The sequence below is a fragment of the Allobosea sp. AK1 genome (assembly GCF_006714945.1).
GTDB lineage: Bacteria > Pseudomonadota > Alphaproteobacteria > Rhizobiales > Beijerinckiaceae > Allobosea > Allobosea robiniae.
Genome location: NZ_VFMG01000001.1, coordinates 389,740 through 829,183, shown reverse-complemented (window position 1 = coordinate 829,183; position 439,444 = coordinate 389,740). Strand labels below are relative to the sequence as shown.

Here is a 439,444-nt window from a genome sequence, read left to right as displayed (position 1 = left end):
CCATACGCTCGATGGCTTCATGAAGCATCTCGTCGCAGCGCTGCAGCGCGCTGCGGCCAGCCGCAAGATGCTCGCCGCCGCACGGCAGGTGGCCCAGGCCGCCGTGCCCGCCCGCCCTGCCGCGCCCTCGCCGCGCGAGCCAGCCCGCGCCGGCAAGACCTCGCTGATCGCGATCGGCGCCTCGACCGGCGGCGTTCCGGCCGTGCAGACGGTGATGCGGGATCTCGCGCCGCTCAGGTTGCCGATCGTCGTGGTGCAGCACATGCCGCCGGGCTATACGGCGAAATTCGCGGCCCGGCTCGCTACCGCGACCGGTCTCGATGTCCATGAGGCCGTCGACGGCGACAGGCTGAAGCCAGGGATGGCGGTGGTGGCGCCCGGTGGTTCGCGCCATCTCGAGATCGAGGAGCGGCGCGGCGAATTCGTCTGCGCACTGCGCGAGGGGCCGCTGGTCAGCGGCCACTCGCCGTCGGTCGACGTGATGTTCCATTCGGTGGCGCGCAGCGCCGGCAGCCACGCGGTCGGGATCCTGCTCACCGGCATGGGGCGCGACGGCGCAGACGGTTTGTTAGCCATGCGCAAAGCCGGCGCCGAGACGTTAATCCAAAGCGGTGAGACCTGCGTGGTAAACGGGATGCCGAAAGCGGCCTATGAACTGGGAGCGACCGAGCGGGTCGTTCCGCTTACCCAGATTGGTACCGCGGTTAGCCAGTTGATCGGCGAGAGGCCGAACCTGCGCACCGCGTAAGGAGATTGTGATGTCAAAGGCCAGAAGCGAATACCGCATCCTGGTGGTCGACGACCAGAAGAGCATGCGCGGCCTGGCGACCTATTTCCTCAAGCAGATCGAGTTCCAGGATATCGACGAGGCGGAGAACGCCCGCGAAGCCCTGATGAAGATGCAGACCAAGCGCTACGACCTGCTGCTGCTCGACTGGAACATGGACGGCATGAGCGGCATCGACCTGTTGCGCGCGATCCGCTCGGTGCCGGAGCTGAACCAGATCAAGATCATCATGGCGACCTCGGAACGCTCGGTCGACAAGATGGACGAGGCGACCAGCAACGGCGCCGACCATTACGTCGTGAAGCCCTATGAATTGCGCGATCTCGAAGTGCGGGTGAAGAAGGTCCTCGCCTGCTGAGGCTTTCTCCGGTCTCGCCATCGTGAAGCGAAGCCCCGTAGCCGTTGGCTGCGGGGCTTTCTGCTTTCGGGCATGATGCGCTGGTTCGGTTGTCTGATCGGAGAGAAGCCATGCTGCCGTCACGCCGCCAGATCGTCGCCGGGATAGCCGGAGCGGCTTCTGCTGGCCTCGTGTCCCGCGAGGCTGCGGCGCAGGCTCTCACCGGCGCCCATGCCTTCGGCTTCGACAAACCGGGGGGCGGGCGCCTGCCGCTGGCCGATTATCGCGGCCGGCCGATCCTCGTCGTCAACACGGCGACGCGCTGCGGCTATGCCGGGCAGATGGCGACGCTGGAGCAGCTCTGGCAGCGCTACCAGACGCGCGGGCTGATGCTCGTCGCGGTGCCGAGCAATGATTTCGGCGGGCAGGAGCCGCTTGACGGCGCGGCCATCGCCGAGGCCGCCCGGCAAAGCCATGGCGCGACCTACACCTTCGTCGAGAAGAGCGTGGTGCGCGGGCCGGAGGCGCACCCGTTCTATCGCTGGGCCGCGTCGGAGAAGCCGGCCGACACGCCGCGCTGGAACTTCCACAAATACCTGGTCGGCCGCGACGGCGCGCTGCTCGGCGGTTTCCCGGCCGCGACCGATCCGCTCTCGCCGCAGCTCGTGCAGGCGATCGGGCGGGAACTGGCGGCGGGGTAGTCGTTCAGGCTTTTGGCTTTGCGCCCGGCCGGAACGCCGCAATGACAGCCGGATCGGTTTCGAGCCAGGGCCCTTCGATCAGGTCGATGCAATAGGGGATCGCCGGCATCACCGCGTCCAGGCATTCGGCGATGGCGCGGGGGCGACCGGGCAGGTTGACGATCAGGGACTTGCCCCGGATGCCGGCCGTCTGGCGCGAGAGGATCGCGGTCGGAACCTTGGCGAGGCTGACCTGGCGCATCAGTTCGCCGAAGCCCGGCATCGGCTTCTCGACGACGTCTTCGGTCGCCTCCGGTGTGACGTCGCGCGGGGCGGGGCCGGTGCCGCCGGTGGTGACGATCAGGCAGCAGCCTTCGCGGTCGGCGAGATCACGCAGCGTTTCGGCGATCACCGCGCGGTCGTCGGGGATGACGCGGGCCACCGCTTCCCAGGGCGAGGTCAGGACCTTCGCGAAATAGGCCTGGATCGCCGGCCCGCCCTCATCGGCGTAGATGCCGGCCGAGGCGCGGTCGGAGACCGTGACGATTCCAATCCGGGCTGTCGCGGTCATCGGCTCTCTCCTGCGGGCGGGCCTGCTCTATCGGTGGCGTGGATGAATGGTCAAGCGGGCCTCTCGCCAGCTCCGGAGCGATCTGGTAGCGCAGCGCCATGCGCTCTGCCGCCTCGGCCCCATCTCCCACCGGTAACGGCTTCGCCGCCAGCTTCGCAGCGACGGTGATGCTTGTCGTTGGGCTTTTGGCCGCGCTGACCCTTTGGCGCGACCCCTATTGGGTGTTCCGCGACAGCCCGCCCTGGACCCGTGATGGCGCCGGTGCGAGCCGCCTGCTCGATGTCGAGATGCGCCTGATCAAGCCGCTCCAGATTGCGAGGCTGAAGCCGCAGACGCTGCTGATCGGCTCGTCGGTGGTCTATCGCGGCCTCGATCCGCGCAATGCCTCCGGCGTCGGGGGGCAAGTCTACAATGCCGGCGTCTCCGCCCTGATGGCGCGCGAATTGCCGACGCTCGCGGCTTTGGCCGTCGATGTCGGCAGCGTCAGGCAGGTCGTGATCGAGCTCGACTATTTCATGTTCACCGCCTGGCCGCCGCCACCGCCGATCGACCGGAAGCTCGCGACGGCATCGGGCCGCCGGGAGGCCCTCGTTTCGATCGTGCTGAATCCGAAGGCGATCGACAACCTGCGCGGGCGGCAGTCCCGAAGGACCGAGCCCGGCCTCTGGCATGGCGACGGCTACAAGGCGACGCCGGATTTCGATGCGGAGCTGGTGGGCAGGATCACTCGCGAACAGAACATCGCGGCGATGGTCTACCGGCCGGGCGATCTGGCCCATCTCGAACGCGCGCTCGATCTGCTTCGGACGCGGAAGGTCACGATCGTCCTGTCGCCGATGAGCGCGGCCCAGCGGCAGCTGGTCATGGATGGCGGGCGCGGCGCCGAACTGGCGGCCTGGCGGCGGGACGTCGCCGCGTTGGCGGCGGCGCGCGGCCTGCCGTTCCATGATCTTGTCTCAGGCCATCCGTTCGAGGATTTCGATCCCGCCAAGGCATCGTCGCGCTACTGGCTCGACACCCTGCATTTCAAGCCGGAGGTCGGCCGCTGGCTGCTCGGGCGGATCGGGCTCGGACGGCTTCCCGCAGGCGCCTGAGCCACATCCGGCTGAGGGCCGCGGCCTGCGCTGCGCCAGGGCGGCCGGGGCCGACGCGGATGATGGCATTGGCCATCTCGCGGCGCTCGCCCCAGACATAGGTGCCGGCATCGACACCTTCGCCGGCGCCGCTGTCGAAGAAGGCCGGCGGTGTCCCGTTGAAATCGGCCTGCAGCATGGCGATCGTCAGGGTCCGGCCGGGTGAATGGCGGCTTTGCGTCTCGTCATAGGCGATCTTGAGGAAATGCCGGCGGTTGCCGCTCTCGACCAGCAGGCCCATGGCGATGGCCCGGCCGTCATGCAGCAGGGTGTCGATCAGCAGCGTGTCGTCGTTGGCGCAAAGCTCGGCCAGGCGGCGGATATAGGCGGCGTCCGCCGGCAGGCAGGCGATGGCTGTGCCGGCTTCACCCTTCCAGCCGGAGGCTTCGAGCGTGAGGAAGGCGTCGAGCGCCTCCAGCGCGCCGCGGCCCCGGTTACGCCGGAAGGTGAGGGCGCCCTGCTTCGCCACGGCCCGGAACTGCTGCATCCGCTTCTTGTAGGCGGAGCCGAGCGCGCGGCGCAGATAGCTCTCGAAGCTGTCCTCCGGGCGCGGGATCATCACCGGCCGGACCCAGCGCTCATAGGTCGAGATCGCGCTGCCGGTCTGGCGGCAGGCTTCGGCGAGGGCGGCATGACAGGGGCCGTCGAGCGGCAGCAGGGGCAGCAGCAAACGGTGCGGCAGGTCGCGCGAGGCGCGCAGATAGCGCATCAGGGCGCGGGCCGCTTCCGCCGCGTGGTCGCGGTCGAGCACCGGCAGCGAAGACACTTCGTAGAGCGGCACGAGCGGCGCGGCGAGAGCCGGGGTGAAGCCGCTGCGCCAGCCTTTCACGCGCCGGAAGGCCCAGATTCCGACGAGCTGTTCGAAGTCGAGCGCTTCGCTGAGCCAGGCGCAGAGCACGACGATCTCGTCCTCCGGCACCAGCGTCGTCGCGGCCGAGACCGCAGCCGGTGCCATATGCGGATTGGGCTCGAGCGCGTGGCGGGCGAGTTCCGCGAAAACCGGCCCCAGCTCCGCGTAAGCGGCGGGGCCGAGGCGCCTGACGACGATTCCCGTGCTCAAGACCGATGGCCGTTCCGGTTCGGCAGGCGCCATTCGCCGCGCAGGGCGAGGACGAAGGCGATCACCTGCGCCGTGGCGCGGTAGAGTTCCTCGGGAATCTGGTCGTCGAGTTCGACCGCCGAGAGCGCCTGCGCAAGGATCGCGTTCTGCTCGACCTCGACATCGTGCTCCCTGGCTGTCTCGACGATGCGCTCGGCCAGTTCGCCACGGCCCTTGGCGGTGACGCGCGGCGCGCCATGTCCGTCATATTCCAGCGCGACGGCGATGCGGGGCGGTCGCGGCGTGCTCATGACAGGCGGTCCAGGAACTGGCCGGCGGTCGGCTGCACCACACGGGGCTGGCCGGTGTGGATGTCGATGACACCGCTGGCGAAATCGGCATCGAGCAGCGCGCCTTCGAGGCCGGGCGCGGCGCCGCGCAGGAGCTGGCTGGTCTCCTCGCGCTCGGCCCAGATCGAGACGCCGACATCGCGGCCCTGCAAGGTGACGACGCCTTGCAGCGGCCCCATCGGCTCGACATCGAGCGCGAAACGGATGCGCCAGAGCGGCGGGCTCACCCCTTGCGCGTCGCGGCGCGGGGCGTCCCGCTCGACCTGGAGCGGCAGGATCGCGGTGCCCTGATGGAAGGCGATCGGGATCTCGGCGAGCCAGCGCTGCGCTGCTTGCGTGCCGTCCTGCCGGGTGGGCTCGAGCGGCAGCGAGGCGTATTGCGCGAGCTTGATCCGGTCGAGCGCGGCTTCGGTCTGGTCGAGCAGCGTCTCGGCGATGGCGAGCGGCTTCTCGGCCGGGTGGAGCGTCGGCTCGACGGCGGGTTGCAGCGCGAGCGGGCCGTCCCGGCGCGGCGGGGCGAGGCGGGCGGGCTGGTCGGTGGAAGCGAGCTCCGCCGGCCGATCCACCGCCTGGCCATTGTCGTGCTCATGTCGGCCCGCCTTCGGGTCCGGCGACAGGGCGTCGATGATCGGCAGCAAGGTCTCGCGCAGCGCCTGCAGCCCGGCCTTGAGGTCGCCCTGCCGGGGCTGCGGCAGGCCCGCGGCCTGCCGCGTGTCGAGGAAGAGCCCGGAGGCCTGGAAGGCCTGCTTGAGCCTTGCCGCCGTCGGCGCCTGCCGCTCGGCCGGAACGGCCTGGGCGAGCACCTGCTGGATCGCGGGCAGCAGCGTTTTCGGCAGGGCCAGCGAAATCGTTCCCTGCGCCAGCGCACGCAGATTGGCGAAGAGCGGGGCGAGCCCAGCCTGCCGCTGCAGGACGGGGCCGAGCAGCGGTCCGGCGATCGCGCGGGCGATCACCGCTGTCGGTATGGCGGGGAAAGCGGCTGCGGTCGCTGTCGAGGTTGCCGGGGACGTGCTGGCAGGAGCCTGACCGGTGAGCGTCGCTGGTGCGTGCGCCGCAGCGGCCGGTGCTGGTACGGGGACCTGGGCCGCAGGAGGGCCGAGCGTCTGCAGGGCCTGCTGCAGGAAGGCCTGCTGCATCGCCACCGGGGAAGGCGGGTGCGCGGCCTGTGCGGCAGCCGGCGCAGCCGGTGTGGCAGCTTGTGGAACAGGAGAAGGCACAGGCGCCATCTGCGGGCGGACCGAAACCGGTGATGCCGGGGCTGCATCCGGCTGCGCAGGCGTGGGCGCTGGAGCTGGTTGCGACTGGGCTTGCCCGGGCGCTGGCGCATTGGGCGGGCGCACTTCGACCAAGGTAGCGCGCAGATCGCCGCCTTGCTGTTCGGGCGGATCGAGGCGCAACAGCAGGGTGGCGCCTGGCTGCAGAGCCGCCTGCCTCGCCTGCGGACCGGCGAGGATGAGCGCGACCCTGGTTTCGCCGATCATGGCGGTCGCGGTGCCATCCGGCTCCAGCGAGGCGAGCCTGGCTTGCACCGTCCGGCCAGCCGTGAGCTCTCCGCCTGCGTCGAGCGCCTGCAGCAGGGTGGCGAGGGTCTGGCTCTTGACGAGCTGGGCGAGATTCATCGGGCGACCACGTGAGGACGCAGTACCCTGTCATGAAAGATTAAGCGTTTCCTTGCCGACCGGCCGCGCCATGCAGGGCGTGCCTGCGCGCCGGGCGCTGGCCTCGGGCGCGCCGCTGCGGCAGGGTTGGCCATCGCGTTCGAGGATTTCAGCCATGGATTACCGCCGTCTCGGCCGTTCCGGCCTCAAGGTTTCGCCGCTCTGCCTGGGCACCATGATGTTCGGCGGCCCGGCCGACGAGGCGACCTCGCGCCGGATCATCGACAGCGCGCACGAAGCCGGCATCAATTTCATCGATACGGCCGATGTCTATAACGAGGGCCAGTCCGAAGAGGTCACCGGCCGCGCCATCGCCAACCATCGTCATGACTGGGTGCTGGCGACGAAGGTCGCGAACCCCATGGGCAAGGGGCCGATGAATGGCGGGCTGTCGCGGCGCTGGATCATGCGCGCCTGCGAGGACAGCCTGCGCCGGCTCGGCACCGGGACCATCGATATCTACTACCTCCACAAGGAGGATCACACGACGCCGCTGGAGGAGACGGTGCATGCGATCGCCGATCTCGTGCGCCAGGGTAAGATCCGGCATTTCGGCGTCTCGAACTATCGCGCCTGGCGATTGGCCGAGATCTGCCGGCTTTGCGACGAGCTCGGCATCGACCGCCCCGTCGTCAGCCAGCCCTACTACAACGCGATGAACCGCATGCCGGAGGTCGAGCACCTGCCGGCCTGTGGCTATTTCGGGCTTGGCGTCGCCTCTTACTCGCCGCTGGCGCGCGGCGTTCTGACCGCGAAATACGCGCCGGGGCAGGCGCCAGCGGAGGGCACGCGCGCCGGGCGCGGCGACCGCCGGATGATGCAGGCGGAGTGGCGCGAGGAAAGCCTGATCATCGCCCAGACGATCAAGGACCATGCGGCAGGCAAGGGGCTGACGCCGATCCAGTTCGCGGTGCGCTGGGTGCTCAACAACGCCTTCGTCACGGCCGCGATCGCCGGCCCGCGCACTTTCGAGCAGTGGGAAGCCTATCTCGCGGCGCTCGATGCCGGCTTCGACGCGGAGGACGAGGCGCTGGTCGACCGGCTGGTGCCGGCCGGTCACCCCTCGACGCCGGGCTACAGCGACCCGGCCTATCCGCTGGAAGGGCGCGTCAGCCGCGCCTGAGATCGATCCCTCAGTTCATCATGCAGAAGCCGTTGACCACGACATCCGTCTGGCACCACGGCTTCTTGGCCTCGCTGTTCGCGGTGAGGCGCAGTGGCACGGATTCCTCGCGCTGGGCGGTTGCCGGCGGGAAGGGGACGCGCTGGGGCTGGCCAGTCGCGGCCTGTGAGCGGCTCGCGCCGGCGGCGATGCCGGGCACGACGACGACGCTGCGACTGGTCTTGGCTGGCGCGGCCGAACTGCGCCCGCCGGCGCGGAACTTGGCGGCCTCGGCCTGAACGGGCAGCAAGGTGGCGGTCGCGAGCAGGCAGGCAAGGGCGGCGATGCGGCGCATGAGAACGGTCTCCCGGTTGCCGAGAGGATGCCGCGATCTGCCGCAACGGCAAGGAAAGCCTGAAATCAGCCTCAGCGAGGCGTTAACACCGGCGCTCAGGCGGCTGCGCGTGGCCGTGTGAGGCGGTCCCAGGCCGCCATCGCGCCCTGGGCGATCGTCTCCAGCATTGTTCGCGATGCGCCGTCGCGCGCCTGGATCGACATGCCCTGCTGGACGGTGACGTAGTAGCTCGCGACCGGATGCGGATCGAACGCGGCCGGCAATTCACCCTCGGCGCTCGCCCGCCGCAGCCGTTCCTCGATCATGCCGACGCTGCCGGCGCGCATCTCGCGCAGGATGCGGCTGGTCTCGTCGCCGACGCCGATGGCGTTGACCGCCGAGAGCACGACCATGCAGCCCGGCGGCCGGCCGGGCCGGGTGAAGGTCCGGGCGCTGGCCATCAGATAGCCTTCAAGCGCCGCGCGTGCCGTCGGTTCGTTCTGTAGCGGCGCGAGGATGTCGTCGCTCTCGGTCGCGGCGAAATGGTGGATGGCTTCGCGGTAAAGTTCCTCCTTGCTGCCGAAGGCGGCGTAGAGGCTGGGCGAATTGATGCCCATTGCTTCGGTGAGGTCGCTCATCGAGGCGGCCTGGTAGCCGCGCTCCCAGAACACCTCCATGGCGCGCTCCAGCGCCGCCAGCCGGTCGAAACTGCGTGGACGGCCGCGTTCGGCCATGGCCCGCCTCTCTCAAAAATATTCTGTTACGATCATTATATATTTAACTTGACGCTCGCAGGCAAGCGCGCCAGTTATTATGTATCGATAATCACATAAATGGAGTTTGCCATGTCACGCCTTGCCGGAAAGCGCGCTCTCGTCACCGGCGGCAGCCGCGGAATCGGCGCCGCCATCGCCCGCAGGCTCGCCACTGAGGGCGCCGATGTCGCGCTGACCTATGAACGCTCCGCCGACAAGGCAGCTGCGGTCGTGAAGGAGATCGAGGCGCTCGGTCGCAAGGGATTCGCCATCGCCGCCGACAGCGCCGATCCTGCGGCGGTTACGAGCGCTGTCGATGCGGCAGCGAAGGCGCTCGGCGGTCTCGATATCCTTGTCAACAATGCCGGAATCTATCGCGGTGGTCCGGTCGCTGACTGGAGCCTCGCCGATATCGACGCGACGCTCGCCGTCAATGTCCGCGCCGTGGTGCTGGCCTCGCAGGCGGCTGCGGCGCATCTCGGCGAGGGCGGGCGCATCATCTCGACCGGTTCGTGCCTCGCCGACCGGGTCGTCGAGCCGGATGTCACGCTCTACGCGATGAGCAAGGCTGCGCTGATCGGCTTCACCAAGGGGCTGGCGCGCGATCTCGGTCCGCGCGGCATCACCGTCAACATCGTCCATCCCGGCTCGACCGATACCGACATGAATCCGGCTGGCGGCCCCGGTGCCGACGCCCAGCGGGCGCGCATGGCGATCCCGCGCTATGGCCAGCCGGAGGATATCGCCGGGCTGGTCGCTTATCTCGCGAGCGAGGAGGCGCGTTTCATCACTGGCGCCGGCTTTGCCATCGATGGCGGCGTGAACACCTGACGCCGCTGGCCTAATGCCCGGGCAGGACGATCATGGTGGGCCTGGCCGGCAGCGTCGCCTTGCTCAACGTGATCGTCGCCTGGTCGCGGCGCTCGACCGGCCAGATATCCTGCGTGCGGGCGAGGAAGCGTGAGAGCGTGCCGCCACCGAAGAAATGCATCGGGATCATCACCCGCGCCTGGATCGATTTCAGGACATCCAGCATGCCGGACTGGTCGAGCGTATAGCTGCCGTCGACCGGGAAGAGCACGATGTCGACCCGGCCGAGCGCCCGCAGATGGCCGGGCTCCAGCGGGTGATGCAGATGGCCGAGATGGGCGATGCAGAGCTCGCCGATCTCGAAGACGAAGATCGAGTTGCCGTCGTAATCGGTACCGCCCTCATAGGCTCGGATATTGGTCGGCACGTTGCGGACCCGGACATCGCCGAGCGTGAGATCGTGCCGCGCCGCGCCCTGGCCGGATAGGTCCCAGCCGGGCAGGACATGCTTGATCGCGGGATCGGGGCTGCGCGAGTTATGCGTCGAATGCGCCTTGTTCATCGTGGCGATGTCGGGCGTCACCGGCGGGCGGACATAGTCGTTGTAATCGGTTGCGATCTTCACGCCGCCCGGCGTCTCGATCAGGAAGGTGGCGTGGCCGACGAAGGTGAGCCTCGCCTCGTCCTTCGCGAGTTGCACCCGCTGGATCGGCAGGCGCAGGCTCGCCATTTCCGGCCGGCAGCCGGGTTCGTTCGACTGGGCGCGGGCGGGCAGCGTGGCCAGCAGGGCCAGGGTCAGACTCACTAGAATACGCAACAGGACGGCGGGCAGGCTCATCGGCGGGCTCCGGCATCGTTCAGGCCATGGGAGCTTCCGGCAAAATCCGGGCCGGGGGAAGGGCGCCTGGATCGCTCTACCGGTTTTGTGAAAGGCACCTGCTCCACCGGCAGGCGGTTGCGGGCGGCGCGCCCGGTCGCTACATAGCGGCCAGATTTCCCGACATCCCGTGTCGCAGCCCCCGAAAGCGGAGCCCGCTCGCCTCATGTCCCGCCAGTTCATCTATCATATGCGCGGCCTGTCCAAGACCTATCCGGGCGGCAAGCAGGTGTTGAAGGACATCCACCTGTCCTTCTACCCGGATGCCAAGATCGGCGTGCTCGGCGTCAACGGCGCCGGCAAGTCGACCCTGCTCAAGATCATGGCCGGGTTCGACAAGGAGTGGACCGGCGAGGCCTGGGTCGCCGAAGGCGCGCGCGTCGGCTACCTGCCGCAGGAGCCGAAACTCGACGAGACGCTGACCGTCCGCGAGAACGTGATGCTCGGCGTCGCTCCCCAAAAGGCGATCCTCGACCGCTACAACGAGCTCGCCATGAACTATTCGGACGAGACCGCCGACGAGATGACCAATCTCCAGGACGAGATCGAGGCCAAGGGGCTGTGGGATCTCGATTCCAAGGTCGACCAGGCGATGGACGCGCTACGCTGCCCGCCGGATGACTGGCAGGTCGACAAGCTCTCGGGCGGCGAGCGCCGCCGCGTCGCGATGTGCAAGCTCCTGCTGGAGCAGCCTGAGCTCCTGCTGCTCGACGAGCCGACCAACCATCTCGACGCCGAGACCACCGCCTGGCTCGAAGGCCATCTGCGGACCTATCCGGGCGCGATCCTGATCGTCACCCACGATCGCTACTTCCTCGACAACGTCACCAGCTGGATTCTCGAGCTCGATCGCGGCCAGGGCATCCCTTACGAGGGCAACTACTCGGCCTGGTCGGTGCAGAAGCAGAAGCGCCTCGCCCAGGAAGGCCGCGAGGACGTCTCGCGCCAGAAGACGCTGGAGCGCGAAGCCGAATGGATGGCCGCTTCGCCCAAGGCCCGCCAGGCCAAGAGCAAGGCCCGTATCCAGCGCTATGACGAACTCGTCCAGAAGGCCAACAACAAGGGGCCGGACACCGCGCAGATCATCATCCCGATCGCCGAGCGGCTCGGCAACAACGTCGTCGATTTCGAGGACCTGTCGAAGGGCTTCCAGGACAAGCTCCTGATCGACGGGCTCTCGTTCAAGCTGCCGCCCGGCGGCATCGTCGGCGTGATCGGCCCCAACGGCGCCGGCAAGACGACGCTGTTCAAGATGATCACCGGGGTCGAGAAGCCGGATGCCGGCACGATCAAGGTCGGCGAGAGTGTCCAGCTGGGCTATGTCGACCAGAGCCGCGACTCGCTCGACGACAAGAAGAACGTCTGGGAGGAGATCTCGGGCGGCAACGACATCCTCTATCTCGGCAAGCGCGAGATCAATTCCCGCGCCTATTGCTCGGCCTTCAACTTCAAGGGCGGCGACCAGCAGAAGAAGGTCGGCTCGCTCTCCGGCGGTGAGCGCAATCGCGTCCACCTCGCCAAGATGCTGAAGTCCGGCGCCAACCTGCTACTGCTCGACGAGCCGACCAACGACCTCGACGTCGACACGCTGCGCGCGCTCGAAGAGGCGCTTGAGGATTACGCCGGCTGCGCCGTTATCATCAGCCACGATCGCTGGTTCCTCGACCGCATCGCGACCCATATCCTCGCCTTCGAGGGCGACAGCCATGTCGAGTGGTTCGAGGGCAACTTCGCCGATTACGAGGAAGACAAGAAGCGCCGCCTCGGCATCGACTCAACCATTCCGAAGCGCATCCAGTACAAGAAGTTCTCGCGCTGAGTCGTTGATATCTGAATCAAAAGGCCGCGCGGTGCCGCTAGGTCCGCGGGGCTTTTTTCATGTCTTGCTTCAAGATGGGGCAAGGCACGGCTACGTCCGGGCTGGACTGCCGCCGCGCCCCGGCTTCAACTGACGGCATGCTGACCCTCGACCATCTCACCGTGATCGCGCCGACGCTGGCGGAGGGCGTCGCGCATGTTCGTGACTGCCTCGATCTCGACGTCCCCTTCGGCCAGCGGCACGGCTATATGGGGACCTGGAACCATCTGCTTCAGCTCGGTGACATGACCTATCTGGAGATCGTCGCGCGCGATCCCGACGGTGCGTCTCCCGGGCGGGCCCGCTGGTTCGGGCTCGACGACGAGAAGCAGGTCAAGCGGGATTGGGATGCCGGCCGCCGGTTGCGCGGCTGGGTCGCCCGAACCGACGGGATCGACGCTGCCCTTGCGGGCAGGGAGGCGATCTTCGGCCGCAAGGTCGGGCTGCCGATGGACGCTCCGGCTTTCGATTTCGCCATTCCCGATGACGGCTCGTTGCCCTGGGGCGGGGCGGTGCCTTCGCTCATCGACCGGCGCGGCAAGGCGCGTTCGATGGCGTCGATCGTCGATCTCGGCGCCCGATTGCGCGGGTTCTCGCTGGAGCATCCGGAGGCCGAGGCAATCGCGGCGCTGTTACTGGAGCTTGGGACGGAGCGGGGCCCCGTCGTCAGCCATGGGCCAGAGCTGCGCTATCGCGCACAGATCGACACGCCCGGCGGGGTGAAGGAATTGTCCTGACCGTCGCGTCCGGCCGACGATGGCGGGCTACATCCGTTCGCCGGGTATCCGGCTCGCCTGCCTGACCCAGTCCGAGAACTGCGCTTCGTCGAAGGCGTCGTTCTCGTGGATGTCGAGATAGCGCACCTCCTTCTGCTTGGACGGGCCGGGCGGGACCGGATCCAGTGAGGCGCCCTTGAAGAAAGACACCTTCACATAGCGCGTGAAGCAGTGGATGCCGAGAAACCATTCACTGTTGCCCCTGCCGTAGAGCGGAGAGTTCCACTTCACCGCCTTCTGCACATCCGGCACGGCTTTCACGATCAGGTCGTCGATGCGCCGGCCGATCGCGCTCTTCCAGCCGGGCATGGCGGCGATATAGGCTTGAACCGGAGCATCGCCGGCGCCCTTCGGGATCTGCGGGTTGCCGCCCGATAGAAGGCGCGGCCTGTCGTCTTCGCTCATGCTGTCGCTCCTGCCGGGCGTGCCCCGGCGCGGCCATGGTAGGGAGGCGGGCAGGCGGTCTGCAACCGCCGCTTGCGGCGCTGGGGAACGCTCCGGCGTCGACTGCGACGCTGTGACATGGCTCCCGATTAGTCCGGCGGGCAGCGCTTTTCCCTTGGGAATCAGCGTATTTCGACCGGGGCTACGAGTGGCAAGCAGGCCCGGTATGCGGCTCTCTTCTGACGACTTAAGTTATGATTAAGCCAGCGGCTCCTAGGAGCAGAGTCGCGCCCAAGGCTATTCTACGCCTTGGATCTGATAAATCCGATCTGGAACTGGTCAAGTTATTGATCGTGTTCTTGCTGCCATGACGTGAAGGTTGATTATGACTAGCCAGTATATCCAGGGTATGGTGCAGGACGTGAAGAAGGGCGGCCTGTCGCGGCGCTCCTTCATCCAGAAGATGGCGGCGCTCGGCATCACCGCGCCGATCGCGACCCAGATCCTCTCCTGGAACGACGTCGCGATGGCCAATGCCACGCTCGAATACAAGCCGACCAAGGCCGGCGGCGGTGGCCCGCTGAAGATGCTGCTGTGGCAGGCTCCGACCCTGCTCAACCCGCATTTCGCCTCGGGCACCAAGGACCAGATCGCGTCGCGCGTGTTCTACGAGCCGCTCGCCGGCTGGGACAAGGAAGGCAACCTGATCCCGCAGCTCGCGGCCGAGGTTCCCAGCAAGGCCAATGGCGGCCTGTCCGAGGATGGCACGACCGTCACCTGGAAGCTGAAGAAGGACGTGAAGTGGCATGACGGCAAGCCGTTCACGGCCGAGGACGTCGTCTTCACCTGGGAATACGCCGCCGATCCGGCGACCGCCGCCTACACCACCGGCGCCTACAAGGACATCAAGGTCGAGAAGGTCGACGATTTCACCGTCAAGGTGATCTTCGCCAAGCCGACGCCGTTCTGGGCGGATCCCTTCGTCGGCGTCGCCGGCATGATCATCCCGAAGCACCATTTCGGCGACTACAAGGGCGCCAAGTCGCGCGAGGCTCCGGCCAACCTGAAGCCCGTCGGCACCGGCCCCTACAAGTTCGCCGAATTCAAGCCGGGCGACATCCTGTCGGGCACCCGCAACGAGAGCTATCACGTCGCCAATCGTCCGCATTTCGATACGTTCGAGATCAAGGGCGGTGGTGATGCGGTCTCGGCGGCCCGTGCCGTCCTGCAGACCGGCGAATATGACTACGCCTGGGATACGCTGGTCGAGGACGAAGTCCTCAAGCGCATGGAGATGGGCGGACGCGGCAAGATCAGCGCTGCACCGGCCGGTGACATCGAGTTCGTCACGCTGAACACGACCGACCCGTGGACCGAGGTCGATGGCGAGCGCTCGAGCGCCAAGACCAAGCACCCGACCCTGTCGGACCCGGCCGTGCGCCAGGCGATCAACCTGCTGATCGATCGCGACTCGATCCAGAAGTTCATCTATGGCCGCGCCGGCGCTGCCACGGCGAGCTTCGTGAACGAGCCCAAGCAGTTCAAGTCGGAGAAGCTCAAGTACGAGTTCAGCATCGAGAAGGCCAACAAGATCCTCGACGAGGCCGGCTGGAAGAAGGGCTCGGACGGCATCCGCGAGAAGGATGGCAAGAAGCTCAAATACGTCTTCCAGACCTCGATCAACGCTCCGCGCCAGAAGGTGCAGGCCATCATCAAGCAGGCCTGCCAGCGCGCCGGCATCGATATCGAGCTGAAGTCGGTGACGGCCTCGGTGTTCTTCTCGTCGGATGTCGCCAACCCCGACACCTACACCAAGCTCTATACCGACATCGAGATGTACACCACGACGCAGCCGCAGCCCGATCCGGAGCGCTTCCTCAACCAGTTCACCTCCTGGGAAGTCGCCAGCAAGGAGAACAAGTGGCTGGGCCGCAACGTCTCGCGCTACACCGACCCGGCTGCGGACGAGGCCTACAAGGCCGCCCAGAAGGAGCTCGACCCGGCCAAGCGCGCAGCGCTGCTGATCAAGGTCAACGAGATCTTCTGCGAGGCCAACGTCATCCTGCCGATCCTGTCGCGCAAGAAGGTCGTCGCCGCGTCGAACACCCTCTCGCATGACCATTCGGGCTGGGACGTCGACACCTGGAACCTCGCGTCCTGGTATCGCGCCTGATCTGGAAATCGGTCCCTTGCGGAGAGCGATCTCTGCAAGGGTGATGCAATGAAGAAGGCCCGGCGGAGCTGCTCCGCCGGGCCTTTTCGATGGTTGTTGGCTGTCTGGCCGGGGAACCGCGTCAGCCCGCCAGCCGCTTGATCGCCCCGGCGCGACCGCCGACGAGGATGCGCTCGTCGACATCCTTGATGTCGCGCAGGCCGCAGAGCGCCATGGTGGTGTCGAGCTCCTTGCGGATGATGTCGAGCGCGGCGGTGACGCCCTGCTCGCCCATGGCGCCGAGCCCATAGAGGAAGGCGCGGCCGATGAAGGTGCCGTGCGCGCCGAGCGCGATCGCCTTGAGCACGTCCTGGCCCGAGCGGATGCCGCCATCGAACAGGACCTCGACGCGGTTACCGACCTGCTCGACGATGCCGGGCAGGGCCTCGATCGAGGAGAGCGCGCCGTCGAGTTGGCGGCCGCCATGGTTCGAGACGATCAGCGCGTCGGCACCGCTCTTGGCTGCCATCTCGGCGTCTTCCGGATCAAGGATGCCCTTGAGGATCAGCTTGCCGCCCCATTGCTCCTTGATCCACTGGACGTCGTCCCAGTTCAGCTGCGGGTCGAACTGGCTGGCGGTCCAGGAGGAGAGCGAGGACATGTCGGCGACGCCGGTGACATGGCCGACGATGTTGCCGAACTGTCGGCGCGGCGTGTCCAGCATCTTCAGGCACCAGCGCGGCTTGAAGGCGAGGTTGATCAGGTTGGCCAGCGTCGGCTTCGGCGGGGCGGAAAGGCCGTTGCGGATGTCCTTGTGGCGCTGGCCGAGGATCTGCAGGTCGAGCGTCAGCACCAGGGCCGAGCAGCCGGCCGCCTTGGCGCGCTGGATCAGGCGCGAGATGAAGTCGCGATCCTTCATCACATAGAGCTGGAACCAGAACGGCGCGCTGGTGTGGTTCGCGACGTCCTCGATCGAGCAGATGCTCATGGTCGAGAGCGTGAAGGGCACGCCGGCCTTGGCGGCGGCCTTGGCCGCGAGGATCTCGCCATCGGCGTGCTGCATGCCGGTGAGGCCGGTGGGCGCGAGCGCGACCGGCATCGCGACCGGCTGGCCGATCATCTCGGAAGCCAGCGAACGATTGGTCATGTCGACGGCGACGCGCTGGCGCAGCTTCACCTTGGCGAAATCGGTCTCGTTGGCGCGATAGGTGCCCTCGGTCCAGGCGCCGGAATCGGCGTAGTCGTAGAACATGCGCGGCACGCGGCGCTTGGCCAGAAGGCGCAGGTCTTCGATGGTCAGGGGCTGGGCCATGTCTCGTCTCGCCGTTGGCGTCCCGTCTTGTCCTTCCGGCTTGCTCGCATGCTGGCCGGCAGGGCGCAACCGTTCGCCGCGCAAACGGGCCTGCGTCAGGAGACCGCCTTGTGCCAAGACACGGAGCATGCTGACGAAACCTTGACGAAAGGCGGCAGGGCTTGCCTGAGCTTTCATCTCGACAAGGATCGGTTTTCGGTCAATCCTACCTTACCGGCATAGGGGCCATGCGTTCAGTGCCGGTGAGAGACGCTTTGGCTTCGAGGGATGTGGCGATGGCGACCGGAACCGTGAAATGGTTCAACACTGAGAAGGGGTTCGGCTTCATTCAACCGGCGGAAGGCGGCAAGGATGTGTTCGTTCACATCACGGCCGTGAAAGAGGCCGGCATGATGACGCTGACGGAAGGGCAGCAGGTTTCGTTCGAGTTGAAGACCGAGCGCGGCAAGACGGCCGCGGGCGATCTGAAAGTACTCTGAGACTGCTCTGTCGCCGTGAGGTTCGCCTGCCGCGCGCGGCGGGATGCTGGCGAGCGCGTGCCTGAAAGATGACGACCGGATCGGCGTTGTCGCCGTATGTCCGGCGCTGTTCCTTTGATACGACATGATGCGCCGAAAGCCCCGTCCAGGTCTGGCCTGCGGGGTTTTCTTGCTTGAGAATCCGTGGGATGCGCGGAGCCGGACGCACCAGGCGGCCCTCTGGTTCTTTCGCTCACGCAGAGGCGCAGCGCGGCTGACGCGGGAAGATCGCGCGCCCGTCCGTCTTGGCTTCGCCGAGCCACCTTATCCCGGCGGTGAGAAGGAAGAACCCGTCCTATCTTCCGCACGACAATCCGCTTGCACGAACGGCGCGTTCGATATAAAGATATCTTTATATCTTTTTCCTTGTCGACAGAGGACGCCAGCGCGTGCGGCAGCCGACGACATTGTCTTCCGATGTGCTTCTCGCGGGCCTCAGGGCCGCCGGCGAGGAGACGCGGCTGCGCATTCTCGCTTTGCTCTCCGAAGGCGAGCTCTCGGTGTCCGATCTCACCGACATCCTCGGCCAGTCGCAGCCGCGCATCTCGCGCCATCTCAAATTGCTCGCCGAGGCCGGGCTGGTCCGGCGCTCGCGCGAGGGCGCCTGGGCCTTCTTCCGCCTCGACGAGACCGGACCGGGCGGCGCCTTCGCCGCGTCACTCGCGGCCTGGCTCGACCTGAGCGATCCGGTGCTTGCAGCCGATCGCGAGCGCCTCGCCGCCGTCCGGACAACGCGGGCTGAGGCCGCGCAAAACTACTTCGCCAGCGTCGCGCGCGACTGGGACCGGCTGCGCGGCCTGCATGTGCCCGACCATGCCGTCGAGGCGGCGGTCGAAGAGGCGGTCGGCGAAGGCTCGCCCGGCGCGATGCTCGATCTCGGCACCGGCACGGGGCGGATGCTGGAGCGGATCGCGCCGAAATTCGGCCGCGCCGTTGGCGTCGATGCCAACCATGCGATGCTGGCGGTAGCGCGCGCCAATCTGGAGCAGGCGGGGCTGTCGCGCGTCGAGCTCAGGCAGGGCGACATCTATGCATTGCCCTTCCCGCGCGGCTCCTTCGACCTCGTCGTGATCCATCAGGTGCTGCATTTCCTCGACGACCCCGGGCGGGCGGTGCGCGAGGCCGCCGCGATGCTGGCGCCCGGCGGGCGCCTGATCGTCGTCGATTTCGCCCCGCACGAGATGGAATTCCTGCGGACCGAGCATGCGCATCGCCGGCTCGGCTTCTCCCGCCAGCAGATCGCCGCCTGGTTTTCCGAGGCGGGCCTGTCCTGCGATCTTTCCCGCGAAGTCACCCTTGCCGATGGCGGCTCGGGCCAGCTCCCGGTCATGCTCTGGCGTGGCCGCGACCGGCGCGTCCAGGCCGATCCGCCGGCCCGCACGATCAATCTCGAGGTTGCGTGATGAATGCTTTCCGCCCCAGCCGCCACGGCTCGCGCCGTCCGCGCGTGTCCTTCGAGTTCTTTCCGCCCAAGACGGAGGAGATGGAGGTCGCGCTGTGGGACAGCGTGCGCCGGCTCGAGCCGCTAGGTCCGAGCTTCGTCTCAGTGACCTATGGCGCCGGCGGCTCCACCCGCGAGCGCACCCACGCCACCGTCAAGCGCATGGTCGACGAGACCGGGCTGAAGCCGGCCGCGCATCTCACCTGCGTCTCGGCCTCCAAGGCCGAGGTGGACGAGGTCATCCGCTCCTATTGGGATGCGGGCGTGCGCCATGTCGTGGCTTTGCGCGGCGACCCCGCAGGCGGGCTGGGCACTCCTTATGAGCCGCATGCGGACGGCTATCACCAGACCTCGGACCTCGTTGCCGGCCTGAAGCGCATCGGCGATTTCGAGGTGACGGTCTCGGCCTATCCGGAGAAGCACCCGGAGGCCGCCACGCTCGATGCCGATATCGATGCGCTCCAGAAGAAGGTCGATGCCGGCGCGACGCGGGCGATCACCCAGTTCTTCTTCGATAACGACGTCTATTTCCGCTATCTCGATAAGGTCCGCGCGCGCGGCATCGAGATCCCGATCCTGCCCGGCATCGTCCCGGTCCAGAACTTCAAGCAGACTGCGAATTTCGCCCGCAAGACCGGCGCCAGCGTGCCGCAATGGCTGGCCGACCGTTTCGAAGGGCTGGAAGACGACGTCGCGACGCGCCGCCTCGTCGCGGCTGCCGTCTGCGCCGAGCAGGTGCTGGACCTGATCGATCGCGGCGCCACCGACCTGCATTTCTACACGATGAACAAGGCCGACCTCGTCTATGCCATCTGCCATCTCGTGGGGTTGAAGCCCGAGAAGCCGGCGGCGCAGGCCGTGGCGGCGGAGTAAGCCTATGTCCGACTTCATTCCCGCTCCCGTCGACGGCGCCGAGATCGAGCGCTCTTTGCGCCAGGCCGCGCGCGAACGCATCCTCGTGCTCGACGGCGCGATGGGCACGCAGATCCAGAACCTGAAGCTCTCGGAAGCCGATTTCCGCGGCGAGCGCTTCAAGGGCTTCAATCACGACCTCAAGGGCAATAACGACATCATCGCGTTGACCCAGCCCGAGGCGCTGCGCGACATCCATCTCGCCTATTTCCGGGCGGGTGCGGATATCGTCGAGACCAATACCTTCTCGGGCACCTCGATCGCCCAGGCCGATTACGGCATGGAGGCCTATGTCTACGAATTGAACGTCGCCTGCTCGCGGCTCGCCCGCGAGGCGGCGATGATCGCCGAGAAGGAAGACGGGCGCCGCCGTTACGTGGCCGGCGCGATCGGCCCGACCAACCGCACGCTCTCGATCTCGCCCGACGTCAACAATCCCGGCTTCCGCGCCGTGACCTTCGACCAGGTCCGCGATTCCTATGCCGAGCAGGTGAGGGGCCTGATCGACGGCGGCTCGGAGCTGCTGCTGATCGAGACGATCTTCGATACGCTCAACGCCAAGGCCGCGATCGTCGCGATCGAGGAGGTGTTCCGCGCCAAGGGCATCCGCCTGCCGGTGATGATCTCCGGCACGATTACCGATCTTTCCGGCCGCACGCTGTCGGGCCAGACGGTCGAGGCCTTCTGGAACGCCGTGCGCCACGCCGCGCCGCTGACCATCGGCCTCAACTGCGCGCTCGGCGCGCGCGAGATGCGGGCGCATATCAAGGACATGTCGCGCATCGCCGGCACGCTGGTCTGCGCCTATCCGAATGCCGGCCTGCCCAACGAATTCGGCCTTTATGACGAACGGCCGGAAGCGACCGCCCAGATGCTGGCGGAGTTCACCGATTCCGGCTTCGTCAATATGGTTGGCGGCTGTTGCGGCACCACGCCGGACCATATCCGCGCCATCGCCCAGGCCGTCGCCGGCAAGGCGCCGCGCCAGATTCCCGAACCCAAGCCCTGGCTCCGTCTGGCGGGGCTGGAGCCGTTCACGCTCGACGAGACCATTCCCTTCGTGAACGTCGGCGAGCGCACCAACGTCACCGGCTCGGCCAAGTTCCGCAAGCTGATCACGGCCGGCGACTATGCCGCCGCGCTCGACGTGGCGCGCGACCAGGTCGCCAACGGCGCCCAGGTCATCGACATCAACATGGACGAGGGCCTGCTCGATTCCGAGAAGGCGATGACCGAGTTCTGCAACCTGATCGCCTCGGAGCCGGATATCTCGCGCGTGCCGATCATGGTCGACTCGTCGAAATTCCCGGTGATCGAGGCCGGTCTCAAGACGATCCAGGGCAAGCCGATCGTCAACTCGATCTCGATGAAGGAGGGCGAGGACGCCTTCCTCGAGCAGGCGCGCATCTGCCGGCAATATGGCGCGGCGGTGGTCGTGATGGCCTTCGACGAGGTCGGGCAGGCCGACACCTTCCAGCGCAAGATCGAGATCTGCACCCGGGCCTACAAGCTGCTGACCGAGACGATCGGCTTCCCGCCCGAGGACATCATCTTCGACCCGAACATCTTCGCGGTGGCGACGGGCATCGAAGAGCACGACAACTACGGCAACGACTTCATCAACGCGACGCGGGCCATCCGCGAGAGCCTGCCGCATGCTCATATCTCGGGCGGCGTCTCGAACCTGTCCTTCTCGTTCCGCGGCAACGAGAAGGTGCGCGAGGCGATGCATTCGGTCTTCCTGTACCATTGCATCAAGGCCGGCATGGACATGGGCATCGTCAATGCCGGCCAGCTCGGCAGCTATGACGATCTCGATCCGGAACTGCGCGAGCTCTGCGAGGACGTCGTCCTCAACCGCCGCAAGGATTCGACCGAGCGCCTGCTGGAGGCTGCGCCGCGCTTCAAGGGCGACGGTTCGGTCGCGGCTTCAGGCAAGGACCTCGCCTGGCGCGAACTGCCGGTCGAGAAGCGGCTTGAGCATGCGCTGGTCGCGGGTATCACCGAGTTCATCGAGGCCGATACCGAGGAAGCGCGCCAGCGCGCCGAGAAGCCGCTGCATGTCATCGAGGGCCCGCTGATGGCCGGCATGAACGTGGTCGGCGACCTCTTCGGCGCCGGCAAGATGTTCCTGCCGCAGGTGGTGAAATCCGCCCGCGTGATGAAGCAGGCTGTCGCCTATCTCATGCCCTATATGGAGGAGGAGAAGCGCCTGAACGGCGGCTCTGAGCGCTCGGCTGCAGGCAAGGTGCTGATGGCGACGGTGAAGGGCGACGTCCACGACATCGGCAAGAACATCGTCGGCGTCGTGCTCCAGTGCAACAATTACGAGGTGATCGACCTCGGGGTGATGGTGCCGACACAGAAGATCCTGGAGACGGCGCGCAAGGAGAAGGTCGACATCATCGGGCTCTCCGGGCTGATCACGCCCTCGCTCGACGAGATGGTGACGGTCGCCTCCGAGATGGAGCGCGAAGGCTTCGATATCCCGCTCCTGATTGGCGGGGCGACGACCAGCCGTGTCCATACCGCCGTGAAGATCCACCCGGCCTATAACGCCGGCCAGGCGGTGCATGTGAACGACGCTTCGCGTGCCGTCGGCGTGGTCTCGAGCCTGCTCTCGCAGGAGCAGAAGCCGGGCTATGTCGCCGGCGTGCAGGCGGAATACGCCAAGGTTGCCGAGGCGCATCGCCGCTCGGAAGCCGACAAGCAGCGCCTGCCGCTGGCCAAGGCGCGCGCCAATCCCTTCAAGACGGATTGGGCAGCCTACCAGCCGCCGAAGCCGAGCTTCCTCGGCACCCGTACCTTCCGGACCTACGACATCGCCGATCTCGTGCCGGTGCTCGACTGGACGCCGTTCTTCCAGACCTGGGAGCTGAAGGGCCGCTTCCCGGCGATCCTGCAGGACGAGAAGCAGGGCGAGGCCGCGCGCGCGCTCTGGGACGATGCGCAGTCGATGCTGAAGCGTATCGTCGAGGAGCGCTGGTTCAATCCGAAGGCGGTGATCGGCTTCTGGCCGGCGAATGCGGCCGGCGACGACATCCGCCTCTATACCGGCGAGAGCCGGGCCGATGAGCTCGCGACCTTCCATGGCCTGCGCCAGCAGCTCCTGCGCCGCGACGGCAAGCCCAATCTCTGCCTCTCCGACTTCGTCGCGCCGGAAGGCGTGGCGCCCGACTATATCGGCGCCTTCGCCGTTACGGCCGGGGCGGAAGAGGAGCGCATCTCCGAGAGATTCGCGCGCGACAACGACGACTATCGCTCGATCATGGTCAAGGCGCTGGCGGATCGCTTCGCCGAGGCTTTCGCCGAGCGCATGCACCAGCTCGTGCGCAAGGAGTTCTGGGGCTACGCACCGGACGAGGCCTTCTCGAACGAGGATCTGATCCGCGAGGAATATCGCGGCATCCGTCCGGCGCCGGGTTATCCGGCCCAGCCCGACCATACCGAGAAGGCGACCCTGTTCCGGCTGCTGGAGGCCGAGCGCCGCGTCGGCGTGAAGCTGACCGAGAGCTATGCGATGTGGCCGGGCTCCTCGGTCTCGGGGCTCTATTTCTCGCATCCGGAGGCCTATTATTTCGGCGTCGCCAAGGTCGAGCGCGACCAGGTCGAGGATTATGCCGCGCGCAAGGGCATGACGATCGAGGAGGTCGAGCGCTGGCTGGCGCCGATCCTCAACTACGACACCGCGGCCTATCGCCTGCAGGCGGCGGAGTAGTTGCCTTCCAGCGCTACGGCGGGCATCACGCCTGCGGCAGCGCCGGAGAGAATTCGTGACGACTGACGCGACAAGGCTGATCCGCAAGGCGGTGGAGGCAGACCAGCCGCGCATCCACGCCATCCGTATGGCCGTGCGCGAGAATATTCTGAGCGATCCCTCGAAGGTGACGGCCGAGGAGGTCGCCTGGTATCGCGATAATGCGATCTTCCTCGTTGCCGAAAGCGCGGGCGAGATCGCGGGCTTCGCTTGCGCCAACCATCAGACCGGATTGGTCTGGGCTCTGTTCGTCGATCCGGCGCAAGAGGGGGGCGGCCATGGCCGGGCGTTGCTCGATGCGGCGCTGGCCGGGTTGAAGGCTGCGGGCCATGCCCAGGCCTGGCTCGAAACCGGCGCCGGCACCCGGGCGGAACGCTTCTATCGCCGCCACGGCTGGCACGACCGGGGACGCGGCCTCGACGGACAGATCGTCTTCACGCGGCAGTTGTAAGTTTTTGGGTGGCCTAACCCGCAAGCGCTGCCCGGCTGACGGCCGTGACCGGGCCGTCGAAGACGCGGATGCAGTCTCCGCCGGCGAGGCCCGCGACATGGAGTGCCGCCTCGGCTTCCGCGAAGATCTCGTTCTGCTCGCAGTAGCCCTCAGTCTTCAGCAGGGCCGCGCCGATCGAGGCCGTGAAATCGATGACGAGGTAGCCGCGCGGGATCGGCCGGCACAACAGCTTGCGCGTGCCGGCGAGCATCGAGGCCAGGTAACCCTTGTCGCCCGGCATTCGCAGCAAAAGGGCGAAAGCGCTCGGGCCCGTCTGGTCGATCGCCAGGGCATCGGGAAAGAGCCGGCGCAGGCGCTCGCCGAAGCAGCGGATAATGTCGTCGCCGGCGGCCCGGCCGTGATTTTCGACGATTGTCGGAAAGCGATCGATCTCGAAGATCGCAAGAGCGAGGCATTCGGATGCCCGGCCCCGGTCCTGCCGAACCTGCCTGAGGATGTCGGTGAAGCTGCGGCGTGCTGCGGGGCTCGTTGGGGACTCCGCTCGCGTGAGGCTGGAGACGCTGTTCCACAAGCCCTTCTCGGCGGTGACATCCTGCTTCGAGCCGAAGATGCGGCTCGGCCGGCCATGCTGATAGCCGACGCCGACGATGAGGCGCATCCAGCGCTTGTCGCCATTCACCGCCCTGATCCGGCAATCGAGCGCGAAGCCCTGCCCGGTGCGGATGGCGTTGCTGCGATGCTGCTCCATCTCGCGCCGGGACCCCTCCTCGTAGAGGTCGAGGGTCGCCTTGCGGTAGATTTCGCTGCCGCGCTGCAGGCTGAACAGGTCGTAGACCCCGTCGGTCCAGCTCAGGGTCTCGTTGGCGAGGTTGCATTCCCAGGCGCCGAGCGCGGCGGGCGCGAGCGAGCGCTCGTAGAGCGGCCTGGTGGCTGCGATGAGCTGCTGGCTATCCACGGCGCCCTCCTGCCGGTCGACGATCGAGGGCAGCCTAGGCCGCGAGCGTTAAGCGACCCTTGCGCTTCGTGGCGCGTTTGGCCGTTTCATGCGCTGCGGCGTCACGGTTCCTGGTTCAGGCGCTGCGCCCGCCTTGCGCGGACGCAAGCAGGTCGCGCAGGGTGGTGATCGTCGAGGAATCGGCGATGCCGTCGACCTTTTCCGGGCGCCAATGGCGTTGGAAGGCGGCGACGATCGCTTCCAGCCTGTCGTCGAAGACGCCGTCGACCGTGACGCCGTAGCCGAGCATCGCGAACATCGCCTGAAGCGCCTCGACCGGCTGGCCGCTCTCGCCGCGGGCGAAGAAGCGCCCGCCGCGGATCAGGGCCGGCTCGCTCCACAGGCCGACGCCAGCTTCGGCGAAGCGGCGCCAGGGGAATTTCTCGCCGGGATCGATCTTGCGGCCGGGCGCGATGTCGGAATGGGCCAGCACGCGCTCGGGCGGGATCGACCAGCGCTCGCAGATGTCGCGGCAGAGGTTGAGCGTCGCGATGATCTGCTCTTCCGGGTAATCGGGCAGGCCGCCGGGATGGCCGGGATTGGCGATCTCGATGCCGATCGAGCAGGAGTTGATGTCGGTCTCGCCGGCCCAGTGCGAGGCGCCGGCATGCCAAGCGCGCCGACCCTCCGGCACGAGCTGGAGCGTGTGGCCGTTCTCGAACACGAAATAATGCGAGGAAACCTGCGCGACCGGGTTGCAGAGCCATTGCAGCGCTTCGCCGGCCACCGGCATGCCGGTGTAGTGCAGGATCAGCATGTCGGGCCGGCGGCCGGGCGTGCCGTCCGGGTTCTTGCGCTCGCCATGGTTGGGCGATGGGAAGATCTTTGCGGCAAAGCGGCTGTCGGGCCTGGCGACGTCCAGCGGGGCGATTTCGGTCATAGGAGGCGGCTCAGGCGGGTTGGGGCGCGAGGCTGCGGCTCATGCCGCGTTCTTTCTGGATCGCGTCCCAGGCCGCGTTGATCGCGGCGATGCGGCGGGTCGCGATGGCGATCGCCTCCTCGGGCAGGCCGCGGGCGATCTCGCGGTCGGGATGGGTTTCGGCGACGAGATGGCGGTAATGGCGCTTCAGCTCGGCGTCGTCCATCTCGCGGCTGGCGCCGAGCACGAGATAGGGGTCGTCCGGGCGGCGGGCATGGCGGGCCTCGATCCGGGCGAAATCGGGCTCGGCGATGCCGAAGATGCCGGCGACCGACTGGAGATAGGCGTGCTCGGCCTCGTGGATCGCGCCATCGGCAGCGGCGATCAGGAAGAGGCCGTCGAGCACATCCTCCAGCAGGGCCGGCTCGTCCTTGAAGGCGCCTGCGATCTGCGAGGCATAGGCCTCGAAGCCGGCGCTGGTCTGCTTGGCGAGATCGAACAGGGCCTCGATGCGCTGCTGCTGATCGGGCGGGACCTCGACGATGCGGCGGAAGGCGGTGATCTCGTCGCAGGTCACGACGCCGTCCGAGCGCGCCATCTTGGCGGCGAGCGCGACGAGGCCGGTGGTGAAGACGAGCTCGCGCGGTGCCGGGCCGAACGGCGCGCCTTCGCGATCGACCAGGACATGGCCGGCCAGCGCGCCGACGAGCGCGCCCAGCGGCCCGCCGATCACGAGGCCGAGCCCGCCGCCGCCCAGAGCGCCCCAGAAAGAGGAAGCCATCACATAATCGATCCCGGTGAATCCGAATGCGCCGATGATGGGAGAAGGGGGCTTGTTCGCGCAAGAGCGCCCGGTGCGACGGCCTGCCGCGCCAAAAATCCGGTTCCGGCCGGGAATACGGCTGAAATGCGGCGGCCGATTCGCCTGCTTGATTCGTTCCGGCGGGCGGGGAGCCGGCGAAGTTTTTCGAGCGACCGAATACATATGAATACTGAATAGTTAAATATAGAATATATTCCTGTTTACGCTGATAGTTATGCGTTTTTCTATGGTATGCGCCAGATTATCGACACATTCGACCATCAGTTGAGCGGCCCCATCGGCCAGTCATGGCTCAATGGGGTTCAATTCGACATGCGATATATCTGTGGTGGTCTCGCGGCTGCGTGCCTGATTAGCCTCTCCGGGGTTGCCCTGGCCGAGGATTTCGTCAATGCGGAAACGGACCCCAGAGCTATCGTTCTTCGCGACGCCGAGATCGCCCGCGCCAAGGCCGCCGAGGACAAGGGCGAGAAGGCTCCGGTTGAGGCGCGCGCTCCGAAGGCCGGCGCCCGCACCGCCAAGGCTGAAGGCGACAAGACCGAGACCCGCGCCAGCCGCGCGCTGGCGGCTCCGGCCGGAACCGAAGGCATCAAGGCGATCGTCGCGCGCCATGCCGCCGCCAATGGCGTGCCGTTCTCGCTGGCCGATGCCGTCGTGCGCGTCGAAAGCCGCTACAACCCTCGCGCCTCGCATGCCGGCAATTACGGCCTGATGCAGATCCGCCACCAGACGGCGCGCGGCCTGGGCTATTCCGGCAGCGCCAGCGGCCTGCTCGATGCCGAGACCAATGCGCGCTACGGCATGAAATATCTCGGCATGGCCTACAAGATGGCCGGCGGCGACACCTGCCGCACGGTGATGAAGTACCAGAGCGGCCATATGACGAACCGGATGAGCGGTGCCAACCGCGCCTATTGCGCCAAGGTGCGCACCATAACCGCCCGCAACTGATCCTGGACCGCCTCGCGTCCTATTGGATGCAAAGTGGCGATCTAGCTTTTCATTTTAGCATCGGATTTCTCCGAAAAGTGCATTCCACTTTTCGGTCCGATGCTCCAGCCGCGCGGTTGTGCTTGACGCGGGCCGCGCCAGCGCGCATCTCCCCCTCGCCAGTCGGCCGGACGGCCGCTCTCGCTCGCGAGGGAGGAAAGTCCGGGCTCCACGGAAACACGGTGCCGGATAACGTCCGGCGGGGGCGACCCCAGGGAAAGCGCCACAGAGATCGAACCGCCCTGCGCTGGAGAGCTTCGGCTTTTCCGGCAGGGTAAGGGTGAAAAGGTGCGGTAAGAGCGCACCGCGGACCCGGCAACGGGGACGGCATGGCAAGCCCCACCGGGAGCAAAACCGAATAGGGACGATGCTGCCCGCGCAAGCGGGCAGGGGCAGGTTTCTGTGCCTTGTCGTCCGGGTTGGTTGCTCGAGGCGCGCAGCAATGTGCGTCCCAGAGGAATGGCCGTCACGTCGGGGGAGCGATCCTCCGGCCATCCAAAACCCGGCTTACAGGCCGACTGGCACCTCGACCGTCGTGAATTCTACTCCGGCGGGCATCCGACGCGGCTTTCTGCGCTTCCGGTGCTCACGGACCGATGTCCGCTGCGCTCCGGTTCTCGAAAGCCACACCGGCTGCCTCACCGGACCGAATTCCCGATCGGTCTCGGGGAGCGGCTCATTGAGCCGGACCGTGCAGGCTCAGGCCACCGTCGTCTCGACCGGGATGTTGCCCTTCGTCGCGTGCGAATAGGGGCAGACCACATGGGCCTTCTTGACGAGGTCCTCGACGGCGGCCTTGTCGAGGCCGGGCACCGAGACGGTCAGCTTCGCAGTGATGCCGAAGCCCTGTCCATCGTCGCGCGGGCCGATGCCGATATCGGCCGAGACCTTCGCATCATCCGGGATCTTCACCTTCTCCTTGCCGGCGACGAATTTGAGCGCGCCGAGGAAGCAGGCCGAATAGCCGATGGCGAAGAGCTGCTCGGGATTGGTGCCGTCGCCACCGCCGCCGCCGAGCTCCTTCGGTGTATTCAGCACGAGCTTGACGTTGCCGGTATCGGTCGCGGCCTGGCCTTCACGGCCGCCGGTGGCGGAGCCATGGGCGGTGTAGAGCGTCTTCATGATCGGTTTCCTTCCTCGGGTGAGCTGATGGTTGCTATTTAGGTTGTGCACAATTAGATTGTCAACAATTAATTTGAGCGTGATAGAGGGTGGTTGATTATGGGGCCGCTTTCGGTTTTGCGTGAAACAGGATGATCGGCGAGGGCGTGATGGCGAAGCGGGACAGGGCCGGGGACGGGATGCCGCGTCTGGAGCAGCAGCTCTGCTTCGCGATCTATCAGGTCGGCCACGCCTTCAACCGGGCCTATCGTCCGATCCTGGCCCCGCTCGGGCTGACCTATCCGCAATATCTGGTCATGCTGGTGCTCTGGGAGCAGGACGGGCTCACGGTGAAGGAGCTCGGCGAGCGATTGATGCTCGATTCCGGCACGCTGACGCCGCTGCTGAAGCGGTTGGAGGCGTCCGCGCTGATCCGGCGCGAGCGCGACGCCCGCGATGAGCGGCAGGTGCGCATCCACCTCGCCGAGAAGGGCGAGAGCCTGCGCGAGCAGGGGCGCTGCGTCCAGGAGGCTGTCGGCGAGGTGCTCGGCGGGACGGCGGGCGATGCGGGGCGCTTGCGCGACCAGCTCGGTCTCGTCCGCGATGCGCTGCTGGCGTCGTCACGCGACGGCTGATGGCGCCTTTTGCCGTAGCCGCCGCCATTGTCATTCCGGTTCGCGCCTGAAGCGCGCGCCGGAATGACAACTGTGCGGTGTCCTTCGAGGCTTCCGGATCTGCCCCGCTTGTCGGCTCGCCAAAAATAACGGCGCGCTTTCGTAAAAATTTTTCGCAGCGCTGACGCGTCTTCCGCTGGCCCAGGAGGTCAAGCGGGTGCCGAATTGCGCGTGCTTACGGATACTTAACCTTAACAAGCTGTGATGCCGGAGAGTCCCGGCAGGTGCGTCGCTGCGCCTGCGATTCCATTGACGCCCATAAAGGCCCATGCTATCCCAAATCATCCCGTCGAAGCCGGCAGGCAATCCAAGGGTCAAGCTCCGTGTGCCGCGCGGAATTTGGCTTGCGGGCGTGCCTTGCCCGCTTCGACGGGGGGACTTTTCGCCGCTTGCCCATCTCAGCGGTGGCGCCTTGAAGAGCAGGCCGGGAGGCGGCGTTGACGGACCGCTTCGTCTCGAATTTCACGAACCGGCTCGACGCCAAGGGGCGCGTTTCCATTCCGTCGAGCTTCCGGTCGGTGCTGGCGAAAGACGGCTACGAGGGCCTCTATGTCCATCAGGGCCTCGACCTGCCGGCACTGGATGCCGGCGGCAATGCGCTCCGGGCCACGATCGACGATATTCTCGCGCGCTTCTCGCCGTTCTCGGACGAGTGGGAGCTGCTCTCGACGGCGCTGAACGGCACCTCGGAGGTGCTGAAGGTCGATACGGAGGGGCGGATGGTGCTGAGCGAGGCGCTGAAGGCGCATGCCGGGATCGGCGACGCCGTGACCTTCGTCGGGCACGGCCACAAATTCCAGATCTGGGAGCCGGAGCGGTTCCGCGCCCATCTCGATGCGGCGCGGACGCGCCTGCGCGATGTGAAGCGCACGCTCGGCAGCTTGACCATTCCAACGGGAGGCACGGGCACATGAGCTACCATGGCGACCGTTCCGGCGGAGCCATTGGCGGACCGGTTCGTCATGTGCCCGTATTGCTTGCCGAGGTGCTGGAGGCGCTCGCGCCGCGGGCCGGCGGGCGCTATCTCGACGGAACCTTCGGGGCAGGGGGCTATTCGCGCGCGATCCTCGATGCCGCGTCTGAGGTTACCCTGCTCGGGCTCGACCGCGATCCCTCTGCGATCGCTGGCGGGGCCGATCTCGTGGCCGCGATGGCGGGACGATTGACCCTGTCCCAGGCCAATTTCGGCGAGCTGGCCGAGGAGGCCGAGCGCTTCAAGATGGCGCCGCTCGACGGCGTCGTGCTCGATATCGGCGTCTCCTCGATGCAGATCGATCAGGCCGAGCGTGGCTTTTCGTTCCGCTTCGACGGGCCGTTGGACATGCGCATGAGCAGCTCCGGGCAGAGCGCCGCCGACCTCGTCAACGAGGCCGAGGAAGGGCTGCTCGCCAATATCTTCTATCATTATGGCGAGGAGCGCCGCTCGCGTGCCGTGGCGCGGGCCGTGGTCGAGGCCCGCCGCAAGGCGCCGATCACGACGACCAAGCAGCTTGCCGATCTCGTTGCCGGCATCGTGCGCGGCGAGCCCGGTGGCGCCCATCCGGCGACGCGGGTCTTCCAGGCCTTGCGCATCGCGGTCAATGACGAGCTCGGCGAGCTGGTCCGGGCGCTGCACGCGGCCGAGACGGTGCTGAAGCCCGGCGGGCGGCTCGTCGTGGTCACCTTCCATTCCCTCGAAGACCGCATCGTCAAGCAGTTCTTCGCCGAGCGCTCCGGCCGGGTGTCGGCGGGCTCGCGCCATGCGCCGGCGGTGGCCGTTGCGCAGCCGACCTTCAGGCTGGTCGAGAAGGGCGCCGTCGCACCGTCCGAAGCCGAGATGCGCGCCAATCCGCGGGCGCGCTCGGCCAAGCTGCGCGCCGCCGAACGCAACGAGGCGCCGTCGCGCCGGGCCGATGCCGGGCTCGTCGCGCTCTCCACCGTTCCTGCCCCGCAGCCGCGCCGGAGGCCCTGAGCGTGATCAAGCTCCTGCACATCATCGCCATCGGCGCGCTGGTTTCCTCGGCGGTCTATGCCTATTCGATCAAATACGAGACGACGCTGGCGACCGAGCATCTCCAGAAGCTCAAGGGCAAGACCCAGCGCGAGCGCGACGCGATCCAGGTGCTCAAGGCCGAGTGGCAGTTCCTCAACCGGCCCGACCGCGTCCAGATGCTGGCGGAGCGCCATCTCGACCTCCAGCCCTTCGTGGTGACGCAGGTGGTCAAACCCTCGGACATCCCGAACCGCGGCCCGAAGGTCGATGCCATCGGCCGCAAGCTCGAGGATCTCGGCCTCGGCCTGCCGACCGAGACCCCCAGGGATCGCAAGGCGAGCGCGACGACGCCGGGAGCCATGCCATGAGCCAGTCGATGCATCACGAAGCGGCGGAGCAGCAGGTCGAGGCGACGGAACCCGTCGTGAAGCGCGGGCGCCTGGCCTGGCTGCGCGACGTCTTCCGCATGAGCGGAGAGAAGAGCGAGCCGCGCGTCGGCCTCGTCATCCTCGGTTTCTCCGCCCTGTTCCTCGCGATCATCGGCCGGTTGGTCTATCTCGGCGTCGCTCCGAACGAGCAGGTCGGCCTGCGCCGCGCCACCTCCAACGCCATCTCCGCTGCGCGGCCCGACATCGTCGACCGCAATGGCGATGTCATGGCGACCGATATCCGCACGGTCTCGGTCTTCGCCGAGCCACGCCGCATCCTCGACAAGGACGAGGCGACCGAGCTGCTGACGGCCGTTCTGCCCGACCTCGACGCTAAGGATTTGCGCGACAAGCTCGGTACCAAGAAGGGCTTCGTCTGGGTCAAGCGCGAGATCACGCCGCGCCAGCAGGCCGAGGTGCACCGGCTCGGCATCCCCGGCGTCGGTTTCGTGCCCGAGAACAAGCGCGTCTACCCGAACGGCAACGCGGCGGCGCATGTGCTCGGCTTCGCCAATATCGACAATGTCGGCATCGCCGGCATCGAGAAATACATCGACTCGCAGGGACTGCAGGACCTGAACGGCGCGGGCCTCGCGACCGAGGCGTCCGACCTGAAGCCGGTCAAGCTGTCGATCGACCTGCGCGTCCAGCACCTGCTGCGCGACGAACTGTCCAAGGGCCTCGAGCGCTTCAAGGCGATCGCCGCGGCCGGCGCGATCATGGACGTGAACACCGGGGAGGTGATCGCGCTGGTCTCGCTGCCGGATTTCGACCCCGGCAACCCCGTCGACGCGCTGGAGAAGGACCGGATCAACCGGATGAATGTCGGCGTCTACGAGATGGGCTCGACCTTCAAGGCGCTGACCATCGCGATGGCGCTCGATTCCGGCAAGGTCAACATCAATTCGAGCTTCTCGACCGCCGGCGGCATGATGCGGTTCGGCCGCCAGGTCATCAAGGAATACCATGGCACGGGCCGCACGCTGACGGTGCCGGAGGTGTTCCTGCATTCGTCGAACATGGGCTCGATCAAGATGGCGCTGGCCGTCGGCGTCGAGGGCCACAAGGCCTTCCTCAAGAAGATGATGCAGCTCGACCGGATGACGACGGAGCTGCCGGAAAGCGCAGCGCCGATCGTCCCGCAGCGCTGGGGCGAGATCAACACCGCGACCATCGCCTTCGGCCACGGCCTCGCCGTCGCGCCGCTGCAGGCGCTGGCGGCGGTGGCGGCGCTGGTGAATGGCGGCTACCTGATGAAGCCGACCTTCCTGGTGCGGTCCGAGGAGGAGGCCCGCAAGGTCGCGACGCGCGTCATCAAGCCGGAGACCTCCGAGGCGATGCGCTTCATCATGCGGCTCAACGGCGAGAAGGGCTCGGCCCGCAAGGCGAATATCGAAGGCTATTTCGTCGGCGGCAAGACCGGCACGGCCGAGAAGGTGATCAACGGCCGCTACGCCAAGAACAAGAACTTCACGACCTTCACGGCGATCGCTCCGTCCGACAAGCCGAAATACCTGTTCCTCGCGATCTATGACGAGCCGAAGGGCTATGCCGAGAGCGGCGGCTATTCGACCGCGGCGTGGAATGCCGGCGTCACGACCGGCCGGGTGATCGAGCGCGCCGCGCCGATCCTGGGGCTGAACCCCCGCTTCGATCCGCCGCCGTCGCCGTTCCCGCTGATGGCGAGGCTCGGTGCCTGGGGTTCGCGCTGATCTCGACCTATAACGGTGGCCATGACGATGACCGGATACCGCCTCGGAGACCTCTTCCCCGAGATGTTCGAGACTGAGGCCGCCAGCCAGCAGGTGCATGGCGTTGCCTTCGACAGCCGCAAGGTGACGGGGGACGACGTCTTCGTCGCACTCGCTGGCGCCAAGGCGGATGGCGCCCGCTTCATCATGGATGCTGTCGGGCACGGCGCCGTCGCGGTGGTCTCGGGTGGGCCGCGGCCGGCCGACCTGCCGGCCGGGGTCGCCTTCGCACAGGTGGAGGACCCGCGCCTCGCGCTGGCGCTCGCTGCGGCGAAGATCCACCCGCGCCAGCCCCGGACGATCGTCGCGGTGACCGGCACCAGCGGCAAATCCTCGGTGGCGGATTTCACCCGCCAGATCTTCCAGGCGCTCGGCCATGAGGCGGCGAGCGTCGGTACCATCGGCGTGGTCACGAGCAAGGGCGCCGATTACGGCTCGCTGACGACGCCGGACCCGCTCTCGCTGCACGCTTCATTCGACAGGCTCGCGGGCGAGGGCATCACGCATCTTGCCATGGAAGCGTCCTCGCATGGGCTCGACCAGCGCCGCCTCGACGGTGTGCGGCTGAGCGCCGGCGCCTTCCTCAATCTCGGGCGCGACCATCTCGATTATCATCCGAGTGTCGAGGAATACCTCGCCGCTAAGCTCCGGCTCTGGGAGCTGCTGCCGGACGGCGCGCCGGTGGTGATCAACCGCGACGAGCCTTATGCGGACGCGGCAGCCGAGGCTGCGGCCATGGCCGGCCACCCGATCATCGGCATTGGCCGCAAGGGCGAGACGTTGACGCTGCTGCGCAACGAGCGCGATGGCTTCTCGCAGCGCCTGACGGTCGGCTTTGACGGGCAGGAGCTCTCCGTCGCCTTGCCGCTGGTCGGCGATTTCATGGCCGGCAATGCGCTGGTCGCGGCCGGGCTGGCCATCGCGACCGGTGAGGATAAGGCTGCGTCGCTCAAGGCGATATCCGGGCTCATCGGTGTTGCCGGGCGGCTTGAACGCATCGGTGAGGCCAATGGCGGGCTCGTTGTCGTCGATTACGCCCATAAGCCCGATGCGCTCGCCGCGGTGCTGACCACGCTCAGGCCCTATGCGACCGGCCGTCTGATCTGCGTCTTTGGCTGCGGCGGCGATCGCGACAAGGGCAAGCGCCCGCTGATGGGCGCGATCGCGGCCGAGAAGGCCGATATCGCCATCGTCACGGACGACAATCCGCGCAGCGAGGACCCGGCGACGATCCGGGCCGAGATCATGGCGGCATCGCCGAGGCTCCAGGAGATCGGCGACCGCGAGGAAGCCATCCGTGCCGCGGTGAAGATGCTTAAAGCCGGGGATTTGCTGGTCGTGGCGGGAAAAGGCCATGAATCCGGCCAGATCATAGGCGACCGCACGCTGCCCTTCTCCGATCACGACGTGGTCCGGAAAGCGCTATCGGAGTTTCAAGGATGAGCGCCCCGCTCTGGACCGGAGACAAGCTGATCGCTGCGCTGCGCGCGCGGCCCGAGGGCGCCGTGCCGCCGGTCGTGACCGGTGCTTCGATCGATACCCGCACGCTGGAGCCCGGTGACGTTTTCTTCGCGATCACCGGCGAGGCCCGCGACGGGCATGACTTCGTCAAGGGCGCGCTCGACAAGGGCGCTGCGCTCGCCGTGATCGACGAGGCGCATGCGGCGGAATTCGCGGGCACTGGGGCACTTGCCGTCGTGCCGGACGTGCTGAAGGCGATGGAGCATGCGGGCACGGCGCGGCGTGCCGAACTCAGGGCCGGCATCGTCGCCGTCACCGGCTCGGTCGGCAAGACCGGGACCAAGGAGGCGCTGCGCCTCGTGCTCTCGCGCCAGGGCAAGACCCATGCGCCCGTCGCTTCCTACAACAATCACTGGGGCGTGCCTCTGACGCTCTGCCGCACCCCCGCCGATGTCGCGTATGGCGTCTACGAGATCGGCATGAACAGCCCCGGCGAGATCGTGCCGCTGGCGCGGATGGTGCGCCCGCAGGTCGCCATCGTCACCACGATCCAGCCGGTGCATCTGGCCGCCTTCGCCTCGCTCGAAGGGATCGCCGAGGAGAAGGCCGGGGTCTACTGGGAACTCGAAGAAGGCGGCACAGCGATCGTCAATGCCGACATCCCGCAATCCGAGCTGCTGCGCGATATCGCCAGATCCGGTCCGGCCGGGCGGATCGTCACCTTCGGGGAAAGCCCGGATGCCGATGTAAAGCTCGTCTCCTGTGCGCTGAAGCCGGACATGTCGGTGGTCGAGGCCCGCGTCCTCGGCGAGCCCGTGACCTATCGGCTCGGCAGTCCGGGCAAGCATATCGTGCTGAATTCGCTCGCCGTGCTCGCGGCCGTCCATGCGCTCGGCGCCGATCTCGCGCTGGCCGCGCTGGCCCTCGGCGACCTCAAGCCGCCGGCTGGACGCGGCGCACGCCAGGTGCTGCAGGCGCCGGGCGGCAGGGTCACGCTGCTCGACGAGAGCTATAACGGCAACCCCGCCTCGATGCGGGCCGCAATCGAGAATCTCGGCCGCCTGCCGGTCGAGGGGCGCGGCCGGCGCATCGCCGTGCTCGGCGACATGCTGGAACTCGGGCCGACCGGCCCGGAGCTGCATCGGGGGCTCGCCGAACCGCTGGTCTCGAACGGGATCGACAAGGTCTTCACCTGCGGCCCGCTGATGAAAGGGCTCCACGAGAGCTTGCCTTCCGCCATGCGGGGGGCTTATGCCGCGACGGCGAGCGACCTGGAGCCGCTCGTGCTCGATGCGATCCGCGGCGGCGACACTGTCACGGTCAAGGGATCGCTGGGCACGCGCATGGGTCCGATCGTCAAGGCGATCCTCGCGCGCTTTCCTGCCGTGCCTGCCGAAGACTGACCTGCAAGAGAGCCCAGAAGCATGTTCGCCCTGCTCGCCGAACTGTCCGGCACCTTCCCGGTGCTGAACGTCTTCCGCTACATCACCTTCCGCGCAGGCGGGGCGACGGCGACGGCGCTGCTCTTCCTGTTCTTTTTCGGCCCCTCGGCCATATCCTGGCTCCGGATCAAGCAGGGCAAGGGCCAGCCGATCCGCACGGACGGCCCGGAATCGCATCTTGCCAAGCGCGGCACGCCGACCATGGGCGGGTTGATGATCCTGACGGGGGTGTTCGTCGCGGTGCTGCTCTGGGGCAATCTGCGCAACCCCTATGTCTGGATCGTGCTCGGCGTCACCGCAGCCTACGGCGCGATCGGCTTCTATGACGATTTCCTCAAGGTCACCAAGCAGTCGCACAAGGGCTTCTCGGGCAAGGCGCGCATCTCGATCGAGGTCGTGGTCGCGCTCGTCGCCTGCTACTTCGTCATGCAGACGCAGCCGCCGGCGATCGGCTCGGGCTTCGCGATGCCCTTCCTCAAGGAAGCGATCATCCCGCTCGGCATCCTGTTCCCGCTGGTCGCGTCCTTCGTCGTGGTCGGCGCCGGCAACTCGGTGAACCTGACCGACGGGCTCGACGGGCTCGCCATCGTGCCCGTCATGATCGCGGCCGGTACCTTCGGCTTCATCTCCTATCTCGTCGGCAACGCGATCTTCGCCAACTACCTGCAGATCCACCATATTCCCGGCGCGGGCGAACTCGCCGTGATCTGCGGCGCGGTGATCGGCGCCGGCCTCGGTTTCCTCTGGTTCAACGCACCGCCGGCCCAGATCTTCATGGGCGATACCGGCTCGCTCGGTCTCGGCGGCCTACTCGGCACCATCGCGGTCGCGACCAAGCACGAGATCGTGCTGGCGATCGTCGGCGGTCTCTTCGTCGTCGAGGCGCTCTCGGTGATCATCCAGGTCTTCGTGTTCAAGCGCACCGGCAAACGCGTCTTCCTGATGGCGCCGATCCACCACCATTTCGAGAAGCTGGGCTGGACCGAACCGCAGGTGGTGATCCGGTTCTGGATCATCTCGGTCGTGCTGGCGCTGGTCGGCCTCGCCACGCTGAAGCTGCGCTGAGATGACTCCGGTTTCCGTCTTTTCGGGGCGCAAGGTCGCCCTGTTCGGGCTCGGCGGCTCCGGGCTCGCCACGGCACGCGCGCTCAAGGCGGGCGGTGCCGAGGTCGCGGCCTGGGACGACAACGAGAAGAGCCGGGAGAAGGCGGCTGCCGAGGGCATCGCCGTCGTCGATCTGGCGAATGCCGACTGGTCGGGCTTCGCGGCTTTCGTGCTCTCGCCCGGCGTGCCGCTGACCCATCCCGAGCCGCACTGGACCGTCGGCAAGGCCAAGGCTGCCGGCGTCCCGATCATCGGCGATGTCGAATTGTTCTTCCTTGAGCGGGCGACGGTGGCGCCGGGCTCGCCGGTCGTCTGCATCACCGGCACCAACGGCAAGTCGACCACGACGGCGCTGATCGCGCATGTGCTCGGGGCGGCCGGCCGCGACGTGCAGATGGGCGGTAATATCGGCACCGCCGTGCTGGCACTGGAGCCCCCGGCCGCGAACCGCATCCATGTCATCGAGTGCTCGAGCTACCAGATCGACCTCGCGCCCTCGCTTGCGCCCAGCGTCGGCATCCAGATGAACCTGACGCCGGACCATCTCGACCGGCACGGCTCGCTGGAGAACTATGCAGGCATCAAGGAACGCCTCGTCGCCGCTGCCGATATCGCGGTGGTCGGCGTCGATGACGAGGCCTCGAAGCAGATGGCGCGCCGCCGCGCTGCCGGCGGCCGCCCGCTGGTCAAGATCAGCGGCGAGCAGCCGCTGGACGAGGGCGTCTTCGCCGGGGTCACCGCCAATCAGGGGCGGCTGGACACGCGCATCGTCGAGGTGAAGGACGGCAAGCCGCGCGTCGTCGCCAATCTCGCGGGCATTGGTTCGTTGCGCGGCTCGCATAACGCGCAAAATGCGGCGGCGGCCTTCGCCGCCTGCTCGGCATTGGGCCTGAGCGCGGAAGAGATCGCCGAGGGCTTCAGGACCTATCCGGGGCTGGCGCATCGCATGGAGGAGCTCGGCCGGATCGGCCGCGTCGTCTTCATCAACGATTCCAAGGCGACCAATGCGGACTCGACCGAAAAGGCGCTGACCTCCTTCCACGGCATCTTCTGGATACTCGGGGGCAAGGCCAAGGACGGTGGCATCGAGTCGCTTCGCCGCTATTTCCCGAACATCGCCCGCGCCTACCTGATCGGGGCGGCGAGCGATCTCTTCGCCGCGACCTTCGACGATGACGGACGCGTCGGCTACGAGCGCAGCGTCACGCTCGACAAGGCCGTGGCCGATGCCGCGCGCGACGCGCTGGCAGCGACAGGCGAGGGCGAGATCGCGGTGCTGCTCTCGCCGGCCTGCGCCTCCTTCGACCAGTTCCCGAATTTCGAGGTCCGGGGCGATGCCTTCCGCAAGCTGGTGACAGACCTGCCGGGCTTCGAGCCGTTCGGCAAGACGAAGCCGCGATAGGTCGCGGCGCTTCCGTCATTCCGGCACGCGGCCCGTGAGCCGGAAGAACAGGTTGGACGTCACCTGCACGGCAGGATCGGACAGGTGGCTCTCCAGCGCCGCCATCTCCTTGTCGAGATCGGCCCGCGCGATGAAGCCTCCATCGACGAGCTTGTCACGGATGTTGTCGATGAGACCGCGCGGGAACCAGCGGCGTTCATGGCCGGCGGGAAAGACGTGGAGAATGGCGTCGACCTCGATATCGATCACGCCTGCATCCCGGAACAGCCGATGGATCTTCCGGCCGACCGACAGATCGATCCCCTGTGCCCGCGCATAGGCCGCGTAAGCCTCGATCAGGCGGCTCCAGGCCGGCAGGGGCGGATCGAGGCAGTGCGGAAGATAATCGGCCTCGAAGCTCGCGACCCAGCCGCCGGGCCGCACGAGGGAGACCAATTCGCGTACGATCCGCTCGGGCTCTGGCACATTGACCAGCAGCAGCCGCATATGGGCGCCGTCGAAGGACGCTCGCGGCAGGCCGGTCTCGTAGGCATCGCCCTCGCGCAGTTCGACCTGGGGCAATCCGCGATCGGCGATGAAATGGCGCGCCAACTCGACAAAATGGCTGCCGCGGTCGATGCCGAGGACCGAACCCGTCGGGCCGACATGCTCTGCCAGCAGATGCAGGACACCTCCGGGGCCGCAACCGAGATCGACGACGTGCTCCCCGCGCTTTATGCCGATCCGATCGAGCTGTGCCCGGGAGTCGGGTGCGAGATTCAGGATCTGACGTTTGAGCCGATCGACTTCGGCCTCGGCCCGCCCAAGCAGATAGATGTCCGGTTTCGTCATCACGCCTCCATTCTGGTCCGCCGGGGGCCGTTTCCGACCCGGCTGACCGTTATGGTTTCATGACCTCGCTTCTCGCCGGGGCGAGGCCGCGTTCGATGGGCTCGAAAGCCGCTCCAGGAGATCGCTTCAGCCGCGCCGGGCGGCCTCGATCTTTGCGACGTCGATCTTCTGCATCGTCATCATCGCGGCGAAGGCGCGCTTGGCCTCCTCGCCACCGACGGCGAGCGCTTCGCTCAGGACGCGCGGGGTGATCTGCCAGGACAGGCCCCATTTGTCCTTGCACCAGCCGCATTCGCTCTCCTGGCCGCCATTGCCGACGATGGCGTTCCAGTAGCGATCGGTTTCCGCCTGGTCCTCGGTGGCGATCTGGAAGGAGAAGGCCTCGCTGTGCTTGAACATCGGCCCGCCATTGATGCCCAGGCAGGGAATGCCGAGGACCGTGAAGGTGACGGTCAGCGCGTCGCCGGCCTTGCCGGAGGGGAAGTCGGTGGGGGCGCGGAAGACCTCCTTCACGGCGCTGTCCGGAAAGGTCTCGGCATAAAAGCGGGCGGCGGCCTCGGCGTCCTTGTCGTACCACAGGCAGATCGTGTTCTTGGCGATGGCCATGATCAGTCCTTTCGCTGTCGAAACTGGTGCAGGGTGCAACTCCTCCCATGGGACGACAATGCGTGTCAGGAGCGGCCTTTGCATCTGACCGGCCGCGTGAGACCGATTTGAGGCGCGCGGCTGATCGAAATGGGCGAGCCTGCGTCGAAGAGGCTGTAAAACGCGGCGCGCCGCTGTGGATCGTGATGCGCTGAGCTCGTCGATCCCGCGCATCGGAATCAATCGGTTAACCATTCATTGACAGAGTGATTCGTCACGCAAGCGCGGCCTCAGCCGCGCCGAATTTGTCGATGGGATGCCCGTCATGGTCTCGCGCGCGGAACCTTCTCTCAGCGGCCGCTGGTGGTGGTCGATCGACCGCCTCATCCTGACCGCACTCGTCGCCCTGATGGTCTCGGGCGTCGTGCTGCTGATGGCAGGCGGGCCGCCGGTGGCCGAGCGGCTCGGGCTCTCGACCTTCCATTTCGTCAACCGGCAGGCCGCCTACCTCGTCGTCGCGATGGCCATCTTTCTCGGGGTGTCGCTGATGACGCCGCGCCAGGTGCGCCGCGCTGCGCTGCTGATCTACCTTGGCTCGCTCGTCATGGTGGTGGCGACGCTTTATTTCGGCGTCGAGGTGAAGGGCGCGAAACGCTGGCTGACGCTCGGGCCGCTGGGCTCGGTCCAGCCATCCGAGTTCCTCAAGCCCGCTTTCGTCGTGATGGCGGCCTGGGCCTTCGCCGAGGGCACGCGCCGGCCCGACCTGCCGGGCACCATCCTGGCGCTGCTCCTGCTGCCTTTCACCATCGTGCCGCTCGTCCTGCAGCCGGATTTCGGCCAGACCATGCTGGTCAGCCTGGTCTGGTGCGGGCTGTTCTTCGTCGCGGGCCTGCACTGGTTCTGGGTGATCGGCCTCGGCGGCGTCGGCGCCGCCGGCATCTTCGTCGCCTATGAGCTGGTGCCGCATGTCCGCGCCCGCATCGAGCGCTTCATGGACAAGGGCTCGGGCGACTCGTTCCAGGTCGACACGGCGCTGGAGAGCTTCGCGCAGGGCGGCTGGCTCGGGAAGGGACCGGGCGAGGGGACGGTGAAGCGCATCCTGCCCGACGCCCATACCGACTTCATCTTCGCGGTCACGGCCGAGGAATTCGGCATCGTCGTCTGCATGCTGCTGGTGGCGCTCTTCGCGGTGATCGTGATCCGCGCGCTGTTCGTGGCGCAGAAGGCGGAGGACCCGTTCATCCGCCTCGCCGTCACCGGCCTTGCCCTGCTCTTCGGCATCCAGGCGGCGATCAACATGATGGTCAACCTGCACATGATGCCGGCCAAGGGCATGACGCTGCCCTTCATCTCCTATGGTGGCTCCTCGCTGCTCTCGCTCGCGGTCGGGACGGGCTTCCTGCTGGCATTGACCCGGCGGCGGCCGCGCTCGGTCGAATTCGGGCGCTGATCCGATGGCGACGGACACGCTCGTCATGCTGGCGGCCGGGGGAACCGGCGGCCATCTCTTCCCGGCCGAGGCATTGAGCCACGCGCTGCACGCCAAGGGCATGCGCGTGGTGCTGATGACCGATACGCGCGCCGCCGAATACGCCGGGAACTTTCCGGCCGAGGCCGTGCATGCCGTGCCGGCGGCGACGCCGTCCGGCCGCTCGCCATTGCAGAAGGCGGCGGCGCTGTTCAACATCGCCAAGGGCACTTTCGCGGCGCGCGGGATCATCAAGCAAGTCAGGCCGGCCGTCGTCGTCGGTTTCGGCGGCTATCCGACGGTGCCGCCGGTGCTGGGCGCCTCGCTGGCCGGGGTGCGCACCCTGATCCACGAGCAGAACGCCGTGATCGGCCGGGCCAATCGCTTCCTCGCCGGCCGTGCCGACGTGATCGCGACCGGCTTCGCCGAAGTCGGCGGGCTCTCGGAGGCGCAGCAGGCCAAGTGTCGCCATGTCGGCAACCCCGTGCGCCCCGCGGTGATCGCGGCGGCCGGCCACGATTATGACCAGCCGGGCGAAGGCAGGATCAGGCTCCTGGTCTTCGGTGGCAGCCAGGGCGCGCGCATCATGGCCGATATCGTGCCGCCGGCGATCCAGCTCCTCACCGAGGCCGAGCGGGCGCGCCTGACCATCGCCCAGCAGGCGAGGCCTGAGGATGACGAGCGCGTGCGCGGCATCTACGAGAAGCTCGGCGTCAAGGCGACGATCGCGCCCTTCTTCAAGGACCTGCCGGTGCAGATGGCGGCGTCGCAGCTCGTCATCGCCCGCTCCGGCGCCTCGACCGTGGCGGAACTCACCGTGATCGGCCGCCCGGCCCTGCTGGTGCCGCTGCCGGGCTCGCTCGATCAGGACCAGGCGGCCAACGCGGCCTTCCTCGAAGGCGTGGGCGGAGCTGTCCGCATCCTCCAGCCGGACTTCACGCCGCGCCATCTTGCCGCCGAATTGTCGAAGCTTATCGCGCAGCCCGCCCACTTGACGACGATGGCCGCAAACGCGAAGAGCGCCGGCATCCCCGATGCCGCCGACCGCCTGGCCGATCTCGTGATCGCCACGGCCAACCTCCCGCACTGACAGGATTCACGACCCATGAAGCTGCCGCCGAAGCTCGGCTCCATCCATTTCGTCGGCATCGGCGGCATCGGCATGTCCGGCATCGCCGAGGTCCTGCACAATCTCGGCTACAAGGTGCAGGGCTCGGACGCTTCCGACGGGGCCAACGTCAAGCGCCTCGCCGACAAGGGCATCACCACCTTCGTCGGACACAAGGCGGAGAACATCGGCGAGGCCGAGGTCGTCGTGGTCTCGACCGCGATCAAGCGGGACAATCCCGAATTGCTCGCCGCGCGCGAGCAGCGCCTGCCCGTGGTGCGCCGGGCCGAGATGCTGGCCGAGCTGATGCGCCTGAAGAGCTGCGTCGCCATCGCCGGCACCCATGGCAAGACGACCACGACCTCGCTCGTCGCGACGCTGCTGGAGAAGGGCGGGCTCGATCCGACCGTGATCAATGGCGGCATCATCAACGCCTATGGCACCAATGCCCGCATGGGCGAGAGCGACTGGATGGTGGTCGAGGCCGACGAATCCGACGGCACCTTCCTGAAGCTGCCGGCCGACGTCGCGATCGTCACCAATATCGATCCCGAGCATCTCGACCATTTCGGCACCTTCGACGCGATCAAGGCGGCCTTCCGCTCCTTCGTCGAGAACCTGCCGTTCTACGGCTTTGCGGTGATGTGCATCGACCACCCGACGGTGCAGGGGCTCGTCGGCCAGATCACCGACCGCCGCGTCGTCACCTATGGCGAAAACCCGCAGGCCGACTTCCGCCTGATCGACATCGATCTCTCGGGCGGGCAGGCCCAATTCACGCTGCTGATCCGTGACCGCAAGACCGGCCGTGACGAGGTGATCCGCGATCTCGTCATGCCGATGCCGGGCCATCACAACGCGCTGAACGCGACGGCCGCGATCGCGGTCGCCTATGATCTCGGCATTCCTGTGCCCCGCATCCGCGAGGCGCTCGCCGGCTTCGGCGGCGTCAAGCGCCGTTTCACCAAGACGGGTGAATGGAATGGCGCGCTGATCTTCGACGATTACGGCCACCATCCGGTCGAGATCGCCGCCGTGCTCAAGGCGGCGCGAGCCTCGACCAGGAGCAAGGTGATCGCGATCGTGCAGCCGCATCGCTACACCCGCCTGTCGAGCCTGTTCGACGATTTCGCCGCCTGCTTCAACGATGCCGACACGGTGATCGTGGCCGACACCTACGCGGCCGGCGAAGCGCCGATCGCGGGTGCCGACCGCGATTCGCTCGTCGCCGGCATCAAGGCCCGCGGCCATCGCCATGCGCTGCCGCTGGAAGCGTCCGACAAGCTCGCCGGCATGGTCGCGGAGCTGGCCGGGCCGGGCGACTATGTCGTCTGCTTGGGCGCCGGCAACATCACCCAATGGGCCTATGCGCTGCCGGGGGAACTGGCTGCGCTGAAGGGGTGAGGCACGGCACGCCGCAATTGCGCCGTCATGCTCGGGCCTGACCCGCGCATGACGGGCTGTTCCGTCCCGGACCATCATGTTCTAAAGCGACGCCATGCCCTTCGCAGACCTCTCTTCCGATATCCGCGCCTCGGCTCCCGATCTACGGGGCCGGCTTCTCGCCAATCAGGAGCTTTCGGGCCTGACCTGGTTCCGCGTCGGCGGCCCGGCGCAGATTCTGTTCACGCCGGCCGATGACGACGATCTCGCCTATCTGCTCTCGAAGCTGCCGGAGGACGTTCCGGTCACGGTGATCGGGCTCGGCTCCAACCTGATCGTGCGCGATGGCGGCATTCCCGGCGTCGTGGTCAGGCTCGGCGGCAAGGCTTTCGGTGAGATCGCGCTGGAAAGCGGCGACCGTCTGCGCGCCGGCACGGCCGTGCCGGACGTCAAGGTCGCCCGCGCTGCGGGCGATGCCTCGCTCGACGGCCTTGCCTTCTATCGCGGCATTCCCGGCTCGATCGGCGGGGCGCTGCGGATGAATGCTGGTGCCCATGGCGGCGAGACCACCGATGTGCTGGTCTCCGCGCGCGGCGTCACCCGCAACGGCGAGATCGTGACGCTCTCCCATGCCGAGATGGGCTTCACCTATCGCAACAGCGCGGCCTCGACCCGCGACATCATCTTCACCTCCGCCCTGTTCCAGGGCCGGCCAGGCGACCAGGCTCTGATCCAGGCCGAGATGGACCGGGTGACGCAGGCGCGCGAGGCGGCCCAGCCGATCAAGGAGCGCACCGGTGGCTCGACCTTCAAGAACCCCGAGGGCGGCAAGGCCTGGCAGCTGATCGACGCGGCCGGCTGCCGCGGCCTGCGCGTCGGCGGCGCGCAGGTCTCGGAGATGCACTGCAATTTCCTGATCAATACCGGCGGCGCGACAGCAGCCGATGTCGAAGGGCTCGGCGAGGAGGTCCGCCGCCGGGTCAAGGACAACTCGGGCTTCGAACTCCAGTGGGAGATCAAGCGGCTCGGCGTTGCGGCGTAGCTGCCGGGCTTTGAAAAGGGCAGGGGCACTGCAAGCCGGTTAACTCCCCGTTAACCAAGTTTAACGAGGTTGGACGCATCGCAGGAGCGAAGCGTCGATGACCAAACATGTTGCAGTGCTGATGGGCGGTTGGTCCGTCGAGCGGGAGGTCAGCCTCAACAGCGGCGCGGCCTGTGCGCGGGCGCTGGAGAGCGTCGGCTACCGTGTCACGCGCGTCGACGTCCAGCGCGACATCGCCGAGGTGCTGGCGAAGCTCAAGCCCGACGTCGCCTTCAACGCCCTGCATGGCCGCTTCGGCGAGGACGGCACGATCCAGGGCGTGCTCGAAATCCTGCGCATTCCCTACAGCCATTCCGGCGTGCTGGCCTCGGCGCTGGCGATCCGCAAGGACCGGGCGAAGACGGTGGTGAAGGCGGCCGGCGTGCCGGTCGCCCATGGCATCAACGTCTCGCGATTCGCGGCTGCCAGGACGCATGTGCTGCCGCCGCCCTACGTGCTCAAGCCGATCGACGAGGGCTCCTCCGTCGGCGTCGTGATCGTGAAGAAGGGCAGGGAGCACCCACCCCAGGAAATCGCCCGGCCGGACTGGCCTTGCGGCGAGATGCTGCTGGCCGAGACCTTCATCGCCGGGCGCGAACTGACCTGCGCCGTGATGGGCGACCGGAGCCTCGGTGTGACCGAAATACAAGCCGCAACCGGTGAGTTTTACGACTACGACGCGAAGTACGCGAAAGGCGGCTCGATCCACATCTGTCCGGCTCAAATTTTACCGAAAATTTACCAGCAGATCGAAGAGTGTGCGTTAACGGCGCATCAAGCAATCGGATGCCGGGGCGTCAGCCGATCTGACTTCCGCTACCACGACGAGAGCGACACGCTCGTCTGGCTGGAGGTCAATACGCAGCCCGGGATGACCGAGACCAGCCTGGTGCCCGAGTTGGCTGCCCATGCGGGCCTGGATTTCGGTGAGCTCGTCAAATGGATGGTGGAGGACGCCTCCCTCGATCGGTGAAAGCGATGTCGGCGAAGACCGTTGCCATGCCCCGATTCGCGCCTGCCCGGCCGCTCTCCCGGCTCCCGGTCGCGCACGCCGCCCCCCAGCTTCTGGTGGGTGAGCAGCGCCAGGGCCGCTGGATGCGCCGCTCGCGCCGCAGCGCCATCGCGGTGCCGCTCGCCCAGCGCCTGCCGACGAGCCTCGGCACTTGGTTGGCGCTCGGCTTCCTGACGCTCAGCCTCGGGACGGGCTTCGTGCTCGGCGGCCACTGGCAGACCATGCAGGACAATTACGGCGAGCCGCGCCACATGATCGCGCGGGCGCTCGGCTTCGGCATCGACCGCGTCACCATCTCTGGCCTCTCGGGACTGTCCGAGCAGGAGGTCCTGGTCGCGGCCGGCATCGATTCGAAGACCTCGCTGGTGTTCTTCGACGCCGACGAGGCCCGCAAGCAGCTGGAAGCCACGCCGCTGATTCGCGAGGCCGCCGTTCGCAAGCTTTATCCGGGCGAGGTCTCGATCCAGCTCACCGAGCGCGAACCCTATGCGCTCTGGCAGGTGAAGGGCGAGCTCTTCGTGATCGCAGCCGACGGCACGGTGATCGACAAGATGGATGACGGCCGCTTCGCCTATCTGCCGCTGGTCGTCGGCAAGGACGCCAATAACCGCGCCGCCGAATATCTGGCGATCCGCAACCAGGCCGGCGCCTTCGCCCAGCATATCCGCGCCGCGACCCTGGTCTCCGGGCGTCGCTGGAACCTGAAACTCGACAACGGCATGGATGTGCGCTTGCCCGAGACCAAGCCGGAAGCCGCGGTGCAGCGCCTCGTCTCCCTGGAGAGCGATTATCGCATCCTCGAGAAGGACGTGCTCGCCATCGACCTGCGCCAGCCCGATCGGGTGACGATGCGGCTCTCGGAAGAGGCGGCCGCGGCCCGCGCCGACCAGCTCAAGAGCAAGTCCAGGAAGAAGAGAGGCGAGGCGTGAACCACGTCACCTCCCAGGGTCTGACCCCGCGCATGCGTCCGCTCTCGTCGCGCAAGAGCGCGACCTTGTCGATCCTCGATATCGGCACCAGCAAGGTCGTCTGCCTGATCGCCGAGCTCAGCCCGGCCGAGACCAACGAGCGGCTGCGTGGGCGCACCCATGTCGCCCGCATCATCGGCATCGGCCATCAGCGCTCGCTCGGCCTGAAGGGCGGCGCGATCGTCGATCTCGAAAGCGCCGAGCGCGCGATCCGCGCTGCCGTGGACGCAGCCGAGCGCATGGCCAAGGTCGAGGTCCAGTCGGTCATCGTCAACCTGACCGGCGGGCGCATCGGCTCGCAGCACTACGCCGCCAGCGTCGACCTGCGCTCCGGCTCCGTCGGCGACGCCGATGTGAAGCGCGTGCTGGCGACCGCCGCGACCCATGCGCTGCGTCCTGGCAAGGCCGTGCTCCATGCCCTGCCGACCGGCTATGCGCTGGACGGCGTGCCGGGCGTGCTCGATCCGCGCGGGCTGATCGGCGGCAAGCTCTCGGTCGACATGCATGTCGTCGCCAGTGAGGCGGCGGCGGCGCGCAACGTCATGCTCGCGGTCGAGCGCTGCCATCTCGAAGTCGAGGCGGTGGTCGCGACCCCCTATGCGTCCGGCCTCTCGGTCCTCGTCGACGACGAATCGGAGATGGGCGTCGTCCTCGTCGATCTCGGCGGCGGCTCGACCTCGCTCGGCGTGTTCTCGGGCGGGCATCTCGTCCATGCCGACGCGATCGCCGTCGGCGGCAACCACATCACCATGGACGTGGCGCGCGGCCTCTCGACCCGCGTCTCGGCGGCCGAGCGGCTGAAGACGCTGCACGGTTCCTGCATCGCCAGCGCTTCCGACGAGCGCGACATGATCTCGGTGCCTCAGGTCGATGACGACGAGCGCGACATGCCGAACCATCTCGCCAAGTCGCATCTGGTCCGGATCATCAAGCCGCGCGTCGAGGAGATCCTCGAACTGGTGCGCGACCGTCTGAACAATGCCGGCTTCTCGGCTCAGGCCGGGCGACGTGTCGTCCTCACCGGCGGCGCCTGCCAGCTGACCGGCCTGCCGGAAGTAGCGCGGCGCATCCTCGGCGGTCAGGTCCGTACCGGCCGTCCGCTCGGGATCAAGGGTTTGCCGGAAGCGGGCAAGGGCCCGGCCTTCGCGGCGGCGGTCGGCCTGCTGGTCTATCCGCAGGTCGCCCATGTCGAGCATTTCGAGCCGCGTGCCGCCGGTGCGCGTTACTTCGCAACCGGGACGGACGGCTACTTCTCGCGTGTCGGGCGGTGGCTGAAGGACAGTTTCTGATCATGGCGCGGAAAAGTGGGTACCGGTTTTCCGCACCAGCCATGATCGAGAATTGAGTGAGTACGGCTCGTCCAGAGGGCGGGCCGCGGCGTCAAACGTAGCAATCGGGACGGCTCCCGCCAGGCGCCGGACAAGGGATCAAAAGAGGCAACCATGGCGATGAATCTGCAAGCCCCGGACATCCGGGAACTGAAGCCCCGGATCACGGTGTTCGGCGTCGGCGGTGCCGGCGGCAATGCGGTCAACAACATGATCGAGGCCGGCCTCGACGGCGTCGACTTCGTCGTCGCCAACACCGATGCGCAGGCTCTCGCCCTGTCGCGCGCCTCCCGCATCGTCCAGATGGGCCTGCAGGTCACCGAAGGTCTCGGCGCCGGTTCGCAGCCGGAAGTCGGCCGTGCGGCGGCCGAAGAGGTCATCGACGAGATCCGTGACCATCTGGCGGGCGCCCACATGGTGTTCATCACCGCCGGCATGGGCGGCGGCACCGGAACGGGTGCGGCCCCCGCGATCGCCCGCGTCGCCCGCGACATGGGCATCCTGACCGTCGGCGTCGTCACCAAGCCGTTCCAGTTCGAAGGCCAGCGCCGCATGCGCATGGCGGAGGCCGGCATCGGCGAGCTGAACGAGGCGGTCGATACCCTGATCGTCATCCCGAACCAGAACCTGTTCCGCGTCGCCAACGAGACCACCGGCTTCGCCGACGCCTTCGGCATGGCCGACCAGGTGCTTTATTCGGGCGTCGCCTGCATCACCGACCTGATGGTCCGCCCGGGCCTGATCAATCTCGACTTCGCCGACGTGCGCGCCGTGATGCGCGGCATGGGCAAGGCGATGATGGGCACCGGCGAGGCGCAGGGCGAGAAGCGCGCGCTGACTGCGGCCCAGGCCGCGATCAACAACCCGCTGCTCGACGATGTCTCGATGAAGGGTGCGCGCGGCCTGCTGATCTCGATCACCGGCGGGCGCGACATGAAGCTCTATGAGGTCGACGAGGCCGCCACCCGCATCCGCGAGGAGGTCGACTCCGAGGCCAACATCATCGTCGGCGCCACCTTCGACGAATCGCTCGAAGGCACCGTGCGCGTCTCCGTCGTCGCCACCGGCATCGACAAGCCGATCTCGTCCCAGGCCGAGAACGACGACACCGAGGCGCGCATCGCCCAGGTGGCGGAGCGCCTGAAGGCTGAAGCCCGTCTGCGCAGCAACGCCGCTGTTGCCGCTGCCCGCCCGGTCGCGCCCTCCGTGCCGGCGATCGAGACGGCCCGCGTCGCCCCGCTGCCGGAGCCTGCTCCGGTCGCCCATGTCGCGCAGGACATCCGCATCGAGCCGGTTCAGCCGCGTCCGGTGTTGGCGGCTCCGGCGCCGGAACCCGTCCAGCATGCCGAGCCGAGCCTGAATTTCGACGAGAGCTTCATCCCGCCGATGCCGGAGCGGGCCGTCGTCCGCCCGACCCGCATGCCCCGCGTCGAGGACCTGCCGGCCCCCGGCCAGGCCCAGCTCAATGCGCATCGTGGCGTTCAGCCCGCGCCGCAGCCGCCCAGCGCCGTCGAGCAGAAGCGGATGTCGCTGATGCAGCGTCTCGCCTCGGTCGGCTTCGGTGGCCGCAAGGACGATGAGATGACCGAGCCGCAGCAGGCGCCGGTGCGCCAGGCCCAGGCTCCGGTCGCCCCGCCGATGCCGCAGGCCGCGGCGCCGAGCGCTGCCCATGCCGAGTACATGCGCCGCCCGGTGCAGCAGCAGCCGGCCTCGCGCCCGGCGCAGGGCCAGCTCGACCCGCATGGCCGTGCTGCCCCGACTCGCTCCAGCGAGGAAGATCATCTCGAGATCCCGGCCTTCCTCCGCCGCCAGGCGAACTGAGTCGGAAGGCGCCCGACAGCGCCCTCTCACGGCTTTGCAACACAACCCGCCGCGGTATTCCGCGGCGGGTTTTGGCGTGTTAAAAAATCGTTATCTTTCAGCTTGTTATAGTCCGTCCACGATTGCTTCCCCGCTGTAACACAGCGAAAGAAAGCGTGATTTTGAGAGGCGGCCTCAAAAGCTTATGTTGCGGCCGCATCGGGACAACGGCCTCGTCGGGACCATTCCGGCCTGGCCTTGAAGACATCGCTAGCTGGACGATCCCTGCATCGGCAGGTGACCGCGGCCTTCGCGATCAGGATTGGATAACGGTATGACCTTCGATCGGCAGACGACCTTGCGGGCAGCCGTGACCCTGACCGGGATCGGCGTTCATTCCGGAGCCCCCGCCAGCATCTGCCTGAAGCCGTCCAGCGCCAATACCGGCGTCGTCTTCCTGCGGACGGGCATCGAGGGCATGCCGCCCCAGCTCATTCACGCCAAGCATACCAAGGTCAGCGCCACGGAGCTCTGCACCGTGATCGGCGACCGCGGCCCGGCCTCGGTCTCGACGATCGAGCACCTGATGTCGGCCTGCGCCGGCCTCGGCCTCGACAACGTGCTCGTCGAGATCGACGGGCCGGAAATGCCGATCATGGACGGCAGCGCCCGCGAATTCGTGGTTGCCATCGAGGCGACCGGCATGACGACGCTCACCGCGCCGCGCCGCTACCTCAAGGTCCTCCAGCCGGTCCGCATCGAGCAGGGCCGCGCCTTCGCCGAACTGGCCCCGGCCGAGCACGGCTTCCGCCTCGATGTCGAGATCGATTTCGACAGCGTCGTGATCGGCCGCCAGCGCAAGATCTTCGATCTCGATGCGCAGGCCTATGCCAGCGAGATTTCGAAGGCCCGTACCTTCGGTTTCATGCGTGATGTCGAGCAGCTCTGGAAGGCGGGCTTCGCTCAGGGCGCTTCGCTCGAGAACACCGTCGCGGTCGGCGACGACAAGGTTATCAACCCCGAGGGGCTGCGCTACGGCGACGAGTTCGTGCGCCACAAGGTGCTCGACGCGATCGGCGACCTCGCGCTGGCCGGCTATCCGATCATCGGCGAGTTCCGCTCCTATTGCGGTGGCCACCGGATGAATGTCCGCATCCTCGAGGCGCTTTTCGCCGACCGCGCGAATTTCGCGATCGTCGAATCCCAGCCGGTCTTCGCGACGCCGCGCGCCGTGCAGATGGCTGCGGCTGCTCCGGCCGCCTTCGCGCCGGATTTGCACTGAAGCACGGCGAAACGCGGCTTCGCCTTCCATTCGCCTGTTTTCTGTCCCAGATGCCGCAGCGACGCGGAATCACGTCATAACCGGTTTTCGGCAGTGGCGCGGGGGAAGCGTCTGAGGTAAGGCATGCTTCCCGGAAGTTGGATCGCCACGCGTCCTACCAGACGCGATGTGGCGATCCGGTTCTTGGTTTCAGCATCGGATTGTCCCGAAAAGTGGTTTCCACTTTTCGGTCCGATGCTCGAGGGACGATCGAAAGAGGACGGACGACGTGAGCGTGACGCGGCAAAGCCTTCCGGCAATCCATCGCGGTCTTTCGCCACGCAGGGGCATCGCCCTTGCGCTGGGTGCCGCCATGCTGCTCGGCGGCTGCGATACCCTGTCCTCGCTCAATCCCTTCGACAAGCCCGAGGTCTACAAGCCGGACCTGACGCCGCCGACGCCGGCCGACAAGCTCTACAACGAAGGCCTGGCCCGCCTGCAGAATGGCGACAGCGAGGGCGCCTCGAAGAAGTTCGAGGACATCGACAAGACCGCGCCGTTCTCGCCCTATGCCCGCAAGGGCCTGCTGATGACGGCCTATACCAATTTCCAGGCCTCGAAGTGGGAGGAGGCGATCACCGCCTCGAAGCGCTTCATCGCCCAGAACCCGGCGAGCCCCGACGCCGCCTACGCGCAGTACATCCTGGCGATGTCCTATTACAACCAGATCCCGGACGCGACCCGCGATCAGGAGCGGACGGCCCAGGCGATCCAGGCGCTGGAGCAGCTCATCGCCAACTATCCGAAGTCGGAATACGTCCTCGACGCCAGGGAAAAGCTCCTGGTGGCGCGGGACCAGCTCGCCGGCAAGGAGATGAATGTCGGGCGCTACTATCTGGAGAAGCGCAACTATACCGGCGCGGTGAACCGTTTCCGCGAAGTCATCATCAAGTACCAGACCACGCGCCATGTCGAGGAGGCGCTGATGCGCCTGACCGAGGTCTATATGGCGATGGGCATCACCAACGAGGCGCAGACGGCGGCGGCCGTCCTCGGGCACAACTTCCCCGACAGCCAGTGGTACAAGGACTCCTACGCCCTGCTGCAGAGCGGCGGCCTGGAGCCGCGTGAGGATCGTGGTTCCTATATCAGCCGCGCCTTCCAGGGCTTCTCGCGCACGGTCGGCGGCCTGGTCGGACTGAACCGCCTCTGACGAGCGAGGGCGCCCCTTGCATGACGAGCCACGGGCGATCCTGCCGGCTCCGAAGGATGGGTTGAGCGTCGATGCTGGCGCAGCTCTCGATTCGCGACATCGTCCTGATCGACAGGCTCGACCTCGGCTTCCATGAGGGGCTGAGCGTCCTGACCGGCGAGACCGGCGCCGGCAAGTCGATCCTGCTCGACGGCTTCGCGCTGGCGCTCGGAGGGCGCGGCGACGGCTCGCTCGTGCGCCATGGCGAGGCTCAAGGGCAGGTCAGCGCCGTCTTCGACCTGCCGATGACGCACCCGGCCCGCAAGCTCGCCCAGGCGCAGGAGATCGACACCGACGGCGACCTCATCCTGCGCCGCGTGCAATATGCCGACGGGCGCACCCGCGCCTTCATCAACGACCAGCCGGTCTCGGTGCAGATCCTGCGGATGGTGGGCACCGCCATCGTCGAGATCCATGGCCAGCATGACGACCGCGCCCTGACCGACCCGGCGCAGCACCGCACGATTCTCGACGGTTTCGGCGCGCTGGAGGCGCAGGCCGAAGCGGTCGCCGGGGCGAGCGAGGCGCTGAAACGGGCGCGGCAGGCCCTGCAGTCGCAGCGCCTGCGCGTCGAGGCGGCACGCAAGGAAGCGGATTTCCTGCGCCATGCCGTCGAGGAACTCGGCAAGCTCGCACCGCAAGCGGGCGAGGAGGAGGCGCTCGCCGCCTCCCGTCAGGCGATGATGCAGGCGGAGAAGGTCGCGCGCGATCTCAACGAGGCCTACGAGGCGGTCGGCGGACAATCCTCCGCCGTGCCGACGCTCGCCGCCGTGCTGCGCCGGCTGGAGCGCCGTGCGAGCCAGGCACCGGAGCTGGTCGACCCTTCGATCGCAGCGCTCAACACCGCGATCGTTGCTTTGGAAGAGGCCGGCGAGGCGCTAGCCGCCGCGACGCGTGCAGCCGAATATGATCCGCGCGAGCAGGAACGCACCGAGGAGCGGTTGTTCGCGCTCAGGGCTGCGGGCCGCAAATACGACGTACCGGTCGATGGCCTGTCCATTCTGGCGGCGACGATGGCGAGCGACCTTGCCGCGCTCGATGAAAGCGAGACCTCGCTCTCGCGGCTCGAAGCGGAGCTGACGGAGGCCGAGGCGGCCTTCGTCGGGCAGGCACAGGCCCTGTCCGAGGCCCGCCAGGCAGCTGCGGCAAAACTGGATACGGCCGTGAAAGCCGAATTGCCGCCGCTCAAGCTGGAGCGGGCGCGTTTCATCACCCGGATCGAAAGCGACGCGAACGCGCGCGGGCCCGAGGGTTTCGACAAGGTCGAGTTCTGGGTCGAGACCAATCCCGGCACGCGGCCGGGGCCGATGATGAAGGTCGCCTCCGGGGGCGAGCTCTCGCGCTTCATGCTGGCGCTCAAGGTGGTGCTGGCCGAGCGCGGTTCCGCCCCGACGCTCGTCTTCGACGAAATCGACACCGGTGTCGGCGGCGCGGTGGCAGATGCGATCGGCGAGCGGCTGGCGCGGTTGGCCGGTCAGGTGCAGGTGATCTCGGTAACCCATGCGCCGCAGGTCGCGGCCAAGGCCGGGCAGCATTTCCTGATCGCCAAATCGGCGGAGGAGGGCGAGGCCTCACGCACGGTGACGCGGGTCACGGCGCTGGAAGACCAGGCGCGGCGCGAGGAGATCGCACGGATGCTGGCCGGCGCCTCGATCACCGAGGAAGCGCGCGCGGCGGCCGGGCGCCTGCTGCAGGCGGCGGGCCTGCGCGGCTGAGGCTGTCAGGCCGGCTGCAATTCGTAGCCCGTGCCCTTCCTGACCACCCTCCTGAACCCCTCGACATGGCCGCCCGAGACGAGCCAGTTCTCGTGCGCGGCGCGTTCCAGGATACCGCGGCGCGAAGCCACCGCGGTCGCGGCGTCGAAATCATAGATGAAGCCGATAGCCGGGTCCGAAGCCTGGAGGTCGGAGAGATGCAGCGCGTCGCCCCAGAGCAGCAGGCTCTCACCGTCGCCCTCGATCAGGTAGCCGCTATGGCCGAAGCTGTGGCCGGGCAGGGAGATCAACGTGATGCCGGCCTGCGCCTCGCCCGCCGGAACCGAACGGATGCGGCCGGCATAATGCTTCTTCAAAGTCGCGGCGATGGCGAAGGCGCCCTGTTTCTTCTCCGGGGTGCGTGCGCGATTGGCCTCGTCGCCATAGAAGCCGAAATCGGCCTCGGGCACGATGATCTCGGCATTCGGGAAGAAGGGCTTGTCGCCGTCGAACAGGCCGAGTGCGTGGTCGCCATGGAGATGCGTGATCAGAACACGGGCGACGTCTTCGGGCGCGATGCCTGCAGCCACCATCGCAGCCGGGGCATGGCCCATCGCTTTGCCCCAGGAGGGGCCGGTGCCGGCATCGACGAGGGTGATCCCGTCTGCTCCCTTCAGCGCGAAGCAGTTCACGATAATGCTGACCTTCGGTTTGCCCCAGCGCGCGACGGCCTCATCGCGGGCCATCTCCCCATCCGCATGGATCAGGACGTCGAGCGGCGCCTCGAAGACGCCGTCATGCAGGATCGAGACATCGAAGGCGCCGATGCGGCGGGACTGCTGGACCATGGCTGTTCTCCGCTTCGGCGTCGCACGGGGTCGGTGAGGTCCGGAAGCTAGTGGGCGCCTGACCTCGCCGGCAAGGCGCGTCCGGCCCGGCTCAGCCCTGCGCCGGGCGCGGGAATGCCGCATTTCCTTTTGTATCACTTTGCTTTATGAGCCGCTGTCATCCGATGGTGCAGCTGCCCGTTAGATCGCCATGAGTCCTTTCGGACGCTCTGGGGGGCGATTTAACTATTTGTTTTGGCATCGGATTTTCCGGAAAGTGAACCCCGCTTTTCGGTCCGATGCTCTAGTGCCGCCTGAACCCATCGCCCACGCTTCGCGCCGTTCCTTCATCTTACGCCGCAACCTTTAGGCCCATATCGCATGTCCTTTTCTCTCACGAGCCCGCCGCTCGCGCGCGCGCTCGCCGATCGCAATTACTCCGACCCGACGCCGGTGCAGAGCGCCGTCCTCGAAGACGCCGCCCGCGGGCGCGACCTGCTGGTCTCCTCGCAGACCGGTTCCGGCAAGACCATCGCCTATGGCCTCGCCATCGGCGAGACCCTGCTGGGCACGGCCGAGAAGCTCGGCCCCGCCGCCGAGCCGCTGGCTCTCATCATCGCACCGACGCGCGAGCTGGCCTTGCAGGTGCAGCGCGAATTGGCCTGGCTCTATGCCCAGACCGGCGCGCGGGTGATCTCCTGCGTCGGCGGCATGGATCCGCGCCGCGAGGCGATGCTGCTCGACGAGGGCGCGCATATCGTCGTCGGCACGCCCGGCCGCCTGCGCGATCATATCGAGCGCCGTCGCCTCGACGTGTCCGCGCTGAAGGCGGTCGTGCTCGACGAGGCTGACGAGATGCTCGATCTCGGCTTCCGCGACGACCTCGAATACATCCTGAAGACCACCCCGGCGGAGCGCCGCAGCCTGCTGTTCTCGGCGACCTTCCCGAAGGCGATCGTGCAGCTCGCGCAGAGCTACCAGCGCGACGCGCTGCGCATCGAGGTGGAAGCGACGCGGCGCGGCCATGCCGACATCGCCTACAAGGCCGTGCGCGTCTTCCCGAAGGAGGCCGAGCTCGCGGTCGTCAACCTGCTGCGCTTCCATAATGCGCCGGTGGCGCTGGTCTTCTGCAACACCCGCAATGCCGTGCGCCATCTTGAGGCGATTCTGCTCGAGCGCGGCTTCACCTCCGTCGCGCTCTCGGGCGAACTCGGCCAGAACGAGCGCAACGCGGCGTTGCAGGCGCTGCGCGACGGCCGGGCGCGGGTCTGCGTCGCGACCGACGTCGCGGCGCGCGGCATCGACCTGCCCGGGCTCGACCTCGTCATCCATGCCGAGCTGCCGAACGATTCCGAAGTGATGCAGCATCGCTCGGGCCGCACCGGCCGCGCCGGCAACAAGGGCACGAGCGTCCTGCTGGTGCCGCAGTCGCGCCGCCGCAAGGCCGAGCGCCTGCTGATGGAAGGCAAGGTCGAGGCCGAGTGGATCGGCCCGCCGACGGAGGAAGAGATCCGCGTCCTCGATCAGGAGCGCCTGCTCTCCGATCCGCTGCTGAACGGCGACGGTTCCGAGGACGATGCCGGCATGATCGAGGCGCTGATGGCGGGCCGCGAGGCCCGCGATATCGCCGCCGCGCTTGTTCGGCTCTACCGCGCCCGCCTGCCGGCGGCGGAAGAGGTTGGCGATCCCGGCTTCGGCCGCGACGAGCGCCGTCCGGTCCGCACCAACGAGGATTATGCTGCCAAGCGCCGCCCGTTCGGCGCGGGGCGCGAGGAGGGCGAGGATGGCGAGCGCCCGCGCAAGCCTGCCGGCCCACGCGGCGATACCGTCTGGTTCCGTCTCGATATCGGCCGCAAGCAGGGCGCCGATCCGCGCCAGCTCCTGCCGATGCTGTGCCGCCGCGGCCGGATCACCCGCGACGAGGTCGGTGCGATCCGCATCTTCGACCGCGAGACCAAGGTCGAGATCGATGCCGATGTGGCCGATCGCTTTTATGACTCGGTGCGCATCCCGGACCGCGACAAGATCGTGATCGAGCCGACGACCGAAGCCGAGCGTCGTCCGGCGAAGGCTTTCGGGGACAAGGCCGAGCGTCCGGCTGCGCCGCGGAAGAGCTGGGGAGATGAGCAGGCTGCCGGAGACAGGCCGCAGCGGCCGCGGTTCGAGCCCCGGGACGCGAATCAACGCGCGCCGCGGAGCGATGAGCGTAAGCCTTACCGCGCCGACAGCAGGCCGCCGCGCGACGACGCGCGCCCGCCGCGCCGCGACGACGGCAAGCCGGGTGGCGGTTTCAAGAAGCCCTATGAGGGCAAGGGCAAGCCCTTCGCTGGCAAGCCTGCCGGCGGGCGCCCGGCCGGTGGCAAGCCCTTCGGCAAGGGCAAGCCGCGCGGCGACAATCGCGGCTGAGTTTCAGCCTCTGCAAAAACGCGCTGTCATTCCGGGTCAGGCCGGGAGTGACAGCGCGAATTCTTTGAAGAACAGCAGGCTTCGAGCGCTGCAGCGCGCGCTCCCGTTCGCCTTCCTCAGCGCAGGCCGAGGAAGGAGAGGATCGCGAGAACGACGACGATAAGACCGACGATATAAATGATGTTGTTCATGAAAAGCCCCCTGGCTGAATGGAGCCTTGCGGCTCGATCTGACAGGGGTTGAACCCGATCCGGGGTGCAATGGTTCCCGCCGGAGCTTTCGAGAGCCTGCGGAGATGACGGAAACCGGCGCCTTCTCGTCCCGGGAATGACGGGGCTGGCCGCTCTCAGTCCACGAGCTTGCGGTAGAGATGCCAGGTGGCATGGCCGAGCACCGGCATGACCACGATCAGGCCGACCAGCATCGGCAGGCAGCCGAGCACGAGCAAGCCCGTCACCATCAGGCCCCAATACATCATCACGCGCGGATTGGCCTCGACGGCGGCGATCGAGGTGCGGATGGCTGTGGGGGCGTCGACATGCCTGTCGATGATCAGCGGGAAAGACACCACCGAGATCGAGAAGGCGAGGATCGCCAGCAAGAGCCCGATCGCATTGCCGATCACCATCATGATCCAGCCATCCGCGGTGGTGAACACCGCCCGCAGGAAATCGGTGGTCGAGACATCGGCGGGCAGGCCGAGCAGGCCACGATAGAGGAACCAGGCGCTGAACAGCCAGGCGAGGAAGAGCCCGGTCAGCATCGCTCCGAGCAGGGCGATCTGTCCGATTGACCGCGAGCGCAGCACCGCGAAAGCATGGACCCAGGACGTGTCCATGCCCTTCTCGCGCCGGCGGCTGATCTCGTAGAGCCCGATCGCGGCGAAGGGGCCGAGCAATGCGAAGCCCGAGAGCAGCGGGAAGAGCAGGGGGAAGATATTGTAGCTGACCGTGAGCTGCGCCAGCAGGATGCCGGCGACGGGATAGATCAGCGCGATGAAGACGAGGTGACTCGGCTGCGCCTTGAAATCGTCCCAGCCGCGCAGCAGCGCCTCGTGCAGATCCCGCGTGGTGATGGTCCTGATGCGCGGTTGCGAGAGCGCGGCAATGTCATGAACTGTGCCGTCGAGATTGGCCATGGCGTGTCTCCCGGTTCCGGCCCGGTTCGCCATATGGCTGTCGACGTGAACCTTGGTGTCAACGGCCTGCGGCGTCGAGCTTCCAATTCCCAGCCCGCAAACTATACGCGCCAAAGCGCGGTTTGTCGCAAGCTTTCGGGGCGACACCGCCTTGCACGGGCTGCAAAAAGGCTGCTGCCCTTCCTCGTCACGATCATCTCGCCTAATGCTGTGCCATGAGCGACGCCGACGATTCCGCCCCCTCCGAAACGCCGATCGCGGAGCTGACGCCGCGCAAGGCGAAGGCCGAACACAAGCTGCTGGCCGCCGCGGTGCAGGCTGCAAACGACGCCTATTTCCAGGACGACCAGCCGATCATGGACGATGCGGCCTATGACGCGAAGCGTCGTCGGCTCGTCGCGCTGGAAGAAGCCTTTCCGGTGCTGAAGCAGGAGAGCGACGTCAGCGCCAAGGTCGGTGCCAAGCCTTCCGGCAAGTTCGCCAAGATCCGGCATCGCGTACCGATGCTCTCGCTCGACAATGCTTTCTCGGACGAGGCCGTGGCCGAGTTCGCTGGCCGCGTCTATCGCTTCCTTGGCCGCAAGGAGGAGGACGGCATCGCCTTCACCGCCGAGCCCAAGATCGACGGGTTGTCGCTCTCGCTGCGCTACGAGAAGGGCGAGCTGGTCGCGGCCGCGACGCGCGGCGACGGCGAGGAGGGCGAGGATGTCACGCTCAACGCCCGCACCATCTCCGAAATTCCCAAGACGCTTGCCGGGCCGGATGTGCCTGAGATCGCCGAGGTGCGCGGCGAGGTCTATCTCGGCCATGCCGATTTCGCCGGGATCAACGAGCGCCAGCGCGAGAAGGGGCTGCCCGAATTCGCCAATCCGCGCAATGCGGCGGCGGGCTCACTGCGTCAGCTCGATGTCAGCGTCACCGCCGCGCGGCCCTTGCGCTTCTTCGCCTATGCCTGGGGTGAGATGCCGGTGCTGCCGGCGCCGACGCAATCGGGCGTGGTCGAGGCCTTCAGGCGCTGGGGCTTCCGCACCAACCCGCTGATGAAGCGCTGCGAGAGCGTTGCCGAGCTGATCGCGCAATACCGCCTGATCGAGAGCCAGCGCGCGACGCTCGGCTACGATATCGACGGCGTCGTCTACAAGGTCGACGATCTCGCGCTGCAGGCGCGGCTCGGCTTCGTCTCGCGGGCGCCACGCTGGGCGATCGCGCATAAATTCCCGGCCGAGCTGGCGACGACCGTTCTGGAGGCCATCGACATCCAGGTTGGCCGCACCGGCGCGCTCTCGCCGGTCGCGCGTCTGAAGCCGGTGACGGTCGGCGGCGTCGTCGTGACCAATGCGACGCTGCATAACGAGGATTATATCCGCGGTTTCGATTCCAAGGGGCTGCCGATCCGCGACGGCACCGATATCCGTATCGGCGACACGGTGACGGTGAAGCGGGCGGGCGACGTGATCCCGCGCGTCGAGGCGGTCGATCTTTCGAAGCGCCCGGTGGATTCGAAGCCGTACGAGTTCCCGACGCTCTGCCCGGCCTGCGGCAGCCATGCGACGCGTGAACTCAATCCCCGCACCGGCAAGGAGGACGCTATCCGCCGCTGCACCGGCGGCCTGATCTGCCCGGCGCAGGCGGTCGAGCGCCTCAAGCATTTCGTCTCGCGCGACGCGATGGACATCGACGGGCTTGGCGACAAGCAGATCGAGTTCTTCCATGGCGATCCCGAGCTGCCCGTCAGGGAGCCAGCCGATATCTTTACGCTGGCCGCGCGCGACGCCGCCAATCCCTTGAAAAAGCTCAAGGCCAAGGAAGGCTTCGGCGCCCAGAGCGTCGCCAAGCTGTTCGATGCGATCGAGGACCGGCGTACCCCGCTGCTCAACCGCTTCATCTTCGGGCTCGGCATTCGCCATATCGGCGAAACGACGGCGCGTCTGCTGGCGCGGCATTACGGCTCGTTCGAGGCGCTGCGAGCGGCCGGCATCGCGGCAGCCGACGAGACCTCGCCCGAGCGGCAGGAGCTCGACGCCATCGACGGCGTCGGGCCGACCGTGGTCGAGGCGCTGATCGAATTCTTCGGCGAGCCGCATAACGAGGAACTGCTCGACCGCTTGCTGGCGCAGGTCTCGCCGCAGCCGCTGGAAGCGGTGGCCTCGGCCAGCCCCGTCGCCGGGAAGATCGTGGTCTTCACCGGCGCGCTGGAGCGGATGACCCGCGACGAGGCCAAGGCGATGGCCGAGCGGCTGGGTGCCAAGGTCGCGGGCTCGGTCTCGTCGAAGACCGATCTGCTCGTCGCCGGGCCGGGCGCTGGCTCCAAGCTCAAGGATGCCGCCAAGCACGGCGTCGAGGTGATCGACGAGGCCGGCTGGTTTGACCTGGTGGGCGGCTGAACAGGCTCGTCATTCTCGGGCGGAGCGAAGCGCAGACCCGAGAATCTCATGACCAGAGGGCGCCTTCTTGTCCTGAGATGGTCGGGTCAAGCCCGACCATGACGCGCGAAACGTCGCCTACTCCGCGGCTTCCGCCGGCGGTGTGAACATCGCCACGGGAGAGGCCTCGCCCGCTGCCCGCACCTGACTCGGCGCCAGCCCGGTGATGCGCTTGAAGGCGCGGCTGAACGAGGCTTCCGACTCGTAACCGAGGCGCTGCGCCACCACCGCAATCCGCAATTTGTCGCGGGCCAGCCATTGTCGAGCCTGATGCATCCGGACCTGCGCGACATAGCGGGCCGGCGTCTCGCCGACGACTTCGGCGAAGCGCTCGGCGAAGCCGGAGCGCGAGGCGCCCATCAGCTCGGCGAGGCTTTCGACTGTCCAGTCGGTTTCGGGATGGGCGTGGATCGCCGCCAGCACCTTGCCGACCGTCGGGCAGCGCGCTGCGGCGACCCAGCCCTTGGCGGCGCCGCAGCCGCCCTCGACCCAGGCACGGATGATCGCGGCGGCCAGCACGTCGGCGAGGCGTGCCAGCATGCCGCCGGCGCCGACCCGGTCCATCGCGACCTCGCGGCCCATCGCGTCGAGCAGATGCGGGATGCTGGGCTCATATGCGATGAAATCGCTCATCCGCATCAGGTCCGGCATCAACCGCAGCAATGGGTGATCGAGATCGACATTGAAGGTCATGCGGCCGGTGAAGACGAGCATATGCGCGCCGGCGCCGCCGCCCTCGACATCGAAGATGTTGCCATAGGCTTCCAGAACCCGGCAGTCGCAGGGTGGGGAGGCGACGACATCCGGCGAGCTCGCCAGGACATGGCCACCGCCGCGCGGCAGCAGCACGGCGTCTCCGTCGGCGAGCTCCAGCCATTCGCCGGCCGGCGTCTTCAGCCAGCAGTGGCCGCGCGAGATGAAATGGAAATAGGCCTGATGGGTCGGTGGATAGACGACGCCCCAGGGCGCGGCCAATTGGCAGCGGCTGTAATCGACGCCGTCGAGCCGCAAGCCCCGGAGCATCTCGGTCAGGTGGTCGGTGGAAGCGGTCATGGCATTCCTGGACGAACGGTCATGAGATGCGGATGATATAGCATGGAAACTCCATGGGGCCACGCCCATCTTCCGGCGACCTGATGGAGACCCCCATGTCAGATTCCCTGTCTGCCACGACCCTTGAATTCGACGATACAGCCGAGGATGCCCGCGACAAGCCGGCCTGGGCTGCCGTCACATCCCTGACCTTCGGCGTGTTCGGCCTCGTCACGGCCGAGTTCCTGCCGGCAAGCCTTTTGACCCCGATGGCGGCCGATGTCGGTGTCTCCGTCGGCGCCGCCGGGCAGGCGGTGACCGCGACTGCCGTCGTCGGCGCCATCGCGGGGCTTGCCGCGGCAATCGTGACGCGCGGCATCGACCGGCGTCTCGTGATCTGGTCGCTGACCGGCCTGCTGATCGTCTCCAGCGTCATCGCGGCAATCGCCACCAACCTGACGACGCTGCTCTTCGCCCGTGTCCTGCTCGGCATCGGGCTCGGCGCCTTCTGGTCGATGGTCGCGGCGACCGCGATGCGGCTCGTGCCGCCCAGCGCGCTCCCCAAGGCGATGTCGCTGATCTTCGCCGGCGTCTCCCTCGCCACCGTCAGCGCCGCGCCGATCGGCGCCTATCTCGGCAACGTGATGGGCTGGCGCTTCGTGTTCTGGCTCTCGGCGCTGGTCGGGGTTGCCGCACTCGTCATCCAGATGGCGGTTCTGCCGCGGCTGCCGGCGCGGGGCTCGCCCGATATCCGCACGCTGTTCCGTCTGCTCGGCCAGCCCAGCATCGCGCTCGTGCTTGCCGGCATCGTCGTGGTGATCTCCGGCCATTTCGCCGGTTTCACCTATGTCCGCCCGTTTCTGGAGCAGATCCCCAAGCTGTCGGTCGAGGTGATCTCGCTCGTCCTGCTGGCCTATGGAATCGGCGGCTTCTTCGGTAATTTCGCGGGTGGGGCGATCACGGCGCGCAGCGCCAAGGCCTCGGTGATCTTCGGCGCCTTCCTGATCGCGCTGGTCGGCATCAGCCTGCTCTTCGTCGGCGCGTCGCCGCTCGCTTCGGCCATCGCGGTCGGGCTCTGGGGTTTCGCCTTCGGAGCGCTGCCGGTCGGCTTCCAGACCTGGCTGGTGCGCGTCGCGCCGGAGGAAGAGGCGGAATCGGCCGGCGGGCTGATCGTCGCGGCCTTCCAGATTGCGATCGCAAGCGGCGCCATCTTCGGCGGGCTCCTGGTCGATGGCTTCGGCACGCTCGGCGTCATCGCCTATACCACGGTTGCGACGCTGGTCGGCGGACTGGGCGTGCTGCTGCTGGGGTCGAAGAGCCCCGAACGCGTCGGCGCCAGCGCGGCCGCGCACGCGCTCTGAGGTTCTCTCCAGGAATGGCAAAACCGATCGGGCGCGTGATGCGCCCGATCACTTTTCTTCAAGACAGCAATGGGGCGAGAAGGTTTATGCTTGCACCATGGAAGCAGTCACCCAAGGTGAGACATTAGGCCTCGAACCGCTCGTCGCCGGCGAGCGGGCCAAGCTTTTTCCGGCCGAGCGCTTCGGCGGGCTGGATTGCCTCGCCGCGACCTTCCGCCAGCACGCCTATGCGCCGCACCAGCACGACAGCTATGTGATGGGCGTCATCGAGGCCGGCTGCGAAACCTTCCGGGTTCGCGGCGCACGCCATTATGCGCGACCGGGTCAGATCACCTTCGTCAATCCGCTCGAGACGCATGATGGCGAGCCCTATGGCCCGGGCTACAGCTACCGGATGACCTATCCAGAGGTAGGGCTGATCCGCGAGGTCGCGGCTTCGCTCTGCGGCCGGGACGGGATCGGGACACCGTTCTTCCCACAGCCTCTGGTCGATGATGCCGAGGGGGCTGCGCTCTTCGCGGCGGCTCATCGCGCCATCGAGGATGGCGGGGACCTGCTGGCCGGCGAGGAAATGCTGCTGCGCTTCTACGCTCGCTGCCTGACGCATCATGCCGATCTCGCCGTGCGGCCGGTGGGTGTGGAGAGTGGGGCCGTCGCCCGTGCCCGCGAGGTCTTCGAGGCCCGCTATGAAGAGGACCTGTCGCTGGCCGATCTGGCGCGGCTCACCGGGCTGCCGCGCCACCACCTGATCCGGGCCTTCCGGCGCGAGACCGGGCTGACGCCGCATGCCTATCTGGTCGATGTTCGCGTGCGGCGGGCGCGCGAACGATTGCGGCGCGGCGAGATGCCCGGCGACGTCGCGGCTGCGACCGGTTTCTGCGACCAGCCGCATCTGACCCGCGCCTTCAAGGCCCGCTTTGGCGTCACGCCCGGTGCCTTCCGCGCGGCGCATGCCGCCTGAGATCGGTTTTCGAGAGAACATTTCCATGTCCACGATGCGTGACGACATCAGGCGCGGCCTGAACGATATCTGGCCGGCCGCGGTCGCCGCAGCGCCGATCGGGCTGCTCTTCGGCGCGGTCGCGGCCAGCAAGGGGCTATCGCCGCTCGAAGTCTTCCTGATGAGCATCATGGTCTTCGCCGGCGGGGCGCAGTTTGCCGCGATCGAACTCTGGGCGAGCCCGGCGCCGGTCGCCGCGCTGGTGTTCTCGACGCTGCTCATCAATGCGCGCCATGTGCTGATGGGCGCTTCGCTCGCGCCCAAGCTCCAGGGCTTCAGCCGTTGGCAGAAATTCCTCGGCCTCTACTACATGGCCGACGAGAACTGGGCGCTGGCCGAGAAGCGCGCCCGCACCCACCGCCTGACGCCGGCCTATTGGTTCGCGATGGTGATCCCCTTCGTCTCGGGCTGGCTGATCAATTCGACGCTCGGCGCGATGATCGGCGCCGTGCTCGGCGATCCCAAGCGGCTCGGGGCCGATTTCGCCTTCACGGCGCTGTTCATCGCGCTCGTCGCCGCCTTCTGGAAGGGCCGCGTGACGTTCTGGACGGTGGCAGCGGCCGGCATTGCCTCGGCCGTGACCTATCGGCTGGCCGGGCCGCCCTGGCATGTCGCGGCGGGGGCATTGTGCGGGTTGCTGGCGGCATGGCTTGCGGCCGGAAGTGAAGAACAGCCGGTCACCGAGGAGGCCAAGGCGTGAGCGTCGATCCGATCAACCTCCTCGCCTTCCTCGGCATGGCGATCGTGACCTATTTCACGCGCGTCGCCGGGCTGGCGCTGGCCGGGCGGCTCAGCCTCTCGCCGCGGGCGCAGGCCGCCTTCGACGCGATCCCGCCGGCTGTTCTGATCGCGGTGATCGCGCCGAGCGCGCTCGCGACCGGCTGGGCCGAGACGGCGGCGGCGGCGATCACCGCGCTTGCCGCGACGCGGTTGCCCTTGCTGGGCGTGGTGGCGGTCGGGGTTGTCGCGGTGGTCGGTTTCAGGATGGTGTTCTAGCACTGCCGTCATGCTCGCCCTTGTGGCGAGCATCCACGTCTTGAACACTGCGCTTGATGAAGGAAGACGTGGATGGTCGGGACAAGCCCGACCATGACGCGGAGCTTCACAACGGCCGGCAGGCCGTTTCCAACCACGCCTTCGCCTCGCCCTCGACCTGCGGCGAGAGCTTTTGCCAGACCTTGGCGTGGTAGGCGTCGATCCAGGCGATCTCGCCGGCATCGAGCATGTCTTTCTCGATCAGGGCGCGCTCATAGGGGCACCAGGTGATCGTCTCGAAGCCGTAGATCACGCGCTCGGCCCCCGGAATCTGGCGCTCCTCGACCACGATCAGGTTCTCGATGCGGATGCCGTATTCGCCCTGCTTGTAGTAGCCGGGCTCGTTGGAGAGGATCATGCCCGGCTCCAATGGCGTGGTGCCGAGCTTCGACAGGCGCTGCGGTCCCTCATGCACCGAGAGATAGCTGCCGACGCCATGGCCGGTGCCGTGATCGAAATCGAAGCCACCTTGCCAGAGCGGCAGCCGCGCGAAGGCGTCGAGCTGCGCGCCCGAGGTTCCCTTGACGAAGACCAGCCGCGAGATCGCGAGATGGCCCTTGAGCACGCGGGTATAGCGGTCGCGCATCTCGGGCGTGGGCGTACCGATCACCATGGTGCGGGTGATGTCGGTGGTGCCGTCCTCGTACTGGCCGCCCGAATCGACCAGGAAGATGCCCGGCTCCAGCTTGCGGTTGGTCGCCTCGCTGACGCGGTAATGCGGCAGCGCAGCATTGGGGCCGGCGCCAGCGATGGTGGTGAAGGAGACGTCCTTGAGCAGGCCGGTCTTCAGTCGCTCGGCTTCGAGCGCGGCCACCGCATCGATCTCGGTCAGGCCGCCATTCGGCGCTTCGCGCGCCAGCCAGGAGAGATAGCGGACCATGACGGCGCCATCGCGCAGATGGGCGTTGCGGGCGCCGTCGAGCTCGGCCGCGTTCTTGCGCGCCTTCATCAGGGCGATCGGATCGGCGCCGGCATCGGCCGTGCCGCCGGCATCGCGGATCAGGGTTGCCAGCGCGGAAGCTGCGGTCGTGGCGTCCAACCGGACCTTGGCCTTGGCCGCGCCGAGCTTCGCGATCTGCCTGTCGAGCTCGGCCGGAGGGGCGATCTCGCCGACGGCGCCGATCGCATCGCCGGCCTCGTTGGTGATCTTCTCCGGTGCGAGGAAGACGGTTGGCCGGCCCTCGCGCGGGACGATGGAATAGCCGAGCGGCAGCGGTGTGTGCTCGACATCGCCGCCGCGGATGTTGAAGACCCAGGCCAGCGCATGCGGATCGGAGACGACGAGCGCGTCGACCTTGGCCTCTGTCAGCGCCTTCTGGATGCGGGCGAGCTTCGAGACGCTGTCCTCGCCGGCGAAGGCGGCCGGATGGGCCTTGACCGGCGCCGTCGGCGGGGCGGGGCGGTCGCTCCAGAGTGCGTCGATCGGGTTGGCCTTGACCGCGACGAGGCTGCCGCCGGCTGCTGCCGCTGCCTTTTCGAGGCGGGCGAGGCCGTCCACCGTATGCAGCCAGGGATCGTAGCCGAGCTTGCCGCCAGTCGGCAGGTTCTGCTCGACCCAGCGCTCCAGCGGCGTCTCCTCCATGCGGACCGGCGAGACGATCTTGGTGTCGGTCTGCTCGGCCGACTGGATGGTGTAGCGGCCGTCGACGATCAGCGCGGCCTTGTCGGCCAGCACGACGGCATTGCCGGCCGAGCCGGTGAAGCCGGTCAGCCATGCCAAGCGGGCCATATGGGCCGGGACATATTCGCCCTGGTGCTCGTCTGCGCGCGGGATGACGAAGCCGTCGAGCCCCTGCGCGGCCAGCGCCTTGCGCAGGGCGGCGACACGGCCGGCAACCAGCTTGGGGTCGCTCGGTTCGGAAAAGGACTGGAAGCGGCAGGTCGGCAGGGTCGAATCGGTCATGGCGGGGTCCGGCACAGAATTGCGCCATGGTCGCCTCGCACCAGCAAAAGCGCCAGCGCAAATCCGTCGGTTTGGAGGTGCCTGTTTGGTAGGGCCGCGCTGCCTCCGCGTTCCGCATTGTGCCGATTGGTTATGCAATCGACGCAAACATTAATGGATATGGACGGATCGCATGCGTTTTCTGCATATCTTGCATATGCGAACACATCTTCTCGCAAGTGCGAAATGACCCCATCTTGATCGCATAAGAGAACGAGGAAGCGACCGGGACTGTCCTTCGTTTTTCGGAGATAGACCCATGACTTACGTGTTGAACAATGCCGACGTGCTGCCCGTACCGGTCCGGACCAGGGCCGAGACCCGCGCCAGCAAGGCTGGCCTGATGCAGCGCTTCTATGCCGCGCTCGTCGCGAGCCGTGAGCGTTCCGCAGACCGCCAGTTGCGTGCCCGCAACCTCCTCGTCAACGAGGCTGAGATCGTGCTGGGCGGCTTCCCGTCCGCGACGCTGTCGAGCGACGTCTCGCTGCCTTTCAACCGCTGAATTCGCGCCGCTGCGGCCTCGAGCCGCGTGGCTGAAAACCTCAAGGATTTTCCATCATGATCGCCATCATCAAGCATATCGTCGAACAGATCGCCGACGCTGCGAAGTTCACTGCCGCCGTCTGGCACGATGCCCGCAGCCTGCAGGCCGAGGCCGAGAAGAAGTACGGCTATATCGGCTTCTGAGCCGAGCGAGTAACGATCTCGCGCTTCCCCGGAAGCGCCGGAGGTCAGGCAAGGCGGCGCGGCCTCGGGGCTGCGCCGCCTTTTTTCATGACCAGCGTCGCCCAGCCTTCGCGCAGCGAATGGCTGGCGAGATGGACGCCCTGGTGCCGGTAGGCCGAGACCACGCCAGCCACGTCCATCGCCAGCAGGCCGGACAGGATCAGGGTGCCGTTCGACGAGAGCACGCGCGCGATCGACGGGGCGAGGCGCTTCAGTGGGCCGGCCAGAATATTGGCGAAGACGAAGTCGAAATGGCCAGGGCGCCAGGCCTTGGCATGGCGCAGGCCCGGCGCGACATAGAGATCCAGCGCGTTCGGTGCATGATTGAGCCGGGCGTTATGAGCGGAGACTTCGACCGCGACCGCGTCGATATCGCCGGCGACGACCTTGCGCTTGATCTGCTTGGCGAGCGCCAGCCCGAGAATGCCGGTGCCGGTGCCGACATCGATGGCGTGGCGCGGGCGGCGCTTCTTCAGTTCGGCGTCGAGCGCGAGCAGGCAGCCGGCGGTGGTACCGTGATGGCCGGTGCCGAAAGCCAGCGCGGCCTCGATCTCGATCGCGATATCGTTGGTCCGGACGACGTGCCGGTCATGCGCGCCATGGACTAGGACGCGGCCGGCGCGGACGGGCTTCAAGCCGTCGAGGCTGTTGGCGACCCAATCCTTGGTGTTCACCGTCGTGAAGGGTGTCGTATCGACGAGCTCGCCGACGATCGGGCGCAGCAGATCGCGCACCGCATCCTCATCGGGCGGGTTGGCGAAATAGATCTCCACCTTCCACGGGATGTTCATCGAGAGCGTGGTGATGCCGTCCTCGACCTCGAAGGCCGAGATCGCCGTCTCGGTGGGGTCGAAGATCTCGCCGAGCAATTCGGTGAGGGCCCGGGCCTGTTCGCCCGAGGTGGAGAGTTCGAGGACGGTCGCGACCGTCGCTGGCAGGAGGCCTTCGCGCATGGCGCGGGCTTAGCAGGCGCATCCGCCGCTGTCATCGGAAATGGCCGGGGGCGGCGTAGCTAAACCCGGCGTTCAGCATTCCCTGCTACCCGCAGGCCATGACGGCCTCGACGCGCGCGATCATTCTGAAGGCAAGCCTTGCGACAGCGCTGTCGATCGCGGCTTCGCTCGGCCTGGCGCTGACCGTCGTGCCGATGCTCGGCGGGGTCGTGGACGGCACCGCCTGGCTGATGTGCATTCTCTGTCCGCTATTGATCGCCTGGCCGGCCAGCGCCTGGCAATTCCGGCAGGCACAGCGCCTGAAGGACGCCCATGGCGAGATCGCGCGGCTGCACGGCGCGTTGTCGGCGGCGCATGAGGCCTTGCTGGAAAGGGCGCGCCGCGATGGCCTGACCGGGCTCCTGAACCGTGAAAGTTTCCTCAGCGATCTGGGGCAGGCGATGACGGCGGATAGCAAGGGGACGCTGCTCTTCATCGACGCCGATCACTTCAAGCAGGTCAATGACCGCTTCGGCCATCCAGTCGGCGACGATGCCTTGCGAAGACTGGCGCAGGCGATTGCGGGCGCGGTGGGCGCGAGCGGCTTCTCAGGGCGGCTCGGCGGCGAGGAGTTTGCGGTCTATCTCCCGCGCGCCGTCCTGACGGAGGCGGAGACCGTTGCGAAGCAGGTTCTCGATGCGGTTCGGCGCCTCCGGATCGAGGCACCGGGCGGCGAGCCGGTCAGCCTGACCGTGAGCATCGGTGCCGCCGGCTGGGCCGGCGGCACGACAATCGAGCACTTGATCGCCGAGGCCGATGCGCAGCTCTACCGCGCAAAGATGCAGGGCCGGAATCGAGCCGCCTGCGCGTTGAACATGGCTGCGGTGGCCTGAGGAGCGCCCGCCTCAGGCGTGCTGCGCGTTCAGCGCCGCGAAGACCTGGCTGAAGCTGCCGGTCGCCTCGGCGAAGCGCAGCGTCTTGCAGCGCTCGACGATGACCTCGCCGGCCTCCGGCTGCGTTTCGAGGATCGTCATCACCTCGCTGGTGAAATCGGCGAGCGGCATCGCGGCCGGATCGACCGCCTGATGCGGGCCGAGCAGTTCGGTCTGCACGTAAGGCGGGGCGATCTCGATGACCTCGACCGATGTGTCCTTGAGCTGCTCGCGCAGGCCGATCGACCAGGAATGGATCGCGGCCTTGGTCGCGCTGTAGGTCGGGGTCGCGGCCAGCGGCACGAAGGCGAGGCCGGACGAGACGGTCAGGACCGTGGCGCGCGGCTGCTTCAGGAAATGCGGCAGCAGCGCCGTGGTCAGGCGGATCGGACCGAGCAGATTGGTCGCGATCGTCTCCTCGGCGATGGCGAGATTGTCGGCAGCCGGCACGTTTTCCGGCTTCATGATGCCGGCATTATTGATGACGGCGTTCAGACTCGGGAAGCGCTTGATGGCCTGTCGGGCGAAGGCCGCGATATCGGCCTCGTCCTGGATGTCGAGCAGCATCGATTCCATGCCGGGATTGGCAGCGGTAACCGCATCGAGCACGGCTTCGCGGCGCCCGGCGATGACGACCTTGTTGCCCTTGGCGTGCAGCGCCTCGGCGAGCGCGCGGCCGATGCCCGAGCCGCCGCCGGTGATGAGGATGGTGTTTCCGGAAATCTTCATGGCAAAGCCTTCTCGTGGTTGCGTGAAACGAGATGGCGCCGATACTCTTCATTGGAAAGAAGGCGCTTGAAAGTGCCATACGCACCAAAAGGAGAGTGTAAGATGCAGGCGATCCGGACCGCGATGGCGGCGATGCATCAGCGCAGCGAGGCGATCCCTCCGGTCAGCCCGGCGGTGGAATCGCTGGTGCGGCAGGTCATCGCGCAGGTCGCCGACAAATGGACGATGCTGGTGCTGGAGGCGCTTGAGGAGCATGGCACGCTGCGCTTCACCGAGGTCGGCCGGATCGTCGGCGGCATTAGCCAGAAGATGCTGACCAAGACATTGCGCGAGATGGAGCGCGATGGGCTGGTCGTTCGCACCGTCCACCCGGTGATCCCGCCGCATGTCGATTACACGCTGACGGAACTCGGGCGCGAGCTCAGCGCCGCCTTTTGCGGGGTCTGGACCTGGGCCGAGACCTATTACGCCGAGGTTTCGGCAGCGCGAAAAGCCTTCCGCGAGCGGGAGGAGGCTTAAGCGCCGGCGTGGCCGGCGTCGCTCCTCCATGGTTTCGCGAGTCAGGCTGAGGCCGCCCCGCCTGTCCTGCGCAGGTAGACGATCTGGGCGCCGATCCCGATGACGAGTGCGGCCAGAATGCCCGCCTGCACCCCGAGCAGGAGCGGGGATTTCAGGTCGGTGACGAAGGGATGGCCATCCGGGACGCGGCGCAGGATCTCGGTGGCCGTCGGCAGCATGAGCAGGAAGGCCGTCACGCTCAGGACGATCGTCTCGACATAGGCGACGGCGCGCGCGGGGAGCGGGGTCCGGCCGATGGTGTAGCCGATGCCGAGCAGCAGGAGCGTCAGCGCGCCGATGACGTGACCGGCAGGCATATGCGTGACGAAGAAGACCGTAGCGGCGCCGATCAGCATCGAGATGAGGTAGACGATGCCCGCAGTCGAGCGCGGCACGATCCGGCCATGGACCGCGAACATATAGGCTGCTGCGGGGATGGCCGGCAGGCTGCCCAGCGTATGGACCCAGCCGAGCGGGGTGATGCCAAACATGAGAATGTCCTTTTGTCGAAGGTTGCGCCTGTCGCCGAGCGCGAGGGCGTCTGGGATGCAGGAATGTCTATCTACTAATAGGTAGGTTTTTGTGGCGCGTTTCATTCTTCGGGGCGGTGAGGTTCAGTGCTGTGCCATCAGACGCTCCAGCAGCGGGCGGGTGATGACACCGAAAATCGCCGGGTCGCCATAGGCGCGGGCTGAAAGCATCGCGCCGTGGACCCCTGCCATGAAAGCTTCCGCTTCGACCCTGGCCGTCCCGGTGAAACGCAGGTCGCCCTGTGCGGCGCCACGTTCGAGGACCGAGGCCAGCCAGGCGGAGAGGGCTCGGAAATGGGTGCGGACTTCCAGAGTGACGTCCTGCGGAAGGACAGGGATCTGGCTGGCGAGAAGCGCGCAAAGGCAGAACGGAGCGCTCGAATCGGCGATGCAGGCCTCCCAGTAGCCGATATAGGCCTGCAGTTGCCGAGCCGGATCGGGAACCTGCTGCTCCAGAGCGGCGATGCCGGCCTCGGCCTCCTCCCGGTATCGGGCGACGAGCGTGCGGACGAGATCGGACTTGCTGGGGAAATGGTGGTGGATGCTCGCATTGCGAATGCCGACCACCTTCGCGATGTCGGCATAGCTGAAGCCGTTATACCCACCCTGGATCAGGAGGGAGCGGGCGCAGCGCAGGATTTCGTCGGATGTCGAGCCGGTCATGATCCATATCTACCTACTAGTAAGTAGGCAATCAAGCCGGGTCACGGCTTCGTGCAGATGGCTCAGCCCGCCTTCTGCACGAACGAGTCCAGCACCATCTTCCGCCCGGCCTTGTCGAAATCGACGGTCAGCTTGTTGCCGTCGACGCTGGCGACCGAGCCGGGGCCGAACTTGACGTGGAAGACACGGGCGCCGGTGCCGTAAGCGGATTCGCCGGATGATTTCGCCGTCAGCTCGCCCTCGATCATGAGCGGGCCGCGCTGGCGTGAGGAACTGCCGAAACCGCCCTGGCCGAAGCCGCGGCCGCTTTCCGAGAAGCCGCTGCCGCCGCCGCTGTTCTTCGCCCGGTTCTCCTGCGCACGCTGCCAGCCGGGCGTGTTGTAGCTGGAACCGAAGCTCTCCATCCGGTCGAAGCGCGAGGCACCGTAGCCGCCTTGCGAGTAGCTGCTCGCTGCCTGCTCGACCTCGACATGTTCCTCCGGCAGTTCGTCGATGAAGCGGGAGGGCAGGCTGGTCTGCCAGAGGCCGTGGATGCGCCGGTTCGAGGCGAAATAGAGCTTCAGCTTCTTGCGGGCGCGGGTGAGGCCGACATGGGCGAGGCGGCGCTCCTCCTCCAGACCGGCGCGACCGCTCTCGTCGAGCGCGCGCTGGTTCGGGAACAGGCCTTCCTCCCAGCCGGGCAGGAAGACCGTGTCGAATTCCAGCCCCTTGGCGGCGTGCAGCGTCATGATCGAGGCGCGGGCCTCGGCCTCGCCATCGGCGACATCCATCACCAGCGAGACGTGTTCGAGGAAGGACGGCAGGTCGGGAAACTCGTCGAGCGAGCGGACGAGTTCCTTGAGGTTTTCCAGGCGCCCGGCCGCATCGGCCGAGCGGTCCTTCTTCCACATCTCGGTATAGCCGCTCTCTTCCAGAACCAGCTCGGCGAGCTCGCCCTGCGGCATATGCTCGGCGCGGGTCGACCAGCGGCCGAAGGCATCGACCAGCTCGCGCAGCGCGGTACGGGCCTTGGGCTTCAACTCGTCGCTCTCGACCGCGGCGCGGGCCGACTGCATCAGCGAGAAGCCGGTGGCGCGGGCATGGTTGTGCAGGAGCTGGACCGTCGCGTCGCCGAGGCCGCGCTTGGGTACGTTGACGATGCGCTCGAAGGCGAGGTCGTCGGTGGCTGAGACGACGCAGCGCAGATAGGCGAGCGCATCGCGGATTTCGGCGCGCTCGTAAAAGCGCGGGCCGCCGATGACGCGATAGGGCACGCCGGCCTGGACGAAGCGCTCCTCGATTTCGCGCATCTGCGCGGAGATGCGCACGAGCACCGCGACCTGGCCGAGATCCTGGCCCTTCGCCTGCATCGCCTCGATCTCGTCGGAGATCAGGCGGGCTTCCTCCTGGCTGTCCCAGGCGCCGGTGATGGTGACCTTCTCGCCGAGCGCGTCCTCTGTGCGCAAAGTCTTGCCGAGGCGGCCCTCGTTGCGGGCGATCAGCTTCGAGGCGGTGGCGAGGATATGGCCGGTCGAGCGGTAGTTGCGCTCCAGCCGGATCACCGTCGCGCCCGGAAAATCGTGTTCGAAGCGCAGGATGTTGTCGACCTCGGCGCCGCGCCAGCCATAGATCGACTGGTCGTCGTCGCCGACGCAGCAGATGTTGCGGCGGCCCTGGGCGAGAAGTCTCAGCCAGAGATACTGCGCCGTGTTGGTGTCCTGGTACTCGTCGACGAGGATGTAGCGGAAGCGGTCGTGATAGGTCTGGAGCACGTCCGGATAGGCGCGGAACAGCGTCAGGCAATGCAGCAGGAGATCGCCGAAATCGACGGCGTTCAGCGCGATCAAGCGTTCCTGATAGGCGGCATAGAGCTTGCCGCCCTTGCCATGAGCGAACACGGCGGCCTCTCCGGCGGGCACGTCCTTGGGGCTGAGGCCGCGGTTCTTCCAGCTATCGATGAAGCCGGCCAGCATGCGGCCGGGCCAGCGCTTCTCGTCGATGTTCTCGGCCTGGATCACCTGCTTCATCAGGCGGATCTGGTCGTCTGTGTCGAGGATGGTGAAATCGCTGCGCAGGTCGAGCAGTTCGGCATGGCGGCGCAGGAGCTTGGCCGAGATCGAGTGGAAGGTGCCGAGCCATGGCATGCCCTCGGCGACCGGGCCGACGAGATGGGCGACGCGCTCCTTCATCTCGCGCGCCGCCTTGTTGGTGAAGGTCACGGCGAGGATCTGCGAGGGATAGGCGCGGCTGGTCGAAATCAGGTGGCCGATGCGGGTGGTGAGCACGCGGGTCTTGCCGGTGCCGGCGCCGGCAAGGACCAGTACGGGACCGTCCGTCGCCTCGACCGCCTGGCGCTGCTCCGGGTTCAACCCCGCCAGATAGCCGGCCGCAGGCTGCGCGGCAGCGCGCGCGGCGAGGCCGCCGGGGCGAGGCGGGGGAGCGGAAAAAGGATCGGTCTCGGACAAGGGTGCGCGGTGCTCGTGCGTGATTCGTTCTCCGGCGAATATAGGGCGTCGATGTCAGGATTGCGCCCTGCCGGAGCGATCATTTTATACTCCGCTCCACAGGGAGGTGGCAGCATCCCCCCGCCTGTCGGCTCAGCGCGCCGGCAGCAGGTATTTCAGGCCCTGCGTGAAGCCGCGCGGCGCGACGCTGAGGTGATCCTCCTCGTCGAGGACGACGGACTTCAGATTCAAGCTCGGATATTTCCGGCCGCGCAATGCGGCTTCGAGAGCCCGGTTGTCGGCGACCATATCGACCGTCTGGTTGTAGCGCCGGTCGCCTTTGCGTTGCGCCTCATAGGCGCCGACATAGAGATAGACCTTGGCCGGCAGGTCCTTGCTCCGGGCGGCGTAGCGCGCTTCCAGCTCCAAAGCGTGGCGCTTGTCGTACCAGAGCGAGGGGCTGCCGAGGATATAGCCGCTGAACATGCCGGGCTCGGTGAACAGGATCTGCGTGCCCAGTAGGGAGCCGTAGGAATGGCCGAGAAAGAGCGCCCTGGCGGGATCGGTTCGATAGCGGGCGGCGATGAACGGCTTCACCTGATCACGCAGATAGGTCTGATAGGCCGTCCCCTGGCCGTGAACCGCCCCGGCAGGTGCTGTGCGCGGCCCGTTCGGTGTCGGCGTGTAGTCGCGCCGGCGGCTGACAGCGCCATCCTCGCCCTTGGCATAGGACAGCCCGACCAGGATGAATTCCTCCACCTTGGGTCCTTCGAGGTTCAGGCGGCGGCTGATCTGGCGGAGGATCGGGAAGGCATAGTCGGCGTCGGTGACGTAGAGCACCGGATAACGCCGCTGCGGCTCCTTCGCATAGGAGGGCGGCAAGGCGACGAAAACCTGATAGCCGCGGCGCGAGACCGGATCGGGCACGTCCCAGACCTCGCTGTCGGCAATTTCGTAGGGGCGGCCGTCACCTGCCTGAACCTTCAGCGCCGGTTGGGCCTGGGCGTGCACGGGAGTGACGGAGGCACTGAGGCCGGCGATGAGGGCAATCAGCAGGGTATTCGAAAGGCGTCGCTGCACGTGAGATCTCCGTCGTCACGCACCGGTCGCAGCGCGCGGGGCGAGGTGAGGGAGGAACTCGGGCAGCAATCGGGCGGATTCGCAATCGGCGGATGCCGGCATAGTCTGGTGGTTAACGACGCGGATCGGAGGGAAGGCCATGGCGCAGATGCCGCACGCCGATCAGGTGACCAATCAGGTGCCGGTGCTGGCTGATTACGACGCCTTCGGCGCCGATCCGGTGCTGCCGGGGATCGTTTCTGCTTTCGGGGCGGACTGGGCGCGCGAGCGGCTGCACGAAGCCGGGCGGACGGTCGGCTCCGCCAGAGTGCAGGAGCTGGCCTGGCTCGCCAATCGCTACACGCCCGAATTGAAGGCGTTCGACCGCTTCGGCAACCGCATCGACGAGATCGGCTTTCATCCGGCCTGGCACGAGTTGATGGGGCTCGCCATCGGGCAGGAGACGCATGCGCTCGCCTGGAACCGTCCCGAGCCCGGCGCGCAGGTGGCACGCGCCGCCCTGCAATATCTCTGGTACGGCGCGGAAAGCGGCATCTGCTGCCCGATCAGCATGACCTATGCCGCCGTGCCGGTGCTGAAGCAGGACGCGGCTTTGTGGGAGCGATGGGGCTCGCTCGTCACTTCCGGTCGCTACGATCCGCGACAAGGGCCGGCGCATCTCAAGACGGGCGCGACTGTCGGCACGGCGATGACGGAAACGCAAGGCGGCTCGGATCTGCGCCAGACCCAGACCGTGGCCGAGGATAATCGCGACGGGACGTGGTCGCTGCATGGCAGGAAGTGGTTCTTCTCGGTGCCGCATTCCGACGTGTTCCTGACGCTGGCGCGGACTCCGGAGGGCATCTCCTGCTTCGTCGTACCGGGCTGGCTGCCGGACGGTTCACGCAACGGCGTCGCGATCCAGCGGCTCAAGGACAAGGTCGGCAACCGCTCGAATGCCTCTTCGGAGGTCGAGTTCAGGGGAGCTATCGGCCATCTCATCGGCGAGCTGGGCAGGGGCATCCGCACCGGTCTTTCGATGAACCATAATTCGCGGCTCGATATCGCGGCTGCGTCGTCCGGGCTGATGCGGATGGCGGTCTCGCTCGCGGCGCATCACGCCCAGCATCGCCGCGCCTTCCAGAAGGCGCTGATCGACCAGCCGATCATGCAGAACGTGCTCGCCGACATCGCCATCGAGGCAGAAGCCGCGGCCTGGCTCGCCTTCCGGCTGTTCGCGGCGCTCGACCGGCAGGAGGCGTCTGAGAGCGAACGCCTGTTGGCGCGGGTTGGCGCGCCGATCGCGAAATACTGGATCACGAGGCGCGCGCCCGCCGTCGTCACCGAGGCGCTGGAATGCCATGGCGGCAACGGCTTCATCGAGGAAAACCCCATGGCCCGGCTCTATCGGGAGGCGCCGCTCAACGCGATCTGGGAGGGCTCGGGCAATGTCATCTGCCTCGACGTGCTGCGCTCGCTGGCGCGGGAGGAGGGGGCGGTCGATGTGCTGCGGGCGGAGATGATGGTGGCTGCCGGGGCGGACCGGCGTTTTGACGCAGCGCTGAAGCGGCTGGAGGGCGAGTTGCCGGAGATGATGCGCAGCGAGGGGCAGGCGCGGCGATTGACGGAGAAGCTGGCGCTGCTGCTGCAAGGTTCCCTGCTGCTGCGTTTCGCGCCGGCGGAGGTGGCGGATGCTTTCATCGCGACGCGATTGGGCGGCGGCTGGTTGGGCCAGTTCGGCGATCTGCCGCCGGCTGTGGACGCGGCGGCGCTGGCGCGACGAGCCGTGCCGACTGCCTGAAACGTCATGCCCGGGCTTGCCCCGGGCATCTCTTCATCGCTTTTCTGTTACGAGATGCTCGGGTCAAGCCCGAGCATGACGGCGTTGTCAGGCTGCTTCCGGCTCAAAATCCATCGCCACGCCGTTGATGCAGTAGCGTAGGCCGGTAGGCGGTGGGCCGTCGGGGAAGACGTGGCCGAGATGGCCGCCGCAATTCGCGCAATGCACCTCGACGCGGACCATGCCGAACTTGCGGTCCTCGCTGGTCTCGACGGCCCCTTCCAGCGGCTGGTCGAAGCTCGGCCAGCCGGTGCCGCTCTCGAATTTCTTGCCCGAGCGGAACAGCTTCTGGCCACAACCGGCGCAGGAGAAGGTGCCGGCGCGCTTCTCGTAATTGAGCGCGCAGGAGCCGGCCCGCTCCGTGCCATGGCCGCGCAGGACCTGATACTGCTCCGGCGTCAGCCGCTCGCGCCACTCGGTGTCCGTGAGCTGGAAGGGGAAACTCTCGTCCTGCTTCTTCGGTTCGCCGAACATGCTCATCAGACCCATTGCGATCTCCTTGTCAGCGGGGCGGCGCCTCATCGGCTTTCGTGCCCCAATATGGCGCTTCGCATCCGAGATTTCAGCCCTGTCGAGTCCAGGCAGCCTCACGATGCCGTGGCAGCGGAGCGCAAGACGTCACCTGACCGTCACGCGACTCCTCTAGCAGCCCGGCCACCCGCAAAGGGAGGAAAACCGGTGACGCAACAGGCGACCCAAACGGCCCGCGCAGCCCGCCGCATGACCAGCTCGGGGCTGGGACAGGCCGTCCGACGCAGCAAGACGCTGTCCAAGGCCGGCCTACTGGAATGGCTGTTCGCCCGCGCCTTTTCCGGCCTGGTCTATCCGCAGATCTGGGAGGACCCCGTCGTCGACATGGCGGCACTCGGGCTCAAGGCCGACGACCATGTCGTGGCGATCGCGTCCGGCTCCTGCAACATCCTCTCCTATCTGACGGCGGCGCCTATCCGGGTCAGCGCGGTCGATCTCAACGCCACCCATATCGCGCTGGGCCGCCTCAAGCTCGCGGCGCTGGCGCGGATCGAGCGGCAGGAGGATTTCCTGCGCTTCTTCGGCCGGGCGGACGAGCCTGCCAATGTCGCGCTCTACGACCGCGAGATCGCCGGTCATCTCGATGCCGTCTCGCGCGGTTACTGGGAGGGGCGGGGGCTGAACGGGCGGCGCCGGATCAACCTCTTTGCTCGGGGTTTCCACCGCTACGGGCTGCTCGGCCGCTTCATCGGCACGGGTCATATGCTGGCGCGGCTGCTCGGTGGCAATCCCAGGGCGATGCTGGCGGCGCGCGACCGGGCCGAGCAGCGGGCGCTCTACGACAGACATCTCGCGCCGGTCTTCGAGCGCAGGTTGATCCGCTGGCTGGTGCGCCAGCCGGCCTCGCTCTACGGGCTGGGCATCCCGCCGGCGCAGTACAAGGCGCTGTCCGCCGATGGCGAGGACGGCATTCTCGGTGCGCTGAAGCTCCGGCTGGAACGGCTGGCCTGTGATTTCGACCTCAAGGACAACTATTTCGCCCAGCAGGCTTTTGGCCGGCGCTATGGCGAGGGGCCGGATGCAGCCTTCCCGCCTTATCTCCAGTCGGAACATTTCGCGGCGGTGAAGGCGCGTGCCTCGGACGTGTCCTATCGCCAGAGCGCGGTCACGGGCTTCCTGGAGGGCGAGCCGGCCGAGAGCTGCGACGCCTATGTGCTGCTCGATGCGCAGGACTGGATGAACGACGCCGATCTGACAGCGTTGTGGTCGCAGATCACGCGCACGGCCCGGCCGGGCGCGCGGGTGATCTTCCGCACGGCGGCCGACGAGAGATTGCTGCCCGGCCGCGTGCCCGCGGCGATCCTCGACCAGTGGCATTACGAGGAGGAGACGAGCCGCGAGCTCTGCCGGCAGGACCGCTCGGCGATCTATGGCGGCTTCCACCTCTATGTCCTGAAGGGCCAGGGCCGGTGAGCGCGACGGAGACACCGGCCGGCCCGGCCGCCGGGCTGATGGATCGGATCTACCGGCACCAGCGCCATATCTACGATGCCAGCCGGAAATTCTATCTGCTCGGCCGCGACCAGCTCATCGACGGGTTGCAGCCCCCGGCCGGCGCGACCGTGCTGGAGATCGGCTGCGGCACCGGACGCAACCTGATCCGGATCGCCCGGCACTATCCGGATTGCGCCTGCTACGGGCTCGACGTTTCCAGCGCGATGCTGGCGACGGCGAAGATATCGGTCGCAAAGGCGGGTCTCGATGACCGGATCCGGCTTGCCCAGGCCGATGCCACCGCTTTGGATCCTCAAGTGCTGTTCGGCCTTGCCGGCTTCGATCGGATCGTCATCTCCTATGCGCTGTCGATGATCCCGCCCTGGCAGGGGGTCGTCGCCGAGGCGCTGCGCCGGCTCGATGCCGGCGGCTCGCTGCATATCGTCGATTTCGGCGATCAGGCCGGATTGCCGGGGCCGTTCAAGGCCGTGCTGCTGCGCTGGCTCGCGCTGTTCCATGTCACGCCGCGGGAGAACCTGCCGCAGGCCGTGCGGGCCATTGCCGAAGCGGCCGGGGCCGATTGCCGGCTTGACGCGCCCTATCGCGGTTATGCGGTGCATGCCGTCGTCACGCACTGCTGGGCGGCGTAGCGGCACGCCGCGTGAATGCCTATGCTGCCGGCGATGGATTCAGCCGACCCCTCCGACGAAAGCCGCTTCGAGGTTCTCCGCGACCGGCTGCGCCAGCTCTATCACGGCCGCTCGCCCGCCGCGTTGCGCTTCCAGGCGGTGACGACGGTCGTCGATCTCCTGATCATCGCCTTCTTCATCCTGACGCCATTGCTCAGGGAGAACGCGGCCTTCCTCTGGATCGACTATTCCGTCGCGGTGATCATGGTCGCCGAGATCGCGGCGCGCCTGCTGGCCTCGACCAACATGCTCAGGCTGCTGCGCCAGCCGACGATGCTGCTCGACCTCTTCATCCTCCTGACGCTGCTCATGCCGCAATGGCTGGAGAATTTCGGCTTCCTGCGCATCCTCAGGCTGTGGTCGCTGTCGCATAAGGGCATCGTCTGGGCCCAGTTCCGCGAAACCCGCTTCCGCGAATGGGAGAACGTGGTCCGCGCGCTCGGCAATATCGCGACCTTCCTCTTCGTGGTGACCGGCTTCGTCTACACCTTCTTCTTTCGGCAGGAGGGCGGGCTCGAAAGCTACGTCCAGGCGCTCTACTTCACGGTCGCGACGGTGACCACGACAGGGTTCGGTGACGTGGTCCTGCCGGGCATCGCCGGCAAGCTGACCTCGATCCTGGTGATGATCGTCGGGATCACGCTGTTCGTGCGCCTGGCGCAGGCGCTGTTCCGCCCGAACAAGGTGCTGTTTCCCTGCCCGGAATGCGCGCTCCAGCGCCACGAGCCCGATGCGGTCTATTGCAAGGCCTGCGGGCACAAGCTCAAGATTCCCGACGACGATCCCTGAGGCGGCGATCGTTCAATGCCGGGTTTCGGTCTCGGTCTCGCGCTCTTCAGCCGTGTCCTCGACCCGGATCGCCGATTTCCGGGGCATGCCGATGATGCGGCCGATCGTGACCGGCAGCGGCATCATGCTGTGCGCGGCCTTCATCAGGGCGATATTGGCCAGGATATCGGCCGGGAAGGGCGTGACCTTGCGACTGATCATGTCGACATGCAGCGACAGGTTCTCGCTGGTCGCCGCGAGCCAGCCCTCGTTGGCATGCCGCATCTCGAGATAGTAATGCAGGCGCTTGTCGTCGAAGGCGATGAGCTGCGCGGTGATGCGGACGAGATCGCCCTCGGTCAACTCGCGCTTGTAGAGGATATGGCACTCCGCCGCGAAGGTGGAGGCGTGGCGCGTCTCGACATAGTCGCGGGTGAGGCCCACCAGCGAGAAGACCTCGTCGACCGCGCGGTCGAACAGCACATGGTAATAGGCCATGTTGAGATGGCCGTTATAGTCGATCCATTGCGGCTCGACCCGCATCGCCGAGGAGACGAAGGGGGCGAAGAACAGCGCCGGGGCGCGCGTATCGTGTTTCATGATCGCCTCCCTGACAGGCGCCTCGTTCAAGGGCCGGCGGCATTATTGCCGCTGCCCATTTCATCGTCGCATGATCTAGTATGCATCGCTCGCAAGCGGCGTCAGCATCTTGGACCGGCCAGTATGGCAGGACCATGTCGAAGCGTAACCAATTGCGAAACCGATCTGTTCCAAGTCTAAGCGCCCAACCTGGATGTTGACAATGAGCCTGCCTGCAGCCGCCTCTCATGACAGCCCTGTCCCGGCCGCAGTGCTGCCGCCCTCGCCGGAGGCGATCGCGGCGGTGACGCAAGGCTTGGCGGCAAGCTTCGGCAACCGGCTGGTCACCAGCCTCGCCGTGCGCCAGCAGCACGGCCATACGCTGACCTGGATCCCGAACCAGCCCCCGGATGCGGTGGTGTTCCCGCAGAGCACGGACGAGGTCTCGCAGATCGTGAAGCTCTGTGCCGCCCATGGCGTGCCCGTCATCGCCTTCGGCACCGGCACTTCGCTGGAGGGCCATGTCAACGCCGTCTTCGGCGGCGTCTGCATCGACATGTCGCAGATGAAGCGGATCATCGCGGTTCATGCCGAGGATCTCGACGTCGTCGTCGAGGCCGGCGTCACCCGCAAGGAGCTCAACGAGCATCTGCGCGACCAGGGCCTGATGTTCCCGATCGATCCCGGCGCCGACGCCTCGATCGGCGGCATGGCGGCGACGCGCGCCTCCGGCACCAATGCGGTCCGCTACGGCACGATGAAAGACAATGTCCTGGCGCTGACCGCGGTGATGGCCGACGGCTCGGTCGTCAAGACCTCGACGCGCGCCCGCAAGACCTCGGCCGGCTACGACCTCACGCGCCTGCTCGTCGGCTCGGAAGGCACGCTCGGCATCATCACCGAGGTGACGCTGAAGCTGCACGGCATCCCGGAGGCGGTTTCCGCCGGCGTTTGCCCATTCCCTTCGGTGAAGGCGGCCTGCGACGCGACGATCCTGACGATCCAGACCGGCCTGCCGGTGGCGCGCATCGAACTGCTCGACGACGTGATGATCCGCGGCGTCAATCTGCACGCCAAGCTCGGCCTGGCCGAGACGACGATGCTGTTCGTCGAGTTCCACGGGACCGAAGCGGGCGTGAAGGAGCAGTCCGAGCGCTTCGGCGAGATCGCGGCCGAATTCGGCGGCGGGCCGTTCGACTGGGCGACCAAGGCCGAGGATCGTTCCAAGCTCTGGCAGGCCCGGCACGACGCCTATTGGGCGGCCAAGGCGCTCAGGCCCGGCTTCGACTCGGTCGCGACCGATGTCTGCGTGCCGATCTCCCGCCTGGCCGAATGCGTCGAGGAGACCAAGCGCGACATCGAAGCCACCGGCCTGATCGCGCCGATCGCCGGGCATGTCGGAGACGGCAATTTCCACACGCAGCCGCTGGTCGATCTCGCTGATGCCGCCGAGGTCGAGCGGGCGCAGGGCTTCATCGACCGGCTGGTGAAGCGGGCGCTCGCCATGGGCGGCACCTGCACCGGCGAGCACGGCGTCGGTCAGAAGAAGATGAAGTATCTCGAGCTGGAGCACGGGGCCGAGGCGCTCGCGGTGATGCGGGTGCTGAAACGGTCGCTCGACCCGCGCAATATCCTCAATCCCGGAAAAATCGTCGCCCTGTGATGTCGTTACGGCTTGCGCCCTTGGTTTCCTTCGCCGAAATGTCGTGATCTCGCCGCGACTTGCGGGCAGGATGGGATATTCCGGCGCAGACCGTCCTTGCGACGAAACGGACCCGTCATTCCGGGGCAACTGCGGGATGACGGCGTGGTTCGGTCGCAAGGTCGGGGCAGGCTGAAAAGCGGCGCCGCTCCACGAGCGACAGGGGTAGACAGCGGAATTTGCGTGAGAGTCTCACAGTTCTGGCCGGCCTGCTGGTGCTGGCGCTGCTGGCGGCCCTGATCGGCCCCGGTTTCGTCGACTGGCAGGCCTATCGGCCGCAGATCGAGGCGCGGCTGAGCGAGGCGCTCGGCGTCGAGACGCAGATCGGTGGCGGGATCGGCCTGCGGCTGCTGCCATCGCCACGCATTGCGCTCGAGGATGTGCGGATCGGGCCGGGCGACGGCTCGGCAAGTTCAGCGACGGCCGAACATGTGACCGTGGAATTGGCGCTGGCGGCGCTCGCCCGCGGCGATTTTCGTTTCTCCGAAGCGCGGCTCGACGGTGCGGCGGTTTCTCTCTTGCTGGACGAGGCGGGCTTCATTCGCCTGCCCAAGCGAAGCGGCAAGGGCATTCCGGCAGGGGCGAGCCTCGACCGCCTGACGATCAGCCGTTCGACCCTGATCTGGCGCGAGGCCAGGAAACCAGCCGTCACGCTCTCGCCGATCGCGGCCGAAATGTCGGCGGTGAGCCTTGCCGGCCCGTGGCGCTTCGAGGGCGAGGTCGCGGGGGCGTCGCTGCGTGTCACGACCGGAGAGATGGAGGCCGACGGGCGGCTGCGGACCAAGGCCTATCTCACCGGCGAGGACCTGCAGCTCGGCTTCGACGGCGCGCTGCTCTTCCCGAAAGGGGCGGAAGGCTTCGGGGCGGAACTGGACGGCGCCTTCAATCTCTCGCCGGGCGGGGCAGTCGCGCTGACCGGGCGGGTCAAGGGCGGCAGCCGGCAGCTCGACCTCGCCGGGCTCACGCTCGATGTCGCGGGCGGGGCGGCGCGTCTGGAAGGCGAGGGGCAGTATCTGCCCGGAACGGGCAAGGGCTCGCTGGCCCTGCGCGCGCGGCGGCTTGATGCCGATGCGCTGATGACGGCGCTGGCCGAGCGGCAGGGCTTCGAACGCGCCTTGCAGGGCCTGCCCGGCGCTTTCGATGTCAGCCTCGATCTCGACCAGTTGATCTGGCGCGGCGAGGATTTCTCGACGCTCGCCCTGCGCGGGCGCCTGCATGACGGCGGCCTGAGCGATGCCTCCGCTTCAGTGCGCGTGGCCGGCGCGTTGCTGGGCGCGAGCGGCAGCCTGAGTTCGGAAGGGGCCTCGGGCCGGTTCAACCTCAAGGCCGACGATGCGCGGCGCGTCGGGCTGGTGCTGGCGCGGGCGGGCCTCGATCCTGCACTGGCCGATTTCATTGCGCGCCTCGGTCGGATCGATGCCGATGCCGTCGGCGCCTGGACGGGCCGGGGCGGCCGGTTCCAGCGCCTGCTGGTCGCGGGCTCGTCGGGTTTGCGGCTCGAGGCATCCGGTGAAATCGCACCGAACCGGATCGCGGCGAAGGCCTCCGTGAATGGGCTTTCGCTCGATACCCTGCCGCCCGGCACCAGTCTCTCCGGCCTGCTGCGGCAGCGCGATGTGGCGCTGGAGCTCGTGCTCACCAATCTGCGCTTCCGCAACGCGCCGCCGGGCTCGGCCAATCTCGACCTCCGTCGCGAGGGCGATATCTGGCGGCTGAGCCGGCTTTCGGTCGAAGGCTTCGGTGGTGTGGCGGTCACCGGCGCCGGCGCGCTGCTGGCGGAGGGCGGCGAGATTTCCGGTCGGGTACGGGCGCCGCGCTTCGAGACATTGACGGCGCTGGCCGGGCCGCTGCTGCCGGAAGCCGCGGTGCAGGCGCTCCAGCGCGTCGGCGAGGGGTTGGCGCGGCTCGATACCGGTTTCCGCCTGACGCGCGCGGCTTCGGGCGAGACCAGCCTGTCCGCCGAAGGCACGGCCGCAGCCGGCAAGCTCAAGCTCGACGGACGGATCGACCGGGCCGGCAACTGGAGCCGGGCGGCTTTGGGCTTCGAGCTCAACGACCGGCGACAGGCCTTTGCGGCTCTCGGCCTGCCGCTGCCGCAGCAGGGCGGCGCGGGCCAGTTCAACCTCGAACTGGACCGGGGCAAGGCAACCGGCTCGCTGGCGGGGCAGGGGCTGTCTGTTGTCGTCGAGGATAGCGGACAGGGGCCTCAACTGAGCATGCAGGCGGATGGGCCGGGACAGATCCTTGCCGAGGGGCCGGCGCGATTGCTGCCGGACGGCGTCATCGATGCGCATGCGCGGCTCACCATTGCCGAGGAGGCGATCCGGCTCGACGAGATCACCGCCCATCTCGGCGGGATGTCGGTAAGCGGCTCGCTGCTGCTGCCGCGTGAGGGGCGCTCGTCAGGTCGTATCGCGGTCCCGACCGTCGATCTGCGCCCGCTGATGAATGCGGCGCTCGGGCAAGTCGCCGCTGCTCCCGGTGCGATCTGGTCGACCGGGCGCTTCGGGCGCATTGCCGGGTTCCCCGATTTCGACATCGCAGTCGAGACCGGCGCGCTGCTCGCCTTCGAGGACGGCACCATCCGCAATGCCGCTTTCACCCTGCGGACGGATCAGGACGGCCTCAGGATCGACGATATCCGCGGCAGCTATGGCGGCGGGCAGGTTGCCGGGCGACTCGGCCTGCGGCGCGACGGCGGGCTCGCCCAAATCAATGGCCGGCTCAGCGTGATGGCGATCGATCTCGGCGAATTGACCAGGGGGGCGGTCGGCGGCAAGACCTCGGGGCAGATCGAGTTCGGCGGTTCGGGGGAGACGCCGGCGCGGCTGGTCGCGGGCCTGAGCGGTGCCGGCAGCCTGGCGCTCAACGGCACGCGCCTCGCCCGCTTCGACCCCAACGCCTATGCGCGCATCATCGCAGGGACCGGCGAGGATGCGTCCGAGAGCGACGCGTCGCGCTTGCGGGACCGTCTCAGCGAGGCGCTCGACAAGGATGCCTGGGCTCTCGGCGATGTCACGCTGCCGTTCACATTGGCCGGCGGCTTGATCCGGCTCCAGCCCTTTACCTTCGAGCGCAGTGGGTTGCGTGCCGAGGCGAGCGGCGTTCTCGACCTGCGCGCGCTGACCGCCGATCTCAGGCTCGGCCTGAAGCCGCTGGGTGCCCTGCCCAAGGGCTGGCCGGGCGATGCGCCGCAGATCGGCATCGCCTGGCGAGGACCGCTGTCGAACCTCCGGCGGGAGAGCGATGTCAGCGCCTTGTCGAACACCGTTGCGGCGCGGGCGCTGGCGCGCGAGATCGAGCGGGTCGAGGCTTTCGAGGCCGATGCGCGCGAGCGCTCGCTGCATGCGCGCCGGCTCCGGGCCGAGCGCGAGATGCGTGAGAACGAGCGCAAGCTGGGCGAGTTCCTGAAGGCGCAGGAGGAGGCTCGCCTCGCCGAGGAGAAACGCCAGGAAGAGGCGCGGCGCATCGAGGAGGAACGGCGTCTGGCCGAAGAGAAGCGCGCCGAGGAGATCAGGCGCGCCGAGCAGGCTCGCGCCGAGCTGGAAGCGCGCCGACGAGCGGAAGCCGAAGAGCGCGCCCGGGCCGCAGCCGAGCGGGCGGCTGCGCAATCGGCGGCGCCGCAAGCTCAGCCACAACCGCAGCCCGGCCCGCTCGTGCTGCCGGGGGCGCCGCGCAGCAGCTCGCCGGAAGGAGCGGTCCAGCCGCCGACCGGTGGCGTCGCGCCATTGCCGCCGCCGATGCAGATCCAGCCTGTGCCGCAGCCGCGCAGCGCGCCGGCGCGTTGAGAGCTCGATTCAACGGATTCGCGATTTGATTCCGGATCTTTCGATAAGCGCCTGACCAAGAACGGTATTCTGATTGGCGATGCCGGTTTGTCGATGGCTGGCAATCGACCGCGCCGTCTCAGGCGCCGCCCGCCAACCGCCGGTAATGCGCCAGCGCATGCAGCCGCAGGGCGGAGGAGAGGTTCAGCTCGCCTCGCCCGGAATCGACCTCGGCGACAAGCGCGGCAATCGGGCGATCTTCGCTCGCCGCGATCTCCTTCAGTGCCTCCCAGAAGGGGGCTTCCAGCGAGATGCTGGTGCGGTGGCCGGCGATGCTGAGCGAGCGCTTGCGCTCCGGCTTCATGCCGGCTCCGGCTCGTCGTCGCCGCGGTTGAGCCTGTGCCCGTCGATATGGCGGGCGGCCTTGTCGCGTTCGGCCTCGGTCAGCTTGCGCTCGGCCTTGGTCCGGCCGAAGGAGATGCGGTTCTGCTCGGCCGTCTTCTCAGCCGTGGCGCGCGCCTTCTGCTTGCGCGCCTGACGGAGGTTGATGATCTCGGCCACCGGGCGAGCCTCGTGTCAGGCCGGGCCGAGCATCAGCTCGGGCTTGACCGTGCTGTCGAAGAGCTCGGCGTCGACGCCGGCCTTCAGCGCTTCCTCGCGCAGCGTCGTACCGTTGTGATGGGCGGCCTTGGCGATGCTGGCGGCCTTGTCGTAGCCGATCGCCGGCGCGAGCGCCGTCACCAGCATCAGCGAGCGCGAGAGCAGCTCCTTGAGCTGAGCCTCGTTGGCCTCGATGCCCTCGACGCAGTTGACGCGGAAGCTCTCGGCCGCGTCGGCGAGCAGCCGAACCGATTGCAGGAAGGCGGCTGCGATCACCGGCTTGAAGACGTTGAGCTCGAAATGGCCCTGCGAGGCCGCGAAGCCGATCGTCGCCTGGTTGCCGTGGACCTGGGTCGCGACCATGGTCAGCGCTTCGGCCTGGGTCGGATTGACCTTGCCCGGCATGATCGAGGAGCCGGGCTCGTTCTCCGGCAGGCTGATCTCGCCGAGGCCCGAGCGCGGGCCGGAGCCCATCAGGCGGATGTCGTTGGCGATCTTGAACAGGTCGGAAGCGAGCGCCGCCAGCGCACCATGGGCAGCGGCGAGCGCGCCATGGCTCGCCAGCGCCTCGAACTTGTTGTCGGCGCTGCGGAAGGGCAGGCCGGTCAGCGTCGCGGTTTCCTTGGCGAAGAAGGCGGCGAAGTCCGGATGGGTGTTGAGCCCGGTGCCGACGGCCGTGCCGCCCTGCGCCAGCGCGTAGAGCCCGCCGAGCGCCGCCTCGATCCGGCCGATGCCAAGATGAAGCTGCATCGCATAGCCGGAGAATTCCTGGCCGAGCGTGACGGGGGTCGCGTCCTGAAGATGGGTGCGACCGATCTTGACCAGATGCTTGAAGGCCTCGACCTTGGCGTTCAGCGCCTTTTCAAGGCTGCGCAAGGCGGGCAGCAGGCGGCGCGTGATCTCCAGCACCGCCGCGATATGCATCGCGGTCGGGAAGGAATCGTTCGAGGACTGGCCGCGATTGACATGGTCGTTGGGGTGGACCGGGCTCTTGGCGCCGAGGCCCGCGCCGAGCAACTCGTTGGCGCGGTTCGCCAGGACCTCGTTGGCGTTCATGTTGGACTGGGTGCCCGACCCGGTCTGCCAGATCACCAGCGGGAAATGCCCGTCGAACTTGCCGGCGAGCGCCTCGTCCGCGGCATGGGCGATCGCGCCGGCGACGCGCTGGTCGAGCAGGCCGAGCTTGGCGTTGACATGGGCGGCAGCCTTCTTGACCAGCACCAGCGCATGGACCAGCGGCAGCGGCATGCGCTCGCTCTCGCCGCCGATACGGAAATTCTCCAGGGAGCGCTGCGTCTGCGCACCCCAGTATCGATCCGCGGGCACCGCGATCGGGCCGAAGGAATCGGTTTCGGTGCGCGTTTCGGTCATGGCGTCCGTCGTCGAGGTTTCTTGCGTCAGGGCTTCTTGCGGAAGGAATCGAGGCTGACCACTTCGGCGCCGCCGCGTTCATCGTCACCTTCCACGGCAGGCTCGGCCTTCGCCGGCGCTGCGGCTGCCTCAGCGGCGGGCGCCTTGCCCTTTGTGGCCGGAAGGGCGGCCGGCACGATCCGGGCCGGCGCGGGCGGCGCTTCGGCCGGCTCGGCTTCCTGCATGGCGGCGGCATCCTCGGGCTCGCCCTGGGCCTCGAACTTCAGGCCGAACTGGACCGAAGGGTCGAAGAAGGTCGAGATCGCGTCGAAGGGAACGAGCAGCCGTTCCGGCACGCCGGAGAAGGACAGGCCGACCTCGAAGGAATGGTCGCCGACGCTCAAATCCCAGAACTGATGCTGCAGGACGATCGTCATCTCGTCGGGATGCTTCTCGCGCAGACGCTGCGACAGGCGCACGCCCGGCGCCTGTGTGCGGAACGTCACATAGAAATGGTGCTCGCCCGGCAGCCCGTCGCGCGCGGCCTCCGTCAGGATCTTGCGGACCACGCCCTTCAGCGCATCCTGCACCATGAGATCGTAACGAAGAACATCCTTGGACATCGAGGCGCGATTTCCGCTTGTTGCGTTCCGGCGGGAACAGCCGGCAGGCCGTCAGAAAAAGAAGTGGAGGCTTCTGTTGCCAGGCGCCTCCGAGCCCCGCCTTACGCGGCTAAACGCAAGGGCTTTGGTTTGGGAACCAGCACCGCTTACGCGGCGACGGCGACCCGAGCATTGTTGTCGTTGGCAACTATGCTTTGGCCCGATAACGGCGGAACCATGCCGAGCAAAAGGATAACCTTTACACCCTCGTCGATCCTGTTTCGCCCCCGCCGCAGCCCTGCAACCGCTCGGTTGCAAGTTCCTGCTGCTCGCGCCGCAGGGCTGGGGTGGAGGCGCCGGGTACTGCCCCCGGGTCCGAAAGGCTTATTTCGAGATCCGTTTATCGCCATAGCCGTTCTTGCGAGCGGCACCTGCGAATATAGGGAAGCCCGTGGCGTTGGGAAAGGGTTCTCATGCGTTTTCGACAAAGAGTGAGGCTTCACCGCCTCAATCGAGAATGCGACCATTTCTGATGTCGATGTCGAGGCTCATCTCGTCGTCCTCGGCGGTGCGGCCGGCAACCTCCCAGCGATCACCGGAACGGACGATCTCCTCGACATGGACAAGCCCGGCGCTCCAGGCGATGTCGCGGGCCTGCCGCTCCGAGATTGTCGCGCCGGCATAGGTCTCCTCGGCATGGGCGGACAGCACGATCAGGGCGTTGAGAGCGAGCGCCGCCAGCAGACGGCGCGGCGGGTTCAGGGTCGGCATGTCGACTATCCCTACGAATCAAGCGCGCGATGAGCGGCGCCGATTGGGGCGGGTTTGCGGACGGAGGAGCCTCACGGGCCGTCGCGTTTGCGTGAGGAGACAGGTTCCCGCCATACGCTGACAGGATGTGCGGCAAAGGCTGGGGATGCCTGCCTGCCGGACAGGGCCAAGCGATGCGTCAGCCGCTATAGTCGCGCGCCTTCCAGAGAGTCGCCATGCGCCAGTATCACGACCTGCTCCAACGCGTCCTGACCGAGGGCGTCCGCAAGGACGACCGCACCGGCACCGGCACGCTGGCCGTCTTCGGCCACCAGATGCGCTTCGACCTGTCGGAGGGGTTTCCGCTGGTCACGACCAAGAAGCTGCACCTGAAATCGATCATCCACGAGCTGATCTGGTTCCTGCGCGGCGACACCAATGTGCGCTACCTGCAGGAGAACGGCGTCACGATCTGGGACGAATGGGCCGATGCGAACGGCGATCTCGGCCCGGTCTATGGCCGGCAGTGGCGCTCCTGGGCGGCGCCCGACGGGCAGGTGATCGACCAGATCGCCTGGCTGGTGAGCGAGATCCGCCGCATTCCCGATTCGCGCCGGCTGATCGTCTCGGCCTGGAACCCGGCCGATATCCCGAAGATGGCGCTGGCGCCGTGCCATTGCCTGTTCCAGTTTTTCGTCGCCAACGGCAAGCTCTCCTGCCAGCTCTACCAGCGCTCGGCCGACGTCTTCCTCGGGGTGCCCTTCAATATCGCGAGCTATGCGCTGCTGACCCATATGGTGGCGCAGGTGACGGGCCTGGGCGTCGGTGATTTCGTGCATTCCTTCGGCGACACCCATCTCTATGTGAACCATCTCGACCAGACCCGGTTGCAGCTTTCGCGCGAGCCCCGCGCGTTGCCGAAGCTCACGCTCAACCCGGCGGTGACGCGGCTGGAGGATTTCCAGTTCGCGGATGTCACGATCACCGATTACGACCCGCATCCCGGCATCAAGGCTCCGATCGCAGTATGACCCTCACCATCCGCTCCGCCCGACCCGGCGAGGCCGGGCTCGTGCTCGGCTTCATCCGCGAACTCGCCGAATACGAGAAGCTGCTGCACGAGGTCGTCGCGACCGAGGCCGAGATCGAGGCCGCGCTGTTCGGGCCGGACCCGAAGGCGTTCTGCGACATCGCCGAATGGGATGGCCAGGCGGTTGGCTTCGCCGTCTGGTTCTACACCTATTCGACCTTCAGCGGCCGGCACGGGATCTGGCTGGAAGACCTCTTCGTGCGGCCGGACCAGCGCGGGCGCGGCATCGGCAAGGCGCTGATCGCCGGGCTTGCGCGGCGCTGTGTCGCGGAGAAACTGCCGCGGCTGGCCTGGTGGGTGCTGAACTGGAACGAACCCTCGCGCGTTTTCTATCGGGCGCTCGGCGCCACGGCGCAGGACGAGTGGACCGTGAAGCGGCTGGAGGGCGAGGCGCTCGCGCGATTGGGCGCGGAGGTTTGAGCCATGGAGAAACGTCCGATCGTTCTGATCGCGGCTGTCGCCGACAACAATGTGATCGGTGACGACAACCGGTTGATCTGGCGGTTGAAGACCGACCTCAAGCACTTTCGCAGCCTGACGCTGGGACGGCCGGTGCTGATGGGGCGCAAGACCTTCCTGTCGATCGGCAAGCCCTTGCCGGGGCGCGAAATCGTCGTGCTGAGCCGGGATGCCGGCTTTTCGGCGGAGGGGGTGAGCGTTGCGCGTTCGCTCGACGAAGGGCTGGAGATCGGGCAGCGGCTGGCTGCGGCCAGCGGCGCGGATTCCGTCGTGATCGCCGGTGGCGCCGAGGTCTATCGCCAGGCCCTGCCGCTGGCCGACCGGCTGGAGCTGACTCTCGTGCATGCGAAGCCATCAGGCGACGCACTCTTCCCCGACTGGGAGCACGACGCCTTCGAGGCCGGTGCCAACGACCACCACCCGGCCGACGCCGAGAACGAGCACCCCTATACCTTCGTCACCTGGCGCCGACGCGGCTGATCGCCGCTTTCCATTCACGATGAATGGCTTGCGCCGTTGACGAATCCATGGCCCATGACCAAGTCAGCCCAGCGCCTTCGGCCGAAGGCGCTGACAAGCGGCCGTCATTTGCTTATGGCTTGGCCTCGACAGAACGAAAGGGAACGGCTCGAGAATGCCTTGGAGCAATCAGAGCGGCGGTGGCAGCGGCGGGGGAGGTCCCTGGGGTCAGCGCGGAGGTAGTGGTGGCGGCGGTCCCTGGGGCGGCGGTTCAGGCGGCGGCGGGGGCAACGGCAACCCGCCCGATCTCGAGGAAATCCTGCGGCGTAGCCAGGACCGGCTGAAAAACCTGGTCCCCGGCGGCAATATCGGCGGGCGCGGCCTGCTTCTCGGCATCCTGGCGCTGATCCTGATCTGGCTCGGCTCCGGCATCTATTTCGTGCGGCCCAACGAGGTCGGCCTCAACGTCGTGTTCGGCCGCTTCGCCGGCAAGACCGGCGAAGGCCCGAACTGGAACTGGCCCTATCCGATCGGCAGCGTGATCAAGCCGCAGGTGACGAACGTCATCACCACCGAGGTCGGCTTCCGGACGGTCGAATCGATCCGGACCTCGCGCCAGACCGACGTCACCGAAGAAAGCCTGATGCTTACCGGCGACGAGAACATCGTCGACATCGATTTCATCGTGCAGTGGCAGATCGACCCGGCCGCGCCCGAGAACTACGTCTTCAACATCCAGGATCCGTCCGGCACGGTGAAGGCCGTGGCCGAGAGCGCGATGCGCGAGATCATCGGCCGGCGCAACATCCAGCCGGTGCTGACGACCGATCGCGGCGCGATCGAGACCGAGGTGCGCCAGCTGATGCAGGACACGCTCAACGGCTATAATGCCGGCGTGCGCATCAGCCTCGTCCAGCTCCAGAAGGTCGACCCGCCGCAGCAGGTCATCGACGCCTTCCGCGACGTCCAGGCGGCGCGCGCCGACCAGGAGCGCCTGCGCAACGAGGCACAGACCTATGCCAACCGCGTCGTGCCCGAGGCACGCGGCCGTGCCGCGCAGCTGACGCAGGCGGCTGAAGCCTTCAAGGAGCAGACCGTCGCCGAGGCACGCGGTCAGGCGAGCCGCTTCAACGCGGTCTACGAGCAATACAAGAACGCTCCGGCCGTGACGCGCGAGCGTCTCTTCCTGGAGACGATGGAACGCGTGATGGGCGGGACCGACAAGATCATCCTCGACTCGACGGGCAACGGGCAGGGCGTCGTGCCCTATCTGCCGCTCGACCAGCTCCAGCAACGGCGCCCGGCTCCGGGCCAGCAGCAGGGAGGGGCTCTGCGATGAACTCCCCCGTGTTGCGCGGCGTGCTCTTCTTCGCCGTCGTCGTCGTCGCCATCGTGCTCTACGCGTCGACCTTCGTGGTCTCGCAGACGCAGTCGGCCCTCGTCCTGCGCCTCGGCGCGATCCGCAGCGTCGTCACGGCGCCGGGGCTGTATTTCAAGCTGCCGGCTCCGTTCGAGCAGGTCACCCTGCTTGATAACCGCATCCTCGATCTCGACCTCCCGGCCCAGGAAATCATCGCCTCGGACCAGAAGCGTCTCGTCGTCGATGCCTTCACCCGCTACCGGATCTCCGATCCGCTGCGCTTCTACCAGGCGGTCAACAACATCCCGCGGGCGAACTCGCAGCTCGCCTCGATCGTGAACGGCAACGTTCGCTCGGTGCTGGCGGAGGCCACCTTCACGGCGATGGTCCGCACGGACCGGACGCGATTGATGAACCGCATCCGCGACGACGTGAACCGCGAGGCGGCGCGCTTCGGCATGACCGTGGTGGATGTCCGGCTGCGGCGCGTCGACCTGCCGGCGGCCAACTCGGCGGCGGTGTTCCAGCGCATGCAGACGGAGCGTCAGCGCGAGGCGGCGGAAGCACGCGCGCTTGGCGGCCAGCAGTCGCAGGAGATCAAGGCCCGGGCCGACAGGGACTCGACCGTGATCGTGGCGGAGGCGCAGCAGCACTCCGACGAGATCCGCGGCGCGGGCGAGGCGGAGCGCAACAAGGTCTTCGCCGAAGCCTTCGGCAAGGACCCGGAGTTCTTCGCCTTCTACCGCTCGATGCAGGCCTATGAAGCCAGCATCAAGCCGGGGGATACGCGGATGGTGCTGACGCCGGATTCGCCGTTCTTCCGTTTCTTCAACGGCCCGAACGCGCAGCGTCAGGACGGCCAGGCTACCGCTCCGGCGGCGCCTGCCCAGCCTGCGCCTGCCCGGCCCTGATCATGGCGAGCGACGCGGATGCTTGATTTCGTCGCGGCGCTCGGCCTGGTCTTCGCTATCGAGGGCATTCTCTTCGCCGCGATCCCGCATCTGGCGAAGGATGCCCTGCGCAGCGCGGCGGAGACCCCGCCGGACCGGATGCGGCTCATCGGCATCGGTTCGGCGGTGCTGGGCGTGATCCTGGTCTGGGTCGCGCGCGGCATCTGGTAGAATGGGGGGCAGGCACAGGATCGTGTTCAATGACATGATCGTGCGTCGCCCTTCCGCCGCATTTCGGAGTTCAATCAACGGGCGCGCCCGTCTGCCTCGCATGGTCCGGGCGCGCCTGCCTGCATCGATCGGCCCGTATCTTTCCGACATGAGGACCCCTATGGCATCGAACACCCTTTCCGCAGTCCGGCCTGTCCGCATCGCTCTCGCTGCCGGCGTCGCCGGCCTCGCGCTGCTGGCCTCGCCGGTGCTGGCGCCGGGGCATGCGCAGGCCAACACGCCGCTCCTGCAGGGGCAGACCTCGCTTGCCGATCTCGTCGACAAGGTCATGCCGGCGGTGGTCAACATTGCCGCCGTCACCACCAACGACCAGAAGGGCCGCAACCTGCCGCAACTGCCGCAGCTCGGCCCCGATACGCCCTTCGGCGACCTGTTCGAGGAATTCTTCAACCGCCGCAACCAGCAGGGCGAGCGTCAGGCACCGCAGCAGCGCCGTTCGCAATCGGCCGGCTCGGGCTTCGTCATCGATCCGTCTGGCATCGTGGTCACCAACAACCACGTCATCGGCGACGCCAACGAGATCACGGTGATCTTCAACGACGGCCTCAGGCTCAAGGCCGAGGTCATCGGCAAGGACACCAAGGTCGACCTCGCGGTGCTGCGCGTGAAGCACGACAAGCCGCTGCCGGCAGTGAAGTTCGGCGATTCCGACAAGATGCGGATCGGCGATCCCGTGATGGCGATCGGCAACCCGTTCGGCCTCGGCGGCTCGGTCTCCTCCGGCATCGTCTCGGCGCGCAACCGCGACATCAGCCAGGGCCCTTACGACACCTATATCCAGACCGACGCGGCCATCAACAAGGGCAACTCGGGCGGCCCGCTGTTCAACATGGCCGGCGAGGTCATCGGCATCAACACGGCGATCCTGTCGCCGACGGGCGGCTCGGTCGGCATCGGTTTCGCGGTGCCCTCGACGCTGGCGACCAATGTCGTCGACCAACTCAAGGAGTTCGGCGAGACCCGCCGCGGCTGGCTCGGCGTGCGTATCCAGACGGTCGATGACGCCACCGCCGAGGCCCTGGGTCTCGGCACGGCGCGGGGCGCGCTGGTCGCCGGCGTCGACGAGAAAGGCCCGGCCAAGCCGGCTGGCCTCGAGACCGGCGACGTGATCGTCAAGTTCGACGGCAAGGACGTGAAGGATTCGCGCGATCTGCCGCGCATCGTCGCGGCGACGCCGGTCGGCAAGGACGTGCCGATCGCGATCATCCGCAAGGGCAAGGAAGAGACCAAGACCGTCAAGCTCGGTCGTCTCGAGGATGGCGAGAAGGTCCAGTCGGCCTCGGCGAACAAGCCGGCGGCGGAGCCGGCCAAGCCGTCCGTGACGACCGCACTCGGCCTCGAATTCTCGCCGCAGACGGACGAGCTCAGGAAGCGTTACACGATCAAGGACGGCGTCAAGGGCGTGGTCATCACCAAGGTCGACGCCAACTCGAATGCTGCCGACAAGCGCATCCTCGTCGGCGAATTGATCGTCGAGGTCGGCCAGGAGCCGGTTAATGCGCCGCAGGACGTGACCAAGCGGCTCGATGCGCTGAAGAAGGAGGGCAAGAAATCTGCCCTCCTGCTGGTCTCTAACGGCCAGGGCGAAGTCCGTTTCGTCGCGGTGTCGATGAACTGAGCCGACGCTGCTTGCAGAATGTGAAGGGGCGGTCCATCCGGGCCGCCCTTTTTCATGCCCTGTCCGCAGGCCGGCGGCGAGGCGTGTGCGCTGGCGCAGACTGGCCGAACGCGGGTAGAGCTTGGCGACGGCGCCTGGAGAGACCGAGATGAAGATCAGCGACATCCCCTTCGTCACCACCGACTGGTCGACGGTTCCCATCGAACGCCATGCCGGCGACAGCGGCGAGGCGACCTGGCGCGTCCAGTATTTCGGCCCCGAGGACAATCGCATCCGGGTGCGGATGGTCGAGTATTCGCCGGGCTATGTCGCCGATCACTGGTGCTCGAAGGGGCACATCATCCTGTGCCTCGAAGGCGAGATGGAGACCACGCTCGCCGACGGGCGCGTGCTGCCGCTCCGAGCCGGGATGAGCTATCAGGTTGCCGACAATGCCGAGGCGCATCGCTCCGCGACCAAGACCGGCGCGAAGCTCTTCATCGTCGACTGATCAGCCCCGGACGATCTCGCTGCCCGTATAACCCTGGGCATAGAGCAGCGCGGTGAGATCGGCATGGTCGAGCCGGGCATCGGCTGCGGCGGCCACCGCCGGCTTGGCACGGAAGGCCGCACCCAGTCCCGCTTCGCCCAGCATGGCGAGGTCATTGGCGCCGTCGCCGACGGCCATTGTCTGCTCGGGTGCGAGCTTGAAGCGAGCGCGCAATTCGATGAGGGCATCGAGCTTGGCCTGCTTGCCGAGGATCGGGTCGGCGACCTCGCCGTTGAGGATGCCGTCATTGGCGAGCAGCGTGTTGGAGCGGTGCTCGTCGAAGCCGATGGCCTGGCCGATCGGCCCGGTGAAGACGGTGAAGCCGCCCGAGACGAGGGCCGTGTAGCCGCCATTCGCCCGCATCGTCTGGACGAGAGCCCGCCCGCCCGGCGTCAACGTGATGCGGTCGCGGATGATCTCGCCGACGACGGAAAGCGGCACGCCCTTGAGCAGGGCGACACGTTCGCGCAAAGCCGGCTCGAAATCGATCTCGCCGCGCATGGCGCGTTCGGTGATCGCTGAGACATGCTCCTTGAGGCCCACGAAAGCAGCGAGCTCGTCGATGCATTCCTGGCCGATCATGGTCGAATCCATGTCGGCGAGGAACAGCGCCTTGCGGCGCGTCGCTGCCGGCTGGACGATGACGTCGATCGCGGCGCCCTCCAGCGCCGTGCGGATATCGGCTTCGAGCTTGCGCGCGTCGGCGGCTTCCGCGAAGAGGTCGGCAGCGACCGCGCCATCGAGGACAGCCGTGCGGCTGATGCCGGGGACGGAACGGGTGAGGCGGGTGAGCAGGGCTTCGCCAACCAGCGCCTGGCCGTGGGCGGATACGAGTGTGGCGACGAGCATGTGAGGAACCGGGTGGGGAAGACGGAAGGGCAGTTCGGCGCGGTGCTCATCGCAGGTCCGACCGCGAGCGGCAAGTCGGCGCTGGCGATCGAGATCGCGCGCCGCACCGGCGGCACCGTCGTCAATGCCGATTCCATGCAGGTCTATGCCGATCTGCGCGTTCTCTCGGCCCGGCCGAGCGCGGCGGAGGAGGCGATGGTGCCGCATCGCCTCTACGGCCATGTCGATGGCGCGGTGAACTATTCGGCAATGCGTTATGCCGCCGATGTCGCCACGCTGCTCGAAGAGCTGCGCGCGAATGGCTCGTTGCCGATTCTGGTCGGCGGTACCGGGCTCTATTTTAAGGCGGTCACGGAAGGCTTCTCGGCGATGCCGGCCGTGCCTGAGGATGTCCGGGCTGCCTTCCGTGCCGATGCCGAAGGGCGCGAGACGGCCGCGCTCCATGCTGAGCTTGCGGTCTGCGACTCCGCCATGGCGGAGCGGTTGCGCCCAAGCGACCGGATGCGGATCATGCGGGCGCTGGAGGTTTTTCGCGCTACGGGGCGTTCGCTGGCGAGCTTCCAGGGCGAGCGCGAACCGGGGCCGCTGGGCGGCGTGCCGACGCTCCGGCTCTTCGTGCATCCCGACCGCGAGGCAGTGAAGGAGCGGATCGACCGGCGCTTCGAGGCGATGATGGGCGAGGGTGCACTCGACGAGGTCGCGCGCTTGAAGCAGCGTGGGCTCGACCCGCTGCTGCCGATCATGCGTGCCCATGGCGTGCCCGGCTTGATCGCCCATCTTGACGGCGCGATCACCCTGGACGAGGCGATCCGGCGCGGCCAGGCCGATACGCGTGCCTATGCCAAAAGGCAGGTGACGTGGTTCCGCCACCAGATGGAAGGCTGGGAAGCGGTTGCGCCAGCGGCTGCGCTGGAGGCGGCCGTCCGGCGCCTCGGCTGCTGAAGTTCAGGCCGCTTCGGCGACAGGGAGCGGGTCGGCGAGGCCGAGGCGGTTGCGGCCCTCGTTCTTGGCGCGATAGAGCGCCTGGTCGGCACGGGCCGTCAGCGATGCCAGCGCTTCGCCGGGGTGGCGGGCCGCGATGCCAAGGCTCGCCGTCACCTTGAGCGCCAGGGTTTCGGAGACCGGCATCGCGCGGCTGAGCAGGGCGTCCTGGATCTGACGGGCACTCGCTGCGGCGGAAGCCAGGTCGCAGTCCTGCAGGAGGATGCCGAACTCCTCGCCACCGAAACGGCCGACCAGATTGTGCTCGCTGCGGTACTGGCCGAGCAGGAGGTCGGCGCAGGCGCGGATCACGGCATCGCCGGCCGGGTGGCCATAGGTATCGTTGACCTGCTTGAAATGATCGAGATCGACGATGATCATCGCCAGAGCGGTACCATCCGCCTCGCTCGCCGCGATGGCGGCATTCGCCTTGTCGGTGAAGGAGCGGCGGTTGAGCAGGGCGGTCAGCGGATCGGTCTCGGCGAGGCGGCGGAGCTCTTCCTCACGCTCCTCGCGCAGGCAGATCTCCTCGGAAAGGGCGCGGCGGGTGGCCCGTTCGCGGCCGATCTCGAGCGCCAGCGTGGCGGCGCGCATCTGCAAGGTCTGGTTGGCGACGGTGAGGTCGGTGATATCGGTCAGCGTCAGCAGCAACCCGTCGCCCAGGGGAGCGATCGCGACCCTGAGCCAGGTCGTCGTGCCGTCATGCGTGAAGGAGGTTTCCAGGGTGTCGGCGCGCTGCAGGTCGATGGCGCAGAGACAGCGGCGCCAGACCGAAAGGTCGGACAGGAAGGTCAGGCTCTCGCGGCCGTCGGTATCGAGCAGGTCGGTTTCGGGGCGTCCGCTCAATTCGGCGGCACGCCGGTTGGCCGTGACGACGACGGCTTGCTCGATCTGGCCGGCCGCGTCGCGGATGGCGCGCAGGGCGACGATGCCGCTGGGCGAGCTCTCCAGCACGGCATTGAGCAGATCCTCGCGAAACTGCAACGGCCGGCTGAAGGCGACGACGAAGCGGCGCCCGTCATGCGTGATCGTCGGCAGGACGAGGCGCTCCCACAGGGCGACGCGCACCGTCTCGGTCGAGCGATGCACGGTGTAGAGCGGCCGGTCCTCGGCCAGGGCCTGGTCGAAGCTGTCGGCCGAGAAGCGGGCGACCTGCTCGCGCATCCCCGAGAGGCGCTGCCCGAGACGGCTGGCGCCGGAATAGCGGATGATCTCGCGCCCGAAATGCAGCCAGCGATAGTCGCCGTCGTCGGTCGGCTCGAGGATCATCAGGTCCTCACCGAAATCCGGGAGCAATGCGGGTGCGAGTTCTTCATAGACCACGGCCGAGCCGTCGCGGCGATGAAGCGCGAAGCGGCGCAGGATCTGCGCGATCTCCGGCGCGTGTCCGCGCGCCGCGATATTCTCGGTGTGGACTTCGTAATACATATCCGTCCCGGTTCGAGCGCGCAGACGCTAAGGGGGAACGCATTGAAAAATCGTTCTGCCACGGCAGCGGATTTTCCGGTGTGGCGCAGACCGGTCGGTAACCATGTTGTTGATGCTTGACCGGCCGCGCGTGCTCCGCTAGCGTTCGGCAACTTTCGTCAAGGATCACGAGCGCGATGCGCAAGCTTATTCTCGTAGAGGTGCGCTGGTAGGGGCCGGTTTTCGAACCGGGCGTCCCCAACGCCAGCGCACGCCCAGGCCCCTCCGAGGGCCTTTTTTATTGCCCGCATTCCAGACAGACCAGAAGACCAGCCGCAGGAGAGCGTAATGAGCGAGATGATGACCGGCGCCGAGATGGTCGTCCGCGCGCTTCAGGATCAAGGTGTCGAGCACCTGTTCGGTTATCCGGGCGGCGCCGTACTTCCGATCTACGACGCCATCTTCCAGCAGGACAAGGTCAAGCACGTGCTCGTCCGCCACGAGCAGGGTGCGGTCCACGCCGCCGAGGGCTATGCCCGCTCCGGCCCGGGCAAGGTCGGTTGCGTGCTCGTCACCTCCGGCCCCGGCGCGACCAACGCCGTCACCGGCCTGACCGACGCGCTGCTCGACTCGATCCCGCTCGTCGTCATCACCGGCCAGGTCCCGACGCATCTGATCGGCTCCGACGCCTTCCAGGAATGCGACACGGTCGGCATCACCCGCTCCTGCACCAAGCACAACTACCTGGTGAAGAGCATCCACGACCTGCCGCGCATCCTGCACGAGGCGTTCTACGTCGCCGCCAACGGCCGCCCGGGCCCGGTCGTGATCGACATCCCCAAGGACATCCAGTTCGCGTCCGGCACCTATAGCCGCCCGCGCGACAACCAGCACAAGACCTACCGCCCGGTGGTCAAGGGTGACCTGAACAAGATCAAGGCCGCGGTCGAGCTGATCGCCGGCGCCAAGCGGCCGGTCTTCTATACCGGTGGCGGCGTGATCAATGCCGGCCCCCACGCCTCGGCGCTGCTGCGGGAGCTCGCGCGGCTGACCGGTTTCCCGGTCACCTCGACGCTGATGGGGCTGGGCGCTTATCCCGCCGCCGACAAGCAGTGGCTCGGCATGCTCGGCATGCACGGCACCTACGAAGCGAACCTCGCGATGCATGACTGCGACGTCATGATCAATATCGGCGCGCGCTTCGACGACCGTATCACCGGGCGCATCGACGGCTTCTCGCCGCGCTCGAAGAAGATCCATATCGACATCGACCCATCCTCGATCAACAAGACGGTCAAGGTCGATATCGGCATCGTCGGCGATTGCGCCCATGTGCTCGAGGATATGGTCCGGATCTGGCGCGAGACCGGCGCGCAGGCCGACAAGACCGCGCTCGCCGCCTGGTGGACGCAGATCGAGGGCTGGCGCGGCCGCAAGAGCCTCGCCTACAAGCGCTCGGACACGATCATCAAGCCGCAATATGCGCTGGAGCGCCTCTACGAGCTGACCAAGGATCGCGACACCTACATCACGACCGAGGTCGGTCAGCACCAGATGTGGGCGGCGCAGTACCTGCACTTCCAGGAGCCGAACCGCTGGATGACTTCGGGCGGCCTCGGCACGATGGGCTACGGCCTGCCGGCAGCCATCGGCGTGCAGATGAAGCACCCCAAGGCGCTGGTCATCGACGTCGCCGGCGAGGCCTCGATCCTGATGAACATGCAGGAGATGTCGACGGCGGTGCAGTACCGGCTGCCGGTTAAGATCTTCATCCTCAACAACGAGTACATGGGCATGGTGCGCCAGTGGCAGGAATTGCTGCATGGCGGGCGCTATTCGGAGAGCTATTCGCAGTCGCTGCCCGACTTCGTGAAGCTGGCCGAGGCCTATGGCGGCCACGGCATCCGCTGCTCCGACCCGGCCAAGCTCGACGACGCGATCATGGAGATGATCGAGACGCCCGGCCCGGTGATCTTCGACTGCCTCGTCGCCAAGGAAGAGAACTGCTTCCCGATGATCCCGTCGGGCAAGGCCCATAACGAGATGATCCTGCCCGATTTCGAGGGTGATACCGGCGAGATCATCGATGCCAAGGGCAAACAGCTCGTCTGACGAAGCATCGTCCTGCTCGGGCTTGCCCCGAGCATCCCGGGCGGAGTGAGGGCCAATCTGCGCCCTTCCGTCGGGAATTTCTCGGGTCGAAGCCTCAGCTTCGCCCGAGAATGACGGCAGCGCTCCGAGAAGGAAAACACCATGGCCAGCATCGGTCTGATCGGCGGGATGAGCTGGGAGTCGACCGCGGTCTATTACCGGCTCCTCAACGAGGGCGTGCGCGCTCGTTCGGGCGGGCTGCATTCGGCCGACGTGCTCCTGCATTCGGTCGATTTCGCCCCCATCGCAGAGATGCAGGCGAAGGGCGACTGGGCGGCAGCTGGCGCGGCGCTGGCTGCGAGCGCGCGCCGCCTGGAACAGGGCGGGGCCTCCTGCCTCGTCCTCTGCACCAACACGATGCACAAGGTCGCGGACCAGATCATCGCCGCGACCAAGCTGCCCTTCCTGCACCTCGCCGATGTCACGGCGCGGGCTGTGCTGGCTTCGCCCGCGCGCCGACCGCTCTTGCTGGCGACCCGCTTCACCATGGAGCAGGGCTTCTATCGCGACCGGCTGAAGGCCTTCGGCGTCGAGGCGCTGGTGCCGCAGCCCCAGGAGCGGGATGAGGTTCATCGGATCATCTACGAGGAGCTTTGCCGAGGGCGGATCGATCCGGCCTCGCGCGAGCGCTACCGCGCTATCGTCGCGCGCGCGGCCAGGGAGGAGGGCGCCGACGGCGTGATTCTCGGCTGCACCGAGATCGGCCTCCTGCTCTCGCAGGGTGATGTCTCCGTGCCGGTGTTCGACACCACGGCTTTGCACGTTGCGGCGGCGCTCGATTTCGTCGACGAATGGGAGGTTGCCGCGGCATGAAGCTCCTGATCGGCAACAAGTGCTATTCGTCCTGGTCGCTCAGGGCCTGGCTTCTGATGCGCGCAACCGGGATCGCCTTCACCGAGCAGCTCGTGCTGCTCGACGAGCCCGGCTTCAAGGACGCGATCTTCGCGGCCGCGCCCGGCAGCGGCGGCACCGTGCCGACTCTGATCGATGGCGAGATCGCGGTCTGGGAGACGTTGGCGATCTGCGAATATCTGCATGACACGCAGCCGCAGGCCGGCATCTGGCCGCGCGACAAGGCAGCTCGTGCCCATGCGCGCGCGATCTCCAGCGAGATGCATGCGGGCTTCACGGCTTTGCGCGGCGCCTGCCCGATGAATCTTGGCAAGCGTTTCGCCGCGCACGGCCGCGGCCCCGGCGTCGCCCGCGATGTCGAAAGGCTGACCGGTCTGTGGCGGCAGGCGCGCGAGCGCTTCGGCGCCGGCGGTCCGTTCCTCTATGGCACCTTCTCGGCGGCTGATGCGATGTATGCGCCGGTCGTCACAAGGCTCGATACCTATGGCATCGCCGTCGATCCGGTCTCGCGGGATTACATGAAGGCCGTGCTCGCGCTGCCTGCCTATCGCGAATGGCTTGCCGCTGCGCTGGCCGAGCCCTGGATCGTAGCGCAGGACGAGGTCGACGAACCCGCCCTCGTCAATCTCCGCTGAGCCCGATCTTTCTTCGATTTCATTCGCTCCAACTGCCTCACAGGTCCGTCATGTCGAAGCCCGCCACCCACTACCCGAATGCTCCCAAGGCACAGCCGACCGCGCGCCACACCCTGGCGGTGATCGTCGACAACGAACCGGGTGTTCTTGCTCGCATCGCCGGGCTGTTCTCGGGCCGTGGCTACAATATCGAAAGCCTCACCGTCTCCGAGACCGAGCATGAGAAACATCTCTCGCGCATCACGGTGGTGACCTCGGGCACGGCCAATGTCATCGACCAGATCAAGGCGCATCTCGACCGGCTGGTGCCGGTGCATCGCGTCGTCGACCTGACCGAGCAGGGCGAAGCGATCGAGCGCGAGCTGGCGCTGATCAAGGTGGTCGGCAAGGGCGATCACCGCGTCGAGGCGATGCGCCTTGCTTCGGCCTTCGGCGCGCGTGTGCTCGATGCCTCGCTGACCTCCTTCGTCTTCGAACTGACCGGCGCGACCGAGGAGATCGAGCGCTTCATCAAGACGATGACCGCGGTGGGGTTGACCGAGGTCTCGCGCACCGGCATCGCCGCGATGAGCCGCGGCCCGGACTCGATGTGACCACCGGCTCTTGCCGGTGACGCGCCGCTACGAGATCGCAGTGGCCGGCTGCGGGCCGGCAGGGCTTGCGGCTGCGCTCCTGCTGGAGCGCGCCGGGCATCGGGTGACGCTTGTCGAGCGCTTCGCGACGCCGCAGCCGCTCGGCTCCGGCCTCATCCTCCAGCCGACCGGACTTGCCGTGCTGCGCGAGCTCGACCTTGCCGAGGCGCTGATCGCACGCGGCAGCAGGCTCGACCGGCTCTATGGATTGGGCGCGGCTACAGGCTCTGTCGTGCTCGACGTGCGCTATGCGGCGCTCGGCCCTGACGCCTTCGGCCTCGGCATCCATCGCGGCAGCCTGTTCGAGGCGCTGTTTGCCGCGGTGATGGCACGCGGCATCGCGGTCGAGACCGGCTGCGAGATTGTCGACGTCGAAAATGGCAGCGGCGGGCGGGTCTCGCTCATTCTGGAGAATGGCCGAAAGCTGGGGCCGTTCGATCTTGCCATCGACGCGCTGGGTGCGCGTTCGCCGCTGATCGGCCGGGCCTTGCGGCCGGTGCACCAGCGTCCGCTGACCTATGGCGCGGTCTGGGCCAATGCGCCGCTGGCGGCGGGCTTCGATCCGCATGCACTGGAGCAGCGCTATCGCCGCGCCAGCGTGATGGTCGGTGTGCTGCCGATCGGCCGGCGGCCCGACGACAAGACGTTACTCGCCTCCTTCTTCTGGAGCCTGAAGCCTGCCGATCACGCGCAATGGCAGGCGCGCGGTCTTGATGCCTGGAAAGCGGATGTGCTCCGGTACTGGCCAGAGACGGCGCCGATGCTGGAGAGCATCATGGCGCCTGAACAATTGCTGCTGGCCTCCTACCGGCATCACACCTTGCCGGTGCCGGCCGGACGCGGGCTCGCCTTCATCGGCGATTCCGCCCATTCGACCAGCCCGCAGCTTGGACAGGGCGCCAATATGGGTTTGCTCGATGCCTATGCGCTTGCGAGCGCCGTGAACGAGGCTGCGGATATCGCCGGGGCGCTCGAGCGTTATGCGCGGCTGCGGCGTTTCCATGTCCGGCTCTACCAGGCTGCGAGCCGCCTGTTCACGCCGTTCTACCAGTCGGACAGCGTCCTGCTGCCGCTGCTCCGCGACCGGCTCGTGCCACCGCTGGCGCGCCTGCCGGGCATCGACAGGCAACTGGCACTGCTCGTCGCGGGGCTGTATGGCGATCCCCTGCGGGCCCTGAAGCTGGGGCCGGCTTTCCCGACAAATCCCACTCTGGCGAGCGTAAGGGCATGACGACACCGAGCCTCGAACAGATCGCGCTTCTCCTCGGCATCGCGGGCTTCGGCTGCTTCGCCTGGCCGATCATGATGCGCCTCTCCGGCAAGGGGCAAGCCGAACCGCTCGGCAGCGGCAAGAGCCTGCGCTCGCCGCTCTGGTGGACCGGTTTCCTGCTGACGATCGCGGCGATCTTCCTGCAGCGCATCGCCAGCCAGCAGGCCGGCTGAGCCTCATCCGCTGAAACCGCCTTCGTCGAGGAACACGCGCTCCTGCGCCGTGGTCTCGCGGCCGAGCACGGGGTTGCGATGCGGGAAACGGCCGAAATCGCGGATGATGTCGCGATGGATCTCGGCAAATTTCACGCCCTCGGCATCATCGGCGGCGGCGCAGAGTTCGATGCAGCGCTCCTGGTCGGCGAGCCCTTCGGAATGCATGAAGGGCATGTAGAAGAAGCGCTTCTCCGGCGGCTGGTAGGCCTCGTCGAAGCCCCGGGCGATCGCCCGCTCGGCGACTTCAACCGCTTGCGCGTCGGTCGCGAAGGCGCGCGGGCTGCCGCGGAACATGTTGCGCGGGAACTGGTCGAGCAGGATCAGGAGCGCATAGACGCCTTCGGCTGTTTCCTCCCAATCGGCGAGCTTGCCTGCGGCGGCGGCTTCATGGGCGGGCAGGAAGCGCCTGGTGATCTCGGCGTCGAAGCCGTCGTCCTTCAGAAACCATTTCTCGGGGCCGGCCTCGCGCCAGAAGCTGACGACGGTATTGGCGCTGGGCAGGGTCATGAGTGGCTCCGTTCCTCGAACTCAGATGATCGAGAGATAATTCTTCTTCGGCCATACGCCAGTCGTGAATAACGCTTGCGGGCTGCCCGTCCCTGCGATAGATGCCTGAACCGTAACGTACGGTACTGGATCGTTCCCGCCCCATGACGCGAACTGCCGCAGAGACGCAAGGCGAGGCGCTGACAGCGCGCCAGCAAGCCGTGCTCGATGCCGTGCTGAGCCTGATGGTCGAGAAGGGCAGCGGCCTCACCATGACGGCGGTGGCGCGCCGGGCGAGCTGCTCCAAGGAAACCCTCTACAAGTGGTTCGGCGACCGCGACGGCCTCCTGACCGCCACCGTGCAATGGCAGGCCTCGAAGGTCCGGGCCGGCAATTACGAGCGCCAGACGTTCGATGCCGGCGCGCTGCGCGAGAGCCTGAAGGGTTTTGCCGCGAACTGGCTTGAGGTGATCACCTCGCCGACCTCGATCGCGCTCAATCGCATCGGGATCAGCCAGGCGGCCTCGCGCGACGGCAATCTCGGTTCGATCGTGCTGGCCAATGGCCGCTTCGCCATCGGCGAGCGCCTGAAGCCGGTGCTCGATGCGGGGCGCGAGGCGGGGCTGCTCGCCTTCGACGATACAGAGACGGCTTTCCGCACCTTCTTCGGCCTTGCCGGCCGCGACGTCCAGATCCGCCTCCTGCTCGGCGATACGCTGACGCTGAGCCGGGCCGAGATCGCCGCTGATGCCGAACGGGCGACCGAACAGTTTCTCACCCTCTACGGCGCGGGGCGGCATGCCTCGGGCCGGGACAAGTCCAACGCGTGACAAAGGAGACACCCATGCGCGTTTATTACGATCGTGATGCCGACATCAACCTGATCAAGGGCAAGAAGGTCTGCATCGTGGGCTACGGCTCGCAGGGCCATGCGCACGCGCTCAACCTGCGCGATTCCGGCGTCAAGGAGATCATCATCGCGCTCAAGGCCGGCTCGGCCACGCGCAAGAAGGCCGAAGAGGCCGGCTTCAAGGTCATGACCCCGTCGGAGGCCGCCAAGGTCTCGGACATCATGATGATGCTGACCCCGGACGAGCTGCAGGGCGACATCTATCGCGACGAGCTGCATGCCAACATGAAGGAAGGCGCCGCCCTCCTGTTTGCGCATGGCCTCAACGTCCATTTCAACCTGATCGAGCCCCGCAAGGACCTCGACGTGCTGATGGTCGCCCCGAAGGGCCCCGGCCACACCGTCCGCTCCGAGTATCAGCGTGGCGGCGGCGTGCCGACCCTGATCGCGATCCACCAGGATGCGACCGGCAACGCCCATGACCTCGGCCTGTCCTACGCCTCGGCCAATGGCGGCGGCCGCGCCGGCATCATCGAGACCACCTTCAAGGAAGAGTGCGAGACCGACCTGTTCGGCGAGCAGGTCGTGCTCTGCGGCGGCCTGGTCGAGCTGATCAAGGCCGGCTACGAGACGCTGACCGAGGCCGGCTACGCCCCCGAGATGGCCTATTTCGAGTGCCTCCACGAGGTGAAGCTGATCGTCGACCTCATCTATGAGGGCGGCATCGCCAACATGAACTACTCGATCTCGAACACCGCCGAGTACGGCGAGTACGTCACCGGCCCGCGGATCATCACGGCCGAGACCAAGGCCGAGATGAAGCGCGTCCTGACCGACATCCAGTCGGGCAAGTTCACCCGCGACTGGATGCTCGAGAACAAGGTCAACCAGACCTCGTTCAAGGCGACCCGCGCTCGCTACGCCGCCCATCCGATCGAGGAAGTCGGCGCCAAGCTCCGCGACATGATGCCCTGGATCAAGGCCAAGGCCCTGGTCGACAAGACCAAGAACTGAGCTGGTGGCCGCCCGCGCCGGCGATCGTCGGTGCGGGCTTCCAAGATTGATTCAAGAGGCTCCGAATCTGATTCCGGACCGCCTTGCAGTCGGCTGATATCAAACGACTTTCTGTTTGCGGGCGGTGGCCGGGAGGCCGCCGCCCGCTTTCTTTGAAGCGCTGGCAGGAACCGTACCGGTGCTGGAGCGTTTTCCTTGCGGTGCATGGCCCATCGGGCCTGCGAGACCTCAAGGAGACGGTCATGACGGTCGATACCCGACCCAGAGTGCCGGTCGAGGATCTGGACAAGGCCCGCGGCGGCGATCCGATTCCGCCGATGCGCGCCGACGATCACAGCGATGCGGACCCGGCTGTGGAGACACCGATCGAGGCGCGGCAGGGCTTTCTCGGCCGCCCGGTCCTGATGGTGCTGGTTGGTGGGCTCGTGCTCGTGACGATCGCGTGGTTCGCCGTGGAGAAGCTGGTCTACTGAGTTTTGCGAAACCGTTCGTGTTTGCCCGATGCAGGGGAGGCAGTGATGGAACTCTTACGCATTCTTGAAACGCCCGTGGCGATCCGCGTCGTGATGGCGCTGTCGCTCGCGATGATGCTCGCGGTGATCCTGGGCCTGGCCTGACCCACCGCTTCGAGAGACCCGAAATGATGAAGCCTCCGGCGCCTGGCGCCGGAGGCTTTTTGCATCTGGGGGCCGATCAGAAGGTGATCTTGTCCTTGATCTCGGCCTCGACATTGGCGGGCAGAGTGCCGCGCTTCACCAGATCGGCGAAATCCTTGAACTTCGCCTTGCCGCGCTCCTCGATGATCTTCTTGGAACGGGCCTCGCCGATGCCCTTGAGCGTGTCGAGCTCGGCAGCGGTCGCAGTGTTGATGTTGATCTTCTTGGCCTGGGTCGCTGCGGGCTGGGCAGCAGCCGGGGCTGCGGGCTTCATCGCAGGCGCGGCCGGCGCGGTGACAGGCGCAGCGGGCTTGGCGGGGGTCGCTGGCGTCGCGGTCTGGGCGAAGGCCTGGCCGCCCATGGCGGCAAGCGCGACGAGGGGGATCAGGAAGCGGGACATCGTCATGACTGGGACCTCGCGGGTCGGCCCGGATCATCGCATCCGCCGGGGGCCGGGTCCCTCCGCCGGACGACGCTGGCGGCACGAGGCCGTTCAGCGTGTCGCGCCGGGCTCGCCACGGGGGCGTGCCGCGATGCGACGACGTGAAGAAGCGCCTTTCGGCTTGAACGGTCGCCGAATGGCGCGTTCACCGGGCAGTCAGGTTTCCGGCGGCCTCAGCGGGCCAGGAATTCGCTGAGGCGCCCGACGCCGTAGAGCAGGCCGAAACCCCAGGCGAAGGAAGCCAGCCAGTTGGCGAGCTGGAACTGCCAGGACGGCATCGCGACGATGCCGGCGACGATGGCGATCACGGCGCGCAACGGCCCGAAGAAATGGCCGATCAGGATGCTGGCGATGCCCCATTTCTCGAAGAAGGCATGGCCACGATCGAGCAGTTGCGGGTTCTTCCTGAACGGCCAGTAGTCATGGACGCGCGGTCCGAGCAGGAGCCCGGCCCAGTAGGACACCCAGAAACCGCTGCCCGCGCCGAGCGAGGCTGCCAGCGCCAACGGCACGAGATTGAGACCGGAGGCGCCTGCGACGGCACCGAAAGTGGTGAAGAACACCGTGGCCGGCACCAGCCAGGACAGAATCGCGACGCATTCGGCAAAGGCGACGGCGAAGACGATCGGGACGGCCCATTGCTGATGGGCCTGCATGAAGTCGACGAGCGCCTTCATGGCTTGCTCAAGTTCGGCCATGGCGTTCGGCTCGGCTCCTGCGGGGTCGGGTCGGTCATGCCATATGGCGGTGTCGCCAGAGCGATGCAAGCGACGGGCCGCCGCAGGGGCATCGTTGCCTTCCCCGGACGATCGCCTATTAATTCCGGCAACGCGGAAAAGCTGGCGGCCCGGCACAAGACGGCGCCTGACGGGGAAACGGATTTCATGGAGTTGCAGGATCGCCCGCACCAGGGTGCGGGAGCAGGGCCGGGTCCGTCGGGCGATCCGGCGGTCAAGCTCGGCGGCGTCGACATCACCTTCCATCTCGCCGATGGCGGTCGCTACCAGGCAGTGAAGGGCATCGATCTCAAGGTTCATCCCGGCGAGTTCGTCTCGATCGTCGGGCCGACCGGCTGCGGCAAGTCCACGCTGCTGAATGCGGCGGCGGGGCTGCTCTCGCCCTCGGCCGGCTCGGTCGGGATCTTCGGCAAGCCATTGTCCGGGCTGAACCGGCGCGCCGGCTATCTCTTCCAGCAGGACGCCCTGATGCCGTGGAAGACGGCGCTGGACAACGTCAAGGTCGCGCTGGAGCCGATGGGCGTGTCGAATCAGGAGGCTGACCAGCGCGCCCGCGAATGGCTCGGCCGCGTGGGTTTGAGGACCTTCGTCGACCGCTATCCGCATATGCTCTCGGGCGGGCAGCGCAAGCGCGTCAGCCTCGCGCAGATGCTGATCCGCAATCCCGAGATCCTGCTGATGGACGAGCCCTTCGGGCCGCTCGACGCGCAGACCCGGCAGATCATGGGCAATCTCCTGCTCGACCTGTGGTCGCGCGACCGCAAGGCGCTGATGTTCGTGACCCATGACCTCGAGGAGGCGATCGCGCTCTCCGACCGGGTCGTGGTGATGTCGGCGGGGCCTGCGGCGGGGATCGTCGCCGACTACAAGGTCGACCTGCCGCGCCCGCGCGACATTGCCGATATCCGGCTGGAGAAGGCCTTCCACGAGATTCATCGCGACATCTGGTCCTCGCTGCGCGTCGAGGTGCAGAAGGCCTATGCGATGGGCGAGGGCCGGGAACTCGTCGGGGGAGACGCATCATGAAGCGGGTGAAGCTTCTCTTCCTCCAGATTCTGGTGATGGTTGCCTTCCTGGCGATCTGGCATGTCGCGACGACGACGAGCCTGTTCGGCGACGTGAAGACGATCCAGTTCTTCTTCTCGACGCCGGTCGCGGTGCTGACGCGCACCTTCAAGCAGCTCACCAGCGCAGACATCTACTGGCATCTCGGCATCACGCTGACCGAGACGGTGCTGGCCTTCGTCATCGGCTCGCTCGCCGGCATCCTGTTCGGCTTCGCCTTCGCCCGGCGCGAGCTGCTCTCGGCGGTGTTCGACCCCTATATCAAGGCGGCGAACGCCCTGCCGCGCGTCGTGCTGGCGCCGATCTTTGCGCTCTGGTTCGGCCTGGGCATCTGGTCGAAGGTCGCGCTCGGCTTCACGCTCGTCTTCTTCATCGTGTTCTTCAACGTCTATCAGGGCGTGCGCGAGGTCTCGCCGACGATCCTGGCCAATGCCCGCATGCTCGGCATGAACGAGCGCCAGCTCTTCAAGCATGTCTACTGGCCGTCCGCGCTGACCTGGATGTTCTCGTCGCTGCACACCTCGGTCGGTTTCGCGCTGGTTGGTGCAGTGGTCGGCGAATATCTCGGTTCGTCGGCGGGGCTCGGCTACAAGATTCACGAGGCCGAGAGCGTGTTCGACGTCACCGGCGTGTTCTCGGGCATGCTGATCCTGACGATCTTCGTCATCGCGATCGATGCGCTGGTGACGCTGGTCGAGAAGCGATTGCTGGTCTGGCGACCCGGCCAGAGTGCGACCACGACGACATGAAGGAGGGGGCGATGCGGATCCCGGCGCTGCTCCTGTCCTCCGCGGTGGTGGCCGGCCTGTGCTGCGCGGCGCTTCCGGCGCAGGCGCGGACGGAGGCGATGCTCCAAGTCAATTCCGACGGGCGCGCCAACGCCAAGCGCAACCGCCTCGTGCTGACCAGCAAGGCGAGCGGCGGCCGCGACGTGATGGTTGTAATCTCCTGCCGCGTCGACGACATGTTGACTTATGGCGTCGCGCTCGATTTCGGAGCGGGCGCCGTCTGGGCGGTCGAGGGCGAGGACGTTACGATCTCGCGCGACGGGGGCGAGGACATCGTCCAGCACATGGACAGCCGCGACGACTACCTGACGCTGGGCGGGAGCAAGGCGATCGGGCTCTTCCGGCAGTTGCTCGCCGGCAAGTCGATGGCGTTCGCGGTCAAACGCAAGTTCACCGCCTCCTTCGACCTCGCGCAGGTTGAGCGCCATGTCTCGCGCTTCCGCCAATTGTGCAATCCCCGTTAGATTTCGCTCGCTTGCCGTGGACAAATGATCTCGCCTATCGTTACGGCGAGTGCGCCATCGAGAAGCGCCTTCTTCATTCGACCGGAGGTTTCGCCATGAAGTTTACCCGCCGCGGCGCATTGGCCGTGCTCGCTCTTTCCACCGCTCTCGGCGCTGCGCCGCATGCCGCGCTCGCCCAGAACGCGGAGAAGCCGAAGCTCACGCTCGGCGTCGGCGGCAAGCAGCTCCTCTACTATCTTCCGCTGACGGTCGCGGAGAGGAAGGGCTATTTCAAGGACCAGGGCCTCGATGTCGAGATCAACGATTTCGGCGGCGGTGCGAAATCGCTGCAGGCGCTGGTCGGCGGTTCGGTCGATGTCGTGACGGGTGCCTATGAGCACACCATCCGCATGCAGGCGAAGGGCCAGGATATCCGCGCCGTGATCGAGCTCGGGCGCTTCCCGGCGATCACCATCGCCGTGCGCAAGGACCTCGCCGACAAGGTGAAGTCCGCGGCCGATTTCAAGGGCCTCAAGATCGGCGTGACGGCGCCGGGCTCCTCGACGGCGCTGACCGCGCAATACGCTATGGTCAAGGCGGGCCTGAAGGCGACGGATGCCGCGATCATCGGCGTCGGTGCCGGCGCCAGCGCGGTCGCGGCGATCAAGCAGAAGCAGGTCGACCTGATCTCGCATCTCGATCCCGTCACCTCGAAGCTCGAGGCCGATGGCGACATCGTCTCGCTGATCGACACCCGCACCGAGGCCGGCACCAAGGCGCTGTTCGGTGGCTCGAACCCGGCGGCGGTGCTCTATCTCAAGAACGATTTCGCCGAGAAGAACCCGGTCACGACCCAGAAGCTGGTCAATGCGCTGATGAAGTCGCTGAAATGGCTGGAGACGGCGAAGCCCGAGGATGTCGCGGCGCTGGTGCCGGAGGAGTACCTGCTCGGCGACAAGGCGCTCTATATCCGCGCGGTCAAGAACTCGCAGGAAAGCTATTCGCGCACCGGCATCGCGACGCCTGACGCGATGAAGAGCATGTACGACTCGCTCAAGCTGCTCGACCCCGAACTGACCAACTCGAATGTCGACCTGACGAAGACCTTCATCGACAGCTTCGCCAAGAAGGCGGCCTCCGGCTCGTGATCGTGGATGCGGGCGCGGCGCCTGTCTTTTGACGTCGCGCCCGCTCCGCCTTCCGTGCATGCTGCGCCGATTCGCGCTGGGGGAAACACGTGAACGGCGAAACGGCCTTTCTGGATGGTGGCGGCGAGATGGCCGCTGCCATTCAAGTGCATGACTGGAGTTCCACGCCGCTCGGGCCGATCGCCCGCTGGCCTGCCGCGCTCAAGATTGCCGTCGGCATGATGGTCAATTCGCGCTTTCCCAAATGCATTGTCTGGGGCGCCGATCTGATCACGATCCATAACGATGCCTTCCTTCCGATTCTCGGCGACAAGCCCTGCGCGCTCGGGCGTTCCTTCCGGGACATCTGGCTAGAGGTCTGGGACGAGATCGGGCCGCTGGTCGACAAGGCCTTCGCGGGCGAGGCCACCTTCATCGAGGATTTTCCGCTCACGATCGATCGCTATGGCCACGCCGAGGAGGTCTGGTTCACCTTCTGCTACAGCCCGATCCGCGACGAGACAGGCCGCGTTCTCGGCATCATCGACACGGTGATGGAGACGACGGGCAAGATGGAGGCAGAGCGCAACGGGCGCCTGCTCAATGCCGAACTCGCCCATCGCATGAAGAACACGCTGGCGATGATCGCCGCGATCGCCAGCCAGACATTCCGTTCGGCCGAGACGCTGGAAGAGGCGCAGTCGATCCTCAGCGACCGCATCGCGACCTTGGGCGAGGCGCACAGCATCCTGACCCGGTCGAGCTGGAGCAGCGCGCCGATCCGCGCCGTGATCGACGGGGCTTTGGCGCCGCATCGCTCCGATATCGGCACGATCCGCGTCGAGGGGCCGCCGCTGCAATTGACGGCCGACCAGGCGATGACGCTCGCGCTTGCCGCCAACGAACTTGCGACCAATGCGGTCAAATACGGCGCGCTCTCGGTCGAGACCGGCGAGGTCTCGGTCCGCTGGAGCGTCGGGCGGCCGCAGACCGAGGATGCTTTCCGCTTCGAATGGATCGAGAGCGGCGGGCCGCCGGTCGCGAAGCCACGGCGGCAAGGGTTTGGCTCGCGACTGGTGGAGCGCGTCATGGCGCAGAAATTCCAGGGCGAGGTCGAGCTGGACTACCGGCCTGAAGGCTTGCGCTATGTCCTGACCACGACGATGGCCAATATCGCGCCGCGGGAGTAACCGCTCTGCGTGAGCGATGGAACGCTTCACCGCTTTCGATTTGCGCCTCGCGCCGGAGCCGTTAGGTTCGCGCTCCCACCGCGAACGGGGTATCGCTTCGGACCATGAATATTCTCTCGATCCAGTCCCATGTCGCCTATGGCCATGTGGGCAACGCCTCCGCAACCTTTCCGATGCAGCGGCTCGGCGTCGATGTCTGGCCGATCCACACGGTGCAGTTCTCGAACCATACCGGCTACGGCAACTGGAAGGGCCGCGTCTTCGACGGCGGCATGATCGACGAGGTGATGGAGGGTATCGCCGAGCGCGGCGTGCTCGCCAATTGCGACGGCGTGATCTCCGGCTATATGGGCTCGGCCGATATCGGCCATGCGATCCTCTCGGCGGTGGAGCGGGTGCGGGCGGCCAATCCCAAGGCCCTCTACTGCTGCGACCCGGTGATCGGCGATGTCGGGCGCGGTGTCTTCGTGCGGCCGGGCATTCCCGAGTTCATGCGCGAGCAGGCGGTGCCGGCCGCCGATATCGTGACGCCCAACCAGTTCGAGCTGGAATTGCTGACCGATGTCGAGATCAAGACGCTGGCCGATGCGCATCGCGCCGTGGAAGCGCTGCGCGATGCCGGCCCGAAGGTCGTGATGGTGACCTCGCTCGAGACCGAGGAAACGCCCGCCGACTCGATCGACCTGATGGCGGCCGATGCGAAGGGCAGCTGGCGGGTGCGCACGCCCAAGCTCGATGTCAGCGTCAACGGCGCGGGCGATGCGATCGCGGCGCTGTTCTTCACGCATTACCTGCGCGAGGAATCGGCGGCGGCTGCGCTGTCGAAGGCGGCATCCTCGATCTACGGCCTGCTGAAGCGGACGAAGGAGGCCGGCTCGCGCGAGATCCTGACGGTCGCGGCGCAGGACGAGTTCGTAACCCCCTCGCAGGTCTTCGCGCCGGAAGCGATCTGAGCGCATTGCGATGAAGCTGCGCGTCGGCACCTTCAATGTCGAGAACCTGCTGACGCGGCATCGCTTCGAGCCGGGCGGGCGCACCGAGACCGCCGCCGCGATGTCGCTGTTCCACTTCCCGCGGGCCGACGAGCGCGACGCGGTGGAGCGCTCGCTCGCGGTTGCGCTGGAGGACGACAAGCGCCAGATGACCGCGCTCGCCATTGCGGAGGCGCAGGCCGATCTCTGGATGCTGCAGGAGGTCGATTCGCTGGCGAGCCTGCAGGCCTTCTTCGCCAACTATGTTCACCGCATCGCCGATCATCGCTACGGCCATTTCACGCTGATCGACGGCAATGACCGTCGCAGCATCGATATCGGCTTCGCGGCCCGGCGCGACCTGTTCGGCCAGGGGCAGGTCACAGTGCGCTCGCACAAGGACCTGACCTTCGCACAGGCCGGCGTGCATGACCGCGAGCTCGCCCTGTTCGGCATCGGGCCGCAGGCCAAGGTGTTCGCGCGGGATTGCCTGGAGGTGGAGCTGACGCTCGACGGACGACGGCTCAGCCTGTTCGGCTGCCATCTCAAGTCGATGAACAATGGCCGCGAGGACGGGCGGGTCGCCACGCTGCCGGTGCGCCGCGCCGAGGCACGGGCCGTGCGCTGGCTGGTCCAGCAGCGTTTCGGCGGTGGCTGGCGCGAAGCCAACTGGATCGTGCTGGGCGATCTCAACGGTTATCGCCATGGTCTCGGCCCACGCGCCGAACTGGTCGATGAGGGCGATAGCGGTATCGAGCCTTTGCTCGACGATTTCGCCGTCGATCCGATGCAGACCCTGCCGCCGCATGAGCGCTGGACGCATTTCCGGCGCTACTGGTCGGAAAGTCAGGACAGGCTGGTCGACAGCCATATGCCGCTCGACCGCATCCTGCTCTCGCCTGCGCTGGCGGCGGCCAATCCCAAGCCTGCCATGCAGATGATCCGGCGCGGACTGCCTTACCGCGTGCCGCTCGATCCGCGCGAGCCGGACCGCTCGATGGCGAAGCTGGCGACCTGTGCGAACCGCTATCCACGCGTCGGCTGGGACCGGCCCAAGGCCTCCGACCATTGCCCGCTCACCATCGATCTCGACATCCCGGAAGGGTGACCTGATGAAACGCCGCTTCGTCACGCTCGACGTCTTCACCACGCGCCGCCATGCCGGCAATCCGCTCGCCGTGGTGCTCCAGTCCGAAGGGCTCGACACCGAGGCGATGCAGGCCATCGCCCGGGAGTTCAACCTGTCCGAGACGGTCTTCGTCGCGCCGCCGGAGAAGCCGGAGCATCGCGCCTCCGTCCGCATCTTCACGCCGGGAGGCGAGCTGCCCTTCGCCGGCCATCCGACGGTCGGGACAGCGGTCTGGCTGGCGCTGACCGACGAGGCCGAGGGCAAGCCTGTCGACATGCTGGTGCTGGAAGAGAAGGTCGGGCCGGTCTCCTGCGCCGTCGCGATCAAGGGCAGTCATGCCGGCCACGCCACCTTCACCCTGCCGCGCCTGCCGGAGCTGCTCCCGCAGTCGGTCACGGAGGCACAACTGGCGGAGGCGCTCGGGCTCGATCCGGCCGATCTCGGCTTTGATGCGCATCGACCGAGCGTCTTCTCGGCTGGCGTCGCCTATACGACCGTGCCCGTCGCCGGCCGCGAGGCTATCGCCAAGGCGAGGGTTTCCGGTGCGTTCGAGCGGGTGATGGCGGCGACGCCGAACGGCAACGCCTTCATCTACGGCCGCGAGACTGCCGAGGTCGGGCATCACTACCATGCCCGCATGTTCTGGCCAGGCGCCGGGGTCGTCGAGGATCCGGCGACGGGCAGTGCGGCTGCAGCCTTTGCCGGCGCGATCATGGCCTATGACAAGCCCGAGGATGGCGACCACCGCCTCGTCATCGAGCAGGGCTACGAGATGGGCCGGCCGTCGCAGATCACGCTGGAGCTGAGCGTGCGCGGCGGCATGCTCGCCTCCGCGCGGATCGGTGGCTCGGCAATCGTGGTGAGCGAGGGCGTGCTGCTGTGAGCGATGGTGTCGAGAACGGCACGATCGTCTCGCTGTCGCGGGTCGATGCCCTGGTCGAGCCCTATGACTGGGCCTTCGCGCGCGAGAATCCAGAGCTGATCGCGACACATTGGGCTGCGATCAGCGCCGGCAAGCCAGCGATGTTCAACGGCCGCATCATGCTCCAGCATCGCGCGGCGATCCGCGACGGCGTGTTCGAGGCCGGCTATTTCGAGACCGATTATGCGGCCTTCATGACGTGGCGCGACGCGGGCCATCCCGGCCCCGTCATCCGCAACGGCTTCGCCATGGCGGCGCTCCGGGCCAATGACGGCGCCTTTCTCTGCGGCAGGATGGGCGACCACACGGCCAATGCCGGCAAGGTCTATTTCGCCGCCGGCACGCCGGATCGCGACGACGCCCGCCCGGACGGCACGCTCGATCTCGCCGGCAGCGTCACCCGCGAGCTCGGCGAGGAGACGGGCCTGCGCGTCGAGGAGCTGCAGGTCGGCGAGGGCTGGACGGCATTGATCGAGCAGGGCCGCATCGCCTTCATGCGCGAGGTCAAGATCGATCTGCCGGCGGGCGAGGCACGGGCGCTGATGCTGGAGCGGATGAAGCACCTCGAGGAGGAGGAGCTTTCCGACATCGTCATCGTGCGCGATCTCGCTGATACCGAAAACCACGACATGCCGCCCTTCATGCGCCGCTATCTCGCGCATATCTTCGACGGCAAGTGATCTTGCCTGTTCCGCGAAAGTGACCCGATGAGCTCTGCCGAGACCAGCTATCCGGAAGCCAATTATCCTGAGGCCCTGCCGCTGCCGGCCGAAAACCCCTTCGCGACGCGCTGGGAGACGCCGTTCCGCCTGCCGCCCTTCGCTGCGATCAAGCCGGAGCATATCCGCCCGGCTTTCGAGGCGGCGCTGGCCAAGCACAAGGCCGAGATCGCGGCGATCGTCGCGGACAAAGCCGAGCCGGATTTCGCCAATACGATCGAGGCGCTGGAGCGGGCAGGGCGCGCGCTCTCCCGCGTCGGCGGCGTGTTCTACAACCTGACCGGTGCCGATACGAACGAGGCCTTGCAGGCGATCGAGCGCGAGATGTCGCCGATCACCTCGCGGCACTGGTCGGCGATCATGATGGACGAGGGGCTGTTCGCCCGCGTCGATGCGGTCAATGCCGGGCGCGATGCGCTCGGCCTGAACCCGGAGCAGGCGCGCCTGCTGGAGCGCAGCTACAAGGGCTTCATCCGCTCGGGCGCGAAGCTGGGAGCAGGCGAGAAGAAGCACCTTGCCGCGATCAACGAGCGGCTGGCGGGGCTCGGCACGCAGTTCAGCCAGAACGTGCTGAAGGACGAATCCTCCTATGCGCTGTTCATCGAGGACGAGGCTGGGCTCGCCGGCCTGCCTGATTTCGTGAAGGCGGCGATGGCGCGTGCCGCAGCCGATCGCGGCAAGCCGGGCCAGCATGCGGTGACGCTGTCCCGCTCGATCATCGAGCCGTTCCTGACCTTCTCGACCCGCCGCGACCTGCGCGAGGAGGCCTTCATCGCCTGGAGCAAGCGCGGCGAGAATGGCGGTGAGAGCGACAACCGCGCCATCGTCGCCGAGATGGTGAAGCTCCGGGCCGAGAAGGCGAAGCTCCTGGGCTACCCGACCTTCGCGCATTTCAAGCTCGACGATGCCATGGCGAAGACGCCGGAGCACGTGCGCGGGCTCTTGGAGCTGGTCTGGAAGCCGGCCAAGGCGCGCGCGGCGCGTGAGGCGGCCGATCTCGCGGCGCTGGCGCAGAGCGAGGGCGAGAACGGCCCGATCCGCCCCTGGGACTGGCGCCACTACGCCGAGAAGGTCCGGCAGAAGACCTATGCGCTCGATGAGGCCGTGCTGAAGCAGTATCTCCAGCTCGACCGCGTGAGGCAGGCGGCTTTCGACGTCGCCGGCAAGCTGTTCGGGCTCTCCTTCGCGGAGCGGCCGGAACTCAAGGGCTATCACCCGGACGTGCGCATCTTCGAGGTCAAGGAGACCGCGAGCGGGCGCCATATCGGCCTGTTCGTCGGCGACTACTTCGCCCGCGCGTCGAAGCGCTCCGGCGCCTGGATGAGCGCCTTCCGGGGCCAGCGCAAGCTCGACGGCGAGACCCGGCCGATCATCGTCAATGTCTGCAATTTCGCCAAGCCCGCCGAGGGCAAGCCGGCGCTGCTCTCGCTCGACGATGCGCGCACGCTCTTCCACGAGTTCGGCCATGCCTTGCACGGCCTGCTCTCGGACGTGACCTATGGCTCGCTCGCGGGCACGTCGGTTGCGCGCGATTTCGTCGAACTGCCCTCGCAGCTCTACGAGCACTGGTTCATGACGCGCGAGGTGATGCGCGAATATTGCCACCATGCCGAGACGGGCGAGCCGATCCCGGAGGCGCTGATCGAGAAGATCGAAAAGGCGCAGACCTTCAACCAGGGCTTCGCCACGGTTGAGTACACATCATCGGCGCTGGTCGATCTCGCCTTCCATTCGCTGGAGGCACCGGCCGAGGTCGACCCGCTCGCCTTCGAGGCGGCGGAGCTCGCCCGCATCGGCATGCCCGCCGAGATCACGATGCGGCACCGCACGCCGCATTTCACCCATGTCTTCTCGGGCGACGGTTATTCGGCTGGCTATTACAGCTATCTCTGGTCGGAGGTGATGGATGCCGACGCCTTCAACGCCTTCACCGAGACCGGCGACGTGTTCTCGCCCGCGGTTGCGGAGAAGCTGAAGCGCTACATCTATTCGGCGGGCGATACGCGTGATGCGGCCGAGGCCTATACGCTGTTCCGCGGGCGGCTGCCGACGCCGGATGCGCTCCTGGAGAAGCGGGGACTGGCGGCTTGAGCCGCCGCATTCCGTCATGGCCGGGCTCGTCCCGACCATCCATGTCTTCTCTCGGGCAATGTTCAAGACGTGGATGCTCGCCCACAAGGGCGAGCATGACGGTGCTGGCTTTTTGGCTCAGCCGGGATAACCGAACTTCGCCTTGGTCGCCCTGATCTGGCCGATCGCGCCGGCATCGTTGCCGCCTGAGCAGGTCGTGCGGGCGCGTGCGATCTCGCTGCTGACCCGGTCATGCACGCCCTTGGTTGTGTGGCCGGTCGCGAAGTCGTTATCGATCACCGCCTGGAAGCGTTCGACCTCACCGGAGCAGCCGGTGCCCGAGGGCATGCGGAAGGTATTCGGGGTCACGCCGGGCGCGGCCTGCGACGGCGGCGGAGCCGGGGGCGGGCCGCCCGATGGCGTCTGGCAAGCGGAGAGCAGGAGCGCGGCGAAAGCCGGGATAAGGACGGTAGAGACGCGCATCGGGGAGGCTCCGGCTGATCAAGCTGGGAGCATGCCCGATTCCTCGGGGCCGGCAAAGCTGCTGTCAGTCGGGCTCGGGCATGAAGAGCGCCACGACCGTGAAGAGGGCGGCGGCGCCTGCGGCCAGCCAGACCGCATCGAGCCCGATGCGGCCATGCGCGACAGCGCCGGCGATGGCGCCGCTGAGCAGACCGAGCCAGAGCACGAAATGGCGCAGGAAGGCGAGCTTCGGCCCGCCGAGCAGGGCGCCGGCGATGCGCTGCCCCATCTTCACCAGCGTTCCTGTCATATAGGTCAGGCCGATCGTGACCTCGCCGTCGCGCTGGAAGACGCTGTTCTCCGCGCCCATTGCGATGGCGAGGACGCCGGCGCCGGCGATGCCCAGCCCGATCGAGTCGAGGCCGGCCGAGATCAGCAGGGCGAGCGTGACGAAGGCGAGAACTGCCGCCTTGCGCTGGCGCCCGGCGAAATGCCCCGCGAGCGAGCCGCCGACCACGCCGAGGACGAAGAGCCCTAGGATCGTCACGGCGAGCAGGATGCCGCCGGCGTGGCGCCCGGCGAGCTCGATGGCGAAGCGGGTGGTGTTGCCGCTCATGAAGGAGACGAAGAAGCCGCCGAGGCTGAGGAATCCGAGCGCATCGACAAAGCCCGCCAGGCCGGACAGGCAGAAGGCAAGGCCGATGACAGGCCGGTCATAGCGCATCATGCGCGGCGCTCCGACATTCTGGCCAGCCCCCCAATGTCGCGCGACCGCCGGCCGAATCGCGCTGCGCCATCCTAATTCACAGGAGCCGTCTGTTCTTAATTCAAATCGGCATGCGACATATGCTTGCGCTGGACCCCGTGCTTCGGTTACATCCTGTCCTGTCGATGTGAGGAACGCCCGTGGTTTCGACCGCCCGCCATGACCTGACGAAGGACTGCGCCGCTGCGCAGGTCGTCGGCATGCGCGCTCGCGCTCCGTTCTCGCTTCTTGGCCTTCTTCTCCTTAGCTGCCCCTGAGGGCCGGCCGGGCATGTTGCCTGGGCGCTCAGGGGAGTGACGAGAACCGCCGACAGAAAACCCAGCGCCCGCCTTTTCCAAAATTCCGCGGCGCGCCGACACCCGGAAGCAGAACCATGACCAACCCGACCCAGTCCGGCTCCGTCCAGAAGCCCTCGGACAAGGACCGCGTCCTGATCTTCGACACCACCTTGCGCGACGGCGAGCAGTGCCCCGGCGCCACCATGACCTTCGAGGAGAAGCTGGAGATCGCCGAGATGCTGGACGCCATGGGCGTCGACATCATCGAGGCCGGCTTCCCGATCGCGTCCGACGGCGATTTCGAGGCGGTGTCCGAGATCGCCCGCCGCCTGAAGCGCGCGACCGTCGCCGGTCTCGCCCGCGCCATCAGCGCCGATATCGCCCGGGCCGGCGAGGCGGTGCGCCATGCGGTGAAGCCGCGCATCCACACCTTCGTCTCGACCTCGCCGATCCATCTGGAACACCAGATGCGCAAGACGCAGGAGCAGGTGCTGGAGATCATCACCGGGACGGTGACCCAGGCGCGCAACCTAGTCGAGGATGTCGAGTGGTCGGCGATGGATGCCACCCGCACGCCGATCGACTATCTCTGCCGCACGGTCGAGGCCGCGATCAGGGCGGGCGCGACCACGATCAACCTGCCCGACACGGTCGGCTATGCCACGCCGGACGAGTATCGCGCCATGTTCAAGGCCGTCCGCGAGCGCGTGCCGAACGCCGACAAGGCGATCTTCTCGGCGCACTGCCATAATGATCTGGGCCTGGCCGTCGCGAATTCGCTGGCGGGGATCGAGGGTGGTGTCCGGCAAGTCGAATGCACGGTCAACGGCATCGGCGAGCGCGCCGGCAATGCCGCGCTGGAAGAGATCGTGATGGCGCTGCGCGTGCGCGCCGACGTCTTGCCCTACGACACCGGCATCGACGCGACGCAGTTGATGCGCGTCTCCAAGGCCGTCTCGACCGCCTGCTCCTTCCCGGTGCAGTACAACAAGGCGATCGTCGGCCGGAACGCCTTCGCCCATGAGAGCGGCATCCACCAGGACGGCATGCTGAAGAACAACACGACCTACGAGATCATGACGCCGGAATCGGTCGGCGTGACCAAGACCTCGCTGGTGATGGGCAAGCATTCGGGCCGCGCCGCCTTCCGTTCGAAGCTGAAGGAGATGGGCTACGATCTCGGCGACAACCAGCTGGAAGACGCCTTCACCCGCTTCAAGGCGCTGGCCGACCGCAAGAAGCATGTCTATGACGAGGATATCGAGGCGCTGGTCGACGAGAACATCGCCACCGCCCATGACCGCATCAAGCTGGAATCGCTGACGGTGATCGCCGGCACGCGCGGCCCGCAGCGCGCGACCATGAAGCTCGATGTCGAGGGCAAGCACGTCACCGAGGAGGTCGAGGGCAACGGCCCGATCGACGCGATCTTCAATGCGATCAAGGCGATCGTGCCGCATGAGGTGACGATGGAGCTCTACGATGTCCATGCGGTGACCGAGGGCACCGATGCGCAGGCGGAGGTTTCCGTCAGGCTGTCGCGCGACGGCTCGTCGGTGACCGGCCGCGGCGCCGATCCCGATACGCTGGTCGCTTCGGCGAAGGCCTATCTCGCCGCGCTCAACAAGCTGATCGCGCGGGGCGGCCGCCTGCACGCGCAGGCTGCGGAGTAAGCGAGGGCGCCCTTGGTGAAAGGGTGTCATCCCGTGCGCGCTGCAGCGTGAAACGCTGCGGCGCAGACACGGGACCGCGTGCCGCGCAGGGCTCCTTTCGTCGTGCTCTCCGCAAGGGCGCCTCTTCCTGAACACGGTCCCGTGTCTGCGCAGCGGCATTTCATGCCGCAGCGCGCACGGGATGACAGCCCGGCATCGACCAGTTGATCGTACGCAGCACGTGACGCTTCGATTCCGGTGGATGACGCCGGCGCGATCTGGCGCCGGCTCGCTTTTTGCCTTCATCTGCGCTTCCGGTGCGGTCGCTCCCCCGGCGACCCTGGGGAGCGCGATGCCGATGGGCTATTTTCCGAACTGGACCTTGAAGACCTCCGGCGCCGTGATGCCGGATGAGCGGCTGCCGACCGGCCAGACGGTCGTGGCTGGCCTGCAGCATGTCGTGGCCATGTTCGGCTCGACAGTGCTCGCGCCGGTGCTGATGGGCTTCGACCCGAATGTCGCGATCTTCTTCTCAGGGCTGGCGACGCTGCTCTTCTTCGTCATCACGCGCGGGCAGCTGCCGAGCTATCTCGGCTCCTCCTTCGCCTTCATCGGCGTCGTCATCGCAGCGACCGGCTATGCCGGCTCCGGCCCCAATCCGAATATCGCGGTCGCGCTCGGCGGTATCATCGCCTGCGGCGCGGTCTATGCCGTGATCGGCCTGATCGTGCAGGGCGTCGGCACGGCCTGGATCGAGAAGCTGCTGCCGCCGGTCGTGACCGGCGCTGTCGTCGCTGCGATCGGCCTCAACCTGACTTCGGTCGCGATCAGCATGATCTCGGCCAGCCCCTACACGAAATGGATCGCGCTGTTTACGGTCGTCGCGGTCGCATTGGTCGCGGTCTATGCGCGCGGGTTGCCGCAGCGTCTGCCGATCCTGATCGGTGGGCTTGCCGCCTACATCCTCTATGCGCTGACGGCATCGAGCTTCGGTGCGCCGACGATCGATTTCGGCAAGATCGGCGCGGCCGCCTGGTTCGGCCTGCCGCAATTCGTGGCGCCGGTCTTCGAGATGAAGGCGATCACGCTGATCGTGCCGGTCGCGATCATCCTGGTCGCGGAGAATCTCGGCCATATCAAGGGCATCTCGGTGATGACCGGGCGCAATTTCGACCGCCTGATCGGGCGCGGCTTCTTCGCCGACGGTCTTGGCACCATGATCGCCGGCTCGGGCGGCGGCACGGGCGTCACCACCTATGCCGAGAACATGGGCGTGATGGCGGTGACCCGGGTCTATTCCACGCTGGTCTTCGTCGCGGCCGGCATCATCGCGTTGCTGCTTGGCTTCTCGCCGAAGTTCGGCGCGGTGATCGGCACCATCCCCGTCGCGGTGCTCGGCGGCCTCGCCGTCGTGGTCTTCGGCCTGATCGCGGCGACCGCCGGCCGGATCTGGGTCGAGAACAAGGTCGACTTTTCGGAGCCGAAGAACCTGATCACGGTGGCGACCGCGCTGATCCTCGGCGCCGGCGACCTGAAGCTGCCGATCTTCGGCTATGAGCTCGGTGGAATCGGCACCGCGACCTTCGGCGCGATCGTGCTCTATCACCTGCTGAACCGCCGCACGGCCTGACAATCCACAGCGCGGCCGGGCTATTCCGGCCGCGTATGAAAAATCTGTCACGGATGGGTGGACAGGGGGCGGGGCCTTTGCTACACGCCCCCTGCCTGACGCGGCTAACGCCGCTGACCGGCGGCGCTTCGTGGCGTATGGGTGATTAGCTCAGTTGGTAGAGCAGCTGACTCTTAATCAGCGGGTCGTAGGTTCGAGCCCTACATCACCCACCACGACCATTCCGAACATCGTTGAACGGACACCTCGCTGAAGCGAGCGGCTGGCATGTGCTGCCGCCGCCCGTTCCGCATCGTGCCGGGCTCAGCGGGCCGCGGCGAGGGCGGCGATCATGCCCGTGATGCTGTTGATCAGAATGAACTGATTATCGACCCTGACCCAGCGCTGGCCGCGGCCCGGCGCACGCAGATGGTAGCGGTGATAATCCCGCACATAGCTCTGCCGGTACTGCCGGGGCAGGGCATGCCCGCGCGCCCAACGATCCTTGCGGACGATGACCTTCTTCGTCACATGCTTCTCGACATGGACCGGGCCCTGACGAGCGGGGCCGTGATGCTGTGTCCGGTAAGACTGAGCGAAGCTGGGGGCGGTTGCTCCGAGTAGAAAAGCGCCCGCGATTGCAGAGGCGATAATTTTCTTCATGGCGATATCTCCTGTTCTCGATGGAGTTATCGTGAAACATCGTCATTAAACAGGAGATGAATAGTTGGATTAATTCTCTGTAATGTTCCTGTAAGCTGTAATGAGTTTTTCAATTTCGATCGTTGCTTGCTTGCGCTTGGCGTTGCTCTGACGGAGTGGCGTTTTCCGGGGTGGGAGGGAGCCTTTCGGCGGCTCGGGCGTTCCTGTCCGAAAGGACAGTTTTCGCATGATGCAATTCGATCAAGGCCTCACGGCCGCGCCTGGCAATACGCCCGCCATCCCCGATCCGCCCCCCGAGGCGCCGCCCCTGACGCCGGGCGAGGTGCCGCCGGCTCCGCCGGTCGAATCGCCACCGGACGAGGAACCGCAGGGCATCCCGACCGAGCCACCGCCGGAACTGCCGCCGAATGCGCCGCCGGAGGCTCCCCCGGCGACGCCGATCGATCTGCCGCCGGGGCGCGATCCGCGCCAGCCGCAGGAATAGTCCGCTTAGACCTTCGGGGCGTTGCCCGAACCGATATCCCAGTAGAGCCCGGCCATGGCGACGAGGCCTTCGCGGGCGATGGCGGCCGGCAGGTGCTCGTCCGGGGCGTGCTGCGAGCAGCCGGGATAGGAGTGCGGCACCCAGATCGTGCGCAGCTTCAGGATCTCGGCGAAGATGTCGTTCGGCAGCGAGCCACCGAGATTGGGCAGCAGGGCCGGCTTCTTGCCGGTGCTCTCCGCGATCGAATCGATGGTGAAGCGGACCCAGGCATCGTCGGGGTCGAGCCGCGTCGCACCGAAGCGCTCGGTGCCGGGCATGATGATCTCGACCATGTCGAAGCCGTGGCGGTCGAGATGGCGGCGGAGCGCCGGGGCGACGTCGCGCGGATCGATGCCGACGACGAAGCGCAAGGCGACGCGGGCCCAAGCACTCGGCGGCACGGCGTTGACCGGGGTTTCCGGGACGCCGGATTTCATCGCCAGCACGTCGAAGGAGCACCAGCCGAAGACCTGTTCGGCGGGGGAGAGGCCGGGCTCGCCCCAGTTCGGATCGATGGTCGGGCCGTCCGGGCCGCCATCGATCTCGCAATCGGCGAGCGCGCGGCGCACGCCATCGGGCAGCTCCTTCGGCACCCATTCATGGATGCGGATCTGGCCGGTGGGCGAGGTGATCGAGGCGATGGCATGGGAGAGCTGGATCGCCGGATCGGAGAGGATGCCGCCCCAGTTGCCGGAATGGTGGCCGCCATCGCGCGCCTTGATCTGCAGGTCGAAGGTGATGACGCCGCGGGCGCCGAGGAAGACGGTAGGGCGCTCGGCATTGAGGCGCGGCCCGTCCGAGGCGATCAGGATATCGGCCTTGAGCAGTTCGGCCTCATCCTCGCAGAGCTCGCGCAGGCCCGGCGAGCCGGATTCCTCGCCCATCTCGATCAGGTACTTGGCGTTGAAGCCGAGCTTGCCGCGCGTCTCCAGTACGGCGCGCAGGCCGTTGATGTTGATGAGGTGCTGGCCCTTGTTGTCGACGACGCCGCGGCCGTACCAGCGGCCGTCACGCTCGACCAGCTTCCACGGCGAGAGGCCCTCGCTCCACTGCGCGTCGAGGCCGCGGATGACGTCGCCATGGCCGTAGCCGAGGATAGTCGGCAGGGCGGGGTCCTCGATGCGCTCGGCATAGAGGAAGGGGCCGCGTGCCTTGGCATGGGTCAGGATGCGGCAGGTGAAGCCGAGCGATTCGAGCAGGGGCTGCATCTCCTTGTCGAGATATTCGCCCAGCACGGGAGCACGGTCTGGATTCTGGCTTTCGGTGGGGATCGCGATGAGCCGGCCGAGATCGGTCTTCATCCGGCCTGAATCGAAATAGTCCTGAGCTTTCGCGATCGCCTGCGCGCGGGTCATGGTCTTGTCGTCTCCCAATAAGTGGCCGGCACAGTGCCGGTGGACGGAAGCCAGCGCCAGTGCCAAGAGAGCCGGGCGCGTTATGCCCACGGGGCAGGGCGGGCGCCACGCCGATCGACAGGGCTCTTCCCGCTGCATGACGATGATCCCGCATCCGCACCAGCTCGTTGCGCGTGACGCCATCCTGGCGGCGCGGGTCAAGGGCGCGGCCGGCTTCCTGCTGGGAGACCTCACCGGCCTCGGCAAGACGCTCTCGGCCTGGCTTGCCCTGTCGGCGATGCCGGAGGAGGAGGTGCTGGTGATCTGCCCCAAAGGCGCGATCCCGCAATGGCGGCGGACCATGGCGCTGTCGGGCTTGCCGGCGAAGCGCGTGACGTTGATGAATTTCGAGAAGACGAAGTCGCTGCTCGCCCCCGTTGCCGACAGCAAGAAGCGCTCGACGCGGGCGAAGAACAACGAGATCGCCAAGCATGGCCGGCCCAAGCGTGCCTGGCCGCTCGTGGTGATCGACGAGGCGCATCGCATCCGCAATCCGAACTCGCAGCAGGGGCTGGTTTGCCGCCAGATGGCGGAGGCCGCCGATTTCACGATCTATATGAGCGCGACGGCCGGCCAGTCGCCGCATGAGCTGTCCTATCTCGCGGGCCTGCTGGCCAAGGCGGCGGGCATGCCCACGGCCGATCTCGACGGGTTTCGCGTGCTGATGAAGCGGCTGAAGATTGGCCGGGCCAAGGGGCGCTGGAAGAACTGGAGCTGGGAGCCGAACGAGGCCGATAGGAAGGTGATGGCCGATCTGCTCTATCGCGGCGCGAACGCCATCGGCTTGCGTCGCCGGCCGGAGGAGATCGCGGGCTGGCCCGAGGTGCAGCGGGAGCTGGCGCCGGTCGCGCTCGATACGGCGGCACGCAAGCTCTATGACGCGACCTGGCGCGAGTTCCGGAAGGAATTGGGGCTGGCCGGCGGCTCGACGCGCAAGCCGCAGGGCTGGGCCGCCGATCTGCGCTTCCGCCAGAAGGCGAGCCTGCTGCGCATCCCCGGTACGGCGGATTTCTGCGAGGACCTCCTGGGCAATGACGAGCAGGTGGCGATTTCCGTCGCCTTCCTCGAGACCAGTGCGATGCTTGCCGATACACTCAAAGGGCGGGGCTGGCGGACGGCCGAGATCAACGGCGAACGCTCGGGCGCGCAGAACGAGGAGACGCGGATCGCCTTCCAGACCGGGCAGCTAGATGCGGTGATCTTCACCGTGACCGAGTCGATCTCATTGCATCGCGGCGAGATGCCGGGCGGCGAGCGCGAGCGGGCGCTCGTCATCCACGATATGCGCCACAGCGCGATCCAGCTCCAGCAGATCGAGGGCCGCTGCCATCGCGACGGCCAGCACGCGACGATCTTCTATGCCTATGCCGAGGACACGGTGGAGGAGGCGATCGCCGGCACGGTGATCCAGCGCATGGCGGCGATGGAAGGGCTCGCCGGCGACGATACGCGGATGCTGGAGGCGATCGCCGGGATCGTCGAGGGGCGGGCGGCCGCGTAAAGCTCAGTTGCGGGCGCGCTCGCCGAGTTCCTTGGCGCCCTCGACCGACGAGCTGGTCAACCGCACGATGCTGTTCCAGGCGTCGCGCGTATAGGCGCCCTGATGGACGACCGCGTCATAGCCGACGACGAGCACGATGATGACCAGAAGCAGTCGGAACACGAACGGAAACCCTCCTCGATAGCGCACCATCAACGCCGCGATCGAAGGAGGGTTCCGGTCTGGCCGGGCTCAGCCCGCCGGCAGCAGTTCCTTCAGCCGGAACAGGGCGATCTTCTCGACCTCGGCCAGCGCCGTAGCGAATTCCTGCTCGGGCGTGTTCTTGAGGCGCGCGTCGAAGGCGGCGAGGATCTGGGCCTTGGTCGCCCCCTTCACCGCCATGATGAAGGGGATGCCGAAGCGGGCCTTGTAGGCCTCGTTCAGCGCGGTGAAGCGGACGCGCTCGTCGCTGGTCAGGCGGTCGAGCCCCGCGCCGGCCTGCTCCTGCGTCGATTCCGGCGTGAGCTCGCCTGCGGCCGCGAGCTTGCCGGCAAGGTCAGGATGGGCGGTGAGCAGGGACTTCTGCTGTTCGGCTGACCCCTTGCGCATGCTTGAGACCATCGCCGCGTGCAGGCTTTCCGCCGTGTCGTGATCTGCGCCGATGCCGGCGTCGTGGGCGGCCTCAGTGATCCAGGGCGAATGCTCCCAGACGCGGCCGAAGACCTCGGTGAACAGCGCCTTGGGCAGCTTCGAGGGTACATAACCGCCAGCCGGCGGCTGCGTCCTGACCCAATGACGGGCGATGTCGAGGCGGGTCGCGACCCAGACCCGCTCATGGCTCTGGACATAGTCGAGGAAGCGGGCGAGCGCCGCGGCGCGGCCCGGGCGCCCGACGAGGCGGCAATGCAGGCCGATCGACATCATCTTCGGGGCGGTCTCGCCCTCGGCATAAAGCGTGTCGAACGAGTCCTTGAGATAGGTGAAGAACTGCTCCCCGGTGTTGAAGCCCTGTGGCGTGGCGAAGCGCATGTCGTTGGCGTCGAGCGTATAGGGAACGGCGAGCTGCGGCCCCTTCGGCCCGGCGAGCCAGTAGGGCAACTCGTCGGCATAGACATCGGCCGTGTAGAGGAAGCCGCCTTCCTCCATCGTCAGGGGAATCGTGTTTTCCGAAGTGCGGCCCTGGTAGCAGCCGAGCGGTCGCTCGCCGGCAAGCTCGGTCTGGATGCGGATCGCTTCCAGGATATCGGCGCGCTCGCGCTCCCTGGGCGTATCGCGATAGTCGATCCATTTCAGGCCGTGGGTCGCGATCTCCCAGCCGGCTTCCTGCATCGAGCCGACGATCTCGGGATAGCGGGCGAGCGCGCTGGCGACGGCGAAGACGGTGACCGGCAGGTCCCGCTGCGTGAACATCCGCCAGAGCCGCCAGTAGCCGGCACGGGAGCCGTATTCGTAGATCGACTCCATGTTCATGTGGCGCTGGCCCGGCCAGGGCGCGGCGCCGACGATCTCGGAGAGGAAGGCCTCTGAAGCCGCATCGCCATGGAGGATGCAGTTCTCGCCGCCTTCCTCGTAATTGATCACGAACTGGACGGCGATGCGGGCCTCGCCCGGCCAGTGCGGATGAGGGGCATTGCGGCCATAGCCCTTCATGTCGCGCGGATAGGTGGTCTGGCTCATGATGGTCTAGCTGCCGCGATAGGTGGAATAGCTCCAGGGCGAAGCCAGGAGCGGGACGTGATAGCGTCCCTCCGGCTCGGCGATGCCGAAGCGGACGGGGACGAGGTCGAGGAAGGCGGGCTGCGGCAAGGCGGTGCCGAGGCCGCGGAAATAGGCGCCGATCGCGAAGGTCAGTTCATAAGTGCCGGGCACCAGCGTTCCCGAGAGCAAAGCTGAATCGGTGCGGCCATCGGCATTGGTCACGGTCTCGGCCAGCCGCTCGCGTGTGCCGTCGGCCCTGAGCCGATCCAGCGACACCGCGATGCCGGCGCCCGGGCGACCGTTGACCGTGTCCAGCACATGCGTCGAAAGATGTCCCATGCGCCGGCTTCTCCTGAAGGCGTCGATATCCGGCGGGCGCCGATTCCGGCGTGGCCACGGACCTTCGCGACTGTAAAGCGACCGGCGCGAAAATCGATAGCAGCATGTTCGCCAGGATCGTCTTCCCGGAAGCTCGGCGCGGGGGCGATTTCAGAGACGGCGAAAGCAGGCTAGTTTCCGCCTTCGAAGCCGCATCTTCCGGATTCGGGACGATCATCAGCCTTCGCGGAGCGCAGCGCCATGCTTGCAGCTTATCTGATGGAATGGGGCGGCATGATGCTGCGCTGGCTCCATGTCATCACGGCGATCGCCTGGATCGGAGCTTCCTTCTTCTTCATCCATCTCGATGCCTCGCTGAAGCCGGCCGAGGATATCCCGCCCGGCACAGGTGGCCGCGCCTGGCAGGTCCATGGCGGCGGCTTCTACGAGATGCGCAAATACATGGTCGCGCCGGCCGTGATGCCGGCCGAGCTGACCTGGCACAAATGGCAGAGCTACTGGACCTGGATCTCAGGCTTCTTCCTGCTGGTCTGGGTCTATTACGCGCAGTCGGAGCTCTACCTGATCGATCCGGCGGTGATGCAGCTGTCGCCTTTTGCCGCGGGCGCGATCGGCATCGCGGCGCTGGTGGTCGGGTGGCTGGTCTACGACCTGCTCTGCAAGTCGCCGCTCGGCAAGCACGACGTGTGGCTGGGCCTCGTCGGCTTCGGCTATGTCGTCGCCGCGAGCTGGGCCTTCGCCAATGTTTTCTCCGGGCGCGGGGCGCTGATCCATACCGGCGCGCTGATGGCGACGATCATGACCGCCAATGTCTTCTTCAACATCATGCCCGGCCAGCGGAAGGTGATCGCAGCGCTCGTCGCGGGGCAGACACCCGATCCGAAATACGGCAAGGCTGCCAAGCAGCGCTCGACGCATAACAACTACATCACCCTGCCGGTGCTGTTCCTGATGCTGTCGAACCATTATCCGGTGACCTTCGCCAATTCGAGCGTGATCCCGCTGCTGGTGGCGCTGGTGATCGTCGCCGGAGCGCTGATCCGGCATTTCTTCAATATCCGGCATGCCGACCACGCGAAATCGCCCTGGTGGTGCTGGGCGGTGGCGATCCTGGCGCTCTGGCTCGCGTTCTGGGTGGCGATGTCGTCCTCGCCGGGCGGGCGCGAGCAACTCGGCCTGAAGGCTGACGAGGCGGCGAAACCCGTCCTGCTGGCGGGCATGACACTGCCGCCGACCGAAGTCTCGAACATCGTGACCGGGCGCTGCGCCATGTGCCATGCGCCGGAGCCGTCCTGGCCTGGCATCCAGATCGCGCCGAAGGGCGTGCTGCTGCATGAGCCCGAGCAGATCGCGATCCATGCCCGCGCCATCCGGACGCAGGCCGTGATGACCCATGCGATGCCGCCGAACAACCTCTCCGGGATGACTCCGTCCGAGCGGAAGGCACTGGCGGGCTGGCTCGCTGCCACGCGCTGAGGCGTTGCGCCGTCATGCTCGCCCTTGTGGCGAGCATCCACGCCTTGAACACATCCCTTGAACAGCGAAGACGTGGATGGTCGGGACAAGCCCGACCATGACGGATGCGTGCTTCGGGGCGCCGTGACCTCGTCCTTCGCCCATCCCATTTCCTCTTTCTTCAGCCTGTCGGCATCCCCGCTCACGGATGCGTGATCGCGTTCAGATTCGGTTCAGGTACGCGGCGTCATGGTCCGGCCACTGCCAGGGCTGGAGACAGGATCCCAGAACGGGACCGTTCGTGCCGAGGACCGTGGGGGTCCAGTTGAGACGCGTGGATGCAAGGGGCGCCGGTTACCTGCTGGCGGCCATCGGTTTCGTCGTGGCATGGGGCATCCTGTGCTGGCCCTGGCTTTCGGGGGCGGTGACGATTCCGTTCGACGCCAAGGCGCATTTCCAGGCGCAGGTGCAGTTCCTTGCCAACGCGATCCATACCGGCCAGTCGCCCTTCTGGAATCACAACGTCTTTGCCGGCTCGCCGCAGATCGCCGATCCGCAATCGCTGATCTTCTCGCCCGCGATCCTGCTCGCGCTGATCTCGCCGGAACCCAGCTTCCGCGAGGTCGATGCCTATGTGCTGGCGCATCTGCTGGCCGGCGGGCTCGCGCTCATCCTGTTCTTCCGCGATCGCGGCTGGCATGCGGCCGGCGGGCTGATGGCGGCGCTGGTCTTCGCTTTCGGTGCCTCGGCGGCCTGGCGCGTCCAGCATGTCGGGCAGATCGCGAGCTATGCCTTCTTCGCCATCGCCTTCTGGCTGACGGCGCGGATGCTGCAGCGTTCATCCGTCCTGTCCGGTGTCTTCGCCGGCCTTGCCGCCGGCATGATGGTGCTGGAGCCGGACCAGGTCGCGCTGCTCGCCTGCTATGTGCTGATCGCCATGGTGGTGGCGCATTGGATCTCCGGCGGCTGGGCGGCCTTCAAGGCGAGCCTGCTGCCGATCACCGCGGCAAGCGTGGTCGGCCTCGCCGTCATCGCCATGCCGCTGATCTGGACCTGGCTCTTCGCCGAGGCGACGACGCGGCCCGAGATCGATTTCGCGTTCGCGGGCCGCGGCTCGCTGCATCCGGTGTCGCTGCTGTCCGCCTTCGTCGGCGACCTATTCGGCGCCAAGGACCCGGCCGTCGAATTCTGGGGCCCGTACGGCAATCCGCAGGTGCTCTATCTCTCCCAGAACATGGCGCAGGTCTATTTCGGCGCGCTGCCGCTGCTGCTGCTGCTGGCGCCCGGCCTGACGCGCGGCTGGCTCTGGGACAAGTCGGTTCGCCCGCTGACGCTGATGCTGGCCTTCATGGTGCTGTTCGCGCTCGGTCGCTACACGCCGCTGTTCCATCTCGCCTACGAATACCTTCCGGGCGTGAAGCAGTTCCGCCGGCCGGCCGACGCGACCTTCCTGATCGGTGGCATCGCAGCGATCCTTTCGGGCTATGTGCTGCATCGCATCCTGACGGCGGAGGCGGGAACCTCGTTCCGCCGCGACATGCTGATCGGGGCGGGTCTGGTGCTCGGCACGCTCCTGCTCGCGCTCGCGGTCTCGCGCGGCTGGGGGCACCTGGCCGATGCCTGGAAGCCGGTCGCAATGGCGCTCGGTTGGTTTGCGGTCGCGGGCGGAGCGTTCTTCATCCTGCAGCGCTGGCGCGGCGCGCTCGGCACTGCCGCCGCGGCGGTCCTGGTCACCGGCGTCGTCGCCGCCGATCTCGGCGTCAACAATGGCCCCAACGAATCGACCGCGCTCGCGCCGCAGCTCTACGACGTGCTGGAGCCGGGCACGAAGAACGACACCATCGCGCTCCTGAAGCACCTGACCTCCCAGCCCGAGGGCTCACCGCGCCGCGACCGGGTCGAATTGCTCGGCATGGGCTTCGAATGGCCGAATGCCGGCATGGTTCACGGCTTCGACCACACGCTCGGTTACAACCCGCTGCGGCTGGAGGATTTCTCCGAGGCTGTCGGCACGGGCGACGGCATCGCCAGGCCGGCCGACCGCAAGTTCACCCCGCTCTTCCCGTCCTATCGCTGCCGCCTCGCGAACCTGCTGGGCTTGCGCTACATCGCCTCGCCGGTTCCGATCGAGCAGGTCGACCACAACCTTGGCGAGAACGATCTCACCCTGATCGCCCGGACGAAGCAGGGCTATGTCTACGAAAACCCGCGAGCCCTGCCGCGCGTGCAGTTCGTCGGTGGCTGGCAGTTCGCCGATTTCGAGAGCATGAAGCTGTCGGGCCGCTGGCCGGAGACCGACCCGACGCAGGCCGTCCTGCTCGATGTCGAGCCACCCGTCGCGACGCCGGAAGGGCCGGTCGCGACTCAGGCCGAGGTCAAGCTGACGCGCTATCGCAATGCGCAGGTCGAGATCGAGGTCACGACGCCTGTCGCCGGCTTCGTCGTGCTCAACGACATCTGGCATCCCTGGTGGAAGGTCGAGGTCGACGGCGTCGAGAGCGAGATCCTGCGGGCGAATGTCCTGTTCCGTGCCGTGCAGGTGCCGGCCGGCACGCACAAGGTGCGCTTCAGCTTCCAGCCGCTCTGGGGCGCGCTGGCGGAGCTCAGGGCGCGGATCGAACCGCAGGAGCCGGATGACATGTTGCCGCCTGCTCCAAGGCATGACGAGCCGCAGATCGTCACCGCGCCGGGCGAGATGCCGAAGCTGGCGGGGCCGTCCGAAAGCGTCCGCAATTCGCTGGGTCTGGGCACCGCCCAGGTTCCGCCGGCGCGCAACGGCACGGCCGCCGCGCATATCCCCGGCGACGCCATCGCGCATTGAAAAAAGCCGCGGCGGGGGCCGCGGCTTTCATCGTCCCCTGATCTTGCGAGCTCTGCCTTCAAGCAAGCGGTGCCATCCCGTGCGCGCTGCGGCACGTGAATGCCGCTGCGCAGACACGGGACCGTTTCCCGGAAAAGGCGCCCATGCGGAGGCCGTAAGGACGGGAGCCCCAAGCGTCACGCGGTCCCGTGTCTGCGCAGCAGCGTTTCACGCTGCGGCGTGCACGGGAGACAGGTGCCGCCCCGCTCAGGCGACGCCGAGCTTCTTCTGCAGGCTGCTGGAAGAGGTCGTATACTGGAAGGTCAGCCGCTTCTCCGGATAGACGTAGCGGTGGACCTTCTGGGCGCAGAGCGCAGCCTCGTGGAAACCCGAGAGGATGAGCTTGAGCTTGCCCGGATAGGTGTTGATGTCGCCGACGGCGAAGATGCCGGGCACGCTGGTCTCGAATTTCTCGGTATCGACCGGGACGAGGTTCTCGTTGAGGTTCAGGCCCCAGTCGGCGATCGGGCCGAGCTTCATGGTCAGCCCGAAGAAGGGCAGCAGCGTATCGCAGGCGATGTCGAAGGGCTCGTTGTCGGTGCCGCGACAGACCACCGCCTCAAGCTTGCCGTTCTCGCCCTTGAGCCCGGTGACCTGGCCGAGTTTCATGTCCATCTTGCCGTCGGCGACGAGGCTGCGCATCTGCTCGACCGAATGCGGCGCGGCGCGGAAATCGTCGCGGCGATGCATCAGCGTGACGCGATTGGCGATCGGCTGGAGGTTCAGCGTCCAGTCGAGGGCGGAATCGCCGCCGCCGACGATCAGGATGTTGCGGCCGCGGAAGGCCTCCATCTTGCGCACGGCGTAGAAGACCGAGCCGTTCTCATAGCCTTCGATGCCGGGAATCGGCGGCTTCTTCGGCTGGAAGGAGCCGCCGCCGGCGGCGATGATCACGCTCTTGGTGTCGAACACGGTGCCGGCATCGGTGGTGACGCGGAAGCGCGGCGCCTCCTGCGTGCCGGTCGGCTCGACCGCCTCGATCATCTGGTTGAGATGGAAGGTCGGCCCGAACGGCTTGATCTGTTCGAGCAGGTTGTCGACCAGCGCCTGGCCGGTGACCATCGGGAAGCCGGGGATGTCGTAGATCGGCTTCTCCGGATAGAGCTCCGCGCATTGCCCGCCGACCTTCGGCAGGATGTCGACGAGATGCGCGCGGATATCGAGCAGGCCGAGCTCGAAGACGGCAAAAAGGCCGCAGGGGCCGGCGCCGACGATGACGACGTCGGTGGTGATGACTTCGTTTTCGTTGGCGGCAGCCGCGTCGCTCATGATTCTACCTTCGAGCCGGTCCAAACTGTCCGATTTAACGAACTCGCGCGCAGGACATGAGGCTTCGAAGGCCGGTTTGCAAGTGCAAAGTGCTGAAACAGCGGAGCGACCGGGGAGAGGGGAAAAGCCTTCTCTTTCCCCCGGCCGCGGTAGCGGAATCAGGCTCCCGTATCGGCCTTGAGCCCGGCGGCAGTGATGCCGGCGCAGGCAGCGGCCTCGTCATTGTCGGAGGTGTCGCCGGAGATGCCGACGGCGCCGAGGACTGCGCCCTCGGGCGAGCGGATCAGCACGCCGCCGGGCACCGGCACCAGCGAACCACCGACGGCATGGGTCGCCGCTTCCACGAAATAGGGCCGATCCAGCGCCATCTTGTGGAGGGCGCGCGAACCCAGGCCGAGCGCGACCACGCCATGCGCCTTGCCGAGCGCGATCTCGCCGCGCTTCAGGCTGGTGCCGTCCTGCGCGGCGAAGGCCTTCTGCGCGCCGCGCGCGTCGAGAACGGCAATGGCGAGCGGTTTGAAGCCGGCGGCTTCGGCATGGGCCAGCGCGGTCTGGAGAATGGTCTGGGCCTGGGCGAGGGTCAGCATGGCGGGAACTCCGGTTTCGTCGGCGACGTTCTTGCCAGCCGCGAGACGTGCGGGAAAGGCCGGTGGGGTCCGCTTTGCGCGATTGGTGCTAGCCGGCAAGCAAAACACCTTTTCCGTAGCCGCTTGCATAGGGCGGCGCGACAGGGCTTGATAGCACACCGACACGAGGAGATTTGCTCATGGGTCTGTTCAGTTTCATCAAGGATGCCGGCGCCAAGATCTTCGGCGGCTCGGCCAAGGCGGCAACCGCCGACGATCTCCAGAAGGAGCTCGCCGGGCACGGCCTGCCTGCTGACGTCAACATCCAGATCGACGGCGACAAGGTGAAGGTCTCCGGCAAGGCCGTTTCGACGGAAGAGGCCGAGAAGATCATTCTCGCGCTCGGCAACACCACGGGCGTGGCCCAGGTCGAATCGGACCTTGCCGTGACCAAGGAAGCCGCGGCGGCGGTGTTCTACACGGTCAAGAAGGGCGACACGCTCTGGAAGATCGCCGAGGAGCATTACGGCAAGGGCCAGGGCGCCAAGTACACCGAGATCGTCAAGGCCAACACGCCGCCGGTCAAGAATCCCGACCTGATCCAGCCGGGCTGGGTCCTGCGCATTCCGCCGAAGGGCTGAGGCGCCTCGCCGACAAGGCAGCCGCGCGCCTCGTGCCCGCGGCTGCTTTTTCTTTTCGGCACCCGGAAGCGCGGCCGAGCGGTGGCGTTTCCCGGACTGCCGCCCTATCTCAACGGCTCGCCCGACCGGGCTGGAGTGGCCTGCCCATGATCGTGAACGACCTCGATATCGACGCCATCAAGGCGGGGTTGGGCGATGGCTCCATCCTTCTGGTCGACGTGCGCGAGCCGCATGAATTCGCCGCCGGGCATATTCCGGGTTCGGTCTCGCGGCCTTTGTCTCAATTCGACCCCGCGGACCTGCCGAACGAGCCCGGCAAGCGCATCGTCTTGTCCTGCGCGGCGGGCGTGCGCTCGCGGCGGGCACTGGAATTCGCCCAGTCCGCGGGGCTCGACATCGACAGCCACTATGCCGGCGGCTTCAAGGACTGGCTGATGCACGGCGAGCCGGTGGAGCAGGATTGAGGCCTTGAGGCCTCATCCACGCCCACGCCGCCCGTAGACCAAGGATAAAACCATGCTGACCCGAACTTTCTTCTACGGTGCGGCCTGCGCCACCGCGCTGCTCCTGGCCGCTCCGGGAGCCGGCTGGGCGCAGAGCGCCGCGACCGTTCCCGCCGGCAGCGCCAGCAAGGCCGCCGATGACGATCTCCAGGCCGCGATCACCAAGTCGAACGCCTATACCGGACTGATGAACCGCACGCTGCGGGCGATCCAGTCCTGGGAGCGCTATGACAGCTGGGTCGACATGAAGAAGGGCCCGACCGGCAAGGAGCGCTACATCACCTACGGGCTCTACAGCCTTTACGACGTCAACAGCGAGATCAAGAAGGCCGAGGAGGCGATGGCGCGGGAGCCGAAGCTGCCGGCGATCGACGAGACCATGGGCCGCTATATCAAGGCCTATCAGGAGCTGGCGCCGCTGATCACCAGGGCCGAGCGCTACTACGACCGCAAGGACTATCGCGACGACAACCTCGTGGAGGGCCAGAAGCTGCACGCGCTGATGGTGCCGGCGGCGAAGACCTTCCTCGAGGAGCGGGCCAAGGTCGATGCGCTGATGCGCGTCTACAAGCGCGGGCTCGACCAGCGCGAGCTCGCCTCGGTCGAGCAGCGCGAGGGCAAGTCGGCCCGCTGGCAGGTGCGCAATATCATGATCAACGCGCGTGCCGTGATGGACCTGATGCCGAGCAACGAGAGCCCGATCGTCGACCTCAAGTCCTTCAACGCCGCGATTGCCGACTATGCCGCCGCCGTCCGCGAGATGGATGCGTTCAAGGACAAGGAGCCCAAGGGCGTGCCGTTCATCGAGAGCCAGGCGAGCTCCTGGCTGGGCAAGCTGCGCGATTTCAGCGACAAGCTCGCCAAGAGCAAGGGCGATGTCCGGCGCGGCGCGGCGAACGACGCCAACTGGCTGGTGAGCAGCTACAACACCATGGTCTCGCTGTCGGAGACGGCGGTGCGCATGTCGCGTTGAGTTCGATGCGTGCGGCGCAGCCCCGGCGCGTGGTGTGCCGGGGCTGACGTGGCGCGGTTTATGCTCCAGTCTTTCATTAGACCTAACTGAGGATATGCCTCATGCGTCCCATGAAATTCGGTTTCGGCCAGCCGGTGCGGCGGGTCGAGGATCAGCGCCTGACGACCGGCGCCGGCCGCTATACGGATGACATCGCAGCCGAGGGTGCCCTGCACGCCTTCGTCCTGCGCTCGCCTTACGCCCATGCGCGCTTCGCCGTCGCCGATGTCGAGACGGCCCGCAAGATGAAGGGCGTCAAGCTCATCCTGACCGGTGCGGATGTCTCGGGGTATGGCGATCTGCCGTGCAAGGGGCATGTGAAGACCACCTCCGGCGAGATGTCGGAATCCTTGCCCGTTCCGGTGCTGCCGACCGACACGGTGCGCCATGTCGGCGAGGCCGTCGCCTTCATCGTCGCGGAGACGCTGGCGCAGGCGCGCGACGCGGCCGAGGCGATCGCGATCGACTGGGACCCGCTGCCGGCCGTGACCGGCATTGCAGAGGCGTTGCAAAAGGGCGCGCCGCAGGTCTGGCCCGACCGCAAGGGCAATGTCGCTTTCGAGGCCGAGCAGGGCGACCGCGCCAAGACCGAGAAGGCCTTCGCCAAGGCGGCGCGCACCGTCTCGCTGACGGTCGTCAACAACCGGCTCGCCTCCAATTACATGGAGACGCGGGCCTGCATCGCCGAATACGACAAGGCCGACAAGCGCTGGACCCTGACCCTGGGCAGCCAGGGCAGCCACGGCATGCGCGACCTGATCGCGACCTATGTGCTCAAGGTCGATCCCAAGCGCATCCGCGTGGTGACGCCGGATGTCGGCGGCGGTTTCGGCACCAAGATCTTCCTCTATCGCGAATACCCGCTGGCGATGATCGCGGCCGAAAAACTCAAGCGCCCGGTGCGCTGGGTCGCCGATCGCAACGAGCATTTCCTCGCCGATACGCATGGCCGCGCCAATCTCGCGACGGCGACGATGGCGCTGGACGCCAAGGGCCGTTTCATCGGCCTCAAGGTCGATCTCTCGGCCGAGATGGGCGCCTGGCTCTCGCAATACGGGCCCTTCATCCCCTGGGTCGGCACGACGATGACGCCCGGCTGCTACAGCATTCCGGCCGTGCATGTCGTCTTCCGTGGCGTGCTGACCCACACCACCCCCGTCGATGCCTATCGCGGTGCCGGCCGTCCCGAGGCGGCCTATCTGATCGAGCGGCTGGTCGACGCCATCGCACGCGAGACCGGCAAGGCGCCGGAAGCGGTCAGGGCGCAGAACTTCGTCAAGCCGACGGAGATGCCGCATTCGACGCAGACCGGCCCGGTCTACGATTCCGGCGAGTTCGAGGGCCATATGCGCCGTGCCATGGACGTCGCCGACTGGAAGGGCTTCAAGGCCCGCCAGAAGGCATCGGCCAAGGCCGGCAAGATCCGCGGCATCGGCCTGGCCTGCTATATCGAGGCCTGCGGCGGCGGCGGGCCGGAGAGTTCGACCGTGATCCTGGAGAAGGACGGCACCGTCACGGTGCTGATCGGCACGCAGTCGAACGGGCAGGGGCATGAGACGGCCTATTCGCAGCTCGTCTCGCAGCATCTCGATATCCCGATGGACCGCATCCGCGTCGTCCAGGGCGACACCGACCGGATCGAGACCGGCTCGGGCACCGGCGGCTCACGCTCGATTCCGGTGGGAGGGGCGGCGCTCGACAAGGCGACAGGCATCCTGACCGACAATCTCAAGCAGCTCGCCTCGGAGAAGCTCGAGGCGGCGGTCGGCGATCTCGAGATCACCGAGGGCGCAGTGCGCATCGTCGGCACCGACAAGTCGCTCGACCTCGCCGCGATCGCGGCGCTGCCGGGCGCGACGCCGGCCATGCTCAAGGTCCACCAGAGCTGGCAGCCGCCGGAGGCGACCTATCCGAATGGCACCCATGTCTGCGAGCTGGAGATCGATCCGGGCACCGGCGGCACGGAGATCCTCAACTATGTTGTCGTCGACGATTTCGGCGTGACGCTGAACCCGCTGATGCTGCAGGGCCAGGTCCATGGCGGTGCGGCCCAGGGCATCGGCCAGGCATTGATGGAGGAGATTCGCTTCGATCCGGACGGGCAGATGCTGACCGCGACGTTCATGGACTATGCCCTGCCGCGCGCCGTCGACATCCCGAACTTCCATTTCGAGACGCGCAATGTCCGCTGCCTGACCAACGCCATCGGCGTGAAGGGCGCGGGCGAGGCCGGAGCGATCGGCGCCTGCCCGGCGGTGATGAACGCGATGGTCGATGCGCTCGACCGTGCGGCCGGCATCAAGGCGATGGACATGCCGGCGACGCCGCTCAAGGTGTTCACGGCTCTGAAGGAGGCCGGATATCGGCTTTGATGCAAGGTCGGGCTTGCGGCGTTGCAAGCCCGTTCACGCAAAAGCGACTGGCTTAGGTTGCGATCATCGTTTGATCTGGACGAGTTCAAAACAGCGCCGGATGGCGCGGACTTGTCTTTGAGGGGAACTGAATGATCCGCACCGCTCTCGTTCTTGCCGGCCTCGGGCTCGGCCTTACCGCCGTGATGGCGCAGTCGAACCCGATCACGGAGCGCCAGCAGACGATGAAGGGCGTCGGCGGGGCCACGCGCGAGGGGGCGGCGATGGCCAAGGGCGAAGCCGCCTTCGATGCCGCCAAGGCGCAGGCGATCTTCAAGACCTATGCCGATGCGGCCAAGAAGATGCCCACCCTGTTCCCGGATTCCTCCAGGACCGGCGGCGAGACCACGGCCGCTCCGAAGATCTGGGAGGACCAGGCCGGCTTCAAGGCGGCCTTCGCCAAGTTCGAGACCGATGCCGCCGCTGGCGCGAGCGTCGCCAATCTCGATGGTTTCCGCACCGCCTTTGGCGCGGCCACGAAGAACTGCGGCACCTGCCACGAGGCCTACCGCATCAAGAAGTGACCGGCTTGGCGGCCGGTTCCGGAAGCGGGCGCCAGCGATGGCGGCCCGCTTTTTAGTGGCTGAGGGAGCTTTTGACCGCTCACGGGCGTTGAAAACGGGCCAGTCTGGAATTGCTGCGATTTCAGGGTTGCCGATGAAGTGCCGGCCCGTCCAATCTGCCGGACGTCCTGACGGGAGACCTCGATGCTGTTGCTGCGCCGCCTTTTCGTGACCCTCGTCCTTCTGGCGGTCGTCGCTTTCGCGGGCTTCTACGTGCTGACCGACCCGCGCGTGGTTTCGCCCTCGCCGGAGATCGGGGCGTTGCCGGCAGCGGATGTCGAGAACGGCAAGCTGCTGTTCTCGGCCGGCGGCTGCACCTCCTGCCATGCGACGCCCGGACAGGACGACAAGCTCAGGCTCGGTGGCGGGCTCGCGCTGGAATCGCCTTTCGGCACCTTCCATGCTCCCAATATCTCGCCGCATACGCGCGACGGCATCGGCAACTGGGGCGTGCAGGATTTCGTCGATGCGATGGCTGCCGGCGTCTCGCCCTCCGGGCAGCATCTCTACCCGTCCTTCCCCTATACCTCCTACCGGCTGATGCCGCCGAAGGCGCTGGCCGACCTCTTCGCCTATATCCGCACGCTGCCGCCGGTCGAGGGCAAGGCGGCTGCGCATGATCTCCGCTTCCCCTTCAACATCCGCCGCGTCGTCGGCGGCTGGAAGCTGCTGTTCTTCGAGCGCACGCCGTTCCGGCCCGATCCGAGCCAGAGCGAAGCCTGGAACCGCGGCGCCTATCTGGTCAATGGCCCCGGCCATTGCGCCGAGTGCCATTCCAACCGCAACGCGCTTGGCGCGATCGTCCCGGCAACCCGCTTCGCCGGCGGGCCCGATCCCGAAGGCAAGGGCTGGGTGCCGAACATCACGCAATCGGAGAACGGTCTCGCCAAGTGGTCGAAGGAGGAGATCGCGGAACTGCTGAAGACCGGCTTCACGCCGGATTTTGACAGCGTCGGCGGCTCGATGGCCTCGGTCGTGCGCAATATCGCGCAGTTGCCCGAGGGCGATCGGATGGCGATGGCGGAATATCTGAAGTCGCTGCCGGCGATCGAGGGACCGGTACGCCCGCTGGCCAAGGCGCCCTGACGCCTTGGGCGGGGGCATGCGTTTCAAGGCCGTGATGGTCGATGTCGACGGCGTCGTGATCGTGCATCCCGAGCCGCAGGGATGGTCGGGACATCTCGAACGCGATCTCGGCCTATCGAAGACACTTCTCCAGTCAGCATTCTTCGAACCGTATTGGCAGGACATCATCCTGGGCCGTGCCGATTTGCGCGATCGCCTCACCCCCGTACTAGCCGAGATAGCGCCGGATTTGAGCGCCGACAGGCTGGTTCGGTACTGGTTCGAGCACGATGCCTGCCTCGATCAGGACTTGCTGGCGCAGCTCGCGCCTATTCGCGCTGGCGGCCTGGAGTTGCATCTTGCGACCGTGCAGGAGCATGAGCGCGCCCGCTATATCTGGGACGGCCTCGGGCTGAAGCGGCATTTCGACGGGATGCATTATGCGGCGGAGCTCGGCTGGGCCAAGCCCGCGGCGCAGTTCTTCCGCGCCGTTACGACGCGCTCCGGCTTCGCGCCTAACGAGATTTTCTTCATCGACGACAAGCAGGCGAATGTCGATGCGGCGCGCCGAGAAGGGTGGAGTGCGGCTTTGTGGGATGGAACCAGGCCGCTGGCCGACCTCATGGCGGAAGCGGCGGCGAAGGAGCCGCAGCGATCGGCGTGAGCGTGGACCGTCAGGCTGCCCTGGCGATCTCGATGCGGTTGCGGCCGAGCGTCTTGGCCCGGTAGAGCGCGCGATCGGCCGCTGCCAGAAGCGTGGGAAGATCGGACTGCCCGCCGCTGGCCTCTGCGAGCCCGATGCTGACGGTGGCGGGAATGCCGAGCCCGTCAGGGCGCGCCGCGGCGTCGGCGAAGCGCTGCGCAATATGCTCTCCGATCGCATGCGCGTCGGCGCCTTTGGTGCCCGGTAGCAGGATTGCGAACTCCTCGCCGCCGAGCCGCGCGCTCATGGCCTGCGGGCCGGCAATCTCCCGCGCGATATCAGCGAAAAGCTTGAGGATGCGGTCGCCGACATCATGGCCGTAACGGTCGTTGATGGCCTTGAAGTGATCGAGGTCGAAGGCGAGCAGGGAATGCGAAGCGCTTGTCTCGGCATGGCTCAGGCGCCGTGGCGCGAGTTCGAAGAAGCCTTGCCGGTTGTTGAGCCCAGTCAGGAAATCGGTGCGTGCGGTGATCAGGAGATTGGCCCGGTCCTCTTCCCGCACGAGCGCGAGGAGCGACATCGGCATCGCGACGGTGAACAGTACCGCCTCGTACATCGTGATTTCCGCGACGAGCGCGAGCACATCCTCTCCGTGGATGGAGGCCAGAACCGGAACGACGAAGGCGCGGGCGACATAGAACAGGGCGTGGCAAGCGAAGACGGCGACCGCGATCGGGCGCGAGCGCAGCGCCCGCACGGTTTGGCTGCGCAGCAGCGAGAGTGCCGTCAGACCCGAGACGATGGCGATCGGAAGCGAGCTGGCATGGTTCCAGAGGAATTCGGCCGCGGCGGCGCCGGCCGCGAACCAGGTGCTTCCGATGGCGACGAGGAGGCCGAGGATCAGGGCCGGATGCAGCCTGCGGCCGTCCAGCAGCAAGACGCCCTGAAACACCAGCAGGTAGCCGAGCATCATCGCAAGATTGGAGGCGGCGAAGCCGGACACGCCGGGCAGGTCCTTGCGGACCATCGACAGGACGCAACCTAAGGTGAACGCGCCGAAGGCGGCAGCCCAGAGGCCAAGCTCGCCCGCGCGCTGGCCATGCCCCTTCCGCTCCCAGAAGGTCATGATGGCGGCAAGGACCGCCGTTCCCGTCGTCAGATACCAGAGGGTTGCGAGATCCATGGTACCGCCGTCAGCGCTGCCGATGTCCGGCTTCAGGCATGATCGATTGCTCCCCGCACGCCCAACCCAGAGTCGATCTAGCGGAGAGAGGTTAACCCCAGCTTGTGGTGATACCGGAGTGCTGCAGGGAACGGCTCGCGAGCCGGTGCCTATTCCATCACCGCCGCTTTGAGGATGCAGACCATCAGGGCGGTTCCGGGTTCGCTGCCGACGCAGCGGACGACGTGGCGACGGTCGCAGCGATAGCGCAGCGTCTCGCCGGCCTTGGCGCGCTGGACGATGTCGCCAACTTCGACCTCGAATTCGCCCGAGGTCACCGAGAGCGATTCGATCGAGCCGCGCTGGTGGCCCTCGGAATCGAGTTCGCCGCCGGGCTCGGAGCTGACCTCGTACCACTGCAGCCATTCGACCGTCTTGATCCAGCCGATGATGGCGAGGCGCAGCTTGCCGTCCTCGGAGACGAGGATCGGCGTGTCGGCGCGGGTGGTCTTGTCGATGAAGGGCTCTTCCTCGCCGCTGGAGAGGACGCGCTCGATCGAGATGTCGAGCGCCTGTGACAGCCGCCAGATCGTCGCCAGCGTCGGGTTGGTCTCGTTGCGCTCGATCTGGCTGATGATCGACTTGGCGACACCGGACTGCTCGGCGAGGTCGGAGAGCGAGAAGTTGTAGGCCTTGCGCAGGCGCTGGATGGTCTTGCCGAGCTGGCCCGAGATGACCTGAGCCCCGGATTCAAGCTCCCGCCCGCCGCGCTCCTTGGTCTCGATTCCCATCCGTCCGGCCCCTGTTCGACTGTGAAATCGTTTGTAACGGCGGACGATCGTTTGAACAAGCGAACTGTGCCGGAGCCGGCCGATGCCGTCAGGTCATGCGGCTGGGGCCGACTTCGCGCTGCTCGCGGCGGGCAAGGCCGAGCTGGCGTTCGCGCAGGATCACGTAGATGCCCGAGGCGATGACGATGGTCGCGCCGATCAGGATCGCCAGGGCCGGCCATTCGCCGAACCAGAACCAGCCGATCGCAACCGCCCAGAGCATCGTCGAGTATTCGAAGGGCGCGATCAGCGAGGCGTCGCCGTAGCGATAGGCCTGGACGATCAGGATCTGGCCGAGACCGCCGAGGATACCGATCAGGACCATCATCGCCGCATCCTGGAGGTCCGGCATGTTCCAGCCGAGCAGGATGGTCGAGAGGCCGAGCAGGCTGGTCAGCAGCATGAAGTAGAAGACGATGGCGCCGGTGCGCTCGGTCGAGGTCAGGAGGCGCACCTCGACCGAGGCGAAGGCCGAGCAGAAGGCGCCGGCCAGGCCCAGCATGGCTCCAAGCGCGGCATTGCTGCCGACCGGATGAGCGCCGGCGCCGAGATGCGGCGAGAGCATGATGAGCACGCCGACGAAACCGATCGTCACTGCGCTCCAGCGATAGATGCGCACCCGTTCCTTGAGGACGAGCGCGGCCAGCACGACGACGGCCAGCGGAGCGGCATAGCCGATCGCGACGGCCTCCGAGAGCGGCAGGAACTGCAGCGCCGCGAAGCCGCAGAACATGCCGGTCGAGCCCATGATGCCGCGCTTGAGATGGCCGCGCAGGTTGTCGGTCTTCAGGGCAGCCGGCAGCTCGGAGCGCCAGGCCAGCCAGATGAGCAGCGGGATCATCGCGAAGAAGGAGCGGATGAAGACGATCTCGCCGGTCGGATAGCGCGTCGAGATCGACTTGATCCCGGCCGACATCAGCGTGAAGGCCAGCGCCGAGACCAGCTTGAGGGTGATGCCGAGAAGAGGGGACAAAGCGCGCGGCCGAGGAGCTTGGGATGGTTTCGAGCGAAACCGTTCGCTTCTTAGATCATGTCGAAGCCGGGAAGCGAAGCGTGAACGTCGCAACCCGGCTAGGCCATTGGCGTGGGACCGCCCTCAGAACGTGCCGCGGAAAGAACCGCCGTCGATCAGGAAGTTCTGGCCGGTGATGTAGCCGGCATGGGCGCTGGCGATGAAGCCGCAGAGCTTGCCGAACTCATCGGGCGTTCCGAGGCGGCCGGCAGGTACCGCGGCGAGCCGGTTCTTGGTGGCCTGCTCGATGCTGATGCCCTGCATCTCGGCGACCTTGTTGGTTGCGGTCTTGATCCGGTCGGTGTCGAACACGCCCGGCAGGATGTTGTTGATGGTGACATTGGCATGCGCGACCTCGCGGGCAACGCCCGAGAGAAAGGCGGTGAGGCCGGCGCGGGCGGCCGAGGAGACGTCGAGCCCGGTCAGCGGGGTCACCACGCTCGCCGAGGTGATGTTGATGATCCGGCCGAAGCCGCGTTCGACCATGCCGTCGATGACGCGCTGCACCAGCTCCAGCGGGGTCGCCATGTTCTGGACGACGCCTTCGAGCAGCCCCTCGCGCGTCACCTGCCGGAAGGGCTTGGGCGGCGGGCCGCCATTGTTGTTGACGAGGATGTCGGGGTTGGGCGCCGCTGCCAGCAGCGCATCCTGGCCGGCCCTGGTCGAGACGTCGGCGACGACGGCGATGACGGTCGCGCCGGTCGCGGCGCGAATCGCGGTGGCGGTGGCTTCGAGCGTCTTGGCGTCGCGGCCGTTGATCACGACGGTGCAGCCGGCCTGGGCCAGCGCTTCGGCGCAGCCGCGGCCCAGCCCCTTGCTGGAGGCGCAGACGATGGCCGTGCGGCCGGCAATTCCCAGATCCATGATGGTCTCCGATCAGAGGCGAGGTGTTCGTGGCTTACCCTGAGCACGGATCGGTCGCGCCGTCATCAAAGCGCAACGCAAATCAGACACACGGCCCTCGCATCGCAGCAGCAGGGGCTTTCCGGCATGAGCGACGAGGATAACAGCAAGCGGGTCCGCAGCATCTTCATCTCGGATCTGCATCTGGGCACCCGCGGGGCCCAGGCCGATCTCGTGCTGGAGTTCCTGCGCGCCTATGATGCGCCGCAGATCTATCTCGTCGGCGATATCATCGACGGCTGGCGCCTCAAGAGCGGCTGGTACTTCCCGCAGACCCATAACGACGTGATCCAGAAGCTGCTGCGCAAGGTCCGCAAAGGCTCGAAGCTGATCTACGTCACCGGCAACCACGACGATTTCCTGCGCGACTTCACCGGCCTGCAGTTCGGCGGCATCACGCTGGTCGACGAGATCGTCCACGAGACGGCCGACGGCAAGCGCCTGCTCGTCATCCATGGCGACCTGTTCGACCTCGTGGTGCGCAATGCCAAATGGCTCGCGCTGCTGGGCGACTGGGCCTACACGGTCGCGCTCGCGCTCAACATGGCGATCAACCGGGTGCGCCGCGTGCTCAGGCTGCCGCACTGGTCGCTCTCGGCCTGGGCGAAGGCCAAGGTCAAGAACGCCGTGAACTATATCGGCGAGTTCGAGGGCTGCCTTGCCGCCGAGGCGCGCCGCCACAAGGCCGACGGCGTGATCTGCGGCCATATCCACCATGCCGCCCAGCGCGAGATCGATGGTCTCACCTATATCAATACCGGCGACTGGGTCGAAAGCTGCACCGCCTTCGTCGAGCACGAAGATGGCCGCTTCGAATTGATCCGCTGGCCGCAGGGGCGGATGAAGACGACGCCCGCCGAGCCGGTTTCGATGCCGGCGCGCCCGGCTCCGGTCCGGGACCTGATCGAGGCCGCGTGATGCGCGTCCTGGTCGCGACCGATGCCTGGCGGCCCCAGGTCAACGGCGTCGTGCGTTCGCTGGAGCAGATGATCGCGGCGGCGCCCGGGCTCGGCATCACGGCGCGGGCGCTGACGCCGGAAGGGTTCCATCAGGTCGGCCTGCCGAGCTATCCCGATATTCGTCTAGCGCTGGCGACGCGCCGGGCGCTCGCCGCGCGCATCGCCGATTTCGCGCCCGACCATGTCCATATCGCGACCGAAGGGCCGATCGGCTGGCTGACACGGGCGGCCTGCCTTGCCGAGAAGCGGCCGTTCACGACGAGCTACCACACGCGCTTTCCGCAATATGTCGCGGCGCGCTGGCCGATCCCCGAGAGCTGGAGCTACCGGCTGCTGCGCCGCTTCCATGGCCCGGCCGCTGCGGTGATGGTTTCGACCGGGACGGTGGAAGAGGAGCTGCGCCAGCACGGCTTCGAGAATCTGGTGCGCTGGGGGCGCGGCGTTGATCTCAGCCTGTTCCATCCGCGCTCGCAGAGTCTGCTCGACCTGCCGCGGCCGATCTTCCTGTATGTCGGGCGTGTCGCGGTCGAGAAGAATGTCGAGGCCTTCCTGTCGCTCACGCTGCCGGGCAGCAAGGTCGTGGTCGGCGACGGGCCGGCGCGGGCCGATCTCGCGCGCGCCTTTCCCGAGGCCCGCTTCCTCGGCCTGAAGGAGGGCGAGGAACTGGCCGGAATCTACGCGTCCTCCGATGTCTTCGTCTTCCCGAGCCTGACCGACACCTTCGGCATCGTCCTGCTGGAAGCGGCGGCGAGCGGGCTGCCGGTCGCCGCCTTTCCGGTCCAGGGGCCGCGCGATGTCTTCGCCGGCAGCGGTGCGGCCGTGCTCGACGAGGACCTGCGCCGCGCTGCCATGCAGGCGCTCAGGGTGCCGCGCGCGGCCTGTCTGGAGCTGGCGGCTCGCCATAGCTGGGCAGCGAGTGCCGCGCAGTTCTACGGCCATATCCGGCGTGTGGCGCGCGAGGCCGGCTACCTGCCGCGCGAGGCCGAAGGCTCGACCGCCGCGGTTACAGCCTTCGCGAGCGGGCGTGGCGGGGAAGGGCGCGGGCTGCCGCGGCGCCTGACGGCTTGAGCTGGGCGCGGAAGCCGTCGCGCCGCTCATGGACCGAGGCGATGACGAGGCCCATCGGTACGCCGAGCCCGACCAGTGCCGCTTCCGACAATTGCAGGCTGGCCTCGATGGTTTCGGGGACCGCGTCGTTCACGCCCAGCTCATAGAGATGGCGGGCATGGGCCGCATCGCGCGCACGGGCGACGATGACGATGTCGGGACGTAGCGAGCGGGCGGCGAGGACGATGGCATCGACGGCGCGGGAATTGTCGATCGTCACGATCAGCGCGGTCGCTTCCTCCAGGCCGCAGAGGCGCAGGAATTCCGGCTTGGTCGCATCGCCGTAATAGGTGGGGCGCCCGGCGCGGCGTTGCGCGGTGATCAGCGAGGCATCGGAGTCGATGACGATGTGGGACTTGCCGTGTTCGTCCAGCATCGAGCCGACGAGGCGGCCGACGCGCCCGCCGCCGACGACGATGGCGCGCGGCGTGCGATCGTCCGGGGGCAGCACGGCGGCCTCATCGGGAAGCGTGACCGGGGCCGCGAGCTTCTGGCCGAGATTGCGGGCGATCCGGGCCAGCAGCGGCAGCGCGACCATGGTGAGCGAGACGGCGGCGAGCACGATGCTGGTGGCAGCGGGATCGATCAATTGAGCGCCGGTCGCGGCATTGAGCAGCACGAAGGCGAATTCGCCGCCGGGCGCGACCATGATCGCGGTTTCGAGCGCGGTCGCCGTCGCCAGCCGGAAGCGGCGTGCCAGCCCGAAGATGATAACTCCCTTGACCAGGACGAGGCCGAGCGCCCCGCCGAGGATCGCGAAGGGATGAGCCGCGATATCGGCCGGGTTCACGCCCATGCCGACGGTGAGGAAGAAGACGCCGATCAGCAGCGACTTGAACGGGTCGATCGTGACCTCGATCGCGCGGCGGAACTCGGTCTCGGCCAGCAGCAGCCCGGCGATGAAGGCGCCCAGCCCCATCGACAGACCGGCGGCCGCGGCAATGAGGCCGGTTCCGAGTGCGACCAGCAGCGTCGCCGCCATGAAGCTCTCGGTCGAATCGGTCGAGGCGACCAGACGAAACAGTGGACGCAGCGCCAGCCGGCCGATGACGACGATGGTGGCGATGGCCGCGAAGGCCTGGATGAAGGCCTGTGCGAGACCGGCGAGCAGCGAGCCCGAGCCGTTCTGGGCATCGAGCACGCTGATCAGGAAGAGCAGCGGGATGACCGCGAGGTCCTGGCAGAGCAGGATCGCGAAGCTGGAGCGGCCGGCCGAAGTCGTCATCCGCTTCTTCGCCGCGAGCAATTCGACGACCATCGCCGTCGAGGACAGGGCGAGGCCGAAGCCGATGATGAGGGCTGCCGCGGCCGGCTGGCCGAGTGCATAGGCGGCAAGCCCGATCGCGGCGGCGCAGAGCCCGACCTGGCCGAGGCCGAGACCGAAGACCAGGCGCTTCATCGTCATCAGGCGCTCGAAGGAGAGTTCTAGCCCGATGACGAAAAGCAGGAAGGCGACGCCGAGCTCGGCCGGGCCGGCGAGCGCTTCGGCATTCGAGACGGTGATCGTGCTCAGCAGCGGAAGCTTGGAGACCAGGCCGCCGAGGCCGAACGGGCCGAGCAGGGCGCCGCAGGCGACGAAGGCGATGATCGAGTTGACCCTGAGGCTCTTGGCTAGCGGCACGACCACGCCGGCCGTCGCGAGCACGACGACGGCATCCTTGTAGACGGAAGGGTCGACTGTTCCGGCCAAAGGACTGACCTTGCGATTCGGGGCTTGCGGGATGCGTCGGCAATTCTTGCGGTTTGCGGCGGCGCAGCACAACCTTGGAATCGCTGCGGCGGAAAGAAATTCGCCTTGCGGCGCGAGCCTTTAGGCAGGGGTGCTCAGGTGCCGCGGGCGAAAAAGCGGTTTCCGCGCCCGCAAAGGATGGGCTAGCGTCCCGCCATTGGCTCAGAAGGACCGTCCATGCGTTTTGCCGGCACCGAAAACTACGTCGCGACCGAGGATCTCACCGTCGCCGTCAATGCCGCGATCCGGCTGGAGCGCCCGCTGCTGGTGAAGGGCGAGCCGGGCACCGGCAAGACGGTGCTGGCCGAGGAGATCGCGGCTGCGCTCGGCGCTCCGCTGATCACCTGGCACATCAAGTCGACGACCAAGGCGCAGCAGGGCCTCTATGAATACGATGCGGTGAGCCGCCTGCGCGACAGCCAGCTCGGCGACCCCCGCGTCTCCGAGATCGGCAACTACATCAAGCGCGGCAAGCTCTGGGAGGCCTTCGTCGCGCCCGTCCGGCCGGTGCTGCTGATCGACGAGATCGACAAGGCCGATATCGAGTTCCCGAACGACCTGCTGCTCGAGCTCGACCGCATGGAGTTCCATGTCTACGAGACCGGAGAGACCATCAAGGCGGCGCAGCGGCCGGTCATGATCATCACCTCCAACAACGAGAAGGAGCTGCCGGATGCGTTCCTGCGCCGCTGCTTCTTCCACTACATCCGCTTTCCCGATGCGGAGACGATGCAGCAGATCGTCGAGGTGCATTTCCCCGGCATCAAGAAGCGCCTGATGGAGGAGGCGCTGCGCCTGTTCTTCGAGGTGCGCGAGGTGCCCGGCCTGAAGAAGAAGCCCTCGACTTCGGAGCTGCTCGACTGGCTGAAGCTGCTCGTCGCCGAGGATATCGGGCCGGAGGTGCTGCGCGAGCGCGACCCGCGCAAGCTGATCCCGCCGCTGCACGGCGCGCTGCTCAAGAACGAGCAGGACGTCTCGCTGTTCGAGAAGCTCGCCTTCATGACGCGGCGGGAGAGTCGCTGAGCGCCCCTCGCAAATCGGCTCCAGCATCGCTAGGTTCTCTCCATGCGACGCCTCATGCTTCTGCGCCACGCCAAGTCCCACTGGCCCACGGGTGTGGCCGACCGCGACCGACCCCTCGCGGCACGCGGGCGCGAGGCCGCCCCGGTGATGGGGCGCTATCTCGCCGATGAATTGCTGCTGCCCGATCTCGTCCTGGTCTCGCCGGCGAAGCGCACGGTCGAGACCTGGGAGATGGTCGCGCCGATGCTGCCGGAAAGACCGCCGGTCCAGTTCGAGCCGCAAATCTACGAGGCCAAGACCGAGCGCCTGCTCGATGTCGTGCAGGAGGTCGAGGGCGATGTCCGGACGCTCCTCCTCATCGGGCACAATCCCGGCTTCGAGGAGCTGGCACATCTGCTGACCGGGCATGGCGATCGCTATGCGGCAGCGCGGATGAGCCAGAAATACCCGACCTGCGGGCTGGCCGTGATCGATTTCGCCACCGAGCACTGGTACGCGGTTGCCGCGCGGGAAGGCAGGCTCGACCGTTTCGTCACGCCGGGTTCGCTCGGCGAAGGCCCGGACGAGTGAGCGCCGCGGCGCCGTGAGCGACACCTCCTATCTCGACAGCGCCCGCAATGCGGCTCTTGCCTTCGGCGACAGCGTGCTCGGACTCGCACGCCCACGCCTGCGGATCGGCGTCACCGGGCTGTCGCGCTCGGGCAAGACGGTCTTCACAACCGCGCTGATCCAGAACCTGATCGAAGGCGCGAAGCTGCCGGTGCTGAAGGCGGCCTCCGAGGGGCGGGTCGCGCGCGTCAGATTGGTGCCGCAGCCCGACCCAGAGGTGCCGCGCTTTCCCTACGAGGCGCATCGCGCGGCGATGAACGGGCCAGACCGTCGCTGGCCGGAATCGACGCGGCGCATCTCCGAGCTCAGGATCGAGATCGACTACGAGCGGGCCGCCGGCTGGTTCAAGGGGCCGGCGACGCTGACGCTCGACATCGTCGACTATCCCGGCGAGTGGCTGCTCGATCTCGCGCTGATCGGGCAGGACTACAAGGCCTGGTCGGCGCAGGCCGTCGCGGATGCACGCAAGGCGCATCGGCGTGAAGCCGCTGCGGAATGGCTGGCGGATCTGCCGGGGCGGGACCCGGACGGGGCGCCGGACGAGCTTGCGGCGGAAGCCGCGAGCGACCTGTTCAAGGGCTATCTCGCCCGGCTGCGCGCCGATCCTGAAGCGGTCGCGGTGACGCCGCCCGGGCGCTTCCTGATGCCGGGCGATCTCGAAGGCTCGCCGGCGCTGACCTTCGCGCCACTCGATCTCGGCCATGACCGGGACGTGCGGCCGGGCACGCTCGCGGCGCTGATGGCGGAGCGTTTCGAGGCCTATAAGCGGGTCGTGGTGACGCCGTTCTTCCGCGACCATTTCGCGAGGCTCGACCGGCAGATCGTGCTGGTCGACGTGCTCGCCGCGCTCGATGCCGGGGCACCGGCCCTGGCCGACCTCGAAACCGCGCTGGGGCAGGCGCTCGCCGCTTTTTCCGTAGGCCGCAATTCCTGGCTGTCGAGCCTGTTCGCGCCGCGCATCGAGCGCGTGCTCTTCGCCGCGACCAAGGCCGACCATATCCACCATTCGAGCCATGACCGGCTGGCGGCGGTGATGTCGCATCTGGTCGGGCGGGCGCTGTCGCGGGCGCAAGGCGCCGGCGCGCGGGTCGAGGCGATGGCGCTTGCGGCCGTGCGGGCGACGCATGAGGTCCGGATCAAGGAAGGCCGCGAGGAACTGCCGGCCATCGCCGGTGTGCCGGAGGCCGGCGAGACGATCGACGGGCAGGCCTTCGACGGCATCGCGGAAGCGGCCGTGTTTCCCGGCGAACTGCCTGAGCGGCCGGAAGCCATCTTCGATCCCAAGGCGCATTGGCAGGTCCGGGCGCCGCGCTTCCGGCCGCCAATGGTCGCACCGGATGCGGGCGGGCGCCTCAGGCCGCCGCCGCAGATCCGCCTCGACCGTGCGCTGGAATTCCTGATCGGCGACAGGCTGGCATGAGGATGTCGGCATGAACGGGGTTTCGCGATGAGCAAGGCACCGCGCGCGATCCGCCTTGATGGCCCGCAGGCGGGCGAGCCCGCCGGGGAGGCCCCGCTTCGGCGCGGCGACCTCGCGATCCTGCCCGAGAGCGAGCCGATCGATGCCGCCGTTCCTGCGGTGCCCGCCAAACCCAGGCGTCGCTTCTCCTGGGGTTCGCTCTTCGTGGCGGGGCTGTCCGGCTTTCTGGCGCTGGCGGCCGGCGTCTGGGTCGAGAACACGATCCGCTCGCTGATGAGCCAGAATCCGGCACTCGGCTATGCCGCGCTGGTCTGTGCGGCGATCGCGACGCTGGCGCTGCTGGTCATGCTGGGCCGGGTGCTGCGCGACATCCTGCGCGAGCGCAAGGTCGAGGCGTTGCGCGAGCGGGCCGTCGCGGCGCTGGCGGGCGGCACGCCCGACGAGGGCCGGGCGATCGCCGACCAGCTCGTCTCGCTTTACAAGGGGCGGGCGCAGACGGCTCAGGGCCGCGCCGCCCTGCAGGAGGCGCTGCCGCAGCTCTTCGCCGCGCGCGACATGCTGACGGTGGCGGAACGCAGCCTGCTCGCACCGCTCGATGCGCTGGCCACCGCCCAGATCGCGATGGCCGCGCGGCGTGTCTCGCTGGTCACCGCGGTCAGCCCGCGGGCGCTGGTCGATGTCGTCTTCGTGCTGGTTGCCTGCGCGCGGCTGCTGCGCTCGATCGCCGGGATCTATGCCGGGCGGCCCGGGACGCTCGGCCTGCTCCGGCTGGCGCGGCAGGTGATGAACCATCTCGTCCTGACCGGCGGCATGGCGGCCGGCGATGCCGTGATCCAGCAGGTGGTGGGGCAGGGGCTCGCGGCGAGGCTTTCGGCCAAGCTCGGCGAGGGCGTGATCAACGGTATGTTGACGGCCCGGATCGGGCTCGCGGCGCTCGCGGTCTGCCGGCCGCTGCCTTTCGTCGAAGCGGCGGCACCGACCCTGTCCGATGTCGCGGGCGATCTCGGCGGATGGCGCGGCGACAAGGATGGGGAAGCCTGAGCCCGGCAGATTCTGCCGGCCCAGCGGTTTCTGCCCGGCTCCGACTGCCGTTTTACCTTTCGTAAACGATCCAACCCCTTGAAATAGCACGGTGCTGCGCATGGCACGCCCCGTGCAGATACCGCCTCGAAGTTGTGGGCCGCCCTTGGGGGGCTGCCGGTCGAGGTGAGGGTTCCATGGGTGTTTTCAGTGCGCTGACCACGGCGGTTTCGGGGATGACGGCGCAGTCCTATGCGCTCGAGAACATTTCCGGAAACATCGCCAACTCGCGGACGGCGGGCTACAAGCGGGTCGATACCGCCTTCGCCGATCTCGTGCCTGACGCGGCGCTGAACCGTCAGGTCGCCGGCTCGGTCGCGGCCTTCAGCCAGGCGACGAACTCGATCCAGGGCGATCTCAACCCGACCCGCATCGACACCAATATCGCGATCAACGGCGACGGCTTCTTCGTGGTCGACCAGCGCCAGAGCGGCGTCGGCGCCAACACCCAGTTCTCCAACAGCAACCTCTATACGCGGCGCGGCGATTTCGACTTCGACGCCAACGGCTACCTCGTCAACGGCGCCGGCTACTATCTCAAGGGCCTGAAGATCGACCAGGTGACCGGCCAGCTCGTCGGCACGCAGCCGGACGTGCTGCGCATCACCAAGGAGCAGTTCCCGGCCAAGGCGACGAGCTCGATCGAGTACCGCGCCAATATCCCGGCGGTGCCGGCGACGACGCAGAAAAGCCAGGGCGGCACCGAATTCCTGAACCCCGCCTCGGTCACGGCGGCAGGCGCGGCGCCGAACCCCTATGCCGCCAATGCTGCGGTGATGGGCAACAATATCAGCAGCTTCCTGGCGACCTCGATCCCGGGCGGCTCCGTGACCGTCTATGACGAGCTCGGCAAGGCCACCAGCGTCGAGATGCGCTGGGCCAAGATCGACAACGGCAACCCGGCTGCGAACCCGGCCACATCCGGCACCTGGGGCCTGTTCGTCGCCCAGGACACCAGCGCGACCGCGGCGGGCGACGTCGCCTATGTCCAGGCCGGCCAGACCGTCAGCTTCGGCTCCACCGGGCAGATGGTTTCCCCGGCGAGCGGCGACATCACGCTGCCGACCATGACGATCAACGGAACCACAATCACCGGCATCAACCTGACGACCGGCGGCAATGGCGTGACCCAGAACGGCGATGTCAGCGGCCAGATCGACGCCCGCAGCATCCGCCAGGACGGCTACACCGCCGGCACGCTCGATCGCGTCTCGGTCTCGGCCGAAGGCGCGGTGATCGGTACCTTCAGCAATGGCCAGGTCGTGGCGCTGGCCCAGGTCTCGGTCGCCCGCTTCAATGCCGACAACTCGCTGAAGCGGCTCGACGGCGGTGCCTTCGAGGAGACGATCGAATCCGGCCCGCCGATCATCGGCCTGGGCACCTCGCAGATGGTCGGCGGCAGCGTCGAGCAGTCGAACACCGATATCGCCGACGAATTCTCCAAGATGATCGTCACCCAGCAGGCCTACTCGGCCAACACCAAGGTCATCACCACGGCCCAGGAGATGCTGACCGCGGTGTTCAACATCATCCGCTGAGCGGCGCATCTGCCTAAGCTGCGGCCCAGGAGGGCCGCATCTCGCAACAGGAGTTGACGATGGGCCTGAGTACTTCCCTGAACACCGCGATCGGCGGCCTCAACGCCGCGCAGGTCGGCATCGGCATCGTTTCGCAGAACGTCGCCAATGCGGGAACGACGGGCTATGTCCGCCGGACCGTCTCGACCGCCGACAGCCTGAGCGGGCTGACGGTCGGCGTGCAGAGCACGCAGGTCCAGCGTCTCCTCGACAAGATCGTCCAGCATCAGCTCTGGCAGGAGGCTTCGGGGGCGGCCTATACGTCGACCCGCGCGAACTCGCTGTCCAATCTCGACAAGCTCTATGGCGCGCCGGGCAGCGCCACGGCGCTGGATACGATCTTCAACAAGTTCACCGGCGCGCTGCAATCGCTCCAGAACGACCCGTCGTCCTACAGCCTGCGCGCGCAGGTGCTCGACAATGCGACGCAGCTGGCGCGCCAGCTCAACACGCTCTCCAACGGCGTGCAGGCCCTGCGCAGCCAGGCCGAGAGCGGCATCGCCACCGCGGTCACCAAGGTCAACGACCTGCTCAGCGCGCTCTCCAAGGTCAATACCCGCATCGTCGGCAGCCCGAACGACAGCGCGACGGCGGGGCTGAAGGACCAGCGCGACCTGATCCTCTCCGAGCTGTCGCAGTATGTCGACATCAAGACGACGGAGGATGCACGGGGCTCGGTCAGCGTCGTGACGGGTTCCGGGACGCAGCTCTTCGATGGGCAGGCGGCCGTCACCTTCAAGTTCGACGAGCATGCCGGGCTGGGGCCGGACGACCAGTGGGACACCGACCCGGCCAAGCGCAGCGTCGGCACGATCAAGATCATCGATGCCTCCGGCAACGCCTCGGACGCCATCGCCAACCGGATCTTCCGCTCCGGCGAGATCGCGGCCAATATCGAATTGCGCGACAAGACGCTGGTCCAGGCGCAGGCGCAGCTCGACGAGATCGCCGCGCAGATGTCGAAGGCGCTCTCGGAGAATTTCCTCCCGAGCGCGGCCTATCCGCCGTCGCCGGCGGCGCAGACCGGCCTCGATCTCGATCTCGGCTTCGATGCCACAAAGCAGCGCCTGAACACGCTGACCTTCGACTACACGCCGACACCTCCCGGCCCGACGCAGCGCTTCACCTTCGTCAACGCGCCTGCCGGAACAGTCCTGCCGATCGGCAGCGACCCGTCCAACAAGACGATCGCGATCGATTTCTCGGCCGGCCCCGCTTCGGTCGCCGCGCAGATCCAGAATGCACTCGACACGAACGGTGCGACGGGCTTCACGGTGGGTAATCCCAGTGGCTCGCTGCTGCGGATCTCCGAGCCGGGCGGCCGCGTCGCCGGGCTCGGCGCCAAGACCGGTGTGCTCGCCGCCGATTCCGCGACCTCCGGGATGCCCCTCTTCGTCGATGCGGACAACAAGCCCTTCATCGGCTCCTATGACGACGCCACGCGCAAGGTCGGGCTGGCGGGCCGGATCGCGGTCAATGCCGACGTCATCCGGAACAGCGCGCTGCTGGTCGGCCCGACCGGCACCGCGGCCGGCGATGCGACGCGGCCCAAGGCGCTGCTCGAGAGCCTGACGAGCAGCGTCCGCAGCTTCGACAACAGCTCCTCGCCGGACGGGGCGACGGCATCCTTTTCCGGTACGATTACCAATTTCGTTCAGCGCGTAGTCTCCTCGCAGGGGCAGGCGGTCGAGGCTGCCAAGCGCCTCGACGAGGGCCAGCAGGTAGCGCTCGCATCGATCCAGAGCCGCTTCCAGGAGACGTCCCAGGTCAATGTCGACCAGGAGATGTCGATGCTGATCGAACTCCAGACCGCCTATGCCGCCAATGCCCGCATCATCTCCACGATGAAGGAGATGATGGACGTGCTGATGAGAGTGTGAGGCCGCGATGACCATCACCGCTTACGGAACCGGCGCCTATCGCGCGGCCAAGCCCAACGAGTTCGTTTCGACCCGGGCCCAGTTCGACGATCTCCAGCGCCAGCTCGACACCAAGCAGCGCAGCACGAGCTATGGCGACCTCGGCATCGACCGGCGCGTCAGCCTCGATCTCAACGCCAAGGTTTCGCAGATCGATTCCTGGCTCAGCGGCATCGAGCTGACCAATGTGAACCTCAAGCTCTCGTCGCAGAGCGTCGAGAACTTCGCCAAGCTCGCCAACGAGACGCGTACCGATACCCGTTCCAACAGCTACGTGCCGAGCGCCAGTGGCCGCTCTGCGCCGCAATTGCTGGCCGAGGAGAAGTTCAAGCAGGCGCTCGACCTGCTGAATACCGTGGTCAACGGGCGCTATCTCTTCTCGGGCAAGACCTCCGATACCGAGCCGACTGCGGGCTTCGACGAGATCATGAACGGAGACGGCGCCGGCAAGGCCGGACTGAAGCAGTTGATCGACGAGCGCAAGCAGGCCGATCTCGGCTCCGGTCTCGGACGGCTGACGACCGGCATCTCCGGCACGACGAGTGTCACGGTCGCCGACGAGAACCATGTTTACGGCTTCAAGCTGGCGGGAGCCACGTCGAGCTCCTCGGCCCTTGCCGTGACCTATAATGCGGGTACTCCGGCGAATCTCGCCGTCGACGTGACGGCGCAGCCCCAGCCGGGCGACAAGGTGACCCTCAAGCTGACCTTGCCCGATGGAACGCAGGAAGAGGTGACCCTCACCGCCCGGGCCGCCGGAACCGATGGCTCGGCCGCCGACAGCTTCCAGATCGGCGCGACGCCGGCCGATACCGCGACGGCGCTGAAAGCCTCGATCGACGCTGCCCTTGGCAGGGAAGCGAAGACGACGCTCCCTGCCGCCTCCGCGCAGGTGGCGGCCGAGGATTTCTTCGCCGGCAGCCCAAGCAATCCGCCGAAGCGGGTGCCGGGCCCGAACTTCGCGACGGCGACCGCACCACCGAGCAATGCCGGCACGGCTGCGACGACGGTGACCTGGTATCGCGGCGATGACGGCAGCGACCCTGCCCGCAATACGGCGACGGTCCAGATCGACCAGGGCCAGGTCGTGGGGACGGGTGCGCGGGCCAACGAGCAGGCCTTCCGCGTCGGCCTCGCCCAGTTCGCGATCATGGCGACCGAGACCTTCCCGGCCAGCGACGCGAATGCGCAGGCAGGTTACGAAGCGATGGCGTCGCGGGTCGGCGACAAGCTCGGTTTCGGCGACTCCGTCCAGAAGCCGGCTGAGATCATCACCGAGCTCGGCTCGGCCCAGACCGCGCTCGCCAGCGCCAAGGAGCGCCACCAAAGCACCAAGAACTACCTGATCTCGACACTCTCCGGCGTCGAGAACGTGACGACGGAGGAGGTCGCGACGCAGATCCTGTCGCTGCAGACGCAGTTGCAGGCGAGCTATCAGGTCACCTCGATGCTGTCGAAGCTGTCCCTGACCAATTACCTCTGAACGCAGAAAAACCCGCAAACAGAAACGCCGCCCATCGGGCGGCGTTTCTGTTTTCAGGTCTTCCGCGGAAAGGTATCAGCGGCCGCGCAAACCCGCGGCGATTTCCCGGTTGATGCTGATCAGCGCACCGAGGCCCTGCGGCTGCGGATCGGCCGAAATCTTGAACGTCTGATTGAAGATGAAATTGGCCAGGCCGAGGATGTTGGTCTTGATGCCGACCGGCAGAGGGTTGTCCTCGGCGATCATGGCGGAGACCAGCAGGGTCCAGAGGCGCCGGTTGTAGGTGAGGGCTTCGTCGACATCTCGCCCGCGCGCCTCCCAGTCGTCGGCGACGGCCTGAAGCCGGGTCGCGGCCTTGATCAGCAGGGAGGCTTCAAGTTCGCGGGGCGAAACGACGGATTGGGCAGTCTTGGCCGCGGCGGCGTAGGCGTTAAACCCGTTTTGCATTCTCGATCAATTCCGCTTCATAGGCGATCAGCTTTCTGGCCGCCTTCAGAGCCTTGTACAGGTCGTCGCTTAAGATGCGGTTATTGATCTCATGAACATGCGGCAGAGCGCTCGGCGCTGCATTGATGAACTCGCGCACGAGCTGGAAATAGGTCTCGTGCTCATGCGTCGGGTCCTGCGCCAGGTACATCAGCTGGATGGCGAGGTAGATCTTCTTGGCCGGGGTGTCGGCGCTGGCTGCGGTGAGAATGTCCTTCTCGCGCAGGATGGGCGCATCGCCCTCGATGAAGAAGCGCGTGCGCTGCTCGTCGTTGCGGATCACCACCTGGCCGATGATGATGCGCTCCTTGGGCTTGAGCTCGACCTTGAGGGCCATGTCTTGTCCTTGCCTTCTGGCGGAGGGGAGGGCTGTGCCGTCTTCGGCGTCAGCCGAAGAGCCGGAGCACGCCCTGGTCGGCCTGCGAGGCCAGCGACAGCGCCGTCTGCGAGAGCTGCTGGCGGGTGTTGAGCGCGAGCAGCTTGGCGCCTTCCTCGTTGGAATCGGCGAGAACGAGGTTGTCGGCGCCGATGGTCAAGGTGTTGATCATGTTCTTGGTGAAGTCCTGACGGGTCTGGATCACCGAGAGCTGCGAGCCAAGCGACGAGGCCGAGCTGCGCAGCGAAGTCAGCGCGTTGGTCAAGGCGTCGGAGGCATTGGCCAGGGCGTTGTCGTTCTGGAAATCGATGTCGCCGACGGCGGATCCCGCCTGGGCGATGCCGAGATTGGTCGCGCTGATCTCCTCGCCCTGGATGTCCAGCTTGTTCTGGGCTGCACCGGTCTTCTCGTTGAAGACGACCGAGAGAGCGTCGCCGGCCAGCAGGTTGATGCCGTTGAAGCCGGCGTCCTTGGCGAGCTCGTTGATCTGGCTGCGCAGCTCGTTGAACTGGTCGACGAGATTGGCGCGGATATCCGAATTGCCGGCGGCGACGACAGCGGCGGCGTCGCTGCCGGCCGCGCCGGTCACGGCGTCCGCGCCGGCGATCGTGAGTGCGTCCGAACCCGTACCCTTGATCGTCAGTTCGCCGGAGTTGTTGACCGTCGCGGTGGCGATGCCGGAATCATTGATCTTGTTGACGACGTCGCGGATCGTCTCGGTCGCGCCGATCGCCACGGTATATTCAGTGTTCCCGGCCGTGATCACGATGTTGCCCGCGGCAGCGACGTCTTTCGCGAGAGCCGCAGCCTTGGTCGCAGCGATCGCGGCACCCGTGGTGCTCGGACGGTTCTGGGCGGCGTCGGCCTGGGCCTGCTTGATGGTCGACTGGGCCGACTGCACCAGCTTGACGATCGCGTCGATACCTTTCGATGCCGTCTGGATCGTCTGAATGCCGTTGGAAATTCCATCCAGCAAGCCGCCGAGCTGGTTGGACCGGTCGTTCAGGCCGGCTGCGGTGAAGAAATTGATCGGGTTGTCGATGGCCGAATTGACGCGCCGTCCGGTCGCCAGGCGATTCTGGATCGCGCCCTGCTCGGCGGTGGTCTGCTGGAGCGTCAGCAGGTTGTTGCGCACGCCGCTGGTGAGAATCGTATTGGCCATGTCTGGGTCCTCTGAACGCGCGGCGCTACGCCCGCCCGGATTGCTTTGGACCGATCATTGTTTGTTAAGGCTAATAAACGGTTAATCGCGACGGAGAATCCTTGCTTGTAACGAAGAAAGCGGCGGAGCTTGCGCTCCGCCGCTTTCTTTTGTCTTCGGCCCAAATTCTGTGGGCAAGCCCGCTTCTGCGGACGAAGGATCAGAACAGGCGCAGGACGGCCTGATCGGCCTGGCTCGAAAGCGACAGGGCGGTCTGCGAGAGCTGCTGGCGGGTCTGCAGAGCGAGCAGCTTGGCGCCTTCTTCGTTGGTGTCGGCCAGCACCAGGTTGTCGGCACCCTGGGTCAGGGTGTTGATCAGGTCCTTGGTGAAGTCCTGGCGGGTCTGGACGACGCCCAGGCTGGAGCCCAGCGACGAAGCCGTCGAGCGCAGCGAGGTGAGGGCGTTGGTCAGGGAGTCGGCAGCGGTGGCGAGCTGCGTATCATTCTGGAAGTCGATGTCGGTACCAGCTTGGCCGATGCCGAGGTTCGTGGCGCTGATTTCCTCACCCTGAACCTTGAGCTCGTTCTTGGCGGCACCGGTCTTCTCGTTGAAGACGACGGAGAGTGCGTCGCCGGCGAGAAGATTGATGCCGTTGAAGCCGGCGTCCTTGGCGAGTTCATCGATCTGCGTGCGCAGGTCGTTGAACTGATCGACGAGGCTGGCGCGAACGTCGGAGTTGGCAGTGGCCGTCACGGCGGCCTGGTCGTTTCCGACCACGCCGGTAACAGCGTCGGCACCGGCGATCGTCAGAGCGTCCGAACCGGTGCCCTTGATCGTCAGCTTGCCATCGTTGCTGACCGAAGCGGTCGCAATGCCCGACTTGTTGATGTTGTTGACGACGTCGCGGATCGTGTCGGTCGCGGTTGCAGTGACGGTGTATTCCGTCGCGCCGGCGGTGATCGTGATGTCGCCGGCTGCGGCGACGGTCTTGGCCAAGGCCGCAGCCTTGGTCGTATCGATCGCGGCGCTGACGGTGCTCGGGCGGTTCTGGGCGGCGTCGGCCTGGGCCTGCTTGATCGTCGACTGGGCCGACTGGACCAGCTTGGTGATCGCGTCGATACCCTTCGAGGCGGCCGTGATGGTCTGGACGCCGTTCGAGATGCCGTCGAGCAGGTTGGTGAACTGGCCGGCGCGATCGTTCAGGCCGGCGGCGGTGAAGAAGTTGACCGCGTTGTCGACGGCGGAGTTGACCTTCTTGCCGGTGGCGAGACGGAACTGACCCTGCTGCGAGGCGGCGGTGGTCGAGGAGAGCGAGGAGAGCGCGTTGCGCACGCCAGCGGAGAGAGAGATCGTCGAGGCCATAATGAGAAACCCTTCTGGGATGATGCCTTCTGGCGCCGTGGCCGTTCTGGCCGCGACGAAAGGACCCTGCCGCGGCGCTTCGTAACGAGACGTAAATTTCGACGTTAGAATGCGCCGTTGACGGGGCAGCCTGCCGGCATGGTGAACGGCGAATTAAGGGCGGCGAGGGAGCCTTGAAACGGCGAAGGCCCGCTTGCGCGGGCCTTGCGGGAGGCAAGCCGGGACGTCGTGGATCAGGCCGGCTTCAGGCGGTCCGTTCGACCTGATGGGCCTCGCTGGCCTCGCGCGCCCGTTCGCTGAGCTCGCGCGAATAGGCGCGGAGTTTCAGGAGGACTTCGTCCGGCAGTTGCGAGATCGTCTCGCCGGTGTGCGGGTCCTTCTTCTGCAGCACGATCGCGCGCGTCTTCGGATCGATGATCAGCTTGCGCTCGACCGTCTCGTCGGCGGTGCGCGTGGCGGCGCGATCGTTCCGGTCGTTGGCGAATGCCCGGCGCTCGCCATCGGCGCGGCTCTGCGCGTCGCGTGCATCGGCGCGGACCTCGACATTGACGGCCGCGCCGGCAGAGGCGGATTGCACGGTCTTTTCGGGGGGGAGGTCCACGGCGACGCTGCCGGCCTGCGCCGTAACGTCCGAGCGGGTGACGGGCGGCGCGGCAGTCACGGCCGCGAGCCTGGGGGCGTTGCCAAAATCCATGACCACTCCTTCTGGAGTCGCTCACGGCGCCGTTGCGCCGTTCTCGTCCGGTGCCGGGAGCTGGACGTGCTACCCGACGCTGCGAGGATTGGCAGAAAAGATTGAATCCGGCGTCAAGAAATTAGGTAAATCTTTAGGGTTTCCGGCGCAGCCGGCGCGTAAACCCTTTATATACCAAGGGCCTGGCGGCTGCCGGCGGCGAGCCCGCCAGAGCAGGGCGCCGATCAAAGCCGGCGCGAGACGACCAACGGCCCGGAATTGGGACGGGCGAAGACACCGGCGCCGACAGTCGCGGTCGGGCCGTAGCCATTGGCCCGCATCGGCCGGTTGGCGTCGGCCGCGAGATCGCGAATGACGGATTCCGAGACGGCGCGCGCCGTCGCCAGAACGATCTGGTTGGTTTCGATCAGGCCCTGGAAGGCGTTGTGCGCCTCCTTCAACCGCTTGACCTGGTCCGGCACGAAGCGCGCAAGCGCCACGGCATTGAGCTTCACCTGCTCGACGCCGCGCATGTAGATGCCGGCGAGCTCGGTCTTGCGCGGCTCGCGGGTCATGGCTTCCGGCAGACGACCGGCACGAACCAGCTCGGTCTCCTCGCCCACGAGATGCGAGAGGGCGCCAAGCGCCTCCAGGACGGCTTCGATCAGGGCTCGGGCACCAAGCGCGTCGGCGATGCGCGGGCGTTCGTCGAGGACAGGCTTAGCGACCGGCATTCTGGACTCCGCCCGCGGCCTGTTCCTGGAGATTGATCAGGTCGCGCATGATCTGGTTGGAGAGGCCGATGCCGCCGGCCTGCTGGATCTGCTTGGCGTATTGCTGGGTGAGCTGCGAGCGCCAGATGCCGCCGCCGGTGCCGTTCTCGCCGAGCGGGCCTTCGGTGCCCTCGCTGGCGAAGAGCTTCTCGGTCATCTGCTCGAGGAACATGGTCTCGAAATCGTCGGCCTGCTTCTTCGCCTTGGCCTTGGCCGGGTCGAGCGCATCGGCAATGCCGCTGGCGACCTTGCCGGCGACGCCGAGGGCGAGATTCGCGGCGGGAAGCGCGAGGGCAGCAGTCATCACATCACCTCGATTTCGGCCTGCAGCGCGCCTGCCGACTTGATGGCCTGGAGAATGGAGATCAGGTCGCGCGGGCCGATGCCCAGCGCATTGAGCCCGTCGACCAGCTCGGCCAGCGTCACGCTTTCCTTGACCAGGGCAAGCTTGTTGCCGCCGCCGGTATCGACCTTGACGTTGGTCCGGGGCGTCACGACGGTCTGGCCGCGCCCGAAGGGCTCCGGCTGCGAGACCTGCGGCTGTTCGCTGATCGTGACGGTGAGGTTGCCCTGCGCCACGGCGACGGTGGAGACGCGGACATCCTTGCCCATGACGATGATGCCGGAGCGCTCGTCGATGACGATGCGGGCGAGCTGGTCGGGCTCGACGCGCAGCTGCTCGATATCGGTGAGCAGCTTGATCATGTTGCCCTTGAAGCGGGCCGGAATCTGCAAGGCCACGGTCGAAGGATCGGTCGGCTCGGCCGAGTCGCCGCCGACGAATTCGTTGATCGCGGCCGCCATGCGGCGAGCGGTGGTCAGGTCGGGATTGCGCAGCGACAGGCGCAGCGTCTGGAGCTTGTTCAGCGCGAAGTCGATCTCGCGCTCGACGACGCCGCCATTGGCAATGCGGCCGACAGTCGGCACGCCGCGGGTGATCTTGCTGGCCTCGCCCTCGGCCGAGAAGCCGGAGATCGCGACCGGGCCCTGCGACACCGCATAGACCTCGCCATCGGCACCGAGCAGCGGGGTGACCAGGAGCGTGCCGCCCTGCAGTGATTTGGAATCGCCCATGGCCGAGACGGTGACGTCGACGCGGGTGCCCTGCGTGGCGAAGGGCGGCAGGTTTGCGGTCACCATCACGGCGGCGACGTTGGCGGTGCGCATGTTGGCGCCGCGGGTGTTGACGCCGAGACGCTCCAGCATCGCCTGCAGCGACTGCTTGGTGAAGGGCGTGTTGTTGAGGGTGTCGCCGGTGCCGTTGAGGCCGACGACGATGCCGTAGCCGAGCAACTGGTTGGTGCGCACGCCCTCGACCGAGGCGAGATCCTTGATGCGTGAGAGCGCGAACACCGGCTGCGACGACAGGCCGACGACCACGGCCAGCAGAGCGGCCAGCGGCTTCAGCAGCGTCTTCAGGGCGGGGTTGCGGAACATGCGTCTGGCACCGGGGGTGGTTGAACTCATCCGGCCCTTGCGAGGGGCGTGCCAAATCGCTCGAATTTGAAAAGCCTTGTTTGTCAGTCCTTTGCAGTTCGGCTTCATGGTTGGGAGGCTCTTGCGGAGCCTGCGCTTCCTGCCGGGGCGGCAGTTTCTGCCGGGTCGTTTACCGGCTGTTAACCGTCTTCCGACAAGGTTTCATTAACCCTTCACGAGGCCGCCGATGATCAGGATCGACCAGCGCGCGCCCGTTTCGAATGCCGGCCCGGCCAGTTCCGCGAGGCGCTCGAGCGGCGCGGCCTTCACGCTTCCGACGCAGGATTCCGCCACCGCGACCCGCAGCAGCGGCGTCAGCGCGGCCGGCCCGCTCGATACGCTGCTCGCCGTTCAGGCGCAGGAGGACACGCAGGACCGCAAGCGCCGGCAGGCCAGGCGCGGACATGACCTGCTCGACGGGCTCGACCGGCTGAAGGCGGCGCTGCTCGCTGGCCGGGTTCTGCCGTCGGAACTGGAGCGGCTGCGCACGACGCTGGCGCTCAGGCGCGAGACGACGGATGACCCGCGCCTCGACGAGGTTCTGGCGCATATCGAATTGCGCGCCGCGGTCGAGCTAGCGAAGCTGAAGCGCTGAGGCGCCTCAGCATGCTGCATTACCGAATGAACTGGTCGACATACTCCGCCCCGAGGCCGTTCTGCGCGTAATGCGCGCGGCATTTGTCGATGCGGGTGAAGGTGTCGTCATAGCCGAGGCATTTGCCGTCCGGGTCGACATAGATCATCGCGCCGTTCACCTGGAACATGGTGATCATCTCCTCCACGTCGGGATCGACCACCAGCGTGTGCGTCTCGCCGGGCGCCTCGTAGACATAGGAGCCCTCGGTCGCGACCCAGTCATGCTCCAGATAGCGCCATTGGCCCTTCAGTACGTAGCCGTGGACCGGAAGCGGGTGGCGATGGCGCGAGAGCACGCCGGCGCGGCGAACCTTCAGCAGGTTCATCCAGTAGCCGCGCGAGACGCAGAAGAGCAGCGGGCGGAACCAGACATTGTCATCGACCGGCACCCAGACGCGCTCATCGGTCGGGATCACGTTCGGGACGATCAGCTCCGGCGGCGATTCCTTCGGCTGGGGATGGCGATAGGGCGTCCAGCGCTCCTCCTGGGTGGCCGCGACGGGGATCGGGCTCGTCGTGTTCATGGCGTCTCTCCCGGGCTGATGTTCTGATTCAATGCGCTTGCAATTCGATTCAGGTTTCCGGCTCAAGCTGTTGAGCCGGAGGCACTTTCCTAGACCGCGAGATAGCCGCCATCGACCGGCAGGATGGCGCCGGTGACGAACGAGGCTGCGTCCGAGAGCAGGAAGGCGATGGCGCCGCCGACATCGCCGGGCTTGCCCCAGCGGCCCATCGGCGTGCGAGCGATGATGGGCGCCGAGCGCTCGGCATCCTCGACCAGCGGCCGGGTCAGCTCGGTCTCGATCCAGCCGGGCGCGACCGCGTTGACGCGGATGCCGTCCGGGGCCCAGGCGGCGGCGAGCGACTTGGTGAGCTGGCCGATGCCGCCCTTCGAGGCGGCATAACCCGGCGCGAAGGCGGAGCCGTGGAAGGTCAGCATCGAGGCGATGTTGACGATGGCGCCGCCGGTCTTGTCCGCCCCCCTGGCGGCGAGCTTGTCCCTGGCGGCGACGCACATCCGCATCGTGCCGTTGAGATTGACCTCGATGGTCAGGCGGAAGGCGTCGATCTCGAATTCCTTGCCGCCGCGCTGGATCATGCCGGCGCAGTTCACCAGCGCATCGAGACGCGGGCAGGTCGCGACGATGGCGGCAACCTCGGCGTCGCGGGTCACGTCGAGCCGGGCATGCCGGATCGCAGGATGGGCCGGGGCCGCTGCCACCTCCTCCTCGGTCAGGCCGGTGGCGAGAACGTCGTAGCCGGCCTGTGCCAGGGCAAGCGCGGCGCCGGCGCCGATGCCGCGGGTGCCGCCGGTAACGAGAGCGAATTTGGTCGAAGCCGGGTTTGTCATGGAGCGAGGCTAGAGCGCTCCGGGCCCATGGGAAAGACTGGATGATGCAGGCCGCCATGCGATGGCGGCCGTGCCGGTCAGTCCCACTTGTATTTCAAGGAGAGCATGGCCCGGCCCTGCGTCTCGAAATCGCTGGCGACGAGCGGCACCTTGCGCGCCAGCGTCAGGTCGAAGGAAGTCTGCCAGGGCAGGTCGGCGAGCCTGGCGAGATCGACCGAGAGCTTCATCTCCGGCGTGAATGCCGTGTGGAAGCCGTCGCCCGGCGCGAAGACGTAATTGCCGGCCATGGCGAGCTGGGAGGTCAGGGTGAGATGCGGGAACAATTCCTGCCGGTAGCCGATCACGGCCTCGCCGGTCTGTTCGGGATTGCCGTAGAGCGAGCCACCGCCGCCGGTCGCGAGGCTCCAGATGAAGCCCTTCCGGGCTACCGCCGGCTTGCCCAGCCGCCAGCGCAGCTCCGCGTCGCGCGTCGCACCGACGCTCGCCGGATCGGAGAGCGTGGTCGAGAGCGAGAAGATGTCCTGCCCGAGCTTGAAGCCGACGGAGCGGTCCTGCGCCGCGCTCGTCATAGTCTGGCGCGCGGCGAAGCCCTTGCGGATGATGTCGACGGGAATCGGCGCCCGCGCCCGCAGATGGGCGCCGGATGCCGCTGCCGCCCGGCCGAGCGCGGCCAGTCCCGGATCGAAGACGAGGGCATCGGGGTCATCCGCGGCGAGTGCCGGAGCCGCCATCACGTCGGCATCGGGATCGATCAGCGCGCCGCGCGGGACCGGCAGCGGGGTGGCCGGTGCTTCCTCGGCCGGGATCGGCGCTGAGGCGAGGGCGGGGCCGAGCGTCGCCGCCAGAAGGATCGCGGCCGGCTGAAGTCCGGCGCGGAGGTCATGAATGAAACGGAACACGTCGTTCGTCCTGTCGCTATGACGAGCGGCAGAACAGACTAGGCCGGGAAGATGCCGATTTTGCGGCAATGCAGCATAATTCGGTGCGCAGCAGATTGGGCGAAAGCTGCGCTTCCCCCGCCGGCTCTAACGAGCTAGGAAGCGACCCAGCCGTGGATCGTGGCCGAAAGCCGCGATTTCGGATCGTTCTATCTGGAGAGAACAGGGGTCATCGCATGAGCAAGATCAAGGTCGCCAACCCGGTCGTCGACATGGACGGCGACGAGATGACCCGGATCATCTGGCAGAAGATCAAGGATACCCTGATCTTCCCGTATCTGGATCTCGAGCTCGATTATTACGACCTCTCGGTCGAGAACCGCGACGCGACCGACGACCAGGTCACGATCGACGCCGCCAACGCCACCAAGAAGCATGGCGTCGCGGTGAAATGCGCCACCATCACGCCGGACGAGGGCCGCGTGAAGGAGTTCAACCTGAAGTCGATGTGGAAGTCGCCGAACGGTACGATCCGCAACATCCTCGGCGGCGTGATCTTCCGCGAGCCGATCATCTGCAAGAACGTGCCGCGCCTGGTTCCCGGCTGGACCCAGCCGATCGTCATCGGTCGCCATGCCTATGGCGACCAGTACCGCGCCACCGATTTCAAGTTCCCGAGCAAGGGCACGCTGTCGATCAAGTTCGTCGGCGAGGACGGCAACGTCATCGAGAAGGAGGTCTTCAAGGCCCCCGAGGCCGGCGTCGCCATGGCGATGTACAATCTCGACGAGTCGATCCGCGACTTCGCCCGCGCTTCGCTGAACTACGGCCTGATCCGCAAATACCCAGTCTATCTCTCGACCAAGAACACCATCCTCAAGACCTATGACGGGCGCTTCAAGGATATCTTCGAGGAGATCTACCAGGCTGAATTCAAGGCCGAATTCGACAAGCTCGGCATCACCTACGAGCACCGCCTGATCGACGATATGGTCGCTTCCGCGATGAAGTGGTCGGGTGGCTATGTCTGGGCCTGCAAGAACTACGACGGCGACGTGCAGTCCGACACCGTGGCGCAGGGCTTCGGCTCGCTCGGCCTGATGACCTCGGTTCTGATGACGCCGGACGGCAAGACCGTCGAGGCCGAGGCCGCGCACGGCACGGTGACGCGCCACTACCGCGAGCACCAGAAGGGCAAGGAGACCTCGACGAACTCGATCGCCTCGATCTTCGCCTGGACCCGTGGCCTCGCGCACCGCGCCAAGCTCGACAACAATGCCGAGCTCGCCAAGTTCGCTTCGCTTCTGGAGAAGGTCACGGTCGACACCGTCGAGGCCGGCGACATGACCAAGGACCTCGCCCTGCTGGTCGGCGCCGAGCAGAAGTGGCTCTCGACCACCGGCTTCCTCGAGAAGGTCAGCGACAACATGCGCAAGGCGATGGCCGCCTGATTTGGGGCGCATCATTGCGTGGAATGAGAAGCCCGGCCGAAAGGCCGGGCTTTTTTCATCAGCGGTGACGGCAGGACGTCTTGACTTGAACCTGCCCGTCGCTGCGCGATCAGGTCAATTGACGGCGAAGCAGTAAAGCCGCCCGGCGCCGCCCGTGCCTTTCAGGGCGTCCTGGCTGCAGCCGCCGCGCGAGGCATGTGAGCTGTTCCAGGATTTCGCGGGTGGCGACTCGTCGAGCCCGGTGCGGTCATGGTGGCCCATCATCACCGCGCCCTCCGCGCCGCTTTTCGTATAGTTCCCGCAGGTGCGATCCTCGCCCGCGGCGAAGGCCGTGCCGTCGGGCTGCGAGCCGGTCAGGATGTCGTGCTCGTTGGGCGTGTCGCCGCGGCCGTTGACGGCTTCGCCCTTCTCGGTGAGCGCCGTCTGCTTGGTGAGGTTCGCCGCGCCGCCATGCAGGTCCGCGACGCTGTTCGCGATCACCGCACCCTTGGCATTGCGCCAGGGGCCGGCGCCGATCCGATCGCGCGCATTGACCGCGGCGGTGCTGCCGGCTGCCTGCGTCGACAGATAGGCGTGCCAGGTCTTGCTGCCGGCGCCGGCCGCCTGGGCGAGGCGCTGGCAAATCGCATCGGCACCCGCCAGCCCGCCGAGATCCGCGCCCTTGCCGGAGCCAGCGCTCGTGATGAAAAAGGTCATATCGGAGGTCTGAGCCTGGGCGGTGCTGCCGGTTAGCGCCAGCAATCCGAAGGTCGCAGCAAGCGTGACGTATTTTGCGCTCATCGTTCGGTCTCCCTGGTCTTCTTCGCTCTTGGCTAGGTTCGTTCAGCGACGCCCGCAGCCGGTGCAGGGGCAGCCTAACATGGCTTTCGGCCTGTTGGGGGCGGCCTCGGCATAGTCGCAAGGAAGTGACTGAAGGGGGCAGTTCAGGCGGCAGGGCGGTTTCGCTCAAGCCGCATCGCGATGTGTCCGGTCATTCCACCCTGACCGGCCGCCGCGCCAGGATGCGATGCTCCGCCAGCGGCGCATGCAGGATGTAGCGCAATTCATAGACACCCGGCTGGTCCGGCGCTTCCAGCGTTGCCTCGACATTCTCCGCGGGGAAGAAGCGCGGGCCGTCCGTGTCGGCCGGCGCGTCCGGCTTCACCAGCATCACGCGGTCCTGCTCGCCATTGGGGCCGATGCCGCGCACCGGCACGCCCTGGCCGCGGCCGACACGCTCGGGCGCAGCCAGCGTCGCACTCGGCTCTGTCGTCGCGAGCGGCTGGCGCAGCAGGATCGTGGGCGCGCCGGCCTTTTCCACCGTCAGGCGCAGTTCGTAAGTCCCGACGGCGCCGGGGGTGGGGAGAGCCGGCACCGTGGTCCTGGGCTCGACGACGACGATCGCCTTGTCTGCCGGATCATCCGGGCGCGCGATGGCGAGGCGCGCGCCTTGCGGCATGCGCGTGAGGAAGACGCTGAGCGGCGCGCCGGCGACGATGGTCCGCGCCGCGGAAAGGGCGGGGGCATCGTTACGGCGTTGGGCGGGCTTCGTCTGCGCGGCGGCGAGCGCCGGCAGGAGCAGGGCGGCAAGCCCGATCAGGAAACGGCGTTTCACGTTCATCCTCTCGCCAGCGTCCGGATGCGCTCGGCAAGCCGGGGATGGCGTGTGGTGAGTGCCCGGAAATCGATGGGGTCGAGCACCAGAAGCTTGGAAGGAGCCGTCGCCACCGCCGCTTGCGGGCAGGGCGAGTGGCTCGCGATGGCGATATCATCAAGCTGGAGTTCGCCGAAAAAATGGCCTTCGTCGAGCCGGTCGCGACTGTTGGCGAGCGCGACCTCGACCTCGCCGCTGGCGATGAAATACAGTGCCCGGCCGGGCTCGCCCTGATGCATGATGACGGCGCCGCTGCGCACCGTCTGGGCGCGCAGGAATTGCATTACGGCGGCGATTTCGTTCGCATCCAGCGCGCCGAACAGCGGCACGCGCGCGATCATGCTCCAGGTGACCACGAATTCGCGCCGATGGATCTCCTGTGCGAAGGCGGTGGCGACGATGCCGACCGGCAGGGCGAGCATGACGAGGCCGAGCACCGCGGTGACGGCCGCCACCGCCTTGCCGGCTGCCGTGACCGGGAAGACATCGCCGTAACCGACCGTGGTCAGGGTGATGATCGCCCACCACATCGCATCGGGGATGGTGCCGAACTTGTCGGGCTGGGCCTCGTGCTCGACCAGATGCATCGCGCTCGCCGCCACCAGCATCACGCCCATCAGGATGACGAAGCAGGCGACCAGCGCCTTGCGCTCGGAGGCCAGCGCTGCGGCGAGCGAGGCCATGCCGGGTGAATAGCGGCCGAGCTTGAAGAAGCGCAGTAGCCGCAGCAGCAGCAGGATCCTGATCTCGTCGAAGCCGATGAGACTGGCGGCGAGCGGCAGGATCGCGAGCAGATCGATGATGGCTGGGACGGAGCGGAGATAGTCGAGCCGCGCCCGTGTCGCGCTCAGGCCGCGATAGCGGGCATGCTCGGGCGTGATCCAGATGCGGATGGCATATTCGAGGGTGAAGACCGCGAGCGAGGCGCGCTCTAGCAGGTCGAAACCGGGGCCGAAGCGGGCGGCGAGCGTGGGAACGGATTCCAGCACGATCGCCAGCACGTTGGCTGAGATCAGCGCGACCAGCGCCCGGTGGATTACGGTGGCGACGAGATCATCGCCGGCACCATGATCGAACCACAGGTGAACCTGCCGCCGCCAGCCCTGTTCAGGCGTGGCGGCGGCCATATCCCTGTCAGCCCATCGCAGCCGCGACGGCATCGAGCGCGGCTTGCGCCTTGCTGCCGTCCGGCCCACCGGCCTGGGCCATGTCGCGGCGTCCGCCACCGCCCTTGCCGCCGAGCTGCTCGGAGGCCGCGCGGACCAGTGCGACCGCGTCGAAACGCTCGGTCAGGTCGGGCGTGACGCCGACGACAACGCCGGCCTTGCCGTCATCGGCCACACCAACGATGGCGACGACGCCGGAGCCGACGCGGGCCTTGGCCTCGTCGGCGAGGCTCTTCAGGTCCTTCATCTCGACACCGGTGACGGCGCGGGCCAGCAGCTTGGCGCCCGCGATCTCCTGGATGGGCTCCTCGGCCGCACCGCCGCCACCCATGGCGAGCTTCTTGCGAGCCTCGGTCAGTTCGCGGTCGAGCTTGCGGCGTTCCTCGATCAGCGCGGCCAGACGGTTGCCGGCCTCGGCGGCGGGGACCTTGAGCAGGCTCGCCAGCCCGTTGAGCAGGCGCGATTCCTCGTTGAGGCGCAGGCGGGCCCCATTACCCGTCATGGCTTCGAGGCGGCGCACGCCGGCCGCGACGGCACCTTCGCCAACGATGCTGACGAGACCGATATCGCCGGTGCGCGCGGCATGGGTGCCGCCGCAGAGCTCGACCGAATAGGCGCGGCCGGCCGGGTTGGTGCCCATCGCGACGACGCGGACCTCGTCGCCGTATTTCTCGCCGAAGAGAGCGCGTGCACCCGAGGCGATGGCCTCGTCGACGCTCATCAGGCGGGTCGTGACCGGCTCGTTCTGGAGGATGATCGCGTTGGCGATCTCCTCGACCTCGCGCAATTCCTCGGCGCTGATCGGCTTTGGATGCGAGAAATCGAAGCGCAGGCGATCGGCCGAGACCAGCGAGCCCTTCTGCGCGACATGGTCGCCGAGGACGAGGCGCAGCGCCTCGTGCAGCAGATGCGTCGCCGAATGGTTGGCGCGGATCGCGGAACGGCGCTCATGGTCGACGACGAGCTCGACGGCGGCGCCGAGCTTCAACTCGCCTTCCTTGACCGTGATGCTGTGGGCGAAGACGTCGCCGAGCTTCTTCTGGACGTCGGAAACCTCGACCAGCGCGCCCGGCGCCTTCGCCACGCCGGCATCGCCGACCTGGCCGCCGGATTCGCCGTAGAACGGCGTCTGGTTGACCAGCATGAAGCCACTCTCGCCGGCCTTCAGCGCGGGAACCTCGGCATTGTCGCGGATCAGCGCGGTGACCACGCCCTCGGCAATCTCGGTGTCGTAGCCGAGGAACTCGGTGGCGCCGACCTTGTCGCGCAGCGGGAACCAGAGCGCCTCGGTCGCGGCCTCGCCGGTGCCGGCCCAGGCGGCGCGCGCCTTGGCCTTCTGCTGCTGCATGGCGGCGTCGAAGCCCTCGGTATCGACCGTGATCTCGCGGGCGCGCAGCGCGTCCTGCGTCAGGTCGAGCGGGAAGCCGTAGGTGTCGTAGAGCGTGAAGGCGACGTCGCCCTTGAGGCTCTGGCCGGCGGTCAGGTCCTTCGAGGCGTCGTCGAGCAGGGTGAGGCCGCGCGCCAGCGTGGTGCGGAAGCGGGTCTCCTCCAGCTTCAGCGTCTCGGTGATCAGCGCTTCGGCACGCAGCAGTTCGGGATAGGCGCGGCCCATCTCGCGGGTCAGCGCCGGGACGAGCTTGTGGAGCAGCGGCTCCTTGGCACCGAGGAGCTGCGCATGGCGCATGCCGCGACGCATGATCCGGCGCAGCACATAGCCGCGGCCCTCGTTCGACGGCAGCACGCCGTCGGCGATCAGGAAGGCCGAGCAGCGCAGATGGTCGGCGATGACGCGGTGGCTCGCCTTCATCGGCCCGTCCGGATCGACCGAGGTCAGGTCGGCGATGGCCGTGATCAGGGCGCGGAACAGGTCGATATTGTAGTTGTCATGCGTGCCCTGGAGCACGGCCGCGATGCGCTCCAGCCCCATGCCGGTGTCGATCGAGGGGCGAGGCAGGTTGGTGCGGATGCCACCCGCGGCCTCCTCGTACTGCATGAACACGAGATTCCAGATCTCGATGAAGCGATCGCCATCCTCCTCGGCCGAGCCGGGCGGGCCGCCCCAAATATGGTCGCCATGGTCGTAGAAGATCTCGGAGCAGGGGCCGCAGGGACCGGTATCGCCCATCCGCCAGAAATTATCCGAGGTCGCGATGCGGATGATCTTGTCGTCGGTCAGGCCGGCGATCTTCTTCCAGAGAGCGTGCGCCTCGTCGTCCTCGGAGTAGACGGTGACCGTCAGCTTGTCCTTGGGCAGGCCGAATTCGCGGGTGACCAGGGTCCAGGCGTGATGGATCGCCTGTTCCTTGAAATAGTCGCCGAAGGAGAAATTCCCCAACATCTCGAAGAAGGTGTGATGGCGCGCGGTATAGCCGACATTGTCGAGGTCGTTGTGCTTGCCGCCGGCACGGACGCATTTCTGGGCGGTGGTGGCACGCGAATACGGGCGCTTCTCCTGGCCGGTGAAGACGTTCTTGAACTGCACCATGCCCGAATTGGCGAACATCAGCGTCGGGTCGTTGCGCGGCACGAGCGGGCTCGACGGCACGATCTCGTGGCCCTGGGACTTGAAGTAGTCGAGGAAGGTCGACCGGATATCGTTGACGCCGCTCATCGCTCTTTTGCGCTCTGATCTGGGGCAGGAGGCCGGGCGCGCCCGGCAGGAAGGACCGGTTCTAGTCAGGCGGCTTGCCGCTGTCCAGAAAGCTTGACGCAGCGCACACCGGGCAAGGCCTTATCCGCAAACGAAAAGGGCGGCCCGAAGGCCGCCCGCGTCTTCGTCCTGGACAGTGCAGGCCGCGATCAGGCCTCGCCTTCGTCGAGATCGTCCGCGGTCGGGTCCGCCTGATCGAGGATGCGGTCGGCGACGAGGCCGGAATTCTGGCGGATCGTAGCCTCGATCTTGGCTGCCAGGTCAGGGTTGTTCTTGAGGAAGGTCTTGGCGTTCTCGCGGCCCTGGCCGAGGCGCTGGCTGTCGAAGGAGAACCAGGCGCCAGCCTTCTCGACCATGCCGGCCTTGACGCCGAGATCGATCAGTTCGCCGACCTTGGAGATGCCCTCGCCGAACATGATGTCGAACTCGACCTGCTTGAAGGGCGGCGCGACCTTGTTCTTGACGACCTTGACGCGGACCTGGTTGCCGGTCGCCTCGTCGCGCTCCTTCAGCGTCGAGACGCGGCGGATGTCGAGGCGCACGGAGGCGTAGAACTTCAGTGCGTTGCCGCCGGTGGTGGTCTCCGGGGAACCGTACATCACGCCGATCTTCATGCGGATCTGGTTGATGAAGATGACCATGCAGTTCGAGCGCGAGATCGAGGCGGTGAGCTTGCGCAGGGCCTGGCTCATCAGGCGGGCCTGCAGGCCGGGCTGGACATCGCCCATCTCGCCCTCGATCTCGGCGCGGGGCGTGAGCGCGGCGACGGAGTCGATGACCAGCACGTCGATGGCGCCGGAGCGGACGAGGGTATCGGTGATCTCGAGCGCCTGCTCGCCGGTATCGGGCTGCGAGATCAGCAGGTCGTCGAGATTGACGCCGAGCTTGCGGGCATAGACCGGATCGAGCGCGTGCTCGGCATCGACGAAAGCGCAGACGCCACCCTTCTTCTGGGCCTCGGCGATGGTGTGCAGCGCCAGCGTGGTCTTGCCGGAGGATTCCGGTCCGTAGATCTCGACGATGCGGCCCTTGGGCAGGCCGCCGACGCCGAGCGCGATGTCGAGGCCGAGCGAACCCGTGGAGATGGTCTCGATCTCGATCGACGGCGAGTTCTTGCCGAGCCGCATGATCGAACCCTTGCCGAAGGCGCGTTCGATCTGGGAGAGCGCTGCATCGAGCGCCTTGGCCTTGTCCATCGAGGAGCCTTCCACGAGTTTGAGATTCGCCTGATTCACGGTTCGGGCTCCTTATGGCAGGGCGACGGGGACATCTCAATGCGTCTTGACATGAGGATGGTCACGCTTTGTTCTTGTTCGCAAGTTCTTTTTTTGTTCTCGGTGTCAGTTTTTGTCAGGAGGGGTGTCAGGAGCTGTCACGGGCAGGGCGGCCACAGCGGAGTACGGCGCCCGAATGCGGGCGCCGTCGGCCTCAGCCCATCGCCGCCTTCACGGTCTCGACGAGCTGCTTCATCGTGAAGGGCTTGGGCAGGAAGTGGAATTCCTCGCCCTCGGGCAGGTTCTTGCGGAAGGCCTCCTCGGCATAGCCGGAGACGAAAACGACCTTGGTGTCCGGGTTGCGCTTGCGGAGTTCGCCGAGCAGCGTCGGGCCGTCCATCTCCGGCATCACCACGTCGGAGACGACGAGGTCGATCTTGCCGTCGTTCTGCAGGAAGAGATCGAGCGCCTCGACGCCCGAGGCTGCCTCGTGGACGGTATAGCCGCGCGAGACCAGCATGCGGGCGTTGAGCGCGCGCACCGCATCCTCGTCCTCGACCAGCAGGATGACGCCGGCGCCGGTATGATCGGCGGCGAGCTTCTTCGGCGCTTCCTTGGCCGCGGCCTCGGCGGCGATCTCCTCCTGGCTCGGGACATGGCGCGGCAGGAAGATGCGGAAATTCGTGCCCTTGCCGATGGTCGAGTCGACGAAGACATAGCCGCCGGTCTGCTTGACGATGCCATAGACCATCGAGAGGCCGAGGCCGGTGCCCTTGCCGACCTCCTTGGTGGTGAAGAAGGGCTCGAAGATCTTGTCGAGATATTCCTGCGGGATGCCGGTGCCGCTGTCCTCGACCTCCAGCAGGACGTAGTCGTCGGCGGGCAGGGCGTCCTGGCCGAAGGAGGCGCAGTCCTCGCGGGTGACGTTGCGGGTGCGCACCGCGAGCTTGCCGCCATCTGGCATCGCGTCACGGGCATTGACGGCGAGGTTGACGATGACCTGTTCGAGCTGGCCGAGATCGGCCTTGACCGGCCAGAGGTCGCGGCCCTGGCGGACGTCGAGCGTGACCTTGTCGGCGACGACGCGCTTCAGCATCAGCGAGAGATCGGAGAGCACCTCGCCGAGTTCCAGTACCTGCGGGCGCAGCGTCTGGCGGCGGGAGAAGGCGAGCAGCTGCCGCACCAGCGCCGCGGCACGGTAGGCGTTCTGCTTGATCTGCATGATGTCCGGGAAGGACGGGTCGGTCGGCCGGTGGCTCGCCAGCAGGAACTCGGAGGCGTTGATGATGACCTGCAGCACGTTGTTGAAGTCGTGCGCGATGCCGCCGGCGAGTTGGCCGACCGCCTGCATCTTGCCGGCCTGGTCCATGTTGTCGCGCAGCTTGCGCTCGGCCGTGGTCTCCAGCGCGTAGACGATGGCGCGCTCGCCGTCGCCGCCTTCGGTGCCGGCGACCGGGGTGAGGTAGAGCTTGGCCGAGCGGCCATCCTCGCCGGCGAGCGCCAGATCGAGCGGGGCGCCACCCGAGCGCCCGGCCACCACCTCTGCCAGCGCCGCATCGAGGCCGGCACCGGAAGCGACGAGGTCGTGGATGGTCTGCGGCCGCAGGCCCGCCGGGATCAGGCGGGCGAAGGCGGCGTTGGAATGCAGGATGGCGCCGGTCTCGTCGATGGTAGCGATCGCCATCGGCGTCGAATGGAAGAAGCGGGCGAAGCGGACCTCGGCGTCGCTGCCGCCATCGGAGCCGGCCTCGCCGGCCGTGCGGTTGAGGACGAGGGTGCGCGAGGGGCCGGCGCGGCCATCCTGCCCGAAGGCAACCTGATGGTGCAGGCGCACGGGCAGGGGCGCGCCGTTGCGGCGCTTCAGATCGACATCGAGAACTTCGACGCGGACATCGCCGGGCTGGCCGCGGATCGCCTGGAGCAGGGCGGCGGCGGAGGGCGTGCAGACATCGTCGAGATGCAGGCCGCCGGAGCCGAAGCGGGCGAGATCGAAATCGAGCCAGCCGGAGAGTGTCGCGTTGAGATAGGAAATCTCGCCATCGGCATCGATCGAGATGAACCCGGCCGGCGCGTGGTCGAGATAGTCGATCGCGTGCTGGAGTTCCTGGAAGGCGTTTTCCTGGCGCTCGCGATCGGGCGTGATGTCGGCGACCGACCAGAGCGTCGCGGTCGAGGTCTCGCGGCGGACGGGCGAGACCCGGACGCGGTACCAGCCGACCTCGCTGCGCCCGTTCAGGGCGGGCTCAAGCCGGACCTCCTCGACCAGGCGGCGATGCTCGCGGGCGGCGGTGGCGAGCCGGTAGATCGCTTCGGAGACGTCGGCGCGGCCGGTCAGCAGGCGGCCGACGGGCTTGAGGTCGTTGGCGCCGGTCGCGCCCGCCAGCGCCAGATAGGCCTCGTTGGCATAGACGATCTCGTTTTCGCTCTCGGTCACCACGATGCCGTCATCGGCGCCGTCGACGACAGCCTTGGTCAGGTCGTTGCGGGCGGCGCGGCCGGAAAACTGCACGAGTCCGATGGCGAAGGCGAAGAGCCCGAAGACGCCGACGACCGAGAGCAGGGCCAGCAGGCCGAGGATCAGCGGCTGCGCCCATTCATTGGCGAGGAAGCCGAGCGCGATCGCCGCGCCCACAAGCAGGGCGGCCACGAACAGGATGATCCCGATATGGCCGGGCTTGTCGGAGCGATCGATCGTATTGGTCGCCGTGGTGCCGCTCATTGCGGTGGAGTCCGTTCGCTTGGGGCCGCTGCGGAAACTCCGCGGCCATCCTTCCTTCGCATCCCTGCCGAGTTAGGCGCGCCGACCCTTCAGGCGCAAGACGTATCCGATGACTTCGGCGACGGCCTGATAGTGTTCGACAGGAATTTCTTCGTCGATGTCGACCGTGGCGTAAAGCGCACGCGCCAAAGGCGGGTTCTCGATGATCGGCACGCGGTGCTCGCCGGCGACCTCGCGGATCTTCAGGGCCATGGTGTCGACGCCCTTGGCGAGGCAGAGCGGCGCCGCCATGCCGGGCTCGTATTGCAGGGCGACGGCGAAGTGGGTCGGGTTGGTGATGATCACCGTCGCCTTGGGCACCGCCGCCATCATGCGCTTGCGGACGCGGCTGGCGCGGATCTGGCGCAGCTTCGCCTTGACCTCGGGATTGCCCTCCGAGTTCTTGAACTCGTCCTTCATCTCCTGCTTCGTCATCTTCTGGCGCTGGTACCAGGAGAAGCGCTGCCAGCCGAAATCGCCGATGGCAATGATGGCGAAAAGAGCAAGCACCGCGCCCATCAGCTGGATGGCGAGCGACAGCGTCGCCGGCATCAGCGCCTCGACGCTCATCTGCGCGAAGCCTTCGAGCCGGTCGTGCTGGCCCCAGAGCGTATACCAGACCACGACGCCGATCAGCGTCGTCTTGGCCAGGCCCTTGGCGAAGTTGACCCAGGCCTCCTTGCCGAAGAGCCGCTTGGCGCCGGCCATCGGCGAGATCCGGTTGAACTTCGGCATCAGCGGCTCGAAGGTCCAGAGCGGCTTGTGCTGGAGCATCGCGCCGGCGAGGCCGGCGCAGAGGATGAAGGCGAAAGGCAGGCCCAGCGCCATGAAGCCGGTGAGCACGCCGCGCTGCGTGACCTGCATGAACGAGGCGCCGTCGGACGGGACCTGATGCGCGTTCATCAGGAAGGAGCGCAAGGACAGCATCGCCTCGCGGGCAGACCAGCCGGCAGCCACCATCAAGGCGAGCGTGAAGCCGCAGAGCACGAAGAAGGTCCCGATCTCCTGCGATTTGGGGACGTCGCCTTTCTCGGTGGCTTCGTCCAGCTTTCGCTGGGTCGGGTCTTCTGTTCTGTCTTCGTTTTCGGCTTCCTCGGACATTGCGCCCCCTCAGCCGGTGAACTGACGGAGGAAGGCGCCGAGGTCGTCGACGAAGACGCTCATCATCACGCCGAGTACGACGAGCATGACGAGCATGCCGCCCATGATCGAGGCCGGCACGGCGAGGAAGAAGACCTGCAATTGCGGCATCATCCGCGCGAGCACGCCGAGGCCGAGATTGAACAACAGGCCGAAGACGAGAAAGGGCGCCGAGATCTGGATGGCCAGGGCGAAGCCGCGCGCCGTCGAGCGGATCGCCAGCGCCATCACGTCGGTCATGTCGACGGCGCCGCCCGGCGGCAGCAGGCGATAGCTCTCATGGATCGCGGCGATGGCGATGTGGTGCAGGTCCGTGGTCAGGATCAGCGTGATGCCGAGCATCGTCAGGAAGTTGCCGATCGAGGGATTCTGCATGCCGCCGGTCGGATCGACGGTCATGGCGAAGCCCAGCCCCATGGTCTGCGCGACGAGCGTGCCGGCGGTCTGCAGGCAGGCCATGACCAGCCGGGCGCAGAGCCCGATAACGAGGCCGATCAGCAATTCGCCGACGAGCAGGGTGACGACGCCGGAGACGTCGCCGGGCACGCGCAGGGAAGGGCGGGCGACGGGCACGATCATCAGGGCGATGAAGAAGGCGAGCGACAGCCGCGCCCGCGAGAAGATGAAGCGCTCGCCGATGCCTGGCATCAGCATGACGAGCGTGCCGACCCGCGCGAAGACGAGCACGAAAAGGGCGCTGATCTCTGGCAGGATCGCGATCTGCATCGTGCCGCGGGGACCTTCACGCCAAGGACTTGCACGCCAGAAAGGGCGCCGCGGCCCCGCGCCGGCCAAGGCCGGCAGCAGGCGCGACGGGCTCATCCGCCCGTGGCGATTCGGGCGGCGACTCGCCCCATATAACCCGCCAGCGCGCTTCCCATGAACGGAAGAAACAGCAGCAATCCGGCAAAGACGGCGATGATCTTCGGCACGAAGACCAGCGTCTGTTCCTGGATCTGCGTCAGCGCCTGTACCAGCGAGACGATGAGGCCGACCGCGAGCGCGATCAGCATCAGCGGGCCGCCGACCTTGAGGAAGACGACGATGCCGTCGCGGGCGATGTCGAGAATGGCTCCGGAAGTCATAATGCTCGTCCGATCCTGTCGCCGTCAGACCGGCATCCGCATGATTTCCTCATAGGCCGCGATGACCCGGTCGCGCACGGCGACCAGGGTCTCGATCGCGGCCTCGCTCTCGGCCACCGCCGTCACGACATTGACGATGTCGGCCCGCCCGCCGGCGACGCTTGCGGTCTGGGCATCGGCCTCACGCCCGGCAGTGGCGGTGGCGTCGAGCGCCTTGCCGAGCAGGGCGGAGAAATCCGGCCCGCCCGCTTCCGCGCCGCCCGTGGCGAGCGGCTTGCGCATCAGATTGCCGGCACCCATCCCCTGGATGGAGGCATAGGCGCCTGCGGCGAAACCCGGAGTGGCCATGGCGGTCTAGTCCCCTTCTGGAGTGCTTGTTTCGGTCGCCGGGTGGTTCAGGCGCGCAGGATGTCGATGGTGCGCTGGATCATCCGGCGCGTCGAAGAGATCAGGTTGAGATTGGCCTCGTAGCTGCGCTGGGCCTCGCGCATGTCGACCATCTCGACCAGCGAATTGACGTTCGGCATCTGCACGTCGCCTTTGGCGTCGGCGGCCGGGTTGCCCGGATCGTGCTTGACCTTGAAGGCGCTCTGGTCGCGCTGGACCTTGCCGAGCGCGACGAGCTGGGCGTCGAGGGTGCGGTCGAAATGGCGCTGGAAGGTCGGGACCTTGCGCCGATAGGGCTCGGCGCCGGCGCGCTCCGGGCCGGAATCGGCGTTGGCGATGTTCTCGGAGATGACGCGCATGCGCCCCGACTGGCTGCGCAGGCCGGAGGCGGCGACGGCGATGCTCTTGATCAGGTCCATGATCAGCGCCCCTTGCCGATCGCGATCTTCATCAGGCCGAGGCCCTTGCTGTAGAGCGAGGCGGCGAGCTGGTAGTCCGACTGGTTCTGCGCGACCTTGAGCATCTCGTCCTCGAGGTTCACCGCGTTGCCGTTGGGCGTGGTCTCGAAGCGCGGGGCACCGGTGCCGTCGAAGCCGCCATTGGTGCTGGTCAGGCTCATATGGCCGGCATTGGTCTGGGCGAGCGCCACGCCGGCGCGCGCCGGATCGACGCTCGGCGGCTTGAGGTCGACCGGGCGGAAACCGGGGCTGTCGGCATTGGCGACGTTCTCGGCGAGGATCTTCTGGCGCGACTGCTGGTAGTGCATGCGCAGTTTCAGCGCCTGCATCAGGCCGCCGCTGACGTTCAAGCCGTCATTCGCCATGGCTCCCGCTCCCCGTTTTCGCCACCGGCGAGGCCGGTCCACTCGGCAAATCCTGCCGGGTGCATGGTTAATATCCGGTTAAGGAGCGGAGTTTCGCAGGTGTGGTTAACCACACGTTCACCATGTTTCCCGATAGCGAAAGCGTTATGCTATAGCCAAGGTGTTCAACCATGGGCGGGACTTAACGGCCGTCCGGGCGGCCGTCGCGTAAGAGGCAGACCTTGCAGAGCTTGTTCGGATTGGAACTCTCCACCGCGCAGAAGGTGATCGTCGCCTCTGTCGTCATTCTCGTGCTGCTCGCCCTGCTGGGCCTGTTCGTGCGGCAGATCCAGGGCGGGCGGCTTCGGCTGCGCGGCCAGGCCGGGGGGCGGCAGCGCCAGCCCCGTCTCGGCGTGGTCGATACCTACGACCTCGACCGCCAGCGCCAGCTCGTCCTGATCCGGCGGGACAATATCGAGCACCTCGTCATGATCGGCGGCGCGTCGGATGTCGTGGTCGAGACCAATATCCTGCGCAGCGGCGGTCGCGCTGCGGCGCCGGCCTATGTCGACACCGCCACGGCGGATCGGCCGCTGCCGCCGTTCGAGACGCTGGTGCCTCCGAGCGAGCCTGCGATGCGGGCCGGGGATGAGGCGCGCCGCGCCGGTTACGCTCCCGAAGGGCCGGAGCTGCTGCCGCCTTTGCCGACCCGTCCGGCTTCGGTCCCGGCCGAACCGACTGCGCCGACCCCTGCGGCTGCGACCGCTGCCTCGGCAGGTGTTGCCGCCGCTTTGGGCGTTGCAGCCGCGGAGGCGGTTTCGGCCGCTGCCAAGCCGGTGATACCCGCGATGCCGGCGCCGCCCGTCACCACCGGACCCGCGCCCAGCTTCGCACGCGAACATGCGCCGCAGCCCGCCGTCAGCCCCGGCGAGCTCGACGACATGACGCGCCAGCTCGAGGAGGCGCTGAAGCGGCCCTTCTCCGCCGTGCGCCCGGCCAATGTCGGCGGCGAGGCGCCGGCCGAGAATGCTGCGCCGGCCGTGGAGCCCCCTGTTCCGGCAGAGAAGCTTTTCCCGGCGCCTGTCGTCGAGGAGGAAGCGCCGCCGGCGGAAGCGGCAGCGCCCGTGGTCGAGCCGCCGGCCCCCGAGCCCGAGATCGTGCCGGAGCCAGAGCCGGCCGCTGCGGCGCGCCAGAAGCCGATTCCGAGCGATGTCGAGGCCGAGCTTGCCGCGGCACTCGGGCTGACGCTGGATCGTCCCCTTTCGAAAGCGCCCGAGCCCCGGCCGTTCGAGGCCAAGCCGGCCGAGATGCATCATCCGGAGCCGGAACCGGCGCCCGAATCCGAACCGATCGACGAGGAGGAGCCCGCTCCCTCGGAGCCGGGCCGTGCCGCCAGCGTGGACGAGCCGGCCCCGGCCGAGAGCCCGAAGGCACAGCCCGAGCCGGAAAAGCCGGCCGAGCCGGCTGCGAAGGAGATCGATCCCTTCTCGGTCGACGCGATCGAAGCCGAATTCGCCCGGCTGCTCGGCCGCGATCCCAAGGCCAAATCCTGAGGCGGCAAGCAGCAGGCTGAAGGCCGGCAGCCCGAAGGCGGCCGACCATCAACAGGATACTCGGCCATCCCGGCTCATCGACGCCGCGCATCGGTTGCGCGGCGTTTTCGCATCGGTAGCCTCGGTGCGCCCGGTCGCTTGAGTCGGGCAGTGGCGGCGCGCGTGAATTTCATCGGCGGACGAACGAGACGGTTTCGAAGCGGGCGCACCCTGGCGGCGGCCGCGCTGCTGCTCGCGCTTCAGACGATGCCGGCGCTGCCGCAGACGCTGTCGCTCGATCTCGGGCAGGGTGGTGGCGTGGCGGAACGGGCGCTGCAGCTCATCGCCGTCATCACGGTCCTGTCGCTGGCGCCGTCGATCCTGATCATGGTGACGTCGTTCACCCGGATCGTCGTGGTGCTGTCGCTGCTGCGCTCGGCGCTGGGCACGCAGACCGCGCCGCCGAACGCGGTGATCCTCGGGCTGTCGCTGTTCCTGACCGGCTTCGTCATGGCGCCAACACTGCGCGAGGCCTACACGACGGCCGTCCAGCCGCTCGTCGCGGGCCAGATCCAGCCGCAGGAGGCCTATAACCGCGGCGTCGTCCCGTTCAAGACCTTCATGCTCAAGCATGTCCGGGAGAAGGACCTGGAGCTATTCCTCGACATGTCGCAGGCGCCGCGCCCGCAGCAGCCGCAGGATGTCGGCGTCGAGGTCCTGATACCGGCCTTCATGATCTCGGAACTGCGCCGGGCCTTCGAGATCGGCTTCCTGCTCTTCGTGCCCTTCCTGATCATCGACCTCGTCGTCGCCTCGATCCTGATGTCGGTGGGCATGATGATGCTGCCGCCGGTGACGGTGGCGCTGCCGTTCAAGCTGATCTTCTTCGTGCTGGTCGACGGCTGGGGGTTGGTCGCGGGATCGCTGGTGAAAAGCTACGGCAGCGGGTGAGAATTCACGAGAACACGAATCCTGTCAGCCGCGTAAGCGCGGTTCTTCAGAATGCGATTCAGGACCCGCGCCGCTCGATGGTGCGGTCGGATAGCCAGCGCTCCGCCTGGTTTCAGCCCACGACCACCCGGCCGCGCTGAATGCGCAGGCTGAGCGAGCCGTCCTTCAGCGCCAATGCCTTCTCGCCGAAGACGCTGCGACGCCAGCCCTGCAGGGCCGGCACCTCGGCAAGATCATCGGAGGCGATCGCCTCGAGATCGTCGGTGGAGGCGATGATCTTGGGCGCGACGCGCTCGGCATCGGCGACCGCCTTGAGCAGCACCTTGAGCAGGTCGAGCACGGCGGCGCTGGTCGGCCGGCCGCGCTCGCGCTCCAGCCGGGGCAGGGTCTTCGGATCGATGGCGGCAGCGCGCTCGATAGCGGCCAGGACCTCGGCGCCGTTGCGCGAGCGTTCGAAGCCGTTGGGAACGGAGCGCAGCTCCGCCAGCGCCTCGACCGAACGCGGACCGCGCTGGACGATATCCATCAGCGCGTCGTCCTTGAGCACGCGCTGGCGCGGCACGTCGCGGGTTTGCGCCTCGCGCTCGCGCCAGGCGGCGATCTCCATCAGGTTCGGCAGTTCGCGCGGCTTGCGGATGCGGCCCTTGAGGCGCAGCCAGGCATTCTCCGGCTTGACCTCATAGGTCCCCGGCGAGGTCAGCACGGACATTTCCTCGGCGACCCAGCTCTCGCGGCCGCTGGCGTCGAGATCGGCCTTCAGGGCGAGGTAGATGTCGCGCAGATGGGTGACGTCGGCCTCGGCATAGACGAGCTGCGCCTCGTTGAGGGGACGGCGCGACCAGTCGGTGAAGCGCGAGGACTTGTCGATGCGCGCCTTGGCGAGGTCGTTGGCGAGCTGTTCGTAGCCGACCGAGTCGCCATAGCCGCAGACCATGGCCGCGACCTGCGTGTCGAAGAGCGGCGTCGGCAAGACACGCCCGAGCAGCCAGACGATTTCGAGGTCCTGCCGGGCGGCGTGGAAGACCTTCACGACGGCGTCGTTGACCATCAGCCCGAAGAAGGGGGCGAGGTCGAGATCGGGCGAGAGCGGGTCGACCAGCACCGCCTCGTCCGGCGAGGCGAGCTGGATCAGGCACAGCTTCGGATAATAGGTGGTCTCGCGCAGAAACTCGGTGTCGACCGTGACGAAGGGGTGGGTCGCGAGGCGGTCGCAGGCGGCGGAGAGCGCGGCGGTATCGGAAATGAGATGCATGGCTTCGGCTTAGCGGAGGAAGCAGGCTTTCGTCGAGTCTCGAAGCTGTCAGCGACTGATGCCGCATTGGCTCCACAGTTCACCCTGATAGGCGCGTCCGGCGCTCGCGACCCAATGGTTCCGGCGACCATCCGGATGTGGCCTCGCGTGCCTTGCGAAAACGCCGGCGAAGCAGCCCGGGTGGGCGTAGCCGCGCTTGCGTGCGATGTTCAGGCCCGCGCTGTAGGCACTGCCACGATCTTGTGCCTGCGCGGAGGCATCCGCACCGGCGAGCAGCATGGCGGCGAGAGAAAGCGGCGCCAGCGACTTCATTATCGCTAATCGGACCATGTCGACCCTTCCACGCGCTGTCCGGATACCTCTATGCGAGGCTAGCAGTGCGCCTACCGGATGTCGCGGCCGTTCTTGACATTTCGGGCGCGCGCGTGTGCTTAGCCGCAAGCTGCGGCTGGTCCTACGGACCGGCCTTTGACGTATTTCCGAAAGACCGATCCCGTGACCCTGCATCGCTATCGTTCCCATACCTGTGGCGCACTCCGTGACAGCGATATCGGCCAGAATGTGCGCCTGTCCGGCTGGTGCCATCGCATCCGCGACCATGGCGGCGTGCTCTTCATCGATCTGCGCGACCATTACGGCATGACACAGGTGGTGATCGATCCTGATTCGCCGGCCTTCGCGGATGCCGAGACGCTGCGCTCGGAATGGGTCGTGCGCATCGACGGCAAGGTCAAGGCCCGCCTCGAAGGCACCGAGAACGCCAACCTGCCGACCGGTGCGGTCGAGGTCTTCGCGACGGCGATCGAGGTGCTCGGCCCGTCGGCGGAACTGCCGCTGCCGGTTTTCGGCGATCTCGAATATCCCGAGGATACCCGCCTCAAGTACCGCTTCCTCGACCTGCGTCGCGAGAAGCTGCACAACAACATCATGCTGCGTACGAAGGTCATCGACTCGATGCGCCGCCGCATGAAGGATTCGGGCTTCTCCGAGTTCCAGACGCCGATCCTGACGGCCTCCTCGCCGGAAGGCGCGCGCGACTTCCTGGTGCCGAGCCGCCTGCATGCCGGCAAGTTCTACGCGCTGCCGCAGGCGCCGCAGCAGTACAAGCAGCTCCTGATGATGGCGGGCTTCGACCGCTACTTCCAGATCGCGCCCTGCTTCCGCGACGAGGACCCGCGCGCCGACCGTCTGCCGGGCGAGTTCTACCAGCTCGACGTCGAGATGAGCTTCGTCGAGCAGGAGGACGTGTTCGCGACGATGGAGCCGGTCATCACCGGCGTCTTCGAGGAGTTCGCCGAAGGCAAGACGGTCGCCCGCAACTGGCCGCGCATTCCCTATGCCGAGGCGATCGCCAAATACGGCTCCGACAAGCCGGACCTGCGCAACCCACTGATCATGCAGGACGTCTCCGAGCCTTTCCGCGGCTCTGGCTTCAAGGTCTTCGCGCGCATTCTCGAAGGCGAGAAGAACCGCGTCTGGGCTATCCCTGGCCCCAAAGGTGGCTCGCGCGCCTTCTGCGACCGGATGAACTCCTGGGCGCAGGGCGAGGGACAGCCGGGCCTCGGCTACCTGATGGTCAAGGAAGACGGCGAGGGCCAGGGGCCGATCGCCAACAATATCGGCCCGGAGCGCGTCGCCGCGATCATCAAGCAGATGGGGCTGAAGGGCGGCGATGCCTGCTTCTTCGTCGCGGGCGATCCGGACAAGTTCTACAAGTTCGCCGGCAGCGCTCGCAACAAGGTTGGGCAGGATCTCGGGCTGATCGACGAGAACGCCTATGCCTTCGCCTGGATCGTCGACTTCCCGATGTTCGAGTACAACGAGGACGAGAAGAAGGTCGATTTCTCGCACAACCCCTTCTCGATGCCGCAGGGCGGCCTGAAGGCGCTCAACGAGGAAGATCCGCTCTCGCTCAAGGCCTTCCAGTACGACATCGCCTGCAACGGCTTCGAACTCGCCTCCGGCGGCATCCGCAACCATCGCCCCGAGGCGATGGTGAAGGCGTTCGAGATCGCCGGCTATGGCGAGGAGACGGTGATCGAGCGCTTCGGCGGCATGTATCGCGCCTTCCAGTACGGCGCGCCGCCGCATGGCGGCATGGCGGCCGGCGTCGACCGCATCATCATGCTGCTGGCTGGCGCCACGAACCTGCGCGAGGTCGCTCTGTTCCCGATGAACCAGCAGGCCGTCGATCTCCTGATGGGCGCCCCGGCGGAAGCCTCGCCCAAGCAACTGCGCGAGGCGCATCTGCGCGTCAATCCGCCCGAGAAGAACGGCTGACCCCATGCCTTCCCTGCCTGCCGGGCGAGCCCTCTCGCTCGCCTGCCTCCTGACGCCGCTGCTCGGCGCCTGCGTCGCCCATGGCGAGAGCAGCAGCGGGCGTGCTTCGGCGCTGGCGACGACGGTGTCGCGCGCCATCACCTGCAAGGCGGGCTCGCCGCAGCGCACGACGCTCGACCGCTTCCTCGCGGCTGAAAAAGCGCGCGGCGCCGACGATCAGCAGATCGCGGCGGCGCGCGCGGCCTATATCGGCGTCTCCGAGGCCGAGATGGTCAATCAGGGTGTGCGACCGCAGGCCTGCACGGCCGAAGAGCGGGCAGAACTGAAGGCACGGATGGGCCGCATCCGGGCCGGGGATTTCAACACGCTCTGAGCCCCGCGATGCCGATGCCTTCGATCCTGAAACCCGCCGCGGCGGCGGTTCTGCTTGCGGCGCTCGGCGCCTGCACGGTTGCCGGGCCGATGCCGGGCACGGTGGAGTATGCCGCCGCGACAGTCTCGCGCGCCTATGATTGCGGCCTGCGTGTCGATCGCCACCGCATCATCGCGCGGCTCGACGGACGGGATCGGCAACGCTTCATCGCGGCCAATGCCGGCTACGCCGTGAAGTCCTACAAGGCGCCGCATCGCTGCGAGAGTGCCGAGCGCGAGCGGATCAAGGGCGAGATCGGTACGCTCGCCCGCCGCTGAAATCGCTTGCTTCGAGCACCGCGACATGGCCACAAGGCCGCAATGCCCGCCGCCGCCATCACCGCCATCGTCGTCAGCTATGACAGCGCCGAGGTCCTGCCCGCCTGCCTTGATGCGCTGGCCGGGGAGGGCGTGGGGGCTATCGTCGTCGACAATGCCAGCGGGGACGATAGCCGCGCGATCGCCGCGGCGAAGGGCGCGCGGGTGATCGCGAATGCCCGCAACGAGGGCTATGGCCGGGCCAACAATATCGGCGTCGCGGCAGCCGAGACGCCCTATGTGCTGATCGTCAATCCAGATCTCGAACTCGGGCGCGGCGCCGCTACGGCGTTGCTGGCGGGGGCGGAGCGCTATCCCGATGCCGGGATGCTGGCGCCGCGTATCGTCGAGCCTTCGGGGCGCATCTTCCTGCAGCCGCGCTCGCTGCTCTCGCCACCGCATCTCAATCGCTCCGGCACGATGGCGATCCCGGAGGGCGATGCCTGCCTGCCTTTCCTGTCGGGCGCCTGCCTGCTGATCCGGCGGGAGCTGTTCATCACGCTCGGCGGCTTCGATCCGGCGATCTTCCTGTTCTATGAGGATGACGACTTGTGCCGGCGCATGCGCGATGCCGGCCATGCCCTCGTCCATGTTCATGAAGCGGAGGCGCGGCATGGCCGGGGCCGTTCGACGGCGCCGTCGCCGCAACGGCGCTTCAAGGCGCGCTGGCACCTTGCCTGGTCCGAGCATTACATCGCCCGGAAATACGGGCTGGCCGGGCCGCGGCCGATCCGCCTGCTGGAGAATATCGGCAAGGCTGCGGGCTACGGGCTGCTGCTCAGGCGCGAGAAGATGTTCGCGCATGCGGGCTCGGCTGCCGGCGCCCGTGCCTGGCGGCGCGGCGTGACGGCATTGGCGCATGAAGGGCTGAGGGAAATGCCATGAGCCGGCCCACGGTCGCAGAGGCGCTCGCCAATCCGCATAACAATTTCGGGCTGCTCCGGCTGGTGATGGCGCTTGCCGTTGTCGTGTCGCATGCCTTCAGCGTGACCGATGGGCGGGTGGAGCAGGAGCCCTGGTTCCAGACCACCGGGTTCACGCTGGGCGAGCACGCCGTCAACGGCTTCTTCGCGATCTCCGGCTTCCTGGTGACGATGAGCTTCGTCCGGCGCGGCTGGCGCGACTATGTCGTCGCGCGCTTTCTGCGAATCGCGCCCGGGCTGATCGCGGCGACGCTGGTCGTGGCGCTCGTGCTGGGCGGGCTGATGACGACGCTCGACCGATCTGCCTATTTCAGCGACCCGCGTTTGTGGCGCTTCATCACGGGCACGCTGACCACCTTCAAAAGCGCGGCAGCCTTGCCGGGCGTCTTCGAGAGCAACCCGCTGCCGTTTCCGCTGGGAACGGTGTGGACGCTGAAATACGAGACTTTGTGCTATCTCGGCGTGCTGGCTGCCGGCCTCGCCGGGCTTCTGGCCCGCCCGCGTCTCGCGCTGGCCGCAATGCTGGCGCTGACCCTCGCCGTCGTCCTGCGCGAGGTTATGGCGCCGCATGGGTCCAAAGGCACCGAGACGGCTTTGCGCCTGCCGCTGATCTTCCTCGCCGGTGGCGTAGCCTATCTCTATCGCGAGAAGGTGCCGCTTTCGCTGCCGCTGCTGGCTGTGGCTCTCTTGGCGTTGGTACCCCTGTCCTTCACGCCGCTCTACAAGGCGGCGCTCTATCTCGTCACGGCCTGGGGCGTCCTCGTGCTGGCGCTGGCGCCGGCCCTGACGCGGCGCTCGGTCGAGCCAGCGGCCGATCTCTCCTATGGCGTCTATCTTTATGGCTGGCCGGTGCAGCAGGCCCTGCACGCGCTCTCCCCGTCGCTCGGCGCGGTGGCGCTGCTCTGGCCCTCGCTGGCGGCGACGGTCGTCGTCGCGGCGCTGTCCTGGTACCTGATCGAGAAGCCGGCGCTGGGGCTCAAGCGCCGATTGATGGGCGCGTCCTGAGCGCTTCCAGCAGCTCGTCGACCCGCTCGGACAGCAGCAACGGGATTAGCCGCTCGATCTCGGCGCGGGGACGGTTCCACCAGGCGGTTTCGAGCAAGGATGCGATCCGGGCCTCGTCGAAGCGCAACCTGACGACCCGTGCCGGGTTTCCGGCGACGATCGCATAGGGCGGCACGTCGCGCGTGACGACCGCGCGCGCCGCCACCACGGCGCCATGACCGATGGTGACGCCGGACATCACCATGCATTGCGAGCCGAGCCAGACATCGTGGCCGATGACGACATCGCCGCGGGTCGTGTCATGGCCAGTCATCCCGGCAGCGGGAGGCCAGAGGCGAGGCAAAGCAGGGAAGGGGTAGGTCGTCGCCCAATCGAGCCGGTGATTGCCGCCGAGCAGGATCTCGACGCTATCCGCGATCGAGCCGTAGCGCCCGATCACGAGCCGGGCGCCGCTCTCGGGGAAGCGCACCTTCGGGCGGCCATAGGTATAGGGGCAGATGGTGAATTGCCCCGGCCGCCGCGCGACGAGCTTCGCGAGGTGCAGCCGGGTCTGGTTGTCGGGGTTCAGCCGCTTGCGCAGCCAGCCGCGGGGAACCTGCGGCAGGCCTGCCCACCAGGCCTGAAGGCCTGACGGACGCCAGTCGCTGTCCTCGGGCGTGATCACACCCTGTTCTTCACTGCGCATCGGCCTTGAGATCGATCTTCTCGAAGATCTCCGTCGGCTCCGTCATGGTGATGACGTCCGCAAGGCCCAGCCCCGTCGCCGACTTGGCGTTGGCGGAGACCGTCAGGGTGCCGGGCTTGGCGACGAAGCGGGAGGCGGCGCCTGCCACGGCCTTGGCTCCGTCGGAGGGGCCGAGAATGGCGGCCAGCCCGAGGCTCGCGACCATCGTGAATTGCTGGCGGACGTCCTCGACCTTGCGCTTGGACTTGCGCGCCTCGTTCTCGATCAGCTTCTCGACCAGCCCGAAATTCTGCAGCTTGACCTGCAGGTTGCGGGCGGTGGCGCCGAGCGCTGCCACCTGGGCGAGGGCGAGGTCGCTGGCGAACAGGTCCTTGGTGACGTTGCCGAGCGTGCCGGAGGCCTCGATCTGGGCAAGGCCGGCGCTGCCGAAGGAGAGCGTGCGGATGGCGATCTCGTTCTTCGCCGCTTCCCAGGCGAGATCGAGCTTGGCCGACAGGTCGAGCGAGCGGATACCCATCGCGATCATGTCCTTGGCCGCTGGGTTGCCGGTCGCCTCGGAGACCGGAGTGACGAGTTTGTCGATCGTCAGCGCGAGGCTGGTCGGGATGCCGTTGAGCTGCTCGCCCGCCTTGATCTCGAAGGTGCCGAGCGAGATCTTGACCGGCTCCTTGCCGGTGATGATTGCCGGTGCGTCGATCGAGATGCCGGCGAGGCGCACCGTGCCGAGCGTCGGGATGAAGCGGCGGAAATCGATCTCGTCCATCGGCTTGTCCGGTTCGGCCAGCGCCGCCCGCAACTCGCGGATGACGGAGCCGAAGGCGAAGCCGGAATAGGCGATCGAATCGATGCCGCCCTTGGCTTCGCCCGAGCGGAACTGGAAGCCTTCCATGGCGAAGCCGGATTTCGCCGGGGTGTTCTCGCCGAAGGCCATGCGGGCGATCCGCATGTCGACCGCGTCGACCTTGGCGCTGGCCTTCGGCGGCGGGCTCACGGTCATGACGAGATCGCGGGCCTCGCCGCTGCCGTATTCGAACATGTCGAAGAGCGCGAGCATCGAAAGGCCGAGCTGCCGTTCGGCCTCGGTCTTGGCCGGCGGCTTGTCGGCGTCGGTCTCCTTGTCGTCCTGCTTGCGCTCGACTTCCTCGCTCGCCTTGGCCAGTCGCGAGACCACGTCGAGGAGCGGCTCGGGGCCGACCCTGGCGGCAAAGCCGCGCGCCGTCGTCTTGCCGAGCGACATCTTGCCGGCCTTGCCCATGTCCAGGTTGTAGCCGTCCTGCTCGAAATTCCCGATGACCGGAAGCATCGCCTCGCTGGCGCCGGGCGCGGCCTTCTCGGTCAGCACGCGCGTGATCTGGCGCAGGTCGAAGGCGTCGAAGGCGGTGCGCTTCAATTCGCCCTTCATCGGGCCCGTGGCAGCGCCGTCGGCGGTGATGCTGGCGCTCGCCGATTCGCCATGGCCGATCTTGCCCTCGCGGATATCGGTCAGGCGGATGTCGCGATAGACCGTGGTCTGCTTCTGGTCGCCGACCGTCTGTTCCAGCGAAAGTTCCGGCGCGCTGATCTCGGCGGCGTTCAGGCGTGCAGCCCTGGCCGAAGCGGATTCGCTGGCGGAGGCGCCGGTGAACAGCGCCAGGAAGGCGTCCTTTTCCAGCGTCGAGCCCTTGATCGCGATCTTCGGCGCGTTGATCACGAGCTTGCCGAGGTCGATCCTGACATTGTCGAGCTGGAAATCGGCGGCCCAGGCGGAGGAGGCGAAGGACATCAGGACAGCCACCAGGGCCGTGCCGGCAAGGTGCGTCGTCCGACGAGGGCGCGCAACGATCATGGATATCTCCTGCTTCAATAGCCCGGCGAAACTGCCGCAAGCGGATGACGAAAGAAAGCCGTCAGGGGACGCCGCGTGGCATCCCGCATTCATATGATGACGAAAGGCTTGACCGAAAGGCGGCGAAGGCGGCCATCTGCCGAAGATTTGCCATCGGCCGCTTCTAGAGCATGCGGGCCATGGCCGCCACGGAGTCCAAAGCGATGCATGCCGTCAGAACCGCTCTCGCCGCCCTCGCGCTGGCGCTGATCGCACTGGCTCCTGCCGGATTGCAGGCGCAGGGCCAGCCGGCCGCGGCCGGAGCTGCGGGCCTCGAATCACTCGTCATCGTCAGCGGCGGCACGCGCCATGCCTTCCAGGTCGAGGTGATGCGCACGCCGGATCAACGGGCGAAGGGCCTGATGTTCCGCAATTACATGCCGACTGACCGCGGCATGCTGTTCGATTTCGCAGTGAGCGAGCCGGTGGCGATGTGGATGCAGAATACCTACATCTCGCTCGACATGCTGTTCATCCGGGCGGACGGCACGATCGCGCGCATCGCCGAGCGCACCGAGCCGCTCTCGACGCGGACGATTCCCTCGGGCGAGCCGGTGCTCTCCGTGTTGGAGATCAATGGCGGCGTCAGCAAGCAGCTCGGCATCAAGCCGGGCGACAAGGTCGAGCACGCCCTGTTCAAGCGCTGAGCCTCCCAGCGGCACGTCCCTGCACAAGCGGAGTGCCTTGCGGTTGGCTTTCGCTTGCGGGTTGCGCCTGTGGCATGATAGCGAACCGCAACGTTTCGAGTGCCGTCGGGGTATAGCGCAGCCCGGTAGCGCATCTGCTTTGGGAGCAGAGGGTCCCAGGTTCGAATCCTGGTGCCCCGACCACTGGAAACGTCATGCGGCAGCCCGATGTCGGGCTGCAGGGATTTTGGTGACGGCAGAGCGCTTTCATGACCGCACGCATCTATCGCCCGGCCCGCACGGCCATGCAGTCCGGCACGGCCAAGACCGAGCGCTGGCTGCTCGAATACGAGCCGGAGGCGCCGCGCCAGATCGAGCCTCTGATGGGCTGGACCTCGTCGTCGGACATGAAGAGCCAGCTCAAGCTCTGGTTCGACAGCGAGGCCGAAGCCGTCGCCTATGCCACGCGCAACGGCATCGCCTATCGCGTCGAGCAGCCGAACGAGGCCAAGCGCCGTTCACTGTCCTATTCCGATAATTTCAAATTCTCGCGCGTCGGTCAGTGGACGCATTGAAGCCGACAGGCGAGGGGACATCCTCGCTTTCGGGCCCGTAGCTCAGATGGATAGAGCAGCAGCCTTCTAAGCTGCTGGTCGCTGGTTCGAATCCAGCCGGGCTCGCCATTGTTTTTGTTCATGAATTCCTCTTTGTTCTCGGGGGCGTTCTGACACGTATACTGCTGGTCATTCTGACTTTTGACCGCTGTCCGTTCTCACGGCTCGGCGTTTCCGGGCGCCGTTGGCGACCTGCTTCATGGTCTTTTTGACATAGCGCGGGAGCACCTTTGCAGAGGTCTGCGCCGACTGAGCGAGGATCTCGCGATCAGTCATGTCGGCGTCGCCCGTCTCGGTCAGGCCGCCGTGTCGGAACGACGTGAACGTGATTGCCTCCGGCAGCCCGGCCGCCTTGGCGATCCGCTTCACCTCGTGGCGCATGTAGGTGAGGTCGCCCTTCTTTCCGGTCGGCCAGGGTAGCGGGCGCCCCTTCTTGTCGTCCTTCCAGTCGCGGACGAGCATCAGCCCGCCGATGCGCTCGCGCTTGATGGCGTCGAGCCGGGCCATGAGCTCGGGGAAGAGCGGCACGCGCTCGGTCTGCTCGGGATCGAAGAGCGGCCACCAAACCTCCTTGCCGGTCTTCGGGTGAACGATTCGAACATCGTCGGGCCGCTCTTTCGGCCGGTAGTGCGCCACCTCGAAGGAGCGGAAGATATGTTCCCCTCGCTGCAGCCACTCCCAGGGGATCATGGCTGCGGTGCCCAGCGATGAGCGCTTCTCCTTGTCCGCCTGTGCGACAAAGGCCTTCAACTGCTCGAAAGTCGCATCCGTATTCGGCGTGGAGGACTCGTTCAGGCCCATGCGGGAGAAGGGGTTGTCCTTCGGAACGATGCCTGGCTCCGCACGATAAGCGATGTTCCATGCGCGCCGGCAGGACTTCATTGCGGTATTGGTCGTGGTCTTCCGCTCCCGCGTGACCTCGTTCCCTTCGTCATCTGTCTCCGTGACGGTCAGGAGCGCCTCGAAGAGCGCATCCACCATCTTCGTAGTGATGTCGACGACGGGCTGCGTTCCGACCCGCGCGCCCTTGCGAGCACCCTTCGTCAGCACATAGTCGGCAACCATGCTGAAGCCGCGCTCGTGATTGCGCTTCTGGCCGTCGCTCAGATCCTTGTAGCTCTTGTGGTTCTTGTAGAGCGTGATCAGCCAGTCGAAGGACCCGACGGCGCCGCGAACCTCGGCAAGGTCGCTCATGCCGGCCGTGCGCCAGGAATCGAACTGAGGAAGGACAACGTCTTCGGCGTGATCCCACGCTGCGTCGCGCTCGGTGCCGAGAGGAACATCCTTCATCGGGCAGCCGCGCTCGCGGGCCCATGACGGCACCGTGAAGTACCAGGCCCAGCGGCGCTGGCCGCTCAGCCACTTCCGGTTCGTGTATCTGGGCTTCGTCCTGATCTTCATCATCACACCATGTCAGCCAGGTCTTCGGACACGGCGCGCTCGGCGGCGCCGGCATCGTACCGCCTGCCGATGAAGGCGAGGCAGTAGGATCGGGTCCAGACCGGCTCCTTCGCCTTACCCGTCCCGATCGACCCGCATGGTGGCGGAATCTCTCCGCGAACGACAGCCGTCGCGAGATCCTTGGTGTCCCTTCGATCGAAGAACGCAGCAGCCATGTCGGCGCGCATCATCTCCGGCCACGCGCCGTGAAGCGGGTATCGAGCCGGGAGAGCGCGCGCCATGGCTATGCCCTCCTCAGCGCGTTGCCCGAAGAGACCATGCGGTAGCCATCTTCGAAGACGAGGCCGACGGAGTTCATGGTTCCGCGTGCGAAGACACGGCAGCGCTGGCCTTTTCGGCCGCAGCGATCCCAGCGATAGAGATACAGCCGCGGCGGAGCTGCCGGCTCTCCACTGGGAGGAGGTTTGAGCGACACGCCGGCAGCCGCCGAAACCCTCAACGGGAAAGAGGGATAGGCGAAGCGAAGGTGCCCCGAGGTATTGGTTGCGGCATCCTTCATTTGGATGGCCCCGGAATGTCGCCATGCGGCTGCGCCTGCGGGTCGGCACCGTAGATGCGGCGATCAAGCGCGCGCCAGATCAGCCCGCCGACGATCAGCAGGAAGATGACGGCAGCGGCGATGTGGTCGTAGTCGGTCATCGTCTCACCCATTCGCCAGAGAGCTTCTGTTTCCACGGAGAGGCCTTGGAGCCGGGCAGGGGGCGAGCAGAGGGAGCTTTCGCGCCCATGTGCCGCGCCTCGCGCCGCTTGGCTTTGGCGATGTTCGGGAGGTCCAGGCGGCCGTGTGCGCTCGGTGGCACTTCCGATGCGCCGGCTTTCGGTTCTCGTCGTCGTCGGCGCCGCCGAGTTCAAGAGGCGTGTCGTGCGAAACCTCCCATGCCTCGCCGGCCTGCACCTTGCCGCCGCACAGGTGGCAGATGCCGCCGTGCAGGGTGAAGATGCGGAGCCGATCGCGGGTCGAGAGCGAGCGCCGAGTCATCGGGCGTCACCCCGGCCAATGATCCAACAGACGGCGCCACCGGTCGTGAACCACCAGCGTTCGGCCGCAAGGGCATAGTCTTCAGGCCGGAACCATTGGACGCTCTCGTATAGGAGCACTGCGACCGCTGACGCCGTGCAGAACGCAATGTAGCGCTTCACGCCGCAGCCCTTCCGAGCTCGACCGGGTCCGTCCCGATCATCGCGGCGAGCAGTTCGAGGACGGCCGTTTTGCTGTCCTGGAACCGTTGCTTGCCCATCGCCTTCATGGACTGGCTCTCGGCCGTGTAGACGGTGACGACGCTGTCGCGGACGGTGACGACCGCATAGCTGTCCATCGGCTTCACGAAGACGGCGATGCGCTGGGCCTCGGCCTTGCTGGCGGCGACGATGTTCCGGTGCTCGGCATAGCCGGCGCGGATCAGGCACCACCTGCGAAGATGCTCGCTCGTTTCAAACTGCTCGACGAGGTTCTCGGGCAGGTTCTGCCAAGCCTCGGTCACCGACGCGAAGAAATGGGCGTGCGACTTCGCCGAGCGCTGCTCGATAGCTTCGAGGTTGTAGACCTCGCCGACCGTGAACTCGGCATCGCATCGCTTGGCGAAGGAGCGCAGCGGCTCCATCACCTCGCCGGTCCAGCGGAAGGGAAGAGGGGCGTTCATCACGCCACCTGCTCGGCGCCGCGCATGGCGCCTTCGATCAGCTTCTTCACTTCCAGAGCATCGCTCGGCGAGCGAGCCCAGAAGTCGCGGAGGCTGTGGCGGTTGCGGCTTTCGAATAGCCCAATCGCCGAAACCTCTTCGCGGTGGCGCTCGACGAACTCGGCCACGCGGTCGGCAATCTTGCCGAGTGGTACGGGCTCTAGAGACCCAGTCGGATCGAACTGGAAGAGGATGGTCTCGCCTTGGCCGATCGCGGCGAGTCGCTTCTCGGTCGCGCCCGCCTCGGCCGCCTCCCATGCGGTCATGTCGGCCGCGCGGCTGCGATCAACCTCCTCGGCAGCGTAGACGTTGCTGAAATCGTCAGGCCACGCCTTGCGCAACGCCAGCGCCTCGGCGACCTTCGCCAGCATGACGCGGGGCATCTTCCCCCACTGGCCGGACGTGTCGAGCGACAGGGTGCGGGTCGCCCCCGGCGCCGGCTTCGTGATGAATTTGGGGTTGCCATCCGGCCAGGTGCCGTTTTCGACCTGAACAGTCTCGGTCCAGCCTTCCTTGAGCGGGGCATACTCCTCCCAATAGGCTGAGGCCGTCACCTTGTGCCAGGCGCCGTGCGAGTGCTTGAAGACGCGGACCGTGGCCTTGATGATGCCGGCGGGGTTCGCCTGCCCCTTGGCTGCCGCGTCGATCTCGAATGACGGCTCGTCCTCGTCCGGCCGATAGTTGCCGGTGCGCTCCGCAATCGTGCGGAAGCCGTCGATGCCGGTGATGATCGACATCCGGCGCTTCTTCGCGTCGTTCTTGTTGTAGACGAACGCATAGATCTGCCGGCGGAGCGGATCGAGCCGCAGGTGCCGGGCGGTATGGACGAACAGCTCGAATTCGTCCTGGTTGGTGTCCGCGGCCACTGTCTTGCGGATCAGCGCGAGCTGCGCGTTGCTGAAATCGGGCGTGCGAAGGGGAACGACAGCGTTCATCGTCACTTCCTCAAAATGCGGATGGTGGAACCGCCGTTCGACAGCGTGGCGCCCTTGACCTCGCGGCCCTCGCGGAGTGCAGCGGAGAGCGCGGTCTGATCCAGCTTCGGCGGCTGCGGCTTGAAGAACTCGGCCGGGATATCGGCCTCTTCCGTGACGATCGCCTTCGGCTTCACGGCCGAGAGCGTGACGGTGCCGACGTCGAGCTCCATCGTCTTGCGCCCGGCGATCTCCAGCGCCGTGCAGATCAGGGACCGCTTGAGCTTGGCCCGGTTGGCCAGCCGCTCGCGGCGGGCGGAGAGGTCTTCGCCATAGGCTTTCAGGCCTTCCGCCAGCGCCTCATCCATGCCGACGTCGCCGAGCAGCTGCCGGACTATTCCCTCGAAATCCAACTCGCCTTCTAGCGTGTCGCGGATGAACTCCTCGTCGCCCTGGGCAAGGTCGGCAATCTGCTCGCGGAGCACCTTGGCGGCTTCCAGCTCGCGCTGAACCTTCGCGACGTCGCTATGCGCATTCATGACGCGATCCTTTCGGGGAGAGAGCGGCCCTGCTCCTTCGCGAGCTGGGCGTTGACGAGGTTGCGAAGCTGGCCGCGCAACGGCTCGACCTTCCGGTGGCGCCGGGCGTGCTCGGCGATCTTTGCCTGCAGGCTCACAATCTCCGGATTGGCGGCGGCGATACGACGGGCGAGGGCGGTTGCAGCCTTCGCGGCACGGCGGCGCTCGCGCCAAGCGGCGAAAGTTGCGAGGATGTGGCGGGCTGTGGAGCGGGTCATTAGAATGGAATCCCGTCATCGTCCTCGCGAGATGGCGCGTAGCAACGAGCGCCAAGCGCCTCGACGAGCACGTCTCGCTTGCGGACACGGTGCGTGGCCTCCAGCACGAAGAACGTGATGCTGGGGTGAAGTCGGGCCAGACGCTCGGCTTCGTTCAGGGCACTGTCTTCGCTCTTGTGGCGGACAGTCGGAGCGCTCTGATGCAGTCCGTAGACCATCCAGAAGGTGCAGCGATCCATCAGATGATGCTCCCCCAGCCGGTGAGGTACGATCCGCCGACGACGATCATGAGCGCGGCCGCAAGGCTGCCGATGCCGTCGATGATGCGGGCGACCGGAATGCGGCCGTCATCCACCGTGCGGGTTTCGAGGACGATGCAGAACGCCTGATGAGGCTCGTGGTGGAGCTTGGTCAGAGCCTCGGCGGAGTACCGGGCGCGGCCCTCGTCCAGATACTGGCCGAGGCACGGAACGCGGCCGGCCTCGACCGCATAGGCGACCTTAAGAGCGATCTCGCGGGAGCGGGCAGGAATGTGGAGCACGCGCGTCATCAGTCCCTCCAATCGTCGTAGTCGGGCTCGTCGTCTTCGTGGTTTTCAGCGAGCCAGAGGCACATGCGCTCGTCTTCGGCCTGCGTCAGAGTGACGGGCCCGGCCTCGTTGAACGCCTTGACGATCTCGATCTCGGGCGGCTCGCCGGGGTGGCCGGCGTAGGTCATCGAGCCCATGTGAGCCGAACAACCGCCGCTGGCGGTGTATTCGATAGTGACCGGGCTTTCGTCGTCACGATCGAAATCTTGGAAGTGGGTGCGGGGCATCACGCGGCCTCCGCGTTCGCGCCGATCGTCGAGACGATCGAGAACGGGCCGCCGGCAGCGAGGCGGGTTGCCTCAGCGCACGCCAGCGAGCCGATGCGGTCGATCTGCGGCTGATGGAAGCCGGCGCCGCGCAGTGCCGCATCCGAGCACTCGCCCTGATCTCCGGTGATCTCGATGATCGCGAGTGCCATCTTGCGGATGGTGTTCTTGTCCGCGAGGGCCTTGGCGTTGTCCCACTCGGCGCGCAGTTTCGCGATAGCCTCTTCGAAACCCTCGCCTTTGGCGGAGATGTGATGGCCACCGGTGAGGTCGCCGGGATAGAACGAAGCCATCACCGCCGAGCCGTCTCGGCTGCCAGAGATGGCGATGCTCACGCTGATGTAGGCATTCTTGGAGCCCTCGGCCTGGATTTCGGCGAGCGCGGCTTTGATCTCGACAGGCGTCATGTCGGCTTACTCCGCAGCGGTGAGGTAACGGGTGATGTCGTCCGATGCCGCGATGCCGGCGAGCGAACGGTCCAGCGAGGCGAGGCACTTCGCGAAGGTGTTCTCGCGGTCCTCGCGCTGGATGCGGCCAATCTCGGACTGGCAGTGCTGGGCGCGCTCGAAGGAGCCGATGCCGGGGCCTTCGAGCGGCGTGATCTCATAGCCCGCCGAACGATCCGGCCCGAGCGCTTCGAAGATGCCGTCAGCAATGCGGCGGGCCGCCATCTGCAACCGCCTGATGGTCGCGTCGGCTGGGATTTCTGCGATGGAAGGCGACATGGCGTCTCTCCGTTGATGGAGAGTTTAATAACTTGCGTTTTGGCTGTTGTCAATAACCTATGTTTTTAAAAACACACTGACAGGACGTGTCAGGAAGTTCCGATTCGCCTCTCGACTCCTTTTGAAGTGCATGCCCATGATGAGAACGTAAGCAGAACAAAGAGGCTGCTACGACAGGGCAACGCAACCAGAGTTCGGAGTATCAGGCCATGCCGGAAGGCGTCGGAATTCGCGCGAGCTTCAAGCTCCACTACCGCTGCACTAACTGCCAACGGAACGTGTTCAAGCGCCTCGATGTCCCAGACGTGGATGATGCGCCCTATGACGTGGAAGAGCTGCTCGACAGCGCCTTCCTGCAGAACGTCCGCTACACCTGCGACGGCTGCGACAGTTTCATCGGCCGCCTGATCGCCGTCACGGTCTGGAAGTGCGAGGAGATCGCGGCATGAGGGACTGGTGCAAGGGGTTGCCCGAGGCGACCGAATTCAGCCTGTTCCCGCCGGCCGGGCAGGTTCGAGCCTGGACCGCCGACAAGGAGCGCACCTGAGGCCATCCCCAAGAAGGGCGATCCTGCCCAGATGGATTTCTTCCAGTAGGGCGGGGCTAGATATTGAACTCGGCCACCAGTCGCCAAACGATGGCGATAATTTCCACCGTCACGCTATCTTGGTAATGGTGATCACGGCTCATCTTCCAGATCAATAAGCCAGTTCCCGGTCCGGCCCGCCTCGATCCATGGGCCCTCAAGCGTGCTATCGCTTGTGCGGATCAGTCTGGCTTCGTCTGCGGGGTTCCCAACATGGAGGACTTCGTAGGTCTTGCCGTCCTGCGATGTGCCTTTCCAGAGGTGCCTGTCGCCAAGGTGGGTATAGCTAACCACCAACTCGGCGTCGCCAACTCGCACTTGGCAGGGGTGGTTGTCTGTCCTGTCGCTGCCGAGATTCCAATCCATTGTGGAATGCAGATACGATTTCATGGGCATGTGCCTTCGCTCGAAAATGGTGGCGCTCGCGCTTATAAATTGAACTCTGCCACCAGGCGCCGGACGATGGCGATGATCTCTACGGTAACGCCGTCGTCTGCCAGGCTGTCGCGCTTTATGATGATCGGCTTATGCCGCGGGTTCGTAGACCGGGGGTGAAACTCCATCCGGTCCTCGTAGATCTCGAGTTGCTTCACTGACCATTCGCGCTCGTGGCCGCCGTGCCGGGTGCGCTGGACCACGACGATCATGCCGTCGCGCAGCGGGAAGCGGTCAGCGATGTCCTCGTAGGCGAGGGCGGATAGGCGGTCGCCGTCCTGAATCGGCCGCGGCTTCAGCGCGTTCATGCTGTCGCCTTCGACCTCGAACCCGAGATGCCGAGCGTGCGGGAATCGCGGATCACGGGTGTCGAGGAATTCCTCGGGCTCTTCCCAGTCGCCGAGATCCTCGATCGAGATGAATTCGCCGGCCTTAGCCTTGCCGGCGATCTTCACCGGGACCAGCTCGCCCAGATCTACGGCCGATACCGTAGATTGCGCTGGTGCTGCTCCGCGTCCGACGGTCGCCGAGATCAGATCGAGCGGCATCCCGAGGATCGAAAGTACCTCCGGTAGATACTTGCTCTTGAGGGTCTTTCCGCTCTCGATCTTGTCGATCGACACCTGCGAGATGCCGATCCGTTTGCCGAGGTCGGCTTGCGAGAGGTTCATCTCTTCCCGTCGAGCGCGGATTTTCTGGCCAAGCGTCATGAGTGGAAAATAACCGGAGTTATCGCGCGCGTCTCTAAAACTGTAGTTCTTGACAAGTAAGAACCTAGGTTTTAGAAAGGCGGCATGAACGCTCATGACCTCCTCGTCCGCGCAATCGCGCTTGCTGGCTCGGAAGCGAAGCTTGCCGAGCGTGTCGGGTGCTCGCAGGTCGCGATCAACAAAGCCAAGAGGGTCGGGCGGGTCTCTGCGGAGATGGCCGTCAAGATTGAGGCCGCCGTAGGCATCCCCCGCCAGCAGCTCCGCCCCGACCTTTGGCCGGAGGCGGCATGACCTCCTCACTCGACATGACAATCTGTCGACGCTGCGGGGAGCCTATGGCTGCGGTCGTCAGCGGCGGGGCGCTTCCGCGCTACCTCTGCCGGCTTTGCGGGGACCTGGGTTTTGCGGCGGTGCTTCCGTCGGTTGGGCCGGCGCCGGCTGGCGATGTCACGCAGTTTATCACCGGCACGATCGAACAGGTCGGGTTGAACCTCGACGTTGTCGTTTGCCGCAGCACGATCCAGCCGGGCGGCGAGCCTCTGCATAACCCGCCGCCCGGCCGACCCGATCAACTCCCACTCCACCGAACGCAACTCCTGCAACGCCACTGTGCGTGAGCAGTCGCAGGAACTGGCGCGCTCGGCACCGTGAAAAATCTCCGTCCTCTCACCCTCGGGGCGAGCAATGTCCGACCACGACGAATGGCACTACCACATCAAAATAGCCTTCCAGCAGCTGGTGAAAGCCGTTGGCATAGGCTCGCTCGAGGCTGCCGGGGCTATCAGCGGCGTCGCCCCTCAGACGATCCACAAATACTGCACGATATCCCCGGATACCGACGGTTTGCCGCCGCTTCGCGTCGTGATGGCGCTGGAAGCGGCGTGCGGACGACCGATCGTAACCGCCGTCATGGCCCGGCGCACCGGTCATCAGCTGATCGACACCGGAGAGGCCGCTGCTCAGCAGTGCATGACTGAGGCCCACGCCAAGCTCTCGCGTGTCCATGGCGAGCTACAGAGCGCCTACCTCGTCGCCCAGGCTGACGGCTCGCTCTCTGCGAACGAGATCAAGCAGGTCACGGGCCTTTATTCGCAGATCGCCACCATCCTCCAGGACATCCAAGGAGCTGCCGCGAGCCGACTGCACGTCATCGAAGGCGGCAGGAGGGCATCATGAGCGACGGGCTTCTCGTCCAGACCATGCAGCGGATCATGTCAGTCCTCGACGACATCGACGAGCGCAAGGCTGACATCAAGGAAATCTACGCCGAGGCGCAGTCGCAGGGCTACGACAAGGCCGCGATCGGCGTTGCCATCCGTGAAATTCGCGGCCGCGCGAAGGCCGACACGCCGAAGGCGCAAGAACGCGCCTCGATCGTCGAGCTTTACGTCTCCGCGTTCGACAACGCCCCTCGCACGTACGTGCATGTGCCCGCACGCGAGGCGGCCCCTCGTCAGAGCCCATCCGAGGGAGAAGTCGGAAGCGCCGTGAGAACCGGCGCACCAGTTTCGCAGATCGCCACCCCTGAAAGTCTCCCCGCAGCGCAGAACGAAGCGGCGGCCGGTTCAAGGCCGGAACAAGGAGCGGATGAACGCGCGTCGGGGGATGGCGTCGTCATTGCCGCGCAATCCGCTCAATTCGTCACGCCGGCCGGCGAGGGGGAGGGCGCTGCACCGCCCGTCGATCCCTCGCCGGCGGCGGAGGAACCGATCAACGGCCTTGCTGCCGCCAATGCCATTGCCGCCAGCGTCGTGCAGCCAGCCGCCCCCAAGGCCGAGCGCGGCGAGATCGACATCGAGATCCCCGCATTTCTGCGCCGAACCGGCGGCGGCAACCATCCCTCATTCGGAGAGCAGGCATGAACTTCCATCCCGGCTCCATCACCGGCCGTCGGGCTACGGCAGTCGGCATCGTTCGAGGGCCTCAGTTGGCGCCGACGCTCTCACCGCAGATGCGCGACGGCGTCATCGCGGCCTTCAATGATGGTCGGACCTATTCGGAAATCGCCGAAGAGTTCAGCGTTGCCCGCAATGTCATCGCCGGGACCATCTTCCGCGCCAGGAAGCGGGGCGAGGTCCAGCGCGAGAAGCTTCCGACACGTGCGCGCAGGGTATCCGCAGCGGCGGTTCGCAAAGAGCCTCCGAAGCAGGACGAGTTCGCGCCGGTCATCGACTATACGCCCCGCCGCGTCAGCTTCTTCGACCTGAAGGCTGAGGACTGCCGTTGGCCGCTGTGGAAGTCTGATGTCCTGATCTCGGAAAAGCAGTTCTGCGGCCGCCCCGCGAAGATCGGCCAGTCATACTGCACGCATTGCCTTGCGCTGAGCGTCGCGCCGCACCGATCCGATAGTTTCGACAAGCAGCACGGCGTCTTCAAGTTCACCAAGCGGGGGAGCCGCCGGTGAGCGCTGTTCCGAAGCTCTACACGTCCCATTGGGCACAATCCCTCGCCAATCCGCCGCTGGCCGCCGTCCTTTGCGCCAGCGAGGCGGCGAGGGCGCTGGAGCTATTCCGCCGCCACCTCGACAACGTCCAGATCGCCAGCCGCATAGGCTGCACGCCGGCAGCTGCGGCCAACGGCATCGCTCGCGCTCGCGATGAAGAGCGGAGGGCCGTCGCGTGAGCCTCGCGAGCTACCACGACATCATATCGGCTTCGCGCGGCGCATTCGTCCCAGTCGGCTTCGTTGGCGACTTCGATCTGCCGCCGTCGCTTTTCCCGCATCAGCGCGCCGCGGTTGAATTTGCCCTGCGCGCGGGATCGTCCGCGATGTTTCTCGATACTGGCCTCGGCAAGACGCGCGCCGCGCTTGCTTGGGGGCAGGAAGTCGTCACCCGCACCAATCGTCCGGTCCTGATGCTCGCCCCGCTTGGCGTCACTCGCCAGCATAAGGCGGAGGCGGATGAAATCGGGATCGATGCCGTCGTCTCACGTGACGGTGGCCTTCAGTCGCCTCGGATCGTCATCACCAATTATGAGCGCTTGCATCTTTTCGATGCGGCCGAGTTCGCCGGCATCATCCTGGACGAAAGCTCGATCCTCAAGAGCTTCTCAGGCCAGACGACGAAGCGGCTGATCGAGGTTTTCAAGCGCACACCCTACCGGCTCGCCTGCACCGCCACCCCCGCACCGAATGATCATGCCGAGCTCGGGACACACGCCGATTTTCTCGGCGTCATGACCCGCGATCAGATGCTTATGCGCTGGTTCATCCATGACAGCATGGATACCGGCACATGGCGCCTGAAAGGCCATGCAGTGCGGCCGTTCTGGGACTGGGTTGCGTCGTGGTCGCGATGCGTCTCTCGGCCGTCCGATCTGGGGTTCTCGGATTACGGCTTCGAGATGCCCGACCTTCGCATGCATCGCCATCTGGTCGCCGCTGACCGCTTGGCAGGCCGTGGCGAAGAAAAGGACGGCCAGGCCCATCTGTTCCGTATGCCGGACATGTCGGCGACCTCCGTCCACACGGAGAAGCGCCTGACCTGCCAGGCTCGCGCCGAGATGGTGGCCAGCATCGTCGCCGCCGAGCCGAATGAGCCGGTCACCGTCTGGGTCGAGACCGACTACGACGCCGACGCCATCATGGCCGCGATCCCTGAGGCAGTGGAAGTTCGGGGCTCAATGACGCCGGATCAGAAGGAAGATCGGCTCACGGCCTTCACGACCGGCGCCATCCGCGTGCTGGTGACGAAGGCGAGCATCGCCGGGTTCGGACTCAACTGGCAGCACTGCGCTCGCACCGTCTTCGCCGGCATGAGCTTCTCCTACGAGGCATTCTATCAGGCAGTCCGGCGTCATTGGCGCTTTCGCCAGACGAGGCCTGTCGATTGCCATGTCGTGTTCGCCGATACCGAGGCCGCGATCTGGGATGTCGTTTCCCGCAAAGCCGGCGATCACGAGGCCATGAAGCGTGAGATGGCGCAGGCCATGGCCCGCGCGCACCGCGCCGACGTCCGCCTCCATTCCTATCAACCGCAGAAGCTGGCCTCGCTGCCGGCATGGGTGAGCGCATGACCGAGGTTCTCGACCAGACGATCAGCGATCGGTTCGCGGCCTATCACGCTGACACCGTGGAATTCACCGCGGCGATGCCTGCCGACAGCATCGGCCTGTCAGTCTATTCGCCCCCGTTCTCGCAGCTCTACGTCTACAGCGAGAGCGAGCGCGACATGGGCAACGTCACGGATCACGACGAATTCGCGGAGCGCTATCGCTTCCTCGTCCGCGATCTGCTCCGCGCGACCAAGCCGGGCCGGGTCAGCGCCGTCCATTGCTCCGATCTGCCGTTGAGCAAATCCCGAGACGGCGTGATCGGCCTGTTCGACCTGCCGGCCTTGATCCGCCAGGTGCACGAGAAAGAGGGCTGGACCTATCACTCCCGCGTTACGATCTGGAAATGCCCGGTCGTGGAGATGACGCGGACCAAGGCTCACGGCCTGCTCTACAAGACCCTGCGCACAGATGGCAGCCGCGTCCGCGTAGGCATGCCCGACTATCTCCTCGTCTTCCGCAAAGAGAGCGAGGGCAAGACCCCGGAGCCCGTCCATCACGATCCCGGCGTCTATCCGGTTTCCTGGTGGCAGGAGGCTGCTTCGCCTGTCTGGATGACCGTCGACCAGACCAACGTCCTGAACGTCGCCGTTGCTCGCGATGACAAGGACGAGCGCCATCTGTGCCCGCTGCAACTCGACGTGATCGAGCGGGCCGTCCACCTGTGGAGCAACCGCGACGATCTCGTCTACTCGCCGTTCATGGGCATCGGGTCGGAAGGCTTCGTCGCTATCAAGCACGGACGTCGCTTCGTCGGGACCGAGCTCAAGGAAGCCTACTTCCGGCAGGCCGTCCGCAACCTGACGTTGGCCGAAGACACCGGCACTGCCGGCGACCTCGTCTCGATGATGGTGGCGTGATGGCCGCGACCAGAAAGCCCCAGGCGGAGTCGCCGCCGATCCGCGACCCGATCATAGGCCGCCGCGTCCGCGTCCTCCGCGGCCCCTGCGCTGGCAAGCAAGGCAAGGCCGTCAACGCCTTCCGCCAGCGCATAGCCACGCCTGACCGCATCATGATCGAGATCGACGGCGCAATGCCCGGCTGGCTTGTCTCGATTCCGCCTGAGGATGTCGAGGTGCTGCCGTGAAACTAGCGGTATCAATCGGTCATAGTTGGCGGCGCGTTCGGAATACCGGGAAGGACGTCGTTCGGCTCTCTCCGCCTTTCATTTCGGCGCTTGGCCTTCTCGACAGCCCGTTCGAAACCGGGGCCGCTGAGCCTCAGTTCCGAAGTGGGGTAAAGGCCAACTTTCGGAGCAAAAACGGATATCAGGCCTTCCAGCTCCAGAAACAGCAAAGCTGCAGTCTGTTCCTTGTCCCATGCGTAATCGTCGGGCTGTTGATCGTGGTCTGCGTTCAGCCAGCCGATCTCCTCATCAATTCCGTCGGCGGCAAGGAACAGGAGCAGAGCTTCATCGGCAGGGATTTCGCCGATATTTTTGGGGTCCTTGTTGAACGAAAGCGTCGGAATACGGGTGCCATTGTCAAAGGGTGTGCCAAACGCGCTCGCATCGGAGTAGGCATCGGCCATGCGATCCCGGCAGAGCCGCAGTTCGCTCACTATATGCAAGTAGTTCATCCGCAGGACGCGATTGGTCTCAGTTCGCGTCTGGTGCTTCATCGCAGCTACGGTCCAAGCCGCGCCGCATATCGCCACGATTGCTGCGACGAAGGTTTGATATCTGTTGAACCAGAACTCGAAGCAAGCGCCCCGTATTGGGCGTTTCAAGACCAAGTCTTTTGCCTCAACGGTGCAGAAGGTGTCGCGCATTGCCATCCAGAAGCCCCACGTGGCAACGAAGGCAACGGCAAGCAGACAGCTAGTCTGAACCCATCCGGGCAGGCGCTTGAAATGCATATGCGGACGCTGCCGCTGGGTCGCGTCGCGCGCAAGCCGGCGGCTCTGCGCCTCCACAGCTTTGCGAGGGCAGCATGAGCCTCGCTACCGCCACCGAAAGCGATGCTGTCGATCTCTTGATGTCCTCAATCATCTGCGGGGCGCAGTTCGATGCGGCCCTCGGCTGCATGATGTCGTTTTTGGAGCAGGAAGGCCTGGTTGGTGCCCGTGCGGCCTCAGGACGGTTGAAGCCGTACAGCCCTCGCCACGATCCGGCGGGTTGGACACCGCGGCTACCGGAAAAGGAATGGCTGCCGCTGACAGGGCAAATATACCGCCGCGATGGGTATCTCTGCGCCTACTGCAAGACTGTCGATGGCCAATTTGAGATCGATCACATTGTCCCTGTGACGCGCGGCGGGAGTAACGACCCCGACAACCTCTGCGTCGCCTGCAAGCCCTGTAATTCGAGCAAGGGCGACCGCCTGCTGTCGGAATGGCACGGGAGATACAAATGACCCCCGACATGATCGACGCCATGATTGCGGCGGGCCTCACACGCGAGCAGATGGCTGCGCTCATCAAGCATGAACTCGCCAAGGCGGAAGAGAAGAAAGCGGCGAAAAGAGCCGGAAATGCTGAGCGCCAGCGGCGGTTCAAGGCGAAGAATAACGCCGGTAACGCGTTACCGGCGTTTTCCGGCGTTACCGACGTTACCAGCGACGGCGCCCCCCCGATAAAAGAAACGTCCCCCGCACCCCCTAAAGAAAACTACCCCCTATCCTCAGAACCTTCGGTTCCTCGGTGTGAGAGCGCGCGGCGCAACGTCTGGCCTGAGGACTTCGCCAAGCAGGTCTGGGACCTCTTCCCCCGGAAGACCGAGAAGCAGGCTGGCATGACGGCTCTCGCTGACCTGCACCGCCGTGACCGGCTGTCCTGGTCGGAACTCATCGAGGGCATCCGCAGCCTGTCCGAGGCCATCGAGGATCCGAAGTTCGCGCCAGCCCTGCACCGCTGGCTGAAGCGGGAGCGCTGGCAGGATCAACACCCCGCCGCCCGGCCGCCGCCCATGCCGACCCGCAACAACCGTTCCCTGATCGACGGCCTGGATGAAATCGAAAGGAGGTTCTCCGATGTCCCAGCACCAAGTTACCCCCGCCTCGCGGGCTGAGGCGACCACCGCTCTCCGGGCTCTGTTTGAGGCGTTCCCAGCCGATCGCGCCAACGGCATCGGCGGTGCGGCTACCTACCTGATGGCGGTTGAGGGCTATTCCCTCACCGCGATCCAGAAGGCCGTCTATCGCCTGATCCGCGGGGAATTCGAATGGTTCAACGGCAAGTTCCTGCCGACGACAGCTGAGCTTTCCCGAGCCTGCCGGTATTGCGAAGACCTCATCGCTCCGCCGAAAGCCTTGGCTCTGCCGGCACCCGGCGACGTCATCGACGATAGCCCCGAAGCAATCGCCCGCCGCCAGCAGCACGCCGAGAACTGCCGCCGCAACCGCTTCGACTGGAAGCAGATCGCCGACGGCAAGCAGCCGCTCGAAGTCGACCCGGTCAATCCGATCGACGACTACCTGGGCTGGGAGGCCCGCGAGAAAACCCGCCTCGGAGATGAGAGCAAGTCCGGCAAGTTCCGCCTCTCCGGCGAAGCCCTAGGAAAAATGATGAAACAGGATGCCGCATGAGCAAGCGAAACCGCAGGCAGGACAAGGCGAAGAAGGCGACGGTGAAGGCCGCGGCCAAGCCGCCGGGCCCGAAGGAGCGGCGCGAGGTCATCACGCTCAACCCCGCGCCGGTCGATCTCGACCTCCGGCCGAAAACGGCTTGGTTCCTCGTCTACACCGGGCCCCGCTGCGAGGCGCGCGCTGTGGTAGGGCTGGAGGAGGCTGGCTGCCAAACGTTCTGGCCCAGCAGTCATAAGGTCGTCACGATCGGCGCTCGAACGACGTTCGATGGCGATGTCGGCACCTTCACCCGGTATCTGTTCGCATCTGGGCCGTTGCTGACGGGGCAGGGCGATCCCCAGCGCTTCATCGTCAAGGGGAAGCCGCTCAGTAGCGTCTTCGACATCGACGGGGTCCAAGACATCGCCAGCAACAGCCGCGGCTGGCTTCGCGTTCCCAACGCCGCGATCAAGTCGATCGCCGATTATCAGAATCAGGTGGAAGCCGAGAAGCCTGCCAAGTCCAAAGCCAAGTTCCAGGCCGGGGACGAAGCCACCATTCTGGACGGCCCATTCATGGGCTTTATGGCCGAGATCGTCGAAGCCATCGGCCTGCACAGCGCCAAGGTCATCATCCGATCGTTCGGAAACAAGATGCCGGCGACCATGAGTGTTTCAGCTCTGCGTGCTGCCTAAGTCCAGCGTTCATTTGGTCGCAGGAACGCTTCGGGCCCTATTCTGTTGGTCTGGCGAGACCCACCAACAACAGGAGAGTTCCTATGAGTGCCATTAGCGGCAAGAACATCCTTATTCTCGCGACCCACGGCTTCGAGCAGTCCGAGCTGGAGGTCCCGCAGGCCAAGCTGAAGGAGGCCGGCGCAACAGTCCACGTCGCTTCGCCGGAGAGCGGCGAGATCAGGGGCTGGGACAAGAAGGAATGGGGCAGGGCGGTCAAGGTCGATAAGGCGATCGAAGCGGTCGACCCGTCGTCCTACGACGCGATCGTGTTGCCAGGAGGCCAGATGAACCCCGATACGCTGCGCGGCAACGACAAGGCTCTATCGCTGATCAAGACATTCTTCGATCAGGGCAAGGTCGTCGCGGCCGTCTGCCACGGTCCATGGCTCCTGATCAACACAGGGATCGCCAAGGGGCGCAAGGTCACGTCCTGGCCGACGCTCAAGCAAGATCTCCTCAACGCCGGCGCCAATTGGCAGGACGCTGAGGTGGTTACGGACGAAGGTGTCGTCACCTCTCGAAAGCCAGACGATCTCCCAGCGTTCGTCGCCAAGATCATAGAAGAGGTGGGAGAAGGACGGCACGATCGAAAAGGGGCCTAGCCCGCTCATCGGGGGCGCTTGACAAGCAAGCCGTGAACAGCGAAAATTCGATTCACGGTTTGTTCGGCGCGCGTGCTCGCCTTGTCCCTATTGACTGGCTGATGCTCCCCGAACCCCGCGTCGCCTCGACAGCGGCTCTAGCGAAGCTTTGCCCGGCGACTGCGGATGTACCAGCGCCTAGGGTAACAGGAGGCCGGCCGTGAGGTCGGGCTTTTTGTTGCGCGCGTCACCCTGCCGCTATCTTGCACCAAGCTCCCAGCCTATGGTCCCGGCTCATTATAGGAGCCTGCCATGAGCGATGACGGATATAAGGTGATTTCGGTCGAGGACGACCCGAAATTGCTGCAAGAAGCCCTCGACCAAGCCAGCGAGGACGAGGGTGTGGTGGTCAGCGTGCTCTGGCAGCCCTCACGGGAAGTGACGGTCGGCGGGGTAACCAAGCAAGCCAGTTCCGGCTACACGATCATCGTCGATTTTGGGCTGGAGCAGCCCGATTCACACCACTAGCGGCAGCACGACTGCCAAGGGAAGCCCGCCGGTTCGACCTGCGCGCGTTCCTACGCTGACAACCAAGCCCGGCCACGAAGGCCGGGCTTTCTCGTACCCGAGGAACAACGAGATCAGGCCGTGGTTGCGATTGCATTCGGAGGAATGCGCCATGGCCAAGGAACAACCTGAATCCCTCGCGACCTTCGCCGCGACTGCCAGGAACGACGGAAAGAAGCCGAAGGACATCGGCCTTGAGGCGACCCCTGAAACGAAGGGGCTGCCAACCGATCCCAAGAAGAAAGCCGATGCCGCGACAAAGGTGCTGCGGGAAGGCGTCCTTCACAAGGATCAGGGAGCCGATGAGGCGGTTGACGCCCTGCCTGACCGCACGCGGGACGTCAAACCACCGAGATAATTCTCAGAACGTGTAGCCGACACGCACGCCGTAGTTCGTCAGGCCCTGATTGGCATGGCACAGATTGGCGTTCGAGATGTGCTCGACGGTCGCCATGATTGACCAATTCTCGCTGAAGCGGTAGCCGACCGAGCCGGTGCCTCGGATCAGGGGAGAGCAGCCTAGGCTCAGGCGATCGGGCACCCGGAAGCGGCCAGTTTCGCCAGTGTGGAAGCCGGCTCCGACGCTGCCCTCGATGAACACTTTCGACGTGATGTCGTAGGTCCAAGTGAACCCGGCGTAGAACTGGCTGGTATCGCCGGCCGTGTTGATCGTGGTCCCAAGATGCAGGCGCGGCACGAGAAACGCCATCAGCGGGTCCGCCGGCATGAGCGGCTTGGAGAACAGGATCTCGCCGTTGATGTCGATGGAGCCGTCTTCACGAGTTCCGAGCGCATGGGCAAACACGCCACCCCGGATCTCGGAGATCAGGGAGCGCGCCACCACTGGCGGAGCGTAGGCTAGCGGGTTGGCAAGATCAGCGGCGTCTGCATCGAATGCGAAGCCAGCAGAGAAGCATAGGCACAAAGCGAGACAGGTCAGCACACGGCTCATTGGCAGCGTTCCCAGCGAATCCCCCGTGCAAAGCTTATCGACGGTAGTTCGTTAGGAAATTGCTAACCATAATTCGCTCACCCGAATTCGCGGTTTTGTTGCAAAGGCGCCGCACCGCCTCAGGCTCACCGGTATCAGGCTTTGGGTTTTGGGAGAGCCGCGGCTACATAAGCATCGGACGCCACAAGAGCAGCTTCGACCATCGGTCTGACAAAGGCCCGTAGGTCACGGCGCCATTCCTCGCTCGACTGCTCCCAGGTGTACTGACGCTTCTCGCGGGTGGTCTCGTGAAACGCCTTCGCGGCGGCCTCGACGGCAATATCGGTTCTAGTTTCGGTCATCGGACTCGACCCAATTCAACCTCAGCCAAATTTGCCACGAAGTGCCGGGTCCGGGGAAGCCGAGTTAAAAGCTCGAGGCCTACTGTGCGCGGCGCTTTGGTCTCGAAAGAAGCCCCGCCGCGATGGCCAGTTCGATATCAATTTCGGCGATGTCTTCGCTGGTGAGCTTCAGGTCCCGGCGCAGTCTGCGCTGGTTCTCGATGTCTTCCACGGCGTCGTCGACAGCAGCAGCAGGCATATCGGAAGGCGAACGCTTCCGGCTTTTAGGCGTAGGCATTCGTCGGATACGCCCGGCACCAGCGCTCGGATGCAGAGATTTGGACGTCTTTCATGATCAAGCGCCCACGTCCGCCTGAAGCCTTGTTCGACATAGAGCAGGGCGATCAGTTCATCGCAGCGCCGGATATCGTCGAATGGGCTCGCGCCACCTTCATCGAGGACGGCGCCTCGCTCCACAACGCGGAGCACGGCCATCTGCATGACGCGCTCATCAGTGCGCTCTGGACCAACGTCGCCAACCGGAAGAACGGTCGGGTCATCGTTGGTCAGTGCGAGCTCGGTGACCCGATGGCTCTTGGGCGATGGGCAAAGGCCAAGGCTAGGCTTCAGGTCGAGCAATGGTTCGGGAGCATCCCGGATTTCATCCTGACGTTCGACGCGGCCTATGCCGACCAGTGCAGCGACATCGAATGGTGCGCCCTGGTCGAGCACGAGTTGCTTCATGCCGCCCAAGACCGGGACGCGTTCGGAGCGCCGAAGTTCAGCGCAGCAACCGGGCAACCTGTATGGGCGATGCGCGGTCACGACGTCCAGGAGTTCACCAGCATTGTTCGCCGCTATGGTGCGGACGCTGCTCATGTCCGCGAGTTTGTCGCGGCTGCCTGCGAAGCCCCCGAGATTGGGGCAGCGAGCGTCGCTCATGCATGCGGAGTGTGCCTATCCCGCGCCGCGTAGCTTCTTGATGGGTTCTTGATAACGCGATGGCGAAAGGGAAGCTCACGAACGAGCAACAAACGCTTGTTGTCCAGTGTCTCGCCTGCTTCGACGCGCCCTCCGTTGTGGCTGCCACGCTCAAGAAGGAGCACGGCATCGCGGTAAGCGTTCAGGCGATCGAGACGTACGACCCCAACAAGCACGCCGGCCGCAACCTATCTCAACGTTGGCGAGCACTGTTCGAAGAGACCCGCAAGACCTTCCTCGAAGACACCGCTACGATCGCGATCAGCCATCGCGCCGTTCGCCTCCGCGCGCTGCAGCGCATGTCCGAGAAGGCCGAGACGCAGGGCAACATGGTCCTCGCGGCCAGCCTCTTGGAACAAGCGGCCAAGGAAGTCGGCGACAGCTTCACCAATCGGCGTGAGCTGACAGGGAAGGGTGGAAAGGATTTGCCGGTGCCAGTTTCGCCGGTGACGATATTCCAGTTGCCCGACAATGGCAGGAGTTGAGGCGGGCGCGGTAGCCCAAACGGTCATTAGGCCTCAGCCTGGACCGCAGACAACCTTTCTCAGTTCGCCGGCCGACATCGCCATCTACGGCGGAGCGGCGGGTGGCGGGAAGACGTGGGCGCTCCTGATGGAGCCGCTGCGTCATGTCAGCAATTCGGATTTCGGCGCCGTCTTCTTCCGCCGGAACCTGACGCAGGTCAGGAACGAGGGCGGTCTGTGGGACGAGAGCGAGAAGCTCTATCCCCATCTCAATGCGGCGCCGCGGTCGGCGCCCGATCTGAGTTGGACGTTTCCGTCAGGGGCTGGCGTCGCCTTCGCCCACCTCGAACACGACAAGACGATCTACAACTGGCAGGGATCACAGATCCCGCTGATCTGCTTCGACGAGCTGACGCATTTCAGCGCCAAGCAGTTCTGGTACATGCTCAGCCGCAACCGCTCGATGTGCGGGGTTCGGCCTTATGTTCGAGCGACCTGCAATCCCGATGCGGATAGCTGGGTCGCGGAATTCATCTCGTGGTGGATCGATCCGGAAACCGGATTTGCCATCGCCGATCGTGCCGGCGTCCTTCGCTGGTTCATCCGCATCGGCGACACGATCATCTGGGCGAACAGCCCTGAGGAACTGGCGCACCACACCAACCCGCTGACCGGCGAGCCGATCCCGCCGAAGTCGGTCACGTTCATTCCCGCTAAGCTGAGCGACAACGCTCTGCTGATGGCGGCAGATCCCGGCTACCTCGCCAACCTCATGGCGCAGCCGACGGTCGAGCGCGAGCGGCTCCTCGGCGGAAACTGGAAGATCCGCCCCGCGGCGGGCCTGCTGTTCAAGCGGGGCTGGTGCGAGGTCGTCGACATCGTACCGGCCAAGGTCGTGCGCTGGATGCGCGGCTGGGATTTGGCCGGCACTCCGAAGATCGAAGGCAATGACCCCGACGCGACGGCTGGAACCAAGATCGGCATTCTGAGTGATGGCCGCTACATCGTCGGGCATCATACCAGCGACTGGCTTTCGCCCTCCGGCGTCGAAACGCTGATCAAGAATACGGCGAGCGACGATGGCCGCGAGGCACATATCTCGCTGCCCCAAGACCCCGGCCAGGCCGGCAAGTCTCAGGTGCAAAACCTGACGAAGATGCTCAGCGGGTATGTCGTGCGGTCATCGCCAGAGTCCGGCGACAAGGTCACCCGGTTCAGCCCGTTTTCAGCCCAGGCCGAGGCCGGGAACGTCCTGGTCCTCCGCGGATCATGGAATGAGAAATGGTTCTCCGCCTTGGAGGCATTCCCCGAGGCCGCGCATGACGACGACGCGGACAGCACCAGCAGGGCATTCAACGCGCTGCTCGACCGCTCGCGCTTCACGCTGGCGAATGTGAGTTGATGCATGGCCCTGACGTCCGACACGCTCGTGAACTTGATGTCCGGGCTGGGGACCGTCAGGGACAAGTCGGCGGGCGGCATGTTCGTGCTGCCTCTGCTCGACAAGAGCCAGGTCGACAATGCCTACCGCGGCGACTGGATCGCCCGGAAGATCATCGACGTTCCCGCGTTCGACGAGACGCGAGAGTGGCGCGACTGGCAGGCTGACAAGCCGCAGATCGAGGAGATCGAGGCGGAGGAGGCAAGGCTTTCCGTTCAGCGGAAGGTCATGCAGGTCCGCAAGCTGGCGCGGCTCTATGGCGGCGCGGTGCTATTCATCGGGACTGGCGATGCCGACCCAATGCAGGAACTTCGGCCCGATCGAATCGGCGCCGGCGGGTTGAAATACCTGCACGTCTTCAGCCGGCACGAGATGATCGCCGGCGAGCTCGATCAGGACCCGCTCTCGCCCTTCTACGGGGAGCCGATCAAGTATTCCCTGGCCGGGAAGGCCGGCATGGTCGACGTGCATCCCTCGCGGGTGGTGCGCTTCGTCGGTGCCGAGATTCCCGACCGGGTGATGGCCTATGACGGCTGGGGCGATACGGTCCTGCAGGCGGTCTATGACGCCGTGATGCAGGCCGGGAGCGCGGCCGCAGCCATTGCCGCCATGCTGCAAGAGGCGAAGGTCGATATCGTCAAGGTGCCGGGCTTCATGGAGAACCTGGCGACCGAGGAATATCGGTCCAAGATCTTGCAGCGCTATTCGCTGGCCAACACCGGCAAGTCGATCACCAACACGCTGATGATCGACGGCGAAGAGGAATGGGACCACAAGCAAATCTCGTTCGCGACCCTGCCGGAGGTCCTGAACACCTACCTGCAGATCGCCTCGGGCGCTGCCGACATCCCGGCCACGCGGTTGCTCGGGCAGACGCCGGGCGGGCTTCAGTCCACCGGGCAGAGCGATATCCGGAACTACTACGACAGGATCAGTGCAGGGCAGAACCTTGAGCTTCGGCCGGCGTTGTCTCGCCTCGACGAGATCCTGATCCGCTCGGCGCTCGGGAAACGCCCGCCTGCCGTCCACTACACCTGGGCGCCGCTCTGGCAGATGACCGAGGTCGAGAAGTCCGAGGTCGCGCTGAAGAAGGCGCAGGCGGTCAAGGCGATCGCCGACACCGGCTTGATCCCCGATCCGGCCTTCGCCCGCGGCGTGCAGAACATGTTCGTCGAGGATGGGACGTTCCCCGGCCTTGATGCGGCGCTGGAAGAGTTCGGCGACGAGCCCGAGGACAAGGACGAGGAGGCCGCGCGCCTTAACGCTGAAGAGCAGGGAGGTACGCGAACCGGCGACCGCCCTTTTCATGACGCCTTCGACCCCGCGCAGCCGCGCGGGCCGGACGGAAAATGGATCACGGTCGGCCACGCGGTAGAGCTTGGGCGACAGCGCTCGGGATCATTCGTTCGCGCCGATTTGGGGCCGGTCGCGCAGGCTGACTTGATCTCGCATTTGACCGGCGTCGACATGTCGGGTTTCCGGCACTTGCTTGGAAGCCAGGCGGTCGCGCACATCTTCCGGAAGCATGGCAGCGGCGAGGCGAAGCGCGGCCAGCTAGACGTCGGGCCGAGCGATCTCACGGCCCTTCGTCAGATCCTGCGGGCGCCGAACGCGATTAGGAAAGCCGAGGCCACTGGCAAGCATGGGGAGCCGCGTATCGAGGTCGAGAAGACCATCGGCGGCGTTCGCTACACCTACATTGCAGAGGTGCAGCGCCGGAAGAAGCGCCTTGCAGCAGTCACGATGTGGAAGAAGCAGTCGTGATGTCCAATGCCGGCCTTGCGGCCCCCCTGGACTGAACGCCCGAAACGCTCACGACGTGAAGTCAATATAGGCGAACGCCGCGTGAACATCAATGTCCAAGCATGGATGCGCGAGGCGAAGGCGACCAAGCGCAAGCGAGTTATTCTGCGGCCGATCTCGGCAACCGTCGCATTCGAGATGGCGCTCCTCGCGCCGACGAACCGGCTTCTGAAGCGGATGGCGGGGCAGGTGGCGCAGGACGTGCTGCCGGCCTCGATCTCGGCCAAGAACCAGATGATGCGCGACGACCTGAATTGGTTCGAGCGTGCCATGAGGGCGCTGCGTGATTTCGCTGACGGGTTTGTCGACGGCCTGCGCTCGGAATGGCGCGACGCCTTCGACACTGAGGAAGGTCGCAACAAGCGCAAGTTCAATGAGGCCGTGCGGTCGGCACTCGGGATCGACCTTGGCGCCGTGCTCCAAGCCGAGGGCATCGGCGCCACGATCGACGCCGCGGTACTCCGCAACGTCTCGCTGATCCGGGGCCTATCTCAGGATGTCGCGCGCCGGCTCTCGAGCAAGCTGCTCGACGCTCTAACCCGCGGCCTCAACAACCGCGAGATCGAGAAGATCATCACCACCGAGTTCGGCATGGCCCGGCGCCGCGCCAAGCTCATCGCCCGGGATCAGGCCGCCAGCTTCAACGGCGATCTGAACCGCATCCGGCAAACCGCCATGGGCGTCACGGAATACGTCTGGTCGACCTCGCTCGACGAGCGCGTTCGCGGCAACCCCGACGGCAAGTATCCGAACGCCCGGCCGTCCCACTGGGCACGCGCGGGCAAGACCTTTCAATGGTCCAAGCCGCCCAGCGATGGGCATCCGGGCCAGCCGATAAATTGTCGGTGCACGCCCCGAGCAATGATCGAGTTCTAGCTCTACTTCTTTTTGCCGCCCGACGATTTTCCCGAGGGTTTTCCGTCGGAGTGAGCGAGCACCGCTGCTGCAAGTGTCTTCGCGACCTTACCGGCATTTGGATTCGATAATGTCTTCCCGGCCAAGGTTTCGACTTTCGGGGAGTGATCGCGGGGACCTTTTACGTTAGCCATTGAAGTTCTCCTTCGTGGGAATCGCAGGAGAGCACGCGAAATCTGATTCGACACCTGCGTCAGCGCGCTATCCGCGCAATCCACAGGCAGAAACATGCTCTTCACCGACAAGATCGCCCTATCCGGCACGCGCCGGACCGGGGATGGCTACCTCGTGGCTGACGCTAAGGTCGCCCGCACCGGAATCCAGATCTATCTCGGCCGCGAGGTCGGGAAGCCCGAGATGGAGCAGGTCAGGGTGTTCCGGCCCGAGGCCGAGGTCTTCAGCAACGACGCGCTCGCCTCGTTCGCGCACCGCCCGGTCACGAACGACCACCCGGCGGAGGCCGTAGGCGCCCGCAACTGGAAACAGCACAGCGTCGGCATGACCGGCGGCGATATCGCCCGCGACGGCGAATTCGTCCGCGTGCCGATGACGGTCATGGACCAGGCGGCGATCGACGCCGTCGAAGCCGGCAAGCGCGAGCTCTCCATGGGCTACGCCTGCGACCTCGATTTCACCGCTGGCACCACGCCCGCCGGCGAAGCCTACGACGCCATTCAGAAGAACATCCGAGGCAACCACCTCGCGATCGTCGCCGCCGGCCGCGCCGGTCCCCAATGCCGCATCGGAGATTCCTGGGCGGCGATCCCTCCTGTGAAGGACCCTCACATGACCCTGAAGACGGTTACCGTCGATGGCATCCCGATCGAAGTGACCGATCAGGGCGCCACCGTGATCACCACGCTGCTCGGCCGTATCGCAGACAGCAAGACGGCGAACGACAAGCTCGTCAGCGACCATGCCGCGGCTATCGCGGCCAAGGACAAGGATCTTGCCGCCAAGGACGGCGACCTGGCCAAGAAGGACGCCGAGATTGACGCCCTCAAAGGCAAGATCGTGGACGGTGCGGCGCTCGATGCTTTGGTTCAGGGGCGCGGCGATCTGGTCGCCAAGGCCAAGGCCATCGCTCCCGGCGTCGCCACTGACGGCAAGTCCGACGCCGACATCCGCAAGGCGGTCGTGGCTGCCAAGCTCGGCGATGAGGCGGTGAAGGACAAGGCTGCGGCCTACATCGATGCACGCTTCGACATCCTCGCCGAGGACGTGAAGCCGGCCGATCCGGACCCCGTTCGTCGCCTCTCGATCGACGGCCTCAAGCAGGTCGGCGATGCCCGCCAGCAGGCCGACGCTGCCTGGGAAAAAAGCGTCACTAACATGAACGCCTGGCGCAAGGAGGCCTGATCGATGGCACTCACCTTCAAGCAGAACATCTCCGCCTATGCCGTTGGCCGCCGCGCCAACATGGAGGAGTGGAACACGATCACGCTGACGAAGGAGGGCGCCGGTACTCTGTCGTTCGGCGTCCCCGTAATGCCCGGCACCGGCGCGCATACTTGCGTGATCGTCGACGCCACCACCGGTCGCAACGTGCTCGGCATCTCCGAGGCCAGCCTCGTGCTGCCCCGCCCCGGCGACACCTACGCGCAGTACGACAATGTCGGCGTCTGCGAATCCGGTGTCATCGGCGTCCTGCTCGGCGCAAACGTCACGAAGGGCGCGCAGGCGCGCTTCAACACGGCCAACGGCACGTGGACCGGCGCGGCACAATCCGCGACGGTCGTCACCATCCCCGGCGCTCAGTTCGATGAGGATGGCTCCAATGGGTCGGTCGGCATTGTCCGCTACCGCCGGCCCGTTCCCTCGCTCTCGGTCTCGGGGACCTGATCCATGCACAATCTCATCGGTCATAACAACGGGCCGCGTCTCGTCACCGACACGCAGGCGCTCGCGTTCGTCGAGGGCCAGGCCTACAAGATCAACCAGCGTGTCTACGAGGCGCGCTACCCCGACTGGGACTTCTCGCGCCTCGCGTTCGTCGACACTTCCGGTCCGGCGTGGTCTCCGGGCGTGATGACGTACACGTCTGACCTGTCCGGCAAGGCGAACTGGCAGTCCGGTGCCGCCAAGGACATCCCCATGGCGGATGTCACGCAGGACGCGCGGCGCATGACGTTCCATCTGGCGGCCATCGGCTACCAGTACAACATCGAGGAGGTGAACACCGCGATCCAGGTCGGTGGCACCCTGCCTGATCGTCGCGCCCGAGCGGCTCGCCTCGTCTATACCAAGTTCATGTTCGATCTCGTCGTCCGCGGATCGAGCGAGAAGGGCATTCCGGGGCTCATCAACAACGGCGCTGTCACCCCTGTGGCCGCGGCAAACGACGGCACCGGCTCGACTCGCCACTGGGTCGCCAACAACGGCACCGGCACGAAGACGCCGCAACAGATCCTGCGCGACATCAACCAGGCGCTAACGGGGACCAATGCCGCGACCAATGCGATCGAGTACGCGGACACGATCCTGCTGCCGATCGAGGCCTACAACTACATCGCGTCGACCCCGTTCAACACTCTGGGGACAGACACGATCCTGACGTGGCTCCTGCGGACGAACGTCTACACGCTCGCGACCGGCAGGCCTCTGACGGTGCGCGCGGTGGATTTCCTCCGGACTGCCTCGACCCAGACTGTCGTCGGGGGCGGGCGCTTGGTCGCCTACAAGAACGATCAGGACTACCTGAAGCTGCATCTCCCGATGCCGCATCAGTTCCTGCCCGTCTACCGTGACGGCCCGCTGAACTGGGCAGTGCCGGGCATCTTCCGGACCGGCGGCCTGGAGTTCCTCACGACCGCGACCGTCTATTATCTCGACGGCATCCTGGAGCCTCCGGCGTGATGAAGCTGGGAAGCGATGCCAACACTCTGGCTGTTCCGGTCTCGTCGTCGGAACAGCGGCTGGTGGTGCGCAACCGGGTGAACGCGCCCTTCGAGCTGGTATCCCTCGATGGCATCCTGCTCCTGCCGGCTCTTGGGGAAACCGAACCGGCGCGGTTCTCTGAAGAGCAGGTGCTTGTGATGCGCGCCAGCCTCGCGTTGGAGGTTTCCGAGGTGCGCAATGGCGGGGGCCAGGAAGAACCGGATAGCGGCAAGCCTCTCGATGAAGGCAGATCGGCTCTGGCTCGCCTTCGGGGTGAATATTCGGAACTGACGGGGAAGAAGCCATTTCACGGCTGGGACGCCGCGGAATTGCAGAAGCGCGTCGATGCGGCTCTAGCCACCTGAAAGAAGGACTGAGCCATGCCCAAGGCTCCGCTCTACACCGTGACCAACCCTTCGCAGGAGTGAGGCGGTGCCTTATACTCTCCCAACCGCGGCCGACTTCCGAGCCAAGTTTCCGGCGTTCGCCGCGGTTGGCGATCCGACAGTGACGCTCGCCATCCAGGAGGCTTCGTCTTCCGTTGATGAGAGCTGGATTGAGGCGGACTATCAGCCCGCGATTTTGTACCTAGCCGCGCATATCCTTGTCGTCGATGGCGCAATCACCGACGGCTTGGGCTTGGGCGCCGTTGGGGGTGCAATTGCCGCTGGCGTGCTTTCCGAGGCGAAGGTTGGCGATGTCACGGCCAAGCTCGCATCTGGCGGGAATTCGGGGGGCTCGAGTGCGAGCGGGTACGGCTCAACTGCTTTCGGTTCGCGCTACCTGCAGCTCCTGCGTCGCAATCAACCTGCTGTGGCGCTGGTCTGATGCTCAAGGTCACACTCGACGTTCGCCGAACCGGCGACATGGAAAAGCGCGTCGCTGACATCAGCAAGGCTTGTGAAGGGCCGAAGTCGGTGAAGGTTGGGCTACCGGCTGGCAAATCGGATGCAGACCTCGTTCAGATCGCGATTTGGAATCACGAGGGCACGGCAGGCAGCGGGAAGGGCTTCTCGGTCAAGCGCGGCGGCCGGACGATCGGTGGCTTTGGCGGACCGATCCCGCGCCGGCCGTTTCTTGAGGTCATGGTCCACAACAACAAGTCGAAGATCCGCAACGATCTTCGGAAGATCGCCGAGCAGGTCGTGGCCGGCAAGGTTGACCTCCGCACTGCATTGAATCGTCTCGGGCAAGTTGGTGCAGGCCTCACTCAATCGACCATCCAAGGCGGTGGTTTCGCGCCGAACGCCCCCTTAACGGTTGAGATCAAGGGCTCAAGCAAGCCGCTTATCGACCAAGCTCGCTTGGTTGGCTCAATCACGCACCAGGTGACGGACTGATGTTTGAGCTCGCTGGCTTGGCCGTCGATATGATGGCTCGGCCCTGTACGCTGCGGGTCTATCCGCCGCCGACCGTCGTCAAAGGCAAGGCGACCCGGGGGGAGCCGGTAGAGACGCCGATCCGCGCCGTTATCCAAGCGCCATCCGAACGCGACATGCGTGATGTGCCTGAAGGCCAGCGCACCGAGGCATGGGTAACCGTCTGGTCGCGAACGCCGCTCAACACCTCCGACGAAGACGACCAACAAGGCGCCGACGAGGTCATCAACGCCCGCGGCGAGGCCTATCGCATCGTGCGAGTTCAGGATCGAGCCGAAGGCGGCTTCTATCGAGCTATTGCGAGGTTGGTGCGTGAGCACGACGGACGCGATTTATGATCGGCTCTACGATTTCATCGTAGCGGTCGACACTGATCAGAAGTTGATCGACCCCGCTCATCTGGCACTCTCGGATGTCCGACGCGCTTGGCAGGACGCCTCGCGGCCGAAGGGCCCGTATGCTGTCATGCAGTTGCTCTCGGAGCGCGACCTCAATGAAACCGAATGCTACGCGTACGACGAGATCGCCTATCCAGGCGCTGGTCTGGATCGTGTCGTAGAGACGTCGACCCGAGCGCGCGGCTTCCTGATCGACGTCGAAATATATGCCGAGAACGCTCTTGATCGAGCGCGGTCGATTTGCTCTGCGATGAATCGTCCCGCGGCATCGATCGGGCTTCTGCCCTGGATCGTGGCCGAGATGAAAGAGCCGCGGTTCATTCCTGCTCTCGATCAGCAACGCTGGCAGGGCAAAGCGGTCTTCACGTTCGAAATGCGCGGTCTGGTCGCGACCAAGACGATCATCGACGTCATCGACGGTGTCGATGTGGCCGTCGAAGGCCAGATCGCCAATCAGACGATCAACACTGCGGACATCTCCGTCTCGCGCTCCTGATTAGCAGCCGTTTCCTTTTCAACTGAGAGGCGCCAATGGCCCGTCAGCTTCCCTATTCGCGCGTCATCGACGTCATCGTCTCGTTCAAGGATCGCTTCCCTACGATCCGCGCGACGAACACGGTGCTTCTCCTCCAGCCCGTTGCTAAGGCCGGCAAGGTTGATGCGACCATCCGCACGAAGGTCTATTACGACGCCGATGAGGTGGCGTCGGACTTTTCGCCGACGGACGAGGCCTATAAGGCCGCGCTGCGCCTGTTCCAGCGCACCGATGGCGTCGGCGTTCGTCAGCTCAAGATTGCCTATCGCAATCCAGCCAACGCGATCCTGAGCGAAATCGACGCTATCACTGCGTACGATCCGAACTGGCTGTTTCTGACGCACACCAAGGAACTGAACGACACCGCCGATCAGCGCGCACTGTCCGACTGGGCTGAAGCTCGGGACGTCATCTTCGGCGGCGACAGCAACGACATCGACACCGAGAGCGCGGCCGCCGTTCCAGACGATACCGCCACCGTCACCATGACGATCGCGAGCCCCGGTGTCGTCACCTGGACTGCGCACCCGCTGGCGGTGGATGATCCGGTTGTCTTCACGACCACCGGCGTGCTGCCGACTGGCCTGACGGCGTGGGTGACGTATTTCGTCAAGACCGCTCCGACTGCGAACACGTTCACGGTCACGGATGTGGTTGGAGGCTCGGCGATCGTCACCACGGGCACGCAGAGCGGAACGCACACGGCCACAAAGCCGAACTACGGCGGCTCGTTCGCTGAGTATCTCGAAAGCCGCCAGTACGAGCATTCGGCAGCTTTCTATCACACCAGCGCCGACGCCTACGCCGCGATCTCCGCGCTGGGCTATGCAGCGGGCCGGAACTTCGACAACGCCAACTTTGCTGAGGCGCGGGCCGGTCGCATCGATTCCGGTCAAGCCTATTCGATGAAGTTCGTTTCCATGCCCGGGGTGCCTGCGCTGGAGAAGACGAGCGCTGTCGTCCAAGCGATCACGGGCTTTGTCCCGTCAAGCGGATTGGACAAGTCGCAGGGCCATCTGGCGAACGCCGTCGTCAACATCGGCGGCGAAGTGTTCCTCGTCGAGGGAACGGTTGGGTCGGGCGCCTTCATCGACGAGACCCATTTCGCGATCTGGGTGAAGTGGCGCCTTCAGGAACAGATTCTCGGCGTCCTGCTGAACAACGCCCGCATCCCTTACGACAACAACGGCGTTGCCTTCCTTTGCCAGGCCGGCATCGTGCCTGTGATGAATATCGCCCAGGCGGCGGGGTTGATCGCGGACACGATCGACGACGAGGGCAAGTATCGCCGCGCCTACGAGATCGCGCCGGCCCGCGTCGAAGATCAGACCGTCGCACGGCGTCGCCAGCGGATCGGGCCGCCGATCACTGTGCGATTCCGCTACGCGGGCGCCATCCACTACGTGACCGTCAACGTGATCGTCACCTTCTGATCCCGAGAGGACATTTCCCATGGCCGGTGAGAACTGCCCGATCTACGGGGCTTACGGTTTCGACAGCGTCGTCGTCACGATCGACGGACAGCGCGTGCAGGGCTTCTATGATGGCGATGACGCCGTGACGATCGAGCCATTCGAGGATTCCGGCACTCCGGTCGTCGGCGCCGACGGCACGGCGATCGTCTCGTTCTCCGCCAGCCGGGCGGCGACTGTGACAATCCGACTGATGCTGAACTCGCCGTTCAATCAGGTTTTGATCAACAAGGATCGCGTCCGGAAGTCGGGCGGCATCCCGAAGCCCTTCAACATCTCCGTCGTGAACTCGATCAACGGTGAGAGCGGGTCTTGCACCACTGCGGTTTTGACGAAGATGCCGACCCGTTCCGAGGGCAAGAACGCCCAGGAGCGGGAATATTCGATCTTCTGCCCGTGCTGGGTCGATGACCAGCTGGCCTATACGTCCTGAGGCTGAGCATGTCTGAGATCAAGATCGGCAACCGCACGTTCAAGTGCGAACCTCTCCCGGCGACTGAAGCTCTGGCCCTTGCCGGCCGGTTCATGAAGTTCGTCGCCCCGGTGATCCCGATGCTCGGCGTTATCGCCGAGGAGGAAGGCGAAAGCCTTTCCCTGAAGGGCGTCCAGGTGGATGCGGAATTCTGGGACAAGCTCTCGGGCACGATCATCGCCTATGACTTCGGCGCGACGATCGCGCTCGCCTCCGACCTTGCCCGCACCTGCCGGGTCGACAACGAGCCCGTCGTCGTCGATGCCAATCTGCAGGACCCCGGCGAGCTGATCGAAGTCGCCAGCTGGGCGGCTACCGTCCAGTTCGAGAGTTTTTTTCGTGGGGGCGCGCTCGGTCGGGCAGGAGCGCGAATCATGCGGCTGATGCCGCAGACGTAGCCCTGTCGCCCTCCGAAATCGAGCGCATCGCCCCTCTCATCGCCGACGAGATGTTCCTGTGGGCGCCGGTGATCTGCGAGCCGCCGCTGGCATCCTGGGCGGAAGTCTCCGATCGCTACACGCTGATGGACGTCGCTCGGTTTCACGAGATCATGGACGTCAAGATGACGTGTCATAGGCGAGCGGTGGCCGCTGCAAACAGGAAAACAGCCTAATTGGAAAAGAGCCGCTTCAACTCTTTCGTGTGGCCCTCACAAGCGGGGCGATCGTCTGAGTACCCGCATTTGATGTTGCCGAGCCAGTTAGTATTTTGCTGGCGATAGTGCCGGTCGACTTCCTTCTTGGAGAGCCTCCGCGTTTGCCCGTTCTCAGTGACCTCACACGAATCGCCAGTGCACGAGGTGGTTGTCTGAGCCAGAGCCGACGCGCTGATGATCAGGATCATCGCCGGCAACATGAGACGAATGCCTCGCTTCATTGCGCTTCCTCCGTATCAATCGCACCACGTTGAGCACAGCGACGCGATTCAAGAAAGTGGGCAGACCGGATGGTCGTCGATGAACTCGTAGCCAAGTTTGGGTTCGTGGTTGACGGGATCGAAGCCCTCAAGCGCGCTATGCAGCGGGTCAAGGAGTTCGTGAAGGGGATACTTGCGACCGTCGCCCCCTCGAAGAAGGCGGCGCAGGCCCTCAACCCGCTGAAGCAGTCTCTGGAGAAAACCGCACGCGCGGCGGCGCCAGCAACTGCCAGAATGGCAAAGTTCGGCACCGCGATGCGCGTGGTTGCTCTGGGCGTTGCTGGTCTCGTCACAGCCACCGCGGTGGCTGCGGTGGGCGTTGCCGCCCTCGGCGCAGCGTTTGCAGCAGCCGGCTTGCGTGCGGCCCGAGCGCGGCGGGAGCTGCAGCTCGACGCTATCGGCAAGGGCACAGACGCCAAAAAACTCGCCGTGTTGAAGAACATGGTGCAAGCCGCTACCGGATCGAACGCCGAGACTTCTGGCGGATTCGTCGACAGCGCCGTCGAGAAGCTCGGCGAGAAAATCCGAGAGGCTCGGAAGGGCGACGATGAGGCCATCAAGGCACTCAAGGATGCCAAGATTTCTTCCGTGGATCCGCGCGACCGTACCAAAGCGAAAGATAGCAGCTCTGCGCTATACGAGGCGCTGCAGTCATTTGTTCGAGAGCAGGAAAAAATCCGCCAGCTGAACAAGGATGCGGGTGGATCAAAGTCGCCTCGGGTCGCGAAATCGAAGCGTGCCAAAGCCGAAGATCTTAGGGTCAAGGCAGAAAAGCAGGCCGATGAATTCGGGATCGGCCCCGAGATGCAAGAGGTCTTCAAGGAATACACCGCGAAGCGCCTTGAGCAGGAGACGCTTGCGGCTGCCAGCCGAGCGCCAGGCCCGACGACCGCAGAGGAAGAGCGGGCCAAAGCGCTCTCGAAGAGCTTCGCCGAGCTACAGCAGAAATTGGCGACGATCGGCGACGCGATCGCCAAGCCGTTCAGCGATTTTGCGAAGTTCATGGCCGAAAAGGTCATCGACCCGCTGAATAATTTCGCCGACGTGCTGATTCAGCTCGGCAAGAAATTTGGGCTGATTGCTGAAACCAATACGGAGTACGACGCGAGGACGGAGGCTGATCGCGAACGTAATCGCGCCTCCAACCTCGGCAAGCCGACGACTCTGCAGGAAGCGCAGGATGCAGCTAAGCGGTCAGAGGATCGCTACAACCAACGCATTCTGGACGCATATCAAGCTAGGTTGCTGAAGCGGTTGAATGATCAGTCGCTTCAAAAGGTCCAGGGACAGGCAGCGTCCAAGGCTGATCAAACCATCAACAATACCGACAACCGCGAGCAGAACGCAGATAAGCGAACCCAGAACGTGACGAACAACGTCACCGTCTCCGGTCTGGACGCGATCACAAGCGCCATCAAGGCCGGCATCGCTCCGTTGCTCGCCAAATCTGCCAACACCGCAACATCAGGGTCTGGATCGCCGTGATAGCGCAGCTGGAATTCGACTCGTCAGAGCTTGATCTTGATCGTCTTTTTGCCGCCGCCGAACGCTTTCCGGAGATCCGCCATGGTCTGGTCGACTTGGTCCAGTCCGGCGATCAATTCGTCAGCCTCAACACGATTGGGGTTCTTCTCGCCGCAGCCAGGGCACGGGATACCGATTTCAGCATCTTCAAACATGCGCAGCCTCCCAGGTCGCGGCTGGACGCTGACACCCTCTTGGACAAGAGTCGAATCGGATGACCTGTGTTCTCCTCTCTCGCGACATTGGCGGCGTCTTCATCGACGTCGTCATCAGCGAACAGCATGAGAGCGAGCTCGAGGTTGCCCAGCACCCGATCGAGCGCGGCGCTGAGATCACCGACCATGCCTGGCGGAAAGCCCGAACGGTGACGTTGGAGGGTGTCATCGCGTCAGAGCGGGCGAGGGCGGGATATCAGGCTCTGTTTGCCCTGCAGAAGAAGCCGGAACTGTTCACGCTCGTCACCGGCCTGGAAATCTACCAGACGATGTTGCTCCAATCGCTCAGCGCAGAGCGGTCGGCGGAATACTCGCAGGTCTTGAAATTCACGGCGACGGCTCAGGAAGTCATCGTCGTCTCCACGCAAACGACGGGGCGGTCATCGACCGAGAAGGCCAACGCGAAGACGAACCGCGGCGAGGTTCAGGCGCGGAAGGTCGAGCCGGGACTGACGCCGAGCGGCCAGCGCGCCGAGACCATCCTTCAGGGCGCGTACTAATCCTTCGCGTTGAGCATATCCATGAGGTCGCCCGGCGGTGGGATAGGCACAGGGCTAGCCGCTTGGAGATGTTGGGGCGCGATCCCCGCCTTCAGCGCTAGCGCCTGCAGGATCACCGTCTGGATGATCGCTATATCGCGCAACTGTCCGACCTCCTGCTGAAGGCGGTCCAGGCGTTCGGTCATTTCGTTGTCGGTCATGGCGCTATTCACCGACATCGCGTTATCTCTGGCAATGGGATTTTTGAGGAGTTCGTCCCGGTGGCCAAGATCGATCTGAAGAACATCCTCGACGACATCCGAGCCAGGGACGCAGCAATCCTCAACCTCCTGCTGGTGACCGATCAACGATCTCTCGCACTCTTCAGGATCTATGTAACACTGGCCGCCGCGCTCGCGTCGGCTGCGGTTGCTAGCGTGGTTGGGGAGGGAAAGGCGCCGCTGGCACAGAACTGGGTCGCGCACAGCGCCAGCGTCGCCGCAATCGGTTTACTCATCGGCTGCGCTTACTGTCTGGCAGCGATGAAGACCGCGAAGATTGCTTTTCCGGGGAAAGGTGCGGAGTTCTGGCAGTGGGCGACCGGGGACGTCGAGGAACCCGACTTGATCCAAGCGTATCTCGCCCAGTCGCTGGCTGGGCAGAGCAACAATTTTGACGTCAACACGGTGGCTTCGAAGGCGCTTCGAATGGCGAAGCGGCTCGGCCCGATTTCAGTCGGCGCCGGCGGGCTCGTCGCCTTGGCCGGCGCCGTTGGTTGGACGGCTAGCTTTTGGGCGGTCGTATGCCGTCCTTGACGCCCATTCGATCGGGCGGCGGAGCAGAGGGTTGCGGCGGCGGAGGAGGTGGCGGTTTATCGTTCGACATGCTGACGTTCCTGCGATGGCAAAAGACAGGACCACGCGCTGGGGAAAGAGTCGATTCAATCGTTAGATTCAACCTGTAGCCACTTGGGCGGCTACTTTGATTTGCCGGTGTAAGACCCGCCGATGAAGGAGAGGCAGGCTACGGTGAGGCCCGTCAATGTTTTAAACGCCTCAAACGCGTGTTCGGATTTACTACACACAAGTAGAGCGATCGCGCCAACTAGCGAAAAAAAACCGAGTATTGATGCAGCGGCGACGGGCGCATTTTGAGATCCGCCCAGAATGGCGCCCATCAATCCCAATTCCATTTTTTTGGCGGCTGTGTCTGTGTTCGCAGGCGGCTTGCTATTAGAGCGGGATGGTTTTGATATATCGCTCATGATGTAAGGCCTTGGACGGAAATCGTATAAAAAATAACTTTAGTAAATCTTTCAATGGCACCAATTCTGTTGGTCGCTATATCGATAACGTATTCCTCATTTGCTGACTTGCTTTCAGCAAAAACAATGGGAGCGGACGTGGATACCTCGGTAGTCTCTTTCGAGCAGTTAAGATATATCGTGCAGCCTAATCGACCGTCTTCTGCGGGAATGAGTTTTATCCCGTCCTCATCGGTTGCTTCGAAATTGAGTATCAAATCAACTTTGTATTGAGGGTCTGTGGCAAACGGTTCAATCGATATGCTGTCATTTTTCTGAGCAACTATAGTTCCGGACGTTAAAACTCGTCGCGCGCTAACAGTTATCGACATCACTGTCTCCGTATCGCTGCAGTGAAATTTAGTTGGTTGCTGCTCACTGGATCGGCATGGGTGTGTGGGGCAAAACGATCAGTTTGCACCCTCCGGGTCTTCGCGGTGAGGCAGGAGGCCCAGGGTCGTGAGCTGCTCGGTAACGAGCGTGCGGACGGCTTCAGAGCGGGTTAGCGGCGGCTGTTGATCAGCCGCGAAAGTATCGATCGCCGCCGTGATTTCGTCAGGCAGCCGAACACCAACGCGAGGTGTTTCGCCGGTCGCAGGGCGACCTCTCTTTTTTTGTGGGACAGATATTGACGGCATAATTTCTGTGTGCCATATAATAGCGAACCGAGCAAGAGGGTGGAGCCTCAAGCCCGGTTCTAACCAAGCCGATGGAGTGACCCATGGCACAGGCTGTGTTCAGCAATAGCACCTCCGCGCCCTCTTCGGGTACGGGATTTTCGACCCCTCTGTCTCGTCTCTTCCGTGACCCGGGTCTCCGCCGCGCTTTCGAGCGCTCGGAGCGCGACGACGGTGCGGCCTTCGCTGTCCCGGCTCCGAAACCGGCCCCCGTTTCGGGTGGCGCGATGAAGGTGCTGGTCGATGCGTGAGCAGCAGACCTCTTCGGCGGCGACAGCGCCATCTGAATTCACTGGCTTCGAGCTCGCGGAATCCTGCGCTCTCTATGAGGTCTTCGAAAGCCTGACCGAGCAGCTCATCGCTTTCTCGAACCAACCCCGGTTCGGTGACGCTGGCCTCGGCCTTCTCGAAGACATCAGCGAGGATTTCGCTAAGCGCTCCCGGCTGCTTGCGGCTCATATCAAGGCGACCCGGCCAGCTGATCGAACAGAGCGCGGGCTGAGGGCGAAGGTCATCCTTCGCGACGCGATGCTCGACACTGACGATCTCTCGGAGATCGCCGCAATCGCCGCCGTGCTCGCGGCGCCTGAACGTCACTAATACCGACTGACATCCGCCTCGGCAGGGCGGTGAAAGACGCGGAATTCGAGAGCTTCAACGGCGCTCGGTTTCGCGAAAGCGAACCTGTGCGTCTCAGGCCTGCCGGGCCGGGCGCCGTTGGAGATAATCATGGCAGCGAAGAAAGAAGAACTCGGCATTGAGTTGCCCGCTCTCAAGATCGGGCTGATGGAAGTCACTCTCGTCGGCGATTCCCCGCTCATCGTTCACGCTTGGTCGATGAAGGCGAAGAAGGAGATGCTCGACAAGCAGCAGAAGAAGGCCAAGGGAGCGCGCGAAGCGAAAGACCCCCGCGCCGACTTCGACGCCTCGCTCTACCGGCTCCCTGATGGAGGCTATGGCTTCCCCTCGGTTGCCTTCAAGGGCGCGGCAGTCACGGCTGGGACGTCTGTCGCTGGCATCACGAAGGTCGCAGCTCGGCAGGCATTCCATGTCCTCGGCGAGGATGCGGATGTCGAGGGCGCCTTCGAAGGTTGCAAATCGCGGGTCAATCTCGTGAGGATCGAGGGTGGACCGCCGTCGATGCGCGAGGACATGGTGCGCGTTGGGATGGGCACAGCCGACCTCCGCTATCGCGGCGAGTTCACCAACTGGCACGCCAAGATTCTCGTTCGCTACAACGCGAACGTCTTGAGCGAGAGCCAAATCCTGAACCTGCTCAACACGGCAGGCTTCGCGGTCGGCGTCGGCGAGTGGCGCCCCGAGAAGGACGGCATGAACGGCATGTACCATGTCGCCACTGCCTCCGACCTGGAAAGGATCGGGGCATGAAAATCGCTGGCTTTGAATTCGCGGAGGGCGCTCGCTTCCAAAAGGGCGCCATCCAAAACGCCACCCTCGTCGGGCAGCACATGGAACTCCTGCGCCAGCAGCAGAAGGGCGAGCTCACTCCCGAGGACGTTCTCTCGGACGCCCGAAACCACAATAGCCCGCTGCACTCGTTCTTCGAATGGGACGATAGCGCCGCCGCCCACCAACACCGGCTCAACCAGGCGCGGGGGCTCATCCGGGCGGTTGTCGCGGTCTATGTGCGCGAAGACCAGCCGGCGGTCAGGGCAAGAGCCTACGTCCATATCCCCGAGGGCGAGACTTCGCACTATCGGGAATCTGGCCACGCTATGTCGATGGCGAAGACCCGCAAGCTGGTGTTGCAGCGGGCGTGGCGGGAATTGCAGGCGTGGCGCGAGCGATACCGCGACCTAAAGGAGTTCAGCGAACTTTTCGACGTCGTCGATGAAACGATCAAGCATCTGCCGAAATCCACCCGGCAGTGACGACGGAGTTACGGGGCGAGTTCTCCTGTCAACCGCCCGATTGACCAAGGCAGGCGTGCCACGGCGCGTTAGGGAGTGGCCCGGCTAGGCAAGGTCTGGCGCGGCAGGCTCAAGAGTTTCGGCGAGAGTTCTCTAACTCAACCTCGCGGCCTTCGGGCAACAGGGCAGGCTTGGATAGGTTGGGCCTGGCGGGGCTTGGCACGGCGCGTTGAGGCAGGCGAGGCACGGCTTGGCCGGGAGAGGCTAGGTACGTTTCGGCAAGGCAGGCAAGGCGCGTCTAGGCACGCCGTGGCAAGCCTTGGAAAGGCAAGTCAGGGATGACCTGTAAATCGTGCGCGGCGGCTCGCAAGGCCGCCGCTGCCGCCGTCAAACAAGCCGCTCGCGGCGACATCAAAGCCGCGGCGGCTTCAGCGAAAGAAGCCTTCGATCATGCCCGAGAGAGCGATCGGATAAGGGCTATCACCCGTAGGAAATGAGATGGCTGAGCTCTACGAGCTTCCGATCATTGATGCGGTGGACCAAGAGTTCACCTGCTCGCTGAACGACAAGCGCTGTCGGTTCCGGGTGATGTTCAACGAATGGTCGGGGCGGTGGACGTTCGCTTTATGGATTCAGGACGTGCTCGTCCTTACCGGCCGCAGGATTGTGACGGGCGTGGATTTGGTCGGCCCGTTTCACTTCGGGATCGGCAAGATCGTCTGCATGCATTGGGATCAGGGTAATCTCGAACCTGATCGCGAGAACCTGCCCTCGGGTCGGGTCAGACTGTTTCAGATCACGGAGTAAGCATGAGTGACCAGTTCATGCGTCAGGTCGAGGTCACGATCGAGGGCAAGGCCGGCGCTCTCGTGATCAACGGCCCGGACGTTGCGCTTACCGAGCAACTGAAGGTCGACTTCTCCGGGAAGCTGACGATTGGTTCGTCGCAGAATACCGGGACCGTCACGATATGGAATCTGACGCGTTCCAACAGGGCGAAGCTCGGTGAGGAGTTCGATCAACTCACGCTCAAGGTGAAATACGAGAAAGGCGAGAGCGGCATCCTCATCAAAGGCTCCATCCGGGACGTCACGAACAAACTCGATGGCGCCGACGTCTCTTCCGAGATCGAGATCGGTGACGGTGACGAGGCGGTCAACAAGTCCGGCGTCTCGAAGAGCTTTCCGGCCGGCACGAAGCCGAAGGAGGTCGCGAGCTACATCGTCGGCCAGATGGCGAAAGTCACGCCTGGGCCGATGGTCGGGATCGACGATCTGCCCGCCTATACCAAGCCGATCGCCGTCTTCGGCTACGCCAAGCGAGAGCTTGATACGCTCGGCCGCGAGCATGGGTTTTACTGGTCGATCCAATCGGGGACCGCCGAGATAGTCAAAGCCGATCGGTTTATCGACGATGTGACCATCCTCTCGAAGGCGACGGGCCTCCTCAACACGCCGGAAGAGACCGACAAAGGCATCAAAGTCCGGTGCCTGATCAACCCGAGGATCAAGCCCAATCGGGTAATCGACGTCCGGTCAGATTTTCAGGACGAGGGCAGCGGTCGCGACAAGACGAAGTCCGACCAGGGCGGCGGCTTATTCCGGGTGGCCACGATCGACTTCTCCGGCTCGAACCGAGCGCAGGAGTTCTATTTCGACATCGAGGCCAATCGCATCCAAGGCAACAAGGTCGTCAAGTAGATGGCGGGATATCAAGGGTCGTCCACACGGCGGGTTGAGACGGAGGCGTTCGATGCTTTGATCGACGCCAGGCTCCGCGACATGCGCTTCGTCATGAAGGCGGAGGTGAGCGCGTATTCTGCTGGCGGACAGACCGCTTTGATCCAGCCAAAGGTCTCGACCACAATCGGCGGCCAAGAGTTCGTCGCACCGGTTCTCGGCGACATCCCGATCCAGATGTATCGAGGCGGCGGGTATGGCTTTCACTTGCCATTGAAGCCTGGAAACGCGCTCACGGCATTCGCGCTCGACCGTCCTCAAACCAGCTTTCGCGAGAATGGTGGAAACTCCAACGCGGGGCAGGGGCGGATCAACGACATCTCGAATCTGATCGCATTTCCCGGGGGCTATCCCGATAGTGCGCCGATGCAAGGGGTCTCCGACGATGGGATGTTCGTCGGGTCGGATGACGGCAAGCGGGGCATGCGATCCAGTGACGATGGATCGGTCGGCCTCAAAGGCGGCCCGAGCGGCTCCGACAAATTCGTCGTGAATGCCGCGGGCAAGATCGACCTGAAAAGCGAGAGCGGCGACAGCCTGCTCGACATCGTCAAGGCGGCGTTGGTCCTGATACGAGATCATGTCAATTACGGCGCACCGGTGGATTCGGCGACGCAGGTGGCCGCCAACCAGCTGATCGCCAAGATCGACGGGATGAAAGCCTGATGGCCGTCGACATCCTCTCGCTATCGATCCTGCCCCACAACGACATCCACCTCGATGAGACAGGCAATCTCGTCATGGCTCATGGCGTCGAGGCGATCGGCCAGCACATTCGCCAGCGATTAATGTTCTGGAAGAACGAGTGGTTTCTCGACCTCGGCGCTGGTGTTGACTGGCGCGCTGACGTGTTCTCGCTCCGGCCCGACCAAAAGGATCTGGCGGACGCTATCATCAAGGCCCGGATCGTCGCGACGCCGGGCGTGGTTTCGATCGAGGAGTATTCCTCGTCGTACAACCGCACCAGCAGAGGGCTGGTCGTCGAGCGCGTCCGCGTCCTGACGAACACCGGCGAAGCGGTCACCGTCACAGTCTGATTGGATACGCACGATGGCATTTGGCGTGACCCCTGCGGGTTTCGCGCGGAAGCGCTTGCCCGAAATTCTGGCTGAGCTCGAAGAGGCGATGCGCCTAGTGTTCGGCCCGGGCGTTATCCAGACGCCGGAATCGCCTCTCGGGCAGCTCAACGGCCTCTTCGCCGATCTTTCTGCCACCCACTGGGAAATTGACGAGGAAGTCTACAACGCCCTCGACCCCGACCAGGCGGAAGGCGTCAACCTCGACCGCATCGCGAAGCTGCGCCTCCTGACCCGCGCACCGGGCGAGAGCGATATCGATTTCCGCAACGCGATCACGAACGCCGGCCGAGCCCGGATCGACATGAGCGATCTGACGCAGGCGCTGTCTGCGATCGACGGCGTCACCTGGGTCCAGACCTACGTGAATGACGGCGACGCCGCTGATGCAGATGGTATCAGCGCTCATAGCGTAGCGGTCGCCATCATCGGCGGCGATGACGACGAGATCGCCAAGACCGTCCGCGCCTATGTGGTTCCGGGGATCGGCACCTATGGCAACACGATCCTCGAGACGACAATCGAGGGCTTCTGTCGCTCAATCAAGATCGTCCGTCCCACGATCGTGAACGTGACGATTGAGGTCGAGGTTCAGGCACAAGCCGACCGCAACGGCTGCCCGCCGCCATCGGCTCTTGCTATCGCCGCGGGGCTCGATGAAGCGCTCACGGGCGCTACCCCTCCGCGGAATGGCGAGGACTTGACCGAGTTCTTGATCCGCCAGGCGGTCGAGAGCCGATATCCGAACGTTCAGGTCGTTGACGTGAAGGCGAGCCGCTCCCCGGCGGCCGTCGCGCCTGTGCCGATCGCGTTCAACTTCTTCGAGATCATGGCCATTTCGGCCGATCGCATCACCATCATCCCGGTTTGAGGCGTAGATGGCTCAGCACCCGATCCTCCTCGGCCAGTATCCCGGCGACAAGAAGGGCGACCCCGCCCGGGTAGCCGGCGGCAAGATCAACCAGGATTTCGCCGAGCTTTTTGCGGCCGTCGACCAACTGGATGGCCTCACCCTCGTCGCCGGCCCGGTCACCAAGCTCGCCCCCGGCGCCAACCCGACCGCGAACCTGACCGGAACGGCGCCGAACTACACCCTCACCCTCGGATTGCCGGAGGGTGCTGCCGGCGCCGGCGCGCCGAACTCGGCGGATATCCTCGCCATTGCCGAGCGCGACGATCTGCTGCGCGAGATTGCGGGCGCTGGTGTGCCGGACCGGCCGATTGCGGTGCTCGATTTCACGCGCGGCGTTCAGTGGGTCAAGGGGTTCTATGCCGGCGCTTCCATCCCGGCGCTGGCCGCGGCCATTCCGGGGTCGCTTAACGGACGCGCATCGACGGCGACCTATTTCGACAGCGACGGCCTCATGAAGACGGCAGCGGCCAATGTCCCGCGCATTGACTATGATCCGGTCACGCGGGATTGCCGCGGCTATCTGCGCGAGCCGGCTCGGACCAATCTGGTCACTTACTCAGAGCAGCTCGACAACGCGGCTTGGGGCAAATCGCGGTCGACCGTCGTCCCGAACGCGACAGTTGCGCCGGACGGCCTCTCCACAGCTGATAAGGTCGTTGAGGACACCACTGCCAGCAACACGCATGCTGTGGCAATTGACGCCACGACGAGCCCCAGCACCCAGTCCTGGCTCAGCATATTTGTGAAGGCGGCCGAGCGGACCCGCTGCACCGTCGATTCCCTCAACTTCGCCGGGCAGGACGAGCGCACATCCGTCGCGATCGACCTGATTACCGGCGCGTTCACTGCGACCGGTGTCAATCCATCTGCGAAGGTCGAGAACTGCGGCAATGGCTGGTGGAGGGTCTCCATCAAGACGCTCCGCAACGCGACGAGCTCTTATTCTCGCCTGAACGTATCGCTGGCCGACGCCAGCGGGAATACCATCTACACCGGCGATGGCATCTCCGGCATCTACGTCTGGGGTGGTCAGATTGAGGAGGGTTCCTCTTCCTCGAGCTACATCCCGACGACAGCCTCGACGGTCACGCGCGCGGCTGAGAGCCTGCAGATTGCGACGTCGTCATGGCTCAATCTCGCCGAGGGGACCATCCTCGTCGAGTTCGAGGCCATTCAGCCACCAGCGGGTCAGAACGACTTCGCGTTCACCCTGACCGTCGGGACGCTGTCTGACTTCTTTGCTGTCTATCGAACCTCCGCTGGCAGCGGCAATGGCTACGTCCGCTCTATCTCAGGCAGCGTCACGCAGATCTCCGCCACCGCCAATATGCCGTGGCCGGCGACGCCAGCCGCGCGCAGCGCTGTCGCGTGGAAAGCCGGCGATGCTGCATGGGCCTGGGAGGGCGGGCTCGCTGGTTCGAACAACGCATACGTCGTCCCTCTCAGCATGCCGCTTCTCGTCCTGTCGTCGTCCGGAGCGGTCAACAGCATGCGGATAAAGCGCATCGTGATCTACCCGCGCCGGTTGTCGAACACGAAGCTGCAAGCCCTCTCCAATCAAGGTGGGTGGAGCTGATCATGATCGATTACCTCCTGTGCTTCGAGGGCGAGGCCGAGGCTATCGCGGCGCTGCCAGAGCTTCGCGTCACGCCGCCATCCTTCGACGACGATCCGCAACCCGAGCGTTGGGCTGATACCGTCATGCCGGTCGCGCTCGTCACGGCCGATGCCGTCTATGGCGAGCCCGTCGACATGGAGCCGGTCATCATCTCCGAGCGCGTCACGCTGCCGGGGTTCTTCCTGCTGACGACGGCGCCCGGCCAGCCCGGCCAGGCTGCTGCGATCGCGCGCGGGACAGGCTGGATCGCAGCCGGCGATGAGAGCCTTGCCGGCGCCCGCCTCGACCCGGCATGGGCGGGCGGCGCCGCGATCCTGACGCTCGACGGTCCGGCGCCCGAGCCCGTCCCGGTCCCGGTCTCGATCTCCGATCGCCAGTTTGCGCAGCAGCTTGCCGTGCTTGGGGCGATCACCGAGACCGAAGCCGAAGCCTGGGCGGCCCGGGGCGACTTGCCGGCGGCGATGGAGGCCGCGGTCGCCGGGTTGCCGGCAGAGGACCGCTTTGCGGCTCGGATGCTGCTTTCGGCCGCGACGATCTATGAGCGGGCGCACCCGCTCGTCCCGGCGATCGGCGGCCTGCTCGGCTATGATGCGGCTGAGATCGACGACATCTGGCGCGCGGCGGCGCTGCTCTGATGTTCACCTTCGACAGCGAAGAGGTCACATTCGACAGTGAGTATTGGCGCTTCGATATCGCCGGCATCTTCGATTGTGTCGAACCCGGTGCGCTCGTCGAGCAGGAAGTCGATAAGGTCGCCACTCAGTATCGGGAGGCCACCAAATTCCTCTCATTGATCCGAGCGTTTCTGGGTGAAACGGAAGCGGCGGCGCGCGCGGCCTGCTTGGTCCCGCAGTATTTCGATCTGGACAGCGCTGGCGGCGATCAGCTCACGACGATCGGCAGGTGGCTGGGATTCCAGCGGTGCCACTGTGTCTGCGAAGCACCGAAGGTCTTTGGCTTCAAGTCCGGCCCGTTTGCCTCGTCCGACCGTGTCGGCGGTTTCTGTGAGCCTGGATCGACCTGGGCCGGCTGCCCGCCGCTCGGCGCCGGCGACATCTGCATCACGGATGACGAGGTGTTCCGCGGCTTCGTGAAGGCCCGGCGCTATCAGGTGCTCGGCCTTTACGACATCGCCTCACTACAAGCCGCGGCGCGTCATCTCTGGGGCGAGGCCGCGACAGTGATATCGAGCCGGGTGGGGCGCGTAACGCTCGCCCCCGGGCGGGCCCTCTCCGATTTCGAGACAATGTTGGTTCCGGTTGCCTTCCGCGTCCTCCCGATCGCGCCGGGCATCAAGGGATATATCCACTACGGCACCGGACCGATCTTCGGTTTCGGCGAGGGCTGGGGAGGATTCTGCGAGAGCGCGGAATTCATCTGCCCGGCTGACCCACACACCTACACCTGCGTCTGATCTGAGGAGCCTCCATGGCCACAATCTCCTTGCCCTTCGCGGCGAGCGCGACGAAGCGCGCTCCGGACGCAGATGAGCTCGCCAATGGCTACGGCTGCGGCGACGCCGACCTGCAGCTGTTCGACTGGTTGGCATGGTGGCTGACCGGCCAGGTTGCGGGCGCAGTAGGTGCCGCGGGTCTGACCGTCGACGATACGAACATCGCTCGGCTGGCCAATGCGATCCAGAAGGGCATGAACTACGTCGTTGCCACCGGCACGGCGAATGCTTGGGTTCTCGGGCCGTCTCTCGCCCCATTGGCCTACGCCGCGGGGCTCAACTTCGACATCATCGCTCCTGCGACGAACACCAGCACGAGCGTCACTGCGAATATCTCGAGCCTCGGCACGAAGTCGATCAAGCGCTCCGACGGCGCCGATCCGCAGGTCGGCGATCTGGTCGTCGGCACGCTCTACCGCACCGTCTACGATGGCACGAATATCCGTATCAGCGGACAGCTTCCCAGCCAGGCCAAAGCGGCTTCGTTCAAGGTTTCGCGGGTGATCTTCAGCACCCCGGGCCCGATCAGCTGGACGGTGCTGTCCGGTGTCACGCGCATCCGGATCAAGGACTGGGGTGGTGGCGGCGGCGGCGGCTTCGGAAACAATCCGAGCGGCCCGGCTGGCGGGGGCGCGGGTGCCTATTTCGAATGGAGCGTCGATGTGGCTCCCGGTGATATCGTGACCGGCACGGTCGGAGCCGGCGGCGCAGCGGGTTTCTCAGGCAACAACGGCGCCAATGGCGGAGCGAGCTCGGTTACGGTCAATGGACAGACCCGTACAGCCAGCGGCGGCACGGGCGGCACGAATGCAGGCGGGAGCGCCGTAACAAATTCTGCGGCGGGCGGTATCGTGACTGGCACGGTCGACTATGGCCGCGACGGCTCGCCGTCTGGCGGAGGACAGCAGGGATATTCGGGCTCGGGCATTCTGTTCTATGCGGGCAGGGGAGGAGACGCTCCCAATGGCGGCTATGGCGGCAATGCGGGCACCGGCGCCGGGAATCCCGGGCTTATTCCCGGCGGCGGTGGCGGTGCTGGTGCAAGCGGCAACGCGGCGGGCGCCGGCGCTCGCGGGGAGATCTGGATCGAGTACTGAGCCGCCTCCGCCATCGGGCGGCATTTTCATATCCGGAGCATCGCAAACACCATCACGCCGACGAGATTGATCGCGGCCAGCAGCCATTGCGGCACCGTCTCGATCGCGGCGTCGAAGTCTGTGTCTTCGTCGCTCGGGGCACGCGTCACAGCGTAATCACCATGGGCAGCGCAAAGATGACTGCCAGCGCAATGACGATGCCGGTGCGCATCCAGACGCCGGCGCTACGGTTGCTCAACAGCACGGCACGCCTCCCTGCTTTTCGTTGACGTAGCGGAACACGGTTAGCGTCCGACCGCAATACCTTTCATCGGAGCATCCCAATGAACACGCGCGAGGTGCAAGCCGCGCTGAGCCTGCTCGGCTATCCGCTGGTCGTCGATGGCGCGATGGGGCCGAAGACTCGGACGATCGTTCAGACGTTCCAGCGAGGGGCGGGGCTGGCAGCTGACGGTATCGTCGGGCCTCTGACTGTTGCGGCGATTCAGGCGGCGGTCGCAAAGAAGGAAGCGGCGGGTCAGCCGAGAGCTAGGGAACTCGTGCCGGCCGACTGGATGCCGTCTGCCCAGCTGAACCGGGTGATAGTTCACTGGACCGCCGGCGCCCATCGAGCGTCGGGGCTCGACCGCAGCCACTACCATATTCTGATCGAGGGTGACGGCAAGCTCGTCAGGGGTTTTCCCTCGATCGACAAGAACGACGCGCGCGGCGTGAAGCCGGGCTATGCAGCTCACACGCTGAACTGCAATTCCGGCTCGATCGGCGTCTCGCTCTGCTGCATGGCCGGCGCGATCGAGAGCCCGTTCAAAGCAGGATCGGCGCCGATGACGCGCGAGCAGGGGGAGGCGCTACCGGCTGTGCTCGCGGATCTCTGCCGGCGCTATGCCATCCCGGTGACGCCAAGCACCGTTCTCTCGCATGCCGAAGTGCAGGGCACGCTGGGAATCAAGCAGCGCGGCAAATGGGACATCTCGCGTCTCGCATTCGATCCATCAGTGATGGGCGCCAAAGCCTGCGGCGACCTTATCAGAGGCAGTGCGCTGGCACTCGTCTAATCGGGCTTCCAATGGCGTGCGCTCAACGAAAATCGGGTCGGCAGAGATTGTCGCCGCGGACCGACTGAGAGCGCTGCAAATGCGACCCTTATAGTCGAGCCAGGTTCCGATTTCGCTCCTACACGATGCGCAGCGAACTACGGCCAACTCGGTCAGAGGGGTTGGGAGTGAGACCGCGGGCGAACCGCAAGCGGCGCATTGAAAATCGAGACTGCAACCCATCGCTACCTCCGTCGCGCCAACATACGCGCCGGTGAGAAAACAGTTCCCGCCGCGGCCGGGCCTGCCGCCAATCCTCCGGAGCACATCCATGAAACGCTTTGTCCTGGCGCTCGTCGCCCTGGGATCGCTGGCGCTCGCCGGCTGCCAGATTTCCCAGACATCGGCCACCGGCTGGGGCCAGATCGCATCCGGTGTCGGCCTGGTCATCGGCCAGACCAAGGCCGATGAGAAGGTCGCGAAGGCCTCCGCCCAGCTTTCGAAATACTGCGGTGCGCTTCAGGCCGTCGCCATGGGCGCCACGATCTTCGCGCCTGAGAAACAGCGGAACATCGCCGTCATGGCGGCCGCGGCCGTCAACGCCGTCTGCGCCAAGCGTCCGGCCGACGTCGCCTCCGCGCTGACCACCGCGGCGGAAGCTTATGAGGCCGTCGTCGCCGCTCAGCAGACGCCTGGCGCCTGAGCCCCCTCATCATCAAGGAGATCATCATGTTCACGATGGAGCAGTTCTGGAGCCTGGTTCGTACGCTCCTGCAGACGGCCGGCGCCGCGCTCGTCACGCGCGGCTACATGGACGACGGGTCGATGCAGATCACCGTCGGCGCGTTGATGACGCTGATCACGACCGGGTACAGCCTCTACATCCGTCGCAAGGCCGGTCTGGTGGCGACGGCCGCGGCGCTCCCGGAGGTCGCGAAGATCGTCACGACACCTGAGATCGCCGCGAAGGTCGAGGCCGCTTCGGTCACTACGCGGGGCTGAAGCCATGCACTACCGCAACCATCCGCTGCCGACACGGCTCTATCTCGGGATCGCCGACCATTTCCCGGCCCGCCGTTCCGAATGGGTCCTCGCCGGCATCATGGTTGCCTGGGGCTGGATTCTGATCGGCCCGGCGGCAACCTTCGCCGGCAACAGGGCGTGGTCGCAGATGGCGGCCATGATGAGCGAGAGCGCATGGGGCTGGTTTGCGATCGGCGTCGGCACCTTCCGGCTGCTCGCCCTGATCATCAACGGCACGTTTTCCGGCACATGGTACGGTCGATGGTCGCCGCATGTGCGGGCGCTGGCGTCGTTCCTGACCTGCTTTCTCTGGTTCCAGATCAGCTTTGGCCTCTGGGCATCCGACGCGGCGACCACTGGCCTTGCTGTGTATCCCGGCCTGCTTGTGCTCGACGCGATGAATATCGTCGCGGCGACCAAGGATGCTGCGGGCATGGACAAGGCCGTATCGGATGGACGCTAGCGCACTCACCACGGAGAACATCGTCGCCACGGTCGTCGCCGGCGTCGGCATCGGCGTCCTCGGCATCTGGAAATACCTGAAGGAACTGAAGAGCCCGACGACGGCCAGCGGCGATCGGATCATCCCCGGCCTCTCGATCGCCGACATGCAACCGATCCGCGACCTCGCCGCGGCTCAGGCGCAAACCGCTGCAGCGTGCGAGCGAACAGCGTCCGCGCTAGAGAAGATGCTGCTACTCAGCCAGGAGCGCGCTGAGGACGCCGAGGTCGTCCGACGCGCCGAGCTTATGGCGCAGGAGATGCTCAAGCACTTGGAGGCGACGGCCCCGGCGCGCAGGCGGCGAGGAACCTGAGCGGCATCGTCACGTTACTCAGGTCTCCGTCTCCCACCCCATGAGACGAACTCGGCCCCGTCAGCTCCGGCTGGCGGGGCCTTTTTGCTTGGCCGGAATGTCTGCAACGGGTCGGAAGCGGACGGCAGCCAACTAAGCTTCGTCGAGATAGCCTAAACGCCCGCAAACTACCCCGATAAGCAGTAGTATCGCGCTCAACAATGTAACGAGCGCGAATGGCGCAGCCAATGACCCAATCCAAGAATCAGGCCCGAACGACGCGGAAAGGATGCAACCTGACGCGCTAAGCACAATGACGAGGACGATCCCTGAAACTGGGATCGTGCCTAGGATACGCATAGAGGGTCGCCAGATGTGCATAATATTATTCGACCGCAGTTATTTTTCTGTAGAACCAAATGTAAACAAGGATTAAAACAAACATTACTGCTGATATGAAGCTTCCTATTTCGCCAATTAACGCAAGAAATAAGATGTTTTCCAAAAAATTAAATCTTATTAACGCCTCAATTAGGATTTTGATAAAGAAAAGAGCCAGAATCAATCGCTCTGATAAACGCAGCCAGTTCGATATGATGGTTTGTTCCTTCACAAGAGTAATCTCATCGTGACTGGTTTGCATTGTGTTTCCGGGCGATGGTCGTCAGGGGCGCTTCAAGCCAGTACCGCCAGCCTACATTCCGTCACTTAAGGTACGCCTAATTCAATGCCCGCAATGGGTCGGAGCAGGTCGCAGCGCTATCGGGCAGACCAAATGCGCGGTAGCTCAACTTACCCGCCAGAATGGATGACAGCTATCAGAAGTTCGCCCAACTCTGGTGGTGCTAATTCGGTTTCACACGCGATTTCAGAAGCGGTGAACCATCTCAGCTCTGTATGCTCGTCATCTAAGATTTGCGGAATACCGCGCCACTCATCAACGCGATAGAGGTGGAATGTCCCAGAATCCTGCAACGCTGCCGCCAGACGGATCTGAGAGACGAACCGCCACTGTTCTGCTGTGACGCCAATTTCCTCCAGAAGCTCGCGGCGCATGGTGTTCGCAGGGGTTTCGTCGATGTTGACGTGCCCGCCTGGCAAGCTCCACAGGCTCGCGTGGACCTTCCGCTCAGCACTTCTCCGAGCGAGAAGAACTGCGCCATCGCGCAACAAAGCGCCAATCGCAATTTCCGGCATGAAACCCTCCTGGCTGTCGCTTGCGCGCACTGCAGTCGTACGGACGCGCATCATCCCAGGCTCCAATGCTTCACAACCACTTGTTCCGCAACGGGTCGAGAGCTGAACTTCGCCACCAGCGCCGCAAACGACCTGATCGCGCCACAATGGGTCATTCGAGCGCCGCCCGTAAGCTGACGTTGGGCGCCTACTCAGCCAATGCCGAGGCGCTATCTGGAACCAAAAAACCTCCAGAGAGACGCGCCTAACCGATACTATTAACCATTGATCGTCAGCGTATAAAATTGGCAGCGCCGATTCGCTTGCAGCAAAATTCTCCGCACGGGTACAACCTATGCGGGGAATCGGCGAGCCCCAAACGACATCGCCCGGGAGCTGAAACGTGCGGAGACGGACTAACAGTCGCCAGATTAGCTTCGGCCTCCGCCACCAGCCGCTGCTGCTCTCGACGGCTATCGCCGCTCTGCTCTGTGCCGCGGGGATGCGGCCGGCATACGCACAATCGGTCACGGGCAGCGGCGATCTGAATCCTGGCCCCGCCCAGTCACCGAACTGGTCCATCGGGAGCGAGCTGCGGGTCGGGGATACCGGTATCGGCCAGCTCGACATCACGGCTGGTGGAACCGTGACTAATGTTGACGGCATCATCGGCTATGACCTGGGCAGCCAGGGTTTGGTCACGGTTTCCGGCTTCGGCAGCACCGCTTCGACCTGGACCAACACTGGTGATCTCTATGTCGGACTTAACGGGACCGGAACGCTGAACGTTCTTGCTGGCGGCCGGGTTTCGAACGTCACCGGCGGCATCAGCGGTGGCAGCAACGCACTAGTCAGCGGACCAGGCTCGTCCTGGCAGAACAGCGGCCAACTTGTCGTCGGCTTGTACGGCGCCGGAACCCTGCGTGTCGAGGGCGGCGCGAAGGTTTCAAGCTTGGACGGCGTCGTCGGCAGCGGTGGCCAGGGCGATGTCGTCCTGACTGGCGCGGGAACAACTTGGACCAATAACAGACAGTTCACCGTCGGCAGCTTCGACGTCGGCACCTTACGCATAGAAGCCGGCGCTATCGTCACCAGCAACCAGGGCTATATTGGCGCCGATAGCACCGGCACCGTCATCGTGACCGGAGCGGGGTCGAAATGGTCGATGTCGCCCTTCAACCTCACCATCGGCAATAACGGCACCGGTTCGCTGACAGTCGAGAATGGTGGGTTGGTTCGCGCTGAACGCGGGGTCCGACTCGGCGTTGCCTCGGCGGCCAGTGGGACGCTGCTTCTGCAGGGCCCCACGAACAATCGCGGCGTTCTGGAAACCAGCGGGATTGAGGGCGTCGCGGGTGTCGCGAGTGTCACACTTGATGGCGGCCTGTTGCGTGCGACGCGAAACAATTCGGCCTTCTTCAGTAATTTCGGCACGCGCAACATTTCCATCGGCCCGAATGGCGCTGTCATCGACACGAATGGCTACGATATCGGCATTGCCCCGGCTTTCGCAGGCGCGGGCGCGCTGATCAAGGATGGTGCGGGCAAGCTGGAGCTGACCGGCAACAGCGGCTCGACCTATACCGGCGCCGGCAGCGTGGTGGCGGGCACGCTCGCGGTGAACGGTGTCCTCGGGGGCACGATGGAGGTTATCGGCGGCCGCCTGCAGGGCATCGGCACTGTCGGCGCCACGATCAACCAACCAGGCGGCACGATCGCGCCGGGCAATTCGATCGGCACACTGACGATCAATGGCAATTATGTCGGCAATGGCGGCCGGCTCGAGATCGAAACCGTACTCGGCGGCGACGCCTCGCCGTCCGACCGCCTTGTCATCACCGGCAGCACGGCGGGTTCGACCCTCGTGACGGTGCTGAACCAGGGCGGAGGCGGTGCACAGACGATCGAAGGCATCAAGGTCGTCGATGTCGGCGGCGTCTCGAACGGCGTCTTCACGCTCCAGGGCACCACCGTCTTCCAGGGCCAACAGGCCGTGGTCGCCGGCGCATATGCCTACACCCTGCAGAAGAACGGCATCAGCACGCCGAACGATGGGGACTGGTATCTGCGCTCAGCCTATATGGCGCCGCCCTCTTCTCCCGGCTCACCGCCAACCGTCATCGGCCCGATCTACCAGCCGGGCGCGCCCATCTACGAGGCCTATGGCCAGGTCCTGCAGAGCTTGAACGAGCTCCAGACGCTTCGTCAGCGCGTTGGTGAGCGCTTCGACGGCCGGGCCGACGACGCGGCGAACGCGTCAGGCCGCGCGGTCTGGGCCCGCATCGATGCAGCCCACAGCCGCGTCACGCCGGGTTTCTCGACGACCGGCACGAGCTACATGATCGATAGCTGGCGTCTGCAGGCCGGCGCCGACGGACAGGTTTTCGCGAGCGAAGCCGGCACGCTGGTCGGAGGCGTCTCGCTGCATCATGGCGAAGCGCTGGCCGATATTGCTTCGGTCTTCGGGCGCGGCAAGATCAAGGCTTCGGGCAGCGGCTTTGGCGGAGCGCTGACATGGTATGGCGCGTCAGGGTTCTATGCCGACGCACAGACCAAGCTCAGCTGGTTCGACAGCGATCTATCCTCCACGACGGCGGGGCGTCAGCTTGCCAAGGGTAAGGGCGGCTTCGGCTATGCTCTGGGGCTCGAACTGGGGCAGCGCTTCGCGCTTTCAGATGCATGGTCGCTGACGCCGCAGGCGCAACTGACCTATTCACATGTCGGCGCCGACAGCTTCATCGACCCGTTCGGCGCCCGTGTCGCCCTGACCGATGGCGACAGCCTGCGCGGCCGGCTCGGCCTGTCCGTAGATTATCGACAGAGCTGGCGTGACAATGCGGGACAACAGGTCAATGCCGCGCTCTACGGCATCGCCAACCTGCGCTACGAATTCCTCGACGGGACGACGGCAACGGTTGCCGGCGTAGCTTTGACCAGCCGGGGAGAGCGGCTCTGGGGTGGGCTCGGTCTCGGCGCCAAATACGAATGGGGTCGCTATGCGCTCTATGGCGAGGTCGAGGCCCAGACCAGCCTGGCCCATTTCGCCGACAGCCACAGCATCACAGGCCGAGGAGGCCTGAGGGTTCGCTGGTAAAACGGGGTAGCTCGCCCAAGTGGTTCACCAGCGTATTGAGCGGCGGCAGAGCCGAGGCGTACCAGTCGCTGCGCGGATAATGGCGCAGCGGAAGACCGTGCAGCAGCATCCTTCGAAGATTGTGTCATGGCTACCGCTGCCGGATCGGGCAACCAAATAGGCCAGTATGCAAGCGTTCCGAACACCGGCATCGGGCCAGCTTAACGTCTGCGGCTAGGCATTACGCTGATCAGCCGAAAAGCGGGCCTTCCCTGTGACCGCTAACTTCCAATGTCGGGCCCGCCCAGCAGGCAGCGAATGTCCGACTCGGGTCGGAAGCGGTCGTATGGCCCGGCCCGCTCTCGCGGCGCCGGGCCATTTTGCATTTAGAACTTATAATTCAGTCGGGCGCGCGCCACCGAGAAGTCGGTTCCAACTTTGAGACCGTTGTTAAGGACGCCTTTTTCTCCGAGGTCGACGTACAGATATTCGACGCCGGCGATCAGATTATTTGTGATCGCGTATTCGACGCCGCCGCCGAGAGCCCATCCGCCAGTGTGCGAATTGTCAGACGAAATGCCGAGCGCCGGGACCGAGGTTTTCACGTTACCGTAGGCCCAGCCGCCGGTGATATACGGCATGAAGCGATCGAATGCGACACCCGCTCGAGCGCGAACCGTGCCGAAATAATCGGTTTTGATGCTCCCGCCGATACCGCTGACTCCGAGATCCGCAGCTTGAAGATCAGCTTCCAAGCCGAGCACAAACTGACCCATCTGGTAGTTATAGCCGATCTGGCCGCCCCCGATGAAACCGTCCATGTCGGCGCTGCCGCCGAGATTCGTGGTCGCTTGGCCAAAGCCGTAGCCTGCGTTGGCGCCGACGTAGAAGCCGGTCCAGGTGAATGCTGGCGGCATATAAACGGGCGCTTCAACTGGGCCTTTACGGGAGGGAAGATCCGCTGCGCCCGCCGCTCCCGCAAAGGTCACGGCAAGCGTGATTGCCGCCGCCTTGAGAAGAGTTGTCATCAGTGTCTCCTTGCTGGCCCCCCACCTCATTCATGCTTTGCTATGGCCGATTAACGCAACCCTAAAGCAGTTCGCTTCTAGGCTATCGGCTCAACAGCGCCCTGATGAGGATGGTCAGATCGAGCAGGTATGGGAACGTCTCTAGCAACGCTGATCGCTCCCTTAATGAACCCTTCACTACGAGCAGGATGACCACCAGACGCTCGCCGTCGCGCTTTACTACGGTCTTCGCCGCCGGTGTTCGCACGGTGCAGTTGATCGATGCCATGGCGGTGATCTACCTGGTCACCACGCCGATCAGACTTGTGATCGCGCTACGCTTCGTCAAGCCGATGCAGATCGTCGCCCGCGCCAACCGCCGGCATCATCGGCCACGATCGGCCTCGGAGCCTTCGTCCTCATTGGCGGCGCTGCGGTTCCTGAACACGCGCCAGAGCGACTTCCTGAGGCGCCGCGATGTCAGATGCGCCCCCGCCGGCCGGCGCTCCAGCGTGATCTTCTGGTCATGATAATCCTCCAGCCCCGGCCGATGGCCAACGCTGATTAGCGTCGCCGCGTTCAGTTCCTCGTCGAACAGCCTGAGCAACGAAGCCTGGTTTTCCTCGTCGAGCGCTGAGGTCGCCTCGTCCATCACGATGATGTCGGGCTTCTGCAGTAGTAGGCGGGTGAAGGCGACGCGCTGGCGCTCCCCGCCGGAAAGTACGCGGTCCCAGTCCTCTTCCTCTAGATCGAGCTTCTTGGCCAGGTATCCTAGCCCGCAGCGCTGCAGCGCCGCTGTGATCGCATCGTCCGGGATGTCCCGGTCGGAATCCGGATAGAGCAGGATGGTGCGCAGGTTGCCCTTCGGCAGATAGGGCTTCTGCGGCACGAAGGCGATCGACTGACCGGCCGGCACGCGGATCGAGCCCGAGCCCCAAGGCCAGATTCCGGCCAGCGCCCGGATCAGCGTGCTCTTCCCTGAGCCACTCTCGCCCGCGATCAGCACCTTTGCACCCTGCGGGATGGTGACGGTGGCATCGGCGACGACAACGCGGCCATTGCTATGGGCGATGGAGAGGTTGTCGAGATGGACCGCGCCGTCGTCGCTTTCGCCGAGCGCGATCCGCTCCTCTTTTTCCATGATCGTGCCGATATCCAGCGCCTCGAGCTCCTCCATCAGTTCGTCAACGCGGGTGACCGAGGCGAACCACTCGGCCAATCGCACGAAATTGTCGACGAACCAGATCAGGGCGGCTTGGACGGCGCTGAAGGCCGCGACGACCTGCACGACGGCGCCCATCGTGATCGTGCCGGTCAGGAATTTAGGCGCGATCAGCAGCAGCGGCACGATCGGGAACAGGGCGCTGTTGGTGTTCAGCACCAGCGCGATCATGCCCTGCTGGCGCACGATCTGGAGCCAGGCGGCCACCACCTTCGCATAGCTTTCGCTAGCCGAGCTGCGCTCGTCTGCATCGCCTTTGATCAGTGCAATGCTCTCGGCATTCTCGCGCAGCCGCGTCATCTCGGCCCGGAACTGCGCCTCCATCTCGTTCTTGTGGGCGACGCGCGCGACCAGCGGCCGGCCGGCGAGATAGGCTCCGAGCGAGGCGATCGCGGCATAGACCACCGCGGCGATCGCCATGTAGCTGGGGATCACGATCGTGCTAGCGCCTAGCGCGAACTCGGCCGAGCCCGCGACCTGCCAGAGGATCGCGGCGAAGGTCGCGGCGGTGACGAAGGCGGTGATCAGGCCGATCGCGAGCTCGACCAGCGGCTCGATCGCAAGGCGGACATCCTCGGCGATCCGGTATTCCGGCGCCGTCATGTTCTTGGCCAGGAAGCCCAGGCGGTAATAGCGCTGGTCGGCGATCCACCAGCCGGAGAGGCGGCGGGTCAGGTTCTCGCGCCAGCGCACTTGCAGCAGCATGCGGCTGATGACGAGGCCGCACATCGAGAGGGCGGCCGCTCCCAGCAGGAAGGGCAGCCAACCGGTTGTCGCCCAGACGGCAGCCACGTAGCGCTTTTCGAGAGCGTCGAAGAACCAGCGGTTCCAGCGATTGATGCCGACGGCGGCGGCGGTCTGCGCCGCGATGAAGACGAGGACGGTGATCGTCAGAGCCCAGGCCCGCCAACGCGTTCTGCCGCACCAGTAGCGCAACGCGACGCGGAAGAACTGGCGCATGCGGGAGCGTCGCGAAACCTGCGGAGCCTCGGCCATGTCTACTCCGCTTTTCGGTATCGATGCCGTCAGAGAGAAAACCGCGATGCGCGGCGTCCGCTGCTTTCAACCGCAGGCCGGCGACCCGGTTCCATAGCGCTCCTGTCGGAGCGTGAACGGGGCCGAAAGGGAATTTCGGTCTCCCCCTCGCGCATCCCTCCGATTTGCGCCATCGCGCGTTCCCTCGCAGTTACGCCTCGGAATGAACCTCGGCCCCGTCAGCTCCGGCTGGCGGGGCTTTTTTTGTTCAGGCGGTGCCGTGGGAGCCCGCCTTCCGGCTGCTGGCGAAGGAAGCTGGCTCAAGCGCCAGGATATCATTCTTCTCCGCCCAGGATGCAAAGAGGCCTTTTGCTGTCTCAGGCTCGATCTCTCCGAGGACGGCGGCCAAACAGGCCTTTATCGCGAAGGCATGGGCCGCGTCTCGCTGAGTGTGCGGCCAGTCGGCGAGGAACATGTAGGCTTCCATCGCTGAAGAAACCGAAGTCGGAATGCCGAGCCCAGTGAGAATGACGACCGGCCGCTCGAATTCGTCGGAAGGCATCGGTGCCATAGCCATATTCTCCTAGAAGCACATGGGTCTGGTTCCGCGCTGGGGCGCGGTGGACGATAATTTAAGTGCTGGCCATTGCGGTTTTCAAGGGCCCTGTGCCATCGGTAGGCTAGGCCATTTCACCTCGCGCATTGATGCCCTATAGCCGTCGCATGGCCGAATTCCCCCGAACATCAAAACGCAATCGGATGGTAGAGATGGCGAGGGTCGTCACGGATCAAGGCGCGGTCTACAGCTGCATCATCCGCGATCTATCAGCAGGTGGGGCAATGCTCCGTGTACCGGCGAATGTTGAGATCGAGGGACGCGTGCGCGTCATCGCCGATATCTTAGGTCGGGAGCGCTCTGCTCTCGTGAAATGGCGGGATGAAACCTCGATAGGCGTCGCTTTCGAGGTTTAGTTTCTCACAGCACATTAGAATCTTCCCAGTCGGCGTCGCTAAGTAGCACTTATCCCGTAAGACAGCGGAGTAACGTCAACCAACGACTCGCGCTTCTGGCGAATGACGTCGCGCTGGGCCCGCCTTGCAGCCCACGGCAAATTCTCGATACGATTTCGACGCTTGCGGCAGTCCTCGCTAAGCGTTCCGCTTGATCATGGCGTGTGCGTCGTTAACGGCTCGCTACGGAGCGTCTCGCCTCACGCCTGGCCCGCCGTTCCAGCATCTGTGTATGATGGATAGCTTTATCAGGCCGCGGCCGCCAGAACCCGCCCTGTAACGGCCAGATATCGATCGCTGGAATGCATCACCGCAACGACGATAGCAGTTCCGTCATCGCAAACGACCTTCAGCCGATCCTGCAGCGCAGCCGGGTCGATCGCGGATGTATCGCAGAGAAGATGGCCTGCACGAGTGTCGTCGTAGTCACTGCCAAATTGGAAGGTGAGAGGGAGCCTGCGCCCATTGCGCAGGACCAAAGAGCCTTTTCCGGTATGCATGACAGGTCTTCGCCTAGGCGGCGTCAATGCGCGCCGCCAGCGGTCATTTCCAAAAGCGGATGGAGACAACTGCAGCGCTGATCATGCTCCTTCCACATGGCTTGTCTATGTCTTTTGAGTGGCCGCCAATCATTATCGCCTCGGAGATCCGGCTGGCGGGGTTTTTCGTATTCCCGCGCTTCTGTCTTTTGACAGGGTTGGTCGCTTCAAGAGGGCCTAGGGTCCGGCTCGAATGATGCACCGACCATAACGAGGGTGGCTTGAGCGAGATCAATCTGATCACGAACGAAAGCCAGCTGGCTCAACCGCCCACCTACGACTTGAAACTATGGGCAGCGCTTCGCGAGTGGGAGTACCTGAACTTGCTGGCACGCAATGAGGGCCGCAAGCAGGCAAGGGCAATGGGCTACCGCCCGTCAAGGCGCATTTGATGCCGATCAGCGGCGGGGATTCGGTGCCCGCTCGCTTCTTCCGCCTTCGATCGGAGTTAGTCGCGGATGTACCGGCTGCTTCCGAACGAGGCCTTCGCCAGCCGATCTCTTCCTCTTGGCTGAATGCGATGTTCCCCCGACACGCGGCGGAACAATGGCCAGTTCCGGGCGGTTGCTCTTGCATCGTCAGGGAGAAGGCTAAAATGGGCTTGCTAGCGATGGGCGTTGTTCTGGCCTGCGCTTCGGCCTTCGGGTTCTACATCGCCGACCCACAGGAGTGAGCCATGGAGGATCCGATTGTCGTTGCTGCGGGTATGATGGCTGTCGCTGCCCTGGCATGGTTCGCATCGCGCCGCTGGGATCTCTAGTTCGGCGACGATTTTAGACGGGGATAGCGATCAATCTCAGCCCGGACTTGCGCGACGGCTGCATCGTCTCACCGGCTTTCTCCGCTCATCTGTGCCCCACCGTGCTTTCCCAATGCTCAGCGATTTCGAGCAGGTGGCCAAACTCATGCTGCTGCGGTTCCGTGCCAGTCCCGTGCGTTATCTCCATAATCCGATCCATCACCCGCCGATAATCGGCATCCGAGCGAATGATTGTGGGAACTGGACTGGCGGGATTTGAACATTGGAATCTTGCATTGCCAATCTCGTAGCAAACTAATCGCCGCAACGGGTCAGCACTTTCCGGCTTGGCTCAATAAGAAAGTAGCACTCATCCTCATAGTGGACCGGCGTTCCATCTTCGAGCGTGTACGAGGTCAGGCTTGTGCCTGGCCAATCCCTCCAGACGATGACAGTGTAGCGGTTCCCGTCCTCGTCCTTGCACCGCTCTCGATAAAGCTCGCGCTTTACCGCACTATGGCGACGGGGTAGCAGCTCGGCCGGCTTTCGCAGGGCAACCATGGGAACACCTCACGCAACGCTCCGGCGATTCAACGGCGCCGGGTGTTCGCTGTTCCGCGGGCTAGCTCTCCGAATTTGAAAGCCTGCCGGAATCGGCAGCTACACCTATTCCGCCTGTCTCGCTGCCGGCTCCTGCCGCCTTCTGCTCCACGTATTTGAGCCGCGTGGCGGCTGTGTTTGGAAGCCTCTCGGCCTCCAACCAACCGAGGAATTCGTCAGGTCTGATGGTGACGATTTGAAGGGCTCGGCCGCGCGCGAGCCATGCATTCATGACGCTGAGCGCGGCGGCGTGCCAAGTCTCATAATCTCCAGGCATTTCATCGCGGTCGTGGGCGAGCTCCCAAAGGCGGCGATAATCGTTGTGCTCGTACCACGGCAACGCGACAGTGTAGGCCTCAACTGTCGGTTTCATATCCTCTGCGTCCCAAAATGCGCCCCAGCAGCGCATGAAAACGCCGCGAGGATTTTGGTGGCGGTTGCGTTGCTGTGTCAATCGGAACCGGGCGACCAGCGATAGCCGCCCTGTAGTGACTCTCGGCTTCGGCGGAAAACTCAATGTGCGCACCGATGCGGCGCGCCATCTGCTGAGCGGCCTGATAGGTATGTTGAATATCAGGACAGTGGCCATAGGTTTCGCCGGTCACGTCGCGAAATGCCCAGCCCGCTTCGAAACGGCACACCGACAAAACCTGCATGGTGCAATTTTTCCAGTTCCAGGCCGCAAAACGAACCAGACCTTCTATCTGTTCCCGCGGCCTAGCAATTATTGCGCTGATCCGCTGGTCTAGTTCACATCGCCGCCATCGAAGGAAAATCTGGCCCGGTAGATGACCTTCCCCTTCGCCTCCACGGTCATCGTCATCTCAAAGTCGTCCGCATCGACCAGCGCATCATGCGCGGCTTCAGCGAACGCCTTTCTGGCTTCCTCGCGCGCGACCTTGTCATCCTGGCATTCGATCTCGACAGCGTGGTCACCGCCGTTGTTGGTGATGAAGCGATAGCGAGGCATAGGCGGTCTCTTTAATGCCAAGAGGTCGCGTCATCGTGGGTTTTGTCCCACTCCATGATGGCTTCCACGAGCCCGGCCAGTTCATCGGCCTGGGGCGTCCCTTCGGGGTAATCAGCAAGCGCGCGCACGCGCTCTGTCGCGGCCTCGTATTCGTCGATGGAGGCGATGCGAGGGGAGCCCCGGTCGTTGGCCGGCGTAGGCTTCGTCGGCGTGGCGATAGGTTCGAACGGCATAGGTGCGTCTCCCTCTAATCCAGAGCAACTGCTCGAAGGGCAGGGTGGTTCCTCGGAACGATTCTCCCTTCTGTCAGTTCGCGACTCGTTGCGTTGTGGAGTTGCGTTCGATGCGCGCGCGTCGAGTTCTCAGAGCTGGGCCTCCCGCGGAGGTGATCAAGGGCCCGGTGGCGCGGCGGCGCAAGGCCGAGCGTGACCTCTTCGCCGACCCCATGCCCGATCGGGTCGAGCCTTGCCTCGCGAAGCTTCAGAGCAGGCCGCCGATTGGGGATGACTGGGCCTTCGAGGTGAAGTGGGACGGCTATCGTCTTGCCATCCACATCGCCGGCAAGCGCGTCAGGATCATCACCCGAGGCGGCTACGACTGGACGAGCCGCTTTCCGACGATCGCGCATGATGCGCTCGAGCTCGGCGTCGACAGTGCCATCCTGGACGGTGAGGCCGTGGTGCTCGACGAGCGTGGCGCTTCCGATTTCGGCGCGCTGCAGAAGGCGCTCGGCGGCCGCGGCGGTAAACGCTTCGCCTCGGAAGCCAGGCTCTATGCCTTCGATCTGCTCTATCTCAATGGCCACGATCTGCGGGAACAGCCCTTATCGGAGCGCCGCGAGATGCTCGCCGACGTGCTGGCAGCACAGCCTCATGGCTCGATCGGCCTGAGCGAGGAGATCAACGCTGACGGTGCGCCCTTCCTCAAGCTTGCATGCGAGATGGGGCTTGAGGGTATCATCGCGAAGCGACGGTCTGCTCCATATCGCTCCGGCCGGGGCGGCGACTGGCTGAAGGTGAAGTGCGTGCAGACTGAGAGCTTTGCGATCATCGGATATGAGCCGTCCGCTGCGGCGATCGGAGGCATCGGTCGTCTCCTGCTCGCGGCCAGGCAGGGGAAGGGCCTGGCCTATGTCGGCGGTGTTGGTACCGGCTTCACGCATACCAGCGGCCTCGCGTTGAAGAAGCAGCTCGACGCGATGATCGTCGACAAGCCGCCAGCCGTGATGAAGAACCGCAAGGGCGTTCGGTGGACGAGACCCGAACTCGTAGCCGAGGTCGCGTTCCGGGCGTGGACGGACGACGGCAAACTGCGGCACGCCTCCTACAAGGGTTTGCGCGAGGAGGCTGACGAGGCATCGGTCTACAAGCTGATCTAAGGCTTGGTCTTCAGCGCGGCATAGCGATCGATCTCGGTGCGGAGGTGCGCGACGGCGGCATCGCCGCGAATGCTCTTCATGCCTCGAAGGCCGTCCTTCACTCCGTCGAGTGCATCGTTTCGTTCGCGCAGCGGCAGGCCGGCGAGGAATCGCACCTCGCACTCGTGCTTCCACTCTTCCGACCAAGTCGAGACCTCGCGGCCGGCGAGGATGGAGAAGACGTGCGGCGGATTGTCGGGCGGGTAAGGCATGTTGGCGGAGTGTCAGATTCGGATGCCGTTGAGAACAATCAATCGGCAGCCCGCGCGCTTTGTATCCGACGGCCGATCAGCACCACGAGTTCACGGACGGTTCGGCATTGCTGCATCGCCTCATCGGGCATCATGTCGCAATCGAACTCGCGCTCGATCGCATTCCCGATAAGCGTCAGGTCGTCGATCGTGAATCCGACGTCGTCGACCGTCGCACGGGAGTCCAGGAGCTCGGGCTTGATCAGCCCTTCCACGGCGATGATTTCGAGCAAGCGGGCGACCAATCCGGCCTCCTGATCGCCAGTGCCCCCTCCAGCTTTTTCTCCGTCGTCAGGAATCATGTTTTGCTCCCGATCGCAGCCAGGCCTCTAGCGGTTGAGCCTGGTGGATGAGCGAACCGGATCGAGATCAGATAGTTCCCTTTCGGGCGGCTTCGATCAACTCGTAGTGCTCATGGGTGTCGCCCCGTGACATAAGGTTTTTCGAGCCGCAGACGGAGCAGCGATAGCGCAAGCAGACGTCAGGAATGGGCGTCTCGGGAGGGAGGCCGCTGACGTCGATACCGTGCGCATGGTGGTGACATTCGTTGCAGTAGATCTCGATTTTCCGTCGCCCGAGAGCCAAATGGCTCGCGACCGTAGCAGGCTGGATTTCGCTCCCGTCCTTGTTGTAGGCGCGACGCGGGTTGCGTTTCATAGTGCCCTGATCTGCTCCTCGAACTCCTCGGGGATGGCGCCGTGGCGCGCCAGGACGTCGAGCGCGCTGACCTCGCCGGTTTCATCGTCGGCGGTGACGTGGATAACGGCTACGCCTTCCGCGGTCCGGCCCAGGCGCTCGCCCTCATTCAAGGCGTGGTGCTTCGTCTTCGCGAGGACGCGCTGGCCGGGCACCAGACGCTTCCGGTGGGTCTTGAAGGGCTGGAGGAAGAACGTGTCGACGCTGGCCACGGCTTGACTCCCTGATGTAGTTTGTTCTCATAATGTTCTCATATCCGAGGACGCAAGCCATGTCATCAGCCGTGCCAAAACAGGCGCCTGAACAAAAGCCCGTGGAGGGCAAAATCGATTCCGTCTTGGCGGAGTTTGGGGGCGACGCGCGCGCCGCGATCGGAGCGCTTCTTCACAATCGCGAAGAGCTTCTGAGGGACGCTGACAGAGCAGCCTCACTTGGTTTCCTGCGCGGTCGGTTTTCGGAGGGAGCGCGGCCAGCCCGCGAGGCCGAATGAGCGATGAAGCCGCCGGACGAAGAGACGCCGCTGCGGGACTATCCGTGGGTGGTCGTGCGCCTGCGGTGCCCTTGGTGCCGGCGGGGCGGCAATTTCAAACTTGCCGATATCGCCGCAAAGCATGGCAGCCGGATCACGATCGGGTCGATCGTCGTCGCCTTCATGGAAGGATGCGAGTGGCGCCCCTGGAATCCGGCGCGCAAGCCGCAGAAATACGGGATGCGATGCGGCGGCTATTGCCCCGACCTGCGCCGGTCCGACCCGCCCGATCTGCCGCCGTCAATGGTCGGGCTCAACCTGATCGAGGGAGGCAAGGATGACCAGCTACCAAGTAGCCCCGACGCTCCAGCGAGACGAAAGCGTCGCGTGGGAGGCGGAGACTTTTGACCCCGAAGCCTACATCAGCTCAGAGTACGTCAACCCGAGCGCGATCGATGGCGTTATCAAGTCGCTGAAGGAAACACGCGACCAGGGCCACACCGGCGGTTGCTCGGTGGATGACTTCAGCGCGACAACGGGGATGAACTGGCTGAACGCCATGGCCGAGCACTACGATTGCGAAGTGAGCGGCCCTTACCTCGGTGATGTAGACCACGGGGGCGATTACTACCTGTTCCACCACCGGCCAAAGCCGCCGATACCCCAGGGGGACTTGTTCGAGCGTTCGCTGGGTGCAGGATAGGCCAATACCGGAGGCCCCATGTGCAATCTCTACAGTCACACCCGGAACGTTGAAGCGATCAGGAAACTGTTTGCCAAGTTCAACGATGCCGGCGTGAACGTGCCGCCGCTGCCGGGCATATTCCCGGACTATGCCGCGCCGATCGTAAGGAACGACGAGGGCGGCCCGCGACTGGCGATGACGCGCTGGGGCATGCCCTCGTCCAAGAAGGCGTTGCTCGATAACGCGACGAAGCGGGCGGACAAGCTCAGGGCGAAGGGCAAGGAAGTCGATTTCGACCTGATGCTCCGCATGGAGCCGGACGGCGGGACGACCAATGTCCGAAACACGTCGAGCTCCCACTGGAAGCGCTGGCTTGGCGTCGAGAGCCGGTGCCTCGTGCCGTTCAACAGCTTCAGCGAGTTCGACTGGAGCACCAAGCAGGACATCTGGTTTGCGTTCGGTGAGGAGCGGCCCACAGCCTTCTTCGCCGGCATCTGGGCGCCGCAATGGGCCAGCGTGCGCAAGATCAAGACCGGCGAGGAGACGATTGACCTCTACGCCTTCCTCACAACAGATCCGAATGAAGAGGTCGGCGCCGTGCACCCGAAGGCGATGCCTGTCATCCTGACGACGCCAGAGGAGTGCGAGACCTGGATGGCGGCACCGTGGGAGGAGGCGAGGGCGCTACAGCGGCCGCTTGCCGACGGCTCTCTCGATATAGTCGCGCGCGGAGGCAAGAAGGACGGCGACAGCGATTCTCTTGGGTCAAGAAAGCCCGATTAAGGTCCAACTCTTCCAAGGAGTGCTAAGCTTGTAACGTTGCATTGATTTTTGCCAGAAGGGCTTATTCCAATCGGACGCGCTTCGATCTCGGGATTTTCAGAATGAATTCTTTTACAGGCAACAAATGGTCCTGGGATTATATATTCTCCATTAGGGTTGAATTGGCGTAATCCATCGTAATAATCATGCAATAATATTATTCCTCCTTCGCTTAATCGCTTGAGGGCGAGCGAAGTCTCTCTATAAACTGTCTTGGGGGAGTGGTCTCCGTCCAAGAATATCAGATCAAATTTCTCATCGCATTTTGAAAGAAATTCAATGCTGTCGCTTTTATGAAAAGATATATTATCAAGATTCAATTCTTTTGCGTATTTTGATGGACTATTTTTCATTCCAAAATCAACCCAAGGTGCCGAAGCCGGGTGATTAACGTCAACGATATCTACCGTGACTAGTTTTCCGCCCGATTCCAGGCGCTTTAGTGCTGCGGCGATATAAAGCGCCGATCCGCCAACGTTTGTACCTATCTCTAGGACGCGTTTTGGACGTAAGCCCATTGTAAGAAAGTAGATTGTTTGCCGGCAATCGGGGCTAACTGCGAGATTATATTCGCCTAATCCGAATATATCGCCGATGATTCTGTGATCTTCATTCCAGTATTGATGAATATTATTATCTTGCCAGATATTATTGATATCTATCGTGGCGAATCGTCTTAGAGAAATGCTTGAGAATGGCAGTTTTTGCTCGCGGCTCAACGCGTATCGACCTCGCCAGTCGTCTTGGAAGCGGAGAAATGAAGGCGGCAGCTTTGATCGAATGATCTCCTTGATCGACATCGTACCAAACCTCCTGCAGTCCCATTACAGCGACGCTTAGGGACGCTTAGGGGTATCAAGCCCGCGGGAAGTTGCGTTTCGTCAGATTCTCAAGGCGCCCCCAGCGTGAAATTTGGTTGAAGGTGATCCCCGCCGACGAGCGCTGCGTCGCCCGCGGCGGGAGAAAGATGGTGACGGCGGCGCAGAGGACCGGCCTGCGCAGGCCATGCTGATCTGACGGAACGATTGCGGACGGCCAGCGTATTGGGTTCATGCCTCTGCATTGGTTCAACCCTCCGGTCTACGTCTCAATGCCCAAGACGGGCGAGCCGTATGCCGTTTCGAACGTCGAGCGTGCCGCTGAGTTTCTACTGGGTTGGAAGGACCACGGTGGGGAACAGGCTTGGCAGCTTGCAGTCTCGACCTGCATGGCAGCATTACGGGGCACCGCTCCAGCCGGAGACGCGAGGCAGGCATTTGAGGACGCGGCCCGTTCGAGTGGGCATCTGCTCTAGGTTGTCAGTGGAACAAGCTGGCCCAAAGCCTCCGCGCCTGGCCGAACCAGACAGCCCACCAGACCACAGCGCCGGCCGCCATCGGGATCAGCAGCCACCAGCGGGCGAGAAAAGAGGATCTCGGCGGTCTACTCACTCGTATAGAGCGCCAGTCTAGCCACAGCTTTCAGGGCATCCGGGAGTGTGCGTAAACCAGCATTGCCTGACATCGTGCCAACGGCGGTCAGTGCCACATCTGATGACATCGCAGGTGGCCATGCCGCAGGCATTGGTGCAGATAGTTCCGACAGTACGGTATCCACCATTCTTCAATGGGCAACCAGCCGGGGCCGGCTGTGCGATCGCCCGCGGCGTTCTGACTTCAGTTGCCGATGCGCCAATGACAGGCAGCAGGATGAGCAGCGATGCTACGACTGAGATGATCTTCATGCCAAGAACTCCGGGTCGATGGCCCGATGATCGCAGTTCAATTTACTATACGTCAACTACTCGGTGAGCCGCGCGATCTCCTCCACCCCCGGCATCACGGCGGGGGCGTCCTTCTCAGAGGTCATGACGTGGGCCTCCACATCATCGGTTGGTCGGATTGAACCTCGTCCGCGTTGGATGCCCAGCAAGCGCCATCAGTCCAACAGGGCGGGTGCTTCTCTTCCTCGGTGGCGACCCAAGCACCCACGCTCTTGCCGTCCTCGTCCTCGAAGCCGTGGCGTTCCCAGCGGGCCAGCATTTCGAACCCATCAAACGTGCGGATTTCGATGTCGCGACCATCCTTAGGCGCCGACTTGATCGGTTGCCAGTCCTTCTCGCCGGTCATGGCTCGCCTCGTCGAGGGCGCGGCGGCCGGCTTCGAACCAAGGCGACGGCGAGGCTGCTTCAAGCTGATCGAGCCGATAGATGTGCTGCATGCCGGCGAAGGGGCCGTCGATGATCTCGACGACCGCCATGTGAACGCCCTTGCGGCTGGCATAGATGGAGCGGACCTCGCCTTCGAAGCCCGCGCCTTCCTTCTTCCGAACGTAGCTCGGGATCGTCATCTTCTCAGCCATGCTCTGCCTCCGGGGGATTTTTAGAGTGCGCATCCGCGAGACCTGCGGGGCCGTTCTCCAGAGCCGGCGTTAGTTCGGCAGCTGAGGCATCCCGATGCCCAAAGTTCGCGAATTCGCCATGATACTTGCGCGCAGCTTCGGCGTAGGCGGCCGCCGCCAGCTCGATGTCAGCAAAGAAGCCCAATTTGATCCGCCGACGACCGATTGTGATAAGTGCGGACCACTTATTGTGGCCGCTGTCCCAGGACACGCCTTTGCGCCCGCTGGTGTTGTGCCTACTGCGGCGTTGATTGTGGGTATTCTCGGAAGCCGTGGCCAATCTCATGTTAGCGCGACGGCAGTTCAGGCCATTCCCATCTTTATGATCGACGAACACGCCCTCAGGCGGCCTGAGCAGAAGTCGATGCAGCGGAACCATTCGACGACCAGAGGCAGCCCCCCGAGCTCCGCACGCTCTCGCGTAGTAGACGTTTCGATTGAGCACTGCGTGCCAGTTGTAGCCTTCCACAATTGGGACGTCGGCGGCATCAATGACGGCTTCAAGGCTTTGGCTGAGGGGAATGAACGCCAACTCGCCTTCAACGCGGATCGGTCGTCGAATGCGGTTCGATTTTGGGGGGGCCAACATTGGAATCATCTGCTCGCCCTCCCGAAAAGGTCGTGGGTCGGATCATTGTCAGGGCGGATGTCGTCGAAGCGCGGCAGGACACAGCGCTTGCGGCGCTTGAGGTCTGGTCGGGTGAGCGCCTCGATGCAGTTGGCGCGGACGATGGCGGCAGCGACCTGCGGGCAAACCGAGTTGCCGATCTTGTGGCGCTGCGCGGTCTCCGTAAGCTGGCCGCCCGCAGTGATGTCGTAGCTATCCGGGAAGCCCTGCGCCCGGGCGAGCTCGCGGGGCGTCAGCATCCGCATACCGATGTCCCAGACGATCAGGCCAGGGGCGATCTCGACCAGCACATCGGGGTCGTGCCAGACGCCGTGAGCATGAAGGAAGCGCGCGACCATCTTGGCGCGCTCCAGCATGGCCGGCGTCATCGGCGGCACAGCGATATGGCAATGGACCGGGCTGAACCGCGCCTTCGTGGGAACGGTCGGCATGGGTGCGTCGGCCGCGGCGTCGGTGCTGCCTTCGCTGTAATAGCTGCCGATGAACGGGGCCATCAGGCCATGCGTTGCCTGTCCAGTAGCCGTCGAGAGCGCGTCATCTGCCCCGCGAGCCTCGCTGCGACCGCGCATCTCCGACACGTACGGCGTGACGACGGCATGGTGATTGCCACCCGCCAGCACGGCGCCAACAGGCTCGTCGACCGCGCCGCGCGCCGTGTTGTTCTGCATGCTGGCGATGAAGCCCATGACAGGCTGCACCTGGGCGCCGGCCGTCGCGAGTGTGGCCGTGGGTTCGTCTGCCGGGCGACCAATGGCGTTTAGGTTGTGCTGCGCGAGGTAGATCGCCGCCAGCTCGCCGCCGTTCCCGGTCGGAACGATCGTCGGGGCAGGTTCCTCCAGGCTGCGCGAGCGAGGCTCCTGGCCGGGTCGCTCGCCATAGCGCGAGACCAGATAGCCCATGATGACCTGGTTCTGGTCTTTGGCGTTGGCGCACACCGTGTGGTGCGGTTCGTCAGCCGGCCGCGATCCGCCACCCTGTTGGGCATAGCTCAGCATCGGGGCAATCACGGAGAGCGGGCCACCCGCGCCAGGGCGCTTCAAGAAGCTGTTGGCGGTGACTGTCGGCATCGAGACGTCAATCGGCTGGCCGTCGCTCTCGAACCGATTGACGCCTACGAATGGAGCGGACGCGCCGGTGGTCATGCCTACGACGAACGCGCCCTTCTGGGACTTTGCTCGTTTTAGTACATGGCGGTCGAAGCCCTTGGCGATCCTGGCCATGCTCTTGTCGGCCAGCGGGCGGATGATGTTGAGACCTTCCGCCCTGGCGTCGACCTTGGTCATGAAGATCGACGGCGCCCGGATCGACCAGTCGATGATCTCGGCCGCAGTGCGATAGGGCTTGAGGCCCGCGCCATGGGTCGGCTTCGGGAAGATGATCGGCTTCATGTCGCGCCGGGCGACGACGAAGAGGCGCTTCCGAATCGTCGGGGTGCCGTAGTCGCAGGCCCGAAGTTCCTTGAACTCGACCATGTAGCCGCGAGCTTCGAGCCCGCGGACCCAGCGGGCAAACTCCATGCCCTTCTTGGCCTTGATCGGCATCCCATCCTCACCAAGCGGTCCCCAGTCGCGGAACTCCTCGACGTTCTCCAAGAGGATGATCTGAGGCTTCACCTCCTGCGCCCAGAGCAGGATCACGTCGGCCAGTCCTCGCACGGACCGCGAGACGGGCTTGCCGCCCTTGGCCTTCGAATGGTGCCGACAGTCCGGCGAGGCCCATAGGAGGAAGACGGGCTTGCCTTTGGACACGGCATGCGGATCGACCTTCCAGATGTTCTCCTGGAGATGGATTGTCTGGGGATGGTTGCGGGCGTGCATGAGCAGCGCATCCGCATCGTGGTTCACCGCGAAGTCAGGGCCGCGGCCAAGCGCCCACTCGATCCCGAGCGATGCGCCACCACCACCGGCGAAGCTGTCGAAGATCAGCCCCTTCGTGCTTGCCCGCTCAGACATGGGGGGAGGCTTTCGGGTTGGGCAGTTCACGGATCAGCAAGTCGTCCGGGATGGGACGCTTGCCGGTCATCTGCTTCATGAAGAAGGCGCGGCCGAAGCGCTTGCTCCCGTCGCGAAGGTGACGAGCCCATGCGGGGTCCATCTCGCGCGCACCTGAGCCGCTTTCGCCGCCGCAGATGATCCAGTCCGGCGCGTTGCAGTCGAGAATGACCGGCCCGAGCATCGGCTCGAAGCTGCCGAAGGTGAACAGCACGCCGTTTGCGGCGCCCGCCTCGCGGAGCTTGATGCGGTCGCGATCGTATTCGACTTGGTTGGGGAGCGTGGCGCCGAGCGCGACGTTCGGCGGCAGCATACGATTTCCGCGAGCCGGGTCGGTCATCTTGACCACGTTGCCGATGCGCTTCGTCAGCAAAAGCCAAATGAGATTCGGCGTCTTCTCGATCAGCACCATGAGGTCGCTGCGCCAAAGCGGGTCGACCTCGTTGTCGAAGACATCGGCCAGCGAAGCGCAAAAGACGAAGGGCCGGGTTCCGGTAGCCGCGGCCTCGCGGTCCCAGCGGATCGGCAAGCGCCAGTTCGCCGCCGAGGTCCGAGCTCGGTCTTCGCCGGCGCCCCATCGAACGCGGCCATAGCGCGCGTCCATCATAGCCTCGGCATAGCAGTGATCACATGCCGGCGAGACTTTGGTGCAACCGATCCACGGATTGAACGTGTGATCGGTCCACTCGATCTTGCTCCGCTCACCCATGGCGAGGGGCCTGGGTGGGCAGAGAACGGGGCAGGGCGGCGTTCTGACACCTCGAAATTCCCCAACGATTGCAATGAGGGGGATTTACGCGAACATGTGAGAACGGCGCTTGAGAAAAGCCATTTTTCAGCGGCCTTCTAAGCTGCTGGTCGCTGGTTCGAATCCAGCCGGGCTCGCCATTTTCTTCAGAAGCCCCAGATGCTTGCGCGTTCTGGCATCTGGGGTTGCTACCGACATGCCAGGTCGGGGTAGCGCCGGGTAGCGCTCAGCTGCTGGCTTCTTCGGACTGCTGATCCTCCCATTCGAAGACCGCGCCGGCTGACAGCAGGCGCGTCTCCGCCGCCGGCAGAGTCTCGCCGTGTCGTCAGTTTGAAGGATGCCCGACGCCGTTAGCGGTTCCTATCCTGCTTGGCGAGACGACACAGAACCACTGCCACCCGTGCATGTCGACATCCGGGTTTCGCAGAAGAGGACGTGCGGTTCGGGGAAGGCGAAAAGCGATGCTTCAAACGACCTTCATGCCGGCGATCCAAGGTTATCATTTCAGCAACAGCGACATAAAATGGGAGCTGCATCCCGGCGGGCCGCACGGAGAGAATCTGTGCGGCGGGATGGTCTACAGCGCGCTCGATCATCATTACGCCCGGAAACCCATCCCGAAGGATTCCGATCCTCCGCCGGTTCGTACGCCGCTCAACGCACACATCTATTCGCGCCAGGTAAGCGCCCATGCGTACACGGTGCCCCGCCTGATGCGCAGCACGATCTTTTTCATGTTCCATCAGTTGTATGTCGACAGCGTCGCCAGCGAATACGATTTGATCCGCCGCTCGATCGCCGCCAACCGGCCGGTTCCTCTTTTCCTGATCAAGCTCGGCGCATTCACAGGCCACCATGTCTTGGTCAGCGCCTGCCAAAGCTCGCCATCGCCGGGCGGGCCGATCCTCAAGCTCTACGACCCCAATAACGAGAACACCACAACCTTCATCTACGCGCATCCGACAACGAAGCGCTTCACGATCAGCGCATTGAACGCGACTGACTATCAGATCCGCGGGTTCTTCGTGGACCGGAACTACAGCTTCAAGCCGCCGCCGGACTTCCCCAAGCCGGCGCCGCCTCCCGGCCCTGCGCCCACGCCGCCACCAGGCCCGCGGCCGCCGCCCAGCCCGCCGCCTTTGCCAGGTCCGGTATCGAGGATGCACACGGTACAGCGAGGCGAAAACCTCAGCATGATCTCCCAGAAATATTATGGGACGCAGTCGAAATGGTCGGTGATCTACGCCGCAAACAGGGCGGTCATCGGCAACAATCCGAACCTCATCAAGCCGGGGCAGGTGCTGACGATCCCACCCTGATCGCGGCCTCGCCGCTGCAGTCCGCGCGGAGTCGCTTGACCTGATTCCGGAACGAGTCGCAGCTCTGCATCGATCCGGACTGGAAGCCGCTGGTGAACCATTTCATGCGCTGCGACGAGGAGCGCCGTTCGGCGCTCGCGTGCCAGCTGCTCGCCGCGACAATTCCGGTCGCTGGCGAGCATGGCCCGGGCAACCATCCCGGGATCGTGATCAACCTGTGTGGCTACCACCGGCGGCAAGGGACGCCGCCGCAGCCAAAGGACGACGCCGGCGGCTGAAGCCGCACTCCACCCCCATAGCGCGGGCCGTTGCCATAGCCTCGGTTGTACCCGCCGCGACCATAGCCATAGCCGTAGCCTCCACCGCCGCGGCCATAGCCGCCACCGCGGTAATGCCGCTGCCGGGCCGTGTTCTGCTGAATGATCATCAGACGTTCGCGTTTCGCAGCCGTCATCGAGAATTCGACGGGTGCGTTGTCGAGGCGCTGCGCGACACCAGAGGGTAAGGCTTCGCCTGCTTGAGCCGAGGCCACGATTGCAGCTAGGCCGATCCCCAGGAGGGCAGAGGTTACACCGCGATGCATGGCATTCTCCTTTTGCTTCAACGATAGAAGCACGCGGAAGCATAACGCAGGCTGAACGGAATTGTTCTCCTGCGTCGTCCAGTTCCCTCGCTTCCATCCGACGGAACAGGCGACCTTCACCCCGGTTATAGGAGTGGGGGCCGATGCGGAGTACAGCCATGTTGCGGTTCGTCGCCATCACCGCCCTCGCGGCGGCTCTTTCGTCCCCGGCCCTCGCGGAGCCCGGTTTCGTCAAGACGGTGAGCCTGGCCCCGCTCGGCTCCTCGTATGGGGTCGCTCCGAAGGCAGCGTGCGAACTGCCCGTCGATCTGTCGGCCCTTACAGCCCCGGTGGCGCCGGTAACGAGTCAGGCCATGACCTTGTCGCCGCGGATGATTCAGGCAATTCGAATCGGCGAAGACTCGTCCGACGATTGACGGCCTGCGTCGGCATTGCTGCCCCGCCATGCTTGCCGACCCTTCCCCGGCAGCGTAAACCCGCGCGGCCTCGCCTTGATCGCGCCCGAAAGGCCCGCCATCGGGCGGGAATCGACTTTCAGGACAGGTGCGGCCGGGCGGCCGCGGGGATGGATGATGTTTTCGCTCACGCCAGCGATCGACCGGGTCAGGGATGCGGCCTCCGCCAGCCATCTGCGCGCCTGCATCTTCCTCCTGCTCCTGTCGCTCGCCGCCTTCCTGCCAGGCTTCAGCACGCTCCAGCCGCTCGACCGCGACGAACCGCGCTTCGCGCAGGCGAGTAAGCAGATGCTCGAAACCGGCGATTTCGTCGATATCCGATTCCAGGACGAGGCGCGCCACAAGAAGCCGGTCGGCATCTACTGGCTGCAGAGCGCGGCGGTGCGGGCGGGCGAGGCCGTCGGCATCCCCGAGGCGCGCACGCAGATCTGGCTCTATCGCATTCCCTCGCTGATCGGCGCGACCGCAACGGTGCTGCTGACCTACTGGGCGCTGCTGGCCTTCCTTTCGCCGCCACTCGCCCTGCTCGGCGCCGCCTTGATGGCGGCTGCGGTACTGCTCGGCGTCGAGGCGCGGATCGCCAAGACGGATGCGCTGCTGGCGGCCTGCGCCGTCGCGACGATGGGCGCGCTGGCGCGGACATGGCTCGACTGGACGCGCTCGCTCGCCTTCGTGCCGGACCGGCGCAACTGGCTGGTATTCTGGGCGGCGACCGCGCTCGGCCTGCTGATCAAGGGGCCGATCGTGCCGATGGTCTGGGGCCTCGCGATTCTCGTTCTCAGCGCGAGCCAGCGCTCCTTCCGCTGGCTGAAGCCGCTGCGCTTCGGCCCTGGCCTGCTGCTTTGCCTCGTCGTCGCCTTGCCCTGGTTCGTCGCCATCATGGTCAAGACCGGCGGCAGCTTCTTCGCCGAGAGCGTGGGGCAGGACATGCTCGGCAAGGTCGCCGAGGGGCAGGAGAAGCATTGGGGGCCGCCCGGGCTCTACCTGCTGTTCTTCTTTGCGACCTATTGGCCGGCGGCGGCTTTCGCAGCGATGGCGGTGCCCTTCGCCTGGGTTCGGCGCAAGGAGCCGCAGATCCTGTTCCTGATCGCCTGGATCGTGCCGTCCTGGCTGATCTTCGAGGCGGTGCCGACGAAGCTGCCGCATTACGTGCTGCCGCTCTATCCGGCGATCACCGCGCTGCTGCTGCTGGCCGTGCTGAACGGGGGAATCAACCGCCATCGACGCGGCGCCGTGCTGACCGCCTGCCTCGTCGTGATCGTGCCGCTGGCGCTGATGGCGACGATCCTGTTCGGCAACTGGACGCTCGACCGGGCGGTGCCGTGGCTGGCATTGCCGTTCTTCGCGCTCGTCCTGCTCTGCGCCGGCAGCGTCGTCGCGGCCTTCCGGCGGCTCGATTTCGAAGGCGCGCTCTGGCGCTGCGTGCTCGCGAGCCTGCTGCTGACGATCGCCGTCTATCCCTTCGCCATCGAGAGCCTGCGCTCGCTGAAGCTGTCGCCGCGTCTGGCGGAGACGCTCAAGGCTGCCGGCTGCGCCGATCCGGCCGTGGTAACGCTGGGCTATCGCGAGCCGAGCCTCGTTTTCCTGACCGGGACGAAGCTCGCGATGGCTGCAAGCGGCGCGGACGCGGCGGCCTTCCTGAATCAGCCCGGCTGCCGCGTCGCCTTCGTCGAAAGCCGCTTCGCCGACGATTTCAAGGCGGCCCTGGCGAGCCAGCCGGCGAAGCCGCGCCTGGTGACCACGATCAACGGTTTCAACCTCAATGGCGGGCGCAAGCTTGAGATCGCCGTGTTCGCCCGTTCGCCCGGTTGAGGCACCCTTGCTCTCGAAGCTCTTGCCCTATTCGCCGCGCTGACGCAGTTTGCGGGCCGTTTTTCCGGATGATGCCCCTTTGACCGAAACCTCTTCCCATCCGCTGCTCAGCGTCGTCGTGCCGGTGCGCAACGAAGTCGGCAATATCGCGCCGCTCGTCGCGGATATCGAGAAGGCCTGCGCGGCGATCGGCGCCTTCGAGGTCGTCTATGTCAATGACGGCTCGACCGACGGCACGGCTGCGGCGCTGGCCGAGCTCGCCGCGACGCGGCCCTGGCTGCGCGTCGTCACACACGCCCAGTCCTGCGGCCAGAGCGCGGCGGTGCGCAGCGGCGTGCGCCATGCCCGTTCGGCCATCGTCGCGACGCTCGACGGCGATGGCCAGAACGATCCCGCCTTCCTGCCGGAAATGGTCGAGGCCTTGCAGAAGGGCGGGCTCCAGGCCGGGATGGTGCAGGGGCAGCGCGTCGGGCGCAAGGATACCGGCTTCAAGCGCTGGCAGTCGAAGGTCGCCAACGGCGTGCGTGTGCGGGTGCTGAAGGATGATACGCGCGACACCGGCTGCGGGCTGAAATGCTTCCGGCGCGAGGCCTATCTCGCCTTGCCGTATTTCGATGCGCTGCACCGCTTCATGCCGGCGCTGATGGCACGCGAGGGGCACAAGGTCCTGCATGTCGACGTGCGGGACCGGCCCCGGCTGACCGGCGTCTCGAATTACGGTTTCTTCGACCGGCTCTGGGTCGGAATCCTCGACCTGGCCGGCGTGTGGTGGCTGATCCGCCGGCGCAAGCGCGTGCCGCAGATCGTCTCGGAGACGATGTGATGCTGATTGATCTGCAGCAGACCATCGGCCGCTATTTCCACGATGTGTTCGTCAATAATGTCGACTGGTGGGTCCTGCTCGGCGTGGTCGCGCAGGGGCTCTTCACCATGCGCTTCGTGGTGCAGTGGTGGGCGAGCGAGAAGGCCCAGCGCTCCGTCGTGCCGATGACCTTCTGGTGGTTCTCGATCGGCGGCGGCCTGCTGCTGCTGATGTATGCGCTCTATCGGCGCGACCCCGTCTTCATCCTCGGCCAGGGCTTCGGCGTCTTCGTCTATATCCGCAACCTGCAATTCGTCCTGCGCGCCCGGGCGCGCGGCGAGGACACGAATTCCGGGCCGGGTTAGGCGGCCGCCTCAGCTCCGCGACGGTGCCGCCGGCTCGGCCGCCGCGCCGTCGGCGGGCGAGGGCAGCTTGTCGGCTGCGGGCGGCTGTGGCTTGCGCATCGCGGCGGAGTAGGCCGGGTAGCGCTCGCGATAGGCCTTCAGGAATTCCGAAAGCGTGTCGGCATTGGCGGTGGCGCGCGCCATCTCGCGGATGTCGGAGGCGCGCGTCCGGTCGGCCCCGGTGACGAAGGCGAAGGTCCTTGCATCGGCGCCGCGGGCCATCTTCGGGGCGAACTTGCTGCGCAGCCGGTCGAGCGACAGGCTCTCGCTCGCCATCACATAGGAGACGCCGGCCCGCATCACGTCGGCGCGCTCGCCGTCGCCGAGCGCGTCGTCGCCGCGCCAGCTTTCGTCGAGCAGGCGCTCATAAGCCTCGCCCGCCTCGCGCCAGCGGCGCCCCGTCCAGTAGATGTCGGCGCGCAGCCTGTCGATCTCGGGGCCGCGCTCGCCTTCCAGCATCTCCAGCGCCTGGTCGGTGCGCGACAGATCGGAGAGCGCCTTGGCCTCAAGCAGCAGGCGCGCGCGCTTGACGTCTGCGGGCAGTTCGACGAGCCGGGTGGTATTGAGCGCGCGGATCGCATCGGCCGGCTTGCCGTTCATCAGGTCGATCATGGCAAGCCGGGCCGCGACCGTGGAACGCGCCGCGCCGGTGAGACGCCGGTCCATCTGGTACTTCAGGATCTCCGAGGCCTGGTCGAGCAGGTCGAGCTCGACGAGGCGATCGGCGAGCAGGCGGGTGATCTCGTCGCCGCGCCGGCCGATCGGCAGGAATTCCTTGAAGTCGTAGAACAGGGCGAGCGCCTCGATGCGCGGCAGCTTGCCGAGCCCGCTGCCGCTGAACAGCTCTGCAAAGCGTTGGGCGGTCTCATCATGCATGCGCCGCGTCAGCGGATCATCGGTGAAGTTCTCGTTGGCGCGGCGCGCGACCATGAAGGCGTCGCGCCAGCGCTGCTGGTCGGCATAGAGCCGGCCGAGCTCGGCCAGGGCCTCGATCTCCAAGCGGCCGCCGCGCCAGATGACGGAGACCGTCTCCAGCCGGGCGATGGCTTCCTCGGGCTTGATGTCGGTGCGCTTCTCGGTGTCCGCGAGCTTGACCGCGCGCAATTGCGCTTCCGCCGCGATCGGGCGGCTCTTCGCCTCGAAGAGCGGCTTGTAGCCGTTCATCGCCGCTTCCGGGCGGCCGCCGACATCGTCGAGCCGCGCCTGCAGCAGGGCGAGATGCTCCTGGTCGAAGCTGCCGCGCGGCATGTCGGCCAGCGCCTGGATCTGACGCTCGGCGACGCCGATATCCTGCTGGGTCAGAGCAGCGCGGGCCATCGCCTCGCGGAACTCGCCCTGGAGGTCGGCCGGGTAGTGGTCGAGCACGGCTTCGGCGCGGCGGAAGCCGACCAGGGCCTGGGCGTTGCGGTTCAGGCGCTGCTCGATCAGCGCCCGCCAGAGTCCCGTCTCGGCATCGTCCTTGATCGGGCCGGCATCGAAGGCGGTCAATGCCTGCTGGTCCCGGTGCATCCCGGCGGCGATCACGCCTTTGAGGAAGAGCGCCTCGCGGTTGCCGCGCATGGAGGCATCGTCGGCCAGGAGGGCATTTAGCGGGCCGGCAGCCTCGGGCATCAGGCCGTTGGCGGCATAGAAGCGGGCGAGCGCCAACCGGGCTTCGGATTTGCGGCTGCGCGAGGCATCGGTGACGTCGAGCAGCAGCGCACGGGCGCGGTCGCGCGGGTTGCCGATGCGCAGCTTGGCCCAGGCATCGCCGTCGAGCAGCGGCGCGGCGTCCTGTTTCCCGGCCGTCTCCTCGGCCTTCCCGCTGGGCTCACCGATATCGAGAGAGACGTTGAGCCCGCCATTGCGGCCGACCCGGACCTGCTCGGTGCCGGCGCGGACGGCGACATCGTCGGCATGCGGTTGGATTGCCAATCCCTGCGCGGTCTGAAGCAGGCCGAATTCGACGAACTGATAGGGTTTGGGTGTCAGCCTTGTCGGGCCTGTCGCGGTGGCGACGGCGATAGGCAGGCCGGCCGGACCCGATTCGAGCCAGTGAATGCCGGTCAGGCCGGCGAGAGGGACGGCGACGATGGTCTGGCCGCGATCGTCCATGCTGCGCTGCGGCTCGACCGGAGCGGCGGGCCGGCCGGCATCCTCGCCGAGGTCGAGCGACCAGGCCGGGCCGTTGTCGAAGATCCGCGTCAGCGGCTGGCCGGCAAGCCTGAGCCTGACCAGCGTGACTTTGCCCTCGCGGGTCACCGTGCTGTCCTCGATCAGCTTGGGCATCAGCCCGACGAGCTTGGCGGGGTCGATGGTGTCGCGGGTGTCGAAGACCAGCGTCATCACGCCGGCATCGAGGAAGGCCGCCGCGCCGGTCGGCCGGGTGAAGCGGAAGTCGAGGCGCTTGCCCTCGACCGTGATCGCGACCGGGCCCGGCGGCACCTCGGGAGCGGCAGGAGTTGCGACAGCGGCTTGGGTGACAGGCTCTGCCGGCTTGACCACGGGCGCGGTTGCCGCGGGCTTGGCGGGGGGCTCCGTTGCTGCCGGCGTTGTGCCCGGGGCCGGGGCCGGTTGGGGAGACGGCTTGCTCAGATCGGCGAGCGACAGCGCTTCCTGCTTCACCGGCCGGAGCAGGTCGACCACCAGCCCGGTCTCGTCGTTGAAGCTGCGGGCCTGCCAGTCCTTGGGCAGGGTCAGGGCCAGGCTCAGCGCCTCCTTGCCGGCATCCAGCCCGGCGAAGCCGATATCGGCCGGCAGGGCGCTGCGGATAGCACCGGCCTCGGCATTCATCGGCCGGTCGAAGACCAGCTTCAGCGTTCCATCCGACAGGTCGCTGGTGAGCTTCGTCTCGGCCGGGGCCTTGAAGATCAGGCGCTCCAGCGTCGGGAGGCTCGCCACGCGCATCGTCAGCACCGCCGGAGGCGCGACCGGCTGGCGTGCGGCTTCCCTGGCGCGGGCCTCGGCGAGGCGCAGGCGCTCGGTGAGCTCGGCGATGGCTTCCGGCGGCGGGCCGGGCATGACGCCGGTCCAGGTCTGCGGCAGCAGATCGATGAAGGCCTTGTCGCCCGCCTCGATCAGATTGGCTTTGTAGGCTTGCGTCAGCGCGAAGCGCATGCCGCGCCCGTCGGGGTCGACGCGGGCAATGGAGATGTAATTGGGCAATTCGCGGGCGATGCGTGCGGCATCGACCTGGACCTGGCCGCCGAAGGCGACGATCAGCACGCCGCTGGAGACGCGGATGCGGGTCTGGATCGGCTCATCGAAGGTGAGGGACAGGCGGCCGAAGCCCGCCGGCATGGCTTCGCCGCGCAGTTTCGCGCCGGCCGCAAGGGCACGCGTATCCAGGCCGGCGGCGAGCGCGAGAGCGGCCAGCCCGATACCGAAGGCGAGGGAGCGCGACAGACGCAAACCGTGATACTCGACCCAACGCGACACTGGGCCTCGCCACGCCCTCAGATGTGGCGGCCCTCCGGCACGCTAGCGCGTCAACCATAATGGCGTCTTAACGGAATGGGCGCGGACAGACCGTTTTCAGCGCTGCGGCGCGGGGGCGATCGCCGGGAGTTCGTTGCCGGGCAGGGGGGCTTCGTTCGCCACGCGCTCGATGCCGGCGCTGCGCCCACCCGTCGCGAGCGCGACGGTCAGCTTCTCGGCGCGATCGGGTGACATCGCCGCCATCACCTCGGACATCTTGCGCGGGTTCATCTGCTGGACCACCGGCACGAGCACGTCGAGGCCGAGGCGGTCGAAAACGCGCGCGGCGTCCTTCGGCTTCATCGCTTCGTACATGATGACGAGGTTTTTGATCGCCTTGGCTTCCTCGAGAGCGGACTTGCCGGCCGGGCCGCCAGCCTTCTCTTCGAGGACCTTGAGGTCGCCGACGCGTCCGTCGAGCTTCTTCTCGGCGGAGTTCAGCAGGCGCTCGCGCATCTCGAGCTCGCGCATCCGGCCTTCCAGCTCCTCGCGCCGTTCGCCGAGGCGCTCCAGGAGAGCCTTCTCGGCCGGCGATACCGGCTGGACCGAGCCGTTCATGATGCCGGCCTTGTTGTTGGGGTTGGCGGCGCGTGCGGCTTCGGCCTTGGCCTCGGTTTCCTTCTTCTCCTGCTCCTTCTTCGAATCGGGAGCAGGTACGGAGCCGGTCGTCTCGGGATCGAAGACGTCGGGCGCATGGGCCCGCGCGATGATCTTGGCGAGACCCCAGATCTTGGGATCGTTCATGGCCCCGTCCTTGACCGTGGGGGTTTGTGCCATGAGCGGCAGATCGGCCGGAATGTGGCCGGGGGCGGGCTCCGCCGTCCAGGCAAGCAGCTTCAGCGCCAGGAGACCCATGGCGCCGAGAATCACTGCCGGCAGGAGGCGGGGCCGTTCGATCACGCAGCCTGTTCCTCGAGGCGGCGGGCGGCGCGGGCGCGGATGGCGGCGGCGGACTGGGCCGCGCTCTCAAGGCGGGAGACGGGCGCAGGAGCGGCGGGCGCCTCGACCGGAGCCTCCTTGGCCCCGACGAGGGTCGCGGCGCTGACGATCTGGCCGATGCGCTCCATCACCGCCTGGCCGGCTTCGACCTGCGCGGCGAGATCGGCGGCGTAGCGCTCGGCTGTGCGCAGGCGCTCTTCCAGCGTCCGGTCGCAATCGCCCAGCGTCGACTTGAGGCCGGCGATGGCGCGCTCGGCATTGTCCGTCGCGGTGATCAGTGCGCCGACGGTCTGGCGCATGCCGGCCTCGTCCGCCTTCAGGCGCTCGATGCGCCTGGTCAGGATGAAGCAGGTGACGATGGTGGCGACGAGGAGGCTGGCGACAAGCACGTCGGCGATGAGATTGATCGTCATGTGTCCTCTTCAGGTCGTGGCGCCGAGATGGCTGGCGAGGCTGTCGAAAGCGGCGATGGTGGTCTTGGAGCGGCGCAAGGGGCTGACGACCTGGACGGCGATCTTGCCGTCGACCCGGCCGATCCGGCCTTCGGTGACGATGAAGTCGCCGCAGCGCAGCGAGACGGTGGCATCCGGGCGGGCGTCGAACATCAGGGTATCGCCGATTTCGAGCTTCATGACGCGCTTGAGCGGCATCCGGGTCTCGTGCAGCACGCAGGTGACGTCGACATCGGCCTGCCAGACCTCGGTCGCGAGATGGTTCTCCCAGGTCGGATCGCGGCCCAGCTTCTCGCCCATGAAGCTTTCGAGCAGCAATTCGCGGATCGGCTCGATCGTGGCGTAGGGCAGGACGATGTGCAGCGCGCCGCCGCGGCCTTCCATGTCGAACTTGAGCTCGACGCGGATCGCGGCATTGGCCGGGCGGGAGATTGAGACGAAGCGCGGATTGGATTCGACGCGGTCGACGTTGAAGCGCACCGGCGAGAGCGGCTTGAAGGCGGCCTCGGCATCGCCCAGCACCAGTTCGATGACGCGGCGGATCATGCGGATTTCGATGGAGGTGAAGGGGCGGCCGTCGATGCGCGGTGCCGGCTGGCCGCGCTTGCCGCCGAACATCGCGTCGAGGACCGAGTAGATCAGCGACGACTCGATGGTGATCAGGCCGAAATTGTCCCATTCCTCGGCCTTGAACACCGAGAGCAGCGCCGGCTGCGAGATCGAGTTGACATAGTCGCCGAAGCGCACCGAGCGGATGCTCTCCAGCGTGACCTCGACATTGTCCGTGAAGAAGTTGCGCAGGCTGGTCGAGAGCAGGCGCACCAGACGCTCGAAGATGATCTCGAGCATCGGCAGGCGCTCATAGGCGACCGAGCCGGAATCGACGATCGCCTGGATGCCGTTGCGGCCGTCCTTCTCGTCGCCGCTGGAGAAACCGAGCATCGTGTCGATTTCGTCCTGCGACATCAGGCGGTCCGTACCGCCTTCCTGTTCGCCGTCGTCCTCCACCATGTCGGGCATGGCGGTCCAGCCTGCCGCCATCCCTTCCGGGGTCAGCGGCTCGTCGCTCGGTACGGAGGTGTCGCGTTCGGTGCTCATCGTTCCGCCGTCATCTCGGTGCGGTCAGCCGGTTGCGGCTCACTGGACCAGCAGTTCCTTGAACAGCACGGCGTCGACCTTGGCCGGATAGACGGTCAGGTTGACGCGACGCAGAAGCTCTTCCTTGAGGCGGTACATGCCGGCCGAGCCTTCGAGATCGGACGGACGCAATTCGCGCATGAAGACCTGGAAGGCGTCCTCGACGCGCGGCAGCAGCGGCTTGACCTGGTCGGCCGCCTTCGCATCGGCGATCTCCAGCACGACCTTGATCTTCATGATCGGCTGGCGGTCCTGCTGGCCGCCATTGGACATGCCGATCATCATGTCCTTCATGTCCAGGAAGGCGATGGGATTCTTGGCCTTCGCCGCGGCTTCGGCGGCTGCGATCTGTTCGGGCGAGGGCTTCTTCAGGAAGAACCAGCCGCCACCGCCGGCAGCCGCCAGCAGCACGACGCCGATGATCATGAAGAGCTTCTTCCTGCTCTTCGGCGCCTCATCACCGGAGGCGCCTTCCTCTTCCGTCTTGGCTTTCTTCGCCATCTCGTCACGCGCCCCGGCAGCCGGGCCGCGTTCTGCCGCCCGTTCGGTCACCTTCGTCCGTTACGGTTAACGCGTCGTTAAGGGCGGCAGAATTTGCCGGGCTGTTCTTGCCGCTTCAGCAGCATGTGCCGGGCCGTGACGGGAGGGGGCATCCGCTCTGTATTCAATGATATCAATATCTTGCCTGGATTAACCATGTTGGCACGCCGCTTGCCGGTACTGGGCCGTGGCGACTGCGCTGGGGAGCGTCGAGGTTGCCGCGGGACATGATCGGGAGATAAGCCGTGGAGAACGCGCTTCTCATCGGCCTGTCGCGTCAGGTGGCTCTGGCGCGCGAGCTGGACGTCATCGCCAACAACGTGGCGAATGTCGGCACCAATGGATTCAAGGCGCGCAGCGCGCGCTTCACCGAATTCCTCATGCCTGTCGCGAAGGCCGACGCCTTCAAGCCGGCCGACCGGCCGCTGTCCTATGTCATCGACAAGGGCACGCCGCTCGACCTGTCGCAGGGCATGGTGGAGCTCACCGGCAATCCGCTCGACGTCGCTCTGAAGGGCGACAACTATCTCGTCGTGCAGACGCCGAACGGCGAACGCTATACCCGCGCCGGCTCCCTGAGCCTCGACCGGCAGGGCCGGCTTGTCACCCAGACCGGCCTGCCGGTGATGGGCGAGGCCGGGCCGATCGTCTTCGGCTCCAGCGAACATTCCATGCGCATCGCCGCCGACGGCACCGTCAGCAGCGACCAGGGCACGCGCGGCAAGCTGCGGCAGGTGCGCTTCGCCGATCCGGCGGCGCTGGCGAGCGAAGGCACCAACCTGTTCTCCTCGGCCACGCCGCCCCAGGCGGCGGGCATCGAGGCGCGGCTGGAGCCGGGCGCGATCGAGCGCTCCAACGTCAAGGCCGTGGTCGAATTGACCCGCCTGATGGAGGTGCAGCGCAACTACCAGAACGTCGCCAACATGATGAGCAAATCCGATGAGCTGCGCAGCCGGGCGATCTCGCGCCTGGCGGACCAGCAGGCCTGATAGGGAGCGAGCACCATGCGCGCCATGCAGACAGCCGCCACCGGCATGATGGCCCAGGAGATGAACGTCCAGGTCATCTCCAACAACATCGCCAACGTCCGGACCACCGGCTACAAGCGCCAGCAGGTTCATTTCCAGGACCTGCTCTACGAGAATTTCCGGCGCGCCGGCTCGGCCACCTCGGACCAGAACACCCAGGCTCCGGCCGGCACCTTCATCGGTTCCGGCGTCAAGACGGTCTCGACCGGCCGCGTCATGACGCAGGGCAATATCAGCCCGACGGAGAAGCCCTACGACGTCGCCATCCGTGGCGAGGGCTTCTTCCGCATCCGCATGCCCGATGGCCGCACCACCTATAGCCGCGACGGTTCCTTCGATCTCGACGCGCAGGGCCAGCTCGTCACCCGCGACGGCTACCAGGTCGAGCCCGGCATCACCGTGCCGAACAACGCCTCCAGCGTCAGCATCAACGCGCAGGGCATCGTCGAGGCGATGGTGCCGGGGCAGACCGCCCCGCAGCAGCTCGGCCAGATCCAGCTCGTGCGCTTCGTCAACAAGGTCGGCCTCGAGTCGATCGGCGACAACCTCTATATCGAGACCGCGGCCTCGGGCCAGCCGATCGACGGCTTCGGCGGCGGCGAGGGCTTCGGCACGCTGCAGCAGAACTACCTCGAGGAAGGCAACGTCCAGGCGGTCACCGAGCTGTCCTCGCTGATCGCCGCGCAGCGCGCCTACGAGATGAATTCCAAGGTCATCACCGCCGCCGACCAGATGATGTCGGCGACGACGCAGATGTTCCGCGGCTAAGGGGGGCGCATCATGATCCGCCTCTCCCTGATCGCCCTGGCTCTCTCCGGCAGCGCCGCTCTGGCCGCGCCGCAGCAGGCTCAGCCCGCGCCGGTCGCGGTCGCCTCCGCCGTTGCGGCTCCTGCCGTCGCAGCGCTGCCATCCAGGCTGCAATTGCGCTCCGAGATCAATCTCGGGCGCGATCTCGTCACCTTCGGCGATCTCATTCCCGGCCTTTCCGGCGAGGCTGCCGCGACGGCGGCCTTCCGGGCGCCGGCGCTGGGCGAGACCGGCACGATCCAGGTCGCCCGCATCGTCGAGGCCGCCCGCGCGGCCGGCATCGTCCACGATGCCAGCGAGTTCCGGAGCCAGGGTTTCGCACAGGTGGTGGTGACGCGCTCCGCCCGTCGCATCACCGCCATGGACCTCGAAGCCGCCGTGAAGACCGGACTGCAGGAGCGCTTCGGCGTCGATGCCCGCATCTTCGCTCTGGCGATCGATGGCGGGGCACCGAGCATCGCCGTCGAGCCCGAGCTGACGGGCGACGTCGCCGTGGTCGAACTCTCCTTCGATGCCCGCTCGCGGCGCCTGCAGGCCCGGCTCGCGGTGCCCGGCAGCGCGGCGATGCGGCTGAAGCCGCTGCGCATCTCCGGCCAGCTCGTCGAAACCATGGAAGTCGTGGTGCCCAGGCGCCTGATCGCCCGTGGCGAGACGCTCGGCAAGGACGATGTGGTCATCGAACGCCGCCAGCGCGAGGGGCAGGGCGGCGAGGTCATCGGCGATATCCGCGCTGCCATCGACAAGGTCGCGCGCCGCGCCCTGCTCGCCGGCGTGCCGCTGCGCGCAAGCGACGTCCAGCGCGAGGAGATCGTCGGCAAGGGCGATCTCGTCACCATCGTCTACGAGACGCCGGGCCTGCTGCTCACCCTGCGCGGCCGGGCCAACGAGGCCGGCGCGATGGGCGATGTCATCTCCATCACCAATCCCCAGTCCAAGCGCGTGCTGCAGGGCAAGGTGAGCGGTCCCGGGCGGGTTTCCGTCCAGCCTTCCGCCGCCGGCCGCGTCGCCAGCGCTCAGTAAAGTTCCGTGGAAAGAGCCATGTCCGCCAACCGCTTCGCCAAGTTCACCGGGCTCCTCCTGCTGACCGCCTCGCTCGGCGCCTGCGGCATCGGCGACCGCCTCGCCAATGTCGGCCAGGCGCCGACGCTGTCGCCGGTCGAGGACCCGACCGCCGCCAAGGGCTACAAGCCGGTGCAGATGCCGATGCCGGAGGTGTCGCACGCCTCCTATGCGCCGAACTCGCTCTGGCGCACCGGCTCGCGCGCCTTCTTCAAGGATCAGCGTGCCCGCAGGGTCGGCGACCTCGTCACCGTCAAGGTCAAGGTCACCGACAAGGCCCAGCTCAACAACACGACCAAGCGCAGCCGCAAAAACGGCGAGGATCTCGGCGCGGAGAACGCCTTCGGCTTCGAGAACAAGGTCGATGCCTTCCTGCCCAACGGCGCCAAGGCCTCCTCCCTGCTCAAGCTGGAATCCGACGGTTCCAGCGAGGGCGCGGGCTCGGTCAACCGCTCCGAGACGCTGGCGACCAATGTCGCGGCGGTCGTCACCCAGAACCTGCCCAACGGCAACCTGGTGATCGAGGGCAAGCAGGAGATCCGCGTCAATTTCGAGGTGCGCGAACTGATCGTCGCCGGCGTGATCCGGCCGGAGGACATCGAGTCCGACAACACCATCGATTCAACCAAGATCGCCCAGGCCCGTATCGCCTATGGCGGCCGCGGCCAGATCACCGATGTCCAGCAGCCGCGCTACGGCCAGCAGGTGATGGATATCCTGCTGCCCTTCTGATCTTTCGACCCTTCCCACCGAAATCCCGGACGGCGCGGAACGCTCCCCCTTGTCTCCGCGCCGGCCGGTCGGCGGTCTCTCCCGAGCCGCCACCCTCCCGGCTGCCTGCCACGCTCCCCAAGCTTTACAAAGGTCGGCGGCCAGAAGCCCCGCGTCCTCCCGACGCGGGGCTTTCCCATGTCGCTCAAAGGCGGCAATCGCCGCGGCACGCTCTCCGTCAGTGGCCGGCCGCGAGCGCCCCATCCCCCTTGTCGTGCACCGCGAGGCGCTCGACCATGGTGGCGGTCGCCTGGTTCATGCCGATGATCTCGACGGCGATGTCGTGGTGCCGGAACTTGAGCACGACGCGATCGAGGGCGTTGATGGCTGTGATGTCCCAGAAATGCGCGGCACTCAGGTCGATGACGACCTGCCTGACCTCCTCCTCGCGGAAGTCGAAGGCGGCGTGGAAGGCTTCGGCCGTGGCGAAGAAGATCTGCCCGGCGACGCGGTAGATCCGCTTCTCGCCGGCGCGCTCGGAGGCGACGGCGAAGAAGCGTGTGACCTTGTGGGCGAAGAACAGTCCGCTCAGCACGACGCCGAAGAGCACGCCCTTGGCAAGGTCATGCGTGGCGACGACGACCGCGACCGTGCCCAGCATGACGAAGCTGGAGCTTTTCGGATGGATCAGCAGCGTCTTCAGCGAGCGCCACTGGAAGGTGTTGACCGAGACCATGATCATCACCGCGACGAGGGCGGCCATCGGGATCTGGGCGACATAGGGGCCGAGCACCACGATCAGGAATAGCAGGAATCCGCCCGCCCACAGGGTCGAGAGGCGCCCGCGGCCGCCCGATGAGACGTTGATGACCGATTGCCCGATCATGGCGCAGCCCGCCATGCCGCCGAAGCAGCCGGCGACGATGTTGGCGAGGCCCTGGCCGGCGCATTCACGGTTCTTGTCGGAGGTCGTGTCGGTCATCTCGTCGATGATCGCCGCGGTCATCAGGCTTTCGAGCAGGCCGACCATGGCGAGAGTCAGCGCATAGGGCGTGATGATCTTCAGGGTCTCGAGGGTGAGGGGGACCTGCGGGAGGGCGAAGAAGGGCAGTTCGCTGGGCAGCGCCCCCATGTCTCCGACAGTGCGGATACTGAGGCCGAAATACATCGAGATCGCGGTCATCACGACGATGGTGACCAGTGGCGACGGCACCGCCCGGGTCAATCGCGGCAGCAGGTAGATGATCGCGAGGCCGGCCGCCGTCATGGCGTAGACGATGGGGCCGCGCCCCAGCAATTCGGGCATCTGGGCCAGGAAGATCAGGATGGCGAGCGCATTGACGAAGCCGGTCACGACCGAGCGCGACACGAAGCGCATCAGGTTGCCGAGCTTCAGGATGCTGGCGATGATCTGGAAGAGTCCAGTCAGGAGCGTTGCCGCCAGCAGGTAATCGAGGCCGTGCTGCTTCACCAGCGCGGTCATCACCAGGGCCATCGCGCCGGTCGCGGCCGAGATCATGGCCGGGCGCCCACCGGCAATGGCGGTGATGACGGCGATGCAGAAGGAGGCATAGAGCCCGACCTTAGGATCGACGCCGGCGATAATCGAGAAGGCGATGGCCTCCGGGATCAGGGCGAGCGCGACGACGGTGCCGGCGAGGAGCTCGCGCGTGATATTCGGAGCCCATTCGCTCCGCAGATGAGAGATGGTCATGACGCAGGTTTCCCGTCCGGAAGGCCGCAGCCCCCCGGGCAAACAGAATCGGCCGCGGTTTAGCGGCAGCGAATGAGGGAAGCCGGCGCCTAGGGCGGGCTCAGGCGCGTGCGGAAGAACCTGATGAGCGCGATCATGCCGCGAGGCATAGCAAATTCATGCGCAGGAGCAACGACGCTGGGCGCGTGAGGGCTATGCGGGCTCCTTCGAGCCGGTGCCCGGGGACACTGTTTCGGCCAGTTCCCGACTGCATTCGGTGAGGTCGCCATTCGAGGTCTTGTGCGTGTGGCAGCGCGCATCGTCGCGGGCGCAAGCCGGGATCGTGAGCATCAAAAGCAGGCAGGCGACCAGATTTCGCGACATGATCGATGGTTCTCCGTTAGACCTCGGAGCGGTTTACGGCGCCACGATCGCGCTCGTAACGCTTCTTCAGCGGGAAGGGCGGCAGCCAGGCTTCGCGGCGGATGGTCCAGAGCTCGTAGGTCGGCATTAGCTGGTCCGGGGCGTCGAGCGATCCGAGGTTCACCTCGGTCTCGTCGCCGGAGCGCCCGAAGACCGGTGAGCCGCAGCGTGGGCAGAAGAACCGCCCGTCATAGTCGCGCGCTTCGCCCTCGATCGCCACCGCGTCCTGCGGGAATATCGCGGAGGCGTGGAAAAGGGCACCGTGATGCTTGCGGCAGTCGAGACAGTGGCAAATGCCGACCCGGTAAGGGCGCCCCGACGCCACGATCCGCAGATTGCCGCACCGGCATCCGCCCGTGAAACGGTCCATGCTGCGCGTCCTCCTCGATTGGCGGTTGTCGCCGCGAGGTTAGGGCAGGCCGCTTCCTGACGGAAACGGGCTGTCGAGATAGGGGGCTTCACGCAAAAGGCCCCGCGCCTGTCGACGCGGGGCCTTTTGGACAAGTCGGGCAAGCCTGTCGCGGCTCAATCGTCGCGGAAGACGCGCTCGTTGCGCTCGTGGCGCTCCTGCGCCTCCAGCGAAAGCGTCGCGATCGGGCGGGCTTCCAGACGCTTCAGCGAGATCGGCTCGCCGGTCTCCTCGCAATAGCCGTAGGTCGCATCATCGATCCGGGCGATGGCCGCGTCGATCTTGGCGATCAGCTTGCGCTGCCGGTCGCGGGCGCGCAGCTCGATGGCGCGGTCTGTTTCGGAGGAGGCCCGGTCGGCGATGTCCGGGTGATTCTCGCTCTCTTTCTGCAAGGTCAGCAGGGTTTCCCTGGCTTCCCGCAGGATCTCGTCCTTCCAGGCGAGGAGCTTGCCGCGGAAATACTCGCGTTGACGGTCGTTCATGAACGGCTCGTCATCGCTCGGCTTGTAATCCGCCTCGAGGATGATCTGCTTCGACATGGGCGCTCTCTCAGTTGTCGGCTCACGCACCCATCGGCTGTGCCGCGGAAGGGGAGCCGATTTGGCGCCCTTATAGCGATCCGTTTCAACTGGAACAATCGCTTCCGACAGGACTTCAACGGCTTCGTGAAAACGCGCGATCCAGCGCCCATTTTTGGCGAAAACGGCGGAATTCGCGTCAATTCAGCTTGCGGATCGCGTCGGCGATGTCGGCTTCGACCAATCTGGCGATCGGTTGCCGGTAATGACTATGGTCGAAGAACAGCTTCGGATCGCGCAATTCAGGCCTGTCGACCCGCCAATCGACCAGCGCCGTGCGCGGGCGGCGGGCCGCCAGGTCGGCGAAGGCCTTGCGGCAGGCCGCATCGGCCGCGGCATCGCGCGTGCCGGGCTTCGACAGGGCGGTGACATAGACTGGCGGGCGCAGGAGAATCAGCACGGTCTCGGCCGGGGCCGCCTTCATCAGCTCTTCCAGACCCCTCGCCGCCGGGAAGGGGCCGTCGACATTGCCGCCGCCGGCCTCGATCGGCTTCTGCAACCGGGCGATGATCTCCGGATTGGTGCCGTAGCCCTGCACGCCGTAGCCCGATTCGTAGTCCCAGTAGCCGTCCGGGCGTGCGCGCTCGGCCTTGCCCGACGTCAGGTAGCCGATTCGGCGGGGCAGTTCCTCCAGCAGGTCGAAGCGCATCAGCCCGCCGAGATAGTCGGGCAGGCTGCGGCTCAAAAGCCAGAACGGGAAGGGCTTCTCGTTGGGCAGGGCCGGGTTCGCGGTGCACCAGTAATTGTCGATGCCGACCACGATTGCCTGCGGTGGTGTCGCGCGGTGGTGGCGCAGGAACCAGTCGATCGTCGCGAAGGTCTCCCTCGGCTGTGTCGCCGGCGCGATCAGCGAGACGAAGGGGATACCGGTCTTCGCATGCAGCTCCTCCGGCGAGATCAGCTGGATATGCGAGTTGCCGAAGATGGCGCCGGTGAAGCGCGGATCGCGCCCGCGGCTCGCCAGCGCCGTGCGCGGGCCCTGCGGGCGCACGCCTTCCCCGAGCTTCAGCGGCGAGCGGCCGGAATCATAGGGATCGATCAGGAAGGCGGCCGTCAGGAAGGCGACCGCGATCAGCACCGCTGCGCTGAGGAAGGCGCCGGTGAAGCCCGTCCACTTCGCCGCCCGAGCGGCCTGCTCAGAACTGGAAGTAGATGAACTCATAATTGGCGTCTTCGCCGATCTTCAGCAGGATGATGACGAACAGGAGCCCGGCGAGGATCGCGAGCCAGCGGGCCGGCGGCAATTTATGGACGAGGTTCCAGGCGGTGGGGCCGATGATGGCGAAGGCGGCTGCCGGCAGCAAAGCCCGCCATTTGAAGCCGGTGCCGATGGGGCCGAGTCCGAACAGGCCCTTGTAGATCGCGAGCGCGGCCTCGAAATTCGTCGCCCGGAACAGCACCCAGCAGAGCATCACGAACAGGAAGGTCAGGACCCAGCCGAGAGCAGCCGGCATCGGCAGGCCGGCGCGGCGCCAGAACAGGGCGGCGATCAGCGCCAGTCCGTGCGCTACGCCCCAGGCGACGAAGGTCAGGCCGGCGCCGTGCCAGAGCCCGCCCAGCGCCATGGTCGCGAACAGCGCCCAGATCTGCGTCGGCAGGCCGCTGCGCGAGCCGCCGAGCGGGATGTAGAGATAATCGCGCAGGAAGCGCGACAGCGTCATGTGCCAGCGGCGCCAGAAATCCTGGATCGAGAGTGAGCGATAGGGCGCCTCGAAGTTCTGCGGCAGCACGATGCCGAAGAGCAGGGCGAGGCCCAGCGCCATGTCGGTGTAGCCGGAGAAGTCGAAATAGATCTGGAAGGTGAAGGCGAGCGTCGCCTGCCAGGCCTCCATCAGGCTGATGACCTTGCCGGCCGCCGCGGCCGCGAAGACCGGGTTGGCGTATTCGGCGAGGGGGTCGCCGATCAGCACCTTCTTGGCGAGGCCGGCGGTGAGCAGCAGCAGGCCGCGCGCGATCCGCTCGGCTGCGTCCGGGCGCTGATAGGGCCGCTCGTCGAGCTGGTGCATGATCTCGCGCCAGCGCACCAGGGGGCCGGCGAGCACCTGTGGGAAGAAGGCGATGTAGAGCGCGTAGCGGACGAGATCGTAGCGCGGCGCCTGCCCGCGCCGCAGATCCGTCAGGTACATGATGTGGTGGAAGGTGAAGAAGGAGATGCCGAGCGGCAGCGCGATGTCGAATTTCGGCGCCGGCAATCCGGGAATCATTCCAGCGAGATCGGCGAAGAAGTTGAAGTACTTGAACACCGCGAGGACAGCGAGGTTCAGGACGATCGCAAGCGTGATCAGCGCGCCGGACTTCGTCTTCTGGAAGGCCTCGGCGATCAGCCAGTTCAGCCCGATCGAGAGCACGAGTAGCGGCAGGAAGCGCCAGTCCCAATAGCCGTAGAAGGCGAAGGACAGCGCCACCAGCACCGGCAAGCGCCAGCGCGGCGCAAAGCGTTCCGCCGCCCAGTGGAGGGCGAGCGCCAGCGGCAGGAAGGCAAGCAGGAAGACGAAGGAGTTGAAAAGCATCGGGCGGGGAGCGGATCACAGGATGGGTGCCGCCTTAGACCATTATGGACGGCGAGTCATGTCGGGGCTGGTGCGGCGCAGGAGGGCGGAAGAAGGCATAGGCGGCGGGCGCTTGTCCCCGCTATTTCAATCAATCGATTGATTGAAATAGCGGGCGATGATATGGATGCGGCATGAAAGCTATTTTCGAGAGCGATGCCGGGACACGCGAAGCGCTGATCCGGGCCGGGCTCGACCTGTTCGGGCGGCATGGATTCGAGGCGAGCTCGATCCGCCAGATCGCCCAGGCGGCCGGGGTCAACAGCGCCGGCATCGCCTATCATTTCGGTGGCAAGGACGGTTTGCGCCAGGCCTGTGCCGAGGCGATCGTCGCGACGATGAAGCAGCGGGTCTTCGGCGCCGCTGCGGCGATGCCGCCCCTCGACAGGCTCGCGCCGGAGGCGGCAGCCGAGCTGCTGTTCGGCATCGTCGGGCGTGTCACGGCCTTCGCGACGCAGGCGCCGGAAAGCGAGACGATCGCCCGCTTCGTCCTGCGTGAGATGATGGAACCGACCCCGGCCTTCGAGGCGCTCTACGAGGGGCTGGTTGGGCCGGTCCATGGCCATCTCTGCCGGCTCTGGGCGGCGGCGACCGGGATGGAGCCGGAGGCGGAGGCAACCAAGCTCGCGGTCTTCGCGACGATCGGGCAGGTGCTTTACTTCCGGCTGGCGCGGCCGGCCGTGATGCGGCGCATGGGCTGGAGCGCGATCAACACGGCTGAGAGCGAGGCGATCGCCGGCGTCATCCGCGCCAATCTCCGCGCCAGTATCGCCAGCATGCGGGAGAACAGGTCATGATCCTCGGCTTCCTCTGTTCCTTCGGGCTGATCGCGGCGAGCTTTTCCGCCTGCGGCGGCGATACGGTCCGCATCGCCGGCTATGTCGAGGGCGAATATGTCCGGCTCGGGCCGATCGATACGGCCCGGATCGAGCGCATCGATGTCCGCCGGGGCGACCGCGTCGAGGCCGGCCAGGCCGTGGCGGGGCTCGAACGGACCGATGCCGAGAATGCCGTTGCCGAGGCCGAGGCGCGGCTGGTGCAGGCGCGGGCGCAGCTCGACAATCTGAAGAGCGGCAAGCGGCCGGAAGAGATCGCGGTGATCGAGGCGAGCCTCGCCTCCGCCAAGGCGCAGGAGCGCGAAGCCGACCGGGCGCTCGACCGGCGGCAGGACCTGTTCCGCCGGGGCGTCTCCACCCAAGCCGATCTCGACCAGGCGGTGACGGCGCGCGACGTCGCCGGCGCGCGGGTCCGCGAGATCGGTGCCAATCTTGGCGTGGCGCGGCTGGCGGCAAGGCCCGACGAGATCAAGGCCAGCGAGAATCAGGTCGAGCAGGCGAAATCCGCACTGGCGCAGGCGCAGTGGAAGCTGTCGCAGCGCCAGCTCGTCGCGCCCGCGGCCGGGCGGATCAGCGACGTCCTGCGCCGGGTCGGCGAACTCGCCGGGCCGAGCGCGCCGGCGCTCCTGATGCTGCCGGACGGCGCCGCCAAGCTGATGCTCTATGTGCCGGAGATCAGGATCTCAGGCGTGACGACCGGCATGAAGCTCGATGTCCGCTGCGATGGCTGTGCGCCCGGCCTGACCGCCACTGTGACTTATGTCTCGCCGGAGCCCGAATTCACGCCGCCGGTGATCTATTCGGCGCAGACGCGCCAGAAGCTGGTCTATCTGGTCGAGGCGCGACCGGATGGCGGGCCGCAATCGGCGCTGCAACCCGGCCAGATCGTCGACGTCACGCTCAGGGCGCAGCGGTGAGTGCCGCGCTCGCCATCGATGTCCGCGGCATGACCAAGCGCTTCGGCAAGCGCACGGTGGTCGACGATGTCGATCTCGCGGTGGCGACGGGCGAGATCGTCGGCTTCCTCGGCCCCAACGGCTCGGGCAAGACGACGACGATCCGGATGATCTGCGGCTTGCTCAGGCCCGATGCCGGGGAGGGCACCGTGCTCGGGCTCGACGTCCGTACGCAAAGCGCCGCGATCAAGCGCCAGGTCGGCTACATGACGCAGCGCTTTTCCTTCTACGAAGACCTGACCATCGCCGAGAACCTGACCTTCGTCGCCCGGCTCTACGAGCTCGATCCCGTAGACGAGGCGGTGGCGAAGACGCTGGACGGGCTGGGCCTGACCTCGCGCAGGGACCAGCTTGCCGGCACGCTCTCGGGCGGTTGGAAGCAGCGGCTGGCGCTGGCCGCCTGCATCATGCACCAGCCGAAGCTCTTGCTGCTCGACGAGCCGACCGCCGGTGTCGACCCCAAGGCGCGTCGCGAGTTCTGGGACGAGATCCATCGGCTGGCCGGCGACGGTCTGACCGTGCTGGTCTCCACCCATTACATGGACGAGGCCGAGCGCTGCCACCGCATAGGCTACATCGCCTATGGCCGGATGCTGGCCACGGGGACCGTCGAGGAGGTCGTTCGCGGTTCGGGCCTCGTCACCTTCGTCGTCCATGGCGCACTGAAGTCCGCCCAGATCCGGGCGCTGGAGGCGACCGAGGGCGTCGAGCAGGTCGCTCCCTTTGGCGCGACGCTGCATGTCGTTGGCACCGACCGGGGGAAGCTGGAAGCGGCGCTCGAACCCCTGAAGCGCGAGGCCGGTATCAAGGTCGAGCCCGGCGAGACCAGCCTCGAGGACGTCTTCATCAAGTTCATGACCGGCGCGCAGGAGCGGGCGGCATGATTGCGCTGTTTTCCCCACGCCGGCTCGGTGCGATCCTGGCGAAGGAGTTCGTGCAGATGCGGCGCGACCGCATCACCTTCGCCATGATGCTGGCGGTGCCGATCGTCCAGCTCCTGCTCTTCGGCTATGCGATCAACAACGACCCGCGCGGCCTGCCGGCGGCGGTCCTGGCGCTCGGGCAGGATCGCTATACTCGTGCCGTGGTCTCGGCGCTGGAGGTCTCGAACTATTATCGCTTCGGCGAGCGGCCGCAGAGCGCGGCCGAGGCCGAGAGCCTGATGGCGAAAGGCGAAATCTCCTTCCTCGTCACCATTCCCAGCGATTTCGGCACCCGCGTCGAGCGGGCGGACGAGCCGCGCATCCTGGTCGAGGCCGACGCGACCGATCCTGCGGCGGCGAGCGGGGCGGTCTCGGCGCTGGGCACGATCGCGAGCCGGGCCCTGCTGCGGGCGCAGGGGCGCGAGCCGGTGACCGATCCCGCAGGGGCCAGTGGCGACAGCCTCTCCTTCGTGGTGCACCGGCGCTACAACCCGGAGAACATCACCCAGTACAACATCGTGCCGGGCCTGCTCGGCGTCATCCTGCAGATGACCATGGTGATGATGACGGCGATGGCGCTGACCCGCGAGATCGAGCGCGGCACCATGGAGAACCTGCTCGCCATGCCGGCGACGGCCGGCGAGATCATGCTCGGTAAGGTGCTGCCCTATCTCGCCATCGGCGCGGTGCAGGTGGTGATCGTGCTGGGCGCGGCCAAGCTGCTCTTCGCCGTGCCCTTCCTCGGCGGGCTCGGGCTGCTGCTCACCTGCGTGCTGGTCTTCGTGCTGGCACTGGTGCTGCTTGGCTACACGATCTCGACGGTGGCGCGCACGCAGCTCCAGGCGATGCAGCTGACCTTCTTCTTCTTCCTGCCTTCCCTGATGCTGTCGGGCTTCATGTTCCCCTTCGCCGGCATGCCGGGCTGGGCGCAGGCGCTGGGCGAGCTCTTCCCGCTGACGCATTTCCTGCGGATCATCCGCGCGATCATGCTGAAGGGCGCAGGCTTGAGCGATATCGGCGACGAGGTGCTCTATCTCAGCCTGTTCGTGCCGGTCTATGCGGGGCTCGCGCTGATGCGGTTCCGGAGCACGCTGGACTAGCAGGTCAGGTCGTCATTCTCGGGCGGAGCGAAGCGCAGACCCGAGAATCTCTTGACAAGACGGGGTAGGCCGGAGCCCCACGCAGCCTCAGATGCTCGGGTCAAGCCCGAGCATGACGCGCGTTGCGATGTCAGAGCGGAATGTTGTCGTGCTTCCGCCAGGGCCGCTCGACGTTCTTGGTCCGGAGCATCGCGAGCGCCCGCGCGATGCGGCGTCGCGTCGAATGCGGCATGATCACCTCGTCGATATAGCCGCGCTCGGCCGCGACGAAGGGCGACATGAAGCGGTCCTCGTATTCCTTGGTCTGGCGCGCGATCGTCTCGGCATCGCCGCCGCGGAAGATGATCTCGACCGCGCCCTTGGCGCCCATCACCGCGATCTGCGCGGTCGGCCAAGCATAGTTGACGTCGGCGCCGATATGCTTGGAGGCCATCACGTCATAGGCGCCGCCGAAGGCCTTGCGCGTGATGATTGTGACCAGCGGCACGGTGCATTCGCTATAGGCGAAAAGCAGCTTGGCGCCGTGCTTGATCAGGCCGCCATATTCCTGCGCGGTGCCGGGCAGGAAGCCGGGAACGTCGACGAGCGAGACGATCGGGATCTCGAAGGCGTCGCAATAGCGCACGAAGCGCGCCGCCTTGCGCGAGGCGTCGGAATCGAGCACGCCGGCCAGCACCATCGGCTGGTTCGCGACTATGCCGACGGTGCGGCCCTCGATGCGGCCGAAGCCGGTGACGATATTGCCGGCATAGGCGGCCTGAATCTCGAAGAAGTCGCCCTCGTCGACCGTCTTCAGGATCAGTTCCTTGATGTCGTAGGGCTTGTTCGGATTGTCGGGGACCAGCGTGTCGAGGCTCATGTCGACGCGATCAGGCACGTCGAATGACGGCCATTCCGGCACGCCGGCCGTGTTGTTGGCGGGGAGGAAGTCGAGCAGGCGGCGCACCTGCAGCAGCGCCTCGACATCGTTCTCGAAGGAGCCGTCGGCGACCGAGGACTTCGAAGTGTGGACCTTGGCGCCGCCGAGTTCCTCGGAGGTCACGGTCTCGTTGGTGACGGTCTTCACCACCTCCGGGCCGGTGACAAACATGTAGGAGGTGTCGCGGACCATGAAGATGAAATCGGTCATCGCCGGCGAATAGACGTCGCCGCCGGCGCAGGGGCCCATGATCACGGAGATCTGCGGGATCACGCCCGAAGCCTGCACGTTCCGCTTGAAGACCTCGCCATAGCCGCCGAGCGCCGCGACGCCCTCCTGGATGCGGGCGCCGCCGGCATCGAACAGGCCGACGATGGGCGCGCGCATCTTCAGCGCCATGTCCTGGATCTTGATGATCTTCTGCGCGTGGGTCTCGGAGAGCGAGCCGCCGAAGACGGTGAAATCCTTGGAGAAGACGAAGACGGTGCGGCCATTGACCGTGCCCCAGCCGGTGACGACGCCGTCGCCGGGGATCTTCTCGGCCTTGTCCATGCCGAAATCGACGGCGCGGTGCTGCACGAACATGTCGAACTCCTCGAAGGAGTCCTTGTCGAGCAGGAGCTCGACGCGCTCGCGCGCCGTGAGCTTGCCGCGCTTGTGCTGCGCCTCGATGCGGCGCTCGCCGCCACCCTTGCGGGCGCCCTCGCGCCGGGATTCGAGCTGTTCGAGAATATCCTTCATGGCGGCAGGCTCCCGGCGGGCAAAACGCGTCTCAAAGCCGGCTTAAGCGGCGAAAGCGGATGAGTCCATGACGACGTTTGCGCAAGCCGGAACCGCAATCATGCGGAACGATGGGAAGCCGGGCTATCGGAGCAAGGCTGGTGCGATCAGCCGTCGTCGCCGCCTACCCCTTCAGCAGCAGGAGCACCGCAGCGTCGAATTCACGGCGGCGGATGATGCGGCGCTCGGCCGCTTCCTCGTCCTGTCCCCAAATCCCGATCTGGTAGTCTTCGTCGAGATGGGCGGCATCCCAGACCGCGTCCGGATCGATCAGCCCGTTTGCCAGTGCGAGCATCAGGATGGCCGAGCCGGTCAGGGTCATGACGGTATGTGCGCCCGCCAGTGCCAGCGGGGCGGGGATCTTACCGACCTGATGGGTCACGGCAGCTAGCGTGCCTTCCGGCTGCTGCGCGAAGACGATGCCTTCCGCCAAGAGGAAGCGGGCGCCGATCAGCGCCTCGATATCGCCGAGGATCGGCTGCCAGACCTGGTTCTGCCGTTCGACGAGCGCCTCGGGTTCGCCGGCGCGGTAGCAGAGCGCGTCGGAGCCGGCATAGCGGACGATTTCGGCGCGCACGGCCTCCTGCTGGTCCTCGACGCCGTCGAGTGCCGAGTTGACGAGCCGGGTCAGCGGCATCCGGGCGGGATCGATCCGTTCGCTTTGGGCCTGCCATTCGGCGGCAAGCGCTTCGGCGACCGGGCGCGAGCCGACGGCGAGCGGCTTGCGGGCCGGGGTCCGCGCCGTCTTGCCGTCGAGAGCGACATGGAAGAGGCCGTCGCGCTCCAGCACGCCGGCTTCCTTGTAGAAGCGGGCGGGCAGGGGATTGCGCATGGCCTGCTGGGCCGCGGCGATGGGGTCCGGCTGGCTGGCGCCGGGGGAGCCGAAACGGGCGAGGAAATCGTCGGTGGACATGGCCCCGCCATAGCGCATTCGCGCTCGGCAGGAAACGGTAGCTCAGGCGGCGCGGATGCGGCCGAGGAACTGGGCGACCTCGCTGTCGAGATGCACGGACTGGAGCGAAAGCTTGTCGGCGGATTCGGCGACATGGCCCGCAGCCTCGTCGGTTTCGGCGGCGATGCGGCTGACGATGTCGATATGGCCGGCGGCGAAGACGGTCTCGTCGGCGGCGCGCCGGATGATCTGGGCGATGCCCGCAGCCGCGGCGTTCTGCTGCTCGACCACGGTCGCGACATTGCCGGAGATCTGGTTGAGCGAGCCGACCGTCGCGTTCATGGCGTCGATCGCGTCGATCGCCTCGGTGCTGGAATCGCGGATCGCGCCGATCTGGCTCTGGATCTCCTCCGTTGCACGCCAGGTCTGGTTGGCGAGCGACTTGATCTCCTGGGCGACGACGGTGAAGCCGCCGCCGGAGCGGCCGAGACGGGCAGCCTCGATCGAGGCGTTGAGCGCCAGCAGGTTGGTGTGCTTGGCAATGGTCGAGATCGCGTCGGTGATATCGCCGACCTGGCCGGCCTTGCGCGACAATTCACCGACCGTGTCGAGCACGGCGCGGGCCTGCCGCGTGGTCTCGCCGACGACGCGGGTGGTTTCCGCGACCTGGCGGTCGACCTCGGCGAATGAATGCGCCAGTTCCGCCGTGCCCTGCGTGACGGCGACGACATTGGACGAGGTCTGGCGCGAGGACTGCGAGGCGGCGCTGGAGCGTTCGGAGACTTCGAGGGCGCCGGCCTTCATCTGCTGCGACGCGATGCGCAGGGATTGCACGGAGGCGATGACGTCGCGGGCGATCCCGGCGATCTCGCGCTCGAAATCGTCGGCCACGGCGTGCAGGACCTGGCGGCGAACCAGTGCGCTCCTCTCCGTGGTTTCGGCGAGATTGCGCCTGGCCTCGTCCGCCGCGGCGCGGGCGACATCGGCCTCGTGGCGTTCGCGCTCCGAGACTTCGAGGGACTGGCGCAGCGACCAGACCACCCAGCTCAGCGCGACCGACTGCACGGCGACGATCGCGCCATGCAGCAGGACGCGGTCGATCTGGTTGCCGCCGAGGAAGACGCCGCTGGGTTGCAGCAGGCTGAAGACGAGGTGATGCAGGACGATGGCGAGAGTCGCCGGGATGAAGATGCGCCAGTCGAGCCAGCCGGCGAGCACAGCCAGCATGGCGAAGAAATACATGTGCATGTCGGACTGATAGGGATGCCCGGCGAAGGCATAGACCAGCAGCATGACCTGGCCCATGGTCACGATGCTGGAAACCTCGCGGGTCATCCAGCCGGTGCGGTCTATGCGCCAGATCGTCGTTCCGAGAGCGGCCAGCGCGATGCCTGCCAGCGTGATCGCAGGGCCGTGCAGCGGCGAGGAGGCAGGCGTTCCGACCGCCAGCACGGCGGCATTCGCCCAGAGGATCGCGATCAGGAAACGGGAGAAGCGCTCGCGAAAGCGCGTGACGGCGTTCATCGGCTGCTCCCTTCGGCGCTTCCGGTGCAAAGCCGGGCAAAGGCGGCGTCGATGACGAGCCAGGCTCCGGCTCCGTAGAGGGATGAGACGAAGCCGTCGCGCTCGCCCATCGTGAAGGCGACCGCGGCGGCGGTATCGATCTGCAGGAGGCTGCCGCTGGCCTCGGTGACGGCTTGCGCGATATCGGCCGATGCGGTTCCAGCGGGGAAAAAGGCGGCGATCGGTCGTCCCGGCACCGGCCAGGCCGCAATCAGGAGCGCGGCGATCGCCATAGCGACACCGCAGACCAGGCCGAAGCCGATCTCGCGCATAGGGTCCCCCCGGTTGTCCGATCATAAAACGGAAACCTAGGCGGGCAGATTACGGAAGTCGGCTTTATGCTTGGTAAATTACTCCATTACGTTGCGGCATGTTTTCAGGATCGGCTCAATGCCCGAAACGATCCCGCCAGGCAGGCCTGGCGCCGGCGAAGGGCAGGGCCGTTGCCGCGTGGACGCCGCGCGCCGCGGCGCGAGCCAGCACATCGGCGGCCGTGGCGCAGAGCTCCGTCATCGCGAAAGCGTCCGAGGGTGCGCCGCTGTAACCCGTTGCGGCGGCGAAGACGATGTCGCCGTCCAACGGGGCATGGGCAGGGCGCAAGGCACGGGCGAGGCCATCATGCGCGGCGAGCGCGAGACGCCGGGCCTGCGGCTTGGTCAGGACGGCGTCGGTCGCGACCAGCGCGATCGTGGTGTTCTGGCCGGTGCCGCCCTTGAAGCGCAAAGCGGTGTCGTCAGACGTGATCGCGGCAGGCCAACCGATGCCGCCGAACTCACCATCGCGCTCATAGGGTGCTGCCCAGAAATGGGGGCCGTCGCCGATCGTGGCCGTGCCGACGGCGTTGACCGCAACCAGTGCGCCGACGATCTGCCCTGTCGCGGCCCGCGCGCTCGCCGAGCCGAGACCGCCCTTGAGATTGGCGGTGGTCGCGCCATAGCCGGCACCGGCGGTTCCGAGCGCGAATCTGACGGACGCCGCGGCAGCAGCCTCGGCCCCGAGCCGGGCATAGGGCGTTTCGCCTTCGCCGCGGGCCCAGGGCTTGTCGCCGCCATTCATCAGGTCGAACAGGATGGCCTGCGGGACGATCGGCACGCGGAAGGCGCCGACCGGAAAGCCGCGCCCCTCCTTCGCCAGCCAGCGCATCACGCCATCGGCGGCCCCGAGCCCCCAGGCCGAGCCGCCGGAGAGAACGATGGCGTCGACATGCTCGACGGTCATCTCCGGATCGAGCAGCGCGGTATCGCGGGTGCCGGGCACGCCGCCGAGCACGGCGGCGGAGGCGATGGTCGGGCGCTCGAAGATCGCGGCGGTGACGCCCGTCCCTGCTGCAACGTCATGTGCATGGCCAACGAGCAGGCCGCGGACATCGGTGATGAGATTTTGCATTGAAAACCCGATGGCGAACCGAATCGCGCCGAAGGCGTTGTCGCTACATTACGATCTTTTCATCCGCTGGCCATTGCCGGGTCAGGCCGGCAGGATCAGGTTCACGCTATCGCCAATCGGCTTCGAGACCCGCTGCGCGACGCTTCGACTGGACTGTTCCAAGGAGATTGCCCGTGAAACCCATTGCCCTCATCGCCGCATCGTCGATCGCGATGCTTGCCGGCAGCTTCGCGCTGGCTCAGCCGCAGCCGGTTCCGCCCGCGGGCGGCAGCGACCAGAAGCAGGAACGCAGCGAAAGCCGTGAACAGCGCCGCGACGAATGGCGCGAGCGTCGGGCCGAGCGCGCCAAGGAGCGGATGGAAGAGCGCTTGTCCAAGGTGCGCGCCGATCTCAAGCTCAGCCCGGAGCAGACGGCTCTCTTCGACAAGGTCGAGGGGCTGATCAAGCAGCGCAGTTCCGAGCGCGGCGAGCGCTGGCAAGCGATGCGCGAGCGGCGCGAGGCGCTGCGCCATGCCGATCTGATGGAGCGCCTCGACGCCACCGCCAACCGACAGGGCGAGCGTGCAGCCCGCTCCAAGGAACTGGCCGACGCCGTGCGCCCGCTCTGGACGACGCTCAGCGACGAGCAGAAGACGGTGCTGCGCCGCTCGGTGCGCGAGGCCATGGCGGAAGGGCGCGAGCGCTTCCGCGAGATGCGCGGCTGGCGTGGTGGCTGGCATGACAACGACCGTGACGACCGCTGGGAGCGCGGCGATCGTGGTGACCGCGATGGACGCAGGCACTGGCGGGATCGCGACGACCGGAACGACGACTGAACGCTGACGCCGGCCCATTCCCAACAGGTCCATGACTGAAAGGAGCCGCACCCTGTCTTGGGCGCGGCTCTTCACGTCCGGCTCGTGGGCGCCCGGTCTCAGCCGCCGACCGCGTCCGAGACGCATTTCTTGGTGAAGCTGTTCTTGGCGGCGCCGGCCAGCTTCCTGTCGGCGGCCTGCTTGTCGCAGGCGGCGCCCGCATCTTTCTCGCATTTGGTCAGGAAGCTCGTCTTCGCCGCCCCGGCCAGCTTCTTGTCCGTGGCCTGAAGGTTGCAGCTTTGCGCCTGGGCGGCGCCGGCCATGCAGCACACAGCGAACGCGGTCAGCAGAAGTCTTTTCATGCGAATCTCCTCTCCGGAGTGATGACGCTACGCTACCGTACGGCTGGGAGATATGGACAAGAGCGCTTTCCGCCCTGCTTTCGCCAAAATCCCTAACACACGGAATTCAAAAGGAATTCAGGCATTTACCATATCCATTCAGGTTGGATTCACGCCTCGCCGTTTACGCTTTGTCAGTGATTGCGATGCGAGAGGTGAGCCATGAAGCAGACATGGTCATGTTGGGCGATGCGGGCCTTCATCGGCTCGGTCTTCATCGTCTGCCTGTTCGGGCCCTATGCGCTGTCGATCCTGATCGGCTGCCTGGGAGTGGGCTGCTATTTCTTCCGCAACGAAGTCGGCTCGCATCTCTGAGCCGTTGCACGCCTGGTTCATTCCCGGCCGAAACCGCTTTTCGTCGCCCAGCCGCGCGGCGCATTCTACCTGATTCGGCGCAGGTGACAGGTCTTCACCTTGCCGCCACGGCCATCCGAGCGCCAGACGCAGCCTGAACGGGCCGGGGCGCGATCATAGAGATAGATCTCCGCGCGCCGCTTACGATTGAAGCTTTGATTGGAAAAGTCGTGCCCGCCGACGCGGACATTGCGTCCGAAGCGGACTTCGGCCGACGCGCCTGATGGTAGCGCCACGTTCCATCCCACCGCCGTCGAGAGCAGGAACGCGGCGGTCGCCAAAGCGCCGAACGTCGCTTTCAAAACCCTCATGCCATTTCTCCCGGTCGCGATCGGTGAGCGCATCATGCCGCCAAACCGGCGTATCGCCAGAACGAAAAAGGGGACGGCCCGAAGGCCGTCCCCTGAATGTCGTCTGCGCCCCGAAAGGCCAAGGGCGTTGTCGCCGATCAGCGCGAGTAGAACTCGATGACCAGGTTCGGCTCCATCTGCACCGCGTAGGGCACGTCCGACAGGGTCGGGGTGCGGGTGTAGGTGGCCGAGAACTTGGTGTGGTCGGCGTCGATGTAATCGGGCACGTCACGCTCGGCCAGCGCGGCCGATTCGATGACGATGGCGAGCTGCTTCGACGAATCCTTGACCGCGATCACGTCGCCCGGCTTCACCTGATAGGAGGCGATGTTGACGCGCTTGCCGTTCACGGTGATGTGGCCGTGGTTGACGAACTGGCGGGCCGCAAAGACGGTCGGGACGAACTTGGCGCGGTAGATCACCGCGTCGAGACGACGCTCGAGCAGGCCGACGAGGTTCTCGCCCGAGTCGCCCTTCAGACGGATCGCCTCGGCGTAGTAGCGGCGGAACTGCTTCTCGGAGATCGAGCCGTAATAGCCCTTCAGCTTCTGCTTGGCGCGCAGCTGCGTGCCGAAGTCGGACGGCTTGCCCTTGCGGCGCTGGCCGTGCTGGCCGGGGCCGTATTCACGACGGTTGACCGGGGACTTCGGGCGGCCCCAGATGTTCTGACCGAGGCGGCGGTCAATCTTGTACTTCGCCTCATGGCGCTTCGACATGTCGCGTGTCCTCTCAGGTTCGCGAGTTGAGGACCGCGCCCTCCTGTCCCCTTGCGGGGCGACAGATCCAGCTTCCGAAGAAGAGCGGATCACGGGTGCGGAAAAAGCCACGCGGCCCCGTGAGGAGCCGCGCGACGAGAGGGCGTATGACGGAAAGCCGGCTTCGAGTCAATTCCGGACAGGCGGAAAGCCGCAATCAGCGCCAGTAGCCATAGGGTCGATAATAATAATGGTGGCGCCGCGGACGGTGCTTGTACCAGCCATAGTGATGGCCGCGATTCCAGCCATGGTGGCGGCGTGGCCCGTGGCCGTAGAAGCCGTGATGCCCATGGCCTCCACGCCAGCCATGGGGCTTCGCCTGCGCTTCCGTGTTTGTGCCGACGCCGGCGAAGGCGAGGCTGGCGGCAAGCGCCGACAGCAATAGCAGCTTTCTCATGAGGCTGGCTCCTTCTGCGATGGTCGCCGGAACCCTAAACGCTTCGGGGTCGGGCTGGTTCCCTCAGTTCGCCAGGGGCATGGGCTCGACGACGACCTGTGCCAGGCCATAGCCGGCCAAGGCGATCCGCAAGGGGCCGGTCAGGCCGGAACCATTGGTGAAGACCGCGGTCGCGTCGTGGCAGGCCGGATCGGGCTCGCGGGCGCCGGACAGGAGGTCGGCGACACGGCGCGCGATCGCCGGAGCCGGGTCGATCCACTCGACCGACCAGGGCGCGAGCCGCTTCATCCGTTCCAGCAGCAGGGGATAATGCGTGCAGGACAGGGTGACGACATCGGTGCGGCGGCCGTCGGCTTCGACGAAGCAGGCGGCGATCTCGGCGGCGAGAACGGCGTCGTCCACGGCCTCGCCCTTCAGCGCCTGCTCGGCAAGGCCGGCAAGCCGCGTCGCGCCGACGAGCGTGACGCGGTGGCTGGCCGCATAGGTCTCGATCAGCTCGCGGGTGTAGTCGCGCGCCACGGTGCCGGGCGTGGCCAGCACCGAGATCATGCCGCTGCGGGTCGCGGCTGCGGCCGGCTTGATCGCGGGGACCGTTCCGACGAAGGGGATGACGAAGCGTGTCCTGAGCGCCGGGAGCACCAGCGTCGAGGCCGTGTTGCAGGCGATGACCACGAGATCGGGATGGAAGCGCGCAATGAGGCGCTCCATCACGGCGAGCACGCGGGTGACGAGTTCGCTCTCGCCCAGCCGGCCATAGGGAAAGCCGGCATCGTCGGCGGCGTAGACGATATGGGCGCCGGGGCAGGCCTGGGTGGTGCGCGAGAGCACGGTGAGGCCGCCGAGGCCGGAATCGAAGACGAGGATGGTGGGCCGGGGCCGGGGGATCGCGAAGGGGCGGTGGCCCGCGCCGGCGAGGAGATCGACTTGCATTGAGAGTGCCGCAAACGCCAAAGCGCGACTCCGCCAGAGACCGGTTAAGGGACGGTCAACGGCCGGTTCAGCGGCTGTCTCGAATTTAGTTGACTGCGTCCACTAAATCGGTTGGCATCTGGAGGAGTTCAGCAAAAGTGCGCAGCGGTTTTGCGCCCGGAACTGCGTCGAAACAAAGAGATGGAGCTTTGCAGGCGAACGGGTGCTCGCCGGAAATGCTCCAGCTGGAGATGCGCCATGGAAACCACCGAGACCGCCGTCGCCGCGATCCGCCGCTTCAACCGCTTCCATACCCGCTGGGTCGGGGCGCTCGGCGGGAGCCTGCACGGCTCGGGCCTCGCGCTCGCCGAGGCGCGCGTGCTTTACGAGTTGGCGCAGCGCGACGATTGGCAGGCGGCCGAGATGGCCAAGTCGCTCGATCTCGATCCGGCCTATCTCTCGCGCATCCTCAAGCGCTTCGCAGGGCAGGGCTGGCTCGAACGCAGCCGCTCGGTAGCCGATGGCCGGGCCTGGCGCCTGCGCCTGACGGCGAAGGGCAGGGCGGCCTTCCAGCCGCTCGACGAGGCTTCGAGCGCGCAGGCGGGGGCGATCCTGGGGCGGCTGGCACCGCTCGAGCAGGCGAGGCTTGTCGATGCGCTCGCCGATACCGAGCGGCTTCTCGCCGGCGATGTTCGTGATCGTTCCGCGCCGGTTATCCGTGAGCATCGGGCCGGCGACATGGGTTGGGTCATCGGCGCCCATGGCCGGCTCTATGCCGAGGACTATGGCTGGGATCTGAGTTTCGAGGCGCTCGTAGCGGAAATCGCCGCGAAGTTCCTGCGCGAGTTCAAGCCCGACCGCGAGCGCTGCTTCATCGCGGAGCTGGATGGCCAGCCTGTCGGTTCCGCCTTCGTTGTGCAGGAGGACGCGACGACCGCGAAGCTCAGGCTTGTGCTGGTCGAGAAGCGTGCGCATGGACTGGGGCTCGGCAAGCGGCTGGTCCGCGAGGCCATCGGTTTCGCGCGCGCTGCCGGCTACGGGCGCATGGTGCTCTGGACCAACGACATCCTGCATGCGGCGCGCGGCATCTATGTCGGCGAAGGCTTCAGGCTGGTGGCGGAGGAGGAGCACCACTCCTTCGGGCAGGATCTCGTCGGTCAGAACTGGGAACTGGCGCTTCGGCCGAGCGCTGTCTGATACCCGTCAAGCCTTCAGGCGCGTCAGCGCCGCTGCCGCAGCGCGGCCGGCGAGCGTCGCGCCGCCGACCGTCATGGCGCCGCCTCCGGCCGTCGCCTCGCCGGCGATGAAGAGGCGGTTGCCGATCGGCTGGGCGAGGGCGTCGCGCGCCGCCTCGTGGCCGGGATCGCAGATCGAATAGGAGCCGCGGGCGAAGGGATCGGTCCACCAGGCCGGGAAGGAGACCGCCTTCACCGCCTTGCGGACATCGGAGCCGATCATCTTCGCCAGGAGATCGACGAGATGGGCGCGGGCTTCGTCGGTGCCGGCCTCCGAGAGCTTGCGGGCATAATCGCCGCCGCAATAGCCGATGACGATGTCCTGCCCGCCGGGGAACATGTCGAGATTCATCAGGCGTTCGGGGGCTGCCGCTTCGAGGAAGCTCGCGCCCGGCGTGATGCCGAAACGGTCGCCCTCGACCTTCAGCGCGATCTTGGTCAGCGCGCCCATATGCAGGCCGGCGAGCGCGTCGCGCGTCGCGGCCGGCAGCTCCGGGATGAAGCGGATCGTCCCGGCCTTCAGCACGCCGACCGGGACCGTGACGATGCAGGCATTGGCCCGCAGCGTGCCCGAACGCGTGGTGACGGTGACGCCCGGTCCGTCCCAGAGGACCGTCTCGACCTGCTCGTTCAGGCGGATGTCCAGCCCGGTGGCCGAGCGCGCGACGAGATTGCCGTAGCCGGAGGGGACGACGAGATCATCCCCCGACCACAGGCGCTGATAGTCGCGCGCCGAGATGCGGCTCGATTCCTCGCCAATGGAAAGCAGCAGGCCGGATGCCGCGACGGGCGCGAGTTCCGGGCCGAGATCTCCCAGGAGCTCGGCGATCGACATGTCGCGTTGCGTGAGATCGACCGTTTCCAGCCGGCGGTCGATCTGGCCGAATGCGCTCCGGCGCCGGTTGCGGTCGGAATCGGCCATCGGTCGGCCGTCGGCGAAGACCTTGAAGCCGCTGCCCCAGGATTCGGCAGGGGTGGCGATGCCGAGATCGCGGGCGATCTGGACCCAGGGGTTGCGCTCGGCCCAGTGGATGAACATCGCGCCCGCATCATAGGCCGGACCGAGCGAGGCATCGGTGAAGGCGCGCCCTCCGACGCGGTCCCGCGCTTCGAGTACGACGGCCTGGCGCCCGGCGCCGCGCAGGGCCTGCGCCGCGGCGATGCCGGCCGCGCCGGCGCCGATCACGACGACGTCGGTATCAGACGCGGCTGCCGCCCGGCCGGCCATGGCGAAGCTCGCGGCCAAGGCGCCTGTTCCCGTCAACATCGTCCGGCGGTCGAGCATCTGTAGCGTCCCTTGATGCTCCGCATGTTGGAGCCCTGCCGCTGCATTGCAACGGGAAGCTGGCGGGCGAGGGGCAGGATGCGATCACGAGATCGGGAGCCGGTGAGCCTCGGCTACAGGCTTCAGCTTAGAACGATGCGATCAAATATTATTGTTTAGATGAATTCTACTATTGTGTTCTTCCTGCATCGGAAGATGTCCTTCGTGTAGCAGGCAATTGACAGTCATCGAGTCGCTCAATATCCGAATATTGTCTTATCTGGGCAGATAAGACCTTGTTTGTATTAATTTAAAACTATTGGGGCGCGGCGGCTTTGACCCGCAGCGTTCAGAAGGACGGGTCAAGGCCATGGGGATGCATTCCGGTACATTGCGCGAAGGGGTCGCGCTCGGCAGCTTGATGGTGGTTCTGCTGGCATCGCCCGCCATCGCGCAGCAGCAGAGCCGGGCCCGCACCGCCCCCGTGGCGCAGAATGCGGACACGCCCGTCGTGCTCGACCAGATCAACGTCCAGGGCGAGGGGCAGCCGGGTGGCGCACTGCTGGGCGGCCCGACGACGACGCGCACGACGCGCGAGGAGCTTGACCGCCAGCAGATCCAGAGCATCGCTGATCTGTCGCAGCGGCTCGAGGCCGGCATCTCCTTCAACCGGGTGAACGGCTCGGTGAACATCCGTGGCCTGGACGGCGCGCGCGTGCTGACCACGGTCGACGGCATCCGTCAGCCCTTCATTCAGGACACCCGCATCGACCGCAGCATCGGCACGGCCTTCGATTTCGACTCGCTGTCGACGCTCGACCTCCTGCGCGGCGGCAGCGGCGGCAGCACGCTCGGCTCGGGCTCGCTCGGCGGCGCGCTGGCGGTGCGAACGCTTGATCCAGAAGACCTGATCCGCCCGGGCAAGACGGTCGGCGGTCTCGCGAAGACCGGGTTCGACACGACCGACAAGGCCTGGTTCGGCAGCGGCGCGGTGGCCGGCCGTTTCCACAATACCTGGGCGCTGTTGCAGGGTGGCTTCCGGAGAGGGCACGAGGTCGATAACCGCGGCTCGAATCCGACGATCGGCGCTGCTCGCACCGAGCCGAACCCGGCCGATTTCAATCAGTACAGCTTCCTCGCCAAGCTGCATCAGTATGTGAACGAGGTGCATCGCTTCGGACTGACCGGCGAGATCTTCAAGCGCGACGAGAAGATCCAGACGCGGACCAACGCGGTCTCGCTCACCGGAAACTATCGTCCCGGCGCGCACCAGACCCAGGAAGACGTGGAGCGCAAGCGCGTTTCGCTGACCTATGACTACAAGCAGCCCGGCGGCTTCATCGACGAGGCGCACGCCAATCTCTACTGGCAGGGCGTGAAGCGGAACTCGATCCTCAACGCCTATCGCTACACCAGCGTCGTCGGTCCCTTTGCCCGCAACAACGAGGTCGAGGAAAAGTCCTTCGGCTTCAACGGCCACCTGATCAAGAGCTTCATCACCGGCCCGGTCTCGCACAAGCTGACGCTCGGCACCGAACTGCGCGCATCGACGCTCGACCAGTATTCAGCCGGGCTGGACGGTTGCCGCCCGCCCTATGCGCCTTTCTCGGCCTGCAACAACCTGCATACCAACCAGTCCGACACGCCGCGCGTCGAGGGCAATATGGTGGCGTTCTACGCGCATCATCAGTTCGGCTTCCTCAACGACACGCTGCGCCTGACGCCGGGCGTCCGCTTCGATCGGTATGAGGAAAAGCCGAAGGCGACGGCGTCCTATCTCGGGAGCTCGTCCTATGCGGGAATGCCGGCCGCATCCAGCGACGACGCCTGGTCGCCGCGCGTCCGGCTGGAATACGACATCATCAAGAACGCGCCCTATCTGAAGGACGTCACCCTGTTCGCACAGTGGTCGAAGGGCTTCCGGGCTCCGACCGCAAGCGAGCTCTATGCGAATTTCGGCGCGGTCGGCACCTATCTGCGCAGGGGCAACCCTGACCTGCGCCCGGAAACCAGCAACGGCATCGATGTCGGGTTCCGCTTCGGCGACAAGGCGTTCGGCGGTTCGGTGACCTTCTTCCACACGAACTACCGCAACTTCATCGAGACGGTGCAGATCGCGCCTCCGGGCGGGCTCTATCCGCAGGGCGGCATCCAGGGCCCGCAGAACGTGGCGCGCGTCGGGATTTCCGGCGTCGAGGCGAACATGCAATACGCTTTCGCGCCGAACTGGCTGGTGCGCGGCTCCTTCGCCTATACCGATGGCAAGAACAAGGTCACCGGCATCGGTCTCAACTCGATCCCGCCGGTGCAGGGCATCCTCGCCATCGCCTATGGCAACGAGAACTGGGGCGGCGAGCTGTCGACCAAGCTGGCCGGTGCCCGCAAGAGCGTCGCCACGACGGGCTCGACGCAGGGCTTCCAGGCGCCGGGCTATGCGATCTTCAACGCCATGGCCTGGTGGCGGCCGATGCCGCAGATCGCAGACCTTGAATTGCAGGTCGGCGTCTACAATATCTTCGACAGGAAATATTGGGATGCCGTGACGGTGCCGACGGGCGTTCTGGCCCAGGCCCGCGACTATTACAGCGAGCCGGGCCGTACCGTGAAGGCGACGCTGAAGTACCAATTCTGACCGGGCGTTTCGAGACCCCCCGACCAGACGAGCCGGCCCTTCGGGGCCGGCTTTTTTTATTCTTCGGCCTCTCCGGCCTGCCTTGCAAGGAGCCGCGCCTTCTTCGGCCCCTCGACCAGCGACTTGAAGACGCCGCGCAGCGTCCGAGCTTCCTGCTCGGTCATGTCGAGCCGGTGCAGGACATCGCGCAGGTTGGCGGTCATCACCGGTTTCTTGCCGGGCGGGAAGAAGCCGCAGAGATCGAGCTCGGCTTCGAGATAATCGAACATCGACAGGATCATCTCGCGCTTGGCCGGCGGCGAGGGGTTGTTCTCGCGGAAGGGCGGCTCGCCATGGGTCGTCTTGAACCACTCATAGCCGTTGAGCAGCACGGCCTGGGCGAGGTTCAGCGAGGCGAAGGCGGGATTGACCGGGAAGGTCAGGATCGCGTCGGCAAGGCTGATCTCCTCGTTGGTCAGGCCGATGCGCTCGCGTCCGAACAGAATGCCGACGCGCTCGCCGGAGCCGATGCGCCCGGCGACCTCGGGCATCGCTTCCGCCGGGGTCAGCACGCGCTTCATCTGGCCGCGCTCGCGGGCGGTCGTTGCCAACACGTGGTTGAGGTCGGCGATGGCTTCTGCTGCGCTGTCGAAGAGCCGGGCATTCTCCAGGATATGGGTGGCTCCGGAGGCGGCTGCGGTTGCGCCCTTCTTGAGGCCGCCGCCGCTCGGCCAGCCGTCGCGCGGGGCGACGAGGCGCATCTCGGAGAGGCCGAAATTCGCCATGGCGCGGGCGCACATGCCGATATTCTCGGCGAGCTGCGGCTCGACCAGTATGACGACGGGGGCGGGGGCCTGGACGGCCGGGCGGGTGCGGTCGGTGCCGGAACCGGTCATGGAAATCAGGTCTTGTCTTTGCGATGAGGCTTGCTTCACGTTCCGGATGGCCGGGCGCGGTGACAAGCTCATACGTCATGCTCGCCCTTGTGGCGAGCATCCACGTCTTGAACCCACGCCCGACAAGCCAAGACGTGGATGGTCGGGACAAGCCCGACCATGACGAGGTGTGGAGCCCTCAGGCCGCAGCTTGCTCGACCGCGCGCAGCACGCGCAGTATGTTGCCGCTGGCGAGCTTGGTGAGGTTCTCCTCCGACCAGCCGCGACGGATCAGCTCCGCGATCACCGAGGGGAAGGTCGTGGTGTCCTCGAGCCCATCCGGATTGACCCAGCCGAAGAAGTCCGAGCCGATGCCGACATGGTCATGGCCGATGCGCTTGGCGAGGTATTCGACATGGTCGCAATACTCCGGCAGCGTCGCCTTCGGACGCGGACCGGACTTGGCGGCGATCTCGGCCTCGACCTTGTCATGGTCCACGCCTTCGGGGCTCTTGCCGTACTGGTCCTTGGCCGGGCGGTGCCAGTCGCGCGAAGCCTGGCTGATGAAGTCCGGCACGAAGGTCGCCATCACCACGCCGCCATTGCCGGCGACGCGGTCGAGCACGTCGTCGGGGACGTTGCGTGGGTGGTCGCAGAGCGTGAAGGCGTTCGAATGCGACCAGACCAGCGGGGCGCTGGAAACGTCGAGCGCGTCATGCATCACCTTCGGCGCGACATGGGCGAGGTCGATCACCATGCCGAGCTTGTTCATCCTCCGCAGCACGTCCTTGCCGAAACCGGTGAGGCCGTTATGGCGCGGGGCGTCGGTGGCGGAATCGCACCAGTCGGTGGTGTCGTTGTGGCAGAGCGTCATCAGGCGCACGCCGAGATCGTAATAGGCGTCGAGCGCATCGAGTTCGCCATCGACCGCCGAGCCGTTCTCGATGGTCATGAACAGGGCGATGCGCCCCTCGGCCTTGGCGGCCTCGACATCCGCGGCGGAGAGGCCCGGACGGAAGGCGTCGGCGTGGCGCTTGAGGATGTCGCGCATCAGCGCGATCTGGGCGAGCGCGAAGCCGGCGGGATTGGGCTGCTTCGGCGGGACATAGGCCGCGAAGAACTGCGCCGCCATCTTGCCGGCCTGCATGCGCGGGATGTCGGTGTCGCCCTCGGCATGGACCTTGTCGAGGCCGTAAGTGGCGACGTCGCCCTTCGCCTTGCCGTCCTTGCGAATGACATAGGGCAGGTCGTTATGGCCGTCGATCAGCGGGACGCGGTCGAGCAAAGCGAGCGCGGCGGCGTAGGCATTGTCCTGGACGGGCGGTTTGGCGAGGGCCATGGCAAGGTCTCGGTCGGGAATCGGGAGCCGGATCGTGGCAGGGAGTGCGGCGGACGGCGAGGGGGCAGGACGCAGGTCTGTCATCCCGCATGCGCTGCCATGGTGTCATCCCGCACGCGCTGCGGCACGCAGTGCTGCTGCGCTGATGCGGGATCGTGCGACGAGAAGGCGCCTTTTTCCGGGTGACGGTCCCGTGTCTGCAGCAGCGTTGCACGCTGCGGCGCGCACGGGATGACAGCGCCCTTCAGCAGGCGCCCTTCGGCAGCCGGTGCCTCAGACGAACCGTGCTGGTGCGAACGGCGTCGGATCGACGAAAACCTTCTGGCCGGTCACCATTTCCGCGATCATGCGGCCGGTGACAGCAGCCAGCGTCAGGCCGTGATGGGCGTGGCCGAAGGAGAACCACAAGCCCTTGTGCTTCGGTGCCGGGCCGATGATCGGCATCATGTCCGGGGTGCACGGGCGGCGGCCGAGCCAGGGCTCGGCATCGAGACGCTCACCGAGCGGGAACAGGGCCTTGGCGATCGGTTCGGCGCGGGCGAGCTGCACCGGCGTTTTCGGCGCATCGCGGTCGGCGAATTCGGCACCGGTGGTCAGGCGCACGCCCTGCAGCATCGGGGCCAGGAAATAGCCGCGCTCGGTGTCGAGCACCGGATGGTTGAGCACGGCATTGCCCTGCGGCTTGTAATGCATGTGGTAGCCGCGCTTGACCGCGAGCGGCAGGCGGTAGCCGAGCTTGTTGCTGAGCACGTCGGCCCAGGGGCCGAGCGCGACGACGACATCCTTGGCCTCGGCCGTGGTACCGTCGGCGAGGGTGACGGTCCAGCCGGCGCCGTTCTGCTGGAGCGTGCCGGCATCGCCGATGGCGAGCCTACCGCCGAGCTTCTCGAACAGCGCGACATAGGCCTTCGACAGGCCGAGCGGGTCGACCACCGTGGTCGGGTCGGTCCAGTGCAGGCCGCCGATCAGGCTGCCATGGTCGAGATGCGGTTCCTCGGCCTTCAGGGTCGCCATGTCGAGCGCGCGATAGTTCAGGCCAAATTCGCGGTTCCAGCGGGCTGCCTCGGCGAGGCGGGTGTCGCGTTCCTTCTCGGTTCGGAACACCTTCATCCAGCCGTCGCGGCGCAGCAGGTTGGTGGCGCCGGCTTCCTGCGCGAGGGCGTCATGCTCGGTGACGCAGTGCTCGATCAGCGTCGCGTATTTATGGGCGATCGCCTCGTGCTGCGAGGCGCGCGAATGCATCCAGTAGGAGAACAGGAACGGGGCGAGCTTCGGGATCGCGCTCCAATGGTAATGTGCGTCGATGGTGTTGTTCATCGCGTAGCGGATGAGCGCGCCGAAATCATGCGGGAAGCCGTAGGGGTAGACGCCCTCGCGCTGGATCAGGCCGGCATTACCGTAGCTGGTTTCCTCGCCCGGAGCGCGACGGTCGACCAGCAAGGTGGCGCGCCCGGCCTTCTGGAGATGAAGCGCGACCGAGATGCCGACGACACCCGCGCCGAGAACGATCGTATCCACCTTCATGACCTGCTCCTGCCAACCCCTTTTCCCGCAAGGATACCGGTTTGCGCGGGCTTGTCAGCGTCACGACCGGATTTTGCGCGAAACAGCGCAATCTTTCGCAATTTCTGCGCCTATTTTTGCCATCGGCCCATGATGTCTTATTTCTGGCTGTTCAGTGCGCAATTTTGTGCCGGCGCAGGACCGGGCTGCCTTCCCCGCAGGTGACGCTGGGCGCACCTTCAGCCAGTGTGCGTCTGTCTCGCGCGTGATTCCAGAGCCCAACCGATGCACCCTGCCGCCTTCCTCGCTGCCGCGCTCGCGTGGCTTGGCCGTCACGGCACGCAAGGCTTCGCGCTCTCGATCTTCCTGGGCCTGGCACTGCCGCAATTCTCGGCGATGGCGCGGCCGGCGCTGCCGATCACGATCTTCTGCTTCACCACGGTCGTGTTCATGCGGCTCGACATGAGCGTGACGCTCGGGTTGCTCCGGCGCCCGGCCAAGCTCGCTGCGAGCTGCCTCTGGCTGATCGCCGGGCCGGTGCTGCTGATCGGTGGAGCACTCCTGCTGGTCGGGCGCGAGAACCTCGATCCCGGCATCGTGCTCGGGCTCGCCATCATGGGCGCGGCGCCGCCGATCATGTCCTCGCCCGCCGTGGCGATCCTCTACGGCTTCGAGCCCTCGCTGATCATCGCCAGCGTCATCCTGACCACGATCGTGAGCCCCATCGTCGCACCGATCATGGTCGAACTGCTCGCCGGGGGGGCGGTCCCTCTCGATCGCTGGGCGCTGACGCTGCGCCTGCTGATCTTCATCGGCGGCGGCATGGCGGTGGCTACCGCGATCCGGATGTGGCTTGGGCTGGCGCGCGTCAAGGCGATGAAGGCCAATCTCGATGGCTTCGGCGTGCTGATGTATTTCATCTTCGCCATCGCCGCGATGGACGGCGTGACCAACGCTGCGCTCGACGATCCCAGGCTCGTGCTGTTCGTGCTTGGTTGCGTCTTCGCGGTTTCGGCCGCGGGCCTGATCTCGAGCTGGATTATTCTGCGGCGGCTGCCAGCCTCCGAGCGTTTCATGATCGGTTACGGCGCCGGGCAGCGGAACATGGGCCTTCTCGTCGCAGCGCTGGGGGCGGGCGTCTCGCCGAAGACCTTCCTCTATTTCGCTCTGGCACAGTTCCCGATCTACCTGCTGCCCTGGCTGCTCGGCGGCATCGCGGCTCGTATCCGGCGCCGGGAGGCTGCTGACGGGCGCTGACGCAGGGGCTTGCGAGGCTTTCTCCGTCGCAGGAGAGCCGCGCCATGATCACCCTCTATTCCGGGCCGCTGAGCCTGTTCTCACGCAAGGTCGAGATCGCGCTGACCGAGAAGGGCCTCGCCTTCCAGCGCGTCGTGGTGCCGTTCAACCAGACGACCGGCTACGATCCCCGGCATCCCGAGGTCTTGGCGCTCAACCCGAAGCGGCAGGTGCCGGTGCTGACCGATTGCGGGCTCGTGCTCTACGATTCCACGGTGATCAACGAATATCTCGACGAGGCCTATCCCGAGCCGAAGCTGATGCCGGATTCACCCGTCGAGCGGGCGCGTTGCCGGCTCGACGAGCTCTATGGCGACGAGATCCTGTTCCAGGCCCTGAAGCCCTTGATGCATCGCACCGAGCCGCCCGCGCCGGATCGCGATCGTCGGATCGCGCAGGAGGCCGACGCGCTGATCGCCGAGGAGGGGCTGCTGCGCCATTACGACGTGCTGGAGCAGAAGCTGGCTGGGCGTCCGTTCTTCGGTGGCCGGCTTTCCGTGGCCGATATCGCCCTGTTCATGAGCGTGCTCTTCATCCGCCGCCTCGGCGGGCCGTCGCTCGATGGCTATCCCGGGCTGGCCGAGTGGTATGCGCGCTTGAAGCTGCGTCCGGCTTTCGCGCAAGTTGTCGCAGAAATGGCGGAAGCGGACCGCAGGCTGTCCTTTCCGGTGAAACTGCGCTCCGCCTGATTGCGGCAGGCGGCTTGGGGCGTTAAACCCCCGGCCATGACCAGCCCCATCCGCATCGCCCCGTCGATCCTCTCGGCCGATTTCGCCAAGCTCGGCGAGGAGGTGCGCGCGATCGACGCCGCCGGTGCCGACTGGATCCACTGCGACGTGATGGACGGGCATTTCGTGCCGAACATCACCTTCGGTCCGGATGTGCTGAAGGCGATCCGCCCGCACAGCAAGAAGTTCTTCGACGTGCATCTGATGATCGCGCCCGTCGACCCCTATGTCGAAGCCTTCGCCAAGGCCGGCGCCGACCTGATCTCTTTCCATGTCGAGGCGGGTCCGCATCCGCACCGTACGATCCAGGCGATCAAGGCGCAGGGGAAGCAGGCCGGCATCGTGCTCAACCCAGGTACGCCGGCGAGCGCCGTCGAGGCGCTGATCGAAGATGTGGATCTCATCCTGCTGATGACGGTCAATCCCGGCTTCGGTGGGCAGAGCTTCATCCGCTCGGTGGTCGAGAAGGTCGCGCAGGTGAAGGCGCTGGTCGGCGACCGGCCGATCTCCATCGAGATCGATGGTGGGGTTACCCCTGAGACTGCGCCGCTCGTCGTCAAGGCCGGTGCCGATGCGCTGGTCGCCGGCTCCGCCGTGTTCAAGGGCGGGCCTTCGGCCTATGCCGGAAATATCGAAGCGATCCGCAAGGCGGCCGAGGCTGCGCGCGGGTCGTGGGTTTGAGATTTGAAACGCTGACATCATCAGTGGAAGGCCAGAGATGATCCCGCGCTATTCCCGCCCCGAGATGGTCGCCATCTGGGAGCCGCAGACCCGCTTCCGCATCTGGTTCGAGATCGAGGCGCATGCGACCGACAAGCTCGCGGAACTCGGCGTCGTGCCGAAGGAAGCGGCCGCGACGATCTGGGCCAAGGCCAAGGATGCCGTCTTCGACGTTGCGCGCATCGACGAGATCGAGCGCGTCACCAAGCATGACGTCATCGCCTTCCTGACGCATCTGGCCGAGATCGTCGGGCCGGAGGCGCGCTTCGTTCACCAGGGCATGACCTCGTCGGACATTCTCGACACCACGCTCTCGGTCCAGCTCGCGCGCGCCACCGACATTCTGATCGCCGATGTCGACGCGCTGCTCGCCGCGATCCGCCGCCGCGCCTTCGAGCACAAGCTGACCCCGACCATCGGCCGCTCGCACGGCATCCATGCCGAGCCGGTGACCTTCGGACTGAAGCTGGCGCAGGCCTATGCCGAGTTCGATCGCTGCCGCGCCCGCCTCATTGCGGCCCGCGCCGAAATCGCAACCTGCGCGATCTCGGGCGCCGTCGGCACCTTCGCCAATATCGACCCGCAGGTCGAAGCCTATGTCGCTGAGAAGATGGGGCTCGCCGTCGAGCCGGTCTCGACCCAGGTGATCCCGCGCGACCGGCACGCGATGTATTTCGCGACGCTGGGCGTCGTCGCCTCCAGCGTGGAGCGGCTGGCGATCGAGATCCGGCATCTGCAGCGCACCGAGGTCTACGAAGCCGAAGAGTTTTTCTCGCCGGGCCAGAAGGGCTCCTCGGCGATGCCGCACAAGCGCAATCCGGTGCTCACCGAGAACCTGACCGGGCTTGCCCGTCTCGTGCGCGGCATGGTCACGCCGGCGCTCGAGAACGTGGCGCTCTGGCACGAGCGCGACATCTCGCATTCTAGCGTCGAGCGCATGATCGGGCCGGATGCGACCGTGACGCTCGATTTCGCGCTGGCGCGGCTCACCGGCGTCGTCGACAAGCTGCTGGTCTACCCGCAGAACATGCGCAAGAACCTCGACAGGCTCGGCGGGCTGCACAATTCGCAGCGCGTGCTGCTGGCCCTGACGCAAGCCGGAGCCAGCCGCGAGGAGAGCTATTCCCTGGTTCAGCGCAACGCGATGCGGACCTGGGAGCATGGCGAGGACTTCCTCACCAACCTGATGGCTGACAAGGACGTCGCGGAAAAGCTCTCGGCCTCCGAGCTCAAGGCGATGTTCGACGAGGGCTATCACTTCAAGCATGTCGACACGATCTTCCGCCGGGTATTCGGCGAGGCGTGACGCTCTGGACTTCGGCGTCGGCAGGTCTATCTAGGCCTGATGAAATCCTCCGACGTCGATATCCTTATCGTTCCCGGCTGGTCGGGCTCCGGGCCCGACCATTGGCAGAGCCGCTGGGAAACCCGCCTCAAGACGGCGCGCCGCGTCGAGCAGGCGGACTGGTACAAGCCCTCCCGCCATGTCTGGGCCGATGAGATCGTGAAGGCCGTGCGCTCCGCGACGCGGCCCGTGGTGCTCGTCGGGCATTCGGCCGGCTGCAGTGCGATCGCCTTTGCCGCCGAGCATCTCCATCGCGGCGAGGTTGCCGGTGCCTTCCTGGTCGCGCCGGCTTCGGAGAGGGCAAAGGGTGCGGTGCCCGGCATGGGACCGGATTTCGTCGCGCATCGCCGCGAGAAGCTGCCGTTCCCCTCGGTGCTGATCGCCAGCGCAACCGATCCCTATTGCACGCCGGACGAGGCGCGGGCGCTGGCCGAAGCCTGGGGCTCGGAATTCGTCGAGGCCGGCGATAGCGGCCATCTTAACAGCGAATCCGGGCACGGTCCCTGGCCGGACGGACTTCTGCGTTTCGCAGGGTTTCTCAAGAGCTTGAGCGTGGTTTCGCAGAAAGTGAATCAGTAGCCGGCCTGCGATTTCGCCGTCATCACGATTACCTGCCGGGACAACAGCCGGCGGACCGGTTCCCGCCATGGCGGGTTCGCCAACGAAAAGCCCGCCCCGGACGATCCGGGGCGGGCTCTTTCGTTCAGGAGGCCGGATCAGCCGCCGAGATCAATTCTCGACATAGGTGATCTTGCCGTCGGCCTGCTTCTTCCAGGTGTAGACGGTGTAGTCCGGACGGGTGATGTCGCCCTTCTTGTCGAAGCCGATATCGCCGATCACCGTCTTGACCGGCTGGCCGCCATGCAGCGCGGCGGCGATCTTCTTCGGATCGACCGAGTTCGCGCGCTTGGCGCCTTCCGCCATGATCTGGACCGCAGCGTAGCTGTAGAGCGTGTAGGCTTCCGGCTTGAAGTTCTTGGACGCGAACTTCTTGATGACAGCGGCCGCCTCCGGGCGCTTCTGCGGGTCCGGCGGGAAGGTCATCAGCGTGCCTTCGACGCCGGGGCCGCCGATCGTGGCGAACTCGTCGGTGGTGATGCCGTCGCCGGAGACGAGGATCGTCTTGAGGCCCTGGTCGCGCATCTGGCGCACGATCAGGCCGCCTTCGGTGTGCAGGCCACCCCAGTAGAGGTAGTCGGCGCCGGAGGCCTTGATCTTCGAGACGAGGGCCGAGAAATCCTTCTCGCCGGCATTGATGCCTTCGTAGAGCACTTCCTTGACGCCGCCGGCGTTGAGGCCCTTCTTGGTCTCGTCGGCGAGACCCTGGCCATAGGTCGTCTTGTCGTGGACGACGGCGATCTTCTTGTCCTTGAAGTTCTTCAGCAGATAGGCCGACGCAACGCCGCCCTGCTGGTCGTCACGACCGCAGACACGGAAGGTGTTCCACAGGCCGCGCTCGGTGATCTTCGGGTTGGTGGCCGAAGGCGAGATCATCAGGATGCCGTTCTCGGCATAGACTTCGGACGCCGGCATGGTGACGCCGGAGTTGAAGTGGCCGACCACCCATTTCACGCCGTCGCCGACGAACTTGTTGGCGACGGAGACGCCCTGCTTCGGATCGGAGACGTCGTCGCCGACGCTGACCGCGATCTTCTGGCCGAGGACGCCGCCGGCGGCGTTGATGTCCTCGGCGGCCTGCTCGGCACCGTTCTTGAGCTGCGCGCCGAATGCAGCGTTCGGGCCGGTGATCGGACCGCCGACGCCGAGCTTGATCTGCGCGTTGGCCATGCCGGAGAAGGCGAGGACCGCGCCGAGTGCAATGCCGCCCAACAGCAGTTTCTTCATGTGATGCAACTCCCCTGTATTGATTGATCAACGGGCTGGACGGGCCGCCCGTCTCGGCGCGTTCTGGCCATCGTGAGCCGCAGTCTTGCGCTTTTCCGATGGTCTGTCACGCGACAAGCTCGCAAATTTCCTAGAGCAGTTCGGGCCGGATCACGGCGCCTGCGCGGGGCTTCCAGCCGAAGGGGCCGGCGGGCTCGAACAGCCAGTGATATTGCCGCGTCATCTGCTTGGCGCGGGTGTAGCGCCAGCCGGCATAGCCGAAGGCGACAAGCACGATCGTGTCGACGACGTAGTAGTGGACGGTCAGCAGCGTCGCCTCGAACAGCGCGAAATGGATGAAGCGCACGAACAGGCCGAGGACGAGCATGTAGACGACGAGCTGCCAGTTCGGCCGCCAGGTCAGCGCGATGGCGCGGCCCGCCATCCAGGCAAGCCAGCCGCCCATGACGACGGTCACCAGCAGGAAGAGCCAGATCGTCGGTTCTTCGTAGAGGATGCCCTGCATCTCGTGCTCCCGGCTTCAGGCGGCTTTGGAAGCGGCTGACATCACCACAGCGATGACATGGGTGGCGTGCAGCCGTCTCTCATCAAAAAGTTGCAGCGGAGGAGAGGTGCTCCTCCGCCGTCTCATCTCAGTGCCGGCCGCCTTCGAGATAGGCGGCGCGCACCTGCGGATTGGCGAGCAGTTCCTTGCCGGTGCCGCTCATCGTGACGACGCCGTTGACCATCACATAGCCGCGATGGGCGAGCTTCAGCGCGTGGAAGGCGTTCTGCTCGACCAGGAAGACGGTAAGCCCTTGCGTCCGGTTGAGTTCGCGGATCGCCTCGAAGATCTGCTTCACGATCAGCGGCGCAAGACCGAGCGAGGGCTCGTCCAGCAGCAGGAGCTTGGGGCGCGCCATCAGGGCGCGCGCGATCGCGACCATCTGCTGCTCGCCGCCCGAGAGCGTGCCGCCGCGCTGCTGCAGGCGCTCCTTGATGCGCGGGAAGAGCACGCAGATCTTTTCGAGGTCCTCGTCGAAGTTCTCGAAATTGCGGACGGCGGCGCCCATCTGCAGGTTCTCGTACACCGTCATGCGCGGGAAGATGCGGCGTCCTTCCGGGGATTGAGCGATCCCCAGCCTCGCGATCTGGTGGCTCGGCATCCGCGTGATGTCGCGGCCCTCATAGGTGACCGAGCCTTCGCGGGCCTGCGGATTGCCGAAGATCGTCATCATCAGCGTCGATTTTCCGGCGCCGTTAGCGCCGATCATGGTGACGATCTCGCCGGGGTTGACGTCGATGTCGACGCCCTTCAGCGCGATGATCTTGCCGTAATAGGTCTTGACGCCACGGACGGCCAGAAGGGGCTGGGCGGGAGGCTGAGTTTCAGGCTGGGCTGCAGTCACGAGATGCCGACCTCCGCTTCGACCTCTTCGACCTCCTCGTCGTCGACGCCGAGATAGGCGGCGATGACTTTGGGATCGGCCTGTACTTCGGCCGGCGTGCCGTCGGCGATCTTGGTGCCGTAGTCGAGAACCACGACGTGGTCCGAGATTTCCATGACGACCGACATGTCGTGCTCGATCAGCAGCAGCGCCGTGCCCAGGTCCTTGCGGATCGAGAGCAGGAGATTGTTGAGGTCGAGGCTTTCGCGCGGGTTGAGGCCCGCGGCCGGCTCGTCGAGGCAGAGCAGGACCGGGTCCGTGCACATGGCCCGCGCGATCTCCAGCCGGCGCTGGTCGCCATAGGGCAGGTCGGCAGCGGGATCGTCGGCGCGGTGGGTCAGGTTGATCTTGTCGAGCCAGAATTTGGCTTTCTCGATCGCCCGCTTCTCGCTGGCCTTGTAGCCGCCAATGCCGAGCACGCCGAGGAAGGTGAAGCCTGAGGCCAGCATCAGCGGGTTGTGCTGGGCGACGAGCAGGTTCTCCAGCACCGTCATGCCGCCGAACAGGCGGATGTTCTGGAAGGTGCGGGCGACCTTGGCCTTCCAGGAGATGCGGAAGTCCGGCATGCGCTCGAGCAGGTAGCTAGACCCGTCGTCATGGTTGAGCGAGACCATGCCCTGCGTCGGCTTGTAGAAGCCGGTGATGCAGTTGAAGCAGGTGGTCTTGCCGGCACCATTAGGGCCGATCAACGCGGTGATCTCGCCCTTGTGGGCCTGGAAGGAGAGGGCGTTGACGGCGGTGAGGCCGCCGAAGCGCATGGTGACCTGCTCGATCTCGAGCAGGGCGCGGCCCTGCGGCGTCGTCTGGGGAGCGATCATGGCCATCAGCCGTGTCCCTCCTGCACCATATCGGCGGAGATCGCCTTCTTCTCCTTGAGGAAGGCGGTGGGCTCGCGGGTCGAGATCAGGCCGCGCGGCTTCCAGATCATGATCACCACCATGGCGAAGCCGAAGATCAGCATGCGGTACTTCGTCGGGTCGAAGTCGTTGCCGAAGATCTGCTTCATCCATTCGAGCTCGCGCAGGAGCTCGGTGCCGCCGATCATCGCGATCGCCGCGATGGCGCAGCCCCAGAGCGAGCCCATGCCGCCGAGCACGACGATGGCGAGGATGACCGCCGATTCCATGAAGACGAAGGATTCAGGCGAGATGAAGCCCTGCCGCGCCGAGAAGAAGGCGCCGGCGAAGCCGCCGAACATGGCGCCGATCGAGAAGGCGGTGAGCTTGGTGTTGGTGGTGTTGATGCCGAGCGAACGGCAGGCGATCTCGTCCTCGCGCAGGGCCTCCCAGGCGCGCCCGACCGGCAGCCGGCGCAGGCGCAGCGTGACGAAGGCGGTCAGCAGCGCCAGACACAGGATGAGGTAGTAGAGGAAGATCGTTCGGTAGAGCGGTGTAAACTCCAGACCGAAAACGGCGGCGAAACCATCGTCCGCCGCCGTGAAGGGGATGCCGAAGAAGGTGGGGCGTGGAATGCCGGAAATGCCGGCATAGCCGTTCGAGAACTCGGTCCAGTTGATCAGGACGAGGCGGATGATCTCGCCGAAGGCCAGCGTCACGATGGCGAGATAGTCGCCGCGCAGGCGCAGGACGGGGAAGCCGAGCAGCATGCCCCAGAAGGCGGCGAGGATGCCGGCGAGCGGCAGCAGGAGCCAGAAGGACAAGCCGAAATTCTTGGCAAGCAGCGCGTAGGAATAGGCGCCGACGGCATAGAAGGCGACATAGCCGAGATCGAGCAGGCCGGCGAGGCCGACGACGATGTTCAGGCCCCAGCCGAGCATGACGTAGATCAGGATCTGGACGCCGAAATTGTCGATCCATTTCAGCGCGCCGCCCCAGCCGGCGAGCCCGATCGCGATCGCCGGGAAGGTGGCGAGGAAGCCGAGCCCGAACAGCGAGAAGACGCGGGAATGACGCTGGAAGAAGGCGATGGTGCCGTGCGGCAGGATGCGCAGCGCGGCCTTGCCCTCCTGCCGGCCCTGCTTGCGCAGCGCGACCAGGAAGCGGCCGACGAAGACGATGCCCACCGCCCAGGCGACGGCATCCCAGCGCGGATCCAGAACCAGGACGTTGTCCATGTTCTGGCGCGTGCCCCAGGCGATGATCGGGATGCAGAGGCCGAGCGTCACGAAGGCGGCGAAGCCGGCCTCCTTGAAGGCCGCCTTCAGGTCGCGGCCGGGAGCGGCCGGGTTTGCGGTCGAATTGTTCGCCATGGTCTCAGACCTTCTCGACTTCCGGGCGCCCGAGCAGGCCGGAGGGCATGAAGACCAGCACGATCGCCAGGATGGCGAAGGCGGCGACGTCCTTGTAGTCGATGGTGAAATAGGCCGACCACATCACCTCGATCAGGCCGATCAGCAATCCGCCGATCACCGCGCCGGGCAGGGAACCTATGCCGCCGAGCACCGCCGCCGTGAAGGCCTTCACGCCGGGCACGAAGCCGTCGGCGAAGTTCACGACGCCGTAGAGCACGAGATACATCACACCGGCCACCGCCGCGAGCGCCGCGCCCATGACGAAGGTGATCGAGATCGTGCGGTCGACGTCGATGCCGAGCAGCGCCGCCATCTTGCGATCCTGCTCGCAGGCGCGCTGGGCGCGGCCGAGCGGCGTCTTCTGCACGATGTACCAGAAGGCCGCGAGCAGCACCGCCGTCGTCAGGATGATGACGATCTGCTTGTAGGAGATCTGGACCGAATAGGTTGTGCTCTCGATCAGCGTGATCGACTTGTTGAGCAGCGGCGGGATCGACTTGTTGCGCGGGCCCTGCACGACCTGCACGAAGTTCATCAGGAAGATCGACATGCCGATCGCCGAGATCAGCGGCGCCAGGCGGAAGGAGCCGCGCAAGGGCCGGTAGGCCACTCGCTCGATTGTCCAGTTCCACAGCGAGGTGACGAACATCGCCAGGCCGAGCACCACGACCAGCGCCAGCATGACCATGCCGGCGCCGGTGCCGACCACCGCCGTGATCAGCATGAAGAAGATCAGCGCGATGAAGGCGGAGAGCATGAAAATATCGCCGTGGGCGAAGTTCACCATGCCGATGATGCCGAAGACCATCGTATAGCCGATGGCGATGAGACCGTAGATCGATCCCAGTGTCAGCCCGTTGATGAGCTGCTGCAGGAAGACTTCCATTGAAAAACGCCGACCCCTCGAACCAGCTCCCGTTCTCGTCACCGGCATGACGCCGGCGCATGCGGGATGCGATTGCTGTGCAGAGCTACCAACGGCTCGTGCCGGGGACAATCGCTCCGCGCCAAATTTCTGTCAAAAGCAATTACGAACGACGTGCCCTGAAAATGTGCAGAATTCTCTGCGGAGCAGCGGGTGTTATACGCATGATGATTGCGTTGCAGGCTGTGAAAACTCGCTCCGATCGCATTTCCTGCCATCGCGGCGGTGATGGTCTGCCATGCGCCTGAGTGCGGGTTATCCAAAAGACGAATACGAAAAGTCGATTGTCGGATCGGAAAAATGCATGGGACGGCGCTGCGAAGCCGTGGGCTCGGCAGTGCTTCCGAGGCCGGTCATCGGGCGGCTGCCGTCACGGCAGCGAGAGTTCCTTGAGGGCGCCGGGCTGCTTCACCTCGATCTCGACGAAGGCGATCGGATGATCCGAGCCGTTCATGACGTCATGGCGGATGCCGGCCGGGCGCATATAGGCTTGGCCCTGCGCCAGCGGCACGTCGGAGACATCCGTTCCGTTATGGATACGCAGCGTTCCGGCGGTCAGCATGATGACGAAATAGGGCCAGCCATGCTCGTGCCAGCCGGTCACGGCGCCGGGCTCGAAATCCCAGCGGGTGATCCTGATCTTCTCGTCGTCCTGCTGGACAGTCGGCGCGGCGGGAATCGTGCATGTGAAGGCCATCGGGATCTCCATGGGCGGAACGCCGACGGCCACAGTCCCGATCAGGCTCCGGCCCGGCCGCTGGCAGCCGACATCGCCCCAGCCTGATGGATCGCCATCACGATATCAAGTTGCAGCGGTGCGGCCGCTTGTGGCGCCCGGCCCGTTAACGGAAGGGTGCTATATCCGGTGGCGTATTGGAGTGAGCCGCCGGCTTCGCCCTGGCTGGCGCCGGCGGCCTCCAGTCTCTACATGGACTGCTGTTCCGTCGGATCCGGGACATCGAACCGATCGAGCCGATGACGAAGACCGTTCACCCCCTGCCGCCTCTGGACCATCCGGACGCCCATGCGTTCCGCGATGCCATGGCGCGAGTCGCGAGCGCCGTGCATGTCGTGACCACCGACGGGCCGGGCGGGCGCATCGGGCTGACGGCGACGGCCGTTGCCTCCGTCTCCGATTCGCCGCCGACGGTGCTGGTCTGCATCGCCCGCGGCAGCCGCACGCTGGCGGCGATCGAGGCGAGCGGGGTGTTCTGCGTCAACACCTTGCCGGAAAGCCTCGTCGATCTCGCGGAAATCTTCGCCAGCCGGCGCGGCATCGAGGGCGAGGCACGCTTCGATACGGCCCGCTGGGGCCGGCTTGTCACCGGGGCGCCTGTCCTGCTCGACGCGATCTCTGCCTTCGACTGCCGGCTGGTCACGACGCATGACGCCGCCAGCCATCGCATCGTGATCGGTGAGGTCGCCGGCCTCGGCGGGGCCGGGCGCGGGGCGGGGCTGATCTATCGGCACCGCCGTTTCAGCGCGGTGTAGAGGCCAAACTCCAGCGTCAAGCGATGGTGATCAGACCCTCTGCCGAGATCGTGATCGTGCGGTCGGCGAGCGGTCCTTGATCGGCGGCCGGCAGGCGGAAGGCCGGCGGCGTCGGCCAGCCCATCTCGCGGGCAACGACGAGGCCGAGCAGGAGGATGGCGTCCGGCGCATCCATCAGCAGGGCGGCCGGCGTCTTGCCGGCATGGACCAACTCCAGCAGCACGGCGGAGGCCGAGGACGAGCCGATCGTGCCGGGCAGGGCGAGGATGCGGCCGGCGATATTCTGGCCACGCTCGGGATGGCGGGCATCGATGATCGCGCCGCTCGCAGGATCGACGCCGCCCCAGAAGCTGATCGGGGCGGTCAGGGCAAGGCAGACGCCAGTGACGGCGTCGCCGGGCAGGAGGATCTCCGCTTTCAGCGCCATGCGCGGGCTTCCCTGACGAGCCGGCCGGCGACCGCGCTCTCGACGCATTCGGAGAGCGAGCCATAGGTCACGGCGTAGCCGGTATTGCCCGGCGCGTAATGGGCGAACTTGCCGGAATTGGTCATCAGAACGGCGCCCTCCAGCTCCGGCAGGATCGGGGTGACGACGACGCAGGTGTCGACGACGAAGATCACGCCCGCCGCTTCCAGCGTTGCGCGCCGGCCCTGCTCTTCGAGCGGGCCGACGACGTGTCGGCCGGTATTGGCATAGAGCGGCACTGTCAGCTTGCGCCCGGCCATGAGGCGTTCGAGCGCATCGATCTCGACCAGCGAGAGATGCGGCGAGCCGATCGCGACGGCATCGATGCGCTCCGTCGGCCCGGCTGTCGAGAGGCGGGCGAGGGCGGTCGCGATGTCGGCAGGCGTCAGAGCGCTCGTCTCGCGCGGAGCGATACCGCCCAGCGCGGTCGCAGCGTCCGGAGCTTCGGGCGTGACACCCGCGACATGAAATAATCCGACGCCGCCCGCCGAGGCGGCGGCGGCACCGAGCGCCTTGAGGCGGTCCTCTGTCGTGCAGCCCTGCAGGCCGTCGATCACGGCGACGTCGCTGCCGGCGCGGCGGCCGAGGATCGTGCCGAGCACGGGATAGAACACGTCCGACGAACGTAATTCGCGGGAAAGGCCGCCGACATCGATCAGCAGAGTCGCGACCCGGTTCTCCGGGCGGTGCAGGCCGTAATCCGGGGCTCGGCCGCTGATCGCGCAGGCGATGTCGAGGAAGTCGCCATAGCGGTTGGTCCGGGCGCCCAGCACCGAATTGCAGAACACCACGGCATTGGATTCGCCCCAGGCGACGTCGCTGCTCTGCGCCGGGCGGTGGCCGGCCTGGTAGGGCGCGCAGGTCCAGCTCGGCTCGCAGCCCATCGCCTCATAGGCCCGCATCATCCGCCGGGCCATGTCCCGCTCATGCGGCGGCAGACGGATCGCGGCGCAGCCGGCCGGCGCCAGCGAGCCGACATTGAGGCTGGCGCGCACGCCGACGCGAGCGCCGCCTGAGACCAGCTTCTCCGCGAAAAGCGTGCCGGAATCGCCATGGTAGAGCGCGCCGTCGATATGGGCGGAGGCGATCGGGATCAGGCGCGGCGCGCCCATCAGGCGGGCGGCCTCGGCCACGATCCGCATCGCCGTGGCCGCCCCTGCACCGGCAGAGCCGCCGGCGATCATGCGTTCTTCGGTGGTGAGTTCCAGCATCGGTTCTCCCGCGGCCTGCCGCTTTCCAGGCCGGGCGCCTCTTGTGCAGGCGGGGGCTTTGCGACCATGGATAGGGAACTGGATAACCTTCGAACCGCGCCGGCCGCAATCGTCCGCGCTGCGGTCGTGCTGCTCGGGAGATGTGCCATGGCGATGACGATGAACGGCGAGGCGACGCTGCCGGCCGCCAAGGACGTGGTCTGGGCCAAGCTGAACGATCCCGAGGTGCTCAAGGCCTGCATTCCCGGCTGCGAGCAATTGACCATGGACGACGCCACCCATCTCTCGGCCATCGTGAAGGTGAAGCTCGGGCCGGTGAAGGCGACCTTCAAGGGCAAGGTGGAGCTCAGCGAGCTCGATCCGCCGAACGGCTATCGCATCTCCGGCGAAGGCGAGGGCGGCATTGCCGGCTTCGCCAAGGGCGGGGCGCGGGTCCATCTGAGCGACGCCGAGGGCGGGCAGACCCTGCTGCGCTACGAGGTCGAGGCCCAGGTCGGCGGCAAGCTGATGCAGCTCGGCTCGCGCCTGATCGATTCGGTCTCGAAGAAGCTCGCCGACGAGTTCTTCGCCAATTTCGCCAAGGCGGTGAGCGAGGGCTGAGGGCCCTCAGGACGCTTCGCGCAACGTGGCGAGGGCCTGGGTGACGGCGGCCTCGGCCGCCCCGACCTGAAGCGCGATATTGGCCGCGGCGGCGTTGGCCTGCTCCAACGCCTTCTGCGTCATGTCGAGGCTGCCATTGACGGCATTGGCGCTTTCGATCGCCTCGTCCGAGCTGTCGGCAACCAGCGCGGCGTCATGCGCGATCGTGGCGGTGACCTTGCTCTGCTGGGTGACGGCTTCCGAGATCGCCTCGGAATCGAGACGGATGGCATCGACCGTGGCGGCGATGGCGGCAGCGTGCGTCCCGCAGGCCTCGGCGCTCGCCGCGAGTTCGGCGATCTGGCCGGCGATGTCCTGCGTCGCGCTCGCGGTCTGGGTCGCCAGCGACTTCACCTCGGCGGCGACGACGGCGAAGCCGCGACCAGCCTCGCCGGCGCGGGCGGCCTCGATCGTCGCGTTGAGCGCCAGCAGATTGGTCTGCGCGGCGATGTCGGCGATCATCCCGACGACCTTGCCGATATTGCCGGTGGCCTCCCGCAGCCGAACGACGGCCTCGTTCATCTGGCCGGCGTCGAGCACGGCCTGATGGGTGATCGACAGGCTTTGCCGGGCGCGCTGGCCGATATCGGCGATATTGGCCGACATCTCCTCGGTCGCGGCGGCCGTCTGCAGCGATTTCTCGCGCACGACCACCGAGGCGCTGGCCACTTTCCCGACGGTGTCCTTGATGAAGCTGGTGGTCTGCCCGGTCTGGTCGGCGGTCGCCACGAATTGCTCGACGGCGTCGCTGATGGTGTCGTCGAGATGGCCGATCCGGGTCCTGAGCTTGACCGCCGCCTCGTCGAGGGTGGAGGTGCGCCGGCGGGCATCACCTTCCTCAATCTGCTGGTTGATCGTGATCGCCGTATTGATATCCATCACCAAGAGGTTCTCGATGATCTCCATGTCGCTTGCGAAACGGCTGGGCGACAGCAGGGTGGTCAGGCGCGGCTTCGTCGCGATCGCCCGAAAAAGAGCGCCAGCAATCGATACGCGCGATCGGGTGCCGACCTTGATCGCGCGCTCCAGCGTGCACACGCGCTCCATCGACCTGTAGTAGCGGTCGTCGAAATCACCTTCAAAGATCAGTCGGAAGTGCTGCTCCGTGACTTCGTAGATGCTCTCGGTCAACGGGCTGATATTGTCTTTCAGATCGGGATGGATCTTGCGGCCGTAAGCGAAGGCATTGGCGACGATCTGTTCGATGACGAGATCGACATGCTTGCGATAACCGCGCAACGCGGCGCGCTTCTGCTCACCGTAGCCCGTCGAGCGCAGGCGTCGCTCGACCTGTTCGGAAATCGACGTCAAGAACGGCTCCCGTGCAGCCGGCAAACAGCGCTCCACCGCCACATCACCGTGAACGGGCTCGGTTAAAATTTCGGCAATGCGAGGCCGGCCGCGCGGTTTTGCAAATTTTTGGCCACGTTCCAGCCAAACGCGACGAAACGCCCGCAAAACGGTGCAAATTAGCCTAGCTTGTCCTGGTGCCTCCGGCTTGACCCCGGAAAACCGCGGGTCCACATTCATTTTTGAGCTGTTCCAAGGAAGGCCTGCCTGATGAGGCCGGTTGCTCCTTAGGCTTCAGCACGGTCCAGTCCCGGGGAGGGGATGGGCCGGCGTCGGAGACGGGTCACAGGAGATATGCTCATGGCCACTGTTTCGCTGACGGTGAACGGCAAAGCCGTCACCGCCAACATCGACCCGCGCACCCTTCTGGTGCAGTTCCTGCGAGAGAATCTGCGGCTGACCGGAACCCATGTCGGCTGCGATACCAGCCAGTGCGGCGCCTGCCTCGTGCATCTCGACGGCAAGGCGGTGAAATCCTGCACCACGCTCGCCGTCTCCGTGGACGGCGCCTCCGTGACGACGATCGAGGGGCTCGCTTCCGGCGACACGCTGCATCCGATGCAGGAGGCCTTTCGTGAGCATCACGGCCTGCAATGCGGCTTCTGCACGCCGGGCATGATCATGTCCGCCGTCGACATGGTGAACCGCCGCGGCCATCAGCTCGACGAGAAGACGATCCGCGAGGATCTCGACGGCAATATCTGCCGCTGCACCGGCTACCACAACATCGTCAAAGCAATCGCCGCCGGGGCCGAGGCCATGGGCAAGGGCGCTGCGCCGGCCCGCCAGGCCGCCGAATGAGGCCGCTGCCCGCGCCGCTCGGTGCGGGCTCTTCATCCTTCATGCGTTCCATGCAGTGAGGCGCCCGCCAGAGGTGCCGTGCGAGGAGGGAACACCATGTCCGCCACCGGAATCGGCGCCGCAGTCCGCCGCAAGGAAGATCACCGTTTCATCACCGGCCAGGGCCGCTACACCGACGACGTCAACCGACCGGGCCAGGCCCATGCCTATTTCCTGCGCTCGCCGCATGCGCACGCCAAGATCAAGTCGATCGACACCAAGGCTGCCGCCGGCATGCCCGGCGTGCTCGGCATCTTCACCGGGGACGACCTGGCCACCGACAAGATCGGCGGGCTGATCTGTGGCTGGATGATCCACAACAAGGATGGTTCGCCGATGCGCGCCGGCCCGCATCCGGCGCTGGCCCAGGGCAAGGTGCGCTATGTCGGCGACCATGTCGCCGTCGTGGTAGCCGAGACGCTGGCGCAGGCGCGCGACGCGGCCGAGGCGATCGCGGTCGATTATCAGGAGCTGCCGGCGGTGGTCGACACCGCCAAGGCGATCGGCGCCAAGACCGTTGTCCATGACGAGGCGCCGGACAACAGCGTGTTCAACTGGCATCTCGGCGACAAGGACGCGACCGAGAAGGCCTTCAAGGCCGCCAGGCACGTCACCAGGATCGACCTCGTCAACAACCGGCTCGTGCCGAACGCGATGGAGCCGCGCGCGGCCGTCGGCGACTACGATGCCGGCGACGGCATCTTCACGCTCTACACCACCAGCCAGAACCCGCATGTCGCGCGGCTCGTGCTCTCCGCCTTCATCGGCATTGCGCCGGAGAACAAGCTCAGGGTGATTGCGCCGGATGTCGGCGGCGGCTTCGGCTCCAAGATCTTCATCTATGCCGAGGAGACGGTCTGCGTCTGGGCGGCGAAGAAGGTCGGACGGCCGGTGAAATGGACGGCGGACCGGACGGAGGCCTTCCTCTCCGACGCGCATGGTCGCGACCACGTCACCCATGCGGAGCTGGCGACCGATGCGGAGGGCAAGATCCTCGGCATGAAGGTCAAGACCACGGCCAATCTCGGCGCCTACCTCTCGACCTTCTCGTCCTCGGTGCCGACCTATCTCTACGCGCCGCTCTTGTCGGGCCAATACGACATCCCGGCGATCTATTGCGAGGTCGATGCGGTCTATACCAACACCGCGCCGGTCGATGCCTATCGCGGGGCCGGGCGGCCGGAGGCGACCTTCGTGGTCGAGCGGTTGATCGAGGTCACCGCGCGCCAGCTCGGCAAGGACCCGGCCAAGTTCCGGATGCAAAACTACATCAAGAAGTTCCCGCACCAGACGCCGGTCATCATGATGTACGACACCGGTAATTACAGCGCCTCGCTGAAGAAGGCGCTGGAGATGATCGACTACAAGGGGCTGGGCAAGCGCAAGCGCGATTCCGCTCGTGCCGGCAAGCTGCGCGGCATCGGCTTCTCCTCCTATATCGAGGCCTGTGGCATCGCGCCCTCGGCGGCGGTCGGCTCGCTCGGCGCCGGCGTAGGTTTGTGGGAATCGGCCGAGGTCCGGGTCAATCCGGTCGGCACGGTCGAGGTGCTCACCGGCTCGCACAGTCATGGCCAGGGCCATGAGACAACCTTCGCGCAGCTCGTCAGCGACCGGCTCGGCATCCCCATCGACAATGTCTCGATCATCCATGGCGACACCGACAAGGTGCAGATGGGCATGGGCACCTATGGCTCGCGCTCCGGCGCGGTCGGCATGTCCGCGATCTTCAAGGCGCTCGACAAGGTGATCGCCAAGGGCAAGAAGGTCGCCGCCCATGTATTGGAGGCTGACGAGGCCGATATCGATTTCGCGGACGGGCATTTCTCGGTGAAGGGCACAGACCGCAAGCTCGATTTCGGCTCCTGCGCGCTGCAGGCCTATGTCGCGCACAAGTTCAACGGGCAGGAGCTGGAGCCGGGGCTGAAGGAGGGGGCGTTCTACGACCCGACCAACTTCACCTTCCCGGCCGGCGTCCATATCTGCGAGGTCGAGATCGATCCCGAGACCGGCGTGACAAGGATCGAGCGCTGGGCCGCCGTCGACGATTTCGGCAATGTTATCAACCCGATGATCGTCGAAGGGCAGGTCCATGGCGGTATCGCCCAGGGCGTCGGCCAGGCGCTGCTGGAAGGCGCGCGCTACAACAGCGACGGCCAGCTCGTGACCGCGAGCTTCATGGACTACACCATGCCGCGCGCCGACGACCTCCCGTCCTTCGATGTCGGCATGACCGTGACGCCGTGTCCGTCGAATCCGCTGGGGATCAAGGGCTGCGGCGAGGCCGGGGCCATCGCCTCGCCGCCCGCCGTCATCAACGCCATCACCGACGCGCTCGGCCATGAGGACATCGCGATGCCGGCCACGCCGCAGGCGGTGTGGCGCGCGGCGCAGAAGTCGATCAGCCGCCAGGCGGCCGAGTGAGCTGAAAGGACAAGTCGATGTACGCTTTCACCTATCACAAGCCCACCAGTGCCCGGCAGGCGGCGACGCTGCTCGCCAAGAAGGAGGACGCCAAGCTCCTCGCCGGCGGCCACACCCTGCTGCCGACGATGAAGCAGCGGCTGGCCTCGCCGACCGCGCTGGTCGATCTCGGCGCCTGTCCAGATCTCAAGGGCATCAATCGCAAGGGCCGCAACATTGTCATCGGCGCGATGACGACCCATGCCGAAGTGGCTTCCTCGGCCGAGGTTCAGGAGGCGCTGCCCGCGCTCGCCTTCCTCGCCGGCAGCATCGGCGATCCGCATGTGCGCCATCGCGGCACGATCGGCGGCTCGGTCGCCAATAACGATCCGGCGGCGGATTATCCGGCGGCCCTGCTGGCGCTCGGCGCCACCGTCGTCACCAACAAGCGCAAGCTGACGGCGGAAGAGTTCTTCACCGGGCTCTACGAGACCGCCTTGGACGAGGGTGAGATCATCACCAAGGTCTCGTTCCCGCTGGTCTCGAAGGCGGGCTATGCCAAGTTCCGCAACCCGGCCTCGCGCTATGCCATGGTCGGCGTCTTCGTCGCCAAGCGCGGCAGCGAGATCCGCGTCACGGTGACCGGCGCAGGCGAGGGCGGCGTCTTCCGCTGGCCGGAAGCGGAGGCTGCGCTCAAGGCGCGCTTCGCGCCGAAATCGCTGGACGGGCTGAAGCATACCGCCAAGGGCATCAACGGCGACATCCATGCCGATGCCGAATACCGCGCCCATCTGATCGGCGTGATGGCCAAGCAGGCCGTGGCGCAGGCGACGGGGAAGTAGGCGAGGGGTTGCCAACTTGCGCACGTCGTGGCCGGGCTTGACCCGGCCATCTCGTTCAGGACCTTAACTTGCTTTCGATCAAGAGATGCCCGGGACATGCCCGGGCATGACGTAGGTTGTCATGTCTTCTCCTCTGCCTTCCTCCATCGACGCCACGCTCGCGCTGCTCCAGTCGCAGGGCTATGTCGCCGACCGCGCGCTCGCGACGGTGCTGTTCCTGGCGCTCCGGATGAAGCGGCCGTTGCTGCTGGAGGGCGAGGCCGGCACCGGCAAGACCGAGATCGCCAAGGTTCTGGCGGCGGGGCTCGGCCGGCGCTTGATCCGGCTACAATGCTATGAAGGGCTCGATCTCGCCTCCGCCGTCTACGAGTGGAACTATGCCGGGCAGATGATGGCGATCCGGCTGGCGGAAGCTGGCGGCGCGGCCGGTGATCGCGAGCGGCTGGAAGGCGACATCTTCTCCGAGAAATACCTGGTGAAGCGCCCGCTCTTGCAGGCGCTGGAGCCGCAGGAGGGCGGAGCGCCGATCCTGCTGATCGACGAGCTCGACCGCACGGATGAGGCCTTCGAGGCCTTCCTGCTCGAGGTGCTGGCCGATGCGCAGGTGACGATTCCCGAGCTCGGCACGATCCGGGCGGCTGAGCCGCCGATCGTGATTCTGACCTCGAACCGCACCCGCGAGATCCATGACGCGCTGAAGCGCCGCTGCCTCTATCACTGGGTCGGCTATCCCGATGCGGCGCGCGAGCTTGCGATCCTGAAGGCGAAGGTGCCGGATGCCCCGGCCAAACTCTCGAAGCAGCTCGTCGCCTTCGTGCAGGCGATCCGCAAGGAGGAATTGTTCAAGGCGCCGGGCGTCGCCGAGACGCTGGACTGGGCGACGGCGCTGGTCGAGCTCGACGCGGTCGCGCTCGATCCCGCCATCGTTTCGGATACGCTGGGCGCATTGCTGAAGTATCAGGACGATATCCAGGCGATGCAGGGCTCGCAAGTGAAGGAGCTGCTGGATCGGGCCAAGGCGGAGGCGGGGCGCTAGTTTCCTGCGCCGCGAAGCGAGAGGGTGCTGCCATGAACGCCGACATCAAGGCCGTCGAGGCGACGGTCCGGACCTATCTCGACGGGCTCTACGAGGGCGATGCCGAGAAGCTCGCCCATGTCTTCCATCCGACCAGCGCCCTGACCACGGCGCGCGACGACGGCGCGATCCAGATCGTCCAGCGCGACGCCTGGCTCGACGCCGTGCGCACCCGGCCGGCGCCGCAGGCGGCGGGCATGCAGCGCGACGATCATATCCTGACGATCGATCTCGTCGGGCCGACGCTGGCGCTGGTCAAGGTGAAGTGCCAGATGCCGCCGCGCTATTTCACCGACCTGCTCTCGCTCCTGAAGATCGAGAGCCGCTGGCAGATCGTCCAGAAGGTGTTCATGACGGAGACGCAGGGGACGTGAGCGGCAAGCTTGCCGAGAACGTCGCCTATTTCGCCCGCGCCTTGCGCGCGGCGGGATTGCCGGTCGGGCCGGGCGCGGTGGTCGAGGCGATCGCGGCACTGGAAGGCGGGGCGCTTGGCGGGCGCGACGACGTCTACTGGGCGCTGCATGCGATCCTCGTGAAGAAGCACGAGGACACACCGGTCTACGATCAGGCCTTCCGGCTGTTCTGGCGACGGCGCAACCTGATCGAGAAGATCATGGCGCAGATGTCGCCGGTCTCGCCCCGCGCCGATAGCCAGCCGGAGAAGGCCGAAGCCGGGGCGCTGCGGGTGGCGGAGGCCTTCGCGCCGCCGCCGCGCGAGGACGAGCCGCCGAAGGAGCTGACCGAACTGACGGCGCGGCTCACCGTCTCCGATCGCGAGATGCTGAAATCGCGCGATTTCGCCCAGATGAGCGCTGCCGAGATCGCCCGTGCCAAGCAGTTGATCGCCGAGCTCAGGCTGCCCGACGACAGCATCGTGACGCGCCGCTTCCGGCCGGCGCATCGCGGCACGCGCATCGATCCGCGCCGGACCTTCCGGCAGTCGCTGCGGGGTGGCGGCGCCTCGATCGACCTCGCCTTCCGCGAGCGGCGCGAGGTGCATCCGCCCATCGTGGCGCTGGTCGATATCTCCGGCTCGATGGCCGAGTATTCGCGCATCTTCCTGCATTTCCTGCACGCACTGACCGAAAAGCGCCGGCGCGTGCATTCCTTCGTCTTCGGCACGCGCCTGACCAATGTCACCCGGATGCTGCGGGCGCGCGATCCGGACGATGCCTTGGCGCTCGCCGGCAAGGCCGCGCCGGACTGGGAGGGCGGTACGCGCATCGCCACCGCCCTGCACGATTTCAACCGCATCTGGTCGCGGCGCGTGCTGGCGGGCGGGGCGATCGTGTTGCTCTTCACGGACGGGCTGGAACGCCATCTCGATGATAGCCTCGGTTTCGAGATGGACCGGCTGCACCGCTCATGCCGGCAACTGGTCTGGCTCAACCCGCTCCTGCGCTACGATGCCTTCGCGGCGCGGGCCAGCGGCATCCGGGCTATGCTGCCTCATGTCGACTCGTTCCGGCCAACCCACAATCTCGCGGCGATGGCCGATCTCTGCGCCGCGCTTTCGCTGGATGCAGGGCGGGAGAGCGATCCACGCCTGTGGTTGAAGAAAGCCGGTTGAGGCATGATCTCAAGGGCCAGATTCAGGCGTAAGGTGACATCATGATCAGCACCGAAACCGATATCCTGCGCGCTGCCGAGGACTGGGCGCGCGGCGGACGTGGAGTCGCCATCGCGACCGTGGTCGAGACCTGGGGCTCGGCGCCGCGCCCAGTCGGCTCGCATCTCGTCATCGACGGGGAGGGGAATTTCCTCGGCTCGGTCTCGGGCGGCTGCGTCGAGGGCGCCGTGGTGGCGGAAGCCGCCGATGTGATCGCCGACGGCAAGGCGCGCATGCTGGAATTCGGCGTCGCCGACGAGACGGCCTGGCAGGTGGGCTTGTCCTGCGGCGGGCGCATCAAGGTCTATGTCGAGAAGGTGAACTGAGATGGCCTCCTGGGAAACCCTCGTCGCCTTCGCGACGGTGACCATTCTCGTCGCCTATTTTCCGGGGCCCGCGCTGCTCTACACGGCCGCCCAGACGATCAGCCATGGCCGCAAGGCCGGCCTGATGGCGATGCTCGGTATCCATCTCGGCTGTTACCTGCACGTCTTCGCCGCCGCCTTCGGGCTTTCGGCGGTGTTCAAGCATGTGCCGGAGCTCTACATGGCCGTGAAGATCGCCGGCGCGCTCTACCTGATCTGGATTGGCATCGGCATGATCCGCTCGCGCATGGGCTCCCCCGATCAGCCGGTCGCGCCGCCCAAGACGGTGAAGCGCGCGCTGCTCGATTCCTTCATCGTCGAGATCCTGAATCCGAAGGTTGCGCTGTTCTTCATCGCGCTGCTGCCGCAGTTCGTCGACCCTTCGGCGTCGCTGCCGGTCTGGGCGCAGTTCCTGATCCTCGGGATGGTCGTGAACTTCGCCTTCTCCTCGGCCGATCTCGTCACCGTCTTCGGTGCCTCGCTCGTGGTCGGCGCGATGAAGAAGACCAAGGCGAGCTTCGCCTTCGGGCGCTGGATCGGCGGCTCGCTGATGATCGCGCTCGGCCTGAAGCTCGCGACGGACAGGGGCTGAGCGGTGGAGCTTTCGACCCTCGCCGCGCTCAATGAAGAGCGCCAGGCGCGCCGCGCCGCCGTGCTGGTGAGCGATCTCGCCACGGGCGCGCAACGGCTGGTGAAGCAGGCTGCGATCGCTGGCGATACGCTGGCGGAATTGCTGGAGCGGCAATTGCGCTCCGGCAAGAGCGGCATGGTCGAGGCTGATGGGACTTCCTATTTCCTGACGGTGCAGGCGCCGCATCCGCGCGTGGTCGTGACGGGTGCCGTCCATATCTCGCAGGCGATGGCGCCGATGGCCCGGGCGCTCGATCTCGATCTCGTGGTGATCGATCCGCGCAGCGCCTTTGCCACGCCCGAGCGTTTCCCCAAGGTGACACTGCTGGCTGAGTGGCCGGAGGAGGCGCTTCCGCGGATCGGGCTCGACGCCTACACCGCTTTCGTCGCGCTGACGCATGATCCAAAGATCGACGATCCCGGCCTCGTTGCGGCGTTGCACTCCGACTGCTTCTATGTCGGCGCGCTCGGCAGCCGGAAGACGCATGGCAGGCGGCTCGAGCGATTGACGGAGGCGGGCTTCGATACCGCCGCGACGGACCGTATCCATGCGCCGATCGGGCTCGATATCGGCGCGGTCTCGCCAGCGGAGATTGCGCTCGCAATCCTCGCCGAGATCGTCGCGACTTTGCGCGGCCCGCGCCGCAAGCCGGCCTGAGGATCACGCGATGAAATTCGGACCGGTCGCCATCGCGGACGCCGTCGGCTGCATCGCGGCGCATACGATCCGCGCGGACGGGACCATCGTGAAGAAGGGCGCGACCGTCACGGCGGAACTGGCCGCGAAGCTCGCGGCGGCCGGCATCACCGAGATCGTTGCCGTCCGTCTGGAGCCCGGCGATATCGACGAGAATGCTGCGGCGGAACGGCTGGCCGAACGGATGGTCGGAGATGCGATCGTGGCCGAGTCGCCCTTCACCGGGCGGGTCAACATGTTCGCGGCGCAGGCGGGGGTGCTGCGTGTCGATATTGCGGCGATCGACGCCTTCAATGCGGTGGACGAGGCGATCACGGTCGCGACCCTGCCGGCACTGAAGGCGGTCGTGGCGGGCGAGCTCGTCGCCACCGTGAAGATCATTCCCTATGCGGTTCCGCAAACTCTGGTTGAGCAGGCGCTCGACGCACTCGGCAACACGCCGCCGGTCTCGGTCGCGGCCTACCGTCCGTCCAGCGTCGCGGTGATCTCGACCCTGCTGCCGGGGCTGAAGCCGAGCGTCGTCGACAAGACCTTGCGCATCATGCGCGATCGGCTGGAGCCGGCCGAGGCGATGCTGGCCGCCGACCAGCGCGTGCCCCATGAGGCCGAGCCCCTGGCCGCGGCCATCGCCGAGCAGGCGGCGGGAGCGGCGGACATCATCGTTGTCTTCGGGGCGTCGGCCATCACCGACCGCCGCGACGTCATCCCGCAGGCGCTGGTGGAGGCGGGCGGCGAAGTCGAGCATCTCGGCATGCCGGTCGATCCCGGCAACCTGCTGATGCTCGGCCGCATCGCCGGCAAGCCGGTGATCGGCGCGCCGGGCTGCGCCCGCTCGCCCAAGGAGAACAGCTTTGACTGGGTGCTGCAGCGCTATCTGGCCGGTGTCCCCGTCGGGCGCAGCGATGTCCAGAAGATGGGGGTCGGTGGCCTGCTGATGGAGATCGTCTCGCGGCCGCAGCCCCGCGCTCCGGGTTCTCCCGAGCGCGGTCCGCTGGCGGGGATCGTGCTGGCGGCGGGGCAATCGACGCGGATGGGCGCGGAGAACAAGCTGCTGCAACCCCTGCGCGGCAAGCTGATCCTGCGCCATGCCGTCGAAGCGCAGATCGAGGCAGGCTTAAGCCCGGTGATCGTCGTGACCGGTCACCAGCGCGCCGAGGTCGAGGCGGCTCTGTCGGACCTGCCGGTGCAGCTCGTGCATAATTCCGACTACGTCTCCGGCCTCGCCAGCTCGCTCAAGGCCGGTGTTGCGGCATTGCCGCCAGAGGTCCCGGCCGCAGTGATCTCGCTCGGCGACATGCCGAATGTCACGCCTGCGGTGATCGAGCGCCTGGTCGAAGCGCATCGCACGCAGCCCGAGGCGCTTGCGGCCGTGCCGACCCTGTTCGGCCAGCGTGGCAATCCGGTGCTGCTCGCACGCGCGATCTTTCCCGCGGTCTCGCTGCTGAGCGGTGATCGTGGCGCACGGCGGCTGCTCGACGAAGCCGGGGAGCGCGTCATCGACGTGGCCTTCGAGGATCCCGCCATCGCCATCGATGTCGATACGCCGGAGGCCTTGCGGGCGCTGCGGAGCTGACCGCCTCTCAACGCTGCCAGTGCAGTCCGAGTGTGCCGTAATAGGCGGAGGGCCGGTCGCTGGTCTTCTGCAGGCCGCCCGAGAGGCGCCATTCCAGCCCGAGGGCGCGCAGCCCGGTGAGATGCAGGCCCAGCCGGAGCTTGCGATAATCGCGTTCGCGGTAGGCTTCGAATTCCGGGCCGAGATAGAATCCGGTCGGGACCTGCCAGCCCGGCGCGAGACGCGCCCAGAAGCGCCCGTTCAGGGACGATGCGTAGGCGTTGGCCTGCACGACCATTCCGGGCGCGGGAACGATCCAGAGATCAGCCTGCAGCCGGGCACCGTAGCGGGTGCCGGTGAAGGACGGGCCGAAAGCTTCGATCCGCTGTTCGCTTTCGATATCCGAGCCGGCATAGAGCGCGAGAAAGCTGTCACCGACACGCCATTCATAGCCCAGCAGGGCCTGCGTTTCGCTCTTGTAGGTCACGCCGTGCGGCCGGTGGCGGTGGGTCTGTTCCTGCGCGCCGCCGGCCTTGACGAAGAGGCGGAAGCCGCTCTCAGAGAGGCCACCGGCGATGGCACGCTTCATCCCGACCGAAAGGAAGGTCTTGGTCGGCCCGGCTTCCATCGAACCGAAGATGACCATCGAGAGCGGCGCCCGCTCGGGTTCCTCTTCATCGATGCTGGCCGCAGAGGTCGGGGCGGCGGCGAAGGTCATCGCCAGCCCGGCCAGTCCGGCCCTGCCCACCCGGTACGCCACGCAAGCCCCCACGCCCGCTGTCGCGCACGCTGCCATGCTCGGCAGCCTGCCTCAGGATTGCACCAGTTTGGCAGTAGGCTGGCAAGCCTTTGTTAACCAGGCGGGAGCAGGCTCGATCTACCCGGCAAAGCTTTCAGTCCGTAATGGAGGGAGGTGGCGATGGTTTCGACCGATTTCATCCGGCAACTCGAAGGCTATGGGCTGACCACGGCAACCATCCTCTACCGGATGCCGGATCATCTCAGCGTCCTGCAAACCTATATCTGGCAGCAGTACGACCTGGCACCGCGCTTCCCCGTCCTGCAGGACTTCCTGACGTTCTGGAAGAGAGAACTGGAAGGGCCGCTCCATTCCGTAACCGTGGCGCATTCGCGTCTGATCAAGCCGGCGGAAATCCGCAACGTAAACGGTGTGTTCACCCTGCACTAAGCGCTTCGCCGGCCTCCCGGCCCCGTGCCAGGGGCATTGAAAACCTGCGTCCGGCTCGCTTGTTGGCGGGTGTCCGGCCGTGCTAGGCGGGCGCTTCCGCTTCGGTACGGCCTGCTCCCTTGTCATCTCCCTTGCGTACATCCGGACTTCTGACGGCGCTGGCGGGTCTGCCCGGGGAGCGCATCGCCGTCGGCACGATCGTCGCTGCGTTGCAGGACCGGGCCTATGCCCTGCTCGTCGTGCTGCTCGGCCTGCCGAACTGCCTGCCGATGCCGCCGCCGATCCCACTGGTCTGCGGCCTGGTGCTCGCTTTCGTCGCCGTGCAGATGCTGACGGGGCGGCGGATGCCGTGGCTCCCGCAAGCGCTGCTCAAGCGCAGCATCGGCAAGCCTGAACTCACCCGGGCGGTGGCGCGGGCGCTGCCTGCCCTGACCTGGCTTGAACGTTTCTCGCGGCCGCGCCTGACGATGCTGGGAGGGGCTTATGCCATTCCGGTGCTGGGCCTCGTGATCCTGATCCTGGCGCTCGGGCTGATCGTGGCCGCGCCCTTCATCGGCCAGATCCCGCTCGGGCTTGCCGTCTGCCTCGTCGGGCTCGGTCTCGTCGAGCGGGACGGGGTCTTGATCATCATCGGTGCGGTGGTCGGTGCTGTCGGCCTGCTGCTCAGCGCAGGCTTCGCCTACGCGATCTTCAGCGGCATCCACGAGCTGTTCTTCTGAAGGTCCGCCGCGCGCCCGGCTCGTGGTGTCAGGCGGCGGCGAGGATTTCGGCGAAGGGATTGTCCAGGCCGAGCAGGCGGTCGATCTCGGTTGCGGGCACGGCCTTGGAGAAGAGGAAGCCCTGCAGTTCGTGGCAGCCGATCGCCTGCAGGAAGCGATGCTGCTCGGCGGTCTCGACGCCTTCGGCGCAGACGCGCAGGCCGAGCGCCCGCCCGAGATGAGCCATCGAATGGACGAGGATCGCCGATTCGCCGGTCGATTCCATGTATTCGAGGAAGGTGCGGTCGATCTTGATCTTGTCGAAGGCGAAGCGCCGCAGATAGATCAGGCTCGAATAGCCGGTGCCGAAATCGTCGAGCGCGAGGCCGACGCCATGCGCGCGGATGTCCATCATCGCGGCTTCGGCGGCGTCGGCATCCTCGATCAGCACGCCTTCGGTCAGTTCGAGCTCGAGCTGGGCCGGGTCGAAATCCGTCTCCGCGATGGTGCGGATGACGTTGGCGACGAAGTCCTTGTGGCGGAACTGGATCGGCGAGACGTTGACCGCAAGGCGGATGCCCTTCCAGCGCCTGGCCTCGGTGCAGGCGCGGCGCAGCACCCATTCGCTGAGCGGCACGATCAGGCCGCGTTCCTCGGCGATCGCAATGAAGTCCGAAGGCGGGATCATGCCATGGGCCGGGTGCTGCCAGCGCACCAGCGCCTCGACGCCGACGATGGTCGATCCGTCAACGGAGACCTGCGGCTGGTAGTGCAGCGTGAGCTGGTCGTTGTCGATGGCATGGCGCAGGTCGTCCTCGACCATGCGTTTCAATTGCATCGAGCGGTTCATCTGCGATTCGAAGAAGGCATAGCGGTTGCGGCCGCTGTTCTTGGCTTCGTAGAGCGCGGTATCGGCGAGCTTGAGCAGGGCTTCGCGGCTGGTGCCGTCGCGCGGGGCCATGGCGATGCCGATCGAGGAGCCGATGGTGACTTCGGCGCCGGTGATGGTGAACGGCTCGCTGAGGCTGGCGAGGATGCGCTCGCCGAGCGCGGCGCAGCCGGCCGGTGTCGCGGAATGGGTCTGGATGATGCCGAATTCGTCGCCGCCGAGGCGCGCGACGGTGTCGCCGACCTGGACCGCGCCGGATAGGCGAACCGCGACCTGACGGATGAGTTCGTCGCCGGCGGTATGGCCATAGGTGTCGTTGACGGCCTTGAAGCGGTCGAGATCGATCAGCAGCATTGCGAGGCTTGGGCCGTCATCGTGCTGGATATGAGCCAGGGTCTGATCGAGCGTCAGGTCGAAGCTGCGGCGGTTCGGAAGAAGGGATAGCTCATCCTGGCCGGCGAGGCGCTGGATCTGGCGCTCGCGCAGTTCGATCTGCTCGGCCGAGGCACGCAGGCGCTGGACGACGAAGATGAAGATCGCGGAAAACAGCAAGGCAACCGCAATCAGCGCCCAGAGGAAGCGGCGCAGCATGACATCGCCGGGACGGGCCGGGGACCAGGTCAGCCAGGCGCCGATCTTGCCGTCGGCGGTGCGCAGGCTCAAATTCGACAGCGGGTCGGCAGGCAGCGTGGTCACGAGCTGGATGTCGGTCACCCGATTGCGCTCGGCCAGGTCCGAGAGCAGGGCGCTGGACAGGTGCCGGTAGGCGACGAAGGATAGCGGGATCGAGCCGCCTTCGGAGCTGAAGGAGGCGATGCGCGACAGGTCAATCACCGTCAGGAGCAGTGTCTCGTCGCCATCCGTGGTGATGGTCGAACGGGCCGCGCCGAACTGGGGCGTGACCTCGTCGCCGATGACGGTGGCGACGAAGGAGCTCTTCGCGCCTCGCTGCAACGCATCGATATGATGCGGGCGCTCGTGATCCGCATGATCCATCGTGGTCGGGTTCTCGACCCAGGCCAGCACGGTTCCGCCGGTTCCGCCGATATAGGCGCCGTCGAAATCCATCAGCTGATTGCCCAGACGCTTGAGCGCGGCCTTGAGCATGGCCGGGGAGCCGGGCTGCTGCAGGGCTTCAGGCAGGTCGCCGGCAGCGACGAGCCGCTCCAGCCTCAGTTCGTTCAGCTTGATCTGGGCGTTGACGGCGGCCTCGATGCGCTCGCCCTGGCGCTGGGCCTCGAGGCGATTGGCCTCGCGGGTGATCGCGACGACGACGCCGATCCCGGCAGCCATCAGCAGCAGGAAGGCGCAGCCCAGCGTCACCACAGTGCTCGCGAACATGCGAGCGGAGGAACCCGCATTCGTCATCTTCGCGGCAGTGAATGCGGGCATTACGCGTCCGGAAAAGGGTCTTGGTGCTGTGACTTAAGGCTTGAATTATTGACATCCCGTTGCCTGCACACGGGTTTTCAAGCGCTCAAGCTCCGGGTGGCGCGTAAGGTGGCCGCGGTATCGCCATATGCGCGGCCCGCAGTGCCGCCGACCAGCGTTCGCGCAGATCGTGGAAATACGGCTCTCCCGCCTCGATCCGCCGGTTGAGCTCGAAATCGTCGGCGTCGCGCCTGATGACGACGAGATCGATCGGCAGGCCAACGCCGAGATTCGAGCGCATGGTCGAATCCATCGAGATCAGCCCGACTTTCAAGGCATCGTAGAGATGGGTCTTGTAGGTGACGGCGCGGTCGAGGATCGGCTTGCCGTATTTATGCTCGCCGATCTGCAGGAATGGGGAATCGATGCCGCACTCGATGAAGTTGCCGGCGCTGTAGACCATGAAGAGGCGCATCGGCTGCCCCTTGATCTGGCCGCCGAACAGCATGCCGATCTCGAATTTGACACCAGCATCCTCCAGCGCGGGCCCGTCGATGTCGCGGACATGGCGGATGCAGCGGCCGACGAGCTGGGCCGCCCTGAACATCGAGCTGGCGTTCTGGAGGGTGTCCATCTCGCCGGTCTCGGGGTTGGGCAGGCCTTCGTGCAGGAAGCTGACCACCGACTGCGTGATCGAGAGATTGCCGGCCGTCATCAGGCCGAAATTGCGGTCGCCCGGCCAGTTGAAGACATGGAGCTTGCGGAAGGTCGAGATGTCGTCGAGCCCGGCATTGGTGCGGGTGTCGGCGATCATGACGAGGCCATCCTGCACGAGGATTCCGGCGCAATAGGTCACGGGTTCGATCCCTGCTTTCTTGCCCAGTCTTCCTGGCGGAGTGCGCTGGAAGGGGCGCTACTGGTTGGCGAAGCGGCCCTCAGTCTCGCGGGCGCTGACGAGGACGCTGAGGTTCTCGCCTTCGCCGCCCTGACGCGAGCCTCGAACCGGTGCGGCGTCCGCGTAGTCGAGCCCTATCGCAACACGCACATGCGTGTCGATCGGGCAGAGCCCATTGGCAGAGTCGAAGCCGATCCAGCCATAGTCCTCGAGATGAACCTCGGCCCAGGCATGGGCGCCGTTGCCATGCGGCAGGCTGTCGGACCGCGCGACATAGCCCGAGACATAGCGGGCGGGCAGGCCGAGATGCCGCGCGCAGGCCATGAAGACATGGGCGATGTCCTGTGCGATCGCTTCGCGCGCTGCAAAGGCTGCGGCCGCGCCGACGCCGCTGCGGCCGCTGGCCTCGAGGCAACCCATGCGGTCGCCGACGGCATTCATCAAGGCATGCATCTGGGAAAGCGGCGTGCCGGCGCCGGCGGTGACCGCGTCGGCGAAGCTGCGCAGCGCCTCATCCTGCCCGGTGAGGAGCGTGTCGCGGCAATAGACCTCGCAAGGCACGCGCTCCAGCCCGCCACGGACCACGCCGGCGAGGTCGATCGTCTCGATCAGTCCGTCGATGCGGATGGCAAGCGAGGAGATCGGCCCGTCGGCGTAGAACGAGTGCACGATATTGCCATGGGCATCCTGCGAGGCGCGCAGCCGGCCGTCGACATTCGGCTCGATGCGCCAGGACATGACATGCTGGCCGTCATGGTCGCGCGGCGTCAGCCGCAGGATCTGCGTGATGTGGCGCGCCGGTTCGGCATATTCGTAGCCGATCGTATGGGAAATCCTGATCCGCATGCTTCAGTCCGGGGCAGGGTTTATGGCAGTCGCGCCGAGAGCGCAGGCGAGCACTTCATTGCAGATACTGCTCGAAGATGGTGTTGCCGAGGCGGTTGTTCTCGGTGATGAACTCCTCGATGAATTCGTGCAGGCCGTGCTCGAAGACGTCGTCGATCTTTGTGTTGCTGAGGCTGCCAAGGGTCTTGCGCGCCTGGCGTTGCGCCGGTCCCTGGCGGCCATAGGCGTCGCCGAGCGCATCGAGGAAGCGCGAGATGTTCTCGTAGCAGGCAGCGAGCGAGCGCGGCATGCGGCGGTTCAGCACCAGGAGATCGGCGACGAGGATCGGCTTCACCGCCTCGCGATAGACCCAGTGATAGGCGGTCAGCGCCGAGACCTCGCGCAGCACGGTCGTCCATTGGAAGTAATCGAGCGAGCCGCCGACCTGCTCGTCGGCCGGTAGCAGCACATGGTATTTCACGTCGAGGATGCGGGCGGTGTTGTCGGCGCGTTCGAGATAGACACCGAGGCGCGAGAACCAGTAGCCGTCGTCGCGCAGCATGGTCCGGTAGGCCGAGCCGTCGAAGACCAGCGAGACGTTCTTCACCCAGTCGAGAAAGCGGGCGAACTCCTCGCGATCCATGCGCTTCTTCTCGAAGCGCTGCAATTCCAGCCAGGCGCCGTTCAGCGCGTCCCACATCTCCGAGGTCAGCGCCGTGCGCACGCCCCGCGCGTTTGAGCGGGCCTGGGCAAGGCAATTGCGGATCGAGGACGGATTGTCGGGGTTGAAGGTCAGGAAGTCGCAGACATTGCGTTCATTCGCTTCGCCATAGGCCTTGGCGAAGTCCTCCTCGCAGCCGGCGGTGAGAACCGCGCTCTGCCATTCCGTGCCGGCACCGCCATAGGTCGTCGGCAGGTTGGTCAGGCGCGTCGTGGCGTCGAGGATGCGGGCGAGATATTCGGCCCGTTCGACATAGCGGGAAACCCAGTAGAGGCTGTCTGCGGTACGCGAAAGCATGGTCAGCGTGTGCCTTTCCGCGGGATGGCAGGCTGTTGCGGGAGGAGGGCTGGCGAGGGCGCGGCGGGGATGCTCATGCGTCGAGCACCCAGGTGTCCTTGGTGCCGCCGCCCTGGCTGGAATTGACGACGAGCGAGCCTTCCTTGAGCGCAACGCGGGTCAGGCCGCCCGGTACGCAGGAGATGCCGTTCGCGCCGGAGAGCACATAGGGGCGCAGGTCGACATGGCGCGGCGCGACGCCGGAGGCGACGAAGGTCGGGCAGGTCGAGAGCGCCAGCGTCGGCTGGGCGATGAAGCCCTCGGGCTGGGCCTTGAGCTTGCGCCGGAAGGTCTCGATCTGGGCCTTGTTGGCGTGCGGGCCCACGAGCATGCCGTAGCCGCCCGAGCCGTTGACCTCCTTGACGACGAGCTTGTCGAGATTGTCGAGCACATAGGCATTGGCCTCGGGCTCGCGGCAGCGGAAGGTCGGGACGTTCTTCAGGATCGGCTCCTCGCCGGTGAAGAACTTCACGATCTCCGGCATGTAGCTGTAGACCGCCTTGTCGTCGGCGACGCCGGTGCCGACCGCGTTCGCCAACGTGACATTGCCGGCCTTGTAGGCGCCGATGATGCCGGGCACGCCCAGCACGGAATCGCTGCGGAAGGCGAGCGGGTCGATGAAGTCGTCATCGATGCGCCGGTAGATCACGTCGACACGCTTCGGCCCCTGCGTCGTGCGCATGTAGACGACGTCGTCCTTGACCAGCAGGTCCGAGCCCTCGACCAGCTCGACGCCGAGCTTGTCGGCGAGGAAGGAGTGTTCGTAGAAGGCCGAATTGTACTGGCCGGGCGTGAGCAGGCAGATCGTCGGGTCCGACGAGGCGCTGCGCGGCGCGACCGAGCGCAGGGTCGCCAGCAGCTGGTCCGGATAGTTGTCGACCGGCGCGACGCGGTGGGTCGAGAACAGCTCCGGGAAGAGCCTGAGCATCACCTCGCGGTTCTCCATCATGTAGGAGACGCCGGAAGGCGTGCGGGCGTTGTCCTCGAGGACGTAGAAAGTATCCGCGTCGACGCGCACCACGTCGATGCCGGCGATGTGGCAGTAGATGCCGTGCGGCACCTTGAAATCGACCATTTCGAGCTGATAGCAGGCGTTGCGATAGACGAGATCGGGCGGGATGATGCCGGCCTTCAGGCATTCCTTGGGGCCGTAGACATCGGCCAGGAACATGTTGAGGGCGGTGACGCGCTGGCGCAGGCCGGCCTCCAGCTTGGTCCATTCCGGCTTGGTCAGCACGCGCGGGATGATGTCGAAGGGGATCAGGCGCTCGGTCGATTCCTCGTCGCCATAGACCGCGAAGGTGATGCCGATGCGGCGGAAGAACAGTTCCGCCTGGCTGCGCCTGAGCGCCAGCATCTCGGGCGGCGCTTCCTTCAGCCAGCGATCCAGGGCTTCGTAGGCGGGCCTCAGCTCGGCTCCCGAACCGCTCATTTCATCGAATGCGACCATGCAGCCCTCTTCCCCGTTAAGACCAGCCTATGCGCATTCGCGGCCGTTCGGGAAGAGGGAGAATAGCCACGTAATTCATCTGATCTGCCTTTTTCATGGGCAGTATTGATCAGGTACAGTTTGCTTTAGTTGATCTTGGCAAAGCTGAGCCAGCCCGCATGAAGCGGCTGTACCTTCGTCGCGCCGCGCCGGGCGGCCATGCCTGCGCTATTCTTGGACCGAATTCGGGCGGGCGTCCAGCCAGAGGCGCAGGGCAACCGCATTGTTCCGGTTCTCGTCCTTCGCCGCATAGAGCAGGACGACCGGGCCCTGCTTCCGTTCGGCTGCCAGGGTCGCGAGAGCGGCCTGGGCCGGCGGGCTGCCAAGCTCGGTCGCATAGGCGATACAGAACTCGTCCCAGTGGTCGGGATGGCCGTGGAATTCGTGGCGCAGCGCGTCGCTGGGCGCGAGGTCCTTGAGCCAGAGATCGATCCGGTCCTTCGAGACGCCGCGCGGCCAGAGTCGGTCGACCAGGATACGCCGGCCATCGCCGGGTGCCGGGGGATCGTAGACGCGCTTGACCGCCAGTTTCGTCATCAGATCAGTCCGAGGCTGCGGAAGCTGGCATGGCCGTCGCGGCCGACGATGATGTGGTCGTGGATGGCGACGCCCAGGGGCTTGGCGATATCGACCAGCTCGCGCGTCATCCGCATGTCGGCGCCGGATGGGGTGGGATCGCCTGACGGATGGTTATGAACCAGGATGATCGCGGAGGCCGACAGCTCCAGCGCGCGGCGCATCACCTCGCGCGGATAGACCGGCGTATGGTCGACCGTGCCGGTCTGCTGCACCTCGTCGGCGATCAGGGTGTTCTTCTTGTCGAGGAAGAGGATGCGGAACTGCTCGCGCTCGGCGAAGGCCATCGCCATCCGGCAGTAGTCCAGCACCGAGGACCAGGAGGAAAGCACCGGCCGCTTGCCGACGGCGCCCTTGGCCATGCGTTTCAGGGCGGCTTCGACGATCTTGAGGTCGAGCGCGACGCCTTCGCCGACGCCCTTCACCTCGGTCAGGCGCGAGGCCGGGGCGCCGAGCACTTCCGCGAAGGAACCAAAGCGCTGGATCAGCTCCTTGGCGAGGGGCTTGACGTCACGCTGCGGGATCGAGCGGAAAAGCAGAAGCTCCAGCAACTCGTAATCCGGCAGGGTTTCCGCGCCGGATTCCTCGAAACGCGTGCGCAGGCGTTCGCGATGGCCGCGATAGTGCGGCGTGCCGGCGTCGGAAGGGCTGGCCGGCGAGGGCGCCTTGCGCGGTCCCTTACCTGCACCCTTGCCGATGCCGACGCTCATTTTGCAACGAGCGGGTTGTCGAGGCCGCCGGGCGAGAGCGTGAAGATCTCGCAGCCCTGCTCGGTGACGCCGATCTGATGCTCGAACTGGGCCGAGAGCGAACGGTCGCGGGTCACGGCGGTCCAGCCGTCGGAGAGCACCTTCACTCCCGGCTTGCCGAGATTGATCATGGGCTCGATGGTGAAGACCATGCCGGGCTTGAGCAGCACGCCCTCGCCGGGACTGCCATAGTGCAGGATGTTCGGCGCGTCGTGGAAGAGCTGGCCGATGCCGTGGCCGCAGAAGTCGCGCACCACCGAGCAGCGCTCGCCTTCCGCATAACGCTGGATGGCGAAGCCGATATCGCCGGTGGTGGCGCCGGCGCGCACGGCCTTGATGCCGCGCTGCAGGCTCTCATAGGTGATCTCGACCAGGCGCTCGGCCTTCCGCGAGATCTCGCCGACGCCGTACATGCGGCTCGAATCGCCATGCCAGCCATCGACGATCAGGGTGTAGTCGATATTGAGGATATCGCCTTCGCGCAGCGGCTTGTCGTCGGGAATGCCGTGGCAGACGACATGGTTGATCGAGGTGCAGATCGACTTGGTGTAGCCGCGATAGAACAGCGTCGCCGGGTAGGCGCCGTTGTCCATGGCGAACTGGAAGGCGAGCTCGTCGAGGCGCTGCGTGGTGACGCCGGGCTTGACGTGAGCGCCGAGCATGTCGAGCCCCGCGGCGGTCAGCCGGCCGGCCTTGTGCATGGCCGCGAAGGCCTCGGGGCCATGTATCTTGATGGCGGGCTCGCGCGAACGCGAGCGGCCGATGGTGTCTTCGAAGGTCATTGCGCGCGGAAAACTCCTTGCCCCATATCTATTGCGTTTAATGGCGCACGCAAGCCGGTCGAGCGCGAGAGGCGGGTGACTGGCGCGCGGGCGCGGCGAGGTGTATCAGGCGGGCGCAATGGCCATCATCGAACAGAACCCGGCGGAAGAGCGGCCTTTCGGCACCTTCGCGCCGAAAGCCTATCTCGCCCGCATCATCGCCCGGACGCGGGCAGCCTCCGACAGCTTCCTCGGGCGTAAGGTGGCCTATGCGCTGCGGCGCCTCGGCCTGCGCTCGCTCGACGGCGCGCCTGTCGACATCGAGTCGCTGGGGGCGAAGATGCGTCTCTATCCGGACGGGAATGTCTGCGAGAAGCGGGTGCTGTTCACGCCGCAATATTTCGATGCGATCGAGCGGGAGCTGCTGGTCTCGCGGCTGCGCGACGGCTTCACCTTCATCGATATCGGCGCGAATATCGGCGCCTATTCGCTCTTCGTCGCGGCGCGGGCCGGGCGGGGCGCGCGCATCCTGGCGGTCGAGCCGCAGCCCGAGATCTTCGCCCGCCTTGCCTTCAACATCGCGCAGAACCCGTTCGGGACCGTCAAGGCGGTGGCCTGTGCACTCGCCGACAAGCCGGGCGAACTGACCCTGTTCATCGATCCGACCAATCGCGGGGAATCGAGCGTCCGCATCCTCAATTCGAGTGCCGGGACTTCGGTCAAGGTGCCGGCGATGACGCTGCTCTCGCTGGTCGAGGGCGAGGGCTATGAGCGCATCGACGCGGTCAAGCTCGATGTCGAAGGCGCCGAAGACCTGATTCTCGAACCTTTCCTGCGCGACGCGCCGCAAGCGCTCTGGCCGGGCTTCATCATCATCGAGGATTCGCGCCAGCGCTGGCAGACCGATCTTGCCGGCCTGCTCGGGCGCAGCGGCTATAGGCTCGTCGCCCAGACACGGCTCAACCTGGTGTTCGAGCGCAAGCCGGCCTGAGCGCGCGGCTAAAGCATGACGGGCGCGCCCGCGGCGGAGCTTGAGCACTTCGCGGGGAAAGCCTAGCTCTTGTGCGCAAGCCAGGAGCGCCGACGCCATGCCCGTGAATGAATCCAGTTCCGCCACCATCGTCACGGCCGCGATCCTGGTGATCGGCGACGAGATTCTGTCCGGGCGGACGAAGGATAAGAATATCGGCTACATTGCCGAGTATCTCACCAATATCGGCGTCGACCTGCGCGAAGTCCGCGTCGTGCCCGATGTGTCCGAAGAGATCGTCGCGGCGGTCAATGCGCTACGCGGCCGCTACACTTATGTCTTCACCACCGGCGGGATCGGGCCGACCCATGACGATATCACGGCGGATGCGGTCGCGGCCGCCTTCGGCGTCGCGATCGACCATGACCCCCGCGCCGTTGCGATGCTCTCCGAACGCTTCTCGCCGGAGGAACTGAACGAAGCCCGCATGCGGATGGCGCGTATCCCCGCCGGGGCCGAACTGGTTGCGAATGCGATCTCCAAGGCGCCTGGCTTCAACATCGGCAACGTCTACGTCATGGCCGGCGTGCCCGCGATCATGCAGGCGATGCTCGACGTCATCGGGCCGACCTTGCAGACGGGGGCGAAAATGCTGTCCGACACGGTCCGGGCCGGGCTGCGCGAGGGGGATATCGGCGGGCCGCTTGCCGAGGTCGCCAGGGCCCATCCGGAGGTTTCGATCGGCTCCTATCCGTTCTGGTCTGAAACCGGACCGGACACGAATATCGTCGTGAGATCGCGCGACGGAGAGAAACTGCTTGCAGCAATGGCTGCGGTGAAAACGATGGTCGCCGGCGAAAAGCAGAAATCACTCTGAATAAAGTTTATTCCACAACTTTTGCGTTTTTTATACAACTTTACGGAGCGTTTGTGTTTTTATAAATCGCAACCTAATCTTCCCATGACCCTATTATATCTGCTATAGGTATGAAGCGCTTTTCGTAGATGAATTTTCTACTTCAAGTTGAGATATATTCTAATCATCAATCATTCATAAACTAGTTTGAGTGATGCTTGGTAGGTGGCCGGAAAGAATTCGGCCCCCTGCCGCGCCCGGGCGCCGTAGGTATCCGATCGGGGCTTTCACGGCGACGCTGGCCACAAGGACGCCTGATCCGCGGGCCGCGCCGAAGGGGGATATGGATGCCGCTCTTTTCCGGCCTTTTCGCGAACCGGCATGCTGCGGGACAGCTGGACGCCATCAACCGCTCGCAGGCGCGGATCGAGTTCGATCTCGACGGCAAGATCCTGGATGCCAACGACAACTTCCTGTCGGCGGTCGGTTACACGCTGGCGGAGGTGAAGGGGCAGCATCACAGTATCTTCGTGACGCCCGAGGAGAAGGGCAGCCCGGCTTACAAGCAGTTCTGGGCCGATCTCGGCCGCGGCGAGTTCTCACGCGGGCAGTACTTGCGGCTCGGCAAGGGCGGCAAGGAGATCTGGATCCAGGCGAGCTACACCCCGATCCTGGGGGCGGGCGGCAAGCCGGTCGGTGTGATCAAATACGCCTTCGACGTGACCGAGCAGAAGAACCGCCTCGCCGATCTCGAAGGGCAGCGCGCCGCCATCGACAAGGCGCAAGCCGTGATCGAATTCGATCTCGCCGGCAAGATACTGGCGGCAAACGAGAATTTCCTCAGCGTGCTTGGCTATTCGCTGGCCGAGATCGTCGGCCAGCATCACCGCCTGTTCGTCGACCCGGCCGAGCGCGAGACGCCGGCCTATCGCGCCTTCTGGGAGCGTCTCGGCAAGGGCGAATACGATGCCGGCCAGTATCGGCGCATCGGCAAGGGCGGCAAGGAGATCTGGATCCAGGCGAGCTACAACCCGATCCTCGATGCGCAGGGGCGTCCCTATAAGGTCGTCAAATTCGCCTCCGACATCACCGCGACCTTCAAGGGCAAGCAGCTCGAAGCGGCGGTGAAGGAGACGAGCGCAGTGATCGACCGGGCCAAGGGCAAGGACCTGACCGGGCGCGTGCCGCTCGACGGCAAGACCGGGGAGGTCGCGACGCTCTGTGCCGGCGTCAACGACCTGCTCGATACGCTGACTGAGGTGGTCGGCACGGTCAGCGACATCTCGGCACGGATCGACAGCGCTTCGCTCAAGATCACCTCCGACAGCCAGCAACTGGCGGAGCGGACCGAGGCCAACGCATCGAGCCTGCAGGAAACCGCGGCAACGACGGAGGAGCTTGCCGCGTCGGTGAAGCACAGTGCCGGCAATTCGCGGATGGCGGTCCAACTCGGCAACGAGGCGAGCGCGGTCGCGGCGCGCGGCGGCGCCATCGTCACCGAGGCAGTCGCGGCGATGGGGCGGATCGAACAGGCTTCGTCCGGCATTTCCGAGATCATCTCGATGATCGACGAGATCGCCTTCCAGACCAACCTGCTGGCGCTGAACGCCGCGGTCGAGGCGGCGCGGGCCGGCGATGCCGGGCGCGGTTTCGCCGTGGTCGCAACCGAGGTGCGGGCACTCGCTGCCCGCTGCAGCGAATCCGCCAATGGCGTCAAGGCGTTGATCGCGAACTCTACGCAGCAGATTCAAGCTGGTGTCGGCCTGGTCAAGGATGCCGGAACGACGCTGGGCGAGATCGTCGGCGCTGCCTCCAAGGTGGCTTCGACGGTCAGCGAGATCTCGCAGGCGACGACCGAGCAGGCCAACGGCATTGACGAGATGGCCCGCACCGTCGCGCATATGGACGAGATCACGCAGCAGAACTCGCTCCTTGCCGAGCAGAGCGCCAAGGTCGCCCGCGATCTCCAGCAGGAAACCGCGGCGCTGAGCACGATGGTCTCGGCCTTCCAGCTCGGCGGCGACCGGCACAGGGCTGCGCCGCAGCTGGTTCATTCGGCGCCACCGGCACCGCGGGTGGTGCCGGCAGCCCCACGCGGCCGGCGCGTTGCATCCGGCGGCGGAGCGGATGGCTGGGCGGAATTCTGACAGGACCGAATGACGTTCGGTTGGGGATGTTCGGCGCGTGCCTCTTGTCAGGCGCGCGCCGATAGGCTTTTCGGTCGGAAACCCGCGCCTTTCGCGTCGGGCCAAGTCCGGAGCGCTGTCCATGGCCGAACCGTCCTCGAACAAGGCTTTCCCGGTTTCCTGGGATCAGTTCCATCGCGATGCCCGCGCTCTCGCGTGGCGCCTTGCCGAGAAGGGCCCCTTCGAGGCGATGGTCTGCATCACCCGCGGCGGCCTGGTGCCGGCGGCGATCATCTGCCGCGAGCTCGGCCTGCGGGTGATCGAGACCGTCTGCGTCGCGAGCTATCACGACTACAAGAACCAGTCCGAGCTCAAGGTGCTCAAGGACATCGCCCCGAACATCAAGGCGATCGGCGACGGCACGGGCAGGGGCGTGCTGGTGGTCGACGACCTCACCGATACCGGCAAGACCGCCCGTGTGGTGCGCGAGATGCTGCCGAATGCGCATTTCGCCACGGTCTATGCCAAGCCGGCCGGCGTGCCGACCGTCGATACCTTCGTCACCGAGGTCAGCCAGGATACCTGGATCTATTTCCCCTGGGACATGGCTCTGACCTATGTCGAGCCGATCGCCAAGGGGCACAAGGGCTGAGACGCCGCGTATTCGCCTCAGCCCGTAGAGGGCGAGCGGAACGCGATCAGCATGCCGGAGACGACGATCGCCATGCCGACCAATTCGGTGGGCGAGGGCGTCTCGGCCAACAGCAGGGCGCTGGCGGCCGCCGTCGCCACCGGCACCAGCGGCAGGAACAATGTCGCCTTGGCTGCGCCCAACGTCGCGACGGAGCGGGCATAGAGATAGAGCGCGACGACGCCGACCAGAACCCCCTGGTAGAGCGCCTGCAGCACGAGCTCGGAGAAGGGCACGCGTGCCATATGGATCGGCAGCGCCAGCGCCACGATCACCAGCAGCGGCACCGAGAGGATGCATGAGGCGGCGGTGATCTCGAGCGAGCTAGCGCCCCAGCGGCGGGCGAGCAGGCCGAAGATCGACCACAGGAAGGCGATCAGCACGAAAAGCAGGTCGCCGATCCAGGCATCGGGCCGCGACGGCGCCATCGCGAGCGCATCGCGCGAGAAGATGCCGATGCCCAGCACGATGATGCCGAGGCCGGCGAGCCGCATCCGCCCGGCGCGTTCGCCAGTGACGAGGAAGATCAGCAGCGCGGTGAAGACCGGGATCAGCCCGGGCGAGATGATCGACGAGTGCAGCGCCGGGGCGAAGGAGGCTCCGCCGACGAGGATCAGGCTGTAGAGCGGGCCGATCAGCAGCGCCATCACCCAGGCCCGCGGCCAGCCGAGCGAGCCGACCGGGAACGGCCGCATATGCCGGAGCGACCAGGGCAGCAGCACGGCGGCGGCAGAGACGAAGCGCAGGATCGTGACATCGGCCGGGGTCAGGTCGATCAGCATGGCATGCCGCGAGACGACGGACTGGACGCCCCAGATCAATGCGGTCAGCAGGCCGCAGAGAATGCCGAGCCATTGTGCGCGGGAGGTCATGAATGGAAGGGCCTTGCGGAAACATGCGATGCGGCGGCTATGCCTGTCGGCGCAGGTTGCAGCAATGCGCCGGGCGCAGCCCGCCCCGGCGTTGCGTCTATGCAGCAGCACCGGTTGCCGCAGGCCGCGCCATCCCGACCAGCGGCAGCAAGCGGGAATCCGCGATGGCGGCCAGGCGGTGTCCATAGCCGGCGAGATAGCCCTCATGGCTGGCGAAGGCGATGAAGTTCTCCACGGAGGACTGCCTTATCAGCATCGCGCGGTCCCAGCGCTCCGCTTCCGGGCCGATGAAGAAGGGCCCGCCTTCGCCGATGAAGAGCAACGAACCGCCGCTTGCTTCGAGATAGGGCAGGGTATGGCTGATGTAGAGGTGGAAGGCTTTTGCTCCGCTGATCGCTTCCGCCGGGGCCAGCTCGGGCGTGGCCGCATAGTCGGCGATATCGCGAAAGCGCAGGAGATTGAGCATCACGACCTCGCCGACGATGTTACGGCGGAAGAGATCGCGGCCGGCTTCCCAGCTCGGAGCGAGGTAGGCGGTCACAGCTTCGGCTCCGGAAGGGCAAAGCCGGCAAGCAACTCCCGTGCATAGGCCCGGATATCGGCGGGCCAGCTTCGGCTGTGCTCGGCGAAGCGCTCGCCGTCCCCGGCGAAGAGGGCGCGCGAGGCTTCCTCGAAACCTTCGCGGTCGCCCGCCATCGTCGCGATGAAAGCGTAGGCGCGTTCTTGTGCCGCTCGTGCCTGGCTGCGTCCGCCATCGCTCTTGCGGGCATCGTCGACGAGACGCCGGAGAGCCTGCGAGGCACCGCCCGGTTGCAAAGCGAGCCAGTCCCAATGACGCGGCAGCAAGGTCACCTCGCGGGCGACGACACCAAGCTTCGGACGTCCCCGGCCGCGCGGTGTATCGGTTGCTTCGTCTGTTCGAGGCGCATAGCGCGCCGCGATCTCGGCATCGCTGCCGCGCAGGTCGAGATCGACCACCTTCCCGGTCGCATCGTCGAAGACGAGGATTGCGGCGGCCGGATCGGCGGTGAAGGCGGCTTTCACCGCGAGCGCGATGGCGGCCAGCGGGCCACCGGTGATGCGGGTGGCGTCATGAAAGGCAGTGTGGGGCATGGATTCCGACCCTGAGGCTCCTTGATTGCGAGCTTATTATCCGGGTGAATTGCTTCTGGCAATATGATCCGGGTAAAATATCGTGTGATCCACTGCGTCGCCTCGGCATGACGTCATGTCGAATTGGATCGGCTTTGAAACCTGGGTCGATCCCACTAGTTTGACTGACAGACGAAACGCCGACGGGAGACGCGCCAGGCATGGCCGCCACCAGCTTCGAGGCCGCGGGCGCGCGGATCACGATCTTCCGCGCCCTGCTTCAGACCATCGCCCGCCATGGCAAGGGCCGCATCGCGCTGGAGGACCCCGAGCGCCAGCCGATCACCTATGGCCGGCTCGTGCTCGGCGCGCTGGTGCTGGGGCGCAAGCTTGCGGCGCTGACGGCGCCGAAGGAGCATGTCGGCGTGCTCTTGCCGAACATGCAGGGCATGGCAGTGACGCTGTTCTCGCTCTTCGCCTATGGCCGGGTGCCGGCGCTGCTGAACTTCACGGCCGGCGTCCGCAACCTGCGCGCGGCTGCCGAACTGGCTGAGCTCAAGACGATCGTCACCTCGCGCCGCTTCGTCGACCAGGGCAAGCTCGACGACGAGATCGCGGCTTTGGGCGAGGGGCGCCGGGTCGTCTATCTCGAAGATATCCGCAAGGAGATCACCAGTTTCGACAAGGCGCTCGGTGCCTTGCAGAGCCTGGCGCCCGGGCTCGTCCATCGCGCCCATGAAGCGCAGCCCGATGATATCGCGGTTGTCCTGTTCACCTCCGGCACCGAGGGCAAGCCGAAGGGTGTGGCATTGAGCCATGCCAATATCGTCTCGAACGCAAGGCAGGTCTTTGCCCACGCCGCAGGCGCGATCTCCGAGCGGGACGTGTTCATGAACCCGCTGCCGGCCTTCCATTCCTTCGGTTTGACGGCCGGGCTGATGGTACCGCTGCTGCACGGCATGAAGGTCGTGCTCTATCCGAGCCCGCTGCACTACAAGCAGATCCCGAAGCTGATCGGCGACATGAAGGCGACCTTCCTGCTCGCCACCGACACCTTCCTGCAAGGATATGCTCGCGCTGCGGAAAAGGGCGATCTCGGCAGCGTGCGCTATGTCGTGGCCGGCGCCGAGCGCGTGAAGGCCGAGACCAAGCGGATGTGGGAGCCCTACGGTACCACCATCCTCGAGGGCTATGGCTGCACCGAATGCTCGCCGGTGCTGGCCGTCAATACGCCGGCAGCGATGCGGGAGGGCACCGTCGGCAAGCTCCTGCCGGGCATCGAAGCCAAGCTGGAGCCGGTGGAGGGTATCCATGAGGGCGGACGTCTGACCGTGCGCGGGCCGAACGTCATGGCCGGCTATCTCGATCCCGAGCAGCCCGGCCGCATCATCCCGCCGGAGGGCGGCTGGCACGATACCGGCGACATCGTCGTGATCGAGGACGGTTTCGTCGCGATCCGCGGCCGGGCCAAGCGCTTCGCCAAGCTCGGCGGCGAGATGGTCTCGCTCGCGGCGGTCGAGACCATGATCGCCAAGATCTGGCCGGACCAGAACCATGTCGTCGTCGCGCTGCCGGATGCACGCAAGGGCGAGCAGCTCGTTCTCGTCACCGAGACGCCGAACGCCGACCGGGCGGCTCTGCAGGAAGCTGCGAAGCAGCAAGGTTTTCCGGAACTGTGGGTACCGCGCGCGATCCTGGTGACGCAGGCGATTCCCGTGCTCGGCAACGGCAAGATCGACTACGGCTCGACGCGGGAGCTCGCAGCGTCAAGGCGGGCGCTGCTGTGAGCCGGCCTCGCTACCTTATGGCCACAATTGTAATTCTATTACGCTGGATGATGATTCCGGGTTCCGCCCTGGCGCTGCTGCGCGTCGCCACTCTTGCTCCCGCCCTGTCGCTCGCGGGGCCGTCCGATCTCGCGGCCCAGGCGCAGGCCGCGCTTTATATGCGCCGCGATGAGTGCATCGAGGCCGGCAAGCTGACGGCGGAGCAGTGCGAGTTCGCCTATCGCAATGCCCGCGCCGAATTCGAGCAGGCGGCGCCGCGTTATGGCTCGCGCGCAGCCTGCGAGCGCAACCACAAGCGCTGCGGCGCCCAGATGGTCTCGGCCGGCGGCTGGGAATCCTTCGGCAAGGGCGGGGCGAGCTATGTGCCGCGCTTCATCGGCGTTCGCGTGACGGGCGAGGGCGCCGCGCGCCGCGCCCTGCCGGTGGTCGAGGGCACGGCCAAGGTCGCCTTTGCCGGGCGCTCGGTGACGGAATTGCAGGACAAGGTCGCGGGCCGGCGCGGCATCATCGGCCAGGCCAGCAGCGTCGGGCGCGGTGCGCATGGCCATTCCGGCCAGGGCGCCGCTCCCTACGTCAAGCGCGGCGACCGTGACGACACGGTGCGCGTCCCGATGGAAGAGAAGACCATCGGGTCTGACGTCAAGCCGGGGCTCTATGTCGATCCCGACGGGGTCGAGTGGTACAAGCCCGCCCGCCCGCATTGAACGCTGCACGGCCGGCGCGCGATCGCCAAGGCTTGCGCCGGCTGACGCTGCCCGTTATCGCTGTGCCCGCTGCGGACGTGGCGAAACTGGTAGACGCACGAGACTTAAAATCTTGCGCCTTCAAAGGCTTGCGGGTTCGAGTCCCGCCGTCCGCACCACCATTGCGCGATCGCGCCATCGGCAGTCAGCTCTTCCTGAAGATCACGCTCAGATTGTTCGCGGGCATCTCGACGATCTCGGGCGTGCCGAAGCCGTTTGCCGCGCCAAGCGCCGCGACCGCATCGCTATCGCGCAGGCCCCAGGCCGGATCGCGGCTGCGCAGGCTTTCGTCGAAGGCGGCGTTGCCCGGTTCGAGCGGCCGGCCCGGCCGGCGATAGGGGCCGTAGAGATAGAGCGGCTGGCCCCGCTTCAAGAGGCGCCCCGCCTGCTGGAACAGCCCCTCCGCCGCGGCCCAGGGCGCGATGTGGATCATGTTGATGCAGAGGATCGCATCAGCGGATTCGACGGGCCAATGCAGCGCTGTCGCATCGACGACGACCGGCGGGAGGATGTTGCCGAGGCCGGATTCCCGGGTCCAGGCCGCGATGCTCGCCACCGCATCCGGAGAAGGATCGCTCGGCTGGAAGGTCAGGTCGGGCAGGGCGCGGGCGAAATGCACGGCATGCTCGCCAGAGCCGGAGGCGATTTCCAGCACACGCCCGGATTGCGGCAGCACGTCGTGCAGGACGGCGAGGATCGCATCGCGATTGCGCTGGGCGGAAGGCGCCCGCAGGCGGGGATCGGCGCCGAGCTGTGTATCGGCGGTCGGCTGCCAGAAACTCGGCTTGCTCATCATCCGCTCACGAATCTTTCATCCGGCCCATCGCGTTGGGGCGATGATCCGCTATAAGGGGGCAGGAAGCGAGCCGCCAGATGTCGTGGCTTCGCAGCAAGCAGGCTGGTTTTGTTAACCGAAATCCTGATCGTCGTGGCGCTGACGATCGTCAATGGTCTCCTCGCCATGTCGGAACTCGCTGTGGTTTCGTCACGCACGGCGCGCCTCAAGGTTCTCAGCGATCAGGGCAACAAGGGCGCCGCCACTGCGATGCGCCTGGCAGAAGACCCCGGCCGCTTTCTCTCCACAGTCCAGATCGGCATCACGCTCGTCGGCGTGCTCTCGGGCGCGTTCTCCGGCGCCACGCTTGGCGCGCGCCTGTCGGAATGGCTGGGCACGCATGGCTTCTCGCCATCGGTTTCCGACACGCTCGGCGTCGGCCTCGTCGTCGTCGCCATCACCTATCTCTCGCTGATCCTCGGCGAGCTCGTGCCGAAGCAGATCGCGCTGCGCGATCCCGAGCGGGTCGCGGCGCGGGTCGCACCGGCGATGTCGCTGCTCTCCAAGGTCGGTGCGCCGCTGGTGTTCCTGCTCGACGTCTCCGGCAAGGCCGTCCTGCGCCTGCTCGGCCAGAAGGGCGAGTCGGAAGAGAGGGTCACCGAGGAGGAGGTCCGCACCATCATTGCCGAGGCGGAGACCGCCGGCGTGCTCGAGCGCGACGAGCGCGAAATGATCGCAGGCGTGATGCGCCTCGCCGACCGTTCGGCTCGCGCCTTGATGACGCCGCGCCGCGAGGTCGAGGTCATCGACCTCGAAGACAGCGCCGAGGAAATCCGCGAGCAATTGCGCGCGACGCGCCGCTCGCGCCTGCCCGTGCAGGACGGCGAGGCGGATTCGATCGTCGGCGTGGTCGTGGTCAAGGACCTGATCGAATTCCTTCAGGCCGGCGACAGGGGCGATCTGCGCGCGCTGGTCCAGGAAGCTCCGATCGTGATGGACACGGCGGACTCGCTGCATGTGCTGCGCGAGATTCGCGCAAGTCGCGTGCATATGGCGCTGGTCTTCGACGAGTACGGCCATTTCGAGGGCATCATCACCCCCGGCGACGTGCTCGAGGCGATCATCGGCGCCTTCCAGGAGGAGGAAGAGGACGAGCCGGCGATCGTGACGCGCGCCGACGGTTCCTATCTCGTCGCCGGCTGGATGCAGGTCGACGAGTTCTCGCATGAACTCGGCATTCCGATCCCGCGCGATGCCGATTTCCAGACGGTTGCGGGCTTCATCCTGGCCGAGATGAACCATCTGCCGAATGTCGGCGAGAGCTTCGACAAAGGGCATTGGCGCTTCGAGGTCGTCGATCTCGACGGCCGCCGCATCGACAAGATCCTGGTCTCCCGGATCGAGTGAGACGGCCGCCGGCGTTGACGCCGGCGGAGCCCATGTGGTCTAGTCGTCGCCAAGGGGTGCATCGCGACGACCCCGTGAGGCTTCGGCCCAATGTTCGCGTCCAACTTCCTCGCTCAGGATGGACGCAAGCCATGTCTTCCAACGAACAGATCACGGTCGCCCAGCTGTCACGGCTGGTCGGCCTTCCCGATGCGCCGGCCATCATCGATGTCCGCATCGATGATGATGTCACCGCCGATCCCGTCTTCCTGCCGGGTTCGGTCCGCCGCGACTATCGCGCCGTTTCCGAATGGGGCGCTGAATTCGCCGGGCAGCGGCGCGTGGTGGTCGTCTGCCATCGCGGCCTCAAGCTCAGCGAAGGTGCCGCCGCCTGGCTGCGGCATCTCGGCATCACCGCGGAAACTCTTGAAGGCGGTCATCAGGCCTGGCGACAGGCTGGTGGGTTGACCTTTTCGCCGGAACGTTTGCCTTCGCCAGGGGTATCCGGCGGCAGCGTCTGGGTGACGCGGGCGCGGCCGAAAGTCGACCGCATTGCCTGTCCCTGGCTGATCCGCCGCTTCATAGACCGGCGCGCCGTGTTCCTCTTCGTTGCGGCCTCCGAGGTCGAGGCGGTGGCCGATCGCTTCGGCGCTACGCCTTTCGACATTGACGGCGTGTTCTGGAGCCATCGCGGGCCGCTTTGCACCTTCGATACGATGATCGCGGAATTCCGGCTGGCGTCGCCCGCGCTCGACCGATTGGCCCGGATCGTGCGGGCGGCCGATACGGCGACGCTGGAGGCCGAGCCGCAGGCGGCCGGCCTGCTTGCGGCCTCGCTTGGGCTGTCGCGCATGTACAAGCACGATCTCGAACAGCTCGAGGCCGGCATGCTGCTCTACGATGCCTTCTATCGTTGGTGCCGTGATGCGGGTGAGGAAACCCATAACTGGCCAGTGCCGAAGCCGGCCGGGGAGGCGCAGCGATGAGCGTCGCGGAAACGGATGCTGAGATGGCACTGCAAAATGCGGAGCGTTTGCCGACGCTTGGCGAGGCGACCCGCATCTGGGCGAAGATCGGTCTGCTGTCCTTCGGCGGGCCGGCCGGCCAGATCGCGCTGATGCACAGGGAGCTGGTGGAGGAGCGACGCTGGATCGGCGAAGAGCGCTTCCTGCATGCGCTGAACTACTGCATGCTTCTGCCCGGACCCGAGGCGCAGCAGCTCGCCGTCTATATCGGCTGGCTGATGCATCGCACGATCGGCGGCCTGATCGCAGGCCTCCTGTTCATCCTGCCCGGCGCGCTGGTGATGCTGGGTCTCAGCATCCTCTATGTCACCTGGAGGCATGTCCCGCTGGTCGACGGGGTCTTCTTCGGCGTGAAGGCGGCGGTGCTTGCCATCGTCATCGAGGCGGGACTGAGAATCAGCCGCCGGGCGCTGAAGAGCGGCGCGATGGTCGGCATCGCCGTTGCAGCTTTCGCCGGCATTTTCCTGTTCAAATTGCCGTTCCCGCTCATCGTCCTGCTGGCGGGGCTCGCGGGCTGGCTGGGCAATCGCATTCGGCCCGGCTGGTTCGGCAAGGGCGGTGCCGGCGGCGCGGCGGATGCCGCGGGCGAGGGCTTGCTCGACGCTCTGCTTGCGCGCGGAGAGCTCGACCATATCAGGCCCTCGGCCGGGCGGGCTGCCCGCGTGCTCGCCGTCTGGCTGCCGCTCTGGCTCGGGCCGGTGGCGCTGTTCTGGCTGGTCGCCGGCTCCGCCAGCGTCTGGACGCAGGTCGGCAGCTTCTTCAGCGCGATGGCGGTGGTGACCTTCGGCGGCGCCTATGCGGCGCTGGCCTATGTCGCGCAGGCGGCGGTCGACGGTTTCGGCTGGCTCGCGCCCGGCGAAATGCTGGACGGGCTCGGCCTCGCCGAGACGACGCCGGGGCCGCTCATCCTCGTGCTCGAATTCGTCGGCTTCCTTGCCGCGTTCCGGGCGCCGGGCAGCCTGCCGCCGCTCGTCGCCGGCGGGCTTGGGGCGCTGCTGACGGTCTGGGTGACCTTCGCGCCCTGCTTCCTCTGGATCTTCCTGGGCGCGCCCTATGTCGAGGCTCTGCGTGGCAACCGGGCGATCTCGGCCGCGCTCGGGGCGATCACCGCGGCCGTGGTCGGCGTCATCGCCAACCTAGCGCTCTGGTTCGGGCTGCACGTCCTCTTCCGCGAGGTCGGCAGCCTGTCCTTCCTCGGCATGAGCCCGGAGGTGCCGGTCCTGACCTCGCTGGACTGGCGTGCGGCCTTGCTGGCGGCCGGCGCTGCCATCGCATTGCTGCGCTTCAAGCTCGGGATGATGCCGGTCCTGGCGATCTGCGCCGTCGCTGGCATCGTCCTGAAGGGCGGTTTCTGAGGCTCAGCGGCGCGGCTCGTCCGGCTCGATGATGCGGTATTCGGCGTCGATGACCTCGACCCGGTCCGGCTGGCGCGGCTGGTTGGCGAACGGGTTGGCGGGGTCGATACCGGCCGCCTTCAGCTTGGCCTTGAGGCGCCAGACCGCGATCGCGCCGACGACCAGCACGACCGGAATCAGGATGAGCGCGAGGCTCGCGGCCAGCACGAAAAGCGCGACGCCGACGATCAGGCTTGCCGCCATGGCGAGCCAGGCCTGCCAGCGCGGCATGGCGCGGGCGCGGCCGTTGAGCTGCTCGTAGAGATTGACGCGGATCATAGGATGTCTGTTCCTTCCCTCGGCACAGAGATAGGAAGCGATTGCGGCTTTGACGAGGTCAGGCCGTGTCTTGCCAATCGTAGAGCCAGCCATAGCGGTTGCGCAGGCCGTTCGGCCCGAGCCGTTTCAGCGCGAAATCGCGGGCAATGCTGAGCGGCCAGCCCATATGGTAGTTGCGGCCATTGCCCCGGCTTTCCTCCTGCACACGAGCGACACGCTGGGCGCGGGTCTTGGCATAGGCTGCGAAGGCTGCGGGCACTCCCGGCGCGCCATCGCGACTGAGCGTCTCGGCGAGCAGGCGGGCGAGCACGGCGGCATCCTCGATGGCGAGCGACGCTCCCTGCGCAAGGAAGGGCAGGATCGGGTGGGCGGCATCGCCGATCAGCGCGATCCGGCTCTTGGCCATGGCAGCCGGCTTGCGATCGAACAGCGACCAGACCTGCCAGCCTTCCGCGGCGCCGGTGAGATCGCGTAAGGCCTGGGAAGCGCCGGCGAGATGATCGGTTACGATGGTGCGGTCGCCTTCGCGGGACCAGCCCTCGCGGGCTTCCTTCGCCTGCCGGACGACGACGAGGTTGATCTCCCGGCCCGCGGCAACGGGGTAATGTACGGCGTGGCGGCCGGAGCCCATATGCAGCGTCACGCGCGGCTTGTCGCCAGCACGAGCCGGCACGACGGCGCGCCAGGCTTCGTAACCGGTGAAGACCGGCGGCGAGGCGTCGCCGGTGAGATCGCGCACGCGTGACCACAGGCCGTCGGCGCCGATCAGCCCAAGGGCCGAGAGCGTCCCGCCGACGGCGTCGCGCGCGGCGAGCCCGATCGTGACGCCGTCCCCATCCTGGCTGACCTCGTCCACGCTGCGGCCGACCATCAGGCGGATATTCGGCATGGCGCGGGCGGCGTCGAGCAGCACGGTATGGAGGTCGTTGCGCTTCATCATGCGGAACGGCGTCGGCATGCGCTCGGGGCTGGAGGGCATCTCCAGCACCTGCGAGCCATCGGCCCAGCGCCGGATCATCAGCCCGTGCGAGGTTACGCTGATGCGCTTCAGCGGCAAGGCGAGGTCGAGCGCATCGAGCACGCGGCCGGAATTGGAGGTGACCTGCAGGCCGGCCCCGGTCTCGCCGAAGCCGGTGCGCTTCTCCACGACGGTCGCTGCGATGCCGCGCCGTGCCAGCGACAGGGCCATGGTCAGGCCGCCGATGCCGGCGCCGGCGATGACGAAATGAGGAGCGGACACGGGATCGGACGCCTTCGATGATGGTGCTGGAAGACGCGGTGCGAGTGCCCCTCAGAACCCGAACCACCAGTGGAGTGTTCGGCTCAGGCCGCCTTGGCCGAATCCGTATAGGCGCATTCCGGCGGGATGCAGGCGGCGCCCTTCAGCGACGGCTCGTATTTGAACAGCGTCGAGCAATAGGGGCAGACGATCTCGTGGTCCGCGCCCATGTCGAGGAAGACATGCGGATGGTCGAAGGGCGGCTTGGCGCCGATGCACATGAACTCGTGCGCGCCGACCTGGATGACGGGGACACCGGGGTCGTTGTGGAAATGCGGGATGCCGGTCGCGGCCATGGTCGTCGCTCTTCGAAAGGCTGGAATTGCGGCGCAACCTATCGCGTGAGCCCGCCGGGCGCCAGTGCGCTGTTTCGCATCAGCGCCCGTCGCGAAGGCAACCCTGGGCGAGTTCGGTCATCCGGGTGCTTTCCTGCGGCGAGAGCAGGTTGTCGAGCGCCTTCTGCCAGAGCTTCTCGCGCTTGAGCCCTTCGACGGTGCAGGCGCAGACCATCCGGCAGACCTGCTCGGGGGCATTTGGGCCGGCGCAGCTGCGCTGGCAATCGGTCCGGAAGGCACGCTCTTCCGGCGAGGGCGGGGCGATGACCTGTGTTGCCAGCATCAACGTGCCGATGAAGAGCGGCTGGTGGACGAGATAGACCAGCAGGCTGTGGCGCCCGCCCCAGGCGACGATTCGGGTCGCCTTGCTGCCGGGGCGCCAGCCAGCGAGCGCCGTGCCGGCGAGGCGCGGCAGGATGAGGCGGGCCAGCACGATCCCGCTCAACACGCAGCCGAACCAGGGGAAGACCGGCACGAAATCGGCCGTGTGGATTTCCGCGCGGGAGAAGCCGATCCAGGCCGCCCAAGGCTGGTCAAGCAGCGGATGGGCGACGAAGGAAGGCAACGCAAAGGCGACTGCCGCAGCGAGCGCGACGACGATGGTCGGCAGGCGCAGGAAGGGCAGGGCGAGCAGGCTCGCGACCGCGACATGGTGCAGGATGCCGAAGAAGATGAACTCTCCCGGCATGAACCGCCAGGTGCCGAGCGTGACCAGAGCGGCCGCGCCCGCGACCATGGCGAGGCGCTTGAGATAAGCCGTGCTGTCGAAGCCCTTGCGCGTCGCGAGGACGAGGCTGAAGCCGACGATGGCGAGGAAGGTGCCGGCGATGCCGCGCGCGAACAGCCGCCAACCCGGCTCGGCGACGATATCGGTCTCGATCAGCCGAAAACTCGAGAGATCATAGGCGAAATGATAGACGAACATGGCCAGCAGCGCGACGCCGCGGGCGATGTCGACGATGGCAAGACGTGACGATTCGCGAATGGCGGGCTGGGTCATGTTCATCGTTCATCATGGCGGGCGCTCATAAGCAAGCCGCACCATGGCGGGTACACAAACCGGTTCGACCGTGGCAGGGAAAGAGCCCCGTTCCGATCGTCCGAGCTGGACCCAAGACCCGCATGCAGAGCTTTTCTTCCGACGGCGTGAAGATCGCCTTCATCGACATGGCGCCGACCAGCGACGAGCCAAAGCACCGCACCGTCGTGCTCGTCCATGGCTTCGCCTCCTCGCACATCATCAACTGGGTCAATACCCAGTGGACGAAGGCGCTGACCCATGCCGGCTATCGCGTCGTCGCGCTCGACGATCGCGGCCATGGCGAGAGCGAGAAGCTCTACGATCCCGCCGCCTATTCCTCGCAGATCATGGCCGAGGATGTGCGCCGATTGATGGACCATCTCGACATCCCGCGGGCGGCGGTGATGGGCTATTCGATGGGCGCGCGGATCTCGGCGCATCTGGCGCTGGCGCATCCGCGACGGCTGGAGGCATTGCTGCTCGGCGGGCTCGGTATCCATCTGGTCGAGGGCGTCGGGCTGCCGCTCGGCATCGCCGATGCGATGGAGGCGCCTTCGCTCGATGGGCTGACCGACCCGATGCAGCGGATGTTCCGCGCCTTCGCCGAGCAGACCAGGAGCGACCTCAAGGCGCTGGCCGCCTGCATCCGCGGTTCGCGCCAGACGCTGACCGCCGAGCAGGTGGGCCAGATTTCGATGCCGACGCTGATCAGCGTGGGAACAAGGGACGATGTGTCCGGCTCCGGCCCGGAACTGGCGAAGCTCATTCCCGGCGCCGAGGCCTTCGACATCATCGGGCGCGACCATAACCTCGCGGTCGGCGACAAGAGCCACAAGCAGGCCGTCCTCGACTTCCTCGCGCGTTTGTGAGAATCTCACGAATGAATAGAGGCAATCTGGAAAAGCGGGCGACGCCAATGTGTTGTCGATCTTCCCTGAAATTCTGATTCCGCTGTCTCGCTTTTCGATTCAACACCGGTCCGGCCTGAGCTTTTGATGCGGACGCCTGCTTTGGGTAGGCTGTCCTTCCGCCGACCAGCATTTCCGGAGAATGACTATGCCGTCAGGGCGCTCCGCCGTGGAAGCACGTGACTTCGCCACCGGACTCGATCGGGTCGATCCCGTCTGGACCCGCTTGTGCACTGAAGCGGAAACGGCCGTCGCCGGCGAGCCGGCGCTCGGCACGCTGATCGTCGCGTCTGTCCTCAACCAGCCGAGCTTCGAGGCCGCCGTCGCCCATCGCGTCGCGGCACGGCTCGGCCACCCCGCCGTGACCGCAGACCTGATCGAGCAGGGTTTCGCCGAGGCGATGGCCAGCGACGAGACGATCGGCGCTGGCATGCGTGCCGACGTGATGGCCGTGCTCGACCGCGATCCGGCCTGCTATCGGGTGCTCGAACCGGTGCTGTTCTTCAAGGGCTTCCATGCGCTGCAATGCCACCGCCTGGCGCATTGGCTCTGGAAGCAGGATCGGCGCGATTTCGCGCTCTATCTGCAGGCGCGTTCCTCCGAGGTGTTCCAGACCGACATCAACCCGGCGGCGCGGATCGGCAAGGGCATCTTCCTCGACCATGCGACGGGGCTTGTCGTCGGCGAGACCGCGGTTATCGAGGACGACGTCTCGATGCTGCACGGCGTCACGCTGGGCGGCACCGGCAAGCAGGGCGGCGATCGCCACCCGAAGATCCGCAAGGGCGTGCTGATCGGCGCCGGCGCCAAGATCCTCGGCAATATCGAGGTCGGCCAATGCAGCCGCGTCGCGGCCGGCTCGGTCGTGCTCCAGCCGGTGCCACGCAACAAGACTGTTGCGGGCGTGCCGGCGAAGGTCGTCGGGGAGGCGGGCTGTGCCGAGCCCTCGCGCTCGATGGACCAGACGCTCGCCGGCGATTGCGGCGCCTATATCTGACGCGCTCGGCCGGCAGAGCCGGCGAGCCAGCCCATGATCTCGGCCCGGCGCGGATGTGCGCCGGCAGCCGTGGCCGCCGCGAGCGTCAATCGATCGACCGTCGGCATGGCCTGCGGGAACGGCGCGACGAGCCTGCCCGCGGCGAGATGGCCCCCGACGAGGCTCATCCGCCCCATCAGCACGCCTGAGCCCGACAGGGAGGCATCGAGCGCCAGGCTGTAGAGCGAGAAGGCCGGGCCGCGGCCTGGGTCGACCTTCGTGCCGGGCGCGGCGAAGGCGAGCCAGCGTGCCCAGTCGCTGCGCCAGACCGCATCGTGCAGCAGCGTTTGCGCGGCGAGATCGGCGGGTGTCGTGAGCTTCGTGGCGAGCGCGGGTATGCAGACCGGCAGGATCGCGTCGGCATCGAACTGGAGTCCGCCATTTTGCGGTGCGGCCTCCCGATAGAACAGCGAGAGATCGTAGGGATCGCGCTGCGGATCGGGCGGTTCCTCCATCGCCGAGATCGATATCTGCAAATCTGGAAATGCGGCCCGCATCGCCGGCAGGCGCGGCGAGAGCCAGAGCTGCGCGAGGCAGGGCAGGGCGGCGATGGCGAGCGGCCGGTGCGGCTGGGCATCGCGCAGCGCCTGCACCGCCTGTCCCAGCATGTCGAAGCCGCGCGTCAGGCGTGGCAGGGCCTCGCGTGCCGCCTCGGTCAGGGCGACGCCCTGCGGCAGGCGGCGGAAGACGGCGAAGCCCAATGCCGCTTCGAGCTGCCGGATCTGCTGGGTGACGGCGCCGGCCGTGACGCCGATCTCGTCGGCGGCCTTGGCGAAGCTTTCCAGCCGCGCCGCAGCCTCGAAGGCACGCAGCGCATTGAGCGAGGGCAGGCGCGGGCGCGGCGGCTTGACCGGCAAGGTGAGGCTCCAGGTCGAGGCTGAGAATTCCTCAGCCTGCGAGCGATGAATACTCGTTTGCGCACGGGCCGGCAAACCGCTGTTATGGCGGCACCGCGGGATTGGGCGGTTCGGGAGACAAGCGAGATGACGGCACTGGGCAGGCGCGATTGGGTTCCGCAAGCGAGTGAGGATTACGTGCTCAAGATTGCGGGCGAGACGGCAAGCCAGCCGCTCGATGCGATTGCGGCGCGGATCGATGCGCTGGCGACCGAGAACCGGACGATCCATGAGCGCGACTGCGTCAACCTCAACCCGGCGACGAATGTCATGAATCCGAAGGCCGAGGCGCTGCTCTCGGCGGGGATCGGGGCGCGGCCCTCGCTCGGCTATCCCGGCGACAAATACGAGATGGGGCTTGAGGCGATCGAGCAGATCGAGATCATCGCCGCCGAGCTCGCCGCCGAGGTGTTCGGCGCAAAATATGCCGAAATCCGCGTGCCCTCCGGCGCCATCGCCAATCTCTACGCCTTCATGATCGCGGCCAAGGCCGGCGACTGCATCATCGCGCCGCCCGGCGAGATCGGTGGGCATGTCACCCATCACGGCGCTGGCGCGGCCGGGCTCTACGGCATCGTCACGCATCCCGCGCCGATCGATCCGGTCCGTTACACCGTCGATGTCGAGAAGCTCCGCGCCGACGCATTGCGCCTGCGTCCGAAGCTGATCTCGATCGGCGGCAGCCTCAACCTGTTCCCGCATCCGATCCGCGAGATTCGGGCCATCGCCGACGAGATCGGCGCGATCGTGCTGTTCGACGCGGCGCATATGTCCGGCATGATCGCTGGCCATGGCTGGCAGCAGCCCCTGGAGGAGGGCGCCCATCTCATGACGATGAGCACCTATAAGAGCCTCGGCGGCCCGCCCTCCGGCCTGATCGTGACCAACGATGCCGAGATCGCCAAAAAACTCGACGCCATTGCCTATCCCGGCCTCACCGCCAATTTCGACGCGGCAAAATCGGCTTCGCTCGCCGTTTCGCTGCTCGACTGGAAGGCGCATGGCCGCGCCTATGCGCAGGAGATGGCAAAGACGGCGAAGGCGCTGGCCGAGGCGCTGTCAGAGCGGCAGGTGCCGGTCTTCGCCCGCGACCGGGGCATGACAACCTCGCATCAGTTCGCGATCGAGGCGGCCGGCTATGGCGGCGGGCAGGCGGCGGCGAAGAGACTGCGCATGGTCAACATCCTCTCCTGCGGCATCGGCCTGCCGTTGCCCGCGGTCGAGGGCGATGTGAACGGGCTCAGGCTCGGCACGCCGGAGATCGTCCGCTTCGGCATGAATGCGGCGGATATGCCGGAACTTGCGGGTTATATCGCGGAAGGGCTGAACGGCTCGCGCCCGGCCGAAGCCGTGGCGAAGGACGTCACGGCCTTCCGCGGGCGGTTCCGCAATCTGCATTTCATGCGCTAGGAATCGTTGCCCGGCGCAAAGAAGCAGAGCAATTCGCCGGAATCATCGATGCAGAGATGCCAGCGGCCGTCCGGCGATGGCTTGGCCTTGTCCTGCGGGATTTCGAGCCGCAGCGGCTGCTTGCGCTCGCTCGACCACATCGGATGCTTGCCGGGCGCGATCGTAACGACGAAGCCGCCGGTGACTTCCTGCACGGCTTCCGCCTCGATCGGGGAGCAGTCGGAATCGAGGCAGCAATAGAACGGATAATCCCAGCCGCTCGGCGCCTGATGGGCGAGCGCGACCGTCGCTCCCGAAACCAGGACAGCAGCGATCATCGAGGCAAGAACACGCATCGGCCAGCCCTCGCAATGGAGGCTGCGACCGGAAGGCGGCGAATGCGTGGCGGACGGATTATGCGGCCGTTCCGCCGCCGTAGCGCTCTTCCATTTCGGCGCGCATGGCGTCCGCGCTCAGCAGGCGTGATCCCGCCATCCTGACCGAGCGAACGTTTGCTCCGTCCCGCTCCAGGGTGACGGTCTCACCAGGGCTGTGGAAGCCCGACGCGTGGACGATGCGACCTTGATCGGGAGTTTCGACCGCGATCTCGGCAGCGTCGAGGAAGGGCGTCAGCAAAGCCGGAGCGGCGCAGAGCACGCGGTCGGCGACGGGCACGAGATCGGTCGCACCCCAGAGCGTCCACCAGCGGCCGGTCCAGTCCTGCGTCTTGGCCGAGGGGGCGCCGCGCTCGGCGAAGGTCTTGAGGATATGGACGACGCCATCGAGCCAGGGATGGGCGAGGCCGTCGGTGGCGTTGGTCAGGACCGAGATCGTCAGATCCTGCTTCGGGAGGATGGCGGTGCGGGTGATGAAGCCCTGGAAGCCGCCGGAATGGCCGACCCAGCGCCAGTCACCCTCGCCGCCGGAAATCGTGCCGAGGCCGTAATGGCGGCCGAGGCTGGATTCGTCGTCGGGCCAGAGCCGGCGGGTCATCTCGCGGCGGCTCCTAGCCGAGAGGATGCTGCGTTCGGCATTTGGCGAGAGCTGTGCGAAATAGCGCGCGACATCGGCGACGGTGCCGACGAAACCGGTGGCGGACGCCATGGCATGGCAGTGATTATCGGCCGGGATGACCACGCGCCGGCCGAGCAAGTGCCTGCCGCTATGCCCCTTCGCCATCGGCCGCGGACCCCAGAGCCCGATATCGGGTTTGGTTTCGGTGAGACCGACCTTGGCGACGACTTCGTCGGTGATCCATTCGTTGTAGCTCTGGCCGGTCACGGCCTCGATGACGAGGCCGAGCAGGGCGAAGCCGTGGTTCGAGTATTTGAAGCGCTGCGAGCTCGGAAGAACCGGCGGCTTTGCGAGGTCGGCGAGCAGCTCCGCCTTGCTGCAAAAGGGCTTGCGGTCGAGGAACTGACCGGCATCGGGGCCGTCGCGGGTGAGGCCGGCGCTGTTGGAGAGGACCTGCCCGATCGTGACTTTGGCGATTTCCGGGTGCAGACCGTCGATCAGGCTGCCGACCTCGTCGTCGAGCCGCAGGCGGCCTTCGTCGACGAGGCGCAGGATGCCGGCCGAGGTGAAACTCTTGGAATGCGAAGCGATGCGGAAGCCGTGGCGCGGTGTCAGCGCTTCGCCGGTCGCGAGGTTCGCGGTGCCGAAGGCGGCCTCCAGAACGACTTCGCTGCCATCAGCGATCGCAACCGCGCAGCCTGGCTGGTCATGGTGGCGGCGCTGGAAATCGAGCCAGGTCGCGACATAGTCGAGGGCGGGAGCAAGCCACGGCTTCATGATCTCAGGTCCGTCACGGTTCCGGAAGAGTGTGAGCATCGCACGATTCCGCCGATGCCGGACAACCACCGGAAAGGCTGGCCGGCCATGTTTACGGCGGTTGCTTTCGCTTGCCCTTCCCGGCCTGTCGTGGCATCGCTCCCGGCCAATTTCGAAAGGACCCAGGACCGTGGACAAGACCGAACTCGCCAAGCTCGAAGGCTATCTGCGCCGCACCTTCAACAACCATGCGATCAGCGTACGCGCCCGGATGAAGAAGAATGACTCGGCCGAGGTTTATCTGGGCGAGGAGTTCATCGGCATCATCCATGTCGACGACGAGGATGGCGACCGCTCCTTCAACTTCACCATGGCGATCCTGGACGTCGATCTCGAGGACTGAGACGACGGCCGTCAGGCTCGGGCTCGACCCGAGCATCTCGTGACAATGAGATTCCGGCGCCTCTGCTACCTGAGATTCTCGGGCCTGCGCCCTGCTTTGCCCGAGAATGAGGTGCAACCCTATCGGATCAGCCCGTCGAGCGTCCGCCGGACGCCGCCCAGCATCACGGCCCAGTCGGCGATGATGGCGCGGGGGAAGCGGATGTTCACGTCCATGCCGCGATGCTGGAAGGTGATGCGGCAGGGCTCGTCGAGCCCGGAGCCGGTGTCGATCGGGCAGCGCGCGGCGAAGCCCTTGCCATCAGGGACGGAGACGTAGAACTCGTCGTTCTCGAAGGGCGAGCCCTTGCGGAAGCCGCGCACCACGAGGCCGCCGGGATTGGACCAGACGGTCGGTGTCAGGAAGCGGGCATAGGTGGCGAGCTGCCGCGCCGGCTCGTTGACCCGGTCGGGCGGGCTCAGCGTGACAAGGAGCCGCTTGCGGTTCTCCGGCTGGGCCGGGCCGAGGCTCGGCCAGTCCAGGCGCAGCCGGACCATGCCGACGAGCCGGCTCGTATCGCCATCATCGTCGATCCCGGAGAGGTCCTTCGGGATCATTAGGGCGACATCGCCGACGCGGGCCGGCTGCGGCACGGCTCCCGGTTCGTCGCGGCGATGGGTCAGGTAGACGGCCAGCGCCGTCGCCAGCACGCCCGCCGTCAGGATCAGCAGCACCGCCTTCAGCAGTGCACCATCCGCGCGCGGAAGCGGGGCAGTCTGCCGCTGCAGGCGCATGCGCACCATCGAGGTCAGGTGGGCGGCCTGGTGGCCGGGCCGGTGGTAGGGCAGCGATGCGGTCATCCCGGTGCCTTGCGCGCTAGGCTCGTTATCGCATTTTCGTCGTCGCGGACCTTTGGTTCCTCACGCGAACCGGTGCCCACTTCGCTCGAAAATGCTTTCGTCGCGACCACTGAATCACCGACGGCTTAACGCGCCGTAAACCATGACCGCGCCGGTACGGTTAACCATTGGTTAAATCTGTCCTTCACAGGTCGCAGGCCATGCGGCAGGCTCGGGCGTCGCTCTGGTCGAGAGTTCGCGTCCGTGACCATCCAGCCTTCCGCCGTCGAGGCGCTCCAGTCCCTGTTCCTCGGCTTCGCCTTCGCCGGATTGCTGGCGAGCGCGTTCGAGCTGTTCACGGCACGGCGCGCGGATTTCAAGCTGCTGCAGGCGGGTGGGCTCGCTGCCGTCGCCAGCGTGCCGGTGGTGGTCTTCTGCGCGCCCTTCCTGATCCTGCGCAACACCGTGCATAGCCGGCCGTCGGACGGGAAGCCGTTCGCCTTCGTGATGCTCGCGAGCATGACCGCCGCGATCTGGAGCCTGGCCTCGGGGCGGGTCGTGCTCGACCTGCTGCATCTCCTCGGCGCTTGACGACGGGCGTCGTCGACCTGCAATCCTGAGGGCACGAACCGTCAGGACAAGCCGATGCCCCTCTATGCGCTCGATGGAACCAGGCCCGAAACCGCCGAGGCCGGAGACTGGTGGCTCGCACCCGATGCGCATGTCATCGGCCGGGTCAGGCTGGCGGCCGGCGTTGGGATCTGGTTCGGCGCGGTGCTGCGTGGCGATAATGAATGGATCAGCATCGGGGAGGGCAGCAATATCCAGGAAGGCTGCGTGCTCCATACCGATATGGGCTTTCCGCTGACGGTCGGCGCCAACTGCACGATCGGCCATCGCGCCATCCTGCATGGCTGCACGATCGGCGAGAACAGCCTGGTCGGCATGGGCGCGACCGTGCTCAACGGCGCCAGGATCGGCCGCAACAGCCTCGTCGGCGCCAATGCGCTGGTGACGGAGGGCAAGGAATTTCCCGACAACGCGCTGATCGTCGGCTCGCCGGCCCGCGCGATCCGGACGCTCGACGAGAAGGCCGCGGACGGGATCACGGCCTCGGCGCGCGCCTATGTGCAGCGCTGGCGGCAATTCGCGGCCGGCCTGCAACGGCTGGATTGAAGCCAAAAACGCAGCGGGCCGGCTTCCCGATGCGGAAAGCCGGCCCTTGGCGAAACCCGATCCCTTGGGGACGGGTGGGTGGGGACGTGACCGAGCCTCGCCGTCCTTATCGCCGCAGCCGGCTTGTGGCTGCGGCAGTCTTCCTCAACGCTGCACCGAGGCGACCGTCGGGGTCTGCGCGCCGCCGAGCGAGGTCCAGCCCGTGCGGTACTGGGACTCGCGCTTGACGTAGACGTAGCCGGTCTGGCTCCAGGGCAGGATGGCGTTGCGCTTGTTGTCGAGGATGAAATCGCCGCGATCGGTGCGGATCATCAGCACGGCGTGGCCGGCATTCTCCTCATCGATCACCACGGTGACCAGCATGGCGCGGCGGGGCAGGCCGGCTTCGGCCAGGCGCTTGCGCTTCAGCAGAACGTAGTCCTCGCAGTCGCCCTTGCCGTCGGTCGGGATGTCCCAGCGGTCGACGACGCCCCAATGCTCCTCGTCGGTGATCGCCTCGATCTCGCGATTGATCGTGTTGTTGACGGCGACGATCGTCTTCCAGAGCTTGGAGTTCACTTCGATCCGCTCGGCCTCGCGGGTGTCGACGCGGCATTCCGACGGCATACGCTTGCAGAAATCCGTCCAGGCATAGGGTGCGCGGGCGTCGCCGGAAGCATCGGCCGGAAGGCTCGCCACCGGGATGCCGGCCGAGCCCTGAGCCTGAGCCGAGGTTGCGCCGGTCATGACGACCATGGCGGCCAGTGCGGTACCAATCAGATTGCGATGGAGTGAGAGCATGTCGTCCCCTTTCTGTCCCGAGGAGACGATGCGCGGCTGCAGATGGATTCGAACTGAAATGGAAACGTACAAATTTATGTATTCGGCCGTCACAGCTGCCAAGTAAAAATCAAGATCAACCTTGTTCGAAATCGGAAGTAATGATTCGATGCGATGGAACAACCAAGTGTTAACCATTAATTGTTCGTTGTGCTGAAAGGGTCGATTAACCTACTCAATCGTTACCGCGCTGAGGCGGCACGGAGGGCGTCGGTTGGTTCGCCGAATCCGGGGCGTAGCCGTGGAGAGGGCCGCGAGATCGAGTGGAACGCCAGCCTGCGATGAGGAATTGTTCACGACCGACTCAGGTTCGAAAGGCTCGCCGCTATGACTGCACTGACGATCTGGACCTATGATTGGGTGCCCGAGGGCGTGTGGGGTTTCGTCCGCGATCTCAGGCTGAGATGGGCGTGCGAGGAGGCCGGTCTCGCCTACGACGTTCGCACCATCCCGTTCGACGGTCGCGAGACCAACCATCTCGCGCGTCAGCCCTTCGGCCAGATTCCGTTCCTGGACGATGGCAACGTGAAGCTGTTCGAGAGCGGGGCAGGCCTGCTGCATCTGGCCCGGAAAAGCGAGACGCTGATGCCGGTCGATCCGATCGGGGAAGCGGAAACGCTGCAATGGACGCTGGCCGCGCTCAATTCGATCGAGATGGTCGCCGTGCCCTGGTGGTTCCTGACCGTGACCGGTGCAGCTGACAATCAACTGACGGGATGGCTCGGCATGCGCCTCGGCCAGCTCGAAACGCTCTTGGGCGAACGCGAGTGGCTCGCGGCCGGCCGCTTCACCGTCGCGGATCTGCTGATGGCGGATGTGCTGCGGGTCGAGAAGCTCCGCGCCTTCGGCGACCGGCCGGCGACTGAGGCCTATGTCGCCCGCATCACCGATCGCGCGGCCTTCCGCAAGGCCAAGGCCGATCAGACCGCCTTGTTCAAGGCTGCCGACGCGAAGCGGCGTGCCTGAATGTGATGCGGAAAGGACAGGAGGCCCGCAAAGCGGGCTTCAGAGTTCCAGGTTCTCGTCGAGCAGGTCGGCCGAGAGCGGAAAGCGGAACTCAGCGGCATAGCCGCCGTCGAAGCGGCGCACGACGCGGGCCGGCGTCGTGCCGAGGCGAACCGGCGTGTTGATCGGCAGGTCGAGATCGCTGGAGAAGGCGGCGCCCGAGAGCGAGATGTCGATGATGCGGACGATATGCTCGGTGCCGTCATCCATCATCAGGACCGAACGCGGATTGCGCGGCACGATGCGCTCGTGGCGGCGATCCTCGGGCAGGCCGAGCTCTTCGCGATTGGCGAGCCAGGTCAATTGCGCCGTGAATTTCTCGCGCTTGCGGCTGGTCGCGGTGATGGTCATCGCGAAACCTTCGGCCGTGGTGCGGACGCAGGTGCCCTCGATGCGGCCGAGATGCTCGAGATAGACGATGACGCGTTCGCCGGGCCGGGCCTTGGCCGGCGCCGCGAGATGGACGCCGCCAGGCGAGATGTCGATCGACTGGCAGGGATATTCCATGCGGTTCGGCAGCATGTAGCGCCCCAGCAGCACGACCTTCATACGGAAATGCCGCCTGCGCTCAGCAGGGAAAGCAGCCGCACGGGGCGTTTTGAGGGCGCTCAACATCAATTCCCGACCTGGATTCCCGGTGATCCTAGGCGGGTTGGGTTAACGTAACGTTCAGATCAGGCCCGCCCGCCCGGTAATACCACGAGACGGGGCGGTTCGGCACGGCGCTGCGTGGCGGGTGGGCGTGCGGCCGCCGCGGGCCAGAGCATCCTGAGCGAGATCATCCGCATCGATTCGATGGTATCGAGGCCGAGCCAGTCCGGCGACAGGGCGGGCGAGAGCGCGCCCAGCACGCGGGCATGGGTGCGGCCCCGATAACGCAACGGCAGCAGCAGCAGTTCGAGGTAGATCGGCGTGCCGGTGGCCGATTTGCCCGAGAGGCCGGCAACCGCCCCTGCGCTCTCGTCCATCACGGTCTGGACGAGGCGGCGCATGTCGCCCTGAGCCTCGACATCGGCCCAGAGCGCGGTGAAGGCCCGGCCGCGCAATTCCCGGCCGATCAGGGCGCAGAGTCGCGTCCCTGCGAGCCGGAAGACCGGGCCGATCGGCTCGTTCTCCAGCACGAAGGTGTCGGCAAGGGCGTGCCGCAAGGCCCCGGGCTCGATCTCGCCGCGCTCCGGCGCGGCCCGGTCGCCGCGCAACCCGTCCCAATATTCGAAAACCAGACGTGTGCTCGCGTTCTTCATCCTGTGCCCATATTGCCGTCTGTCTCTCCCCGGAGCGGCCTCGCGTCCGAAGATGACGCGGATCCGTTCGAAAGGAGGACGAATCAGTCCCTCGGAAGATCGCTGACGCATTCGCCGTGCCGTCTTGCCACCGCCGCCTGAGTCGGGGGAGGCGGCAGGGTCGTTAGGGTTAATCAAGTGTTGCGATTGTGGATGATCGTTAAAATGCGCATCAATTGCCCCGGAATTCGCGGGTGCGGACAGCATGCGCGGCACGAGGTGGAGGGGGGCGTGAGCCAGCCGCCCGGCACGACCGGGCGGCCTCACAGCCGGCGAAAGAGGGGACGGCGCGAGCTGCTCCCCTTTTTCGTTGAGTCGAGGTGGTCGGCTGCTTGCGCCAGGCCGGTGCTTCGGCAAGTGTGACGATCGCATGGCTTCCCACGATCCTTCCCCGCCGCGGCGCGAGCCCGTCTTCAACCTGCCTTCGGTCGTGGTCTGGCTGCTGGCTGTCCTGGTCCTGATCCAGGCCGGCCGCTCGCTTTTGTCGGACTATGACGATTACGTGCTGATGTCCTGGCTGGCCTTCGTGCCGGCGCGATTGACGCTCTGGCTTTCGCCGGGCCGGATCGACGACGTCGTCGGCGCGATGGCGCAGTCCACGGCGGGGCAGGACGTGGTCGAGCGACTGCAACTCGTCAGGCTCCTGCTCGCCGATGGCGGGGTCCGCCTCTGGACGGTCCTGACCTATGGCTTCCTGCACGGCTCCTGGCTGCATCTCGTCTCCAATGCGGTCTGGCTCGCGGCTTTCGGCAGCCCGGTCGCGCGACGGCTCGGACCTGGCCGCTTCCTCAACCTGGTGGCGCTGGCGACCATCGGCGGCGCGCTGCTGCACTGGTGGTCACGCGATCTCGACGTGCTGCCGCTGGTCGGTGCCTCCGCCGGCATTTCGGGGGCGACGGCGGCAGCGGTCCGCTTCGTCTTCGCGCCGGGCCTGCGCTTCGGCGAGCTCGGCGACGACGCGGTCGTCAAAGCGATCCCGGCCGAACCGCTCGGGCAGCTCTGGCGCAACTCGCGCGCGCTGCTGTTCATCGCGATCTGGTTCGTGACGAATATCCTGTTCGGCGCCGGGCTCGTGCCGATCTTCGGCGAGGAGACCAGCATCGCCTGGGAAGCCCATATCGGCGGCTTCGTCGTCGGGCTGCTGCTGTTTCCGCTGCTCGACCGGGGCCAGCAGCGGCGCTGACAAGAGCGGTCCCGGTCCGCTTCCCGCGATCTTGCCTGCGTCATGGTCTTCGCCCACACTCGCTTCATTGCGAAGCACTTCCCGAGCCGGCCGGCATGGAGAGTCTTGCCGGCGCTTGCGGAGTTCCAGCGAAACCGCGCGCCGGAAACGGCGCGCCTGCGAGGAGGGATGAGCCATGAATGTCGAGCAGTTGCTGAGCGGCAAGGGGCATGATGTCATCTCGATGCAGCCGCATCGGACGCTGTCCGAGGCGATCCGCACGCTGAGCGAGAAGCGCATCGGTGCCGTGATCGTCATGGGGGCGGATGGCGCGCTGGTGGGGATCCTGTCCGAGCGCGACATCATCCGGGCGCTCGGCGAGTTGGGCGGCGCGGCGCTGGAGAGCGCGGTCTCGCGCTCGATGACCTCGAAGGTCGTGACCTGCCGGCCCCAGACCAGCGTCGACGAGCTGATGGAGATCATGACGACGGGCCGCTTCCGCCACGTCCCGGTGGTCGAGAACGGGCGCGTCACCGGCATCGTCTCGATCGGCGACGTGGTGAAGCACCGGGTCGCCGCGATCGAGGCCGAGAGCCAGGCGATGCGCGACTATATCGCCATGGCCTGATGCCATCTGCGCGGCCGGAGGGCTTCAGCTCTCCGGCGCGATATGGTTCGCGGCAACGAGGGTCGCGATATCGTCCAGAGCCCGCCGTGCCGCCTGCCGGCCGAGCTCGATGGTCTCTCCGGCGCGGTGGAAATCGAACAGGCCGATGCGGCCGAGCTTCGGGCCGATCATCACGTCCGGCGGGTCGCCCGCCAGCCGCGAGCGCGAAATCCGGTCCTGCGTGATGTTGAAGGCGTCGATCATCACGCCGGCGAGGCCGGGACGGTTCTCGGCCGGGCGGCCGACGATGTTGCGGACGCGCTTGGCCGCGCCGCTGATCCCGTCATACCAGCGCGGCTCCGGCTCGACCCGCAGCTCCGGCACGAGCGGATCGGGGTCGGAGCTCTGATCCTGGATGGTCGTGCCGCGGCCCGCGAGATCGCTGTTGAGGTTGACGCAGATCACGACATCGGCGCCGAGCGCGCGCGCCGCCGTGACCGGGACGGGGTTGACCAGCGCGCCGTCCATCAGCCAGCGTCCGCCGAGCTTCACCGGGTCGAAGATGCCGGGCAGCGCGTAGGACGCCGTCAGCGCCTCGACGAGCGGGCCATGGGTCAGCCAGATTTCGTGGCCGAAGCCGAGCTCGGTCGCGACGGCGACGAAACGGCGATCCAGCTCCTCGATCCGGATACCGTCGAGATGCTGTTCGAGCAGGCGCTTCAGGCGCCCCCCCGCGATCAGCCCGGCGCCGCCGATATGGAAATCCATCAGGCCGACGATGCGGCGCTTGGTCATGCTGGTGGCGAATTCGCTGAGCTCGGGCAGCTTGCCCGCGGCGAGGCAGCCTCCGACCACGGCGCCAATCGACGTCCCCGCGATGACGTCGGGGCCGAAGCCGGCCTCGATCAGCACTTCGAGAGCGCCGATATGGGCCCAGCCGCGCGCCGCACCACCGCCGAGCGCAAGGCCGATCTTCGGCCGGACCAGAGCCGGCTGGCCCTCGACCGGGCGCATGTCATTCATTGCGGCACCACCTCCGCCGAGACCAAAGGCTCGCCGCGCGACACCATCCCACCGCATGGGCTTGTCCCTCCGTGGAATGAGAGGGTCTCAGAAGCCGATGAGCGAAAGATGAACGGCCAGCCTCCGGCCATTATCGCCTCTCTTTGACGGATCCGTGAAGGCGTGCCGGCGGCATCGACGATGTGCGCCGGCTTCAATCCGGTCAGTCGCAAACGATCAGCGGCTTGTCCGCTTCGTTTCGCAGCGGCTGGACCCGGTAGAAGCAGGAGCAGCGCCCGGTATGGCAACAGCCGCCGTCGCCGGCGACCTTCACCTTGATCCAGAGCGCGTCCTGGTCGCAATCGACTCGCATCTCGAGGATGGTCTGGATCTGGCCGGAGGTCGCACCCTTGTGCCAGAGTTCCTTGCGGGAGCGCGACCAGTACCAGGCCTCGCCGGTCTCGATCGAGCGTTGCAGCGCCTCGGCATTCATATGGGCGACCATCAGCACCGCGCCGCTATCGGCCTCCGTCGCGACGACCGTCACCAGGCCGTTCGCGTCGAAGCGGGGGCTGAGCACCGTGCCCTCCTCGAGGGCGTGCTTGTCGGGCGCGGTGGGGAAAAGGCTCATCTCGGCTCCGGGCAAAGGCAGTCACGCGCCTTGTATGGGAACGACAAGGCACGGCCAACCGGCGCCATCACAGCCCCGGCGACTTGACCATCGTGAAAAAACGGACCTGCTCGGCCGGATCGTCCCGGAAAACGCCGCGATACTGCGTGGTCATGGTCGAGGAGCCCTGCTTCTGCACGCCGCGCATCGACATGCACATATGCTCGGCCTCGACGAGGACGGCGACGCCGCGCGGCTCCAGCACCTCCTCGATCACGTCGGCGATCTGGGCGGTCATCGTCTCCTGTGTCTGCAGGCGGCGGGCATAGACATCGACGATGCGGGCGAGCTTCGAGAGGCCGACCACGCCCTTCGACGGGTAATAGCCGATATGCGCCTTGCCGACGAAGGGCACCATGTGGTGCTCGCAATGCGAATAGAACGGGATGTCGCGGACGAGGATCATGTCGCGATAGCCCTCGACCTCCTCGAAGACACGGTCGAGGATATGGCGCGGGTCCTCGGCATAGCCCTTGTAGAATTCCTTGTAGGCCTTGGCGACGCGTCGCGGCGTGTCGGCCAGGCCCTCGCGCGACGGATCGTCGCCCGCCCAGAGCAACAGCGTGCGGACAGCGGCCTCGGCCTCTTCCTGTGTCGGCTTGCGGACCAGAAACTTGTCGGCGGAGGGGCTGATGGCCCCCTCGACGGACAAGGACTTAACCACAGGGATCATGTGGTGCCTCCCGTTGGGACGATGGAGCCTTGCGAACCGCCCCTTGAAGGCTGCGGCTGCTCGGCTGGTGCGACAAGTTTGATGCCTCACGGCGGAAGAGGTTCCCATGCCCTCCCGTTTTGCGGCGATCAACCTTATATTGGGTTCTGGTGCCGGTCATTCCAGACCGGCCGGAGCCGGGTCCGATCAGGTTATTCAACCTGATCGGTGAATCCGCCTCCGACTATACGATAGAGAACGCGTTGTCCGATCGGATTGCGCTGCAATCCGATCGGCGCGCGCTCTAGGATCGAACCATGCTGGACGACGTCTACAACAAGCGCATCCTCTCGCTTGCCGCCAATATCCCCCTGCTGCAGCGCCTGCCATCGCCCGACGCGACGGCGCGCGCCCATTCGAAGCTATGCGGCTCGACCGTGACAGTCGATGTCACCATGGAGGGCGATGTCGTCACCGGTTTCGGCCATGAGGTGAAGGCCTGCGCGCTGGGGCAGGCCTCGTCCTCGATCATGGCGCGCCATGTCGTCGGGTCGACGGCGGCGGAATTGCGGGAGGTGCGCGAGCAGGCGCGCGCCATCCTGAAGGACAATGCCGAGCCGCCCGAGGGCAAATGGGCCGATCTCGCCGTGCTCGTGCCGGTGCGCGACTTCAAGGCGCGCCATGCCTCGACGATGCTGACCTTCGACGCAGTGGTCGATGCGATCGACCAGATCGAGGCGAAGCGGCGCGAGGCCGCAGCCTAGCCGTTTTTCACTTCACGCCGAAGGCGACACGGATTTCCGGCAGGGTCTCGTCGAAGCGGGCCTTGAAGGCGTGGTCCGCCAGCAGGGCCTTGGCGACGGCGCGGCCGACCTTGTCGCCGGCAACGATATCGCTGGGATAGTGGAAGCCGCAGATCAGGCGGCTCTCGTCATAGCTCTTCACCCGTTCTTCCAGCTTGTCCGACAGCTCGGGGATCGCCGCCTTGAGCAGTTCGGCATAGAGGGCTGCGGTCGCGGCATGGCCGGACGGGAAGGAGGTGCCGACCGGCCGCGCGCCGGGGCAGGGCTTGACCCGGACCTTGGCCCAGAGCTGGAAGGGGCGCTGGCGGCTGGTCAGGCGGTTGACGCTCTTCAGGAGGATACCGAGCTCGACCTGCGCCTCGCGGAACAGCAGCCGCACCTCGCGATGGGTGTTGTCGACATAGCCAGTGTCCATGCCGTTCAGAAAGTTCACCAGGGCCTGACGCTGGTCCGCGATCGCGGCCTTCTCGCGTTCGGGCGTGCGGTTCAGCACGATCTGCTGCACCTGCTCGAACTCTGCCTTGCCCTCGGGGCTGTTCTGCGCCGGCGGCAGGCCGATGATATGGGCGATGTCGAGCTTGGCGCCGTCGAGCCAGAGCAGGTAAGGCCGCTGCTGGGCGGAAGCCGGCATGGCGAGGCCGAGGCCGAGCGCCAGTCCGGCACCGAACAAGGCTTTGCGAATGGGGGCTTGGCGAAAGCGAACGGCGCGCATCATGTGTCCGGTGTCGAGCAAGGAAAGCAGTTCTGGTGACGGCTGAACGGAACGAAGCAGACGATCTATTTCAGCGTCTTTTTGTTAAGCAAAGATGTTCGCGCTTGCGAAAGGCTGCGCTTTTGCCTCGGAAAGCCGCTCATATCGCGATTCGTGGCTATCAGCTCAGCCTTTCGATGCTGGTCGGGCGGCATTGCCGGCACTGGCCGAGCTGCTCGGCCTATACCGACGAGGCGATCCTGCGCTTCGGCTTGTGGCGCGGCGGCTGGGTCGGTTTCGCGCGGATCTGCCGCTGCAACCCATGGGGCACCAGCGGCGTCGACATCGTCTGCGAGGCATTGCCGCCCGATGCGAGGTGGTATAGGCCATGGTCCTATGGCCGCTGGCGCGGGACAAACGTGCCGGCGGCTTTCGATTCCGACGCCGAACCGACTGCGGGCGGCGGAACGTAACCCTCACATTCGCAGCCGGTCTGACTTACGGGGTTCGTATCCCCGAGTGAGCAGGAGCACGATCGATGACGATCTCCCTGACATTTCCCGATGGCGCCAAGCGCGAATTCCCCTCCGGCATCACCGGAGTCGAGATCGCCAAGGGCATTTCTCCCTCCCTGCTGAAGCGCACCGTCGCGATGGCGCTCGACGGCACCGTCGTCGATCTCGCTGACCCGATCACCACTGACGCCAGGATCGAGCTCCTGAACCGGGAAGACCCGCGTTCGCTCGAACTGATCCGGCACGACACCGCCCACGTCCTCGCCGAGGCCGTGCAGGAACTCTTTCCGGGCACGCAGGTGACGATCGGCCCGGTGATCGAGAACGGGTTCTTCTACGATTTCGCCCGCAACGAGCCCTTCACGCCTGAAGACTTCCCGGCGATCGAGAAGAAGATGCGCGAGATCATCGCGCGCGACAAACCCTTCACCAAGGAGGTCTGGAGCCGCGACAAGGCCAAGGATTTCTTTGCCGCCAAGGGCGAGGCCTACAAGGTCGAGCTGGTCGATGCGATCCCCGCCGACCAGACGCTGAAGATGTATGCGCAGGGCGACTGGATCGATCTCTGCCGCGGCCCGCACATGACTTCGGTCGGCAAGGTCGGCAACGCCTTCAAGCTGATGAAGACGGCCGGCGCCTATTGGCGCGGCGACTCGAACAACGCGATGCTGACGCGTATCTATGGCACCGCCTTCGCGAAGCAGGAGGAACTCGACGCCTATCTCAAGCAGCTCGAGGAAGCGGAGAAGCGCGACCACCGCAAGCTCGGCCGGGAGATGGACCTGTTCCATTTCCAGGAGGAGGGGCCGGGCGTCGTGTTCTGGCACTCCAAGGGCTGGCGCCTGTTCCAGGAGATCATCGCCTATATGCGCCGGCGCCTCGCCGCCGACTATGAGGAGGTGAATGCGCCGCAGATCCTCGACAAGTCGCTCTGGGAGACCTCGGGCCACTGGGGCTGGTACCAGGACAACATGTTCGCGGTTAAATCGGCCTCGGCCTTCGAGAACCCGGCCGATGCCGAGCGTGATCACCGCGTCTTCGCGCTGAAGCCGATGAACTGCCCGGGCCATGTCCAGATCTTCAAGCACGGTCTGAAGAGCTATCGCGATCTGCCGATCCGGCTTGCCGAATTCGGCAATGTCCATCGCTACGAGCCTTCGGGCGCGCTGCATGGTCTGATGCGCGTGCGCGGCTTCACGCAGGACGATGCGCATATCTTCTGCACGGAGGAGCAGCTCGCGGCCGAGTGCCTGAAGATCAACGACCTGATCCTCTCGGTCTACGAGGATTTCGGCTTCACCGAAGAACTCGTCATCAAGCTCTCGACCCGGCCTGAGAAGCGTGTCGGTTCTGACGCGGTCTGGGACCATGCCGAGGAGGTGATGACCGGCGTGCTGGAGCGGATCGCGAAGCAGTCCGGCAACCGGATCAAGACCGAGATCAATCCGGGCGAAGGCGCTTTCTACGGGCCGAAATTCGAGTATGTGCTGCGCGACGCCATCGGCCGCGACTGGCAATGCGGCACGACGCAGGTCGATTTCAACCTGCCGGAGCGGTTCGGCGCCTTCTATATCGGCGCGGATGGCGAGAAGAAGCAGCCGGTCATGGTCCATCGTGCCATCTGCGGCTCGCTGGAGCGCTTCACCGGCATCCTGATCGAGCACCATGCCGGGCATTTCCCGCTCTGGCTGGCACCCGAGCAGATCGTGGTCTGCCCGATCACCTCGGAGGCGGACGCCTATGCCGAGGAGGTGACGATGGTGCTGATGGGCGCCGGCCTGCGCGCCCGCGCCGATCTGCGCAACGAGAAGATCTCGTACAAGGTGCGCGAGCACTCGCTGGCGAAGGTCCCGGTCATCCTCGCCGTCGGCAAGCGCGAGGCCGAGGAGAAGACCGTGACGGTCCGCCGCCTCGGCAGCCAGGCGCAGACGGTGATGACCCTGGACGCCGCGCTTGAGGCGCTGGGCCAGGAGGCGCTGGCGCCGGATCTGGCGCGCAAGAAGGCCGTGAAGGCGGCCTGACGACTTGCCGCCATGGCCGGGCTCGACCCGGCTATCTCGGAAACCAACCTGTTCTGCCTGAGATTCTCGGGTCGAAGCTCCGCTTCGCCCGAGAATGACGGCGTGGACAGCGCGCCCCTAGCGAATCCAGGCCTCGCCATGCCAGATTGCCGGCGATGCTGACAGGCTCCTATCGCAAGCGGCTCGAGGCCGATCTTCCCCGCTGGGTCACCGAGGGGTGGCTGAGTGCTGACAGTGCCGCCGCGATCCGGCGCTCGGTCGCGCGCGAGCAGGGCGGCATCCGCTTGCCGGCGGTAATCGGCCTGCTCGGTGGCCTGCTGATCGCGGCCAGCGTCGCGGCCTTCGTCGCCGCGGGCTGGGAGGATATCCCGCGTCTCGTCAAGCTCGGCATGATCCTGGCGGCGATCGCCGCCTCCATCGCCTATGCCTTCCGGCTGGAGCGCCAGGGTTCTACCCGTGGCGCCGATGCCGCCGTGACCTGCGGCGTGCTCATCTTCGGCGCCGGCCTCGCGCTGGTCGGCCAGATGTATCATCTGCCGGCGGATTGGCCGGGTGGGGCCTTGCTGGTGGCGCTCGGCGGCTTGATCGCCGCATTCCTGATGCGCTCGAACGGCGCTCTGGCGATCGCGCTCATCGCGATCTGCGCCTGGAGCGGCGGGCGCTGGGAAGAGGCGCGCAGCGGCGCCCATCTCGGTTTCTTCATCCTCTATCTGCCGGCATTATGGCTCTCGCTGTCGCGCGACAACCGGCTGGTCCATCACCTCGTCGTGCTGGCGGCGGCCGCCTGGCTCGCCATGGCGCCGGGCTATGGCTTGTTCGACCGTTTCGATTACGGACTCCTGGCCTATGGGCTGGCGCTCGCCGTGTTCTATGTGGCGCTGGGCGCGCTGGCGCTCGACCGGGGCCTGCCATCGGTTCTCACCGCCTGCCTGCCCTGGGGGCTGCTCGGGCTGGTGCTGGTTCTGAATGTCGAATTGATCCGCATCCTCGACAGCGACGAGGCGCGGGCCGGACACGCCTTCCGCTTCGTCTTCCTCGCCTATGCGGTCGCCATTCCCATCGTCGCGTGTCTGGCCGGCTTCGCGCGGGAGCGGCGTTTCGCCTGGCCGCTGGCGGCGGGCCTCGCCTTCGCGCTGCTGGTGCCTGCGGTGTTCTGGACCGGCATCGTCACCGCCATGGCCGGCAAGATCATCGTCGCGAGCCTGGTGCTGCTCACGGCTACGGCGCTGGTGGCAGCAGGCGCGGTCGGCGGCATTCGGCGATTGGTGCTCGCGGGCTCGGTACTGTTCGGCGTCGCGATCCTGATCCTGCTCTGGCAGACGATCGGGACGCTGCTCGACCAGTCGCTGTTCTTCCTCGTCGCGGGCGCGGCGCTTCTGGCGGTCGCCTCCGGTGCGCGGCGCCTCTTCGCCCGCCTCAACCCGCCTGAGAAGGAAGCCGCCTGATGCGCGCGCTTTCGGCCGATAACCTCGTCGCCAAGGTGCCGCTGGTCTGGCGCGCGCTGGCAACCGCGTTGCTGCTGGGGCTTGTCCTGCTCGCGCTGGTCGAGCAGCGGGCGCGCATCCTGCGGGGTGGGGCGGAGATCCGGCTGCGGAGCGTGCCGGTCGATCCGCGCGATCTCTTCCGTGGCGACTATGTCATCCTCGCCTATCCGATCAGTACGGTGGAAGCCGATGCTGCCGGCCAGCCGGCGTTCGAGCGCGGCGAGCGGGTCTATGTCAGCCTGGGCCGGGACGAGCAGGGTTTTGCCAAGGCGACCGGCGTCACGCGCGACTGGCCGAAGGCCGGGGACGGCACCGTGGTGATCGCCGGACGGGTCACCTCGACCTCGGCCTGTGCCACCAATGCCGACGGCGACTTCGATTGCAGCGGCCGGCGCAACCGCCTGCGCATCGCCTATGGGCTCGAGAGCTATTTCGTGCCGCAGGGCGAGGGCAAGGCGATCGAGACCACCGACAAGGCCCGCATCGAGGTCGTCGCTGCCGTCTCGTCTTCCGGGGAGGCCGCGATCAAGCGCCTGCTGATCGACGGCAAGCCGCTCTACGCCGAACCACCGTACTGACTTCGGCTCGCTGAACAGCCCTGATCCGACCGGCGCGGCATCACATTGCCGTGCCGACCGCGCTTCGTCTCAAACCTGCCGCAAAGCCCCGCATGATCCGCCACACGCGGTTGTGACAACGCGCCGCGTGACGTGAATCCTCGCGAGTTATATGAACGCCAGATGAACGGATTCGACAGCCAGCGTTCATCTTGAGAATGGGTAGCCGGGAACCCTCCCTGGCCCACAGCGTTTCGATCCGATATTCCGGCCTGCTGAAGGACTGCCGTCCCGTGTCCTCCGATTCTTCCTTCAGGCGCTTCCTGCTTCTCGGCCGCCCGGCCGTGGATGCGGCGCTGGCCGCGCCGGGGCGGGATGCGCGGATCGACGTGATCCGCGGGCTTTCCCTGCTGATCATCTTCATCAACCACATGCCGGGGAACGTGGTCTCGGCCTATATGCCGCATAATTTCGGCTTCTCGGACGCGGCCGACATCTTTGTCCTGCTGGCCGGCGTCTCGGCGACGCTCGCCTATGGCGGGCTGATCGAGCAACGTGGCTTCGCGGTCGCAGGCCTGAAGCTCGGTGCGCGGCTCTGGACGCTTTACATCGCCCATATCGCGGTCTTCATCATCGTCTGCGGCGTCGTCGCCACGGCGGTGACGCGGACGCAGAACCCGCTCTATATCGAGGCGATCAACATCCAGCCGTTCTTCCGCGACACCGTGGAAGCGCTGATCGGCGCCCTGACGCTGACCTACCAGCCGTCCTATCTCGATATCCTGCCGCTCTATATCGTGCTGCTCGCGCTGTTTCCGGTGATCTACTATGCGGTGCGCCTGAGCCCGCTGCTGACGCTGGCCTGCTCGCTGGCGATCTGGCAGGCGGCGCTCGCCTTCGAGCTCAGCCTGCCCAATGGCAATGCCGGTGTCTGGTTCTTCAATCCATTCGCGTGGCAGGTCGTGTTCACGCTCGGCGTCGTCATCGGCCGCGGGGCGCAACTCGGCATCCGCGTCCCGCGCCTGGTGTGGCTCGATCTCGCGGCGGTGGCCTTCATCGCCTTCGCCTGGGTGGTGAAGATCTCGAGCGGCAATCCGACGGGTATCGCTGCGTTGAACGACTGGTTCGATTCCGTGCAGCTCGGTTCGGACAAGACCAATCTCGCCTGGACACGGCTCCTGCATATCGGCGCGCTGGCCTGGCTGGCGATCCGCTGGCTGCCGGCGGGACCCGCTCTGGCGAAGGCTCTGCCGGGCCGCATGCTGGCCAGTGCCGGGCAGAACTCGCTTCATGTCTTCTGCGCGGGAATCGTCCTCTCGATCATCGGACAGATCCTTCTTGCGGAAACATCCTTCGATCTGGGCGTTCAGTTGCTGATATGCACGGCTGGCGTTACAATTCTGACAGGGTTAGGGATTTTCCTGTCGTGGTACCGTTCGATCACGAAACGCGGCGCAAGCGCCGAGACGGCCCCGGCCCGTGGCGCACCGCCAGCGCGGCCTTCCTTCTCCTCGCACTGAATTCCGCGGCGGGCGCAGCGCCGATGCCGCCGCCGCCCGATATCCGCTGCCGTGCGGAAGCGGCCAAGACCCTGTTCCAGCCGCGCCTGCCCGCGGCGCGCAAGGCCCTTCAGGAAACCGGCCGCCTGACTGTCGTGGCGCTGGGCTCCTCGGCGACCGCGGGCTCCGGCGCCAGCGCCGACGACAAGAGCTATCCGGCCGTGCTCCAGGCGGAATTGCGCCGGCGCCTGCCCGGGGCTGAGGTCAGGGTCGTCAACAAGGGCGTCGGCGGCCAGTCGGCCTATGACATGCTGCTGCGCATGCAGGCCGACGTCGTCGAGGAGAAGCCGGCGATCGTGATCTGGCAAACCGTCATCAACGACGCGATCCGCGATATCGGCGAGGAGAAGCTCGCCAAGATCCTGCGCAAGGGCGTGGGCAAGGCCCGCGCCGCCGGGATCGAGATGATCCTGATGGACCTGCCCTGGCTGCCGCGCGAGGGGCGCTACCCGCATTACGACGATTACCGCGCCGTGCTGGTGAAGACGGCGCAGGATCAGGGGGTCTCGCTCTTCCCCCGCTATGCGATGATGAAGGGCTGGTCGAATTCGCGCCAGTTCACGCCGGAGGAACTCGTCGGCATGGACGGGCTGCATCTGGTCGATGCCGGTTACCGCTGTTTGGCGCTGCGATTGGCCGACGGGATCGTCGCCGGAATCGGGCCGGTGAGGATCGAGACGGCCGGCAAGGGAAAGCCGACGAACTGAGGCGGGTGCCTCGGGCTACTTCGCCAAAACCTCGATATCGCGGTCGCTGCCCGACTCGACCTTGAAGTCGCGCGAGTAGACCTGCCCCTCCTGCCGGGCGATCAGCACATAGTCGCCCTCCGCCAGGATGACCTGCGGGAAGGCGCCGATCGCCTCGCGGATGACGTCGCCGCCCGGGGTCAGCACACTGAAGGCAGTGCCGGCGAAGGCTTCACCGCCGGCACTGGCGACGAGCTTCAGCGTGACCTTGGCGGCGCGGTGATGCAGCGTCGCATCCGTCACCTTGCCGTTCTCGACCTTCACATCGGCGCGCTGGATCGCGTTGGAATCTCCGTAGGTCGAGACGACGTGATAGGTGCCCTCCGGCAGGCGGATGATCTCGCCGGCCTTGGCGCCGTTCGTGATCAGCCGGCCTTCCGAGTTGCCTTGCAAGGGCACGAAAACCGAGAAGGACAGCAGCGTCCCCGGGATCGGGGCATCGCCGATCGAACCCGCGAGCGAGAGCGCGCCGGCGCTGATCTGGACCTGATCGCGCAGTCCCTGCTGACTGAGGCTGACACGCTTCGTGCCGCTGGCGAAGCCGTAACCGGCATGAACGGTGTAGTTGCCGGGCGGCAGCGAAAAGGCGGGCTCCGGCTCGGAGGAGCGTGCGACGATCCGGGGCGACGCACCATCGACGCTTTCGCTCACGACGCGCCAGTTCAGCCCGGAGCGGATCGGCTTGCGGTCGGCCGCAAACTGGGCGGAGACGGAGAGGCGCGCCAGTCCGTTCGGCGCGACCGGCTGCCCTTGCATGGGGGCGGGAGGCGGCGTGTCCGCGCCGGGGCCGGGATCGGGAGCCTGGGCGCCGGCGAGATTGGGCGCAAGCAGGACGGCCACGGCGAAGACGGCGCCCGCAAGGCGGCGGCCAGCTTCAAAACCATTTGGATTTTTGTCGTGTCGCATTCTCTTCACGCGAACCGGTGCCCACTTCGCTTGAAAATGCTCCAATTCAAGCATGCTTTTCGTCCTCGGCGGCTCTGCGGCGATGTATGAGCAGCTCCGCTTGTCCTCATCATGGCGAAGGAATAGGTCAATTCCAAAGCCACTGTCCGGATGTTTCATGACCGATACGCTCTCTCTGCTCAAGCTGCGTCGCTCCGTGCCGCCGCAGTTCCTCACCGCGCCGGGCCCCGACGGCTCCCAGCTCGACGAGTTGCTGGCCATCGCCGCACGCGTGCCCGACCATGGCAAGCTCTCGCCCTGGCGCTTCATCGTCTTCAAGGGCGCGGCCCGCGAGGAGGCGGCGGGAATCGTCGCGCGCATCTTCCGCGAGAAGAACCCGCAGGCGAGCGAGGATCAGGTCGAGTTCGAGCGCAAGCGCCTGCTCTATGCGCCCGTCATCGTCGGGGTGGTCTCGCGGGCGCGGGAGCATGCCAAGATCCCGCTCTGGGAGCAGGAGCTTTCGGCCGGCGCGGTCTGCATGAACATGCTCGTCGCCGCCTATGCCATGGGCTATGCAGGGTCGTGGCTGACCAACTGGTTCTCGTTCGACCGGCAGGTGCTGAGCGCCTTCGGGCTGGCCGAGGACGAGCGGATGGCCGGTTTCGTCCATCTGGGCACGCCGACGGCGCCGATCACCGATCGCGACCGGCCGGTGATGGCCGATATCGTCAGCTATTACGGGACCTGACGCGATGATCTATTCGGCGACGAAGGACGATCTCGGCCTGCCCCACGATCCGTTCAAGGCGATCGTGGCGCCGCGGCCGATCGGCTGGATCACGGCGCTGAACGCCAAGGGCGAGGTCAATCTCTCGCCCTACAGCTTCTTCAACGCGATCTCGTCGCGGCCGAACATCGTGATGTTCTCCTCGGAGAACAAGAAGGATGCCGTCGCCTTCGCCGAGGAGACCGGCGAGTTCACCTGCTCGCTGGTGACCAAGGCGCTGGCGCAGCCGATGAACCTGACTTCGGCCCCCTTGCCACGGGGCGAGAGCGAATATGCTCATGCCGGGCTGGAAATGGCGCCGTCGCGGTTCGTCAAGCCACCGCGCGTCGCCGGCACGCCGGCCGCGCTCGAATGCAAGCTGCTTTCGGTCCAGCAATTGCACGACCTCGACGGTCAGGCCGTGCCGCGCTGGATGGTGCTGGGGCAGGTCGTCGGCATCTTCATCGACGATGCTTTCGTCAAGGACGGGCGCTTCGACACGGCGGGCGCCAACCCGATCGCGCGCTGCGGCTATGCCGATTATGCCGAGGTGACGAGCCTGTTCTCGATCACGCGTCCGGCAGGCGGATAGAGGCGTTTCAACCCGCCAGCGGCTTGGCGTGGTAATCTCCGAACTCCGCCAGCGCCTTGTTGATCGCCTCGGCATCGAGGCTCGCGCCTTCTGGCAGCGTGAGGCGTGGCGGATCGAGCGTGACCATCGCTCCGGGAGCGAGCGCGGTCGCGGCTCGCTGGACGCGAGACGCGCAGCCACCGCAATGCATCCCTGAAATCTCGAAAACCTGAGTCATTCGAATCGCCTCCGGCGGTTCATTCAGCCAGTTTGCGAGCTCGTGCGACGAGCCGCTCTGCCCTGATCAGATGGGGACGATCCAGCATTTCCCCATCGAGGCCGATGACGCCGGCGCCGGGATTGGCCTCGAACAGGGCGATGATCTGCCGCGCCTTGGCGAGCGCCGCCGGCGAAGGCGCGAAGATCTCGTTGATCGGTGCGACCTGCGCCGGGTGGATCGCCATCTTGCCGGTGAAGCCGTCGCGGCGCGCAGCCAGGCATTCGGCCCGGAAGGCGGCGTCGTCGCGGAAATTGGTGAAGACGGTGTCGATCGCCTCGACCTGGGCTGCCGTGGCCGCGAACAGGGTCAGCGCGCGGGCGAGGCGGTAGGGATCGGCGTAGGAGCCGTCCTCCAGCCGGTTGGTCTCGGCGCCGAGATCGGCGGAGAGGTCTTCCGCGCCCCAGGTCAGGGCCATCAGGCGGTGCGAGGAGCGGGCATAGCTGCCGAGCCCGAAGATGCCCTTGCCGGTCTCGGTGCCGATCGGGAGGATGCGCGTCATGCCGTCCGGCAGATCGGCCTCGGCCTCGCGCACGGCGATCTTCGCGGCGAGGTGGCCGACATCGGTGCCGCCCTCCGATTTGGGCAGCATGATCGCGTCGGGCGCACCCGGCATGATCGCGTCGAGATCGGCATCGCTCATCCCGGTCGCCAGGCCATTGATACGGACGATCAGCAGGGGGCGTTTCGGAAGGGCACGGGTCGATTCGAGGAAGGCGCGGGTGATCTCGCGCGCCTGCGGCTTGGCGTCGAGCGCGACGGAATCCTCGAGGTCGAGGATCAGCGCATCAGTGCCGCATTCCAGGCCCTTCTGCTGCTTCTTCGGGCTGTCGCCCGGCACGAACAGGAGCGAGCGCATGCGGGTCAGACCGCGACCGTGGCAGGCGCGGGGCGCTTGCGCATGAAGGCCTGTCGGCGGCACTGGGCGACCAGCGTGCCGTCCTGCTTGTAGGCCTTGTGCACGAACTCGACGATGCCGGCATCGGGACGCGAGCGCGACTCGCGCTTGGCCGCGATCTCGGTGGTGCAGTTGATCGTGTCGCCCTCGAAGAGCGGGGCGGGGAAGACGACGTCGGTCATGCCAAGATTGCCGATCGTGGTGCCGACCGTGGTGTCGTTGACGGAGATGCCGATCATCAGGCCGAGCGTGAACAGCGAGTTCATCAGCGGCTTGCCCCATTCGGTTTCGGTGGCGCAGAAATGCGCGTCGATATGAAGGGGTTGCGGGTTCAGCGTCATGTTGGAGAACAGCATGTTGTCCATCTGCGTGACGGTTCGGGTCAGGCCGTGCTCGATGACCGCACCAACCTGGAAATCCTCGAAATAGATCCCGCCACGCTTGTGACGCACCACATCCGCCATCGACGCCTCCGTCCACATCATCCCGGCTGCTGAGCCGGAACGAGAAGTCGTAGAGGGACCTCTGCGGGGAGGGAAGCGGAAAGCGCTGCTGCCCCAGCGGCATGAGGTCCATCTTAACGGTTCGCTTACCATAATGGAGGCAATTTCGAGGCGTGCCTTCGCAATGCGCGCAAGGCCGCCGCCGAAGGTCTCGATGTTCCTCTTCACCACCCCGTCAAGCCAGAGCCGCGAAGCGCAGCCAGCGAGCCCGGTCGTCAGCGCGATCCGCCAGGGCGCGGAGCGGACGGGGGCGGGCTTCGACTATCTGCTCAAGACGGCGCAGCGCGAATCCTCGCTGGAGCCGACGGCCAAGGCGAGCACATCGAGCGCGACGGGACTGTTCCAGTTCATCGAGCAGACCTGGCTCGCCATGGTCAAGCAGGAGGGCCCCAAGCAGGGCCTCTCGCAATATGCGGACGCGATCAGCGAGAGCGGCGGGCGCCTCAGCGTCTCCGACCCGGTGGCGCGCGAGAAGATCCTGCAATTGCGCAACGATCCGCAGGTCGCGGCCGTGATGGCCGGCGCGCTGACCCAGAAGAATCGCGACCAGCTTGCCTCGAGCCTCGGGCGACAGCCGCAGGCCGGCGAGCTCTACATGGCGCATGTGCTCGGCGCACGCGGCGCCTCCGACCTGATCCGCACCGTGGCCAGCGACCCCGGCCGCGTGGCGGCGCGCGATTTCCCGGACGCCGCCGCCGCCAATCGCGGCATCTTCTACGACAAGGCCGGCCGTGCGCGCAGCGTGCAGGAAGTCTATGGGGTTCTGGCCGCCAGCCATGCCAGCACGCAGGTCGCGGCCAACGTGACGCAGAGCGCGCAGGCGGGGCAGGGCGATATCCCGGTTGCCGAGGTGGCTGCCGGGCTGCGTGAAGGCCGTGCCAGGGGCCTCGTCGGGTTGTTCTCGACCGGCGGCTCGCGCGATCCGGTCTCGAAAGCCGTCGCCAATCTCTGGACGACACCGCCGCGTGGCGGCACGCGCATGGCCTCGCTCGAAGGCGGCGAACGCTATTTCCCGCGCTCCGGCCAGAGCGAAACCACGATGTCGGATGCCAATCCCGTTGCTGATGCAGCGTCTGTCGGCGCCACGGCCAAGGCGGTCAACGCGCCGCTGCCGCCCTCGCGGCCGACCGACCTGACCCAGCCCGCCGTGGCGGCCTCGCAGCCGGTGACGACACGACGAAGCGGGCCGCTCGACCTGTCTTCCTTCATGATTCAGCGGAGCGGAGCATGATCGTTCGGCGCTTCCTGCTTTGGGCTCGTACCGCACCGGCGGAGGCACGCGCGAGCGGTGCCGCCAGTCTCGCGGCGGCCTATCTGCGCTCCGGCATGTCCGACGAGGACAGGCACGAGGCCGAGACGGCATTGATGGCGCTGATCGACGATCCCTCGCCGCTGGTGCGGCGGGCGATCGCCGAGGAGATGGCGCCCTCGATGCGCACGCCGCGCAATCTCGCGCTCAGCCTGATCGCCGAGCAGAGCGATGTCGCGGCGCTCGTCCTGGCGCATTCGCCGGTGCTGACCGAGGCCGACCTCGTCGATGCCGCCGCGATCGGCGATACGCTCGCCCAGAAGGCCATCGCCATGCGCCGCTGCCTGCCGCTTGGCGTCTGTGCCGCGCTCGCCGAAGTCGGCTGTGCAGAGGCGCTCGTCACGCTCGCCGGCAACCGCACGGCCGAGATCCCCGATTTCTCGCTCGAACGCATGATCGAGCGGCATGGCGATAATGGCGCCCTGCGCGAGGCGCTGCTCGAACGCGCCGATCTGCCGGGCGGCTTGCGCCAGGCCATCGCCGCCAAGGTCTCCGACACACTGGCGAATTTTGTGACCGGTTGCGGCTGGCTGACGCCCGAGCGCAGCGCCCGGCTGGCGCGCGAATCGACCGAGCGGGTCGCGGTCGCGCTCGCTGCCGGTGGCGAAGCCAGCGATGCGCCGGCGATCGTCGAGGTGCTCAGGGTTACCGGCCGGCTGACGTCCGGGCTGATGCTGCGCTCCCTGCTCAGCGGCGAGCCGGCCTTGGCCGAGGCTGCTTTCGTCGCCCTGTCCGGCTTGCCCGAGGAGCGCGTGGCGGCGCTGCTGCGCGACAAGCGCGGCGCCGGGCTGAAGGCGCTTTGCCGCAAGGCCGGGCTTCCGGCTTCGCTGGAGCCGGCCTTTGCGGCCGCAATCCTCGCCCTCAACGCGCGCGGATTCGATCGCGGTGCGGCCGGCAACGGCATTGATCGCAGCCTTTTGCGCGCGGTCCTGATCGCCTGCGAAAGACTGGAAGGGCCGGAGGTCGACGGATTGATGGGCCTGCTGCGTCGCATGGATGCGGAGGCCGCCCGCGAGGAGGCGCGCGGCCTGGCGGATTCGCTTGCGGACGACGCCGCGCTCGCGCTGCTGGTCGAGGCCGATCCGTCCTTCCTGATCGAACTCGCCGAAGGCGATCTGCGCGACGCGGCCTGAGCCCGGACCGCTTCAGTAGCCGAACTGCTCGCGCAGGATGCGCTCGTCCAGGCTGTGGCCGGGGTCGTGCATCATCACGAGATCGACATTGCGATCGATCTCGATTTCGACCGAGCGGACCTCGTCGATCTGGGTGTGATCGGCGACGGCGCTGACCGGGCGCTTCTCGGCCTCCAGCACTTCGATCGAGACGCGGGCATGGTCGGGCAGCAACGCCCCGCGCCAGCGCCGGGGGCGGAAGGCCGAGATCGGCGTCAGCGCAAGCAGCGGCGCATCCAGCGGCAGGATCGGGCCATTGGCCGAGAGATTGTAGGCGGTCGAGCCGGCCGGTGTCGCCAGCAGCACGCCGTCGGCGATCAGTTCCGTCAGGCGTACCTGACCATCGACCGAGATCCGCAGCTTCGCCGCCTGGTAGGAACGCCGCAGCAGCGAGACCTCGTTGATCGCGCGGGCCTGCACGGTCTTGCCGTGCTGATCTACCGCCTGCATCGAGAGCGGATGCACGACGCTGCGCTGCGCTGCCTCGAGACGCTTGCGCAGGCCGCGTTCCTTGAACTCGTTCATCAGGAAGCCGACCGAACCCCGGTTCATCCCGTAGATCGGCTTGCCGGTGCCGAGGAAGCGGTGGAGGGTCTGCAGCATCAGGCCGTCGCCGCCCAGCGCGACGATCACCTCGGCATCGGCCGGGTCGGCATTGCCGTAGCGCTCGACCAGCCGGGCCAGCGCCGCTTCCGCTTCGGGAGTATCGCTGGCGACGAAGGAGATCGCCCCGAATCGCTCGGTCATCACATATCCTGAAACGGCAGCCTCGGCAGTGTCCCGGCAGGCTTACCATGACCCGGCAGCCGGCCGCGAGGCCGGCCGCCCAAGAAAAAGGCCGGGCGAGATGCCCGGCCTCGTGTCTGCGGCAAGTGTCAGGGCTTCAGAGCGCCGTGCTCCACTGCACCGGCACCATCTCGAAGCCGTTGCCGTCCTTGGCGATATGCCCGGTCGCGGGGAAGGGCGCGTGGTAGAACGCGACCTGCATCCGGTCAGTCGAGACCATGTCGAGGAGCTTGCGCCGCGTCGCCGCCGCCTGCGGGCCGTCCATGTCGAACACGGCCGACCAATCGGGGTTGCGCACGAAGAGCGCGGGATGATTGGTCGTGTCCGACATGATCATCAGCTTGCCGTTGCCGGAGGTCAGCGCGAATACGGTGTGACCTGGCGTATGGCCGGGCGCCGCGATCGGCGTCAGACCCGGCAGGAGCTCCTTGCCGGGCTCGAACTGCTTCACGTCCTTGGCTACGGGTGCGAAGACGCGGCGCACGCCGGCGAAGGCGCCCTTCATGCCCTCGGGCGCGGCATTCATCTTCGCGTCGTCCATCCAGAAGGCCCATTCGGCCGCCGGCACCATCACCTCCGCGTTGGGGAACACGGCCGTGCCGTCCTTCAGCCGGAAGCCGTTGATGTGGTCGCCGTGGAAATGGCTGAACACGACGCCGGAGACGTCCTTCGGGTCGAGGCCGGCCGCCTTGAAATTCGCCATCCAGGTGCCGGACGTCGGCGCGCCCGAATCGCCGTTGCCGGTGTCGATCAAGGTGAGCTTGCCGCCCTGCTGGATCGCCAGCGTGGTGAAGGTGATGTTGAGCGCGTCCTGCGGCAGGAAGGCCTGCTCCATCGCCTTTTTCACATCGGCGAGCTCGGCATTGCGGACGAAGCCTTCGAGCGGGCGCTTGCCAAAGCCGTCATTGATCGCGGTGAGGGTGATGTCGCCGATCTTGTAGCGGTAGAATCCGGGGGCCTGGTTCACGGGAATTCCTTGTGCCTGGGCCGGGCCGGGCCCGGGCAGATCGAGTGTTGCAGCGGCAATGAAAGCACCGGTGCCGACCAGAGCGGCACGGCGCGTGAAATCTGTGTCCTGCATGGTCTGTTCTCTCCCCTCGGGTGAGTGGCAGACTAGCGGCGGCCGCCTTGCGTTCAACCGCAAGGGCTTGCCGGTAGGTCAAGTTTCCGTGAGGCGCGGGTCCGAGGAGGCGGCGGGCGCGGCTGGCTCACGCCGTGCGAGCGCGCGCAGCATCGCGGCGCAGAGCGCGAGGGAGCCCATGACACCCTGGCCCGAGCAATCGGCGACGAGCGCCTGGAAGGCCAGGCTGTCGTCGCTTGCGAGGCATTGCAGGCTCCAGTTCCAGCCGGGCGCCTTCTGCCGCAGCAGCGACACGGCGATGTCGATATCGGCGCTGACCGTCCCGAGCGTCTTCCAGAAGGAGCCATGCTGGTAGATGCCGCCGGCCGGCGTGCGACGATTGACCAGCCGTGCCGGCTTGCGCCGCACGACGAAGCCCAGCGCCTCGTAGATATCGGCATCGAGCTCGCGATCGGGCTTGCTGGAAGCCTCGCACCGGGCCGCGAGCGAGAGAAGTTGAGTCCGGTCGTCCATTCCGGTCCGTACAAGGATCGATGAGATCGGCGCGCTGCAGGGCGGCGCCGCAAGCTGTGACTTCTAGCCCATCATCGCGCCTGTCGGCCAGCCATGGAATGACGATGCCGGCCGGCCGACCTCAGGGACCGATGACCGTTCCGCGGGCACGGCCGCCCGGCACGCGGCAGGAGCACCCGATCCCGATCGGGGCCGGCTCATAGAGCGTGCAGATCTTGACCGGCGTGCTGCATTGGCCGCCCTCCGCCGCCGGTATCGCCTCGTAAGCCGGATAGACCGGATAGGCCGGCTCGTACGGATAAGTTGCGATCGCGCCGAGCGTGGCTGCCGCCGCCAGGCCCGAGGCGGCGCCCCAATAGGGGTAGCCGCGGCGATATCCACGATAGGGATAATGGCCGGCGCGGCGCCAGCCCCATCCGCCGCCATGCCAGCTGGAGCGGATATTCTGTCGATAGGCGGGGAAGGCCGGCCGCATACCGTGCGGCCTCATGCCGATACCGCGTGAATGAAAGCCTCCGCCGCCATGCCGGAAGCCGGCGCCGCCGAAATGCGGCTGGGCCGATGCGGCCAGGCCGGTGGCCAGAAGCAATGGTGCGATGGACGCGGTGACGAGAAGAAGACGACGCATGCGAACCTCCCTGGAAGACCGGGGTTTCGCCCCACCCAAGGGAACGTCGCGGGAAGCGCGAGGTTCCGAGCAGGAAACGCGCGTCAGTCGTTGAACCAGCGCGACTGGCTCTTGCAGCGATAGCCGACGAAGCAGGTCTGGCTGTCCCGGCTCGGCACGAAGGCAGGGTCCAGGCCCTCGTCGAACTCGCAGAAGCTGCGGTCGCGCACGAAGCGATCATAGGTGTAGCCGCCGGTCCCCAGCACGATGGCGCCGTTGACCTGGACATCGCGCTGGCTCGCCGCACAGGGGCGCGAGACCGTCGAGGGGCGCGTTTGCGCCGTCGCCATTCCGGCATTCAGAAGAAGGGCGAGCATGAGGACAATGGCCTTCATCGAAGCCTCCCGGAGCTTGACCGGATGGGTAACCGCCCGGCCTGCCAAACGTTCCCGGAGCAGCCGATCTGTCAAGGCCGCTTTCCCGGTCGTCTCGCCGGCCCTGCGAGGCGCTGCCTCATTCTGGCCTTGGCGCGCCCGTCTTGTCTGGACATCGCCCATTTCAGATCGGAAAGCGTCCCATGAAACCTGTGTTGATTGCCGCACTCGGTCTTCTCGTTGCGCTGCCCGCCGTCGCACAGCAGCAGATTCCGCAACGCAAGCCCGGGCTGTGGGAGACGAAATCGACCGGCAACGAGGGCGAAACGATCGCGAAGCAATGCGTTGGGCCGGGAACCGACCAGTCGATCGTCGGCGGGCTTGCCGCCGGGGCGTGCTCGAAGATGCTGGTGACGAAGACGGCAACGGGCTACGCCGTCGAGACGGAATGCGCGGTCGGCCAGATCAAGGCCTCCGGCAGCAGCGTCATCACCGGCGATTTCGAGACGTCGGTCCGGACCGAAGGGACGACGAAGCTGAGCGGAATGCCCGGTCAATCCGCTCCCGTGGAGCGCAAGCTGGTCGTCGAGGCCAAACGCCTCGGCGAATGCGCGGCCGGCCAGAAGCCCGGCGACATCATCATGCCGGACGGCAAGGTCATCTCGATGCCCTCGGCGAAGCCCGCGCCGTAAGCTCGGAATCGAACGCGATCCGGCAAGCGGTGCCGCATCGGAGCGTTCATCATGATCGTCTAGACATGGTGCCGGCGGAGAGGATCGAACTCCCGACCTTCGGTTTACAAAACCGCTGCACTACCGCTGTGCTACGCCGGCGCCGTCGCATTCCGCCCTGTGGCCGGAAGCTGTCGCCTCGGAAAAATGTGCCCCGAAGTCGACCGAAGCAGCGGTTACCAGCCGCGCGGCGCGAGGGCAAGCCTGTGTATCTGTGCCCATGAAAAAGACCCCGCCTTGGGAGGCGGGGCCCGGATCGCCGCCAGGCGATGATCACTTCAGGATGTCGCGATCCTTGGTCTCCGGCAGGAAGAGCAGGCCGATCACGAAGGTGCCGAGCGCCACGATGATCGGATACCAGAGGCCCGAGAAGATGTTGCCGCTGGCCGCCACGATGGCGAAGGCGGTCGGAGGCAGGAAGCCGCCGAACCAGCCGTTGCCGATGTGGTAGGGCAGCGACATGCCGGAGTAGCGGATGCGGGTCGGGAAGAGCTCGACCAGCAGCGCGGCAATCGGGCCGTAGACCATGGTCACGAACACCACGAGGATGAACAGGATACCCGCGGCCTGCAGAGCGCGGCTGTCGGTCAGGACCTGACCGATGGTCGGCGTCTTCAGGATGGTCGGGTCACCGGCCTTGGGATAGCCGGCGGCCTGGGCGGCGGCGACGAGCTCGGCGGCCGTCGCCGGGGCGTCAGCTCCGTTGATCGAGGCCTTGAGCGGCGAGCCTGCCGGGCCAGCGACCAGATCGTAGTGGATCGAGTTGGTCGCCAGGGTGCGGCGGACGACGTCGCATGGCTTGGTGAAGGTGCGCACGCCGACGGGGTCGAAGAGCGTGCCGCACTGGGCTGGGTCGGAGGTGAGCACCAGCTTGACGGTCTCCGTCGCGGTGATGAGCTTCGGATTCGCGGTCTTCGCGAGCATCGTGAAGAGCGGGAAATAGGTCAGGGCGGCGATCAGGCAGCCGGCCAGCAGGATCGGCTTGCGGCCGATCTTGTCGGAGAGCCAACCGAACAGGATGAAGAACGGCGTGCCGGCGAGCAGCGAGAGCGCGATCAGCAGGTTGGCGGTGGTGCCGTCGATCTTCATCGTCTGGGTCAGGAAGAACAGCGCGTAGAACTGGCCGGTGTACCAGACGACCGCCTGGCCGGCGGTGCCACCGAACAGCGCGATGAGGCCGATCTTGGCATTCTGCCAGTTGCCGAAGGCTTCCGAGAGCGGGGCCTTCGAATGGGTGCCTTCTTCCTTCATCTTCACGAAGGCCGGCGATTCGGAGAGCTGGAGACGGATCCAGATCGAGAAGCCGAGCAGGATGATCGAGAGCAGGAACGGAATGCGCCAGCCCCAGGCCGCGAAGGCTTCCGGCGACATGCTGAGGCGCAGGGCGAGAATCACGATCAGGGACAGGAAGAGGCCGACCGTCGCGGTCGTCTGGATCCACGAGGTGTAGAAGCCGCGCCGGCCCATCGGAGCGTGCTCGGCGACATAGGTCGCGGCGCCGCCATATTCGCCGCCGAGCGCGAGGCCCTGCAGCAGGCGGCAGATGATGAAGGCGGCGGGCGCGAGATAGCCGATCGTCTGGAAGCTCGGCAGGAGGCCGACGACGAAGGTGGAGATGCCCATCACGGTCATCGTGACCAGGAAGGTGTATTTGCGGCCGATCATGTCGCCGAGGCGGCCGAAGAACAGGGCGCCGAAGGGGCGGACCGCGAAGCCCGCGGCGAAGCCGAACAGCACGAAGATGAACTTCGCCGTGTCGTTGTCGCCGGGCACGAAGGTCTGTGCAATGTTGGCGGCGAGCGAACCCGCCAGATAGAAGTCATACCACTCGAAGACCGTGCCGGCCGACGAGGCAATGATGACCTTCCGTTCCTCCTTGGTCATCGGACGGGGCGCTGCCCGCGAGTCCGATGCTTGCGATGCCATGCTCATGGCGTTTGTCTCCCCTGGTGAAGCCCTGAAGCCGGGCATGCCGGCAAGCCCATTTCGCGCGGTTCGCGTTCTAAAATGACGATGGCCGCGCTGCCGGAAGGCCGGTGAGTCCCGTCATTCCAGCTCGATTCAGAGGATTGCGCGCGGATTGTCGCAGGGGCAATCAGGCACTTGGTCGTGCACCGTTCGTCTATAAGACTATCGGTGAGGAGCGGATGCAGGCCGGAAAAGGACGGGTTAGCGCGCTTTTCAGCCTGGCGCGCCGCGCAGGTCGATCACTTGCGGCGGCTGGCCGCGTAAAGCGCGATCGCCGTCGCGTTCGAGACGTTGAGGCTGGTGATCGTGCCGGGCACTTCGAGCCGCGCGACATGGTCGCAAAGCTCTCGCGAGCGCTGGCGCAGGCCCTTGCCCTCGGCGCCCATCACCATCACCAGCGGGCGGCGCAGGGCGACGTCGTCGAGCGCGACATCGCCGTCCGAATCGAAGCCGATGCGCAGGAAGCCGCGCTTGCCAAGCGTATCGAGCGCATCGCCGAGATTGCGCACGGCGATCAGCGGCACATGCTCCAGCGCGCCGGAGGCCGATTTCGCCAGTACGCCGGTCGCCGCTGGAGAGTGCCGGATCGTGACGATCACGGCGGCTGCGGCGAAGGCCGCGGCAGAGCGCAGGATCGCGCCGACATTGTGCGGATCGGTGATCTGGTCGAGCGCCAGCACGACGCAATCGTCCGGCAGGCTGTCGAGATCGGGCGAGGGCAGGGGATCGCAGACGAGATAGAGGCCCTGATGCACCGAGTCGGGGGTGAGCAGCCGGTCGATCTCGGAGGGGCGCACGATCTCGGCTTCGAGCGGCAGGACCTCGACTTGCTCCTGCAGGCGCCGCAGGCCATTCTCCGTGGCGAGCAGACGCCTGTGGCGCCGCTGCGGATTCTTCAGCGCTTCGATGACGGGATGCACGCCGTAGAGCACGGCCTCGTCGATCTCGCCCGGCCGGTGCGGCGGCGGACCGTCGGGGCGGCGGGCGCCAGGTCTGCCTCCGGCGGGCCTGGCATGTTTCGGGCGGAACGGCGGAGCCATCGCTCTCTCCAGTGATTGCCGGATTGCCGTGCCACGACGCGGCGCGCTTGGCCAGCGCGAACCACCCTTTTGCCAACAGATCCGCGAGGACAGGAACCATGATGCCAGGCGAGACGGACAGGCTGATCGCGATCACCGGAGGGCCGGGTTCGGGCAAGACCAGCCTGATCGAAGCGCTGGCGGGGCGCGGTCACGCGGTGCGGCCCGAGGCCGGTCGCGCGATCATCCGCGACCAGCAGATAATCGGCGGCCGGGGGCTGCCCTGGGCCGATCCTGCCCTGTTCGCCGAGCTGATGCTGGCAGCCGACCTGCGCAGCCACGCCGAGGCGCTCGCGGGGCGGGAAAGCGTGTTCTTCGACCGCGGCGTGCCCGATATCGCCGGGTATCTGGCGCTCTGCGGCCTGCCGATTCCCGACCATGTCGAGCGGGCGGCGTGGCAGCTGCGCTATCGCCGCACCGTTTTCATCGCCCCGCCCTGGCGGGGCATCTTCGCGCAGGACGCCGAACGCAAGCAGGATTTCGCCGAGGCGGAGCGGACCCACGCGGTCATGGCCGAGACCTATCCCCGCTATGGCTATGAACTGATCGAACTGCCCCGTGCGAGTGTTGCCGAGCGGGTCGCCTTCATCGTCGGTCACGGGCATGCCGGGAATTGACCGGTTGTGGACTGATTTTTCGTATCTCTCGCGCGTTCGTTTCGCTCACCGCTCCGATTGGACGGTTGCCCTTGCGAGCCCTTCGGGCTCGGCCCCGCTTCGGCACGGCGCCCCATCACAACGAATTCGCGCCATCCGCCTTTTTGCCGTTGACAGGGCGCGGCCCGGTCACCATAAGTCCGGCCGCGCCTACCGGTCGTCGCGAAAGTGACATATCGGTGGCCCTGGGCTCACAGAGCCGATCAAGGGCGCAGGCGGGGGAATGTCCCGAGCGGCAAAGGGGGCGGACTGTAAATCCGCTGGCTATGCCTTCGCAGGTTCGAGTCCTGCTTCCCCCACCACCATTTTTCTAAGCATCTGATTTTCCTCTTTTTTGGCGACGTTACCCGCGCCTGGTGACAGGGTGCGGGAATAGGCGTTCTTTTTCGGTTCTGGGATCAGGAGCGAAGCGGCCTCTTCCGCGAGGCGTTGGCGGTTCGCATTCTTGGTGTAGAGAGCCGCCATCCCGCGACCGCTCCAGCCGAAAATCGCGTCGAGTTGAGCGTCGGATGCGCCTCGGTTGGCTGCACGCGTAGCCCCGGCTTTCCGAAGGCCATGGGCGCGGCCGGGAACGTCTGCTGCGACACAGGCCTCCGCGAACCAGTTGCCAAAGCTCTCTTTGGTCATGGCGGTGCCGTCTGGCTTGGCGATGAACACCATGTCGCCGGTCTTCGTGGCCTCGATCGATTTGGCCAGCCGCCGAAACCCTCAACGGGAAGAGGGGTAGGCGAAGCGAAGGTGTCCCGAGGCATTGGTAGCGCCATCCTTCATTTGGATGGCCCCGGAATGTCGCCGTGCGGCTCGGCCTGCGGGTCGGCACCGTAGATGCGGCGGTCGAGCGCGCGCCAAATCAGCCAACCGATTCCGATCAGGACGATGAGCGCCGCGGCGATGTGATCGTAGTCGGTCACGAGAGCCTCCCGAGCCAATGATTGCCGAGAGCTCGCTCGATGCAGTGAAGAGCTTCGCCCTCCCATGCCGTCATCTCGGCCGCTCGGCTGCGGTCAACCTCCTCGGCTGCGTAGACGTTGCTGAAGTCGTCTGGCCATGCCTTGCGCAGCGCCAGCGCCTCGGCGACCTTCGCCAGCATGAGCCGGGGCATCTTTCCCCACTGGCCGGAGGTGTCGAGCTTCGCGCGAACCTCGCCTATCGGCTTCTTCTTCAACTTCGGCTTGCCGCTGTCCGGCCAGAACTCGCCGGTCTCGACCCACTCGAAGTCGTCGGCTGATTTCTTGATCGGGGCGTACTCGTCCCAATAGGCGGACGCCGTGACCTTGTGCCAGGCACCGTGCGAGTGCTTCCAGACGCGTACGGTCCTCGTCTACACCGGGCCACGCTGCGAGGCGAAGGCTGCGGCCGGATTGGAGGAAGCGGGTTGCCGAACATTCTGGCCGAGCAGCCGGAAGGTTGTGACGGTCGGCGCTCGAACGACGTTTGATGGCGATGTTGGCACCTTCACGCGGTATCTGTTCGCGTCTGGGCCGTTGCTGGCGGGACAGGGCGATCCCCAGCGCTTCGTCGTCAAGGGAAATCCCTCGCGACCTTCGCCGCGACTGCCAGGAACGAGGGAAAGAAGCCCAAGGACATCGGCCTTAAGGCGACCCCTGATACGAAAGGGCTACCAACCGATCCGAAGAAGAAAGCCGACGCTGCGACAAAGGTGCTGCGGGAAGGCGTCCTTCACAAGGATCAGGGAGTCGATGAGGCAGTTGACGCCCTGCCTGACCGCACGCGGGACGTCAAACCACCGAGATAATTCTTAGAACGTGTAGCCGACGCGCACGCCGTAGTTCGTCAGGCCCTGATTGGCATGGCACAGATTGGCGTTCGAGATGTGCTCGACGGTCGCCATGATTGACCAGTTCTCGCTGAAGCGGTAGCCGACCGAGCCGGTGCCTCGTATCAGGGGAGAGCAGCCTAGGCTCAGGCGATCGGGCACCCGGAAGCGGCCGGTCTCACCCGTGTGAAATCCGGCACCGACGCTGCCCTCAATGAACACCTTCGGCGTGATGTCGTAGGTCCAAGTGAAACCGGCATAGAACTGGCCGGTATCGCCTGCCGTGTTGATCGTGGTGCCGAGATGCAGCCGGGGCACGAGGAACGCCATCAGCGGGTCCGCTGGCAAGATCGGCTTCGAGAACAGGATCTCGCCGTTGATGTCGACGGAGCCATCTTCATGAGTTCCGAGCGCATGAGCAAACACGCCACTCCGGATCTCGGAGATCAGGGAGCGCGCCACCACTGGCGGAGCGTAAGCTAGCGGGTTGGCAAGATCAGCGGCGTCTGCATCGAATGCGAGGCCAGCAGACACGCATAGGCACAAAGCGAGACAGGTCAGCAAACGGCTCATGAGTGGCGTTCCCAGCGAACCCCCGTGGAAAGCTTATCGACGGTAGTTCGTTAGGAGATTGCTAACCATAATCCGCCCACCCGAATGCACGGTTTTGTGGCAAAGGCGCCGCAGCCTAGCGGTCGGCCGCGGTCTGAGCGGTCAGGACTGATCCGATGCCATCTCTACCACCCCGGCATCGCCTTGCCCGCATCTCGCCTGTCACGCAACGCAAAACAAGTCGACGAGCGCAGAGGTTCAGCGCGGGACCGTGGCTACTCCGCGCGGTGGGATAGAGCCAGCCTCGCCTTCAAGGCTCAGCATCCGCTCTGCGTAGGCTGTGAGGCCAGAGGCAGGACAGTCCCGGCCGAGATCGTCGACCACATCGTCCCGCATCGAGGCGATCAGGGTCTCTTCTGGGACGTCGGCAACTGGCAATCCTGTTGTCGCATCTGCCGCGACAGAGTGAAGGCCAGGCTAGAGGTCATGTGGCACAGAGGCGAGATAGGAGCCTCGGCCCTTCGCCTCACCAGCAAGCGGGCAATGGCCATCGGACGCGAAGTGTTCGGCGAGATTGCGCAGACGCAATAGGGGGCGGGGATGTCCAAATTTCAGTGCTTCCCCTCTCAGGACCGCGTGCCCCGTCATCTTTCTGCGCGTGCAAAACCAAGCTGATTTGTCGCTTGCCTCAGTGCAGGGTGAATTCTCATGGCGCGACCGCGCAAACCCTCTCACCCGAAGGTCGTACCGGGCACGGCGCAGAAGTGTCGGATGAACCCGGACGAGCCGGAAGCTCCGAAGGGTGCTCCTGATGCGCCGCTGTGGTTGTCGAGTCGGGCGACCGAGATCTTCGCCGGCCTGTGCGCGACGATCTTCGAGGCAAGCAGGTCATTGAGATGAGGCTGGCACGATAGCCGTACCCATCGGCAGGCCGGAATTTTCTGGTCTACGACATCGCGAGCGTAGCGCTCGGCGATGCCCGCGAAATTCTTAGCCACCGCCCATCAGAGCCTTGAAGGGATTGTCATCGGTCTTCTTGCTGGCCGAGACCTTCGACCGCGCCGACGGCGTGAGGCCCAGCTCGGACAGCAGCGCATGAGCATGACGCATCGCTCCTCTGCGCGACCATGGGATTCGGGCGGATCATCCGCTCGCCGGCGGCATTCGATGTACCGTAGGTCCGACCCTCGTCCTCGACGCGGGCGGTCGCGATCTCGACTTCTTCCAATCGGCTCGCCGCCATCGCGATCATGTTCTGATCGGCCGTCGAGAGATAGCCCATGCTGTCGACCGCCGTCTTCCTGTATCGGTTCTGTGCCAAGGCTGCCGCGAAGCCATGCCGCTTCATCGAACTGCTGCCGCACACTAAGGGGGAGTGGGCGGCGAAAGGCGAGCGGCTCATTCTCTCGCCGTGGCAGGTCTTCAAGACCGCGGCCTTATTCGGGTGGCCGAGGAAGTCGGACGGATACCGCCGCTTCCGGAAGGCAATCATTCTCGAACCCCGCAAGAACGGGAAGTCCGCATGGGCGGCCGCGATCGGGCTCTACATGCTGACGATGGACGGCGAGCACGGCGCGGAGGTGTATTCCGGCGCCGCTACTGAGAAACAGGCCTGGGAGGTGTTTCGCCCCGCTCGCCTGATGGCGCTGAAATCGCCACAGCTAGCAAGCGCGGTCGGCCTCACGGTCAATGCTTCGAACCTGCACATGCTCGGCAACGAGAGCCGGTTTGAGCCGCTGATCGGCAAGCCCGGTGACGGCTCCTCGCCGCACTGCGCTCTGATCGACGAGTACCACGAGCACGAGACCGACGACATGGTCTCGACCATGGAAACCGGCATGGGAGCGCGCGAGCAGCCGCTCATGCTGATCATCACCACCGCCGGCGCCAACGTCGCCGGGCCTTGCTACCAGATGGTGACGGAAGCGCGCCGGATGCTGGACGGGATCACTGACGATCCCGAACTCTTCGCGCTGATGTACGGGATCGACGGCCCGCACGGGAAACCTGAGGACGAGGACTACCAGCCGGGCGACGACTGGACGAAGCCAGAGACGCTGCGCAAGGCGAACCCGAACTTCGATGTCTCGGTGAAGGGCGAGTTCCTGCTATCGCAGCAGCGCGACGCGATCAACAACGCCCGCAAGGCGAGTGCCTTTCGGACCAAGCATCTCAACGAGTGGGTGTTCGCGAAGGACGCCTATTTCAACATTGCTAAGTGGATGGCCTGCGGGGATCCTGATCTTCGCATGGAGGATTTCGCCGGGATGCCGCACGATGGGGCTCGATCTGGCGAGCAAGGTCGACATCGCTGCGGCGGTGTTGCTCTTTCGAAAGCCGACGGGCGGGTTCCCCGCGTTCGGCAAGTTCTACCTGCCGGAGAAGACGATCGAGCTTGAGCCGACCGGGAACTATGCGACATGGGAGCGCGCCGGCCGCCTGATCCAGATGATTCGAGACCATTTGCTGGACCGCCGGAGGCTGGAGTTTCCGGCCTTCGATCACGGCGGTGGGCTGGGTGCTCCGCCGGGATTTTGCAGCAGGATCGGAGGCTTGTTGCCGATGGCCCCGTGCGGCCGATCCTCGTTGTAGTATTTGACCCAAGCCTCCATCTTTTCGGCGGCATCCGCAAGCGTCAGGAACCAATGCGTGTTCAGGCATTCACTGCGGAAGCGCCCATTGAACGCCTCGATGAAGGCATTGTCCGTCGGCTTTCCCGGGCGCGAGAAGTCGAGCGTGACGCCCTTGGCATAGGCCCACAGGTCAAGGTCGCGGCTGACGAACTCGGAACCCTGATCGACCCGGATCGTCTTCGGATAGCCCAGTTTTGCGCAGACCTTTTCCAGTGTGGCGACGACGTCCTCGGCCCGGTAGCTGAAGCGGGAATCGGCCGCCGGCGAGAAGCGCGAGAAGGTGTCGACCACCGTCAGAACCCGGATCTTGCGACCTGTGGCGAGCTGATCATGGACAAAGTCCATTGCCCAGACATCGTTCGGCCGCGTCGCCGGCGCGCGATCCTCGCGCAGCTTCGCCTTGACCCGGCGCTTGGGTGTCTTGTTCCTGAGCTGCAATCCTAACTCATTGTAGATCCTTCGAATCCGCTTCTGATTGACATGCCAGCCCTCGCGCCGCAGCAGCACGTCGACGCGGCGATAGCCATAACGGACGCGGGTCTCGCAGATCGCCTTGATCCGGGCTGCCAAGGGGGCCTGGTCGGGCCGGCACGATTTGTAGTGGTAGCTCGACGTGTCGAACTCGAGGACCGCACAGGCCCGCCGGATCGACACCTGCCACTCGCCACACATCACGCCAACGAGCTCGCGCTTGCGACCAGGCCTCAGAGCTTTCGGCGGATGACGTCCTGCAGCATCTCACGGTCCAGCGCGAGGTCGGCGACGAGCTTGCGCAGCTTCGCGTTCTCGTCCTCGAGCTGCTTCAGCCGGCGCATCTCGGCCGGCAGGAGCCCGTCGTACTTCTTCTTCCAGTTGAAATAGGTCGCCTGGCTGATTCCCGCCCGCCGGCAGATCTCCGCCACCGGAATCCCATCCGCACCCTGCTTCAGGATGAACGCCTTCTGCGCGTCCGAGAACTTCGAATCCTTCATCGTCTTCCGCTCCTCCCAGCCCATGGGAAACGACGCGGAAAACTCTAACCCAAAGCGATCCAGTTTTAAGGGCTCAGATCACCTCATCTGCTCTTGAGCCTTCTGGAGACCGGATTAATTGGCGCAAAAGTACAAGAGCTTTGTCATATTCGGCCTCGCTATCAATCGAGATCATTTGGACCCCTCGCTCTGAATTGATTTAAAAAATTCGACCTTCTCCGACGGGACAATTTCGTAGGTAGGCGAGGCGTTGAAGACGGCGCCGGTCAACTCATAGTCGAACGCCCTGAGCTCCTTCATGAGAACTTCCAATGCTTCATCATCGTGCGCCTCAATGTAAAGGGCAGGCCGATCTTCTGACAGGATGCGCTTTGCTCCGCGTAGAGCCGCAGGCTCGCCGCCCTCAATGTCCATCTTGATAAGCCCGACGCCGGGCGGGACAACGTCGTCCAATTTAACAGCCGCGGCCGCCCGCTTGGGATAATGGCTGAGCAGTTGATAGGTGTACTTGAGCATCCCCGGGCGGTCCGAGACGGCGAAGGGGACGACCGATACCTTGTGCTGATACCCATTCAGCCTAGCTATATCCAGACATGTTCCGACGTGCTCGGCGACAGGTTCGAAGGCGAAGATATGGCTCGCGTGCGTTTTGTGCGCGAAGAAGGCGAGGTGGTTTCCGATGTTAGCGCCAACATCAAGATAGATACCCTGGATATCAGCCTGCCAAATGTGAACGAGCAAGTTGGCCTCGTAAAAGATGCCTTTCAGAAGATGCTCGGCAATTCGGCCCTGACCATTGAGGTATGCGGGGACCTTTAACCTGTGGGAGTAGACCGAACGCCGCTCTCGGGGGGAGAGCCGCCGCTTGCGATCGAGCGGCGGCGTCAGGTCATTTATCATCGGTCCCTCGACGCGCGTTATTGTAGCCATTTTGTCACTCCACTTGAACGCCGTTGCTTTGCTTGATCGGCTGACCGTGCGCAAGAGGCGGTTTGCCGGTAGGAGGCGTTATCGACTTGCCGTAGGTGCAGCCAACCCGAACGTCTAGCAAGATTTGACGCCGACACGTACTAGCCGCCGATCCACCCCGGGCGCGCATTGCACTGATCCAGCATCGTTATCGATCTGTATCGGGGCAACGAGCTGGCCGCTCCGCACGTCGAGCACGCCTTTTCCGCCTTCAAAGTTGCCGCGGCGGATCTTGATATTCCCGATTTCCTGATCGGCTCCATCTACGCCGACGTTAGCTCCACCTGCGCCGCGGCCATTTACCGTTTCGAAAATGATGTTCTTGGCTTGCCCGCGGGCATAGTTAGCCTGCGGCGTGGTATTGATCCAGATGTGATGCCGGACGGGCTTTTCCGAATCTAGCCGGCCAAAGCGGGCTTCAGTAACGCAGGAAAGATGGACTGCATCGTGACTGGACGTGCCATCTAGCGCCTCTCGCACCCCGATCGAAATGTAGTCGGAGCTAAATCCGTCAACGCATTCCAAGAGAACGCCCTGTTCGTTCGTGCTTGGGGCGTTTCCGAAGTGGCAATCGTATATCTCGGCCCTCTTCAAGATGACGTTGCGCGCTCGAGAGCCATCTACGCCTGGCTTGCACTTGAAGCCCGATCGAAGCGAGCGCCTCGATTTGAAGCTCTGAATGTCCACATTGGCAGTCTCTTGCTCGAATGTATCCTTTGTCGGGCCACCCAACCTCATCCCGTGTGAGGGGGTGTCATTCGCTTCGATTTGCCGAAAGACGAGGTCTTGTACGCCACTGCAAAGAATTGCGTTGCCTCCGACCTCGCCTGATTGAGCGCCGTCCGCTAGCTCGGACTGACGAACATCGTCAACAACGCCTGACCTAACATTTCGGAGGTATAGGCCGAGCACTGCCTTTCGGAAGCGACATGTCCCTATAGAAATGTCACGCAGCGGGTTGGGCTGTCCGGCTGCCACGGCGAATTGGGTGAAGAGAACGACAGAGTCGATATTGTACGATTCGATCCTGCCAAGACTGAAATGTCCGGCCTGATCGTCTGCCACAGTCCGCTTGTTTTGGTTGCCAACAAACAGGACTGCTGCGTCCAGGTCGGAGGACTTGTTCTTCATCCGGCGGGCGGCTCTTAGGCCAATCGCTTCTATGTGGGCGCGATCATAGAAGCGCAGGAGGCGACTGAAGCCTGCGCCTTCGCCGATCTCGACATCTAGGTGATCGACTAAAGCATCGGTTCCGAATGTCAGCAGATAGCGCCCGCGGGGCACTGGCTTGGTTCGCAAAAAGCGGGCACCGTCCAGTATTAACTGGCAGGCGTCGGGCATCTCGATCGCGGTATCCCCGTCAATGCGGTAGACATCGCCCCTGTTGCCTCGAATGGGCACATTCGGCTGCTGCAGCGCTTGTCGGGCAAGAGCTTTCCAACCCTCCGTCTCGTCGGTTAGACCGTTGCCGCCAATTCCGAAGTCTCTGACGTTTACAGGGGCATAAGCCGTAGCGCGCGCCGCGAATGCGATGCCCCCCAGGCCCACGAGAAACTCACGGCGCGTTCCTACCATCTGATGTCGTATATCGCCGCCGCGACACCAACGCGATCAAGGAAGGCATTAATCGCGAACTGCTCATTATGCCCCTTGCCTGATAAATCCGATGGGCGGCCCAGCGCTCGCAGCGAAATTTCGGCTTGAAGATCGGCGGTTAAGCAGGGCCTTACATCCGCCCAAACTCGACTATCCATGACGAGTTCAGCGATTTGCCTTTTGCGTTCAACAGCAGGGAAGTTATCGGCGTCCCGCTGCAGGGCGCTCTGCGGCGTCGTAAGGTGCGTAAACTTGTTAGCCTGTTGCGGGACCCGCTTTTCATAGCCAGCGTCAAAGTTGTGATCGCTGTCGACAAAGTTCGTCCGTCCGTGGTCACGGTCGAAACGCCAAATTTCGCCGAAAAGAGGGATGTCCGCGACTGACGGCGCGAGCTTTGTGATCGCGCCGAATACCACACGCTCCGAGATGCGATCATAGACACTGAGGGCGGCGGCGAACTGTGCTATGCGCTCGTCCAAGAGCGGATAACACATCATCGTCTTAGAAGTCAGTTCCAACGCGCTTGGCGCGCTGAATAGGCCAAGACGATAATCCCTGTTTGAGAGAAAGAGATTGTCGAGCGGCTCTCGAGCTATCGCCGGCAGCTTCTTTTGTAAGTATTCATTCAAAGCGCGCGTAGTCGTCTCCGAGGCGTGGCGCGTGACATACGGTGATATGAACGCCGATCTGATGAATTTTTCAATGTAATCGCCATCCTGCTTCATCGTTCTGGCAAAGCCGCCGCGCAGAAGGTGCCCATGTCCGTGAAACGATGATCGCGCGGCTGTGAAGCTCAGATCCGAATCATAATGGTATTGGTGGGCAAATGATGTCCCAAGGCCATCCGAGTGCTTGAGGGCGTTAGTGAGCGCCTTGAGGGGATCTGTGACAATACGCTGCGTCTTGTAAGTGAACGAGAACCCGGCTTCTCCAGCGACGAGGCTTGCAGTCTCGCCTTCTCCCGTGGTGTCATTGCCAAATGTGAAGGCGGTTACACCGTCGATCCCGAGGCCTCGGAACGCTGACGAGATGGTGCGGCTATCCTTGCCTCCGGACAAAAATAGCGAAGCTGGCGTAACTTGGGCAACCCAACAGGCCCCGCGCAACAATTGCGCCAGCGCCTCCGATTTTTCCTCCAGCGAACGGGTTTGAGGGATGTTATCAATCCGCGGCGTCGGATGGTTGACTGCTGAATAGCAGCCATTCTGTAGCAGGGCTGCGGTGGACGGCTGGAGCGCTACCGTGTTTGGGTAGGGCGTTTCACCGTCAAAGGCAAAGGCAGACGATATGTATTTCGGGAGATAATCCGATGCCGGCCTGTACCCGGTCGAGAGCGTCGAGGCTGCGTAGGTAAACCGCGGCCGGTTCCCAGACACGCAGAATCCATCTCGATTTTTGGATATGAAGGTCGTGATTGCAGAAGGCACGGTGCTCCACGACATGGCCGACTTAGCGTCTGCGGCTATCCAAACCCACGCTGCCACACCGCCAGGACTTTGGTCGAACGAAAGTTGTCCGCTGTTGACCTTTGAAATTTTGGAAATGCCGTTCTCCGGACCGAGGATGTCGCGCGCGGCGTAGTTGCTACAAAAGAAAGTTCCATTTGGACATTCAGTGTGGCCGGGGTTCACATTCTTTGCATGGTGAGCCGCATAAGGTGCGGCCCAATAGCAAAGTAAGTATTCGTCTGATGGCTGAACGACCACCGGGGCTGTGCTGAAACCGGGCGGTAGAAGCGACGAAGCCGAAGCAATGAATGAATGAATTTCGGGCAGGTATGCCGGGTTCTTTATCGAAAAAAGCAGATAGGCGTACATTTAGCTTCGCTGGCCTCCCATCAAACCCCAGTTTGAACTTCTGCGTCATCTGACGGTCTCCCGCAAGATGGCTCGGCGGCATTTTGAGCGCCGATAGGAATGTCCTGCATTCTGCCAGGCGATCGACGATCACTGGCGAGGCACCTCGACGGCTCGCCTGACAGCCGCTTTCGGGCGGCATTTTCACATCCGGAGCATCGCAAGCACCATCACGCTCACGAGATTGATCGCGGCCAGCAGCCATTGCGGCACCGTCTCGATTGCGGCGTCGAAGTCAGTGTCTTCGTCACTTAGGGAACGCCTCACAGCGTTATCGCCATCGGCAGCGCAAAGATAATCGCCAGCGCAATGACGATGGCGGTGCGCACCCAGACGCTGGCGCTACGGTTACTCAACAGCACGGCACGCCTCCCTGCTTTTTGTTGACGTAGCGGAACACGGCTGATGGCTGGCAGCAAGACCTTTCGACGACAATCTACCGGCGGCACCTTGACCACGCCGCCGGTAGCGTTCCTGCCGGCCAGGCGAGGCTTGAGCAGGAAGGCCAGCCATCGGCCTCCATTCTGGCAACAACTGGGCAGCGCTTTCGCTGCGTAAAGGCATTTCCACATCCGGAGCATCGATCATGACTGCGCAGAATTTCGCGCCGGCGCTTTCGCGCGCCCTCGTCCACGAAGGTGGTTTCTCGAACCACCCTGCCGACCCCGGCGGCGCCACGATGAAGGGGGTGACGCAGCGCGTCTATGACGCCTATCGCCAACGCCGCCACGTCTCGAAGCGCTCCGTCCGATTGATCGACGAGGCCGAGCTGCAGGACGTCTACCGTCGGCAGTATTGGAACGCGGTCAAGGGCGACAAGCTGCTGGCCGGCGTCGACTATGCTGTCTTCGGCGGCGCCGTGAATTCCGGGCCGGAGCAGTCGGTCAAATGGCTGCAGCGTGCACTCGGGTCGGTGAAGGTCGATGGTCAGATCGGCGAGGCGACGCTCGCAGCGATCGAGCGCCACCTCGATCATGACCGGCTGATCGCCGCCATGCTCGATCGGCGGCTTGCGTTCCTTCAGGCGCTGAAGATCTGGCCGACTTTCCGCAAGGGCTGGAGCGCCCGCGTCGCGCAGGTCAAGCAGATCTGGCAGGCCTGGGCGACGGGTTCGGTCGGGCCGCAGCCGAGCTTTACGGGCGGCAATGCCAAGGCGACGATCGACCAGGCGAAGCCGCTGCCCGGAAAGGGGGCGGCCGATGCGGCGACAGGCGCGGGCGTCGGCACAGGCAGCCTTGCCGGCACGCTGGAGGCGGTGCGCCAGACGCTCGATCCGCTCGCTGCGGGCTCGATCGTGATCGCCAATGTCGTCACGGCGCTCGTGATCGTCGGCGTGCTCCTCAACAGCCTGGCTTCGCAAGTTGCTGGCGAAGCTGCCTCTTCTGCGGATGATCCTGATTTTCCCGGCTCGACGACAATGCTGTCGGCGAACGTGATGCGGAATCACGCTTACTTGGGAGCATTCAAGCGCGGGAAGGGCGCCCGCCGGATCGCCTCTCCACGGCGGCGATATAGGCGTCGCGTGAAGGGCTCAGATGATCGCGGCACAGGCTGACAAGCCGTGCTCTGTCGCCAGCGGCGATCGCCGCGATCATGGCTCGGTGCTCGTCGCGCGCGAGAGCGAGATGCTGGTCGCTCCCAGCGGTGATCGAGCGCACCCCATGGACTTTCTGGGCCATGGCCTGGATCAGTTCGACGAGATGCCCGTTGCCGCACGCCCCGAACAGCGTCTCGTGGAACGTCATGTTCGCCCGAAACGCAGAGCGGGCGTCGCCGATGGCCACCGCGGCGCTATGCGTGTCCTGGATGTCCTCGAGCCGCGAGACGAGGCCGGCAGGCGCGGGGAGGGGAATCTGCTCGGCGGCCAGCGTTTCGAGAGCCACCCTGACCGAATAGATCTGGCGGACGTCGCTGGGGTCCAGCAGCCTCACGACAGCGCCGCGGTTGGGAACGCGCTCCACCAGCCCGACCCTTTCGAGCTCGGCCAGCGCCTCGCGCACGACATGGCGCTTCACCTCCAGCCGTTCGGCCAGGTCTTCCTCGACCAATCGCTCGCGGGGCATCAGCCAGCCGAGCACGATCTCCTCCTCAAGCGTCGCAGTGATGCTGCGGACGCGGTCAGTCGTCTGGAGCTTGAGTAATCTCGCGGGCATGTCACCTTATATCTCTTCAACAGTATTGTTGACAATCCTGGCAACGATATGCATCCGATGATGCATGGCAAAGCACGACGATGATACGCCGCCTCCCGGCCCTGCTGCGCGTGGCATGCGTCGCAATCTCGCGACCTATGGCGACCCGGGCTTCTCGCTGTTCCTGCGCAAGGCCTTCATCAAGGCGGCCGGATTCTCCGACGACGCGCTCGACCGGCCGATCATCGGCATCACCAACACCTTCAGCGATTTCAACCCCTGCCATGGCAACGTACCGCGCCTGATCGAAGCGGTGAAACGCGGCGTCATGCTGGCTGGCGGGCTGCCGATGGAGTTCCCGACGATCTCCATCCACGAATCCTTCGCCAATCCGACCTCGATGTTCCTGCGCAACCTGATGGCGATCGACACCGAGGAGATGATCCGCGCGCAGCCGGTGGATTCCGTCGTGCTCATCGGCGGCTGCGACAAGACCGTGCCGGCGCAGCTCATGGGGGCCGTCAGCGCCGACGTGCCGGCGATCCAGCTGATCACCGGGCCGATGCTGGTCGGCCATCACAAGGGCGAGGTGCTCGGCGCCTGCACCGATTGCCGCCGTCTCTGGGGGCAGCACCGCGCCGGCCAGATCGACGAAGCCGAGATCGAGGTGCTGAGCGGGCGCCTTGCCCCGACCCAGGGCACCTGCATGGTCATGGGCACGGCCAGCACGATGGGCTGCCTTGTCGAGGCGCTCGGCATTGCGCTGCCCGGCACCGGCACCATCCCTGCAACCCATGCCGACCGGATCCGCGCGGCCGAGGCCAGCGGGCGCGAAGCGGTGCGCCTCGCCAAGGGCGGGCCGAAGCCGAGCGAACTTTTGACCGAGGCCGCATTCCGCAATGCGCTGACCGTGCTGCAGGCGATTGGCGGTTCCACCAACGGGCTCGTCCATCTCGCCGCGATTGCACGCCGGGCCGGCCTGGGCATAGACCTAGAGGAGTTCGACGCGATCGGCCGCAAGGTGCCGGTGCTGATCGATCTCAAGCCCTCCGGCGACCATTACATGGAGCATTTCCACTGGGCCGGTGGCGTGCCGAAGCTGATGAAGGGGCTGGGCGAGCATCTCGACCGCTCGGCCGCCACCATCGACGGCCGCACCATCGGCGAGATAGCGGACGCTGCCGAGGAGGTGCCGAACCAGAGCATCATTCGAACGACGCAGAGTCCGGTGAAGCCGACCGGCGGCATGGCAGTGCTGCGCGGCAATCTCGCGCCCGGTGGCGCGGTCATCAAGCACTCCGCCGCTTCCCCGGCCCTGCTGACGCATACGGGCCGGGCTGTGGTCTTCACCTCAGTCGAGGACATGGTCCGTCGCATGGATGACCCGGACCTCGACGTGAAGGCCGATGACGTCCTCGTGCTGACCAATGCCGGCCCCAGGGGCGCGCCCGGCATGCCCGAGGCAGGCTACATCCCGATCCCGAAGAAGCTGGCCCAGGCCGGCGTCAAGGACATGGTCCGGATTTCGGATGCCCGCATGAGCGGCACGGCCTTCGGCACCATCGTGCTGCATATCACCCCGGAATCCGCCGTGGGTGGCCCGCTCGGGCTTGTTCGCGATGGCGACCTGATCCGGCTCGATGTGCCCGCGCGGACGATTGCATTGCTGGTCGACGAGGCCGAACTCGCGCGCCGCAAGGCACAATGGCACCCGCCGGCGCATCTTGCCGAAGAGTCGCGCGGCTACCGCCATCTCTATCTGACGACGGTCCTGCAGGCCGACGAGGGCTGCGATTTCGATTTCTGCTGAACGGCCTCCGCGAAGCGACCGGAGGCGACGGCACCTGCGACATCGATAAGGTCGACGCGCTTTCCGGCGTCGGGCGGTGCGTCGTCTGACAGCGAGGACGGCATCCGTCATCCCCGGCAGAAGGTGAGGCCTGGTCCATCAAACGAGGGACGCGAAGCCTGACGGTTTCCGGCGTGATCGTGCGAGGTGAACCGCACGGATACGCCCTGGATGGAACGTCCCGATCGCCCTGTCACAACGCAGCCCGAAGAGGGCTGGCCGTCTTCGGCGGTCGCGTTGCAACGCCAGCAGCGCAGGGCGAAGCGCATTATGGAACGCATCGCGCTTTTCGTGATCGCGGGGCCGGTCTGCCTGGCGCTGCTCGCCTTTCTGATCTTCTGGCTCGGATCGGATTCCGGCTGGGCGCTCCTCGGCCTTCCGCTGATCGCGCTCGCGGCGCTGGTCTCGCTGGCGCTGCCGCTGCTGGTTCCGGCGCTGTTCGTCCTCGGAGCCTGGGCGCTCTTCCGCAGCTATTACAAGAAGCCTCCGGCGGCACCTGCCGCGGCACTGGTTTCCTCGGATGCTACTTCGCCGCTCGTGGCAGAAGTCACCCTGCTGGAGGCCTTGCGCGGCAAGCTCGCAATCGAAGCTCGGCGGCGGACGCTGCTCTTCGTCCCACTCGGCCTTGCGGCGGCTCTGCTGCTGTATTGGCTGATGATCGGAAGCAGCGGCTCCTCGAAGGGCTCGCCTTTCGTCGCCCTCGTCATCTTCCTGGTGATCGGCGGCGGCGGAGCGTGGATCTGGGCGGTCGGGGGCCCGGGAGGCCGCTACCGGAAGGCCTTCAAGGAAAGCCTGATCCCGCGCCTGCTCGCGGCCCATGGCGAGCTGGTCCACAACCTCGGGGTGAAGCCCGATCTCAGCCGTGCCGTCGCGCTCGGCCTTCTGCCCGCCTATGACGATCTCGATGCCGATGACGGCTTTACCGGGCGCTATCGCGGCCGCCCGATCACGATCAGCGAGATCGCGGTTACCCGCAAGGCGGGCAAGAGCAACCAGACATTGTTCCAGGGGCTCTATGTCGAGCTCGGCGTCTCCACGCCGTTTCGCGGCACGACGATCCTGCGCGACCGGGACGGCCAGCAGCCCGGCAACGGCTTGCAGAGGCTGCGCCTCGAAGACCCGGTCTTCGAGGAGGTCTACGCGACATGGTCGAGCGATCAGGTCGAAGGCCGCGCCGTCCTGACGCCAGCGGTGATGGAGCGGCTGCTCGTGATGGCGGACGGCAAATCCTTCCTGCCGCCGCTCTTCCTGGTCAGCGGCGACAGGATGGTGTTTGCGCTTCCGACCATCATTCCCGGCGCGCTGTTCGAGCCCCCCGGCCTCGAGACCCATGTCGCGGCACAGCAACTCGCCAGCCTCGAAGCCGATTTCGCCCGCGTCTTCGCGCTCGTGGACGCGATGATCGACATGCATGTCGCCGTGCGCGCGCCGCACGAGGCGCTTCCTCCTTCGCCCACACACCCTGCCGGGAGCCCGCCATGACCCTGTTCCTGATCCTGCTCGCGCTCGCCGCCGGCATCATCCTCTATGTCTGGTATGCGGCGATCGTGACGCGCCGGAACAAGGTCGCGGAGACGCTGGGCGGCATCGACGCGCAGCTCCAGCAGCGCCATGACCTGATCCCGAACGTGCTCGCCATCGCCCGCCGCTTCCTCGAACACGAGAAGACGCTGCTCGACCAGATCACGGCGCTCAGGACGCAGGCGCTGCCGCAGATCGGCGAGCGCGATTTCGGGCGGATCGCCGAGAAGTTCAAGGCGGAAGCCTCGCTTGGCGCCGACATGACCCGATTGTTCGCGGTCGCGGAGAGCTATCCCGAGCTGACCTCGTCCGGGCCGATGATGGAGGCCCAGCGCAGCTATGCCGAGGTCGAGGCCAACATCGCTGCGGCCCGGCGCTTCTACAACAGTGCCGTCGGCAATCTCCGCAACGCGGTGCAGATCTTTCCGGGCGGGCTGCTCGCCGGGGCGGCCGGCGTCGGCACCCTGCCGCCGTTCTACGAGGCGGAGGCCGCAAGCCGCGCGCCGGTTTCCGCAGCCGACCATCTGTGACAGTCAAAGAGGTGGGACGATGCCCCGTTCGCTAAAGCTCTTCACGCTCCTGCTGACGCTGCTGCTCGCGTCGCTTGCAGCCGCGGCGCAGGATCATCCGCTGCTCGGCCGCTACGGCGATTCCAAGCAGGTCGGCTACAAGGTCGACGCCTATGACGAGGCCCGCATCATCACCGGCAAGATCAACGAGCGCGGCTCGACGGCGCAGGACGGGCCGGGCTGGGCCCTGATCGAAGGCAAGATCACGACGCTCTACTACATCCTGCCGGCAGGCCGGACGAGCCTGGAAGCCCAGCGCAACTACGAGGCCGCGCTGAAATCCAAGGGCTTCGAGATCGCCTTCACCTGCTCGACGGAAGGCGGAAGCTGCTTCAACGAGGGGCCGTTTCCCGGCCTTTTCCTCGGGCTCGCGCTCGATGGCCGGGTCGACATGCCCAAGCTCCAGCTCGGCGATCTCGTCCGCAATTACTTCGGCAAGGGCAATGGCCGCTATCTCTACGCCAGGCTGAACCGGCCCACTGGGACGGTGCATGTCAGCCTGGCCTTCTCCGATGACGAGAGCCGGGGGCGGGCGGTGATCGCCCGCGTCATCGAGAGCACGACGATGGATACCGGCATGATCAAGGTCGTCGAGGCCGACGAGATGAGCCGAAACCTCGATGCCCAGGGCCGGATCAATCTCTACGGAATCCTGTTCGATTTCGACAAGGCCGAGATCAAGCCGGAATCGCAGCCGCAGCTCCAGCAGATCGCGGCGCTTTTGAAGCGTAATCCGGCGCTCAGGCTCGATGTCGTCGGGCATACCGACGGGCAGGGCGGGGCGGCCTACAACCTCAAGCTCTCCGATGCGCGCGCCTTTGCGGTGGTCGCCGATCTCGCGATGCGCCACGGCATCGACCGGACGCGCCTCAACCCCGTCGGCAAGGGCATGGACCAGCCGATCGCCTCCAACGCCGACGAGGCCGGCCGGGCGCAGAACCGCCGGGTCGAGTTGGTGAAGCGATAACGTTCTCGCGAAAGGGCGGCGTCGTTGCGGGCATCGCCCGGAACAGCGCCGCCCTCATCGGGGCGACTACGCTTCAGATGTTGTGCAATTCGGCGATGAGGATGGCTTCCCAGTCCGTATTGTTCTTGGCCTCGCCCTTCGCCGGCCACTGGATGTGGATATGGGTCAGGTGCTCGAAGGCGATCCGGTCCATGGGCTTGGCGGTCGGCTTGGCAAACCGGGTCTTGTAGATGCCCTCGGCATCCCATTCACCCTGGTCATAGACCATGAGGTTCCAGGCCATGTCCTTCTGGCAGCGCAGGAAGGCATCGACCAGCCGATAGCCGATCTCGCGTTCGCTCGACCATTTCTCGAAGTTGGGCGGCTCCCAGGCGTAGATGATGATGTCGAGGGCCCGACCCGTATTATGGGCGTCGTCGGCCGCGCCGCGGCCGGCTTTCTGCAGGCGGCCCTTGCGAACCTCCTTGTGGGTTTCCTTGTCGTAATGGTCGAAGGCGAGCGACTGGAGCACGCCCGGGCCATGTGCCTTGAGGACGCGCTCCAACGCTTCGACGGCTTTCGCGACCATGGCGCGACGGGCCTCAGCGCCTGCCGGGCCGTCCGCGGCGCCCCCAGCGGCGCGCGGCGGCGACGCGATGGCGCCACCATCCGCCGGCGCGTCGGCGGTGGGTGAGGCGCCCCACCAGCAGCGAGAATTCGGCGTCGGTTTCAGGGGCTGCCGCGAGGGCTTGGTCGAGGGACAGGCGCGACGGCGCGGCTTCGGCAGGCGCTGTCAGCGCTGCGGTGGCGCCACTGGCGACAAGCCCGGCGAGGGCGATCAGAAAATCACGGCGTTGCATGGCGGAATCTCTCCTGTGAAGGATGAGATACTGCGCTTCCTCCGTTCGAAATAAGTCATCCAAGTGGATGAGATCGTTGAATTTTATTACTAGCGCATGCGGCAGGAACGCCTCAGGTTCCTGGCGGCGACATCGTCTCCCAGCGTCGAGCCTTCGCGCCAGTATTCGCAAGCCTTGGTGCGGTCGCGGGGCACGCCCTGGCCGTTGGCGTAGAGCACGCCCATGTTGGTGTAGGCGCCCGGCGTTTTCGCCGCGATGGCGCGCTGGTAGTAGTCGCGCGCCTTGGCATAGTCGCGCCGGACGCCGCTGCCCTCCGCATACATTGCACCGAGCTGGACCAGGGATTCGTTGAGCCCGGTTCCGGCGGCACGCTCGTAGAGCGCCATGGCGAGGCCGGAATCGCGCTTCACCCCGGCGGCGCCGCGGCGCAGGATGCTGGCGAGATCGTGCATCGCTCCGGCATGGCCGAGTTCGACCGCCTTGCGCAGATAGGTGACGGCATCGGCGGTGTTGCCGCTTTTCTGGATCGCGCGGCCGAGCTGGAAATAGGCGCGTCGCGGCGCACCGGCCGTATCCACCGCCTTGCGGCAGGCGCGGATGGCGGCCCCGGCATCGATGGCCGCGAAGGTGACGCCGGGGACGCTCGCCGGCTTCTCGGGATCGGCCGCGGCGGCCGCGGCACGGTCGCAGGCCTCCAATTCGGCGGAGGAGCCGGCGGTCGGATCGGCATTGCCGATGACGACGGCGCGACCGGACCCCTGGTCGACGGGTTTCGGGACGGGGACAGCACCCTTCAGGCTCGCGATCCTGATCTCGGCCAAGGCCTTGTAGATGCCGGTGAAGCGGCCAGCACCGACCTGGTCGAGATAGGCCTGGTACATGGCGGGATCGCTGCTGGACTGGATGCTCTGCCAGAAGATGTCCTCGGCCGAGAGCTGCGCCTGCGCGATGCGCAAGGGCGCCGGGGCGGCGGCCAGGGGAAGCGTGCCGCCGGCCAGGGCCGTCAGGATCAGGGCGAGGGAACGTGCGGACGACATGGCTGCTTCCTTCGGCATCGGCTTGCCGGCTCCGTGCCGGCGTCTCGCCTGCGGGCGATCGGCGGCGCTATCGCCCGGCGCAATTGGCTTTCTCCCCGGCGACGGAGGCGGCGTTTCCGGCCGCTGCACCTTGCCTGAACAACTCGCAGGCCTTGCCGATATCCCTGAGGACGCCCCGGCCGTTGAGATAGGCGGCGGCCAGCTCCGGATAGACCGTCGGCTCCTGAAGCTTGAGCGCGAGATTGTAGAAGGCGACGGCCTTGGCATGGTCGCGCCCGGTGCCTTGCCCATTCGCATAGATCAGGCCGATGCGGACGACCGCGCCGCTGATGCCGGAATCGGCGGCGCGGTAGAACAGGGCGAGCGCGCGGGATGCGTCGCGGGGCCTGTCCTGACCGGCGAGAAGCTTGTCGGCCAAGGTGTAAAGGGCGAGCGGGTGGCCGAGATCGGCTGCCTTCTGCAGGAAGCGGGTGGCGTCGACGCGGTTGCCGTTCGCCTCATAGGCGCGAGCGAGCTGGTAGAAGACGCGCCGGGGCGGCGCCTGCGCATCGGCTGCCCGCGCGCAGGCGGAGATGGCCTGGATGGTGTTGCCGGCGCTCAACTCCCCGCCTGCGATGTCGGCCGGTTTCTCGGTGTCGCGGCTGTCGGCGGCAGTGCGGTCGCAGGCGGCGATATCGGGATCGCTGGATGGCGCCGGGGACGAGGCGGCCGGAGGCGGCTTCGGTGGCGCCATCTCGATGCGGGCCGGCGGGGAGGGCGCGCCGCCGCGCAGCGCGATGAGACGCAGTTCGGCGAGTTTGCGGTAGGTGCCGCTGAAGGTGTTGCCACGGACCTGCGCGAGATAGGCCTCGAACATGGCCGGCTGCATGCTGCCCTCGATCGATTGCCAGAAGACGTCCTCGGCGGCGCCGGGCCGGGGCTGTCGAGGCGCGGGCGCATCGGATTGGGCGAGGAGCTCCGGCTTTGCGGCCGGCAGCGCGCCGGTCAGGTTCACGCGGCCGACGATGCCGTCGTAATAGGCCGGGATCTGCTCGTGGCCGATGCTGCGGGCGAGGTCACGGACCTTGGCCTGCGTCTCCTTGGCGATGTCGATCAAGGTGAGGTCGGTGCGCTCGACCAGGGGCAGGAAGCTGCGGACGAAGATCGAGGTCGCCGCCGGATCGTTCGGCGAGAGCTTGTCCAGCGCCTGCTGCTTGGAGCCGGCCGAGAACATGATGAAGACGCCGTTCGAGGCATCCATGCGGGCGAGCCCCTGCGAACCGACGAGCGCGCGCGTGCCGGGGCGGGCGAAGGGATTGTTGCGGCAGGCATCGAGAATGGCGACCACGGTGCCGGCGCCGCGTGCCTGCAGGCGGTCGATGATCTCGGCGGCGTTGAAGGCGGCGTCCTTGACGAGCCCGGATTCACCTTCGCGGGCAGCGGGCACGTCGACCGGCAGCAGCCAGTTCTGGCCGTCGATCTCGAAGCCGTGGCCGGAATAATGGAAGAGCACGGTGTCGCCGGGGGCGATGCGCCCCTCGATCGCGGCCAGCGCGCGGCTGATCTGGCGCTGCGTGCCGTTCTCGACCAGCTCGATCTCGAAACCGGCGCGCTTCAGGGCGGCGCTCATCGCCCGCGCGTCGTTGACGCCGGCGCTCAGCGGCGAGATTTCCTGATAGGCGTCGTTGCCGACGACGAAGGCGAGCTGTTTTGCCAGGGCCGCCGCGGGTAGGCCGATCGCGGCGAAGGCCGACAGGAGCGTGCCGGCGATCCAGGCGATCCATGAAGGGCGATCTCTTGCCATCGTCCGATGGATGCAGGCCGGACCTCCCGCTGGCTTCCTTCATTTGAACGATGCCGTGCGTGAATGCGGGAAGGGCGGAGCGAGGCGTGCCATCCCGAGGTGGTTTTTGGCGTGCTTCCCAGGGCCGCCACGGGCTGTTCGCAAGGTTGCCTGATACGCGCGGCGGCGACAGAGGCTTCATCGCACTGGATTCCCGGTCGCGACGGCGGCATGCTCCTCGAAAATCCGGATCGGAGCGAGGAGCAGTTCATTGGACATCACGCGCGCAGGCTCCCGGCCTTCCGGGAAGGGGCCCTCGGACTGGTTCACCGGAGCGGTCCGGATCGATCCGCTCTGCAATGCGCATGCGGCCGAGCGCGTCCAGGGCGCCAGCGTCACCTTCGAGCCCGGCGCCCGCACGGCCTGGCATACGCATCCCCTCGGCCAGACGGTGATCGTCACGGCCGGCCTCGGCCGCGCGCAATGCTGGGGCGGGCCGATCATGGAAATCCGGCCCGGCGACGTGGTCTGGTTCCCGCCCGGGGAGAAGCACTGGCACGGTGCCTCTCCGGCCACCGCGATGACGCATATCGCGATCCAGGAGGTTCAGGACGGCAAGGCCGTCGACTGGATGGAGCAGGTCTCCGACACCCAATATGGCGGGTAGCGACAGTCGCGGTCACTGGCGCGCCCGTTGGGGAGCGCTCGTATCTTGTGCTTTTATTTTGTTGCGAATTGGATCATTGATATATGCGTGGTTTAACGCCTGCGTAACCTTACGAGAGAGTCATGCGACCCGAACGCGTGCAACGGTTTCCCGCACCTGTTCACGCCCCCGGCTTCGGCCGACGGCCGCAAGCGGCGAACGATAATGAACCGGCGAATTCCGAAAGCATCGCGAGCATCGTGATCGGCCGCTCCCTGCTCGTCGGGGCGGCGCTGCTGGTCATCGCGCTTCTCGCCGGCTGGGGCTTCTGGCTCGGCCGCGCCGTATGGCGCCATTTCGCCTGACCGGGTGCCGATGCAGTCTTCCGGTTCGCCGATCAGGGGCGGGCTGCCACGCGCTTGCCACGCGCCTCGCCGCCGCGACCCGATGATCCCGGCCGTTGATCCTGCACCGGCTTCTTCCGAAAACCGCATGCCACGTTTCAGGCCGATGCTTCAGCGGGCGTTGGCGAAGGCCTTCCGGCTCAGAACGGTCCGGAACAGGATCCGGATGTCGAGCCAGAACGACCAGTTGTCGATATACCAATGGTCATAGGCGACGCGCCCGGCCATCTTGGCGTCGGTATCGGTCTCGCCGCGGAAGCCGTTCACCTGTGCCCAGCCGGTGATTCCCGGCCTGACATTGTGGCGGCGGGCATAGTTGGCGATCTTGCGCTCGAATTCGACATCATGTGCCAGCGCGTGGGGGCGCGGGCCGACAAGCGACATGTCGCCGGCGAGGACGTTCAGGAACTGCGGCAGCTCGTCCAGGTTGTAGCGTCGCAGCAGATGGCCGAGGCGCGTGATGCGGGGATCGTTGCGCTTGGCCTGAACGACGACCTTGCCGTCATCGGTGGTGGTCATCGTGCGGAACTTGAAGATCCGGAAGGCCTGCTGATTGAAGCCGTAGCGCCGCTGGCGGAAGAGCACGGGGCCGGGTGAATCGAGCCGGATCAGGACCGCGATCAGGAGAAGCAGCGGCAAGGTCAGGATGATGCCGCAGGAGGCGGCGACGATGTCGAAGGCGCGCTTGGCCGCGACTTCCACCGTCGAGAGCGGCTGGCGCGTCAAGCGCAGGCTCGACAGCGTGCCCGTATGTACGACATGCGCATTGCCGAAGCGCTCCATGATCGGCTCGGGCGCGAGATGGATCGCGACCGGCAGGTTCATGAAGGCGTCGACGCAGGCCGTGATGGCTTCCTGCTCGGACCAGGGGACGGCGATGAAGACCGCGTCCGGTCGCGTCATCCGGCAGTTCGCGACGGCGGCTGTGAGATCGGCGGCAAGCGCGGCTTCGCCGCCCGATTTCAGAAAGGCGACGTCGGTGACTGCGAAGCCCATATGCCAGGGCTTGTGCCGTGAAACGAAGGACATGATGTTCGCTTCCCGCCCGATGAGAAAAGCGCGCTCGGCGGTGATCCGTCCGCTCCGGCTGCCGGCGGCGACCAGCCGGACGACGGCCGAGCGGGACAGCGCAATGACGGGGATGCCGCAGAGATAGGTCGCGACCATCACGATGCGTGAATAATGGTCCGCGATCTTGGCGAGGAACAGCAGGGCCAGGAAGGCGACGAGGGTGATGTTCCAGACGGCGAAGGCCGAGCCCATCTGTCCCCGCGCCGAGAGGTAATTCGCGATCTGATAGCGTCCGCGCATCAGATTGACGAAGACGAACAGCGTCGCGAGCATCGCCGCCAGCTCCCGCGTGGAGCGGTCGACGCCCGGCAGGCCGGTCGCACCGAGGTGATAGGCGAAGGACACCGCATAGACGAGGGAGGCGACAACTGCCGCATCGCAGGCCGCCGTCAGGGGGCCGAGCCAAAGCCGCCCGAGACCCGCATAATTGTCGGGCAGAGCCTGCGGCATATCGCTCAGATCATTGACGCTCATCTCTCTCCCGCCCGGCTTGCGCATGTTCCGTCGCGGCACGATGTGCCGGTCTGGAGCATGGTGGGAGCAGAGTGGCAAGGCGCATGCCGCGGCGATGCGGGCCAGTTTGGCGCAGGTGAGGGCTTTTTTTGGGGACAAGGAAGCCTGTGCCGACAGCGTGCCGGCACAGGTTGTGTCAGGATGAATCAGGCAGGCTTGCGGAAGCGCTGCGCCATCGTGTCGAAGGTGGCGGAGAGGATGCTGCCGAGCGTTGCGCCGGCGACCTTCACGATCGCATCATGCGGCAGGCCGTGGCGGGTCTTTTCCAGCGTCTGGAGCCATTCGAGGCCGATGGCGAGGGCGACGATGCCCGCCAATACGAGCCAGCGCTGCCGCGGATAGGCGAAGGCGAAGGTCGCGCCGGCTGCAAAAAAGGCGAGGAAGCGCTCAAGATCCGCACCCAGCAGCGGAATATGCGGGCGCACTCCCAGCGGCGACAGCGTCGAGAACAGGATCGCCAGCAGCGCGGCCCAGCCCGCGAACGCGGCAAGGCGGCGAAGCTTTTCAAGCGAAGGAATCAAGGCCGGGCTCCGGACGAACAGCGAGACGGGCAGGCGAGACCGGGACCAGCGCCGGCAGAAGCGCGCGAAAGCCGGTTTTATGACAATGCAAAAACGACGAAGCAATGGCGGCGGCGAGAGTTTTGGACGGGCCTTATGAATTTTCTCTTCGTCATGGGCTTTTCCGGCATCCAGGCCTGTGATCCCGCATCGGCTTTTCCTGAGAATCGCGGGATTGCTCCCAATTTTCATACAGTCGCATTTTCCACACGCGATCCGGTGCCCATCTCGCCCGGAAATGCTCTAGCTTGCTGACATATCGGCAGAGGGGAGGCTCGATGACCGAGATTTCGACAGCGGCCGCGGCGACGCGGATCGCGCGGGGCGGCAAGGCGATCTATGGGGTTCCGTTGGGCATCCTGATGCTGGAGGCGCGCTTCCCGCGGATTCCCGGCGACATGGGCAACGGCACGACCTGGCCTTTCCCGGTACTGTACCGCGTCGTCGGCGGTGCCAGCCCCGAGAAGGTCGTGCTCAAGGGCGCTGCCGGACTGCTGCCCGATTTCATCGAGGCGGCGCGCGATCTCGTCCGGCTCGGCGCCGAGGCGATCACCACCAATTGCGGCTTCCTCTCGCTTTTCCAGCGCGAGCTCGCGACGGCTGTCGGCGTGCCGGTCGCGACCTCGTCCCTGATGCAGGTGCCCTGGGTGCAGGCGACGCTGCCGCCCGGCAAGCGCGTTGGCGTCGTCACGGTCTCGGCGGCGACGCTGACGCCGGCGCATCTCGAGGCGGCCGGGGTGCCGCTCGACACGCCCGTCACCGGTACGGAGAACGGACGCGAATTCTTCCGCGTCCTGATCAAGGCCGAGAAGGACGACATGGATGTCGCGCTCGCCCGGCAGGACGTGGTGCAGGCGGCGCTCGATCTCGTCGCCGGCCACCCCGATATCGGCGCCATCGTGCTGGAATGCACTAACATGCCGCCCTATGCGGCCGATGTGCAGGCGGCGACCGGGCTGCCGGTCTACGACATCTATTCGCTGATCAGCTGGTTCCACGCCGGCCTGCGGCCACGCCGCTTCGGCTGAGCGTCACTCGCTGACAAGCTTGCGGGCGCGCAGCAGCGCCAGCAGCCCTTCGTCGCGGCGCTCTTCGAGCTGCGCGATCGTGCGCCCCGCGGCTTCCTCCGCCACGCCCTCGATGATCCGTTGCTGAACGTCTTCGTCGAGGGAAGGCGTCCCGAGGGATTGCCAGCGCCGGACCTGGCTCGGCCCGAGATGGGCGAGATAGCCGGCGATGCCGCCTTCGCCGCCGCCGAGATGATAGGTCATGTGTGGCCCCATCAGGGCCCAGCGCAGGCCGGGGCCGTTGCAGAGCGCGGCATCGATCTCGGCGACGCTGGCGACGCCCTGCTCGACCAGGTAAACCGCTTCCCGATAGAGCGCGGAAGCCAGCCGGTTGGCGACATGGCCGGGCATCTCGCGCTGGAGGACGACCGGGCGCCGGTCGAGGCTGCGATAGAAGGCGGCGGCGCGATCGACGATCGCCTCATCCTCGCCGACGATCTCGACCAGCGGCACGAGATGCGGCGGGTTGAAGGGATGGGCGACGATCACCCGGCGCTTGTTCCGGCAATCCGCGATGATCGTGCTGCGCAGCAGGGCCGAGGTGCTGCTGGCGATGATGATCTCAGGCGGCAGCTCCGCATCGAGACGGGAGAGCAGCGCACGTTTGGCGGATTCGTTTTCGGGGCCGTTCTCCTGAACGAAATCAACCCCTTGCAGAGCTTCATCGAGATCATTCGTGAACTGATACTGGCCGGTATTGGCCAGCCCGAGCGCGGCGAGCTGCTCGCGCGCCCGCTCGACCGTGTGGCGGAACTTCTCCTCCGCGCCGGGCGCGGGATCGTAGGCTGAAACGTTCAGGCCGTGGCCCATGGCGAGCGCGGCCCAGGAACTGCCGATCAGCCCCGCGCCGATGACGGCGATGCGCTCGATGTCGCGGATATCCTGCATCAGTGGATCTCGGGCTCCGGCACCTTCGCCGTTCCCTCCAGATAATCGAAATCGCAGCCCTTGTCGGCCTGGCGGATATGCGCCGCCGACATCTTGCCCCAGCCGCGCGGATAATCGCGGTCCGGCGGCGTCCAGACGGCGAGGCGGGCGGCGATCTCGGCCTCGGTGAGATCGACCGAGATGCTGCGGGCTTCGACATCGACGCTGATGATGTCGCCGGTCTGCACCGCGGCGAGCGGACCCTTGATATAGGCCTCCGGCGCGACGTGGAGGATGCAGGCGCCGTAGCTGGTGCCCGACATGCGGGCGTCCGAGATGCGCAGCATGTCGCGCACGCCCTGTTTCAAGAGCTTCTTCGGGATCGGCAGCATGCCCCATTCCGGCATGCCGGGGCCGCCGACCGGGCCGCAATTCTTCAGCACCATGATGTGGTCCGCGGTGACGTCGAGATTCTCGTCGTTCACGGCTTTCATCATCGCATCGTAATGCTCGAAGACGAGGGCCGGGCCGGAATGCTTGAGCAGCCGCGGCTCGGCGGCGGAGGGCTTGATGACGCAGCCATCGGGCGCGAGGTTCCCCTTGAGCACGGCGAGGCCGTTCGCGGTCGAGACGGGCTTGTCGAGCGGGCGGATGACGTTGTCGTCGTAGACCTTGGCGAGTGCGATGGTCTCGGCGATCGGCTTGCCGGTCACGGTCATCGCCTCGGTGTGGAGCTTGCTTTCGAGCTGCTTCAGCAGCGCAGGCAGGCCGCCGGCATAGAAGAAATCCTCCATCAGGAAGTCGCCGGAGGGGCGCAGGTTCGCGATGACGGGCACGTTGCGCGAGAAGGCGTCGAAATCATCCGGCGTCAGCGGCACGCCGGCTCGGCCGGCCATAGCGACGAGATGGATGATCGCATTGGTCGAGCCGGCGACGGCCATATGCACCGTCAGTGCGTTCTCGAAGCTCTTGCGGGTGAGAATCTGATCCGGCGTCAGGTCCTCCCAGACCATCTCGACGATGCGCTTTCCGGCGGCTGCGGCCATGCGGGGGTGGGCGGCGTCGGCAGCAGGAATGGCGGAGGCGCCGGGCAGGGTGAGGCCCAAAACCTCGGCATGACTCATCATCGTCGCGGCGGTGCCCATCACCATGCAGGTGCCATAGGAGCGGGCGATGCCGCTTTCCATGTCTTTCCAGTCGCTGTCGGTGATATTGCCGGCTTCCTTCTCGGCCCAGTATTTCCAGACGTCCGCGCCCGAACCCAGCACCTTGCCGGCCCAGTTACCGCGCAGCATCGGCCCGGCCGGGACGAAAATGAAGGGCAGGCCCGCGCTGCAGGCGCCCATGATCAGGGCCGGCGTGGACTTGTCGCAGCCGCCGAGCAGGACGGCCCCGTCGAGCGGGTGAGAGCGGATCGATTCCTCGGTCTCCATCGCCAGGAAGTTGCGATAGAGCATGGTCGTAGGCTTCTGATATTGTTCGGAAACCGACATTACCGGGATTTCGATCGGGAAGCCGCCGGCCGCCCAGACCGCGCGCTTCACCGCCTCGGCGCGGTCGCGCAGATGGGTGTGGCACGGGTTGATCTCGGACCAGGTATTGATGATGCCGATGACCGGCTTGCCCATGAACTCCTCATGGCCGAACCCCATCTGCAAGGCCCGCGAGCGGTGCCCGAAGGAGCGCAGGTCGCTCGCCCCGAACCAGCGCCAGCTGCGCAGGGTCTCGGGCGTCTTGCGGGGGCGGGCGGACATCGGCGTTTCCTCGAATTCTTGTCGTTCTAACCGGTGCCGGAGGGGTGGTCGGGCTTGACCCGATCATCTCGGAAACCAGTGTCATCTTGTCATGAGATTCTCGGGGCTGCGCTATGCTCCGCCCGAGAATGACGGCTCGTCACTCAGCGGCAGCCTTCACGGCACCCCAGCTCGACACGATGCCGCGCAGCTCTGCCCGCTCGGCCTCGTTCAGTTCGGGCAGGCCGGGGAGGCGGACCGGGCCGACATTCGTGCCGAGCAGGCCGAGCGCCTCCTTCACCACCGTGACATTGGCGCCGTTGCCATATTTGGTGCGCAGCTTCTCGAAGCCGGCGATGGCGTCGACCTCGCGACGGGCGGTGTCGTAATCGCCGGCTTCCAGAGCGCGCCAGACGGCGAGCGAGCGTTCCGGCGCGACATTGATCAGGCCCGAGGTGAAGCCACGGGCGCCGAGCGCATGGAAGGGCGCGGCCCAGCTTTCGGCGAGGCCGCAGATCCAGTTGGCGGAAGAGCCTTCCGTCTCGCGCACGCAATCGGCGAGCAGCATCATGTTGTTCGAGGCGAATTTCACGCCGGCGACGTTCGGGTGGGTCGCGACCCGGATCAGGTCCTTCACGCCGATCGCGTCCGAGCGGATATAGGCGACGAGCGGGATGGTCAGCGCCTCGGCGATGGCGAGGATGTAGTCGGCCTGGGATTGCGGCGCGGCGAAGGGATCGAGCGGGTGATGCACCATCGCGGCGTCGCAGCCGGCCTTGGCCGCGAGCTTGCCGGTCGTCACGGCTTCGCGCAGCGAGCGGCCGATGCCGGCGGTGACCAGCGCCTTGCCGGCGGCGGCTTCGGCAGCGGTTGCATGCGAGCGTTCCACCTCGGCCGTCGTCATCGGATAGAATTCGCCGGTATTGCCGGCTGAGACGATGTTATGGATGCCGGCTTCCGCGATGCGCCGGACGATCCTGCCGGTCAGCGCCCAATCGGCTTCGCCATCCGCCTTCCAGGCGGTGACATGGACACCGGAAATGCCGCGCAGCGCGCGGCGGACCTTGTCATTCGTCATAGTCCAGTCCCTCCGCATCCGCGCCGAAGACCAATCGTACATGGGCCTTCGCCGAGCGGACGATGTGACGGCGCATCCTGAGTTCGGCGAGCGCGGGATCGCGCGCCAGGAGCGCCTCGTAGATGTCCCGATGTTCCTCGAAGCCGCGGCGGCGCTCATCCAGCTCAGAGTGCAGGGCGATGCGCTGGGCATGGTCGTACATGCGCTGGCCGTCGAGCCGGCGTTCCAGATAGGTGCAGCCGGAGATGCGATGGATCGCGCGGTGATAGGCCTCGTTCAGCGCGACGAGATCTTCGAGGTCGCCATGTTCGGTCGCCTGCTCCATCTGGGCGATGAGCTGGCCGAGCTCGGCTGCGCCGACCTTGGTCAGATGGTTCGCCGCGATATGGGCCATGACGCTTTCGAGCGCGGCACGGCCGAGCGCCATCTCCAGCGCCTGACGGGGGGAGAATTCGACGAAGACGCCGCGCCGCGCCGCGGTCCTGACCAGCCCCTCGCTTTCGAGCTTGCGGATCGCGTCCTTCACCGGGGTGGTGCTGACGCCGAGCATCTCGGCGAGATGGCGTTCGTTCAGCCGCTCGCCATTGCGGAAGCGCCCGGCGACGATGGCGCGGCGCAGGCGCTCGTGGACATGCTCGCGCAGCGAGCGCAGCAGATCGGGAGCGACAGGTTCGACGGCAGGCTGCAACATGATTCTTCCGCGGCGCGCGGCCGAAACCGCCTCGTCGCGGTGGTCGGCCCTGCGCCATGAGCCATCAAGACAGCACAAAGCGCCGTGTGCGGCAATCTGAAATTTCAGATTTCAAACTCGCAATCCCTGCTATCGCTTGGGGGTAAGCGCCCGCCACGAGGTGCGAGCGGATTGGCCGCAACGGGAGGAACGAACCGATGAGCATTACACGCAGGACCGTCATCGCCGCCGCCTGTCTCGCCGCGGCAGGCCCCGCCTTCGCGCAGGGCGAGTATCCCGGCAGCAAGGTCGTCACCATCGTCGTGCCCTTCGCGGCCGGCGGCACCACCGACCTGCTCGGGCGCATTCTGGCCGATCGGCTGGGCCAGCGGCTCGGCGGCAAGTTCATCGTCGAGAACCGGCCCGGCGCCGGCGGCAATACCGGCGTCGCCGCCGTAGCGCGCGCTCCGGCCGACGGTTACACGCTGACCATGGGCACGGTGTCGAGCCATGCGATCAACCCGGCCGTCTATGCCCGGCTGCCCTTCGACCACATCAAGGATTTCGCGCCGATCTCGCAGGTGGCGAGTGTGCCGAACATCCTGATGGTCAATATCGACCTGCCGGCCAAGACCGTGCCGGAGCTGATCGAGCTCCTGAAGAAGAACCCCGGCAAGTACTCCTTCGGTTCGTCCGGAGCGGGCACCTCGACCCATATGGCGGCCGAGCTGTTCAAGGTCTCGACCGGGACCGACATGGTGCATGTGCCCTATCGGTCGAGCGGGCAGGTGACGCAGGACCTGCTCTCCGGCCAGATCCAGATCACCTTCGACAACATCACCATCGCCTGGCCGCATGTGCAGGCGGGCAAGATCCGCGCGCTCGCGACCGCGACGCCAAAGCGGCTCGCGGTCGCCCCGGACCTGCCGGCGCTGTCGGAGTTCATTCCGGGCTACGATGCCAGCTCATGGCACGGCTTCTTCGCGCCGTCGGCGGTGCCGAAGGAGATCGTCGCCAAGCTCTCGGCGGAGACGCAGGCGATCATGAAGGAACCGGCGGTGATCGAACAGCTCAAGAAGCTCGGCGTCGATCCGGTCGGATCGAGCCAGGAGCAGTTCACCGCCCATATCGCCTCCGAGACCAAGCGCTGGGCCGAGGTCGCGCAGAAGGCGAACGTGAAGATCGAGTGAGAGCCGGGGCGAGCGCCCCGGCTTCAGGTTCCGCCGATCAGCGCTGCGGGGCGAAAGCCTTGGCCAGCGCGTCGGCATGCTTGGTCATCAGGCCGAGATCGGAGCCGACGGCGACGAAGCGATAGCCCCATTCGATATAGCGGCGCGCATCGGCCTCGGACGGCGTCAGGATGCCGGCCGGCTTGCCGAGCGCGGTCAGGCGCTTCACTGCATCCTGGATCGCGGCCTGGACTTCCGGGTGGCCGGGGTTGCCGATATGGCCGAGCGAGGCCGAGAGATCGGCCGGGCCAATGAAGACGCCGTCGACGCCATCGACCGAGGCGATCGCCTCGATCTGGCTGAGCGCCTCGCCGGTCTCGACCTGCACCAGCACACAGATCTCGCCATCGGCGCGTTTCAGGTAGTTCTGCACGCGCCCGTAATGGCTGCCGCGGCCGCTGACCGTGATGCCGCGGATGCCGGCAGGCGGATAGCGGCAGGCTGCGACGGCCCTGGCTGCCTCCTCGGCGTTTTGGACGAAGGGCACGAGCACGGCCTGCACGCCGATATCGAGCAGGCGCTTGAGCAGCACGGCGTCATTCCAGGCCGGGCGGACGATCGGGGTCGCCGTGCCACCCTTCAGGGCCTGCAACTGGGCGAGAACGTCGGGCGGCTCGTTGGGGGAATGCTCGGTATCGACCAGAATCCAGTCGAAGCCGCTCTGGCTGATGATCTCGGACACGATCGGGCTGCACAGGCTGCTCCACAATCCGATCTGAAGCTCGCCGCGCTTCAGCGCGGCCTTGAAGGCGTTGGCAGGCAGATCCACGGCTTTTCCCCCTCGGGCGAATGGTTGGCGACGCTGCCGAGCCGATCGAAACCGGCGTGGAGCGCGCCATCCTTGTTAGACCAGACCGAAGCGATGAAGGAACCCGACGCGAGGAGATGGCGGGGTTGCACCTCGATGACGCATGGCGCTTTGCGATGGCCGAATCGCTGGTAGGTTGCGCGGCATCGGAGACAAGCCACGCCATGACCACTCCCTCGCTCACCGAAGAGATCGCCCAGCGCTTCGCCCGTATCGCGCTGGGTCATGTCCGCCGCGAATATCCCAACAAGCCGGACCATACCCTGGCCGGGCCGCAGGACGCGCGGACGCCGAGCGAGCTGCATCCGGTGTTCTACGGCAGCTATGACTGGCATTCCTGCGTGCACAGCTACTGGATGCTGGCGCGCCTGCTGCGGCGCCATCCGCAGATGGAAGCCGCTGCCGAGATCGTCGCATTGTTCGACGAACAGCTCGTCCCGGAGAAGATCGCGGTCGAATGCGCCTATCTCGCCCAGCCGACGGCACGCGGCTTCAAGCGGCCCTATGGCTGGGGCTGGCTGCTGAAGCTCGCGGCCGAGTTGCGGGGGCTGGATGACGGGCGCTGGGGCCGGGCGCTGGCGCCACTCGCCGAGGCTTTCGCCCAGCGCTTCCGCGACTTCCTGCCGATCGCGACCTATCCCGTGCGGGTCGGCACGCATTTCAACACCGCCTTCGGCCTGCGGATGGCGGCGGATTATGCTGATGCGACCGGGGACGGCGCCTTCCTCACCCTGCTGCGCGAGACGGCCTTGCGCTGGTACGGCGCCGACGCGGATTGCCCGGCCTGGGGCGAGCCGAGCGGCGACGATTTCCAGTCCTCGGCGCTGATCGAGGCGGAATGCATGCGCCGCCTGCTGCCGGCGGAACAGTTCCTGCCCTGGTTCGAGCGCTTCCTGCCGCGCATCGCGCAGAGCGAGCCGGCGATCCTGTTCACGCCGGCGACCGTGACCGACCGGACCGATGGCAAGATCGCGCATCTCGACGGGCTCAATCTCAGCCGGGCCTGGTGTTGGAGCGCGCTGGCCGCAGCCCTGCCGGAATGGGACGTGCGGCGCCCGGTCATAACGAACGCCGCAAGGCTGCATCTGGAAGCCGGGCTGCCGCATATCGCGGGCGACTATATGGGCGAGCACTGGCTCGCGACCTTCGCCGTGCTCGCCATCGAGGAGCGGTAAGCCGGTCGATGCGGCTCCGAACCACGCCGGGCAGGGAACATAAGGGATCTCATGCGCCGGAAGGACCGGCGCCGGCGCAGCGCCTTTAGCGATCAACCCTGAGTTTGCGTTTTCGCAAATAGGCGATCCGCCCAGCGGCTAAAGTTGCGACGCCAAGGGGGGCGGGCGCGCAACGATCCGCCGCGCCCAATCACGCCAGGAGAAGCCAGCATGGCGCCCATTCCGAGGCTGAAGGCCTATGACGGACCTGCGCTGTTGTCCTACGGCTTCCGGCCGCTCTTCCTGCTGGCTGCGCTGCAGGCCGGGCTGACGATCCTGGTCTGGCTCGGCTTCGTCACCGGCCATCTTACCATCCCCACGGCTTTCGCGCCGGTGGATTGGCATATCCATGAAATGCTCTTCGGCTATCAGGCGGCCGCGGTCGGCGGCTTCCTGCTGACGGCCATTCCCAACTGGACCGGGCGATTGCCGGTGCAGGGCGCGCCGCTGCTCGTGCTGGTTCTCGCCTGGATCGCCGGCCGTGTCGCGGTCGCGACTTCGGCGTTGACCGGATGGCATTTCGCGATGGCGATCGATGCGCTGTTCCTCATCCTGCTGGCTGGTGCGGCTGCACGCGAGGTCGTCGCCGGCCGCAACTGGCGCAATCTCAAGGTCGTCGTGCTGATCGGCCTGCTGCTCGCGGCCAATCTCGCCTTCCACCTCGAAGCGGCGCTGACGGGCGGGGCCGATTATGCCCGCCGCTTCGCCATCGCCACCGTGCTGATGCTGGTCGGGCTGATCGCCGGGCGTATCGTGCCGAGCTTCACGCGCAACTGGCTGGCGCCGCGCGGGGCAGGGCGCCTGCCGATCCCGTTCGGCGGCTATGACAAGATCGTGCTGGCGGCGAGCGCGTTCGCACTCGGCCTCTGGGTTGCTCTGCCGGATACGCTTGCGAGCGGCATCGCGCTGGCACTGTCGGCCGTGCTCCACGCCGTCAGGCTCGCGCGCTGGGCGGGCGATCGCACCTGGCGCAATCCGCTGCTCGTCATCCTGCATGTCGGCTACGCCTTCGTGCCGCTGGGCTTTGCGCTCTCGGCAGCGGCGAGCTTCGGGCTGGTCGGCCCCGGCGCCGGTTTGCATGCCTGGACGGCCGGCGCCTTCGGCACCGTGACGCTCGCGGTGATGTCGCGGGCCAGCCTGGGTCATACCGGGCGCGCGCTCGTCGCTACCGCGGCAACGCAGGCCTGCTACGCGCTGGTCGTCATCGGTAGCGTGGCGCGGATCTGCTCGGCGCTCGGGCATGGCCCGGTCGCGCTGCTGCATATCGCCGGGCTGTGCTGGTCGCTGGCCTTCCTTGGATTCGCGGCGAGCTACTGGCGCGTCCTGACCGGGGCGCGGCTCGGTTCGAAGGTTGCTCCCGCTGCAAGGCCGGCCTGAAATGGCCAAGGTAAAGGATCTGCTGATGCGCGCGGAAGCGGATTGCCGTATTGAGGCGCCGGAGATGTGCTGCGTCGTGCTCCAGAAGGCTGGTGCCCTGGGCGAGGGGGCTCACCGCGCCGCGAACAGGATTGTCGGATGGTGCTCCTTCCAGATCATGGCGAGAACCGACCCGGCTGCCGCGGACAGCGCCCATGCGTCTGACCCAGTTCAGCGAATATGCGCTGAGGCTGCTGGTCTTCGCGGCGGCACATCCGGAGCGGCTGGTTACCGTCGAGGAGGCCGCGACCGCCCATGACATTTCGCGGACCCATCTGATGAAGGTCGCCAATCTCCTGGTCCGGCAGGATTTCCTCAAGGGCGTGCGCGGCCGTGCCGGCGGCCTGATGCTGGCGCGCGCACCGGCCGAGATCTCGCTGGGCATGCTGATCCGCGCGACGGAGCCGGCTTTCGCGATCGTCGAGTGCTTCGGCGAGGCGGAGGGGCGCTCGGCCCTGCGCGGGGATCGCTGGCGCGGCATTCTGAGCGATGCGATGGAAGCCTTCCTCGGCGAGCTCGATCGCTATTCCCTGATCGACCTGCTGGCCGATCCGGAACGCCTCGGCCTCGGCCTTGGCCGGCAACCGGTCTGACGCGCGGCTGCTTTCACACGATGACATCATTCCGGGGCGAAGCCGCGAGGCCGGCAGTCCCTTGCTCGAAGGGAGCGCGATGAGTTTCCCGTCCTTCTTCGCCGACGCGCCGCGCCTCAAGGTCCGCGACCCGCTCTCCGCCTTCCTCGGGACCAGCGAAGGCGGCATCCTCGAATATGGCTACGAGGATGCGGTGCGGCTGGCCGGCCATTCCTGCCCGGCGGTCGCGGGCGCCTATCTGATGGTGCTCAACGGGCTCGGCTATCTCCATGACGACGAGATGCCGGAGCGCGGCGGCATCGAGGTCTTCATGCGCGGCGAGCGCGACCAGGGGACGACCGGCGTCCTGGCCTCGGTCGCGACGCTGCTGACCGGCGCGGCGCCTGAGACCGGCTTCGGCGGGATCGGACCCGCGCAGCGCTTCTCCCGGCGCGACCTCCTGCATTTCGGTGCCGATATCGAAGGCACGATGGCGCTGCGGCGACGGGATACCGGGGCCGGGGTTGTGGTCGATATCGATACGGGTGCGGTGCCGCATGCGTCGGCGATGGGCGAATTGATGCCGCAGGCGGTGGCCGGGGAGGCGGATGAGGCGGGGCTCGAGAGTTTTGCCGTGCTCTGGCAAGACCGCGTCCGCCGAATGCTGATCGAGCATGCCGACGATCCGAAGCTGATCCATCTCTACGACTGGTCGCCGGACGAGGCCTGATCAGCCGGCGTTCTCCGCCAAGCGTTTCAGGGCGGGAGCGTCGCAGACGACGAGCTTCTGGCGCCCTCCTTCGACCAGTCCTTGCGCCTCCCAGGCGCTGAGGATGCGGGAGACCGTGTGCAGCGTCGTGCCGGTCATCTCGGCGATGTCGCGCCGCGAGATCGGGAAATCGACGCGCAGGCCGGCCTCGACGGGCTTGCCGGCCTGCTCGACCAGCCGCAGCACGGCATGAGCCACGCGCCGCTCGACCTCCTCGGTGGACATCTCGCGGATGCGGGTATGGGCCTCGTCCAGACGCTGGCCGATGGTGCGGATCGCGTTCATCGCCAGATGCGGGTTGTCGGCGACGAAGACGTCCCAGGATTCGGTTGGCCAGCTCGCGACGAGGCTGTCGACCGCCGCTGTCGCGGTGCCCGGATAGTCGCTGCGGCCCAATGCCCGCGTGAAGCCGAACAGGTCGCCGGGATGGACGATGCGCACGATGATCTGCTGGCCGTCGCGCGTGACCTGCGTCACCTTCAGCCGGCCATTCAGCAGAAGGTAGAAGGCCTTGGCTGTCTCGCCCTGCTCGAAGACGGCCTCGCCCTGCGGGACCCGCCGTGCGCTGGCCTGCGCCGTCATGCGGTCGAGCTGGTCGTCGCTCATCGCGGCGAACAGCGGGACGCTGCGCAGCACGCTGCGGTCCATTCCCACGTGACAGCCTTTCCTTCGGACGGGTTCAGGGGCGCCCGCGATGTCCCGATCCGTCGGCGCGCGGCGCCGGATAAGACTGCAATCGATGGCCGCGTTCAAGTGCGGCACGGTGGCCCGCAGGGGAAAGGCGATGCCCATTCGAGAGCGTTGTAAGAAGGGCAATATCCG

472 protein-coding genes, 7 tRNA genes, 2 other RNA genes and 3 pseudogenes (1 of these 484 cut by a window edge) are annotated in these 439,444 nt (G+C 66.1%); 263 read left to right on the top strand and 221 right to left on the bottom strand.

The genetic code is table 11. From position 1 onward, the window contains the following. The 3 genes from cheB to FHT98_RS04305 all read left to right on the top strand — a co-directional run. Positions 1-748: the 3' portion of a chemotaxis-specific protein-glutamate methyltransferase CheB gene (gene cheB, locus FHT98_RS04315; protein ID WP_142112663.1), read on the top strand. 356 nt of this gene lie to the left of the window's left edge; only the last 748 of its 1,104 coding nucleotides appear in the window; its start codon lies beyond the left edge, outside the window; its stop codon occupies positions 746-748. Positions 749-758: 10 nt separating this feature from the next. Further along, on the top strand, positions 759-1,145 hold the full coding sequence (locus FHT98_RS04310) for a response regulator (protein ID WP_047578914.1): 387 nt from the start codon (positions 759-761) through the stop codon (positions 1,143-1,145). Between the two features lie 110 nt (positions 1,146-1,255). Then, complete coding sequence (locus tag FHT98_RS04305) at positions 1,256-1,825, top strand: glutathione peroxidase (protein WP_142112661.1); 570 nt, start codon at positions 1,256-1,258, stop codon at positions 1,823-1,825. 4 nt (positions 1,826-1,829) lie between these two features. Here the strand turns inward: FHT98_RS04305 and mog are convergent, their stop codons facing one another. Next, positions 1,830-2,375: a molybdopterin adenylyltransferase gene (gene mog / locus FHT98_RS04300; RefSeq protein WP_113587606.1), complete on the bottom strand. Its 546-nt coding sequence runs from the start codon at positions 2,373-2,375 to the stop codon at positions 1,830-1,832. A 98-nt stretch (positions 2,376-2,473) separates the two neighbouring features. Between mog and FHT98_RS04295 the strand changes: the two genes are divergently transcribed. Next, positions 2,474-3,469 carry a hypothetical protein gene (locus tag FHT98_RS04295; RefSeq protein ID WP_142112659.1) on the top strand — a complete coding sequence of 332 codons (996 nt, stop codon included), beginning with the start codon at positions 2,474-2,476 and terminating at the stop codon, positions 3,467-3,469. Here FHT98_RS04295 and FHT98_RS04290 read toward each other — a convergent pair. Genes FHT98_RS04290 through FHT98_RS26615 form a run of 4 tightly spaced genes read right to left on the bottom strand, consistent with a single transcriptional unit; the run spans position 3,402 to position 6,672 of the window. After that, the gene (locus FHT98_RS04290) at positions 3,402-4,568 is read right to left on the bottom strand and encodes a GNAT family N-acetyltransferase (protein ID WP_142112657.1); all 1,167 of its coding nucleotides are present in this window, start codon (positions 4,566-4,568) and stop codon (positions 3,402-3,404) included. The two genes, FHT98_RS04295 and FHT98_RS04290, sit on opposite strands and share 68 nt — an antisense overlap. Beyond that, positions 4,565-4,858: an EscU/YscU/HrcU family type III secretion system export apparatus switch protein gene (locus FHT98_RS04285; protein WP_113587609.1), complete on the bottom strand. Its 294-nt coding sequence runs from the start codon at positions 4,856-4,858 to the stop codon at positions 4,565-4,567. The genes FHT98_RS04290 and FHT98_RS04285 overlap by 4 nt, the downstream gene beginning before the upstream one ends. Continuing rightward, positions 4,855-6,516 carry a flagellar hook-length control protein FliK gene (gene fliK / locus FHT98_RS04280; RefSeq protein ID WP_142112655.1) on the bottom strand — a complete coding sequence of 554 codons (1,662 nt, stop codon included), beginning with the start codon at positions 6,514-6,516 and terminating at the stop codon, positions 4,855-4,857. The genes FHT98_RS04285 and fliK overlap by 4 nt, the downstream gene beginning before the upstream one ends. A gap of 30 nt (positions 6,517-6,546) precedes the next feature. Continuing rightward, complete coding sequence (locus FHT98_RS26615) at positions 6,547-6,672, bottom strand: hypothetical protein (RefSeq protein WP_282568641.1); 126 nt, start codon at positions 6,670-6,672, stop codon at positions 6,547-6,549. Between FHT98_RS26615 and FHT98_RS04275 the strand changes: the two genes are divergently transcribed. Then, complete coding sequence (locus FHT98_RS04275; protein ID WP_142112653.1) at positions 6,671-7,678, top strand: aldo/keto reductase; 1,008 nt, start codon at positions 6,671-6,673, stop codon at positions 7,676-7,678. The two genes, FHT98_RS26615 and FHT98_RS04275, sit on opposite strands and share 2 nt — an antisense overlap. 10 nt (positions 7,679-7,688) lie before the next feature. Here FHT98_RS04275 and FHT98_RS04270 read toward each other — a convergent pair whose 3' ends face one another. Then, entirely contained in the window at positions 7,689-8,012 is a 324-nt protein-coding gene (locus FHT98_RS04270; RefSeq protein ID WP_113586716.1) for a hypothetical protein, read from the bottom strand. Positions 8,013-8,107: 95 nt separating this feature from the next. Next, positions 8,108-8,725, bottom strand: coding sequence for a TetR/AcrR family transcriptional regulator (locus FHT98_RS04265; protein ID WP_142112651.1), 618 nt, complete (start codon positions 8,723-8,725; stop codon positions 8,108-8,110). A gap of 111 nt (positions 8,726-8,836) precedes the next feature. On the opposite strand from FHT98_RS04265, the gene FHT98_RS04260 reads away from it, so the two are divergent. After that, on the top strand, positions 8,837-9,577 hold the full coding sequence (locus FHT98_RS04260) for an SDR family NAD(P)-dependent oxidoreductase (RefSeq protein WP_142112649.1): 741 nt from the start codon (positions 8,837-8,839) through the stop codon (positions 9,575-9,577). 10 nt (positions 9,578-9,587) lie between these two features. On the opposite strand, the gene FHT98_RS04255 is transcribed toward FHT98_RS04260, so the two are convergent. Then, on the bottom strand, positions 9,588-10,394 hold the full coding sequence (locus FHT98_RS04255; protein WP_142112647.1) for an MBL fold metallo-hydrolase: 807 nt from the start codon (positions 10,392-10,394) through the stop codon (positions 9,588-9,590). Positions 10,395-10,599: 205 nt separating this feature from the next. On the opposite strand from FHT98_RS04255, the gene ettA reads away from it, so the two are divergent. Together ettA and FHT98_RS04245 are read left to right on the top strand one after the other, a co-directional pair. Beyond that, the gene (ettA, locus tag FHT98_RS04250) at positions 10,600-12,252 is read left to right on the top strand and encodes an energy-dependent translational throttle protein EttA (protein ID WP_091856419.1); all 1,653 of its coding nucleotides are present in this window, start codon (positions 10,600-10,602) and stop codon (positions 12,250-12,252) included. Between the two features lie 137 nt (positions 12,253-12,389). After that, a complete protein-coding gene (locus FHT98_RS04245; protein ID WP_142112645.1) occupies positions 12,390-13,028 on the top strand; it encodes a VOC family protein in 639 nt (212 codons plus the stop codon). A 27-nt stretch (positions 13,029-13,055) separates the two neighbouring features. Here FHT98_RS04245 and FHT98_RS04240 read toward each other — a convergent pair whose 3' ends face one another. Then, positions 13,056-13,472 (bottom strand): DUF1801 domain-containing protein, encoded by a 417-nt coding sequence (locus FHT98_RS04240; RefSeq protein WP_142112643.1) that lies wholly within the window; start codon positions 13,470-13,472, stop codon positions 13,056-13,058. 364 nt (positions 13,473-13,836) lie between these two features. On the opposite strand from FHT98_RS04240, the gene FHT98_RS04235 reads away from it, so the two are divergent. After that, positions 13,837-15,624, top strand: a complete 1,788-nt coding sequence (locus tag FHT98_RS04235) for a peptide ABC transporter substrate-binding protein (protein ID WP_142112641.1) — start codon at positions 13,837-13,839, stop codon at positions 15,622-15,624. Positions 15,625-15,745: 121 nt separating this feature from the next. Here the strand turns inward: FHT98_RS04235 and FHT98_RS04230 are convergent, their stop codons facing one another. Beyond that, on the bottom strand, positions 15,746-16,915 hold the full coding sequence (locus tag FHT98_RS04230; RefSeq protein ID WP_142112639.1) for an alpha-hydroxy acid oxidase: 1,170 nt from the start codon (positions 16,913-16,915) through the stop codon (positions 15,746-15,748). A 275-nt stretch (positions 16,916-17,190) separates the two neighbouring features. Here FHT98_RS04230 and FHT98_RS04225 point away from each other — a divergent pair, with 275 nt between their 5' ends. The 5 genes from FHT98_RS04225 to FHT98_RS04205 all read left to right on the top strand — a co-directional run bounded on the left by FHT98_RS04225 (position 17,191) and on the right by FHT98_RS04205 (position 23,994). Continuing rightward, positions 17,191-17,394, top strand: a complete 204-nt coding sequence (locus FHT98_RS04225) for a cold-shock protein (RefSeq protein WP_061966761.1) — start codon at positions 17,191-17,193, stop codon at positions 17,392-17,394. A 428-nt stretch (positions 17,395-17,822) separates the two neighbouring features. Further along, positions 17,823-18,836 carry an ArsR/SmtB family transcription factor gene (locus FHT98_RS04220; RefSeq protein ID WP_142112637.1) on the top strand — a complete coding sequence of 338 codons (1,014 nt, stop codon included), beginning with the start codon at positions 17,823-17,825 and terminating at the stop codon, positions 18,834-18,836. Further along, entirely contained in the window at positions 18,836-19,747 is a 912-nt protein-coding gene (metF, locus tag FHT98_RS04215) for a methylenetetrahydrofolate reductase [NAD(P)H] (RefSeq protein ID WP_142112635.1), read from the top strand. Before FHT98_RS04220 ends, metF begins: the two co-directional genes overlap by 1 nt. 4 nt (positions 19,748-19,751) lie before the next feature. Continuing rightward, complete coding sequence (metH, locus tag FHT98_RS04210; RefSeq protein ID WP_142112633.1) at positions 19,752-23,504, top strand: methionine synthase; 3,753 nt, start codon at positions 19,752-19,754, stop codon at positions 23,502-23,504. 55 nt (positions 23,505-23,559) lie between these two features. Continuing rightward, entirely contained in the window at positions 23,560-23,994 is a 435-nt protein-coding gene (locus FHT98_RS04205) for a GNAT family N-acetyltransferase (protein ID WP_210244330.1), read from the top strand. A 13-nt stretch (positions 23,995-24,007) separates the two neighbouring features. On the opposite strand, the gene FHT98_RS04200 is transcribed toward FHT98_RS04205, so the two are convergent. The 3 genes from FHT98_RS04200 to FHT98_RS04190 form a co-directional block, all read right to left on the bottom strand. After that, positions 24,008-24,949: a GGDEF domain-containing protein gene (locus FHT98_RS04200; protein WP_142112631.1), complete on the bottom strand. Its 942-nt coding sequence runs from the start codon at positions 24,947-24,949 to the stop codon at positions 24,008-24,010. 115 nt (positions 24,950-25,064) lie between these two features. Then, positions 25,065-25,868, bottom strand: coding sequence for a peptidoglycan recognition protein family protein (locus FHT98_RS04195; protein WP_142112629.1), 804 nt, complete (start codon positions 25,866-25,868; stop codon positions 25,065-25,067). A 10-nt stretch (positions 25,869-25,878) separates the two neighbouring features. Further along, complete coding sequence (locus FHT98_RS04190; protein ID WP_091856429.1) at positions 25,879-26,628, bottom strand: TerB family tellurite resistance protein; 750 nt, start codon at positions 26,626-26,628, stop codon at positions 25,879-25,881. Between the two features lie 354 nt (positions 26,629-26,982). Here FHT98_RS04190 and FHT98_RS04185 point away from each other — a divergent pair, with 354 nt between their 5' ends. Both FHT98_RS04185 and rnpB read left to right on the top strand, forming a co-directional pair. Continuing rightward, the gene (locus FHT98_RS04185; RefSeq protein WP_142112627.1) at positions 26,983-27,621 is read left to right on the top strand and encodes a lytic transglycosylase domain-containing protein; all 639 of its coding nucleotides are present in this window, start codon (positions 26,983-26,985) and stop codon (positions 27,619-27,621) included. 158 nt (positions 27,622-27,779) lie between these two features. Continuing rightward, positions 27,780-28,186, top strand: an RNA gene (gene rnpB / locus FHT98_RS04180) — RNase P RNA component class A. Positions 28,187-28,359: 173 nt separating this feature from the next. On the opposite strand, the gene FHT98_RS04175 is transcribed toward rnpB, so the two are convergent. Further along, entirely contained in the window at positions 28,360-28,782 is a 423-nt protein-coding gene (locus tag FHT98_RS04175; protein WP_113586727.1) for an organic hydroperoxide resistance protein, read from the bottom strand. Between the two features lie 149 nt (positions 28,783-28,931). Here FHT98_RS04175 and FHT98_RS04170 point away from each other — a divergent pair, with 149 nt between their 5' ends. From FHT98_RS04170 to murD, 9 genes are all read left to right on the top strand, one after another. Beyond that, positions 28,932-29,396 (top strand): MarR family winged helix-turn-helix transcriptional regulator, encoded by a 465-nt coding sequence (locus FHT98_RS04170; protein WP_248309139.1) that lies wholly within the window; start codon positions 28,932-28,934, stop codon positions 29,394-29,396. A gap of 476 nt (positions 29,397-29,872) precedes the next feature. Further along, positions 29,873-30,349 carry a division/cell wall cluster transcriptional repressor MraZ gene (locus tag FHT98_RS04165; RefSeq protein WP_142112623.1) on the top strand — a complete coding sequence of 159 codons (477 nt, stop codon included), beginning with the start codon at positions 29,873-29,875 and terminating at the stop codon, positions 30,347-30,349. Next, positions 30,346-31,386 carry a 16S rRNA (cytosine(1402)-N(4))-methyltransferase RsmH gene (gene rsmH / locus FHT98_RS04160; RefSeq protein ID WP_142112618.1) on the top strand — a complete coding sequence of 347 codons (1,041 nt, stop codon included), beginning with the start codon at positions 30,346-30,348 and terminating at the stop codon, positions 31,384-31,386. Before FHT98_RS04165 ends, rsmH begins: the two co-directional genes overlap by 4 nt. Before the next feature lie 2 nt (positions 31,387-31,388). Continuing rightward, on the top strand, positions 31,389-31,775 hold the full coding sequence (ftsL, locus tag FHT98_RS04155) for a cell division protein FtsL (protein WP_061966771.1): 387 nt from the start codon (positions 31,389-31,391) through the stop codon (positions 31,773-31,775). Next, positions 31,772-33,547: a peptidoglycan D,D-transpeptidase FtsI family protein gene (locus FHT98_RS04150; RefSeq protein WP_142112616.1), complete on the top strand. Its 1,776-nt coding sequence runs from the start codon at positions 31,772-31,774 to the stop codon at positions 33,545-33,547. The genes ftsL and FHT98_RS04150 overlap by 4 nt, the downstream gene beginning before the upstream one ends. Before the next feature lie 27 nt (positions 33,548-33,574). Then, the gene (locus tag FHT98_RS04145) at positions 33,575-35,029 is read left to right on the top strand and encodes a UDP-N-acetylmuramoyl-L-alanyl-D-glutamate--2,6-diaminopimelate ligase (protein WP_142115672.1); all 1,455 of its coding nucleotides are present in this window, start codon (positions 33,575-33,577) and stop codon (positions 35,027-35,029) included. Further along, a complete protein-coding gene (locus FHT98_RS04140; protein ID WP_142112614.1) occupies positions 35,026-36,450 on the top strand; it encodes a UDP-N-acetylmuramoylalanyl-D-glutamyl-2,6-diaminopimelate--D-alanyl-D-alanine ligase in 1,425 nt (474 codons plus the stop codon). Before FHT98_RS04145 ends, FHT98_RS04140 begins: the two co-directional genes overlap by 4 nt. A 21-nt stretch (positions 36,451-36,471) precedes the next feature. Continuing rightward, the gene (mraY, locus tag FHT98_RS04135; RefSeq protein ID WP_061966774.1) at positions 36,472-37,554 is read left to right on the top strand and encodes a phospho-N-acetylmuramoyl-pentapeptide-transferase; all 1,083 of its coding nucleotides are present in this window, start codon (positions 36,472-36,474) and stop codon (positions 37,552-37,554) included. 1 nt (position 37,555) lies between these two features. Next, positions 37,556-38,995: a UDP-N-acetylmuramoyl-L-alanine--D-glutamate ligase gene (gene murD, locus FHT98_RS04130; RefSeq protein WP_061966775.1), complete on the top strand. Its 1,440-nt coding sequence runs from the start codon at positions 37,556-37,558 to the stop codon at positions 38,993-38,995. A 15-nt stretch (positions 38,996-39,010) separates the two neighbouring features. On the opposite strand, the gene FHT98_RS04125 is transcribed toward murD, so the two are convergent. Further along, positions 39,011-39,826 carry a methyltransferase domain-containing protein gene (locus tag FHT98_RS04125; protein WP_142112611.1) on the bottom strand — a complete coding sequence of 272 codons (816 nt, stop codon included), beginning with the start codon at positions 39,824-39,826 and terminating at the stop codon, positions 39,011-39,013. Between the two features lie 126 nt (positions 39,827-39,952). Beyond that, entirely contained in the window at positions 39,953-40,432 is a 480-nt protein-coding gene (locus tag FHT98_RS04120; protein WP_061966777.1) for a VOC family protein, read from the bottom strand. 304 nt (positions 40,433-40,736) lie between these two features. Between FHT98_RS04120 and FHT98_RS04115 the strand changes: the two genes are divergently transcribed. From FHT98_RS04115 to recN, 11 genes are all read left to right on the top strand, one after another. Then, entirely contained in the window at positions 40,737-41,861 is a 1,125-nt protein-coding gene (locus FHT98_RS04115; RefSeq protein WP_061966778.1) for an FtsW/RodA/SpoVE family cell cycle protein, read from the top strand. A 4-nt stretch (positions 41,862-41,865) separates the two neighbouring features. Continuing rightward, entirely contained in the window at positions 41,866-42,969 is a 1,104-nt protein-coding gene (gene murG / locus FHT98_RS04110; protein ID WP_142112609.1) for an undecaprenyldiphospho-muramoylpentapeptide beta-N-acetylglucosaminyltransferase, read from the top strand. 15 nt (positions 42,970-42,984) lie between these two features. Next, positions 42,985-44,391 carry a UDP-N-acetylmuramate--L-alanine ligase gene (gene murC / locus FHT98_RS04105; protein WP_061966780.1) on the top strand — a complete coding sequence of 469 codons (1,407 nt, stop codon included), beginning with the start codon at positions 42,985-42,987 and terminating at the stop codon, positions 44,389-44,391. A 94-nt stretch (positions 44,392-44,485) separates the two neighbouring features. Continuing rightward, positions 44,486-45,412 carry a UDP-N-acetylmuramate dehydrogenase gene (gene murB / locus FHT98_RS04100; RefSeq protein WP_142112607.1) on the top strand — a complete coding sequence of 309 codons (927 nt, stop codon included), beginning with the start codon at positions 44,486-44,488 and terminating at the stop codon, positions 45,410-45,412. 97 nt (positions 45,413-45,509) lie between these two features. Then, entirely contained in the window at positions 45,510-46,424 is a 915-nt protein-coding gene (locus FHT98_RS04095) for a D-alanine--D-alanine ligase (protein ID WP_142112605.1), read from the top strand. Between the two features lie 26 nt (positions 46,425-46,450). Then, the gene (locus FHT98_RS04090) at positions 46,451-47,392 is read left to right on the top strand and encodes a cell division protein FtsQ/DivIB (RefSeq protein ID WP_248309138.1); all 942 of its coding nucleotides are present in this window, start codon (positions 46,451-46,453) and stop codon (positions 47,390-47,392) included. A 32-nt stretch (positions 47,393-47,424) separates the two neighbouring features. Beyond that, complete coding sequence (gene ftsA, locus FHT98_RS04085) at positions 47,425-48,720, top strand: cell division protein FtsA (RefSeq protein WP_061966784.1); 1,296 nt, start codon at positions 47,425-47,427, stop codon at positions 48,718-48,720. A gap of 153 nt (positions 48,721-48,873) precedes the next feature. Further along, positions 48,874-50,580, top strand: coding sequence for a cell division protein FtsZ (gene ftsZ, locus FHT98_RS04080; RefSeq protein ID WP_142112600.1), 1,707 nt, complete (start codon positions 48,874-48,876; stop codon positions 50,578-50,580). 313 nt (positions 50,581-50,893) lie between these two features. Continuing rightward, a complete protein-coding gene (gene lpxC / locus FHT98_RS04075) occupies positions 50,894-51,841 on the top strand; it encodes a UDP-3-O-acyl-N-acetylglucosamine deacetylase (protein WP_061966786.1) in 948 nt (315 codons plus the stop codon). Positions 51,842-52,139: 298 nt separating this feature from the next. Beyond that, positions 52,140-53,033: an outer membrane protein assembly factor BamD gene (locus FHT98_RS04070; RefSeq protein ID WP_425284565.1), complete on the top strand. Its 894-nt coding sequence runs from the start codon at positions 52,140-52,142 to the stop codon at positions 53,031-53,033. A gap of 71 nt (positions 53,034-53,104) precedes the next feature. Then, complete coding sequence (gene recN / locus FHT98_RS04065; RefSeq protein WP_142112596.1) at positions 53,105-54,787, top strand: DNA repair protein RecN; 1,683 nt, start codon at positions 53,105-53,107, stop codon at positions 54,785-54,787. 5 nt (positions 54,788-54,792) lie between these two features. Here the strand turns inward: recN and aidB are convergent, their stop codons facing one another. Then, positions 54,793-55,614: an AidB family quorum-quenching N-acyl homoserine lactonase gene (aidB, locus tag FHT98_RS04060; protein WP_142112594.1), complete on the bottom strand. Its 822-nt coding sequence runs from the start codon at positions 55,612-55,614 to the stop codon at positions 54,793-54,795. Between the two features lie 360 nt (positions 55,615-55,974). Between aidB and FHT98_RS04055 the strand changes: the two genes are divergently transcribed. Further along, positions 55,975-57,999, top strand: coding sequence for a DEAD/DEAH box helicase (locus FHT98_RS04055; RefSeq protein WP_142112592.1), 2,025 nt, complete (start codon positions 55,975-55,977; stop codon positions 57,997-57,999). Between the two features lie 346 nt (positions 58,000-58,345). Here the strand turns inward: FHT98_RS04055 and FHT98_RS04050 are convergent, their stop codons facing one another. Further along, a complete protein-coding gene (locus FHT98_RS04050; protein WP_113586743.1) occupies positions 58,346-59,137 on the bottom strand; it encodes a DUF2189 domain-containing protein in 792 nt (263 codons plus the stop codon). A 215-nt stretch (positions 59,138-59,352) separates the two neighbouring features. On the opposite strand from FHT98_RS04050, the gene ligA reads away from it, so the two are divergent. Then, the gene (gene ligA / locus FHT98_RS04045; RefSeq protein ID WP_142112590.1) at positions 59,353-61,521 is read left to right on the top strand and encodes an NAD-dependent DNA ligase LigA; all 2,169 of its coding nucleotides are present in this window, start codon (positions 59,353-59,355) and stop codon (positions 61,519-61,521) included. Positions 61,522-61,638: 117 nt separating this feature from the next. Here ligA and FHT98_RS04040 read toward each other — a convergent pair whose 3' ends face one another. Continuing rightward, positions 61,639-62,613 (bottom strand): AraC family transcriptional regulator, encoded by a 975-nt coding sequence (locus FHT98_RS04040; RefSeq protein WP_248309137.1) that lies wholly within the window; start codon positions 62,611-62,613, stop codon positions 61,639-61,641. Positions 62,614-62,708: 95 nt separating this feature from the next. Between FHT98_RS04040 and FHT98_RS04035 the strand changes: the two genes are divergently transcribed. From FHT98_RS04035 to FHT98_RS04020, 4 genes are all read left to right on the top strand, one after another. Then, the gene (locus FHT98_RS04035; protein ID WP_142112586.1) at positions 62,709-63,953 is read left to right on the top strand and encodes an MFS transporter; all 1,245 of its coding nucleotides are present in this window, start codon (positions 62,709-62,711) and stop codon (positions 63,951-63,953) included. A 97-nt stretch (positions 63,954-64,050) separates the two neighbouring features. Further along, entirely contained in the window at positions 64,051-64,914 is an 864-nt protein-coding gene (locus tag FHT98_RS04030; RefSeq protein ID WP_185745068.1) for an AraC family transcriptional regulator, read from the top strand. A gap of 25 nt (positions 64,915-64,939) precedes the next feature. Next, positions 64,940-65,653 (top strand): AzlC family ABC transporter permease, encoded by a 714-nt coding sequence (locus FHT98_RS04025; RefSeq protein WP_142112582.1) that lies wholly within the window; start codon positions 64,940-64,942, stop codon positions 65,651-65,653. Then, the gene (locus tag FHT98_RS04020) at positions 65,650-65,949 is read left to right on the top strand and encodes an AzlD family protein (RefSeq protein WP_142112580.1); all 300 of its coding nucleotides are present in this window, start codon (positions 65,650-65,652) and stop codon (positions 65,947-65,949) included. Before FHT98_RS04025 ends, FHT98_RS04020 begins: the two co-directional genes overlap by 4 nt. A 106-nt stretch (positions 65,950-66,055) precedes the next feature. Here the strand turns inward: FHT98_RS04020 and FHT98_RS04015 are convergent, their stop codons facing one another. Then, positions 66,056-67,891: an aminopeptidase P family protein gene (locus tag FHT98_RS04015; protein WP_142112578.1), complete on the bottom strand. Its 1,836-nt coding sequence runs from the start codon at positions 67,889-67,891 to the stop codon at positions 66,056-66,058. A gap of 298 nt (positions 67,892-68,189) precedes the next feature. Here FHT98_RS04015 and FHT98_RS04010 point away from each other — a divergent pair, with 298 nt between their 5' ends. Together FHT98_RS04010 and FHT98_RS26610 are read left to right on the top strand one after the other, a co-directional pair. Further along, on the top strand, positions 68,190-68,432 hold the full coding sequence (locus tag FHT98_RS04010) for a hypothetical protein (protein ID WP_142112577.1): 243 nt from the start codon (positions 68,190-68,192) through the stop codon (positions 68,430-68,432). Between the two features lie 56 nt (positions 68,433-68,488). After that, complete coding sequence (locus FHT98_RS26610) at positions 68,489-68,617, top strand: hypothetical protein (protein WP_274532863.1); 129 nt, start codon at positions 68,489-68,491, stop codon at positions 68,615-68,617. A 44-nt stretch (positions 68,618-68,661) separates the two neighbouring features. On the opposite strand, the gene FHT98_RS04005 is transcribed toward FHT98_RS26610, so the two are convergent. Continuing rightward, positions 68,662-69,609: a 50S ribosomal protein L11 methyltransferase gene (locus FHT98_RS04005; protein ID WP_142112575.1), complete on the bottom strand. Its 948-nt coding sequence runs from the start codon at positions 69,607-69,609 to the stop codon at positions 68,662-68,664. A gap of 98 nt (positions 69,610-69,707) precedes the next feature. Here FHT98_RS04005 and FHT98_RS04000 point away from each other — a divergent pair, with 98 nt between their 5' ends. Continuing rightward, the gene (locus FHT98_RS04000) at positions 69,708-70,481 is read left to right on the top strand and encodes a GGDEF domain-containing protein (protein WP_142112573.1); all 774 of its coding nucleotides are present in this window, start codon (positions 69,708-69,710) and stop codon (positions 70,479-70,481) included. 12 nt (positions 70,482-70,493) lie between these two features. Here FHT98_RS04000 and FHT98_RS03995 read toward each other — a convergent pair whose 3' ends face one another. Then, positions 70,494-71,249, bottom strand: coding sequence for an SDR family oxidoreductase (locus FHT98_RS03995; RefSeq protein WP_142112571.1), 756 nt, complete (start codon positions 71,247-71,249; stop codon positions 70,494-70,496). Positions 71,250-71,351: 102 nt separating this feature from the next. On the opposite strand from FHT98_RS03995, the gene FHT98_RS03990 reads away from it, so the two are divergent. Further along, the gene (locus FHT98_RS03990) at positions 71,352-71,768 is read left to right on the top strand and encodes a winged helix-turn-helix transcriptional regulator (protein WP_091856456.1); all 417 of its coding nucleotides are present in this window, start codon (positions 71,352-71,354) and stop codon (positions 71,766-71,768) included. Between the two features lie 41 nt (positions 71,769-71,809). On the opposite strand, the gene FHT98_RS03985 is transcribed toward FHT98_RS03990, so the two are convergent. From FHT98_RS03985 to FHT98_RS03970, 4 genes are all read right to left on the bottom strand, one after another. Next, positions 71,810-72,298, bottom strand: a complete 489-nt coding sequence (locus FHT98_RS03985; RefSeq protein WP_142112569.1) for a hypothetical protein — start codon at positions 72,296-72,298, stop codon at positions 71,810-71,812. Between the two features lie 123 nt (positions 72,299-72,421). Then, a complete protein-coding gene (locus FHT98_RS03980) occupies positions 72,422-73,000 on the bottom strand; it encodes a TetR/AcrR family transcriptional regulator (protein ID WP_142112567.1) in 579 nt (192 codons plus the stop codon). Positions 73,001-73,062: 62 nt separating this feature from the next. Continuing rightward, positions 73,063-75,444, bottom strand: a complete 2,382-nt coding sequence (locus FHT98_RS03975) for an ATP-dependent helicase (RefSeq protein ID WP_142112565.1) — start codon at positions 75,442-75,444, stop codon at positions 73,063-73,065. 132 nt (positions 75,445-75,576) lie between these two features. Beyond that, positions 75,577-76,503, bottom strand: coding sequence for an alpha/beta hydrolase (locus FHT98_RS03970; RefSeq protein WP_142112562.1), 927 nt, complete (start codon positions 76,501-76,503; stop codon positions 75,577-75,579). A 139-nt stretch (positions 76,504-76,642) separates the two neighbouring features. On the opposite strand from FHT98_RS03970, the gene FHT98_RS03965 reads away from it, so the two are divergent. Next, positions 76,643-78,283: an acyl-CoA dehydrogenase family protein gene (locus FHT98_RS03965; protein WP_248309136.1), complete on the top strand. Its 1,641-nt coding sequence runs from the start codon at positions 76,643-76,645 to the stop codon at positions 78,281-78,283. An 87-nt stretch (positions 78,284-78,370) separates the two neighbouring features. Here FHT98_RS03965 and msrB read toward each other — a convergent pair whose 3' ends face one another. After that, on the bottom strand, positions 78,371-78,802 hold the full coding sequence (gene msrB / locus FHT98_RS03960) for a peptide-methionine (R)-S-oxide reductase MsrB (RefSeq protein WP_248309317.1): 432 nt from the start codon (positions 78,800-78,802) through the stop codon (positions 78,371-78,373). 240 nt (positions 78,803-79,042) lie between these two features. On the opposite strand from msrB, the gene FHT98_RS03955 reads away from it, so the two are divergent. The 3 genes from FHT98_RS03955 to FHT98_RS03945 are packed head-to-tail and all read left to right on the top strand — an operon-like array spanning position 79,043 to position 81,765. Beyond that, a complete protein-coding gene (locus tag FHT98_RS03955) occupies positions 79,043-80,266 on the top strand; it encodes a BtaA family protein (protein WP_142112560.1) in 1,224 nt (407 codons plus the stop codon). Then, a complete protein-coding gene (locus FHT98_RS03950) occupies positions 80,263-80,937 on the top strand; it encodes a class I SAM-dependent methyltransferase (protein ID WP_425284563.1) in 675 nt (224 codons plus the stop codon). The genes FHT98_RS03955 and FHT98_RS03950 overlap by 4 nt, the downstream gene beginning before the upstream one ends. Positions 80,938-80,970: 33 nt before the next feature. After that, entirely contained in the window at positions 80,971-81,765 is a 795-nt protein-coding gene (locus FHT98_RS03945; protein WP_061967251.1) for a potassium channel family protein, read from the top strand. 12 nt (positions 81,766-81,777) lie between these two features. Here the strand turns inward: FHT98_RS03945 and FHT98_RS03940 are convergent, their stop codons facing one another. After that, entirely contained in the window at positions 81,778-82,344 is a 567-nt protein-coding gene (locus FHT98_RS03940; protein ID WP_061967252.1) for a thioesterase family protein, read from the bottom strand. Between the two features lie 202 nt (positions 82,345-82,546). On the opposite strand from FHT98_RS03940, the gene FHT98_RS03935 reads away from it, so the two are divergent. Continuing rightward, positions 82,547-83,986 carry an FAD-binding oxidoreductase gene (locus FHT98_RS03935; protein ID WP_142112558.1) on the top strand — a complete coding sequence of 480 codons (1,440 nt, stop codon included), beginning with the start codon at positions 82,547-82,549 and terminating at the stop codon, positions 83,984-83,986. A 218-nt stretch (positions 83,987-84,204) separates the two neighbouring features. Continuing rightward, positions 84,205-87,813, top strand: a complete 3,609-nt coding sequence (locus FHT98_RS03930) for an AsmA family protein (RefSeq protein WP_142112556.1) — start codon at positions 84,205-84,207, stop codon at positions 87,811-87,813. Between the two features lie 118 nt (positions 87,814-87,931). On the opposite strand, the gene FHT98_RS03925 is transcribed toward FHT98_RS03930, so the two are convergent. The 6 genes from FHT98_RS03925 to FHT98_RS03900 all read right to left on the bottom strand — a co-directional run bounded on the left by FHT98_RS03925 (position 87,932) and on the right by FHT98_RS03900 (position 91,115). Then, entirely contained in the window at positions 87,932-88,156 is a 225-nt protein-coding gene (locus tag FHT98_RS03925) for a ribbon-helix-helix domain-containing protein (protein ID WP_061966806.1), read from the bottom strand. Continuing rightward, positions 88,153-88,353: a DUF4169 family protein gene (locus FHT98_RS03920; RefSeq protein WP_061966807.1), complete on the bottom strand. Its 201-nt coding sequence runs from the start codon at positions 88,351-88,353 to the stop codon at positions 88,153-88,155. Before FHT98_RS03920 ends, FHT98_RS03925 begins: the two co-directional genes overlap by 4 nt. Positions 88,354-88,368: 15 nt before the next feature. Beyond that, entirely contained in the window at positions 88,369-89,763 is a 1,395-nt protein-coding gene (gene fumC / locus FHT98_RS03915) for a class II fumarate hydratase (protein ID WP_091856466.1), read from the bottom strand. Positions 89,764-89,789: 26 nt separating this feature from the next. After that, positions 89,790-90,365: an SspB family protein gene (locus FHT98_RS03910; RefSeq protein ID WP_061966809.1), complete on the bottom strand. Its 576-nt coding sequence runs from the start codon at positions 90,363-90,365 to the stop codon at positions 89,790-89,792. 62 nt (positions 90,366-90,427) lie between these two features. Beyond that, positions 90,428-90,813, bottom strand: a transfer-messenger RNA (tmRNA) gene (gene ssrA, locus FHT98_RS03905). A gap of 38 nt (positions 90,814-90,851) precedes the next feature. Beyond that, positions 90,852-91,115: a PepSY domain-containing protein gene (locus FHT98_RS03900; RefSeq protein ID WP_061966810.1), complete on the bottom strand. Its 264-nt coding sequence runs from the start codon at positions 91,113-91,115 to the stop codon at positions 90,852-90,854. Between the two features lie 215 nt (positions 91,116-91,330). Between FHT98_RS03900 and FHT98_RS03895 the strand changes: the two genes are divergently transcribed. The 8 genes from FHT98_RS03895 (at position 91,331) to FHT98_RS03860 (ending at position 97,751) form a co-directional block, all read left to right on the top strand. Next, positions 91,331-92,125, top strand: a complete 795-nt coding sequence (locus tag FHT98_RS03895) for a thymidylate synthase (protein WP_142112554.1) — start codon at positions 91,331-91,333, stop codon at positions 92,123-92,125. Continuing rightward, the gene (locus FHT98_RS03890; protein WP_061966812.1) at positions 92,122-92,604 is read left to right on the top strand and encodes a GNAT family N-acetyltransferase; all 483 of its coding nucleotides are present in this window, start codon (positions 92,122-92,124) and stop codon (positions 92,602-92,604) included. Before FHT98_RS03895 ends, FHT98_RS03890 begins: the two co-directional genes overlap by 4 nt. A gap of 3 nt (positions 92,605-92,607) precedes the next feature. Then, positions 92,608-93,123, top strand: a complete 516-nt coding sequence (locus FHT98_RS03885; RefSeq protein WP_091856470.1) for a dihydrofolate reductase — start codon at positions 92,608-92,610, stop codon at positions 93,121-93,123. Positions 93,124-93,277: 154 nt separating this feature from the next. Then, positions 93,278-94,441, top strand: a complete 1,164-nt coding sequence (gene hflK, locus FHT98_RS03880) for an FtsH protease activity modulator HflK (protein WP_061966814.1) — start codon at positions 93,278-93,280, stop codon at positions 94,439-94,441. Further along, positions 94,438-95,373: a protease modulator HflC gene (hflC, locus tag FHT98_RS03875; protein WP_091856472.1), complete on the top strand. Its 936-nt coding sequence runs from the start codon at positions 94,438-94,440 to the stop codon at positions 95,371-95,373. Before hflK ends, hflC begins: the two co-directional genes overlap by 4 nt. Before the next feature lie 18 nt (positions 95,374-95,391). Further along, complete coding sequence (locus FHT98_RS03870; RefSeq protein ID WP_061966816.1) at positions 95,392-95,583, top strand: DUF2065 domain-containing protein; 192 nt, start codon at positions 95,392-95,394, stop codon at positions 95,581-95,583. 160 nt (positions 95,584-95,743) lie between these two features. Continuing rightward, a complete protein-coding gene (locus tag FHT98_RS03865) occupies positions 95,744-97,261 on the top strand; it encodes a DegQ family serine endoprotease (protein ID WP_142112552.1) in 1,518 nt (505 codons plus the stop codon). A gap of 148 nt (positions 97,262-97,409) precedes the next feature. Next, the gene (locus FHT98_RS03860; protein WP_113586761.1) at positions 97,410-97,751 is read left to right on the top strand and encodes a DHCW motif cupin fold protein; all 342 of its coding nucleotides are present in this window, start codon (positions 97,410-97,412) and stop codon (positions 97,749-97,751) included. On the opposite strand, the gene serB is transcribed toward FHT98_RS03860, so the two are convergent. After that, positions 97,752-98,639 (bottom strand): phosphoserine phosphatase SerB, encoded by an 888-nt coding sequence (gene serB / locus FHT98_RS03855; RefSeq protein ID WP_142112550.1) that lies wholly within the window; start codon positions 98,637-98,639, stop codon positions 97,752-97,754. 12 nt (positions 98,640-98,651) lie between these two features. On the opposite strand from serB, the gene miaA reads away from it, so the two are divergent. After that, a complete protein-coding gene (miaA, locus tag FHT98_RS03850) occupies positions 98,652-99,581 on the top strand; it encodes a tRNA (adenosine(37)-N6)-dimethylallyltransferase MiaA (RefSeq protein ID WP_142112548.1) in 930 nt (309 codons plus the stop codon). Positions 99,582-99,584: 3 nt separating this feature from the next. Here miaA and FHT98_RS03845 read toward each other — a convergent pair whose 3' ends face one another. Beyond that, positions 99,585-101,048 (bottom strand): GGDEF domain-containing protein, encoded by a 1,464-nt coding sequence (locus FHT98_RS03845; protein ID WP_091856477.1) that lies wholly within the window; start codon positions 101,046-101,048, stop codon positions 99,585-99,587. Between the two features lie 327 nt (positions 101,049-101,375). Between FHT98_RS03845 and FHT98_RS03840 the strand changes: the two genes are divergently transcribed. The 6 genes from FHT98_RS03840 to FHT98_RS03815 all read left to right on the top strand — a co-directional run bounded on the left by FHT98_RS03840 (position 101,376) and on the right by FHT98_RS03815 (position 106,740). After that, positions 101,376-103,139, top strand: a complete 1,764-nt coding sequence (locus FHT98_RS03840) for an acetolactate synthase 3 large subunit (RefSeq protein ID WP_091856478.1) — start codon at positions 101,376-101,378, stop codon at positions 103,137-103,139. Between the two features lie 141 nt (positions 103,140-103,280). Continuing rightward, positions 103,281-103,991, top strand: a complete 711-nt coding sequence (locus tag FHT98_RS03835) for an aspartate/glutamate racemase family protein (protein WP_091856479.1) — start codon at positions 103,281-103,283, stop codon at positions 103,989-103,991. Beyond that, positions 103,988-104,665 carry a glutathione S-transferase family protein gene (locus FHT98_RS03830; RefSeq protein ID WP_091856480.1) on the top strand — a complete coding sequence of 226 codons (678 nt, stop codon included), beginning with the start codon at positions 103,988-103,990 and terminating at the stop codon, positions 104,663-104,665. The genes FHT98_RS03835 and FHT98_RS03830 overlap by 4 nt, the downstream gene beginning before the upstream one ends. 50 nt (positions 104,666-104,715) lie before the next feature. Next, the gene (gene ilvN / locus FHT98_RS03825) at positions 104,716-105,258 is read left to right on the top strand and encodes an acetolactate synthase small subunit (protein ID WP_061966824.1); all 543 of its coding nucleotides are present in this window, start codon (positions 104,716-104,718) and stop codon (positions 105,256-105,258) included. 16 nt (positions 105,259-105,274) lie between these two features. Then, positions 105,275-106,528, top strand: coding sequence for an FAD-dependent oxidoreductase (locus FHT98_RS03820; protein ID WP_142112546.1), 1,254 nt, complete (start codon positions 105,275-105,277; stop codon positions 106,526-106,528). After that, positions 106,525-106,740, top strand: coding sequence for a hypothetical protein (locus FHT98_RS03815; protein WP_061966825.1), 216 nt, complete (start codon positions 106,525-106,527; stop codon positions 106,738-106,740). Before FHT98_RS03820 ends, FHT98_RS03815 begins: the two co-directional genes overlap by 4 nt. Before the next feature lie 3 nt (positions 106,741-106,743). Here FHT98_RS03815 and FHT98_RS03810 read toward each other — a convergent pair whose 3' ends face one another. Next, the gene (locus tag FHT98_RS03810) at positions 106,744-107,289 is read right to left on the bottom strand and encodes a DUF924 family protein (RefSeq protein ID WP_142112544.1); all 546 of its coding nucleotides are present in this window, start codon (positions 107,287-107,289) and stop codon (positions 106,744-106,746) included. A gap of 143 nt (positions 107,290-107,432) precedes the next feature. Between FHT98_RS03810 and FHT98_RS03805 the strand changes: the two genes are divergently transcribed. The 3 genes from FHT98_RS03805 (at position 107,433) to FHT98_RS03795 (ending at position 109,605) form a co-directional block, all read left to right on the top strand. Beyond that, positions 107,433-108,098 (top strand): TetR/AcrR family transcriptional regulator C-terminal domain-containing protein, encoded by a 666-nt coding sequence (locus FHT98_RS03805; RefSeq protein WP_091856483.1) that lies wholly within the window; start codon positions 107,433-107,435, stop codon positions 108,096-108,098. A 14-nt stretch (positions 108,099-108,112) separates the two neighbouring features. After that, positions 108,113-109,132, top strand: a complete 1,020-nt coding sequence (ilvC, locus tag FHT98_RS03800; protein ID WP_061966828.1) for a ketol-acid reductoisomerase — start codon at positions 108,113-108,115, stop codon at positions 109,130-109,132. 242 nt (positions 109,133-109,374) lie between these two features. After that, positions 109,375-109,605, top strand: a complete 231-nt coding sequence (locus FHT98_RS03795; protein WP_061966829.1) for a hypothetical protein — start codon at positions 109,375-109,377, stop codon at positions 109,603-109,605. 220 nt (positions 109,606-109,825) lie between these two features. Here the strand turns inward: FHT98_RS03795 and FHT98_RS03790 are convergent, their stop codons facing one another. Both FHT98_RS03790 and FHT98_RS03785 read right to left on the bottom strand, forming a co-directional pair. Further along, the gene (locus FHT98_RS03790) at positions 109,826-110,194 is read right to left on the bottom strand and encodes a ComEA family DNA-binding protein (RefSeq protein WP_061966830.1); all 369 of its coding nucleotides are present in this window, start codon (positions 110,192-110,194) and stop codon (positions 109,826-109,828) included. 209 nt (positions 110,195-110,403) lie between these two features. Further along, entirely contained in the window at positions 110,404-110,928 is a 525-nt protein-coding gene (locus FHT98_RS03785; RefSeq protein WP_210244326.1) for a DedA family protein, read from the bottom strand. Between the two features lie 186 nt (positions 110,929-111,114). On the opposite strand from FHT98_RS03785, the gene FHT98_RS03780 reads away from it, so the two are divergent. From FHT98_RS03780 to FHT98_RS03735, 10 genes are all read left to right on the top strand, one after another. Further along, positions 111,115-111,993 carry an ABC transporter ATP-binding protein gene (locus tag FHT98_RS03780; RefSeq protein WP_082617393.1) on the top strand — a complete coding sequence of 293 codons (879 nt, stop codon included), beginning with the start codon at positions 111,115-111,117 and terminating at the stop codon, positions 111,991-111,993. Beyond that, positions 111,990-112,781 carry an ABC transporter permease gene (locus tag FHT98_RS03775; RefSeq protein WP_091856486.1) on the top strand — a complete coding sequence of 264 codons (792 nt, stop codon included), beginning with the start codon at positions 111,990-111,992 and terminating at the stop codon, positions 112,779-112,781. Before FHT98_RS03780 ends, FHT98_RS03775 begins: the two co-directional genes overlap by 4 nt. A gap of 11 nt (positions 112,782-112,792) precedes the next feature. Continuing rightward, positions 112,793-113,284 (top strand): hypothetical protein, encoded by a 492-nt coding sequence (locus FHT98_RS03770; protein ID WP_142112542.1) that lies wholly within the window; start codon positions 112,793-112,795, stop codon positions 113,282-113,284. Between the two features lie 95 nt (positions 113,285-113,379). Further along, the gene (locus tag FHT98_RS03765; protein ID WP_091856488.1) at positions 113,380-114,411 is read left to right on the top strand and encodes an ABC transporter substrate-binding protein; all 1,032 of its coding nucleotides are present in this window, start codon (positions 113,380-113,382) and stop codon (positions 114,409-114,411) included. Positions 114,412-114,500: 89 nt separating this feature from the next. Next, positions 114,501-115,580, top strand: coding sequence for a sensor histidine kinase (locus FHT98_RS03760; protein ID WP_248309135.1), 1,080 nt, complete (start codon positions 114,501-114,503; stop codon positions 115,578-115,580). Positions 115,581-115,684: 104 nt separating this feature from the next. Next, positions 115,685-116,533: a pyridoxal kinase PdxY gene (pdxY, locus tag FHT98_RS03755; RefSeq protein WP_142112539.1), complete on the top strand. Its 849-nt coding sequence runs from the start codon at positions 115,685-115,687 to the stop codon at positions 116,531-116,533. Between the two features lie 10 nt (positions 116,534-116,543). Further along, positions 116,544-117,659, top strand: coding sequence for an endonuclease/exonuclease/phosphatase family protein (locus FHT98_RS03750; RefSeq protein ID WP_142112537.1), 1,116 nt, complete (start codon positions 116,544-116,546; stop codon positions 117,657-117,659). A 4-nt stretch (positions 117,660-117,663) separates the two neighbouring features. Continuing rightward, on the top strand, positions 117,664-118,563 hold the full coding sequence (locus tag FHT98_RS03745) for a PhzF family phenazine biosynthesis protein (RefSeq protein WP_185745067.1): 900 nt from the start codon (positions 117,664-117,666) through the stop codon (positions 118,561-118,563). After that, the gene (locus FHT98_RS03740; RefSeq protein WP_142112535.1) at positions 118,560-119,282 is read left to right on the top strand and encodes an NUDIX hydrolase; all 723 of its coding nucleotides are present in this window, start codon (positions 118,560-118,562) and stop codon (positions 119,280-119,282) included. The genes FHT98_RS03745 and FHT98_RS03740 overlap by 4 nt, the downstream gene beginning before the upstream one ends. Before the next feature lie 27 nt (positions 119,283-119,309). Then, a complete protein-coding gene (locus FHT98_RS03735; protein ID WP_142112533.1) occupies positions 119,310-121,412 on the top strand; it encodes a M3 family metallopeptidase in 2,103 nt (700 codons plus the stop codon). Positions 121,413-121,529: 117 nt separating this feature from the next. Here the strand turns inward: FHT98_RS03735 and FHT98_RS03730 are convergent, their stop codons facing one another. Continuing rightward, entirely contained in the window at positions 121,530-121,874 is a 345-nt protein-coding gene (locus FHT98_RS03730) for a hypothetical protein (protein WP_142112530.1), read from the bottom strand. A 64-nt stretch (positions 121,875-121,938) separates the two neighbouring features. Then, the gene (locus FHT98_RS03725) at positions 121,939-122,580 is read right to left on the bottom strand and encodes a YoaK family protein (RefSeq protein ID WP_061966840.1); all 642 of its coding nucleotides are present in this window, start codon (positions 122,578-122,580) and stop codon (positions 121,939-121,941) included. A 412-nt stretch (positions 122,581-122,992) separates the two neighbouring features. Here FHT98_RS03725 and FHT98_RS03720 point away from each other — a divergent pair, with 412 nt between their 5' ends. The 3 genes from FHT98_RS03720 (at position 122,993) to FHT98_RS03710 (ending at position 126,394) form a co-directional block, all read left to right on the top strand. Next, positions 122,993-124,570: a 2-isopropylmalate synthase gene (locus FHT98_RS03720; protein ID WP_061966841.1), complete on the top strand. Its 1,578-nt coding sequence runs from the start codon at positions 122,993-122,995 to the stop codon at positions 124,568-124,570. 331 nt (positions 124,571-124,901) lie between these two features. Beyond that, positions 124,902-126,179: a solute carrier family 23 protein gene (locus FHT98_RS03715; RefSeq protein WP_061967262.1), complete on the top strand. Its 1,278-nt coding sequence runs from the start codon at positions 124,902-124,904 to the stop codon at positions 126,177-126,179. A 139-nt stretch (positions 126,180-126,318) separates the two neighbouring features. After that, positions 126,319-126,394: transfer RNA gene (locus FHT98_RS03710), tRNA-Lys, on the top strand. A gap of 88 nt (positions 126,395-126,482) precedes the next feature. Here the strand turns inward: FHT98_RS03710 and FHT98_RS03705 are convergent. Continuing rightward, positions 126,483-126,821: an RcnB family protein gene (locus FHT98_RS03705; protein WP_142112526.1), complete on the bottom strand. Its 339-nt coding sequence runs from the start codon at positions 126,819-126,821 to the stop codon at positions 126,483-126,485. A gap of 226 nt (positions 126,822-127,047) precedes the next feature. On the opposite strand from FHT98_RS03705, the gene FHT98_RS03700 reads away from it, so the two are divergent. Beyond that, positions 127,048-127,305, top strand: coding sequence for a hypothetical protein (locus FHT98_RS03700; protein ID WP_061966844.1), 258 nt, complete (start codon positions 127,048-127,050; stop codon positions 127,303-127,305). Positions 127,306-127,310: 5 nt separating this feature from the next. On the opposite strand, the gene FHT98_RS03695 is transcribed toward FHT98_RS03700, so the two are convergent. Further along, positions 127,311-128,699 carry a M20 family metallopeptidase gene (locus tag FHT98_RS03695; RefSeq protein WP_142112524.1) on the bottom strand — a complete coding sequence of 463 codons (1,389 nt, stop codon included), beginning with the start codon at positions 128,697-128,699 and terminating at the stop codon, positions 127,311-127,313. 136 nt (positions 128,700-128,835) lie between these two features. Here FHT98_RS03695 and FHT98_RS03690 point away from each other — a divergent pair, with 136 nt between their 5' ends. Further along, positions 128,836-130,239 carry an SNF2-related protein gene (locus FHT98_RS03690; protein ID WP_142112522.1) on the top strand — a complete coding sequence of 468 codons (1,404 nt, stop codon included), beginning with the start codon at positions 128,836-128,838 and terminating at the stop codon, positions 130,237-130,239. A 3-nt stretch (positions 130,240-130,242) separates the two neighbouring features. Here FHT98_RS03690 and FHT98_RS26130 read toward each other — a convergent pair whose 3' ends face one another. The 3 genes from FHT98_RS26130 to uraH all read right to left on the bottom strand — a co-directional run bounded on the left by FHT98_RS26130 (position 130,243) and on the right by uraH (position 132,255). Continuing rightward, positions 130,243-130,401 carry a hypothetical protein gene (locus tag FHT98_RS26130; RefSeq protein ID WP_162766440.1) on the bottom strand — a complete coding sequence of 53 codons (159 nt, stop codon included), beginning with the start codon at positions 130,399-130,401 and terminating at the stop codon, positions 130,243-130,245. Positions 130,402-130,470: 69 nt separating this feature from the next. Further along, the gene (puuE, locus tag FHT98_RS03685) at positions 130,471-131,895 is read right to left on the bottom strand and encodes an allantoinase PuuE (RefSeq protein WP_142112520.1); all 1,425 of its coding nucleotides are present in this window, start codon (positions 131,893-131,895) and stop codon (positions 130,471-130,473) included. A 6-nt stretch (positions 131,896-131,901) separates the two neighbouring features. Beyond that, positions 131,902-132,255 carry a hydroxyisourate hydrolase gene (gene uraH / locus FHT98_RS03680; RefSeq protein ID WP_113587261.1) on the bottom strand — a complete coding sequence of 118 codons (354 nt, stop codon included), beginning with the start codon at positions 132,253-132,255 and terminating at the stop codon, positions 131,902-131,904. A gap of 240 nt (positions 132,256-132,495) precedes the next feature. Between uraH and FHT98_RS03675 the strand changes: the two genes are divergently transcribed. Both FHT98_RS03675 and FHT98_RS03670 read left to right on the top strand, forming a co-directional pair. Continuing rightward, positions 132,496-133,731 carry a urate hydroxylase PuuD gene (locus FHT98_RS03675; protein ID WP_142112518.1) on the top strand — a complete coding sequence of 412 codons (1,236 nt, stop codon included), beginning with the start codon at positions 132,496-132,498 and terminating at the stop codon, positions 133,729-133,731. Positions 133,732-134,035: 304 nt separating this feature from the next. Beyond that, positions 134,036-136,531, top strand: a complete 2,496-nt coding sequence (locus FHT98_RS03670) for a hypothetical protein (protein WP_185745066.1) — start codon at positions 134,036-134,038, stop codon at positions 136,529-136,531. Between the two features lie 246 nt (positions 136,532-136,777). On the opposite strand, the gene FHT98_RS03665 is transcribed toward FHT98_RS03670, so the two are convergent. After that, a complete protein-coding gene (locus FHT98_RS03665) occupies positions 136,778-137,839 on the bottom strand; it encodes an NAD(P)/FAD-dependent oxidoreductase (RefSeq protein WP_061966851.1) in 1,062 nt (353 codons plus the stop codon). 158 nt (positions 137,840-137,997) lie between these two features. After that, complete coding sequence (locus FHT98_RS03660) at positions 137,998-138,426, bottom strand: GlcG/HbpS family heme-binding protein (RefSeq protein ID WP_113587258.1); 429 nt, start codon at positions 138,424-138,426, stop codon at positions 137,998-138,000. 179 nt (positions 138,427-138,605) lie between these two features. Between FHT98_RS03660 and lysM the strand changes: the two genes are divergently transcribed. From lysM to FHT98_RS03625, 7 genes are all read left to right on the top strand, one after another. Then, positions 138,606-139,046, top strand: a complete 441-nt coding sequence (lysM, locus tag FHT98_RS03655; RefSeq protein ID WP_061966853.1) for a peptidoglycan-binding protein LysM — start codon at positions 138,606-138,608, stop codon at positions 139,044-139,046. 146 nt (positions 139,047-139,192) lie between these two features. Further along, positions 139,193-139,510, top strand: coding sequence for a rhodanese-like domain-containing protein (locus tag FHT98_RS03650; RefSeq protein WP_061966854.1), 318 nt, complete (start codon positions 139,193-139,195; stop codon positions 139,508-139,510). Positions 139,511-139,562: 52 nt separating this feature from the next. Beyond that, the gene (locus tag FHT98_RS03645) at positions 139,563-140,522 is read left to right on the top strand and encodes a DUF3829 domain-containing protein (protein WP_142112514.1); all 960 of its coding nucleotides are present in this window, start codon (positions 139,563-139,565) and stop codon (positions 140,520-140,522) included. Between the two features lie 101 nt (positions 140,523-140,623). After that, positions 140,624-142,933, top strand: coding sequence for a xanthine dehydrogenase family protein molybdopterin-binding subunit (locus FHT98_RS03640; protein ID WP_142112512.1), 2,310 nt, complete (start codon positions 140,624-140,626; stop codon positions 142,931-142,933). A 131-nt stretch (positions 142,934-143,064) separates the two neighbouring features. After that, positions 143,065-143,496, top strand: a complete 432-nt coding sequence (locus FHT98_RS03635; RefSeq protein ID WP_061966857.1) for a c-type cytochrome — start codon at positions 143,065-143,067, stop codon at positions 143,494-143,496. Positions 143,497-143,679: 183 nt separating this feature from the next. Further along, the gene (locus tag FHT98_RS03630; RefSeq protein WP_142112509.1) at positions 143,680-144,621 is read left to right on the top strand and encodes a c-type cytochrome; all 942 of its coding nucleotides are present in this window, start codon (positions 143,680-143,682) and stop codon (positions 144,619-144,621) included. Between the two features lie 16 nt (positions 144,622-144,637). Then, positions 144,638-145,264, top strand: coding sequence for an HAD family hydrolase (locus FHT98_RS03625; protein WP_142112506.1), 627 nt, complete (start codon positions 144,638-144,640; stop codon positions 145,262-145,264). Between the two features lie 10 nt (positions 145,265-145,274). Here FHT98_RS03625 and FHT98_RS03620 read toward each other — a convergent pair whose 3' ends face one another. The 4 genes from FHT98_RS03620 to FHT98_RS03605 all read right to left on the bottom strand — a co-directional run bounded on the left by FHT98_RS03620 (position 145,275) and on the right by FHT98_RS03605 (position 149,111). After that, complete coding sequence (locus FHT98_RS03620) at positions 145,275-146,426, bottom strand: GGDEF domain-containing protein (RefSeq protein ID WP_142112504.1); 1,152 nt, start codon at positions 146,424-146,426, stop codon at positions 145,275-145,277. Between the two features lie 149 nt (positions 146,427-146,575). Continuing rightward, positions 146,576-147,196: a helix-turn-helix domain-containing protein gene (locus tag FHT98_RS03615; RefSeq protein WP_142112502.1), complete on the bottom strand. Its 621-nt coding sequence runs from the start codon at positions 147,194-147,196 to the stop codon at positions 146,576-146,578. An 88-nt stretch (positions 147,197-147,284) separates the two neighbouring features. Next, complete coding sequence (locus FHT98_RS03610) at positions 147,285-148,208, bottom strand: DMT family transporter (protein WP_142112500.1); 924 nt, start codon at positions 148,206-148,208, stop codon at positions 147,285-147,287. Between the two features lie 123 nt (positions 148,209-148,331). Continuing rightward, positions 148,332-149,111: an SDR family oxidoreductase gene (locus tag FHT98_RS03605; RefSeq protein WP_061966861.1), complete on the bottom strand. Its 780-nt coding sequence runs from the start codon at positions 149,109-149,111 to the stop codon at positions 148,332-148,334. Positions 149,112-149,237: 126 nt separating this feature from the next. Between FHT98_RS03605 and FHT98_RS03600 the strand changes: the two genes are divergently transcribed. Together FHT98_RS03600 and FHT98_RS03595 are read left to right on the top strand one after the other, a co-directional pair. Next, the gene (locus FHT98_RS03600; RefSeq protein ID WP_061966862.1) at positions 149,238-150,068 is read left to right on the top strand and encodes a UDP-2,3-diacylglucosamine diphosphatase; all 831 of its coding nucleotides are present in this window, start codon (positions 149,238-149,240) and stop codon (positions 150,066-150,068) included. Next, on the top strand, positions 150,068-151,177 hold the full coding sequence (locus FHT98_RS03595; protein ID WP_142112498.1) for a glycosyltransferase family 4 protein: 1,110 nt from the start codon (positions 150,068-150,070) through the stop codon (positions 151,175-151,177). The genes FHT98_RS03600 and FHT98_RS03595 overlap by 1 nt, the downstream gene beginning before the upstream one ends. Here the strand turns inward: FHT98_RS03595 and FHT98_RS03590 are convergent. Beyond that, positions 151,113-152,906: a cation:proton antiporter domain-containing protein gene (locus tag FHT98_RS03590; protein WP_142112496.1), complete on the bottom strand. Its 1,794-nt coding sequence runs from the start codon at positions 152,904-152,906 to the stop codon at positions 151,113-151,115. The two genes, FHT98_RS03595 and FHT98_RS03590, sit on opposite strands and share 65 nt — an antisense overlap. A 216-nt stretch (positions 152,907-153,122) precedes the next feature. On the opposite strand from FHT98_RS03590, the gene FHT98_RS03585 reads away from it, so the two are divergent. The 7 genes from FHT98_RS03585 (at position 153,123) to FHT98_RS03555 (ending at position 162,056) form a co-directional block, all read left to right on the top strand. Continuing rightward, the gene (locus tag FHT98_RS03585) at positions 153,123-153,968 is read left to right on the top strand and encodes an AAA family ATPase (RefSeq protein WP_113587247.1); all 846 of its coding nucleotides are present in this window, start codon (positions 153,123-153,125) and stop codon (positions 153,966-153,968) included. Between the two features lie 42 nt (positions 153,969-154,010). Continuing rightward, complete coding sequence (locus FHT98_RS03580) at positions 154,011-154,538, top strand: SixA phosphatase family protein (protein ID WP_142112493.1); 528 nt, start codon at positions 154,011-154,013, stop codon at positions 154,536-154,538. Between the two features lie 13 nt (positions 154,539-154,551). Then, positions 154,552-155,997 carry a YcjX family GTP-binding protein gene (locus FHT98_RS03575; RefSeq protein ID WP_142112491.1) on the top strand — a complete coding sequence of 482 codons (1,446 nt, stop codon included), beginning with the start codon at positions 154,552-154,554 and terminating at the stop codon, positions 155,995-155,997. 27 nt (positions 155,998-156,024) lie between these two features. Continuing rightward, a complete protein-coding gene (locus FHT98_RS03570) occupies positions 156,025-157,038 on the top strand; it encodes a YcjF family protein (protein ID WP_142112489.1) in 1,014 nt (337 codons plus the stop codon). 176 nt (positions 157,039-157,214) lie between these two features. Beyond that, positions 157,215-158,615 (top strand): flagellar hook protein FlgE, encoded by a 1,401-nt coding sequence (locus FHT98_RS03565; RefSeq protein WP_091856517.1) that lies wholly within the window; start codon positions 157,215-157,217, stop codon positions 158,613-158,615. Positions 158,616-158,674: 59 nt separating this feature from the next. Further along, the gene (flgK, locus tag FHT98_RS03560) at positions 158,675-160,534 is read left to right on the top strand and encodes a flagellar hook-associated protein FlgK (protein ID WP_142112487.1); all 1,860 of its coding nucleotides are present in this window, start codon (positions 158,675-158,677) and stop codon (positions 160,532-160,534) included. 7 nt (positions 160,535-160,541) lie between these two features. Beyond that, positions 160,542-162,056, top strand: coding sequence for a flagellin (locus tag FHT98_RS03555; RefSeq protein WP_142112486.1), 1,515 nt, complete (start codon positions 160,542-160,544; stop codon positions 162,054-162,056). 75 nt (positions 162,057-162,131) lie between these two features. On the opposite strand, the gene flaF is transcribed toward FHT98_RS03555, so the two are convergent. The 8 genes from flaF to FHT98_RS03515 form a co-directional block, all read right to left on the bottom strand. Beyond that, complete coding sequence (gene flaF / locus FHT98_RS03550; protein ID WP_061966871.1) at positions 162,132-162,503, bottom strand: flagellar biosynthesis regulator FlaF; 372 nt, start codon at positions 162,501-162,503, stop codon at positions 162,132-162,134. Further along, positions 162,487-162,879: a flagellar biosynthesis repressor FlbT gene (gene flbT / locus FHT98_RS03545; protein WP_061966872.1), complete on the bottom strand. Its 393-nt coding sequence runs from the start codon at positions 162,877-162,879 to the stop codon at positions 162,487-162,489. Before flbT ends, flaF begins: the two co-directional genes overlap by 17 nt. A 49-nt stretch (positions 162,880-162,928) precedes the next feature. After that, a complete protein-coding gene (locus tag FHT98_RS03540) occupies positions 162,929-164,080 on the bottom strand; it encodes a flagellin N-terminal helical domain-containing protein (RefSeq protein ID WP_142112484.1) in 1,152 nt (383 codons plus the stop codon). A 199-nt stretch (positions 164,081-164,279) separates the two neighbouring features. After that, complete coding sequence (locus tag FHT98_RS03535) at positions 164,280-165,422, bottom strand: flagellin N-terminal helical domain-containing protein (RefSeq protein WP_061966874.1); 1,143 nt, start codon at positions 165,420-165,422, stop codon at positions 164,280-164,282. Between the two features lie 244 nt (positions 165,423-165,666). Continuing rightward, positions 165,667-166,116 (bottom strand): hypothetical protein, encoded by a 450-nt coding sequence (locus FHT98_RS03530; protein ID WP_142112482.1) that lies wholly within the window; start codon positions 166,114-166,116, stop codon positions 165,667-165,669. Between the two features lie 224 nt (positions 166,117-166,340). Next, a complete protein-coding gene (locus FHT98_RS03525) occupies positions 166,341-166,829 on the bottom strand; it encodes a hypothetical protein (protein WP_061966876.1) in 489 nt (162 codons plus the stop codon). Further along, complete coding sequence (locus FHT98_RS03520; protein WP_061966877.1) at positions 166,816-167,172, bottom strand: rod-binding protein; 357 nt, start codon at positions 167,170-167,172, stop codon at positions 166,816-166,818. Before FHT98_RS03520 ends, FHT98_RS03525 begins: the two co-directional genes overlap by 14 nt. After that, complete coding sequence (locus FHT98_RS03515; RefSeq protein ID WP_061966878.1) at positions 167,172-168,305, bottom strand: flagellar basal body P-ring protein FlgI; 1,134 nt, start codon at positions 168,303-168,305, stop codon at positions 167,172-167,174. Before FHT98_RS03515 ends, FHT98_RS03520 begins: the two co-directional genes overlap by 1 nt. Before the next feature lie 226 nt (positions 168,306-168,531). On the opposite strand from FHT98_RS03515, the gene FHT98_RS03510 reads away from it, so the two are divergent. Then, positions 168,532-168,939 carry a flagellar assembly protein FliX gene (locus FHT98_RS03510; protein ID WP_248309134.1) on the top strand — a complete coding sequence of 136 codons (408 nt, stop codon included), beginning with the start codon at positions 168,532-168,534 and terminating at the stop codon, positions 168,937-168,939. Between the two features lie 19 nt (positions 168,940-168,958). Here FHT98_RS03510 and FHT98_RS03505 read toward each other — a convergent pair whose 3' ends face one another. The 3 genes from FHT98_RS03505 to FHT98_RS03495 all read right to left on the bottom strand — a co-directional run bounded on the left by FHT98_RS03505 (position 168,959) and on the right by FHT98_RS03495 (position 171,230). Then, positions 168,959-169,504: a 2,4'-dihydroxyacetophenone dioxygenase family protein gene (locus FHT98_RS03505; protein ID WP_091856521.1), complete on the bottom strand. Its 546-nt coding sequence runs from the start codon at positions 169,502-169,504 to the stop codon at positions 168,959-168,961. Between the two features lie 89 nt (positions 169,505-169,593). Next, positions 169,594-170,331 carry an SDR family NAD(P)-dependent oxidoreductase gene (locus tag FHT98_RS03500; RefSeq protein WP_142112480.1) on the bottom strand — a complete coding sequence of 246 codons (738 nt, stop codon included), beginning with the start codon at positions 170,329-170,331 and terminating at the stop codon, positions 169,594-169,596. 77 nt (positions 170,332-170,408) lie between these two features. Next, positions 170,409-171,230, bottom strand: coding sequence for a hypothetical protein (locus FHT98_RS03495; RefSeq protein ID WP_142112478.1), 822 nt, complete (start codon positions 171,228-171,230; stop codon positions 170,409-170,411). A 215-nt stretch (positions 171,231-171,445) separates the two neighbouring features. Between FHT98_RS03495 and FHT98_RS03490 the strand changes: the two genes are divergently transcribed. Further along, the gene (locus tag FHT98_RS03490; protein WP_142112476.1) at positions 171,446-172,660 is read left to right on the top strand and encodes an NADP-dependent isocitrate dehydrogenase; all 1,215 of its coding nucleotides are present in this window, start codon (positions 171,446-171,448) and stop codon (positions 172,658-172,660) included. Positions 172,661-172,774: 114 nt separating this feature from the next. Here the strand turns inward: FHT98_RS03490 and FHT98_RS03485 are convergent, their stop codons facing one another. The 12 genes from FHT98_RS03485 to FHT98_RS03430 form a co-directional block, all read right to left on the bottom strand. After that, a complete protein-coding gene (locus FHT98_RS03485) occupies positions 172,775-173,440 on the bottom strand; it encodes a hypothetical protein (protein ID WP_142112474.1) in 666 nt (221 codons plus the stop codon). 190 nt (positions 173,441-173,630) lie between these two features. After that, positions 173,631-174,254: a hypothetical protein gene (locus tag FHT98_RS03480; protein ID WP_142112472.1), complete on the bottom strand. Its 624-nt coding sequence runs from the start codon at positions 174,252-174,254 to the stop codon at positions 173,631-173,633. A 2-nt stretch (positions 174,255-174,256) separates the two neighbouring features. Further along, on the bottom strand, positions 174,257-175,420 hold the full coding sequence (locus FHT98_RS03475) for a cyclic nucleotide-gated ion channel (RefSeq protein ID WP_185745065.1): 1,164 nt from the start codon (positions 175,418-175,420) through the stop codon (positions 174,257-174,259). A 7-nt stretch (positions 175,421-175,427) separates the two neighbouring features. Next, positions 175,428-178,070: an alanine--tRNA ligase gene (gene alaS / locus FHT98_RS03470; RefSeq protein WP_142112469.1), complete on the bottom strand. Its 2,643-nt coding sequence runs from the start codon at positions 178,068-178,070 to the stop codon at positions 175,428-175,430. A 188-nt stretch (positions 178,071-178,258) separates the two neighbouring features. Beyond that, positions 178,259-179,305 (bottom strand): recombinase RecA, encoded by a 1,047-nt coding sequence (recA, locus tag FHT98_RS03465; protein WP_113587307.1) that lies wholly within the window; start codon positions 179,303-179,305, stop codon positions 178,259-178,261. 232 nt (positions 179,306-179,537) lie between these two features. Further along, complete coding sequence (cckA, locus tag FHT98_RS03460; protein WP_142112467.1) at positions 179,538-182,042, bottom strand: cell cycle histidine kinase CckA; 2,505 nt, start codon at positions 182,040-182,042, stop codon at positions 179,538-179,540. A 72-nt stretch (positions 182,043-182,114) separates the two neighbouring features. Beyond that, complete coding sequence (gene flhB / locus FHT98_RS03455) at positions 182,115-183,182, bottom strand: flagellar biosynthesis protein FlhB (RefSeq protein WP_061966889.1); 1,068 nt, start codon at positions 183,180-183,182, stop codon at positions 182,115-182,117. A gap of 9 nt (positions 183,183-183,191) precedes the next feature. Further along, entirely contained in the window at positions 183,192-183,947 is a 756-nt protein-coding gene (fliR, locus tag FHT98_RS03450; RefSeq protein WP_142112465.1) for a flagellar biosynthetic protein FliR, read from the bottom strand. 92 nt (positions 183,948-184,039) lie between these two features. Continuing rightward, complete coding sequence (gene fliQ, locus FHT98_RS03445) at positions 184,040-184,306, bottom strand: flagellar biosynthesis protein FliQ (protein ID WP_061966891.1); 267 nt, start codon at positions 184,304-184,306, stop codon at positions 184,040-184,042. 24 nt (positions 184,307-184,330) lie between these two features. Further along, positions 184,331-184,654: a flagellar hook-basal body complex protein FliE gene (gene fliE, locus FHT98_RS03440; RefSeq protein WP_113587231.1), complete on the bottom strand. Its 324-nt coding sequence runs from the start codon at positions 184,652-184,654 to the stop codon at positions 184,331-184,333. Between the two features lie 47 nt (positions 184,655-184,701). Then, positions 184,702-185,112, bottom strand: coding sequence for a flagellar basal body rod protein FlgC (flgC, locus tag FHT98_RS03435; RefSeq protein ID WP_142112463.1), 411 nt, complete (start codon positions 185,110-185,112; stop codon positions 184,702-184,704). A gap of 2 nt (positions 185,113-185,114) precedes the next feature. Beyond that, entirely contained in the window at positions 185,115-185,516 is a 402-nt protein-coding gene (locus FHT98_RS03430; protein WP_142112461.1) for a flagellar basal body protein, read from the bottom strand. 221 nt (positions 185,517-185,737) lie between these two features. On the opposite strand from FHT98_RS03430, the gene FHT98_RS03425 reads away from it, so the two are divergent. Both FHT98_RS03425 and fliP read left to right on the top strand, forming a co-directional pair. Beyond that, positions 185,738-187,048, top strand: coding sequence for a flagellar biosynthetic protein FliO (locus FHT98_RS03425; RefSeq protein ID WP_142112459.1), 1,311 nt, complete (start codon positions 185,738-185,740; stop codon positions 187,046-187,048). A gap of 162 nt (positions 187,049-187,210) precedes the next feature. Continuing rightward, entirely contained in the window at positions 187,211-187,978 is a 768-nt protein-coding gene (gene fliP / locus FHT98_RS03420; protein WP_465246902.1) for a flagellar type III secretion system pore protein FliP, read from the top strand. Positions 187,979-188,090: 112 nt separating this feature from the next. Here the strand turns inward: fliP and rnd are convergent, their stop codons facing one another. Together rnd and FHT98_RS03410 are read right to left on the bottom strand one after the other, a co-directional pair. Then, the gene (rnd, locus tag FHT98_RS03415) at positions 188,091-189,230 is read right to left on the bottom strand and encodes a ribonuclease D (RefSeq protein WP_061966896.1); all 1,140 of its coding nucleotides are present in this window, start codon (positions 189,228-189,230) and stop codon (positions 188,091-188,093) included. Between the two features lie 48 nt (positions 189,231-189,278). Further along, positions 189,279-189,542, bottom strand: a complete 264-nt coding sequence (locus FHT98_RS03410; protein WP_142112457.1) for a hypothetical protein — start codon at positions 189,540-189,542, stop codon at positions 189,279-189,281. Positions 189,543-189,731: 189 nt separating this feature from the next. Here FHT98_RS03410 and aspS point away from each other — a divergent pair, with 189 nt between their 5' ends. Genes aspS through FHT98_RS03385 form a run of 5 tightly spaced genes read left to right on the top strand, consistent with a single transcriptional unit; the run spans position 189,732 to position 194,167 of the window. Continuing rightward, on the top strand, positions 189,732-191,510 hold the full coding sequence (gene aspS / locus FHT98_RS03405) for an aspartate--tRNA ligase (protein WP_091856677.1): 1,779 nt from the start codon (positions 189,732-189,734) through the stop codon (positions 191,508-191,510). 4 nt (positions 191,511-191,514) lie between these two features. Continuing rightward, positions 191,515-191,883: a hypothetical protein gene (locus FHT98_RS03400; RefSeq protein ID WP_061966898.1), complete on the top strand. Its 369-nt coding sequence runs from the start codon at positions 191,515-191,517 to the stop codon at positions 191,881-191,883. 8 nt (positions 191,884-191,891) lie between these two features. Beyond that, positions 191,892-192,200, top strand: coding sequence for a hypothetical protein (locus FHT98_RS03395; protein WP_142112455.1), 309 nt, complete (start codon positions 191,892-191,894; stop codon positions 192,198-192,200). A gap of 42 nt (positions 192,201-192,242) precedes the next feature. After that, complete coding sequence (locus tag FHT98_RS03390) at positions 192,243-193,124, top strand: glycosyltransferase family 2 protein (RefSeq protein ID WP_142112453.1); 882 nt, start codon at positions 192,243-192,245, stop codon at positions 193,122-193,124. Beyond that, positions 193,121-194,167, top strand: coding sequence for an acyltransferase family protein (locus FHT98_RS03385; RefSeq protein ID WP_142112451.1), 1,047 nt, complete (start codon positions 193,121-193,123; stop codon positions 194,165-194,167). Before FHT98_RS03390 ends, FHT98_RS03385 begins: the two co-directional genes overlap by 4 nt. On the opposite strand, the gene FHT98_RS03380 is transcribed toward FHT98_RS03385, so the two are convergent. Together FHT98_RS03380 and FHT98_RS03375 are read right to left on the bottom strand one after the other, a co-directional pair. Further along, positions 194,139-194,852: a CatB-related O-acetyltransferase gene (locus FHT98_RS03380; RefSeq protein WP_142112449.1), complete on the bottom strand. Its 714-nt coding sequence runs from the start codon at positions 194,850-194,852 to the stop codon at positions 194,139-194,141. The two genes, FHT98_RS03385 and FHT98_RS03380, sit on opposite strands and share 29 nt — an antisense overlap. Further along, entirely contained in the window at positions 194,842-196,677 is a 1,836-nt protein-coding gene (locus FHT98_RS03375; RefSeq protein ID WP_091856537.1) for a hypothetical protein, read from the bottom strand. Before FHT98_RS03375 ends, FHT98_RS03380 begins: the two co-directional genes overlap by 11 nt. A gap of 203 nt (positions 196,678-196,880) precedes the next feature. On the opposite strand from FHT98_RS03375, the gene FHT98_RS03370 reads away from it, so the two are divergent. From FHT98_RS03370 to FHT98_RS03355, 4 genes are all read left to right on the top strand, one after another. Beyond that, positions 196,881-197,363: a DUF192 domain-containing protein gene (locus FHT98_RS03370; RefSeq protein WP_185745064.1), complete on the top strand. Its 483-nt coding sequence runs from the start codon at positions 196,881-196,883 to the stop codon at positions 197,361-197,363. Between the two features lie 106 nt (positions 197,364-197,469). Next, positions 197,470-197,546, top strand: a tRNA-Pro gene (locus FHT98_RS03365). Between the two features lie 65 nt (positions 197,547-197,611). Further along, positions 197,612-197,917 carry an ETC complex I subunit gene (locus tag FHT98_RS03360; protein WP_061966904.1) on the top strand — a complete coding sequence of 102 codons (306 nt, stop codon included), beginning with the start codon at positions 197,612-197,614 and terminating at the stop codon, positions 197,915-197,917. Positions 197,918-197,948: 31 nt separating this feature from the next. Beyond that, positions 197,949-198,025 (top strand) — tRNA-Arg (locus tag FHT98_RS03355). A 60-nt stretch (positions 198,026-198,085) separates the two neighbouring features. On the opposite strand, the gene FHT98_RS03350 is transcribed toward FHT98_RS03355, so the two are convergent. The 13 genes from FHT98_RS03350 to FHT98_RS03300 form a co-directional block, all read right to left on the bottom strand. After that, the gene (locus FHT98_RS03350; RefSeq protein WP_142112445.1) at positions 198,086-199,360 is read right to left on the bottom strand and encodes a hypothetical protein; all 1,275 of its coding nucleotides are present in this window, start codon (positions 199,358-199,360) and stop codon (positions 198,086-198,088) included. Then, positions 199,360-199,638 carry a hypothetical protein gene (locus FHT98_RS03345; RefSeq protein WP_142112443.1) on the bottom strand — a complete coding sequence of 93 codons (279 nt, stop codon included), beginning with the start codon at positions 199,636-199,638 and terminating at the stop codon, positions 199,360-199,362. The genes FHT98_RS03350 and FHT98_RS03345 overlap by 1 nt, the downstream gene beginning before the upstream one ends. A 274-nt stretch (positions 199,639-199,912) precedes the next feature. Continuing rightward, on the bottom strand, positions 199,913-200,068 hold the full coding sequence (locus tag FHT98_RS26125) for a hypothetical protein (protein ID WP_185745063.1): 156 nt from the start codon (positions 200,066-200,068) through the stop codon (positions 199,913-199,915). Then, positions 200,061-200,396, bottom strand: coding sequence for an HNH endonuclease signature motif containing protein (locus FHT98_RS26790; protein ID WP_142112440.1), 336 nt, complete (start codon positions 200,394-200,396; stop codon positions 200,061-200,063). Before FHT98_RS26790 ends, FHT98_RS26125 begins: the two co-directional genes overlap by 8 nt. Before the next feature lie 157 nt (positions 200,397-200,553). Continuing rightward, positions 200,554-201,057, bottom strand: a complete 504-nt coding sequence (locus FHT98_RS03335) for a hypothetical protein (RefSeq protein WP_142112438.1) — start codon at positions 201,055-201,057, stop codon at positions 200,554-200,556. Continuing rightward, positions 201,057-202,031: a phage recombination protein Bet gene (bet, locus tag FHT98_RS03330; RefSeq protein ID WP_142112436.1), complete on the bottom strand. Its 975-nt coding sequence runs from the start codon at positions 202,029-202,031 to the stop codon at positions 201,057-201,059. Before bet ends, FHT98_RS03335 begins: the two co-directional genes overlap by 1 nt. Positions 202,032-202,033: 2 nt before the next feature. Beyond that, a complete protein-coding gene (locus tag FHT98_RS03325; protein ID WP_185745062.1) occupies positions 202,034-202,549 on the bottom strand; it encodes a siphovirus Gp157 family protein in 516 nt (171 codons plus the stop codon). Beyond that, positions 202,546-202,806: a hypothetical protein gene (locus FHT98_RS26120; RefSeq protein ID WP_185745061.1), complete on the bottom strand. Its 261-nt coding sequence runs from the start codon at positions 202,804-202,806 to the stop codon at positions 202,546-202,548. Before FHT98_RS26120 ends, FHT98_RS03325 begins: the two co-directional genes overlap by 4 nt. Continuing rightward, positions 202,806-203,045, bottom strand: coding sequence for a hypothetical protein (locus FHT98_RS03320; RefSeq protein ID WP_142112432.1), 240 nt, complete (start codon positions 203,043-203,045; stop codon positions 202,806-202,808). Before FHT98_RS03320 ends, FHT98_RS26120 begins: the two co-directional genes overlap by 1 nt. Continuing rightward, entirely contained in the window at positions 203,045-203,356 is a 312-nt protein-coding gene (locus FHT98_RS03315) for a hypothetical protein (protein ID WP_142112430.1), read from the bottom strand. Before FHT98_RS03315 ends, FHT98_RS03320 begins: the two co-directional genes overlap by 1 nt. After that, positions 203,356-203,622: a hypothetical protein gene (locus FHT98_RS03310; protein WP_142112428.1), complete on the bottom strand. Its 267-nt coding sequence runs from the start codon at positions 203,620-203,622 to the stop codon at positions 203,356-203,358. The genes FHT98_RS03315 and FHT98_RS03310 overlap by 1 nt, the downstream gene beginning before the upstream one ends. After that, positions 203,622-204,068, bottom strand: a complete 447-nt coding sequence (locus FHT98_RS03305; RefSeq protein WP_142112426.1) for a hypothetical protein — start codon at positions 204,066-204,068, stop codon at positions 203,622-203,624. The genes FHT98_RS03310 and FHT98_RS03305 overlap by 1 nt, the downstream gene beginning before the upstream one ends. 6 nt (positions 204,069-204,074) lie before the next feature. Next, positions 204,075-204,386: a hypothetical protein gene (locus FHT98_RS03300; RefSeq protein ID WP_142112423.1), complete on the bottom strand. Its 312-nt coding sequence runs from the start codon at positions 204,384-204,386 to the stop codon at positions 204,075-204,077. Positions 204,387-204,595: 209 nt separating this feature from the next. Between FHT98_RS03300 and FHT98_RS03295 the strand changes: the two genes are divergently transcribed. Then, positions 204,596-204,835, top strand: coding sequence for a hypothetical protein (locus FHT98_RS03295; protein WP_142112421.1), 240 nt, complete (start codon positions 204,596-204,598; stop codon positions 204,833-204,835). A gap of 230 nt (positions 204,836-205,065) precedes the next feature. Here FHT98_RS03295 and FHT98_RS03290 read toward each other — a convergent pair whose 3' ends face one another. Then, the gene (locus FHT98_RS03290) at positions 205,066-205,362 is read right to left on the bottom strand and encodes a hypothetical protein (RefSeq protein WP_142112419.1); all 297 of its coding nucleotides are present in this window, start codon (positions 205,360-205,362) and stop codon (positions 205,066-205,068) included. A 38-nt stretch (positions 205,363-205,400) separates the two neighbouring features. Then, on the bottom strand, positions 205,401-206,213 hold the full coding sequence (locus tag FHT98_RS03285; RefSeq protein WP_248309133.1) for an XRE family transcriptional regulator: 813 nt from the start codon (positions 206,211-206,213) through the stop codon (positions 205,401-205,403). Here FHT98_RS03285 and FHT98_RS03280 point away from each other — a divergent pair. From FHT98_RS03280 to FHT98_RS03245, 8 genes are all read left to right on the top strand, one after another. Beyond that, complete coding sequence (locus FHT98_RS03280; protein WP_142112417.1) at positions 206,202-206,408, top strand: transcriptional regulator; 207 nt, start codon at positions 206,202-206,204, stop codon at positions 206,406-206,408. The genes FHT98_RS03285 and FHT98_RS03280 overlap by 12 nt on opposite strands. A gap of 393 nt (positions 206,409-206,801) precedes the next feature. Next, a complete protein-coding gene (locus FHT98_RS03275) occupies positions 206,802-207,293 on the top strand; it encodes a hypothetical protein (RefSeq protein ID WP_142112415.1) in 492 nt (163 codons plus the stop codon). Then, positions 207,290-207,979, top strand: coding sequence for a GapR family DNA-binding domain-containing protein (locus tag FHT98_RS03270; RefSeq protein WP_142112413.1), 690 nt, complete (start codon positions 207,290-207,292; stop codon positions 207,977-207,979). Before FHT98_RS03275 ends, FHT98_RS03270 begins: the two co-directional genes overlap by 4 nt. Beyond that, positions 207,976-208,521 (top strand): GcrA family cell cycle regulator, encoded by a 546-nt coding sequence (locus tag FHT98_RS03265; RefSeq protein WP_142112411.1) that lies wholly within the window; start codon positions 207,976-207,978, stop codon positions 208,519-208,521. Before FHT98_RS03270 ends, FHT98_RS03265 begins: the two co-directional genes overlap by 4 nt. After that, positions 208,518-208,739 (top strand): hypothetical protein, encoded by a 222-nt coding sequence (locus tag FHT98_RS03260; RefSeq protein ID WP_142112409.1) that lies wholly within the window; start codon positions 208,518-208,520, stop codon positions 208,737-208,739. The genes FHT98_RS03265 and FHT98_RS03260 overlap by 4 nt, the downstream gene beginning before the upstream one ends. Next, positions 208,736-210,133: a helicase-related protein gene (locus FHT98_RS03255; protein ID WP_142112407.1), complete on the top strand. Its 1,398-nt coding sequence runs from the start codon at positions 208,736-208,738 to the stop codon at positions 210,131-210,133. The genes FHT98_RS03260 and FHT98_RS03255 overlap by 4 nt, the downstream gene beginning before the upstream one ends. Continuing rightward, complete coding sequence (locus tag FHT98_RS03250; RefSeq protein WP_142112405.1) at positions 210,130-211,029, top strand: DNA-methyltransferase; 900 nt, start codon at positions 210,130-210,132, stop codon at positions 211,027-211,029. The genes FHT98_RS03255 and FHT98_RS03250 overlap by 4 nt, the downstream gene beginning before the upstream one ends. Then, on the top strand, positions 211,029-211,256 hold the full coding sequence (locus FHT98_RS03245) for a hypothetical protein (RefSeq protein ID WP_142112403.1): 228 nt from the start codon (positions 211,029-211,031) through the stop codon (positions 211,254-211,256). Before FHT98_RS03250 ends, FHT98_RS03245 begins: the two co-directional genes overlap by 1 nt. An 11-nt stretch (positions 211,257-211,267) precedes the next feature. Here FHT98_RS03245 and FHT98_RS03240 read toward each other — a convergent pair whose 3' ends face one another. Continuing rightward, on the bottom strand, positions 211,268-211,945 hold the full coding sequence (locus FHT98_RS03240; protein ID WP_210244322.1) for a hypothetical protein: 678 nt from the start codon (positions 211,943-211,945) through the stop codon (positions 211,268-211,270). Between the two features lie 155 nt (positions 211,946-212,100). On the opposite strand from FHT98_RS03240, the gene FHT98_RS03235 reads away from it, so the two are divergent. The 7 genes from FHT98_RS03235 (at position 212,101) to FHT98_RS03205 (ending at position 215,915) form a co-directional block, all read left to right on the top strand. Further along, the gene (locus FHT98_RS03235) at positions 212,101-212,523 is read left to right on the top strand and encodes an HNH endonuclease (RefSeq protein WP_142112399.1); all 423 of its coding nucleotides are present in this window, start codon (positions 212,101-212,103) and stop codon (positions 212,521-212,523) included. Then, a complete protein-coding gene (locus tag FHT98_RS03230) occupies positions 212,520-213,176 on the top strand; it encodes a hypothetical protein (RefSeq protein ID WP_142112397.1) in 657 nt (218 codons plus the stop codon). Before FHT98_RS03235 ends, FHT98_RS03230 begins: the two co-directional genes overlap by 4 nt. Next, the gene (locus FHT98_RS03225; protein WP_142112395.1) at positions 213,139-213,693 is read left to right on the top strand and encodes a hypothetical protein; all 555 of its coding nucleotides are present in this window, start codon (positions 213,139-213,141) and stop codon (positions 213,691-213,693) included. The genes FHT98_RS03230 and FHT98_RS03225 overlap by 38 nt, the downstream gene beginning before the upstream one ends. Further along, positions 213,690-214,367 (top strand): transcription termination/antitermination protein NusG, encoded by a 678-nt coding sequence (gene nusG, locus FHT98_RS03220; RefSeq protein ID WP_142112393.1) that lies wholly within the window; start codon positions 213,690-213,692, stop codon positions 214,365-214,367. The genes FHT98_RS03225 and nusG overlap by 4 nt, the downstream gene beginning before the upstream one ends. Before the next feature lie 83 nt (positions 214,368-214,450). Further along, positions 214,451-215,011 carry a type 1 glutamine amidotransferase domain-containing protein gene (locus FHT98_RS03215; RefSeq protein ID WP_142112391.1) on the top strand — a complete coding sequence of 187 codons (561 nt, stop codon included), beginning with the start codon at positions 214,451-214,453 and terminating at the stop codon, positions 215,009-215,011. A 291-nt stretch (positions 215,012-215,302) separates the two neighbouring features. After that, positions 215,303-215,518 (top strand): hypothetical protein, encoded by a 216-nt coding sequence (locus FHT98_RS03210; RefSeq protein ID WP_142112389.1) that lies wholly within the window; start codon positions 215,303-215,305, stop codon positions 215,516-215,518. A 151-nt stretch (positions 215,519-215,669) separates the two neighbouring features. Then, complete coding sequence (locus tag FHT98_RS03205) at positions 215,670-215,915, top strand: hypothetical protein (protein WP_142112387.1); 246 nt, start codon at positions 215,670-215,672, stop codon at positions 215,913-215,915. 3 nt (positions 215,916-215,918) lie between these two features. Here FHT98_RS03205 and FHT98_RS03200 read toward each other — a convergent pair whose 3' ends face one another. The 3 genes from FHT98_RS03200 to FHT98_RS26115 form a co-directional block, all read right to left on the bottom strand. After that, complete coding sequence (locus tag FHT98_RS03200; RefSeq protein ID WP_142112385.1) at positions 215,919-216,509, bottom strand: acyloxyacyl hydrolase; 591 nt, start codon at positions 216,507-216,509, stop codon at positions 215,919-215,921. A 134-nt stretch (positions 216,510-216,643) separates the two neighbouring features. Then, positions 216,644-216,850, bottom strand: coding sequence for a hypothetical protein (locus tag FHT98_RS03195; RefSeq protein WP_142112383.1), 207 nt, complete (start codon positions 216,848-216,850; stop codon positions 216,644-216,646). Positions 216,851-216,929: 79 nt separating this feature from the next. Next, positions 216,930-217,088: a hypothetical protein gene (locus tag FHT98_RS26115; RefSeq protein ID WP_185745059.1), complete on the bottom strand. Its 159-nt coding sequence runs from the start codon at positions 217,086-217,088 to the stop codon at positions 216,930-216,932. Positions 217,089-217,180: 92 nt separating this feature from the next. Here FHT98_RS26115 and FHT98_RS03190 point away from each other — a divergent pair, with 92 nt between their 5' ends. The 17 genes from FHT98_RS03190 to FHT98_RS03110 all read left to right on the top strand — a co-directional run bounded on the left by FHT98_RS03190 (position 217,181) and on the right by FHT98_RS03110 (position 231,966). Continuing rightward, positions 217,181-217,804: a putative metallopeptidase gene (locus FHT98_RS03190; RefSeq protein WP_142112381.1), complete on the top strand. Its 624-nt coding sequence runs from the start codon at positions 217,181-217,183 to the stop codon at positions 217,802-217,804. A gap of 26 nt (positions 217,805-217,830) precedes the next feature. Next, positions 217,831-218,295 carry a DUF2280 domain-containing protein gene (locus tag FHT98_RS03185; RefSeq protein ID WP_142112379.1) on the top strand — a complete coding sequence of 155 codons (465 nt, stop codon included), beginning with the start codon at positions 217,831-217,833 and terminating at the stop codon, positions 218,293-218,295. Next, the gene (gene terL, locus FHT98_RS03180; protein ID WP_142112377.1) at positions 218,282-219,676 is read left to right on the top strand and encodes a phage terminase large subunit; all 1,395 of its coding nucleotides are present in this window, start codon (positions 218,282-218,284) and stop codon (positions 219,674-219,676) included. Before FHT98_RS03185 ends, terL begins: the two co-directional genes overlap by 14 nt. A gap of 3 nt (positions 219,677-219,679) precedes the next feature. Continuing rightward, on the top strand, positions 219,680-221,479 hold the full coding sequence (locus FHT98_RS03175; protein ID WP_142112375.1) for an anti-CBASS protein Acb1 family protein: 1,800 nt from the start codon (positions 219,680-219,682) through the stop codon (positions 221,477-221,479). Positions 221,480-221,485: 6 nt separating this feature from the next. Further along, the gene (locus tag FHT98_RS03170) at positions 221,486-222,394 is read left to right on the top strand and encodes a phage head morphogenesis protein (RefSeq protein WP_142112372.1); all 909 of its coding nucleotides are present in this window, start codon (positions 221,486-221,488) and stop codon (positions 222,392-222,394) included. 267 nt (positions 222,395-222,661) lie between these two features. Next, positions 222,662-223,792: a DUF2213 domain-containing protein gene (locus tag FHT98_RS03165; protein ID WP_142112370.1), complete on the top strand. Its 1,131-nt coding sequence runs from the start codon at positions 222,662-222,664 to the stop codon at positions 223,790-223,792. Between the two features lie 3 nt (positions 223,793-223,795). After that, positions 223,796-224,275, top strand: a complete 480-nt coding sequence (locus FHT98_RS03160) for a structural cement protein Gp24 (protein WP_142112368.1) — start codon at positions 223,796-223,798, stop codon at positions 224,273-224,275. 3 nt (positions 224,276-224,278) lie between these two features. After that, a complete protein-coding gene (locus tag FHT98_RS03155; protein WP_142112366.1) occupies positions 224,279-225,289 on the top strand; it encodes a DUF2184 domain-containing protein in 1,011 nt (336 codons plus the stop codon). Continuing rightward, complete coding sequence (locus FHT98_RS03150) at positions 225,289-225,675, top strand: hypothetical protein (RefSeq protein WP_142112364.1); 387 nt, start codon at positions 225,289-225,291, stop codon at positions 225,673-225,675. The genes FHT98_RS03155 and FHT98_RS03150 overlap by 1 nt, the downstream gene beginning before the upstream one ends. Positions 225,676-225,742: 67 nt before the next feature. Further along, positions 225,743-226,138, top strand: a complete 396-nt coding sequence (locus tag FHT98_RS03145; RefSeq protein ID WP_142112362.1) for a DUF4054 domain-containing protein — start codon at positions 225,743-225,745, stop codon at positions 226,136-226,138. Further along, positions 226,138-226,650: a hypothetical protein gene (locus FHT98_RS03140; protein WP_142112360.1), complete on the top strand. Its 513-nt coding sequence runs from the start codon at positions 226,138-226,140 to the stop codon at positions 226,648-226,650. Before FHT98_RS03145 ends, FHT98_RS03140 begins: the two co-directional genes overlap by 1 nt. Next, the gene (locus tag FHT98_RS03135) at positions 226,650-227,027 is read left to right on the top strand and encodes a hypothetical protein (RefSeq protein ID WP_142112358.1); all 378 of its coding nucleotides are present in this window, start codon (positions 226,650-226,652) and stop codon (positions 227,025-227,027) included. Before FHT98_RS03140 ends, FHT98_RS03135 begins: the two co-directional genes overlap by 1 nt. Continuing rightward, the gene (locus FHT98_RS03130) at positions 227,002-227,583 is read left to right on the top strand and encodes a phage neck terminator protein (protein ID WP_142112356.1); all 582 of its coding nucleotides are present in this window, start codon (positions 227,002-227,004) and stop codon (positions 227,581-227,583) included. The genes FHT98_RS03135 and FHT98_RS03130 overlap by 26 nt, the downstream gene beginning before the upstream one ends. A 35-nt stretch (positions 227,584-227,618) precedes the next feature. After that, positions 227,619-229,055 (top strand): DUF3383 family protein, encoded by a 1,437-nt coding sequence (locus FHT98_RS03125; protein WP_142112354.1) that lies wholly within the window; start codon positions 227,619-227,621, stop codon positions 229,053-229,055. A 19-nt stretch (positions 229,056-229,074) separates the two neighbouring features. Next, the gene (locus FHT98_RS03120; protein ID WP_142112352.1) at positions 229,075-229,527 is read left to right on the top strand and encodes a phage structural protein; all 453 of its coding nucleotides are present in this window, start codon (positions 229,075-229,077) and stop codon (positions 229,525-229,527) included. 8 nt (positions 229,528-229,535) lie between these two features. Further along, positions 229,536-229,964 (top strand): phage tail assembly chaperone, encoded by a 429-nt coding sequence (locus FHT98_RS03115; protein ID WP_142112350.1) that lies wholly within the window; start codon positions 229,536-229,538, stop codon positions 229,962-229,964. A gap of 547 nt (positions 229,965-230,511) precedes the next feature. Beyond that, on the top strand, positions 230,512-231,966 hold the full coding sequence (locus tag FHT98_RS03110; RefSeq protein WP_142112348.1) for a hypothetical protein: 1,455 nt from the start codon (positions 230,512-230,514) through the stop codon (positions 231,964-231,966). A gap of 23 nt (positions 231,967-231,989) precedes the next feature. On the opposite strand, the gene FHT98_RS26110 is transcribed toward FHT98_RS03110, so the two are convergent. Further along, complete coding sequence (locus FHT98_RS26110; RefSeq protein ID WP_185745058.1) at positions 231,990-232,160, bottom strand: hypothetical protein; 171 nt, start codon at positions 232,158-232,160, stop codon at positions 231,990-231,992. Positions 232,161-232,219: 59 nt separating this feature from the next. Between FHT98_RS26110 and FHT98_RS03105 the strand changes: the two genes are divergently transcribed. Then, positions 232,220-232,720 carry a phage baseplate protein gene (locus FHT98_RS03105; RefSeq protein WP_142112346.1) on the top strand — a complete coding sequence of 167 codons (501 nt, stop codon included), beginning with the start codon at positions 232,220-232,222 and terminating at the stop codon, positions 232,718-232,720. Here FHT98_RS03105 and FHT98_RS03100 read toward each other — a convergent pair. Then, positions 232,717-232,920: a hypothetical protein gene (locus FHT98_RS03100; protein WP_142112343.1), complete on the bottom strand. Its 204-nt coding sequence runs from the start codon at positions 232,918-232,920 to the stop codon at positions 232,717-232,719. The genes FHT98_RS03105 and FHT98_RS03100 overlap by 4 nt on opposite strands. Before the next feature lie 60 nt (positions 232,921-232,980). Between FHT98_RS03100 and FHT98_RS03095 the strand changes: the two genes are divergently transcribed. Then, positions 232,981-233,514, top strand: coding sequence for a hypothetical protein (locus FHT98_RS03095; protein WP_142112341.1), 534 nt, complete (start codon positions 232,981-232,983; stop codon positions 233,512-233,514). A gap of 161 nt (positions 233,515-233,675) precedes the next feature. On the opposite strand, the gene FHT98_RS03090 is transcribed toward FHT98_RS03095, so the two are convergent. Together FHT98_RS03090 and FHT98_RS03085 are read right to left on the bottom strand one after the other, a co-directional pair. Next, positions 233,676-233,963: a hypothetical protein gene (locus FHT98_RS03090; RefSeq protein ID WP_142112339.1), complete on the bottom strand. Its 288-nt coding sequence runs from the start codon at positions 233,961-233,963 to the stop codon at positions 233,676-233,678. Next, a complete protein-coding gene (locus FHT98_RS03085) occupies positions 233,960-234,334 on the bottom strand; it encodes a hypothetical protein (RefSeq protein WP_142112337.1) in 375 nt (124 codons plus the stop codon). The genes FHT98_RS03090 and FHT98_RS03085 overlap by 4 nt, the downstream gene beginning before the upstream one ends. Before the next feature lie 588 nt (positions 234,335-234,922). Between FHT98_RS03085 and FHT98_RS03075 the strand changes: the two genes are divergently transcribed. The 12 genes from FHT98_RS03075 to FHT98_RS03020 all read left to right on the top strand — a co-directional run bounded on the left by FHT98_RS03075 (position 234,923) and on the right by FHT98_RS03020 (position 244,446). After that, positions 234,923-235,279: a hypothetical protein gene (locus FHT98_RS03075; RefSeq protein ID WP_142112333.1), complete on the top strand. Its 357-nt coding sequence runs from the start codon at positions 234,923-234,925 to the stop codon at positions 235,277-235,279. A 129-nt stretch (positions 235,280-235,408) separates the two neighbouring features. After that, positions 235,409-236,068, top strand: a complete 660-nt coding sequence (locus FHT98_RS03070; protein WP_142112331.1) for a hypothetical protein — start codon at positions 235,409-235,411, stop codon at positions 236,066-236,068. Beyond that, a complete protein-coding gene (locus tag FHT98_RS03065) occupies positions 236,065-236,571 on the top strand; it encodes a hypothetical protein (protein WP_142112329.1) in 507 nt (168 codons plus the stop codon). Before FHT98_RS03070 ends, FHT98_RS03065 begins: the two co-directional genes overlap by 4 nt. A gap of 477 nt (positions 236,572-237,048) precedes the next feature. Then, on the top strand, positions 237,049-237,357 hold the full coding sequence (locus tag FHT98_RS03060) for a phage baseplate plug family protein (RefSeq protein WP_142112327.1): 309 nt from the start codon (positions 237,049-237,051) through the stop codon (positions 237,355-237,357). Between the two features lie 2 nt (positions 237,358-237,359). Beyond that, entirely contained in the window at positions 237,360-238,250 is an 891-nt protein-coding gene (locus FHT98_RS03055; protein ID WP_142112325.1) for a baseplate hub protein, read from the top strand. A gap of 81 nt (positions 238,251-238,331) precedes the next feature. Next, the gene (locus tag FHT98_RS03050; protein WP_142112323.1) at positions 238,332-238,955 is read left to right on the top strand and encodes a Gp138 family membrane-puncturing spike protein; all 624 of its coding nucleotides are present in this window, start codon (positions 238,332-238,334) and stop codon (positions 238,953-238,955) included. After that, positions 238,955-239,326: a contractile injection system sheath initiator gene (locus FHT98_RS03045; protein WP_142112321.1), complete on the top strand. Its 372-nt coding sequence runs from the start codon at positions 238,955-238,957 to the stop codon at positions 239,324-239,326. The genes FHT98_RS03050 and FHT98_RS03045 overlap by 1 nt, the downstream gene beginning before the upstream one ends. Before the next feature lie 13 nt (positions 239,327-239,339). Continuing rightward, complete coding sequence (locus tag FHT98_RS03040) at positions 239,340-240,236, top strand: hypothetical protein (RefSeq protein WP_142112319.1); 897 nt, start codon at positions 239,340-239,342, stop codon at positions 240,234-240,236. Between the two features lie 7 nt (positions 240,237-240,243). Then, positions 240,244-241,854, top strand: a complete 1,611-nt coding sequence (locus FHT98_RS03035; RefSeq protein ID WP_142112317.1) for a phage head spike fiber domain-containing protein — start codon at positions 240,244-240,246, stop codon at positions 241,852-241,854. Between the two features lie 2 nt (positions 241,855-241,856). Beyond that, on the top strand, positions 241,857-242,531 hold the full coding sequence (locus tag FHT98_RS03030; protein ID WP_142112315.1) for a hypothetical protein: 675 nt from the start codon (positions 241,857-241,859) through the stop codon (positions 242,529-242,531). Then, the gene (locus FHT98_RS03025) at positions 242,531-243,310 is read left to right on the top strand and encodes a baseplate wedge 1 family protein (protein WP_142112313.1); all 780 of its coding nucleotides are present in this window, start codon (positions 242,531-242,533) and stop codon (positions 243,308-243,310) included. The genes FHT98_RS03030 and FHT98_RS03025 overlap by 1 nt, the downstream gene beginning before the upstream one ends. A gap of 14 nt (positions 243,311-243,324) precedes the next feature. After that, on the top strand, positions 243,325-244,446 hold the full coding sequence (locus tag FHT98_RS03020; RefSeq protein WP_142112311.1) for a glycine-rich domain-containing protein: 1,122 nt from the start codon (positions 243,325-243,327) through the stop codon (positions 244,444-244,446). 26 nt (positions 244,447-244,472) lie between these two features. Here FHT98_RS03020 and FHT98_RS26605 read toward each other — a convergent pair whose 3' ends face one another. Beyond that, on the bottom strand, positions 244,473-244,595 hold the full coding sequence (locus FHT98_RS26605) for a hypothetical protein (RefSeq protein WP_282568640.1): 123 nt from the start codon (positions 244,593-244,595) through the stop codon (positions 244,473-244,475). 174 nt (positions 244,596-244,769) lie between these two features. Here FHT98_RS26605 and FHT98_RS03015 point away from each other — a divergent pair, with 174 nt between their 5' ends. From FHT98_RS03015 to FHT98_RS02995, 5 genes are all read left to right on the top strand, one after another. Next, the gene (locus tag FHT98_RS03015; protein WP_142112308.1) at positions 244,770-245,501 is read left to right on the top strand and encodes a peptidoglycan recognition protein family protein; all 732 of its coding nucleotides are present in this window, start codon (positions 244,770-244,772) and stop codon (positions 245,499-245,501) included. A gap of 310 nt (positions 245,502-245,811) precedes the next feature. Beyond that, positions 245,812-246,183, top strand: coding sequence for a hypothetical protein (locus FHT98_RS03010; RefSeq protein WP_142112306.1), 372 nt, complete (start codon positions 245,812-245,814; stop codon positions 246,181-246,183). 26 nt (positions 246,184-246,209) lie between these two features. Next, positions 246,210-246,482, top strand: a complete 273-nt coding sequence (locus FHT98_RS03005; protein WP_142112304.1) for a Pam3-gp28 family putative phage holin — start codon at positions 246,210-246,212, stop codon at positions 246,480-246,482. Between the two features lie 4 nt (positions 246,483-246,486). Further along, entirely contained in the window at positions 246,487-246,966 is a 480-nt protein-coding gene (locus FHT98_RS03000; protein WP_142112302.1) for a hypothetical protein, read from the top strand. After that, on the top strand, positions 246,926-247,318 hold the full coding sequence (locus tag FHT98_RS02995) for a hypothetical protein (RefSeq protein ID WP_142112300.1): 393 nt from the start codon (positions 246,926-246,928) through the stop codon (positions 247,316-247,318). The genes FHT98_RS03000 and FHT98_RS02995 overlap by 41 nt, the downstream gene beginning before the upstream one ends. A gap of 771 nt (positions 247,319-248,089) precedes the next feature. Here FHT98_RS02995 and FHT98_RS02990 read toward each other — a convergent pair. Continuing rightward, complete coding sequence (locus FHT98_RS02990; protein WP_142112297.1) at positions 248,090-248,494, bottom strand: NUDIX hydrolase; 405 nt, start codon at positions 248,492-248,494, stop codon at positions 248,090-248,092. A 481-nt stretch (positions 248,495-248,975) separates the two neighbouring features. Between FHT98_RS02990 and FHT98_RS26395 the strand changes: the two are divergent. Both FHT98_RS26395 and FHT98_RS02985 read left to right on the top strand, forming a co-directional pair. Then, a pseudogene (locus FHT98_RS26395) lies at positions 248,976-249,116 on the top strand (hypothetical protein); the annotation flags it as partial. A 3-nt stretch (positions 249,117-249,119) separates the two neighbouring features. Further along, positions 249,120-251,567 (top strand): autotransporter family protein, encoded by a 2,448-nt coding sequence (locus tag FHT98_RS02985; RefSeq protein ID WP_248309312.1) that lies wholly within the window; start codon positions 249,120-249,122, stop codon positions 251,565-251,567. 365 nt (positions 251,568-251,932) lie between these two features. Here FHT98_RS02985 and FHT98_RS02980 read toward each other — a convergent pair whose 3' ends face one another. Continuing rightward, positions 251,933-252,574: an outer membrane protein gene (locus FHT98_RS02980; protein WP_142112295.1), complete on the bottom strand. Its 642-nt coding sequence runs from the start codon at positions 252,572-252,574 to the stop codon at positions 251,933-251,935. Positions 252,575-252,770: 196 nt separating this feature from the next. Between FHT98_RS02980 and FHT98_RS02975 the strand changes: the two are divergent. Further along, positions 252,771-252,939: pseudogene (locus FHT98_RS02975) on the top strand (ABC transporter permease); the annotation flags it as partial. Here the strand turns inward: FHT98_RS02975 and FHT98_RS02970 are convergent. Both FHT98_RS02970 and FHT98_RS02965 read right to left on the bottom strand, forming a co-directional pair. After that, positions 252,939-254,771, bottom strand: coding sequence for an ABC transporter ATP-binding protein/permease (locus tag FHT98_RS02970; protein WP_142112293.1), 1,833 nt, complete (start codon positions 254,769-254,771; stop codon positions 252,939-252,941). The pseudogene FHT98_RS02975 and the gene FHT98_RS02970 overlap by 1 nt on opposite strands. A 247-nt stretch (positions 254,772-255,018) precedes the next feature. Then, a complete protein-coding gene (locus FHT98_RS02965; protein WP_349236261.1) occupies positions 255,019-255,321 on the bottom strand; it encodes a DUF982 domain-containing protein in 303 nt (100 codons plus the stop codon). 134 nt (positions 255,322-255,455) lie between these two features. On the opposite strand from FHT98_RS02965, the gene FHT98_RS26785 reads away from it, so the two are divergent. Beyond that, the gene (locus tag FHT98_RS26785; protein WP_142112291.1) at positions 255,456-255,722 is read left to right on the top strand and encodes a PilZ domain-containing protein; all 267 of its coding nucleotides are present in this window, start codon (positions 255,456-255,458) and stop codon (positions 255,720-255,722) included. 287 nt (positions 255,723-256,009) lie between these two features. Here FHT98_RS26785 and FHT98_RS02955 read toward each other — a convergent pair whose 3' ends face one another. Continuing rightward, positions 256,010-256,261, bottom strand: a complete 252-nt coding sequence (locus tag FHT98_RS02955; protein ID WP_142112289.1) for a hypothetical protein — start codon at positions 256,259-256,261, stop codon at positions 256,010-256,012. A 260-nt stretch (positions 256,262-256,521) separates the two neighbouring features. On the opposite strand from FHT98_RS02955, the gene FHT98_RS26105 reads away from it, so the two are divergent. Next, entirely contained in the window at positions 256,522-256,692 is a 171-nt protein-coding gene (locus FHT98_RS26105; RefSeq protein WP_185745055.1) for a hypothetical protein, read from the top strand. Between the two features lie 969 nt (positions 256,693-257,661). On the opposite strand, the gene FHT98_RS02950 is transcribed toward FHT98_RS26105, so the two are convergent. The 4 genes from FHT98_RS02950 to FHT98_RS02935 form a co-directional block, all read right to left on the bottom strand. Further along, positions 257,662-258,012, bottom strand: a complete 351-nt coding sequence (locus tag FHT98_RS02950; RefSeq protein WP_142112287.1) for a hypothetical protein — start codon at positions 258,010-258,012, stop codon at positions 257,662-257,664. Further along, complete coding sequence (locus FHT98_RS02945) at positions 257,996-258,295, bottom strand: hypothetical protein (protein ID WP_142112284.1); 300 nt, start codon at positions 258,293-258,295, stop codon at positions 257,996-257,998. The genes FHT98_RS02950 and FHT98_RS02945 overlap by 17 nt, the downstream gene beginning before the upstream one ends. Before the next feature lie 89 nt (positions 258,296-258,384). After that, positions 258,385-258,609, bottom strand: coding sequence for a DUF6894 family protein (locus FHT98_RS02940; protein ID WP_142112282.1), 225 nt, complete (start codon positions 258,607-258,609; stop codon positions 258,385-258,387). 11 nt (positions 258,610-258,620) lie between these two features. Continuing rightward, positions 258,621-258,842: a hypothetical protein gene (locus tag FHT98_RS02935; RefSeq protein ID WP_142112280.1), complete on the bottom strand. Its 222-nt coding sequence runs from the start codon at positions 258,840-258,842 to the stop codon at positions 258,621-258,623. Between the two features lie 110 nt (positions 258,843-258,952). Here FHT98_RS02935 and ligD point away from each other — a divergent pair, with 110 nt between their 5' ends. Then, positions 258,953-259,987, top strand: coding sequence for a non-homologous end-joining DNA ligase (ligD, locus tag FHT98_RS02930; RefSeq protein ID WP_142112277.1), 1,035 nt, complete (start codon positions 258,953-258,955; stop codon positions 259,985-259,987). On the opposite strand, the gene FHT98_RS02925 is transcribed toward ligD, so the two are convergent. The 3 genes from FHT98_RS02925 to FHT98_RS02915 all read right to left on the bottom strand — a co-directional run bounded on the left by FHT98_RS02925 (position 259,984) and on the right by FHT98_RS02915 (position 261,185). Beyond that, positions 259,984-260,238 (bottom strand): DUF7696 family protein, encoded by a 255-nt coding sequence (locus tag FHT98_RS02925; RefSeq protein ID WP_142112275.1) that lies wholly within the window; start codon positions 260,236-260,238, stop codon positions 259,984-259,986. The genes ligD and FHT98_RS02925 overlap by 4 nt on opposite strands. A gap of 38 nt (positions 260,239-260,276) precedes the next feature. Next, the gene (locus FHT98_RS02920) at positions 260,277-260,579 is read right to left on the bottom strand and encodes a hypothetical protein (protein WP_142112273.1); all 303 of its coding nucleotides are present in this window, start codon (positions 260,577-260,579) and stop codon (positions 260,277-260,279) included. A gap of 351 nt (positions 260,580-260,930) precedes the next feature. Further along, positions 260,931-261,185 (bottom strand): hypothetical protein, encoded by a 255-nt coding sequence (locus FHT98_RS02915; protein ID WP_142112271.1) that lies wholly within the window; start codon positions 261,183-261,185, stop codon positions 260,931-260,933. A gap of 281 nt (positions 261,186-261,466) precedes the next feature. On the opposite strand from FHT98_RS02915, the gene FHT98_RS02905 reads away from it, so the two are divergent. From FHT98_RS02905 to FHT98_RS02895, 3 genes are read left to right on the top strand one after another with little or no spacing between them, the layout of a single operon-like run. Continuing rightward, positions 261,467-261,850: a hypothetical protein gene (locus tag FHT98_RS02905; protein WP_142112267.1), complete on the top strand. Its 384-nt coding sequence runs from the start codon at positions 261,467-261,469 to the stop codon at positions 261,848-261,850. Then, a complete protein-coding gene (locus FHT98_RS02900) occupies positions 261,780-262,145 on the top strand; it encodes a hypothetical protein (RefSeq protein WP_142112265.1) in 366 nt (121 codons plus the stop codon). The genes FHT98_RS02905 and FHT98_RS02900 overlap by 71 nt, the downstream gene beginning before the upstream one ends. An 18-nt stretch (positions 262,146-262,163) precedes the next feature. After that, positions 262,164-262,910, top strand: coding sequence for an SOS response-associated peptidase (locus FHT98_RS02895; protein WP_142112262.1), 747 nt, complete (start codon positions 262,164-262,166; stop codon positions 262,908-262,910). On the opposite strand, the gene FHT98_RS02890 is transcribed toward FHT98_RS02895, so the two are convergent. Continuing rightward, positions 262,907-263,749, bottom strand: coding sequence for an O-methyltransferase (locus FHT98_RS02890; protein ID WP_142112260.1), 843 nt, complete (start codon positions 263,747-263,749; stop codon positions 262,907-262,909). The two genes, FHT98_RS02895 and FHT98_RS02890, sit on opposite strands and share 4 nt — an antisense overlap. 251 nt (positions 263,750-264,000) lie before the next feature. Here FHT98_RS02890 and FHT98_RS26780 point away from each other — a divergent pair, with 251 nt between their 5' ends. Further along, complete coding sequence (locus tag FHT98_RS26780) at positions 264,001-264,243, top strand: DUF982 domain-containing protein (RefSeq protein ID WP_142112258.1); 243 nt, start codon at positions 264,001-264,003, stop codon at positions 264,241-264,243. 550 nt (positions 264,244-264,793) lie between these two features. On the opposite strand, the gene FHT98_RS02880 is transcribed toward FHT98_RS26780, so the two are convergent. The 5 genes from FHT98_RS02880 to FHT98_RS02860 are packed head-to-tail and all read right to left on the bottom strand — an operon-like array spanning position 264,794 to position 268,656. Beyond that, positions 264,794-265,057, bottom strand: a complete 264-nt coding sequence (locus FHT98_RS02880) for a hypothetical protein (protein WP_142112256.1) — start codon at positions 265,055-265,057, stop codon at positions 264,794-264,796. After that, positions 265,014-265,289, bottom strand: coding sequence for a hypothetical protein (locus tag FHT98_RS02875; RefSeq protein ID WP_142112254.1), 276 nt, complete (start codon positions 265,287-265,289; stop codon positions 265,014-265,016). The genes FHT98_RS02880 and FHT98_RS02875 overlap by 44 nt, the downstream gene beginning before the upstream one ends. After that, positions 265,282-265,926: an HNH endonuclease gene (locus FHT98_RS02870; protein ID WP_142112252.1), complete on the bottom strand. Its 645-nt coding sequence runs from the start codon at positions 265,924-265,926 to the stop codon at positions 265,282-265,284. The genes FHT98_RS02875 and FHT98_RS02870 overlap by 8 nt, the downstream gene beginning before the upstream one ends. Further along, positions 265,923-267,908, bottom strand: a complete 1,986-nt coding sequence (locus FHT98_RS02865) for a DNA cytosine methyltransferase (RefSeq protein ID WP_142112249.1) — start codon at positions 267,906-267,908, stop codon at positions 265,923-265,925. Before FHT98_RS02865 ends, FHT98_RS02870 begins: the two co-directional genes overlap by 4 nt. Then, positions 267,901-268,656, bottom strand: coding sequence for a DUF5131 family protein (locus FHT98_RS02860; RefSeq protein ID WP_142112247.1), 756 nt, complete (start codon positions 268,654-268,656; stop codon positions 267,901-267,903). Before FHT98_RS02860 ends, FHT98_RS02865 begins: the two co-directional genes overlap by 8 nt. Positions 268,657-268,760: 104 nt before the next feature. On the opposite strand from FHT98_RS02860, the gene FHT98_RS02855 reads away from it, so the two are divergent. Both FHT98_RS02855 and FHT98_RS26100 read left to right on the top strand, forming a co-directional pair. Then, positions 268,761-268,835 (top strand) — tRNA-Arg (locus FHT98_RS02855). Between the two features lie 321 nt (positions 268,836-269,156). Continuing rightward, positions 269,157-270,014, top strand: coding sequence for a LysM peptidoglycan-binding domain-containing protein (locus FHT98_RS26100; protein ID WP_185745053.1), 858 nt, complete (start codon positions 269,157-269,159; stop codon positions 270,012-270,014). Here the strand turns inward: FHT98_RS26100 and FHT98_RS26775 are convergent. Further along, on the bottom strand, positions 269,980-270,120 hold the full coding sequence (locus FHT98_RS26775) for a neutral zinc metallopeptidase (RefSeq protein WP_142112243.1): 141 nt from the start codon (positions 270,118-270,120) through the stop codon (positions 269,980-269,982). The two genes, FHT98_RS26100 and FHT98_RS26775, sit on opposite strands and share 35 nt — an antisense overlap. Between FHT98_RS26775 and FHT98_RS26095 the strand changes: the two genes are divergently transcribed. The 5 genes from FHT98_RS26095 (at position 270,107) to FHT98_RS02820 (ending at position 274,031) form a co-directional block, all read left to right on the top strand. After that, positions 270,107-270,292, top strand: a complete 186-nt coding sequence (locus FHT98_RS26095; protein ID WP_185745052.1) for a hypothetical protein — start codon at positions 270,107-270,109, stop codon at positions 270,290-270,292. The two genes, FHT98_RS26775 and FHT98_RS26095, sit on opposite strands and share 14 nt — an antisense overlap. A gap of 463 nt (positions 270,293-270,755) precedes the next feature. Next, complete coding sequence (locus FHT98_RS02835) at positions 270,756-271,013, top strand: hypothetical protein (protein WP_142112241.1); 258 nt, start codon at positions 270,756-270,758, stop codon at positions 271,011-271,013. 153 nt (positions 271,014-271,166) lie between these two features. Then, complete coding sequence (locus FHT98_RS02830; RefSeq protein ID WP_142112238.1) at positions 271,167-272,864, top strand: ArnT family glycosyltransferase; 1,698 nt, start codon at positions 271,167-271,169, stop codon at positions 272,862-272,864. Between the two features lie 79 nt (positions 272,865-272,943). Beyond that, on the top strand, positions 272,944-273,687 hold the full coding sequence (locus FHT98_RS02825; protein WP_061966909.1) for a glycosyltransferase family 2 protein: 744 nt from the start codon (positions 272,944-272,946) through the stop codon (positions 273,685-273,687). Further along, positions 273,687-274,031 (top strand): lipid-A-disaccharide synthase N-terminal domain-containing protein, encoded by a 345-nt coding sequence (locus tag FHT98_RS02820; RefSeq protein WP_091856542.1) that lies wholly within the window; start codon positions 273,687-273,689, stop codon positions 274,029-274,031. The genes FHT98_RS02825 and FHT98_RS02820 overlap by 1 nt, the downstream gene beginning before the upstream one ends. A gap of 9 nt (positions 274,032-274,040) precedes the next feature. Here the strand turns inward: FHT98_RS02820 and FHT98_RS02815 are convergent, their stop codons facing one another. The 5 genes from FHT98_RS02815 to fliL form a co-directional block, all read right to left on the bottom strand. Further along, complete coding sequence (locus tag FHT98_RS02815) at positions 274,041-277,487, bottom strand: tetratricopeptide repeat protein (RefSeq protein ID WP_142112236.1); 3,447 nt, start codon at positions 277,485-277,487, stop codon at positions 274,041-274,043. Between the two features lie 96 nt (positions 277,488-277,583). Next, positions 277,584-278,426 (bottom strand): MotE family protein, encoded by an 843-nt coding sequence (locus FHT98_RS02810; RefSeq protein WP_142112234.1) that lies wholly within the window; start codon positions 278,424-278,426, stop codon positions 277,584-277,586. Then, positions 278,423-278,878, bottom strand: coding sequence for a DUF6468 domain-containing protein (locus FHT98_RS02805; protein WP_142112232.1), 456 nt, complete (start codon positions 278,876-278,878; stop codon positions 278,423-278,425). The genes FHT98_RS02810 and FHT98_RS02805 overlap by 4 nt, the downstream gene beginning before the upstream one ends. Positions 278,879-278,887: 9 nt before the next feature. Further along, the gene (fliM, locus tag FHT98_RS02800) at positions 278,888-280,015 is read right to left on the bottom strand and encodes a flagellar motor switch protein FliM (protein WP_061966916.1); all 1,128 of its coding nucleotides are present in this window, start codon (positions 280,013-280,015) and stop codon (positions 278,888-278,890) included. Between the two features lie 39 nt (positions 280,016-280,054). After that, positions 280,055-280,606, bottom strand: a complete 552-nt coding sequence (fliL, locus tag FHT98_RS02795) for a flagellar basal body-associated protein FliL (protein ID WP_244511940.1) — start codon at positions 280,604-280,606, stop codon at positions 280,055-280,057. A 233-nt stretch (positions 280,607-280,839) separates the two neighbouring features. Between fliL and flgF the strand changes: the two genes are divergently transcribed. The 4 genes from flgF to flgH are packed head-to-tail and all read left to right on the top strand — an operon-like array spanning position 280,840 to position 284,220. Next, complete coding sequence (flgF, locus tag FHT98_RS02790; RefSeq protein ID WP_142112229.1) at positions 280,840-281,583, top strand: flagellar basal-body rod protein FlgF; 744 nt, start codon at positions 280,840-280,842, stop codon at positions 281,581-281,583. 15 nt (positions 281,584-281,598) lie between these two features. After that, positions 281,599-282,390, top strand: coding sequence for a flagellar basal-body rod protein FlgG (flgG, locus tag FHT98_RS02785; protein WP_061966919.1), 792 nt, complete (start codon positions 281,599-281,601; stop codon positions 282,388-282,390). 12 nt (positions 282,391-282,402) lie between these two features. Further along, entirely contained in the window at positions 282,403-283,449 is a 1,047-nt protein-coding gene (flgA, locus tag FHT98_RS02780) for a flagellar basal body P-ring formation chaperone FlgA (protein ID WP_142112227.1), read from the top strand. Between the two features lie 18 nt (positions 283,450-283,467). Further along, the gene (gene flgH, locus FHT98_RS02775) at positions 283,468-284,220 is read left to right on the top strand and encodes a flagellar basal body L-ring protein FlgH (protein WP_142112225.1); all 753 of its coding nucleotides are present in this window, start codon (positions 283,468-283,470) and stop codon (positions 284,218-284,220) included. A gap of 217 nt (positions 284,221-284,437) precedes the next feature. Here the strand turns inward: flgH and FHT98_RS02770 are convergent, their stop codons facing one another. The 6 genes from FHT98_RS02770 to FHT98_RS02750 form a co-directional block, all read right to left on the bottom strand. Then, positions 284,438-285,913: a SulP family inorganic anion transporter gene (locus tag FHT98_RS02770; RefSeq protein WP_142112223.1), complete on the bottom strand. Its 1,476-nt coding sequence runs from the start codon at positions 285,911-285,913 to the stop codon at positions 284,438-284,440. A gap of 192 nt (positions 285,914-286,105) precedes the next feature. Further along, complete coding sequence (locus FHT98_RS26090) at positions 286,106-286,276, bottom strand: hypothetical protein (RefSeq protein WP_185745051.1); 171 nt, start codon at positions 286,274-286,276, stop codon at positions 286,106-286,108. Positions 286,277-286,292: 16 nt separating this feature from the next. Then, positions 286,293-286,685, bottom strand: coding sequence for a GFA family protein (locus FHT98_RS02765; protein WP_142112221.1), 393 nt, complete (start codon positions 286,683-286,685; stop codon positions 286,293-286,295). A gap of 155 nt (positions 286,686-286,840) precedes the next feature. After that, on the bottom strand, positions 286,841-287,263 hold the full coding sequence (dksA, locus tag FHT98_RS02760) for an RNA polymerase-binding protein DksA (protein ID WP_061966923.1): 423 nt from the start codon (positions 287,261-287,263) through the stop codon (positions 286,841-286,843). Between the two features lie 178 nt (positions 287,264-287,441). Next, positions 287,442-288,464 carry a hypothetical protein gene (locus FHT98_RS02755; RefSeq protein ID WP_248309132.1) on the bottom strand — a complete coding sequence of 341 codons (1,023 nt, stop codon included), beginning with the start codon at positions 288,462-288,464 and terminating at the stop codon, positions 287,442-287,444. Further along, complete coding sequence (locus tag FHT98_RS02750; protein WP_142112219.1) at positions 288,439-289,812, bottom strand: MBOAT family O-acyltransferase; 1,374 nt, start codon at positions 289,810-289,812, stop codon at positions 288,439-288,441. Before FHT98_RS02750 ends, FHT98_RS02755 begins: the two co-directional genes overlap by 26 nt. 173 nt (positions 289,813-289,985) lie before the next feature. Between FHT98_RS02750 and FHT98_RS02745 the strand changes: the two genes are divergently transcribed. Genes FHT98_RS02745 through FHT98_RS02730 form a run of 4 tightly spaced genes read left to right on the top strand, consistent with a single transcriptional unit; the run spans position 289,986 to position 293,666 of the window. Next, complete coding sequence (locus FHT98_RS02745; protein WP_142112217.1) at positions 289,986-290,648, top strand: CerR family C-terminal domain-containing protein; 663 nt, start codon at positions 289,986-289,988, stop codon at positions 290,646-290,648. Beyond that, entirely contained in the window at positions 290,645-291,604 is a 960-nt protein-coding gene (locus tag FHT98_RS02740; RefSeq protein ID WP_091856550.1) for an HlyD family secretion protein, read from the top strand. The genes FHT98_RS02745 and FHT98_RS02740 overlap by 4 nt, the downstream gene beginning before the upstream one ends. A 29-nt stretch (positions 291,605-291,633) precedes the next feature. Next, positions 291,634-292,527: an ABC transporter ATP-binding protein gene (locus FHT98_RS02735; protein ID WP_142115661.1), complete on the top strand. Its 894-nt coding sequence runs from the start codon at positions 291,634-291,636 to the stop codon at positions 292,525-292,527. Further along, positions 292,524-293,666, top strand: coding sequence for an ABC transporter permease (locus tag FHT98_RS02730; RefSeq protein WP_142112215.1), 1,143 nt, complete (start codon positions 292,524-292,526; stop codon positions 293,664-293,666). The genes FHT98_RS02735 and FHT98_RS02730 overlap by 4 nt, the downstream gene beginning before the upstream one ends. Before the next feature lie 130 nt (positions 293,667-293,796). Here the strand turns inward: FHT98_RS02730 and FHT98_RS02725 are convergent, their stop codons facing one another. From FHT98_RS02725 to FHT98_RS02710, 5 genes are all read right to left on the bottom strand, one after another. After that, a complete protein-coding gene (locus FHT98_RS02725; RefSeq protein ID WP_061966928.1) occupies positions 293,797-295,326 on the bottom strand; it encodes an acyl-CoA carboxylase subunit beta in 1,530 nt (509 codons plus the stop codon). Positions 295,327-295,489: 163 nt separating this feature from the next. Further along, entirely contained in the window at positions 295,490-296,278 is a 789-nt protein-coding gene (locus tag FHT98_RS02720; RefSeq protein WP_142112213.1) for an ATP12 family chaperone protein, read from the bottom strand. 42 nt (positions 296,279-296,320) lie between these two features. Continuing rightward, a complete protein-coding gene (locus FHT98_RS02715) occupies positions 296,321-297,781 on the bottom strand; it encodes a methyl-accepting chemotaxis protein (protein WP_185745050.1) in 1,461 nt (486 codons plus the stop codon). Then, the gene (locus FHT98_RS26085; RefSeq protein WP_185745049.1) at positions 297,778-298,053 is read right to left on the bottom strand and encodes a hypothetical protein; all 276 of its coding nucleotides are present in this window, start codon (positions 298,051-298,053) and stop codon (positions 297,778-297,780) included. The genes FHT98_RS02715 and FHT98_RS26085 overlap by 4 nt, the downstream gene beginning before the upstream one ends. Before the next feature lie 154 nt (positions 298,054-298,207). After that, on the bottom strand, positions 298,208-299,206 hold the full coding sequence (locus FHT98_RS02710; RefSeq protein WP_142112209.1) for a P1 family peptidase: 999 nt from the start codon (positions 299,204-299,206) through the stop codon (positions 298,208-298,210). Between the two features lie 173 nt (positions 299,207-299,379). On the opposite strand from FHT98_RS02710, the gene FHT98_RS02705 reads away from it, so the two are divergent. After that, positions 299,380-300,021: a Spy/CpxP family protein refolding chaperone gene (locus FHT98_RS02705; protein WP_142112207.1), complete on the top strand. Its 642-nt coding sequence runs from the start codon at positions 299,380-299,382 to the stop codon at positions 300,019-300,021. A 98-nt stretch (positions 300,022-300,119) separates the two neighbouring features. Here the strand turns inward: FHT98_RS02705 and FHT98_RS02700 are convergent, their stop codons facing one another. Next, positions 300,120-300,362, bottom strand: coding sequence for a hypothetical protein (locus tag FHT98_RS02700; RefSeq protein ID WP_061966933.1), 243 nt, complete (start codon positions 300,360-300,362; stop codon positions 300,120-300,122). A gap of 201 nt (positions 300,363-300,563) precedes the next feature. Between FHT98_RS02700 and FHT98_RS26080 the strand changes: the two genes are divergently transcribed. Beyond that, positions 300,564-300,716, top strand: a complete 153-nt coding sequence (locus FHT98_RS26080; protein WP_170843344.1) for a hypothetical protein — start codon at positions 300,564-300,566, stop codon at positions 300,714-300,716. A gap of 65 nt (positions 300,717-300,781) precedes the next feature. Here FHT98_RS26080 and FHT98_RS02695 read toward each other — a convergent pair whose 3' ends face one another. The 4 genes from FHT98_RS02695 to murI form a co-directional block, all read right to left on the bottom strand. Beyond that, positions 300,782-301,066: a hypothetical protein gene (locus FHT98_RS02695; protein WP_248309131.1), complete on the bottom strand. Its 285-nt coding sequence runs from the start codon at positions 301,064-301,066 to the stop codon at positions 300,782-300,784. A 137-nt stretch (positions 301,067-301,203) separates the two neighbouring features. Next, positions 301,204-301,821 carry a 30S ribosomal protein S4 gene (rpsD, locus tag FHT98_RS02690; protein ID WP_061966947.1) on the bottom strand — a complete coding sequence of 206 codons (618 nt, stop codon included), beginning with the start codon at positions 301,819-301,821 and terminating at the stop codon, positions 301,204-301,206. Between the two features lie 196 nt (positions 301,822-302,017). After that, a complete protein-coding gene (locus FHT98_RS02685) occupies positions 302,018-302,257 on the bottom strand; it encodes a hypothetical protein (protein ID WP_142112205.1) in 240 nt (79 codons plus the stop codon). Between the two features lie 63 nt (positions 302,258-302,320). Further along, a complete protein-coding gene (murI, locus tag FHT98_RS02680; protein WP_142112203.1) occupies positions 302,321-303,187 on the bottom strand; it encodes a glutamate racemase in 867 nt (288 codons plus the stop codon). A gap of 237 nt (positions 303,188-303,424) precedes the next feature. Between murI and FHT98_RS02675 the strand changes: the two genes are divergently transcribed. Further along, a complete protein-coding gene (locus FHT98_RS02675) occupies positions 303,425-304,363 on the top strand; it encodes a bifunctional helix-turn-helix transcriptional regulator/GNAT family N-acetyltransferase (protein ID WP_142112201.1) in 939 nt (312 codons plus the stop codon). Positions 304,364-304,369: 6 nt separating this feature from the next. Here the strand turns inward: FHT98_RS02675 and FHT98_RS02670 are convergent, their stop codons facing one another. Next, on the bottom strand, positions 304,370-305,686 hold the full coding sequence (locus FHT98_RS02670; protein ID WP_142112199.1) for a flavin monoamine oxidase family protein: 1,317 nt from the start codon (positions 305,684-305,686) through the stop codon (positions 304,370-304,372). A gap of 349 nt (positions 305,687-306,035) precedes the next feature. On the opposite strand from FHT98_RS02670, the gene FHT98_RS02665 reads away from it, so the two are divergent. Next, positions 306,036-308,297 carry a TonB-dependent hemoglobin/transferrin/lactoferrin family receptor gene (locus FHT98_RS02665; RefSeq protein WP_142112197.1) on the top strand — a complete coding sequence of 754 codons (2,262 nt, stop codon included), beginning with the start codon at positions 306,036-306,038 and terminating at the stop codon, positions 308,295-308,297. A 56-nt stretch (positions 308,298-308,353) separates the two neighbouring features. Here FHT98_RS02665 and FHT98_RS02660 read toward each other — a convergent pair whose 3' ends face one another. The 3 genes from FHT98_RS02660 to FHT98_RS02650 form a co-directional block, all read right to left on the bottom strand. Beyond that, positions 308,354-309,172 (bottom strand): RNA methyltransferase, encoded by an 819-nt coding sequence (locus FHT98_RS02660; protein ID WP_091856560.1) that lies wholly within the window; start codon positions 309,170-309,172, stop codon positions 308,354-308,356. A 178-nt stretch (positions 309,173-309,350) separates the two neighbouring features. Continuing rightward, the gene (locus FHT98_RS02655) at positions 309,351-310,490 is read right to left on the bottom strand and encodes a dipeptidase (protein WP_185745048.1); all 1,140 of its coding nucleotides are present in this window, start codon (positions 310,488-310,490) and stop codon (positions 309,351-309,353) included. A 273-nt stretch (positions 310,491-310,763) separates the two neighbouring features. Next, positions 310,764-312,014, bottom strand: coding sequence for an NAD(P)/FAD-dependent oxidoreductase (locus FHT98_RS02650; RefSeq protein ID WP_142112193.1), 1,251 nt, complete (start codon positions 312,012-312,014; stop codon positions 310,764-310,766). Between the two features lie 264 nt (positions 312,015-312,278). Here FHT98_RS02650 and FHT98_RS02645 point away from each other — a divergent pair, with 264 nt between their 5' ends. From FHT98_RS02645 to FHT98_RS02625, 5 genes are read left to right on the top strand one after another with little or no spacing between them, the layout of a single operon-like run. Next, positions 312,279-313,250: a hypothetical protein gene (locus FHT98_RS02645; protein ID WP_091856563.1), complete on the top strand. Its 972-nt coding sequence runs from the start codon at positions 312,279-312,281 to the stop codon at positions 313,248-313,250. Between the two features lie 44 nt (positions 313,251-313,294). Beyond that, positions 313,295-313,978, top strand: coding sequence for a glutathione S-transferase family protein (locus FHT98_RS02640; protein ID WP_244492801.1), 684 nt, complete (start codon positions 313,295-313,297; stop codon positions 313,976-313,978). Positions 313,979-314,014: 36 nt separating this feature from the next. Further along, entirely contained in the window at positions 314,015-314,698 is a 684-nt protein-coding gene (gene rpe / locus FHT98_RS02635) for a ribulose-phosphate 3-epimerase (RefSeq protein ID WP_142112191.1), read from the top strand. Between the two features lie 37 nt (positions 314,699-314,735). Then, positions 314,736-316,043: an adenylosuccinate lyase gene (gene purB, locus FHT98_RS02630; protein WP_061966959.1), complete on the top strand. Its 1,308-nt coding sequence runs from the start codon at positions 314,736-314,738 to the stop codon at positions 316,041-316,043. A 39-nt stretch (positions 316,044-316,082) separates the two neighbouring features. Beyond that, on the top strand, positions 316,083-316,661 hold the full coding sequence (locus FHT98_RS02625; protein WP_142112189.1) for an RBBP9/YdeN family alpha/beta hydrolase: 579 nt from the start codon (positions 316,083-316,085) through the stop codon (positions 316,659-316,661). Positions 316,662-316,811: 150 nt separating this feature from the next. Here the strand turns inward: FHT98_RS02625 and FHT98_RS02620 are convergent, their stop codons facing one another. From FHT98_RS02620 to FHT98_RS02590, 7 genes are all read right to left on the bottom strand, one after another. After that, on the bottom strand, positions 316,812-317,927 hold the full coding sequence (locus FHT98_RS02620; RefSeq protein WP_061966961.1) for a branched-chain amino acid ABC transporter substrate-binding protein: 1,116 nt from the start codon (positions 317,925-317,927) through the stop codon (positions 316,812-316,814). Positions 317,928-318,057: 130 nt separating this feature from the next. After that, positions 318,058-318,432 carry a DUF6867 family protein gene (locus FHT98_RS02615; RefSeq protein WP_061966962.1) on the bottom strand — a complete coding sequence of 125 codons (375 nt, stop codon included), beginning with the start codon at positions 318,430-318,432 and terminating at the stop codon, positions 318,058-318,060. 127 nt (positions 318,433-318,559) lie between these two features. Continuing rightward, positions 318,560-319,315, bottom strand: coding sequence for an ABC transporter ATP-binding protein (locus FHT98_RS02610; RefSeq protein WP_061966963.1), 756 nt, complete (start codon positions 319,313-319,315; stop codon positions 318,560-318,562). Further along, a complete protein-coding gene (locus FHT98_RS02605) occupies positions 319,312-320,172 on the bottom strand; it encodes an ABC transporter ATP-binding protein (protein ID WP_061967290.1) in 861 nt (286 codons plus the stop codon). The genes FHT98_RS02610 and FHT98_RS02605 overlap by 4 nt, the downstream gene beginning before the upstream one ends. A gap of 5 nt (positions 320,173-320,177) precedes the next feature. Next, the gene (livM, locus tag FHT98_RS02600) at positions 320,178-321,563 is read right to left on the bottom strand and encodes a high-affinity branched-chain amino acid ABC transporter permease LivM (protein WP_142112186.1); all 1,386 of its coding nucleotides are present in this window, start codon (positions 321,561-321,563) and stop codon (positions 320,178-320,180) included. Between the two features lie 4 nt (positions 321,564-321,567). Further along, entirely contained in the window at positions 321,568-322,491 is a 924-nt protein-coding gene (locus tag FHT98_RS02595; RefSeq protein WP_061966965.1) for an ABC transporter permease subunit, read from the bottom strand. 409 nt (positions 322,492-322,900) lie between these two features. Next, positions 322,901-323,227 carry a cupin domain-containing protein gene (locus FHT98_RS02590; protein WP_061967292.1) on the bottom strand — a complete coding sequence of 109 codons (327 nt, stop codon included), beginning with the start codon at positions 323,225-323,227 and terminating at the stop codon, positions 322,901-322,903. 278 nt (positions 323,228-323,505) lie between these two features. Here FHT98_RS02590 and FHT98_RS02585 point away from each other — a divergent pair, with 278 nt between their 5' ends. Beyond that, the gene (locus tag FHT98_RS02585; protein ID WP_091856566.1) at positions 323,506-324,021 is read left to right on the top strand and encodes a flavin reductase; all 516 of its coding nucleotides are present in this window, start codon (positions 323,506-323,508) and stop codon (positions 324,019-324,021) included. 16 nt (positions 324,022-324,037) lie between these two features. Here the strand turns inward: FHT98_RS02585 and FHT98_RS02580 are convergent, their stop codons facing one another. Further along, on the bottom strand, positions 324,038-324,448 hold the full coding sequence (locus tag FHT98_RS02580; RefSeq protein WP_142112184.1) for an aconitase X swivel domain-containing protein: 411 nt from the start codon (positions 324,446-324,448) through the stop codon (positions 324,038-324,040). Further along, positions 324,439-325,698, bottom strand: coding sequence for an aconitase X (locus FHT98_RS02575; protein ID WP_142112182.1), 1,260 nt, complete (start codon positions 325,696-325,698; stop codon positions 324,439-324,441). Before FHT98_RS02575 ends, FHT98_RS02580 begins: the two co-directional genes overlap by 10 nt. A gap of 147 nt (positions 325,699-325,845) precedes the next feature. Between FHT98_RS02575 and FHT98_RS02570 the strand changes: the two genes are divergently transcribed. Beyond that, entirely contained in the window at positions 325,846-326,298 is a 453-nt protein-coding gene (locus FHT98_RS02570) for a CoxG family protein (RefSeq protein ID WP_091856569.1), read from the top strand. 6 nt (positions 326,299-326,304) lie between these two features. On the opposite strand, the gene FHT98_RS02565 is transcribed toward FHT98_RS02570, so the two are convergent. Continuing rightward, positions 326,305-327,648, bottom strand: a complete 1,344-nt coding sequence (locus FHT98_RS02565) for a methyl-accepting chemotaxis protein (RefSeq protein WP_248309130.1) — start codon at positions 327,646-327,648, stop codon at positions 326,305-326,307. Between the two features lie 339 nt (positions 327,649-327,987). On the opposite strand from FHT98_RS02565, the gene FHT98_RS02560 reads away from it, so the two are divergent. The 10 genes from FHT98_RS02560 (at position 327,988) to FHT98_RS02515 (ending at position 337,718) form a co-directional block, all read left to right on the top strand. After that, entirely contained in the window at positions 327,988-328,488 is a 501-nt protein-coding gene (locus FHT98_RS02560) for a (2Fe-2S)-binding protein (RefSeq protein WP_061967295.1), read from the top strand. A 96-nt stretch (positions 328,489-328,584) separates the two neighbouring features. Further along, complete coding sequence (locus tag FHT98_RS02555; protein ID WP_142112178.1) at positions 328,585-330,948, top strand: xanthine dehydrogenase family protein molybdopterin-binding subunit; 2,364 nt, start codon at positions 328,585-328,587, stop codon at positions 330,946-330,948. A gap of 17 nt (positions 330,949-330,965) precedes the next feature. Continuing rightward, complete coding sequence (locus FHT98_RS02550; protein ID WP_142112176.1) at positions 330,966-331,769, top strand: FAD binding domain-containing protein; 804 nt, start codon at positions 330,966-330,968, stop codon at positions 331,767-331,769. Between the two features lie 121 nt (positions 331,770-331,890). After that, on the top strand, positions 331,891-332,805 hold the full coding sequence (locus FHT98_RS02545) for an AAA family ATPase (protein WP_142112174.1): 915 nt from the start codon (positions 331,891-331,893) through the stop codon (positions 332,803-332,805). A gap of 32 nt (positions 332,806-332,837) precedes the next feature. Beyond that, complete coding sequence (locus tag FHT98_RS02540; RefSeq protein ID WP_142112172.1) at positions 332,838-333,218, top strand: nuclear transport factor 2 family protein; 381 nt, start codon at positions 332,838-332,840, stop codon at positions 333,216-333,218. After that, entirely contained in the window at positions 333,215-334,414 is a 1,200-nt protein-coding gene (locus FHT98_RS02535) for a vWA domain-containing protein (protein ID WP_142112170.1), read from the top strand. Before FHT98_RS02540 ends, FHT98_RS02535 begins: the two co-directional genes overlap by 4 nt. A 41-nt stretch (positions 334,415-334,455) precedes the next feature. Next, a complete protein-coding gene (locus FHT98_RS02530) occupies positions 334,456-334,779 on the top strand; it encodes an XdhC family protein (RefSeq protein WP_047574650.1) in 324 nt (107 codons plus the stop codon). 1 nt (position 334,780) lies between these two features. Further along, a complete protein-coding gene (locus FHT98_RS02525) occupies positions 334,781-335,410 on the top strand; it encodes a LysE family translocator (RefSeq protein WP_061966975.1) in 630 nt (209 codons plus the stop codon). A 3-nt stretch (positions 335,411-335,413) separates the two neighbouring features. Then, positions 335,414-336,106 (top strand): XdhC family protein, encoded by a 693-nt coding sequence (locus tag FHT98_RS02520; protein ID WP_142112168.1) that lies wholly within the window; start codon positions 335,414-335,416, stop codon positions 336,104-336,106. Between the two features lie 10 nt (positions 336,107-336,116). After that, positions 336,117-337,718: an NTP transferase domain-containing protein gene (locus FHT98_RS02515; protein ID WP_142112166.1), complete on the top strand. Its 1,602-nt coding sequence runs from the start codon at positions 336,117-336,119 to the stop codon at positions 337,716-337,718. Positions 337,719-337,725: 7 nt separating this feature from the next. Here FHT98_RS02515 and bcsS read toward each other — a convergent pair whose 3' ends face one another. Beyond that, entirely contained in the window at positions 337,726-338,445 is a 720-nt protein-coding gene (gene bcsS / locus FHT98_RS02510; RefSeq protein WP_185745047.1) for a cellulose biosynthesis protein BcsS, read from the bottom strand. A 171-nt stretch (positions 338,446-338,616) separates the two neighbouring features. On the opposite strand from bcsS, the gene FHT98_RS02505 reads away from it, so the two are divergent. Both FHT98_RS02505 and FHT98_RS02500 read left to right on the top strand, forming a co-directional pair. Then, on the top strand, positions 338,617-338,886 hold the full coding sequence (locus tag FHT98_RS02505) for an usg protein (RefSeq protein ID WP_061966979.1): 270 nt from the start codon (positions 338,617-338,619) through the stop codon (positions 338,884-338,886). A 119-nt stretch (positions 338,887-339,005) separates the two neighbouring features. Beyond that, positions 339,006-339,605, top strand: a complete 600-nt coding sequence (locus tag FHT98_RS02500; RefSeq protein ID WP_091856581.1) for an exopolysaccharide biosynthesis protein — start codon at positions 339,006-339,008, stop codon at positions 339,603-339,605. A gap of 28 nt (positions 339,606-339,633) precedes the next feature. On the opposite strand, the gene FHT98_RS02495 is transcribed toward FHT98_RS02500, so the two are convergent. The 8 genes from FHT98_RS02495 to map all read right to left on the bottom strand — a co-directional run bounded on the left by FHT98_RS02495 (position 339,634) and on the right by map (position 348,217). After that, on the bottom strand, positions 339,634-341,814 hold the full coding sequence (locus tag FHT98_RS02495) for a putative bifunctional diguanylate cyclase/phosphodiesterase (protein ID WP_185745046.1): 2,181 nt from the start codon (positions 341,812-341,814) through the stop codon (positions 339,634-339,636). 136 nt (positions 341,815-341,950) lie between these two features. Next, positions 341,951-342,700: a proteasome-type protease gene (locus FHT98_RS02490; protein WP_113587584.1), complete on the bottom strand. Its 750-nt coding sequence runs from the start codon at positions 342,698-342,700 to the stop codon at positions 341,951-341,953. Positions 342,701-342,757: 57 nt separating this feature from the next. After that, a complete protein-coding gene (locus FHT98_RS02485) occupies positions 342,758-343,585 on the bottom strand; it encodes a transglutaminase family protein (protein ID WP_142112160.1) in 828 nt (275 codons plus the stop codon). A gap of 55 nt (positions 343,586-343,640) precedes the next feature. Continuing rightward, positions 343,641-344,582 (bottom strand): alpha-E domain-containing protein, encoded by a 942-nt coding sequence (locus FHT98_RS02480; RefSeq protein ID WP_142112158.1) that lies wholly within the window; start codon positions 344,580-344,582, stop codon positions 343,641-343,643. Positions 344,583-344,655: 73 nt separating this feature from the next. Further along, a complete protein-coding gene (locus FHT98_RS02475) occupies positions 344,656-346,071 on the bottom strand; it encodes a circularly permuted type 2 ATP-grasp protein (protein WP_061966985.1) in 1,416 nt (471 codons plus the stop codon). A 207-nt stretch (positions 346,072-346,278) separates the two neighbouring features. Then, positions 346,279-346,647 (bottom strand): DUF488 domain-containing protein, encoded by a 369-nt coding sequence (locus FHT98_RS02470; RefSeq protein ID WP_142112156.1) that lies wholly within the window; start codon positions 346,645-346,647, stop codon positions 346,279-346,281. After that, complete coding sequence (radC, locus tag FHT98_RS02465; protein ID WP_142112154.1) at positions 346,647-347,396, bottom strand: RadC family protein; 750 nt, start codon at positions 347,394-347,396, stop codon at positions 346,647-346,649. Before radC ends, FHT98_RS02470 begins: the two co-directional genes overlap by 1 nt. Continuing rightward, a complete protein-coding gene (map, locus tag FHT98_RS02460; protein WP_142112151.1) occupies positions 347,393-348,217 on the bottom strand; it encodes a type I methionyl aminopeptidase in 825 nt (274 codons plus the stop codon). The genes radC and map overlap by 4 nt, the downstream gene beginning before the upstream one ends. A 118-nt stretch (positions 348,218-348,335) precedes the next feature. On the opposite strand from map, the gene FHT98_RS02455 reads away from it, so the two are divergent. From FHT98_RS02455 to gpt, 4 genes are all read left to right on the top strand, one after another. Beyond that, positions 348,336-349,187 carry an FkbM family methyltransferase gene (locus tag FHT98_RS02455; protein WP_061967008.1) on the top strand — a complete coding sequence of 284 codons (852 nt, stop codon included), beginning with the start codon at positions 348,336-348,338 and terminating at the stop codon, positions 349,185-349,187. Positions 349,188-349,284: 97 nt separating this feature from the next. Next, positions 349,285-350,043: a competence/damage-inducible protein A gene (locus FHT98_RS02450; protein ID WP_142112149.1), complete on the top strand. Its 759-nt coding sequence runs from the start codon at positions 349,285-349,287 to the stop codon at positions 350,041-350,043. Between the two features lie 326 nt (positions 350,044-350,369). Then, complete coding sequence (locus FHT98_RS02445; RefSeq protein WP_142112147.1) at positions 350,370-352,169, top strand: methyl-accepting chemotaxis protein; 1,800 nt, start codon at positions 350,370-350,372, stop codon at positions 352,167-352,169. A gap of 121 nt (positions 352,170-352,290) precedes the next feature. Then, positions 352,291-352,800, top strand: coding sequence for a xanthine phosphoribosyltransferase (gene gpt / locus FHT98_RS02440; RefSeq protein ID WP_142112145.1), 510 nt, complete (start codon positions 352,291-352,293; stop codon positions 352,798-352,800). Positions 352,801-352,817: 17 nt separating this feature from the next. Here the strand turns inward: gpt and FHT98_RS02435 are convergent, their stop codons facing one another. From FHT98_RS02435 to FHT98_RS02425, 3 genes are all read right to left on the bottom strand, one after another. Further along, positions 352,818-353,711 (bottom strand): DMT family transporter, encoded by an 894-nt coding sequence (locus tag FHT98_RS02435; protein WP_185745045.1) that lies wholly within the window; start codon positions 353,709-353,711, stop codon positions 352,818-352,820. Positions 353,712-353,808: 97 nt separating this feature from the next. Beyond that, the gene (locus FHT98_RS02430) at positions 353,809-354,252 is read right to left on the bottom strand and encodes a DUF1330 domain-containing protein (protein WP_142112140.1); all 444 of its coding nucleotides are present in this window, start codon (positions 354,250-354,252) and stop codon (positions 353,809-353,811) included. After that, positions 354,249-354,824 (bottom strand): DUF2239 family protein, encoded by a 576-nt coding sequence (locus FHT98_RS02425; protein WP_142112138.1) that lies wholly within the window; start codon positions 354,822-354,824, stop codon positions 354,249-354,251. The genes FHT98_RS02430 and FHT98_RS02425 overlap by 4 nt, the downstream gene beginning before the upstream one ends. A gap of 200 nt (positions 354,825-355,024) precedes the next feature. Between FHT98_RS02425 and FHT98_RS02420 the strand changes: the two genes are divergently transcribed. The 3 genes from FHT98_RS02420 (at position 355,025) to FHT98_RS02410 (ending at position 357,452) form a co-directional block, all read left to right on the top strand. Then, positions 355,025-356,590 carry an AMP-binding protein gene (locus tag FHT98_RS02420; RefSeq protein WP_061967021.1) on the top strand — a complete coding sequence of 522 codons (1,566 nt, stop codon included), beginning with the start codon at positions 355,025-355,027 and terminating at the stop codon, positions 356,588-356,590. Between the two features lie 50 nt (positions 356,591-356,640). Further along, the gene (locus tag FHT98_RS02415; protein WP_170843346.1) at positions 356,641-357,294 is read left to right on the top strand and encodes a DUF1190 domain-containing protein; all 654 of its coding nucleotides are present in this window, start codon (positions 356,641-356,643) and stop codon (positions 357,292-357,294) included. A 71-nt stretch (positions 357,295-357,365) separates the two neighbouring features. Beyond that, positions 357,366-357,452, top strand: a tRNA-Leu gene (locus tag FHT98_RS02410). 26 nt (positions 357,453-357,478) lie between these two features. On the opposite strand, the gene FHT98_RS02405 is transcribed toward FHT98_RS02410, so the two are convergent. Next, the gene (locus FHT98_RS02405) at positions 357,479-358,126 is read right to left on the bottom strand and encodes a DUF938 domain-containing protein (protein ID WP_210244320.1); all 648 of its coding nucleotides are present in this window, start codon (positions 358,124-358,126) and stop codon (positions 357,479-357,481) included. 126 nt (positions 358,127-358,252) lie between these two features. On the opposite strand from FHT98_RS02405, the gene FHT98_RS02400 reads away from it, so the two are divergent. From FHT98_RS02400 to chrA, 3 genes are all read left to right on the top strand, one after another. Next, a complete protein-coding gene (locus tag FHT98_RS02400) occupies positions 358,253-359,515 on the top strand; it encodes a hemolysin family protein (RefSeq protein WP_210244405.1) in 1,263 nt (420 codons plus the stop codon). A 131-nt stretch (positions 359,516-359,646) separates the two neighbouring features. Then, positions 359,647-360,480 carry a chromate resistance protein ChrB domain-containing protein gene (locus FHT98_RS02395; RefSeq protein WP_142112132.1) on the top strand — a complete coding sequence of 278 codons (834 nt, stop codon included), beginning with the start codon at positions 359,647-359,649 and terminating at the stop codon, positions 360,478-360,480. Further along, positions 360,477-361,874 carry a chromate efflux transporter gene (gene chrA / locus FHT98_RS02390; RefSeq protein WP_142112130.1) on the top strand — a complete coding sequence of 466 codons (1,398 nt, stop codon included), beginning with the start codon at positions 360,477-360,479 and terminating at the stop codon, positions 361,872-361,874. The genes FHT98_RS02395 and chrA overlap by 4 nt, the downstream gene beginning before the upstream one ends. A 3-nt stretch (positions 361,875-361,877) precedes the next feature. On the opposite strand, the gene FHT98_RS02385 is transcribed toward chrA, so the two are convergent. From FHT98_RS02385 to FHT98_RS02370, 4 genes are all read right to left on the bottom strand, one after another. Then, complete coding sequence (locus FHT98_RS02385; protein ID WP_061967028.1) at positions 361,878-362,192, bottom strand: hypothetical protein; 315 nt, start codon at positions 362,190-362,192, stop codon at positions 361,878-361,880. 58 nt (positions 362,193-362,250) lie between these two features. After that, entirely contained in the window at positions 362,251-363,432 is a 1,182-nt protein-coding gene (locus tag FHT98_RS02380; RefSeq protein ID WP_142112129.1) for an FAD-dependent monooxygenase, read from the bottom strand. A gap of 83 nt (positions 363,433-363,515) precedes the next feature. Beyond that, a complete protein-coding gene (locus FHT98_RS02375; RefSeq protein WP_091856596.1) occupies positions 363,516-363,767 on the bottom strand; it encodes a zinc-finger domain-containing protein in 252 nt (83 codons plus the stop codon). A 79-nt stretch (positions 363,768-363,846) separates the two neighbouring features. Continuing rightward, entirely contained in the window at positions 363,847-364,806 is a 960-nt protein-coding gene (locus FHT98_RS02370; protein WP_162260094.1) for an acetyltransferase domain-containing protein, read from the bottom strand. Between the two features lie 122 nt (positions 364,807-364,928). Here FHT98_RS02370 and FHT98_RS02365 point away from each other — a divergent pair, with 122 nt between their 5' ends. Next, entirely contained in the window at positions 364,929-365,696 is a 768-nt protein-coding gene (locus tag FHT98_RS02365) for an alpha/beta fold hydrolase (protein WP_142112128.1), read from the top strand. A 187-nt stretch (positions 365,697-365,883) separates the two neighbouring features. Further along, on the top strand, positions 365,884-366,732 hold the full coding sequence (gene cysE, locus FHT98_RS02360) for a serine O-acetyltransferase (RefSeq protein WP_091856599.1): 849 nt from the start codon (positions 365,884-365,886) through the stop codon (positions 366,730-366,732). Here cysE and FHT98_RS02355 read toward each other — a convergent pair. Beyond that, a complete protein-coding gene (locus tag FHT98_RS02355; protein ID WP_185745044.1) occupies positions 366,723-367,628 on the bottom strand; it encodes a LysR family transcriptional regulator in 906 nt (301 codons plus the stop codon). The genes cysE and FHT98_RS02355 overlap by 10 nt on opposite strands. Positions 367,629-367,754: 126 nt before the next feature. Between FHT98_RS02355 and FHT98_RS02350 the strand changes: the two genes are divergently transcribed. Further along, positions 367,755-369,077 (top strand): serine hydroxymethyltransferase, encoded by a 1,323-nt coding sequence (locus FHT98_RS02350; protein WP_142112126.1) that lies wholly within the window; start codon positions 367,755-367,757, stop codon positions 369,075-369,077. On the opposite strand, the gene FHT98_RS02345 is transcribed toward FHT98_RS02350, so the two are convergent. Then, positions 369,074-369,412 (bottom strand): hypothetical protein, encoded by a 339-nt coding sequence (locus FHT98_RS02345; RefSeq protein WP_061967040.1) that lies wholly within the window; start codon positions 369,410-369,412, stop codon positions 369,074-369,076. The two genes, FHT98_RS02350 and FHT98_RS02345, sit on opposite strands and share 4 nt — an antisense overlap. 58 nt (positions 369,413-369,470) lie before the next feature. Then, positions 369,471-370,847, bottom strand: a complete 1,377-nt coding sequence (locus FHT98_RS02340; RefSeq protein ID WP_142112123.1) for a serine hydrolase domain-containing protein — start codon at positions 370,845-370,847, stop codon at positions 369,471-369,473. 169 nt (positions 370,848-371,016) lie between these two features. On the opposite strand from FHT98_RS02340, the gene FHT98_RS02335 reads away from it, so the two are divergent. Continuing rightward, a complete protein-coding gene (locus FHT98_RS02335) occupies positions 371,017-371,229 on the top strand; it encodes a DUF3126 family protein (protein WP_061967041.1) in 213 nt (70 codons plus the stop codon). Between the two features lie 119 nt (positions 371,230-371,348). On the opposite strand, the gene FHT98_RS02330 is transcribed toward FHT98_RS02335, so the two are convergent. Then, on the bottom strand, positions 371,349-372,068 hold the full coding sequence (locus FHT98_RS02330; RefSeq protein ID WP_061967043.1) for a hypothetical protein: 720 nt from the start codon (positions 372,066-372,068) through the stop codon (positions 371,349-371,351). A 243-nt stretch (positions 372,069-372,311) separates the two neighbouring features. Between FHT98_RS02330 and FHT98_RS02325 the strand changes: the two genes are divergently transcribed. Then, the gene (locus FHT98_RS02325; RefSeq protein ID WP_142112121.1) at positions 372,312-372,638 is read left to right on the top strand and encodes a DUF6949 family protein; all 327 of its coding nucleotides are present in this window, start codon (positions 372,312-372,314) and stop codon (positions 372,636-372,638) included. A gap of 54 nt (positions 372,639-372,692) precedes the next feature. Beyond that, on the top strand, positions 372,693-373,223 hold the full coding sequence (locus FHT98_RS02320; RefSeq protein ID WP_142112119.1) for a gamma carbonic anhydrase family protein: 531 nt from the start codon (positions 372,693-372,695) through the stop codon (positions 373,221-373,223). Positions 373,224-373,367: 144 nt separating this feature from the next. On the opposite strand, the gene FHT98_RS02315 is transcribed toward FHT98_RS02320, so the two are convergent. Beyond that, complete coding sequence (locus FHT98_RS02315; protein ID WP_142112117.1) at positions 373,368-374,003, bottom strand: transglutaminase-like cysteine peptidase; 636 nt, start codon at positions 374,001-374,003, stop codon at positions 373,368-373,370. 366 nt (positions 374,004-374,369) lie between these two features. On the opposite strand from FHT98_RS02315, the gene FHT98_RS02310 reads away from it, so the two are divergent. After that, positions 374,370-375,008 (top strand): glutathione S-transferase family protein, encoded by a 639-nt coding sequence (locus FHT98_RS02310; protein WP_142112115.1) that lies wholly within the window; start codon positions 374,370-374,372, stop codon positions 375,006-375,008. Positions 375,009-375,047: 39 nt separating this feature from the next. Here the strand turns inward: FHT98_RS02310 and FHT98_RS02305 are convergent, their stop codons facing one another. Beyond that, positions 375,048-375,662, bottom strand: coding sequence for a PilZ domain-containing protein (locus FHT98_RS02305; RefSeq protein ID WP_061967052.1), 615 nt, complete (start codon positions 375,660-375,662; stop codon positions 375,048-375,050). 59 nt (positions 375,663-375,721) lie between these two features. Beyond that, entirely contained in the window at positions 375,722-376,291 is a 570-nt protein-coding gene (locus tag FHT98_RS02300) for a PAS domain-containing protein (protein ID WP_061967053.1), read from the bottom strand. Positions 376,292-376,700: 409 nt separating this feature from the next. Between FHT98_RS02300 and FHT98_RS02295 the strand changes: the two genes are divergently transcribed. Then, on the top strand, positions 376,701-377,513 hold the full coding sequence (locus FHT98_RS02295) for a rhomboid family intramembrane serine protease (protein WP_061967055.1): 813 nt from the start codon (positions 376,701-376,703) through the stop codon (positions 377,511-377,513). 175 nt (positions 377,514-377,688) lie between these two features. Then, a complete protein-coding gene (locus tag FHT98_RS02290; protein ID WP_061967056.1) occupies positions 377,689-378,120 on the top strand; it encodes a CBS domain-containing protein in 432 nt (143 codons plus the stop codon). Between the two features lie 24 nt (positions 378,121-378,144). Here FHT98_RS02290 and FHT98_RS02285 read toward each other — a convergent pair whose 3' ends face one another. From FHT98_RS02285 to folE, 3 genes are all read right to left on the bottom strand, one after another. Further along, positions 378,145-379,122, bottom strand: a complete 978-nt coding sequence (locus tag FHT98_RS02285; RefSeq protein WP_248309128.1) for a patatin-like phospholipase family protein — start codon at positions 379,120-379,122, stop codon at positions 378,145-378,147. A 202-nt stretch (positions 379,123-379,324) separates the two neighbouring features. Then, complete coding sequence (hisI, locus tag FHT98_RS02280; protein ID WP_142112110.1) at positions 379,325-379,732, bottom strand: phosphoribosyl-AMP cyclohydrolase; 408 nt, start codon at positions 379,730-379,732, stop codon at positions 379,325-379,327. Positions 379,733-379,799: 67 nt separating this feature from the next. Beyond that, on the bottom strand, positions 379,800-380,444 hold the full coding sequence (gene folE / locus FHT98_RS02275; protein WP_113587743.1) for a GTP cyclohydrolase I FolE: 645 nt from the start codon (positions 380,442-380,444) through the stop codon (positions 379,800-379,802). 296 nt (positions 380,445-380,740) lie between these two features. On the opposite strand from folE, the gene FHT98_RS02270 reads away from it, so the two are divergent. Further along, positions 380,741-381,187, top strand: a complete 447-nt coding sequence (locus FHT98_RS02270) for an iron-sulfur cluster assembly scaffold protein (RefSeq protein ID WP_061967062.1) — start codon at positions 380,741-380,743, stop codon at positions 381,185-381,187. Between the two features lie 7 nt (positions 381,188-381,194). Here the strand turns inward: FHT98_RS02270 and FHT98_RS02265 are convergent, their stop codons facing one another. Further along, positions 381,195-381,941, bottom strand: coding sequence for a phosphatase PAP2 family protein (locus tag FHT98_RS02265; RefSeq protein ID WP_061967064.1), 747 nt, complete (start codon positions 381,939-381,941; stop codon positions 381,195-381,197). 119 nt (positions 381,942-382,060) lie between these two features. Here FHT98_RS02265 and yidD point away from each other — a divergent pair, with 119 nt between their 5' ends. The 6 genes from yidD (at position 382,061) to FHT98_RS02235 (ending at position 388,760) form a co-directional block, all read left to right on the top strand. Continuing rightward, positions 382,061-382,390 (top strand): membrane protein insertion efficiency factor YidD, encoded by a 330-nt coding sequence (gene yidD / locus FHT98_RS02260; RefSeq protein WP_091856612.1) that lies wholly within the window; start codon positions 382,061-382,063, stop codon positions 382,388-382,390. Positions 382,391-382,455: 65 nt separating this feature from the next. Then, the gene (gene thrS / locus FHT98_RS02255) at positions 382,456-384,453 is read left to right on the top strand and encodes a threonine--tRNA ligase (RefSeq protein ID WP_142112108.1); all 1,998 of its coding nucleotides are present in this window, start codon (positions 382,456-382,458) and stop codon (positions 384,451-384,453) included. Between the two features lie 155 nt (positions 384,454-384,608). Continuing rightward, complete coding sequence (locus tag FHT98_RS02250; RefSeq protein WP_142112106.1) at positions 384,609-385,898, top strand: DUF2157 domain-containing protein; 1,290 nt, start codon at positions 384,609-384,611, stop codon at positions 385,896-385,898. After that, positions 385,898-386,515: a GDYXXLXY domain-containing protein gene (locus FHT98_RS02245; protein ID WP_142112104.1), complete on the top strand. Its 618-nt coding sequence runs from the start codon at positions 385,898-385,900 to the stop codon at positions 386,513-386,515. Before FHT98_RS02250 ends, FHT98_RS02245 begins: the two co-directional genes overlap by 1 nt. A gap of 272 nt (positions 386,516-386,787) precedes the next feature. Then, positions 386,788-388,014 carry an OpgC family protein gene (locus FHT98_RS02240; protein WP_061967072.1) on the top strand — a complete coding sequence of 409 codons (1,227 nt, stop codon included), beginning with the start codon at positions 386,788-386,790 and terminating at the stop codon, positions 388,012-388,014. Positions 388,015-388,037: 23 nt separating this feature from the next. Then, the gene (locus FHT98_RS02235) at positions 388,038-388,760 is read left to right on the top strand and encodes an SGNH/GDSL hydrolase family protein (protein WP_162766518.1); all 723 of its coding nucleotides are present in this window, start codon (positions 388,038-388,040) and stop codon (positions 388,758-388,760) included. A 15-nt stretch (positions 388,761-388,775) separates the two neighbouring features. On the opposite strand, the gene FHT98_RS02230 is transcribed toward FHT98_RS02235, so the two are convergent. Next, entirely contained in the window at positions 388,776-389,705 is a 930-nt protein-coding gene (locus FHT98_RS02230) for a collagen binding domain-containing protein (RefSeq protein WP_142112102.1), read from the bottom strand. Between the two features lie 157 nt (positions 389,706-389,862). Here FHT98_RS02230 and FHT98_RS02220 point away from each other — a divergent pair, with 157 nt between their 5' ends. After that, positions 389,863-390,432: a nitroreductase family protein gene (locus FHT98_RS02220; protein ID WP_142112100.1), complete on the top strand. Its 570-nt coding sequence runs from the start codon at positions 389,863-389,865 to the stop codon at positions 390,430-390,432. Positions 390,433-390,436: 4 nt separating this feature from the next. Next, positions 390,437-391,042, top strand: a complete 606-nt coding sequence (locus tag FHT98_RS02215) for a flavin reductase family protein (RefSeq protein WP_142112098.1) — start codon at positions 390,437-390,439, stop codon at positions 391,040-391,042. Positions 391,043-391,049: 7 nt separating this feature from the next. On the opposite strand, the gene FHT98_RS02210 is transcribed toward FHT98_RS02215, so the two are convergent. From FHT98_RS02210 to FHT98_RS02200, 3 genes are read right to left on the bottom strand one after another with little or no spacing between them, the layout of a single operon-like run. Next, positions 391,050-391,259 (bottom strand): heavy-metal-associated domain-containing protein, encoded by a 210-nt coding sequence (locus tag FHT98_RS02210; RefSeq protein WP_142112096.1) that lies wholly within the window; start codon positions 391,257-391,259, stop codon positions 391,050-391,052. A gap of 19 nt (positions 391,260-391,278) precedes the next feature. After that, positions 391,279-392,157 carry an HpcH/HpaI aldolase/citrate lyase family protein gene (locus tag FHT98_RS02205; RefSeq protein WP_061967081.1) on the bottom strand — a complete coding sequence of 293 codons (879 nt, stop codon included), beginning with the start codon at positions 392,155-392,157 and terminating at the stop codon, positions 391,279-391,281. A gap of 5 nt (positions 392,158-392,162) precedes the next feature. Continuing rightward, positions 392,163-392,660: a MaoC family dehydratase gene (locus FHT98_RS02200; RefSeq protein ID WP_061967083.1), complete on the bottom strand. Its 498-nt coding sequence runs from the start codon at positions 392,658-392,660 to the stop codon at positions 392,163-392,165. A 193-nt stretch (positions 392,661-392,853) separates the two neighbouring features. Here FHT98_RS02200 and FHT98_RS02195 point away from each other — a divergent pair, with 193 nt between their 5' ends. Then, positions 392,854-393,930: a lytic transglycosylase domain-containing protein gene (locus FHT98_RS02195; protein ID WP_142112094.1), complete on the top strand. Its 1,077-nt coding sequence runs from the start codon at positions 392,854-392,856 to the stop codon at positions 393,928-393,930. Further along, positions 393,927-395,141 (top strand): DUF2336 domain-containing protein, encoded by a 1,215-nt coding sequence (locus FHT98_RS02190; protein ID WP_091856619.1) that lies wholly within the window; start codon positions 393,927-393,929, stop codon positions 395,139-395,141. Before FHT98_RS02195 ends, FHT98_RS02190 begins: the two co-directional genes overlap by 4 nt. Before the next feature lie 12 nt (positions 395,142-395,153). On the opposite strand, the gene FHT98_RS02185 is transcribed toward FHT98_RS02190, so the two are convergent. The 5 genes from FHT98_RS02185 to FHT98_RS02165 form a co-directional block, all read right to left on the bottom strand. Then, positions 395,154-395,927 carry an NAD kinase gene (locus tag FHT98_RS02185; protein ID WP_061967091.1) on the bottom strand — a complete coding sequence of 258 codons (774 nt, stop codon included), beginning with the start codon at positions 395,925-395,927 and terminating at the stop codon, positions 395,154-395,156. A gap of 136 nt (positions 395,928-396,063) precedes the next feature. Next, positions 396,064-397,047 (bottom strand): MBL fold metallo-hydrolase, encoded by a 984-nt coding sequence (locus FHT98_RS02180; RefSeq protein ID WP_142112092.1) that lies wholly within the window; start codon positions 397,045-397,047, stop codon positions 396,064-396,066. Positions 397,048-397,125: 78 nt separating this feature from the next. After that, positions 397,126-397,560, bottom strand: a complete 435-nt coding sequence (locus tag FHT98_RS02175) for a hypothetical protein (protein ID WP_142112090.1) — start codon at positions 397,558-397,560, stop codon at positions 397,126-397,128. Positions 397,561-397,681: 121 nt separating this feature from the next. Continuing rightward, a complete protein-coding gene (locus tag FHT98_RS02170) occupies positions 397,682-398,188 on the bottom strand; it encodes a hypothetical protein (RefSeq protein ID WP_142112088.1) in 507 nt (168 codons plus the stop codon). Positions 398,189-398,271: 83 nt separating this feature from the next. Continuing rightward, complete coding sequence (locus FHT98_RS02165) at positions 398,272-398,562, bottom strand: hypothetical protein (protein ID WP_142112086.1); 291 nt, start codon at positions 398,560-398,562, stop codon at positions 398,272-398,274. 182 nt (positions 398,563-398,744) lie between these two features. Here FHT98_RS02165 and FHT98_RS02160 point away from each other — a divergent pair, with 182 nt between their 5' ends. Then, on the top strand, positions 398,745-399,233 hold the full coding sequence (locus FHT98_RS02160) for a DUF3617 domain-containing protein (protein WP_061967101.1): 489 nt from the start codon (positions 398,745-398,747) through the stop codon (positions 399,231-399,233). A gap of 66 nt (positions 399,234-399,299) precedes the next feature. On the opposite strand, the gene FHT98_RS02155 is transcribed toward FHT98_RS02160, so the two are convergent. The 3 genes from FHT98_RS02155 to rlmB form a co-directional block, all read right to left on the bottom strand. Continuing rightward, positions 399,300-399,374: transfer RNA gene (locus FHT98_RS02155), tRNA-Thr, on the bottom strand. A 171-nt stretch (positions 399,375-399,545) separates the two neighbouring features. Beyond that, complete coding sequence (locus FHT98_RS02150; protein ID WP_185745043.1) at positions 399,546-401,204, bottom strand: MFS transporter; 1,659 nt, start codon at positions 401,202-401,204, stop codon at positions 399,546-399,548. 275 nt (positions 401,205-401,479) lie between these two features. Then, positions 401,480-402,280, bottom strand: coding sequence for a 23S rRNA (guanosine(2251)-2'-O)-methyltransferase RlmB (gene rlmB, locus FHT98_RS02145; protein ID WP_142112084.1), 801 nt, complete (start codon positions 402,278-402,280; stop codon positions 401,480-401,482). 101 nt (positions 402,281-402,381) lie between these two features. On the opposite strand from rlmB, the gene FHT98_RS02140 reads away from it, so the two are divergent. Both FHT98_RS02140 and FHT98_RS02135 read left to right on the top strand, forming a co-directional pair. Beyond that, on the top strand, positions 402,382-402,936 hold the full coding sequence (locus FHT98_RS02140; protein WP_142115658.1) for an AAA family ATPase: 555 nt from the start codon (positions 402,382-402,384) through the stop codon (positions 402,934-402,936). 256 nt (positions 402,937-403,192) lie between these two features. Continuing rightward, positions 403,193-403,277 (top strand) — tRNA-Tyr (locus FHT98_RS02135). On the opposite strand, the gene FHT98_RS02130 is transcribed toward FHT98_RS02135, so the two are convergent. The 4 genes from FHT98_RS02130 to FHT98_RS02120 all read right to left on the bottom strand — a co-directional run bounded on the left by FHT98_RS02130 (position 403,240) and on the right by FHT98_RS02120 (position 405,325). Next, positions 403,240-403,659, bottom strand: coding sequence for a tyrosine-type recombinase/integrase (locus FHT98_RS02130; RefSeq protein ID WP_282568664.1), 420 nt, complete (start codon positions 403,657-403,659; stop codon positions 403,240-403,242). The two genes, FHT98_RS02135 and FHT98_RS02130, sit on opposite strands and share 38 nt — an antisense overlap. A gap of 83 nt (positions 403,660-403,742) precedes the next feature. Next, entirely contained in the window at positions 403,743-403,886 is a 144-nt protein-coding gene (locus tag FHT98_RS26075) for a hypothetical protein (protein ID WP_185745042.1), read from the bottom strand. Further along, positions 403,883-404,140, bottom strand: a complete 258-nt coding sequence (locus FHT98_RS02125) for a recombinase RecT (RefSeq protein ID WP_142112080.1) — start codon at positions 404,138-404,140, stop codon at positions 403,883-403,885. The genes FHT98_RS26075 and FHT98_RS02125 overlap by 4 nt, the downstream gene beginning before the upstream one ends. Positions 404,141-404,734: 594 nt before the next feature. Further along, on the bottom strand, positions 404,735-405,325 hold the full coding sequence (locus FHT98_RS02120; RefSeq protein ID WP_142112078.1) for an acyloxyacyl hydrolase: 591 nt from the start codon (positions 405,323-405,325) through the stop codon (positions 404,735-404,737). Positions 405,326-406,075: 750 nt separating this feature from the next. Between FHT98_RS02120 and FHT98_RS26600 the strand changes: the two genes are divergently transcribed. Continuing rightward, positions 406,076-406,204: a hypothetical protein gene (locus FHT98_RS26600; protein WP_282568639.1), complete on the top strand. Its 129-nt coding sequence runs from the start codon at positions 406,076-406,078 to the stop codon at positions 406,202-406,204. Positions 406,205-406,294: 90 nt separating this feature from the next. Here the strand turns inward: FHT98_RS26600 and FHT98_RS02110 are convergent. Then, positions 406,295-406,547, bottom strand: a pseudogene (locus FHT98_RS02110) (P27 family phage terminase small subunit). Between the two features lie 37 nt (positions 406,548-406,584). Here FHT98_RS02110 and FHT98_RS02105 point away from each other — a divergent pair. Next, on the top strand, positions 406,585-407,703 hold the full coding sequence (locus tag FHT98_RS02105; RefSeq protein WP_248309127.1) for a terminase large subunit: 1,119 nt from the start codon (positions 406,585-406,587) through the stop codon (positions 407,701-407,703). A gap of 102 nt (positions 407,704-407,805) precedes the next feature. On the opposite strand, the gene FHT98_RS02100 is transcribed toward FHT98_RS02105, so the two are convergent. The 5 genes from FHT98_RS02100 to FHT98_RS02080 all read right to left on the bottom strand — a co-directional run bounded on the left by FHT98_RS02100 (position 407,806) and on the right by FHT98_RS02080 (position 413,910). Further along, positions 407,806-408,908 (bottom strand): IS3 family transposase gene (locus FHT98_RS02100; protein ID WP_142112072.1). Its coding sequence is split into 2 segments (ribosomal slippage): positions 407,806-408,647 and positions 408,647-408,908, totalling 1,104 coding nucleotides; the frame shifts between segments, so codons are not numbered across the junction. Positions 408,909-409,079: 171 nt separating this feature from the next. Next, positions 409,080-409,838 carry an FkbM family methyltransferase gene (locus FHT98_RS02095; RefSeq protein WP_142112070.1) on the bottom strand — a complete coding sequence of 253 codons (759 nt, stop codon included), beginning with the start codon at positions 409,836-409,838 and terminating at the stop codon, positions 409,080-409,082. A gap of 114 nt (positions 409,839-409,952) precedes the next feature. Continuing rightward, positions 409,953-411,452 (bottom strand): hypothetical protein, encoded by a 1,500-nt coding sequence (locus FHT98_RS02090; RefSeq protein WP_142112068.1) that lies wholly within the window; start codon positions 411,450-411,452, stop codon positions 409,953-409,955. Next, on the bottom strand, positions 411,446-413,290 hold the full coding sequence (locus FHT98_RS02085) for an asparagine synthetase B family protein (RefSeq protein ID WP_142112066.1): 1,845 nt from the start codon (positions 413,288-413,290) through the stop codon (positions 411,446-411,448). The genes FHT98_RS02090 and FHT98_RS02085 overlap by 7 nt, the downstream gene beginning before the upstream one ends. 302 nt (positions 413,291-413,592) lie before the next feature. Next, positions 413,593-413,910 (bottom strand): hypothetical protein, encoded by a 318-nt coding sequence (locus FHT98_RS02080; protein ID WP_142112064.1) that lies wholly within the window; start codon positions 413,908-413,910, stop codon positions 413,593-413,595. A 5-nt stretch (positions 413,911-413,915) separates the two neighbouring features. Between FHT98_RS02080 and FHT98_RS02075 the strand changes: the two genes are divergently transcribed. Then, on the top strand, positions 413,916-414,884 hold the full coding sequence (locus FHT98_RS02075) for a glycoside hydrolase family 108 protein (protein ID WP_142112062.1): 969 nt from the start codon (positions 413,916-413,918) through the stop codon (positions 414,882-414,884). On the opposite strand, the gene FHT98_RS02070 is transcribed toward FHT98_RS02075, so the two are convergent. After that, positions 414,793-415,482 (bottom strand): GntR family transcriptional regulator, encoded by a 690-nt coding sequence (locus FHT98_RS02070; protein ID WP_142112060.1) that lies wholly within the window; start codon positions 415,480-415,482, stop codon positions 414,793-414,795. The genes FHT98_RS02075 and FHT98_RS02070 overlap by 92 nt on opposite strands. Before the next feature lie 115 nt (positions 415,483-415,597). Here FHT98_RS02070 and FHT98_RS02065 point away from each other — a divergent pair, with 115 nt between their 5' ends. The 4 genes from FHT98_RS02065 to FHT98_RS02050 all read left to right on the top strand — a co-directional run bounded on the left by FHT98_RS02065 (position 415,598) and on the right by FHT98_RS02050 (position 420,367). Then, positions 415,598-417,271: an IlvD/Edd family dehydratase gene (locus FHT98_RS02065; RefSeq protein WP_248309125.1), complete on the top strand. Its 1,674-nt coding sequence runs from the start codon at positions 415,598-415,600 to the stop codon at positions 417,269-417,271. A gap of 210 nt (positions 417,272-417,481) precedes the next feature. After that, on the top strand, positions 417,482-418,792 hold the full coding sequence (locus FHT98_RS02060; protein WP_142112055.1) for a DUF3137 domain-containing protein: 1,311 nt from the start codon (positions 417,482-417,484) through the stop codon (positions 418,790-418,792). Further along, positions 418,789-419,361, top strand: coding sequence for a LemA family protein (locus tag FHT98_RS02055; RefSeq protein ID WP_142112053.1), 573 nt, complete (start codon positions 418,789-418,791; stop codon positions 419,359-419,361). Before FHT98_RS02060 ends, FHT98_RS02055 begins: the two co-directional genes overlap by 4 nt. Before the next feature lie 19 nt (positions 419,362-419,380). Beyond that, positions 419,381-420,367: an OmpA family protein gene (locus FHT98_RS02050; protein ID WP_142112050.1), complete on the top strand. Its 987-nt coding sequence runs from the start codon at positions 419,381-419,383 to the stop codon at positions 420,365-420,367. A gap of 73 nt (positions 420,368-420,440) precedes the next feature. Here the strand turns inward: FHT98_RS02050 and FHT98_RS02045 are convergent, their stop codons facing one another. The 4 genes from FHT98_RS02045 to FHT98_RS02030 form a co-directional block, all read right to left on the bottom strand. After that, positions 420,441-420,935 carry a hypothetical protein gene (locus FHT98_RS02045; RefSeq protein ID WP_113587118.1) on the bottom strand — a complete coding sequence of 165 codons (495 nt, stop codon included), beginning with the start codon at positions 420,933-420,935 and terminating at the stop codon, positions 420,441-420,443. Positions 420,936-420,948: 13 nt separating this feature from the next. Next, positions 420,949-421,206: a hypothetical protein gene (locus tag FHT98_RS02040; RefSeq protein WP_091856629.1), complete on the bottom strand. Its 258-nt coding sequence runs from the start codon at positions 421,204-421,206 to the stop codon at positions 420,949-420,951. Positions 421,207-421,295: 89 nt separating this feature from the next. Beyond that, positions 421,296-422,243 (bottom strand): tetratricopeptide repeat protein, encoded by a 948-nt coding sequence (locus tag FHT98_RS02035; RefSeq protein WP_185745040.1) that lies wholly within the window; start codon positions 422,241-422,243, stop codon positions 421,296-421,298. Positions 422,244-422,310: 67 nt separating this feature from the next. Then, positions 422,311-424,026: a caspase family protein gene (locus FHT98_RS02030; RefSeq protein ID WP_142112046.1), complete on the bottom strand. Its 1,716-nt coding sequence runs from the start codon at positions 424,024-424,026 to the stop codon at positions 422,311-422,313. A gap of 250 nt (positions 424,027-424,276) precedes the next feature. Between FHT98_RS02030 and FHT98_RS02025 the strand changes: the two genes are divergently transcribed. Then, positions 424,277-424,672 carry a (R)-mandelonitrile lyase gene (locus FHT98_RS02025; protein ID WP_061967120.1) on the top strand — a complete coding sequence of 132 codons (396 nt, stop codon included), beginning with the start codon at positions 424,277-424,279 and terminating at the stop codon, positions 424,670-424,672. 494 nt (positions 424,673-425,166) lie between these two features. On the opposite strand, the gene FHT98_RS02020 is transcribed toward FHT98_RS02025, so the two are convergent. Beyond that, complete coding sequence (locus tag FHT98_RS02020; RefSeq protein ID WP_170843354.1) at positions 425,167-426,600, bottom strand: undecaprenyl-phosphate glucose phosphotransferase; 1,434 nt, start codon at positions 426,598-426,600, stop codon at positions 425,167-425,169. A 185-nt stretch (positions 426,601-426,785) separates the two neighbouring features. Further along, the gene (locus tag FHT98_RS02015; RefSeq protein WP_142112044.1) at positions 426,786-427,391 is read right to left on the bottom strand and encodes a hypothetical protein; all 606 of its coding nucleotides are present in this window, start codon (positions 427,389-427,391) and stop codon (positions 426,786-426,788) included. Between the two features lie 86 nt (positions 427,392-427,477). Between FHT98_RS02015 and FHT98_RS02010 the strand changes: the two genes are divergently transcribed. Further along, on the top strand, positions 427,478-428,227 hold the full coding sequence (locus FHT98_RS02010; protein WP_142112042.1) for an aspartate/glutamate racemase family protein: 750 nt from the start codon (positions 427,478-427,480) through the stop codon (positions 428,225-428,227). Positions 428,228-428,230: 3 nt separating this feature from the next. Here the strand turns inward: FHT98_RS02010 and FHT98_RS02005 are convergent, their stop codons facing one another. The 4 genes from FHT98_RS02005 to FHT98_RS01990 all read right to left on the bottom strand — a co-directional run bounded on the left by FHT98_RS02005 (position 428,231) and on the right by FHT98_RS01990 (position 432,635). Beyond that, positions 428,231-429,154, bottom strand: a complete 924-nt coding sequence (locus FHT98_RS02005) for a 3-hydroxyacyl-CoA dehydrogenase NAD-binding domain-containing protein (RefSeq protein WP_142112040.1) — start codon at positions 429,152-429,154, stop codon at positions 428,231-428,233. Next, complete coding sequence (gene araD, locus FHT98_RS02000) at positions 429,154-430,887, bottom strand: L-arabinonate dehydratase (RefSeq protein WP_142112038.1); 1,734 nt, start codon at positions 430,885-430,887, stop codon at positions 429,154-429,156. Before araD ends, FHT98_RS02005 begins: the two co-directional genes overlap by 1 nt. 139 nt (positions 430,888-431,026) lie before the next feature. Further along, a complete protein-coding gene (locus FHT98_RS01995) occupies positions 431,027-431,944 on the bottom strand; it encodes a dihydrodipicolinate synthase family protein (RefSeq protein WP_142112036.1) in 918 nt (305 codons plus the stop codon). After that, positions 431,934-432,635 carry a GntR family transcriptional regulator gene (locus FHT98_RS01990; protein WP_142112034.1) on the bottom strand — a complete coding sequence of 234 codons (702 nt, stop codon included), beginning with the start codon at positions 432,633-432,635 and terminating at the stop codon, positions 431,934-431,936. The genes FHT98_RS01995 and FHT98_RS01990 overlap by 11 nt, the downstream gene beginning before the upstream one ends. 197 nt (positions 432,636-432,832) lie before the next feature. On the opposite strand from FHT98_RS01990, the gene FHT98_RS01985 reads away from it, so the two are divergent. After that, entirely contained in the window at positions 432,833-433,804 is a 972-nt protein-coding gene (locus tag FHT98_RS01985) for a Bug family tripartite tricarboxylate transporter substrate binding protein (RefSeq protein ID WP_113587128.1), read from the top strand. Positions 433,805-433,841: 37 nt separating this feature from the next. On the opposite strand, the gene FHT98_RS01980 is transcribed toward FHT98_RS01985, so the two are convergent. Further along, the gene (locus FHT98_RS01980) at positions 433,842-434,612 is read right to left on the bottom strand and encodes an HpcH/HpaI aldolase family protein (RefSeq protein WP_142112032.1); all 771 of its coding nucleotides are present in this window, start codon (positions 434,610-434,612) and stop codon (positions 433,842-433,844) included. 203 nt (positions 434,613-434,815) lie between these two features. Here FHT98_RS01980 and FHT98_RS01975 point away from each other — a divergent pair, with 203 nt between their 5' ends. From FHT98_RS01975 to FHT98_RS01960, 4 genes are all read left to right on the top strand, one after another. After that, positions 434,816-435,826: a DUF2891 domain-containing protein gene (locus FHT98_RS01975; protein ID WP_142112030.1), complete on the top strand. Its 1,011-nt coding sequence runs from the start codon at positions 434,816-434,818 to the stop codon at positions 435,824-435,826. A gap of 210 nt (positions 435,827-436,036) precedes the next feature. After that, positions 436,037-437,242, top strand: a complete 1,206-nt coding sequence (locus tag FHT98_RS01970) for an NnrS family protein (RefSeq protein WP_142112028.1) — start codon at positions 436,037-436,039, stop codon at positions 437,240-437,242. 194 nt (positions 437,243-437,436) lie between these two features. Continuing rightward, positions 437,437-437,874, top strand: coding sequence for an RrF2 family transcriptional regulator (locus FHT98_RS01965; RefSeq protein WP_142112026.1), 438 nt, complete (start codon positions 437,437-437,439; stop codon positions 437,872-437,874). 79 nt (positions 437,875-437,953) lie between these two features. After that, the gene (locus FHT98_RS01960) at positions 437,954-438,583 is read left to right on the top strand and encodes a hypothetical protein (RefSeq protein WP_142112024.1); all 630 of its coding nucleotides are present in this window, start codon (positions 437,954-437,956) and stop codon (positions 438,581-438,583) included. On the opposite strand, the gene FHT98_RS01955 is transcribed toward FHT98_RS01960, so the two are convergent. Next, positions 438,584-439,276, bottom strand: coding sequence for a Crp/Fnr family transcriptional regulator (locus tag FHT98_RS01955; RefSeq protein ID WP_113587775.1), 693 nt, complete (start codon positions 439,274-439,276; stop codon positions 438,584-438,586). Positions 439,277-439,444: the final 168 nt, after the last annotated feature.

Coding starts and splice junctions, on each gene's coding strand:
- FHT98_RS04310 (WP_047578914.1), top strand. CDS start 759: ATGTCAAAGGCCAGAAGCGAATACCGCATCCTGGTGGTCGACGACCAG.
- FHT98_RS04305 (WP_142112661.1), top strand. CDS start 1,256: ATGCTGCCGTCACGCCGCCAGATCGTCGCCGGGATAGCCGGAGCGGCT.
- mog (WP_113587606.1), bottom strand. CDS start 2,375: ATGACCGCGACAGCCCGGATTGGAATCGTCACGGTCTCCGACCGCGCC.
- FHT98_RS04295 (WP_142112659.1), top strand. CDS start 2,474: ATGCGCTCTGCCGCCTCGGCCCCATCTCCCACCGGTAACGGCTTCGCC.
- FHT98_RS04285 (WP_113587609.1), bottom strand. CDS start 4,858: ATGAGCACGCCGCGACCGCCCCGCATCGCCGTCGCGCTGGAATATGAC.
- fliK (WP_142112655.1), bottom strand. CDS start 6,516: ATGAATCTCGCCCAGCTCGTCAAGAGCCAGACCCTCGCCACCCTGCTG.
- FHT98_RS04275 (WP_142112653.1), top strand. CDS start 6,671: ATGGATTACCGCCGTCTCGGCCGTTCCGGCCTCAAGGTTTCGCCGCTC.
- FHT98_RS26615 (WP_282568641.1), bottom strand. CDS start 6,672: ATGGCTGAAATCCTCGAACGCGATGGCCAACCCTGCCGCAGCGGCGCG.
- FHT98_RS04270 (WP_113586716.1), bottom strand. CDS start 8,012: ATGCGCCGCATCGCCGCCCTTGCCTGCCTGCTCGCGACCGCCACCTTG.
- FHT98_RS04265 (WP_142112651.1), bottom strand. CDS start 8,725: ATGGCCGAACGCGGCCGTCCACGCAGTTTCGACCGGCTGGCGGCGCTG.
- FHT98_RS04260 (WP_142112649.1), top strand. CDS start 8,837: ATGTCACGCCTTGCCGGAAAGCGCGCTCTCGTCACCGGCGGCAGCCGC.
- FHT98_RS04255 (WP_142112647.1), bottom strand. CDS start 10,394: ATGAGCCTGCCCGCCGTCCTGTTGCGTATTCTAGTGAGTCTGACCCTG.
- ettA (WP_091856419.1), top strand. CDS start 10,600: ATGTCCCGCCAGTTCATCTATCATATGCGCGGCCTGTCCAAGACCTAT.
- FHT98_RS04245 (WP_142112645.1), top strand. CDS start 12,390: ATGCTGACCCTCGACCATCTCACCGTGATCGCGCCGACGCTGGCGGAG.
- FHT98_RS04240 (WP_142112643.1), bottom strand. CDS start 13,472: ATGAGCGAAGACGACAGGCCGCGCCTTCTATCGGGCGGCAACCCGCAG.
- FHT98_RS04235 (WP_142112641.1), top strand. CDS start 13,837: ATGACTAGCCAGTATATCCAGGGTATGGTGCAGGACGTGAAGAAGGGC.
- FHT98_RS04230 (WP_142112639.1), bottom strand. CDS start 16,915: ATGGCCCAGCCCCTGACCATCGAAGACCTGCGCCTTCTGGCCAAGCGC.
- FHT98_RS04225 (WP_061966761.1), top strand. CDS start 17,191: ATGGCGACCGGAACCGTGAAATGGTTCAACACTGAGAAGGGGTTCGGC.
- metF (WP_142112635.1), top strand. CDS start 18,836: ATGAATGCTTTCCGCCCCAGCCGCCACGGCTCGCGCCGTCCGCGCGTG.
- metH (WP_142112633.1), top strand. CDS start 19,752: ATGTCCGACTTCATTCCCGCTCCCGTCGACGGCGCCGAGATCGAGCGC.
- FHT98_RS04195 (WP_142112629.1), bottom strand. CDS start 25,868: ATGACCGAAATCGCCCCGCTGGACGTCGCCAGGCCCGACAGCCGCTTT.
- FHT98_RS04190 (WP_091856429.1), bottom strand. CDS start 26,628: ATGGCTTCCTCTTTCTGGGGCGCTCTGGGCGGCGGCGGGCTCGGCCTC.
- FHT98_RS04185 (WP_142112627.1), top strand. CDS start 26,983: ATGCGATATATCTGTGGTGGTCTCGCGGCTGCGTGCCTGATTAGCCTC.
- FHT98_RS04175 (WP_113586727.1), bottom strand. CDS start 28,782: ATGAAGACGCTCTACACCGCCCATGGCTCCGCCACCGGCGGCCGTGAA.
- FHT98_RS04170 (WP_248309139.1), top strand. CDS start 28,932: ATGGCGAAGCGGGACAGGGCCGGGGACGGGATGCCGCGTCTGGAGCAG.
- rsmH (WP_142112618.1), top strand. CDS start 30,346: ATGAGCTACCATGGCGACCGTTCCGGCGGAGCCATTGGCGGACCGGTT.
- FHT98_RS04150 (WP_142112616.1), top strand. CDS start 31,772: ATGAGCCAGTCGATGCATCACGAAGCGGCGGAGCAGCAGGTCGAGGCG.
- FHT98_RS04145 (WP_142115672.1), top strand. CDS start 33,575: ATGACCGGATACCGCCTCGGAGACCTCTTCCCCGAGATGTTCGAGACT.
- FHT98_RS04140 (WP_142112614.1), top strand. CDS start 35,026: ATGAGCGCCCCGCTCTGGACCGGAGACAAGCTGATCGCTGCGCTGCGC.
- mraY (WP_061966774.1), top strand. CDS start 36,472: ATGTTCGCCCTGCTCGCCGAACTGTCCGGCACCTTCCCGGTGCTGAAC.
- murD (WP_061966775.1), top strand. CDS start 37,556: ATGACTCCGGTTTCCGTCTTTTCGGGGCGCAAGGTCGCCCTGTTCGGG.
- FHT98_RS04125 (WP_142112611.1), bottom strand. CDS start 39,826: ATGACGAAACCGGACATCTATCTGCTTGGGCGGGCCGAGGCCGAAGTC.
- FHT98_RS04120 (WP_061966777.1), bottom strand. CDS start 40,432: ATGGCCATCGCCAAGAACACGATCTGCCTGTGGTACGACAAGGACGCC.
- FHT98_RS04115 (WP_061966778.1), top strand. CDS start 40,737: ATGGTCTCGCGCGCGGAACCTTCTCTCAGCGGCCGCTGGTGGTGGTCG.
- murG (WP_142112609.1), top strand. CDS start 41,866: ATGGCGACGGACACGCTCGTCATGCTGGCGGCCGGGGGAACCGGCGGC.
- murC (WP_061966780.1), top strand. CDS start 42,985: ATGAAGCTGCCGCCGAAGCTCGGCTCCATCCATTTCGTCGGCATCGGC.
- murB (WP_142112607.1), top strand. CDS start 44,486: ATGCCCTTCGCAGACCTCTCTTCCGATATCCGCGCCTCGGCTCCCGAT.
- FHT98_RS04095 (WP_142112605.1), top strand. CDS start 45,510: ATGACCAAACATGTTGCAGTGCTGATGGGCGGTTGGTCCGTCGAGCGG.
- FHT98_RS04090 (WP_248309138.1), top strand. CDS start 46,451: ATGCCCCGATTCGCGCCTGCCCGGCCGCTCTCCCGGCTCCCGGTCGCG.
- ftsA (WP_061966784.1), top strand. CDS start 47,425: ATGCGTCCGCTCTCGTCGCGCAAGAGCGCGACCTTGTCGATCCTCGAT.
- ftsZ (WP_142112600.1), top strand. CDS start 48,874: ATGGCGATGAATCTGCAAGCCCCGGACATCCGGGAACTGAAGCCCCGG.
- lpxC (WP_061966786.1), top strand. CDS start 50,894: ATGACCTTCGATCGGCAGACGACCTTGCGGGCAGCCGTGACCCTGACC.
- recN (WP_142112596.1), top strand. CDS start 53,105: ATGCTGGCGCAGCTCTCGATTCGCGACATCGTCCTGATCGACAGGCTC.
- aidB (WP_142112594.1), bottom strand. CDS start 55,614: ATGGTCCAGCAGTCCCGCCGCATCGGCGCCTTCGATGTCTCGATCCTG.
- FHT98_RS04055 (WP_142112592.1), top strand. CDS start 55,975: ATGTCCTTTTCTCTCACGAGCCCGCCGCTCGCGCGCGCGCTCGCCGAT.
- FHT98_RS04050 (WP_113586743.1), bottom strand. CDS start 59,137: ATGGCCAATCTCGACGGCACAGTTCATGACATTGCCGCGCTCTCGCAA.
- ligA (WP_142112590.1), top strand. CDS start 59,353: ATGAGCGACGCCGACGATTCCGCCCCCTCCGAAACGCCGATCGCGGAG.
- FHT98_RS04040 (WP_248309137.1), bottom strand. CDS start 62,613: ATGACCGCTTCCACCGACCACCTGACCGAGATGCTCCGGGGCTTGCGG.
- FHT98_RS04035 (WP_142112586.1), top strand. CDS start 62,709: ATGTCAGATTCCCTGTCTGCCACGACCCTTGAATTCGACGATACAGCC.
- FHT98_RS04030 (WP_185745068.1), top strand. CDS start 64,051: ATGGAAGCAGTCACCCAAGGTGAGACATTAGGCCTCGAACCGCTCGTC.
- FHT98_RS04025 (WP_142112582.1), top strand. CDS start 64,940: ATGTCCACGATGCGTGACGACATCAGGCGCGGCCTGAACGATATCTGG.
- FHT98_RS04015 (WP_142112578.1), bottom strand. CDS start 67,891: ATGACCGATTCGACCCTGCCGACCTGCCGCTTCCAGTCCTTTTCCGAA.
- FHT98_RS04010 (WP_142112577.1), top strand. CDS start 68,190: ATGACTTACGTGTTGAACAATGCCGACGTGCTGCCCGTACCGGTCCGG.
- FHT98_RS26610 (WP_274532863.1), top strand. CDS start 68,489: ATGATCGCCATCATCAAGCATATCGTCGAACAGATCGCCGACGCTGCG.
- FHT98_RS04005 (WP_142112575.1), bottom strand. CDS start 69,609: ATGCGCGAAGGCCTCCTGCCAGCGACGGTCGCGACCGTCCTCGAACTC.
- FHT98_RS04000 (WP_142112573.1), top strand. CDS start 69,708: ATGACGGCCTCGACGCGCGCGATCATTCTGAAGGCAAGCCTTGCGACA.
- FHT98_RS03995 (WP_142112571.1), bottom strand. CDS start 71,249: ATGAAGATTTCCGGAAACACCATCCTCATCACCGGCGGCGGCTCGGGC.
- FHT98_RS03990 (WP_091856456.1), top strand. CDS start 71,352: ATGCAGGCGATCCGGACCGCGATGGCGGCGATGCATCAGCGCAGCGAG.
- FHT98_RS03985 (WP_142112569.1), bottom strand. CDS start 72,298: ATGTTTGGCATCACCCCGCTCGGCTGGGTCCATACGCTGGGCAGCCTG.
- FHT98_RS03980 (WP_142112567.1), bottom strand. CDS start 73,000: ATGACCGGCTCGACATCCGACGAAATCCTGCGCTGCGCCCGCTCCCTC.
- FHT98_RS03965 (WP_248309136.1), top strand. CDS start 76,643: ATGGCGCAGATGCCGCACGCCGATCAGGTGACCAATCAGGTGCCGGTG.
- msrB (WP_248309317.1), bottom strand. CDS start 78,802: ATGAGCATGTTCGGCGAACCGAAGAAGCAGGACGAGAGTTTCCCCTTC.
- FHT98_RS03955 (WP_142112560.1), top strand. CDS start 79,043: ATGACCAGCTCGGGGCTGGGACAGGCCGTCCGACGCAGCAAGACGCTG.
- FHT98_RS03945 (WP_061967251.1), top strand. CDS start 80,971: ATGGATTCAGCCGACCCCTCCGACGAAAGCCGCTTCGAGGTTCTCCGC.
- FHT98_RS03940 (WP_061967252.1), bottom strand. CDS start 82,344: ATGAAACACGATACGCGCGCCCCGGCGCTGTTCTTCGCCCCCTTCGTC.
- FHT98_RS03935 (WP_142112558.1), top strand. CDS start 82,547: ATGAGCCTGCCTGCAGCCGCCTCTCATGACAGCCCTGTCCCGGCCGCA.
- FHT98_RS03925 (WP_061966806.1), bottom strand. CDS start 88,156: ATGAAGCCGGAGCGCAAGCGCTCGCTCAGCATCGCCGGCCACCGCACC.
- fumC (WP_091856466.1), bottom strand. CDS start 89,763: ATGACCGAAACGCGCACCGAAACCGATTCCTTCGGCCCGATCGCGGTG.
- FHT98_RS03910 (WP_061966809.1), bottom strand. CDS start 90,365: ATGTCCAAGGATGTTCTTCGTTACGATCTCATGGTGCAGGATGCGCTG.
- FHT98_RS03900 (WP_061966810.1), bottom strand. CDS start 91,115: ATGCCGACCCTGAACCCGCCGCGCCGTCTGCTGGCGGCGCTCGCTCTC.
- FHT98_RS03895 (WP_142112554.1), top strand. CDS start 91,331: ATGCGCCAGTATCACGACCTGCTCCAACGCGTCCTGACCGAGGGCGTC.
- FHT98_RS03890 (WP_061966812.1), top strand. CDS start 92,122: ATGACCCTCACCATCCGCTCCGCCCGACCCGGCGAGGCCGGGCTCGTG.
- FHT98_RS03885 (WP_091856470.1), top strand. CDS start 92,608: ATGGAGAAACGTCCGATCGTTCTGATCGCGGCTGTCGCCGACAACAAT.
- hflK (WP_061966814.1), top strand. CDS start 93,278: ATGCCTTGGAGCAATCAGAGCGGCGGTGGCAGCGGCGGGGGAGGTCCC.
- hflC (WP_091856472.1), top strand. CDS start 94,438: ATGAACTCCCCCGTGTTGCGCGGCGTGCTCTTCTTCGCCGTCGTCGTC.
- FHT98_RS03870 (WP_061966816.1), top strand. CDS start 95,392: ATGCTTGATTTCGTCGCGGCGCTCGGCCTGGTCTTCGCTATCGAGGGC.
- FHT98_RS03865 (WP_142112552.1), top strand. CDS start 95,744: ATGGCATCGAACACCCTTTCCGCAGTCCGGCCTGTCCGCATCGCTCTC.
- FHT98_RS03860 (WP_113586761.1), top strand. CDS start 97,410: ATGAAGATCAGCGACATCCCCTTCGTCACCACCGACTGGTCGACGGTT.
- serB (WP_142112550.1), bottom strand. CDS start 98,639: ATGCTCGTCGCCACACTCGTATCCGCCCACGGCCAGGCGCTGGTTGGC.
- FHT98_RS03845 (WP_091856477.1), bottom strand. CDS start 101,048: ATGTATTACGAAGTCCACACCGAGAATATCGCGGCGCGCGGACACGCG.
- FHT98_RS03840 (WP_091856478.1), top strand. CDS start 101,376: ATGAGCGAGATGATGACCGGCGCCGAGATGGTCGTCCGCGCGCTTCAG.
- FHT98_RS03835 (WP_091856479.1), top strand. CDS start 103,281: ATGGCCAGCATCGGTCTGATCGGCGGGATGAGCTGGGAGTCGACCGCG.
- FHT98_RS03830 (WP_091856480.1), top strand. CDS start 103,988: ATGAAGCTCCTGATCGGCAACAAGTGCTATTCGTCCTGGTCGCTCAGG.
- ilvN (WP_061966824.1), top strand. CDS start 104,716: ATGTCGAAGCCCGCCACCCACTACCCGAATGCTCCCAAGGCACAGCCG.
- FHT98_RS03815 (WP_061966825.1), top strand. CDS start 106,525: ATGACGACACCGAGCCTCGAACAGATCGCGCTTCTCCTCGGCATCGCG.
- FHT98_RS03810 (WP_142112544.1), bottom strand. CDS start 107,289: ATGACCCTGCCCAGCGCCAATACCGTCGTCAGCTTCTGGCGCGAGGCC.
- FHT98_RS03805 (WP_091856483.1), top strand. CDS start 107,433: ATGACGCGAACTGCCGCAGAGACGCAAGGCGAGGCGCTGACAGCGCGC.
- ilvC (WP_061966828.1), top strand. CDS start 108,113: ATGCGCGTTTATTACGATCGTGATGCCGACATCAACCTGATCAAGGGC.
- FHT98_RS03795 (WP_061966829.1), top strand. CDS start 109,375: ATGACGGTCGATACCCGACCCAGAGTGCCGGTCGAGGATCTGGACAAG.
- FHT98_RS03790 (WP_061966830.1), bottom strand. CDS start 110,194: ATGACGATGTCCCGCTTCCTGATCCCCCTCGTCGCGCTTGCCGCCATG.
- FHT98_RS03785 (WP_210244326.1), bottom strand. CDS start 110,928: ATGGCCGAACTTGAGCAAGCCATGAAGGCGCTCGTCGACTTCATGCAG.
- FHT98_RS03780 (WP_082617393.1), top strand. CDS start 111,115: ATGGAGTTGCAGGATCGCCCGCACCAGGGTGCGGGAGCAGGGCCGGGT.
- FHT98_RS03775 (WP_091856486.1), top strand. CDS start 111,990: ATGAAGCGGGTGAAGCTTCTCTTCCTCCAGATTCTGGTGATGGTTGCC.
- FHT98_RS03770 (WP_142112542.1), top strand. CDS start 112,793: ATGCGGATCCCGGCGCTGCTCCTGTCCTCCGCGGTGGTGGCCGGCCTG.
- FHT98_RS03765 (WP_091856488.1), top strand. CDS start 113,380: ATGAAGTTTACCCGCCGCGGCGCATTGGCCGTGCTCGCTCTTTCCACC.
- pdxY (WP_142112539.1), top strand. CDS start 115,685: ATGAATATTCTCTCGATCCAGTCCCATGTCGCCTATGGCCATGTGGGC.
- FHT98_RS03750 (WP_142112537.1), top strand. CDS start 116,544: ATGAAGCTGCGCGTCGGCACCTTCAATGTCGAGAACCTGCTGACGCGG.
- FHT98_RS03745 (WP_185745067.1), top strand. CDS start 117,664: ATGAAACGCCGCTTCGTCACGCTCGACGTCTTCACCACGCGCCGCCAT.
- FHT98_RS03735 (WP_142112533.1), top strand. CDS start 119,310: ATGAGCTCTGCCGAGACCAGCTATCCGGAAGCCAATTATCCTGAGGCC.
- FHT98_RS03730 (WP_142112530.1), bottom strand. CDS start 121,874: ATGCGCGTCTCTACCGTCCTTATCCCGGCTTTCGCCGCGCTCCTGCTC.
- FHT98_RS03725 (WP_061966840.1), bottom strand. CDS start 122,580: ATGATGCGCTATGACCGGCCTGTCATCGGCCTTGCCTTCTGCCTGTCC.
- FHT98_RS03720 (WP_061966841.1), top strand. CDS start 122,993: ATGACCAACCCGACCCAGTCCGGCTCCGTCCAGAAGCCCTCGGACAAG.
- FHT98_RS03715 (WP_061967262.1), top strand. CDS start 124,902: ATGCCGATGGGCTATTTTCCGAACTGGACCTTGAAGACCTCCGGCGCC.
- FHT98_RS03705 (WP_142112526.1), bottom strand. CDS start 126,821: ATGAAGAAAATTATCGCCTCTGCAATCGCGGGCGCTTTTCTACTCGGA.
- FHT98_RS03700 (WP_061966844.1), top strand. CDS start 127,048: ATGATGCAATTCGATCAAGGCCTCACGGCCGCGCCTGGCAATACGCCC.
- FHT98_RS03695 (WP_142112524.1), bottom strand. CDS start 128,699: ATGACCCGCGCGCAGGCGATCGCGAAAGCTCAGGACTATTTCGATTCA.
- FHT98_RS03690 (WP_142112522.1), top strand. CDS start 128,836: ATGACGATGATCCCGCATCCGCACCAGCTCGTTGCGCGTGACGCCATC.
- puuE (WP_142112520.1), bottom strand. CDS start 131,895: ATGAGCCAGACCACCTATCCGCGCGACATGAAGGGCTATGGCCGCAAT.
- uraH (WP_113587261.1), bottom strand. CDS start 132,255: ATGGGACATCTTTCGACGCATGTGCTGGACACGGTCAACGGTCGCCCG.
- FHT98_RS03675 (WP_142112518.1), top strand. CDS start 132,496: ATGCTTGCAGCTTATCTGATGGAATGGGGCGGCATGATGCTGCGCTGG.
- FHT98_RS03665 (WP_061966851.1), bottom strand. CDS start 137,839: ATGAGCGACGCGGCTGCCGCCAACGAAAACGAAGTCATCACCACCGAC.
- FHT98_RS03660 (WP_113587258.1), bottom strand. CDS start 138,426: ATGCTGACCCTCGCCCAGGCCCAGACCATTCTCCAGACCGCGCTGGCC.
- lysM (WP_061966853.1), top strand. CDS start 138,606: ATGGGTCTGTTCAGTTTCATCAAGGATGCCGGCGCCAAGATCTTCGGC.
- FHT98_RS03650 (WP_061966854.1), top strand. CDS start 139,193: ATGATCGTGAACGACCTCGATATCGACGCCATCAAGGCGGGGTTGGGC.
- FHT98_RS03645 (WP_142112514.1), top strand. CDS start 139,563: ATGCTGACCCGAACTTTCTTCTACGGTGCGGCCTGCGCCACCGCGCTG.
- FHT98_RS03640 (WP_142112512.1), top strand. CDS start 140,624: ATGCGTCCCATGAAATTCGGTTTCGGCCAGCCGGTGCGGCGGGTCGAG.
- FHT98_RS03635 (WP_061966857.1), top strand. CDS start 143,065: ATGATCCGCACCGCTCTCGTTCTTGCCGGCCTCGGGCTCGGCCTTACC.
- FHT98_RS03630 (WP_142112509.1), top strand. CDS start 143,680: ATGCTGTTGCTGCGCCGCCTTTTCGTGACCCTCGTCCTTCTGGCGGTC.
- FHT98_RS03625 (WP_142112506.1), top strand. CDS start 144,638: ATGCGTTTCAAGGCCGTGATGGTCGATGTCGACGGCGTCGTGATCGTG.
- FHT98_RS03620 (WP_142112504.1), bottom strand. CDS start 146,426: ATGGATCTCGCAACCCTCTGGTATCTGACGACGGGAACGGCGGTCCTT.
- FHT98_RS03615 (WP_142112502.1), bottom strand. CDS start 147,196: ATGGGAATCGAGACCAAGGAGCGCGGCGGGCGGGAGCTTGAATCCGGG.
- FHT98_RS03605 (WP_061966861.1), bottom strand. CDS start 149,111: ATGGATCTGGGAATTGCCGGCCGCACGGCCATCGTCTGCGCCTCCAGC.
- FHT98_RS03600 (WP_061966862.1), top strand. CDS start 149,238: ATGAGCGACGAGGATAACAGCAAGCGGGTCCGCAGCATCTTCATCTCG.
- FHT98_RS03595 (WP_142112498.1), top strand. CDS start 150,068: ATGCGCGTCCTGGTCGCGACCGATGCCTGGCGGCCCCAGGTCAACGGC.
- FHT98_RS03585 (WP_113587247.1), top strand. CDS start 153,123: ATGCGTTTTGCCGGCACCGAAAACTACGTCGCGACCGAGGATCTCACC.
- FHT98_RS03580 (WP_142112493.1), top strand. CDS start 154,011: ATGCGACGCCTCATGCTTCTGCGCCACGCCAAGTCCCACTGGCCCACG.
- FHT98_RS03570 (WP_142112489.1), top strand. CDS start 156,025: ATGAGCAAGGCACCGCGCGCGATCCGCCTTGATGGCCCGCAGGCGGGC.
- FHT98_RS03565 (WP_091856517.1), top strand. CDS start 157,215: ATGGGTGTTTTCAGTGCGCTGACCACGGCGGTTTCGGGGATGACGGCG.
- flgK (WP_142112487.1), top strand. CDS start 158,675: ATGGGCCTGAGTACTTCCCTGAACACCGCGATCGGCGGCCTCAACGCC.
- FHT98_RS03555 (WP_142112486.1), top strand. CDS start 160,542: ATGACCATCACCGCTTACGGAACCGGCGCCTATCGCGCGGCCAAGCCC.
- flaF (WP_061966871.1), bottom strand. CDS start 162,503: ATGCAAAACGGGTTTAACGCCTACGCCGCCGCGGCCAAGACTGCCCAA.
- flbT (WP_061966872.1), bottom strand. CDS start 162,879: ATGGCCCTCAAGGTCGAGCTCAAGCCCAAGGAGCGCATCATCATCGGC.
- FHT98_RS03540 (WP_142112484.1), bottom strand. CDS start 164,080: ATGGCCAATACGATTCTCACCAGCGGCGTGCGCAACAACCTGCTGACG.
- FHT98_RS03535 (WP_061966874.1), bottom strand. CDS start 165,422: ATGGCCTCGACGATCTCTCTCTCCGCTGGCGTGCGCAACGCGCTCTCC.
- FHT98_RS03530 (WP_142112482.1), bottom strand. CDS start 166,116: ATGGATTTTGGCAACGCCCCCAGGCTCGCGGCCGTGACTGCCGCGCCG.
- FHT98_RS03525 (WP_061966876.1), bottom strand. CDS start 166,829: ATGCCGGTCGCTAAGCCTGTCCTCGACGAACGCCCGCGCATCGCCGAC.
- FHT98_RS03520 (WP_061966877.1), bottom strand. CDS start 167,172: ATGACTGCTGCCCTCGCGCTTCCCGCCGCGAATCTCGCCCTCGGCGTC.
- FHT98_RS03515 (WP_061966878.1), bottom strand. CDS start 168,305: ATGTTCCGCAACCCCGCCCTGAAGACGCTGCTGAAGCCGCTGGCCGCT.
- FHT98_RS03510 (WP_248309134.1), top strand. CDS start 168,532: ATGATCAGGATCGACCAGCGCGCGCCCGTTTCGAATGCCGGCCCGGCC.
- FHT98_RS03505 (WP_091856521.1), bottom strand. CDS start 169,504: ATGAACACGACGAGCCCGATCCCCGTCGCGGCCACCCAGGAGGAGCGC.
- FHT98_RS03500 (WP_142112480.1), bottom strand. CDS start 170,331: ATGACAAACCCGGCTTCGACCAAATTCGCTCTCGTTACCGGCGGCACC.
- FHT98_RS03490 (WP_142112476.1), top strand. CDS start 171,446: ATGAGCAAGATCAAGGTCGCCAACCCGGTCGTCGACATGGACGGCGAC.
- FHT98_RS03485 (WP_142112474.1), bottom strand. CDS start 173,440: ATGAGCGCAAAATACGTCACGCTTGCTGCGACCTTCGGATTGCTGGCG.
- FHT98_RS03475 (WP_185745065.1), bottom strand. CDS start 175,420: ATGGCCGCCGCCACGCCTGAACAGGGCTGGCGGCGGCAGGTTCACCTG.
- alaS (WP_142112469.1), bottom strand. CDS start 178,070: ATGAGCGGCGTCAACGATATCCGGTCGACCTTCCTCGACTACTTCAAG.
- recA (WP_113587307.1), bottom strand. CDS start 179,305: ATGGACAAGGCCAAGGCGCTCGATGCAGCGCTCTCCCAGATCGAACGC.
- cckA (WP_142112467.1), bottom strand. CDS start 182,042: ATGAGCGGCACCACGGCGACCAATACGATCGATCGCTCCGACAAGCCC.
- flhB (WP_061966889.1), bottom strand. CDS start 183,182: ATGTCCGAGGAAGCCGAAAACGAAGACAGAACAGAAGACCCGACCCAG.
- fliR (WP_142112465.1), bottom strand. CDS start 183,947: ATGCAGATCGCGATCCTGCCAGAGATCAGCGCCCTTTTCGTGCTCGTC.
- fliQ (WP_061966891.1), bottom strand. CDS start 184,306: ATGACTTCCGGAGCCATTCTCGACATCGCCCGCGACGGCATCGTCGTC.
- fliE (WP_113587231.1), bottom strand. CDS start 184,654: ATGGCCACTCCGGGTTTCGCCGCAGGCGCCTATGCCTCCATCCAGGGG.
- flgC (WP_142112463.1), bottom strand. CDS start 185,112: ATGGACCTGATCAAGAGCATCGCCGTCGCCGCCTCCGGCCTGCGCAGC.
- FHT98_RS03430 (WP_142112461.1), bottom strand. CDS start 185,516: ATGGCGAATGACGGCTTGAACGTCAGCGGCGGCCTGATGCAGGCGCTG.
- rnd (WP_061966896.1), bottom strand. CDS start 189,230: ATGCATCTCATTTCCGATACCGCCGCGCTCTCCGCCGCCTGCGACCGC.
- FHT98_RS03410 (WP_142112457.1), bottom strand. CDS start 189,542: ATGAAGTCGCTGGCGCCGCTTTCTCTCGCCGCCATGCTGCTCGCCGGT.
- FHT98_RS03400 (WP_061966898.1), top strand. CDS start 191,515: ATGCCTTCCCTGCCTGCCGGGCGAGCCCTCTCGCTCGCCTGCCTCCTG.
- FHT98_RS03395 (WP_142112455.1), top strand. CDS start 191,892: ATGCCGATGCCTTCGATCCTGAAACCCGCCGCGGCGGCGGTTCTGCTT.
- FHT98_RS03390 (WP_142112453.1), top strand. CDS start 192,243: ATGCCCGCCGCCGCCATCACCGCCATCGTCGTCAGCTATGACAGCGCC.
- FHT98_RS03385 (WP_142112451.1), top strand. CDS start 193,121: ATGAGCCGGCCCACGGTCGCAGAGGCGCTCGCCAATCCGCATAACAAT.
- FHT98_RS03380 (WP_142112449.1), bottom strand. CDS start 194,852: ATGCGCAGTGAAGAACAGGGTGTGATCACGCCCGAGGACAGCGACTGG.
- FHT98_RS03375 (WP_091856537.1), bottom strand. CDS start 196,677: ATGATCGTTGCGCGCCCTCGTCGGACGACGCACCTTGCCGGCACGGCC.
- FHT98_RS03370 (WP_185745064.1), top strand. CDS start 196,881: ATGCATGCCGTCAGAACCGCTCTCGCCGCCCTCGCGCTGGCGCTGATC.
- FHT98_RS03360 (WP_061966904.1), top strand. CDS start 197,612: ATGACCGCACGCATCTATCGCCCGGCCCGCACGGCCATGCAGTCCGGC.
- FHT98_RS03350 (WP_142112445.1), bottom strand. CDS start 199,360: ATGATGAAGATCAGGACGAAGCCCAGATACACGAACCGGAAGTGGCTG.
- FHT98_RS03345 (WP_142112443.1), bottom strand. CDS start 199,638: ATGGCGCGCGCTCTCCCGGCTCGATACCCGCTTCACGGCGCGTGGCCG.
- FHT98_RS26125 (WP_185745063.1), bottom strand. CDS start 200,068: ATGGGTGAGACGATGACCGACTACGACCACATCGCCGCTGCCGTCATC.
- FHT98_RS26790 (WP_142112440.1), bottom strand. CDS start 200,396: ATGACTCGGCGCTCGCTCTCGACCCGCGATCGGCTCCGCATCTTCACC.
- FHT98_RS03335 (WP_142112438.1), bottom strand. CDS start 201,057: ATGAACGCCCCTCTTCCCTTCCGCTGGACCGGCGAGGTGATGGAGCCG.
- bet (WP_142112436.1), bottom strand. CDS start 202,031: ATGAACGCTGTCGTTCCCCTTCGCACGCCCGATTTCAGCAACGCGCAG.
- FHT98_RS03325 (WP_185745062.1), bottom strand. CDS start 202,549: ATGAATGCGCATAGCGACGTCGCGAAGGTTCAGCGCGAGCTGGAAGCC.
- FHT98_RS26120 (WP_185745061.1), bottom strand. CDS start 202,806: ATGACCCGCTCCACAGCCCGCCACATCCTCGCAACTTTCGCCGCTTGG.
- FHT98_RS03320 (WP_142112432.1), bottom strand. CDS start 203,045: ATGGATCGCTGCACCTTCTGGATGGTCTACGGACTGCATCAGAGCGCT.
- FHT98_RS03315 (WP_142112430.1), bottom strand. CDS start 203,356: ATGACGCGCGTGCTCCACATTCCTGCCCGCTCCCGCGAGATCGCTCTT.
- FHT98_RS03310 (WP_142112428.1), bottom strand. CDS start 203,622: ATGCCCCGCACCCACTTCCAAGATTTCGATCGTGACGACGAAAGCCCG.
- FHT98_RS03305 (WP_142112426.1), bottom strand. CDS start 204,068: ATGACGCCTGTCGAGATCAAAGCCGCGCTCGCCGAAATCCAGGCCGAG.
- FHT98_RS03300 (WP_142112423.1), bottom strand. CDS start 204,386: ATGTCGCCTTCCATCGCAGAAATCCCAGCCGACGCGACCATCAGGCGG.
- FHT98_RS03295 (WP_142112421.1), top strand. CDS start 204,596: ATGCCGGAAGGCGTCGGAATTCGCGCGAGCTTCAAGCTCCACTACCGC.
- FHT98_RS03290 (WP_142112419.1), bottom strand. CDS start 205,362: ATGAAATCGTATCTGCATTCCACAATGGATTGGAATCTCGGCAGCGAC.
- FHT98_RS03280 (WP_142112417.1), top strand. CDS start 206,202: ATGAACGCTCATGACCTCCTCGTCCGCGCAATCGCGCTTGCTGGCTCG.
- FHT98_RS03285 (WP_248309133.1), bottom strand. CDS start 206,213: ATGAGCGTTCATGCCGCCTTTCTAAAACCTAGGTTCTTACTTGTCAAG.
- FHT98_RS03275 (WP_142112415.1), top strand. CDS start 206,802: ATGTCCGACCACGACGAATGGCACTACCACATCAAAATAGCCTTCCAG.
- FHT98_RS03270 (WP_142112413.1), top strand. CDS start 207,290: ATGAGCGACGGGCTTCTCGTCCAGACCATGCAGCGGATCATGTCAGTC.
- FHT98_RS03265 (WP_142112411.1), top strand. CDS start 207,976: ATGAACTTCCATCCCGGCTCCATCACCGGCCGTCGGGCTACGGCAGTC.
- FHT98_RS03250 (WP_142112405.1), top strand. CDS start 210,130: ATGACCGAGGTTCTCGACCAGACGATCAGCGATCGGTTCGCGGCCTAT.
- FHT98_RS03245 (WP_142112403.1), top strand. CDS start 211,029: ATGGCCGCGACCAGAAAGCCCCAGGCGGAGTCGCCGCCGATCCGCGAC.
- FHT98_RS03240 (WP_210244322.1), bottom strand. CDS start 211,945: ATGGCAATGCGCGACACCTTCTGCACCGTTGAGGCAAAAGACTTGGTC.
- FHT98_RS03235 (WP_142112399.1), top strand. CDS start 212,101: ATGAGCCTCGCTACCGCCACCGAAAGCGATGCTGTCGATCTCTTGATG.
- FHT98_RS03230 (WP_142112397.1), top strand. CDS start 212,520: ATGACCCCCGACATGATCGACGCCATGATTGCGGCGGGCCTCACACGC.
- FHT98_RS03225 (WP_142112395.1), top strand. CDS start 213,139: ATGTCCCAGCACCAAGTTACCCCCGCCTCGCGGGCTGAGGCGACCACC.
- nusG (WP_142112393.1), top strand. CDS start 213,690: ATGAGCAAGCGAAACCGCAGGCAGGACAAGGCGAAGAAGGCGACGGTG.
- FHT98_RS03215 (WP_142112391.1), top strand. CDS start 214,451: ATGAGTGCCATTAGCGGCAAGAACATCCTTATTCTCGCGACCCACGGC.
- FHT98_RS03210 (WP_142112389.1), top strand. CDS start 215,303: ATGAGCGATGACGGATATAAGGTGATTTCGGTCGAGGACGACCCGAAA.
- FHT98_RS03205 (WP_142112387.1), top strand. CDS start 215,670: ATGGCCAAGGAACAACCTGAATCCCTCGCGACCTTCGCCGCGACTGCC.
- FHT98_RS03200 (WP_142112385.1), bottom strand. CDS start 216,509: ATGAGCCGTGTGCTGACCTGTCTCGCTTTGTGCCTATGCTTCTCTGCT.
- FHT98_RS03195 (WP_142112383.1), bottom strand. CDS start 216,850: ATGACCGAAACTAGAACCGATATTGCCGTCGAGGCCGCCGCGAAGGCG.
- FHT98_RS26115 (WP_185745059.1), bottom strand. CDS start 217,088: ATGCCTGCTGCTGCTGTCGACGACGCCGTGGAAGACATCGAGAACCAG.
- FHT98_RS03190 (WP_142112381.1), top strand. CDS start 217,181: ATGATCAAGCGCCCACGTCCGCCTGAAGCCTTGTTCGACATAGAGCAG.
- FHT98_RS03185 (WP_142112379.1), top strand. CDS start 217,831: ATGGCGAAAGGGAAGCTCACGAACGAGCAACAAACGCTTGTTGTCCAG.
- terL (WP_142112377.1), top strand. CDS start 218,282: ATGGCAGGAGTTGAGGCGGGCGCGGTAGCCCAAACGGTCATTAGGCCT.
- FHT98_RS03175 (WP_142112375.1), top strand. CDS start 219,680: ATGGCCCTGACGTCCGACACGCTCGTGAACTTGATGTCCGGGCTGGGG.
- FHT98_RS03170 (WP_142112372.1), top strand. CDS start 221,486: ATGCCGGCCTTGCGGCCCCCCTGGACTGAACGCCCGAAACGCTCACGA.
- FHT98_RS03165 (WP_142112370.1), top strand. CDS start 222,662: ATGCTCTTCACCGACAAGATCGCCCTATCCGGCACGCGCCGGACCGGG.
- FHT98_RS03160 (WP_142112368.1), top strand. CDS start 223,796: ATGGCACTCACCTTCAAGCAGAACATCTCCGCCTATGCCGTTGGCCGC.
- FHT98_RS03155 (WP_142112366.1), top strand. CDS start 224,279: ATGCACAATCTCATCGGTCATAACAACGGGCCGCGTCTCGTCACCGAC.
- FHT98_RS03150 (WP_142112364.1), top strand. CDS start 225,289: ATGAAGCTGGGAAGCGATGCCAACACTCTGGCTGTTCCGGTCTCGTCG.
- FHT98_RS03140 (WP_142112360.1), top strand. CDS start 226,138: ATGCTCAAGGTCACACTCGACGTTCGCCGAACCGGCGACATGGAAAAG.
- FHT98_RS03135 (WP_142112358.1), top strand. CDS start 226,650: ATGTTTGAGCTCGCTGGCTTGGCCGTCGATATGATGGCTCGGCCCTGT.
- FHT98_RS03125 (WP_142112354.1), top strand. CDS start 227,619: ATGGCCCGTCAGCTTCCCTATTCGCGCGTCATCGACGTCATCGTCTCG.
- FHT98_RS03120 (WP_142112352.1), top strand. CDS start 229,075: ATGGCCGGTGAGAACTGCCCGATCTACGGGGCTTACGGTTTCGACAGC.
- FHT98_RS03115 (WP_142112350.1), top strand. CDS start 229,536: ATGTCTGAGATCAAGATCGGCAACCGCACGTTCAAGTGCGAACCTCTC.
- FHT98_RS03110 (WP_142112348.1), top strand. CDS start 230,512: ATGGTCGTCGATGAACTCGTAGCCAAGTTTGGGTTCGTGGTTGACGGG.
- FHT98_RS26110 (WP_185745058.1), bottom strand. CDS start 232,160: ATGTTTGAAGATGCTGAAATCGGTATCCCGTGCCCTGGCTGCGGCGAG.
- FHT98_RS03105 (WP_142112346.1), top strand. CDS start 232,220: ATGACCTGTGTTCTCCTCTCTCGCGACATTGGCGGCGTCTTCATCGAC.
- FHT98_RS03100 (WP_142112343.1), bottom strand. CDS start 232,920: ATGACCGACAACGAAATGACCGAACGCCTGGACCGCCTTCAGCAGGAG.
- FHT98_RS03090 (WP_142112339.1), bottom strand. CDS start 233,963: ATGAGCGATATATCAAAACCATCCCGCTCTAATAGCAAGCCGCCTGCG.
- FHT98_RS03085 (WP_142112337.1), bottom strand. CDS start 234,334: ATGTCGATAACTGTTAGCGCGCGACGAGTTTTAACGTCCGGAACTATA.
- FHT98_RS03075 (WP_142112333.1), top strand. CDS start 234,923: ATGCGTGAGCAGCAGACCTCTTCGGCGGCGACAGCGCCATCTGAATTC.
- FHT98_RS03070 (WP_142112331.1), top strand. CDS start 235,409: ATGGCAGCGAAGAAAGAAGAACTCGGCATTGAGTTGCCCGCTCTCAAG.
- FHT98_RS03065 (WP_142112329.1), top strand. CDS start 236,065: ATGAAAATCGCTGGCTTTGAATTCGCGGAGGGCGCTCGCTTCCAAAAG.
- FHT98_RS03060 (WP_142112327.1), top strand. CDS start 237,049: ATGGCTGAGCTCTACGAGCTTCCGATCATTGATGCGGTGGACCAAGAG.
- FHT98_RS03055 (WP_142112325.1), top strand. CDS start 237,360: ATGAGTGACCAGTTCATGCGTCAGGTCGAGGTCACGATCGAGGGCAAG.
- FHT98_RS03050 (WP_142112323.1), top strand. CDS start 238,332: ATGCGCTTCGTCATGAAGGCGGAGGTGAGCGCGTATTCTGCTGGCGGA.
- FHT98_RS03045 (WP_142112321.1), top strand. CDS start 238,955: ATGGCCGTCGACATCCTCTCGCTATCGATCCTGCCCCACAACGACATC.
- FHT98_RS03040 (WP_142112319.1), top strand. CDS start 239,340: ATGGCATTTGGCGTGACCCCTGCGGGTTTCGCGCGGAAGCGCTTGCCC.
- FHT98_RS03035 (WP_142112317.1), top strand. CDS start 240,244: ATGGCTCAGCACCCGATCCTCCTCGGCCAGTATCCCGGCGACAAGAAG.
- FHT98_RS03030 (WP_142112315.1), top strand. CDS start 241,857: ATGATCGATTACCTCCTGTGCTTCGAGGGCGAGGCCGAGGCTATCGCG.
- FHT98_RS03025 (WP_142112313.1), top strand. CDS start 242,531: ATGTTCACCTTCGACAGCGAAGAGGTCACATTCGACAGTGAGTATTGG.
- FHT98_RS03020 (WP_142112311.1), top strand. CDS start 243,325: ATGGCCACAATCTCCTTGCCCTTCGCGGCGAGCGCGACGAAGCGCGCT.
- FHT98_RS03015 (WP_142112308.1), top strand. CDS start 244,770: ATGAACACGCGCGAGGTGCAAGCCGCGCTGAGCCTGCTCGGCTATCCG.
- FHT98_RS03010 (WP_142112306.1), top strand. CDS start 245,812: ATGAAACGCTTTGTCCTGGCGCTCGTCGCCCTGGGATCGCTGGCGCTC.
- FHT98_RS03005 (WP_142112304.1), top strand. CDS start 246,210: ATGTTCACGATGGAGCAGTTCTGGAGCCTGGTTCGTACGCTCCTGCAG.
- FHT98_RS03000 (WP_142112302.1), top strand. CDS start 246,487: ATGCACTACCGCAACCATCCGCTGCCGACACGGCTCTATCTCGGGATC.
- FHT98_RS02995 (WP_142112300.1), top strand. CDS start 246,926: ATGCTGCGGGCATGGACAAGGCCGTATCGGATGGACGCTAGCGCACTC.
- FHT98_RS02990 (WP_142112297.1), bottom strand. CDS start 248,494: ATGCCGGAAATTGCGATTGGCGCTTTGTTGCGCGATGGCGCAGTTCTT.
- FHT98_RS02980 (WP_142112295.1), bottom strand. CDS start 252,574: ATGACAACTCTTCTCAAGGCGGCGGCAATCACGCTTGCCGTGACCTTT.
- FHT98_RS02970 (WP_142112293.1), bottom strand. CDS start 254,771: ATGGCCGAGGCTCCGCAGGTTTCGCGACGCTCCCGCATGCGCCAGTTC.
- FHT98_RS02965 (WP_349236261.1), bottom strand. CDS start 255,321: ATGGCACCGATGCCTTCCGACGAATTCGAGCGGCCGGTCGTCATTCTC.
- FHT98_RS26785 (WP_142112291.1), top strand. CDS start 255,456: ATGCCCTATAGCCGTCGCATGGCCGAATTCCCCCGAACATCAAAACGC.
- FHT98_RS02955 (WP_142112289.1), bottom strand. CDS start 256,261: ATGCATACCGGAAAAGGCTCTTTGGTCCTGCGCAATGGGCGCAGGCTC.
- FHT98_RS02950 (WP_142112287.1), bottom strand. CDS start 258,012: ATGAAACCGACAGTTGAGGCCTACACTGTCGCGTTGCCGTGGTACGAG.
- FHT98_RS02945 (WP_142112284.1), bottom strand. CDS start 258,295: ATGCAGGTTTTGTCGGTGTGCCGTTTCGAAGCGGGCTGGGCATTTCGC.
- FHT98_RS02940 (WP_142112282.1), bottom strand. CDS start 258,609: ATGCCTCGCTATCGCTTCATCACCAACAACGGCGGTGACCACGCTGTC.
- FHT98_RS02935 (WP_142112280.1), bottom strand. CDS start 258,842: ATGCCGTTCGAACCTATCGCCACGCCGACGAAGCCTACGCCGGCCAAC.
- ligD (WP_142112277.1), top strand. CDS start 258,953: ATGCGCGCGCGTCGAGTTCTCAGAGCTGGGCCTCCCGCGGAGGTGATC.
- FHT98_RS02925 (WP_142112275.1), bottom strand. CDS start 260,238: ATGCCTTACCCGCCCGACAATCCGCCGCACGTCTTCTCCATCCTCGCC.
- FHT98_RS02920 (WP_142112273.1), bottom strand. CDS start 260,579: ATGATTCCTGACGACGGAGAAAAAGCTGGAGGGGGCACTGGCGATCAG.
- FHT98_RS02905 (WP_142112267.1), top strand. CDS start 261,467: ATGAAGCCGCCGGACGAAGAGACGCCGCTGCGGGACTATCCGTGGGTG.
- FHT98_RS02900 (WP_142112265.1), top strand. CDS start 261,780: ATGACCAGCTACCAAGTAGCCCCGACGCTCCAGCGAGACGAAAGCGTC.
- FHT98_RS02895 (WP_142112262.1), top strand. CDS start 262,164: ATGTGCAATCTCTACAGTCACACCCGGAACGTTGAAGCGATCAGGAAA.
- FHT98_RS02890 (WP_142112260.1), bottom strand. CDS start 263,749: ATGTCGATCAAGGAGATCATTCGATCAAAGCTGCCGCCTTCATTTCTC.
- FHT98_RS26780 (WP_142112258.1), top strand. CDS start 264,001: ATGCCTCTGCATTGGTTCAACCCTCCGGTCTACGTCTCAATGCCCAAG.
- FHT98_RS02880 (WP_142112256.1), bottom strand. CDS start 265,057: ATGACCGGCGAGAAGGACTGGCAACCGATCAAGTCGGCGCCTAAGGAT.
- FHT98_RS02875 (WP_142112254.1), bottom strand. CDS start 265,289: ATGGCTGAGAAGATGACGATCCCGAGCTACGTTCGGAAGAAGGAAGGC.
- FHT98_RS02870 (WP_142112252.1), bottom strand. CDS start 265,926: ATGATTCCAATGTTGGCCCCCCCAAAATCGAACCGCATTCGACGACCG.
- FHT98_RS02865 (WP_142112249.1), bottom strand. CDS start 267,908: ATGTCTGAGCGGGCAAGCACGAAGGGGCTGATCTTCGACAGCTTCGCC.
- FHT98_RS02860 (WP_142112247.1), bottom strand. CDS start 268,656: ATGGGTGAGCGGAGCAAGATCGAGTGGACCGATCACACGTTCAATCCG.
- FHT98_RS26100 (WP_185745053.1), top strand. CDS start 269,157: ATGCTTCAAACGACCTTCATGCCGGCGATCCAAGGTTATCATTTCAGC.
- FHT98_RS26775 (WP_142112243.1), bottom strand. CDS start 270,120: ATGAAATGGTTCACCAGCGGCTTCCAGTCCGGATCGATGCAGAGCTGC.
- FHT98_RS02835 (WP_142112241.1), top strand. CDS start 270,756: ATGTTGCGGTTCGTCGCCATCACCGCCCTCGCGGCGGCTCTTTCGTCC.
- FHT98_RS02830 (WP_142112238.1), top strand. CDS start 271,167: ATGATGTTTTCGCTCACGCCAGCGATCGACCGGGTCAGGGATGCGGCC.
- FHT98_RS02820 (WP_091856542.1), top strand. CDS start 273,687: ATGCTGATTGATCTGCAGCAGACCATCGGCCGCTATTTCCACGATGTG.
- FHT98_RS02805 (WP_142112232.1), bottom strand. CDS start 278,878: ATGACGATCAATCTCATCGCCGACGTGCTTGTCGCCAGCCTCCTCGTC.
- fliM (WP_061966916.1), bottom strand. CDS start 280,015: ATGAGCACCGAACGCGACACCTCCGTACCGAGCGACGAGCCGCTGACC.
- flgG (WP_061966919.1), top strand. CDS start 281,599: ATGCGCGCCATGCAGACAGCCGCCACCGGCATGATGGCCCAGGAGATG.
- flgA (WP_142112227.1), top strand. CDS start 282,403: ATGATCCGCCTCTCCCTGATCGCCCTGGCTCTCTCCGGCAGCGCCGCT.
- flgH (WP_142112225.1), top strand. CDS start 283,468: ATGTCCGCCAACCGCTTCGCCAAGTTCACCGGGCTCCTCCTGCTGACC.
- FHT98_RS02770 (WP_142112223.1), bottom strand. CDS start 285,913: ATGACCATCTCTCATCTGCGGAGCGAATGGGCTCCGAATATCACGCGC.
- FHT98_RS26090 (WP_185745051.1), bottom strand. CDS start 286,276: ATGTCGCGAAATCTGGTCGCCTGCCTGCTTTTGATGCTCACGATCCCG.
- FHT98_RS02765 (WP_142112221.1), bottom strand. CDS start 286,685: ATGGACCGTTTCACGGGCGGATGCCGGTGCGGCAATCTGCGGATCGTG.
- dksA (WP_061966923.1), bottom strand. CDS start 287,263: ATGTCGAAGCAGATCATCCTCGAGGCGGATTACAAGCCGAGCGATGAC.
- FHT98_RS02755 (WP_248309132.1), bottom strand. CDS start 288,464: ATGAGTTCATCTACTTCCAGTTCTGAGCAGGCCGCTCGGGCGGCGAAG.
- FHT98_RS02750 (WP_142112219.1), bottom strand. CDS start 289,812: ATGCTTTTCAACTCCTTCGTCTTCCTGCTTGCCTTCCTGCCGCTGGCG.
- FHT98_RS02745 (WP_142112217.1), top strand. CDS start 289,986: ATGAAAGCTATTTTCGAGAGCGATGCCGGGACACGCGAAGCGCTGATC.
- FHT98_RS02740 (WP_091856550.1), top strand. CDS start 290,645: ATGATCCTCGGCTTCCTCTGTTCCTTCGGGCTGATCGCGGCGAGCTTT.
- FHT98_RS02735 (WP_142115661.1), top strand. CDS start 291,634: ATGACCAAGCGCTTCGGCAAGCGCACGGTGGTCGACGATGTCGATCTC.
- FHT98_RS02730 (WP_142112215.1), top strand. CDS start 292,524: ATGATTGCGCTGTTTTCCCCACGCCGGCTCGGTGCGATCCTGGCGAAG.
- FHT98_RS02725 (WP_061966928.1), bottom strand. CDS start 295,326: ATGAAGGATATTCTCGAACAGCTCGAATCCCGGCGCGAGGGCGCCCGC.
- FHT98_RS02720 (WP_142112213.1), bottom strand. CDS start 296,278: ATGTCCACCGACGATTTCCTCGCCCGTTTCGGCTCCCCCGGCGCCAGC.
- FHT98_RS02715 (WP_185745050.1), bottom strand. CDS start 297,781: ATGAACGCCGTCACGCGCTTTCGCGAGCGCTTCTCCCGTTTCCTGATC.
- FHT98_RS26085 (WP_185745049.1), bottom strand. CDS start 298,053: ATGGCGATCGCCGCGCTCCTGATTGCGGCCTGGCCGGTGCCGGGACGA.
- FHT98_RS02710 (WP_142112209.1), bottom strand. CDS start 299,206: ATGCAAAATCTCATCACCGATGTCCGCGGCCTGCTCGTTGGCCATGCA.
- FHT98_RS02700 (WP_061966933.1), bottom strand. CDS start 300,362: ATGAAAAGACTTCTGCTGACCGCGTTCGCTGTGTGCTGCATGGCCGGC.
- FHT98_RS26080 (WP_170843344.1), top strand. CDS start 300,564: ATGAAGCAGACATGGTCATGTTGGGCGATGCGGGCCTTCATCGGCTCG.
- FHT98_RS02695 (WP_248309131.1), bottom strand. CDS start 301,066: ATGAGGGTTTTGAAAGCGACGTTCGGCGCTTTGGCGACCGCCGCGTTC.
- rpsD (WP_061966947.1), bottom strand. CDS start 301,821: ATGTCGAAGCGCCATGAGGCGAAGTACAAGATTGACCGCCGCCTCGGT.
- FHT98_RS02685 (WP_142112205.1), bottom strand. CDS start 302,257: ATGAGAAAGCTGCTATTGCTGTCGGCGCTTGCCGCCAGCCTCGCCTTC.
- murI (WP_142112203.1), bottom strand. CDS start 303,187: ATGCAAGTCGATCTCCTCGCCGGCGCGGGCCACCGCCCCTTCGCGATC.
- FHT98_RS02675 (WP_142112201.1), top strand. CDS start 303,425: ATGGAAACCACCGAGACCGCCGTCGCCGCGATCCGCCGCTTCAACCGC.
- FHT98_RS02670 (WP_142112199.1), bottom strand. CDS start 305,686: ATGCTCGACCGCCGGACGATGTTGACGGGAACAGGCGCCTTGGCCGCG.
- FHT98_RS02665 (WP_142112197.1), top strand. CDS start 306,036: ATGGGGATGCATTCCGGTACATTGCGCGAAGGGGTCGCGCTCGGCAGC.
- FHT98_RS02660 (WP_091856560.1), bottom strand. CDS start 309,172: ATGACCGGTTCCGGCACCGACCGCACCCGCCCGGCCGTCCAGGCCCCC.
- FHT98_RS02655 (WP_185745048.1), bottom strand. CDS start 310,490: ATGGCCCTCGCCAAACCGCCCGTCCAGGACAATGCCTACGCCGCCGCG.
- FHT98_RS02650 (WP_142112193.1), bottom strand. CDS start 312,014: ATGAAGGTGGATACGATCGTTCTCGGCGCGGGTGTCGTCGGCATCTCG.
- FHT98_RS02645 (WP_091856563.1), top strand. CDS start 312,279: ATGCACCCTGCCGCCTTCCTCGCTGCCGCGCTCGCGTGGCTTGGCCGT.
- FHT98_RS02640 (WP_244492801.1), top strand. CDS start 313,295: ATGATCACCCTCTATTCCGGGCCGCTGAGCCTGTTCTCACGCAAGGTC.
- rpe (WP_142112191.1), top strand. CDS start 314,015: ATGACCAGCCCCATCCGCATCGCCCCGTCGATCCTCTCGGCCGATTTC.
- purB (WP_061966959.1), top strand. CDS start 314,736: ATGATCCCGCGCTATTCCCGCCCCGAGATGGTCGCCATCTGGGAGCCG.
- FHT98_RS02625 (WP_142112189.1), top strand. CDS start 316,083: ATGAAATCCTCCGACGTCGATATCCTTATCGTTCCCGGCTGGTCGGGC.
- FHT98_RS02620 (WP_061966961.1), bottom strand. CDS start 317,927: ATGAAGAAACTGCTGTTGGGCGGCATTGCACTCGGCGCGGTCCTCGCC.
- FHT98_RS02615 (WP_061966962.1), bottom strand. CDS start 318,432: ATGCAGGGCATCCTCTACGAAGAACCGACGATCTGGCTCTTCCTGCTG.
- FHT98_RS02605 (WP_061967290.1), bottom strand. CDS start 320,172: ATGATCGCTCCCCAGACGACGCCGCAGGGCCGCGCCCTGCTCGAGATC.
- livM (WP_142112186.1), bottom strand. CDS start 321,563: ATGGCGAACAATTCGACCGCAAACCCGGCCGCTCCCGGCCGCGACCTG.
- FHT98_RS02595 (WP_061966965.1), bottom strand. CDS start 322,491: ATGGAAGTCTTCCTGCAGCAGCTCATCAACGGGCTGACACTGGGATCG.
- FHT98_RS02590 (WP_061967292.1), bottom strand. CDS start 323,227: ATGGCCTTCACATGCACGATTCCCGCCGCGCCGACTGTCCAGCAGGAC.
- FHT98_RS02585 (WP_091856566.1), top strand. CDS start 323,506: ATGACGAAGACCGTTCACCCCCTGCCGCCTCTGGACCATCCGGACGCC.
- FHT98_RS02580 (WP_142112184.1), bottom strand. CDS start 324,448: ATGGCGCTGAAAGCGGAGATCCTCCTGCCCGGCGACGCCGTCACTGGC.
- FHT98_RS02575 (WP_142112182.1), bottom strand. CDS start 325,698: ATGCTGGAACTCACCACCGAAGAACGCATGATCGCCGGCGGCTCTGCC.
- FHT98_RS02570 (WP_091856569.1), top strand. CDS start 325,846: ATGGCGATGACGATGAACGGCGAGGCGACGCTGCCGGCCGCCAAGGAC.
- FHT98_RS02560 (WP_061967295.1), top strand. CDS start 327,988: ATGGCCACTGTTTCGCTGACGGTGAACGGCAAAGCCGTCACCGCCAAC.
- FHT98_RS02555 (WP_142112178.1), top strand. CDS start 328,585: ATGTCCGCCACCGGAATCGGCGCCGCAGTCCGCCGCAAGGAAGATCAC.
- FHT98_RS02550 (WP_142112176.1), top strand. CDS start 330,966: ATGTACGCTTTCACCTATCACAAGCCCACCAGTGCCCGGCAGGCGGCG.
- FHT98_RS02545 (WP_142112174.1), top strand. CDS start 331,891: ATGTCTTCTCCTCTGCCTTCCTCCATCGACGCCACGCTCGCGCTGCTC.
- FHT98_RS02540 (WP_142112172.1), top strand. CDS start 332,838: ATGAACGCCGACATCAAGGCCGTCGAGGCGACGGTCCGGACCTATCTC.
- FHT98_RS02530 (WP_047574650.1), top strand. CDS start 334,456: ATGATCAGCACCGAAACCGATATCCTGCGCGCTGCCGAGGACTGGGCG.
- FHT98_RS02525 (WP_061966975.1), top strand. CDS start 334,781: ATGGCCTCCTGGGAAACCCTCGTCGCCTTCGCGACGGTGACCATTCTC.
- FHT98_RS02515 (WP_142112166.1), top strand. CDS start 336,117: ATGAAATTCGGACCGGTCGCCATCGCGGACGCCGTCGGCTGCATCGCG.
- FHT98_RS02505 (WP_061966979.1), top strand. CDS start 338,617: ATGGTTTCGACCGATTTCATCCGGCAACTCGAAGGCTATGGGCTGACC.
- FHT98_RS02495 (WP_185745046.1), bottom strand. CDS start 341,814: ATGTTCGCGAGCACTGTGGTGACGCTGGGCTGCGCCTTCCTGCTGCTG.
- FHT98_RS02485 (WP_142112160.1), bottom strand. CDS start 343,585: ATGCGGATCAGGATTTCCCATACGATCGGCTACGAATATGCCGAACCG.
- FHT98_RS02480 (WP_142112158.1), bottom strand. CDS start 344,582: ATGCTTTCGCGTACCGCAGACAGCCTCTACTGGGTTTCCCGCTATGTC.
- FHT98_RS02475 (WP_061966985.1), bottom strand. CDS start 346,071: ATGGTCGCATTCGATGAAATGAGCGGTTCGGGAGCCGAGCTGAGGCCC.
- FHT98_RS02470 (WP_142112156.1), bottom strand. CDS start 346,647: ATGACGAAACTGGCGGTCAAGCGCGTCTACGATCCCCCGGCACCCGGC.
- radC (WP_142112154.1), bottom strand. CDS start 347,396: ATGAGCGTCGGCATCGGCAAGGGTGCAGGTAAGGGACCGCGCAAGGCG.
- map (WP_142112151.1), bottom strand. CDS start 348,217: ATGACCTTCGAAGACACCATCGGCCGCTCGCGTTCGCGCGAGCCCGCC.
- FHT98_RS02455 (WP_061967008.1), top strand. CDS start 348,336: ATGGCCATCATCGAACAGAACCCGGCGGAAGAGCGGCCTTTCGGCACC.
- FHT98_RS02450 (WP_142112149.1), top strand. CDS start 349,285: ATGCCCGTGAATGAATCCAGTTCCGCCACCATCGTCACGGCCGCGATC.
- FHT98_RS02445 (WP_142112147.1), top strand. CDS start 350,370: ATGCCGCTCTTTTCCGGCCTTTTCGCGAACCGGCATGCTGCGGGACAG.
- gpt (WP_142112145.1), top strand. CDS start 352,291: ATGGCCGAACCGTCCTCGAACAAGGCTTTCCCGGTTTCCTGGGATCAG.
- FHT98_RS02435 (WP_185745045.1), bottom strand. CDS start 353,711: ATGACCTCCCGCGCACAATGGCTCGGCATTCTCTGCGGCCTGCTGACC.
- FHT98_RS02425 (WP_142112138.1), bottom strand. CDS start 354,824: ATGCCCCACACTGCCTTTCATGACGCCACCCGCATCACCGGTGGCCCG.
- FHT98_RS02420 (WP_061967021.1), top strand. CDS start 355,025: ATGGCCGCCACCAGCTTCGAGGCCGCGGGCGCGCGGATCACGATCTTC.
- FHT98_RS02415 (WP_170843346.1), top strand. CDS start 356,641: ATGATTCCGGGTTCCGCCCTGGCGCTGCTGCGCGTCGCCACTCTTGCT.
- FHT98_RS02405 (WP_210244320.1), bottom strand. CDS start 358,126: ATGAGCAAGCCGAGTTTCTGGCAGCCGACCGCCGATACACAGCTCGGC.
- FHT98_RS02395 (WP_142112132.1), top strand. CDS start 359,647: ATGTCTTCCAACGAACAGATCACGGTCGCCCAGCTGTCACGGCTGGTC.
- chrA (WP_142112130.1), top strand. CDS start 360,477: ATGAGCGTCGCGGAAACGGATGCTGAGATGGCACTGCAAAATGCGGAG.
- FHT98_RS02385 (WP_061967028.1), bottom strand. CDS start 362,192: ATGATCCGCGTCAATCTCTACGAGCAGCTCAACGGCCGCGCCCGCGCC.
- FHT98_RS02375 (WP_091856596.1), bottom strand. CDS start 363,767: ATGGCCGCGACCGGCATCCCGCATTTCCACAACGACCCCGGTGTCCCC.
- FHT98_RS02370 (WP_162260094.1), bottom strand. CDS start 364,806: ATGACCCAGCCCGCCATTCGCGAATCGTCACGTCTTGCCATCGTCGAC.
- FHT98_RS02365 (WP_142112128.1), top strand. CDS start 364,929: ATGCAGAGCTTTTCTTCCGACGGCGTGAAGATCGCCTTCATCGACATG.
- cysE (WP_091856599.1), top strand. CDS start 365,884: ATGCCGTCAGGGCGCTCCGCCGTGGAAGCACGTGACTTCGCCACCGGA.
- FHT98_RS02350 (WP_142112126.1), top strand. CDS start 367,755: ATGACGGCACTGGGCAGGCGCGATTGGGTTCCGCAAGCGAGTGAGGAT.
- FHT98_RS02345 (WP_061967040.1), bottom strand. CDS start 369,412: ATGCGTGTTCTTGCCTCGATGATCGCTGCTGTCCTGGTTTCGGGAGCG.
- FHT98_RS02340 (WP_142112123.1), bottom strand. CDS start 370,847: ATGAAGCCGTGGCTTGCTCCCGCCCTCGACTATGTCGCGACCTGGCTC.
- FHT98_RS02330 (WP_061967043.1), bottom strand. CDS start 372,068: ATGACCGCATCGCTGCCCTACCACCGGCCCGGCCACCAGGCCGCCCAC.
- FHT98_RS02320 (WP_142112119.1), top strand. CDS start 372,693: ATGCCCCTCTATGCGCTCGATGGAACCAGGCCCGAAACCGCCGAGGCC.
- FHT98_RS02315 (WP_142112117.1), bottom strand. CDS start 374,003: ATGCTCTCACTCCATCGCAATCTGATTGGTACCGCACTGGCCGCCATG.
- FHT98_RS02310 (WP_142112115.1), top strand. CDS start 374,370: ATGACTGCACTGACGATCTGGACCTATGATTGGGTGCCCGAGGGCGTG.
- FHT98_RS02305 (WP_061967052.1), bottom strand. CDS start 375,662: ATGTTGAGCGCCCTCAAAACGCCCCGTGCGGCTGCTTTCCCTGCTGAG.
- FHT98_RS02300 (WP_061967053.1), bottom strand. CDS start 376,291: ATGAAGAACGCGAGCACACGTCTGGTTTTCGAATATTGGGACGGGTTG.
- FHT98_RS02295 (WP_061967055.1), top strand. CDS start 376,701: ATGGCTTCCCACGATCCTTCCCCGCCGCGGCGCGAGCCCGTCTTCAAC.
- FHT98_RS02290 (WP_061967056.1), top strand. CDS start 377,689: ATGAATGTCGAGCAGTTGCTGAGCGGCAAGGGGCATGATGTCATCTCG.
- FHT98_RS02285 (WP_248309128.1), bottom strand. CDS start 379,122: ATGAATGACATGCGCCCGGTCGAGGGCCAGCCGGCTCTGGTCCGGCCG.
- hisI (WP_142112110.1), bottom strand. CDS start 379,732: ATGAGCCTTTTCCCCACCGCGCCCGACAAGCACGCCCTCGAGGAGGGC.
- folE (WP_113587743.1), bottom strand. CDS start 380,444: ATGATCCCTGTGGTTAAGTCCTTGTCCGTCGAGGGGGCCATCAGCCCC.
- FHT98_RS02270 (WP_061967062.1), top strand. CDS start 380,741: ATGCTGGACGACGTCTACAACAAGCGCATCCTCTCGCTTGCCGCCAAT.
- FHT98_RS02265 (WP_061967064.1), bottom strand. CDS start 381,941: ATGATGCGCGCCGTTCGCTTTCGCCAAGCCCCCATTCGCAAAGCCTTG.
- thrS (WP_142112108.1), top strand. CDS start 382,456: ATGACGATCTCCCTGACATTTCCCGATGGCGCCAAGCGCGAATTCCCC.
- FHT98_RS02250 (WP_142112106.1), top strand. CDS start 384,609: ATGCTGACAGGCTCCTATCGCAAGCGGCTCGAGGCCGATCTTCCCCGC.
- FHT98_RS02245 (WP_142112104.1), top strand. CDS start 385,898: ATGCGCGCGCTTTCGGCCGATAACCTCGTCGCCAAGGTGCCGCTGGTC.
- FHT98_RS02235 (WP_162766518.1), top strand. CDS start 388,038: ATGCCGCCGCCGCCCGATATCCGCTGCCGTGCGGAAGCGGCCAAGACC.
- FHT98_RS02230 (WP_142112102.1), bottom strand. CDS start 389,705: ATGCGACACGACAAAAATCCAAATGGTTTTGAAGCTGGCCGCCGCCTT.
- FHT98_RS02220 (WP_142112100.1), top strand. CDS start 389,863: ATGACCGATACGCTCTCTCTGCTCAAGCTGCGTCGCTCCGTGCCGCCG.
- FHT98_RS02215 (WP_142112098.1), top strand. CDS start 390,437: ATGATCTATTCGGCGACGAAGGACGATCTCGGCCTGCCCCACGATCCG.
- FHT98_RS02210 (WP_142112096.1), bottom strand. CDS start 391,259: ATGACTCAGGTTTTCGAGATTTCAGGGATGCATTGCGGTGGCTGCGCG.
- FHT98_RS02205 (WP_061967081.1), bottom strand. CDS start 392,157: ATGCGCTCGCTCCTGTTCGTGCCGGGCGACAGCCCGAAGAAGCAGCAG.
- FHT98_RS02200 (WP_061967083.1), bottom strand. CDS start 392,660: ATGGCGGATGTGGTGCGTCACAAGCGTGGCGGGATCTATTTCGAGGAT.
- FHT98_RS02195 (WP_142112094.1), top strand. CDS start 392,854: ATGTTCCTCTTCACCACCCCGTCAAGCCAGAGCCGCGAAGCGCAGCCA.
- FHT98_RS02190 (WP_091856619.1), top strand. CDS start 393,927: ATGATCGTTCGGCGCTTCCTGCTTTGGGCTCGTACCGCACCGGCGGAG.
- FHT98_RS02185 (WP_061967091.1), bottom strand. CDS start 395,927: ATGACCGAGCGATTCGGGGCGATCTCCTTCGTCGCCAGCGATACTCCC.
- FHT98_RS02180 (WP_142112092.1), bottom strand. CDS start 397,047: ATGCAGGACACAGATTTCACGCGCCGTGCCGCTCTGGTCGGCACCGGT.
- FHT98_RS02175 (WP_142112090.1), bottom strand. CDS start 397,560: ATGGACGACCGGACTCAACTTCTCTCGCTCGCGGCCCGGTGCGAGGCT.
- FHT98_RS02170 (WP_142112088.1), bottom strand. CDS start 398,188: ATGCGTCGTCTTCTTCTCGTCACCGCGTCCATCGCACCATTGCTTCTG.
- FHT98_RS02165 (WP_142112086.1), bottom strand. CDS start 398,562: ATGAAGGCCATTGTCCTCATGCTCGCCCTTCTTCTGAATGCCGGAATG.
- FHT98_RS02160 (WP_061967101.1), top strand. CDS start 398,745: ATGAAACCTGTGTTGATTGCCGCACTCGGTCTTCTCGTTGCGCTGCCC.
- FHT98_RS02150 (WP_185745043.1), bottom strand. CDS start 401,204: ATGAGCATGGCATCGCAAGCATCGGACTCGCGGGCAGCGCCCCGTCCG.
- rlmB (WP_142112084.1), bottom strand. CDS start 402,280: ATGGCTCCGCCGTTCCGCCCGAAACATGCCAGGCCCGCCGGAGGCAGA.
- FHT98_RS02140 (WP_142115658.1), top strand. CDS start 402,382: ATGCCAGGCGAGACGGACAGGCTGATCGCGATCACCGGAGGGCCGGGT.
- FHT98_RS02120 (WP_142112078.1), bottom strand. CDS start 405,325: ATGAGCCGTTTGCTGACCTGTCTCGCTTTGTGCCTATGCGTGTCTGCT.
- FHT98_RS26600 (WP_282568639.1), top strand. CDS start 406,076: ATGAACCCGGACGAGCCGGAAGCTCCGAAGGGTGCTCCTGATGCGCCG.
- FHT98_RS02105 (WP_248309127.1), top strand. CDS start 406,585: ATGCTGTCGACCGCCGTCTTCCTGTATCGGTTCTGTGCCAAGGCTGCC.
- FHT98_RS02095 (WP_142112070.1), bottom strand. CDS start 409,838: ATGGCTACAATAACGCGCGTCGAGGGACCGATGATAAATGACCTGACG.
- FHT98_RS02090 (WP_142112068.1), bottom strand. CDS start 411,452: ATGGTAGGAACGCGCCGTGAGTTTCTCGTGGGCCTGGGGGGCATCGCA.
- FHT98_RS02085 (WP_142112066.1), bottom strand. CDS start 413,290: ATGTACGCCTATCTGCTTTTTTCGATAAAGAACCCGGCATACCTGCCC.
- FHT98_RS02080 (WP_142112064.1), bottom strand. CDS start 413,910: ATGCTCCGGATGTGGAAATGCCTTTACGCAGCGAAAGCGCTGCCCAGT.
- FHT98_RS02075 (WP_142112062.1), top strand. CDS start 413,916: ATGACTGCGCAGAATTTCGCGCCGGCGCTTTCGCGCGCCCTCGTCCAC.
- FHT98_RS02070 (WP_142112060.1), bottom strand. CDS start 415,482: ATGCCCGCGAGATTACTCAAGCTCCAGACGACTGACCGCGTCCGCAGC.
- FHT98_RS02065 (WP_248309125.1), top strand. CDS start 415,598: ATGCGTCGCAATCTCGCGACCTATGGCGACCCGGGCTTCTCGCTGTTC.
- FHT98_RS02060 (WP_142112055.1), top strand. CDS start 417,482: ATGGAACGTCCCGATCGCCCTGTCACAACGCAGCCCGAAGAGGGCTGG.
- FHT98_RS02055 (WP_142112053.1), top strand. CDS start 418,789: ATGACCCTGTTCCTGATCCTGCTCGCGCTCGCCGCCGGCATCATCCTC.
- FHT98_RS02050 (WP_142112050.1), top strand. CDS start 419,381: ATGCCCCGTTCGCTAAAGCTCTTCACGCTCCTGCTGACGCTGCTGCTC.
- FHT98_RS02045 (WP_113587118.1), bottom strand. CDS start 420,935: ATGGTCGCGAAAGCCGTCGAAGCGTTGGAGCGCGTCCTCAAGGCACAT.
- FHT98_RS02040 (WP_091856629.1), bottom strand. CDS start 421,206: ATGCAACGCCGTGATTTTCTGATCGCCCTCGCCGGGCTTGTCGCCAGT.
- FHT98_RS02035 (WP_185745040.1), bottom strand. CDS start 422,243: ATGTCGTCCGCACGTTCCCTCGCCCTGATCCTGACGGCCCTGGCCGGC.
- FHT98_RS02030 (WP_142112046.1), bottom strand. CDS start 424,026: ATGGCAAGAGATCGCCCTTCATGGATCGCCTGGATCGCCGGCACGCTC.
- FHT98_RS02020 (WP_170843354.1), bottom strand. CDS start 426,600: ATGAGCGTCAATGATCTGAGCGATATGCCGCAGGCTCTGCCCGACAAT.
- FHT98_RS02015 (WP_142112044.1), bottom strand. CDS start 427,391: ATGAAAATTGGGAGCAATCCCGCGATTCTCAGGAAAAGCCGATGCGGG.
- FHT98_RS02010 (WP_142112042.1), top strand. CDS start 427,478: ATGACCGAGATTTCGACAGCGGCCGCGGCGACGCGGATCGCGCGGGGC.
- FHT98_RS02005 (WP_142112040.1), bottom strand. CDS start 429,154: ATGCAGGATATCCGCGACATCGAGCGCATCGCCGTCATCGGCGCGGGG.
- araD (WP_142112038.1), bottom strand. CDS start 430,887: ATGTCCGCCCGCCCCCGCAAGACGCCCGAGACCCTGCGCAGCTGGCGC.
- FHT98_RS01995 (WP_142112036.1), bottom strand. CDS start 431,944: ATGACGAATGACAAGGTCCGCCGCGCGCTGCGCGGCATTTCCGGTGTC.
- FHT98_RS01990 (WP_142112034.1), bottom strand. CDS start 432,635: ATGTTGCAGCCTGCCGTCGAACCTGTCGCTCCCGATCTGCTGCGCTCG.
- FHT98_RS01985 (WP_113587128.1), top strand. CDS start 432,833: ATGAGCATTACACGCAGGACCGTCATCGCCGCCGCCTGTCTCGCCGCG.
- FHT98_RS01975 (WP_142112030.1), top strand. CDS start 434,816: ATGACCACTCCCTCGCTCACCGAAGAGATCGCCCAGCGCTTCGCCCGT.
- FHT98_RS01970 (WP_142112028.1), top strand. CDS start 436,037: ATGGCGCCCATTCCGAGGCTGAAGGCCTATGACGGACCTGCGCTGTTG.
- FHT98_RS01965 (WP_142112026.1), top strand. CDS start 437,437: ATGCGTCTGACCCAGTTCAGCGAATATGCGCTGAGGCTGCTGGTCTTC.
- FHT98_RS01960 (WP_142112024.1), top strand. CDS start 437,954: ATGAGTTTCCCGTCCTTCTTCGCCGACGCGCCGCGCCTCAAGGTCCGC.